332 protein-coding genes, 7 tRNA genes and 1 pseudogene (2 of these 340 running past the window's edge) are annotated in these 461373 nt (G+C 69.4%); 154 read left to right on the plus strand and 186 right to left on the minus strand.

Annotated features, from left to right (window positions below; translation table 11 throughout):
- Window positions 1-260 carry the 5' end (the start) of a penicillin-binding protein 1A gene (locus CMC5_RS06655; protein WP_082362287.1) on the minus strand. 2317 nt of this gene lie to the left of the window's left edge, so the window shows 260 of its 2577 coding nt (coding positions 1-260); it begins with the start codon at window positions 258-260; its stop codon lies off the left edge, out of view.
- Between the two features lie 103 nt (window positions 261-363).
- Entirely contained in the window at window positions 364-1539 is a 1176-nt protein-coding gene (locus CMC5_RS06660) for a serine/threonine protein kinase (protein WP_050429619.1), read from the minus strand.
- A gap of 64 nt (window positions 1540-1603) precedes the next feature.
- On the opposite strand from CMC5_RS06660, the gene pgeF reads away from it, so the two are divergent.
- Window positions 1604-2395, plus strand: coding sequence for a peptidoglycan editing factor PgeF (pgeF, locus tag CMC5_RS06665; protein WP_050429620.1), 792 nt, complete (start codon window positions 1604-1606; stop codon window positions 2393-2395).
- Between the two features lie 7 nt (window positions 2396-2402).
- Here pgeF and CMC5_RS06670 read toward each other — a convergent pair whose 3' ends face one another.
- The 9 genes from CMC5_RS06670 to CMC5_RS06710 form a co-directional block, all read right to left on the minus strand.
- Entirely contained in the window at window positions 2403-3164 is a 762-nt protein-coding gene (locus tag CMC5_RS06670; protein ID WP_050429621.1) for a PP2C family protein-serine/threonine phosphatase, read from the minus strand.
- 211 nt (window positions 3165-3375) lie between these two features.
- Window positions 3376-5535 carry a TPR end-of-group domain-containing protein gene (locus CMC5_RS06675; RefSeq protein WP_050429622.1) on the minus strand — a complete coding sequence of 720 codons (2160 nt, stop codon included), beginning with the start codon at window positions 5533-5535 and terminating at the stop codon, window positions 3376-3378.
- Window positions 5532-6827: a hypothetical protein gene (locus CMC5_RS44040; RefSeq protein ID WP_050429623.1), complete on the minus strand. Its 1296-nt coding sequence runs from the start codon at window positions 6825-6827 to the stop codon at window positions 5532-5534. Before CMC5_RS44040 ends, CMC5_RS06675 begins: the two co-directional genes overlap by 4 nt.
- Window positions 6828-6938: 111 nt before the next feature.
- Window positions 6939-8264: a TldD/PmbA family protein gene (locus CMC5_RS06685; protein WP_050429624.1), complete on the minus strand. Its 1326-nt coding sequence runs from the start codon at window positions 8262-8264 to the stop codon at window positions 6939-6941.
- A 12-nt stretch (window positions 8265-8276) separates the two neighbouring features.
- Window positions 8277-9839, minus strand: coding sequence for a TldD/PmbA family protein (locus CMC5_RS06690; protein WP_050429625.1), 1563 nt, complete (start codon window positions 9837-9839; stop codon window positions 8277-8279).
- A 189-nt stretch (window positions 9840-10028) separates the two neighbouring features.
- Window positions 10029-11360: an omega-aminotransferase AptA gene (gene aptA / locus CMC5_RS06695; protein ID WP_050429626.1), complete on the minus strand. Its 1332-nt coding sequence runs from the start codon at window positions 11358-11360 to the stop codon at window positions 10029-10031.
- 23 nt (window positions 11361-11383) lie between these two features.
- Window positions 11384-12031: a LolA family protein gene (locus CMC5_RS06700; RefSeq protein ID WP_050429627.1), complete on the minus strand. Its 648-nt coding sequence runs from the start codon at window positions 12029-12031 to the stop codon at window positions 11384-11386.
- On the minus strand, window positions 12028-13776 hold the full coding sequence (locus CMC5_RS06705) for a C45 family autoproteolytic acyltransferase/hydrolase (protein WP_063796226.1): 1749 nt from the start codon (window positions 13774-13776) through the stop codon (window positions 12028-12030). The genes CMC5_RS06700 and CMC5_RS06705 overlap by 4 nt, the downstream gene beginning before the upstream one ends.
- A gap of 9 nt (window positions 13777-13785) precedes the next feature.
- A complete protein-coding gene (locus CMC5_RS06710) occupies window positions 13786-14643 on the minus strand; it encodes a glycosyltransferase family 2 protein (protein ID WP_082362288.1) in 858 nt (285 codons plus the stop codon).
- Between CMC5_RS06710 and CMC5_RS06715 the strand changes: the two genes are divergently transcribed.
- The 3 genes from CMC5_RS06715 to CMC5_RS44045 all read left to right on the plus strand — a co-directional run bounded on the left by CMC5_RS06715 (window position 14642) and on the right by CMC5_RS44045 (window position 16857).
- Window positions 14642-14833, plus strand: a complete 192-nt coding sequence (locus tag CMC5_RS06715) for a hypothetical protein (RefSeq protein WP_050429628.1) — start codon at window positions 14642-14644, stop codon at window positions 14831-14833. The genes CMC5_RS06710 and CMC5_RS06715 overlap by 2 nt on opposite strands.
- A 438-nt stretch (window positions 14834-15271) precedes the next feature.
- The gene (locus CMC5_RS06720) at window positions 15272-15649 is read left to right on the plus strand and encodes a response regulator (RefSeq protein ID WP_169796466.1); all 378 of its coding nucleotides are present in this window, start codon (window positions 15272-15274) and stop codon (window positions 15647-15649) included.
- 233 nt (window positions 15650-15882) lie between these two features.
- Window positions 15883-16857: a hypothetical protein gene (locus tag CMC5_RS44045; protein ID WP_050429630.1), complete on the plus strand. Its 975-nt coding sequence runs from the start codon at window positions 15883-15885 to the stop codon at window positions 16855-16857.
- 291 nt (window positions 16858-17148) lie between these two features.
- Here the strand turns inward: CMC5_RS44045 and CMC5_RS06730 are convergent, their stop codons facing one another.
- Window positions 17149-17709 (minus strand): cytochrome c maturation protein CcmE, encoded by a 561-nt coding sequence (locus CMC5_RS06730; protein ID WP_050429631.1) that lies wholly within the window; start codon window positions 17707-17709, stop codon window positions 17149-17151.
- A gap of 200 nt (window positions 17710-17909) precedes the next feature.
- Window positions 17910-18743 (minus strand): hypothetical protein, encoded by an 834-nt coding sequence (locus CMC5_RS06735; RefSeq protein ID WP_050429632.1) that lies wholly within the window; start codon window positions 18741-18743, stop codon window positions 17910-17912.
- 371 nt (window positions 18744-19114) lie between these two features.
- Here CMC5_RS06735 and CMC5_RS06740 point away from each other — a divergent pair, with 371 nt between their 5' ends.
- The 5 genes from CMC5_RS06740 (at window position 19115) to CMC5_RS44050 (ending at window position 30293) form a co-directional block, all read left to right on the plus strand.
- Window positions 19115-22441 carry an SUMF1/EgtB/PvdO family nonheme iron enzyme gene (locus tag CMC5_RS06740; protein ID WP_050429633.1) on the plus strand — a complete coding sequence of 1109 codons (3327 nt, stop codon included), beginning with the start codon at window positions 19115-19117 and terminating at the stop codon, window positions 22439-22441.
- A gap of 319 nt (window positions 22442-22760) precedes the next feature.
- Entirely contained in the window at window positions 22761-26771 is a 4011-nt protein-coding gene (locus tag CMC5_RS06745) for an FG-GAP-like repeat-containing protein (protein ID WP_050429634.1), read from the plus strand.
- Between the two features lie 6 nt (window positions 26772-26777).
- On the plus strand, window positions 26778-29414 hold the full coding sequence (locus CMC5_RS06750) for an RHS repeat domain-containing protein (RefSeq protein WP_050429635.1): 2637 nt from the start codon (window positions 26778-26780) through the stop codon (window positions 29412-29414).
- A 20-nt stretch (window positions 29415-29434) separates the two neighbouring features.
- On the plus strand, window positions 29435-29923 hold the full coding sequence (locus CMC5_RS06755; RefSeq protein ID WP_156338283.1) for a hypothetical protein: 489 nt from the start codon (window positions 29435-29437) through the stop codon (window positions 29921-29923).
- 196 nt (window positions 29924-30119) lie between these two features.
- Complete coding sequence (locus CMC5_RS44050; protein WP_156338285.1) at window positions 30120-30293, plus strand: hypothetical protein; 174 nt, start codon at window positions 30120-30122, stop codon at window positions 30291-30293.
- A gap of 226 nt (window positions 30294-30519) precedes the next feature.
- Here CMC5_RS44050 and CMC5_RS06760 read toward each other — a convergent pair whose 3' ends face one another.
- Entirely contained in the window at window positions 30520-31215 is a 696-nt protein-coding gene (locus tag CMC5_RS06760; RefSeq protein WP_156338287.1) for a peptidoglycan-binding domain-containing protein, read from the minus strand.
- An 805-nt stretch (window positions 31216-32020) separates the two neighbouring features.
- Between CMC5_RS06760 and CMC5_RS06765 the strand changes: the two genes are divergently transcribed.
- The 12 genes from CMC5_RS06765 (at window position 32021) to CMC5_RS06825 (ending at window position 48528) form a co-directional block, all read left to right on the plus strand.
- Window positions 32021-32911 (plus strand): hypothetical protein, encoded by an 891-nt coding sequence (locus CMC5_RS06765; RefSeq protein ID WP_050429638.1) that lies wholly within the window; start codon window positions 32021-32023, stop codon window positions 32909-32911.
- Window positions 32912-33365: 454 nt separating this feature from the next.
- Window positions 33366-34235, plus strand: a complete 870-nt coding sequence (locus CMC5_RS06770; RefSeq protein WP_156338289.1) for an ABC-three component system protein — start codon at window positions 33366-33368, stop codon at window positions 34233-34235.
- Window positions 34232-34474, plus strand: a complete 243-nt coding sequence (locus CMC5_RS06775; RefSeq protein ID WP_050429640.1) for an ABC-three component system middle component 6 — start codon at window positions 34232-34234, stop codon at window positions 34472-34474. The genes CMC5_RS06770 and CMC5_RS06775 overlap by 4 nt, the downstream gene beginning before the upstream one ends.
- Window positions 34471-36240: an ABC-three component system protein gene (locus CMC5_RS06780; protein WP_050429641.1), complete on the plus strand. Its 1770-nt coding sequence runs from the start codon at window positions 34471-34473 to the stop codon at window positions 36238-36240. Before CMC5_RS06775 ends, CMC5_RS06780 begins: the two co-directional genes overlap by 4 nt.
- Before the next feature lie 507 nt (window positions 36241-36747).
- The gene (locus CMC5_RS47285; protein WP_245678330.1) at window positions 36748-38280 is read left to right on the plus strand and encodes a formylglycine-generating enzyme family protein; all 1533 of its coding nucleotides are present in this window, start codon (window positions 36748-36750) and stop codon (window positions 38278-38280) included.
- Between the two features lie 193 nt (window positions 38281-38473).
- The gene (locus CMC5_RS06795) at window positions 38474-39628 is read left to right on the plus strand and encodes an acyl-CoA dehydrogenase family protein (protein WP_050429643.1); all 1155 of its coding nucleotides are present in this window, start codon (window positions 38474-38476) and stop codon (window positions 39626-39628) included.
- Between the two features lie 120 nt (window positions 39629-39748).
- The gene (locus tag CMC5_RS06800; protein ID WP_050429644.1) at window positions 39749-41620 is read left to right on the plus strand and encodes a protein kinase domain-containing protein; all 1872 of its coding nucleotides are present in this window, start codon (window positions 39749-39751) and stop codon (window positions 41618-41620) included.
- Between the two features lie 244 nt (window positions 41621-41864).
- Window positions 41865-43178, plus strand: coding sequence for a hemolysin family protein (locus CMC5_RS06805; RefSeq protein WP_050429645.1), 1314 nt, complete (start codon window positions 41865-41867; stop codon window positions 43176-43178).
- A 265-nt stretch (window positions 43179-43443) separates the two neighbouring features.
- The gene (locus CMC5_RS06810) at window positions 43444-45144 is read left to right on the plus strand and encodes a serine/threonine-protein kinase (RefSeq protein ID WP_050429646.1); all 1701 of its coding nucleotides are present in this window, start codon (window positions 43444-43446) and stop codon (window positions 45142-45144) included.
- An 18-nt stretch (window positions 45145-45162) separates the two neighbouring features.
- Window positions 45163-45672 carry a hypothetical protein gene (locus CMC5_RS06815; protein ID WP_169796467.1) on the plus strand — a complete coding sequence of 170 codons (510 nt, stop codon included), beginning with the start codon at window positions 45163-45165 and terminating at the stop codon, window positions 45670-45672.
- A gap of 124 nt (window positions 45673-45796) precedes the next feature.
- Window positions 45797-47356, plus strand: coding sequence for a hypothetical protein (locus CMC5_RS06820; RefSeq protein WP_050429648.1), 1560 nt, complete (start codon window positions 45797-45799; stop codon window positions 47354-47356).
- Window positions 47357-47388: 32 nt separating this feature from the next.
- A complete protein-coding gene (locus tag CMC5_RS06825; protein WP_050429649.1) occupies window positions 47389-48528 on the plus strand; it encodes a DUF4846 domain-containing protein in 1140 nt (379 codons plus the stop codon).
- 133 nt (window positions 48529-48661) lie between these two features.
- Here the strand turns inward: CMC5_RS06825 and CMC5_RS06830 are convergent, their stop codons facing one another.
- A complete protein-coding gene (locus CMC5_RS06830) occupies window positions 48662-49279 on the minus strand; it encodes a hypothetical protein (protein ID WP_050429650.1) in 618 nt (205 codons plus the stop codon).
- A 231-nt stretch (window positions 49280-49510) separates the two neighbouring features.
- Here CMC5_RS06830 and CMC5_RS06835 point away from each other — a divergent pair, with 231 nt between their 5' ends.
- From CMC5_RS06835 to glgB, 3 genes are read left to right on the plus strand one after another with little or no spacing between them, the layout of a single operon-like run.
- Window positions 49511-51577: an alpha-1,4-glucan--maltose-1-phosphate maltosyltransferase gene (locus CMC5_RS06835; RefSeq protein ID WP_281180835.1), complete on the plus strand. Its 2067-nt coding sequence runs from the start codon at window positions 49511-49513 to the stop codon at window positions 51575-51577.
- Window positions 51578-51588: 11 nt separating this feature from the next.
- A complete protein-coding gene (treS, locus tag CMC5_RS06840; RefSeq protein ID WP_218920235.1) occupies window positions 51589-54933 on the plus strand; it encodes a maltose alpha-D-glucosyltransferase in 3345 nt (1114 codons plus the stop codon).
- The gene (gene glgB / locus CMC5_RS06845; protein ID WP_063796227.1) at window positions 54930-57029 is read left to right on the plus strand and encodes a 1,4-alpha-glucan branching protein GlgB; all 2100 of its coding nucleotides are present in this window, start codon (window positions 54930-54932) and stop codon (window positions 57027-57029) included. The genes treS and glgB overlap by 4 nt, the downstream gene beginning before the upstream one ends.
- Here the strand turns inward: glgB and CMC5_RS06850 are convergent.
- From CMC5_RS06850 to CMC5_RS06870, 5 genes are all read right to left on the minus strand, one after another.
- Window positions 56992-58938, minus strand: a complete 1947-nt coding sequence (locus CMC5_RS06850) for a 4-alpha-glucanotransferase (protein WP_050435755.1) — start codon at window positions 58936-58938, stop codon at window positions 56992-56994. The genes glgB and CMC5_RS06850 overlap by 38 nt on opposite strands.
- 89 nt (window positions 58939-59027) lie before the next feature.
- On the minus strand, window positions 59028-60854 hold the full coding sequence (locus CMC5_RS06855; protein WP_050429652.1) for a sensor histidine kinase: 1827 nt from the start codon (window positions 60852-60854) through the stop codon (window positions 59028-59030).
- A gap of 8 nt (window positions 60855-60862) precedes the next feature.
- Window positions 60863-62032, minus strand: a complete 1170-nt coding sequence (locus CMC5_RS06860; protein ID WP_050429653.1) for an FIST signal transduction protein — start codon at window positions 62030-62032, stop codon at window positions 60863-60865.
- 134 nt (window positions 62033-62166) lie between these two features.
- The gene (locus CMC5_RS06865; RefSeq protein WP_050429654.1) at window positions 62167-63819 is read right to left on the minus strand and encodes a 5-oxoprolinase subunit B/C family protein; all 1653 of its coding nucleotides are present in this window, start codon (window positions 63817-63819) and stop codon (window positions 62167-62169) included.
- A gap of 49 nt (window positions 63820-63868) precedes the next feature.
- Window positions 63869-64633, minus strand: coding sequence for a LamB/YcsF family protein (locus CMC5_RS06870; RefSeq protein ID WP_050429655.1), 765 nt, complete (start codon window positions 64631-64633; stop codon window positions 63869-63871).
- A gap of 180 nt (window positions 64634-64813) precedes the next feature.
- Between CMC5_RS06870 and CMC5_RS06875 the strand changes: the two genes are divergently transcribed.
- On the plus strand, window positions 64814-66802 hold the full coding sequence (locus CMC5_RS06875; protein WP_082362291.1) for a potassium transporter Kup: 1989 nt from the start codon (window positions 64814-64816) through the stop codon (window positions 66800-66802).
- Between the two features lie 202 nt (window positions 66803-67004).
- Window positions 67005-69590 (plus strand): S8 family serine peptidase, encoded by a 2586-nt coding sequence (locus CMC5_RS06880; protein WP_050429656.1) that lies wholly within the window; start codon window positions 67005-67007, stop codon window positions 69588-69590.
- 225 nt (window positions 69591-69815) lie between these two features.
- Here the strand turns inward: CMC5_RS06880 and CMC5_RS47290 are convergent, their stop codons facing one another.
- From CMC5_RS47290 to CMC5_RS06910, 5 genes are all read right to left on the minus strand, one after another.
- A complete protein-coding gene (locus tag CMC5_RS47290) occupies window positions 69816-72974 on the minus strand; it encodes a DVUA0089 family protein (protein WP_050429657.1) in 3159 nt (1052 codons plus the stop codon).
- 230 nt (window positions 72975-73204) lie between these two features.
- Window positions 73205-73903, minus strand: a complete 699-nt coding sequence (locus tag CMC5_RS06890) for a hypothetical protein (protein ID WP_050429658.1) — start codon at window positions 73901-73903, stop codon at window positions 73205-73207.
- A gap of 86 nt (window positions 73904-73989) precedes the next feature.
- Complete coding sequence (locus tag CMC5_RS06895; RefSeq protein WP_050429659.1) at window positions 73990-74481, minus strand: hypothetical protein; 492 nt, start codon at window positions 74479-74481, stop codon at window positions 73990-73992.
- A 498-nt stretch (window positions 74482-74979) separates the two neighbouring features.
- A complete protein-coding gene (locus CMC5_RS06905; RefSeq protein ID WP_050429661.1) occupies window positions 74980-75702 on the minus strand; it encodes a hypothetical protein in 723 nt (240 codons plus the stop codon).
- Between the two features lie 146 nt (window positions 75703-75848).
- Window positions 75849-76289, minus strand: a complete 441-nt coding sequence (locus CMC5_RS06910) for a hypothetical protein (protein ID WP_050429662.1) — start codon at window positions 76287-76289, stop codon at window positions 75849-75851.
- 197 nt (window positions 76290-76486) lie between these two features.
- Between CMC5_RS06910 and CMC5_RS06915 the strand changes: the two genes are divergently transcribed.
- A complete protein-coding gene (locus CMC5_RS06915; protein WP_050429663.1) occupies window positions 76487-77851 on the plus strand; it encodes an adenylate/guanylate cyclase domain-containing protein in 1365 nt (454 codons plus the stop codon).
- 89 nt (window positions 77852-77940) lie between these two features.
- Here the strand turns inward: CMC5_RS06915 and CMC5_RS06920 are convergent, their stop codons facing one another.
- Window positions 77941-79674: a mechanosensitive ion channel domain-containing protein gene (locus tag CMC5_RS06920; protein WP_050429664.1), complete on the minus strand. Its 1734-nt coding sequence runs from the start codon at window positions 79672-79674 to the stop codon at window positions 77941-77943.
- A gap of 357 nt (window positions 79675-80031) precedes the next feature.
- On the opposite strand from CMC5_RS06920, the gene CMC5_RS06925 reads away from it, so the two are divergent.
- Window positions 80032-80370: a hypothetical protein gene (locus CMC5_RS06925; RefSeq protein ID WP_050429665.1), complete on the plus strand. Its 339-nt coding sequence runs from the start codon at window positions 80032-80034 to the stop codon at window positions 80368-80370.
- An 18-nt stretch (window positions 80371-80388) separates the two neighbouring features.
- Window positions 80389-80793, plus strand: a complete 405-nt coding sequence (locus CMC5_RS06930) for a VOC family protein (protein WP_050429666.1) — start codon at window positions 80389-80391, stop codon at window positions 80791-80793.
- Here the strand turns inward: CMC5_RS06930 and CMC5_RS06935 are convergent.
- Complete coding sequence (locus tag CMC5_RS06935) at window positions 80790-81368, minus strand: GNAT family N-acetyltransferase (protein ID WP_050429667.1); 579 nt, start codon at window positions 81366-81368, stop codon at window positions 80790-80792. The genes CMC5_RS06930 and CMC5_RS06935 overlap by 4 nt on opposite strands.
- A gap of 693 nt (window positions 81369-82061) precedes the next feature.
- On the opposite strand from CMC5_RS06935, the gene CMC5_RS06940 reads away from it, so the two are divergent.
- From CMC5_RS06940 to CMC5_RS06950, 3 genes are all read left to right on the plus strand, one after another.
- Window positions 82062-84407, plus strand: coding sequence for a putative Ig domain-containing protein (locus tag CMC5_RS06940; protein WP_050429668.1), 2346 nt, complete (start codon window positions 82062-82064; stop codon window positions 84405-84407).
- Window positions 84408-84971: 564 nt separating this feature from the next.
- On the plus strand, window positions 84972-87302 hold the full coding sequence (locus CMC5_RS06945) for a choice-of-anchor J domain-containing protein (RefSeq protein ID WP_050429669.1): 2331 nt from the start codon (window positions 84972-84974) through the stop codon (window positions 87300-87302).
- Window positions 87303-87744: 442 nt separating this feature from the next.
- Entirely contained in the window at window positions 87745-90081 is a 2337-nt protein-coding gene (locus CMC5_RS06950) for a choice-of-anchor J domain-containing protein (RefSeq protein WP_169796471.1), read from the plus strand.
- A gap of 87 nt (window positions 90082-90168) precedes the next feature.
- Here CMC5_RS06950 and CMC5_RS06955 read toward each other — a convergent pair whose 3' ends face one another.
- The 3 genes from CMC5_RS06955 to CMC5_RS06965 form a co-directional block, all read right to left on the minus strand.
- A complete protein-coding gene (locus CMC5_RS06955) occupies window positions 90169-91059 on the minus strand; it encodes a formylglycine-generating enzyme family protein (RefSeq protein WP_050429671.1) in 891 nt (296 codons plus the stop codon).
- 100 nt (window positions 91060-91159) lie between these two features.
- The gene (locus tag CMC5_RS06960; protein ID WP_245678331.1) at window positions 91160-91756 is read right to left on the minus strand and encodes a hypothetical protein; all 597 of its coding nucleotides are present in this window, start codon (window positions 91754-91756) and stop codon (window positions 91160-91162) included.
- Window positions 91753-93867, minus strand: a complete 2115-nt coding sequence (locus CMC5_RS06965; protein ID WP_050429672.1) for a hypothetical protein — start codon at window positions 93865-93867, stop codon at window positions 91753-91755. The genes CMC5_RS06960 and CMC5_RS06965 overlap by 4 nt, the downstream gene beginning before the upstream one ends.
- A gap of 343 nt (window positions 93868-94210) precedes the next feature.
- Here CMC5_RS06965 and CMC5_RS06970 point away from each other — a divergent pair, with 343 nt between their 5' ends.
- From CMC5_RS06970 to CMC5_RS06985, 4 genes are all read left to right on the plus strand, one after another.
- A complete protein-coding gene (locus CMC5_RS06970) occupies window positions 94211-95713 on the plus strand; it encodes a DEAD/DEAH box helicase (protein ID WP_063796229.1) in 1503 nt (500 codons plus the stop codon).
- A 256-nt stretch (window positions 95714-95969) separates the two neighbouring features.
- The gene (locus CMC5_RS06975) at window positions 95970-97106 is read left to right on the plus strand and encodes a TauD/TfdA family dioxygenase (RefSeq protein ID WP_245678332.1); all 1137 of its coding nucleotides are present in this window, start codon (window positions 95970-95972) and stop codon (window positions 97104-97106) included.
- Window positions 97107-97280: 174 nt separating this feature from the next.
- Window positions 97281-98171 carry an SDR family oxidoreductase gene (locus CMC5_RS06980; RefSeq protein ID WP_050429673.1) on the plus strand — a complete coding sequence of 297 codons (891 nt, stop codon included), beginning with the start codon at window positions 97281-97283 and terminating at the stop codon, window positions 98169-98171.
- Window positions 98172-98233: 62 nt separating this feature from the next.
- Window positions 98234-100843 carry a hypothetical protein gene (locus CMC5_RS06985; RefSeq protein ID WP_050429674.1) on the plus strand — a complete coding sequence of 870 codons (2610 nt, stop codon included), beginning with the start codon at window positions 98234-98236 and terminating at the stop codon, window positions 100841-100843.
- Between the two features lie 38 nt (window positions 100844-100881).
- Here the strand turns inward: CMC5_RS06985 and CMC5_RS06990 are convergent, their stop codons facing one another.
- Window positions 100882-101451 (minus strand): hypothetical protein, encoded by a 570-nt coding sequence (locus tag CMC5_RS06990; protein WP_050429675.1) that lies wholly within the window; start codon window positions 101449-101451, stop codon window positions 100882-100884.
- 312 nt (window positions 101452-101763) lie between these two features.
- Between CMC5_RS06990 and CMC5_RS06995 the strand changes: the two genes are divergently transcribed.
- The gene (locus CMC5_RS06995) at window positions 101764-102189 is read left to right on the plus strand and encodes a PAS domain-containing protein (protein ID WP_156338297.1); all 426 of its coding nucleotides are present in this window, start codon (window positions 101764-101766) and stop codon (window positions 102187-102189) included.
- A gap of 237 nt (window positions 102190-102426) precedes the next feature.
- Here CMC5_RS06995 and CMC5_RS07000 read toward each other — a convergent pair whose 3' ends face one another.
- On the minus strand, window positions 102427-102897 hold the full coding sequence (locus tag CMC5_RS07000; protein WP_156338299.1) for a hypothetical protein: 471 nt from the start codon (window positions 102895-102897) through the stop codon (window positions 102427-102429).
- 428 nt (window positions 102898-103325) lie between these two features.
- Between CMC5_RS07000 and CMC5_RS07005 the strand changes: the two genes are divergently transcribed.
- Window positions 103326-104225 carry a homocysteine S-methyltransferase family protein gene (locus tag CMC5_RS07005; protein WP_245678333.1) on the plus strand — a complete coding sequence of 300 codons (900 nt, stop codon included), beginning with the start codon at window positions 103326-103328 and terminating at the stop codon, window positions 104223-104225.
- 18 nt (window positions 104226-104243) lie between these two features.
- On the opposite strand, the gene CMC5_RS07010 is transcribed toward CMC5_RS07005, so the two are convergent.
- Entirely contained in the window at window positions 104244-105173 is a 930-nt protein-coding gene (locus CMC5_RS07010) for an MBL fold metallo-hydrolase (protein WP_050429679.1), read from the minus strand.
- Between the two features lie 5 nt (window positions 105174-105178).
- Window positions 105179-105952 (minus strand): hypothetical protein, encoded by a 774-nt coding sequence (locus CMC5_RS07015; RefSeq protein WP_156338301.1) that lies wholly within the window; start codon window positions 105950-105952, stop codon window positions 105179-105181.
- Between CMC5_RS07015 and CMC5_RS07020 the strand changes: the two genes are divergently transcribed.
- The 3 genes from CMC5_RS07020 to CMC5_RS07030 all read left to right on the plus strand — a co-directional run bounded on the left by CMC5_RS07020 (window position 105951) and on the right by CMC5_RS07030 (window position 108468).
- On the plus strand, window positions 105951-106640 hold the full coding sequence (locus CMC5_RS07020; protein ID WP_050429681.1) for a glutathione S-transferase N-terminal domain-containing protein: 690 nt from the start codon (window positions 105951-105953) through the stop codon (window positions 106638-106640). The genes CMC5_RS07015 and CMC5_RS07020 overlap by 2 nt on opposite strands.
- Window positions 106641-106789: 149 nt before the next feature.
- Window positions 106790-107692 (plus strand): tRNA (N6-threonylcarbamoyladenosine(37)-N6)-methyltransferase TrmO, encoded by a 903-nt coding sequence (gene tsaA / locus CMC5_RS07025; RefSeq protein WP_050429682.1) that lies wholly within the window; start codon window positions 106790-106792, stop codon window positions 107690-107692.
- A gap of 95 nt (window positions 107693-107787) precedes the next feature.
- Window positions 107788-108468: an HAD family hydrolase gene (locus tag CMC5_RS07030; protein WP_050429683.1), complete on the plus strand. Its 681-nt coding sequence runs from the start codon at window positions 107788-107790 to the stop codon at window positions 108466-108468.
- 11 nt (window positions 108469-108479) lie between these two features.
- Here CMC5_RS07030 and CMC5_RS07035 read toward each other — a convergent pair whose 3' ends face one another.
- Complete coding sequence (locus tag CMC5_RS07035; RefSeq protein WP_050429684.1) at window positions 108480-109067, minus strand: hypothetical protein; 588 nt, start codon at window positions 109065-109067, stop codon at window positions 108480-108482.
- 341 nt (window positions 109068-109408) lie between these two features.
- Between CMC5_RS07035 and CMC5_RS07040 the strand changes: the two genes are divergently transcribed.
- A complete protein-coding gene (locus CMC5_RS07040) occupies window positions 109409-111586 on the plus strand; it encodes an acetyl-CoA hydrolase/transferase C-terminal domain-containing protein (protein ID WP_050429685.1) in 2178 nt (725 codons plus the stop codon).
- A 17-nt stretch (window positions 111587-111603) separates the two neighbouring features.
- Here CMC5_RS07040 and CMC5_RS07045 read toward each other — a convergent pair whose 3' ends face one another.
- The 10 genes from CMC5_RS07045 to CMC5_RS07095 form a co-directional block, all read right to left on the minus strand.
- Window positions 111604-112695, minus strand: a complete 1092-nt coding sequence (locus CMC5_RS07045) for a tetratricopeptide repeat protein (RefSeq protein WP_050429686.1) — start codon at window positions 112693-112695, stop codon at window positions 111604-111606.
- Between the two features lie 8 nt (window positions 112696-112703).
- Window positions 112704-114266: a serine/threonine-protein kinase gene (locus tag CMC5_RS07050; RefSeq protein ID WP_050429687.1), complete on the minus strand. Its 1563-nt coding sequence runs from the start codon at window positions 114264-114266 to the stop codon at window positions 112704-112706.
- Between the two features lie 168 nt (window positions 114267-114434).
- Window positions 114435-115673, minus strand: coding sequence for an NHL repeat-containing protein (locus tag CMC5_RS07055; RefSeq protein ID WP_156338303.1), 1239 nt, complete (start codon window positions 115671-115673; stop codon window positions 114435-114437).
- Between the two features lie 216 nt (window positions 115674-115889).
- On the minus strand, window positions 115890-117344 hold the full coding sequence (locus CMC5_RS44055) for a tetratricopeptide repeat protein (protein WP_156338305.1): 1455 nt from the start codon (window positions 117342-117344) through the stop codon (window positions 115890-115892).
- A gap of 1216 nt (window positions 117345-118560) precedes the next feature.
- A complete protein-coding gene (locus CMC5_RS07070) occupies window positions 118561-119742 on the minus strand; it encodes a hypothetical protein (protein ID WP_245678334.1) in 1182 nt (393 codons plus the stop codon).
- Window positions 119739-121055 carry a hypothetical protein gene (locus CMC5_RS07075; protein ID WP_050429691.1) on the minus strand — a complete coding sequence of 439 codons (1317 nt, stop codon included), beginning with the start codon at window positions 121053-121055 and terminating at the stop codon, window positions 119739-119741. Before CMC5_RS07075 ends, CMC5_RS07070 begins: the two co-directional genes overlap by 4 nt.
- A gap of 142 nt (window positions 121056-121197) precedes the next feature.
- Window positions 121198-122163: a glutamate--tRNA ligase family protein gene (locus CMC5_RS07080; protein WP_050429692.1), complete on the minus strand. Its 966-nt coding sequence runs from the start codon at window positions 122161-122163 to the stop codon at window positions 121198-121200.
- A gap of 44 nt (window positions 122164-122207) precedes the next feature.
- Window positions 122208-123956, minus strand: coding sequence for a glutamate--tRNA ligase (locus CMC5_RS07085; RefSeq protein WP_050429693.1), 1749 nt, complete (start codon window positions 123954-123956; stop codon window positions 122208-122210).
- A 381-nt stretch (window positions 123957-124337) separates the two neighbouring features.
- The gene (locus CMC5_RS07090; RefSeq protein ID WP_050429694.1) at window positions 124338-124724 is read right to left on the minus strand and encodes an Hsp20/alpha crystallin family protein; all 387 of its coding nucleotides are present in this window, start codon (window positions 124722-124724) and stop codon (window positions 124338-124340) included.
- Between the two features lie 51 nt (window positions 124725-124775).
- The gene (locus CMC5_RS07095) at window positions 124776-125249 is read right to left on the minus strand and encodes an Hsp20/alpha crystallin family protein (protein ID WP_050429695.1); all 474 of its coding nucleotides are present in this window, start codon (window positions 125247-125249) and stop codon (window positions 124776-124778) included.
- A gap of 741 nt (window positions 125250-125990) precedes the next feature.
- On the opposite strand from CMC5_RS07095, the gene CMC5_RS07100 reads away from it, so the two are divergent.
- Window positions 125991-126551 (plus strand): YtfJ family protein, encoded by a 561-nt coding sequence (locus CMC5_RS07100; RefSeq protein ID WP_082362297.1) that lies wholly within the window; start codon window positions 125991-125993, stop codon window positions 126549-126551.
- Between the two features lie 93 nt (window positions 126552-126644).
- On the opposite strand, the gene CMC5_RS07105 is transcribed toward CMC5_RS07100, so the two are convergent.
- Complete coding sequence (locus tag CMC5_RS07105) at window positions 126645-127562, minus strand: MerR family transcriptional regulator (protein ID WP_050429697.1); 918 nt, start codon at window positions 127560-127562, stop codon at window positions 126645-126647.
- Window positions 127563-127705: 143 nt separating this feature from the next.
- On the opposite strand from CMC5_RS07105, the gene CMC5_RS07110 reads away from it, so the two are divergent.
- From CMC5_RS07110 to CMC5_RS48360, 3 genes are read left to right on the plus strand one after another with little or no spacing between them, the layout of a single operon-like run.
- Entirely contained in the window at window positions 127706-129226 is a 1521-nt protein-coding gene (locus CMC5_RS07110) for a phytoene desaturase (protein WP_050429698.1), read from the plus strand.
- Complete coding sequence (locus CMC5_RS07115; RefSeq protein WP_050429699.1) at window positions 129207-130145, plus strand: phytoene/squalene synthase family protein; 939 nt, start codon at window positions 129207-129209, stop codon at window positions 130143-130145. The genes CMC5_RS07110 and CMC5_RS07115 overlap by 20 nt, the downstream gene beginning before the upstream one ends.
- A complete protein-coding gene (locus CMC5_RS48360) occupies window positions 130142-131602 on the plus strand; it encodes a geranylgeranyl reductase family protein (RefSeq protein ID WP_156338307.1) in 1461 nt (486 codons plus the stop codon). The genes CMC5_RS07115 and CMC5_RS48360 overlap by 4 nt, the downstream gene beginning before the upstream one ends.
- 30 nt (window positions 131603-131632) lie before the next feature.
- On the opposite strand, the gene CMC5_RS07125 is transcribed toward CMC5_RS48360, so the two are convergent.
- Entirely contained in the window at window positions 131633-132178 is a 546-nt protein-coding gene (locus CMC5_RS07125; protein WP_063796230.1) for a sterol desaturase family protein, read from the minus strand.
- Window positions 132179-132210: 32 nt separating this feature from the next.
- Here CMC5_RS07125 and CMC5_RS07130 point away from each other — a divergent pair, with 32 nt between their 5' ends.
- Window positions 132211-133068: a lysophospholipid acyltransferase family protein gene (locus CMC5_RS07130; RefSeq protein ID WP_050429700.1), complete on the plus strand. Its 858-nt coding sequence runs from the start codon at window positions 132211-132213 to the stop codon at window positions 133066-133068.
- On the opposite strand, the gene CMC5_RS07135 is transcribed toward CMC5_RS07130, so the two are convergent.
- From CMC5_RS07135 to crtD, 3 genes are read right to left on the minus strand one after another with little or no spacing between them, the layout of a single operon-like run.
- Window positions 133031-134236: a glycosyltransferase gene (locus CMC5_RS07135; protein ID WP_050429701.1), complete on the minus strand. Its 1206-nt coding sequence runs from the start codon at window positions 134234-134236 to the stop codon at window positions 133031-133033. The genes CMC5_RS07130 and CMC5_RS07135 overlap by 38 nt on opposite strands.
- Complete coding sequence (locus CMC5_RS07140) at window positions 134236-135156, minus strand: carotenoid 1,2-hydratase (RefSeq protein WP_050429702.1); 921 nt, start codon at window positions 135154-135156, stop codon at window positions 134236-134238. Before CMC5_RS07140 ends, CMC5_RS07135 begins: the two co-directional genes overlap by 1 nt.
- Window positions 135153-136721: a 1-hydroxycarotenoid 3,4-desaturase CrtD gene (crtD, locus tag CMC5_RS07145; RefSeq protein ID WP_245678335.1), complete on the minus strand. Its 1569-nt coding sequence runs from the start codon at window positions 136719-136721 to the stop codon at window positions 135153-135155. The genes CMC5_RS07140 and crtD overlap by 4 nt, the downstream gene beginning before the upstream one ends.
- A gap of 100 nt (window positions 136722-136821) precedes the next feature.
- Here crtD and CMC5_RS07150 point away from each other — a divergent pair, with 100 nt between their 5' ends.
- On the plus strand, window positions 136822-137733 hold the full coding sequence (locus CMC5_RS07150; protein ID WP_050429704.1) for a polyprenyl synthetase family protein: 912 nt from the start codon (window positions 136822-136824) through the stop codon (window positions 137731-137733).
- Window positions 137734-137759: 26 nt separating this feature from the next.
- Here the strand turns inward: CMC5_RS07150 and CMC5_RS07155 are convergent, their stop codons facing one another.
- Window positions 137760-139388: a sensor histidine kinase gene (locus CMC5_RS07155; protein ID WP_050429705.1), complete on the minus strand. Its 1629-nt coding sequence runs from the start codon at window positions 139386-139388 to the stop codon at window positions 137760-137762.
- Between the two features lie 3 nt (window positions 139389-139391).
- Window positions 139392-141188 (minus strand): GAF domain-containing protein, encoded by a 1797-nt coding sequence (locus tag CMC5_RS44060; protein ID WP_050429706.1) that lies wholly within the window; start codon window positions 141186-141188, stop codon window positions 139392-139394.
- Window positions 141189-141355: 167 nt separating this feature from the next.
- Here CMC5_RS44060 and CMC5_RS07165 point away from each other — a divergent pair, with 167 nt between their 5' ends.
- The 5 genes from CMC5_RS07165 (at window position 141356) to CMC5_RS07185 (ending at window position 148932) form a co-directional block, all read left to right on the plus strand.
- Window positions 141356-143719 carry a hypothetical protein gene (locus tag CMC5_RS07165; protein ID WP_063796231.1) on the plus strand — a complete coding sequence of 788 codons (2364 nt, stop codon included), beginning with the start codon at window positions 141356-141358 and terminating at the stop codon, window positions 143717-143719.
- Between the two features lie 2 nt (window positions 143720-143721).
- Window positions 143722-146190 (plus strand): hypothetical protein, encoded by a 2469-nt coding sequence (locus CMC5_RS07170; protein WP_050429707.1) that lies wholly within the window; start codon window positions 143722-143724, stop codon window positions 146188-146190.
- A gap of 87 nt (window positions 146191-146277) precedes the next feature.
- A complete protein-coding gene (locus tag CMC5_RS07175; RefSeq protein ID WP_050429708.1) occupies window positions 146278-146634 on the plus strand; it encodes an HU family DNA-binding protein in 357 nt (118 codons plus the stop codon).
- A gap of 41 nt (window positions 146635-146675) precedes the next feature.
- Window positions 146676-147905, plus strand: coding sequence for a tyrosine--tRNA ligase (gene tyrS / locus CMC5_RS07180; RefSeq protein WP_050429709.1), 1230 nt, complete (start codon window positions 146676-146678; stop codon window positions 147903-147905).
- Window positions 147898-148932 (plus strand): hypothetical protein, encoded by a 1035-nt coding sequence (locus CMC5_RS07185; RefSeq protein ID WP_050429710.1) that lies wholly within the window; start codon window positions 147898-147900, stop codon window positions 148930-148932. Before tyrS ends, CMC5_RS07185 begins: the two co-directional genes overlap by 8 nt.
- On the opposite strand, the gene CMC5_RS07190 is transcribed toward CMC5_RS07185, so the two are convergent.
- Genes CMC5_RS07190 through CMC5_RS07200 form a run of 3 tightly spaced genes read right to left on the minus strand, consistent with a single transcriptional unit; the run spans window position 148922 to window position 154733 of the window.
- Window positions 148922-152011 (minus strand): efflux RND transporter permease subunit, encoded by a 3090-nt coding sequence (locus CMC5_RS07190; protein WP_050429711.1) that lies wholly within the window; start codon window positions 152009-152011, stop codon window positions 148922-148924. The genes CMC5_RS07185 and CMC5_RS07190 overlap by 11 nt on opposite strands.
- The gene (locus CMC5_RS07195; protein ID WP_082362299.1) at window positions 152008-153402 is read right to left on the minus strand and encodes an efflux RND transporter periplasmic adaptor subunit; all 1395 of its coding nucleotides are present in this window, start codon (window positions 153400-153402) and stop codon (window positions 152008-152010) included. Before CMC5_RS07195 ends, CMC5_RS07190 begins: the two co-directional genes overlap by 4 nt.
- Window positions 153399-154733: a TolC family protein gene (locus CMC5_RS07200; RefSeq protein ID WP_050429712.1), complete on the minus strand. Its 1335-nt coding sequence runs from the start codon at window positions 154731-154733 to the stop codon at window positions 153399-153401. Before CMC5_RS07200 ends, CMC5_RS07195 begins: the two co-directional genes overlap by 4 nt.
- 114 nt (window positions 154734-154847) lie before the next feature.
- Here CMC5_RS07200 and CMC5_RS07205 point away from each other — a divergent pair, with 114 nt between their 5' ends.
- The 3 genes from CMC5_RS07205 to CMC5_RS07215 all read left to right on the plus strand — a co-directional run bounded on the left by CMC5_RS07205 (window position 154848) and on the right by CMC5_RS07215 (window position 158667).
- Window positions 154848-156227, plus strand: coding sequence for a sensor histidine kinase (locus tag CMC5_RS07205; protein ID WP_050429713.1), 1380 nt, complete (start codon window positions 154848-154850; stop codon window positions 156225-156227).
- Entirely contained in the window at window positions 156224-157498 is a 1275-nt protein-coding gene (locus CMC5_RS07210) for a sigma-54-dependent transcriptional regulator (RefSeq protein WP_050429714.1), read from the plus strand. The genes CMC5_RS07205 and CMC5_RS07210 overlap by 4 nt, the downstream gene beginning before the upstream one ends.
- A gap of 293 nt (window positions 157499-157791) precedes the next feature.
- Window positions 157792-158667, plus strand: a complete 876-nt coding sequence (locus CMC5_RS07215) for a toll/interleukin-1 receptor domain-containing protein (protein ID WP_050429715.1) — start codon at window positions 157792-157794, stop codon at window positions 158665-158667.
- Window positions 158668-158718: 51 nt separating this feature from the next.
- Here CMC5_RS07215 and CMC5_RS07220 read toward each other — a convergent pair whose 3' ends face one another.
- Together CMC5_RS07220 and CMC5_RS07225 are read right to left on the minus strand one after the other, a co-directional pair.
- On the minus strand, window positions 158719-160536 hold the full coding sequence (locus CMC5_RS07220; RefSeq protein ID WP_169796473.1) for a serine/threonine-protein kinase: 1818 nt from the start codon (window positions 160534-160536) through the stop codon (window positions 158719-158721).
- 393 nt (window positions 160537-160929) lie between these two features.
- Window positions 160930-162495: a serine/threonine protein kinase gene (locus CMC5_RS07225; protein WP_082362301.1), complete on the minus strand. Its 1566-nt coding sequence runs from the start codon at window positions 162493-162495 to the stop codon at window positions 160930-160932.
- Between the two features lie 350 nt (window positions 162496-162845).
- On the opposite strand from CMC5_RS07225, the gene CMC5_RS07230 reads away from it, so the two are divergent.
- On the plus strand, window positions 162846-163718 hold the full coding sequence (locus CMC5_RS07230; protein WP_082363412.1) for an EamA family transporter: 873 nt from the start codon (window positions 162846-162848) through the stop codon (window positions 163716-163718).
- Between the two features lie 57 nt (window positions 163719-163775).
- Here the strand turns inward: CMC5_RS07230 and CMC5_RS07235 are convergent, their stop codons facing one another.
- The 3 genes from CMC5_RS07235 to CMC5_RS07245 form a co-directional block, all read right to left on the minus strand.
- Window positions 163776-165551 carry a serine/threonine-protein kinase gene (locus CMC5_RS07235; protein WP_082362302.1) on the minus strand — a complete coding sequence of 592 codons (1776 nt, stop codon included), beginning with the start codon at window positions 165549-165551 and terminating at the stop codon, window positions 163776-163778.
- Window positions 165552-165708: 157 nt separating this feature from the next.
- The gene (locus CMC5_RS07240) at window positions 165709-166347 is read right to left on the minus strand and encodes a Uma2 family endonuclease (protein WP_050429720.1); all 639 of its coding nucleotides are present in this window, start codon (window positions 166345-166347) and stop codon (window positions 165709-165711) included.
- A gap of 168 nt (window positions 166348-166515) precedes the next feature.
- Complete coding sequence (locus tag CMC5_RS07245) at window positions 166516-166860, minus strand: hypothetical protein (RefSeq protein WP_050429721.1); 345 nt, start codon at window positions 166858-166860, stop codon at window positions 166516-166518.
- Between the two features lie 359 nt (window positions 166861-167219).
- On the opposite strand from CMC5_RS07245, the gene CMC5_RS07250 reads away from it, so the two are divergent.
- Window positions 167220-168716: an FAD-dependent monooxygenase gene (locus CMC5_RS07250; protein WP_050429722.1), complete on the plus strand. Its 1497-nt coding sequence runs from the start codon at window positions 167220-167222 to the stop codon at window positions 168714-168716.
- A 157-nt stretch (window positions 168717-168873) separates the two neighbouring features.
- Here the strand turns inward: CMC5_RS07250 and CMC5_RS07255 are convergent, their stop codons facing one another.
- On the minus strand, window positions 168874-170244 hold the full coding sequence (locus tag CMC5_RS07255; protein WP_156338309.1) for a hypothetical protein: 1371 nt from the start codon (window positions 170242-170244) through the stop codon (window positions 168874-168876).
- A 422-nt stretch (window positions 170245-170666) separates the two neighbouring features.
- Here CMC5_RS07255 and CMC5_RS07260 point away from each other — a divergent pair, with 422 nt between their 5' ends.
- On the plus strand, window positions 170667-171149 hold the full coding sequence (locus CMC5_RS07260) for a hypothetical protein (RefSeq protein ID WP_050429724.1): 483 nt from the start codon (window positions 170667-170669) through the stop codon (window positions 171147-171149).
- Window positions 171133-171606 (plus strand): hypothetical protein, encoded by a 474-nt coding sequence (locus CMC5_RS07265; protein WP_156338311.1) that lies wholly within the window; start codon window positions 171133-171135, stop codon window positions 171604-171606. Before CMC5_RS07260 ends, CMC5_RS07265 begins: the two co-directional genes overlap by 17 nt.
- Before the next feature lie 353 nt (window positions 171607-171959).
- Here the strand turns inward: CMC5_RS07265 and CMC5_RS07270 are convergent.
- The 3 genes from CMC5_RS07270 to CMC5_RS07280 form a co-directional block, all read right to left on the minus strand.
- A tRNA-Met gene (locus CMC5_RS07270) sits at window positions 171960-172036 on the minus strand.
- 170 nt (window positions 172037-172206) lie between these two features.
- Window positions 172207-172283: transfer RNA gene (locus CMC5_RS07275), tRNA-Met, on the minus strand.
- Between the two features lie 673 nt (window positions 172284-172956).
- Window positions 172957-175215 carry an ATP-binding domain-containing protein gene (locus tag CMC5_RS07280; RefSeq protein ID WP_156338313.1) on the minus strand — a complete coding sequence of 753 codons (2259 nt, stop codon included), beginning with the start codon at window positions 175213-175215 and terminating at the stop codon, window positions 172957-172959.
- Window positions 175216-175752: 537 nt separating this feature from the next.
- Between CMC5_RS07280 and CMC5_RS48365 the strand changes: the two genes are divergently transcribed.
- A complete protein-coding gene (locus CMC5_RS48365; protein WP_281180836.1) occupies window positions 175753-176631 on the plus strand; it encodes a GHMP family kinase ATP-binding protein in 879 nt (292 codons plus the stop codon).
- Window positions 176632-176683: 52 nt separating this feature from the next.
- Window positions 176684-177835 (plus strand): SMP-30/gluconolactonase/LRE family protein, encoded by a 1152-nt coding sequence (locus tag CMC5_RS07290; RefSeq protein WP_050429726.1) that lies wholly within the window; start codon window positions 176684-176686, stop codon window positions 177833-177835.
- 90 nt (window positions 177836-177925) lie between these two features.
- Here the strand turns inward: CMC5_RS07290 and CMC5_RS07295 are convergent, their stop codons facing one another.
- The 6 genes from CMC5_RS07295 to CMC5_RS45700 form a co-directional block, all read right to left on the minus strand.
- Window positions 177926-178756 (minus strand): alpha/beta fold hydrolase, encoded by an 831-nt coding sequence (locus tag CMC5_RS07295; RefSeq protein ID WP_050429727.1) that lies wholly within the window; start codon window positions 178754-178756, stop codon window positions 177926-177928.
- 145 nt (window positions 178757-178901) lie between these two features.
- Window positions 178902-179366 carry a hypothetical protein gene (locus CMC5_RS07300; RefSeq protein WP_050435763.1) on the minus strand — a complete coding sequence of 155 codons (465 nt, stop codon included), beginning with the start codon at window positions 179364-179366 and terminating at the stop codon, window positions 178902-178904.
- A gap of 123 nt (window positions 179367-179489) precedes the next feature.
- Entirely contained in the window at window positions 179490-180668 is a 1179-nt protein-coding gene (locus tag CMC5_RS07305) for a D-alanine--D-alanine ligase family protein (protein ID WP_050429728.1), read from the minus strand.
- An 829-nt stretch (window positions 180669-181497) separates the two neighbouring features.
- The gene (locus CMC5_RS07310; protein ID WP_156338315.1) at window positions 181498-181830 is read right to left on the minus strand and encodes a hypothetical protein; all 333 of its coding nucleotides are present in this window, start codon (window positions 181828-181830) and stop codon (window positions 181498-181500) included.
- A 33-nt stretch (window positions 181831-181863) separates the two neighbouring features.
- The gene (locus CMC5_RS07315) at window positions 181864-182481 is read right to left on the minus strand and encodes a 2-hydroxychromene-2-carboxylate isomerase (protein ID WP_050429730.1); all 618 of its coding nucleotides are present in this window, start codon (window positions 182479-182481) and stop codon (window positions 181864-181866) included.
- Window positions 182478-183122, minus strand: coding sequence for a 2-hydroxychromene-2-carboxylate isomerase (locus tag CMC5_RS45700; protein ID WP_050429731.1), 645 nt, complete (start codon window positions 183120-183122; stop codon window positions 182478-182480). The genes CMC5_RS07315 and CMC5_RS45700 overlap by 4 nt, the downstream gene beginning before the upstream one ends.
- Window positions 183123-183293: 171 nt before the next feature.
- On the opposite strand from CMC5_RS45700, the gene CMC5_RS45705 reads away from it, so the two are divergent.
- Window positions 183294-183554 (plus strand): hypothetical protein, encoded by a 261-nt coding sequence (locus tag CMC5_RS45705; RefSeq protein ID WP_063796232.1) that lies wholly within the window; start codon window positions 183294-183296, stop codon window positions 183552-183554.
- An 83-nt stretch (window positions 183555-183637) separates the two neighbouring features.
- Window positions 183638-184123: a hypothetical protein gene (locus CMC5_RS07330; RefSeq protein ID WP_050429732.1), complete on the plus strand. Its 486-nt coding sequence runs from the start codon at window positions 183638-183640 to the stop codon at window positions 184121-184123.
- A 157-nt stretch (window positions 184124-184280) separates the two neighbouring features.
- Here CMC5_RS07330 and CMC5_RS07335 read toward each other — a convergent pair whose 3' ends face one another.
- A complete protein-coding gene (locus CMC5_RS07335; RefSeq protein ID WP_082362306.1) occupies window positions 184281-185012 on the minus strand; it encodes a TrmH family RNA methyltransferase in 732 nt (243 codons plus the stop codon).
- Window positions 185013-185128: 116 nt separating this feature from the next.
- Between CMC5_RS07335 and CMC5_RS48370 the strand changes: the two genes are divergently transcribed.
- The 3 genes from CMC5_RS48370 (at window position 185129) to CMC5_RS07350 (ending at window position 188696) form a co-directional block, all read left to right on the plus strand.
- Window positions 185129-186718 carry a right-handed parallel beta-helix repeat-containing protein gene (locus CMC5_RS48370; protein WP_050429734.1) on the plus strand — a complete coding sequence of 530 codons (1590 nt, stop codon included), beginning with the start codon at window positions 185129-185131 and terminating at the stop codon, window positions 186716-186718.
- Window positions 186719-186783: 65 nt separating this feature from the next.
- Window positions 186784-187995, plus strand: a complete 1212-nt coding sequence (locus CMC5_RS07345) for a thiolase family protein (RefSeq protein ID WP_050429735.1) — start codon at window positions 186784-186786, stop codon at window positions 187993-187995.
- A gap of 128 nt (window positions 187996-188123) precedes the next feature.
- Entirely contained in the window at window positions 188124-188696 is a 573-nt protein-coding gene (locus tag CMC5_RS07350; RefSeq protein WP_050429736.1) for a peptidylprolyl isomerase, read from the plus strand.
- Between the two features lie 53 nt (window positions 188697-188749).
- Here the strand turns inward: CMC5_RS07350 and CMC5_RS07355 are convergent, their stop codons facing one another.
- Both CMC5_RS07355 and CMC5_RS07360 read right to left on the minus strand, forming a co-directional pair.
- On the minus strand, window positions 188750-190048 hold the full coding sequence (locus CMC5_RS07355; protein WP_050429737.1) for a CHAD domain-containing protein: 1299 nt from the start codon (window positions 190046-190048) through the stop codon (window positions 188750-188752).
- Window positions 190045-191640, minus strand: a complete 1596-nt coding sequence (locus CMC5_RS07360) for a ribonuclease J (protein ID WP_082363414.1) — start codon at window positions 191638-191640, stop codon at window positions 190045-190047. Before CMC5_RS07360 ends, CMC5_RS07355 begins: the two co-directional genes overlap by 4 nt.
- Window positions 191641-191839: 199 nt before the next feature.
- On the opposite strand from CMC5_RS07360, the gene sppA reads away from it, so the two are divergent.
- From sppA to CMC5_RS07375, 3 genes are all read left to right on the plus strand, one after another.
- Entirely contained in the window at window positions 191840-193579 is a 1740-nt protein-coding gene (gene sppA, locus CMC5_RS07365; protein ID WP_050429739.1) for a signal peptide peptidase SppA, read from the plus strand.
- A 347-nt stretch (window positions 193580-193926) separates the two neighbouring features.
- A complete protein-coding gene (locus CMC5_RS07370; RefSeq protein WP_179955514.1) occupies window positions 193927-197280 on the plus strand; it encodes a vitamin B12-dependent ribonucleotide reductase in 3354 nt (1117 codons plus the stop codon).
- 51 nt (window positions 197281-197331) lie between these two features.
- Window positions 197332-197793 carry a hypothetical protein gene (locus tag CMC5_RS07375; RefSeq protein ID WP_050429740.1) on the plus strand — a complete coding sequence of 154 codons (462 nt, stop codon included), beginning with the start codon at window positions 197332-197334 and terminating at the stop codon, window positions 197791-197793.
- Between the two features lie 21 nt (window positions 197794-197814).
- On the opposite strand, the gene thiL is transcribed toward CMC5_RS07375, so the two are convergent.
- The 6 genes from thiL to CMC5_RS07405 form a co-directional block, all read right to left on the minus strand.
- Window positions 197815-198786 (minus strand): thiamine-phosphate kinase, encoded by a 972-nt coding sequence (gene thiL / locus CMC5_RS07380; protein ID WP_050429741.1) that lies wholly within the window; start codon window positions 198784-198786, stop codon window positions 197815-197817.
- Window positions 198783-200198: a sensor histidine kinase gene (locus tag CMC5_RS07385; protein WP_050429742.1), complete on the minus strand. Its 1416-nt coding sequence runs from the start codon at window positions 200196-200198 to the stop codon at window positions 198783-198785. Before CMC5_RS07385 ends, thiL begins: the two co-directional genes overlap by 4 nt.
- Window positions 200195-200929: a GTP-binding protein gene (locus CMC5_RS07390; protein ID WP_050429743.1), complete on the minus strand. Its 735-nt coding sequence runs from the start codon at window positions 200927-200929 to the stop codon at window positions 200195-200197. The genes CMC5_RS07385 and CMC5_RS07390 overlap by 4 nt, the downstream gene beginning before the upstream one ends.
- Window positions 200930-201008: 79 nt before the next feature.
- Complete coding sequence (locus CMC5_RS07395) at window positions 201009-202859, minus strand: dynamin family protein (protein WP_082362308.1); 1851 nt, start codon at window positions 202857-202859, stop codon at window positions 201009-201011.
- Window positions 202860-202895: 36 nt separating this feature from the next.
- Window positions 202896-203789: a M48 family metallopeptidase gene (locus CMC5_RS07400; protein WP_050429744.1), complete on the minus strand. Its 894-nt coding sequence runs from the start codon at window positions 203787-203789 to the stop codon at window positions 202896-202898.
- Window positions 203790-204866 (minus strand): homoserine kinase, encoded by a 1077-nt coding sequence (locus CMC5_RS07405; protein ID WP_063796233.1) that lies wholly within the window; start codon window positions 204864-204866, stop codon window positions 203790-203792.
- A gap of 131 nt (window positions 204867-204997) precedes the next feature.
- On the opposite strand from CMC5_RS07405, the gene hflX reads away from it, so the two are divergent.
- Complete coding sequence (gene hflX, locus CMC5_RS07410; protein ID WP_082362309.1) at window positions 204998-206896, plus strand: GTPase HflX; 1899 nt, start codon at window positions 204998-205000, stop codon at window positions 206894-206896.
- Between the two features lie 87 nt (window positions 206897-206983).
- Here the strand turns inward: hflX and CMC5_RS07415 are convergent, their stop codons facing one another.
- The 28 genes from CMC5_RS07415 to CMC5_RS07555 all read right to left on the minus strand — a co-directional run bounded on the left by CMC5_RS07415 (window position 206984) and on the right by CMC5_RS07555 (window position 237965).
- A complete protein-coding gene (locus CMC5_RS07415; RefSeq protein ID WP_050429745.1) occupies window positions 206984-207577 on the minus strand; it encodes a cupredoxin domain-containing protein in 594 nt (197 codons plus the stop codon).
- A 275-nt stretch (window positions 207578-207852) separates the two neighbouring features.
- Window positions 207853-208116: a hypothetical protein gene (locus tag CMC5_RS07420; protein WP_063796234.1), complete on the minus strand. Its 264-nt coding sequence runs from the start codon at window positions 208114-208116 to the stop codon at window positions 207853-207855.
- Window positions 208117-208178: 62 nt separating this feature from the next.
- Entirely contained in the window at window positions 208179-208634 is a 456-nt protein-coding gene (locus tag CMC5_RS07425) for a hypothetical protein (protein ID WP_050429746.1), read from the minus strand.
- Between the two features lie 46 nt (window positions 208635-208680).
- Entirely contained in the window at window positions 208681-210516 is a 1836-nt protein-coding gene (locus CMC5_RS46850; protein ID WP_245678337.1) for a serine/threonine-protein kinase, read from the minus strand.
- 159 nt (window positions 210517-210675) lie between these two features.
- Window positions 210676-211569, minus strand: coding sequence for a PAS domain-containing protein (locus CMC5_RS07435; protein WP_050429748.1), 894 nt, complete (start codon window positions 211567-211569; stop codon window positions 210676-210678).
- A 211-nt stretch (window positions 211570-211780) separates the two neighbouring features.
- Entirely contained in the window at window positions 211781-212251 is a 471-nt protein-coding gene (locus tag CMC5_RS46395) for a hypothetical protein (RefSeq protein WP_050429749.1), read from the minus strand.
- 501 nt (window positions 212252-212752) lie between these two features.
- Window positions 212753-213262: a hypothetical protein gene (locus CMC5_RS46400; RefSeq protein WP_050429750.1), complete on the minus strand. Its 510-nt coding sequence runs from the start codon at window positions 213260-213262 to the stop codon at window positions 212753-212755.
- A 452-nt stretch (window positions 213263-213714) separates the two neighbouring features.
- Window positions 213715-214731, minus strand: a complete 1017-nt coding sequence (locus CMC5_RS07455) for a hypothetical protein (RefSeq protein WP_156338317.1) — start codon at window positions 214729-214731, stop codon at window positions 213715-213717.
- Between the two features lie 14 nt (window positions 214732-214745).
- Complete coding sequence (locus tag CMC5_RS07460; RefSeq protein ID WP_156338319.1) at window positions 214746-215780, minus strand: tetratricopeptide repeat protein; 1035 nt, start codon at window positions 215778-215780, stop codon at window positions 214746-214748.
- Window positions 215781-215850: 70 nt separating this feature from the next.
- Window positions 215851-216339 (minus strand): hypothetical protein, encoded by a 489-nt coding sequence (locus tag CMC5_RS46405; RefSeq protein ID WP_050429754.1) that lies wholly within the window; start codon window positions 216337-216339, stop codon window positions 215851-215853.
- A gap of 306 nt (window positions 216340-216645) precedes the next feature.
- Window positions 216646-216993: a plastocyanin/azurin family copper-binding protein gene (locus CMC5_RS07470; protein ID WP_156338321.1), complete on the minus strand. Its 348-nt coding sequence runs from the start codon at window positions 216991-216993 to the stop codon at window positions 216646-216648.
- The gene (locus tag CMC5_RS07475) at window positions 216981-217256 is read right to left on the minus strand and encodes a hypothetical protein (RefSeq protein WP_156338323.1); all 276 of its coding nucleotides are present in this window, start codon (window positions 217254-217256) and stop codon (window positions 216981-216983) included. Before CMC5_RS07475 ends, CMC5_RS07470 begins: the two co-directional genes overlap by 13 nt.
- Window positions 217257-217454: 198 nt before the next feature.
- A complete protein-coding gene (locus CMC5_RS07480; RefSeq protein WP_050429757.1) occupies window positions 217455-218471 on the minus strand; it encodes a tetratricopeptide repeat protein in 1017 nt (338 codons plus the stop codon).
- Window positions 218472-218515: 44 nt separating this feature from the next.
- Window positions 218516-220240 (minus strand): serine/threonine-protein kinase, encoded by a 1725-nt coding sequence (locus CMC5_RS07485; RefSeq protein ID WP_050429758.1) that lies wholly within the window; start codon window positions 220238-220240, stop codon window positions 218516-218518.
- 198 nt (window positions 220241-220438) lie between these two features.
- Entirely contained in the window at window positions 220439-221461 is a 1023-nt protein-coding gene (locus CMC5_RS07490) for a tol-pal system YbgF family protein (RefSeq protein ID WP_156338325.1), read from the minus strand.
- Between the two features lie 267 nt (window positions 221462-221728).
- Window positions 221729-222637 (minus strand): hypothetical protein, encoded by a 909-nt coding sequence (locus tag CMC5_RS07495; RefSeq protein WP_050429760.1) that lies wholly within the window; start codon window positions 222635-222637, stop codon window positions 221729-221731.
- A gap of 731 nt (window positions 222638-223368) precedes the next feature.
- Window positions 223369-224037 (minus strand): hypothetical protein, encoded by a 669-nt coding sequence (locus tag CMC5_RS46410; RefSeq protein WP_156338327.1) that lies wholly within the window; start codon window positions 224035-224037, stop codon window positions 223369-223371.
- A 164-nt stretch (window positions 224038-224201) separates the two neighbouring features.
- A complete protein-coding gene (locus CMC5_RS07505; RefSeq protein WP_050429762.1) occupies window positions 224202-225359 on the minus strand; it encodes a hypothetical protein in 1158 nt (385 codons plus the stop codon).
- A gap of 331 nt (window positions 225360-225690) precedes the next feature.
- The gene (locus CMC5_RS07510; protein WP_050429763.1) at window positions 225691-226620 is read right to left on the minus strand and encodes a hypothetical protein; all 930 of its coding nucleotides are present in this window, start codon (window positions 226618-226620) and stop codon (window positions 225691-225693) included.
- Window positions 226621-226885: 265 nt separating this feature from the next.
- The gene (locus CMC5_RS07515) at window positions 226886-227827 is read right to left on the minus strand and encodes a hypothetical protein (protein ID WP_156338329.1); all 942 of its coding nucleotides are present in this window, start codon (window positions 227825-227827) and stop codon (window positions 226886-226888) included.
- Window positions 227828-228096: 269 nt separating this feature from the next.
- Window positions 228097-229086, minus strand: coding sequence for a hypothetical protein (locus tag CMC5_RS07520; protein ID WP_050429765.1), 990 nt, complete (start codon window positions 229084-229086; stop codon window positions 228097-228099).
- Between the two features lie 13 nt (window positions 229087-229099).
- A complete protein-coding gene (locus CMC5_RS07525; protein ID WP_245678338.1) occupies window positions 229100-230236 on the minus strand; it encodes a tetratricopeptide repeat protein in 1137 nt (378 codons plus the stop codon).
- A 153-nt stretch (window positions 230237-230389) separates the two neighbouring features.
- Window positions 230390-231211, minus strand: a complete 822-nt coding sequence (locus CMC5_RS07530; RefSeq protein WP_063796235.1) for a precorrin-2 dehydrogenase/sirohydrochlorin ferrochelatase family protein — start codon at window positions 231209-231211, stop codon at window positions 230390-230392.
- Window positions 231212-231234: 23 nt separating this feature from the next.
- Window positions 231235-231963, minus strand: coding sequence for a hypothetical protein (locus CMC5_RS07535; RefSeq protein ID WP_050429767.1), 729 nt, complete (start codon window positions 231961-231963; stop codon window positions 231235-231237).
- Complete coding sequence (locus tag CMC5_RS07540) at window positions 231960-233510, minus strand: BamA/TamA family outer membrane protein (protein ID WP_082362310.1); 1551 nt, start codon at window positions 233508-233510, stop codon at window positions 231960-231962. The genes CMC5_RS07535 and CMC5_RS07540 overlap by 4 nt, the downstream gene beginning before the upstream one ends.
- A gap of 55 nt (window positions 233511-233565) precedes the next feature.
- Window positions 233566-235446, minus strand: coding sequence for a hypothetical protein (locus tag CMC5_RS48375; protein WP_050429768.1), 1881 nt, complete (start codon window positions 235444-235446; stop codon window positions 233566-233568).
- A gap of 25 nt (window positions 235447-235471) precedes the next feature.
- Window positions 235472-236338, minus strand: coding sequence for a hypothetical protein (locus CMC5_RS07550; RefSeq protein ID WP_050429769.1), 867 nt, complete (start codon window positions 236336-236338; stop codon window positions 235472-235474).
- 43 nt (window positions 236339-236381) lie between these two features.
- Window positions 236382-237965, minus strand: a complete 1584-nt coding sequence (locus CMC5_RS07555) for a prolipoprotein diacylglyceryl transferase (RefSeq protein ID WP_082362311.1) — start codon at window positions 237963-237965, stop codon at window positions 236382-236384.
- Window positions 237966-238090: 125 nt separating this feature from the next.
- Between CMC5_RS07555 and CMC5_RS07560 the strand changes: the two genes are divergently transcribed.
- Window positions 238091-238825 (plus strand): DUF6250 domain-containing protein, encoded by a 735-nt coding sequence (locus CMC5_RS07560; RefSeq protein ID WP_245678339.1) that lies wholly within the window; start codon window positions 238091-238093, stop codon window positions 238823-238825.
- A gap of 7 nt (window positions 238826-238832) precedes the next feature.
- Window positions 238833-240374, plus strand: a complete 1542-nt coding sequence (locus CMC5_RS07565) for an MXAN_5187 C-terminal domain-containing protein (RefSeq protein ID WP_050429771.1) — start codon at window positions 238833-238835, stop codon at window positions 240372-240374.
- A 761-nt stretch (window positions 240375-241135) separates the two neighbouring features.
- On the opposite strand, the gene CMC5_RS07575 is transcribed toward CMC5_RS07565, so the two are convergent.
- Window positions 241136-242941, minus strand: coding sequence for a serine/threonine-protein kinase (locus CMC5_RS07575; protein ID WP_050429773.1), 1806 nt, complete (start codon window positions 242939-242941; stop codon window positions 241136-241138).
- A gap of 370 nt (window positions 242942-243311) precedes the next feature.
- Here CMC5_RS07575 and CMC5_RS07580 point away from each other — a divergent pair.
- The 17 genes from CMC5_RS07580 to panB all read left to right on the plus strand — a co-directional run bounded on the left by CMC5_RS07580 (window position 243312) and on the right by panB (window position 263150).
- Window positions 243312-243384 (plus strand) — tRNA-Thr (locus CMC5_RS07580).
- A 212-nt stretch (window positions 243385-243596) separates the two neighbouring features.
- Window positions 243597-243678, plus strand: a tRNA-Tyr gene (locus CMC5_RS07585).
- Between the two features lie 83 nt (window positions 243679-243761).
- A tRNA-Gly gene (locus CMC5_RS07590) sits at window positions 243762-243834 on the plus strand.
- Window positions 243835-243856: 22 nt separating this feature from the next.
- Window positions 243857-243932 (plus strand) — tRNA-Thr (locus tag CMC5_RS07595).
- Window positions 243933-243995: 63 nt separating this feature from the next.
- A complete protein-coding gene (tuf, locus tag CMC5_RS07600) occupies window positions 243996-245186 on the plus strand; it encodes an elongation factor Tu (RefSeq protein WP_050429774.1) in 1191 nt (396 codons plus the stop codon).
- Window positions 245187-245272: 86 nt separating this feature from the next.
- A tRNA-Trp gene (locus tag CMC5_RS07605) sits at window positions 245273-245345 on the plus strand.
- 51 nt (window positions 245346-245396) lie between these two features.
- Window positions 245397-246026 carry a preprotein translocase subunit SecE gene (gene secE, locus CMC5_RS42185; RefSeq protein WP_082363415.1) on the plus strand — a complete coding sequence of 210 codons (630 nt, stop codon included), beginning with the start codon at window positions 245397-245399 and terminating at the stop codon, window positions 246024-246026.
- A gap of 28 nt (window positions 246027-246054) precedes the next feature.
- The gene (nusG, locus tag CMC5_RS07615; RefSeq protein WP_050429775.1) at window positions 246055-246585 is read left to right on the plus strand and encodes a transcription termination/antitermination protein NusG; all 531 of its coding nucleotides are present in this window, start codon (window positions 246055-246057) and stop codon (window positions 246583-246585) included.
- A gap of 137 nt (window positions 246586-246722) precedes the next feature.
- Entirely contained in the window at window positions 246723-247166 is a 444-nt protein-coding gene (gene rplK, locus CMC5_RS07620; protein ID WP_050429776.1) for a 50S ribosomal protein L11, read from the plus strand.
- 166 nt (window positions 247167-247332) lie between these two features.
- Window positions 247333-248037 (plus strand): 50S ribosomal protein L1, encoded by a 705-nt coding sequence (rplA, locus tag CMC5_RS07625; RefSeq protein ID WP_050429777.1) that lies wholly within the window; start codon window positions 247333-247335, stop codon window positions 248035-248037.
- Window positions 248038-248040: 3 nt separating this feature from the next.
- Window positions 248041-248574 carry a 50S ribosomal protein L10 gene (gene rplJ / locus CMC5_RS07630; RefSeq protein WP_050429778.1) on the plus strand — a complete coding sequence of 178 codons (534 nt, stop codon included), beginning with the start codon at window positions 248041-248043 and terminating at the stop codon, window positions 248572-248574.
- A gap of 94 nt (window positions 248575-248668) precedes the next feature.
- The gene (gene rplL / locus CMC5_RS07635; RefSeq protein ID WP_050429779.1) at window positions 248669-249055 is read left to right on the plus strand and encodes a 50S ribosomal protein L7/L12; all 387 of its coding nucleotides are present in this window, start codon (window positions 248669-248671) and stop codon (window positions 249053-249055) included.
- 322 nt (window positions 249056-249377) lie between these two features.
- On the plus strand, window positions 249378-253511 hold the full coding sequence (gene rpoB / locus CMC5_RS07640; RefSeq protein WP_050429780.1) for a DNA-directed RNA polymerase subunit beta: 4134 nt from the start codon (window positions 249378-249380) through the stop codon (window positions 253509-253511).
- Between the two features lie 99 nt (window positions 253512-253610).
- Window positions 253611-257894 carry a DNA-directed RNA polymerase subunit beta' gene (gene rpoC / locus CMC5_RS07645; RefSeq protein WP_050429781.1) on the plus strand — a complete coding sequence of 1428 codons (4284 nt, stop codon included), beginning with the start codon at window positions 253611-253613 and terminating at the stop codon, window positions 257892-257894.
- A gap of 563 nt (window positions 257895-258457) precedes the next feature.
- Window positions 258458-260575 carry a DUF4388 domain-containing protein gene (locus CMC5_RS07650; protein WP_050429782.1) on the plus strand — a complete coding sequence of 706 codons (2118 nt, stop codon included), beginning with the start codon at window positions 258458-258460 and terminating at the stop codon, window positions 260573-260575.
- A gap of 189 nt (window positions 260576-260764) precedes the next feature.
- Window positions 260765-262120: a DUF2330 domain-containing protein gene (locus CMC5_RS07655; protein ID WP_050429783.1), complete on the plus strand. Its 1356-nt coding sequence runs from the start codon at window positions 260765-260767 to the stop codon at window positions 262118-262120.
- A gap of 91 nt (window positions 262121-262211) precedes the next feature.
- Window positions 262212-263150, plus strand: coding sequence for a 3-methyl-2-oxobutanoate hydroxymethyltransferase (panB, locus tag CMC5_RS07660; RefSeq protein WP_050435768.1), 939 nt, complete (start codon window positions 262212-262214; stop codon window positions 263148-263150).
- 88 nt (window positions 263151-263238) lie between these two features.
- Here panB and CMC5_RS07665 read toward each other — a convergent pair whose 3' ends face one another.
- Entirely contained in the window at window positions 263239-265230 is a 1992-nt protein-coding gene (locus CMC5_RS07665) for a vWA domain-containing protein (protein WP_050429784.1), read from the minus strand.
- Window positions 265231-265237: 7 nt separating this feature from the next.
- Complete coding sequence (locus CMC5_RS07670) at window positions 265238-267145, minus strand: OPT/YSL family transporter (RefSeq protein WP_050429785.1); 1908 nt, start codon at window positions 267143-267145, stop codon at window positions 265238-265240.
- Between the two features lie 142 nt (window positions 267146-267287).
- On the opposite strand from CMC5_RS07670, the gene CMC5_RS07675 reads away from it, so the two are divergent.
- Together CMC5_RS07675 and CMC5_RS07680 are read left to right on the plus strand one after the other, a co-directional pair.
- Window positions 267288-268124, plus strand: coding sequence for a PAS domain-containing protein (locus CMC5_RS07675; RefSeq protein ID WP_050429786.1), 837 nt, complete (start codon window positions 267288-267290; stop codon window positions 268122-268124).
- Between the two features lie 148 nt (window positions 268125-268272).
- Window positions 268273-269199: a DUF58 domain-containing protein gene (locus tag CMC5_RS07680; protein WP_245678340.1), complete on the plus strand. Its 927-nt coding sequence runs from the start codon at window positions 268273-268275 to the stop codon at window positions 269197-269199.
- A gap of 59 nt (window positions 269200-269258) precedes the next feature.
- Here CMC5_RS07680 and CMC5_RS07685 read toward each other — a convergent pair whose 3' ends face one another.
- The 8 genes from CMC5_RS07685 to CMC5_RS07725 form a co-directional block, all read right to left on the minus strand.
- Complete coding sequence (locus tag CMC5_RS07685; protein ID WP_082362312.1) at window positions 269259-269879, minus strand: RNA polymerase sigma factor; 621 nt, start codon at window positions 269877-269879, stop codon at window positions 269259-269261.
- Between the two features lie 439 nt (window positions 269880-270318).
- Window positions 270319-271338, minus strand: coding sequence for a tetratricopeptide repeat protein (locus CMC5_RS07695; RefSeq protein WP_169796476.1), 1020 nt, complete (start codon window positions 271336-271338; stop codon window positions 270319-270321).
- Window positions 271339-271343: 5 nt separating this feature from the next.
- Window positions 271344-272789, minus strand: a complete 1446-nt coding sequence (locus tag CMC5_RS07700) for a serine/threonine-protein kinase (RefSeq protein ID WP_218920237.1) — start codon at window positions 272787-272789, stop codon at window positions 271344-271346.
- A 208-nt stretch (window positions 272790-272997) separates the two neighbouring features.
- Window positions 272998-276420 (minus strand): protein kinase domain-containing protein, encoded by a 3423-nt coding sequence (locus CMC5_RS07705; protein ID WP_050429791.1) that lies wholly within the window; start codon window positions 276418-276420, stop codon window positions 272998-273000.
- 220 nt (window positions 276421-276640) lie between these two features.
- A complete protein-coding gene (locus tag CMC5_RS07710; protein WP_050429792.1) occupies window positions 276641-280165 on the minus strand; it encodes a WD40 repeat domain-containing serine/threonine protein kinase in 3525 nt (1174 codons plus the stop codon).
- 11 nt (window positions 280166-280176) lie between these two features.
- Window positions 280177-281598: an Ig-like domain-containing protein gene (locus tag CMC5_RS07715; RefSeq protein ID WP_050429793.1), complete on the minus strand. Its 1422-nt coding sequence runs from the start codon at window positions 281596-281598 to the stop codon at window positions 280177-280179.
- Between the two features lie 629 nt (window positions 281599-282227).
- The gene (locus tag CMC5_RS07720; RefSeq protein ID WP_050429794.1) at window positions 282228-283697 is read right to left on the minus strand and encodes a serine/threonine-protein kinase; all 1470 of its coding nucleotides are present in this window, start codon (window positions 283695-283697) and stop codon (window positions 282228-282230) included.
- A gap of 5 nt (window positions 283698-283702) precedes the next feature.
- Window positions 283703-284689 carry a LysM peptidoglycan-binding domain-containing protein gene (locus CMC5_RS07725; protein WP_050429795.1) on the minus strand — a complete coding sequence of 329 codons (987 nt, stop codon included), beginning with the start codon at window positions 284687-284689 and terminating at the stop codon, window positions 283703-283705.
- A 269-nt stretch (window positions 284690-284958) separates the two neighbouring features.
- Here CMC5_RS07725 and CMC5_RS07730 point away from each other — a divergent pair, with 269 nt between their 5' ends.
- A complete protein-coding gene (locus CMC5_RS07730) occupies window positions 284959-285897 on the plus strand; it encodes an OmpA/MotB family protein (protein WP_156338335.1) in 939 nt (312 codons plus the stop codon).
- 53 nt (window positions 285898-285950) lie between these two features.
- Here CMC5_RS07730 and CMC5_RS07735 read toward each other — a convergent pair whose 3' ends face one another.
- The 5 genes from CMC5_RS07735 to CMC5_RS46415 all read right to left on the minus strand — a co-directional run bounded on the left by CMC5_RS07735 (window position 285951) and on the right by CMC5_RS46415 (window position 293869).
- On the minus strand, window positions 285951-286703 hold the full coding sequence (locus CMC5_RS07735) for a hypothetical protein (RefSeq protein WP_050429797.1): 753 nt from the start codon (window positions 286701-286703) through the stop codon (window positions 285951-285953).
- Complete coding sequence (locus tag CMC5_RS07740; protein ID WP_156338337.1) at window positions 286700-288271, minus strand: glycosyltransferase family 39 protein; 1572 nt, start codon at window positions 288269-288271, stop codon at window positions 286700-286702. The genes CMC5_RS07735 and CMC5_RS07740 overlap by 4 nt, the downstream gene beginning before the upstream one ends.
- The gene (locus CMC5_RS07745) at window positions 288264-289937 is read right to left on the minus strand and encodes a helix-turn-helix domain-containing protein (protein ID WP_050429798.1); all 1674 of its coding nucleotides are present in this window, start codon (window positions 289935-289937) and stop codon (window positions 288264-288266) included. Before CMC5_RS07745 ends, CMC5_RS07740 begins: the two co-directional genes overlap by 8 nt.
- A gap of 138 nt (window positions 289938-290075) precedes the next feature.
- Window positions 290076-292511, minus strand: coding sequence for a hypothetical protein (locus CMC5_RS07750; protein ID WP_050429799.1), 2436 nt, complete (start codon window positions 292509-292511; stop codon window positions 290076-290078).
- 140 nt (window positions 292512-292651) lie between these two features.
- Window positions 292652-293869 carry a hypothetical protein gene (locus tag CMC5_RS46415; protein ID WP_050429800.1) on the minus strand — a complete coding sequence of 406 codons (1218 nt, stop codon included), beginning with the start codon at window positions 293867-293869 and terminating at the stop codon, window positions 292652-292654.
- Between the two features lie 217 nt (window positions 293870-294086).
- Here CMC5_RS46415 and CMC5_RS07760 point away from each other — a divergent pair, with 217 nt between their 5' ends.
- Entirely contained in the window at window positions 294087-295310 is a 1224-nt protein-coding gene (locus CMC5_RS07760) for a DUF1015 family protein (protein ID WP_050435770.1), read from the plus strand.
- Between the two features lie 658 nt (window positions 295311-295968).
- On the opposite strand, the gene tesB is transcribed toward CMC5_RS07760, so the two are convergent.
- Window positions 295969-296841 (minus strand): acyl-CoA thioesterase II, encoded by an 873-nt coding sequence (tesB, locus tag CMC5_RS07770; protein WP_050429802.1) that lies wholly within the window; start codon window positions 296839-296841, stop codon window positions 295969-295971.
- Window positions 296842-297013: 172 nt separating this feature from the next.
- The gene (locus tag CMC5_RS07775; RefSeq protein WP_050429803.1) at window positions 297014-298306 is read right to left on the minus strand and encodes a c-type cytochrome; all 1293 of its coding nucleotides are present in this window, start codon (window positions 298304-298306) and stop codon (window positions 297014-297016) included.
- Between the two features lie 492 nt (window positions 298307-298798).
- Between CMC5_RS07775 and CMC5_RS07780 the strand changes: the two genes are divergently transcribed.
- From CMC5_RS07780 to CMC5_RS07790, 3 genes are read left to right on the plus strand one after another with little or no spacing between them, the layout of a single operon-like run.
- On the plus strand, window positions 298799-300451 hold the full coding sequence (locus CMC5_RS07780) for a hypothetical protein (protein ID WP_156338339.1): 1653 nt from the start codon (window positions 298799-298801) through the stop codon (window positions 300449-300451).
- Entirely contained in the window at window positions 300448-301182 is a 735-nt protein-coding gene (locus CMC5_RS07785) for a hypothetical protein (protein WP_050429805.1), read from the plus strand. Before CMC5_RS07780 ends, CMC5_RS07785 begins: the two co-directional genes overlap by 4 nt.
- A 16-nt stretch (window positions 301183-301198) precedes the next feature.
- Window positions 301199-302644, plus strand: coding sequence for a DUF1501 domain-containing protein (locus CMC5_RS07790; RefSeq protein WP_050429806.1), 1446 nt, complete (start codon window positions 301199-301201; stop codon window positions 302642-302644).
- A 206-nt stretch (window positions 302645-302850) separates the two neighbouring features.
- Here the strand turns inward: CMC5_RS07790 and CMC5_RS07795 are convergent, their stop codons facing one another.
- Both CMC5_RS07795 and CMC5_RS07800 read right to left on the minus strand, forming a co-directional pair.
- Window positions 302851-305412, minus strand: coding sequence for an RCC1 domain-containing protein (locus CMC5_RS07795; RefSeq protein ID WP_050429807.1), 2562 nt, complete (start codon window positions 305410-305412; stop codon window positions 302851-302853).
- Window positions 305413-305446: 34 nt separating this feature from the next.
- Entirely contained in the window at window positions 305447-308035 is a 2589-nt protein-coding gene (locus tag CMC5_RS07800; protein WP_050429808.1) for an RCC1 domain-containing protein, read from the minus strand.
- A 177-nt stretch (window positions 308036-308212) separates the two neighbouring features.
- On the opposite strand from CMC5_RS07800, the gene CMC5_RS07805 reads away from it, so the two are divergent.
- The 4 genes from CMC5_RS07805 (at window position 308213) to CMC5_RS07820 (ending at window position 311361) form a co-directional block, all read left to right on the plus strand.
- Complete coding sequence (locus tag CMC5_RS07805) at window positions 308213-309205, plus strand: bestrophin family protein (RefSeq protein ID WP_218920238.1); 993 nt, start codon at window positions 308213-308215, stop codon at window positions 309203-309205.
- A gap of 88 nt (window positions 309206-309293) precedes the next feature.
- On the plus strand, window positions 309294-309872 hold the full coding sequence (locus CMC5_RS07810; RefSeq protein WP_050429810.1) for a DJ-1/PfpI family protein: 579 nt from the start codon (window positions 309294-309296) through the stop codon (window positions 309870-309872).
- A 58-nt stretch (window positions 309873-309930) separates the two neighbouring features.
- Window positions 309931-310941, plus strand: coding sequence for an NAD-dependent epimerase/dehydratase family protein (locus CMC5_RS07815; RefSeq protein ID WP_050429811.1), 1011 nt, complete (start codon window positions 309931-309933; stop codon window positions 310939-310941).
- A 12-nt stretch (window positions 310942-310953) separates the two neighbouring features.
- Complete coding sequence (locus CMC5_RS07820) at window positions 310954-311361, plus strand: MAPEG family protein (RefSeq protein ID WP_050429812.1); 408 nt, start codon at window positions 310954-310956, stop codon at window positions 311359-311361.
- A gap of 166 nt (window positions 311362-311527) precedes the next feature.
- Here the strand turns inward: CMC5_RS07820 and thiM are convergent, their stop codons facing one another.
- Window positions 311528-312346: a hydroxyethylthiazole kinase gene (gene thiM / locus CMC5_RS07825; RefSeq protein ID WP_050429813.1), complete on the minus strand. Its 819-nt coding sequence runs from the start codon at window positions 312344-312346 to the stop codon at window positions 311528-311530.
- 387 nt (window positions 312347-312733) lie between these two features.
- On the opposite strand from thiM, the gene CMC5_RS44090 reads away from it, so the two are divergent.
- Window positions 312734-314629 carry a hypothetical protein gene (locus tag CMC5_RS44090; RefSeq protein ID WP_156338340.1) on the plus strand — a complete coding sequence of 632 codons (1896 nt, stop codon included), beginning with the start codon at window positions 312734-312736 and terminating at the stop codon, window positions 314627-314629.
- 333 nt (window positions 314630-314962) lie between these two features.
- Here the strand turns inward: CMC5_RS44090 and CMC5_RS07840 are convergent, their stop codons facing one another.
- Window positions 314963-315679: an isopentenyl transferase family protein gene (locus CMC5_RS07840; RefSeq protein ID WP_050429816.1), complete on the minus strand. Its 717-nt coding sequence runs from the start codon at window positions 315677-315679 to the stop codon at window positions 314963-314965.
- Window positions 315676-315969: a hypothetical protein gene (locus tag CMC5_RS07845; RefSeq protein WP_050429817.1), complete on the minus strand. Its 294-nt coding sequence runs from the start codon at window positions 315967-315969 to the stop codon at window positions 315676-315678. The genes CMC5_RS07840 and CMC5_RS07845 overlap by 4 nt, the downstream gene beginning before the upstream one ends.
- Before the next feature lie 654 nt (window positions 315970-316623).
- On the opposite strand from CMC5_RS07845, the gene CMC5_RS07850 reads away from it, so the two are divergent.
- Window positions 316624-317508 (plus strand): ATP-grasp domain-containing protein, encoded by an 885-nt coding sequence (locus CMC5_RS07850; RefSeq protein WP_050429818.1) that lies wholly within the window; start codon window positions 316624-316626, stop codon window positions 317506-317508.
- Between the two features lie 10 nt (window positions 317509-317518).
- Here the strand turns inward: CMC5_RS07850 and CMC5_RS07855 are convergent, their stop codons facing one another.
- Window positions 317519-318187: a tRNA-uridine aminocarboxypropyltransferase gene (locus CMC5_RS07855; RefSeq protein ID WP_050429819.1), complete on the minus strand. Its 669-nt coding sequence runs from the start codon at window positions 318185-318187 to the stop codon at window positions 317519-317521.
- A gap of 72 nt (window positions 318188-318259) precedes the next feature.
- On the opposite strand from CMC5_RS07855, the gene CMC5_RS07860 reads away from it, so the two are divergent.
- Complete coding sequence (locus CMC5_RS07860; RefSeq protein ID WP_050429820.1) at window positions 318260-318829, plus strand: hypothetical protein; 570 nt, start codon at window positions 318260-318262, stop codon at window positions 318827-318829.
- A gap of 48 nt (window positions 318830-318877) precedes the next feature.
- On the opposite strand, the gene CMC5_RS07865 is transcribed toward CMC5_RS07860, so the two are convergent.
- Complete coding sequence (locus tag CMC5_RS07865; RefSeq protein WP_050429821.1) at window positions 318878-319339, minus strand: rhodanese-like domain-containing protein; 462 nt, start codon at window positions 319337-319339, stop codon at window positions 318878-318880.
- An 86-nt stretch (window positions 319340-319425) separates the two neighbouring features.
- Here CMC5_RS07865 and CMC5_RS07870 point away from each other — a divergent pair, with 86 nt between their 5' ends.
- The 3 genes from CMC5_RS07870 to CMC5_RS07880 all read left to right on the plus strand — a co-directional run bounded on the left by CMC5_RS07870 (window position 319426) and on the right by CMC5_RS07880 (window position 323154).
- Window positions 319426-320154, plus strand: a complete 729-nt coding sequence (locus CMC5_RS07870; protein WP_050429822.1) for a glycosyltransferase family 2 protein — start codon at window positions 319426-319428, stop codon at window positions 320152-320154.
- A 252-nt stretch (window positions 320155-320406) separates the two neighbouring features.
- Window positions 320407-322782 (plus strand): ATP-binding protein, encoded by a 2376-nt coding sequence (locus tag CMC5_RS07875; RefSeq protein ID WP_245678342.1) that lies wholly within the window; start codon window positions 320407-320409, stop codon window positions 322780-322782.
- Between the two features lie 3 nt (window positions 322783-322785).
- Window positions 322786-323154 carry a response regulator gene (locus CMC5_RS07880; protein ID WP_050429823.1) on the plus strand — a complete coding sequence of 123 codons (369 nt, stop codon included), beginning with the start codon at window positions 322786-322788 and terminating at the stop codon, window positions 323152-323154.
- On the opposite strand, the gene CMC5_RS07885 is transcribed toward CMC5_RS07880, so the two are convergent.
- The 10 genes from CMC5_RS07885 to CMC5_RS47325 form a co-directional block, all read right to left on the minus strand.
- Window positions 323142-324119, minus strand: coding sequence for a squalene/phytoene synthase family protein (locus CMC5_RS07885; RefSeq protein WP_050429824.1), 978 nt, complete (start codon window positions 324117-324119; stop codon window positions 323142-323144). The genes CMC5_RS07880 and CMC5_RS07885 overlap by 13 nt on opposite strands.
- Before the next feature lie 725 nt (window positions 324120-324844).
- Window positions 324845-325168, minus strand: a complete 324-nt coding sequence (locus CMC5_RS07890; protein ID WP_050429825.1) for a hypothetical protein — start codon at window positions 325166-325168, stop codon at window positions 324845-324847.
- A gap of 13 nt (window positions 325169-325181) precedes the next feature.
- Window positions 325182-325460, minus strand: a complete 279-nt coding sequence (locus CMC5_RS07895) for a DUF5985 family protein (RefSeq protein ID WP_156338342.1) — start codon at window positions 325458-325460, stop codon at window positions 325182-325184.
- Window positions 325461-325487: 27 nt separating this feature from the next.
- Complete coding sequence (locus tag CMC5_RS07900; RefSeq protein WP_050429827.1) at window positions 325488-325778, minus strand: DUF5985 family protein; 291 nt, start codon at window positions 325776-325778, stop codon at window positions 325488-325490.
- A 2-nt stretch (window positions 325779-325780) separates the two neighbouring features.
- Window positions 325781-326134 carry a hypothetical protein gene (locus CMC5_RS07905; RefSeq protein ID WP_050429828.1) on the minus strand — a complete coding sequence of 118 codons (354 nt, stop codon included), beginning with the start codon at window positions 326132-326134 and terminating at the stop codon, window positions 325781-325783.
- Window positions 326135-326228: 94 nt separating this feature from the next.
- Entirely contained in the window at window positions 326229-328415 is a 2187-nt protein-coding gene (locus CMC5_RS07910) for a response regulator (RefSeq protein ID WP_063796236.1), read from the minus strand.
- Window positions 328412-334813 (minus strand): HAMP domain-containing protein, encoded by a 6402-nt coding sequence (locus tag CMC5_RS07915; protein WP_082362317.1) that lies wholly within the window; start codon window positions 334811-334813, stop codon window positions 328412-328414. The genes CMC5_RS07910 and CMC5_RS07915 overlap by 4 nt, the downstream gene beginning before the upstream one ends.
- A 192-nt stretch (window positions 334814-335005) precedes the next feature.
- Window positions 335006-336157 (minus strand): alpha/beta hydrolase, encoded by a 1152-nt coding sequence (locus CMC5_RS07920; RefSeq protein WP_218920239.1) that lies wholly within the window; start codon window positions 336155-336157, stop codon window positions 335006-335008.
- A gap of 107 nt (window positions 336158-336264) precedes the next feature.
- A complete protein-coding gene (locus tag CMC5_RS07925; protein ID WP_169796477.1) occupies window positions 336265-337782 on the minus strand; it encodes a GMC family oxidoreductase N-terminal domain-containing protein in 1518 nt (505 codons plus the stop codon).
- Entirely contained in the window at window positions 337779-339410 is a 1632-nt protein-coding gene (locus CMC5_RS47325) for a pyridoxal-phosphate dependent enzyme (protein ID WP_063796237.1), read from the minus strand. The genes CMC5_RS07925 and CMC5_RS47325 overlap by 4 nt, the downstream gene beginning before the upstream one ends.
- Before the next feature lie 356 nt (window positions 339411-339766).
- On the opposite strand from CMC5_RS47325, the gene CMC5_RS07935 reads away from it, so the two are divergent.
- On the plus strand, window positions 339767-340669 hold the full coding sequence (locus CMC5_RS07935; RefSeq protein ID WP_050429831.1) for a hypothetical protein: 903 nt from the start codon (window positions 339767-339769) through the stop codon (window positions 340667-340669).
- 34 nt (window positions 340670-340703) lie between these two features.
- Here CMC5_RS07935 and CMC5_RS07940 read toward each other — a convergent pair whose 3' ends face one another.
- The 3 genes from CMC5_RS07940 to CMC5_RS07950 form a co-directional block, all read right to left on the minus strand.
- A complete protein-coding gene (locus tag CMC5_RS07940; protein ID WP_050429832.1) occupies window positions 340704-341033 on the minus strand; it encodes a hypothetical protein in 330 nt (109 codons plus the stop codon).
- 146 nt (window positions 341034-341179) lie between these two features.
- On the minus strand, window positions 341180-341509 hold the full coding sequence (locus CMC5_RS07945; protein WP_156338344.1) for a hypothetical protein: 330 nt from the start codon (window positions 341507-341509) through the stop codon (window positions 341180-341182).
- 74 nt (window positions 341510-341583) lie between these two features.
- Window positions 341584-341907, minus strand: a complete 324-nt coding sequence (locus CMC5_RS07950; RefSeq protein ID WP_156338346.1) for a hypothetical protein — start codon at window positions 341905-341907, stop codon at window positions 341584-341586.
- Window positions 341908-342602: 695 nt separating this feature from the next.
- Here CMC5_RS07950 and priA point away from each other — a divergent pair.
- The 3 genes from priA to CMC5_RS42195 all read left to right on the plus strand — a co-directional run bounded on the left by priA (window position 342603) and on the right by CMC5_RS42195 (window position 349386).
- Window positions 342603-345209, plus strand: a complete 2607-nt coding sequence (gene priA, locus CMC5_RS07960; protein WP_050435774.1) for a replication restart helicase PriA — start codon at window positions 342603-342605, stop codon at window positions 345207-345209.
- A gap of 1016 nt (window positions 345210-346225) precedes the next feature.
- Window positions 346226-346999, plus strand: coding sequence for a hypothetical protein (locus CMC5_RS07965; protein WP_050429836.1), 774 nt, complete (start codon window positions 346226-346228; stop codon window positions 346997-346999).
- Window positions 347000-347220: 221 nt separating this feature from the next.
- Entirely contained in the window at window positions 347221-349386 is a 2166-nt protein-coding gene (locus tag CMC5_RS42195; RefSeq protein ID WP_218920240.1) for a hypothetical protein, read from the plus strand.
- Between the two features lie 60 nt (window positions 349387-349446).
- On the opposite strand, the gene CMC5_RS07975 is transcribed toward CMC5_RS42195, so the two are convergent.
- Window positions 349447-350193: a hypothetical protein gene (locus CMC5_RS07975; protein ID WP_245678343.1), complete on the minus strand. Its 747-nt coding sequence runs from the start codon at window positions 350191-350193 to the stop codon at window positions 349447-349449.
- Window positions 350194-350254: 61 nt separating this feature from the next.
- Here CMC5_RS07975 and CMC5_RS07980 point away from each other — a divergent pair, with 61 nt between their 5' ends.
- Window positions 350255-351550: a 6-phosphofructokinase gene (locus tag CMC5_RS07980; protein WP_050429838.1), complete on the plus strand. Its 1296-nt coding sequence runs from the start codon at window positions 350255-350257 to the stop codon at window positions 351548-351550.
- Between the two features lie 36 nt (window positions 351551-351586).
- Here the strand turns inward: CMC5_RS07980 and CMC5_RS07985 are convergent, their stop codons facing one another.
- The gene (locus tag CMC5_RS07985; protein WP_050429839.1) at window positions 351587-352273 is read right to left on the minus strand and encodes a hypothetical protein; all 687 of its coding nucleotides are present in this window, start codon (window positions 352271-352273) and stop codon (window positions 351587-351589) included.
- On the minus strand, window positions 352270-353553 hold the full coding sequence (locus tag CMC5_RS07990; RefSeq protein WP_050429840.1) for an AAA family ATPase: 1284 nt from the start codon (window positions 353551-353553) through the stop codon (window positions 352270-352272). The genes CMC5_RS07985 and CMC5_RS07990 overlap by 4 nt, the downstream gene beginning before the upstream one ends.
- 156 nt (window positions 353554-353709) lie before the next feature.
- On the opposite strand from CMC5_RS07990, the gene CMC5_RS07995 reads away from it, so the two are divergent.
- Window positions 353710-355551, plus strand: a complete 1842-nt coding sequence (locus CMC5_RS07995; RefSeq protein WP_050429841.1) for a hypothetical protein — start codon at window positions 353710-353712, stop codon at window positions 355549-355551.
- The gene (locus CMC5_RS08000; protein WP_050429842.1) at window positions 355548-356249 is read left to right on the plus strand and encodes an STAS/SEC14 domain-containing protein; all 702 of its coding nucleotides are present in this window, start codon (window positions 355548-355550) and stop codon (window positions 356247-356249) included. The genes CMC5_RS07995 and CMC5_RS08000 overlap by 4 nt, the downstream gene beginning before the upstream one ends.
- A gap of 83 nt (window positions 356250-356332) precedes the next feature.
- On the opposite strand, the gene CMC5_RS08005 is transcribed toward CMC5_RS08000, so the two are convergent.
- Together CMC5_RS08005 and CMC5_RS08010 are read right to left on the minus strand one after the other, a co-directional pair.
- Window positions 356333-357349, minus strand: coding sequence for a hypothetical protein (locus CMC5_RS08005; protein WP_050429843.1), 1017 nt, complete (start codon window positions 357347-357349; stop codon window positions 356333-356335).
- A gap of 214 nt (window positions 357350-357563) precedes the next feature.
- Entirely contained in the window at window positions 357564-360203 is a 2640-nt protein-coding gene (locus CMC5_RS08010) for an MYXO-CTERM sorting domain-containing protein (protein WP_169796480.1), read from the minus strand.
- A 160-nt stretch (window positions 360204-360363) separates the two neighbouring features.
- Between CMC5_RS08010 and CMC5_RS08015 the strand changes: the two genes are divergently transcribed.
- Both CMC5_RS08015 and CMC5_RS08020 read left to right on the plus strand, forming a co-directional pair.
- Complete coding sequence (locus CMC5_RS08015) at window positions 360364-361635, plus strand: serine/threonine-protein kinase (protein WP_281180839.1); 1272 nt, start codon at window positions 360364-360366, stop codon at window positions 361633-361635.
- A gap of 465 nt (window positions 361636-362100) precedes the next feature.
- Entirely contained in the window at window positions 362101-362307 is a 207-nt protein-coding gene (locus CMC5_RS08020; protein WP_050429846.1) for a hypothetical protein, read from the plus strand.
- A gap of 237 nt (window positions 362308-362544) precedes the next feature.
- Here the strand turns inward: CMC5_RS08020 and CMC5_RS08025 are convergent, their stop codons facing one another.
- The 3 genes from CMC5_RS08025 to CMC5_RS08035 are packed head-to-tail and all read right to left on the minus strand — an operon-like array spanning window position 362545 to window position 368654.
- A complete protein-coding gene (locus tag CMC5_RS08025) occupies window positions 362545-365769 on the minus strand; it encodes a VWA domain-containing protein (RefSeq protein WP_245678344.1) in 3225 nt (1074 codons plus the stop codon).
- A 37-nt stretch (window positions 365770-365806) separates the two neighbouring features.
- Window positions 365807-367765, minus strand: coding sequence for a VWA domain-containing protein (locus CMC5_RS08030; RefSeq protein ID WP_245678345.1), 1959 nt, complete (start codon window positions 367763-367765; stop codon window positions 365807-365809).
- A gap of 1 nt (window position 367766) precedes the next feature.
- Complete coding sequence (locus CMC5_RS08035) at window positions 367767-368654, minus strand: DUF58 domain-containing protein (RefSeq protein WP_050429847.1); 888 nt, start codon at window positions 368652-368654, stop codon at window positions 367767-367769.
- Between the two features lie 63 nt (window positions 368655-368717).
- On the opposite strand from CMC5_RS08035, the gene CMC5_RS08040 reads away from it, so the two are divergent.
- Entirely contained in the window at window positions 368718-371471 is a 2754-nt protein-coding gene (locus tag CMC5_RS08040) for a serine/threonine-protein kinase (RefSeq protein ID WP_050429848.1), read from the plus strand.
- Window positions 371472-371504: 33 nt separating this feature from the next.
- Window positions 371505-372278: a hypothetical protein gene (locus CMC5_RS08045; RefSeq protein ID WP_050429849.1), complete on the plus strand. Its 774-nt coding sequence runs from the start codon at window positions 371505-371507 to the stop codon at window positions 372276-372278.
- A 4-nt stretch (window positions 372279-372282) separates the two neighbouring features.
- On the opposite strand, the gene CMC5_RS44095 is transcribed toward CMC5_RS08045, so the two are convergent.
- The gene (locus tag CMC5_RS44095; protein ID WP_050429850.1) at window positions 372283-373317 is read right to left on the minus strand and encodes a hypothetical protein; all 1035 of its coding nucleotides are present in this window, start codon (window positions 373315-373317) and stop codon (window positions 372283-372285) included.
- 216 nt (window positions 373318-373533) lie between these two features.
- Here CMC5_RS44095 and CMC5_RS08055 point away from each other — a divergent pair, with 216 nt between their 5' ends.
- Window positions 373534-374130 carry a ferritin-like domain-containing protein gene (locus tag CMC5_RS08055; RefSeq protein WP_050435778.1) on the plus strand — a complete coding sequence of 199 codons (597 nt, stop codon included), beginning with the start codon at window positions 373534-373536 and terminating at the stop codon, window positions 374128-374130.
- 182 nt (window positions 374131-374312) lie between these two features.
- Here CMC5_RS08055 and CMC5_RS08060 read toward each other — a convergent pair whose 3' ends face one another.
- Window positions 374313-377477 carry an isopeptide-forming domain-containing fimbrial protein gene (locus CMC5_RS08060; RefSeq protein WP_050429851.1) on the minus strand — a complete coding sequence of 1055 codons (3165 nt, stop codon included), beginning with the start codon at window positions 377475-377477 and terminating at the stop codon, window positions 374313-374315.
- Between the two features lie 13 nt (window positions 377478-377490).
- Window positions 377491-379395: an OmpA family protein gene (locus tag CMC5_RS08065; protein ID WP_082362322.1), complete on the minus strand. Its 1905-nt coding sequence runs from the start codon at window positions 379393-379395 to the stop codon at window positions 377491-377493.
- 455 nt (window positions 379396-379850) lie between these two features.
- Here CMC5_RS08065 and CMC5_RS44100 point away from each other — a divergent pair, with 455 nt between their 5' ends.
- Both CMC5_RS44100 and CMC5_RS48915 read left to right on the plus strand, forming a co-directional pair.
- Entirely contained in the window at window positions 379851-380297 is a 447-nt protein-coding gene (locus CMC5_RS44100; protein WP_156338350.1) for a hypothetical protein, read from the plus strand.
- A gap of 665 nt (window positions 380298-380962) precedes the next feature.
- Window positions 380963-382060: an STAS domain-containing protein gene (locus CMC5_RS48915; RefSeq protein ID WP_342673938.1), complete on the plus strand. Its 1098-nt coding sequence runs from the start codon at window positions 380963-380965 to the stop codon at window positions 382058-382060.
- A gap of 130 nt (window positions 382061-382190) precedes the next feature.
- On the opposite strand, the pseudogene CMC5_RS08080 reads toward CMC5_RS48915, so the two are convergent.
- From CMC5_RS08080 to metG, 7 genes and pseudogenes are all read right to left on the minus strand, one after another.
- Window positions 382191-383663 (minus strand): annotated as a pseudogene (locus tag CMC5_RS08080) (CehA/McbA family metallohydrolase); the annotation flags it as partial.
- 82 nt (window positions 383664-383745) lie between these two features.
- Window positions 383746-384456, minus strand: a complete 711-nt coding sequence (locus CMC5_RS08085; protein ID WP_245678347.1) for a hypothetical protein — start codon at window positions 384454-384456, stop codon at window positions 383746-383748.
- Window positions 384457-385162: 706 nt separating this feature from the next.
- A complete protein-coding gene (locus CMC5_RS08090) occupies window positions 385163-385873 on the minus strand; it encodes a hypothetical protein (protein WP_050429855.1) in 711 nt (236 codons plus the stop codon).
- Between the two features lie 430 nt (window positions 385874-386303).
- Entirely contained in the window at window positions 386304-386915 is a 612-nt protein-coding gene (locus CMC5_RS08095) for a hypothetical protein (RefSeq protein ID WP_050429856.1), read from the minus strand.
- A 383-nt stretch (window positions 386916-387298) separates the two neighbouring features.
- Window positions 387299-388807 (minus strand): Kelch repeat-containing protein, encoded by a 1509-nt coding sequence (locus CMC5_RS08100; protein WP_050429857.1) that lies wholly within the window; start codon window positions 388805-388807, stop codon window positions 387299-387301.
- Between the two features lie 310 nt (window positions 388808-389117).
- Window positions 389118-389708, minus strand: a complete 591-nt coding sequence (locus CMC5_RS08105; protein WP_050429858.1) for a hypothetical protein — start codon at window positions 389706-389708, stop codon at window positions 389118-389120.
- Window positions 389709-390101: 393 nt separating this feature from the next.
- On the minus strand, window positions 390102-392165 hold the full coding sequence (metG, locus tag CMC5_RS08110; RefSeq protein WP_050435780.1) for a methionine--tRNA ligase: 2064 nt from the start codon (window positions 392163-392165) through the stop codon (window positions 390102-390104).
- A gap of 199 nt (window positions 392166-392364) precedes the next feature.
- Here metG and CMC5_RS08115 point away from each other — a divergent pair, with 199 nt between their 5' ends.
- On the plus strand, window positions 392365-394905 hold the full coding sequence (locus CMC5_RS08115; protein WP_050429859.1) for a penicillin acylase family protein: 2541 nt from the start codon (window positions 392365-392367) through the stop codon (window positions 394903-394905).
- Between the two features lie 71 nt (window positions 394906-394976).
- Here CMC5_RS08115 and CMC5_RS08120 read toward each other — a convergent pair whose 3' ends face one another.
- Complete coding sequence (locus CMC5_RS08120) at window positions 394977-395699, minus strand: polyprenol monophosphomannose synthase (protein WP_050429860.1); 723 nt, start codon at window positions 395697-395699, stop codon at window positions 394977-394979.
- A gap of 235 nt (window positions 395700-395934) precedes the next feature.
- On the opposite strand from CMC5_RS08120, the gene trxA reads away from it, so the two are divergent.
- The 11 genes from trxA (at window position 395935) to CMC5_RS08175 (ending at window position 406591) form a co-directional block, all read left to right on the plus strand.
- Window positions 395935-396258, plus strand: coding sequence for a thioredoxin (gene trxA / locus CMC5_RS08125; protein ID WP_050429861.1), 324 nt, complete (start codon window positions 395935-395937; stop codon window positions 396256-396258).
- A gap of 209 nt (window positions 396259-396467) precedes the next feature.
- Entirely contained in the window at window positions 396468-397487 is a 1020-nt protein-coding gene (gene gap, locus CMC5_RS08130; protein ID WP_050429862.1) for a type I glyceraldehyde-3-phosphate dehydrogenase, read from the plus strand.
- Between the two features lie 91 nt (window positions 397488-397578).
- Window positions 397579-398808 (plus strand): phosphoglycerate kinase, encoded by a 1230-nt coding sequence (locus CMC5_RS08135; RefSeq protein WP_050435781.1) that lies wholly within the window; start codon window positions 397579-397581, stop codon window positions 398806-398808.
- Window positions 398805-399599 carry a triose-phosphate isomerase gene (gene tpiA / locus CMC5_RS08140; RefSeq protein ID WP_281180841.1) on the plus strand — a complete coding sequence of 265 codons (795 nt, stop codon included), beginning with the start codon at window positions 398805-398807 and terminating at the stop codon, window positions 399597-399599. The genes CMC5_RS08135 and tpiA overlap by 4 nt, the downstream gene beginning before the upstream one ends.
- Window positions 399600-399670: 71 nt before the next feature.
- Complete coding sequence (secG, locus tag CMC5_RS08145; RefSeq protein WP_050429863.1) at window positions 399671-399943, plus strand: preprotein translocase subunit SecG; 273 nt, start codon at window positions 399671-399673, stop codon at window positions 399941-399943.
- A gap of 7 nt (window positions 399944-399950) precedes the next feature.
- Window positions 399951-401477, plus strand: coding sequence for a hypothetical protein (locus CMC5_RS08150; protein ID WP_050429864.1), 1527 nt, complete (start codon window positions 399951-399953; stop codon window positions 401475-401477).
- Window positions 401474-402163, plus strand: coding sequence for an acyltransferase (locus tag CMC5_RS08155; RefSeq protein ID WP_050429865.1), 690 nt, complete (start codon window positions 401474-401476; stop codon window positions 402161-402163). Before CMC5_RS08150 ends, CMC5_RS08155 begins: the two co-directional genes overlap by 4 nt.
- On the plus strand, window positions 402160-403281 hold the full coding sequence (locus tag CMC5_RS08160) for a DegT/DnrJ/EryC1/StrS family aminotransferase (protein WP_050429866.1): 1122 nt from the start codon (window positions 402160-402162) through the stop codon (window positions 403279-403281). The genes CMC5_RS08155 and CMC5_RS08160 overlap by 4 nt, the downstream gene beginning before the upstream one ends.
- Window positions 403282-403459: 178 nt before the next feature.
- On the plus strand, window positions 403460-404821 hold the full coding sequence (locus CMC5_RS08165) for an ABC transporter substrate-binding protein (protein WP_245678348.1): 1362 nt from the start codon (window positions 403460-403462) through the stop codon (window positions 404819-404821).
- Between the two features lie 10 nt (window positions 404822-404831).
- Complete coding sequence (locus tag CMC5_RS08170) at window positions 404832-405749, plus strand: carbohydrate ABC transporter permease (RefSeq protein WP_156338352.1); 918 nt, start codon at window positions 404832-404834, stop codon at window positions 405747-405749.
- Window positions 405749-406591: a carbohydrate ABC transporter permease gene (locus CMC5_RS08175; RefSeq protein ID WP_050429867.1), complete on the plus strand. Its 843-nt coding sequence runs from the start codon at window positions 405749-405751 to the stop codon at window positions 406589-406591. The genes CMC5_RS08170 and CMC5_RS08175 overlap by 1 nt, the downstream gene beginning before the upstream one ends.
- Window positions 406592-406641: 50 nt before the next feature.
- Here CMC5_RS08175 and CMC5_RS08180 read toward each other — a convergent pair whose 3' ends face one another.
- The 7 genes from CMC5_RS08180 to CMC5_RS08210 all read right to left on the minus strand — a co-directional run bounded on the left by CMC5_RS08180 (window position 406642) and on the right by CMC5_RS08210 (window position 412369).
- Window positions 406642-407001, minus strand: a complete 360-nt coding sequence (locus tag CMC5_RS08180) for a 2Fe-2S iron-sulfur cluster-binding protein (RefSeq protein WP_050429868.1) — start codon at window positions 406999-407001, stop codon at window positions 406642-406644.
- Window positions 407001-408941: a Fe-S protein assembly chaperone HscA gene (gene hscA / locus CMC5_RS08185; protein ID WP_050429869.1), complete on the minus strand. Its 1941-nt coding sequence runs from the start codon at window positions 408939-408941 to the stop codon at window positions 407001-407003. Before hscA ends, CMC5_RS08180 begins: the two co-directional genes overlap by 1 nt.
- Window positions 408938-409477 carry a Fe-S protein assembly co-chaperone HscB gene (hscB, locus tag CMC5_RS08190; RefSeq protein WP_050429870.1) on the minus strand — a complete coding sequence of 180 codons (540 nt, stop codon included), beginning with the start codon at window positions 409475-409477 and terminating at the stop codon, window positions 408938-408940. The genes hscA and hscB overlap by 4 nt, the downstream gene beginning before the upstream one ends.
- 27 nt (window positions 409478-409504) lie before the next feature.
- A complete protein-coding gene (locus CMC5_RS08195; RefSeq protein WP_063796239.1) occupies window positions 409505-409909 on the minus strand; it encodes a HesB/IscA family protein in 405 nt (134 codons plus the stop codon).
- Between the two features lie 83 nt (window positions 409910-409992).
- Window positions 409993-410439, minus strand: a complete 447-nt coding sequence (iscU, locus tag CMC5_RS08200) for a Fe-S cluster assembly scaffold IscU (protein ID WP_050429871.1) — start codon at window positions 410437-410439, stop codon at window positions 409993-409995.
- 68 nt (window positions 410440-410507) lie between these two features.
- Window positions 410508-411725 carry an IscS subfamily cysteine desulfurase gene (locus tag CMC5_RS08205; RefSeq protein ID WP_179955532.1) on the minus strand — a complete coding sequence of 406 codons (1218 nt, stop codon included), beginning with the start codon at window positions 411723-411725 and terminating at the stop codon, window positions 410508-410510.
- A 20-nt stretch (window positions 411726-411745) separates the two neighbouring features.
- A complete protein-coding gene (locus CMC5_RS08210; RefSeq protein ID WP_050429873.1) occupies window positions 411746-412369 on the minus strand; it encodes a MerR family transcriptional regulator in 624 nt (207 codons plus the stop codon).
- Window positions 412370-412610: 241 nt separating this feature from the next.
- Here CMC5_RS08210 and CMC5_RS08215 point away from each other — a divergent pair, with 241 nt between their 5' ends.
- Window positions 412611-413981 carry a hypothetical protein gene (locus CMC5_RS08215; RefSeq protein WP_050429874.1) on the plus strand — a complete coding sequence of 457 codons (1371 nt, stop codon included), beginning with the start codon at window positions 412611-412613 and terminating at the stop codon, window positions 413979-413981.
- A gap of 22 nt (window positions 413982-414003) precedes the next feature.
- On the opposite strand, the gene CMC5_RS08220 is transcribed toward CMC5_RS08215, so the two are convergent.
- Window positions 414004-414369, minus strand: coding sequence for a polyhydroxyalkanoic acid system family protein (locus CMC5_RS08220; protein WP_245678349.1), 366 nt, complete (start codon window positions 414367-414369; stop codon window positions 414004-414006).
- Window positions 414370-414511: 142 nt separating this feature from the next.
- Entirely contained in the window at window positions 414512-416419 is a 1908-nt protein-coding gene (locus CMC5_RS08225) for a polysaccharide biosynthesis protein (protein WP_245678350.1), read from the minus strand.
- A gap of 280 nt (window positions 416420-416699) precedes the next feature.
- Here CMC5_RS08225 and CMC5_RS08230 point away from each other — a divergent pair, with 280 nt between their 5' ends.
- From CMC5_RS08230 to CMC5_RS08240, 3 genes are all read left to right on the plus strand, one after another.
- On the plus strand, window positions 416700-419321 hold the full coding sequence (locus CMC5_RS08230) for an O-antigen ligase family protein (RefSeq protein WP_050429875.1): 2622 nt from the start codon (window positions 416700-416702) through the stop codon (window positions 419319-419321).
- A gap of 510 nt (window positions 419322-419831) precedes the next feature.
- Window positions 419832-420632: a hypothetical protein gene (locus CMC5_RS08235; RefSeq protein ID WP_169796481.1), complete on the plus strand. Its 801-nt coding sequence runs from the start codon at window positions 419832-419834 to the stop codon at window positions 420630-420632.
- Window positions 420633-421014: 382 nt separating this feature from the next.
- Window positions 421015-422385: an MFS transporter gene (locus CMC5_RS08240; protein ID WP_050429877.1), complete on the plus strand. Its 1371-nt coding sequence runs from the start codon at window positions 421015-421017 to the stop codon at window positions 422383-422385.
- Between the two features lie 99 nt (window positions 422386-422484).
- Here CMC5_RS08240 and CMC5_RS08245 read toward each other — a convergent pair whose 3' ends face one another.
- The 4 genes from CMC5_RS08245 to CMC5_RS08260 all read right to left on the minus strand — a co-directional run bounded on the left by CMC5_RS08245 (window position 422485) and on the right by CMC5_RS08260 (window position 427549).
- On the minus strand, window positions 422485-422925 hold the full coding sequence (locus CMC5_RS08245) for a hypothetical protein (protein ID WP_050429878.1): 441 nt from the start codon (window positions 422923-422925) through the stop codon (window positions 422485-422487).
- A gap of 17 nt (window positions 422926-422942) precedes the next feature.
- Window positions 422943-423923: a hypothetical protein gene (locus CMC5_RS08250; protein WP_050429879.1), complete on the minus strand. Its 981-nt coding sequence runs from the start codon at window positions 423921-423923 to the stop codon at window positions 422943-422945.
- 250 nt (window positions 423924-424173) lie between these two features.
- Window positions 424174-425781: a cytochrome c family protein gene (locus CMC5_RS08255; protein ID WP_156338354.1), complete on the minus strand. Its 1608-nt coding sequence runs from the start codon at window positions 425779-425781 to the stop codon at window positions 424174-424176.
- Between the two features lie 22 nt (window positions 425782-425803).
- Complete coding sequence (locus tag CMC5_RS08260) at window positions 425804-427549, minus strand: hypothetical protein (RefSeq protein WP_050429881.1); 1746 nt, start codon at window positions 427547-427549, stop codon at window positions 425804-425806.
- 470 nt (window positions 427550-428019) lie between these two features.
- Between CMC5_RS08260 and CMC5_RS08265 the strand changes: the two genes are divergently transcribed.
- The 5 genes from CMC5_RS08265 to CMC5_RS08285 all read left to right on the plus strand — a co-directional run bounded on the left by CMC5_RS08265 (window position 428020) and on the right by CMC5_RS08285 (window position 431820).
- Complete coding sequence (locus CMC5_RS08265; protein ID WP_050429882.1) at window positions 428020-429051, plus strand: NADP-dependent oxidoreductase; 1032 nt, start codon at window positions 428020-428022, stop codon at window positions 429049-429051.
- A 39-nt stretch (window positions 429052-429090) separates the two neighbouring features.
- A complete protein-coding gene (locus tag CMC5_RS08270; protein WP_050429883.1) occupies window positions 429091-429510 on the plus strand; it encodes a YeeE/YedE family protein in 420 nt (139 codons plus the stop codon).
- Window positions 429507-430004, plus strand: a complete 498-nt coding sequence (locus CMC5_RS08275) for a YeeE/YedE family protein (protein WP_050429884.1) — start codon at window positions 429507-429509, stop codon at window positions 430002-430004. Before CMC5_RS08270 ends, CMC5_RS08275 begins: the two co-directional genes overlap by 4 nt.
- 98 nt (window positions 430005-430102) lie before the next feature.
- A complete protein-coding gene (locus CMC5_RS08280; protein WP_050429885.1) occupies window positions 430103-430729 on the plus strand; it encodes a hypothetical protein in 627 nt (208 codons plus the stop codon).
- A gap of 77 nt (window positions 430730-430806) precedes the next feature.
- Window positions 430807-431820, plus strand: a complete 1014-nt coding sequence (locus CMC5_RS08285) for an alpha/beta hydrolase (RefSeq protein ID WP_050429886.1) — start codon at window positions 430807-430809, stop codon at window positions 431818-431820.
- Window positions 431821-431884: 64 nt separating this feature from the next.
- Here the strand turns inward: CMC5_RS08285 and CMC5_RS08290 are convergent, their stop codons facing one another.
- Both CMC5_RS08290 and CMC5_RS08295 read right to left on the minus strand, forming a co-directional pair.
- Window positions 431885-432937 carry a polymorphic toxin type 44 domain-containing protein gene (locus CMC5_RS08290; RefSeq protein WP_050429887.1) on the minus strand — a complete coding sequence of 351 codons (1053 nt, stop codon included), beginning with the start codon at window positions 432935-432937 and terminating at the stop codon, window positions 431885-431887.
- Complete coding sequence (locus tag CMC5_RS08295; protein WP_050429888.1) at window positions 432894-433259, minus strand: hypothetical protein; 366 nt, start codon at window positions 433257-433259, stop codon at window positions 432894-432896. Before CMC5_RS08295 ends, CMC5_RS08290 begins: the two co-directional genes overlap by 44 nt.
- 458 nt (window positions 433260-433717) lie before the next feature.
- Between CMC5_RS08295 and CMC5_RS08300 the strand changes: the two genes are divergently transcribed.
- Entirely contained in the window at window positions 433718-435085 is a 1368-nt protein-coding gene (locus CMC5_RS08300; RefSeq protein WP_050429889.1) for a hypothetical protein, read from the plus strand.
- A gap of 172 nt (window positions 435086-435257) precedes the next feature.
- On the opposite strand, the gene mug is transcribed toward CMC5_RS08300, so the two are convergent.
- Both mug and CMC5_RS08310 read right to left on the minus strand, forming a co-directional pair.
- Complete coding sequence (gene mug, locus CMC5_RS08305) at window positions 435258-435800, minus strand: G/U mismatch-specific DNA glycosylase (protein ID WP_050429890.1); 543 nt, start codon at window positions 435798-435800, stop codon at window positions 435258-435260.
- 89 nt (window positions 435801-435889) lie between these two features.
- Window positions 435890-436543 (minus strand): glutathione S-transferase family protein, encoded by a 654-nt coding sequence (locus CMC5_RS08310; RefSeq protein ID WP_050429891.1) that lies wholly within the window; start codon window positions 436541-436543, stop codon window positions 435890-435892.
- Between the two features lie 281 nt (window positions 436544-436824).
- Between CMC5_RS08310 and CMC5_RS08315 the strand changes: the two genes are divergently transcribed.
- The gene (locus tag CMC5_RS08315) at window positions 436825-437628 is read left to right on the plus strand and encodes an acyl-CoA desaturase (protein WP_050429892.1); all 804 of its coding nucleotides are present in this window, start codon (window positions 436825-436827) and stop codon (window positions 437626-437628) included.
- A gap of 518 nt (window positions 437629-438146) precedes the next feature.
- Here CMC5_RS08315 and CMC5_RS08320 read toward each other — a convergent pair.
- The gene (locus CMC5_RS08320; protein ID WP_050429893.1) at window positions 438147-438719 is read right to left on the minus strand and encodes a Uma2 family endonuclease; all 573 of its coding nucleotides are present in this window, start codon (window positions 438717-438719) and stop codon (window positions 438147-438149) included.
- A 282-nt stretch (window positions 438720-439001) separates the two neighbouring features.
- Here CMC5_RS08320 and CMC5_RS08325 point away from each other — a divergent pair, with 282 nt between their 5' ends.
- Genes CMC5_RS08325 through CMC5_RS08335 form a run of 3 tightly spaced genes read left to right on the plus strand, consistent with a single transcriptional unit; the run spans window position 439002 to window position 443269 of the window.
- Window positions 439002-441536, plus strand: a complete 2535-nt coding sequence (locus CMC5_RS08325; RefSeq protein WP_156338356.1) for a TonB-dependent receptor domain-containing protein — start codon at window positions 439002-439004, stop codon at window positions 441534-441536.
- A gap of 6 nt (window positions 441537-441542) precedes the next feature.
- On the plus strand, window positions 441543-442415 hold the full coding sequence (locus tag CMC5_RS08330; RefSeq protein ID WP_063796240.1) for a hypothetical protein: 873 nt from the start codon (window positions 441543-441545) through the stop codon (window positions 442413-442415).
- Window positions 442415-443269: a hypothetical protein gene (locus tag CMC5_RS08335; protein ID WP_050429895.1), complete on the plus strand. Its 855-nt coding sequence runs from the start codon at window positions 442415-442417 to the stop codon at window positions 443267-443269. The genes CMC5_RS08330 and CMC5_RS08335 overlap by 1 nt, the downstream gene beginning before the upstream one ends.
- Window positions 443270-443310: 41 nt before the next feature.
- On the opposite strand, the gene CMC5_RS48380 is transcribed toward CMC5_RS08335, so the two are convergent.
- Window positions 443311-446697, minus strand: a complete 3387-nt coding sequence (locus CMC5_RS48380) for an FG-GAP repeat domain-containing protein (RefSeq protein ID WP_050429896.1) — start codon at window positions 446695-446697, stop codon at window positions 443311-443313.
- 215 nt (window positions 446698-446912) lie between these two features.
- Here CMC5_RS48380 and CMC5_RS08345 point away from each other — a divergent pair, with 215 nt between their 5' ends.
- The 5 genes from CMC5_RS08345 to CMC5_RS44105 all read left to right on the plus strand — a co-directional run bounded on the left by CMC5_RS08345 (window position 446913) and on the right by CMC5_RS44105 (window position 454195).
- Window positions 446913-449246 (plus strand): GumC family protein, encoded by a 2334-nt coding sequence (locus tag CMC5_RS08345; protein WP_245678351.1) that lies wholly within the window; start codon window positions 446913-446915, stop codon window positions 449244-449246.
- Window positions 449247-449265: 19 nt separating this feature from the next.
- Window positions 449266-450750 (plus strand): hypothetical protein, encoded by a 1485-nt coding sequence (locus CMC5_RS08350; protein WP_156338357.1) that lies wholly within the window; start codon window positions 449266-449268, stop codon window positions 450748-450750.
- 142 nt (window positions 450751-450892) lie between these two features.
- Window positions 450893-452476, plus strand: coding sequence for a serine/threonine-protein kinase (locus CMC5_RS08355; protein WP_082362325.1), 1584 nt, complete (start codon window positions 450893-450895; stop codon window positions 452474-452476).
- Window positions 452463-453479: a tetratricopeptide repeat protein gene (locus tag CMC5_RS08360; protein ID WP_245678352.1), complete on the plus strand. Its 1017-nt coding sequence runs from the start codon at window positions 452463-452465 to the stop codon at window positions 453477-453479. Before CMC5_RS08355 ends, CMC5_RS08360 begins: the two co-directional genes overlap by 14 nt.
- Window positions 453479-454195 carry a hypothetical protein gene (locus tag CMC5_RS44105; protein WP_063796241.1) on the plus strand — a complete coding sequence of 239 codons (717 nt, stop codon included), beginning with the start codon at window positions 453479-453481 and terminating at the stop codon, window positions 454193-454195. The genes CMC5_RS08360 and CMC5_RS44105 overlap by 1 nt, the downstream gene beginning before the upstream one ends.
- Before the next feature lie 24 nt (window positions 454196-454219).
- Here the strand turns inward: CMC5_RS44105 and CMC5_RS08370 are convergent, their stop codons facing one another.
- Window positions 454220-455497, minus strand: coding sequence for an MFS transporter (locus CMC5_RS08370; protein ID WP_218920242.1), 1278 nt, complete (start codon window positions 455495-455497; stop codon window positions 454220-454222).
- A gap of 57 nt (window positions 455498-455554) precedes the next feature.
- On the opposite strand from CMC5_RS08370, the gene asnB reads away from it, so the two are divergent.
- On the plus strand, window positions 455555-457573 hold the full coding sequence (asnB, locus tag CMC5_RS08375; RefSeq protein WP_050429902.1) for an asparagine synthase (glutamine-hydrolyzing): 2019 nt from the start codon (window positions 455555-455557) through the stop codon (window positions 457571-457573).
- 39 nt (window positions 457574-457612) lie between these two features.
- Here the strand turns inward: asnB and CMC5_RS08380 are convergent, their stop codons facing one another.
- Both CMC5_RS08380 and CMC5_RS08385 read right to left on the minus strand, forming a co-directional pair.
- Entirely contained in the window at window positions 457613-458968 is a 1356-nt protein-coding gene (locus CMC5_RS08380; protein WP_050429903.1) for a cytochrome P450, read from the minus strand.
- Window positions 458969-459064: 96 nt separating this feature from the next.
- Entirely contained in the window at window positions 459065-460405 is a 1341-nt protein-coding gene (locus CMC5_RS08385) for a cytochrome P450 (protein WP_050435788.1), read from the minus strand.
- 158 nt (window positions 460406-460563) lie between these two features.
- On the opposite strand from CMC5_RS08385, the gene CMC5_RS08390 reads away from it, so the two are divergent.
- A protein-coding gene (locus CMC5_RS08390) for an acyclic terpene utilization AtuA family protein (protein ID WP_050429904.1) crosses the window boundary here: on the plus strand, window positions 460564-461373 show its beginning. It continues 960 nt past the right edge of the window; 810 of the gene's 1770 nt are visible here — the first part of the coding sequence; it begins with the start codon at window positions 460564-460566; the stop codon falls past the right edge of the window.

The raw sequence follows: 461373 nt of genomic DNA on the forward strand, positions 1-461373 counted from the left end.
TGGATCCGCACCACCGTGCGCCGCTCGGTGAACAGCTCGCCGAGCACCGCCCCGTCGCGGGTGACCACGCGCGTCACCTGCGGCGGCTGGTAGTTCTTGAGCTCGGCGGTCGAGGGCAGCTCCGCCTCGAACCGCTGGATCCCCACGGCGACGGCGACGGCCCCGAGGGCGGCGAGGACCAGCAGGGCGAGCCCGAGACGCTTCAGCCACCGCGCGATCGCCGCGCCCACCCCTCGCTTCGCTGCTTCCCCAGATGCCATGGTTTTGTGCTGATGAACGCCGGAGACGACACTTCCCGTCCCGACGACCCGAGGGCCCGCGGACGCTAGCACGCCCCCCGCAGCACGGCCCAGCGGACGAGGATCAGCCGAAAAGCTTCATCGCCACGATCGTGAGCACGATCCCGGCGACGAGGCATCCCGCCGCGATGGCGACGAGGACGACGGGAGAGGTCGTCGGGCGCTGGGGTGGGGCGATGGGGCGCATCTGTGGGCTCGGCTGCACCTCCATCTTCACCGTGGGGGCCGGTCGAAACGCCGGAGAGCCAGCTTGCGGCGCTGGCTTGGCCGCCTCGAGCGCCGCCGCGTGCTGCTTGGCTGCTTGCTCCAGCACTGCCGAGTTGTTCGTCGGCATCATTGCCGTGAACCCCTTGCCTGCGGAGCCCGCGAACGGCTTCAGCGCCTCGGCGAAGTCTGCGGCCGTTGCATACCTGTCGTCCGCCTTCTTCTCGAGCGCCTTCTTCAGCACGCCCCACAGGCCCGCCGGGAACGTCTTGCCCGGCACCCGCTCGTCGATCGGGATCGGCGCCTTGTTGACGTGCATCTGGATGTGCTCCATCGGCGTCCTCGCCTCGAACGGCAGCTTGCCGGTGAGCACCTCGTAGAGGATGACCGCGAGCGAGTAGATGTCGCTCCGCGCGTCGAGCACCTTGCCCTGCGCCTGCTCGGGCGACATGAACTCCGGCGTCCCGAAGACCATCCCCTCCTGCGTGAGCATGATCGAGCCCGGACGCAGCTCCCGCTCCGTCACCTTCGCGAGCCCGAAGTCGAGGACCTTCGGGTAGTCCTTCAGCCCGGCGTTCGTGGAGAGGAAGATGTTCTCGGGCTTCAGGTCGCGGTGGACGATGCCCTGGAGATGCGCCTCTTGCAGGGCCCCGCAGGCCTGGATCAGCACGGGCAGCGCGCGCTCGACGGAGAGCGGACCCTCCTTGCGGACCACCTGGTTGAGGTTCCTCCCCTCCAGGTACTCCATGATGATGTAGAGCGCCCCGTCTTCGAGCTCGCCGTAGTCGACGACGCGCACGGTGTTCGGGTGCGTGAGGTGCGCCATCGCGCGTGCCTCGCGCCGGAAACGGGAGACGAGATCCTTCCGGTTGGTGAGCTTCTGGTGGAGGATCTTGATCGCCACCATCCGGTTCATGTCTGGCTGGGAGGCCTTGTAGACGGCACCCATCCCACCGGACCCGATCTTCTGGAGGATCTTGAACTTCCCCCCGAGGACTTCGCGCCCGATGTACGGATCCTGGGTGGCAGCGGTCATACGGGGGCGAAAATACCACGGAGCGCCCCGGGTTCGTCTATGAACGGGAGCGGCGAGGGTCACCATGAACGACGAGCCCCGGAAAGAAGCCGAAGCGCTCCACAGCGCGCTCCTCACGAAGGCCGGCTTCGCGCATGCCTTCTTCACGAGACGTGGCGGGGTGAGCGTGCCCCCCTGGGACACCCTGAACCTGGCGGCGTCCACCGGTGACGACCCCGCCGCGGTCCGTGAGAACCTGGCGCGGGTCGCGCGTCACCTGGGTGTGCCTGCCGAAAAGGTCTACTTCCTGAGCCAGGTCCACGGCGTCGATGCGCGCGTCCTCACCGGGGATGAAGCGCGCGACGAGGTGCTGACCGAGCGAGGCGACATCACCCTCTCGGCCACCTCTGGCGTGGCGTGCGGCATTCGCACCGCCGACTGCATCCCGGTGCTGCTGGCGGACAGGAACTCGGGCGCCGTGGCCGCCGTGCACAGCGGCTGGCGAGGGACGGTCGCAGGTGCTGCGGCCGCTGGCCTCCTCGCGCTCCGCCGGCTCGCCGATCCGGGCGCCAGGTACATCGCGGCGATCGGACCGCACATCGAGGCTTGCTGCTTCGAGGTCGGCGAGGACGTCGCCGAGCAGCTTGCCGCCTGCTCCTCCCTGGGCGCCGCCGCCGTGCTCCCGCGGGAAGGTGCGCCCCCACACGTCGACCTGAGGCGCGTGGTGCGCGCCCAGCTCGAAGCGGCGGGCCTCGACCCCGAGGCCATCGACGACGTCCCCGGCTGCACCGTGTGCGACGCCGCCCGCTTCTTCTCCTTCCGGCGAGACGGCCAGCGCAGCGGACGCCTTTTCTCCGCGATCGTCGCCCGCGCCTGAGCCTCCCTCACGACACCCGCACCACCACACACGTCACGTTGTCGTTCGCCCCGTGGCGGAGCGCCTGTCCGATCAGCCGCTCCACCATCGCCTCGGGCGAGCTGTCCTCGGACAGCGTCGCGTGCAGCTCCGCCTCGGCGACCGGCTCCCACAGCCCGTCGGAGCAGAGGAGCAGCACGTCCCCCCGCACCAGCACCTCCACCCGCGTGTCCACGTCGACACGGCGCTCGGTCCCGACCGAGCGCATCAAGATCCCCGAAAGCCCCTCGTCCAGCGCATCCTCCAGCTCCACACCGTGGCGGCGCACCTCCCCGAGCATCGAGTGATCGTCCGTCACCTGATCGAGCCGGCCGCGCCGCAGGCGGTAACCACGGCTGTCGCCCACATGGGCGATGAACGCGCGGTCGCCTCGCACATAGAGCCCCGTGAACGTCGTCCCCATCCCGCGCAGCGCCGGAGTCCGCACCGCCCGCTCGAAGATGGCCGTGTTCGCGGTGCGCACCGCATGAACGAACTGCACCTCCTCGCGCTCCTGGGAAGGGTCCAGCGCGTAGGGCCAGGTCTCTTCCGGGTCGTCTTCCTCGAAGCAGGTGCGGACCGTGTCCACGGCCATCCTCGAAGCGACCTCGCCTCCCGGGCGGCCCCCGATGCCGTCGGCGACCATGAACAGACCGAGCTTGGGCAGCGAAGCGAAGCTGTCGTCGTTTTTCTTGCGGACGTGCCCGATGTGCGTCCCGGCAGCGGCCTCGAAGCGGAGCGTCGAACCCATGACTTACCTCCCAGGGTCGACGGAGGTGGCGTCAGGCACTCTGCCGTCAACGGACGGCCGTGACCCCGACGCACCTCGCGAGCCCTACTATCTAAGTTCCGGGTAGCTCGACGTTTTTTCCGCCACGTGATGCAGGTTCCGCTCGTAATTACGCCAGCAACAATCTTCGATTCCTCGGCAAATCGCGTGCTCGGCGACCGGCCGAGGGCGCTCACTCCGCCGTTTTTTCCTCGACGCTCTGGACACTGGCCACCGCCAGCTCTTCCAGTCGATCGATCGCATCACCCAGGCTCCCCTCTTCCTCCGCCGCGGAGAGCGCCACCGCCACCAGGATCAGATCGCTCTCGCGTCTCAACCGCGTGGCGAACTCCAGCGACAAGCAGGCGAAGGCCGGGTGAGCGCGCATGACCGGTGGCAACTCGATCCCCCGCAGCGCGTCACGCATCGCCCTGGCGATGGCGCTCTCGTCGACGTCGGCGGCGACGAGCGCGCGCACGCCTTCACGGAGCCGCGCCCAGTAAACCCGCTCCGCGCGCACGAGCGGCGACGGCTCCAGGATCGCGTGGAGGTGATCGGTGAGTGCCTCCGCCCGCGCCCTCAGGGCCTCGTCGTGCGTGCGTTCCGCGGCCGCAGTGACGTGCTGGAGCGCCTTGCGCGGGAGCGCTGGTGCCGGTCGACGATCGGCGCCGACCAGCACCGCGAGCTGCTGCACCGCTTCCTCCAGCGCGTCGAGGGCGCGCTCGACCGCGCCCACCTCGAGGTGAAATCGACCAAGGTCCGTGGAGAGCGAGACCAGCTCGATGCGCGCCGTGACGTGGTCGTCTTCCTCGGCGCTCCCCTCCCTGGGGGCGGCTCCCTCCAGAAACGCGACGAGGCTCGCCCGTCCACGCATCACCCCCGCGATCGCCTCCTCCGGTCGCCCCTGATCGGCGTCGAGCCGGGCGAGAGCGCCGTACGATCGGGCCAGGCGCCAGTGCCTTTCACCCACCCCGTCGATGTGCTCCGAGAGCGCCATGCGGTAACAGCGCGCCGCCGCGTCGTGCTCCTCGCCTGCATGGTACGCCGCCCCGAGCAGGTGCCGCACCTCGGCCCGCCGCTCGGGCTGCTCGGGGAACGTTTGCTCGGCCAGCGTCAGGGCGCGCTTCAGCCGAGCGATGCCGTGCGCCGGACCCTTCACCGAGAGCAGCGCGTGACCCCAGCACGCCATGGCCTCCGAGAGCCGCGCCGGATCGCCGAGAAGCTCCGCGAGCCCCGTCGCCTCCTCGGCCGACTCGACCGCCCTCAGCCCCTCGCCCCGATCGAGCAACCGCCGCGCGTGCAGGATGAGCCGCTCGACCTCCTCGCTCGTCGGCGCGTCCCCTTCACGGCCCTGCGCGACCGCGAGGAACGCTTGCCGCTCCCACAGCGACTGGAACGCCTCGTCCCGCCGCGCCTTCGCGCCCCAGGTCGGATCGACCTTCACCGCTTCCCTCAGGTCGGCGACGGCCTCGCTCTCCCGCTCCAGCCGCGCGTGCGCGCAGGCCCGGTGGAAGTAGATCCGCCCTCGCCCCTCGTCCGCCGATGCCGCCCTCGCCCCGGCGCGGCGCACCGAGTCAGCCAGCGCCTCGTCACAGGCCGCGATCGCCTCCTCGTACCGCCCGAGTTCCGAGAGCGCCAGCGCGCGCGCCTCCAGCGTGAGCGCGTGGTCGTGATCTCCCTCGGCGGGCTCCTCGTCGAGCACCACCTCCGCCACCCCGAGGAGCTGCTCCCAGCGCCCCTCGCGCGCGAGCTGCGCCAGGCTGGCGCGCCGGGCATCGCGCGCGCCAGCCGCCTCTCCCCGCGCTCGCTCTTCGGCCTCCCGACGTCGCTGCGTAGCCCACTGCCCGAGCGCCGGCCGCATGTCGTCGTGGCGCGCCGCGACCTCGGCGAGCCGCCTTTCGAAGGCCTCCCATCCCAGATTCAGGACCACCGTGAAGGCTGCCCAGCGCACCGCCTTGGTGACATCCCCCAGCCGCTCCCCGAGAAGTGCGACGCTCTCCTCTCGCGCTCGCTCCCCCCGCAGCAGGAACCCCAGGTGCAAGAGCGACCGGACGCGCAACGCTGCCTGCGTGGCCTCTCGCGCCTCCGCGTGGACGACGTCCAGCCCTCGCCCTTCGAGCAGCGACCCGAGCTGCCCTGCGAGCGCCCCCTCGTTGGGGCCGCGGACCACCAGCATGGCTGCACCTGCGGGCGCATCGGCGATGAGGCTCAAGACATCCTCCCCCCGCCGCCAGCTCGTGGTGTGGAGCCCCGCGATCCACCCGGAGTCGTACGAGCGCGCGAACCCTTCTTGCTGCGCGAGGTCATCCACCTCGTCCCGTGTCCGAGCGGAGCCCAGGAGCTGTTTGATCAAGGCGTCACCTCGCCATCTCGGCGCTCACCCTCGTCGCCTTCACCTTCCTCGGCGTCGTCGTCGGAGCCCGCGCCATCGTCTTCCCCGTCGACGTCCTCGTCGTCGTCTTCATCGAAGTCCTCGTCGTCGTCGAAGTCCTCGTCGTCGAAGCCCTCCTCATCGTCCTCGCCGTCGACGTCCTCGTCGTCGTCGTCGAAGTCCTCGCCGTCGAAATTCTCCTCGCCCCCCTCGGGCTCCTCGTGCGGCGCCAAGCGCTCTTCGAGCTGCTCTCGCAGCTCCTCGTCCTCGGTCGTCGCGAGCACCTCGTGCAGCAGCCCCCGGTACGCATAGACGTTCGCAAGCTCCACCGCGGCCGCCCGCAGCTCCGGCACACCCGTCATCGCCCGCAAAAGCTCCTCCGTCGTCGTCTCCCCGGGGGCCAGCGCGCACTGCGCCAGCGCCAGGAACGGCGCCACGCCACCGCCGCGGAGGATCTCCCCCAGCACCTCGCGCGTCACCGTCGGCCCTCGCAACAGCGACCCCAGCAGATCCACGGGCAGATCGTCCGGCACCTGGAACGGCAGGTGCTGCTGTAGCGCCTGGAGCGCCTCCGGGTGGCTCGTCGGCTCGTAGCGCAGCTCGAACACGAAGCTCTGGGCCGCGTGCTCCTCCACCCGGAGCACACTGCGTGACCACAGGGTCCGGAACGAGAACGCCGGAAACCGCGCCGGGCTCTGCTCCTGCGACGCGTCGAGCAGACGCCGCAGCGCCAGCACGGACAGCGACGACCCGTCCACGGGCCACGGATCGTCCTCCTGAGCGCTGCCCCAGAACGACGGATCGAGCCACGTGTCCACGTCCAGGATCGACTGCGCCAGCGCATCGAGCCCGCTCGTCCCGAGCTGCTCCGACGTCCCCTTGAAGACGCGCACCACCCGCGAGAAGTGGTGAACGGACCGCTGCTCCTCCGTCAGGTACGGCGCGAGCGCGCCGCGCACGCTCTCCACCGTGGCACCGAGCGGAATCCAGAGCGGCGACGGCAGGCTCTTCCCCAGCGCCGCGAACAGACCGCGAGGCGCCTCTGGATCCAGCAGCACCGTGAGCTGCTCCTCCCGATCCCCCAGGCGAGCGTGCCGCACCGGCCCGAGCGCGACCGGCAAGCTCCGCTCGATGCGCTCCGCGCAGCGGACCTTGAACTCCCCCTCGCCGCGACCCTCGTTCCACGCGCGCAGCAGCTCACCCCGCTGTGCCGCCGCCTCCTCGGCCGTGAGCCACCGGAGCGGCAGCGCTTCCTCGCCGCGCAAGGCAGCCAACCAACGGGGGATCTTCTGTGAACTCGACGCCATCCAGCCCTCTCCGAAGAGGCGGCAGGAAACGCGATGGCCGAGCGCGCCGTCAAGGCACACCCGGCCCGTCGTGACGACTCAGGTGCCGGCGACCTGAAGCTTCTCGAAGACGAGGGTCGGCGTCCGGTTCGACGAGTAGAGGTAAGGATCGTTCCCCACCGCCACCAGCTTCTTCCACGTCTCCAGGTGGTTGCCGGAGAGGTTCATCTCCGCGATGGGCTCGGCGATCACCCCGTTGCGCACGGCGAAGCCCTTGAAGCCCAGCGAGAAGTCGCCCGTCGTGTCGTTCGAGTTCCCGCCCAGCCAGCTCGTGATCAGGACCCCGTTCTTCATGTCCTTGAGCAGCGCCTCCTGCCCCTTCGACCCCAGCTTCCAGGTGAGGTTCGACGCCGATCCCGAGCTGGGATCCACCTTGAGCTTCTTGCCGTAGTAGGTATCGATGAAGAAGCTCTTCAGCGCCCCGCCCTCGAACACCGGCCGCTTCCGCGCCGCGATGCCCTCGCCATCGTAGAGCCGGGAGCCCAGCGCGCGCGGCAGCAAGGGATCGTCGTCGATCGAGAGCAGACGGCTGCCGATGGTCGCACCGAGCTTCCCTTCCAGGAACGACCGCTTCTGCTGGAGCGCATTGCCGTTCAGCGCCCCCATCATGCGGCGCAGCAAGCTACCGGCTGCGCGGTTGTCCACGATGACCGACGTCACCGCCGACGGGATCTTCTTCGCCCCCACCGAGCCGAGGGCCCGCTCTGCCGCGCTGCGGCCGAGCTGGGCGACGTCGGGCAGATCGCCGTAGAACCGCACCGTGACCGTGTCGTAGTCCTCGGGACGCCGCCCGCTCGGGTCGCGTACGGAGGCCTCGGCGAACGCGCTGTAGTACGTCGAGTTCTGCGACCCCTCGAAGCCGTTCGAGTGGACCCGGTAGGTCTCCAGGTGGCCGTCGTAGAAGGCCGTCGTGACCGAGATGATCGCGTCGCTGCCTTTCACCGTGCGCGCCGCCGCCTCGATGGCCTGCGCCTTCGTCCGCCGGTCCACCGCGGTGAGCGCGCTGTGACGGGGATCCTCGAGCTCCAGATCGACCCGCGCCTGACCCTCGTAGAGCGCCGGCGCCGGGAGAGAGCGGTTCGTGTCCGGCGAAAGGGTGCGCGTCAGCCCGATGGCGTTGTCCAGGAACGACCCGATCGCCTCCGGGCGCAGGTCACTCGTGGACATGGAGGTGTACCGACCGTCCACGTACAGATCCACATCGAGCCTTCGCGTCGACGCCTCGCTGATCTTCTCCAGCTTGCCGTCGCGCCAGCTCACCGTCACCTCGCGCTCCAGCGAGGTCTTGGAGGCCACCTCGGCGGCGCCCTTCTGCTTCGCGAGCTGAAGCGCTTGCTTCGCGATGTCGAGCATCTCTTTGCCCATGATGTCCCCCTCTCAGCCCTTCTTCTGCGCGCGCCCGCCCACCGTCATCGAGGCGACGCGCACCGTGGGGATTCCCTGCGAGACCGGCACGGACTGCGCGTCCTTGCCGCACGTCCACCCGCCCTCGTCGATCACCAGATCGTCGGCCACCATGTCCACCTGCTCCAGCGCCTTCGGCCCGTTGCCGATGAGGTTCACGTCCTTGATCGGCCGCGTCAGCTTGCCGTCCTCGATGAGGTAGCCGTTGCGCACGTAGAACGTGAAGTCGCCCGCGCCGATCGAGACCTGCCCGTTGCTGAAGCTCGAGCAGAAGATGCCCTTCTTCACCGAGGCGATGATCTCGTCCTTCTTGTGCGGCCCCGGCAGCATGTACGTCGACCGCATTCGCGGCATGGGCGCGTGCTGGTAGCTCTCGCGGCGCCCGTTGCCCGTGGGCTTCACCCCGTAGTGCTTCGCCGAGATCGCGTCGTGCAGGTACGTCGCCAGGATGCCCTTGTCCACCAGCGTCGTGACGCCGGCCGGGTTGCCCTCGTCGTCGACGTTGATCGCGCCCCGCGCGTACTCGTTCGTCGCGTCGTCGACGATGCTCACGAACGGCTTCGCGACCGGCTTGCCGATCTTGTCCGAGTAGATCGACACGCCCTTCCGGTTGAAGTCGGCCTCCATCCCGTGCCCGATCGCCTCGTGCAGCAGGATGCCGGACGACCCGGCGCCGAGCACCACCGGCATCTCCCCCACCGGCGCCTCTACCGCCTCGAAGAGGATCACCGTGCGCGCCACGGCCTCGCGCACCACCCGATCGAGCCGGTCTCGGCTGTAGAAGTCGAGCCCGCTCCGGCCCGCCACGTTGTAGCTGTTCTGCTCGCGCCGCCCGTTGTGCTCGGCCACGCAGGACACGCTCAGCACCGTCATCGGCTGCACGTCCTCGATGAGCCGCCCCTGGCTGTCGGCGATGAGGATGGCGCCTGCCTCGTCCATGAAGGTCACCGTGACCTTCTTCACCCGCGCGTCGGCCTTCAGCGCGTTCGCGTTGATGCCCGTCAGGATCGGCAGCTTCTGCTCCGGCTTGACGTCGTCCCACCGGACGTTGAGCGGGTAGCGCTGCGGGAGCGCGTCCACGTGGAACGCCTGCGGCCCGGTTCTCGACGGCCCATCGGCCACCGCGGCGGCGGTCTGCGCCGCGCGGCGCAAGGCATCGCGGGTCAGCTCCTCGGTGAAGCCGTAGCCCGTCTGGTCGCCCTTCACGACCCGCACCCCGACGCCCAGCTCGATCCGACCGTACGCGCGGTTCACCTCGCCGTCTTCGAGCACGAAGTGGTTCCGCACCCGGTGCTGGAAGAACAGATCCGCGTAGTCGCCACCGCGCGAGAGCGCTGCCCCCAGCGTCTCCCGGATCATCCCCTCGTCGACCCCGAACCGCCCGAAGTAATTCACCCGTGCTGCATCCGCCGAGGGCTTCGCCCCCGCTGCGCTGGGCATCTCCAGCGCCCCCGGGGTCACCGGCGCGCTGCCACAGCCGAGCAATCCACCGGCCAACGCGGTGGCGCCGAGCTCGACGAAAGCGCGGCGGTTCATCCGTGAATCCTGTGAAGCCATCCCAATCCTCCCGAGAGCACGTGTTGCCGAGGCGGCGAGCATACACCGCGCTGGCGGTGAGGAGCGTGCGGTTCCAGGCTGGATCCGGACGCTCCTCGAAGCTCGCCCCCCCAGGACCGAGAGGGACGGCCGCTTATTCCCGGGATGGATCGGACTCGTGCGGGAAAATCAGGACACGCTGTCGATCGCGCGGCGCAGGATGCCGAACATCTCGGTGATCTGCGCCTGATTCACGATGAGCGGCGGCGAGAGGGCGATGATGTCGCCCGTCACCCGCACCAGCAGACCTTCCTGGTAACAGCGCACGAACACCTCGTAGCCGCGGGCGCCCGGCGCGCCATCACGTGGCGCGAGTTCCACGCCGGCGACGAGGCCCAGGTTGCGCAGGTCCACCACGTTCGGCGCGCCGCGCAGCCCGTGCACCGCCTCTTCCCAGGCCGGGCTGAGCTTCTTCGCGTTCTCGAACAGCCCCTCGTCCCGGTACACGTCGAGCGTCGCCAGCGCCGCAGCACAGGCCAGCGGGTGCGCCGAGTACGTGTAACCGTGGAACAGCTCGATCGCGGCCGCGGGACCCTGCATGAACGTGTCGTGGACCCCCTTGCGCACGATCGTCGCGCCCATCGGCACCGTGCCGCTCGTCAGCCCCTTCGCCGCGGTGATCATGTCCGGCTGGACGCCGAAGTAGCTCGCCGCGAACGGCGCCCCGAGCCGCCCGAAGCCGGTGATCACCTCGTCGAAGATGAGCAGGATGCCGTGCTTGTCGCAGAGGCTGCGCAGGCGCTGCAGGTAACCGACCGGCGGGATCAAGACACCCGTGGACCCCGCGATCGGCTCCACGATGACCGCCGCGATCGTGGACGCGTCGTGCGTCGCCACGATCCGCTCCAGCCCATCGGCCAGCTCCTCACCGTGCTTCGGCTGCCCCTTCGAGAAAGCGTTCTTCGGATCATGCGTGTGCGGCAGGTGATCGACCCCGGGCAGGAGCGGCCCGAAGCTGCGCCGGTTGTTGCTCAACCCGCCGACCGAGATCCCGCCGAAGCCCACCCCGTGGTAGCCCCGCTCCCGGCCGATGAGCCGCGTGCGCCCCGCGTCGCCGCGCGCCCGGTGGTACGCGATCGCGATCTTGAGCGCCGTGTCCACCGCCTCCGACCCCGAGTTCGAGAAGAACACGTGGTCGAGATCCCCGGGCGCCAGCGCCGCGATCCGCGACGCCGCCTCGAACGCCTTCGGGTGCCCCATCTGGAACGCCGGCCCGAAGTCCAGCGTCGCCGCCTGCTCCTGGATCGCCTTCACGATCGGCTCGCGACAGTGCCCCGCGTTCACGCACCACAGGCCTGCCGAGCCGTCGAGGATCTGGCGGCCATCGTGGCTCGTGTAGTGCATGTCCTTCGCACTCACGAGGAGGCGCGGCGCGCCCTTGAACTGACGGTTCGCGGTGAAGGGCATCCACCAGGCGGACAGGTCGCTCGGGATCTCTGCTTTGCTCGACGGCTCGGTCATGATCGGGGTTCCTCCAGCGGCGATCAGGGCTGGGGCGGCTTCATGCGCGCGGGATCCACCTTGGTGTCCCGCTGCGCTCGACCGAAGGTGATCACGCTCCGATCACCCCCTGGCTCCTCGATCACCACCCGCTTGACTGACCACAGCTCCGGGCCGGCGGAAAGCTCCAGCCGTGTCACGAGCTTCGCCACCTCGGCAATCCGGGGTTTCGCCGACAGGGTGAGCCCGTCCTGACGGCTCGGAACGCTCATCTCGTAGCGGCTCCGCAGCTTGCCCAGATCCCCTCCGAGCAGGATGAGCAGGTCCCCCAGCACCGCCCCGAAACGCCCGGCGGCCCCCTTGCCGGCGCCCCCGCCCCCCTTCGGCGTCGCGTACCCGAAGCCCTCGGGCGAGACCCAGTAGGTGATCGCGTCCGGCGGCTTCAGCTCCCACCGCAGCCGATCGGGCAGCACCAGCGTCATCTCCCCGTCGCTCTTCACGGCCGTCGCCAGCAGCCCGATGGTCCGCTCCTGCGTGAACGGCGCCACGATCGACTTCACCCCCGCCCGTGCCTTCGAAAGCTCGCGCAGCGCCTCGTCCACCTCGTCGGCCAGCGCGCGCCCACCGAGCGCCACCGACCCCACGCACCCGAGCGCACCCCCGAGAAACCGCCGCCGTTCGCTCGACCTCATCGCGCCTCACTTCCCTCGCGCGGCGCCTCGGGCCCGCCGCTTCCATGCTGCGGCGCCACGGGGCTGCCGCTTCCATGCTGCGGCGCCACGGGCCCGCTCGTGCCATCGGGCCAGGGGCTCTCCCCCTGCTCGTTCGTGTGCCGTGCGCCTGCTCGGACCCAGGCATCATAGGCGCCGTCGGTGAGCGCCGGATCCTCCGGGACCGCCTGGAGCACGTCTTCGCCGTCTCCTGGACCCCCTGGCGTGAACGCCGGGTCGAGGAGCTTCTTCAGATCGAACCGGACGAAGCGCCCGAGCAGGTGTGGGCTCTCGCTCACCCACAGCGCCCGCCGCGTCGTGTCCATCACCACCCCGTGCGTCGCGATCAGCGCATCGATGGCGCGCCGGTCCCCGAGCGGGAGGTCCGCGCCCCCCACCCCCTTCCGGTCCCGCAGCACCCCCACCACCTGCTCCACCGACGCGCTGGCAGGCAGCCCGGCGAGCAGCTCGTCCAGCCGCGCGCGCCGCGCCAGCGACGACGTCTCCTGCATCACCCGCCGGTTCGCCGGATCGGCCCCCAGCGGCCCCTCGAAGTGGTTGGTGAGCGGCACCTTCCCCCGCCCGCGCCGCGCGTGCAGCGGCACCCCGGGGGCGCGCTCCGCCACCGCCGCCGACCCGCTCGCGTCCCCCAGAAAGATCATGTGCGAGACCATCGGATCGGTCGTCGCCAGCAGCGCCAGCGCCTCGTCCACCGTGCGCGCCCGGCCCAGCAGCTCCCGCATGGTGTGCGCCATCGGCTGCCCCGTCACCTGAGGCCGCGACCCACGCCCCCCGTGCACCACCGCCGCGAGCCCCTCCGCGTTCATCCCGCTCACCGCGCCCGCGAGCCCTGGCCACGAGACCGAGGCGTACGGGATCCGCCCCTCCTCGTGCATCAAGAACACCGCCTTCTTCTCGTCGAAGATCGGCAGCACCTCGAAGTCGAACGCCCGCGCCAGCACCGCCCCACCCCCCTCGAACGCCCCGTCGCTCAGCGCGAAACTCGTGCACCCGATCAGCGGCGAGTGCTCGAACGACAGCGAGATGTCGTAGAGCGCGTGCAGAAACACCATCCGGTGGTACGTCGGCAGCCGATCCGCGAACGGATCCGGCGAGAACGCCGCCGCGTGGGCCGCGATCTCCCGGCGCCGCTCCAGCGGCATCCCCCCGTCGACCCGCCGGAACTGGAGCCGCGACAGGTCCATCAAGAGCCAGCGCAGCGGCGCGAGCGGCACGAACCGCTCGAACTCCGCGTGCAGCATCCCCTCGTTCTCGATCATCTCCTCGCGGAGGAGCCGACCGTGCTGGTGCCCGATCTCCTCGGGCGTTCCTGCGAGGCGCACCTCCAGGATCTTCCCGCGCTGCCGCGCGTACCCGCGTCCCAGCACGCGCATCCCGTCGGGCTTCACCTCCCGCTCCCCCGTCACCTGCGCGATGGGCGGCGGCTCGATCCTCGTCCCGAACTGCAAGCCCAGGTGCAGGAGCGGCACGCCCACCACGAGCCCCGCCAGCACCATCAGCTTGCGCCGCTGCCTCGCCAGGAAACCTGGCCGCGCGGCCGGCGGCGCTGCCGCCTGGGATCCGGGCGTCGCCGGGCTCGGTGCTGCTGCGTCGGGTGCTGCCGCGTCGGGCGTCGCCGGGCTCGGTGCTGCTGCGTCGGGTGCTGCTGCGTCGGGCGCCGTCGCCTCGGAGGCCTTGGACGATGCCATGGAGGGATCGGCCGTCATGGGGTGCTCCTAGGGCGGCGGCGGCACGACCGGACGGGAGACCGGCAGAGGCGTCGCCTCCACCTCCACCAGCGGGCGCACGTCGTCTCCCGGTGCGGCCTCCGTGGTGCTCGCTGCGGCCGGCGCCGACGGGGCCTTGCGCACGGGCTGCGCTGCCGGCGCTTCGCTCGCCGGGACGCGGCGGAGGCCCCGGGTGAGCGCCAGCGTCTCGACCACCCGCACCACGATGCGCGCCGGGTCCCGCACCGAGTCGAAGTGCGTCAGGCGCTCGTTCTCCGGCGGATAGATCACCTCGATCGGGACCTCGACGATCGGCACCTGCCCGGCGATGGAGCGCAGGATCACCTCGGCCTCGAACGCATAGCCCTCATCCCGGACCCCGAGCGAGAGCGTGCGCCGCAGCGGGTATCTCCGCAGCCCGCACTGCGTGTCGCGCAGCGTGCGCCCCGCGAAGAGCGACAGAAAGAAGTCGGAGATCCCGTTCGAGATCTGGTTCGCCCGCGGCGCCCCGGCGCGCCTCAGATCGCGGAGCCCCAGCACCAGCGCCTCGACGTCCGGCACCGCGAGGAGCCGTGCCGCCTCGGCGGGCGGGTGCTGCCCGTCCGCGTCCAGCGTCACCGCCACCTCGAAGCCGACCCGGAGCGCGTGCTCCATCCCCGTCCGCAGCGCCGCGCCCTTCCCTCGGTTCAGCGGGTGGCGCAGCACCGTCGCCCCTGCGGCGCGCGCGACCTCCGCGGTCCTGTCGTGCGACCCATCATCGACGACGAAGACCGCGCCGGGGACGGGCCACAGCGCCGCCGTCGCGCGGACGACCTCGCCGACATGGCGCTCTGCCTCGTAGGCCGGAATGACCGCGCAAGCTCGCATGACGCTGGGGGTCTACCACGTTGCCCCATCGATCGAACAGCGCACCGCAGGGCTCCAGCACGGATCACCCCACGAAATGCGCCTCTCGTTCCAGGCGGCGCGCGCCTTTCGCAGCAATCCGTCGCGCGTGCGGGCAGGCGACCGGCCGTTCGACGGCCAGGAGCCGCATGCCGCCGCTGGTTCGTCCTGAAAGCTCCAGGGGCTCCGGCCGCCCAGCCTCCGCTCGTCAGCGACGCCTCCGCTCGTCAGCGACGCCTCCGCTCGTCAGCGACGCCTCCGCTCGGTGATGGCAGCGCCCAGACGGACGAGGGGATGAGGCTTGCGGACATCATGTTGAGGCCTGTTCGACTCATCGCCGAACACCCAGAAGCTCCACGTTCTGGTGGGATTTCCCTGCTGTTGCACCCGGCATGGTGTGTGACACTGAGCGATTGAACGGCGTCTCCGCGCACAGGTCGACCCGGTGCACGGTGACCCGAACATCACATCAACCCAAGCTCCTCCACCCTCTCCCGAGGGGAGGAAGGAGCGTCACGGCAGGATCGAGATGACGGAGATGACGCCGGCGCCCCATCGCCAGGTCGTGCGAGACGACCGTCATCGCGATCCCTTGCACCTCAGAGGTCCCATGAAGGTGTCCACGGCCATCATCGTCGGCAGCGATCCGTACTGCGCCCGGATCCTCGAGTTCGCGCTGAACCGCCGCCGGTTCAACGTGATCCGCGCCCAGCGCACGCTGGGCTTGAACGGCCTCCTGACCGCGTTCCGACCCGAACTCGTGCTCCTCGAGCGCGACATGCCCGATCTGGACTGCGCCGCGGTGATCGGCTTCCTGCGCGCTCGCCCCGAGACGCAGGACACGCGCGTGGTGCTCTACTCCCGGAAGGACGAGCCACCCCTGGGCGACGAACTCACGCAGTGCGGAGCAGACGGCCATGTCGCCGTCGCGCGTGAAGTCGCCGTCATGGACCGCGAGCTCGATCCATGGCTCCCCCTCGCGCCCTGACCATTTCCCGCCCGGACGGGTTTGCGTCCTGACCGATGCCTGCGACAGCGAGCGGCTCGTCATGGGCCGCCTCGTTCAGCACCTTGCAAGTTTCGTCGCGTTGCGGATCCGACAGAAATCCGAAGACTCTACTTGCGGGCCATCCCCACATTGGGTTGTCCTGTCATCCAAGGTGCTCGTGTCAGCGTATGGCAGGGCCGGATGATGTGAACCTCCAGCAGGGTGTGAGGCGGATGATGTACCGCGCATGGCTCCTCGGGCCGATTCTGGGATTGAGTGGCGTGTTGGGGGCCGGTGCTTGCGGCACCGGCGATGATGAACCTGGGACCAGCCAGAGCAGTGGGACGAACAGCTCTGGCGGAGGGACCACGACCACGAACTCTGGCCCGGGTGGCGGGGGTCCGGGCGGCGCGGGCGCTCAAGGCGGCGCTGGCGGTCAAGGCGGTGACAGCAGCCAAGGCGGTGCGGGCGCTCAGGGCGGTGAAAGTGCCCAGGGGGGCGCCGGTGCTCAAGGGGGTGACAGTGGCCAGGGTGGCGCGGGTGCCAGCGGCGGCGGCAACGGCCAGGGTGGCGCGGGCGCCAGCGGCGGCGGCAACGGCCAGGGTGGCGCGGGTGCCAGCGGTGGCGGCAACGGCCAGGGTGGCGCGGGTGCCAGCGGCGGCGGCAACGGCCAGGGCGGCGCGGGTGCCAGCGGCGGCGGCAACGGCCAGGGCGGCGCGGGTGCCAGCGGTGGCGCGGGCGGCATGGGCGGCATGGGCGGTGCGACCAGCTCCTCCAGCGTCAGCAGCAGCGCCTCCGGAATGAACCCCTTCTGCGGCGACACCGTGTGCAACCCGGGTGAGACCTGCACGAACTGCCCGCAGGACTGCGGCATGTGCCCGAACACCTGCGCTCATGACAAGTGCGCCCTTGGCCCGGCGCTGGTCTCGTCGTGTGACCCGTGTGTGGCCCAGATCTGCCAGGCAGACGATTTTTGCTGCACGGAGGAGTGGGATCTCCTCTGCATCTCGGCCGTCTCCTCCGTGTGCGGACAGACCTGCCCGAACACCTGCGCGCACGACGTCTGCGACGAGGGGCCGCCGCTCGTGTACGGATGCAGCCCCTGCGTGGCGGCCGTTTGCGACTACGACGATTACTGCTGCGCGGCCGAGTGGGACGATACCTGCGTGTTCCTGGCCGACTACTTCTGCGAGAGCAACTGCTACTGAGCCTCCCGAGCGCCGACTCGTTCGACGTCGGCGCGCGGCGCTGAAGACGACCCGCTGCCGTGGCGCGCTTTGCGTGCGGCGGCGGCCTCGACCCAGCATGGCTCTCCTCTCGACGAGGCGCTTCGACTCGACGAGGCGCTTCGACTCGACGAGGCGCTTCGGACGAGGCGCTTCGGACGAGGCGCTTCGGACGAGGCGCTTCGGACGAGGCGCTTCAACGAGGCGCTGTCAGCGGCAGGGAGCGAGGGATTCGCGGCAGAACGGCGGGGAGAGGTGAAGCGTGCGCGCGCTTCAGTTGCGCGAGAGCGGGCCGTCGAGCTTCTTGTCGTCGCCCTGGATCTCGTGCGTCGTGGGATCGTACTTCGACGTGCACTTGGCCATGACCAGCGTCGCGTCGAAGTTCCCCTCCTGGTTCAGGGAGCCCTCGACCGTCACCTGGACGCCGGGCACGTCGCGGAACGTGTCGGGGATCACGCACTGCGCGTAGCGCACCGGCATTTCGTTCTGCGGGCTGTGCAGCGTGAAGCGGTACTCGCAGGGCTCGTCGCGCTTCACGAGCGTGCCCTGGATCAGCTCGCCTTCCACGCGCACCTTGCGGCCGGTGAGCTTCTCCTTCGACTCGAAGAGCTGATCGACCGTCAAGGCGTAAACTGCGGCCTCCTTGAAGCCCACCAGGAAGAGGGACACGAGTGCGCCCCCCATCACCAGCAGCACCGCCAGCAGGCCGAGGTTGTTGCGCCCCGGGTTCCTGCGCTCGACCGGGCGGGCCGCAGCCTTTTCCACCGGCGGTGCATCTACCTGCTCGCCCTGCTTGAGGGCCTCCGCCAGCTCTTCGTCCAGCTTCTTGCTCATGAGCGTACCCCAGCCGCGGAGGCTAACCCGGCCGGGGCGCGAGGTCGAGCCTCGCGAGCGCCGCGCAGACCGCTGACGACGGGATCGCCGCGACCGCGGAGAAAGACGCGGACGGCGGCACCCGAAGGCCCCGCCGTCCAGTCAGCGAACGATGCGGGCGGCGGCACCCGAGGGGCCCCGCCGTCCGGTCATCGAGAGCTTCACTTCGTCTGCTTCGGCTGGGCCTTGTGGATGGTGTGGCCCGTGGACACGAACGAGCGCGCCTCCTGACGCAGCTTGCCCACGTTGGTCGTGTCCGTCGTCGTCAGGATGAGGTGCACCTGGTTCGGCCGCTCCTGCATGCTCGCCCGCGCGCCGAGCTGCCCGACGTCGAAGAGCTTGCACTGCGTCGACGCCTCACCGCGCTGCGACGTCGTCGACATCGGCGCCATGCGCGACTCGATGCGCTGCACCGTCTCGCGGATGGCCGTCAGTTCCGTGCCCGTCTTCGGCGCGATGACGATGCGCACGCCGTTGTCGATGTTCTGGACCTGCAGCCGGTTGGCTTCGGTGAGCTGCTTGCAGAGCTGCTGCTCCGACATGGCGTCGGCCGGCAGCCCCCCACTCTGACCCAGCATCGCTTGCCCCTGGGCCGTCTGGTTCTGCCGGACAGCGTTCTCCCCCGTGGCCATGGGCATCTCCACCTCACCAGGCCGCGCGGGGCCGTGGTTCATCCGGATCTCGCCCTGATTGTCCGAGGGTTGCGGGTTGGGCAGGATGTCGGTCTGCGGCTGCCCCGGCAGCGCGGTCTCGATGCCCGCGCGCGGCCGACCATGCATCCCCATCGGGTCGTCGTGCATCGCGTGGTAGTCCGGCGCCAGCACCGTCCGCTGCTGCCTCCCTTCGGCGCTCGTGGGCGCCTGTGATTCGAACGTCTCCGAGCGGCCCGGCGACCGCGCTTCGCGCGTGCGATCGCTGGCACAGCCGGCGGCGAGCGCCGTCGTCAACGAGAGCGCGCCGACACAGAGCAGAGAGCGTTGAAACGATGACTTCATGGGAGTCCTCCGTGATCTCGCCGCGGACGTATTGCAGTCTCCGTGCCCGCGGATCGATCTGCTGACGACGAACTGGGTTAGGCTGCGCCCTACGCATGGCCCCCCCGCGCAAGCGAGCCCAGGCGCCGAACGAAGAGCCTGTTCGCCACCGAACCCATCTCCTGTCTCCCGCCCCCGCTCCACCGGAGCAGGGAGGCCCCAATCCACGATCTTTGCGCTCTCCGTGGCGTCGGAGAGCCCTCGCGCTGGGCGCGCTCACCGTGGGCCTGCTTCCCGAGGGCGCGCTCTTTTCTTCGGCTCCTGTCGGTCCTGCCACACTCTCCCTGACGGGGTGCACTCCACGCCCTGCGCGGACGCTTGCCGCCCCCGACATGCACGGTGCGGCGACCCTGGAGTCTCCTTCGCGCTCGTCCAGCGTGCGCACCGGGGGCGCCTCGCCTCCGGGTGAAACGGCTGGCCTCGTCCAGCGCAGACCGCTCGCCGACCTCGTGGACGAGCCGCTCTCCTTCTCGATCGAGCCCACGCTGGACAGCCGTGCCGTGCTCTTCGTCGCGAGCGCCTCGTCCGATCCAGTCGGCTGGGTCCGCGTCTTCGACACCAGCGCGAGCGAGCTTCAGCCAGCGATGCAGCTCGACGGAGAGCATGTCGTCACCGCGTTCCGGGCGAGCGAAGGCGCCATGCGCCTGCTCACCTCGCGCGACGATGCGCTCTGCTTCTCCTCCTTGCCCACGACGGCGGGCGAGCCCTCGCCCTCGCCGCGTTGCTCCTCCACCCGCACCCGCATCTTGACCGCCGTGGGGAATCGTTTGGCCCTCCTCGACGTCGCGCCGGTCGCGGCCACGCCGTCCACCCGCGCCTCGGCGCCGGGTCCGAGCGCGAAGCCGCCGTCCTCGCCGCCTCCGAGCCGTCCTGCCACGAAGAGCGCCCGCGCGCCCCGGACCTCGTCGAAGCCCGCGGCCAGCAAGAAGCCTCCGGCACCGAAGAAACCCACCGCCAAGGGCCACGGTCACGGCCCCCCCAAGCCCCCGCGCCTCCCCGAACTCGACGTGCTCCTCCGCTGGGCTTCACCCGAGGGCGACATCGACCCCCAGCCCACCCCGACGGGGCTTCGCTTCCGGCCGCCGCTCGACGGCATGGCCCTCATCGACGCCGCGGGTCGCCCCGGCGCCATCGACGTCCTGCACTACGCCGAGGCCCCCGCGAAGCCCGGCGACAAGTCCCCCTTCGGTCGCGCCCGCATCCAGGGCGCCATCCTTCGCGACGGCGTACGCCACGACCCGACCTACAGCGCCACCGCAGCCGAAGGCGAACTCGAATACGGCTTCCTCCGCGGCCACGAAGAGCCCCGCCTCGTGCCCGGCAAGACCGGCTCCGCGTACGCCGGCATCGAGCAGCGCGGTGGCCGCTGCGAGGCCGCGCGCCTCACCCCCACCTTCGCCCGCCACACCGGCCTCCCAGCCACCTGCCTCCTCGACCCTGCACGCCTCACCCAGGCCACCCCGATCCCCGCCGACGAGACCCGCGCCCTCGATCGCCTCCTCGGCCTCGGCCCCCGCCGCACCCCGCTGCAACCCCTCCACGACCCTGGCCTCATCGCCTGGGCCGGCGACCGCGGCTTCTTCCAGATCGAGGGCGAGCTGTTCTCCGCCCTTCGCACCGACGGCCAGCCTCGCCGCGAACCGCATCCCTTCCCCGCACGCCGCGCCCGCATCGCCTGGGGCGCCTTCACCCCGACGGGCGAGGGCCTCGCCTTCGCCGCCGGCCGTCTGCGCCGCGTCAGCCCCACCGGCGCCCTCACCGACGCGGGCACCCCCCTCCTCCCCGAGCGCGCCACCACCCTGCTCGGCGCCCCCGAGCACCACACCGAGCGCCGCCGCGTCGCGCACATCGCCGGCTCCACCTGGCTCGCCCGCACCGACCTCGTCCGCCTCCTCCCCACGCCCGCCGTCATCGACAGCCTGCGCGGCCGCGCTCACCCCGACGGCACCGCCCTCGTCGGCGGCCCCGCGCGCGGCCTCTTCCTCGAACGCCTCGGCAGCACCCTGCGCCTCACCGCCGTCGCCCCTTCGGGCGCGCTCACCCCCCTCGGTGCCATCCCATCGCCCGTGCGCTCCGGCTTCGACGCCTGCGAACGCCACGCCGGCGGCGCCCTCCTCGCTGGCGTCGCCTCCTCGCCGGCAAGCGCCTCGACCGCAGGAGCCACGACCGCAAGCGCCACGACCGCAAGCGCCACGACCGCCGGGGCCCCGACCGCCGGGGCCCCGACCGCCGGGGCCACGACCTCAGGCACTGCGTCCGCAGGCGCCTCGACCGCAGGCCGCGTCGTCACCCAGACGCTGGACGCCAGCGGCCGCCCTGGCCCCGTGCGCACCACCAGCCTCTCTCTCGCAGTCTCCGGTGAACTCTCCGTGCGCCTCACCCCCCTCCCGGGTGGCGGCGCGCTGCTCACCGACCTCCACCGCCGGCACGTGGTCTGGCTGAACGACGACGGGGAAGAACTCGCCGCGCGCCCCTTTCCCGACGAGCCTCCCGCCACCACGCGCTGCCTCGACGGCCGCCCCACCCCGCAGCATGTCCCCGCGCCCACGCCGGGCGTCTTCGTCCGCCTCCCCCCGCCTGCTGGCCCCGCCTCCTGCATGATCGGCGAGCCCACCTGGACCGCCGACGGCGCCCTCCGCTGGTTCGGCAGCGCCGTCGACGGCCTCACCGCGCAAGCCGAGCTGGTCCTCATCGCCGGCCTCGCCCCCAGGCCCTCTCCGAAAACCTCCGCCGCCTCGCCTCCCTCGGGCGCTCCTCTTGCCGCCACCGCAGCCTCCTCTGCGACCTCGGCTTCCAGCGCGGCCTCAGCTCTTTCTGCTGTCACGGCCTCCAGCGCAGCCTCGACTCCCTCTGCGACCCCCGCCGCCTCGCGCCGCTCTCCTTCCTGTCCCGCCGACATGGTCGCCGTGGAGGGCGGCCGCTTCTGCGTCGATCGGTACGAGTCGTCCCTCATCGACCTCGACACCGCCCGCCCCCTCTCCCCCGACTACCCGCCCACCCCGAACCTCCTCGAGTTCGTGATCGCCCAGTGGGCCACGGGCCGCGAGCGCGTCGGCGACATCCACGCCCGCGCCATGCCGCTCCCCTTCCTCCCCGCGTGGCAGCGCGGCCGCACCCACAAGCTCGCCGCCCGCTCCCAGCGCGGGGATCGCCCCGCCGGCTACGTCACCGGCCTCGTCGCCGACGCCGCCTGCAAGGCTGCCGGCAAACGCCTCTGCGCCCCCGAGGAGCACGCCCTCGCGTGCCGCGGCGAAGACCGCACCCGCTTCCCATACGGCGACACCTTCGAGTTCGGCGCGTGCAACGTCTACCGCGACGGACACCCCGCCGCGATCCTCCACGACAACGCCTCCCTCGGCCACCTCGACCCCCGCCTGAACCGCGTCCGCCACGCCGGCGCCCCGCTCCTCCACGAGACCGGCGCCACCCCGCGCTGCGTGAGCCGCTGGGGCGACGACGCCATCCACGACATGGTCGGCAACCTCGACGAGTGGGTCGACGACCCCGACGGCGCCTTCGCTGGCGGCTTCTACGCGCGCTCCACCCGCTCGGGCTGCGACGCCCTCGTCACCGCGCACCCGCGCTCGTACGCCGACTACTCCACCGGCATCCGCTGCTGCCGCGATGGCGCTGCGGGCGACGCGAGCCCGGAGGAGTAGCCTTCCATCGAGCGCGTGGCGAGCCACGGAAGGCCTCTGCCCACCGTCGCTGCATCGATGCGTTGACGTCTCCGTCCGGACGACCAGGAGCCCTTCGTCCTTCCTGCGGACATGCGGAGACGCGACCAGTCCTTGTGTCTTGGTCAGGGGGATGATTTGCCATCGGTCGACCCGGGCCACCGCGCTTCGGTTCGGCCTGAACAACCCGGGGGGTTCACCTTGATCCTGACCAAGAGCGACCTCGACGCGCTTGATCGAGAACCAGGATGCGAGGCACGTCTCATCCCGCTTCCTTTCCCTTCCAGGAGATAGCGCGCCCATGCCGACATCGGCCTCACGCAAGCTGCATGTCTTTCGCGCCTCGTCCGCGCCTTCCTCGCCTTCTCGACGACACCATCCCTTCCCACCTGCGCTGCTTCTCCTCATCACCATCGTCCTCGTCGGCGCGTGCAGCGACGCTGGTTTTCCGCTCTCCTGGTCCAGGAACTCGCAGGCGCTCTGGGATGTCTCACCGATCCCGCCCATCCCTCCGCTCCTGTGCCTCGGCCCCGACGACGGTCCATCCCCGTTCCCGCCTGACCTCGCGCAGGGCACCACGTCCGCCACAGGCACCCTTCCAGGGAGCTTTTCGGTCACGAGCACGGGCGAGGCGACGTACACGATCCCAGTCCCCACGCTACCTGGGCGAGCCGGGATCGAGCCTTCGCTGGCGATTGCCTACGACAGCGCGCAGGGCGAAGGACTGCTCGGCATCGGCTTCCACTTGCAGGGCCTCTCGTCGGTCGAGCGATGTCCGAGGAATGTGGCGCAGGATGGTCACATCGTGCCGGTCCGGGATGCCGAGGACGACGCCTTGTGCCTCGATGGGCAGCGGCTCGTCCCCGTGGACCCGCAGCCAGGGCGCGTGGCGCGGGAGTACCGCACGTTCCCGGACAGCTTCACGCGGGTCGAGGCCGACTTTGCGGAGAGCGAAGGCTGGCCGGCGACGCGTGGGCCGAAGCGGCTGCGTGCATATGGCAAGGCGGGGCTGATCTACGAATACGGTGGAGAATCATCGGGTCGGGTGCTCGCGCAGGAGGAGGTGGTGAGGTCGTGGCTGCTCACGCGACTCAGCGATCGGGACGGCAACACGATGGAGGTGGTCTACCGGAATGACCTCCACGCGAAGGGCTACACCGTCGAGCACGCGCCGCAGCGGATCACGTACACCGGCCATCCGACCGTGCCGGCGTCGCGCACGGTGGAGTTCACGTATGGGCCGCTGGAGTCGGCGGACGTGCGGGTGCTCTACGCCCGGGGGATGGAGCTGCGCCGCTCGCTGAGCTTGCGCGCGATCCAGGTGTTCGGACCGGGGCACGTGCTCGCGAGGGAGCTGCGCTTCGGCTACGGGCATGGGCCGGCGACGGGACGCTTGCGGCTGGAGGCGGTTCGGGAATGCGCGGGGGACGGGACGTGCAAGCCGCCGACGCGCTTCGCCTGGCACACGGCCGGAGCGACTGGGTACAGGCAGCATCAGACGCCCGTGGAGATGCCGCTGTCGGAGCGCGGGACGCTGATGACGATGGACGTCAGCGGCGATGGCCTCGACGACGTGGTGATGTCCGACATGGTGGTGGAGGCTGGCGCCGAGCAGCCGATCACCCGCTGGTCGGTCGCGCTCAACCGGAGCCAGGAGCTGACGCCGGCGTTCTTCGAGGCGGCCGTCGTCGGGCAGGAGCAGCCGCACACCCTCTACGAGGAGCCGCCGTACCAGCCGGAGCTGGGGACGCCGCTCGACTACGACCACGATGGCCGGATGGATCTGTTCCTGCACGACGTGCACGGGCAGGCGCTGACGTGGGAGGTGCTGCTGTCGAATGGCGACGGGAGGTTCACGCGGCGGGATACGGGCGTGCCGCGGCCGTTCACGATGGGCATGACGCCGGCGGGATTGCGCAGCCCGGATGCGTCGACGCACCTGGTGGATGTTGACGGTGACGGGATGGTGGACCTGCTGCAGTGCACCATGAGCGCGCACGAGCAGCTCTGGTATCTGCATCGCTGGACGGCGGCGGCGGCGGGCTTCGCGCCGCATGGGGATCGGGTGCACGCGCTGAGCTCCTACCCGTGCCACGCCGAGCTGCACGCGGTCGACGTCGACGCGGATGGGCGGGTGGACCTGGTGATGCAGGAGCTGATCCTCGTCGGTAGCCAGGTGCGGGCGGGGTGGCAGTACGTGGCGTTCTCGTACGAGCTGTCCGATGGTTCGTGGACGCGCGCGCTGACGGGGCTGCGGCTCACGCCGCCTGGGGACCGGGTGTTCTTCCTCGATGTAAACGGGGATGGGCTGCCCGATGCGGTGCAGAGCAGCCGGGACGATGAGCAACTGTACACGTCGATGAATACCGGCGCGGGCTTCGCGGCGCCGGTGCCGAGCCTGACGACGCCAACGCTCGGGGCTGCGAGGTTCGTTCGCTTTGCGTCGGTGCTCGATCACAACGCGGATGGGCGACAAGACCTGCTGCTCGCCATGAGCGATGGGGGCTCGGAGTCGCTGCCCGCGTGGAAGGTGCTTCAGGCGACGGGGGAGGTCGGGCCGGGGACGTTCGAGATCGTCCATCCCGGGCTGCCGATGGGTGTGGTGCTCCAGCAGGACGCGCTGCCCACGCCCGACCATCCGCTCACGCCGCGTGTCACCGATGTGAATGGGGATGGAGCGCAGGATCTGCTCTATGCGTTCAACAACCAGGTCCATGTGTTCGAGAACGTCCTCGGCCAAGAGGATCTGCTCGCGACCGTGACCGACGGCATGAATGCGCACGATCCGGCGGACGCGGAGTCCCTGCCCAATGTGCAGATCCGGTACGACCACCTGATCGATCGTGCGCGCACGACGGCTGGTTTCGAGGACACGCCCGGGATCCCGTCAGCCGAGCAGCGCACCTATCGGCCTCTGGAGCACAGCGATGAGGACCAGTGCCGCTATCCGGTGCGGTGCGTGGTCGGGCATCGGCGGGTGGTGAGCGGCTATGTGCTCAACAATGGCGCGGATCGGCCGCGTACTTTCCAGATGGCCTACCGCAAGGGTCGTCATCACCGCCTGGGCCGAGGGTTTCTGGGGTTCGGGACCCGGATCGTGCGTGACCTCGACACCGGCGCGGGGACGGCCGAGTTCTACGACAACACGACGTTCGATGGGGCGGTTCAGGCGTTTCCCTTCCGAGGGCAGGTGCAGCGCTCGTGGCGCTGGAGTCCGAGCTTGCCGCTGGACGCGCACAGCGCAGAGGCAGTGTCGGTCGAGCTGCTGACGACGCGCAGCTTCCCGGTGGTGATCCCTACGCAGACGGGGACCTACTTCACGCTCTCGCTGCTGGAGGGCAAGAGCCGTCATCAGGGCACGTTCTCGCCGGGGAGTGGAAAGACGCTCGAAGAAGCCGTGAGGGCTCTGGAGGGCGATCTCTCGACACGGATGAGCGACACGCTGCGTACCGTCAGCGACTTCGACCTCTACGGGAACATCCTCGCCGAGCAGACGCAGACCGACGGCGTCGACCTCGCGCTCTCGGTGACGCGTAGCTTCGACAACGACCCGCTCTCCTGGCACCTCGGTGAGCTGACGCGAGAGACGACGTGCAGCAAGGCAGGCGGCGAGACGCAGTGCCGGGTGATGCACCGGAGCTACGATGGCCGCGGACACGTCCGCCTGGAGCGCGTTGGAGGAGAGCCCTTCGACACCGAGATGCAGCTCGATGTCTGGTTCTCGCGGGACGAGCTGGGCAACATCCACAGCACCCGGTCGCGTGACGGCACAGGACAGGTGCGTGCAACCTGCACCAGCTACGACGCGCTGGGCCTCACGCCGTATGCCCACCGCAACCTGGAGGGGCATCAGAGCTACACACGTTACGACCCGGCGCTGGGCGTGCTGCGGGCGTCGGTGGATCCCAACGGCCTGGTGAGCCGCTGGGCCTACGATGGCTTCGGGCGGGTGACGCTGGAGAGCCTCCCAGGGCGCATGCCCACCGCCATCCGGCGTACGTGGACGAAGGATGGAGGAGCGGCTGGCAACGCCTGGAATTTGAAGATCCGCACCGCCTCGGTGGGGGGCCAGGACGAGACCGTGCAGTTCGATGGGCTCGGGCGGGAGGTGCGCTGGTGGTGGCAAGCGCTCGACGTGGGGGCAGAGCAAGCGCCGCGGATGATGCAGGAGGTCGGCTTCGATGCACGGGGCGAGCACCTCGCGTGGCGTTCGCTGCCGATCATGGATCCCGCACCACCAGGCTCGGTGCAGGTGCGAGAGACGTGGCAGTACGACGGGATGGGGCGGGTGCTCCGGCACGTCACGCCGTGAGGGGCGGTGACGACGCACGAGTACGTCGGGCGAGACGAGGTCATCACGGCGCCCGGGCAAGCGGTCACCCGCATCGCCAGCGACTCTCTGGGCAGGCCCACGGCGGTGGGCGATCCTGAAGGTGGTGTCACCCGGTACACCTACGGTCCCTTCGGTGGGCTGCGGACGGTGACCACGCCTGCTGGCGCCACGACGCTGACCGAGCGGGATGCGTTTGGCCGCGTGCGACGGCAGGTGAGCCCGGACCGGGGGGTCTCTACTGCGCGTTACGATGGCTACGGGCAGAAGATCGCATCGCTCGACGCGGCAGGCCGTGAGGTCACGACCCGCTACGACACGCTGGGTCGGATTTACAGGCAGGTCGACGACGACGGCGTCACCGAGTTCCGGTGGGACGATGCGCAGCATGGGGTCGGGCAGCTCGCGCTGGTGGTCAGCCCGGAAGGGCATCGGCTGCGCTACGGCTTCGACCACCTCGGGCGACCAGCGACGACGACGCTGGAACTCGGCGGGGAGAGCTTCACCAGTCGGCTGTCCTATGATGTGAGCGGGCGGCTCAAGCGGATCGAGTACCCGAGTGCGCCGGGGATCGGCAGCTTCGCCGTCGAGCGGGAGTACGATCCCTATGGGCGGCTGCGGGCGCTGAAGGACACGGGGTCGGGAGCGGAGTTCTGGCGCGCGACGGCGATCGATGCGGGCAACCGGGTCACGGGGGAGCGCTTCGGTGGGGGGACGGCCACCACGCTCCGCGCGTTCGACGCAGCGCGGGAGCGGGTGAGCCGCATCGAGACGCAGGCAGCGGGGGTGGCCGTCCAGGAACTCTCCTACCTCTGGAACGATCGTCGCAAGCTCGTCGAGCGCTCCGATGGGATCCACGCCAACGTCGAGCGCTTCCGCTACGATCTGCTGGACCGGCTCACCTGTGCGCAGTTCGGGCTGATCAACGCCGCCCTCTGCCAGCGTCCGTTCACCTACGGACCCGACGGCAACCTGCTCCAGAAGCCCGGCGTTGGCGCCTACGAGTACGACCCCGCGCAGCCCCACGCCGTCGTCCGAGCTGGCAGCGCGTTCTACGGCTACGACGCCATCGGCAACCAGACCTCGCGACCAGGCGCGACGATCGCCTACACCGCGTTCGACCTACCGAAGCAGATCTCCCTCACCAGCGGCGACACCGTCGACTTCGAGTACGACGGCCTCCAGCAGCGGGTGCGCAAGACCACGGCGACGCAGGAGATCGTCTCCTTCGGGGAGCTGTACGAGCGCGTGGCCGATGTCGTCACGGGAGCCGTCGAGCATCGCTACCACGTGCGCAACGACGAGCGCATCGTCTCTCTGGTACGGCGCTCGACAGCACAGGGCACACGCACGCTGCACGTCCATGCCGACCACCTCGGGTCGATTGACGTGCTCACCGACGGCGTGACCGGGAGCATCGCCGAGAAGCGTAGCTACGATGCCTTCGGGGCACCGCGCCATCCCGACTGGGGTTCGGGGCAGACGCCATCCCCCCACGAGCTGTCCTCGCTGGGCTTCACCGGGCACGAGGCCGACCTCGACCTCGGCCTCGTGAACATGAAGGGGCGCATCTACGACCCCAAGCTCGGCCGATTCCTCACGCCGGATCCGCTCGTGCCGCGGCCTCTCTTCGGGCAGAGCTGGAACGGCTACTCGTACGTGCTCAACAGCCCGCTGTCGCTGGTCGATCCCAGTGGGTTTCAGGAGCAGCCACCTGCCACGGAGGACGGGTGCTCGCAGGGCTGCACCATCTGGGTGTTCGGTCCCCCGCGCGAGCCCAAGCCACCCGCACCGCCCAAGGTCGTCGAGGGCAACCTGGAGGAAGCCGCGGGCGTCGGTTCGACCCAGGCGCCGGTCGATGTCGGGACCTCAGGGGTACGTGGCGGGTGGAGCCCGCAACTCCCGGCCCCGCTGCAAGCCCTGGGCCGTGGTGACGCCATCGCCAGGCGCATCATGGATGGCGTCCGCATTGGTATGGCCAGGATGCTGCTGGAATCCGCAAAGCTCGGCATCCTGGGTGGCACCAGCCGCGTCTACGTCGCCTTCACCACCCTCACCGCCGCCTGGAATGGCTACAAGGAGAGCGGGCTCCCCGGCGCTCTCGACGCCGTCAATCCCGCCAGCCAGATGGTCGAAGCTGGCGTGGAGGCCTACGAGGCTGCCGCCGCCGAGGACTGGGAGTCGGCTGGCGCAAGCTTGTTCAAGGCCGGATCGATCGGAATGTCGATCCTGGCGACGGCTGTTGGGGTCGGGGGCGCGATCACGGCCACCGTCGGGTCGACGGCGAAAGCGGCGGGGAGAGCGGTGGGACCCGCAAGGATCGTACCGAACCCTCATGGCAAGGCAGGCGGTCCGGCGCACCAAGGGAAGATAGCCCAGGTCGTGGCCGAGGTGAGATCTCGCGGCCTCAGGGCGGATACGGAGTACAGAGTCGTCACTCCGGCCGGAGCCAAGGGCTCGCGCTATGTCGATGTCATCGGAAAGGACGCCCAAGGAAACGTTGTGGAGATGCATCAAGTTGGACGCCAAACGAAGAATGGGCAGCCAGTATCTCGTGAGGTCAAGGCACTGGACGACATCGAGGGCGCGACCGGCACACGTCCCCGATTTCATCCTTACAACTGAGCGCAACCATGGGACATCAGGTGAATTTCTACGTCACGCCAGCGGACGTCACACAGCTGCACCTGCGCATCAGTGAGATCGAGCCGATGCGCATTCTCCACGATCGTTCATCCACGGCCAGACCACGGGAAGTGCGCAGTCTCAACTTGGTGGAAGAGACGCAACCCTTGCTTTTCTACTTCCTGGTGCGTGAGCGCGACCTGGCACTGGTCGCCACCGAGCACGTTCCTGCACAGGGGTACTGGACGGTGGACTACCTACGATCCCCAGTCGTCCAGTTCAACAGCTGCTACTTCGACGGCAAGATCCTTCGGCGCGGCCGTGTGTACCATGTTGATGGCTTCTACGGGGCGGATGACACCTGGGTTGATAAATCAGAGAGCTTCCGCTCCTGGGCCAAGGCTGTGCTGAGGACGACGAAAAAGGTCCTGCAGAAGCATGGGTCCGAATACATTGGCGAGGACGCGTTGGCTTGGCTCGAACGCGAAAACGGTAAGCTCGTGACATGAGTCCATGCCCGCCTATGCCGCCATCCAGCGAGCGGGTCGGACACTGACCGAGCGTGAAAGTGACCGGCGAGCACCGCGCCCGTGGGCATCACGCGCAACGACGGAATAGCTAATCGCACGTGCTCAACGGTTCGCTGTCGGTCGTGGAGCCGAGGAGCATCGGGAGCAGCCACCTGCACCGAAAGACAGGGGCTTCGTGCAGGTGCGCTACCAGCAGGTCCACGTCTGGTTCAACCGCGCGGGCAGCAGATGGACGGTGAGGACGACGGTGAGCGCCCCCTTCGTGCCGAGCTTAGGCCCGAACATCACCTTCGCCGTCATCGACGGCAGCGGCACGACGGGCCTCGTCTACGGCGCCTCGCACGTCTGACGCTACATCGATCTGCTCGGCGGCGCGCTCGCGTCTCCTCGTCGCAAAGCAGGTCCTGGGCCGTGGCGACGTAATCGCCGGTCATATGGAGACGCCAGGGGGCGCGACGGGGAGAGTCTGCAGCGCACAGGCTTTCACGTTGAGCCCGACCAGATGCGATCTCGATGCGCTTGGTCGAAGGACGAGCACGGTCCCGGTGCAGGGGCGCGTGCCCCTGCCGAGGGACTCAAAGCGAGCGGATCGCCGTGAGGTCCTGCACGATGTACCGGCCCTTGTTCGAGGCCGTGGTGCCCTCGATCTTGAACTGACTGTTCCGGTCGTTGCCGTAGCGGCCGAGGTGCAGGTGGGGCCCCCCGGTCGACGTCTGCGTGCCGTGCCAGATCAGCTCGTAGTCGAGGCTGACCAGACCGCTCAGCGCGATCTCCTTGAAGCCTTGCTTGTCGGAGATCATCTGCCCCTGCGCGTTGTAGACGTGGAAGTCGGCCGCGCGCTTCTGGAGGTGGAGGCTGGTCTGGCTGCCGCCCGAGGGCACGTGGTTGCGGTCGCCGCTGTGGACCTTGATGCGCCACCCGAACAGCATCGCCAGCTCGGACAGCTTCGCGCGGAGCTTCTGGTCGGAGACCGTCTTCGTGTACTCCACCCGCGAGTTGCCTGGCGCAGGCGTGCTGGCTGGCAAGGGGACGGCGTTGCCCCCCTTGGCGAGCGCGCCCCACGTGTCGCGCCCGACGATGCCGTCCGGCAGAAGGCCGCGCGAGGACTGGAACGCCCTCACGGCGTCGTCGGTCCCCCGGCCGAAGAGACCGTCGGTGTCGAGGCGGAAGCCGAGCTGCACGAGCAGCCTCTGGAGTCGTCGCACCTCTTCCCGCAAGTTCGGGGAGACGTCGGGGAACCCATCCCTGATGCGGAGCGTGCTGTTGCTCATGGTTCCATCTTCTCCCGGGACGTCGCGGGCGTGAATCTCTTCGTGCAGGGCTGGCGCGCCAGGAGCCGAGCGAATGTGGGGAAGGTCACGGAGAGCGAGGGGATGGGGGGTCGGATGGGTGGATTCCGCCAGGTCCGGAGCGTGCACAGGCCCCGTGAGTCGTCGACGGGCCCCAGTTCGGAGCGTGCACAGGCCCCGTGAGTCGTCGACGGGCCCCAGTTCGGAGCGTGCACAGGCCCCGTGAGTCGTCGACGGGGACCTGTGTTCCGGCGCAATGATGCCGGAGTCGACCTCCCACGCCCGGGTCGGCCCTCGACCAGCCCCCGGCAACCCTCGCCTGGACCAGGTCACTGTCAGGATCAGCCGTCCGTCGTGTCATCCGCTGCCCTTGCGCACGGACAACGTGCCCGTTGGCCGTGTCCTCGGCCTGGTCCACAGCGCTCCATCACCCCAGCGCCGCTTCCCCGGCATCGGTCCCGAGCCGGGTCATCCCCTCTCCTCGGGCGACGGCACCTGTGTTCGCAAAGGACCTCCCCGTCAGCACGTCCGGGCAGCCAGGTCGTGCCCATCAGCAAAGGGCTTCCGTGACCCGAATGCAGGATCCACCATCCCACGCAATTCATGCGCCAATGACCGGAGCGTGGGGTCACATAGGGTCACATAAGTGAGTTTGTTACAGGCTGAAATGGACTGAAATGGACTGAAATGGCGAAATGGAAATCTCCGCGTTAGAGACGTCCTGCGCGTGCCACTCAGGCGCTCGCGAAATCAATCGATACTGGAATTGCATTGTTGGAGGTTTCCGATGGGTTCCATCAGGACGCTCAGGGCTCGTCTTTCCTTTTCGTCTTACATTCATCATATCCGCTACACCCTGGTCCGACTGCGGGCCAACCCGCTCACGGCAGCGCACATTGCTCCCTTCGAGGCCCTGCGGGACGAGTGCCTGCAAGCGCAGCAGGAGGAGCTCACGCTGCTGGAGGAGCAAGCGGAGGCCCAGGCACGTGTGGACATCGCCGATGACGCCTTGAACGCGCTGGCGAGCCGTTTTTCTCGTGAACTGATGAACATCACGGGGGAGCGACGCGACCACGTCCTCTATGTTCATTACTTCAAGGACAAGAACGTCACGGAGCTGCGCCGGCCGGTGCTGGGGGAGCAGCTCGACGCGATGCGGGACTGGATCCCGCCCACGCAGACCAGCCCGCACCCGACCCTGCGAGCCATGGCGCCCGAGCTGATGGCGGCAGTGGCGGCTGGAGACGCGGCGGCGACGGCAAAGAACGACGTGGCCCGGCGTCGCCGGGAGTTCCGCGATCTGGGCGCGAAGTACCAGTTCGTCGAGCGCCTGAACGCGACGCGGAAGGAGATCCACGGCGCCCTGGCGAAGATGTCTCACGAGCACACGGGGCTCTCGAGCGACTTCGCCGACCAGTTCTTCCGGCGGGATGAGTCGCGCGGCGAGGAGGGGGAGCCCTCGACGCTGGAGGAAGCGAACGCGCTGGTGGAGGAGCTGCTCGCTGCCCTGGAGGATGCGCGGGAGCTGGTCGCCGTCTTCGAGGCGGAGGCCGCTGCGGAGGCGGAGGCCGAGGCGGCGCGGGTGGCAGATGAAGCGGCCATCAAGGAACTCGACAAGGCGATGGCCGCGCTGAAGGCGCAGAGGAAGGTGCTGGAGGAGCGCGTCAGCGATCGCTGAGCGAGGGGGAGAGCACGCCCGTCTTCGCATGATCTCGTGATGGCGTGGGGTGCGGTCGGTGGGCTCGGCCTTCAGGGGTCGGGTCTACCACCGCGCATCCTGGCGGACTGGCGGGCGCGCTTGGCGTGACTGGCCCTTCCCGCTCCGGCGGGGCGGCGCGATGCGCTCGGCATCATGGTAGCCTCCAGCTCTGATGGCATCGCGGAACGAGAGGCGCTCTCCCGGCCCTCCCACCTCGTTATCCTTGCCCTTCGATCGGGCAGAATCTCCCCTTCCGGACGTCGGTCCGCCGTGCAAGCAGGATGCTGCCCCGAGCCCCGAGATCAAAAAGCCCGTCACTTCACCCCTGCCTCAGAGTGCGGCTCCAATCGCGCCGCTCTCCGTTTCCTTTTTTCAGAGCCCTCCGCCGCTATCGGACATCGAGAGCGACTGGTTCACCCGGGGATTCGACGGCGTGTTTCTTCGCAAGCAAGGGACTGCTTTTCAGGACTTCTTCGCGGACATGATGGACGCCGTGCACCCGAGCGACTTCGAGCGTGTGCGACCCTACGGCAACCACGGCGATCTGAAATGTGACGGATACCTCCGTTCCCGGGGGCTCGTCTTCCAGGTATATGCGCCGCGCGAGATGAAGCTCCCGGCGCTGAAGCGGAAGATAAGCGTCGACTTCAATGGTGCGAAGAAGCACTGGAAGAAGGAAATGCGGGGCTGGGTTCTCGTCCACAACGACGCAGACGGCCTCCCTGCGGAGGCCGTGAAGTTGCTCGAAGACCTCCGAACGCAGAATCCCGATTTGAGCATCGACCAGTGGGGCTGCGAGCAGATGCAGCAACTCGCGTTGTTCATGCCCCGGGCGAGCCTCATCAAGCATTTCGGACGACCACCCACCCGGAAGGACTTCGATGTGCTCGGCTTCGAGAGCCTTGCGGAGGTGCTGATGACGATCCGCACGGCAGCGCCGACGCCGCCCGACGAGATCCTGCCGGTGTCTCCAACCAAGCTGGAAGCGAATGCGCTCTCCAGGACGGTCGCCTCGTATCTTCAGCTGGGTCGTGAACGGGATCGTCTCGTCGAGCGGTACTTCGAGAAGCATCCGAACCCCCTGTTCGGTGAAGAGGTGGCGACGGCTTTTCACTCCGAGTACCTGCGGCTGCGAGCGGAGCGCCGCCGACCCGACCAGGTCTTCGCAGCGTTGCAGTCATTCGCCGGGGGCAGCACGAGAGGCGACGCAGAGCACGAGGCTGCGGTCCTGGCGGTCCTTTCCTACCTCTTCGACCGCTGCGACATCTTCGAGCCCGCAGACAACAAGGCCGCCTCGTCATGATCCTGCCGAGCAAGCACCTTCGTGAAGATCGGGCTCTCATCACGATCGGCGCCGAGGTTTTGCAGCTTCTGCGCGAGCCCAAGACCGTTTCACGGCTCTGGTCCGAGACGAAGCGACGTCGGGATACGGCGACGCCAATCACGTACGACTGGTTCGTGCTGGCTCTCGACCTGCTCTTTGCAATGGGGCTCATCGCATTCGAGCGGGGCAAGGTCCAGAAGACGCGGAGTGCGACATGATCGGGCGCATTGAAAGCTCGTTGCCCACGTTCAAGCCCCTCCGTTTCGGGCCAGGGCTGAACGTGCTGCTCACGCAGAAGAGTCCAGGAGCGACGGAGCGGCAGACCCGCAACGGGGCCGGCAAGACGAGCTTCGTGGAACTCGTCCACTTTCTCCTTGGAAGCAACGCAGACCCCAGACACTTTCTGCGAGCAGAGAAGGCGCTCGAGACGGCGACGTTCAGCATGGCCTTCGACCTCTCCGGGGCTCGTGTCGAGGTGGAACGGAGCGCTTCACGCCCGAACGAGTTCGTCATTGCGCAAGGCGATCCGTCGCAGTGGCCGTGCAAGCCGAAGCTGGACAAGAAGACGGGTCACCTCACGTTGAGACGGGAAGACTGGAATGCCAATCTCGGGTGCTTGATGTTCGGGCTGCCTGCGCCAGCCGGTCAGGAGGAGCGCCGCTTCGGACCGACGTTCCGCTCGCTCTTCTCGTACTTCGCCCGTCGCCAGGGCTCGGGTGGGTTCCTTCGCCCGGAGCAGCACGCCGAGAAGCAGTCTCCCTGGGATCAGCAGGTCGCAGTCACGTTTCTCCTTGGCCTCGATCCGGCCATCCCGCAGGAATTGCAGGAGGTGCGCCAGCGCGAGAAGGCGCTGACGGAGTTTCGGAGAGCCGCTCGCGAGGGCGCTTTCGGCGAGCTCATCGAGAAGGCTGCGGATCTACGGACCAAGGTGACGGTGAGCGAGGCGCGGGCAGCCCGCCTTCGTGAACAGCTCGCGACGTTCCACGTCGTCCCGCAGTATCGCGAGCACGAGCAGGAGGCCTCTCGGATCACGGTGAGACTCGCGGAGCTGGCGAACGACAACCAGGCCGATCGCCAGCTCGTCCTCCAGCTCCGGGAGGCCGTCACTGCCGAGGCACCACCGCGGTTCGCCGAGGTCAAGCAAGCCTACGAGGAGGCAGGGGTCGTCCTCCCCGGGCTCGTGGTGAAGCGCTTCGAGGACGTCGAGCGATTCCACCGGTCCATCGTGGAGAATCGCCGGTCACACCTTCGCGCAGAAATCGATGCGGCGGAGGAGCGCATCCGAGCCCGGGATCATGAGAAGCAAGGGCTCGATGAGCGGCGTGCTCAGATCATGGGGCTCCTCGAATCGGGTGGCGCACTGGAGCATTTCTCGCAGCTCCAGGCCGAGGTCGCGCGCATCGAGAGCAACACGGAGAGCCTGCGCCGACGCTACGAGGCCGCCGACACGCTCGAACGAAAAGGGGCGGAACTCGAGGTCGAGCGGGCGAGGCTGCACCAGCGTCTCCAGGACGATCATCACGAGCAGCGAGACGTCATCGACGAGGCCGTCCTGACGTTCGAGAACCTCTCGACGGCGCTGTACGAGAAGGCTGGGAGCCTTACCGTCGAGGCTACGGTCAATGGCCCTGTGTTCGAGATCAAGATCGAGGCATCACGGAGCAAGGGCATCAACAACATGCAGATCTTCTGCTTCGACATGATGCTGATGGAGCTGTGGGCCAAGCGCGGTCGAGGCCCGGGGGTCCTCATCCACGACTCTCACTTGTTCGACGGCGTCGACGAGCGTCAGGTGGCGCACGCCCTCGAGATCGGCGCCGAGCGAGCGAAGCTTCACGGCTTCCAGTACATCGTGACGATGAACGAAGACGCGGTGCCTCGCGCGGCGCTTCCAAGCTCCTTCGACTTCGATCGCCACGTGCTCGACGTCAGGCTGACGGATGCCTCGGAGGGCGGCGGGTTGTTCGGCTTCCGGTTTGACTAGGAGATGCCTACCAGTCCTCCCTTGCCTTGAGGGGATCACGCCAGACCGTCCTCGGGCATTGTCAGCCTGGTCGAGGCCCGACAGAAGCCCTCGTTCGCGGCCCGACAGACGCCGGACCGTCGTCACCGCTTCTCGAACCGTCGTCACCGCTCTCTCCTCCAGCCGTCCACGCCTCTCCACCGCGCTCTCCCCGGACCCTCGCGCCAGCGCCTTCTTGCGAGCGCTTTCGTGCCACGCTCCTCGTGCCAACGACCGTCTCCAGGGCCCGCTCGCTTCGCGGTGAGAGAGCGGGTGGCCTGGAGACGGTGACCCTTCGCGGAGCATCCAAATCAGGACTCGTGGGCTCGTCAGGGGTTCTCTCGCCCGCCTCGTCGCTGGGCGGATCTGGCACCGCCGCGCCCGACGTGCGTCTCGAACTTCGGCTTCGTTTCGAGCTTCGACGCATCCCCTCGATCGAACGCGCGGTCCCCCACTACCGACCGCGTGCGCCCCAATTACCAGGAGCGTATGCACCTCACTGCCTCACGTCGTCCTCTGCTGCTCGCGTTCTCTTTCACGGCCACTGCGCTCGTCGCTCCGGGGTGCTCCCCGGACGAGTCTCCGCCTGACAGTGGCTCCCTCGTGGGGACCCAGGTGGATGGTCCTGACCTGGGCCTACGCCGTGGGCTGCGCGGCGACATCCCTGCCCTGGCGAGGCCAGAGGATGAGGTGGCGCTGGGTGGCCATGATGGTGGTGGTCAGGGCCAAGGTGGCCACGATGGCGGCGGTCAGGGTGGCCAGGGCCATGAAGGCGGGGCGTCGGGTGGCCAGGGGGGTGCTGGAGGAGACGACCCTCGCGGGAATCAGCAAGGCGCTGGCGGGCTGGGCAGCTCGGGTCCAGGTGGCGCCGACCAGGGCGCTGGCGGCCACGGGGTGAGCGGCGCTGGCGGCAGCGGGACGAGCGGTGCGGGAGGCGACCTGGGCTCGGGTGGCGCAGGCCCTGTCGAGGTCGGTGCGGCTGGTGTCGGCGGTGCGGCTGGTGTCGGCGGTGCGGCTGGTGTCGGCGGTGCGGCTGGTGTCGGCGGTGCGGCTGGTGTCGGCGGCGCAACGCCTGGGGGCAGTGGAGGCGCTGGCACGGAAGGCGGGGGAGGCTCCGGTCAGCCCGCCAGCGCCGTGCCGAGCTGCCTGTCCGGTGCATCTGGTGCCGGGCGGAACTGTGGCCGCGACGGCAACGATGGCTGCTGCGACGTGCTCACGGTGCCGGGGGGCTCGTTCGACCGCATGAACGACCCGGCCTACCCGGCCACGGTCAGCTCGTTCCGGCTCGACAAGTACCCGATCACGGTCGGGCGGTTCAGGGCCTTCATCGCGTCGGGCCACGGGACCCAGCAGAACCCGCCGGCCGCGTGGTCGGGGGCGAACCCGTACACGAACGGCCTGGATACGGGCTGGAACCCGGCCTGGAATGGTCGGCTGGCGGCCAGCGAGGCCGAGCTGATGGCGGCGCTCAAATGCGATCCGTACGGCACGTGGAACACCTGGACCGACGTGCCCGGCACGCTGGAGAAGAAGCCGATCGTCTGCGTGACCTACTACGAGCTGCGGGCGTTCTGCGCGTGGGACGGGGGCTTTCTGCCCACCGAGGCGCAGTTCAGCTACGCCGCCGTGGGCGGGGCCGAGCAGCGTCCGTACCCGTGGGGCGACGACGAGAGCGGTGTGCCGCTGCGCGCGGCGTACGACTGCACGGCCGACGGCTCGGAGCCTCAGAACTGCAAGGCGACGGACCTCACCGAGGTGGGTGTGTTCCCGCTCGGCGTGGGGCGCTGGGGGCACATGGATCTGTCGGGCAATGCGTACAACACCACGCTCGACAGCGTCGACGACTACCTGCCCAAGGTGCCGTGCGTCGACTGCGTGCGGTACGACGAGGGCATCTCGACGATCACGTTCTCGGGCAGCTGGGTCGCGAAGCTGTTCAAGCTGAAGAACGACTTCCGGGCCGGCTACGCCAAAGACGCGCGCCGCTATTACCGGGGCGGGCGCTGCGCTCGGGCGATGTAGGCGCGGTGCCGGCGTGATGTGAGCGCGGCACCGGAAGCGTGTTCGGTGCTTCCGGCCGCCGAGCGTGCGCTCATGCCGCAGTGCATCACGGCGTCGGCGAGGCTGGATTTCGTGAGTTCTCGCGCGAATGCGCATGCTTCGGCGGGCTGGGCTCGCTTTCTGCGCGAGGTGCCGTGCTAGGGTGCGCCCCACCATGAACGCTGCCCCTTTCGATCTCGAAAACCCCACCGAAGAGCACCGGATGCTCCGCGACATGGTCCGCGATTTCACCCGTGAGGTGGTCGAGCCTCAGGCCGAGGAGCACGACGCCTCGGGCACCTTGAACATCCCGCTCTTGCGTCGCGTGGGCGAGCTGGGGCTGCTCGGCATCACCGTGCCCTCCGATCGTGGGGGCACGGGGCTCGACGCCACGGCGGCCGTGATCGTGCACCACGAGCTGTCGAAGAGCGACCCGGGCTTCGCGCTGGCGTACCTGGCGCACGCGATGCTCTTCGTGAACAACCTGTGCTGGGCGGCGAACGAGGAGCAGCGGGCGCGCTACCTGCCGAAGTCGATCTCGGGGGAGTGGATCGGGGCGATGGGAATGACCGAGCCCTCCGGCGGGACGGACGTGCTCGGGATGAAGACCACGGCGCGCCAGGACGGGGATCGGTTCTTCCTCAACGGCCGCAAGACCATGGTCACCAACGCGCCCGAGGCCGACGTGTTCCTCGTGTACGCGACGGTCGAGGGCAAGGTGACGACCTTCGTGGTGGAGCGCGGGTTCAAGGGATTCTCGACGAGCGCGAAGATCCCGAAGATGGGCATGCGCGCGAGCACGATGGGCGAGCTGATCATGGACGACTGCGAGGTCCCCGCGAGCAACGTGCTCGGTGGCGTCGGCGGCGGCGTGCGCAACATGATGCGGAACCTGGAGCTCGAGCGGCTGACCCTGGCGGCGATGAGCCTGGGGATCGCCGACCGCTGCGTGGAGATCATGACCCGGTACTCGACGGAGCGGACGAGCTTCGGCAAGCCGATCCACGAGCACGGGCAGATCCAGCGGTACATCGCGGAGAGCTACGCGAAGACGGAGGCGGCGCGCGCGCTGATCTACACGGTGGCGCGTGCCGTCGGGCCGGAGTTCCGCAACCGGCTGGGCACGGACTCGAGCAAGCTGTTCGCGGCGCCCGTGGGCAAAGAGGTGGCGGACAACGCGATGCAGGTGCTCGGCGGCTGGGGGTATTGCACCGAGTACAAGGTGGAGCGGTTGCTGCGCGATGCGAAGCTCCTCGAGATCGGGGGCGGGACGCTGGAGTCGCACCAGAAGAACATCACGAAAGAGCTGGTCCGCCGCGTCGAGGGATGAGGGCGGCGCTGGTGCCCTCGCGCCGCGGGCGGCGAGGGCGTGCCAGCGCAGCGCGCGGTGATGGCGCGCCAAAGCGACGCGCGGTGAGCCGGGAGGATCGACTACACTCCCGGCCTCACGATGCCGAAGCCGGGCGATACGTTCGAGCGTTACAAGATCGAGGCTGCGATCGGGGAAGGGGGAATGGGCGCGGTGTTTCGCGCCTACGACGCGCGGCTCGGGCGGCGGGTGGCGCTCAAGCTGCTGTCGGGCGCGGCGACCAGCGAGGAGGCGGGGGCGAGGCTCCTGCGCGAGGCGCGGGCGGCGGCGGCACTGGATCACCCGAACGCGGTGTCGATCTTCGACATCGGTGAGCTCGAAGGGGCGCCATACATCGCGATGGAGCTGGTCTCCGGGCGCACGGTGCGGGCGCTGCTCGGGGAAGCGCCTGTGCCGGCGGCGAGTCAGCGGAGTACGTGGCTCGTGGATGTGGCGCGGGTGCTGGGGGTCGCACACCGGCGGGGGCTGGTGCACCGGGACATCAAGCCCGAGAACGTGATGGTGCGCGATGACGGGGTGGTGAAGGTGCTCGACTTCGGCATCGCGCGCCGGACGGGGGGCGGGGCCGATCCGAGCGCGTCGACGCAGGCGGCGGCTTTGCCCACGCTGACGACCGAGGGGGTGAAGCCAGGGACGCCGGTGTACATGGCGCCCGAGCAGATCCGAGGGGAGCCGCTCGATGGGCGCGCCGATCAGTTCGCGTGGGGCGTGCTCGCGTACGAGCTGTTCGCGGGAAAGCCGCCGTGGCGGGGGGGAAATGACGTGCTCGCGGTGCTGGCGTCGGTGCTGACCGACGAGGCGGACATGGAGGCGATGACGTCGGCGCCGGAGGGGCTGCGTGCCGTGGTGCAGCGGGCGCTGTCGAAGCGGCCAGCGGACAGGTTCGCGTCGATGGAGGCGCTGATCGAGGCGCTCTCGTCGGGTTCGGCGGCGTCGCCGTCTCCCTCCGGTGGGGACGCGGCGAAGGCGTTGCTGTCGGCGCTGCCGGCGGCGTCGGCGGGGGCGGTGGGCGAGGGGGCTGGTGGTGGTGCCGTCGAGCGCGCTGGCGGAGGGCGTGCAGCGGAAGGGCAGGGGGCAGGCGCGACGCTGGCACAGCGGTACGCGACGGCGGAGGTGAGCGAGGTGCTCGCCCAGGCCATCGAGCGGCAGGCGGCGAAGCGGGGGGATGCGCGGCTGAGTTTCCAGGAGCTGCTGGCGGTGGCCGAGGAGGTGGGGGTGGACGCGGAGTCGCTCCGCGAGGCGAGCCGCGCGCTGCGGGAGCGGAAGGAGCAAAGCCAGCGTCCCGGTGCGGCGCCACCCAGGCCGGCCGTGGCGGATGACGCGCAGCTGGTGGTGGCGCCCGAACAGGCGCTGGACGACGACGCGCAGCGTGATGCGTGGTTCCGGCGATCGCGCCGTGGGTTTCAGCGGCACCTCGGGATCTTCGTGATCGTGAACGTGGCGCTCGGGATGATCCTGCTGCTCTCGGGGGCGCCATTCTTCGTGACGCTGATCCCGGCGCTGTCGTGGGGGATCGGGCTCGGGATCCACGGTCTGGTGGCGCTGACGAAGAACGATGACGACTGGGCCGATCACAAGCGGTCCCGGCGGTGGTGGAAGGAGCAGCAGCGGCGGCACCACGAGATGGTGATGGCGCGGGCCTCCGGGCGAGGCTCCGAGCAAGCGTGGTCGTGGGTGCCTCCGCCGAGGGGTGGCGCCGCGGGCGCTGGTGCGGGGGGCTTCGGGAACGGGGGCCCGGGGAGAGGGAGAGAGAAGCGAGGGAAGCGGCGCGTGGAGGTGAGCGCGGGGGGGGAGGACGCGCGGCTGCGGGTCTCGGACGAGGGGATGCGGGCAGGCGCGGAAGCGGAAGACGAGGCTGCGCGCGCGGAGGCGGAGCACGCAGAGGCGGAGAGCGCGGAGGCGGAGCAGGCGGAGGCAGAGCGCGAGCGACGGCGCGGGAAGCGACGGCGATGAGCGCGGAGCTGATGAGCGTGATGCGCGCAGGGGTGGCGAGCGCGATGAGCACGACGCGATGAGCACGAGGGTGGCGAGCGCGATGACGCGGGGAGCGATGGGTCACGCCGGGGAGCGCCATGCCGAGCGAAGGCCGCTGGTGCCGCCCTGCGGCAGGGGGCCAGAGGGCGGAGAATAGGTTAAACAGGTCGAGCACGGTCCGCAGCCAAGGGAGGCGATCATCCTCGTCGAGATCCTCATCATCGTGGCCCTGATCCTCACGAACGGCGTGCTCGCCGGCGCGGAGATCGCGGTGGTCTCGCTACGGAAGAGCCGGCTGGAGCAGCTTCTCCAGAGCGGCAGTCAGCGGGCCCACGCGATCCACCGGCTGCGCACGAACCCCGAGCGCTTTTTCGCCACGGTCCAGATCGGGATCACCGTCATCGGCTCGTCGGCCGGGGCCTTCGGTGGTGCGAGCATCGCAGGGGACATCGAGCCTCTGCTGGGCCACGTGCCCGTGCTGGCGCCCTACGCGAAGGAGTTCGCGCTGGCGATCGTCATCGCGATGATCTCCTTCCTCTCGCTGGTCCTCGGGGAGCTGGTGCCCAAGTCCCTCGCGCTGCGGCAAGCGGAGGGGTACGCGATGTTCATCGGGCGTCCGCTGGAGGGGCTCGCCTGGCTCGCGCGCCCTCTGGTCTGGCTGCTGACCGCGAGCTCCAACGTGGTGCTTCGGCTGTTCGGCGACAGCACGAACTTCGTCGAGGCGCGGCTGTCGCCCGAGGAGATCCAGCAGATGGTCGACGAGGCGGCGCAGGCGGGCACGATGGACAAGAGCGCCGGCGAGATCGCATCACGCGCGATCGACTTCGCGGAGCTGACGGCGCTCGACGTGATGGTGCCGCGGCTGAAGGTGGTGTCCGTGCCGAAGGGGGCGCCACCCCAGGAGGTGCAGCGGGTGGTGACGGAGCACGGCCACACGCGCATGCCGGTGTACGAGAACACGCGGGACAACGTGGTCGGGTACATCACGGTGAAGGACGTCCTGGCCTTGCTCTGGGGTCAGAAGCCGTTCGCGCTGGAGGGGATCATCCGCTCCGCGTTCTATGTGGCCGAGACGATGCGTACCGTCGACATCCTCGCCGAGATGCGGCGGAGGAAGGTGCAGCTCGCGATCGTGGTCGACGACCGGGGAGCGATGAGCGGGATCATCACGCTGGAGGATCTGGTCGAGGAGCTGGTGGGCGACATCGTGGGCGAGCACGACCACCCGACACCAGAGCCGATCCGGCGCGAGGAAGACGGGTCGGTGGTGGTGCAAGGCGACGTGCCCGTGCGCGAGGTGAGCCGGGTGCTCGGGGTGGAGCTGCCCGAGGGAGAGCGCTGGTCGACGATGGCCGGCCTGTGCCTGGAAGTGGCGGGGCGGATTCCGACGGTGGGCGAGCGCTTCACCGCGGAGGGAGGCGTGGAGCTGGAGATCGTCGACGCGAGCCCGCGTCACGTGCGGACCGTGCGGGTGCGGCTCCCTGCGGCCGGGGCACCCGTGCTGGTGAACCCGTCGGAGGCGAACGGCGGGGGATGAGGCACGCGGTGCTGGACGGAGGGGACGCTCCGTGCCCGGCGATGGGGTCGATTCGCCGCCGTCCACGGGTCGTCGTCACTGCGCGGGACAGCCACCCTGCGGGGATCCCCTCGGGGTCGTCTCCGAGCTTGAAACCCACGTCTCGCGGTAGCTCGAGCGGCTTGCCGGCGTCGCGGTAGCAGCTAGAAATTGCGGTAACCACGCGGGAGTTTTCGAGGCGCGCCGATCGGGCGCCGGGCGCGTGGAAGGAAGGGGAGGGGTCCCGATGTGCGCGCGTGATCTGCCGAGGCCCGGGCAGCGCTTCATGGGCTTCACGCTGGTGCGCGTGCTCGGTCGGGGTCGGATGGGCGCGGTGTTCGAGGCGACCGGGCGCAGTGGTCGCAGGGTCGCCCTCGAGATCCTCCAGCCGACGGGGGAGGACCGCGAGACCCAGCTGCGCCGCATGCTCGACGAGGGGGTGGTGATGGTCGGCATCAAGCACCCCAACTTCGTGGAGGTGTACGATCACGGCGAGCACGAGGGCCTGGTCTGGCGGCTCATGGAGCTGCTCGAAGGCGAGACCTTGCGCGCGCGGCTGCTCCGGGAGGGGCCGCTCTCCCTCCAGCGCGCGTGCGCCACGCTCCGTGCGGCGTCGTATGCCGTGGAGCAGTGCCACGTGCTCGACATCGTCCACGGGGACGTCAAGCCCGAGAGCTTCTTCATCACCCGAGAGGGGCAGGTGAAGCTGCTCGACCTGGGGATCGCTCACCGCCAGAAATCAGCGCTGGCGCAGGAGACGATCGGGTCGCCGGCATACATGGCGCCGGAGCTGTTCACCCCGCGCCTCGGAGGGTCCCCCGAGAGCGATGTGTACGCGCTGGGGCTGATGGCGTTCGAGATGCTGGCGGGCTTCCATCCCTTCCTCCGCGATGACGCCGGTCACGAGCGGAGCGCGCGGGCGCTGTGCTTCGAGCATGCCTTCACGGAGACGCCGCGGCTCGATGCGCTGGGGGTGCCGTCCCCGATCGCCGAGGTGGTGGCGCGCGCGACGGAGAAGGATCCTCGGGCGCGTCACCCGAGTGGCGGCGCGCTCGCCGCGGCGATCTGGACCGCCTGGAAGCAAGTGCGAGCGAACATCAGGCCCAGACAGGCGTCTTTCGGCTCGGATGTCGGCGTGCCGCGCCCGCGGTCCGAGCAGCCCGTGCGCCGCCTCCCGGAGGTCGCGCGCAGGCCTGCGCAGCGAGGCGAGATGGGGGCTCCGTGTGGCGATGGGGGGCGGCGGAAGGAGAGACCTGCGCTGAGCGCCTCCGCATGCGCCTGGGGGACGCAGCCGTCTTTCCCTGCCCACCTGTCCCTCCCCGACCCCCTGGAGGAAACGCCGCTCGTCGGGGTCGGCGACGACGCGCCCCCTGCGCCGTCGAGGAGGAGCCCGGGGCCAGCTTCGCCCGCCTCGCTCCCCGACGTGCTCGTCGAGCCGACCCGCTCGGCGGCGTGGATGCGCCTCCTGCCCGTCTACGTGGTGGGGATGGGCGTCGGCGTGCTGCTCTTCGCACTCTTCTTCGGGGCCGTGCGGTGGGGCGCTGCGTTCTTCTCCGAGGTCGAAAAGACCTTTCCATCGGCGGCTTCCGAGCGGCAGCTGCTCACACCGACGACCGTTTCACGTGGGAGACCGCTCGTGCCTCCCGGGGACGCTCTGGTGCAAGCGCTCATGCCGCCAGAGAGCGCTCTGGCGCAGCGGATCACGCCTCCGGTCACCGCTCTGGCGCAGTCGCTCACGAAGCCCGTGACCTCGCTGGCGCAGGCGCTCACGCCTCCGGTGATGGCGCTGGCGCAAGCGCTCTTGCCGCCCGTGACCGCGCTGGTGCAGGCGCTCATGCCTCCGGAAAGCTCTCCGGGGAAGGCGCTCGTGCCTCCCACGCAGCGCTCCCCGGCGAGCGCGGCATCGACAGCGCCGACCACGGACCCGTTCAACCAGTCCCTCCCTTGAAGGGAAGCGATGAAGGCGATGAAAGAGCGCCGAGAGAGTTCTCCTCCTCCTGTCGTGCACCCTGGTGAAGACCCGGTGCTCGATGCCGCCCTGGCGCGGTTGCGTCGGCACCCGGGCAGGGACGGCACGTCGGTGAAGGCTGGCGCGGCGCGTGGTCCCGACGGCTCACGCGCTGTCGCGGCCCGTGGAGGGAGCAGGGCGCGCGCGCCGAGGGGGCCCGACCCCGCGCGCGGATGGTGGATCATCGGCTTCTCGGCCCTCGCGATCGTGGGGTCGGTCGTGGTGATGAGCCTCGCGGTGATCGGACGTCGCCAGGGCCCGATGACGAGTCACGGGCCTCTCGGGGACGAGGCCACCGCGCCGCGGGACGCGGCAAGGCGTACGTCGACCCTGTTCACGCCGACGCGCGGTGCGGACGCACCGACCGCACGCCCCGTGGGGCCTGACGCTCGGCCGAGCGAAGCTCCTCCCGAGGCAGCGACCTCGGCACCGGGGCCCGGGCCCGACGCCGTCGAAATGCGCCGCTGACGTCCGCGCTCGGAGCACTGCGGACGTGCCTCGTCTGGTCCGTGGTTCGCACCGTCGGCCGGCGCGCGCGGGATCGCGTGACCATCGGTGGTTCGTTCTGCGTCGGCCTGAGTCGAAGGAGCACATGATGATGCGCAAGTCGTTCTGGATGGCTTGGTTCGCGGTCGGGACAGGCGCTGGTTTCGCGACGGTCGTGTCAGGCTGCTTCATCAACACGGACCTGAGCTGCGAGCACACGCAGGTCGGCTGCCCGACGTCCGGTGAGCTGGAAGGTGGGCGTGTCGAGGCATCCGTCGACTGCAGGCCGAGCGCTGCCGCAGAGGTCGCCGAGGTCTGCGGGGTGTTCGTGTCGAGCGCGGGTACGGAAGGCGGGGCCGGGACGAAGGCTGCGCCCGTGAAGACGCTCGCGGAGGCGGTGAAGCACGCGCAGGAAGGCGGGACGGGCCGCGTGTACGCGTGCGCGGAAGCGTTCGAGGGCGCGGTGGAGGTGCCCGCAGGGGTGACGGTCTTCGGCGGGCTGGACTGCCAGAAGGGCTGGCGGTGGGCCGAGGGGACGCGCAAGACGCGGGTGACGGCGCCGATGGGCGAGGTCCCGCTGCGGCTGCGCGGCGGTGAAGGCGAGGCGCGGCTGGAGGATGTGGAGGTGGAGGCGAAGGGGATCATGGTGGGCGGGGACGCCGCGCTGAAGGGGGCGTCGTCGATCGCGGTGGTGGCGGAGGGGATCCGGGTCTCGCTGGTGAGATCGACGCTGGTGGCGGGGGACGGCGCCGCCGGAGAGGAGGGGGCGGGGCACGGAGCGCGGGCCGGCGCAGGCGCGGACGGGACGGCGGGGAGGCCAGCCTGTGCGGCAGACGGTGGGGAGCCCCAGGTGGAGAACCTGTGCGGCACGGCCGACGACGTGACGGATGACTCGATCGGGGGTCTCGGCGGTTCGGGTCGGGTCTACAGCGGTGGCGGTGGCGAGTCCGGTCTGCCGGGCCTCGAGAACGCGGGCACGGGCGCCGATGTCGAGGCGCAGTGCGAAGGGAAGGCAGGCGGGGACGGCGAGTCGGGGGAGGGGGGCGACGGCGCGCGAGGCCTCGGGTCGCTGAGCGCCGCGGGGTACGTCGGCGCGAAGGGAGCCGATGGCGGCAAGGGGGAGCCCGGCCAAGGAGGGGGCGGCGGCGGCGGTCGAAGCGGCGGCAAGGGGGTGGGCCAGTGTCCGCAAGCGTCGACGGGCAGCGGCGCGAGCGGCGGCAACGGCGCCAGCGGTGGATGCGGCGGCGCTGGTGGGCGCGGCGGCGGCGCGGGCGGCGCGAGCATCGCGCTGGTGAGCCTGGAGGCGCAGGTGGTCTTCGACGACGTGGTCTTGCGGACGGGCCGCGGCGGCGTCGGCGGGTCGGGGGGCCCGGGGCAGAACGGAGGTCTCGGGGGCGCCGAGGGAGGCAAGGGGGGCGCGGTGGACCCGGCGTACACCCAGCTCAAGGAAGGCTGCCCTGGGGGCGCTGGAGGCAACGGCGGAAAGGGCGGGCAGGGGGGTGGAGGCCTGGGTGGGCACGCGATCGGCGTCGCGTTCCGCGGGGTGGCGCCTTCGCTGGAGGGGGCCGTCGTGACGCTCGGTGAACCTGGCGCGGGCGGCACGAGCGCCGACGCCGAGCACGCTGGCGCTCCGGGGACGAGGGCGGACCTGGCAGCGTTTCCCTGAGCGGTCGCTCGGGTGACACGTCAGACTGGGGCATGCGCTCCCGAGGTCTCCTCGCCCTTCGCTTTCTCCTCGCCGCTCGATCATCCCGCCTCGCTCTCGGCAGCCTCCTCGGCAGCCTCGCCCTCTGCGTCACCGCCTGTGACGCGAGCCCCTCTCCTCCCGAGCCTGGCCCGTCCTCGCCCACCCCGATCGCAGCGCATCCGGCATCGAGCGCAGCAGCCGCTGGCATCACCTCCGACGCTCGTCCCGCGCTCCACGCGGCCGACCCGCCGGGCCCCGAGCACGCAGCCGCGCCCGCCGCTTCTCTCGCGACCCCGCCGTCCTCGGCGCTCGCCCCCGCCGCCACCTCGGCCACCTCGGCAGAGACCGCCGCCAGCTACCCCTGGCTCGGCGACCCTTCCCTCGCAGCGGCCGCACCACCACCCGTCGACACGCTCCTCGCCCGCTTCCCCTCACCCCCACCGGGCTTCACGCGCGTCGACCTCGCCGGTGGTTCCTTTGGCGCCTGGCTCCGGCACCTCCCGCTCGCGGCGCCCGGCACGCCGGTCCTGCGCCACAGCGGCGGCGTCATCCTTCCCCCGGACCACAGGAACCTCGCTGCGGTCGTCGCCATCGACATCGGCCAGGCCGACCTCCAGCAGTGCGCCGACGCCATCATCCGCCTCCACGCCGAGTGGCGCTGGGCGCGTGGGGACCGCGACCTGAGCTACCGCGCGGGGGCGGGCATCGAGCTTCCCTTCGACCGCTGGGTCCGCGGCGAGCGTCCCGTCCAGCGCGGCGAAGCCCTCGTCTGGGAGCCGAAGACCCGCTCGAGCCCGAAGGACCATCCGACCTTCCGCGGCTGGCTCGACGGCGTGTTCATGTGGGCCAACACGGGCGCCCTCGCGCAGCAGGCCCAGCCCGTCGCGGTGGAGCAGATCGCTCCTGGCGACTTCGTCGTCCAGCCTGGCACCCCCGGCCACGCGGTCCTCGTCGTCGACGTGGCTCGCGCGAGCGATGGTCGCGCCGCGCTCCTGCTCGCGCAGAGCTTCATGCCGGCCCAGAACGTCCACGTCCTGCGACCGAGCGTGGACGCCACCTGGTTCGTCGTCTCGCCAGACGATCAAGCGCTCGTGACGCCGTTCTGGAAACCGTTTCCGTGGCGATGGCTCCGACGCTTCGAGCAGGGATGAGCCCCGTCGTGTCGGTCTCTGGCGATCGATGCACGCGCCGCTGCGCATCCGACGGCGGCGCGTGATCCCTGCCTGCGGCCTGCGCGGCCTGCGCGGCCTGCGCGGCCTGCGCGGCCTGCGCGGCCTCAGCGCATCACTTCACGTAGACCTGAGCCGCCGCGATCCCCGCGCCCTTCGTCGCCTTCAGCACCACCTTGCCGGGCGCGCCGAGCGGGGTCGGGTTCTTCCAGCAGCCGCTCGCCTTGCCGCCGATCGTCGCCTGGGGACCGGTCGTCGCGTCCTGGGCCAGCATCACCGGCGGCACCTGCGGCACCGGCTGGGTGAGGAGCTGCATGTCCAGCTCCTGGATGCCGAGGCCCACGGCGACGATCGTGTAACACTTGCCTGGCGAGATGGTGATGTCCTGCTCCAGCGTCTGGCCTTCCTGGAACTGACCGGCGAACGGCCCGCCCTCGGGGGACATGCCGGGCGCTTCCTGGAGCGCGAGGCCCTGCATCACGGGGGTGGCGGCTGCCGCGGCGAGCGGCGGGATCGAGGTCGCGGTCGCGCCCGTGGCCGCAGGCGTGGTCGTCGTGGCGGTCGAGGTCACCGTCACCGTCGCCGCGGGGGGCGGGGCGCAGAAGACGCCGGGGGGCGCCTGTCCGGCGGCGCAGAGCGCGGCGGAATCCTGCTCGTTGGGTTCGGGCGTGGACGAGCACGCCGCGACGAGCAGGGCGAGGGGGGCAAGGGCAGCGAAGGTAGTACGCTTCATGCGAAGGGCTCCTCTGGCGGAAAGGGTCCGCCGGACAGCAGCCGAAACGGCCGTCAGGGCGCCCTTCTTACACCGAGAGAAGCTCGGGTGCACGGCAACCCTCAGGACGGACGCGCTGCACACCTCTTCTCGTGTCAGGCGTTGCCTCACTTTTTGCAGAAACGGTAGGGCGACGGGGTCATGCCTGGCGTCCAGGGCACGGGTTCGGGCATCGAAGCGCGAGGAGGGTTCGTGCACGGGCGAGAACGCAACGCTGGGCATCCCTGGGAACACATGGTGGAGCGGGGGCATCTCCGGGTGCTCGTCGAGCGGGTGCGGCCCGAACTCGACGGTGGGCGCTTCCCGGTCAAGCGGGTGATCGGGGACCCGCTCGAGGTGGAGGTCGACCTCATCCCCGATGGTCACGACGCCGTGGGAGGCGCGCTGCTCGTGCGCGCGCCAGCGCCTGCGTCCTCACCTCCAGGAGGAGCACCCGACGCGGAGGCCAGGCCCTGGCAAGAGGTGCCGCTGGCGCGCGTCGACGCGAACGACAGGTTCCGCGCGACCGTCACGCTCACGGCCCTCGGCATCTGGGAGTACACCGTGGTCGGCTGGATCGAGCCCTTCACCACGTGGCAGCGCGGTACGCGCCGCAAGGTCGAGGCCGGTCAGGACGTCGCCGTCGAGCTGCTCGAAGGTGCAGCACTGCTCGCCGCCGCAGCGAAGCGAGCTGCCGACGCCGACGCGCAGGCCCTCGCGACCGCAGCGGCCACGCTCGGGAGCACCGCGGCGCCGCTCGAGACCCGCCTGGCCGTGGGCCTCGCGGCCGAGACGGCTGCACTGGCGGCGCGTGCACCCGATCGCGCGCGCGCCTCGACCTACCCGCGCGTGCTCCAGGTGATCGTCGACCCGCCGCGTGCCCGCTTCAGCGCGTGGTACGAGTTCTTTCCGCGCTCGTTCGGCGACGCCGGCCAGCACGGCACCTTCGCCAGCGCCGAGCGGATGCTCCCGTACGTCGCGGGCATGGGCTTCGATGTCGTCTACCTGCCTCCGATCCATCCCATCGGGCGGGCGCACCGCAAGGGCCGGAACAACACCCTCACCGCGGAGGCCGACGACCCGGGCAGCCCGTGGGCCATCGGCGCGGCGGAAGGCGGGCACACCGCCGTGCATCCCGCGCTGGGCACCCTCGCAGACTTCGATCACTTCGTGGGCACGGCGCGCGAGCACGGGCTGGAGATCGCGCTCGACATCGCGTTCCAGGCCTCGCCCGATCACCCGTGGGTGAAGGAGCACCCCGCGTGGTTCAAGGCGCGTCCGGATGGCACCATCCAGTACGCGGAGAACCCGCCGAAGAAGTACCAGGACGTCTACCCCTTCGACTTCGAGTCGAGCGACTGGCAGGCGATGTGGGAAGCGCTCCGGGACGTGTTCCTCTTCTGGGCCGACCACGGGGTGAAGATCTTCCGCGTCGACAACCCGCACACCAAGGCGCTGCCCTTCTGGGAGTACTGCCTGCGCGAGGTGAAGGCCGCGCACCCGGACGCCATCTTCCTCGCCGAGGCGTTCACCCGCCCGACCTTGATGCACGCGCTGGCGAAGCTCGGCTTCACCCAGTCGTACACCTACTTCACGTGGCGCACGACGAAGGACGAGCTGACCGAGTACCTCACGCGCCTCACCCGGACCGAGGTGGCCGAGTTCTATCGCCCGAACTTCTGGCCGAACACGCCCGACATCCTCCCCGAGCACCTCCAGACCGGCTCGCGTCCAGTGTTCATCGCGCGGCTCGTCCTCGCAGCCACCCTCTCCAGCAATTACGGCATGTATGGTCCCGCCTTCGAGCTGATGGACCACGTCCCGCGCCCGGGATCCGAGGAGTACATCGACAACGAGAAGTACGAGCTGAAGCGCTGGGAGCTGGACCGCCCGGGCAGCCTGCGGCACGTCATCCAGCGGGTGAACGAGATCCGGCGCGAGAACCGGGCGCTCCAGCAGACGAACCGCATCCACTTCCACGAGACGGGCAACGACGCGGTGTTCTGCTTCAGCAAGACCTCGGACGACGGGGAGAGCCTGATCGTCGTCGTGGTCAACCTGGATCCGGACCACACCCAGTCGGCCTGGCTGGAGCTGGATTTGCCTGGAATCACCGACCAGGAGCGCTCGTTCCAGGTGCATGACCTGCTCTCGAACGCGCGCTACCAGTGGAAGGGTCGTCGCGCCTTCGTCGAGCTGGATCCGCGGGTCATGCCGGCCCACATCTTCCGTGTCCGTCGCTTCGTCCGCAGCGAGCAGAACTTCGAGTACTACCTATGAGCAGACCCTCGATGCCACCCACCCTCGAGTCCAACCCCCTCTGGTACAAGGATGCGATCATCTATGAGATCCACATCCGTGCATTCGCCGACTCGAACGGCGACGGCATCGGTGATTTCCCAGGTCTGATCGAGAAGCTCGACTACCTGCAGGATCTCGGGATCACCGCCATCTGGATCCTGCCGTTCTATCCCTCGCCGCTCCGCGACGGGGGATACGACATCTCCGATTACACGGACATCAACCCTTGCTACGGCACGATCGACGACTTCAAGCGGCTCCTGGACGAGGCGCACCGCCGTGGCATCCGGGTGATCACCGAGCTGGTCATCAACCACACGTCGAACGAGCACGCCTGGTTCCAGCGGGCGCGGCGCGCGCCGCCGGGGAGCCCCGAGCGTGACTTCTACGTCTGGAGCGACACGCCGAAGCGGTACGAGGACGCGCGCATCATCTTCAAGGACTTCGAGACCTCGAACTGGGCCTGGGATCCGGTGGCGAACGCCTACTACTGGCACCGGTTCTACTCGCACCAGCCGGACCTGAACTTCGACAACCCGGCGGTGCACGAGGCCATCCTGCAAGCCGTCGATTTCTGGCTGGAGATGGGCGTGGACGGGCTGCGCCTCGACGCGGTGCCGTACCTGTACGAGCGGGAGGGAACGATCTGCGAGAACCTCCGCGAGACGCACGAGTACCTGCGGGACCTCCGGGCGTACATCGACGGCAAGTACGCGGACCGGATGCTGCTCGCCGAGGCGAACCAGTGGCCGGAAGACGCCTCGGCCTACTTCGGCAAGGGCGACGAGTGCCACATGAACTTCCACTTCCCGCTCATGCCGCGCATGTTCATGGCGGTGGAGCTGGAGGACAGCTTCCCGCTGATGAACATCCTCAAGCAGACGCCGACCATCCCGGCGAACTGCCAGTGGGCCACGTTCCTCAGGAACCACGACGAGCTCACGCTCGAAATGGTGACCGACGAGGACCGCGATTACATGTACCGCGTCTATGCCGAGGAGAGCCGCGCGCGGATCAACCTCGGCATCCGGCGGCGGCTCTCGCCGCTCATGCGGCTGCGTCGCCGCACGGAGCTGATGAACGCGCTGCTCTTCTCGCTCCCGGGCACGCCGGTCCTCTATTACGGCGACGAGATCGGCATGGGCGACAACATCTACCTCGGCGATCGGGACGGGGTGCGCACGCCGATGCAATGGAGCGGGGATCGCAATGCGGGCTTCTCGCGGTGCAACCCGCAGAAGCTCTACCTGCCGGTGATCGTCGACCCCGAGTACCATTACGAGGCGATCAACGTCGAGGCGCAGCAGAGCAATCCATCGTCGCTCCTGTGGTGGAGCAAGCGGCTCATCAACCTGCGCAAGCAGAACCCGGTGCTCGGCCGCGGCGACATCGAGTTCCTCCAGCCCGACAACGGGCGCGTCCTCGCCTTCCTGCGCTGCATCGACGACCAGCGGGTCCTCGTGGTGGCGAATCTGTCGCGGTATGCGCAGTTCGTCGAGCTGGACCTCTCCCGCTTCAAGGGCGCCGTGCCGGTGGAACTGTTCGGGAGCACGCGCTTCCCGGAGATCGGCGACGCGACGTACCGGCTGACGCTCGGGCCGTACGACTTCTTCTGGTTCGCGCTGGAGGCCACCACGGCCATGGGCCAGGAGGAGGGCGACGTTCTCCCGTCGCTCGCCGTGCAGGGCGCGTGGACGTCGGTGCTGGAGGGCGCCTCGCGGACGGCGCTCACCAAGCTCCTTTCCCAGTACCTCCCGGCGCGGCGCTGGTTCCGCAGCAAGGCGAGGACGCGCAAGCTGACCTCGATCGTCGACGTGGTGCCCTTCCCGTCCGAGGGCGAAGGGAGCTCGGCGTCGCCCTTCTTCATGCTCCTCGTGCGGGTCGAGTTCGCCGACGGCGTGCCGGAGACCTACGTGCTGCCCGTGGGGTTCGCCACCGGCGAGCGTGCCAAGAACCTCGTGTCGCGCAGCCGGCACGCGGTGATCACCGCGATCGACGTGCGGGATCCGGGCCCGGGCATGGAGACCGAGGGCGTCCTCTACGACGCGCTGCTCAGCCCCGAGTTCGCCGAGCGCTTGCTCGCGATGATCCAGGGCAAGCAGGTGCTCTCGGCGAGCCGAGGGAAGCTCGTCGGCATCCCGTTCGCCACCTTGCCGGACCTCGACCCGGAGGTATCGCTCAAGGTGCGGGTCTCCGAGACGGAGCAGACCAACACCACCCTGTTCTTCGAGGACCGGCTGATGCTCAAGGTCTTCCGCATGGTGGAGGAGGGCATCAGCCCCGACCTGGAGATCGGCCGCTTCCTCACGGCGCGGGGCTTCACCGGGACGCCGCGGATCGCAGGCGCGATCGAGCTGCGCGACGGCCGGGAGCCGGCGGCGGTCGCCATGCTCCAGGAGTACATGCCGAACCAGGGCGACGTCTGGACGGTGACGATGGAGTCCGTCGACCGGTTCTTCGAGCGGGTGCTGGCGAGCGAGGAGGCCAGGGGGATGAAGCCGCCGACGCCCGAGGGCTCGCTGATCGAATCCGCCAACGCAGAGCCGCCGCAGTTCGTCGTCGACATGATGGGGACCTACCTTCAGCGCGCGGCCTTGCTCGGGCGGCGGACCGCGGAGCTGCACCTCGCGCTCGGGGCCGACACGAACGACCCGAACTTCTCCCGGGAGCCGTTCACGGCGATGCACCAGCGCTCGCTGTACCAGTATGCCCACTCCATGCTGGCGCGGAACTTCGCCGCGCTGCGGCGCCGGGAGAACAGCCTGCCGGAGCCGATCCGCGAGATGGCGGCTTCGCTCGCCCTGCGCGAAGCAGAGGTCGATGCGCAGCTCGCCGACGTGTTCGGGCGCCGGGTCATCGTCGACCGCATCCGCAGCCACGGGGACTATCACCTGGGGCAGGTGCTCTACACGGGCGACGACTTCGTGATCATCGACTTCGAGGGGGAGCCCGCGCGGCCTCTGAGCGAGCGGCGCTACAAGCGTTGCCCCTTGCGTGACGTGGCGGGGATGCTGCGCTCGTTCCACTACGTCGGCGCCTCGGCGCTGCGGCGTGGGCGGGTGCGGCCCGAGGACGTCCCTGCGCTCACGCCCTGGGTCGATGCCTGGGTGGCGTGGACCTCGGCGGCGTTCCTGAACGGCTACCTGCCGACGATCCGCGCAGGGAACGAGCTGCTCATTCCCAGGACCGCAGCGGACACGGAGCTGCTCCTCGGCTTCTACCTGCTCGAGAAGTGCATCTACGAGGTGGGCTACGAGCTGAACAACCGGCCTGACTGGCTGGAGATCCCCTTGCAAGGCCTCGCCCAGATCCTCTCCGAGAGGTCGCCGGTATGAGCCGGGCCTCCACGCCGCCTTCGCCGTCCACGCCGCCCGCAGCTCCCGTCGAGGCCATCTTCGCCGTCTCCGAGCCCCCTGGGCCGCCGGCGCCGGCGCGCGGCGACGGCGCGGCGACGGCGGGCTCCTCGCTGCCCGACGTCGCGCAGCTCGCGATGGGCGAGGTCGATCTGCACCTCTTTCACGAGGGCCGGCACCTGCGCCTCCACGAGAAGCTCGGCGCCCACCTGGCCCGGCGCGGTGACGAGGAGGGCGTCTTCTTCGCCGCCTGGGCGCCCAACGCCGAAGCGGTCGCGGTCATCGGCGACTTCAACGGGTGGGACCCGGCGCGTCACCCCATGCAGCGGCGAGGCATCCTCGGCATCTGGGAGGTGTTCGTGCCCGGCGCGCAGGCGGGGCAGCGCTACAAGCTGAAGATCGTCTCGCGCGACGGCGACTACACCATCGACAAGGCCGATCCGTTCGGCTTCCGCCACGAGGCGCCGCCAGGCACGTCCTCGGTGGTGGCCGACGTCGCCTACCGCTGGGGCGACGAGGCGCACATGAGCGCCCGGTCCAAAAGCGGCCTGCGGAACGCACCCATGTCCATCTACGAGGTGCATCTCGGCTCGTGGATGCGCATCCCCGAGGAAGAGGACCGCATGCTCACCTACCGCGAGATCGCCCCGCGGCTCGCCGACCACGTCGCGAAGCTGGGCTTCACGCACGTCGAGCTGATGCCGCTCACGGAGCACCCCTTCTACGGCTCGTGGGGCTACCAGACCACCGGCTACTTCGCCGCGACCGCGCGCTACGGCGACCCGGCCGACCTGAAGTTCCTGATCGACACGCTGCACCAGCGGGGCATCGGGGTGATCCTCGACTGGGTGCCGGGCCATTTCCCGCACGACGCGCACGGGCTCTCGTTCTTCGACGGCACGCACCTCTTCGAGCACGCGAGCCCGCTCCAGGGCTATCACCCCGAGTGGAACACCTACATCTTCAACTACGGCCGGCACGAGGTGCGGAGCTTCCTCCTGTCGAGCGCGATGTACTGGGTGGAGCAGTTCCACGCCGATGGCCTGCGCGTCGACGGCGTGGCCTCGATGCTCTACCTCGACTACGGGCGCGAGGGCGGGGAGTGGGTCCCGAACCAGCACGGCGGCCGGGAGAACCTGGAGGCGGTCGCGCTGCTGCGGCAGCTCAACGAGGCGGTGTACCAGCAGGTCCCGGGGGTCGAGACGATCGCCGAGGAGTCGACGGCGTGGCCTCTGGTCTCGCGCCCGACCTACCTCGGTGGGCTCGGCTTCGGCTTCAAGTGGGACCTCGGCTGGATGCACGACACGCTGAAGTACCTCGCCCTCGATCCCATCCACCGCAAGTTCCACCACCGGTCGCTGACGTTCCGGGGGATGTACGCCTTCAGCGAGAACTTCGTGCTGGCGCTCTCGCACGACGAGGTCGTCTACGGGAAGGGCTCGCTCATCAACAAGATGAACGGCGACCGCTGGCAGAAGTTCGCGAACCTGCGGCTCTTGTACACGTACATGTGGACGCAGCCCGGCAAGAAGCTCCTGTTCATGGGGGGCGAGTTCGCGCAGTGGCGGGAGTGGAACCACGACGTGAGCCTGGACTGGCATCTCACGAACGAGGATGCGCACCGGCAGATCCAGCTCCTCGTGGGCGAGCTGAACCGGGCCTACCGCGAGGAGCCGGCGCTGCACGCGCTCGACTGCGATGCGCGGGGGTTCCAGTGGATCGACGCCAACGACGCCGACCACAGCGTGCTCGTGTACGAGCGCCGGGGCACGCGCGAAGAGGACCGGATCGTGGTGGCGCTGAACTTCACCCCGGTGCCCTTGTACAACTACCGGATCGGGGTGCCCGGGGCGGGGACGTGGGAAGAGCTGCTGAACACCGACGCGACGACCTTCGGGGGCAGCGGGCAAGGCAACCTCGGCGCGGTCGAAGCGGCGCCAGTGCCCTGGCAGAACCGCGACTTCTCGCTGGCGTTGACCTTGCCGCCGCTCGGGGCCGTGCTGCTCAAGCCGCGAATCGAGCCGCGGGTCGATCCAGGGCTCAAGCCACCGGAGGAGGCGCCGCCGGAAGCGCCATGAGCTTGTCGGCGAGGGCCGCGCGCTCCTCGCTCGCGCCGGCGCCGCGGGCCCGGAGCGCCATCGCCAGCACCCGGGGCAGGTCGAGCGCGGCGCCCCGGGTCGCCTGGAGCGCGTACTTCTGCTGGTAGTCCCGGGGCACGCGGAGCGACCAGTTCTCGTCGCTCACCGTCCCCGGCTGGTTGTAGGGCTCCTTCATCCCCAGCAGGTCGGCGAAGAACACCGACACGTGCGCCGCGCCGCTGGCGAAGAGGTCGGCGAACTTCGCGCGGGCGAGCAGCGCCTGGTCGCGGGAGAGCGCGCGCGCGAGCGAGGCGACCTGGTCCTCCCGGGGCGCGACCCGCTCGGCCAGGTAGGCGGCCTGCGCCTCCACGGATTTCTCCGCGCGCCATCGGTCCAGCACGCTCCAGAGCGACGGCGTGTCGTGGGTCCCCACCATCACCCAGTCCGCCGGCATGGCCCGCTCGGAGCGGTAGACGTCCATCGGATCGGCGAGGTTGGCCTTCTGGGTGACGCGGAAGCGCCCGAGGCCGTGGCGCTCCAGCGCCGCCCGGACGGGCAAGGGCAGGGTGCTCAGCACCTCGAAGGCGAGGTCGGCCTTCTCCCAGCCCCGGGCGCGTGCCGCGCTGACCAGGCCGTCGACGAGGACGGCGTACTGCTCCACCTGCGTCGGCGAGAGCGACGTCACCCAGGCGTCGGCGTGGCGCGGCAGGCCCCGGTCGAGCTGGAACGGCGCGGCGATGGCGAAGCGCGAGAGGGTGGGGTGATCCGGCAAGGCGGGCGACGAGAACAGCCGGGCACCGCGGCGCACGGACTCGCCGGGATCCGGCGCCTCGTCCAGGTAGACCCAGGGGTCGACCAGCCCGTGCGGGTGGTCGACGCGCAGGCCGTCGTACTCGTCGAGGGACTTGTCGATGCGGGCCCGGAAGAAGCCCCCGGCCGCGCCGCGGAGCTGGTCCGGGTCGAGCAGCGGGTAGCCCCACGGCTGCCCTTCGGGGTTCGTGCGGCTGGGGGGCGCGCCCATGCGGTAGTCGCGCAGCAAGAGCGCGCGGTACGCCCAGTGATCGCGCGGGGGCATGCCCACCTGGAGGTCGCCGTAGAGCCGCAGGCCGATCCCCGCCGCCACCTCGCGCAGCGCGCCGTGCTGCTCGTGCGCGAGGAGCTGCTGGAACGCGACCGCCTCCGCGTGGCCCGCGTGCTCCGCCGACAGCTCGCGGACCCGCGCCAGGCACGCCACCTCCTCGCCACGCGCGGGCGCGAACAGGCGCTGATCGAGCGTCTGCGGCCACCGCAGGAAGTGCCCGTCGCCGTGCAGCGTGCACAGCGGGTCGTACAGCACCTCGCGCGTGAGCCAGCCCGCGTGCCGCCGCCGGAACGCCGAGAGACGCGCGGCGAGGTCGAGGACGCTCGGGTCGGGCGAGGTGCTCACGCGCTCGCGCTGGAACGTCTCCCAGGCCTCGGCGAGCGCCCGCTGCTGGGCCACCCAGGCCGACCGGTGGTGCGCCCGCAGGAACCGCTTCGCGCGCCCACCACCCCCCGCCACCTCGGCTTGCGCCTCGACCAGGGCGGCGAGCGTCTCCGGAGAGAGCAGTCGACCCCAGCGCCCGGGCTCGGTGAGCGGCGCGAGCGCGATCGACAGCGTGCTCCGCGCGAACAGCGCGCCGTCGTACGGCGACGGGTTGTCCGGGGACAGCTCCCCTTGCGGCCCGAGCTGGACGGCGTTGAACCCGAGCGCCGCCGCGAAGCGCAGGAAGCGCTGACCTCCTGCGGTGCAGGGCGAGCCTCGGCCGAGTTCCTCCTCGGCTTCCGACGGGAAGCTCGGGTCGTGCAGGGCGAGCACGAGGCGCTTGATGTTCAGCGCTCGCAGGGCCTCGGTGATCAGGGTGCGATGGCTGCCGTCGTCTCCTGGCATCAGGAGACCATCGGTACACCGACGATGTGCGTGGGTCGAGAGCGTGCGCTCACGCGCGCATGCGCTCATGGGCCGATGCGCTCATGTGCTCATGCGCTGACGCCGGGAGCGCGCTGTTCCGCAGCGCCCGCAGCAGGCAGGGTGAAGAAGAAGGTGCAGCCCGTCCCTGGCGCGCTCTCGACCCAGATGCGGCCCCCGTGCAGCTCCACGAGGCCCTTCGCGATCGACAGGCCGAGCCCCGTGCCCTGGTGCGCCGTCTCCTTGGCCTGCCAGTAGCGCGTGAACAGCGAACCGCGCTGCTCCTCGGGGATGCCCGGCCCCGTGTCCCGCACGGCGAACACCACCTCCTCGCCCTTCGGCTCGGCGCGCAGCTCCACCTCGCCCCCGGGCGGCGTGAACTTCACCGCGTTGCCCACGAGGTTGCAGAGCACCTGGAGCACGCGCTCGTGATCGCAGCGCACGGGGGGCAGGTCCCCGGCCACGTGCTGCTCGAGGCGAACCGACTTCTCCGCGGCGGGCTCCTTGAGCAGCTCCATCGCGTCGGCGAGCAGCGCCTCCGGCTTCTTGTTCACCGGCTCGATCACCAGGTGGCCCGCGTCGATGCGCGCGAGGTCGAGCAGGTCGCGGATCAGCCGTTCCATCCGGTCGGCTGCGCGCTTCAGGCGCTCGAGCGGCGCGTGGGCCCCCGGGAGCTGCTCCTCGGGCGGCAGCTTCCGCGACAGCACCTGGAGGTTCATGAAGATGGTCGCGAGCGGGTTCTTCAGATCGTGCGAGACGACGGCCACCATGTCTTCCCGGGCGCGGATGGCGCGCTGGGCGCTGTCGTAGAGCCGCGCGTTGTCGATCGCCAGCGCTGCCCTCCGCGCGAGTTCCTCCGCAAGGGAAGCGTCCTCGGCGCCGTAGCAGAGATCGTCTTCGCCGCAGCCGAGCGTCAGCACGCCGAGCGTCGTGCCCCGGCTGACGAGTGGCACGGAGAGGAAGCGCTCCAGGTCGAGCTGCCCCAGAAGTTCCGCCTCCTCGGGCGTGCCGAGGGCCGCAGGATCGCCGTCCAGATCCCAGGGTACCGGCTCGCCCGTGCGGAGCGCCTGGGCGACGGCGAGCGGCGTCACCGACCCGACCGTCGCGCGCCCTTCGAGCTTGCGCGCCGAGAGCGAGCGGGAGGGATCGGCGTGGACGACCACGGCCCGGCGCAAGGTGGACGCGCCCTCCAGCACATCCACCATGCAGAACGAGGCCACGAACGGCACCGGCAACCTCGCCACCCGGGTCAAGGTCGCCTCGTAGTTGAGCGACGTGGACAGCCGACGGCTCGCCTCGGCGAGGAACGCTGCCCGGCGCTGCGCATCCTCGGCGGCGGCCCGGGCGTGCCGCTCCTGCTCCAGCCGGAGCGAGCGCTCCCGCTCGCTGTCGAGCGTGCGCGCGTAGAGATCGCGGTGGATCAGGGCAGTGCGCAGGATCGAAACGAGCCTGCGCATCATCCCCCGGTAGTGCGGCGCGAGCTGCGGCTCACCGTCGAAGCAGAGCAGCAGCGTCACCACCCGGTCGACGTGGCTCCTCGGCGTGTCGGTGGGCCCCGCGCCCGGGACCTCGGCTTCCGCCTCGGCCTCGTGCCCCGACCCCGAGAGGCGCCACGTGACCAGCCCTGGCCGCGCCAGCTCGGGGTACGGCAGCGGCTCGCCTCGGGCGAGCGGGAGGCTGCACGAAGTGGCCGGCAGCCCCACCGCGCCGAGCAGCCGCGGAGCGGGCTCCGAATCGTCCAGGAGGATGGTCGCCGAGCAACCCAGCCGCTCTGCCACGCGGTCGAGGAAACCGCTCATGGGCCGCCTCGGGTCGAAGAGATCGAGCGCCGAGACGGTCAGTTCCTGGAGCACGCTGAGCAGCGCGACCCGGTCGTGGAGTTCGCGGTTTTCCGCCATGACCAAGGTCATGCCCCCAGGGCCAGCACCACCGCCGTCTTGTTGTGGAACTGAGGCACCCCGGGTCCGATGGCGCCGATCTCCCCGAACGTCAGGCAACCGATGACGGGCGCCCCGAGCTCTGCGCTGAAGGTCTCGATCTCGGCCTGCACCCCTTCCCCGAGGACCAGCGACCGCGAGACGCAGTCGAACACGATCGCCCCGCCCAGCGGGCCGTTCACCGCCTGCTTTGCCGCGCGCGAGGCCTCTCGGGCTGCGAAGAGCAGGCCGGCACGCTCGCCCTCCATCACCCGCACCAGGCACCCATCGGGCACCTCGCCCACGCAGTGCAGCGTCCCTGCGGCGTCGACGCGCATCGGGTCGCGGATGACGTGATCGCCCCCGGCCTGAGGGATGCCGAGCGGGTGGGACATGGCGAAGTTCACGAACTCATCCTGACTCACCTGGTCGCCTCGGCCAGCGGCGGCGCGCTGGTAGACCGAGAACGCCGGCTCGAACTCCAGCTCCGAGATGGAGGCGCCCTTGACGCGGGTCACCATCGACGGCGGTCCGTAAGGCCTGAACCCGTGGCGGGTACCGACGGCCATCCGGGACCGCGTGTCGAGCGCGATCACCACCGCGCCGTCGACCCACGCCTTGCCCTGAGCGAACTGCGCACCCCGGGCGAGGCGCAGATCATCGCCCGCCCCACCGCCGGCCCAGGCCACCCCCGTGCCGCCCACCTGCACCGCGCCGCGCACCACGTCGGCCGCCTTGCCCGAGAGCACGTCGGCGAGCACGATGCACGCGCGGTTCCAGCCCGGAGGCACCACGGCGGGCAGCTCCGCGAGGGCCTGCGTCGTGGCGGCGACGCCCGCGGCGCGCCCATCCACGCTCACCCGGTCGGCGACCCCGATCCCGAACCGCACGCCGCTCCCGCTCACCACGCCGACCACCAGCCCCAGCGAGAGCATCTCGGTCCCGGCGAACACCCCCGCCGTCGTGCACCCGGCCCATGGCACCTCGCCGAGCTGCTCCGACACCGCCGCGGTGAGCGCGTGCGCATCGTAGCCCGCCGTCGACAGGACCAGCGCGAACACCGGCTCGACCGCGCCCGTGAGCGCCGTCCGCACCGCCTCTCTCGCAGCTTCGGCTGCATCCCGGGACGAGCTCGACCCGACTGAGATCTGCGTGCTCACCGACCACCCCCTGCGTGTTCCCTATCTATAGTGGATCGCCGCGCGTCCGTCATTGTGGCACCTCGCTGCGTGCGCTGCGAATCCGTACCGGGCGAGCAAAGAGAGCGGAGGCTCACCATCATCGCGTCATCGCGTCATCGTGCGAGCGCGAACCGCACCGCTTCTCCTGGCCGTCGACGCGCGAGCTGCGCTTGCCTGGTGGGTCGCACGACAGCGAGCACCGGATACCCGCCCGTCACGGGATGGTCAGGACCGAGAACGATCGGCGTGCCATCCGTCGTCACCTGCACGGCGCCGCGCACCATGGGCGCAGGGAGCGCGAGATCCGGCCCTTCACGCGGCACGCGCGCCCCTTCGAGCCGCATGCCGACGCGATCGACGTGGCGTGAAACGTGCCAGGTTCCGTCGACCAGCGCATCGAGGGCACCCGGAGGAAACCGGTCCACGTGTGGTCCAGGATCCAGCGTGATGCACTCCTCGTGCTCCCCGCTTCCGTCGGGGTTCCCGCCTCCGCCTTCCTTGCCGATTCCGCCGCGCTCTTCGCGCTCGTCGTCCGCACCATCTCTGCGACTCTCCTGGTGCGTCTCGCCCACGAGCAGTCGATCCCTGCGCCGCAACGGGCGCCCCTCGAACCCACCCAGCCCCGCCGCGAGCAAGGTGGCGCGCGCCCCGAGCTGCACCGGCACGTCGATGCCCCCTTGCACCGCCAGGTAGCGCACCGCGACGTCACTCGACGGAACGCGCAGCCGCTCTCCATCGCTCAACCGGACGGCGCGCGCCCCGTCGATGGACACCACCACCTCTCCGACCGCCTGGACCTCCAGACTCCCCAGCGGAATCTCGATGGCTGCGGCGTTCGACGGGTTGCCCACCGCGCGGTTCGCTGCCGCGTGCGTCGTCGCGTCGAGCGGGCCCGAGGGCGGCAGCCCCTGAGACAGTCGCCCTGGCCGACCTCCATCCTGGATCGTCGCCACCGCCGACACCGCCACGAGATCGAGCGCGCGCTGCCCCGAGCTTGCACCCTGCACGGCACGAGACCCGCCCGCCGTCCCACGCGCCCCTGGGCTCACCGCTGCGTGCTCGCTCGACGGCACCTCCGCCCGCGCGAAGCGCACCCGATCGCCAGGCGCGAACAGCATCGCGGGCTCTCGGCCAGGATCGAACGGCGTCACCCCGAGGGCGCGGCCGAGCAACCACCAGCCCCCGGGTGAAGCGCGCGGATAGATCCCCGTGAACCCTCCCGCGACCGCCACGCTCCCCGCGGGCACGCTCGCCCTCGGCGACCCTCGCCGCGGCAGCGAGAGCCGCGGCGCCACGCCACTGCAATACGCGAAGCCCGGCAGAAAGCCGAGCAGCTCCACCACCACCTCGGCGCCCGTGTGCAGCGCGATCACCTCCTCCGGCGACACACCGAGCAGGGTCGCCACCTCGGTGAGATCCGGCCCGTCGTAGACCACCGACACCACGTGGTGGCGCACCGTGGCCTCGGCCTCGCGCCCCGACGGAAGCGCTGCCGCGGACGCGCTCACCCCTTCGCTGCCCGCCGCGCGCTGCGTCCCGGCCGCCCCAAGCGCCTCCAGCGCCAGCGCCTCCACATCCACCCCACGCGCGATGTCCGTGACCAGGATCGCCCCCGCCCCGACCACCACCTCCAGCGCCCGCGCGCCCAGCCGCTCGCGCAGCGCTGCCGCCGCAGCGTGCGTCCGCGTCGCGCGATCCGGTGCCTTCTCCAGCCCCAGATCGACGTAGAGCCCCCGCTCCCCGTAAGGCGTCCAGCGTCCGCTCATCGCGCGCCTCCTTCCCCGGGTCTCCCCGGTCTTCCCGGTTCTCTCCGCCTCAGCCCCGCTCCCCCGGCTTGGTCCCCCCCGCGGCTGCCACCTGGGTCGATGCCGCTGCCGGCCCCGCCGCTGCACCGAGCAATCCCCGCGCCGCCAGCGCCTCGCGCACCGCCCGCGCGATGTGTTCCGAGCCGGGCGTATCGCCGTGAACGCACAGCGTCTCGAGCCCTCCCGCGTCCGCGAGCCGCAGCGCCTGCGCCACCGCCGCGGCGGGCTCGACGAGCAGCGCCCCGGGCGCACTGCGCGGAAGCAACCGCCCTTCCGCATCGTAGCCGCGGTCTGCGAACCCCTCTCGCTCGTACCGCAGCCCCAGCGCCTCGGCCTCTGCGGCGAGCGACCCCCAGGGCGGCCCCACCACGATCTCCAGCGACCCCCCGAGCCCCTCCACCGCGCCGCCGAGTGCCGCCCGCGCCCGCGCCGGATCCTGCGCCGCGTCCCCGTAGAGCGCCCCGTGCAGCTTCACCCGCCGCACGCGCACCCCGGCCACCTCCGCCACGACCTGCAGCGCCGCGCACTGGGATCGCACCGACGCCCGCAGCACCTCCTCCGGCAGCTCCAAGCTCACCCGTCCGAACCCCTCGCGGTCCGGGTACGAGGGGTGCGCCGCCACCTCGGTGCCCGCAGCGCGAGCCAGCTCCAGCGCGCGCTCCATCGAGGCCTGATTCCCTGCGTGACCGCCGCACGCGACGTTGACCACCGTGGCGAGCGCGTAGAGCGCCTCCGGCTCGCCGGGGAGTTCACCGAGATCGATGTTGAGGTCCATGGGATGACCAGAGCATACCCCCACCGCCCAGGACCACCCTCGTGGCGCCCTGCACGAAGGCTCGTGGCGCCCTGCACGAAGGCTCGTGGCGCCCTGCACGAAGGCTCGTGGCGCCCTGCGCGCGAGGCCCCGCCCTGACGCCCGGTCGCGCCCAGGTGTAGCCTTGTCCGAGGGGGGACGATGCACGAACGAGGCAAGCCAGACGAGGCGAACCGCTTTCCTCCGCGGCCACCGCACCCCTATCTCCCCCGACGCTACGGCGAGCACGCCCACGAGCCGGCGCGCCACACCCCGGGCAGCTTGAGCGTCCTCTCGCTCGGCGCCCTCGGCGTCGTCTTCGGCGACATCGGCACGAGCCCCCTCTACGCCCTCAAGGAGTGCGTCAACCCGCCTCACGGCGTCAGCCCCACCGAGCCCCACGTGCTCGGCGTCCTCTCCCTCGTCTTCTGGTCGCTGATCCTCGTCGTCACGGTCAAGTACCTCACGTTCATCTCCCGTGCCGACAACGAGGGCGAAGGCGGCGTCCTCGCCCTGCTCGCCCTCGTCCCTGCCGAGCTGCGCCCCATGGAGTCGGCGCGGCTCGGCGTCGTCCCCGCCCTCGTGCTCTTCGGCGCGGCGCTGCTCTACGGCGACGGCGTGATCACCCCCGCCATCTCCGTGCTCAGCGCCGTCGAGGGCCTGGAGATCGCCACCCCCTCCCTCCAGCGCGCCGTCCTCCCGCTGACCTGCGCCATCCTTCTCGGCCTCTTCTCCGTGCAGAAACGCGGCACGGCCGGCATCGGCAAGGTCTTCGGCCCCATCATGGTGCTCTGGTTCGTCACCCTCGGCGTCCTCGGTGGGGTCCACCTCGTGCGGAACCCGGCGGTCCTCCAGGCGCTCGACCCGCTCCACGCCGTGCGCTTCTTCCGCGACAACGGCGCCCATGGCGCAGGCATCCTCGGCGCCGTCGTCCTCGTCATCACCGGAGGCGAGGCCCTGTACGCCGACATGGGCCACTTCGGCCGCGTGCCCATCAAGCTCGCCTGGTACACGGTCGCGCTCCCGGGCCTCGTGCTCAACTACTTCGGCCAGGGCGCGAACCTCCTGCTCCACCCCGAGGCCGCCGCGAACCCCTTCTACGCCCTCGTCCCCCGAGGCGCCGCCACCTACGCCCTCGTCGCCCTCGCCACCGCCGCGACGATCATCGCCTCCCAGGCCCTCATCTCCGGCGCGTACTCGCTCACCCACCAGGCCGTGCAGCTCGGCTACCTCCCGAGGACCCGCATCAAGCACACCTCCTCGCAGGCCGAGGGCCAGATCTACATCGCCGAGGTCAACTGGATCCTCGCCGCCGGCTGCATCGCGCTCGTGCTGATGTTCCAGCAGTCGACCCGCCTCGCTGCCGCGTACGGCATCGCCGTGACCGGCACCATGGCGATCACCTCGATCACCTACGGCGTCGTCGCGCGCCGCACCTGGCGCTGGCCCTGGATCAAGGTGTTGCCCTTGCTCGCGTTCTTCCTCGCGCTCGACCTGCCCTTCTTCGCGGCGAACCTCGTCAAGATCCACGACGGCGGCTACGTCCCGCTGCTGATCGCTGCCGTGATCTTCACGATGATGGTCACCTGGAAGCGAGGCCGCGCCTACCTCGCCGACAGCGTCGACCGGCTCCTCGCCCCCATCGGCGACTTCCTCGCCCGCGTCCGCGCCCCCGGGGGCCCGGTCCGCGTCTCGGGCACCGCCGTCTTTCTCACCACGCGCCCCGTGGATGCGCCGCCCATCCTCACGCACCACGTGGAGCGCAACAAATCCCTGCACGAGAGCGTCGTCCTGCTCACCGTCTGCACCGAGCGCGCCCCTCGCATCCACATCGATCGACGGGTCGAAGTCGAGCACCTCTCGTGTGGCTTCTACCGGGTGCTCATCCACTCCGGTTTCATGGAAGGGACGCGCGTCCCGGTGCTCCTCCGGCACGCCCAGAAGGCGGGCGCACTCCCCGAGGGCGTGAACCTCTCGGACGTCACCTATTACCTCGGCCGCGAGACCTTCCTCGCGACCGAAAAAGGGAGAATGGGGCGATTCTCGGAAGGTCTCTTCGGCTTCATGGTGCGCAATGCCAGCTCGGCGAGCGCGCACTTCCATTTGCCCTCGGAGCAGGTCGTCGAGCTCGGCATCCAGCTCGACCTGTAGCCCGATCCGCGGCTCGAACGGCGGGGAGGCACGTCCTGCCGACAAACGAAGCCGTCCATCCTGGGCCCGGATCGCCCTGCTTCGCGCATTCTGCTCGGGGCGGCGCGCTTGACGCAGATGGCTGGCTCGCGGATACGCTTTGCGGGATCGTGCGGTCTCGAACGTGCTTTTGCAGCAGGATGAGGTGGGTATGAGGCGGCGAATGCGCTGGTTGGGGTCTGTCGCGCTGTTGGCTGGCATTGCTGGATGCGGGACGGCATCGGAGGTCGGGGTCGAAGAGCCGGGGCAAGCGACGTTCGACGTCGACGAGCTGACGGAGCTGTACCTCGTGGAGTTCGAGGAGCCCTCGATCACCCGCGGTGGCACCGAGGCCGTGCTCGACCTGGAGCGGAGCGCGTTCCGCTCGAGCGCCGCGAACCGCGGCCTCCGTTACCGGGAGCGGTTCACCTTCAACCGGCTCTGGAACGGCTTCTCCGTCGAGGTGGGCGTGGCCGACGCCGCCGATCTCGCGCGCCTCCAGAACGTGAAGGCCGTCTTCCCCATGGTCCACTTCGAGCCCGACGGCGGTGACGACGGCCCCGGCAACACCTCCAACCCCGAGATGGCGAGCGCGATCACCATGACCGGCGCCGCCACCGTGCGGCAAGACCTCGGGCTGACGGGTGAAGGCGTCGTCGTCGCCGTCATCGACTCGGGCATCGACTACGACCACCCCGACCTCGGCAACGGCTGCTTCGGCCCGGGCTGCCGCGTCGCCTACGGCTACGACTTCGTGGGGGACGCCTTCAACAGCCAGAACTCCAGCTCCCGCCCCGTGCCCGACCCCTATCCCGACGACTGTGGCGGCCACGGCACCCACGTCGCCGGCATCATCGGCGCGAGTGGCGTCATCACCGGCGTCGCCCCCGAGGCGACCCTCGCTGGCTACCGCGTGTTCGGCTGCTCCGGCTCGACCAGCGCCGACATCATGATCGCCGCCATGGAGCGCGCCCGGAACGACGGCGCCCGCGTGGTGAACATGAGCATCGGTTCCCCCTTCGCCTGGCCCGAGTACCCGACCGCCGTCGCCGCCGACCAGCTCGTCGAGGATGGCGTCGTGGTGGTCACCTCCGGCGGCAACTCCGGCACCAGCGGCCTCTGGGCCACCGGCGCACCGGGCACCGGCAAGCGCGTGATCGCCACCGCCGCCGTCATCAATCTCAAGTCCACCGCGCCCACGTTCGAGGTCGAGCAGACGCTGTACTCCTACAACCAGGCCACGGCCTCGGCGCTCCCGCCCTCCAGCGGCTCCTTCCCGCTCGTGCGCACCGGCGCTGCCGTTCCCGAGAGCGAGGGCTGCGCCGACCTCCCTGCGGGCGCCCTCGCCGGCAAGGTGGTGCTCGTCCGACGCGGCGGCTGCACGTTCCACGTCAAGGCCTTGATCGCGCAGAACGCGGGCGCCGCCGCGGCGATCATCTACAACAACCAGGGCGGCTCCCTCTCGCCCACCGTCGCGGGCACCCCGGCGATCACCATCCCCGTCGTGGCCATCTCCCAGGACCTCGGCGACGCGCTCAACGCGGCCATCGGCCAGGGCGCGAACACCCTGAACTGGAGCCAGCAGGTCATCTCCACCCCGGCCGACGGGGCGAACATGATCGCGTCCTACAGCTCGTACGGGATGACCGCCGAGCTGGATCTCAAGCCCGACATCGCTGCTCCTGGCGAGTACATCTGGTCCACCTACCCGCTGGAGCTGGGCGGGTACTCCTCCCAGGGCGGCACCTCCATGGCCTCGCCCCACGTCGCCGGCACCGTCGCCCTGCTCCTCCAGGGCCGCTCCGGCATCCCTGCCTGGCAGGTGCGCGACGTCCTCCAGAACTCCGCGGTTCCCGTGGCCTTCCGCGAGAACGTCGCCAGCGGCCTGCCCGACCACACCTTCCGTCAGGGCGCCGGCATGGTCCGCATCGATCGCGCCATCGCGTCGACGGTGTTCGTCACCCCGGGCAAGCTCTCCCTCGGTGAGGACCTCCCCGCGCCGCACGCCGTGACGCTGCACCTCCAGAACGTCGGCGACACCGAGCAGACCTACACCGTCTCGCACCTCGACGCGCCCTCGGCGACCGGCAACCACTTCACCCCGACGAAGCTCATCACCAACTTCGCCACCGTGACGCCCGCGACCCCGACGGTCACCGTCCCCGCCGGCGGCACCGCCGACCTCGAGGTCGCCATCAGCTCCAACCCGGCGATGCCCGAAGGCACCCTCTACGGCGGCTACGTGGTCCTCACCCCCCAGACGCCCCCCGCCCACGGCGACGGCGTGCTGCGCATCCCCTTCGCTGGCTACAAGGGTGACTACCAGCTCATCCCCACCATCGACCCCAACAACAACGGCTACCCCTGGCTCGCGCGCCACTCGGGCAGCAGCGACGCCAACGGCCGGCCCATCTTCACCAACCAGCCCAACGGCGGCACCTTCTCGTCCTTCAGCGGGACCGACCTGCCCTACGTCGTCGCGTTCATCAACCACAGCCCCCGCAAGCTGATCCTCGACGTCTTCGAGGCGACCACCCAGAAGCCCTGGGGCCGCGCCCGCGAGGTCGACTACGTGTTCCAGAACGCGGCGGCCACCGACTACAGCTACTACTCGTGGAACGGCACCACGACGCTCAACAAGAAGTCGGTCAAGGTGCCCAACGGCCGCTACATCATCAAGATGAAGCTGCTCCGCGCCCTCGGTGACGAGAACAACCCGGCGCACTGGGACAACTGGACCTCGCCCGTCATCACCATCAACCGACCCTGAGGCTTCACCGGCGAGGGGCCTCGCGCCCTCGCCGCCTGCCCCCTCGGCGACCCACCTCGCGATGAAACGCCGGCCTCCCGCCCCTCGGCGAGGCCGGGGCCATCGCGGCCTTCCCGAAACGAAAAGGCCGGCCCTCCGCATGTCGGAGAGACCGGCCTCTTCACCCTGCGCAGCCACCTCCACCGCGGCGCGTTCAGCGCGCGGCGGAGGGCGTCACGCGCTCGTTCAGCGGATGGTGACCGCCAGGCGGTAGTCGAACTGCCCGTTCGGATCGCCGGGCTCCTGCACGAACGGCGAGGCCAGCACCTGCAGGTAGTACCTCCCCGAGAGCGCCCCCGCGAACGGGTCGTGCGCCGGGGTCCCGATGCCGTCCATCCGCGCGCAGAACCCGCGGCCGCCGTCGTCGTCGAACCCGATCTCCTGGCCGGCCGCGTCGTACAGCACCAGGTAGCTGTCGGCCTCGCCCGACTCGCAGGTCTTCGCGTCGCCCTCGATGATCTCCGCGCGCAGCGACTTGCCCGCCGGCACGTTGATCTCGAAGAAGTCCGAGTCCTCGTTGTCGAGGTGCCCGCCGAACACGTACACCTCGGCGCCCGTCAGCGGGTTCGCCATGCTCAGCACGTCGTTCACCTCGGCCTCGGCGCCGCCGCTCGCCACCTGGGCCACCTGGAGCGCGTACGCTGCGATGGCTGCGTCGTTCCCGCGCTCCTCCACCTGCACGTAGTACGTCCCGGCTTCGAGGTGCACCATCAAGGCCGAGCAGGTCGACACCCCGCTGTTGTCGTCGTCGTAGAGCGCCACCCCGGCCGCGTCGAACAGCCGCAGCGTGGTCGCCATGCTGACGCAGGTCCGCGCCGTCCCGTCGAAGGTCTCGAACCGGAACACCCCGTCCTGCGCGAGCTGGAGGCGGAACAGGTCGAGGTCTCCCGCCGCCGCGATGCTGCCGGTGATCAGCGCCGAGCCCGTGAGCTGGAGCGAGGAAGCGTCGGCCGCAGCCGCGGTGTTGTTGGGCTCCACCTCGGGCTGCGTCTCGAGCTGGCAGGTGGCGCTGCAGCCGTCGCCGGGCGTGGTGTTGCCGTCGTCGCACTGCTCCGCGCCATCGATGTACCCGTCACCGCAGGTCGGCACCCGCTGGCAGTCCGCCGTGCAGCCCGGGCCGCCGTCGCACGCCTCGCTGCCCTCCACGACCCCGTTGCCGCAGCTCGCGGTGACCGCGATCTCCAGCCGGTAGACCGGGATGATGGTGTTGTTCCCGAAGTCCTCCACGTCGACGTAGTAGGTCCCGGGCTGGAGGCGCCGCGCCCCTGCGTGCGTCGTGCCGGAGATGCGCGAGCAGGTGTCGATCCCGCCGTCGTCCGCGGACGCGATCACCGTCTGCCCGTCGGTCCCGAGCAGGAAGATGTACGTGTCGACGTTGTTGCAGGAGCCTGGCCCGTTGCCGTCGTACGTCTCGATCCGCACGTCCGACAGCGCGGTCAGCGTGAAGGCGAAGTAGTCGACGTCGTTGCCCGGGTTGATCGAGCCCTGGATCAGCGCGTAGGGCGTGACCGGCCCGTTCGCCGTGGCCGACGTCCCGTTCGGCTCCGTCTCCAGGAACAGCTCGCGCATGCACGAGGAGTCGCAGCCGTCGCCGCTCACCGTGTTGCCGTCGTCGCACTGCTCGGGGCCATCGACGAACCCGTCACCGCACACCGGCACCCGGTCGCAGGTCGCCGTGCAGGAGGGCCCGCCGTCGCAGGTCTCCGCGCCCTCGATCACGCCGTTGCCGCAGAGCGCGTTGTACTCCACGAGCAGCGTGTAGGCCGGGATGAGGTCGTTGTTCAGGTAGTCCTCGACCTTGACGAAGTAGGTCCCCGCGGGCACGTGCCGTGCTGCCGCGTCGCTCCCCTTGCGCGAGTCGATGGCGCCGCAGGAATTCACGCCGCCCTGGTCCCGGCGCAGCAGCACCGTCGTCCCGTCGGTCCCGTAGAGGGTGACCACCGTGTCGATCGGGGCCGCGCAGGTGCTCGGCCCGTTGCCGTCGAAGGTCGAGATCCGGAGGTCCGCCGTGGCAGGCACCTCGATCGCGAAGTAGTCGACGTCGCCGACCGGGTTGATCGCGCCACCGAGCAGCACCGGCGCGCTGTGAGGCCCGCTCGCCGTCGCCGCCGTATCGTTCGGCTCCTGCTCCGCGATCAGCTCGTACTGGCAGGTGGCGTCGCAGCCGTCGCCATCGACCGTGTTGCCGTCGTCGCACTGCTCCCCGCCGTCGACGAACCCGTCACCGCACTCCGCGATGCGCTGGCAGTCCTGCGCGCACCCGGGCGTGCCATCGCACTGCTCCGAGCCCTCGACCACACCGTCGCCGCAGAGCGCGTCGTAGCTGACCACCAGCTCGTAGCCGGGGATCGCCAGCGCCGCCGAGCCGACCCGCACGTAGTACGCGCCCGCGGCGAGCCGCGACGCCGCCCCGCCGGCGATGAGCGAGCACGCCCCGGGGCCGCTGTCGTCGTCCTCCGCGAGCTGCGTCGTGCCGTCGCCCGCGAACAGGGCCAGCGCCGTGTCGATGTTCAAGCAGGTCCGCGACCCGCTCGCGTCGTAGGTCGCGATCCGCAGATCGGAGGTGGCCGGCACCTCGATCCGGTACCAGTCCTGGTCCGACGCCGGCGTGATCGCGCCGCGGACCAGAACGTCGGGCGAGAACGGCCCGTCCGCCGTCGCTGCCGTGTTGTTCGGCTCGCTCTCGGTGAAGGTGTCGACCTGGCAGGTGGCGCTGCACCCGTCGAGGTTCACCTGGTTGCCATCGTCGCAGTCCTCGTCCCCCGCGATGATCCCGTCGCCGCACACCGTGGCGCAGGCGCTCGGGGAGCCACTGCACGCATACCCGGGCTCGACCGTGCAGGTGGCGCTGCACCCATCACCGGCGACGATATTGCCGTCGTCACAGGCCTCGCCCGCGCCGACCACGCCATCGCCGCAGAAGCCGGGGATCACGACGCCGCCAGCACCCCCTTCGCCGCCACCTTCACCCCCAGCGCCGCCGGTGCCGCCGGTGCCGCCCATGCCGCCGGTGCCGCCCATGCCGCCGGTGCCGCCCATGCCGCCGGTGCCGCCGGTGCCGCCCATGCCGCCGGTGCCACCCATGCCGCCGGTGCCGCCCTCACCGCCAGTGCCACCCATGCCGCCGGTGCCGCCCTCACCGCCGGTGCCACCCGTGCCGCCGGTGCCGCCCTGGCCACCCGCGCCGCCGGAGCCACCTTCTCCTTCACCGCCAGTACCCCCGGCGCCGTCGCCTTGAGGGATCTTCGATCGATCCACGGACGCGATGAGCTCGCACCCCATGGAGCCGGTGGCTCCCAGGGTGAGCAGCACCGCTGCTACAGCACGATTCACGAAGGACGTCATGCGCCTGATCCTCGGGTGTTGGCCCTGCCGACCACGGAGCTTGGATGCCGCGGTGACCGCGCTGCGCGGCGAGGGCGCTGATTCTCGAGGCTAGAAGAGGAACGCCTGGGGCGGGCGTCAAGCCAGAACCCGCCCGTTCCCGCGACGTGCTACGCCCGCGACGATGGCCCCCGTCCGCGCCTGCGCGGCGCGCCGCCGACCCTGAGTGCGACGTCGTTCGTCCAGGCCCGCTACGGCGCGTCGCCGAACACCAGCTCGATGTTCTTCTGGTCGCGCGAGAGGGTCGCTGGCTGGGTCTTTTGCTGCACCCCGTCTGGCGCGCCGGGCGGCGCGATCGAGCACCACGTCTCGCCGGGCGCCTGGACGCACGGGCAATCCACGCGGGTCCCGCTGTCGTCGTAGCAACCGCGCTGCTGCGTGTAGACCAGCCCCGTCATCGTCAGCGCATCCGGCCGCGCGACCTTCTGGTCACAGACGAGCGTGGACGTGGCCGTCGTGTGGCACTCCGCCTCGATCGTCAACGTCCGCAGGACCGTGCCGTCCCAGACCATCGTGTACTCGCTGCCGGGATCGACGCCGAAGAACGGAGGCTGCTCGCAGACGGTGAGGCAGTCGCTTCCGCGCTCTGCTTGCTCGGTGCAGGTGCCTGGACACGAGTCGAGGTACCAGGAGATGGGCGCGCCGGAGGCGTCCTCCAGCGTGAAGGCATCGAGCCCTCCGCAGCTCTGCTGGCTGCTGATGTAGATGCGCTCGGGGCTTTGGTTCTTGAACCGCACCGTCACGGGGCTCTTGCCGCTGTCGGTGTGGTCCTCGCAGAGGGGAGCCGGTCCGGGGAGCGCCTGGACCGACAGGTCGCACCCGGCGGTGAGCAGGAGGACTGCCGACGTGAGCAGCCCTCGGCTCACCCGACCCGCAGCGAAGGAGCGCATACGGGAGGGGATAGCACGGGCGGTGCCAGCCCCGGGAGTTCCCGGCTCGCCGAGGGTGTGCTCGACCCGAGGGCGCTCGCGCCGGGTCACGGCGTCGCGCGGGCCTGCTGCTGGCGGCGCTGCTCGTCGACCCACGCCTGCGCTTGCGCCTCGGTCTCGACGCTCGCCAGATGAGGCGCGTGCTGCCCTCGACGGAGCATCCTCACCGCGTTCCAGGTGGTGGCGCAGATGAGCCGCTGGGCGAAGCTCGCGCCCCACACCACACCGCCGTGGAAGAGCCAGATGCCGCTCACCTCGAACGCCGACCGGCGGGTCTCCGCGGGGATGTCGCCCAGGCGGGAGACGTCGGCCGACAGCACGACCCAGGAGGCCTCGCGGACGAACCTGGAGAAGACGTCGCCCATCAGCTCCATCTCGTGCGGGCTGATGTCACCGACGAGCTGGAGCTCGAGGAGGTCGGGCGACACGAACTGGAAGAGGTGCGCTCCGACATGCTGCCACGAGCGTGACGGAGGGCTGGACTCGGGGGACGCCTCGAAGCCTTCTCGTCCCTTCCCTGCGCTGCTGATTCGCTCCACGGTGACCCCGACTGAACTGCTCGGTGCCTCACGCCGCTCATGTAGGGCGAGCTGAGGAACCGTACTACGAAGGTTGCTCGCCCACAATCCAGCCGTCGACCGCACGTTCGGGCCCATCGAGCGCAGGATGAGGGACCGTGACAGGGCACAGGGGCGCATCGAGCGCAGGATGGGGGACTGTGACGCGTCACAGGGGCGCATCGAGCGCAGGATGAGGGACTGTGACGCGTCACAGGGGCGCATCGAGCGCAGGATGGGGGACCGTGACGCGTCACAGGGGCGCATCGAGCGCAGGATGGGGGACCGTGACGGGGCACAGGGGCGCATCGAGCGCAGGATGGGGGACCGTGACGGGGCACAGGGGCGCATCGAGCGCAGGATGGGGGACCGTGACGGGGCACAGGGGCGCATCGAGCGCAGGAGGAGGGGCTGAGCCTCGTCACGGTGGCGCGTCGAGCGCAGGAGGAGGGGCTGAGCCCCGTCACCGGGGGGTGGCGGTCAGCGGAAGACCAGCTCGACCATCGCCTGGCCGTCCTCGTAGGCCGCGCTGGTCGTGGGCTGCGCGCCCGAGAGGGTCACGCGATCGCTGGAGCCGACGCGGGGGATGAGGCAGGAGGTGGCGGGGGCGACGGGCTCACAGTCGCAGTTCTCGTTCGCGTTGCAGTCCAGCACCTGGGTGTAGATCTGCCCCGTCACGGTGAGCGGACCCAGGTCGGCCGACGGACGCACGCGCTGCGTGCAGCTCGTCTGGCTCTCCCCTTCGCAGGACAGCGCCCGCGTTTGCCGGATCAGGCCGTTCCAGCGGATGTCGATGGAGCCGTTCGCCTCGATCTTGTAGACCGGCGGCTCGGCGCAGTCGGCGAGGCACTCGGCGTGCAGGGTCTCGCACGTGGTCTCGCAGGGGTCGAAGTACCACGGCACGTCGTCGCCGCTCGCGGTCTTCAGGCTGAACCCATCGAAGAAGCCGCACGCGGCCCGCGTCCTCGGACCCAGGTAGATGGGGTCCGCGCTCTCGTTCCTGAACCGCAGGGTGACCTCACCCTCGGCCTCGTTCTTGAAATCTGCCGGGCACTGCTCGTCCAGGGGGCCCTCGCAGCCGGCCCCTTCGTCGCCGTCACCGCCTCCGCCGCAGGTCTCCTGCAGGCTGCACCCGGTGAACGACGCTCCCGCCGCCGCGAGCGCCAGCCAGAGACACGCAAAGCCCTTCTTCCAAGCCCTCATGGCCGGGCATTTAGCAGGAGTGATGCCAGCGGCGAAGTGCGCGTTCTCCCGGGAAAACCCGGCGCCGCAGGGCGGTCGCGGGCCGGGCAGGGCACCCTCGTCCGGGTTGAGCTACTTTGTGTCACGCGCGCGGACGCGGGAGGGGCTCACGTCGGGGGCGCGCCGCCGTCCGACGGCGCGAACGCGGAGGAGCGAGGCCGCCGTGTCCTGAGCCAGGCCCGCGCCTCGGCCTCGGTGGTGAACACGCTGAGGGGGTACTTGCGCTTCTGCAGCATCGCCACCGTGTTCACCACCATCGTGGCGAGCAGCCGCTGGGGGAAGCCGAGGCCGAAGGCGGCCGCGCCCAGAAAGGTGGGGGGCAGGGGGGTCTCGGCGACCTTGCGGCGCACCACGGGACCGATGTGACCGATGTGGGTCGCGTCGAAGAGCCAGAAGTGCGGCGACTTGCCCACCATCTGGTCGGCCCACACGACGATCTGCTCGTTGTCCTCGAGCGTGATGTCGCCCTTCAGCCGGAGCACCACGAGGTCCGGCGCTTCGAGCACGACGTGGTGGTGGCCAATGGCCTGGCTGGTCTCACTGTTCATGACACGGCTCTCTCGGATCACGGCCCAGCTCAGGGGGTCTCAGGGCAATTCCCCCAGTGTAGCCACTTCGTCCCGGCCCGCATGCAGCGTTCCTGCCTGTTCGTTTCGGCCCGCATGCGGCGTTCCCGCCCGCTCTCGGGGTAGGGAGGCACACGGGGGTCTCGCCGAGCTGGTGCGGAGTCCGCTACGTTTCGTGGATGCTCCACGGCGGCAACGAGGCCGACCCTCCGATCGGTGCGCAAGGAGGAGGCGCGCAGGCGGTCGTGCAAGGAGGCGCACAGGACGCGCAGCGCGATGCCTTCGAGCGGGATCTGACGCGAGAGATCCTGATCAGCGAGCGGCTGCGGGTGACGATCCTCGCGGCCATCCCCGGCATCGCGCTGATCCTCTTTCTCGCCGCGACCACGCAGTACCCGGAGCAGGTGGAGTGGGCGCTGCAAGGCGAGATGGATCGTCTCCGGGTGGGGCTCTTGCTCGGTGGGTTCGCGACCTACGAGCTGTTCGCGCTGCACTCGGTGGAGCGGCTGCTCCGGAGCGGGCGAGAGCCGCCGCGGCTTCGTCGTTACCTGAACGCGCTGGTCGAGGTGAGCCTGCCGACGCTGGCCATCGTCTACTACATGACGGTGGTGAGCCCGGTGGAGGCGCTGCTCCTGCCGCCGGTGTTCATGTACTTCGTGTTCATCCTGCTCTCGACGCTGGGGCTGGACTTCAAGCTGTGCCTGTTCACGGGCTTCGTCGCGGCGGTGGAGTACGCGCTGCTGGCGCTGGGGGCACTGGATGGGTCGGTGTCGTCCCCGGACGCGCCGCTGTCGTCGATGGGGCACCACCTGGGCAAGGCGGCGATCCTGGCGGTGAGCGGTGTGGCCGCAGGGTTCGTGGCGCGGCGGCTGCGGAGCGGGTTCGTGAACACGCTGGCGTCGCTCGAGGAGCGCAACCGGGTGGTGAACCTGTTCGGTCAGCACGTGTCGGCGGCAGTGGTCGACGATCTGCTGGCGCGCAAGGCCGGGGCGCAGAGCGAGGTGCGGAAGGTGTGCGTGATGTTCCTCGACATCCGCAACTTCACGGCGTTCGCGGAGCAGCGGAGCCCGGAGGAGGTGGTGGCGTACCTGAACTCGGTCTTCGAGTTCATGATCGAGAGCGTGAACGAGCACCGGGGGATCGTGAACAAGTTCCTGGGGGACGGGTTCATGGCGGTGTTCGGGGCGCCGCTGTCGGACCCGGACTACTGCCGGAATGCGGTGGCGGCGGGGCTGGAGATCGTGGCGAAGATCGAGGCGCGGGTGGCCTCGGGAGAGATCCCGCCGACGCGGGTGGGGATCGCGCTCCACGCGGGCGAGGCCGTCGTGGGGAACGTGGGCTCGACGATGCGCAAGGAGTACACGGTCATCGGCGACGTGGTGAACGTGGCCTCGCGGGTGGAGGCGCTGAACAAGGAGCTGGGGTCGCAGCTGCTCGTGACCGAGCGGGTGTGGGAAGCGAGCGGGAAGCCGACCGCCGACGTGACCCCGCCGATGTCGGTGCGCGGGCGGAAGGAGCCGCTGCGGTTGTTCCAGCTCGCGTGAAGGCGGGGGGCCGCGCCGAGGCTGGGCGCAGGGAGAGCGCTGACGCTGGGCGCAGGGAGAGCGCCGACGCTGCACGAAGGGCGTGAGGGTCAGCTCACCGGGGAGCGGGTGGAGCGGATGCTCCTGGGCTCGCGGGTGGCGAGGGCCTCGGCGACGGCAGTGGCGAGGGCCGGGCGACCGAAGGGGATGCCCGCGAGGGTGATGGCCTCGGCGAGGGCCGAGGTGAGTTCGGCGCGGGCGCGCGGCTGGTCGGAGATGACGGAGACGGCGTAGCGGGCGCTGTCGCTGTCGAACGTGAGGAGGTCGGCCTCGGGGGTCTCGCCGACGGTGGCGGCGGCTTCCAGGAGGAGGTCGATGACGTCGAACTGGCCGACGGTGCTGGGGGCGAGGGAGACGGTGACGGTGACGGGGCGCCGGGGGCCGAGGACGCGCACGGGGTGGACGAGGCAGAGGAGGTGGGGGACGCGGATCTCGTGGCCTCGCTCGTCTTCGAGGCGGGTCTCGAGGAGGGTGATGGCGCGGACGCGGCCGGCGCGGCTGCCGATCTCGGTGAAGTCGCCGGCGCGGAGCCTGCGGCCGTAGACGACGGTGGCGCCGACGGCGATGGAGGCGAGCAAGGGGGTGATGGAGAGGCCGAGGGCGACGACGGCGACGATGCCGACGCGGGCCATGGTGCCCTGGTCGTCGCCGGTGACGAGGGGGGCGGCGACGATGAAGAAGGAGAGAAGGAGGCCGGCGCGGACGAGGATGCTGGTGGGGGCGGCGAGGTCGGCGGGGAGCCACTCGACCTCGGTCTCGCCGCGGGCGACGCTGTCGAAGAAGAGGCCGACGAAGCGCACCAGCACGACGAGGGCGATGCCGACGATGACGGCGACGACGAGGAGGGGGAGGGCGCCGACGAGCCGGACGAGGAGGGCGTAGAGGGGGCCGAAGACGAAGCCGGTGAGCTGCTCGGCGTAGCCGCGGGTGGGCTCGAAGAGGGAGAGGGTGATGAGGACCCAGCCGTAGGCGACGCCGATCTGGGCGAGGGCCTTGGTGGCGCCAGCGCCGATGTGGATGGCGGCGCGGAGCGAGGCAGGGCGGATGACCTCGATGGAGCGGAGGCGGATGGCCGGGATGCGCTCGGGGTGCTTGGCGATCCAGGTGCGCATGGCGTCGGCGACGAGGCCGGCGCGGCGGATCAAGAACAGGGCGAGGAGCCCCGAGAGGATCATGAGCGCGAACGAGAGGAGGGTGACCAGGGTCGCGCTGCGCGAGCGCTCCTTGCGGAGGGCGTCGCGGATCTGAGGAGCGATGCGGGCGGCGTGCGCCTGGACGGTGGGGTCGCCCGCGGCGAGGGCGTCCTCGGGGCCGAGCTCGATGATGGGGCGGGTGCCCACGAGGACGAGGGCGTTCACGCCTTGCTGTTCGACGCGGATCTCGGCGGTGTCGCCGTCCTCCGCAGCCCGGCGCAAGGCGGCGCTGGCCGAAGCGGCGCGCTGCTCGGGCGAGAGGCCGGCCCGGGGGGCGCGGACGAGGAACGCCGGGGTGCGGATGACGAGCACGGTGGCCGGCGGCGGGGGGTCGTCGGTCGCGCCGGGATCGGCCTGGAGAGCGGCAGGCGCGAGCGCGGTGGGGAGCGCGATGGCGTCGGGGGTCGAGGCGGCGGGCAGGACGGGGGCGGGCTGGGCGCTGGGGGTCGCCGGCTCAGCGGCGGCGGCGGGGGTCGAGGAGAGCGTGAGGAGGACGAAGAGCGCGAAGAGAGCGAGGCCGCGAGCTGCTGCCCTTCGGGGGGCAGCCGCATGCAAGGCGCCGATCTTCGGGGTGGGCTCGCGTTGCCTCAAGAGCGCTAGCTTCGACCGCGGCTGTCGCGCAGGTCAAGCCGCGCGCTCGCCCGAGGGGCGTCATGGGACGCCCATCCGTGCGTTTCCAGAGGTGTGCGCGACGGAGATGGAGGGATGCGGTGGTGGAGAAGGAAAGTCGAAGGTGATGGACTGTCGGAGAGCTGGACCGGAGGCGCCGGGCCAGCAGCGGCGTGGGTCGGGCAGCCGCTCGGGTGGGTGCGGTGCGCGGCAGGTGCGGTGCGCGGCAGGTGCGGTGCGCGGCAGGTGTGGTGCGCGGTCGGGGAGAGGGGGGGTGACGGCCTCGACCCTGCGTGGCCTCGCGCGCGAGGCGAGGTTTGGTGATATGGACATCATCCCATGCGAAGCTTGCTCAACCACCGAGGACGTGCCTGGATCGTGATCTCGCTCGCGGGCCTGGGAGGGCTCGTGGCCGCTGTCGGCGCCTGTTCACCCCCCACGCCGACCCCGACGGCAGAGAGCGCGCCTGTCCTCCCTGCGGCGCCGGCGCCTGCTGCACCCCCCGAAGGGGCTCCCGGGGCAGCTCCCCAGGGCGAGCCCGGGTCTTCGCCCGAGGCGCGGCCGTGCATGGACATCCGGGCGGCGCTGGTGCGGTGTCCCGATGGGGAGGAGATCACGCACGAGGGCTGCGCCGGCGAGGAGTACAACAAGCGCTGCGCCCCGAAGCGCGGGCCCTGAGGCGTCGCCGTCGAGGCCGTGCCGACCGGAGGGATCTCGCTGGGGCTGCTGGTCCTGCGCACCCGCGATGTCCCTCGTCTGGTGGCGTTCTACCGCGCGATGGGGCTCCCGTTCGTCGAGGAGCAGCATGGCGCGGGTCCGACGCATTTCTCCTGTGAGCTGGGCGGGCTGGTCGTCGAGATCTATCCCGCCCGTCCCGGCACGACGGGAGCCTCCGAAGGTGCCGCGGATCTGCGGCTCGGTTTCCGTGTCCCTTCCATCGAGCGCGCGCTGGCGGCCCTGACCCAGACCTCTCCTTGTGTGCGCTCGGGGCCTCGGGCGGATGCCTGGGGTCGGTGCGCGGTGGTGGTGGATCCGGACGGGCGCGCCGTCGAGCTGCGGGAGGTCGACGAGGTGGGCGAGACGGGCGAGGCGCGGCGCTAGCCTTCTTCGTTCGGGTCCTTGTGCTGGGCCTGCAAGTCCTCCCGCAGCAGGCCGTAGACGGGCGTGTCGGTGAAGCGCCCGTCGAAGAACCAGTTCTGGCGCATCACGCCCTCCTTCACGAAGCCGACCTTCTCGAGCACGCGGGCCGAGGCGGTGTTCTCCGGGTCGATCCGGGCCTCGATCCGGTGGATGTCCGTATGGGCGAAGGTGTAGCCACAGATGGCGCGCAGGGCCTCGGGCATGTAGCCCTTGCCCCAGCGCTCGGGCGTGAGTTCGTAGCCCGTCTCGGCCCAGCGGTGCTGCTTGTTCCAGTTCCAGAGGCCGCTGGTGCCGATGAGCTCTCCGGTGTCGCGCAGGGTCAATCCCCAGCGGATCGAGACGCCTTCGCGGATCCCGGCGTGAATGCGCTCCAGGTGCTCCTGGCACTGCTCCCGGGTGTACGGCGCGCGGCCGGAGTAGCGCATGACCCGCAGGTCGGCCTGGATGCGGAAGAACACGTCGAAGTCCTCGGACGTCAGCGCCCGCAGGCGCAGGCGCGGCGTCTCCAGGACCGGGAACGGATCGAAGAGCGGCATGCGCGAGAGGGGACGCGAGTCCCTCCGCACGGTCAAGCTCCCGCTGGGACTGGAATCCGTCGCGCTCTGTTCGCGGCGCTTCGAGGTGGGGAGCCTCTCTGCGCCGCGCTCTGTCCGCAGTGCTTCGAGAGGGGGGACCTTTCCACTGTGCTGGCGAGCACCTACGTTTCCCTGAGCCGGCGAGCACCAGGAGCCGGCGAGCACCAGCGTCCCTCTGAGCTGGCGAGCACCAGCGTCTCCCCTGAGCTGGCGAGCACCAGCGTCCTACCGGTCTGCGACGCGCGGCGCTGGTGAGTCGCAGACGCTTCACTGCACTGGCGAGCAGCCTGCGTGTCGCGGTGCGGAGCGGCGCCGCAGGGGGTGGCGTCTTACGAGCATGCGGGGTGTTGTGCCTCGGTGCTGTGCTGTGAAGCACGGAATCGACGCGGTGCTGGGGCTCGGGGGGATGGCTCGGAAACGATCGAGAGCCTGAGAAAGCCGATGTGAATGAAGCGACGCACCCGTCCGTGAGGAGCATGGAGGTTGAGAAGCGCGTGGCGTGGGCGCGCGAGCAAGCCGGGGTGTTCGAGAAGGAGGTCGGAGACATGTCGATCCCATGGAAGGGATGCAGTTAAGCTTGGGTGGTCGGACCACGGACAGCGCTCAGGGGGGACGGCGCGTGCTTCGGATGCGGCAACGTAACCATGGAGACGGATGATGAATGACGATGTCTTGACTCGCTTGCTGCGTCCGAGCGCAGTGGTGATGTCCCTCGCGCTGGGTACCGTTGGACTCGGGTGCGCGACGGACAACTCGGGGACGACCGCGACGACGACGACGACGACGACGTCCGGGACCGGCGGCGGCGGTGGCAGCGGTGGCGCTGGCGGTGAAGGCGGTGTCGGCGGCGAGGTGTACACGGGGCCTTGTGACCGTGACTGCTCGAAGATCGACACGCCGCTGTGCAAGAAGGCGGTCTGCAACGAGGGGCAGCTCAACGGGCCGGTCGGCTTCTGCATCGTCGTCGACGACGACGGTGCGTCGTGTGACGACGGGCTGTTCTGCACGGTGAACGACTCGTGCATGGCGGGCGCTTGCATCGGCGGTCCGCAGAACGACTGCGGCATCACCCCGGTGTCGTGCCAGTCGATCGTGTGCGACGAGGCATCGAAGAGCTGCGTCGACGGTCCCCACGCGGACACCAACGGCAACCCGTGCACGCCCGCGGACCTGTGTCAGACGCTGGGTGCTTGCCAGAACGGGACCTGCGTCGGCTCGCCGAGGGACTGCACGTTCTCGCCTCACACCGAGTGCAACGTCGTGGCGTGCAACCCGGCGACGGGCGCGTGCGAGCCGACGGCGGACACGTCGAAGAACGGCGCGGCGTGCTCGCTCACGGGTGACCTGTGCCGGGTGGGCAAGACGTGCAACAACGGGCAGTGCGGCGCCGGTAACCCGAAGGACTGCTCGGCGTTCACGGCGGGCTGCGTGAACGGGGTGTGCAACGCGCAGAACGGCCTCTGTCAGGCCGAAGCCATCGCGCCAGGCGGGACGTGCATCGAGGCCACGGACGCTTGCAACGTGGGCATCTGCAGCGCGGGCGGGCTCTGCGAGCCCGTGCCGGTCGCCAACGGGACGGCCTGCAACGACTTCAACACCTGCACCGACGGCGACGTCTGCATGGCGGGCACCTGCGCCGGCGCGCAGGTCGCGAACTGCACGTTCTACATGGAGGAGGGCTTCGAGTCCTGCCCACCCTCTGGCTGGACGCTGAGCGGGCCCTGGGAGTGCGGGGTGCCCACCACCGTGGGGCCGAGCGGCGCGTTCGAGGGGTCGAACGTCATCGCGACCAGGATCTCCGCGAACCACACCACCAGCCAGACGTACGCCGTGGCGTACGCGCAGACGCCGCCGATCAACCTGAGCACGGCGACGAACCCCATGCTGCGGTTCATGGCCTGGGTGAGCACCCATGGCCGGACCAACGTCGGGTTCAACCTGAAGGTGAGCACCGATGGCGGCACCACCTGGACCGTGGTGAACACGGTGAGCCCCCGCTACCCGCTCGCTGCCGTGGACACGCAGCCGGCGTGGGGTGGCCTCGACATGACGAACGGGACGTACCAGCCGTTCGTCGCCGATCTGTCGGCCTATGTCGGGCAGACCGTGCTGCTGCGGTTCTCGTTCCGCTCGGACACGAGCACCGTGCAGCCGGGCGTGTACGTGGACAACGTGATCGTCGCCGAGGCGGACACGGTCCCCATCGACATCCTGCGGGACCACCTGCCGCGAGGGGTCATCGGGCAGCCCTACCACGCGCTGATGGCCAAGCGGGGCGGCTCCACGGCGTCCGTGTGGAGCATCGTCAGCGGGACGAACCACGCCTGGCTGACGATCGATCCGGCGACGGGGACGCTCAGCGGCGCGCCCACCGCAGCCGAGGCGGGGCCGTTCAGCATCACGCTGCGGGTCTCGGAGCCGACGCGACCGTCGAACTTCACGGAGAAGACGCTGAACAGCGACGTGTTCAGCCCGATCTACGCGCAGAGCTTCGAGGGGGCTTGCCCGGCCGGCTGGACGCTCTCGGGAGACTGGGAGTGCGGCGTCCCCGTGAACGTGGGGCCCATGACGGCGTTCCAGGGGACGCAGTGCATCGCGACCAAGCTCGCCACCGAGTACAGCAACAGCCAGGCGTGGACGACCACCAATGCGACGTCTCCGTCGATCAGCCTCGTCGGGGCGACGAATCCGCAGCTCTCGTTCTTCATGTGGGTCGAGACCGAGGGCAGCACGTACGACGGCGCGAACCTGAAGATCAGCACCAACAATGCGACGTACGCCGTGCAGACGAACGTGACGCCGGCGTACAACCTGACCTCGGTGAATTCAGAGCAGGCGTGGGGAGGGTTCCAGAGTGGCCGAGGCTGGCAGAAGGTGACGGCGAACCTGAGCGCCTTCGTGGGCCAGAGCATCAACGTGCGCATGAGCTTCAGGACGGACGGGTCAATCGTATTCCGAGGGGTCTACGTCGACGACCTGATCATCGTCGACATGCCCTGAGCGATCGCCGGGACGCGCGCCGCCGTCGGGGTCCGGGCCCCGGCCGCGGTGGCGCGTCATGCACTTCTCATCCCCTTCTGAGCCATCCCTGACGAGACTCCCTGAACCGTCGCAGGTCGGACGCGCGCCGTCGGCCTCTGCGCCCTCGCTTGCACGACCGCGACCTCTGGCCTCCTGGAGCTGCTGAAAGCTGGAAGCGTGGTGGAGCCGCCCGCCGGACGGCGAGGAGGGTCACCCCCAGCTTCTTCGGTGGTTTCCCCCTCGTGGTCGGGTCGGGTCGGGTCGGGCGGGGAGCGGCACCTGTTCGGGACGAGGCTCGCCTGGCGCTCGTCGTGAATCGTCCGGCGCGTGTGAGGAGGGGGGGCGATGGGTAGGATAGCGGACGTGATTGTGTCGGTTGATTAGGATCTTTCCGCGATGGACTGATCTCGTGATACGCCTGATAGGTCGAGGTGTGGGAAGCGAGACGACCCTGACGGAGCGTCACTCACCTACTCGTCGTCGGGCGCTCAGACTCTGCGCAGTCTCGATGAGGGATGCGCATTTCGCAGGAAGACGGGGACCATGAAACAGGACGGCCTGATTCATTTCATCCGATCAGGGATGGTGTGGGGGGCGATCGCGGCGGCAGCACTGATGGGCTGTGCGTCGGACACGGCCGCTCCTACCAACACGACGACGACGACGACGGTGACCGGAGAGGGGGGCGGCGGCGCGGGCGGCGGCGGTGGCGCGGGCGGCGGTGGCGACGAGGAGTACACCGGGCCCTGCGATCGCGACTGCTCGAAGATCGAGACGCAGGCGTGCATGAAGGCGGTCTGCAATGAAGGGCAGCTCGCCGGGCCCGTGGGGTTCTGCATCGTCGTCAACGACGACGGCGCGTCGTGCGACGACGGGCTGTTCTGCACGGTGAACGATACGTGCCAGGGCGGCGTCTGCGTCGGGGGTGAGCAGAACGACTGCGGCCAGACTCCTGCGTCGTGCAGGTCGATCGTGTGCAACGAGGGGACGCAGACCTGCAGCGATGGGCCCGCCGCCGATACGAATGGCAACCCCTGCGTTCCCACCGACCTCTGTCAGACCGCCGGCACCTGCCAGAACGGTACGTGCAACGGTCTCCCGAAGGACTGCACCTTCTCGCCGCACATCGAGTGCAACAACGTCGCGTGCAACCCGGCCACGGGGGCGTGCGAGCCGACCGCCAACGCCGCGAAGAACGGGTCGACCTGCTCGCTCACGGGCGACCTGTGCATGACGGGCAAGACCTGCAACAACGGCCTGTGCGAAGGGGGGTCGGCCAAGAGCTGCTCGGCGCTGACGGTCGGCTGCTACAGCGGTGTCTGCAACGCGCAGAGCGGCATCTGCCAGGCGGTGCCGATCGCGGCAGGCGAGACCTGCGCGTCGGCCACGGATGCGTGCAACGTGGGCATCTGCAACGCCGCAGGGTCGTGCATCGCGAACCCGGTCGCGGACGGGACGTCGTGCAACGACTTCAACGTCTGCACCGACGGTGACGTGTGCACGGCAGGCATCTGCGGCGGTGCTGCGGTGGCGAACTGCTCGTTCTACCTGAACCAGAGCTTCGAGGGGACCTGCCCTCCCGCGGGCTGGTCGCTCGCCGGAGACTGGGAGTGCGGAACGCCTTCGGTGGTGGGACCTGCTGCCTATTCCGGCACGAACGTCATCGCCACCAAGATCGCGAGCAACTACAGCAACGACCAGACGTACACGGGTTCCTATGCCCAGACGCCGCCGATCGATCTCACCGGCGCGACCCAGCCCACCCTGCAGTTCATGGCCTGGATGTCGACCGAGGGGGAGACCTATGACGGTGTGAACCTCAAGGTGAGCACGAACAATGGTTCGACCTGGAGCGTGCTGACGACGGTGACGCCTGCCTACACCCTGACGGTGAACAGTCAGCCCGCATGGGGAGGTGAGAACTACACATCCGGTACATACCGGCGCTTCTCGGCCAACCTGTCGGCCTATGTGGGTCAGACGATCATGCTGCGGTTCTCGTTCCGCTCGGACGTGAGCTACACGCTCCCGGGCATCTACGTGGACGACGTCGTGGTCACCGAGCCGTATGCGATTGCCTTGTCCCTCTCGAATGTGGCCCCGGTGCGCGCGACCGTCGACAAGCCGTTCAGCTTCTCGGTGCCGAGGTCGGGAGGCTCTTCGGCGGCGGTGTGGAGCATCGTCAGCGGCACCAACCATGCTTGGATGACGATCAACCCGGCGACGGGGATGCTCGCAGGTACGCCCACCGCGGCGGAGCTCGGTCCGTTCAGCTTCACCGTTCGGGTCCACGAGCCTGCGCTCCCCAGCAACTATGCCGAGAAGACGGTGACGGGTGAGGTGACGGGGGCCGCCATCTATACGACCGGCTTCGAGGGGACCTGCCCAGCCGGCTGGACGATGGGCACGGCCTGGGAGTGCGGTGCGCCCTCCATTGTGGGGCCTGCGTCGGCCTACGAAGGCGGTCACTGCATTGCCACACGGCTCGCCTCGAACTACCCCGACTACCTGACCTGGGCGAGCTCCATCGCCACCTCGCCGGCGATCAGCCTCGCCAACACGCAGAACCCGAGGCTCTCGTTCCGCATGTGGGTCGAGACCGAGTCGGGCTGGGACGGCGCCAACCTGAAGATCAGCACCAATGGTACGACGTACACCGTGCTGACCAACGTGGTGCCGGCCTACAACACGACCGCCGACGGGCAAGCGGCGTGGGGCGGCCTGCAAAGTGGGCAAGGGTGGCGCCAGGTGACGGCCGATCTGAGCGCGTATGCCGGGCAGACGATTAACCTGCGATTCGCCTTCCGAAGTGATTCGGGGACGAATTACGCCGGCGTCTACATCGATGATCTCGTGATTACCGAAACCAACTGACGTTCGTTGCCGAAGAGACCGCGCCAGGTGTTCCTCCGGGCGCGGTCCGGCGGTCTCCCTCCTCCTCCCATCTTCTCTGTCGGCGCAGCGCACGTGAGCTGGCTCGGTGCCGAGCCGAACCGTCGTGCGCCGTCGTGGTCATTGCTGTCGTCGATCTTGCGCAGAAGGGTGCGATTTCACGGGCGTTTCAGCCCTGAGACGAGCTGGGGACCTGGGCCGCACGGTTCCAGCGAATGGGCTGTGGCGAGCCGCCCGGGCGCGCATCGCACGGAGCGATCCCGGAACCCCTCCGCAGATGACGAGATCTCGTGATACTCGTGGAAGGTCGCGGTGTGTGTTGCGAGGCGACCGCGACGGAGTGCGACTCACAAGGTTTTGAGCCCGCGACCTCCGAAAGCACGGTTCGCCCAAGGCGCGAGCCCGCTTCGCAGGAATGACGAACATGAGACAGGACAGCCTGATTCGTATCATCCGCCCATGCGCGGTCGGGGCGTTGCTCTCGATGACGGCGTTGCTCGGATGCGCTTCCGACACGACGCTTCCAGGGGGCAATACGACGACAGTCAGCAACACCGGAGGGAGCGGCGGCGAGGGGGGAACCGGCGGCGGTGACGGGGGAGCTGGCGGCGAGGTCTACACGGGGCCTTGCGATCGCGACTGCTCGAAGATCGAGACGCTGCCTTGCAAGAAGGCGGTCTGCAACGAGGGGCAGCTCGATGGGCCCGTCGGGCTCTGCATCGTCGTCAATGACGACGGCACCACGTGCGACGATGGCCTGTTCTGCACGGTGAACGACACCTGCTCGGGCGGTCAATGCGTCGGCGGTCCGCAGAACGACTGCGGTCTGACGCCGGCGACGTGCAACGCGGTCGTGTGCGACGAGTCGTCGAAGACCTGCGTCGAAGGGACCGACACGGCGGCGAACGGGACGCCGTGCACGCCCGCAGACCTGTGCCAGACGCTCGGCACGTGCCAGAACGGGACGTGCAACGGCCTTCCGAAGGACTGCTCGTTCTCGCCGTTCGCCGAGTGCAACAGCGTGGCGTGCAATCCGGCGAACGGTCAATGCGAGCCGACGGCGGACACCGCGAAGAACGGCAATGCCTGCTCGCTCACCGGCGACCTCTGCATGGTCGGCAGGACCTGCAACAACGGGCAGTGCCTGGGCGGGACGGCGAGGAACTGCTCGGGGCTGACGTTCGAGTGCTCGCTGGGCGTGTGCAACGCGCAGAACGGGCTCTGCGTGGCGCAGAACGTGCCCCAGGGGGGCTCGTGCGCGGAGGCGGCGGACTCCTGCAACGCGGGGGTGTGCGACGCTGCGGGGACCTGCGCGCCGGTGCCGCTGGGCGATGGCACGGCCTGTTCCGACTTCGATCGCTGCACGGCGAACGACACTTGCTCGGCGGGTGGCTGCGATGGCACGCCGATCGCGGGCTGCGCGTTCTACCTGGAGGAGCACTTCGAGTTCGGGTGCCCGCCGAGCGGCTGGACGCTGGCCGGGGACTGGGAGTGCGGGATGCCGCGCGCGGTCGGGCCGACGTCGGCCTACGACGGCAACCGGTGCGTCGCGACCAAGCTCGCGACCAACTACAGCAACAACCAGACGTACACGGCGTCCTACGTGCAGACGCCGCCGATCAACCTCACGACGGCGACGAACCCGGGGCTCCGGTTCGCGGCGTTCATCGCGACGGAAGGCGGTACGGCCGACGGCGTGAACCTGAAGGTGAGCACCAACGGCGGGACGACGTGGACCGTCGTGACCGGCGTGCGGCCCGCCTACAACCTGACGGTGAACAGCCAGACGGCGTGGGGTGGCGCGAACTTCACCGGAGGCGGCTGGCGGCTCTTCGACGCTGACCTCTCGCCCTACGTGGGACAGACCATCTCCCTGCGGTTCTCTTTCCGCTCGGATACCTCCGTGAACGACTACGCAGGCATCTACATCGACGACGTGCTCGTCGGAGAGAAGCCGACCCTGCCGCTGGCGATCACGACGACCGAGCTGCCCAGGGCTCCGAGCAGCCTCGCCTACACGACCACGCTGCGCCGGGTCGGTGGATCGGCGGCGGCGACGTGGAGCATCGTCGGCGGGAGCAACCACGATTGGCTGACGGTGAACCCCACCACGGGTGTGCTCAGCGGAGATCCTTCGACGGCCCAGCTCGGCCCGTTCATGGTCACGCTGCGCGTCGAGGAGCCGGGCGTCCCGGGTAACGCCGACCAGGTGGTGCTGACGAACGAGGTGGTCCCGACGATCTTTGCCGAGGGCTTCGAGGTGTGCCCGAACGGCTGGACGTTCGGCGGTGACTGGCAGTGCGGGGCGCCCACGTCCGGTCCGAACGCGGCGTACTCCGGCTCGAACGTCCTCGCGACGCAGCTCGCGACGAACTACAACTACAACCAGGCCTGGGCGACGACGATCGCGACCTCGCCGGCGATCAACCTCACGAACGTGCAGTCCGCGCATCTGACGTTCAGGGCGTGGGTCCACTCGGAGTCGTCCGTCCTGCTCACGGGCTACGATGGCGCGAACCTGAAGATCAGCACCGACGGGACGACGTACACCACGCTCACGAACGTGTCCCCGGGCTATACGCTGACGCTGAGCAGTCAGCCGGCATGGGGCGGGAACCAGTCCGCGCTGGGTTACCAGCTCTTCTCCGCGGATCTGAGCGCCTACGCGGGGCAGACGATCCGGCTGCGCTTCGCGTTCTACAGCGACGGCCTGGTCAACCTCCCCGGCTTCTACATCGACGACATTCTGATCACCGAGTGATCTCGTGCAGCGCTGCTCGCGCCGCGCTCCGGACTTCCGGGCGCGGCGTGGGCAGGCTTCGTTCTCCGCGAGAGCTCCTCCCGACAGCTACTTCGCCGCAGCTTCCGGCGCCGGTGTGACACAGCGGATGCCGAGGAAGCCGCAGCGGTAGGTCACCTCGAAGCCACCCGGGCGCGCCACCTTCACCTGCGAGGCGATGCCATCGCGCCAGCTCCCGCCGCGCGCGACACGCATCTTGCTCTTGCCGTCGTTGGCGCTCGTGGTCCACTCGAAGACGTTGCCCGAGAGGTCCTGGATCCCCTGCGGGCTGGCGCCTGCGGGGAACGTGCCGACCTCGCAGGTGCCGGTGCGCGGGGTGCCTCCGCCCGACCAGCAGAGCTGATCCTTGGGGTCGGGTGCGCCCCAGGGGTACGCGCGTCCTTCTTCGCCGCCGCGCGCTGCCCACTCCCACTCGTCTTCGCGCGGCAGGCGCTTGCCGTGGGCTTTGCAGTAGGTGTCCGCCTGCGCGTAGTCGACGCAGACCATGGGGTGCTTCTCCTTGCCGGGGACGCCGTAGGTGGCCGCGTCGGCGCACCTGGCAAAGGCGTCGTTGCACTGGCCGGACTTGACGCATGCGGCGTACGCCTCGGCGGTGACCTCGGTGCGATCCATGCAGAAGCTGTCGATGCTGGCCTTCACCTTGAGGGGGCCCATGACGAAGTCGCCGCCGTTCATGCGGACCATGCCGTCGGGACAGCCGTCGCCCACGACCTTGGCAGGCTCTGGCGTGGGCGAGGTTTCGCTGGTCTGCGCCGTGGTGGCGCTGGTCGTGCTGGCGTCCGCGGGGGCGGCGTTCGTGGGCTCAGGGGGCGTGGGTGGGGCGGGTTGCGCGACGTTGGGAGCGGCAGCAGCAGGGCCGTCGGTGGGGGCGGGGGCCGCGCCGCAGGCGAGGAGGAGGGCCGTCAGGGGGAGGGCTGCGAGGACAAGCGAAGAGCGCATGCGTCAATCTCGTGGGGCTCAGGTGGATGGAGAGGGTGTCGAGGGTGGTGCGACCGGGACTGGCGGGGTGACGTTGAACGCCTTGGCCGCGGGGGACTTTTCAGCGCGCGATGAGCGTCGGCTGCGGGTCGCCGTCGAGCCACTGTTCCTGGAGGATGATGGCGGGCAGCAGGGTGAACGGTCCGTCGTAGCCGGCGCCGAACGTGAGGATCTGGAACACGCGGCGATCGCCACGCCGGATGGGGAACATGACTTCGCCGCCGCGGGGTAGGTCGCTGTCCTTGGGCGGGGTGATCCAGAAGGCGACGCCCTCGGTGCGGCCACCGAGGTGAGAGATGGCGGAGACGGTCAGGTGAGGGCAGCGAAAGCGGATCCACTCGCGCACGCGGTAGGCGCGGCAGCCGGCGGCCGCAGGGCCCATGCGGGTGAGGCGGACGGTGGGGGCGCTCGCCCACTCTGCGGGGGTGGGCTGCTTGGAGGGGTCGGTGGGGAAGGGGAGGTCGCCGAGGGGGCGCTCGCTGGGGGCTTCGGGCGGGGTGGACCCAGCGGCAGGGCCAGCGCCCGTGACCGCGGTGGCTGGCTGGACCGCGGGGACGGTGCTGGCGGTGGGCGGAGGATCGGCGTGCGCTGCGCCCTGGTCCTGCAAGGCGAGCAGGGCAGGGGCGAGGAGGAAGGGGAACGCGGTGCGCGATCTCATAGCGTCTCCAGGAAGGCGACGAGGGCGGCGCGGTCGTCGGGCGAGAGGTGGCTGGTCTTGCCCATCCAGTCGGCGTTGCGCTCGATGAGATCGGTGAGGGTGCCGTGGCGGCCGTCGTGCAGGTACGGGGCGCGTCCGGCGACGAAGCGGAGCGAGGGGGTCTTGTACTCCCTGCGCGGGTCGTCGTCGTAGCCCGGGGAGGGGCGCTTGGGCATGGGGTACGCGGTGCGGTCGGTGTACTGGGTCTCGGGGACGTGGCACTGCGAGCAGCGGGCGTCCTTGCTGGTGAAGATCTGCTGTCCGCGCATCGCGCGTTCGTCGAGGGGGGCGTCGCTGCGGGGCGGGGGGACGAGGCCGCGGCGGAGGAAGGCGCTCAGGTGGTGGGAGCGCGCGATGAGGCCGTTGGGGTCGTGGCCTTGCGGGAGGCCACCCCAGCGGTGGAGGCCGAAGCCGGCGCGCATGCGCGTGGGGAGGTCTTCGCTTTCGCCGTGCCAGCCGTACGGTCCAGGCGCGGCGACGTTGCCGGCGAGCAGGGGGGTGCGCCGGGCGTAGCCTTTCTTCTTGGCGAGATCGGGCATGAGTTCGGGGCGGCCGACGAAGTTGGTCTGGATGCCGTCGGAGGTGTCGAACGTCGCTTCGCGCCAGACGTAGCCGTCGTCGCGGCCTTCGGGGTGGCAGCCGGCACAGGCGAGGTTGCCGCTCATGACGGCGTCGGTGGCGCTGTAGAACAGGCGGCGGCCGGTGGCGGTCTCGGGGTCGAGCGGGTCGTCGGCGAGGTGGACGAGGGCGACGGGCTTGTCCTCCGGGGGTGGGGGCGGGACGCCGGCGCTGGCGTCGGGATCGACGGCAGGCAAAGGGGGATCGGCGTCGCCGAGGCGGAGGGCGACGAGGTCGTAGGTGGCGCGGCAGAAGACCCAGGCGGTGGTCTCGTCGGCGGAGAGGGCGAGGCCCGTGGGGGCGCCGCACGCGCCTGCGACGCGGAGGTGCGGGTCGATCTGGCTGCCGACCTTGTAGGTGCGCACGATGGCGAGCGAGGGGTCGACGGCGAGGGCGTCGAGCTCGGCGACGAGATCGTCGCCTTCGGCCGCGACGAGCAGGGTGCGCGTCTGCTTGCGGTAGGCGAGGGCGCGTGGCTGGGTGAAGGGGGTGACGCTGGCGCCCGGGACCGTGATGACGCTGTCCGGGGTGATGACCTGCTCGGCGAAGGTGGAGCGCGCGACGGGGAGGCCGCCCTGGTGCAGCGGTGCGAGCGGGGTGTCGTCGCCAGGGACGAGTACGTCGACGGTGGCGGCGCCGAACCAGGAGGCGTGGCCCATGGCGCCGAGGGCATGGCGCGCGGCGAAGAGGCGGCGGCCGTCGTCGGAGAAGGCGAGGGCGTACCCGAGGGAGGCGGCGAGGCGTACGGCGGAGGGGGCGCGCAGGGGAGAGGCGGGGAAGGGGATGCGGCGGGGGGTGGGGGCGCTGGTGAGGCCGTCGAGGCGCGTCAGGTCGGCGCCGATGAGGTGGCTCACGTAGGCGCTGTGGCCATCGGGGGTGATGGCGATGCCGCGGGGTTCGCGCGGCAGGGGGACGGTCCACGTCACGGTGGCGGACGTGAGGTCCACGGCGGAAATCTTGGCGGTCCAGGCGGAGGTGACGAGGGCGGTCTTCTCGTCGGGCGTCACGGCGAGGCCCCAGGCGTCCAGGGGCAGCGCGATGCGTGCGGTTTCGACGAGGCCAGCCGTCGGATCGGGGCGGAGCACGAGCAGCAAGCCCGGGTCGCGCACGGTGACCAGGACCTTTCCGTCCAGGGGCAGGACCTGCGCAGGTCGTCCGGGAAGCGTGACGGCCACGCCGGGGCGGGCGGGATCGAGGGGGAGAGGGACGACGCGCACGACGCCGTGGTCCTCGTCGGCGACGACCAGGGCGTCGTCGTCCACGGAGCGGGCGAGCGCGCCGCCTTCGCGGACGGGTGGGGGGCGGTGCTTCGGGGCCGGTACGCCGGGTGGAGCGATGGCCGCGGTCTCGCTGCTGCTCGGGGCGGCGCCGGCGTCAGGGGTGGAGCTGGGGCTCCCGGACGAGCAAGCGGCGGCGGTGGCCGCGAGGAGGAGGGAGGGGATGAGGGAGCGCATCACGGGTCGGGGGAGCCGGATCTTCGGCGCTCCCCTCGGTGTGGTCAACGCCGCGAAAACCGGGGGCCATTCCAGGTCGGTGCCGTGTTCGGGGCCTGACGGGGCGTCGGGGCGGGCCGGCCCCCGTGAAAACCGTGGCGGCGTACGCGAGAACGGTGACGGCGTACGTGAAAACAGGGCGGTCGATGGGGGTTCGTGGAGTGCGATCGTCGGTTCGCAGGGGGCAAGGAGCGCCTCGATGCGCAGAAAACGCAGCGATAACCGGCTTTAAGCAAGGGACCTGGGCTGCGCCTCGGCTCGACTTTCCCGGGGTGGTGGGCTAAGCCTGCCGCGCGTATCGAACATGCAATTCTCGGATTTGAACCTCATCGATCCTTTGCTCCGTGCCGTCGCGGCCGAGGGATACGAAACTCCCACCCCCATCCAGCAGAAGGGGATCCCGCCGATTCTTGCGGGACATGATCTTCTCGCCTGCGCGCAGACGGGCACCGGCAAGACGGCCGCCTTTGCCCTCCCCATGCTCCAGCGGCTCGCTGCCGCGCCCGTGGAGGGCCGCGCGCGCCCCATCCGCGCGCTCGTTCTGACGCCTACCCGGGAGCTGGCGGCACAGATCGGTGACAGCTTCACGGCCTACGGTCGTCACCTCGGGCTCCGGAACACGGTGATCTTCGGCGGCGTGGGCAAGTCGGCGCAGATCGGGGCGCTGCGTCGTGGTGTGGAGGTGCTCGTGGCGACGCCCGGGCGGCTCCTCGATCTGGCCGCGGATGGCGTGATGCAGCTCGGGCGTCTCGAGATCCTGGTGCTCGACGAGGCGGACCGGATGCTCGACATGGGGTTCATCCACGATGTCCGGCGGGTCATCGCGCTGCTCCCGCAGCAGCGCCAGACGCTGTTCTTCTCGGCGACGATGCCGCCCGACGTCCAGGAGCTCGCCGAGCGGATCCTGGTGAAGCCGGAGCGGATCGCCGTCGCGCCGGTCGCCACGACCGCGGAGAAGATCGCGCAGAGCGTCTACTTCGTGGAGCGCACCGACAAGCGCGCGCTGCTCGAGCACGTGCTGCAGGATCTCGCCATCCGCCGCGCGATCGTCTTCACGCGGACGAAGCACGGCGCGAACCGCGTGGCCGATCAGCTGAACCGCGCCAGCATCGGCGCTGCGGCCATCCACGGGAACAAGTCCCAGAACGCGCGGGAGCGGGCGCTCGCGGATTTCAAGCGGGGCGCGACCCGCGTGCTCGTGGCGACCGACATCGCGGCCCGCGGGATCGACATCGACGACATCTCGCACGTCATCAACTACGATCTCCCGAACATCCCGGAGAGCTACGTCCACCGCATCGGCCGCACGGCGCGCGCGGGGGCGTCGGGAATCGCGCTGTCGTTCTGCGACCAGGAAGAGCGCGCGTTCCTCGCCGACATCGAGCGGCTGATCCGGATGCGCGTCCCCGTGGTGGAAGACCACCCGCACCGCTCGACGCTCCCGCTTCCGGGGCAAGGGCGGGCCTTCTCCCCGGACCGTGGGCAAGGGCCGCGACCGCAGCAGCCCGGGCGGCGACCGCAGCAGGGCCCCCCGTGGGCGCAAGGTGGCGCGCGTCCCCAGCAAGGTGGCCCGAGGCAGCAAGGCGCCGGGGCGCGACCGCAGCAGGGCGGCCAGCGACCCCAGGGTGGGCCGAGGCCTCCGCATCCGCAGAGCGCGCACCGGCCGCAGCAGGGTGGAGGGCCGCGCGTGCAGCCCTCGTCGGCTCCTCCGGGGGCATCCGGCCGCGACGACGCCTCCGCCGTGGGGCAGGCTCAGGGGACGCCGCGTCCGAGCAGCCGCCCGATGTCCTTCAGGCCCCGCGTCTGACGGTCCCTCGCTGAGTCGACCTCTGGCCCGCCGCCTGCGGGCCTTCCTCTCCAGACCTCCACCGCCTTTTCCAGCCGCAGCGCCGTGCGTCGACACGGGCGCATTGCACTTGTCCGCCCCGCCTTCGTCCGCCTCGTCATGGTGACGCTGTGGATCGCCGCATCCAGGCATCCACCCTGGCGATTCTCCGGAGCGGCCGGGAGCGGCGCGTGGCCGTCCGTTGACGGAGTACGCAATCGTCCGTTATCAAGGATGGGTGTCTGTAGAAGCGGCCATCGACACCAGCCCGACCGAGACGCGCTCGAGACCGCACATCCTGCTCCGCGACGACTGGCTGCACGTCCACTTCGGTGCTGGCACCCCTGCCCACGCCGATTTTCACTGGTTCTGGCTGCGCCACCAGTGCGACGGCGAGCGGCATCCGGTCACCGGCGAGCGCACCCTCGACGCCTCCGAGGTGCCCCTCGACATCCGGCCCAGGAGCGTGACGCTGGACGAGGGGGCGGGCCGTCTGCACGTCGTCTGGGACGAGCCGTCGGGTCGGCAGAGTCATTACGATCTGAGCTGGCTGCGCGCCCACGCGTATGCGCCGGACCGCCCCCAGGTGCCACCGCCGCCCTCCGATGTGGCCCGCGTGGCGCTCGATGCGCGTCGGCTGCCCGATGCGGCGGCCGTCGTCGAGGCGTGCCTCGGCCTGCTCCGGCGCGAAGGGCTGGCCGTGGTCCGCGGCTTCGCGAGCGCACCCGGGCGCGCACCCGAGGACGACACCGACGCGCTCGTCGACGCGTTCACCGCCGGTGGCCTGGCGCTGATCTCCACCCATTTCGGTCGGATCGAGGACCTGCGCACCGACAACACCACGAACCAGAACACCGACCAGCTCGGCTACACCGATGCGGGCATCGACCTGCACACCGATCAACCTTTTCTGGACAGGCCGCCGCGCTACCAGCTCCTCCAGTGCGTCCGCCCTGCCACGCTCGGCGGAGAGAGCTACCTGGTCGACGCCCTCGCCGCGGCGCGGCTGCTCCAGGCGATCGATGCGCCCGCCTTCGAGCTGCTCACCACCGTGCCGGTCCGGTTCCACCGCAAGCAGAAGGCATTCGAGCGCGTGGTCGATGCCCCGCTGCTGACGATGGAGGGGCCAGAGGGCTTCCAGTCTCGCTACTCGTACTTCACGCTGGCGCCCTTCGACCGCCCCTTCGCCGAGATGGAGGCCTGGTACCGTGCGTACACCCGCTTCGCGCGCATCGTGCGCGATCGGCGGAACCAGTACCGCTTCGAGCTGCAACCTGGCGAGTTCGTGATCTACGACAACTACCGGATGCTGCACGCGAGGACGGCGTTCTCGGGTCCTCGCTGGCTCCGAGGCGTTTACTTCGACCCGGCATAGAGGCCTCCACAGCGCAGCGGCGCTCGCTCCACGTTCCGAGGGGCCGTCGGCATCGACCTGGACGTGGTGCCTCCGGAACCATCGCACCGGCCGAGCCGGAATGTCCCGAAGGCGTCCGCCTCCGTCATCTTCCATGGTTCGCACGGCCGCGGAGATCGCGGACGAGGAGGCTCGATGAAGCAGGAGGCGTCGAAGACGGATCCCAAGGATCTGGAGAAGAAACCGCCTTTCCCACCCCAGGAGCAGGACCGGCCCGGCGTGGAGACCAAGATGCGCCCGCGGCCGGACCACGGAGAAGACGACTACAAGGGGCTCGGCCGCCTCAAAGACCGTGTGGCGCTGATCACGGGCGGTGACAGCGGCATCGGTCGAGCGGTCGCGCTGGCGTTCGCCCGTGAGGGGGCCGATGTCGTCATCTCGTACCTGAGTGAGCACGGCGACGCCGAGGACGCGAAGCGCTCGGTCGAGCAGGCAGGGCGCAAGGCCGTGCTGATCCCTGGTGACCTCGCGGACGAGGGCCATTGCAAGCGGCTGATCGAGAAGACCGTCGAGGCGTTCGGTCGGATCGACATCCTCGTGAACAATGCTGCCGAGCAGGGCAAATCGGTGGACCGGTTCGAGGAGATCGACGCCGAGCGGGTGGAGCGCACCTTCCGCGTCAACATCATGGCGATGTTCCACCTCGTCCGGCATGCGCTCCCGCACATGAAGGAGGGGAGCACGGTCATCAACGTTTCCTCGATCCAGGCCTACCAGCCGAGCGCCGAGATCCTCGACTACGCGACCACGAAGGGCGCCATCGTCACCTTCAGCAAGGGGCTGGCGCAGTCGCTGATCGAGCGGGGCATCCGGGTCAACACCGTGGCCCCGGGGCCCGTCTGGACGCCGCTGGTGATCCAGTCGTTCGATGCCGAGAAGAATGCCGAGTTCGGCAAGGACTCGCCCATGGGGCGTCCGGCGCAGCCCGGAGAGCTGGCGCCTGCGTTCGTGTTCCTCGCCTCCAACGAGTCGAGCTACATCAACGGCGAGGTGCTCGGTGTGACCGGAGGCAAGCCGCTCGGCTGATGCGGTGAGGAGGGGCGCGCGGCAGATGCCCTCCCGGCGTAGATCGCGTACCGTGGGCCGCCATGCTGCCCCTGAATCCGGCTCGCCGCCGCTGGATCGCCTGGACCGCCTTCGCTCTGAGCGCGGGCGCTTGCTCCTCTTCGGACACGCCCGTGGACAAGCCGCCGCCCGGCCCGCCGCCCGGGCGTGACCCGGCGCATTGCACCTTCGAGGAGCCGCCCGCCCGCGATCCGCGCCCCGCGTCGGGTCCGGCGCGGGTCCGCGCTGGCCTCGGCGTCGCCACCCTGCCGGTGCCCATCGGCGCACCGCTCGGCGGCTACGCCTCGCGCGTCCCCACGCTCGGCGGCAAACCGGCGGACGACCGCGCCGGCCGCTTCGTCACGGGCATGGTCCCCTCCGTGGGCGTCCACGATGCCCTCCTGGCCGAAGCGCTGGCGATCGAGGCAGGCGAGGAGCTGGCGGTGATCCTCCGCGTGGACGCGCCGCTCCTCAACGAGAACACCCTCTTCGAGCTGGAGTCCGTCGCCGCGCCGGACGGCTCCTTGCGCGGACGCATCCTGCTCACCGCCTCGCACAGCCACGGCGCCTGGGCGGGCTGGCAGCCGAGCCTCATCCTCATGCCGGGCGTCGACGCGCCCCACCGCGCCCTCGCCGATCGCGTCATCGGCGCCCTGGCCAAGGCCGTCCAGCAGGCCGTGGCGAGCCTCGAGCCTGCGCGCGTCGGCGTCGCCGTCGACACCGACTTCGACCCGACCAACAGCGTGAACCGCGACCGGCGCGACGAGAACGACGCCATCCTCGACCCGCACGGCGAGGCGGCGCACGGGGGCAAGGACGCCACGGCCTGGGCCCTCCGCGTCGACCGCGAGGACGGCTCCCCGCTCGCCGCGCTCGTCAACGTCCCCCTTCACGGCACCATCGGTGGCGACAGGAACCTCATCGCCTCCACCGACGTCGTCGGTGGCATCACCCGGGCTCTCTCCGCCGAGCTGGGCTACCCCGTGCTCCACCTCCAGGGCGCCGCGGGCGACGTCTCCCCTGCCGGCGAGCAAGGCCGCGCCGCGTGCCCCGACGCCTACCGCTGCCTCGACATGCCCCGCATCGAGGCGCTCGGCGCCCGCGCCGCCACCCTGCTCGCCCCCCTCGTGCAGGGCGTGCAGACCGGCGCCGAGGCTGGCCTCGAGGTCGTCACCCGCACCTTCTACGTGGGCCGCGAGGCCGAGGTCCATCGTCCCGACGGCACCACGCTCGCCTACGCGCCCGTCAGCACCGATCCGGACTTCATCGCAGACCGTGTGATCTTCGACGAGCGCGGCCGTGCTGCCAGCCCGATCGACGAGTTCAACACCGCCGTCGGCGCGGGCCTGTGTGGCGACGGCGAAGCGGGCTCCTTCGCGCCGATCCCTGGCGCGCGGAGCGTGCCCCCCTACTCCTCGTGCCTGGAGCTGACCCAGGGCAAAGACCTCGTCTTCGGCCTCTTCGAAGGCGTCCCCACCGACGTCCCCTTGCCCCTCTGCGACAGCATCCGCGCCACGGGTAGCGCCATCCGCCTTTCCGGCACCCCCTCGGGGGACTGGCTCATCCTCGGCATCCCCGGGGAGCCCACCGCGCCCTTTGCCCACTACCTCCGCAGCCGATCTCCCGCGGGCCCCGAGCGCACCTTGCTCGTGGGGTACGCCGACGATCACCTCGGCTACCTCCTCACGGCCGAGGACTGGCTCTCCGGCGGCTACGAGCCGAGCATCAACATCTGGGGCCCCCTCGAAGGCGAGATCGTCATCGACGGCCTCCTCGAAGCCGCCAGCATCGCGTGGACACCCGAGCGCGAAGATCCCGAGGCCGGCAGCTCTCGCTGGCTCGACTGGACGTACCCCATCACCACCCCCATCGAGCCGGGCGTCACCTCCGACCATGGCCAGCCTTTCACCGGCACCGCCCCCCTGTTCTGGCCGGACACCGCCGAGACCTCCGTGCCGTTCGCGACCACCGTGCCGCGCGCGGTCGGAGCTGCGCGCTTCGCGTGGGCGGGCGGTGACCCTGCGATCGACGCCCCCGAGATCCTGATCGAGCGCGAGATCTCTCCCGGCCTGTTCGAGTCCCTCACGAACGCCCAGGGGCGGCCCGTCAGCGCAGCCGACGGCGCCTTCGTGCTGACCTACACCCCCGACCCGCTCAACGCCGCCGCGCCCACGCGCCACCTCTACGGCGTCGTCTGGCAGCCCGTCCCCTCCGACCCCTTCACGTTCGCCGCGCTGGATCGACCCTTCTCGCTCCCCCTCGGCCGCTACCGCTTCGTCGTCCGCGGGACGGCCCAGGCGAGCAGCGGCGCCGCGCCTTACGAGGTCACCTCGGACCCCTTCGAGGTCGTCGCGGCAGCGCTCGCGGCGTCCTCCTCGGCCTCCCGCGCGGCGACCGGCATCGACGTGGTCGCCCTCGTCGGCGGCGCACCCGGCATCCGCGCCCTGCGCGTGGGCCCGAGCGACGTCGACGTTCCGCTCCCCGGCCCCTGGACCGCCACCGTCGTCTCCAACGGCGCGCCGCCGCAGTCCTTCGCCCTCACCCCCGACGCGGCCGGTGCCGCCACCCTCTCCCTGCCCCCCGCGGAGCTCGCGGCCGCCGTCTCCATCGAGATCCGCGACGCTCACGGCAACGGCGGCGTGCTCACCCTGTGAGCCAGCGTCGCCGCCTCACACCGTGAGCTCACGCAGGCTCACGGCGTCGTCGCCGCGCGCCCGCACACCTCACCGAGCAGCACGAGCGCGTCTCCGAGCGCGCTCTCCGCGTCCCGCTCCCGCTGCTGCTGATAGGCCGCCTCGGCGCGGCGTTCCCCGACCAGCGCCGTCACCATCGCCTGCGCCTTCGGATCCTCGCTCTTGTTCTCGGCGCTTCGCTGCGTCAGCTCGTCGACCGCCGTCACCGCGCGCTCCCGATCACGCCGCGCCTCGGCCAGCTGCTGGTACGCATCCCGCACCGCGAGCCGCCGATCACGGATGCGCTGCTCCCGCTCGTGAATCGCCGACGACCCATGATCGGTCGCCAGCAGCACGCCGAGCGGTACCGCTGCGCCCGCCGCGCCCACCGACAGCGGCACCAGCACCGTCCCCTTCGGGGAAGGATCGAGCCCTGCATAGATCGCCGTCCCCGTGGCGAGGGCACCGGCCGTGAGCGCCAGCGCGACCTCCGCCACCTGCCGCTTCGTCGCGCGGCTCTTCGCGACCTCGTGAAGCCGCACCTCTTCGGCGCGACACGTCGCCTCGGTCGCGCGGAACGAAGCATTCAATGCAGTGCCTCCTTCCGCCGCAGAAGGGAGTTCGAGCGCGCTCTGCTGTGTCGCGCGCGGCAACGACGGCGCACATCCCGCGGCGCCGAGACCAGAACACAGAGCTACCGTGAGAATCGTCAGCGTTCGCATGATGGGCGTGCGCCACTCTACACGAGCTTCGTAGGGGGGCTGTCCGCATTGCAAACTTATCGCCCTCGAAGTGTGCAGACCCGGACGGGAGGTTCAGGGGGGGCCGGATGGGGCGCCCTTCGAGCGGCCCGTATCATCAGCTCCGTTCCGGATCGTCGGGGCAATCAGAGGGAATCCACCATGCGAATGGCTCTCGACGCGAGCTGGCCAGATGATCGAGCCGACGTCCTGCGACCGCGGTCGTTCGAGTTCGACATCCGGGTGACGGATCTGGACGAGAATGGCCTCGACGCGCAGCCGTTCGGCATCATTCGCCTCGACCGCGAGGGCACGATCCTCTCGTACAACCTCTACGAGGAGAAAGAAGCGCGGCGGAAGCGGCAGGATGTCGTCGGCAGGAACTTCTTCACCGAGGTCGCCCCCTGCACCAAGGTCAAAGCGTTTCACGGCCGCTTCCGCGACGGGGTGAAGCGCCGCGAACTCGAAGCCACCTTCGGCTTCGTCTTCTGCCTGCGCCACGTCACCCGCAACGTCGACGTCTCGCTCTTCTACAAGCGCGCCGAGAGCGAGGACAAAGACTCCATCTGGGTCTTCATCCGCGGCTGAGCCTCAGCCCGAAACTGCATCTCGACGCTGCACACGGAACCCTCGATCCGGACGGGGACCCATCACGTGGTCCCCGTTCCTGGCGCGTGCGAGGCGTCGCCAGCCGGCTCGCACTCATCGTGCGACGGCGCCAGCGCCCCCTTCCCTGACCAGTCCAGCTCAGCCCAGCCCACAAACGGCGAACGCCGCTGCGGTGGGCAGCGGCGCTCCGTCAGAGGCCGAGAGTTGCGCTGAGGATCAGTCGCACCACTCGTGCAGCTCGTACGTGCAGACGCAGGGCGACTGGGGCGACCAGTTGCAGCTCGTCGCGCCGGGGGGCGGCCCGCAGTGCTCACACGTGGCGTAGATGCAGTTCTCGCCCGTGGTCTGCGCCTTCGCCTCGTTCTTGGAGATTTCCTTGTAGAAATACCCCGTCTCCTTGAGCACCTCGAGCTCCTCGGCGTTCAGCACGCCGAAGTTCGCGGGGTCCGAGGAGATCCGGAACTGGTTGTCCGGCGAATCGGTCAGGTCGACGGGCACGTTCGACTCGTAGTCGAACTGCTGGAGGTTCTGGATGTGAGCCTCCATCGTGAACGTCGTGCTACCGGCCGACATCTCGATCTTCGCGAAGTCGATCGGCTTGCGGTAGTCGAAGTAGTAAACGACGTCGTCCCGCAGCGCGAGCTTCAAGCTCTCTCCGCCCAGCTTCTCGACGTCTGCTGCCGTCACGCGCTGGTTCTGAACGCCATCGGGAACGATCGGACCCTCATCGGACCCCGTATCAGCGGTGCAGCCGATCAGGGAGAACGCCAGAGTGGTGCCGAGAACGAGAGATTTCGCAATGCTCATGGACTGTCGAAACATGGGACGCCCTTCCTATCTACCGGACCGAATCGCCGACCCCTTTTGACATCGTGCGGGGGCCCCTGCTCCCCAGGTCTGAGTTCGTCATCGTCATCTGCGACGCCTTCGACCTTGCTGCGCGACGAAGGGTTAAGAGTTCCAAGACGGATGGTGGCCGAGGTGGGGTGGACATGACAAGTCCATTCCTCGATCCGCCGAATTTCGATACTCCTTCATGCTCCGAGGTAGGTTGAACGGCACCGGTACGCTCCTGACGCAGCGTGTACCGGAGAGCCGCAGGGTAGGATGCGGCAGTGCCTGTTTTCGCTGCGCAAAAGATGGCGGCGGCCCAGACGATTCTTCTCGATGGGCCTTTGGGGACCGAGCTGGCCGTCCGAGGTGTACCTACACCGCCTCCACAATGGAGTGGGGAAGCCATCAACACCGCGCCTCGGGTGATCGAAGCGATTCATCGGGACTACGCCCTGGCGGGGGCGACGGTGCATACCGCGGCCACGTTTCGCACCCACGCTCGGCAAGCTGGCCCTGGCTGGGAAGCGCTCACGGCACGTGCGGTGGCGCTCACACGCGGCGCGATTCCTCGCCATCACCTCGTCGCCGGAAGCATCGCGCCGCTCGAAGACTGTTATCGCCCCGACCTCAGTCCACTCGATTCGCGTCCGGAGCACCGGGCCATCGCCCGCGCGCTCGCCCGTTCCGGCGTCGATTTGCTGCTCTGCGAGACCTTCCCGCACGTCGGTGAGGCCCTCGTCGCCGTCGAGGAGGCCGTGGCCACCGGCCTTCTGGTGTGGGCTTCGTTCACGGCAGGCCATCGCGCCGACTTGCTCACCCCGATCGAGGTGGGCCACGCCGCCCGCGCGGCCGTCGCGCGCGGTGCGAGCGCTGTCCTCGTCAACTGCATCCCGGCCACCCGCACGCTCCCTTACGTGGAACAGCTCGCCACCGCGGGCGTCCCCTTCGGCGCCTACGCCAACGCGGGCGCACCCGAAGAAGCCCTCGGCTGGGACACGGCGCGTGAGCCTGTGGCCTGCGCTCGCGCCGCTCGCGTCTATGCCGAGCTGGCCAGCACCTGGCGCGCTGTCGGAGCCACGCTGCTCGGCGGCTGTTGTGGCACCGGACCTGCGCACATCGCTGCGCTCGCGGCCTCGATCACCCCGCCCTCCGCGCCTCGATTTCCCTCGGAAGCAGGCTGAGCTTCTGCGTCGCTCCGGTCAGCGTCGGAGGAACACCCGCTGCTCCCCGTGCGCCACGATCTGCACCTGCTCCTCGCCGAGCTTCTGCGTCGCCATCACCTTCCGCAGCTCGCGCAGATCATCGCCGACTTCGTCGAGCGAATTCACGAACGTGTCGTAATGGACCGGCACCATCCACCGTGCCCCCAGATCGAAGTAGATCTGCACCGCTTCCACCGGATCGACGTGCTTGGACGCCATGAACTCGCGCGGCGCAATCGGCGCGATCGCGATCAGCGCCAGATCGATCCCCGGGAACCGTTTCCCGGTGTCCTTGAACATCGCCGGGTCGTAGCCCGTATCCCCGCTGAAGTAGACCTTGAGCCCATCGTACTCGACCACGTACCCCGTGAACGACTCCGTCATCCAGCTCTGGTCGACGCCGTACCGGAAGCCGCTGTGCTTCACCGGCGTCGGCGTCACCCGCAGCCCATCGTGCTCCCACGTCTCCCACGGCCCCACCTCCACCGTCGGGAAGCGGTAAGGCGGCACGTACACCAGCCCTCCGGTCGGCACGATCGTCGCACGCACCTTGTCCTCGATCATCTCCAGCGACCCGAGCGACAGGTGATCGAAGTGCATGTGCGAGATCAGCACCGCGTCCACCGGCGGCAGGTTCGCCGGATCCAGCCCGGGCTCCACGAAGCGCCGCGACACCATCCCCACCGTGTCGGTGAACACCGGATCGGTGAGGATCACCTTGTCTCCGATCTGCACCAGCGCCGTCGCGTGCCCCACCCAGAGCACCGACAGCCGGACCTCTTTCCGGAAAGGCTCGCGCACCTTGTTCTCCACCTTCCGCGGGGCGGTGAAGAGCGGCGCGAAGTTCCGGAACAGGATCCCCTGGACCGAGCACGACGACGCCCCGAACAAGGCGAGCGAAAGGAGCAGGGAGTGCGCGCGTCGCATGGGTTTCAGAAGTACCGGATGTTGAGGGTCAACGATCCCATCCGCAGATCGCGCGTCGGTGTGTAGGCCGCTTGCAGCCCGAGCACGCCGAACAGCGTGTAGATGCCCGCCTCGTACGCCACCCCCACCTCGTCGCGGTGGTACACCAGCGCCCCGCCCACGGAGCACGACAGGTATTCGCCCCGATCCAGCAGCGGAAAGTACGCCCGAACGCCCGAGCGGAACAGCCAGCGGTTCCCCAGCGAGCCACCGCCGGCGAGGTAAGTCGGCGACACGAACAGCTCCACCGAGCCCGCGTGCCGCACGATCGGCTCGGCCACCATCGATCGCCACGGCGACAGGCGCGGATCGATCCCGAACGAGTAGAGCAGCGGCGTCGCCTGCCATCGCCCCCCGAACCGCACCCCCTCGTCCGAGATCACCCACTCGGGGCTGGGAATGAGCTGCGTCAGCAGCCAGGGAAACGTCGCCTGCACCCGGGGCTCGGTGACCCGACCAGTCGTGAAGGTCCGCACCGTCTCCTCTGGCGCGCTCGCTTCATCGGCGCGAGCGGGCACACCCCGGTCCTCCGAGGTCACCTCCAGCGGCCCTCGTTCCCCCTCCGCCCAGGCCAGCGCCGTGGCGGGCGAAAGAGCCAGCGAGAGCGCCGTGGCCATGGCGACCCGACCTGACCCGAGCGCGTCCTCGTTGCCTCGGCGCGGGCGGCGTGCCACGGAACACCACCACGTCGCCAGCGCGTCAGATCCGCCGCGCAGGCGCCGCAGAGCGGAGCGAACCATGATCGACCTCTACTACTGGCCCACGCCGAACGGTTGGAAGATTTCCATCATGCTCGAGGAGACGGGGCTCCCCTACAAGCTCGTCCCCGTGAACATCGGCCGCGGAGAGCAGTTCAAGCCGGAGTTTCTGGCCATCAGCCCCAACAACCGCATGCCCGCCATCGTCGATCACGAGCCCCTCGGCGGCGGCGAGCCCGTCTCGGTGTTCGAGTCCGGTGCCATCCTCGTCTACCTCGCCGAGAAGACCGAAAAGCTCCTGCCCAAGGACGTGCGCGGTCGCTTCGAGGTGCTCCAGTGGGTCATGTGGCAGATGGGGGGCCTCGGCCCCATGGCAGGCCAGGCGCACCACTTCCGCCACTACGCACCCGAGAAGATCCAGTACGGCGTCGACCGCTACACCAACGAGGTCAACCGCCTCTACGGCGTCATGAACAAGCGCCTCGCCGACCGCGACTACCTCGCGGGCGACCTCTCCATCGCCGACTTCGCCGCCTTCCCCTGGGTCGTCCCCTTCGAGAACCAGGGCCAGAAGCTCGAAGACTTCCCGCACCTCAAGCGCTGGTTCGAGGCCCTCAAGGCGCGTCCCTCCGTCGAGCGTGGCCTCGCCGTGGGCGCCGAGCTGCGCCAGCAACCGAACATGGACGAGGAAGCCAAGAAGATCCTCTTCGGCCAGAAAGCCCGCTCCTGAACCTCCGCCCCTGACCCTCGGCGCGACCTCCTCGGAGTCCTCGCGCCGCCCGTGTCGCGCCGCCGGAGGCGTGGCACGCTGAGCGTTTCCCACGCCGCCTCACACCGCCTACGCACCTCGCTCCGACGCCGCGCGACGCCCGCACCGTCATGCCTCCCCCCATCCAGCTTCCTCCCGTTCAGCTCACCCCCATCGGCATCGCCCGCACCCCGCACCCCGACCGGGTCAGCGCCCCGCGCCAGCCCTACGCCGCGCAAGGCACCCCGGGCACCATCGAGCTGTTCCCCGGCAACCACTACGAGCACGCCCTCTGCGACCTCGAAGGCTGGGAGCGCATCTGGGTCGTCTTCCTTTTCCACCTCAATCCCCCGGGCGTCTTCCGGCCCAAGGTGCTCCCCCCTCGCAGCGCCGGCCAGCGCCGCGGCGTCTTCGCCACGCGCTCCCCGCACCGCCCCAACCCCATCGGCCTCAGCGTCCTGCGCCTCCAGGCCGTCGACGGCCTCGTCCTGCACGTACTCGACCTCGACCTCGTCGACGGCACCCCCGTGCTCGACATCAAGCCCTATGTCCCCTGGGCCGACGCCTTCCCCTCCTCGCGCACGGGCTGGCTCGCGCCCCTCGCCCCGCTCGCGCCCACCGCTGCGCTCGCTGACGACCCGCGGAACGCCACCGACCTCACGTCGAGCAGCGCGGCGCCTCCCTCGCTCCTTCATCCGGCCTCCCTCGACCCCGAGCCGGGCTTCCACGTCACCTGGGCCCCCCTCGCTGCCGAACAAGCCGCATGGCTCCAGCGAGAGCATGGCGTCGGCCTCGTCACCCCCGTCGACCGCGCCCTCTCTCTCGGTCCCCAACCGCATCCTTACCGCCGCATCAAGCGTGACGGCGACGCCTTCCGCCTCGCCGTCAAGGACTGGCGGATCCGCTTCCGCGTCGAGGGCCGACAGGTCACCGTCGAGCGCCTCCAGAGCGGCTACCGACCCGCGCAGCTCGCCACCTCCACCGAGCCCGCCATCGTCCTCCAGGCCGCGTTCGTGGCGCACTTTCCTGGCTGATCTCCCCTGCGTTTCGAACGTTCCTGGAAGCGTCACGGTCGCCTTCGCGAGGAGCGTGCAGACGAGAAGTTCGCTATCTTCGACAAAGGAACACGATGGATCCAGCTTTCGCTCCTCTGCGCGGTGTGGTGTTCGACATGAACGGCACGCTGGTCGACGACATCCCATTTCATTTCGCGGCCTGGAGGTCGCTCGCGAGCGAGCTGGGCGTGCTCCTCAGCGACGAGGACCTGCAGTCGTTCAATGGGTTGAAAAACGAAGACATTCTGCCGAAGCTGGTGGGCTCGGATGTCACGCCGGAGCGAGCTGCTCGGCTCATCGAGCAGAAAGAAGAAACCTACCGCCGGCTGTACCGACCTCACCTTGCCCTGATGGACGGCGCACGGGAGTTCCTCGCGGCGTTGCGAGCGGGCTCGGTCCGTGTCGCCATCGCGAGTTCCGCGCCTCCGGAGAACCGTGCGATGGTCATCGACGGGTTGCAGCTTCGCGACGACATCGACGTCGTCGTCGCGGCGGAGCACCTGCCGGGCAAGCCGGCCCCGGACGTGTTTCTCGACGCGGCTCGTCAGCTCGGGATCGCTCCCTTCGAATGCCTGGCGTTCGAGGATGCCGTGAGTGGCGTGATGGCGGCTGTTCGAGCGGGCATGCTGGTCGGCGCGGTGACGACGAACAATCCGGCAGCGACCTTGCTGGCGGCCGGTGCGGCGTTCGCGGTCCACGACTTCACCTGCATGCCGCCCGAGGTCTCCGCCCGTCTACCGCAAGCGCCCCGTTGAGCCCACCCGCGTCACGGGCGCAGCGATTTGCACGCTGCGACGACCGCGTCGCGCTGCTTCTCGTGCCCCACCGACGTATCGCAGATGTAGCTCTTCCCGCCGAGCTCCCGGCGCACCATCGCCCAGTAGTTCTTGCCCATCGAGCCCTCGTTCTCGAACGTCAGCACCCACCCGTCGGGCAACGTCTCCGTCTTGATGTTCTGCGGCTTGAAGTCCTCGAACTCCTTCTGTGCCGCCTCCAGCGTCTTCGGCTTGTTCTCCCCGGCCGGCGCCACGTTGAGCGGCGCGCTCGCCCCCATCACCGTGTGCCCCTCGCCGATGATCGCGTCCGTCACCGCGGAGTCCTCCGGCAGATCGATCTGCAGGTTGAGCTTCGGAAGCTTCGTCGCCTTCCCGCCCCCCAGGATCGTCTCCCCCTTGCCCTCTGCGGCTTTGCCCTCTGCGGCCTTGCCCTCCTCGGCCTTCTTTCCTTCTGCGGCCGGCTTCACCGCGCCTGCGCTGGTGGCTGCGCCCGATGCGGCGTCGGGGCTCTTTTCGCCCGAGTTGCAGGCCACGAGGCAGACGGCGAGCGCGACGGCGGAAAGGCTCTTCGAGATCATGATGGCTCCTCGCAATGGCAATCCCGGCGCAGGTGGACACCCGGCATCCAGAGCCCACCCCTGCACATCGCATCGACGTGCCGCGCGGCGCGCGCGCCTGGGTTGCATTAGAGCCGAGCACCTGGGTGAAGTCCAACGGCGCGCTCCCACGCGTGTGGGCGCGCCCCCTCTGCCGACGACGCACCCGCATCCACTTGTGCGCTGTGGCATCCAAGACAGCGTCTGCTACGCCAACTCGGTGACCCGGCTCGCATCGACGATCCCGGGCACGTCGATCATCTCCGCCGGTGATCGGCCTCGCGGATGGACCCGCTGCGCGAATGGACCCGCTTCGCTGATGGATGGCCCCCGTGACGCAGACCCGCACCCCCGAGACCCTCCAGGACGTCGACGCCTGTGTCGACGCCATCCTCGATCGCGTCGGCCGTGACGTGCGCATCGCCCTCCCCCTCGGTCTGGGCAAGCCCGTCGAGCTGGTCAACGCCCTGTACGCGCGGGCCTGCCGCGACAGCACCCTCCAGCTCACCCTCCTCACCGCCCTCACCCTGGAGCCACCGACCCCTGCCCAGGGCCTCGAAGCCGCGCTCCTCCAGCCCTTCCTCGACCGCGTCTACGACGGTGTCCCTCGCCTCGACTACGCCGCCGCCCAGACCGAAGGGCGCCTCCCCCCCAACGTCCGCGTCGTCGAATTCTTCTTCCGGCCTGGCAGCCGCCTGCGCGACGCCCGCGCCCAGCGCGACTACATCAGCACCAACTACACCTTCGCCGCGCGCGACGTCTTCGACCAGGGCTGCAACGTCGTCGCCCAGATGGTCGCGCGCCGCGACACCCCCGACGGCCCCCGCTACAGCCTGAGCTGCAACCCCGACCTCGGCCCCGACCTCGTGCAGCGCCTCCGCGCCGCCGAAGCCGCTGGCGAGCGCAAGGCCGCCGTCGTCGCCGTCGTCAACCAGCACCTCCCCTACTTCGGCCGTGACGCCGAGGCTCCCGTCGACATGTTCGACCTCGTCGTCGACCACCCCCGCTACACCACCCCCCTCTTCTCCACCCCCAAGACCCCGGTCGCCCTCGCTGACCACGCCATCGGCCTCCACGCCACCGCCCTCCTCCGCGACGGCGGCACCTTGCAGCTCGGCATCGGCAGCCTCGGCGACGCCGTCGTCCACGCCGCCCTCCTCCGCCACCGCCACCCCGATCGCTACCGCGACGCCCTCGCCGCCACCGGCGCCCTCACCGCGCACGCGCCCCTCATCGAGCGCATCGGCGGCCTCGGCCCCTTCGAGCGCGGCCTCTACGGCGCCACCGAGATGTTCGTCGACGGCTTCGTGCACCTCCTCGACGCCGGCATCCTCACCCGCCGCGTCTACGACTTCCGGGCCCTTCAAGAACTCGTCGACGAAGGCCACTGCGACCCCCGCGCCCTCACCCCCGACCTCCTCGACGCCCTCCTCGAGCGCGGCGTCTCCCAGCTCCGCGCCGAGGACTTCGCCCCCCTCCAGTTCCACGGCGTCTTCACCGACGCCATCCGCTACGACGCCGGCCACCTCGTCCACCCGGACGGCGACCGCATCCCCGCGAACCTCGCCGACCCCGGCGCCCGCGCTGCCATTGCCGCTCGCTGCCTCGGCACCACGCTACGCCGCGGCGTCCTCCTCCACGGCGGCTTCTTCCTCGGCCCCCGCGCCTTCTACGAAGCCCTCACCACCATGCCGGACGACGCACGCGACGCCCTCTGCATGACCGGCGTCGACAAGGTGAACCAGCTCGACCTCGACCCGCCCCTCTACCGCGCCCAGCGCCGCCACGCCCGCTTCATCAACACCGCGATGATGGCCACCCTCTCCGGCGCCGTCGTCTCCGATGGCCTCGACGACGGCCGCGTCGTCTCCGGCGTCGGCGGCCAGTACAACTTCGTCGCCCAGGCTCACCAGCTCCCCACCGGCCGCTCCATCCTCCTCGTCCGCGCCACCCGGACCCCCAAGGCGGGCGACCCCCAGAGCAACCTCGTCTTCGCCTACGCCCACTGCACCATCCCGCGCCACCTGCGCGACCTGGTCGTCACCGAGTACGGCATCGCCGACCTCCGCGGCCGCACCGACAGCGAGGTCGCCAAGGCCCTGCTCCACATCGCCGACAGCCGCTTCCAGCCCCAGCTCCTCGCCGAAGCCCAGCGAGCCGGCAAGATCGAGCCCGACTACACCATCCCCGAGCCCCACCGCCACAACACCCCCGACCGCCTCGCGCGCGCCCTCGCCCCGCACGCCGAGCACCTGCCCACCTTTCCCCTCGGCACCGACTTCACCGACCAGGAGCTTCGCCTCACCCGCGCCCTGGAGCGCGTGAAAGCCCGCGCCGAGAGCACCCCGAAGTGGCATCTCCTCCCCGCCGCCCTGCGCTTGCCTCAGCGCGACGAACCCCAGCTCCGCGCAGACCTCGAGCGCATCGGCCTCCTGCGCCCCACGACCCTTCAGGACCGCATCACCCGCGGCCTCTTGATCGACGCCCTCCGCGACCCCTGACCCCGCCCCTCACGGCGTCACCACGCCCCCTGCACCCCCAGCATCGCCCCCGCGGGCCCTGCGGACAGCACCCCCGCGCTCACCCAGCGCCTCGCTTGCCCCGTGTCCGCCTCGCCCCCGCGCGGCTCCGTCAACAGCAGCACCAGCGCCGTCCCCACCCCGGCGGCTCCCACCGCGAACCCGATCGTGCTCACCAGCCCGGTCATCTTCACCCGGTCCACTGCGGCAAGCCCCGCCGCATCACACACCCGCGCGTCGCGCTGCCCGATGGCCCCACCGCAGTGGTCCCCCATCGTCCCCTTCGCGCCGAGCGCCAGCGCGCCCATCACCCCGCCCACTGCGAGCCCTGCGATCCCCAGCCCCCCGACCGTGAACGTCAGCGCCCGCCGCCCCGTCGACACCTCCTCCTCCGCGACCACCGGCGGCGGCTCGGGCGGCGGCTCGGGCGGCTTCGGCAGCTTCACCTCCAGCCGCAGGTGCTTCTTCTCCTTCGGTGCCAGCGTGAACGCCACCTCCCACGCCTCGGCGCCCGCCACCTCCGTCGACACCCGGTGCTCCCCCGGGTCCACCGGCAGCGGCACCTCGAGCGCGGCGCTCCCCACCACCTCACCGTCCCGCTTCACCACCGTCTCCCTGGGCGCCGTTGCCGGCAATGCCAGCGTCAGCTCCGGCGCCTCGGCCCGCAGCCGATCGCGCTCCTTCTCCGCCACCTGCGGCCGCCGCCCTTGCCTGAACTTCTGCGCCCGCGGCAGCTTCTCGTAGATCTCCAGGTAGTCACTGAAGTGCGCCGCCGCCGTCGCGCTCCGACCCCGCCGGCTCTCGCACTCCGCCAGCGTGAACAGCGTCCCTGGCCGCGGATCGATCCGCTGGCTCTCGGCGATCGCCGCGCACCCCGCCTCGTAGCGACCCGCCAGCATGTCCGCCTTCCCGCGGTTGAACAGCGCCTCCGCGCTCGCCACGTCCTCCGCCGCGGCGGGCCCGACCCACCCCGTGAACACCACGCCGACGCTCATCACGGTGCGGCCGACGCTCACGACGGCGCGGCCGACGCCCCGCCCTCGAAGCCCGCTCCGCCGCTCACCGGCTCGACCCACGCCCCTCGCCGCCATCCCCCAGCTCAATCGCGTCCCAGCAGCGACGACGTGTCCGCGTGCGACGGCTTCTTCGTCGTCCCCGCCTTCGCTCCTGCGCTCGCCGCCCCGGATCCGCTCGCCTTCGCGCCCACCCCCTTCGTGCTCGTCGCCGTCGCCGTCGCAGTCGCCTTGGCCGCTGCCACGCTCGCGCTCGCGCTCCCGGGCGCCACGCTTGCCGCTCCTGCCGCCGACCCCACCCCCTTCGCGCTCGCCGCCGTCGCCGCCGTCGCCGCCGTCGCCGACGCCCCCGTCGCGCCGCCGGGCGTCACCACCTGCCCCTCGACCGCCTGCGCCTTCTCCGCCTCACCCGCGCCCTGCGCTCCCGCGCGCCCCGATGCCCCTTCCCCGAGACCTGCCGCGCTCTCCCCCTGATTCCCCCGCGTGAACCACCACAACCCCGACACCACGAGCCCCACTGCGACTCCCAGCGCGACCACCTTCGCGATCACCGAGGACGCCGACCTGCGCGGCGAGAACGGGGGCACCGCCAGCGTCGCGCTCGTCGGGTTCGCCGTCCGCTCCAGCGCCGCCGTCGACGCGTGCACCGCCCCGCTCGGCGTCGTCCGGAAGGACGGCACCGAGCCCGACGCCGACGATGGCCCCGACGACGGCATCGGCGTCGCGAGCGCGAAGCCCGGCACCGTCGACCCCCAGCGCGACGCGCTGCCGAGCATCACCTCGTGCAGCGCATGGACCGCCTCGGAGGCCGACGCGAACCGCGCCCCTGGATCCACCGCCGTCGCCCGCGCGAACCACCCATCGAACGCCGCCGGCAGCGCCACCCCCAGCGCCGCCGCCCGCCGCACCGCCGACTCCTGCGGCCCCTTCAGCGCCACCAGCGCGAACGCCAGCGGCTCCTTCGCCTGCTTCGCCTCGGGTGCCCAGTACGCCACCCCCACGAGCAGCGTGAACGCGATCATCCCGAGCGCGTAGATGTCCGCCGCGCCGCTCAGATCCGGCCCCACGAGGAGCTGCTCCGGCGCCATGTACAGCGGCGTCCCCACCGTCTGCGTCGTCCCCGCGCTCGACGCCCCCTCGGCCAGGAGCTTCGCCACCCCGAAGTCGATGATCTTGATCCGCGGCGTCCCGTCTTGCCGCAGCGTCAGGAACAGGTTTGCCGGCTTGAGATCCCGGTGCACGATCGACGCCGCGTGCGTGAGGTCCAGCGTCGACGCCGTCTGCTGGAGGTACGTCAGCGCCTCCTCCACCTGGAGCCGCCCCGACCGCTTGAGCCGCACCCCCAGATCTTCCCCGCGCAAGAACTCCATCACCAGGAACGGGATCTGCGTCTCCTCGTCGATGCCCGCGTCGAACACGTCGACGATGTGCTCGCTCTCGATCGCCCCCGCGATCCGCGCTTCCCGCTGGAACCGCGCGCGCAGCTCCTCGTTGTGGATGATGTGCGGGTGCATGATCTTGAGCGCCCGCCGCCTGGCCGTCTCCAGGTGCTCGACCTCGTACACCGCCCCCATGCCCCCGCTCGCGATGCACCGGACGACCCGGTAGCGCTGCGCGAAGAGGAGGCCTTCGGGAAGGACGGCCAGCATGCGCGGAGGATCGCGTGCCCCTGCCGAGGGTGTCAAGCGCGCATCCCCGACGATCCTGAGCCGATCCTGAGCCGATCCTGAGCCGATCCTGCGCGATGGCGCCTTCTCGTCGCTCGTTCACGCACATCACGCCGCGCTCGTGGCGCTCGCCGATGCGCGGGGCAGGCTTTACTCGGCGGGAACCTGCGGTGTCTTCGCGTAGCGCAGGATTTCCTGCTTGCTGCTGTCGACCCAGTAAACGCACTCCCCTTGATCGAGGAGAATCTCGCCCGGTTCCATGGTCATGGTCTTGTCGGCGTAGACGACCTCCGCCGTGTCGAGGACGTCCATCCGAGCGCGTGAGATCTCCCGCTGGCCGCCACGATGGGACCAGTAGACATGGGTCTGGTCGGCGTTGATCGACCCCGGGCCGCTCTTGACGCCGGGGCCGGTGATGGCGACACCTTCATTTCCACCGGGCGAGTAGGCCCAGACGCGGTCGGGGCCACGCGTCGTCCAGAAGAGGCGCAAGTCGGGTGACTCGACGAACTGCATGAAGGCGAGTTTGAGGCCCGGCAGCTCACTCGTGGATTCCTGCTCCGGGACCGGGTCGAGCCCGTCGTGGAACTGGCCGAGGTAAACGAGCCCCATGCGTCGCCACGCGACCCAGACAGTCGAGTCTGTCTCGATGGCGTCGATGTGCTCGGGTACGCCGCCGGTGTTGATCTGACTGTAGTTCGTGCCATCGGTGCGTCGGCGGCGCAGGTAGTTGTGCTGCGACGCGGCCCAGTAGGCGAACCCGTGACGTACGGCCATCTCCCGGATGCTCGCCTCGACCGTGAACCCCTGGAGCGCGTCGAGGTTTGCCGGCGAATCCACAGGCGTTCGCTTGATGGACGCGTTGCCAGCGATGTGGAGCATGTCCCCCCAGAGATCGATGTCGACGATGGGCTCCGAGGAGCACCCGTGCTTCTGCGGTGTGGTCGTCTGGGCGTCCCTGGCCGGCGCCCTCATGATGCAGTCGCCCTCCGGCCCGCTCTCGACCCAGTAGAGGTGCTCCAGGTAGAGGCGCGGGCGCTCGATGCGCGACGGCCGTGTGGCCACCACCCGCATGGGTTCGCACTCCCCCTCGACACACGCGCCGCACGTGCACACCCGCCCACACGCGCCGCAGTTCTGCGGGTCGGAGCGCGTGTCCCCGCAAGGGCTGACCCCCCCGCCGTCCCCTCCACCGCCGCCGCCTTCGACGCTGCCGCCCAGACCCATTCCGCCTTCACCCCCGGGGACCGGCGTGTACTCACCGTCCACCCCGAGCAGCATCGTGCAGCCCACGGGCAGCGCCACCGCAGCGCTGCACAGCGCCGCTCCGCACACCATGGCGGCGAGGCGATCCCGGGAACGCTTCGTGAAAGCTACTTCCTGTTCCACCGAGATCTACCCTTCCGGCGTCGTCGTGACCGTCAGGGGAGAGGGCGAAGGCCACGCCGCACGACGCTTGCACGTGGCAACCCCGCCTGGACGGCCACCCTACCACGACGGCTCGGATCGCTCATCGACAAGCAGCGAGCGCGCGGCTCAGGTGTCCGTTCGGTTCACCCGAGGCCCTGACGCCCGCCGCTCATCGGCCGCTCTCGGCCTCGACCTTCACCAGGCGCCCTTGGCGCCCACCCAGGCTCCATCCGGCCCTGCCGCGAGCAAGCAGCTGCTCGTCCAGGAAGCCCCGCTGCCCTCCACGGCCGTCGCCACGCTCGCGCCGTTCGACAGCGTGACCGCCGCGCTCACCAGGCCCGTGGCGCCGGCGGCGAGCCCCACCGCGCTGCTGCCCGAGCCCTTCACCCGCTCCGTGGGCCCCATGCCGGAGGCGTCGCAGGCGGTGTCGTGGCGCCGCGTCACCGTATCGCGACAGTGCTTCTCGACCGACCCCTTCGCGTGCAGCGCGAGCGCCCCCCGCACCCCCCCCACGGCCCGATGGCCCACCTGAAGCCCGCTCTTCGCGTGCCCCGACGCGTGCCCTTCCAGGTGGACCATCGCCCTGGCAGCGGCGTCCTCCGTCATGACGGGCGGCACCGGCGCCAGGGGGACCAGGCGCGCCGCGAGCGCCATCGCGGCGGTCGTCACCGAGGAGGCCGGGCATGGCCTCGTCACCACGGTGAATCCATCCTCGAATGGCCTGGTGCACGTCGCACCGAATGCAGCATGCAATGGCGTGGTGAAGGCACTCCGGAGCGTCGACAGGTACGCCATCAGCCCGAGCGTCGCCGTGGGTGGGGTCGCAGGGGCGAGCGCCTGTCGCCGCACCGCAGGCTTCGTGGGCGCCTTCGGCGCATTCACCCGCAACGTGACGTGCTTCTTCTGCTTCGGCTTGATGGTGACCCGTCCCTCCCAGCTCGGCACCCCGGGCGCCTGCGTGGAGAAGAGGTGCTCCCCCGGGTCGACCGGCACCGCCTGGTTCAGCGCGTCGGGCCCCAGGACCTCGCCGTTCCACGTCACCACCGTCCCCGCGGGCGTCTGCGCCGGCAGCGATACCGTCAGCATCGGGATCTCGGCGCGCAGCCGGTCCCTTTCGCCCTGCGCGACCTGCGGGCGCTGACGCTGGCCCGCCTTCTCCGCCCGCGTCATGCCCTCGTAGAGCGCCAGGTACTCGTCATAGAGGGAAGTCGCCGTCGCGACCCGACCTCGGCCTGCCTCGCACGCCGCCAGCGTGAAGAGCGTCTCGGGCTGCGGGTCGAGCCGCTGGCTGTCGGCGAGCGCCTTGCACCCCGCCTCGAAGCGACCGGCCGCCATGGCCGCCATGCCGCGATCGAAGAGAGCCGCCGCGCTGGCGGTGTCCTTCGCGCCGTCCACCTTCTGCGGGCTCGTCGTGGCCTTCGGGTTCCGAGGCGCTTGCGCGCGGGTCGCATCCGCTGGCCTTCCGCCTGGCGTGACGTTCCTGGCGCTCCCGGGGCTGCGCGCGTCGGTCGCGGCGCGTGGGCTTTCGCTGCGCTGGGCGAAGGCCAGAGAGGGGGTCAGCGTGGCGGAGAGCGTCACCGCGAGGGTGAGTGCGACGGAAAGAGAATCACCAGCTCGGCGGCTCAGCCACCTCGTCCTGTACAGCATCATTGCCTCCAGCGTGCGGGCATGAATTCGATGGGGTCGGTGAATGGTGATCGAATCGATCGCGTTCTCGGAGCACCTCTCGAAACCTCGCGTCGCCGACCTGCCGCGCCGCGACGTTCGTCTGCGCTGCTCGTGTCTCTGGTCGGTTCGAACCAGGGTGTTCGGTGCTCTTGGGGCGTCGGCGCTGCTGCGTGCGCAAGCGCGCACGGGTGTCTCCGACGCTTCGGCTCTTCGCTGCGCTACCTCCTTTCTTCCTCGCCAACCCGGGCGGAGCGCATTGCTCGTTTGCTGCTCGCCCGTCAGGGAACATTCAACGTGCGTGCCTCTTGCTTCAATGAGTTCACTCCCTCGCCGAGGGGTGAGCGTTCGTTCTGTCAGCCGTGAAGTTCGAGCCTCTGCTCCGTGCTCGCTCTGCGGGCGCAATGCGGCGCTCGCGCCGACCTCCTGGGTGGCGGTTCTGTCCTCGGCGAGGCGCCCTCGCTTCCGCTCGTCCGAGGTCGTCTCGGCTGGAGGAAGTGGCGCCCGTGGCGCCCATGACGACGGCGTGGTCTCGGCGTGGGAGAGGCGGCCCTCTCCTGGCCGCGAGGTGCTCGCTGCCAGGCGCGTGAGCTGCGTCTCTGGTTCCTGTGGGGGGGAGAATCGGTGAGCGCGCCCCACGGGGTGCGGCTCGACCTATAGCCTAAGCCCCACCCGAGGTCGGCGCCACGGTGGATGAGGGGTCGAGTGCGAGCTTTCCTCTCTCGGCGCGAGGGAAAACGTCGTGCCAGGGCATGCGCGGTGGCGTGGCGCCCGGGTCGAGGGGTCGGAACGGCGAAATCGGCGTTCCCACATGTCGGAGCGGCGCGGGAAACGGCTCGGGCGGCGTTTCGACAAAGTGCAAAGGGGGCGGAGCCGGTTCCTGCGACATTGAGAGATGTGGAAACGGCGCGGGAAGCGGTTCCTGCGACATTGAGAGATGTGGAAACGGCGCGGGAAGCGGTTCCTGCGACGTTGAGAGATGTGGAAACGGCGCGGGAAGCGGCTCCTGCGACGTTGAGAGATGTGGGAACGGCGCGGGAAGCGGTTCCTGCGACGTTGAGAGATGTGGAAACGCGTTTCTGGAGGAGTCCACGCCGTTCCGCATGCGCGGAGGGGGCCGGAGGCGCTCGACGCCCGGGTCGAGGGGGGTCGGGGCTCGGCACACAGGGCCTCGGGCGGGCGTGCAGACGGGCGGTGGGCGTCACCAGGTGCCGCGCACGCCGAGCAGGCCGCCCTCGGGGCCGGCGAAGACCACGTCGGGTCGGAGCGTGGGGGACCTCTGTCCGGTGGTCTTGCTGGATGAGCCGCCGTCGGTGAGCAAGAGGACGACGGCGGTGCCGAGTCCCACGGCGCCGACGCCGAAGCCGACGGTGCTCACCCAGCCCAGCGTCTTCGTGCGGCCCAGGGCGTCGAGGCCCTCCTGGGTGCAAGCGAGCGGATCGCTGGCCCCGATGGCCGCGCCGCAGCGCTCGTCGACGTCGCTCTTCGCGCCGAGGGCGAGGGCGCCGGTGACGCCGCCGAGCACGAGGCCGAGGCCGCCGAGGCCGCCGACGACGTAGGCCGCCGTCCGCTGTCCGGAGCCACCCGGGGGGGCTTCGAGGTCCACGGCGGCGCGCTCGACGGAGGCCTGGTCCGGGTCGGACGAGGGGCGCGTCGGTGAAGCGGTGCCTTCGGGGCGGCGGAGCTGCAAGACGATCTCTCTCTTCTCGCCGCGTGCGAGCGTGATCCGTTGCTCCCAGCGGCGGCCGCCAGGGACCTGCGTGGCGAGGGTGTGCTCGCCAGGGTCCATGGGGAGGCTGAGCCCCAGTGTCGCCGCGCCGAGGACGGTGCCGTCGCGCTCGACCACGGTGCCCGCCGGCGCGTCGGAGGGCAGCGTGAGGGTGAGCTGCGGGATCTCGCCGCGCAGGCGCTCGCGCTCCCCCCGGGCGACGCGAGCCCGCTCGCGCTGGCGGGTCTGCTGTGCAGGCGGGAGCTTGTCGTAGAGCGTGAGGAAGTCGCCGAAGCGAGACGACGCCGAGGCGACGCGGCCCCAGCGCGACTCGCACACCGCGAGCGTGAACAGCGTGCCCGGTCGTGGATCGATGCGGTGGCTCTCGGCGAGGAGGGGGCAGCCCTTCTCGTGGTGACCGGCCTCCATCTCGGCGAGGCCGTGGTCGAAGAGGGCCTCGGCGGTCGCGACTTCCTGGGCGTTCGCGGGGGCGCCGAGGGTGATGGCGGTGAGCAGGGCGGCAAGGCCGAGAGGGCGTGCGCCGTGTGCAAGGCCGAGAAGGCGTGCGCCGTGTGCAAGGCCGAGAAGGCGTGCGCCGTGTGCGAGGCGTGCGAGGCCGAGAAGATGTGCGCCATGTGGGAGGCGTGCGCGGGAGCGGTGGGACGGCGCGCTCATCGGTCGCTCGGTGTCTGCATGGCGGCGTGCTCGGTGGAGGGCGCCTTCGAGAAGGCGTGGATGCTGCCCGTGGGCTGGTCGACCCAGTAGAGGCACTCGTCCTGGACCATGAGGTGGCTGGGCGATGACGTTCCTGTCGGGACCCTGTGGATCCTCTCCGCCTTCCAGGTCGTGCGGCTGGCCCGCCGGATCTCGCCCGACCTGGTCTCCGACCAGTAGACGTATTCGTCGTCGAAGGTGAAGCCGGCGGGGAGGTCGATGCCTTCGAGGGTGACTTCCTCCTCGGTCTCCAGGTCGTGGACGACGATGGCACGGTCGGCGGTCCAGAAGACGTGGTGCCGCTGGCCGTCGAGCCGCACGTGGATGGGCAGGTCCCAGTCGGCGACCTTGCGGACCAGGTTGTCGACGGTCGACGAGCGCACGATGCCGTAGGGGGTCATCCACACGACGACCTCGACGGTCTCGTCGCGGTAGGCGTCGATGCGCAAGGGGTTGGGGTCGTTCGATACGGTGCCGAGGTCGGTGCCGTCTTCCCGGATGCCGTCCACGGTGCCGACCATGGGATCGACCCAGTAGACGTAGCCACCCGACGTCGCGATGTCGGTGGCGCCTTGCATGTCGACGTCGTGGAAGCGGGTGGCGCTGCCGCTCGGCGTGTAGGGGTGGAACCAGATGGCGGTGGCCGCGAGCCAGTACATGCCGTCGTCGGCGAGCGCGAGGCTCCGGATGGGCTGCGGCGCGAGGTAGTCGTCGATCGACGCGTCGGCCGGGGTCCGCGGGTCGGCGAGGGCGGAGCGGATGTGCTGGCCGTCGGCGGAGATCCAGTAGGCGCGGCCGTCACGCAGGATGGCGCCGGAGGGACTGTCGGCGATCCCGAGTGGGTCCCGGACGATCTCGAGGGGGGCGCACGCGCCGTCGAGGCACTGGCCGCAAGGGCACACGTGACCGCAGGTGCCGCAGTTGTCGGGGTCGGAGCGGGTGTCGCCGCAGGTGCCGACGCTGCCTCCCTGGCCACCTTCGCCCTGCGCGCCGGCGTGTCCGCCGTCGCCGGGGTCGTGCAGGTGGTAGTCCTGCTCGGCGCCGAGGAGGAAGGTGCAGCTCGATCCGAGAGGGAGCAGGGCGAGGGGGAGCAAGGCGGCGCAGAGGGCGTGGAGGGCGCCGACACGCCGAGGGAGTGGGAGCTGGCGCGGTGGATGGCGCGCTCGGTCGTTCCACGGAGAGCGCGCAGTCCGCGGAGCGTGCGCCGTCCGCAGAGCGCTCGGCGGCGGGCGCTCCTGGGGAGGGATCGGCGGGGGAGGGGCGGGCTGCGTCATGACTGTGGTGCGCTGGGGTCCGGGGTGAGCGAGCGGCTCGTCGCGAGCAGGTCGATGCTACCCCGAGGGCGGGAGCGGTGGGTGGCACCATGCGCGTGATGAGCCGCTCCAGGCGAGCGGTCGACGGAGGGATGGGCGTGACTCAGGGATCGGCAGGCGTGGCGTCGAGCTGGCCGTCTTGCCAGCGCACCACCCGATCGATCGTCGTGACGCGCTGCCAGTCGAAGGTGCGCAGGAGATCGGTGGGCGTGCAGTCCTCGGGCGCTGGCAAGAGGCCGACGCAGGCGGCGAGCTGGCCGCACAGGCGCGGGGCAGAGAGGCCGAGGGCCGCGCCACGCGGGGCGAGGTGGGTCTTGGCGAGCTTGCCGCCGCGGGCTTCGAGGAGGAGCAGGTGGTGGCGGTAGACGGGCGCGGGGAGGCCGAGGAGGGTCTGGAGGGCGGCCTGGGTGGCGGTGCTCGGGGCGATGTCGCGGCCGCGGACGATGCGGGTGACACCGGAGGCGGCGTCGTCGACGACGACGGCGAGCTGGTAGGCGATGGCGCCGTCGCGGCGGCGGACGACGGGATCACCGAAGGCGAGGGCGGGTTCCTGGGCGAGGTCGAGGCCGCCTTCGTCGAAGGGACGGAAGGTGCCGGCAGGGAGGGCGACGCGGATGGGCTCGTGGCAGGCGCGCCAGCCGCCCGGGGGAAGGGGTCTTTCGCGGCTGCGGTTGTCGTAGGCGAAGCCGCCGTCGGGGGCGCGGCGGCCGATGGCGCGGAGGGCCTCGCGGGTGGCGTCGCAGGGGTAGAGGGCACCTCGGGCTTCGAGGTGGTCGAGGGCGGCCTCGTGCTGCGCGGCGAGGGTGCGCTGGGCGAGGATCTCGTCCCAGTCGAGGCCGAGCCAGGTGAAGTCGTCGAGGAGGCTCCGGGCGTGCTCGGGGCGGCAGCGGTCAGGGTCGAGGTCTTCGAGGCGCAGGAGGAGGCGGGCGCCGCGGCTGCGCGCGTCGAGCCAGCAGAGCAAGGCGGCGGCGAGGGTGCCGAGGTGCGCGGGGCCCGTGGTGGAAGGGGCGAAGCGGCAGACGGGTGGGGGGCTCGTCTCGGCCCCGTGGTGCTGGAGGGATGTGCCCACGTGCGTGCCTGGCCTCGGGCGCGACGCGCTCGGGTGGGGCTGCCTCAGGTGGGGCCGAGGAAGCGGGAGAGGCGGGCGCGCACGCGATCGAGGCCCATGACGGCCATGACCTCGCGCAGGTCGGGGGTGTTGCGGGTGCCGCAGAGGGCGACGCGCAGGACCTGGGAGACGTCGCCGACGTGGCCCTTGTACGCGCTGGGGTCGGCCTTGTGGACCTTCACGTCGGCGGCGTAGCCGTTCGCGGAAGAGACGGCGCGGATGCGGTCGAACCAGGCGTCCTTGCCGTCGGCCGGGTCGTAGGTGTCGAGGATCTGGCGGAGCAGGGGCGCGCGGTCCTCGGTGGGCACGTTCTCGGGGAAGTCGTGCGTGTCGAGCGCGTCGTACAGCTCGTCGTAGAAGTAGCCGAGCTGAGGGCGGAGGTCGGGCCAGGTGACGATGCGCTTGTTCTTGGCGCCGGCGCGCTCGATGGCGAGGGCGCGCAGGGTGTAGTCGGCGTGCTGCTCCATGAGGGCGGCGAGCGGCGCGTCGAAGCGCTTTGCCCAGCGCAGGCCCTGGGCGTACACGTCCTCGGCGCTCATGCGGGCGACGACGCCCTGGCTGATGTTCTTGAGCTTCACGAGGTCGCTCAAGGCGCCGCCAGAGGCGAGCTTGTTCAGCTTGAGGGGGAAGTCGGTGTACGGCTTCGCCGGGTTGGCGCGGCGCCAGTCCTCGAAGGCGGAGTTGGCGATGTTGAGCAGGTACTCGATGGTGCCCGCCTCGGGGACGCCGGCCTCGTAGTAGTAGTCGACGTTGGCCTCGGGGTCGTGGCGCTTGCTGAGCTTACGGCGCGAGTCGGTGACCTTGGTCTCGCCGCTCTCGGCGTCCGTCTCCTCGACGCGATCGAGCTTCTGGATCGGCGGGACGTGGGCGTAGTTCGGGGCCTTGAAGCCGAGGTAGCGGAAGAGCTGGAGGTGGAACGGCATGCTGCTCATCCACTCGTCGCCGCGGATGACGTGCGTGGTGCGCATGAGGTGGTCGTCGACGGCGTGGGCGAGGTGGTAGGTGGGGATGCCGTCGGACTTGAGCAGGACGTGATCGACGTCGTTCACGGGCATGGAGATGGTGCCCTTCACGCCGTCCTTCCACTCGATGCGGCCGTTCGGATCGTCCGGGGCGCGGAGGCGGATGACGAAGGGCTGCTTCCGGGCGAGGGCTTCCTCGACCTTGGCCACGGAGGCGTCGCGCCACCTGGCCCAGCGACCGTGGTAGCCGGGCTTGGCCTTGAGGGCCGTCTGCTCTTCGCGGATGGCGTCGAGCTCTTCGACGGTGGCGAAGCAGGGGTAGGCGAGGCCGCGGCGGATGAGGTCGATGGCGTAGGCGCGGTAGATGCTGGCGCGCTCGGTCTGCACGTAAGGGCCGTACGCGCCTTGCTGGGTGAAGGTGCCGTCCGCGGCGCGGAGGACACCCTCGTCCGGGTCGAGGCCGTAGCGGCCGAGGGCGTCGACGATGGTGTCGAGCGCGCCCGGGATGGAGCGCTTGACGTCGGTGTCCTCGAGGCGAAGGTAGAAGACGCCCTTGCTCTGGACGCTGAGCCGCTTGTTGATGAGCGAGACGAAGATGCCGCCGATGTGCATGAACCCGGTGGGGCTCGGCGCGTAGCGGGTGACCATGGCGCCATCGGGCAGGGAGCGGGGCGGGTAGAGCGCTTCGTACGCCGCCGGGGTCTTCGCGGAGGTGCCCTCGTCGCCGTAGAGCAGGCGGATGAGCGCCTCGCGGTCTTCAGCGTTGGCTCCGGGGGTTTCCTGCTTCTCCATGGGCGGCGCGTCGCTCCTTGTGCGGTGAGGGGCGGCTGCCTTTGCATGCCGTACATCACCTGTCAACGTTGGCAGTCCGGCCGCTGGAGGCGGCCACGACACGGATGCGGCCTCGGCGTGGATGCAGCCACGACGCAGATGCGGCCTCGGCGCGGATGCGGCCTGCGAAGAGACGGAGGGGTGAGGTGGAGGGGAGGGAGGTGCCGTCGAGGCGCAGCGCGCTCAGGCTGGCTCTGACTGGCCTGGAGGTGGGGCCAGAGCGGTTTCGGACGGGGCCAGAGCGGTTTCGGAAGTCGAGGCGCGGCGCGCTCTGGGGGGCCTGCGGAAGGCGCCAGAGCGCGCGCGCGAGGGGAGGTGGCCGGGTGGAGGCGGCCCACCGGGTCAGTTGACCTTGATGGGGATCTGCCGGGGCTTGACGGCCTCGGCCTTGGGCAGGTGGATCGAGAGGACGCCTTCCTTGAGATCCGCGGAAATCTTCGCGGAATCGATGCCGCGGGGCACGAGGAAGGTCCTGCGGTAATCCCAGAGGCCTGCCACGTCGTTGCCGGGGGCGACCCGGGCCGCGTCCACGCGCCTGCCTTCGATCGTCAGCTCGCCCTTCTCGAGGTGGACCGACAGGCCGTCCTGGAGGACACCCGGGAGATCGGCGAGGACGAGCAGCTCGTCCGCATTCTCGTAGATGTCCACCCGGGGCGCGACGGCGGGGCGCTGCTGGATGGTCTCGGCCTGGTTGCGCTCTCGGTTGGTGACGTTGTTCTCGGTGCTCATGATGTCATCTCCTCCAGTGGTTCGTTCTCGGGTGGCTGGGGCTGCTCGCGGTCACGACGAGACGGTGATCTTGCGCGGCTGCGCCTCCGGGGCCTTCGGCAGGGTCAGGGTCAGGACGCCGTTCTTGAGGGACGCCGTGGCCGTGCTCGCATCCACCTTGCTCGGCAGCGTGAAGCTCCGCGAGAAGCGCACGGCGGGGCGCTCCTGCCGGTGGGTGGAGTAGCCCTCGGGAACGTCGTTCTTGCGCTCGGCGGCGAGGGTCAGGACGTCCTGGTTCAGGGAGATCTGGAGGTCCTTGTCCGCGACGCCGGGCAGGTCCGCCTTCACGATGAGGGCCTCCCCGCTGTCGAAGAGGTGGATGCGGGGACCCGAGGCCGCGAGCCGAGGCGCACCGTCGAAGCCACTGCGGAGCTGACCTCGCGGGGGAGCGAAGGTGTCGAAGTCCTCGAACATGCGATCCATGCGGTGGCGCAGGTCGTTCATGAGGGCAAAGGTGCGGTCGATCTGGTGATGGTTGCGAGCCATGATGTCGTTCCTCCTGCTTCGTTCGTGTGCAGTTCGGCTCGCCGTGCCGCGGTCGAGGCGCACCAGCATCGTGCTCGGGTGCCCTCTGCAATCCGTGCGGCAACGGCGAATTCAGCCTGTTTCGCGGGGCCCGTCGCTCTCGTGGGCGTCGTCCTCGCGCCTCCAATCTCTGCACGCTCGGGGGGGTGTCAAGGCCAGCCCCGCACAATCTGGAGAGAGCCCACGGACTTCTGGAAAACCTCGCCTCCCACCCCGAAACCCTGCGGAAGTCTCGATGAAAGGGGGCTGGTCGCGGCGGTCCCTTCGAGGCTCAGCCGTATCGACCTGGATGTCGTCTCGACCTCGACGTCGTTTCAACCTGGATGTCATCGCGGGTGCCCAGCCGTCCGAAGCGCTGGTCCGAGGCGCCTCAGCCGTCGGACGTTCGGGTTCGAGACCTTGGCCGTTCGAAGCTCAGCCGTTCGAGACCTTGGCCGTTCGAGACCTTGGCCGTTCGAGGTCACGCAGCTCGAGGTCCAGCCTTTGCCCTGCCCGCGTGCTCCCCCAGGTCAAGGCGTTTGCTTCAGAAACGCGGCGGTTCCGCTCAGGAGCTGCCTCTTCCGTCTTCGGAACATGGTCGTCTCGGCCCGAGACCCCCTCGAACCTCTCCATCCTCTCATCTCCTGGTGGGCCCCCTCCCAGGTGACGGCGGGAGGAGGCTCATGATTGACGTGTCGCCTCAACTTGATACAAACATTGAACATGAAGTCGCGCCCCAGCTCCCGGACCCTCCCTCGATGTTTCGCGGTGATGGCCTGCGTCATGGCGCTCGGCGCGCCGGTCGCGGCGCTCGCGTTGCCTGCCGAAGGGGAGAAGGTCCCCAACGCGCGGGTGGAGGACGCGGATGGGCGCGGGATGGAGATGAAAGGGCTGCGGGGGAAGCCGATCCTCATCGTCTACGAGGACAAGGGGTCTTCCGAGCAGAACAAGACGCTGAAGGACGAGCTGAGCAAGCTGGCCAAGGGGGATCGCTACAAGACGGCGATCGCGCTGGCGGCGATCGCCGACGTCAGCTCGTACAATTTCTGGCCGGTGAAGGGCTTCGTCAAAGACGCGATCCGGGACGAGTCGAAGAAGGCGGGGACGACGATCTACTGCGACTGGGATGCGTCGTTCCGCAAGAAGTACCGGCTCCGTGAGGGGGTGAGCAGCGTGGTGCTGGTGGACAAGGCCGGGCACGTGATCTTCGCGGCCGATGGAGCGCTGTCCGCGGAGCGACGGGCGCAGCTCCTGCAGATGCTGCGCGCCCAGGTGGAGCCGTAGGGAAGCGCGCCCGGGTAGAGGTGCGCGGAGCAAGGGCGTCGCGCGACGTCGTGGAGGTGCGCGGTGTAGCGCGGTGCAGTGAGGCGCAGCGGATCAGCGCGGTGCGGCGCGGCGTCCGCGGCGCTGGGCGGCGAGGGTGCGCTCGATGGAGGTGCGCAGGTCGTTGAGATCGCCGGCGACGAGGCCGCCGCGGGCCTCGACGAAGGGGCGGAGGGGGTCGGCTCCATGGCCGCCGACGATCCACAGGGTACCGCGGCAGGCGTCGGCGTAGGCGTCGACGAGCTCGCGGGCCTGCGGTGGGGCCGGGGGGATGGAGACCGTGAGGGCGACGAGCTCGGGGGCGAGGGCCTCGACGGCGCGGGCGATGGCGGCCGGTGGGGTGCGGGGGCCGAGCAGGATCACGCGGAAGCCCCAGGTGCAGAAGCGCAGGCCCACGCCGACCAAACCGAGGACGTGGTCTTCCTCGGAGAAGCCCGCGAGCAAGGCGCGGCGCGTGCTCTCCGCAGGCTGGGAGAGGCGCAGGAGGTGGTGCAGGGTGGTGCCGAGGATCTGCGCGGCCAGGTGCTCCTGGGCGACGGTGAGCTTGCCGGCGTGCCAGAGATCGCCGATCTGCTCGAGGGCCGGGCCGAGGGCGCGCTCGAAGATGGCCACCGCCGGGCCGAGGGCGAGGGCCTTGGCGACCTCGGCTTCGAGGCGCTCGGGGTCGAAGCGCAGGGCGGCGTCGACGATGCGGTCGCGGGTGTCGGTGAAGGCGTCGTTGTCCGAGGTAGGGAGCGGGACGCTGGCCCCGCGGGCTTCGAGCACGGCCTGCGCGGCCTCGGCGGCGGCCATGCCGCCCGCGACGAGATCGCGCATCCTCCGGACGAGGGCCACGTCCTCGTCGCTGTAGAGCCGGTATGCCGAGGCGGTGCGTGCGGGCGTGGGGACGCCATAGCGACGCTCCCAGGCGCGGAGGGTCGCGGTGGAGACCCCGCTCATGTTGGACACGGCCTGGATTCGGTAGCGGCTCAACGCAGATGTCTCTTTCCGGGACCGCGGAACGGGGACCGGAACCTTGCCGGCTCGGGCGCAAATGCCTTTATCAAAGAGTGTACAAACATTATACTCATTCAGTGACAACTTCCAGTGATTCGTTGCTCGGGGGGCGTGGAGGGGTGCGGTCTGGATCGGAGGGGAGCGGGAAGGCAACGCGCTCGCCGCGTGCGGTGGTGATCGGGAGTGGGTTCGGGGGGCTGGCGGCGGCGGTGCGGCTGGGGGCCCGTGGCTACCAGGTGACGGTGCTGGACAAGCTCGATGCGCCCGGGGGGCGCGCGTACGTGCACCATCAGGACGGGTTCGTCTTCGATGCCGGTCCGACGGTGATCACGGCGCCGTTCCTGTTCGAGGAGCTGTGGGCGCTGTGTGGTCGGAAGCTGTCGGATGACGTGGAGCTGCGGCCGGTGACGCCGTTCTACCGGATCCGGTTTCACGACGGCGAGACCTTCGATTACACGGGCGACGCCGCGGCGATGCGTGACGAGGTGCGGCGTCTGTCGCCAGGCGACGTGGAGGGGTACGAGGCGTTCGTCCGGACGAGCGAGGAGATCTTCCGCGTGGGCTTCGAGCAGCTCGCGCATGTGCCGTTCGGCTCGTGGAAGGACATGGCGCGCATCGTGCCCGACATGGTGAAGCTCGAGAGCTACCGGACGGTGTACGGGCTGGTGTCGAAGTACGTGAAGGATGAGCGGCTCAGGCAGGTGCTCAGCTTTCACCCGCTCCTGGTGGGGGGGAATCCGTTCTCCACGACGTCGATCTACAGCTTGATCGCGTTCCTCGAGCGGCGGTGGGGGGTGCACTTCCCGGTGGGCGGGACGGGGGCGCTGGTGAACGGCCTGGTGTCGTTGATCGAGGGGCTCGGTGGGGAGGTGCGCTGCAACGCGGAGGTGCGGCGGATCCTGGTGGAGCAGGGGCGCGCGAAGGGGGTGGTGCTGACGTCGGGTGAGACGGTGCTCTCGGACGTGGTGGTGTCGAATGCCGACTCGGCCTGGACCTACCGTCACCTGGTGCCGCCGGAGCACCGGAAGCGGTGGACGGATGCCCGCATCGAGCGGCAGCGGTACTCGATGAGCCTCTTCGTGTGGTACTTCGGCACGAAGCGGCAGTACGAGGACGTCAAGCACCACACGATCCTGCTGGGGCCGCGCTACAAGGGCCTGCTCGACGACATCTTCCAGAGGCACGTGCTCGCCGACGATTTCAGTCTCTATCTGCACCGGCCGACGGCGACCGACCCGGGGCTCGCGCCGCCGGGCTGCGACACGTTCTATGTGCTGTCGCCGGTGCCGAACCTGCTGAGCAAGACGAACTGGGCGACGATGCAGGAGGCTTACCGGGCGTCGGTCGCGCGGCTCCTGGAGAAGACGGTGCTGCCCGGGCTGTCGGAGGCGATCGTGACGTCGCGGCTGCTCACGCCACAGGACTTCCAGGACCGGCTGCTGTCGTTCCGAGGCGCCGCGTTCGGGGTGGAGCCGGTGCTGACGCAGAGCGCGTACTTCCGGCCCCACAACGCGAGCGAAGACGTGGAGGGGCTGTACCTGGTGGGGGCGGGGACGCACCCCGGTGCAGGGTTGCCCGGGGTGCTGTCGTCGGCGCGGGTTCTGGACTCGGTGGTACCGGATGCCTCGTCGATCGTCTGACGCCGAGGCGGACCTCGCGGCCTGCAAGGCGATCTTGCAGCAGGGGTCGAAGAGCTTCGCCGCCGCGTCGCTGCTGCTGCCCGAGCGGGTGCGGAACCCGGCGGCGGCGGTGTACGCGTTCTGCCGGGTGGCCGACGACGCGGTGGACGAGGGGGTGGGGGGCCTCGACGCGGTGCGGGCGCTGGAGGGGCGGCTGGCGCGGGCGTGCGCGGGGACGCCCGACGATGGGCCGGTGGACCGGGCGCTGGCGCGGGTGATCGAGGCGCACCAGTTGCCGCGGGTGTTCCTGGAGGCGCTGCTGGAGGGGTTCGCGTGGGACGCGGAGGGTCGGCGCTACGAGACGCTGTCGGCGCTGAACGCGTACGCGGCGCGGGTGGCAGGGGCGGTGGGGGCGGTGATGGCGACGTTGATGGGGGTGCGGTCGGCGCGGGCGCTCGCGCGGGCGTGCGATCTGGGGGTGGCAATGCAGCTCACGAACGTGGCGCGGGACGTGGGCGAGGACGCGCGGCGAGGGCGGCTGTACTTGCCCGAGGCGTGGCTGCGAGAAGCGGGGATCGCGCCGGAGACGTGGCTGTCGGCGCCGTTCTTCGACGCGCGGGTGGGGCTTCTGGTGGCGCGGCTCCTGGGGACGGCGGAGGCGCTGTACCGGCGGGCCGATGCGGGGATCGCGATGCTGCCGCGCGACTGCCGGCCGGCCATCCGGTCGGCGAGCTTGATCTACGGTGACATCGGTCGGGTGATCGCGGCGCAGGGGTTCGACTCGGTGTCGGGGCGGGCGGTGACGTCGAAGAGGCGCAAGGGGGTGCTGCTCTTGCGGGCGCTGGTGTCGCCGACGCCGTCGGACCCGCTCGCGCTGGGGGCAGAGGCGCCGGCGCTGTCGGAGACGCGTTTTCTGGTGGAGGCAGGGGGCGAGCCGTGATCCGTCGTGAGGTGGCGCGAGGCCTGGTGCGGGAGGCGGGAGGCGAGGCGCTGCTGGAGCGGCTGGAGCACCTGGACGCGGTGCGGTCGGCGCGTGCTTCGGGAGCGGCTGGGGCGCCTGGAGCGGCTGGAGCGCGGGGTGAGGGGTTGCGTGCGCCGGATCGGGGAGCGCGGCCCGACCATGACGTGGTGATCGCGGGCGGGGGGCTGTCGCTGCTCCTGGCGCCGCTGCTCGCGGCGAAGGGTCTGCGGGTGGCGGTGCTCGATCGGGCGCGGGTGGGGGGCGCGCACCGGGAGTGGAACGCGGGAGAAGCCGAGGTGCAGGCGCTCGTGGGGTGCGGGCTGTTCTCGCGCGAGGAGGTGGAGCGGCTGATCGTGGCGCGCTACCGGGAGGGGTTCTGTCGGTGGCACGGGGGAGGGACGTACCCGGTGCGCGGGGTGCTGGACCACGCGATCGATGCGCGGGGGCTGCTGGATGCGGCGCGGGCGCAGGCCGAGGCGCGTGGGGTGTCGCTGCTCGATGAGCACGCGCTGGTGGCGCACGCAGAGGGGCGCGATGCGGTGGCGCTGTCGGTGGAGTCCGGCGGGGTGCGGCGGTCGCTGTCGACACGGCTGCTCGTGGACGCGCGGGGGGCGGCGAGCCCGTACGCGACGGCGGACCTGATCTGTCCGACGGTGGGTGGGGTGATGGAAGGGCTGGAGGTGGGGCCGGGGCCGCGGCAGATCCAGCCGGACGTGGGGGAGATTCTGGTGTCGACCGAGGGGATCGACGGGGGCTTCCAGCACCTGTGGGAGGGGTTCCCGGGGCGGCCCGGAGAGACGACGGTCTACCTGTTCTACTACGCGCGCGCAGAAGACGTGGGGCCGGGGGCGCTGGTCTCGCTGTACGCGCGGTTCTTCGCGCAGCTCGGGCGCTACAAGGCGGGGGAGCCGCAGCTCGTGCGGCCGACGTTCGGGTACATCCCGGGGTGGTCGCGGCTGTCGCCGGCGCCGCGGGCGAAAGGGCGTCGGGTGAAGCTCGTCGGGGACGCGGCGGCGCGGCACTCGCCGCTGACGTTCTGTGGGTTCGGGGCGAGCGTGCGAGGGCTCGCGCGAACGGCGAAGGCGCTCGGCGAGGCGGTGGAGCGGCCGGAGGTGAGCGAGATGGGCGAGGACGCGCCGGTGCACGCAGGGACGGGGGCGCTGGCGGCGCTGATGGCGCGTCCGCCGCGCGGGATGGGCGCGGAGGGGATGAACGCGCTGCTCGATACGGCGTTCTCGGTGCTGCACGCGGAAGGGGACGCGTTCTACGGGGCGCTCTTGCGGGACGAGATGAGCGCCGGGGATTTCGTGGGGTTCCTGCAGAAGACGGCAAGGCTTCGCCCGAGCGTGTACCGTGAGGTGTTCGGCGCGCTGGGGGCCGGGGCGCTGGGGCGCTGGGGGGTGGGGCTGGCGCGAGAACTCTTGCGGGTGGGGTAGCGGGTGCGGGGCTTGGTCGGTCGAGGGCGGTCAGGGGTGAGGGGATCGCGCGACGCGGGGGGTGGGCGCGGGGTGCGGGGTCGAGGCGGGCGTCGGGGTGCGGGGTCGAGGCGGTGGTGGATGGGGGAGGCGGGCTGCGACCCAGGGGCCGAAGAAGAGGCCGTGGGGCGCGGCGCCCGTGCGGTGATGCACGAGGTGGGCTTCCCGGACGCGGGCGAGGTAGGGAACGCGGGCGAGCCAGGCGACCGGGAGTCGCTGGTGCACGAGCCCGTCATGGACCACCACGTACGCGACGCCGAAGAGGGTCATGCCGATGCCGACGCCGAAGGCGAGGTCGCGGTGGACGCCTGGCGACGCGAGGCAGCCGTAGAGGATGAGGGCGATGGCGATGGGCGCGTGCAGCACGGAGAGGGCGTCGTTCAGCTCCCAGGCGCCCTTGCGGCGGCGGTGATGCGAGCGATGAATGAACCAGAGGGCGCCGTGCCAGATGCGGCCGTGGAGCAGGGCGGCCCAGGCTTCCATGGCGAGGGCGGTGGCGAGGGCGGCGCCGATCCAGATGGCGATCGAGGTCAGCATGGGGGGAGCTCGGGGCGTGGGCCTCGGGGGGCGTGGTGGTCTCGCTGGGAGCGAGCGGGGTGCTGGATGAGCGAGGCGCCGTCCGTGCGGAGGGAGGCGCGATGATCCCGGCGCGGAAGGGGCGCTGGTTCAACGCGTGGTTCTCGGGTCATGCGCGGGGGAAGATTCACGGGACGTTCAGTGAGGTGTGGATCCACGGGCTGGCCGAGGCGCGGGCCCTGGCCGCGGAGGCGCCGCTGCTGCTGCTCGCGAACCACACGTCGTGGTGGGATCCGCTGGTGATCTTGCACCTGTCGCAGCATGTGCTGGAGGTGGACGGTCACGCGATGATGGACGCGAAGAACCTGCGGCGTCTGCCGTTCTTCGCGAAGGTGGGGGCGTTCGGGGTGGATCTGGAGAGTCCGGCCGATGGCGCGGCGGCGATCAAGTACGCGGTGAAGCTGCTCGATCGGCCAGGGCGCGCGGTGTGGGTCTTTCCGCAAGGGAGGGAGCGCCCGGCAGGAGAGCGGCCGCTCGGGTTCCGGCCAGGGGCGGCGGAGATCGCGCGGGTGGCGCGGCGCGCGCGGGTGGTGCCGGTGGGGCTGCGGTACGAGCTGGGGGCGGAGGAGCAGCCGAAGCTCTACGTGTCGTTCGGGGCGCCCGTGGCCGCGCTGCGGGATGCGGTCACAGGGAGGCGGGTGCAGGAGCAAGCGGTGGAGGCCGAGCTGGACCGGATCCATGAGGCGCTGTGCGCGGTGGCGGATGGGGGCGAGGGGTTGGCGGCATTCGCGCGGGTGCACCGGGCGAAGGAATCGGCGGTGGGGCCGCTGCTGGAGAGGTTGCTCGCGCATTGGACCCGGCCTCCTGGCGTTCCTAGGCCCCAGCTTCCTGGAGGAGGCCGCGGCGGTTGACCTCGAGGACGGTGTCGCGCCAGCGGACCTTGCGGCTGGCGAGGGCGCGCGTGAAGGCGGCGAGGAGCACGAGGTCGGCGAGGAGGGCGTCCGCGAGGGCGGTGCGGAGCGCGGTGGGGCGGCCGGCCGCGCGGGCGGCGCCGAGGGCCGTGAGGAGGCGGGCGCCGAGGGCGAGGGTGAGGGCGGCGCTGGCGAGGAGGGGGGTGAGCGGGGCGGTGGCGAGGGCGAGCGCGGTGATGAGGGGGGTGGCGCAGAAGAGGGCCGGGTAGCTGGCGAGAAGGAGCGTGCGCTGGGCGCGGATGACGCTGAGCCAGCGGGCGTAGCGGCTGACGACGGCGGGGAGGGAGCGGCCCGCGGCGAGGGAGGAGGCGACGAGGGGGGCAGGCGCGACGTGGCCTCCATGGGCGCGCAGGCGACGGGCGAGTTCCATGTCTTCGCCGAGGTGGGCGACGAGGGCGCCGAAGCCGCCTGCACGCGCGAGGTGGTCGGCGCGTACAGCGCAGAGCTTGCCGACGAGGGCGGAAGGGTCGAGGTGGGCGAGCAGCGGGAAGGCGTGGAGGGATCCGCCGAGCACTGCGGCCGAGGCGCGGTCGCCGAGGGTGTGGGCGGGGGCGCGCTCGGCGGGTGGGGCCCAGGTGGCCGACGCGGGCCGAGGGGCGGTGAGGGGGGCGAGGAGGAGGTCGAGGTCGAGGCCGTCGAGGTCGACGTCGCTGTCGGCGACGAGCAGGAGGTCGAAGGGCTGCGCTTCGGTGGCCACGACGGCGGCGAGCTGGGCCGCTTTCCGGTTGGGGTCGAGCGCGCGTGCGCCGTCGGAGGCTGGCCGGGTGAAGGCGAGGCGGGCCTTCAGGCCGGCCTGTTCGAGTGCGGTGATGGCGGCCCGGGCAGCGGGGGTGGCGGTGTCCTCCTGGGTCTCCACGGCGACGACGCAGCGCAGGGTACCGCGGGTGCGGGCTCCCGCGAGCGAGCGCAGGGTGCGCTCCAGGTGGGGCTCGTGGCCCGCGCAAGGGCGGACGAGGAGGACGCGGGTTTCGGAGGGCAGAGGCGGGATGACAGGTGCGCGCCGTGCTGCCGCGCGGGCTCGGCGCAGGGCCTCCAGGGACACGCTCGCGACCACCGCCGCCCAGGCGAGCGGAATCCAGCCGGCGGTTTGCGCGAGCGAAGGCTCCATCAAGTCGCTCTCCGCATGCGAAACGGAATCAAGAAGCGCACCCACGAGCACTGGAAGCGCTCCAGCGAGAGCTGCTCGTGGACCACGGTCGCCTGGCGACCGCCGAGCGTGGCCGAGGCGAGCGAGCGCGCGTAGAACGGCGTGTCTTCCAGGGTGCGGACGAGGTGCGGCGAGGTGCCCGGGTCGACCGCGATGGACCGCGAGAGGCCCCAGCCCGTTCGACCGAAGGGGCGCAGGGCGTGGGCGCCCAGCTCGCGCTCGTCGCCCCGGCGGTCGAAGGTGCGGGCGATGCGCAGGCGAGAGCCATCACGCCGCTCCACCTGATAGGACACGGCCACCTCGTCGTGCGCTGCGCTGGCGTGAGGATGGCGATGGCCTTCTCCGGTCGTTGCCCGTGCCCAGCTCCAGCCCGTGAAGGCGTCTTCCAGTGGCTCGTCGCCCGCGTTGGCGTCGAGGTACGCGCTGCCAGAGAAGCGGAGCTCGGGGTGCGAGAGAGTCACCTCGGCGCGTGCGATGGGCGCGATGGGGGTCCAGAGGTGCCGCCCTGCCGCGTCGAGCCGTACCGGGGCGGGCGGCGCGCTGTGCGGGATGAGGCGCACCTGCCCGCGGAGGCGGGTCGGCAAGAGCGAAGGGAACGGCGAGGTGGTCTCATCGAAGGAGACGAGCAGGTCGTCGCTCTCCCACCGCATGGCGCTCGGGCCGATCTGGAGTGCGCTCGGGCTGCGGGTCACGGCGGTGCGGCGCCGCTCGGTGAGCGCCCAGTGCGAGGCGCGTGGTCCGTAGAGGGCCACGTTCATGGCGCAGTGATCGAGTGGCTCGCCCATCCCGAGACCTCGGCTTCGAGCCGCGGCATAGTAGGGGGAGAACACGCTGCCGAGCAGGGCGATGAGGGTGAGCGCGTGGCGCCCGTCATCGCTCACGACGTCGAGATACCACCAGGCGTAACCCGTGCGCGTGAGGGGGTGGTCGAACCGAGGTCCTCGAGGACGCTCGTCGCCGCGAGCCGTCCGCTCAGCATCGCCATGGGGACGCCCGCCCCCGGATGGACGCTCCCCCCCGCCAGGTACAGGCCCGCGAGCTTGGCGCGAGAGCCCGCCCTGGCGAGCGGTGCGCTCCAGCCATGCGAAGCTGGGCCATAGAGAGCCCCGCCCGTGCCCGGGAACAGGCGCTCGAAATCGTGAGGCGCCGTCGCGATCGGTTCGCTCGAGGGCTCGAGCGAGAGCCCCAGCCGACGCAGGTGAGTGAACGTCCGAGCTTCGCATTCGCGGATCTCCTGGGGGGAAAGAGGGCGCTTGTCGCCGACGGCTGGGGCGTTGATGAGGCACAGAAACCGCTCCGGGGAGGCTTGCGCCGCGTCGGTGGGAGGGGGAGGGGCGGAGGGGGCGGCGAGGGACGCGCCTCGGTCCTGAGCGCACACGTAAACGGTGGGCTCTTGCGGCACGGAGGCCCTCTGGAAGAGGGCGTCGAACTCGGCCGCGTAGTTCGAGGAGAAGAACACGTTGTGATGAAGAAGCGGAAAGCCGCGCGGCGTCCCCGTCAAGGCCCAGGTGATGGCCGAGAGGGACCGTGAGTCGCCAGGATCGGGCATCTTCTTCGCTGCCGGCTTCCCCAGCAGCCCCCGTGCCAGCGCCCCCACGTCGCCATTGAAGATCACCGCCCGGGCGCCGATGACCTCGCCATCGTCGAGCCGCACGCCGCGCACCTGTCCACCACTCACCACGATCTCGGCCACGTGCGCGCCATAGCGGAAGGTGGCTCCTGCGCGCGTCGCGGCCTCGGCCAGCGCGTCCGCGACGCGGATCATGCCACCCTCCACCAACCACACGCCCTCGCGCTCCACATGGGCCACCACGTTGAGCGTCGCGGGCGCGAGGTACGGCGACGAGCCGCAGTAGGTCGCATAGCGCCCGAAGAGCTGGAGCAGCCGCGGATCGCGAAAAAAATCACCCAGGGCTTTCCACAGTGTCCGGTAGCCGTCGATGCGAAGGATGCCGCCGATGCCCAGGCTCCCCGCCGTGTCGAGCAAGGTGCGCATGGTGGGCCGCTCCGACTGGAGGAAGGGACTGTTCACCGTACGGAAGATGTCGTGGGCATAGCGGCAGAATCGGCGGTAGCCGTCGGCGTCTTCGCGGCCGCTGAATGCCTGAATGGCCTCGACGGTGCGCTCCTGATCGGCGAAAAGATCGAGGCTTGCGCCGTCGGGCCAGGCGTGTCGGGCGAGGACCTCGGCCCGCTGGAGATGTAGATGATCGTCGAGGCGGAGGCCGCAGGCGGCGAATAGCTCCTCGATGACCCAGCGCATGGTGAGGACGGTCGGGCCGCCGTCGATCAGGCGTCCCCCGACCGAGATCTCCCGCATTTTCCCACCAGCCCGCGCGGCCCGCTCGAGGACGGTCACCTCCACCCCGCGCGCTGCGAGCAAGGCGGCTGCGGCGAGGCCTCCCGCACCTGCACCGACCACGAGGACACGTTCCCGATCGTTCACCACAGGCTCAAGCTAGCGGAGCGAGCAAGCTGTGTCCAATGTTTGTCATGGTTTGTATAATCCGTTGACAGCCCATAAGCCGTCATCCAAGAATCGAGCTATGGATTCAGCCGACCGGATCGAGCGCGCCTTGCGCGCTGCGGTGGCTCCACTGGCTTCTCCGGACGCGCCTCCAACATTGAGCGCAGCCGTCCAGCACGCCCTGTTCCCCGGCGGTGGCCGCATCCGTCCACGGCTTTGCCTCGCGGTCGCTTCGGCCTGTGGGGATGCTTTGCCGCCACTCGCCGAAGCGGCAGCAATTGCGGTGGAACTGGTGCATTGCGCGTCTCTGGTGCACGACGATCTTCCCTGCTTCGACGACGCGCCCGTGCGTCGAGGGCGGCCTTCGGTGCACGCGGCCTTCGGAGAGCCGCTGGCCGTCCTGGCAGGCGATCAGCTCATTGCCCTCGGTTTCGAGGTGCTGGCTCAGGCTGCCCTCGTCGAGGGCGCGTGGGCGCCTCACCACGCTCTGGGGGCTGCGCGGCTGGCGCTGGTGCTCGGCCGGGCCGTCGGCGCTCCGTACGGGATCATCGGAGGGCAGGGGTGGGAATCGGAAGCGCACATCCCCTTTGCCGCTTACCGGCGCGCGAAGACCGGAGCGCTGTTCGAGGCCGCTGCCGTGAGTGGCGCCGTCGCGTCCGGGCAGGAGGGAGGAGCGTGGCGCGCCTTCGGGCAGCGCATCGGGGAGGCGTATCAGCTCGCCGACGATCTGCTGGATGTGGAAGGCGACGCCGAGGCGATGGGCAAGCCCACGGGCAGGGACGAGGCGCTGGGGCGTCCGAATGCGGCCGCGCACCTCGGTGTCCATGGCGCGCGGCGCTTGCTGCGCGAGCTGCTCGCCGAGGCGCATGAAGTCATCCCTGCCTGCGTGAACGCGGAGGCGCTGCGCGGCTGGCTCCGTGAGCTGTCCGAGAAGCTCGCCGTCGCGCATCGGCCCGCCGTCACCATGCACGTGGAGGCGGGGTCGGCCTGACCGCGACGCGCCTCGGTCGCTCCGCGTCAGTCCGCCATGCTGAGTCGCTCCCCCTCGTTTGGCAGCGTGTGAGAGAGACGCTGCCGTCCCAGGGCGGGCAAGGAAAGGACGAAGGTGCTGCCACGACCGTCTTCGGTGATGGGGCTGCGCACCGAGACGCTGCCGCCGTGGCTCTCGGCGATGTGCTTGACCAGCGCAAGCCCGATCCCGCTTCCACGCGCGCGGTGCTCGGCGGCGCGGCGGCCCCGGACGAAGCGCTCGAAGATCTGCTCTCGCTCTTCGGGGTCGATCCCCGGGCCGCGATCGCTCACGCGGACCTCGATCTGGCCTGCCTCCGCTCTCGCGACCATGACGTCGACGCGCCCGCCTTCCCGGGCGTATTTCGTGGCGTTGTCGAGCAGGTTCATGATCGCCAGCTCCAGCGCGCCAGCGTCGAAGCGGGCCTCGAGGCCCTCGTCGTTCACTTCGAGGTGGGCCTCCATGCCCTCTCGCTCTGCCCGGTAACGGTACAGCTCGATGGCGCGCGCGGCGACCTCGCCGACGTCTCCTTCATTGAACTCGTACGCGGTCTTGCCCCCCTCGACCTTGGCGAAGTCGAGCACGTTCTCGATGAGCGCCGTGAGCCGCTCGCTCTCGCCGACGATGATCTGCAGGTACTGGCGTCGCTTCTCGTCCGTGGGGACGCGGCCGCCGAGCAGGAGGTCGCCGAACATGCGGATGAGCGAGAGCGGTGTCTTCAGCTCGTGGGACACGTTGGCCACGAAATCGCTCTTCAGCACCGCGAGGCGGCGCTCCTTGACCGAGGCGAGCACGACGATGGCGATGCCCGCGAGGGCGACGAGGCCGGCGATGCCGACCATGCCGATCTCGATCAGGCGCTGGCGCTCCACTTTCTGCCCGAGTTCCTCGGCAGTGGTGAGCGCAAGCTGGAGGCGCCAGTTGTAGAGGGTCGTCGGGAAGGGGCGACCGACGGTGAACTCGCCTTCCTTGATCGGCGGTCCGAACACGATGCGGCCGCTCTCGTCGATGACGTTCATGCGGCTGTTGCCGCGATCGAGGTCCCGGTAGAGGCGGGGGAGCACCTCGTGGACCAGCCTCGGCACGTCGTGCCAGGCGACGACGAGGTAGCGCTGTCCCTCGCGGCTCCGCTGCCAGTAGCTGAGCAAGAGGCTCTGCTCGCCGACGACGTGGTGCAGGTGCCGCAACTCCTCGACGGGGCCGTCGAAGTTGAGCTGGGGGAGGAGCCGGGTGACGAGGAGGCGTCGGATCGCGTCGTCCTCGCGCCCCGGGGTGCCGCGCGAGGTGAAGGAGAGGACCTCGCGCTCGGGGCTGTCGAGGTCCAGGACCAGGATGGCGCGCACCGTCGGCGTTTCGCGGGCGGCGGTGGGCAGCCAGCGCTGGGTGATCAGGGCCAGGTTGGCGACGTCGACGTGGGCGGCGACGACGTTGTCCTGCGCGATGATCAGTTTGTCGAGACGGTCGACGCGCTCGTCGGCGAGGGTGAGGGTGGCGTCGAAGACCGTCTGCTGTCGGGCTTTCTCGATCTGCAGGGTGGTGCGGAGGGCGATGCCTCCGAGCACCAGCACGGCGAGCACGATCGCCGGGACCAGCGCGAAGTAGAGCAACCGCTCCCGACCGACGTGGGGCTCGCTCATGGGTCAGCCGCCGCCTGGTGGTGGCTCCTGCAGCGCCAGCACGCCGTTCTGCACGATCCGGTCACGGTCGATGGGGGGCGCGTGCTCGCCGAGGAAGCCGGCGAGCTGCTCGGCGAGGTAGGTGAGCGCCTGGCCTTCGTCGTCGGTGAAGGGGTTTCCATCGAGGGGGTTGGCCAGCTCCAGCAAGCCGAGCCGGCGGCCGGAGGCTCCGAGGGCGGCACAGAGGACGCTCTTCGGGGTGATGCCGATGCGGCGCCACCGCGCATCCATCACCCGGGGGTCCGCGGCTGCATCGGGGATGACGAGGGCGGCGGACGCGTCGAAGGCCGCCTGGGCGAGCGGAGCCGTCGCCGGCTGGCTCGCGAGGAGGGCGCTCTTGCCTCCGGCCTGGCACACGACGACGAGTTCGCGTCGGGCCTCGTCCAGGAACGAGACCAGCCCGACCGCGCTCGGGATGCGGGTCTGGACCAGTTTGAGTACGAAGTCGGCGCCCTCGAGCGGATCGCTCATGAAGTGCAGATCGACGCAGGCGTCCGTGAGTTCGGGCTGGAGGTCGCGCCAGGGTCGCCGTGCGGGAGCTGCAGGGGGCGACGAAGATGATGCGGCCGCCGGGGGGGCGGGAGGAACAGCGGGGAGCACGGCGGCGGTCGTCTTTGCGGGGACGTCCGTGCGTGCGGGGGGCGTGTTGGGGGCCTGAGGAGCGCGGCGTGCTTCGGCACTCGGCTTCTCGGGGGTGGCGGAGTGGGGAGCACGTTCGCGGGAGGTCGCAGGTGCGGTCGCAGTTGGAGATGCGGTCGCGGTTGCTGCAGGTGCGGTCGCCGGCGCGGGAGAGGTCGAGTTCGCGGGCGACGGCTTGGGGTTGGACTTCGTGGCTGTCGAGGGAGAGGGCGAGCTGGTGATGGGGCGGGTGACGGCGGGCCGGTTGCTCAGGGGATAGGTCACCTCGACGCTTTCGGCGCGCCAGTCCTTCCAGGCCATGGTGATCAGGGGGCGTCGGAGTGGGCGCCCCTTGAAGGTGTGATCGAAGACCGCGAGGCGGACCAGCCGGCCAGGGCGCACGCCCTCCATGGACTGCCGCATCTCGACCATGCGCGCGTCCAGCAGCGCCTCTGCCCTGTCCTCCTGCGTGTTCCGCGCGACCGTGTAGACGACCTCGCGGTAGGTCAGGGGAATCTGCTCCGTCGGCGCTTGCTCTTGTCGAGACAGGATCTCGAACGAGGGAAGCTCGGGTCGGAGCGGGGCGTCGCCCTGCGCCGTGGTCGACGTCTGGAGGCCTGCGCTGGTCTTGCTCTGCCCGTCCTTGCTCTGTCCGTAGAGCAGGGTCGGCGTGCGGTCGCGCCCTCCTCGCGGCGTGGGAAGCCTGGGTGGGCTGGCTTCCGGGCGGGGGGCCGCGTCCCGGGGGCCGGACGTTGCTCCTTCCCTGGCCGCGTCGCTCGGCTGTCGTCTGGCACCTGCGCCGCTCCGTCGGGTGATCGAGGAAGAGGTGATGCCGGGAGGGGGAGGGACCGACGGCGCGCGAGGTGGCGCTGCCTGCTCGCTCTTCGCTGAAGTGGGCTCACCCTGGCCCGGAGAACCGTCCTCCGGAGCGTGGCGGATGAGGTACTTGAGCCGCGCGGCACCATCCGTCGCTCGGTAGCCGTCGTCGAGCAGCTCGATGGAGACGTTGCTCATCGAGCCGTCCTGACCCGAGAGCGCCCGCGCTTGCTGCAGCGCGAGCTGCCACTGGTCCGCTTCGACGTGCAGACGCTTCGTCGGCTGCTGGCCCTGACCCGTCGGCGAGATCTCGACGTACCAACGCATGGTGGTGGCGCCCCGGTCTGCGCTGGCGATGCCACGCCGGCGGCCACGCGGTGGCGCGGCCCGTCCTACTTACCCGAGCCCACGGATGGGGGTCAACGCGGGGCTCCCCGGCTGGTCGAGGCGCCTCGGGCCACGCCGCGCCGCCGCAGGTCGTGTAATAGAGCCGCGTGGTTCCCCCTCGCGAAGAGACAGAGGCCGCCGCGGAGGCGCCCGCCGGGCCGACCAGCTCTACCAGCGAGCATGCGCCGGTCGCGTCGGAGCCGCGCCCCTCCTCGGCCTCGGAGCCGCCGCTCTCCGAGCGCCGTGAGCGGCTCGTTGCCCTCGGAGCGCACCTCGAACCGACCGTCTACTTTCTCTGGGCGGGTGCCTGTGTGCTCTACGCCGCCGTGGCGTTCTATGGCGCGATGCACCGGCAGACGGGGGGCGTGTGGTCGGCGCCACTCGACGATGTGTTCATCCACTTCGACTACGCGCGCGCTGCGGCGCGTGGCTACCCCTTCCAGTGGACGGAGGGCAACGGGTTCTCGAGCGGCAACACGAGCCTCGCCTACCCGTTCGTGCTCGCGATCGGCTACCTGCTCGGCTTTCGTGGCCTCCTGCTGATGGAGTGGGCTGCGCTCCTGGCCTGCCTGTCCATCCTGGGTTTCTTGCTGGTGGGTGGCAGGATCCTGGAGCGCGTGGGGCCGTGGGCGAAGTACCTGCTCCCTCCGGTCGCGCTGGCGGTGGGGGCGCTGGACTGGTCGCTGTTCAGCGGGATGGAGAACGCTTTCCACCTTGCGGCGTGGGCGCTCGCGGCCAGCACCGCCTTCAACCTGGTCGATGCTGCCGAGGGGGGAGCGCCGCCGCAGCGCATCGCGCGCCTGGGGTGGATGGCGGGAGCGGCCGGTGCGCTGCTGTTCGCGACGCGGCCCGAGTCGGTGGTGTGCGTGGCGTCGTTCGGGACCTGTGCGGCCATCGCCGTCCTCCGCAGCAAGACGGTGCTGCGCGCGCCGGGTCGCGCCGCCGTCGCGACGCTGCTCCGGGTGGGCATCCCAGGGGGGCTCGTGCTCGTCGCCCAGTCGATCGCGAACCGGGTGTTCACGGGCGAGTGGTCGGCGAACGGGGCCATCGCCAAGCTGGCGCTCAACAATCCCTACATGACGGCCGATGAGAAGTGGGACACGTACGTGTCGCTGCTCCAGTACGTGGTCGTCCGCAACACCGAGCATCACTTCTCGGACGTGCGCCCCTGGGGGTGGATCGTCCTCGTGCTGGCGCTCGTCCCGTTCGCTTCCAGAGCGACGCGCCGGTATGCGGTGCTCCTCTGGGTGCAGATCGTCGGCTGGCTCTTGCTCGTCTCCCTGAACGGGCAGGTCCGCTGGCAGAACGAGCGCTACACCATGCCGGCCGTCGCCTGGCTCCTCGTGCTCGTCGCGACGGGGCTCGCGCTGATCGTCAGCCGCACCTGGGGGCGCCGCGAGCCGGTGTCCTGGCGCGCGACCAGCAAGGCCGCCCGCGTGGCCTGGGGCGTCCGGGTTGCCTTCGGGGTGACCCTCGCCGGGATGCTGTGGCTCCACCAGCTCCCGCGCATGCGGGATCAGATCTGGTTCTTCGCCCGGGCCAGCCGCAACATCCGCGACCAGCACCTCGTCGCAGGCTCGATCCTGAAGGAGATGAACGTCCGCCGCATCCTCGTCGGCGACGCCGGGGGGCTCATCTACGCGGCGGATCGGCCCGGGCTCGATCTGATCGGACTGGGGGGCTACCACGACCTGCCGTTCGCGCGCGCCGGGATCCATGGGCTCGGCGCGTCGCTGGAGCTGCTGGAGCGCATCGCACCCGGGGACCGCCCCGATGTCATGGCGATCTACCCGACCTGGTGGGGCAACCTCCCCGCAATCTTCGGCAAGCGGCTGATCGGCGTCCCCGTGATCGGCAATGTCATCTGCGGCGGGGCCGAGAAGGTCATCTACCGCGCGGACTGGAGCCCTCTCGAGCAGCGCGCCGTCCCGTTCTCCTTGAGGAAAGGCGAGCGGATCGTGGACGAACTCGACGTCGCCGATCTGATGAGCGAGCGCGCGCACGGCTACCAGCACCCACGTCCTCAGGGGGGCTTCGTGGCGTTCAATGTGTTGCCGGAGCCTCTCCCGGGTGGGAGCGACCGGTTCGACGCAGGCCGCGTCATCCATGGCGGTCGCAGCGAGTCGGCGAAGATGCGGGCGCCAGCCGGGGCAGGGCGGCTCGTGGCCCGCACGGTCACGCCGAAGCCGGTGACCGTCGAGGTGCGTGAGGGCGCTCGGGTGCTGGGTGTGCTCACCTTCGCCGGCAAGCAGGGGTGGTCCGAGGCGAGTCTGGACCTCCCGACCGGACTTCCGGAGACGCTGGCCCTCACGCTCACGCCCGTCGACGGGGAGTGGGTCGACCACCACGTCTGGATCCTGGAGGGGGGGGTCGATGAGGCCTCACCGCGAGAAGGGATCGACTCGAAAGGCGCGAAGGGCGCCAACGAAGAGCCGCGGCGCGAGCGCGTCGAGGCGCAGCCCGGACGCTGACCGTGCACTTCGGCCTGCCGCGGGACGTCGCCCCGTGGATCTGCCTCGGTCTGGCTGCCCTCCTGGTGAGCATCCTCGCGCTGACCGCGCGCATGCGGCGGCGCAGGGCCCCAGCGATCTCCGTCGCCGGGCCGAGCGCACCTCGCCCCCTCTCACGACGCGCCTCTCGGCTCTTTCTCGGCGCTGCAGCGTTCTCGGCCGCCGCGTTGTCGGTCGCGTACGAGCCGACGTACCTCCGCGGTGGTCCCCGCATCATCGATGCCACCAGCTACTGGCTGGAGGCGCGCGCCATGGCGCGTGGGCACCTGTCCTGGCCGGTGGAGGAGCCTGTCGCATCCACGCTCGGCCGCTTCCTGGTGCGTGGCGACAGGCTGCCTCCCACCACGCATCCGGTGACATCCGGAGCGCAAATGGGAAGCGAGGACGCCACCCCTGCGCCCGCCGCGCCGACGGTGCCCACGCGGGTGGCCGTGATCTTCCCTCCCGGTTACCCAGCGGTCCTGGCCCTCGGCTTCGTCCTGGGCCTCCCGGGACTCGTCGGGCCTCTCCTCGCCGCCGCGCTGGTCATCGTCACGTGGGATCTCGCGGCGCGCCTTTTCCCCGACAGGAAGGGCGGCGTCCCGCTGGTCCCCGCGCTCGCCGCGCTCTTCTCGGTCACCTGCGCCGCGCTTCGCTACCACACGGCCGACACCATGTCGCACGGGCTTGCCGCCCTGTGCTTCGCTGGCGCGCTCACCTGCTCGTTGCGCGCTCTGGCGTCCCCTGGCTCTCCTCTCCCGGCAGCGCTGCTCTCTGGATTCTTTGCTGGCTGGCTCGCTGCGACGCGACCACCGAGTGCGCTCGCCCTCGCCGTCACCTTGCTTTGCCTGATGGTCTCCCGGTTTCGTGCGGCGCCCGGGGAGGGACACCGTAACTCGTCGCGGCTGGTGCTCGTGACACTGCTCGGCGCCTTGCCCGGCTTGCTTCTCCTCTGCGCCCACCAGCGCGCGGCCACGGGGAGCTGGGCGTCCTCGCAGTCCCTTTACTACGCCGTGTCCGACGGCCCACCGGGCTGCTTTCGCTATGGCTTTGGCGTTGGTATCGGCTGCCTCGGCGAGCATGGCGACTTCGTCCGCCACAACCTCGCGCGCGGTTACGACGCCCTCGCCGTGGCGGGCACGACGCTGCGTCGGCTGAAGATGCACCTCGTGGATCCGCTCAACGCCGAGCCGCTCGCCGCGCTCGTGGTGGCCGGCGCCTTCGTCGTGTGGCGCACGCCGGGCGCGCGCTTCTTGCTCCTGGCGCTCTTGGCGCAGCTCGCCGCGTATGCGCCGTTCTACTTCGACGGCAACTACCCGGCAGGAGGTGCTCGCTTCTACGCGGACGTCCTTCCGCTGGAGCACGTGCTCGCCGCGGCGGCCCTCGCGGCCTGGGTGGACCGTGCTCCGCGTTCCACACCTCGACTCTCGCGCTTCTTCGGGCTCTCACGTCCTCTCGCGCCGCTCGCGCTCGGCGTGGCGCTCCCGCTCTCCGGGTTTGCGTTTCGCGGTGGCTTCGACCATGCGCAGCTCCGTGATCGGGATGGCGGACTTCCCATGTTCGATCCTGCCGTCCTCTCCGGGAACGGCATCACCCGGGGGCTCGTCTTCGTCGACACGGATCACGGCTTCAACCTCGGCCACGATCCCGCCCGAGAGGCGCCGCTGCAGGTCCTCCGCTTCCGGGGGGACGCGCTCGACGCCATGGCCTGGGAGGCGCACGGGCGCCCGCCTGCCTACCGGTATCACTTCCGCGGTTTGCCTTCCCCGACGCACGCGCCACGCACCGCGCCTCCCTGGCTGCCGCTCTCCCATGACCCGGCCGCGGAGGCTGCGCAGAGTGCTTCGGAGTTGCTCTCTGTTGCCTGGATCGAGCCCCTCTCGTTCGAACCGATCGGAGATGGCGAGAAGCCCGCCATCATCGAAGGCGAGTCGCTCTGGCCACCGCGTGATCAGCGGCTCGCCTGGGCGCTTCCGGAGCATGCGGCGGGCACCTGCGCCTCGGCAGGCCGCTGGCTCGTCGTCCGCTCCGTCAGCGAGGTGGGCCCTCCCGAGGACGTCGCCGCGCACGATGACTCCGAGCGTGATGTCCTGGCGCCGAGCGCCACCGACGCCGCGGCCCGTCTCGTTCGCGTCGCTCTCCCCACCCCCTGGCTGCGAGGTGCTTTCGTCGCGCCCAGGATCGCCATCGAGGGCGCGGATCCTGCTGTCGTTCGCCTCCTCGTCGACGGCGTGGTGCATCACGAGTGGCGCTGGCGAGCCCCCGAGAGTGCTTCATCCGACGAGGGGTCTCGCATCCACTGCGCCTGGCTCGACGCTCAGCCCGTGGCAGAAGACGCCGCGGAGGTCGAGCTGGCCCTCGTTCCACCGGGCGGGGCTCCCGCCGTCTTCGCCCTCGATGCGGTCCGGATCGCCGGCGCGAAACCGGTTGACCGAGACGGCCGTAACAGGTGAGCATTGCAGGAGTTTCCGGTGCCGGACGGTCGTTGGATCGAGACCCGACGTCTCCGTGGGTGCCAGCGAAGGGTGGGGTGACGCACCATGACGAAGAGCGAGCTCATCGACGCGATCGCGGGACGCGGCGAACTCACCAAGGCCCGCGCCGAGATGCTGGTCAATTGCGTCTTCGACGCGATGACCGAGGCGCTGCAGCGCAACGAGGGCATCGAGATCCGGGGCTTCGGCAGCTTCACGGTGCGTCCGTACAAGCCCTACAGCGGTCGTAACCCGCGCACGGGTCAGCCCGTTCCCGTCCCGGCCAAGCGGCTGCCGTTCTTCAAGGTCGGCAAGGAACTGAAGGAGCTCGTCAACAACAGCCGCCAGTTCGCCATCACCGGCGGGGACGACGGGGACGACGACGGGGACGACGACATCATCGAGGACGACGACGACGAGTAGCGTCCCCGCCAAGGGCGGCCTGTGCTACGCACCGCGGCGCGATGATCCCCGCAGAACGCCAGATGGACATCCTGTGCCGCGGGGTGGTCGACCTCCACGTGCGCGCCGAGCTCGAAGAGCGCCTGCGTGAAGGCCGTCCCCTCCGGGTGAAGGCCGGCTTCGATCCCACCCGCCCCGATCTGCACCTCGGCCACACCGTGCTGATGCAGAAGATGCGGCAGTTCCAGGAGCTGGGGCACCACATCATCTTCATCGTCGGTGACCTCACGGCGATGGTCGGTGACCCGACGGGCAAGAGCGAGTCGCGCCCTCGGCTCACCCGGGAAGAGGTCATGGCCGCCGCGGAGACCTACAAGGCGCAGGCCTTCAAGGTCCTCGACCAGTCGAAGACCGAGGTCCGCTACAACTCCGAGTGGCTCGACGAGCTGGGCACCGTCGGCATGGTCGAGCTGGGCGCCAAGTACACCGTCGCCCGCATGCTGGAGCGCGACGACTTCTCGAAGCGCTACCAGGCGCAGCGCCCGATCCACGTGCACGAGTTCCTCTATCCCTTGCTCCAGGGCTACGACTCGGTCGCCATCGATTCGGACATCGAGCTCGGCGGCACCGACCAGCTCTTCAACCTCCTCGTGGGCCGCGACCTGATGCTTCGCCATGGCAAGCGGCCGCAGATGGTGATGACCACCCCCATCCTCGAGGGGACGGACGCCCGCCTGGTCGAAGGCAAGATCACGGGCATCAAGATGTCGAAGAGCGCGGGGAACTATGTCGGCATCAGCGAGCCGCCCTTCGAGATGCTCCAGAAGCTCATGCTCATCGATGACCTGGTCATCTGGCGGTTCATGGAGCTGCTCTCCTCGCGTTCGAACGAGGACATCGTGGCGCTGCGTGAGGCAGTGCAGCGTGGCGAGCAGAGCGTCATCGCCGTGAAGGAGGCGTTCGCCGAGGAGATCGTCACCCGCTTCCACGACGCCGAGGCTGCCCGCGCCGCGCTCGAACGGCGCCGCAGCGTGGCCGCCGGCGGGCTGCCCGAGAACATCGACGAGATCCACGTGGAGAGCCCGCAGGACACGATCCTCATCGGAAAAGCTCTCTCCCTCGCCAAGCTTGCGCCCTCCACCTCGGAGGCGATGCGCCTGGTGAAGGGCGGGGCGGTGCACGTGGATGGTCAGGTCATCAAGGACGAGCGTCACGTCCTGGCCAAGGGGAAGCGCTACCTGATCCGCGTCGGTTCCAAGAACCGTCGCTTCGCGAACCTCATCATTGACTGACCCCGTCGCCACGAGCCGCCGTCGCTGGCTCGGTGGCGCCCTCACCGCGGCCCTCGGCCTCCTCGTTCCAGCGTGCGGTGGCGTTCCACCCGCGCCGCCCCCCCGCCTCGCTGCTCCTCCCCTCCCGCCGCTCGCCACGGCCGATCTGACCCGCCTCTTGCCCTCCGCGGGCTTGCGCTGGCTCGTCCTCGTCAAGCCCCGCGAGATCGCCGCCATCCCCTGGCTCATCCCCTGGCTCGGCCTCATCGCTCCCGAGCCGAACCTCGACCGATTTGCCGCGAGCACGGGCCTGGATCTCCGTCAGGTTCCCGACGCGGCCGTGGCCAGTTACGACGACGCCTCGCTCTACCTCGCGCGCCACACGGGCGACCTTCGGACGGTCGAGCGCCTCTTCCGCGAGCGCCTCACCCGCGATGTGCGCAGGACGGTCGAGCGCCCCGACCTGATCCGGCTCTCCGGCGATCTCGGCACCGCTCCTCGCGTTCTCGCCTTGCTCGGACGCGATGTCGTCGCTTTCCAGGACGGCGGCAGCGCGACCCGCGGCCTGGCCCGCGTCGCCACCCTCTACGCCCTCGGCAAGCTCCGGCGCTCACCCACCGCGTTCGACCAGGAACCCCTCCATTCCCTCGCGGCGCGCCTCGGTGAGGCCCCGCTGCGCGCCTTCGCCAGAGGGCCGTTCGACGACGCGCTGGGGCGCGGCGCGCGCGGCCTGCTCGCGGCGGCGACCGCCGTCGGCGCGACGGCACGCCCTGGCGACCGCGAGACGATCCTCCTCGACATCACCCTCACCGGTGATTTCTCGGCGAGCACCTCGGACGCGACGGACACCTTGCTCGCGGCCTGGGAGGAGCTTTCCCGCTCGAGCTTCGGTCATCTTCTCGGGCTCGACGCGGGGAAAGCGCCTGCGTCCGCCACGCCGAGCGCCGCTGGGGATGCGCTCACCTTGAGCGTCGCGCTGGACCCGGCACCCCTCGCCCGCGGGCTCAGGGCGCTGACCAGCGCGGAGATCGAAGAGATCATGCGTTGATGCCAGGATCGTGGATCGGCGGAGGCAAGCTCTCCCTGCCTGGCGGAGTGTCCCCCCAGATCCGCTCCTTCGCGCGGCTCGTCACCACATAGAACGCCGGCACCACGAAGAGGCTGAGCAGCGTCGACACGGTGAGCCCGCCGAGCACCACCGCCGCCATCGGGCTGCGCGTCTCCGTGCCCGACCCGATGCCCAGGATCGGGGGAACCGCTGCCATCATCGTCGCGATGGTGGTCATCAAGATCGGCCGCAGCCTGAGCGGCCCCGCCTTGAGCATCGCCGGCAAGGACCGCAGCCCCTCGTGCTCCCGTACCTGGTTGGCGTACTCCACCAGCAGGATCGAGTTCTTCTTCACGATCCCCATCAGGAGCAGCACGCCGATCATGCTGAAGATGTTCAGCGTCTTGTCGCCGATCAGCAGCCCGATCGCAGCGCCGGAGAGCGCGAGCGGCAGGATCGTCAACACCGTGACCGGATCCAGGAACGAGTTGAACTGGCTCGCGAGCACCATGTACGCGACCAGGATCCCGATGATCAGCGCGAACACGAGCCCGCTCGTGGTCTCGGCGAGCTGGGACGCCTGCCCGCTCGGCACGGCCCGGTAACCGAGAGGCAGCTCCCGCGACAGCTCCTCCACCTTTGCCATCGCCTGGGCCTGCGAGTACCCGGGCGCCACGTTCGCCGAGATGCTGATCGCTCGCTCCCGATCGACGCGGCTGATTGCCTGCAGCACGCTGACTTCCTGCTGCGTCGTCACCAGCGACAGCGGGATCGTCTCCCCGTTCTGCGCGCGCACCCGGATCGCTCCCAGGTCTTCTGGCCGCGACCGCTGCGCGGCCAGGAGGCGCATGCGGATGTCGATGCGCCGCCCCTCGGTCGCGAACTTCCCGACCACGTTCCCGCCCACCAGCGCGCTCACCGTGTTCGCGATGTCGTTCACGGTGACCCCCACATCGTTCGCGCGGCGGCGGTCGGGCACCACCTGCACCTCGGGGTTGCCCACCTGGTAGTCCGTCCGGATGTCGGTCACCATCCCGCTCTTCTCCAGGTCGTCCTGGATCTTCAGCGCCGCCTCGACGAGCTTGTCCCAATCCCCGCCGCGCACGGTGAACGACACGGGCGAGCCTTGCTGGATGCCGAAGCCCTGCTGCGAAGGATCCTGCACCGATGCGCGGATCCCCGCGATCGACGACAGCTCCTTGCGCAGGTCGGCCATCAGCTCCTGCGCCGTCATCTTGCGCTGATCCGGCGGCACGAGCGTCAGATCGATCGATCCCGACGACGACGACAGTGTGCTCAGTACCCGCTCGACCTCCGGGCGCTTGGCGAGCATCTCCTCGGCCCGGTTGATGAGCGGCGTTGCCGCGGCCACGCTGGTCCCCGTCTCGGTCCGGATGCGCACCGTGAGCCGGCTCTGGTCCTGCGAGGGCACGAACTCCGTGCCGATCCTCGGTACCACGAGCACCGTGCCCACCATCAGGAGCATCGCCGCGAGAAGCACCTTCCACGGGTGGTGGACGGCCCCTCCGAGCATCCAGGCATAGCCCCGCTCCAGCGCCTCGAAGCCCTTGTCCACCACCCGGCCGAGCCAGCTCCGTCCCTCGCGCGACGTCGAGAGAATCTGTGCGCACCGGGCCGGGGCCAGGGTGATGGCCTCGAAGTACGAGATCATCACCGCCACCGAGAGCGTCACGCCGAACTGGAAGAAGAACCGCCCGATGACGCCTTCCATGAAGACTACGGGCAAGAAGATCGCGACGACGGCCAAGGTCGCGGCCAGCGCGGCGAAGGTGATCTCCTTCGTCCCCTCGGCGGCTGCCCGCCGACGTGACTTCCCCATCTCGGCGTGCCGGTAGATGTTCTCCATCACCATCACCGCGTCGTCCACGACGAGCCCCACGGCGAGCGACAGACCGAGCAGCGTGAAGGTGTTGAGCGTGAAGCCCAGGAAGTAGATGACTGCCACCGTGCCGAGCAGCGACATCGGGATCGCCAGCACCACGTTCAGCGTGCTCGACAGCGACCCCAGGAAGAGCCAGCACACCAGCGCCGTCAGGAGCAGCGCCAGCCCGATCTCCAGCTCGATGTGGTGGACCGACTCCTCGATGAACGTGGTCGTGTCGAAGAGCACCTCGACCTTCATGTCCTCGGGGAGGCTCTTCTGGATCTCGGCGACCTTCTCCCGCACCCCGGTGGCCACGGAGACGGCGTTCGTGCCGCGCTGCTTCAGCACCCCGAGGGCCTGGAGCGGTACCCCGTCCAGCCGCGCGACGGTGGTCACGTCCTCGAACCCGTCTTCCACGAGGGAGACGTCTTCCAGGTACACCGGCGTGTTGTTCACCCGGCGCACCACGAGCTTCCGCAGCGACTCCAGGTCGAGCGCTTCGCCCAGCAAGCGCACGCTGAGCTGCCGTCCACCGGCCTCGAGCTGCCCGCCAGGCACCTCGAGGTGCTCGCGCTGCACCGCGCCGATGACGTCGCTGGCCACCACCTTCTTCTCGGCCAGCCGGCTCGCATCGAGCCAGATGCGCACGTTCCGGTTCAGGTGGCCGTTCAGCGTGATCTGACCGACCCCGGGCACCGTCTGCAGCTTCTCCTGCACCTGGTAGCGGGCCACGTCGGAGAGCATCTGTGGCGAGTACGGACCTGACACCCCGATGGTCAGGATGGGCGTGTCGTCGGGGTTCGACTTCGACACCGTGGGTGTCGTCACGTCCCTCGGGAGCTGCCGCTGCGCCTGGGCGACGCGCGCTTGCACGTCCTGCAGCGCCAGGTCCACGTTGCGGGAGATGTCGAACGAGGCGGTGATCCTCGCCGAGCCCTGGCGCGCCGACGAGGTGAGCTGCTGGATGCCCTCCACCTGAGAGAGCGACTGCTCCAGCGGCTCGATGATCTCGCGCTCCACGGCGGACGGCGAGGCGCCCGACCACGATACGCTGACGCTGATGTTCGGGTAGTCGACGTCCGGGTACTGGCTGATCCCGATCCGGGTCACCGCCACGATCCCGAAGAGGATCGCGCAGGCCATCAGCATCCAGGCGAAGACCGGGTTTTTGATCGAGACGTCGGTCAGGTTCATGGCTGCGCCCCGGTCCCCGCAGGCGCCGCGGTCCCCGCGTTCGCCCCGGGTCCCCCGCCACCCTTGCGCTTGTTTCGCCCCGCGGCTGGCGCGCCCGTCGCTGCGGGAGCAGCGGAGCCTTCCGCGGCCGGGGGTTGCTCACCGCTCCCTGGCTCGCCTGCGCCCGGTTTGTTCCCCTCGCCGACCCCTCCTCCATCGGGGGTGCGCGTGCCGAGCTGTGCGGCGATGACCCCCGCCAGCTCCTCCGGCGTGATCTGCTTCGACTTCACCCGGGCGCCCTCGCTCAGCGCCTCGGCCCCGCGCACCACCAGCATCGAGCCCGCCTGGAGCCCCGATCGCACCTCGACCCAGCCGTCCTTCGTGCTCATGCCGAGCGTGACCACCTTCTCGTGGGCCACGTCGTCCTCCACCACGTACACCACGTAGCCGTGGTCGGTCGCGCGCACCGCCAGCCGCGGGATCACCGGCGCGTCGCGCTGCGCTTGCAGGTCCAGCGCCACGTCGCAGAAGGACCCGGGCCGCAGCCAGTACTTGTTCGAGTCGGCGATCACCTCGCCGGTCACGGCGACCATGTGCGTCATCGGATCCGCGGCGCCCGACACCAGCGTGATCTTCGCGCTGAACGTGCGGACCGTCTCCCGCATGGTGAACGTCGCGATCATCCCCGGCTTGATCCGTGGCGCCTCCAGCGGCTCCACCTGGAACCGAAGGAGCAGCGGCTCGCTCCGGATCAAGGTCGCAAGGATCGTCCCTGCCTGCACATACTGCCCGGTCTCCACCGTGCGCGTCTGGATCACGCCGCCGAGAGGCGCCCGCACCTGCGAGTCGCGCAGGTTGAGCTGCGCCGTCTTCAGCGCCTGGGAGGCCACCTCCTGGTCGGCCTTCGCGGTGAAGCTCCGCGTCCGGTACGTCTCGATCTCCTCGCCCGGGATGAGGCCCGGGTTCTTGCTGCTCGCCCCCTCGCGCCGCGCCAGCATCGCCTCGGCGTCGCGTACCGCCGCGTCGGCCTTGTCGACCGCCGCCTTCGCGCTGTTCACCGCGAGCCGGAAGCGCTCGGAGTCGATCAGCACCAGCGCGTCCCCCTTCTTCACCTCCTGCCCTTCGGAGAACGCCACCTTGTCCACGGCGCCAGCCACCCGCGCGGTGACCTGCACGCGCTCGAAGGCCTCGATGGTCCCGGGCGCGTTCACCACGTAGGCGACTTTCTTCGCCTCCACGGGCATCACGTCGGCCGCGAACGCCGTCACCTGCCGCCCCCGGCCGCCGCCACGCCCCCCGGCTGGCTTGGCCTCTTCCTTCCCAGCCTCCGCGCCCCCCTTGCAGCCAGCGCTCGCCAGCACGGAAGCGCTCGCCAGCACCGAAAGGTAAAGCGCCATCGCGATCGATCTCACGGGTTGTTCTCCTGGGATGCAGTCGTTCCCGATGCGGGCTCGTCCAGCGGATCGAGGCCCAGGGCGAAGCGAAGCTCGAGGTACGCCTGCTCCATCGCGAGCCGCGCCGTCTCCAGGTTCACCTCGGCCTCGTACCGGCTGGCGTTCGCGTCGACCAGCTCGATCGCGCGCGCGAGCCCCTGTTGATAGAGGATCTCCGTCTCCGAGCTGTTCGCCCGTGCCGCCTCCACGGCCTGCTCGGCAATCAGGTACGCCTCCCGCGCGGCCCGCAGCGCCGTTCGTGCCAGCTCCAGATCGACTGCCACCGAGCGCCGGAGCTGTCGCTCCACCAGCTCCTGCGACTGCGCCTGCGCGAGCCGCGTCCGCCGGTCGGCGTAGCGCACGCCCGCGTCGTAGATCGTCCAGTTCAGCGTGACCTGCGCCGTGAGGTCGTACACGCGCCCGAACTGACCAGGGACCGGGTTCACCCGGAGCTGGCCGGCGGCGCCGAGCGTCGGCGCCAGGCGGTAAAGCGGCTCCTCGGCGGACGACTGCAGCGCCGCCGTGCGCTCCTCCGCGGCGCGCAGGTCCGGGCGACGCTGCTGGGCTCTGCGGACGACATCCTCGGACCGCCTCGCCCCGCCGGTCCGCGCCGCGCGCGTGGTGCGCTCCGGCGTCACCAGCGGTCCGTTCACCGGCTTGCCCACCAGGAAGCCCAGGTTCAGGTACGCCTGCTGCATCGAGCCGCGCGTCCGCACCACCTCGCGTGACGCCGAGGCCACCTCGATCAGCGAGCGCGTCGCGTCGTTGGAGCTCGCGAGCTGCGCCTCCGTTCGCGCCACCGTGTTCGCCTGGTTCGCGCGGGCGCGCTCCAGGCGCCGCTGCGCCACGTCGAAGAGCCGCTCGGAGGTGAGCACCACGAGGAACGACCGGGCCGTGTCGAAGGCGACGAGACGCCGATCCTGGACGGCCCCCCATTTCTCCGCCTCGCGGGTGTGGCGCGCCTGCGCGTACAGCGGGAAGGCCGTGGGCGACAGGAGCGGCTGGCTCACGGTGACCGCCGCACCCGTGGTGAGCAGGCTGCCTGCGGCATTCTCTCTGGCCGAGAGCGTCGCCGTGCCGCTGGTGGTCAGCGACGGCAAGAACGCCGCCCGTGCCCTTTCCACCTGCCCTTCGGCGGCCTCGACGCGGAGGGGCGCTTGCAGCGCGCGCTCGTTGTTCGTGAGCGCCATCTTGATGGCGTCTTCCAGGGTCAGAGCGCCATCCGCGCGTGCCTCCCCCGCAAGGGGAAGAGGGATGACGCAAGACAGCAGGGTGACGAGAAACCAGCGGAGCGCCGGGGTGCGCCTCATCCCGTTACCTCTACTGCGAGCGTGGACCGGCGGAGCCGCCTCCGAAGCGCGGATGAGCCACTTCGTCACGGGTCATGACACCTGTCAGGATTCGAGACATCATCCGGGGCGTTCATGAGGTTGCCGCGCGTACCCCTGACCTGGCTGCTCGGTGCGGTCGCCATCCTCGCATCCCTGATGTTCGTCGTCTCCGTGGCATCCCTGACCCGGGTGATCTCCATGTCGAGCGAGCAGCGCATGGAGCGCAGCCGGGAGCTGATCCACCGTGAATTCGCCCGCTGGTTGACCGAGCCCGACGCCGAGGACCCACGCGCCCGCTCCATGGTCGTCGGGCTCCGCGGCGGCCTGGCGAGCCCGCCTTCTGTATCGGACGGCCCCTGGTCGCTTCGCGCGGGCCTCTCCGTCGAGGTCGACGATGCCCTGAATGCGCTCGCCAGCTCGGCGAACGGGGACGGCATCTCCTTCACCACCATCGAAGCCAGCGAGGGCACGATCCTGCTGGGCACGAGACGTCACGACGATGGACGGCTCCTCTGGGCGGCCTACTCCATCGGGCGGCCCCGCTTCCTCGATACCTGGCGCAACACCGTCGTCGTCCTCACCCTCGCGACCGTACTGCTCGGCGCCATCGCCCTCGTCGCCGTCGTTGGCACCACCCGCGGCGCCCGCGCCCTCAAGCGCTCCCTCGCCGCGCTGGAACAAGACCTCTCCGCCGACGTCGCGCGCCCGGCCATCGCCGAACTCGCCGGTGTCGCCGACGGCGTCTCCAGCCTCGCCCGCAGCCTGGCCGAAGCCCAGCACGAAAGCGAGGCCCTCTCCGTCGAGCTGCGCCGCACCGAGCGCGTCGCCGCCCTGGGTCGCGTCGTCGCTGGCCTCGCGCACGAGGTCCGCAACCCCCTCGCTTCCATGAAGCTCCGGGTCGACGTGGCGCGCGGCGCCGAGGACGTCCCTCCTGAGATCGTCAGCGAACTCGAGGCCGTCGACGAGGAGATCGCCCGTCTCGATCGCCTGGTGACCGACTTCCTCCTCGTCAGCGGTCGCCGCCTCGGCCGGCGCATCGACAGCGATCTCGGCGAACTCACCCGCCGCCGCGCGCTCCTGCTCGCCCCGTGGGCCCGGGAGCGCGGCGTCTCCCTCGCCGTCGAAGGCAACGCCCACGCTCACGTCGATCCTGACGCCTGCGCCCGCGCCGTCGACAACCTCCTCAAGAACGCCGTCGAGGCCTCTCCCACCGGCGCCCAGGTGCGCGTCCGTGTTTCGCCCTGCGACGACGGTGCCGCCGTGGAGGTCGAAGACCGCGGCCCGGGTGTCCCCGAAGCGCGCGTGGCCGAGCTGTTCGAGCCCTTCTTCACCACCAAGCCCGAGGGCACCGGCCTCGGCCTCGCCGTCTCGCGCGCCATCGCCGTCGCCAGCGGCGGCCAGCTCTCCTACCACCGCGAGGAGGGCGTCACCCGCTTCGCCCTCCACCTGCCCCCGACGGGAGCCCGAGCGTGAGCACCATCCTCATCGTCGACGACGAGAAGGGCATCCGAGACGGCCTGGCGACCGCGGTCGCCCGCGTCGGCCACCGCGCCGTCACCGCCCAGAGCCTCGCCGAAGCGCGTGCCAAGCTCGCCGAGGGTGGCACCTTCGACTGCGCCCTCGTCGACATCCGCCTCCGCGACGGCAGCGGCCTCGACCTTTTGCGCGAGCTCCAGGCGGGCCGCCACCGCGACATCCCGGTGATCATGGCCACCGCGTACGACGACAGCGAGCGCACCATCGAGGCCATGCGCGACGGCGCCTTCGACTACCTCACCAAGCCCTTCGACCTGCCTCGCCTCATCGCCACCGTCGAGCGCGCCATCAAGCAGCGGCGCACCTCCGAAGCCGCCGTCGAGCTGGCCGTGGAGAGCCCACCCCTCGTCGGCCGCAGCGCCGCCATGCACGCCGTCTGGAAGCGCATCGGCCGCGCCGCCAGCTCGGACGCCCCGGTGCTGGTGAAGGGCGAGGCGGGGGCGGGCAAGAAGCTCGTCGCGCGGGCCGTCCACGACTACTCCCACCGCGCCGGCGCCAAGCTCCACACCGTCCGCGTCGACGCCTCCACCGACCTCGCCGAGCTGCGCGCTGCCCTCGCCAGTGCCCCGGAAGGGGGGACCCTCCTCCTCGATGGCGCCGGCGATCTCTCCCCCGCCGTGCAGAGCCACCTCGGCGCCTGGGTCGCCGCAGCGCCCCCCGTACGCGTCATCGCCCTCGCCCGCCTCGTCCACGGCGTCGCCGAACTCTCTCTGCTCCCCGAACTCTACTACCAGCTCGCGGTCATCGAGATCGCCGTCCCCCCCCTGCGGGAGCGCCGCAGCGACATCCCCCTGCTCGTCTCGCGGGCCCTCTCGGGCACCCGCGCCCGCGCCATCTCCGAAGAGGCCATGGCCGCCCTGGTGCGCCACGACTGGCCAGGCAACGTGCGTGAGCTCTTCCTCTGCATCCGCCGCGCCGCCGAGATGTGCCGAGGTGAGGTCATCGATGCCGACGACCTCCCCCCCGAGCTGGCCATGCCAGCCACGGCCTCGGAGCCAGCGGACCACTACATGGGCCTCCCCCTCCGTGAAGCCCTCGCTCGCCTGGAGCGCGATCTGCTCTCTGCTGCCCTGCGCCGTGCCGACGGCAACCGCACCGTGGCGGCGCGCCTCCTCGGCATCCCGCGCCCCCAGCTCTACACCAAGCTCGAAGAGCACGGCCTCTCCGAGCGAAAACCAGGCCCCGTCGGAGGAAAAGCCGCCTCCTGAAGCGAACGGGAGGGCCGACCGGACACCGCGACGGAAACCCCCCGAAGCCGCCCCGAAACGGGACGAACGGGAGCGGTGCAGCGACGACTGCACACCGTAGCAACACCGCCCTCACTGGATCGCTCCGCGAACGATCCGCCGCACCACGGCGTGACGCGCAGGGAGATGAACGCCGAGACGCCGTCGGCCCGCGCGCCGTTCGAACCCTCCTCCTGCGAAGCCGAGCGCCACCGGTCTTTCACCCTGCGGACCGCTGTTGACTGGCATGAGAGGGATGGTAGTGGCCAGGGGCCATGAAGATCTTCGTGAGCCATGCGCCCGCCGATCTCGCCCTCGCGAAGGCGCTGGTGGAGTGCCTCGCCGGCTGCCTCGAACTCCAGGAGGGGGACCTTCGTTGCAGCTCCGTACCTGGCCACAAGCTGCCAGCGAGCGTCGACGTCGCGCAGACCTTGAAGGCCGAGTTCCCTGCGCCCGGCGCAGTCGTCGGCCTCATTTCACCGAGCGCCCTCTCGGCCGGCGGCGTCCTGTTCGAGGTGGGGACGGCCTGGGGGGCCGGCAAGCGCCTCTTCCCGCTCCTCACCCAGGGCGTCGACCTCGGCACGATCCCCAGCCCCCTCGTGAGCGAAGACGCCGTCCGACCCTTCGATGCCGCGGAGATGCACCGGCTCATGGACGCGCTCTCGGCGGTGACGGGCGTGCGCCAGCGCCGGGAAGAGGTGCTGCAGGCGGCGATCGACGAGTTCGTCAAGGGCCAGCCGAGCTACAGCGCCGCTCAGGCAGCCCTCGATCTCGGCCGCGCGGCCAAGAAGGGCTCGGAGCCGTACTTCGACGGCTTCTCGTACTCCGAGCTGATACAGGCCCTCGAAGGCCTGGAGATCATGGTGCCCGCCGACGTCGCGAAGAGCGAGAACCCCGTCCGGAGCAACGCGCTCCAGCTCTTCGTCCACAACGCCGACCTGTTCACCCAGGGCCTCGTGAGCGCCTGGGATCCGGAGAAAGGCGGCGGCTTCCTCTACCACCAGGTCGCCCTGAAGCTGCTCCCCTACCGGCTCGTCCAGTTCGACAAGCTGCACCCGCCGCGCAGCTACAAGCAGATCAGTCTCAGCCCCATGGGCGACAAATTCATCGCCTACTGGAACACGCAAGAGGCGCGGAAGAAGTCCGGCTGAGCGCGTGCTTGCCGTGGGCGCCCGCGGTGTGAGCTACCGCGGCGACTTCGCTCAGACGCCCCAGCGATTGGTGGAAGACTGCCGGTTCGTGCTGGACTCCGGCGCCGGGGGAGGTGCCGCCGGATGCTCCGAAGGTGAGGACCGACTGGGCTCCCCGGCTGGATACACCGACTCTGGGGGCCGACCTGGCTTCTGGGTCGGCCGTGGCGCTCCAGGTTGCCCGGACTGCGCTGGTGGCTGCGCCGACGCCGCGGGTTGACCGGATGGCGCCGGGGGACGAGTCGACTCCGCGGATGGACCTGACGGTGCGGTGGAACGTCCCGACTCCGGCCCCGGTCGCGCCGTGGCAGGCTGATCCGGCGCTGCGCCGGCGAGCGCCGACGCGGGCGCGTCCGGGGACCAGACGAGATCGCCCTCTTGCGCTCCTGGCAGGGGAGCGGCGGGCATTCGTTGTGACCCGATGGGAACGCCGTTCTCGCCCTTGTCGTGCTGAGACGGCGCTGACGTGCTCGGGGGGGGCTTCAGCATCTCGATCGCCGCCGTGCTGGGAGGTGGTCCCCCGAGCGCCACTGGTCCCTCCGCTCCGGGGATCCCACCACTGCCCAGCTTTCTGCCGGCGTCTTCGGGCTCTGACCCGAACAAGCTCTTCCGGTTGACGGTCACTCCGCCTGCGACCAGCGCGATCATGGCCCCCGTCATGACCGCCAGCAGCGTGGACAGCGTGCGCCGCTGCGGCGTGGAGGACGTCGTGCCCCCGCCTGCACCCGTGGCGGCGCCTCGAACCGAGCCCACCGTGACCACATCACCCGTGGACGAGGGGCTCGAGCTGGGCACGGGAGGAACCCAGGACCCCATCGCGCGCGGGCTCCTCGACGTCGCCGGGATCGGCGGGACCGGCTCTGACTCGGGTTCGGGCCACAGGGTGACCAGGTGCTCTGGCCCGAGCTCTCCGATGAGCGACTCCATCGCCGCACGGGTCCGCGGCTCCAGCTGCCCCTGCGAAGCGGCGATCACCTGGAGCGCCGCGAGCATCGCCTCCACCGACTGGAAGCGCTGCTCCCGTGCGCGCGCCAGCCCCTTCTCGAAGAAGCTGTCCATGGCCCTCGGCAGCTGTGGCGCGGTGCTCGACGCCCTCGGCACTGGCAGCGACAGCACCTTCCCGAGCACCTGACCTATCTGCTCGCCGGAGAAAGGGAGCCTCCCCGTCAGCATCCGGAACAGGATGACCGTCAGCGACCAGAGATCGCTGCGATGGTCGATGTCCCGCTCCCCTCGGGCTTGCTCCGGGCTCATGTAATGCGGTGAGCCGAGCACGTCCCCGACGCAGGTCCTCTCGCCATCGAGCGACTGCTTCAGCCCCTGGATGACCTGCCCGCTCACCTTGACGATGCCGAAGTCGAGGACCTTCGCGATCTCCTCTTGCTCGTCGACGCGGGACAGGAAGATGTTTCCCGGCTTCAGATCCCGGTGAACCAGCCCGCGCGCGTGCGCCCGCCGGATGGCCTTGCCGACCTGCGTGATGATCTGCACCGACGGGCCGAGCGCCATGATTCCGACGCGCTGGAGGCGCGCGCCGAGATCCTCCCCTTCCAGAAGCTCCATGACGATGTAAGGAACGGCGCCATCGATTCCGTAATCGTGGACCTGCGCGACGTAGGGACTCTTGAGATTCGCGGCAATGCAAGCTTCTCGTTCGAATCGTCGAACGAAGGACGAAGACGCTGCCAGCGCCGGGTTCATGAATTTGACGGCGACCGTGGAGAAGAGATGGATGTGGCGCGCCACCCAGAGAGACCCCATCCCGCCCTGGGAAAGTGGTCGTTCGAGACGGTATCTGGCGCCGACGATGGCGCCCGGTGCGATCTTCATGTGCCCAGCCCCCGCCGACACCCTGAAGCGCCATCGCGCTCGACGCCAGAGGAAATGACCACATCGCGGCGCATGTCGAACCATGTGGTTCGATCTCCAGAATTGCTATTCAGGGGCTGATGCAGCCATTGATGATTCTATGGCGAGGACGTGGTGATTGCGGTGCTTGTTCGGCATTCCCAGCTCCAGGGCGCCGGGTGCGTTCTGCACGTCGCTTTTCCCAGGCGTCACCGGTGCCAGCGGGTGTGCCAGGTGAGGAGCGCTCACCGTCCCGACGGCCGATGGGCGTCGTCAGGCGGCCGACCTGCCTCGCCGCGGCCAGGCGCCGAGCGTGCGGGGGAGCGCGCCATGGGCATCGCCCCTACGGTATTTCGCCGAACGTGATGCGGGGGTTCATTGCACCGCGCTGCGCGACTCCGGCGTCGTCTTCGGGAACTCGTCGACGACCTTCTTGAGCCAGTCGGGGGGCGCAGCCGGCGGGATGGGCGGCTGCTGAGACGTCTTCCCGGCCTTCGTCTGCGGGTGGGGCTTGCCGTGCAGCACCGACGATGCCGAAGGCGGTGGAGTCAGCGTGCCGCCGTCAGACGGAGGAGGAGCCAGATGCACCGAGTCGCTGGGGGGAGCGACATGGCTGGGGGGCTCGACCACGAACACGAGCAATTCCGCGTCCCCCAGCTCGCCGGCGTCCCGCTGCTCGCCGGCGTCCCGCTGCTCGCCCGCATCTCGCTGCGTCGACCACCAGCCCACCGAGGCCGTCAGGGCGCCGTGCACCCGGTCGAGAACCCTCTCCTGGTGCACCGCGACGCCTCCGACGATGGCGAAGAGCAACATCCATGTGAACGTCGCCACCACCACCGCCCGCATGCGCCTCCGGGGCGCCTGGGTCGCTGCCGTCTTGTCAGCGCTGGTGAGCAACGTCGGCTGGCCCGAGGCCCGAGGTGGCGCCTCGGAGGACGTGACGCGAGGTGGCGCCTCGGAGGGCGTGACGACCGGGACCGCGCCGCTGGGAGCTGGGACCGTGGACTGGACGCTCTCGCGACTCCACGCGTGTGGAGGACGCCGGAACGGGTAGCTCGCCACCCCTGGGATCGCGCTTGCGGCAACCGCGCGCAGCGCGTCCATCATCTCGCCGACCGACTGGAAACGGTGCTCTCGCGCTCGCGATAACCCCTTCTCGAAGAACGCGTCGAGCTCCACGGGCAACTCCGGGACGAGCAGCGTCGCCCGGGGCACGGGATCGCCCAGGACCTTCCCGATGATCTCCGGCAGCTGCTCCCCGGGGAACGGGAGCTCCCCCGTGAGCATCCGGAACAGGATGATCGACAGCGACCAGAGATCGCTCCGGTGGTCGATCTCCTTGCCCGCGAGGATCTGCTCCGGGCTCATGTAATGGGGCGACCCCAGGAGCGCCCCGGCGCACGTGATTTCACCCTCGAATCGCGGCTCGATGCCCGCGAGCTGCTGATCGCGCACCTTGGCGATCCCGAAATCGAGCACCTTGACGATCTCGTCCTCGTCGGTGCGCGCCAGGAAGATGTTCCCGGGCTTCAGATCCCGGTGGACGAGCCCCGCCTCGTGGGCGCGCCGGATTGCCTTGCCGATCTGGACGAGGAGCTGCACCGCCTGGTGCAGCGGCAGGCGCCGGACGGTCTGGAGACGATTGCCGAGATCCTCGCCCTCGAGCAGCTCCATGACCAGATAGGGCATGCCTCTGTCGAATCCGTAATCGTGGACCTGCGCCACGTGCGGGCTCTTCAGGTTCGCCGCAATGCACGCTTCGAGCTCGAAGCGACGATTGAACGACGCCGACACCGCGAAGGACGGGGCCATGAACTTGACCGCGACCCTGGACGACAGGTGCACATGACGCGCCACCCAGACCGTGCCCATGCCCCCACTGGAAAGAGGACGCTCCAACCGATACTTGCCGCCGACGACGACGCCCGGTGCAACCTGCATGCTGCCAGCCCCCAGCGACACCCTGGATTGCTGCCTGGCGAGTCGCCAGCAAAAACCACGCGAACTCCGGGCCACGGAAGGCCCGCGACACCACGGGCAAGTCCCGGGCGGAGCCCGCCTTCCTCCCGCGCATCCTCATCGCCGGCTTGCGTCGCGTGTGACGGCGAGAGTATGCCGTCGCGCCGTCTCGGGCGCCGCGGCTCACCTCGAGGACGACGCGCCGAGCAGCACCATCCAAGCACCCCCATGCACTTGCCACCTCGACTCCCTCGCCTCTCGCCCCTCACGGCCCGCGGAGGCGCCCCGTGAGCCCCTCGCGGCGCGACGTCGACCTCTTCGCCTTCCAGATCATGCTCGTGCTCTGCGTGCTCTGGGGCATGCAGCAGGTCGCGGTCAAGGTCGCGGCCCCGGACCTCCCGCCCATCGTGCAAGCGACGGCGCGCTCCGCCATCTCCGCCGTGCTGGTGGGCCTCCTGATGTGCTGGCGCGGCGGCTGGGAAGGCGTCCGTCAAGGCACCGTCCCCGCCGGCGTGCTCGCGGGCGCCTTGTTCGCCCTCGAGTTCCTCCTGATGGCGATCGCCCTGGGCTACACCTCCGCCTCGCACGTCGGCGTCTTCACGTACACCGCGCCCATCTTCGCCGCCCTCGGCCTGCACGTCCTGCTGCCAGGAGAGCGCCTGCGAAGACTTCAATGGGTAGGCATTGCCGTTAGCTTCGTCGGCATTGCGATCGCATTCGGCGGCGGCATGACCCTCTCCGACGTGAACCCCCGCACCCTCCTCGGCGACGGCCTCGCCGTGCTCGCCGGCCTCGCCTGGGGCATGACCACCGTCGTCGTCCGCGCCTCGAAGCTGTCCGAGGCCCCGCCCACCCTCACGCTCTTCTACCAGCTCTTCGTCTCGTTCCTCCTGCTGCTCGGCGCGACCTTCGCCATGGGCGAGCACACGCACCTCGCGTGGACGCCGCGAGCGACCCTCATCCTCCTGTTCCAGGCCGTGGTCATCTCCTTCGCCAGCTACCTCGCCTGGTTCTGGATGCTGCGCCGCTACGTCGCCGCGGGCCTGTCCGTGTTCTCGTTCATGACCCCCCTGTTCGGCGTCACCTTCGGCGTGCTCTTGCTCGACGACCCGCTGAGCTGGAACTTCGTCACCGGCGCGCTGCTCGTGCTTCTCGGCATCGTCCTCGTGAGCAGCGAGCCGTACGTGCGCCGGCTCCTCCGGTGAGCGGGACGTGATGTGCTGGCACAAGGCTTCCGGGCCTGGCCAGCGCTTCGTGCGGAGTTACTGCGGAGGCTGCAAATCGCGCCGTGGAGAGGGCTTCAGCGGGGCGGGCGCCACCGGAGGCCGCGGCGTGGCGGGGGCGAGCGAGGGCTGTGGAGCGGCGGGGACGACCAGCGGCTGCTCGAAGATGTCGGGCAGCTCGTAGGGAGTGGGAGGGGGTTGCGGGCGCGCGCCGACGTCCTCTTGAAGCCACTCTGGCGGCTTGTCTACCGATGCACGGGAAGAGCCAGCGGCTGGCGCGTACGCTGCTCCCGAAGGCAGAGCCGCGCCCTCCCGTGCCTGTCCTGCGGGCATCGCATCCAGATCGATGACCTTGTCGTCGGCTGGTACATGCCCCGCGGACGGCGCTTCTTGTCCAGACGTGTCGGCGCCTCCTGCCAGCGAAGCGGGGCGTGATGAGCCACTGGCGAGGGGCCTGGCGCTCGAGAGTACGTCATCCGCATCCTGCGCTCCGGACGATGCGCCACCCTGCGCGGCGGACGCGATGGCCGCAGGAGCCAGCGACGCCCTTGAGGAAGCGCCTTCACCGGCCCCCACGAGGCTCGTCAGCTCTCCTCGATGGAGCGCCACGCCTCCCGCCCCGACCACGAGCAGCACACCCACCGCGAGCCCCCAGAGCACCGCCTGGAGCTTCTGCCGCGTGGCGCTACCGCCCCCTCCCGCATTCGGCGCAGGCAGTGTGGTGGCGTGGGTCGACCCCGTCGTCGGTGCGCCCAGGTTGAGCGTCGTGGCACCGGGCGGCGCTGCCACTCCTGGCGATCCTGGGACGGGCGGCGCCGACCTCCCTGGCGACGACCCCGGCGCGAGCGGCACACCCGCCACGGGGGCTGGCCATCCCTCCTGGAGCGCTGCGGGATGGCTGGGCCGTGTCACCACAGGCGGCATCGAGTTCCAGGAAGCCCTCGGCGGCTCCCCCGCGACCACGTGGAGCGCATCCAGCATCTCCTTCACCGACTGGAAGCGGTGCTCCCGCGCGCGCGCCAGCGCCTTCTCGAAGAAGGCCTCGATCGTCACCGGCAGCTCGGGCACGAGCCCCGTCGCCGGCGGCACCGGCTGCGTCAGGATGCTCGCGATGATGTGGCCAATCTGCTCCCCTGCAAACGGAAGCCTCCCGGTGAGCATGCGGAAGAGAATGATCGCCATCGACCACAGATCACTGCGGTGATCGACGTCGTTGTCCCCCCTGACCTGCTCGGGGCTCATGTAGAGCGGCGAACCGAGCACGTCTCCCGGGTTGGTCATCTCGAAGACCGAGATCCGCAGCGGCCCCCCCGCCCCCTGGTCGAGGACCTTGACGATGCCGAAATCGAGGACCTTGACGATCTCCTCGTCCTCGACGCGCGCCATGAAGATGTTTCCAGGCTTGAGATCGCGGTGGACGATGCCCACCTCGTGGGCCTTGCGGATCGCCTTGCCGACCTGCGTCAGCACCTGCACCGAAGGCTGTAACGCCAGCCGACCGACCCGCTGGAGCCGGGTGCTGAGATCCTCCCCTTCGAGCAGCTCCATGACCAGGTACGGCATGCCGCGATCGATGCCGTAATCGTGGACCTGCACCACATGAGGGCTCTTGAAGCTGGCCGCGATGCGCGCTTCCCGCTCGAACCGGCGCGCGAAGGTTGGGGACGCCGCCAGCGACGCATTCATGAACTTGATGGCGACCGTCGACGCGAGGTGAACGTGGCGAGCGACCCAGATGGCGCCCATCCCGCCCGCCGATAAAGGTCGCTCCAGACGGTACTTCCCGCCGACGACCGCCCCCGCTCCGATCTGCATGTCCCCGACCCTCCCAGGACCCCCTCTCGCGAGTGTAGGTGGTCGCCGCACGGGTGGAAATCATCAGGTGGGGCGAGCGAAGGAGAGCGGGAGAGGGCAGGGCGACCGTGAGGCGCGATGCAGTCTTGGACGAACGTCCCTCGCTTCCTCCAGTGCCTCAGCCGCTCTCTTCCGGCGCCTCCGTCTCCTCCGGCTCCTCATCCCCGAGCCGATCCAGCTCGGCCCACAGCGCATCCAGGTCCAGGCTCAGCCCTTCACACCCTGGCACCGCTTCCAGGCTCCCCGTGTCCGCGCCTGCGCCCGTGGCCCACGCATAGCGCCGATCCGACCCCAGCTCGTACACCTCCAGCGTCCTCATGGTGGGGTCGAGCAGCCAGTACCAGCGCACCCCGAACGCTGCGTACTCCCGCAGCTTCTCGATGCGATCGCGGTGCGCATCCCGCGGACTCGGAGAGACCACCTCGACGGCGATGTCGGGCGCCCGCCGCACCGGCCCGCGCCGTGGCGGAGGCCGTTGCCCGGGCAGCACCACGGAGACATCCGGCTTTCGCCCGAGCCCAGGCCGGAGCAGGTACTTCAGCTCCGAGCCCGCGACGAACCCCCCTCTCGGCGCCGCCCACGCTGCCAGCACACGGATCAGCCAGACGACAGCGCTCTCGTGGACCCAGTCCGGCACCTCTTCCTCCGCGAGCACGCCATCGACCAGCTCTCCGAGCTCGTCCTCGCGCATCTCGGCCCAGGCGCTGTCGCTCAGGGCAAGCTCAGGCGCTGTGAAGACGGGGGCGCGGGCGACCATGTCCGAAGGCTAGCACGCAAAAGCAGCCGGCCTGAAATCCCGTCCTTGCCGAGGGGTCCGATGGCCCGCTGGTCGAGCAAAGTGATTCAGACTCTGGCTCTGAATGAATGCGACGAGTTCCTCGATTCTCTTACGAGGTCCCCGACCCTCTGCCATTCGAGGATCAAGTCAGTAGTTCGACCATGATTTGCCGCGAAGTTTCTCCGCCAGGTCAGCGGCGTCGATCGGGGCGAGCTTTTCCACATCGAAGTATTGCTTGGGGGGCCGCATACCGCCCTTCGTCGTTTTCATGAAGTTGGTCTCGTGCAGCTGCCCGAGGAGGAAGAATCGATGGGGAGGCGATCCTGGTCGAAGCCTGTTTCGCTCGTCGATCGCGAGCGAGACGAGTTCAGCATCCGGTGTCCCTACGTTTCTCCAGAGGATCTTGGCGGGGCTGTCCTCGCCGACATCGATGACGGCCTCGATGACGGCCACCTGGCGGACCGACTTCATACGATACATGCCGAAGAACATCGCTCTCAAATGGGTGTATGCACCGCCCTTTGCCGGGCAGATGTAGACGTTCTCATCGATGATATCGTGAGGAAGATGGATCGCGAGACGTCACGTGAGTACGTGCGAGAAGGTGAATCAACCTCGGAGAAAGCATCAATCGCCAACCCCGCGCTCGCTCAAGCGATTGAGCCCGCACCCTCGCCAATTTTCGAGCGCCCGTAGCTCGCGAGGAAGCTCCTACGGACCGCGCCGGAGAGAGCAGCCCCCGCCTCTCTCCACCACCAACGTATGCCAGAGATGGGGGCTTGCGGCAAGCCCCGGTCCATGCCGCACATTGCTCGGCCACAACCGAGCACCGAGAGGTGCAGGAGGCTCGAATGCACGACGAATCCGCACGTGACGTGGCCGTGACGAAGCATGCCGTGGTGATTGCTGGAGGCGGCCCCACCGGCCTGATGCTGGCCGCCGAGCTCGCGCTGGCCCGCGTCGACGTCGCCATCGTCGAGCGACGCGCAACCCAGGACCTCGCCGGCTCGCGCGCTGGCGGCCTGCACGCCCGCACCATCGAGGTGCTCGATCAGCGCGGCGTCGCGGACCGCTTCCTCGCCGAGGGGAAGACCGCCCAGGTCGCCGCCTTCGCGACGACCCCGCTCGACATCAGCGACTTTCCGACCCGCCACAACTACGGCCTCGCCCTCTGGCAGAACCATTTCGAGCGCATCCTCGCCGCCTGGGTCGACGAGCTGGGCGTCCCGAACTACCGCGCCCGGGAAGTCACGGACTTCGAGCAGGACGACACCGGCGTCGACATCACCCTGTCCGATGGCCGCTCGCTCCGCGCGCAGTACCTCGTCGGCTGTGACGGCGGCCGCAGCTTGATCCGCAAGAAGGCCGGCATCGAGTTCCCGGGATGGGATCCCTCCGTCAGCTACCTGATCGCCGAGGCCGCGATGGCCAGCGAGCCGAAGCTGGGCATGCGCTGGGGCGACAAGGGCGTCTATGGCATCGGCAAGCTCGACGACGGCAAGCGCGTGCGCGTGGTCTGGGGCGAAGTGCAGGTCAAGCAAGGCGACGAGCCGACCCTGGACGAGCTGCGCGAAGCGCTCATCGCCGTCGACGGGACCGACTACGGCATCCACGACGTCACCTGGCTCTCGCGCTTCACCGACGCGACCCGGCAAGCGGCGTCTTACCGAAAGGGCCGCGTCCTCCTCGCTGGCGACGCGGCGCACGTGCACTCTCCGGCCAACGGGCAAGGCCTCAACCTCGGCGTCCAGGATGCCGTGAACCTCGGCTGGAAGCTGGCCCAGGTCGTCCAGGGCCTCTCCCCGGAGAGCCTCCTCGACACCTACCAGGCCGAGCGACACCCCATCGGCGCGCGCGTCCTCAAGCACACCATGGCAGCGACCGCGATCAACCGCGGCGACGAACGGACCCAGGCCCTGCGCGAGACCATGGCCGAGCTGTTGAAGATGGACGCGCCACGCAAGCGGTACGCCGGGATGATCTCGGGCCTGGACATCCACTACGACCTCGGCGCGGGACACCCCTTGCTCGGACGCCGCATGCCCGATCTCGAGGTGGTCACCGAGAGTGGCTCACGGCGGGTGTTCACCTTGCTGCATGAGGCTCGGCCCGTGCTGCTCGACCTCGGCGAGCCTGGCGCCCTCGATATCGGTCCCTGGGCAGACCGGGTTCGAAAGGTCGACGCGCGCTACGAGGGGGCGTGGGAGCTTCCGGTGCTCGGCGCGGTCGCGGCGCCCACGGCCGTGTTGGTCCGGCCTGATGGACACGTCGCCTGGGTCGGAGAGGGTACGGACCACGGGCTTCGTAGCGCGCTGACCACCTGGTTCGGAGTGCCGACAGCGCCGTAGCTCATTGAGCGGAGCGGCGTCCAGCCAACCTAAAGAGTTCCCGTCCCGAAACGACCCTTCTCGACATCAGAGACCTCAAAACTGCCGCGAAACAGGAGGTAGAAGTCTCGCGTCGAGGACTTTTGGGACGGGAACTAAAGAACGGTCGATGGAAGGGTCATGTGTCCATTGAACAACCGCTTGACGAGGCTGGAGAGAGTTCCTCCGCTTGGATGTTGATGTTGGGGTCGAAGACCAGATAGCGACGACGTGCTTCGTCGAGCTTCTTCCAGGACCACCAGTCGGGAACTTTGCGCCGACCCTGCGCCCACTCCCAACCCACAATCGGGCCATCAAAACCCAGATATTTGGCGATCACAGCAATCAGCAAGGTCTGGACGATCGCAAGCCGGTCCGCCAGTTCTTGGCATCTGGCTGTAGATTCCTTGGCCATGACAAACTGATGTGCCGCCGCGTTTCGTCGTTTTATTTCGCTGATGGCAACTTGCGGGATGTTCAACGCGAAGTGCTTCAAGGCGGTGAGTACACGGTCGGAGCTGGGAGCCTGGTGAGCGTTGAGCACCTTGCCCAGGAGTTTGCGTCCAGCATCCTCGTCGATGGCATGTTCGAGGATCTGGCTTTTATGTTCGTCAACGAAATGCTTCCAGGTCTTGGAATCCTTCACCAGCACATGCGTGTTGGCTGCCACTAGCTGCGAACAGAGCGCTTCAAGGCCGACCTGCACGAGCAGGTAGCTCGCGTGGATGTGGCTCGATAGGGAGTGGAGATAGGCCGCAATTCCAGTGAAGAGTGGAGAATCCTGTCTCTCGTCGTGCAAGTGTCTTGCGACGCGCTCGAAGAGCGAAGGGATCCAGATGTGCTCTTCGGGCGACTCGTCGTTGGTTGCGAGAAGCTCCGATGGCCCCGCGACGGGACAGCGCCTATTCCATTCTCCGCGCTGTCCACTTCCAAAATCCAATCCCGCCGCGCCTACAATCTGGCCATGCGTGTCAATCGCGGTGAGTCGGTGGACTTGTACGTGGCAACCCAGCACGAACTCCAATGCAAGGAGGTCCGTTCCGAGAATGTCATGGTCAAGTGGTCGACCATGGGTGTCGATGACCAATGTTACAGCATCGCCCTTGCGCTGGGTTACGAGGTAAAGGTCGTATTCTCCACGGAGCCGAAGGTGCTGTGAGGACCACCAGCCCTGGCCGTGCAGCACCAAGTTGGAGACGTTGAATTGTGCGCCTTCGAGCACGCCTATCCACATGCAGCTGGTGCCCTTTGGTTTCCATGTCCACGAGTCGAGGCGCAACGTGTGGGTGCTGTCGAGCGTCTTGTGCTCGAGGTCGAGCCTGGTTCCACGGGCTCGGATGTGAACGAACCGAGCCTCAACCACGTCGCCGGTCTCCAGTGCGAACTCAGCTCGCTGGTTCAGATCGCCGAACATACCGTTGAGCGCGTCGCACATGCCGACGGAACCTGCTCGAAGAACGAGGTTGAGTTCGTGTTCTTGAAATACCCATGCCCAGTCGCCGCCCTCCAAGGCGAGCTCACCCCACCGTCCGGAAACAGCATTCGGAAGCTGTGGAGTTGCGGGAACCAAGTGTCCCAGGCAGACGGCAAGCAGAACCTCTGCGCGTCTACCTTGCACAACCTCGGAGTCCGCGGAGTTCGGATCAAAAGGGAGAGGGTCTCTCATGCTCTCGATCTGCTTGAGTTCGCAGGATTTGTCGATGCTGCAAGAGATGCGGCATGGGTTCTCGGGAAAACTTCCCTCCGCCCTCTGGTACGTCCATCGGGAAGCCGGAAGCTATGCGTCGAGCGGACCCCTTGAATGAGTTGGGCGATGATTGTTCCGGCATGCGCGTAATACTCTTCGGGCTATGCGAGTGCAGGGCGCTTATCCCCAAAGAAGCTCCCCTCGCGCGCAAAGATCCCCAAAGAAGCCGAACTGAGTGAGTGCGTGTGGACACCCAGATAGGCATTGTGGGCTCATGGATTGGCTTTATTCTCGAACCGATGCGTGAGTCGTCGACCGTAAGGCACTACAGGCAGCGAGCTGACTCGTTCTATCGCGCAGTACAGCTTCTCGACCTCGACGAGACGTACGGCTCGGCTGTGGGCCTTCTTGCTGTGCACAGTGGTATTGCGCTGACGGACGCGGTCCTCGTTGCCGAAGAGGGCTTGAGAAGCAAGGCAGAGGATCATGGCGTGGCAGCGAGAGCGCTTGAAAAGCTATGCGCTGCAAGGCGGCTCGACGACCACGGTGTCAGACATCTCCGCGAGCTGATCGCGAGGAAGACGCGCTTCTCCTATGGCGAGGATGAAGTGCGCGGCGATGAGTTCAAATGGGCGAAGATGAAGATGGAGCAGTTCTTCAAGTGGGTGTACAGCACGTTCCCCGAGCTTGCTCGGGTCGAGGAGGCAACCGATGCGGGATCGAGTTGAGTTCCGAGCGAAGGAGCCTATCGCGCGCTGCTTGATTCGACGGCTCGTCGTGCCACGCATCTACTTCGATGCACCATGGCCGAAGGACGAGTCCCCCCTTTATGATGTGCTCGCCATCGATCGTGACGGCAACGGTGATGCGCACGTGGTCCAGGTTCGCAAGATGGCCGGTGATGCGCTTGCGGAGGTGCCCGCATTGCTCTCGGTTGGTGCGCCGTTCCGATGGATAGCCTTCCTGCAGGGGACTCAGGACGAGAAGGCGGCGCTCGCCCTCGTGTCGAAGGAGCTGTTGTACGCGAAGGGCTCGGCGGGGCGCGTCGGGGTCATCGAGATCGTCACGATGTCCGGTGGCGATCTCGGGGCGAATGTCGTTGTCACAGCGGAGCGCTTCCCGGGCTCCTTCTATGATCTGTCGACCGCGTTCTCTGGCTCGCACAAGGCTGACATTCAGTACTGAGTTCGTCATTCCGTCGGTCGTCGAGAGGACCAGCGACAACGCGGCCACCTGAATGCCAAGGACCGTCCCCGTGGCGAAGCGTGCTCGTGGAGTGCCGAGGCTTTTCTGCGCCTCATCTCACTGAAAGTTGCCTCGCGCATTCTCACGCCTGTGCGCGTCTGGACTCAGGCAGTGGACGCACCGACGAAGGACACCTTCGCGTGGTTACATTAGCTGGGATGGGGTCGTGCTGCGGGAGGGCGATGAGCCCCACAAGGCGACGATAAATTTCTCTTGGTCGTGCTGGGAACCACGACCAGAAACGACGAAGCCCCGGTCTCTCGACCAGGGCTTCAGCGTGAACTTCGTAGGCTTGGTTGCGCGGGCAGGATTTGAACCTACGACCTTCGGGTTATGAGCCCGACGAGCTACCAGGCTGCTCCACCGCGCGACGCCAATCTAGCGACGGCCCTCTTTCTGTCAAGCGCACGGGTCACGATTCCTTCGACTTCGTGCATGCCGTCGTCACGCCATCGAAACGGCCACGCATCGAGGCCACAAACGCCGAAGGCCCCGACATCGCGGGGCCTCCAGGGAAGTGCCAGCTTCATGAACTGGCTTTGGTTGCGCGGGCAGGATTTGAACCTACGACCTTCGGGTTATGAGCCCGACGAGCTACCAGGCTGCTCCACCGCGCAGGGCGGAAACTAGTCACATCCCCCGTACAGTCAAGCGCTTTGTCGGTGCATCGATCGACCTCGCGCAGAACATCGGTCCGTCGCGTACGGCGACCGCCTCGCTCTCTTCGCGCGCACTGGTTCTTCGCACGCGGAGCACCGGTCCATCACGCAGGTCGGACCGTCTGGGCGTCGGGCGAACTGGGCTGGCTGGCATGACCTGACCCGACCTGCGTGAACTGCCCCGGCCCGCGCGAACGACCCCGGCTGCGTAAACGACCCCGGGCCGCGTAAACGACCCCGGGCCGCGTGAACGACTCCGGTCCGCATGGCCCGACCCGGCCCGCAGGAACGCTCCTCCACTCCTCTCCTCCAACCTCCACGACCTGCGCCTGGACTGCACCCGACCCGCACGCATCCGACCGGCCACCTTGGAGCGATGTCCGTCCCCGCGGGCCGTCTACCCTCAGATTGTGCGGCAGGGACCCGCTAGCCCGACGGAGCGAGCGAAAACTGCTCAGTCGAGCTGGTCGGACGGTTCGACGCTTCAGCTGAGCCATTCAGTCGAGCTGGTCGGGTCGAGCTGGTCAGGTCGAGCTGTCGAGTCGAGCTGCTCGGGCGGCTCGGCGCCTCATCCGAGCCATTCCGTCGAGCGGGGTGGGTCGCGCGGGTCGGGTCGACCTGCTCGGGTGGCTCAGTCGAGCCAGGCGGGCAGCAGCGGCGACGGCGCCCCGGAGGACACCACCCACAGCTGGTGCGCCGCGCGCGTCGCCCCGATGTGCAGCAGGTGCCGTGACTCATCGTCGGCCGGATACGTCGCCGCGTTCACGTCGAGCAGCACCACGTAGTCGTACTCCAGGCCCTTCACCTGCCGGATCTCCGTCACCTCCACCCCCGGGCGGAACGCGAACTCGTACGACCGGATCCGCCGCAGGTGCGGGATCTCCGCCATCCGCAGCGCCTCGTAGTACACGTCGGCTTGCTCCGGGTGCCGCGACAGGATGGCCAGCGTCGCCCGCGGCTCGCGCTGGATCAGCGGCCGGATCGCATCCGCGAGGAACGCCGCGGCAGCTCCCTGGCTGGGGAAGTGGTGGTGCTCCACCGGAGCACCGGACCGGGGCGCCACGGGCGGCGTCGGATCGGCCAGCGGCCCGAGCACCGCGCGCGCGAACTCCATCACCTCGCGGGTCGAACGGTAGGCGATGCGCAGGGGCTCCACCTCCACGCGCGACAGCCCCAGCTCGTCGAGCGTCTGCCGCCAGTCGCGGAAGCCCGAGTCCATGAACAAGCGCTGCGCCGTGTCGCCGGCCAGCGTGATGCTGCGCGGCTGGTTGACCACGTGCATCAGCACCGACAGGTCCACGGGCGCGAGGTCCTGCGCCTCGTCGACGAACAGGTGCTCGTAGAGCAGCGGTTGCTTGCCCTTCTTCAGCTCTCCGCGCAGGAGCTGGTAGGCGCGCAGCAGCAGCGAGTCGTCCTCCACGTCGAGCGTGGCGCGCTCGTCGCGGTCGGAGGCATCCTGGCCGTCCACGCCCTGGCGGCGCTTGTGCTCCTCTTCGCTGTACTCGGGCTCGTCGGCGGAGGCGGCCTTGCGCTCGGTGCGATCGCCGGGGTCGAGGTCGAGCACGGCGGGGCAGCGGTCGGCGCACCAGCGCCAGGCGCGCTTCACCTGGTCCATGGGGAACTCGGGGTCGTTCGCGGCCTCGAAGGCGGCGAGCACGCGGTCCTTGTCGCTCAGCACGTCGGCCCAGAAGTAGAGCACGCCGCGCACGTCGCGCCGGATCGTCCCGTCCTCGAGCACCTCCTTCGCGCGTCGCTCGAAGAGGCCGAGCATCGCGGGGTGCGTCTTGTAGCGGGTGACCACGCTGGGGGTGTTCTCTTCGACGGGCGCCTCCAGCCACGGGAACGTCTTGATGCGCACCGAGCGTGCCCACTCGGCGTAGGTCTCGACGGCGATGCCGGGCAGGCCGAGGGCGGGGAGCACCTCGCTGATGTACGCGCGGAGGGCGGGGCTGCCGACGACGACCAGCATCTTGTCGGCGGTGAAGCGGCGCCCGCCGTTGTAGGCGAGGAACGCCATGCGGTGCACGCCGATGGTGGTCTTGCCGCTACCGGCGCCGCCCTGGATGACCACGATGCCGGTGTCGGGCTTGGAGATCAGCTCGAACTGACGCGGATCGAGGAGCGCGGCAATCTCGGGCAGGTGCCGGTCTTCGCGCGCGTGGAATGCGGCGCCCGTGCCCAGGGCGCCTGCGCGGCCGGCCATCTCGCGCATGTCTTCCGGGCGGATGGCGACGCCCTGGCCGCCGGCGAGGGACGCGGCGCGGACGTCGAGCGAGCGCCATGCCCCGCTCATACCGCGCACGAACGTGCCCTGCGGTGCGGAGATCCGGAGCAGCTCGGACTCGTCGATGGTGACGGTGCGGCGGGCGAGGATCGTCCCCTCCACATCGCGCTCGCCGAAGGTCTCCTCGTAGTCGGTGCCCTCTTCGTAGCGGTAGTAGATCTGGCTGACCGGCGCGTGCCGCCAGTCGACGATGCGCACACCGGCCTTCGCGTCCACGTGCGTGGTCTTGCCGATGAGCACGTCGCGGTCGGGCCTGCCCTTCTCGCGCAGCCGGAGGTGACCGAAATACGGTGACTTCGGATCCACCGGCTCGACGACGTGCGCGTTGCGCTGCGCCGCGATCCCGGTGACGCGCTCCATCTGCTGCACCAGGGCCGGCACGTCCTCGAGGCGCGCCGAGGCGATCTGGTCGCGCAAGGACAGGAGCTGCTCGTCGTAGTCGGACTTCGGTGCCGGCTTGGGCGGCGGGAGGGTGGCGAGGTGTGCCTTCACCCGGCTGAGGAGGGCTTCTTCCTCCTGCACGATCTTCGCCGCGTCCTCGTCGAGGGAGGCGGTGTTGCCAGGCTGGGGGGGGTCGAGGGGAGCTTGGAGATCGTTCGCGTTCACGTGGGTGTTTCGGTGAGGAATGCTGGGCAGAGCCGCTGCAAGCGCCGGTTCTTACCGACAGGGGCCGGACCTCATGGCTGATTCGGCGTCACAAGGCAACAAGAGGCGACACCCCGCCCCGTTCCGTCTGCACCCTCGTCACGTCCAAGCAAAACCTGCGCCTCGTGGCTTCTCCAGGTCTCTCACCACCCATCCGGCGGGGGCGTGCAACTGTCGCGCTCTCGGGTTGGCTTGCCCCCTGCTAGGAACCAACACGCCGCACGGAGCGGCAGGCCGCCGCCCTCGACGCGCGGTGCGCGCGGTCACCGAGCGCACCGGCCGGAACTCGCCGGGCGCCGGAGTCTTTCTGGAGGAGCGCCATCCATGTTTGACGCCACGACATCCGCCAGAGCCATCCCGACCCCGACGTTGCGACCCGCTGCGGTCCCGGTGCAACGGGTCGCGGTCAGCGCACCCATGCGCGTTTCGTTCGCAGGGGGGGGAACGGACCTGCCTCACGTCGCGCGCCGCACGGGCGGACGCGTGGTGGGTAGCGCCGTGAGCCTCCGCACCACGGCCGTCGTGGAGCCCTTCGACGCGGGCTGGGTGCGCCTGGCCGCGCCCGGAGGAGGTGTGCTCAGGCGTAGCGGTGATCCGCCGCGACATGATCAGTCTCTGCGCTTGCTGGAGGCAGCGCTCGCCGTCACCGGCGTCGGCGATGGGGTGTCCCTCGAAATCGACACCGATGTCGAACCGGGTGCAGGTCTGGGTGGGAGCGCCGCCGCCACGGTCGCAGCGCTGCTCGCGCTGAGGGCCGCCATCGGGGAGACGCCCACGCCTGCCGACCTGGCGCGTGAGGCTGCATTCCTGGAGCGGGGACGGCTCCGGATTCCGGGCGGCGACCAGGACCCGATCTTCGCGGCGCACGGGGGTGTGCTGGATTTGACCTTCGATGGGCAAGGCTGCTCCGGTGTGCGCGCGATCGGCGGGCACGACGGGCGCGCCGAAGCAGTCCTCGCCGAGCTTCAGGCGGGGCTCCTCCTCGTGGACACCGGCGTGCGTCGGGTCTCCGGGGAGGTGCTCCGGCGCCGAGCGACGCCGGATCCGCGGGTGACCTGGTCGCTCCTGTCGGCCGCGGGCCAGGTGGCGCGCGGGCTCGCGCAAGGCTCCCTGGAGCAAGTGGTCGAGGGCATGCGGCTGAGCGCCGAAGCCAAGGCGAAGGCCGCTCCTTCCGCGAGCGTCGCCGGTCTGGAGATCGCCGAGGAAGTGAACGGTCTCGGTGCCGAGGTGGTGCGCGTGTGCGGCGCCGGCGGTGGCGGCCACGTGCTCGTGTGGGCGCCGCCGGAGCGCCACGCCGATCTCTTGCCGAAGCTGTCCCGCTGGACGGTGCGGCAACCCTCCCTCGACGCACCCGGCGCACGGATCGAGGAGAGCTGAGGCGCGTCGCGGTGGCGTGACGCGCGGCGAACCATCGCCTAGGGTCGCGCCCATGCGAGGACGTGCGCCGCTGTCGACGACCCTGCCCCCTCTGGCAGCGCTTTCCACCGTGGCCTCCCTGCTGGCCACGGGCTGCGTCTCCCCCGAAACGACCGCGACCACCTGCGCCGACGTGCGCGTCGAGCAGCCCATCCTGCTCCTGGAGAGCGACCTGCGGACCACCAGCGGCCTCGGTCGCATCGATGGCGAAGGCTGCATGACCGAGACCGCTGGCGGGCTCGCGCTGAGCGGGGACACCACCCTCTCCTCGTCGTCACGGCAGCTCTTCGTGCTCGATCGCTCCGCGGGTCTCGTCCACCGCGTAACTGCCGAGACCACGCAGCTCGACGAGACCTTTCGCGCCTTCGACGACACCGAGGGCCGCGCCAACCCGCAGGACGTCGCCGTCGACGCCGAGGGACGGCTCTGGGTGACGCGCTTCGACCATCCCTCGGTGGTGGTCCTCGATCGCCGCGGCGCGATCAGCGCGCGGGTGGACCTCGAACCCTACGCCGACGCCGACGGCAACCCCGAGGCGGCCGCGATCCACATCGCCGACGGCACAGCCCACGTGGCACTGGAGAAGCTCGACGCGAAGGCGACCGACGCCATCTACCCGCCCACCGGCCCTGGCGTGGTGCTGGCCATCCCGACCCGTCTCGACGGCGCAATCACACCCATCGAGCTTGCCGGTCGCAACCCCTTCGGCCGCTTCGTCGAGGCCCTCTGGGACCCGAAGCTCCTCGCCATCGCCACCCCCGGCGACTTCGGCGAGCTGACCGCGGGCGATGGCATCGACCTCATCGACACCGCCGAAGGAAAGGCACGCCAGATCATCTCGGAAGTCGCCCTCGGCGGCTCTGCCACCGACGTCGCCCTGGTCGGCCCGAACGAGGCCTACGCGCTCGTCGCCGGCCCCGAGGACGGCGTGAACCCCACCCGCGTCGTCGCCTTCGACCCCGAGCGCGGCGAGGTCACCCGCGTGCTGGCGAAGGCCGAGGGCTACTACCACTGGGGCCTCTTGATCGTGGGCGACCTGCTGGTCGTCGGCGACAGGACGCCAGGCCGCGCGCGGGTCGTCTTCTTCGACCGGAGCACCGGCAGCGAAGCGGGCGAGATCATCGCGCAGCGCCTCTCCCCCGTCTCCTTCGCGCTCCTGCCGTGAGAACAGCGGTCGACGGGACGACCGGCGGCTGACGCCTCCGAGAGGGCGCGCGTCAGGCGCTGAGGCGCGCGTCAGGTGCTGAGGCGCGCGTCAGGCGCTGAGGCGCTCGTCGGGCTCTGCGAGGAACTCCAGGATGGCCGCGACGGCGGCCTCGGGCGCCTCGATCGGGAAGAAGTGCCCCGCCTCCGGCAGCAGCACCACGCGGCCGTGCGGCAGCACCTCGGCGAGCAGTGTCGCGTTTCCTGGCGGCATCACCAGGTCCAGCGCGCCCGACAGGAGGAGGGTCTTGGCCTGCACCTCGCGCAGGTGCGGCTCGAAGCTCGCCTTCTCGTCGAACAAGGCCAGGCCGATGGCGAGCTGCGCCCGGTACGCCGTCGGGTCCACCGGGTGCGTGACCCGGCGCTGCATCCACGCCGCGATGAGCGCGGGGTTCGCCTCGACGAACCCGGGCGCACAGCTCACGGCGAGCCCACGGCGGAACCGCTCCGCTGGATCCACGCCCACGTCGGTGAGCACCGCCAGCGCCTCGGGGGAGATCGGCACATGCCGCGGACCTCCGAAGTGCGTGGCGCTGAGGATCAGCCGATCGATCCGCTCGGGCCACGTGATCGCCAGCGCCTGGGCCACGAAGCCGCCCATGGAGTGACCGAGCACGTGCGCGCGCCCGAGCCCGAGCCCCTCGATCAGCGAGGCCGTGTCCCGCGCGAGCTGCTCGGCGCTGTACGGACCCGGAGGCGCATCCGACCCCCCGACCCCGCGGTTGTCGAAGGTGATCACGCGGTGATGCCGCGAAAGACCCGGCACCATCCGGTGCCACGTCCACCGGTCGTACCCGAGGCCGGCGACGAGCACGAGCGGCGCACCCTCTCCATGAACCTCGTACTCCAGCCGGATCCCTTCCGGCGTGCAGAACACCGCCATGGCGGCAGAGCATGCCCGAAGCCCCGCCCCCGAGGCCAGCCGAAGCGAAGGAGGCCCTTCACGTCAGCCGAAGCGAAGGACGCCTTCACGCCAACCGACACGAACGAAGGAACGTCGCCTTCATGCCCGCTCGACGCGCTTCGTCTCAGGACCAGGACGGCTGCTGCATCCCGCGGAGCGCGGCCCCGGCAGCGAGCCCACCGGCCGTGTACCAGGCGACGGCCATCGCCTTCGTCGCCGGCGTCGCCTGGCTCGGCTTGCGCCCGAGCCCCATGCGAGGCGGCAGCATCACCGCGCCGAACCCCGCCAGGAGTCCCAGCACGAGCCCCCGACCCGGCGCCCGACGACTCGCCCCCACCCCGGCGAGCGCGAAGTACAGCGCGTTCGACACGAGATCGCCGGCGAGCGCCACCTTCTGCAGCGATCGCTTCCGTGGCGGCGCGAGCCCCACCTGGCGCAACGTCTTCGCGATGAAGCGGCGGCCCACCACATCCATCCGCGGCGCGTTCGGCGTCAGCTCGCGTGCGACCTGATGCACGGCGGTCAGCACCGCCGCCCCGATCAACCCACTGCCGAGCGCGCTCAGAAGTCGGAACTGTCGTGTGGTCACGAAGAGCACCTCCGCTGCCCCGCATCGGCAAGCCTCATGCCCCCGACGGGTGCTCCCGATCTTCCCGGAGATCAGCGAAGCGCAGCCGCACGGATGACCCTGGTGCCACGTCGCGACAGCGCGCTACCTGGACGACGGAGGGAGCGCCGCCGTGGTGCGCAACCGCCGACGTCGCTCTCCTCGCTCCAGTGCCAGCTCGATGAGGCGCCGCACCAGCTCCCGCGGCGAGATCCCGCTCGCCTCCCACAGCTTCGGGTACATCGAGATCGCCGTGAACCCGGGCAGCGTGTTGATCTCGTTCACGTAGATCCGCCGGTCGGCGGACATCAGAAAATCCACCCGCGCGAGGCCCGAGGCCTCCAGCGCGCGGAACACCCGGAGCGAGAGCGTCTGCACCGTGCTCAGCTCCGCTGGATCCAGGTCCGCCGGGATCTTGATCGTGGCTCCCCGCTCGTCGATGTACTTGGCTGCATACGAGTAGAACCCGTCGGCGTGATCGATCACGATCTCCCCCGGGATGGACGCGACGGGCTCCTCGTCCCCGAGCACCGCGCACTCGATCTCCCGCGCGTCGGGCAAGCCCTGCTCGCACACGACCTTCAGGTCGAACTCGAAGGCATGATCCACCGCGGCCTCCACCTCCGCCGGGTCGCTCACGCGCCGGATCCCCACCGAGGAGCCGAGGTTCGCGGGCTTGACGAAGATCGGCGCCGACGCGCTCGGTTCACCTCCCTCGGCCAGCGCGCAGATGCGCTCGATCCAGCCTGCCCTGTCGCGTTCCCAGCCCTGCTTGCGCACCGTGAAGTGAGGCAGCACGGGCAGCTCCGCCTCGCGCAGGAGCCGCTTCATCACATCCTTGTCCATCCCCACCGCGGAGCCGAGCACGCCCGAGCCCACGTACGGCACGCCGGTCAGTTCGAGCAGCCCCTGGACGCTGCCGTCCTCTCCTTGCGTCCCGTGCAGCACGGGGAAGACGACATCGATCGGTTCGGCGTCACCGCCCGTGTGCTCGACGGCCTTCAGCAGCGTCTCGCCTTGCTCGCTCGGGTGCGTGGCGAGCGCGACTTCGGGCATGGCCTCGTTGAGGCGCGCGAGCCTGGGATCGCGGTTCTCGCCGAGCAGCAGGGCCTCCTCCTGGCGCAGCCAGCGGCCTTCCTTGTCGATGCCGATCAGCACGGGCTCGAAGCGCTCCCGGTCCAGCGCCTCGGCGACGAAGCGCGCGGAGAGAAGCGAGATCTCGTGCTCGGCGGAGCGCCCTCCGAAGAGCACGGCGACGCGGAGCTTGCGCGGGTTCCCCTGCATGGCGCGGAAGGTAGCGTGGGGGGCGGTGCGGAGGCGAACAAGCGGCGCCGGTTGTGCCGACGACCGGACTTCCTGGGTGTCTCGGCGTGCGGGCAGGGCATCGGGGTCGCTGGGGGCGGTGCGGGGGGAAGGGGCGTCGGGAGAGAAGAGAGGTTGGCGAGGTGTCGACGAGGAGGGGACGGCGGCGTGGGCTTGGCGGAAGCAGCGCTGGCGAAGCGGGGCCGAGAGGAGAGGTGACCGGGAGCGCCGAGGGAAGCGCTCGGGAGCGCGGAGAGGCGTCGGCGGGAAGGGTCAGGGGAGGGGTCAGGAGGGGTTGGGGAGGTGTTCGGGGCTGTTTTGGGAGGTGTTCGGGGCTGTTTTGGGAGGTGTTCGGGGCTGTTGTCGAAGTGCACGGGCGCGGTTTGGGAACTACCCAGGAGCGGCTTGGGAAGTGCACGGGAGCGGTTTGGGAAGTGCCCAGGAGTGCTTGGGGAACTACCCAGGAGGGCTTGGGGAACTACCCAGGAGGGCTTTGGGAACTACCCAGGAGCGGTTTGGGAAGTGCACGGGAGTGCTCTGGGAACTACCCAGGAGCGGTTTGGGAAGTGCACGGGAGTGCTCTGGGAACTACCCAGGAGTGCTCTGGGAACTACCCAGGACCGTCGCAGAAGTGCACGGGTCCGTCGCATGGGTGTCCTGAACGGACTCGAACGGTGTCGGGCGGCGTGGGACGAGTTCCTGGGATGAAGCGCGTGCGGCGAGCGCGTGTGCCGGGGTGAGGCTGCGGCGCGCGCCGAGCGATGCGTGTGGACGTGATGCGCGGAGGTACGGCTCGACCCGGAAGGGGAGCTCAGTTGTCGATGACGCGGAAGGCGGCGCGGGCCTTGCTGATCGGCACGCGCGCGATGAACCCGTCGGCCAGCTCGACGTCGATGCTGGCGAGATGGCCCTGGCGATGCTGCAGCTTGATCACGCTCACCTTGGAGCCCTTGGCGATCTCCGCTTGGGAGATCGTCACGCTGTCCACGGCCTGCAACCGCGCGCCGACGGTGAAGTCGGAGCTGGTCTCGGTCTCGGCGTTCTGGCGCGTCTCGGCGGCAGCGAGGGTGCTGCCGAGGGTGAGGGCCAGGGCCAGCCCGAAAGCGACACTCATGCGGCGGCAGGGGGTTGCGATCGACTGCATGGGGCTCCAAAGATACGCCCCTCGCTCTGGATGTCACGCACCGCGTTCGTTGGCCGGGACCCATCCGTCGAGGGCTTTCTCGACGAAGAGCAAGCGATCCTGGCCCCAGAAGAGAAGTCCGTTGACGATGAACGTTGGTGCTCCACAGACGCCGAGATGGATGGCTTCTTGCGTGGCCTCGTGCAGCTTGGCCTTGACGTTTTCGTCACGATTTGCAGCGAGCAGCGGCGCAGGATCGAAGCCTTCGCGCGTGGCGATGTCGGTGAGGGTCGCGTCGTCGGAGATGTCGCGGTCGTCACCCCAGTAGGCGCGGAAGAGGGCGTGGATGAGGGGCGGGCGCGCGGCTTCGTCGAGGGCGAGCAGCATGCGCAGCGGCTTGATGGTGTTCATGGGGAAGCGCGAGGGGAAGCGGAACGGCACGCCGTGGACGTCGGCCCAGCGCACGATGTCGGTGCCGATGTAGCGGCGTTTGGCATCGCTGAGGCTGAAGAGCGGGACCATCGGGGTGCCGATGCTCTTGAAGAGGGCGCCGAGGAGGAAGGGGCGGTAGTTGACCTTGGCACCATGGCGCGCGGCGATGGCGTCGATCTGGGTGGCGCCGAAGTAGGCGTAGGGGCTCGAGAGATCGAACCAGAAGTCGACGGTCTTCACGGGGTCACCTCGGAGGGAGCGGCGCGGAACTCGGGCGGGATCCAGCCGTCGAGGGTGCGCTCGACGAGGTCGAAGCGGTCCTGTCCCCAGAAGAGGGCGCCCGAGACGCTGGGTGTGGTGACGAGGAACGCGGGGGCGCCGAAGACGCCCGCGGCGAGCGCGGTGTCGGTGTGCTGGCGGAGCTGGTCCTTGATGGCCGGATCGTCGGCGCGGGCGACGAGGGCGCTTCCGTCGAGGCCTGCGCCGTCGAGCGCGTCGCGGACGATGGAGGGCTGGGAGACGTCGAGCGATTGCACCCAGTAGGCGTCGAAGAGGGCGCGGCTCGCGCGCGGGAGATCGTGGGAAGCGAGCGTGGCGCGCAGGGCGAGGACGGTGCGGTTGGGGTGGGTGCTCGGCATGCGCAAGGGGACGCCCCAGTGGTCGGCCCAGCGGTGCATGTCGAGGTCGTTGTGCCTGGCCTTCGCGGGCGGCATGCCTTCGGCGGGGACCTGGGGGACGCCGAGGGCCTTGAAGACGCCGCCGAGCAGGAACGGGCTCCAGACGAGTTCGGCGCCGGCTCGCCGGGTGACGGCCTCGATCTGGGTGTGCGCCAGGTAGGCGTACGGACAGGAGAAGTCGTAGAAAAAGACGACGCGCTTCACGCGAGCGACCTTACCACGCAGGCAGGGCGTCGTGGTCGCGAGGTCCCTTCGAGGGGGCGTGAGGGGGACGTGAGTGACGTCGTGAGGGGCGCTGCGAGAAGCGACGGCGTGCGCGCAATCCTGCCCAAGCGCGCTCGTGTCCGTGTGTCGGAGAGTGCGAGGAGGCGATGCATGAGAGCACGGTTCGTCGCGGTGGGCCTGGCTGCGCTGCTGGGGATGTCGATCGCTGGGTCGGCGAGCGCGCAGGAAGGGCGCGACAAGAAGAAGGACGACTCGTACGGCTACATCTTCAAGGACGACATCCTGAGCGCCGACACGCAGGGGGCGAGCACGGCGCAGATCCGGGTGATCAAGGTCGGCCGGCGTGATCAGCTGCTGCGCCCGCGTGTTCACTTCGTGCCGGAGATGCTGAAGTCGGTCGAGAACATGTAGGTCGTGGCGCTGGCGCGCATCGTGCTTTCTCCGTCTGCCGTAGAGGCTGCGTAACGCCTCGGGACGGTCAATGGAGGGAGCACATGGCACGCGTTCTTGATGAGGTGGCGTCGAGCGCTGCGCGGGCGTGGAGCTGGTCCGCGGTGCTGAAGGGAAGCTTCGCGGGGCTGGCGGTGTACGTGGTGCTCCGCTACCTGGGGGCTGCGTTCGGCGCATCCACCGGGGATGGGGTGCTCGCAGAGGGGTTCGCCGTGTGGACCGTCGCCGCGCAGGTGGCGGCGATCTTCGTCGGCGGGATGGTGACGGGCTTCGTGCTCGGGTCGTTCCGGCCGCTCGATGGCGCCCTCGCGGGGACGTTCACCTGGGCGGTGGCGATCGTGCTGATGACGGCGTTGCTCGGTTCGCCTGGGCTCCAGGTCGCCGAGCCAGCGTTGTGGGGCGCGTTCGCTGGCGCGGTCCTCAGCTTGAGCGCGGGCATCGCGGGCGGGATTCTCGGCGTGCAGCGCTCGCGGACGGCGATGCGTCCGGGGCCCACGTCGATCCCGAACAGTTCAGACAGGTTCGGGTGAGCCTGGGGGGCGACGCGAGGAGACGCGTCGCCGTGGTGTGGCCTTCATGATGGTGCGGTCATGATGCAGGCCGTTGTGATGTGGCTGTCCCGAGATGGCCGTCGCGAGATGGCCGTTGCGAGATGGGATGCCGTGATGTGAGCCGTCGCGGCGACGATCAAAGAGAGAGGGCAGCAGAAGAGGCGAGGACGCCGCGCTCGACGAGGATCTCGGGCGCGTGCTGCACGGAGAGGATGAGCGCGCGGGCGTAGAGGCGAGCGCGCTCCTCTTCCGGGAGATCGCCAGGGCGGCCATGGGTCGCGTGCTGCAAGAGGATGGCGGCGCTGACGCTGACGTTGAGGCTCTCGGCGAAGCCACGCATGGGGACGGAGACGGTGCGGGTGCAGGCGGCGGCGAGCTCGGCGTGGATGCCGAAGCGCTCGTTGCCGAGGACGATGGCGACGCGCGGGATGTGACGCAGGTCTTCGGGGGTGAGCTGGCCGCGCGGGTGGGTGGCGACGAGTTCGTGGCCGCTCCGGGCGAGGCTTTCGAGGGCCTCGGCGGAGGTCTGGTGGGTGTGGACCTCGACCCAGCGCTCGGAGCCGCGGGCGACGGTGGTGGAGGCGAGGAAGCTCTCGACGCGCTCGACGACGTGCAGGCGCTGGAGGCCGAAGGCGTCGCAGGAGCGGAGGACGGCGCCGCCGTTGTGCGGGTCGTGCGGGGCGTCCATGAGCACGGTCACGGCGTCGAGGCGGGCGTCGAAGGCGGCGCGGAGGCGCGCGACGCGCTCGGGGGTGGCGAAGGGCTCCAGCTCGCGGGCGATCGCGACCACGTCGAGGGAGTCGAGGACGGCGAGGAGCTTTCGCTGCTCCACGGCGACCGGGCGGCAATCCGGGGTCGAGCGGCGCATCTTGGGGGCGCGGGCTCTAGCACATCTACGCGCGGTGTGGGTCGTCCGGGTACACCCATGCGGCGTTACGTCACGCCCCAGGTCGCGTAGGCTTCGTCACCGAGGAGATGGGACTCATGGCTTGGAATGGTGCGAAGCGGGTCAGCGTGGGGTTGGGCGTCGGCGTGGTGCTGGCCGGGCAGGTGGCCGGCGCAGCAGAGAAGGAGATCGGGCCGGGGGATGATCTGATCGCGGAGATCGCGGCGCTGCAGCCAGGGGACGAGCTGGTGCTCCAGGGCGGGACGTACAGCTTGAACCCGAAGCTCACCATCGCGGTGAGCGGCACCGCACAGGCGCCGATCGTGATCCGCGCGAAGGCGGGCGAGGTGCCGGTGATCACGCGCCCGAACGCGAACCAGAACGTGATCAACATCGAGGGGAGCGAGCACGTCGTGCTGCGGGGGCTGGAAGTGACGGGTGGGTCGCACGGGATCCGGATGAACCAGGCACGGTTCATCACCGTCGAGGACTGCGAGATCCACGAGACGGACGACGTGGCGCTGAGCGCGAACTTCGCGGGGTCGAGCTACGAGGGGCTGATCCTGCGGCGGAACCACATCCATCACACGAACGGGACGGGCGAGGGGATGTACCTCGGCTGCAACAACAACGGCTGTCAGGTGTGGAACAGCGTGATCGAGGGCAACTGGATCCACGACACGAACCGCGCGAGCGTGAGCCAGGGGGACGGGATCGAGCTGAAGGAGGGCAGCTACAACAACATCATCCGCGACAACGTCATCCACGACACGAAGTACCCGTGCATCCTGACGTACAGCACGGTGGGCAACGGGGCACCGAACGTGGTGGAGCGCAACGTGATGTGGGGCTGTGGTGATCACGGCATCCAGGCAGCGGCGGACGCGGTGCTGCGCAACAACGTGATCCTGAGCGCGGCGCAGGACGGGATCCGCAGTCAGGTTCACCAGAGCGGCGCGCCGTCGAACCTGATCATCGCGCACAACACGATCTTCAAGGCGCAGGGGAACGCGGTGCGGATCAGTGGCGCGACGGGCTCGGTGCTGATCGCGAACAACGCGCTGTACGCACAGAACGGGGCGGCACTGACGGTGGCGGGGGATCTGGCGCAGCTCGTGGTGGCCGGGAACGTGGGCGTGGGGAGCCTGAGCGGGACGAACAGTGGGTTCGACGGCACGGGTGAGCTGGGGGCCGATTTCGTGGCGGGGACCTACGGTGGTGCGCCGCCGGTGGATGCGTTCCCGGCGGTGGGATCGGCGCTGATCGCGGCGGGCGTTGCGGCGCACGTGGTGGGCGACGACTTCAACGGGGTGGCGCGGGAAGGGCACGCGGATGTGGGGGCGTACCGCTTCGACGAGGGGGGAAACCCGGGGTGGACGATCACGGCGGGGTTCAAGGATCTCGTGGGGAGCGGCGGGAGCGGTGGGTCCGGGGATGGGGGGAGCGGCGGGACGGGAGATGGCGGTGGGGGCGAAGGCGGCGCGGGGCAGGGGGCTTCCGGCGGTGGCGGACCGGGAGGGGCGTCGGGCGGTGAGGGCGGTGGTGAGGACGGCGGCTGCGGCTGTCGGGTAGGGGGCGCGAGCGAGGGGACGGGGGGCTTCCTTCTCGCGGGTTTGCTGGGGATGGTGGCGGCGCGGTGGCGGCGACGCGTGGCGAGGCGGGATCGAGGCGGGATCGAGGCTGGCTGAGGTCGGTCGAGGCGGTGCGGCGCGCGAGAGGTGGATCTCGCGCGCTGGGTCGCTAGAGTGCGGCCATGCCCGCTGCTCTTCGCTCCGTGTACGTCGTCGATGCTGTCAGGACTCCGATCGGTCGCTACGCCGGCGGTCTCGCCACGGTGCGGCCGGACGATCTCGCCGCGCACGTGATCGATGCGCTGGTGAAGCGTCAGCCCGGTCTTTTGCCGCGGCTGGATCAGGTGGTGTTCGGGGCGACGAACCAGGCCGGTGAAGACAACCGGAACGTGGCGCGCATGGCGTTGCTGATCGCGGGGCTGCCGTTCGAGGTGCCCGCGGTGACGGTGAACCGGCTCTGTGGGTCGGGGCTGGAGGCGGTGGCCGACGCGGCGCGGATGATCGCGGTGGGCGAGGCGGAGTGCGCGATCGCGGGCGGCGTGGAGAGCATGACGCGTGCGCCGTTCTCGATGCCGAAGACGGCGGAGAAGTTCGATCGGACGCCGCCGCCGGTGTACGACACGACGCTGGGCTGGCGGTATCCGAACCCGCGGATGAGCGCGCGCTTCGAGCTGCAGTCGATGGGGGAGACGGCCGAGAATGTGGCGAAGAAGTACGGCGTGAGCCGCGAGGATCAGGACAAGTTCGCGCTGGGGTCGCACCAGCGTGCGGCGGCGGCGTGGGAGGCGGGGGAGTTCGCCAGCGAGGTGGCGAAGGTGGAGGTGCCGCAGCGGAAGGGGGCGCCGGTGGTGGTGGAGCGCGACGAGTCGATCCGGCCGGATGCGTCGCTGGAGGCGCTCGCGAAGCTGAAGCCGGTGTTCCGCGAGGGCGGGACGGTGACGGCGGGCAACTCGTCGCCGATCAACGACGGGGCTTCTGGGCTGCTCCTGGCGTCGGAGGAGGTGGTGAAGGCCGCGGGGGTGACACCGCTGGCGAGGCTGGTGAGCACGGCGACGGCCGGCGTGGAGCCGAACCTGATGGGGGAGGGGCCGATCCCGGCGGTGAAGAAGCTGCTCCAGCGGGAAGGGCTGCGGGTGCCGAACCTGGACCTGGTGGAGCTGAACGAGGCGTTCGCGGCGCAGGCGCTGGCGTGCCTGCGGGCGCTGGAGCTGGATCCGGCACGGGTGAACGTCCGGGGTGGCGGAATCGCGCTTGGACATCCGATCGGGAGCTCGGGGGCACGGATCGCCTGCACGCTGGTCCACGCGATGCGGGATCGAGGGGCGCGTCTCGGGGTGGCGGCGCTCTGCATCGGGGTCGGGCAGGGGATCGCGACGCTGTTCGAGCGAGCCTGAAGCGCTGGCTGCGGGGCGGCGTGATGTGTGGCGGCACGATGTGCGGCGGCGTGATGTGCGGCGGTGCGATGCGCTGCGGCGAGAGATGAGCTAAGAGCACCCGCTCATTTCCCTCAAAGGAGAAGCTCATGGAATTTCCCCCGATCAACGTGCCCGGCAACGGGCAGCTTCACGCGCGCCTCAGGACTTCGCTCGGTGACATCGTGGTCGCTCTGGAGGAGCACCGCGTGCCGGAGACGGTGAAGAACTTCGTCGGGCTCGCGACGGGGGCGATCCCCTGGAAGGATCCGGTGTCGGGCGAGAGCATGAGCGGGACGCCGCTCTATGACGGGGTGCGGTTCCATCGGGTGATCCCGAACTTCATGATCCAGTGCGGCGACCCCTTCACGCGCTACCCGGAGATGGCAGCGAACTGGGGCCGAGGGAACCCGGGGTACAAGTTCTCGGACGAGTTCCACCCCGAGCTGCGTCACAAGGGGCCGGGCGTGCTGTCGATGGCGAACTCGGGGCCGAACTCGAACGGGGCGCAGTGGTTCATCACCGAGAAGGCGACGCCGCACCTCGACAACAAGCACTCGGTGTTCGGGCACGTGGTGAGCGGGCTGGACGTGGTGAACAAGATCGCGACGACGCCGCGTGGGCCTGGTGACCGGCCCGAGACGGACGTGGTGCTGGAGCGGGTGGAGCTGTTCCGGCAGTAGCCGCGCTGGCGTGAGGGCGTCGCGATGCGCTCGCGGCGCCGCGCGCCCTCCGGCTACGTGGCGTCGGAGGGCGCTTCGTCGTTCGTCGGTGGGGTGATCGCTGCCACGATGGTCGGCAGCTCCTTGTCCAGATCGAGAGCGACCTTCTCCGCGAGGTGGGCGCGTTCCGCGGTGAGGGCCTCGTGCAAGGCGGCGCGCGCGCCGGGGTCGAGGTCACGCGCGTTCCACACGCGGTCGAGGGCCTCGTCGACGTCGTGCAGGTGCCCGAGGCGCTTCTGCAGCTTGGCGGCGGAGCTGGCGACCTGCTTGGCGGCAGGGCCGAGGACGGGCGCGAAGGCGTCGGCGGTGTAGCGCAGGCGCTTGAAACGGATGCGGAGCTCGTGCATCGCGATGGCGTCGGCGGTGTAGGCGCCAGAGAGGGCCTGCACCTTGTCGAGCGCCTCTTCGACGGCGCGTTGCGCGAGCTTGCGGGCGCCGAGGCGCTTGCGCTCGGGTCGGTCGAGGCGTCGCGTGAGCGCGTGGAGGTGGACCTCGAGGGGAAGGTGCTTGGCCTTCTTCTGCTTCTTCTTCTTGTTCTTCTTGCGGGAGGCGTCGGCGTCGCCGTGCGGCGTGGTGCCTTCGAGGCGGCGGATGACCTCTGCCCGCTGGGTGCGTTCGAGCGCGGCGCGGTGCTCGATCCAGAGGGTGGCCTGGGCGCGGGCGGCGCGGGGGAGGTTGAGGCGGTCGATCGTCTCGCGCAGCGCCTCTTCGTCGCGCAGGGCGCTGGTGGCGCGCGCGTCACGGCGCAGGGCCTCTTCGATGGGCTGGAGCCGCTTCCTGCCGAACACGCGCCGCGCGGGGCGGAGGAGGGTGCGCAGCTTGCGCAGGGCGACACGGAGATCGTGGACGGCCTCGGGGTCGAGGGAAGGGGCGCGGGTGGAGGCGCTCTCGTCGCTGGCCGGGTGGCCGCTCGAGGGAGGGTCCTTCGCGGCGTGGTCGCCGGAGGTCTGCGACTTCCAGGTGTCGTGCTCGGCGGCGTGGTCCTTCGCGGCGTGGTCCTTCGCGGCGTGGTCCTTCGCGGTGTGGTCCTTCGCGGTGTGGTCCTTCGCGGCGTGGGCCTCTTCGGCATCGTGGGTGGCGTGTCCGTCCGAGGCTGCGTCGGCTGCGGTCTCCTGGGACGGTTCCGGCGGGGCGTCTTCGGCCTCGCGGTTGGCGGCGTCCGAGGCGATCACCCGCGCCGTCGTGTCGCGCACGGTGTCGAGGAGGGGGCGCATGGCGGCGGCGAGGAAGGCGGCGGCGGTCTGTTTGCCGTCGCGGCTCGGCTCGTCGCCGTGGGTGGAAGAGGAGGGCTCGTGGTGGGTCTTGGGGCTCATAGGCGCGTGAGCGCCACCGTCACGAGGGGGCGCCTTCCTGTCTTTGCGTCGATGGTCCTGCGGGCGGTGAGACGTGCCAGCTCGATGAGATCGGGGTCGCGGCGTCGCTGGCGTGGGTCGGCGTCGCCGATGGCCTGGGCCACGGCGCGGGCGGCGGCCTTGAGGGCGCCGGCCATGGCGATGTCGACGACGCCGTGCGCGAGCACCTGAGGCGGCGCGGCCAGCGCGCCCTGGGCGTCGAGCACCAGGGTGACGAAGGCGACGCCGGAGCGGCCGATCTGGCCTCGCTCGCGGAGGACTTCCTCGGTGAGTTCTTCGCCGGCCGCGGTGGCGACGCGGCCCACGGGGACGCGGCCGCCGCGGGTGAGGGGAGTGCCTCTGGCGAGTTCGATGACGTGGCCGTTCTCGGCGACGGCGACGTCGGTGATGCCGCGCTCGCGGGCGAGCTGGGCGTGGCGGACGAGGTGGTGGAGGGTGCCGTGGAGGGGCATGAACGAGGTGGGTTCGGTCAGCTCGATCATGCGCTGCTGCTCGACGCGGTGGGCGTGGCCGCTGGCGTGGATGCGCTTGTCCGTGATCCAGGTGACCAGCTCCACGCCGAGGCGGATGAGGTTGCCGATCATGTCCATCACCGGGCGGTCGTTGCCGGGGATGATGCGGCTGGAGAGGATGACGCGGTCGCCTTCGTCGAGGCGGAGGAGCGGGTGGGTGCCGGTGGCGAGGCGCGCGAGGCCGGAGCCGCGCTCGGCCTGGGTGCCGCCGGCGATGACGAGGAGGCGCTCGCGGGGCATGGAGGCGGCCATCTCCGGGGGGACGAGGAGGTTGCTCGGCCAGGGGAGTCGGCCGACGGCCTGGGCGGCGCGGACGTGGGCGGAGACGCTGCGGCCGAGGAGGCAGATGCGGCGGCCGGTGCGCCTCGCGGCCTCGCCCATGGCGAGGAGGCGGTGGACGTTCGAGGCGAAGACGCCGACGACGACGCGGGCGCGTGCGGACTCGACGAGTTCTTCGAGGGCGATGCCGACGTCACGTTCGCTGCCGGCGGAGCCAGGGGAGTCGACGTTGGTGCTGTCCGAGAGGAGGAGGCGGACGCCTTCTTCGCCCAGCTCGCGCAGGCGCGCTTCGTCGGTGGGTTCGCCGTCGATGGGCGAGGGGTCGAGCTTGAAGTCGCCAGTGTGGAGGACGAGGCCCGCGCCGGTGCGGATCGCGAGGGCGGTGGCGTCGACGATGGAGTGCGCGACGCGGATGGGCTCGACGCCGAAGCGGCCGACGGCGATCTCGCGCCCGAGCGTCGTCGGGATGAGTTCGACCTCGTCCGGGCCGAAGCCGTGCTCTTCGAGGCGATGGCGCACGAGTTCGAGCGTGTGCGGGGGGCCCCAGACGGGGACGTCGACGTGACGGAGCAGGTACGGCAGGCCACCGATGTGGTCTTCGTGGCCGTGGGTGAGCACGATGCCGCGGAGCCGATCCTTGCGCCCGAGGACGTAGTCGAAGCGCGGGTGGTAGATGTCGATCCCGAGGTCGGAGCTGGGGAACGTCACCCCGCAGTCGACCAGCATCATCTCGTCGCCCTGCTCCAGGGCGAGGCAGTTCATGCCCACCTCGCCGAGCCCGCCGAGAGGAACGAGGCGCAGCGTGGACGGTTCCGTCGGTTCCAGCGGGGGTTGAGGAGGGGGCTCGGATTGCACGGTCGGGTTGCGAGGTGCCCTGGCCCAGGCACAATGCTCGCTTCAAGGGGGGTTGGGGTCGCCGCCGCAGTGTACTCGCCCCGCGGCACTTGGGGGCACGTTCGCAATGATTCTGTCGCTTCTTCTCAACCTCCTCCGCCTCCTCCTGTTGCCCTTCAACCTCCTGCGCTGGTGGCGCGCGGCGCCGCAGGGCGGTTACGTCGTCCTGGAGATCGATCGGGCGCTCGTCGACCTCCCGCCCCCGAAGCGAGCCTGGTCTCCGCTGCGGTTGATGCGCTCGTCACCACCGCCGCTGTCGGTGGAGCGGGTCCGCGAGCTGTGCCAGCTCATGGAGAAGGATGCTCGCGTGAGCGGGCTGCTGCTCGAGATCCACGCGGTGCACTGCGGGGCTGCGGCGCTCGCTTCGCTGCGTGACGTGCTCCGGCAGCTCCGCGCAGCGGGCAAGGATGTGGTGGCTTACCTGCCGAGGGGGGCCGACAACCAGGCGCTCCTCCTGGCCGCGTCGGCGCGGATGGTGATCCTCGGGCCAGGGACGCAGGTGGCGGCGCTCGGCTACGCGGCCGAGGGCGTCTACCTGCGGCGGGCGCTGGAGCAGCTCGGGGTGGAGCCCGAGGTGATCGCGCGCGGTGAGTACAAGAGCGCGGGCGAGATGCTGGTGCGGGACGAGATGAGCGACGCGCAGCGGGAGCAGTCGGGGGCGCTGCTGGATGCGCGCTACAGCGATCTGGTCTCCGCGATCGCCGAGGGGCGGAAGGTGGATCGGGCGACGGCGGCGCGCTGGATCGACGAGGGGCCGCACGGTGCTGCGCAAGCGGTGGGGCTGGGCATCGTGGACGCAGTGGCTTACGAGGATGAGCTGGAGCGGGTGCTGGGGGCGCCGCCGCGGGTGCCGGCCGCGCGCTACGAACGGGCGAGGCGCGCGCTGCGCTTCCGGCCGCTGCTGCCACGTCCGGTGCTCGGGGTGATCGAGGTGCACGGCGCCATCGTCCACCGCGCGCCGCTCACCGAGGTGGCGTCGCCCGTGCGGCCGGGGCTCGTGCCCGGGGTGTCGATCCCGCTCGCGAGCGAGGAGCGGCTCGTGGCGAGCTTGCGGGCGGCGCGGCAGAACCCGCGCATCCGCGGCGTGGTGCTGCACATCGACTCGCCCGGGGGCAGCGCGCTCGCCTCCGACCGGATCCACCACGAGGTGACGCGCCTCGCGGAGGTGAAGCCGGTGGTGGCGTACATGTCGAACGTGGCGGCGAGCGGCGGCTACTACATCGCGGCGGGCGCGCAGGTGATCGTCGCGCAGCCGCAGTCGGTGACCGGCTCGATCGGCGTGGTGTCGGCGCGCATCGCGCTCGGCCCCTTGCTCGCGCGGCTGGGCGTGTCGATCGACGTGATGAAGCGTGGCGCGCGCGCGGACATGCTCACCGCCTCGCGCAAGCTCGACGACGAGGAGCGCGCGGTGCTGGCGCGCGAGATGGAGTCCATCTACCAGACCTTCCTGGAGGTGGTTGCGCGGGGGCGCCGCAAGACGGTGGCGGAGATCGAGCCGCTCGCGGGCGGGCGCGTCTACAGCGGGGTGGAGGCGCATGCGCGCGGGCTGGTGGACAAGCTCGGCGGTTTCGACGTGGCCTTGCGCGCGCTGCGCGATCGCATCGGTCCCCCCGCCGCGCGCCTGGAGCCGGTGATCGTGCGGGTCAGCCGGTACGTGCCGCCGCCGCCCCAGCTCCCTCAGGTGCCCACCCCGGTCCCGGCGGTGCTGTCGGCCCTCGGTTTGCGCGGTGCATCCGAGCTGCTGTCGATCGCGTCGCAATCCGGCGGGGAGCGGGCGCTGACCTGGTACCCCGGCGAGGAGCATTGAGCCCCAACCATCTCCAGAAGCGTCCAGAGGGACTGGATAAGAGGATCCTGTGTGGAATCAGGGCACAGCCTGGGGAGGCGCAGCCGTTCAGCGCGGAGTTGCTGTGGATTGAATGCTGAAAGAGGGCATAACTACCCCTAATGGCCATCCTGATTGACAAGGACACCAGGGATTGTGTCTTATGCGCTCCTGGTTGCGACGCGCAGCCAGAGTGACGGGCAGAGAACTGGCGCCCACGATCGAGTCGCGGTACTACTCACTTAATCAGTAAGTGCTGCGGCGACGTGGGCGCATTGCGTTTGTCCTGGAGCTACCGCCTGGTGTGGTGGCTTGCATGGAGGCATTGAATGGGCCAGTCGGAGATTGTGGGCGAAGCGGGCAAGGTCGAGGGACTGAATGGCAAGGCAGCCCGCGCATCGAGGTCGACATTGGGGAACGGTACAGGGGGGGGCCCTGTGACATCCTCGAGCGCCCGGAACGGGACCGGACGGCGTCCGGTGACCGGGAGCTCCGCGGTGAAGGTGAAGGTGAAGAAGGGGGTGACTCGGACGCGCGGCCTGAGCTTCGAGCGGCGCTACACGACGAAGGGGACGGACCCGCTCGACGAGGTGACGTGGGAGCGTCGGTCGAGCGTGATCAACAACCCGGATGGCTCGGTGGTCTTCAAGATGGAAGGCGCCGAGATCCCCAGCGATTGGTCGCAGCTGGCGACCGACATCGTCGTCAGCAAGTACTTCCGGAAGGCGGGCCTGCACGGGAACAAGGACCTCGGAGAGACGAGCGTCCGGCAGGTCGTGCACCGGCTCGCGAAGACCATCCGTGAAGCGGGTGAGCGTTTCGGTGGCTACTTTTCGAGCACGCGCGAGGCAGACGCCTTCGAGGCCGAGCTGTCGTACCTGCTGGTGAACCAGTACGGCGCGTTCAACTCGCCGGTGTGGTTCAACTGCGGTCTGTTCCAGCGCTACGAGATCACGGGCAGCGGCGGGAATTATGCCGCGAACCTCGACGCGAAGGCGGGGGCGCCCGACGAGATCGTCGAGACGCAGAACGCTTACGAGCGGCCGCAGTGCTCGGCTTGCTTCATCCAGGCCGTGCAGGACGACCTGATGAGCATCTACGAGCTGGTGAAGAGCGAGGCGCGCCTCTTCAAGTACGGCTCGGGGACGGGGACGAACTTCAGCTCGATCCGCGGCAAGCAGGAGAAGCTGTCGGGCGGCGGGACGAGCTCCGGGCTGATGAGTTTCCTCGAGGTGTTCGACCGTGCGGCCGGCGCGACGAAGAGCGGCGGCACGACGCGGCGGGCGGCGAAAATGGTCTGCCTCGACATGGACCACCCGGAGATCGTCGACTTCATCAACTGGAAGGTGCGGGAGGAGAAGAAGGCCCACGCGCTCATCGCCGCGGGCTATTCGTCCGACTTCAACGGCGACGCGTACCACACCATCAGCGGGCAGAACTCGAACAACTCGCTGCGCGTCACCGACGACTTCATGCGCGCCGCGACGACGGGCGGCATCTGGGAGACGCGCTCGCGCACCACGGGCGAGGTGATCGATTCGCTGAACGGCAAGGAGCTGTGGCACATGATCGCCGAGGCGGCGTGGGGCTGCGCAGATCCTGGCGTGCAGTACGACACGACGATCAACAAGTGGCACACCTGCCCGAACACGGGGCGCATCAACGCTTCGAACCCGTGCTCGGAGTACATGTTTCTCGACGACTCGGCCTGCAACCTCTCCAGCCTGAACCTCACGAAGTTCCTGGGCGAGGACGGGACGTTCGACGTCGAGGGCTACCGGCACGCGGTGCGGGTGTTCTTCGTGGCGCAGGAGATCCTGGTCGACTACTCGTCGTACCCGACGAAGCCGATCGCGAAGAACTCGCACGACTACCGCCCCCTCGGGCTCGGCTACGCGAACCTGGGCACGCTGCTCATGCTGCTCGGGCTGCCCTACGATTCGGACGAAGGGCGTGCGGTGGCGGCGTCGCTGACGTCGATCATGTGCGGCCACGCCTACAAGGTGTCCGCGGAGATGGCGGCGACGAAGGGGCCGTTCGCAGGGTTCTCGCGCAACCGGGAACCGATGCTGCGGGTGATGGGGATGCACCGCGAGGCGGCATACGCGATCGATCGCGACCGCTGCCCGGAGGCGCTGTGGCGCGCGGCCTGCGCCGACTGGGACGAGGCGCTGAAGCTGGGGCAGGAGCACGGCTACCGCAACGCGCAGTCGACCGTGCTCGCGCCGACGGGGACCATCGGGCTGCTGATGGACTGCGACACCACGGGCGTCGAGCCGGACTTCTCACTGGTGAAGTTCAAGAAGCTGGCCGGTGGGGGCTACTTCAAGATCGTGAACCAGTCCGTGCCGGAGGCGCTGCGTCGCCTCGGCTACGCAGAGCTCGAGGTGCAGGAGATCGTGGCCTACGTCTCCGGCACGAACACCTTGCTCGCCGCGCCGCACGTCAACCGTGCGTCCTTGAAGGAGCTCGGCCTGACCACGGAGGACCTCGCCAAGGTCGAGGCGACGATCCCGGGCGTGTTCGACCTCGATCTCGCCTTCGGGCCCTGGATCCTCGGCGAGGAGACGTACGACCGACTCGGGGTGACCCGGGATCAGCGGGCGCGCTTCGGGTTCTCGCTCCTCGAGTACCTGGGCTTCACGCGGGCGCAGATCGAGGAGGCCAACGAGACCATCGTCGGTCGGATGACCATCGAGGGCGCGCCTCACCTGCGCGACGAGCACTACGCGGTGTTCGACTGCGCGAACCGTTGCGGGAAGAAGGGCAAGCGGTTCCTCGCGCCCATGTCGCACGTGAAGATGATGGCTGCGGTGCAGCCGTTCCTCTCCGGCGCGATCTCCAAGACGGTGAACCTGCCCAACGATGCGACCGTGGAGGACGTGCAGCGCATCTACGAGGAGGGGTGGCGGCTCGGGCTCAAGGCGGTGGCGCTCTACCGTGATGGGTGCAAGGCGTCGCAGCCGCTGTCGTCGACGAGCGACAGCAAGAAGGCGGACAAGGCCGAGGCCGCGATGCCCGTCGCGAGCTCTCCGGCGGCCGTGGTGGTCTCCCCGCGCTCGGCGCGCGAGGCGGATCGCAGCCGGCTGCGGCTGCCCAAGAAGCGCCGTGGGTTCACCCAGGAGGCGCGGGTCGGTGGGCACAAGATCTACATCCGCACCGGCGAGTACGTGGACGGGTCGCTCGGCGAGATCTTCATCGACCTGCACAAGGAAGGTGCCGCCTTCCGGTCGCTGATGAACTGCTTCGCGATGGCGGTGTCGATCGGTCTCCAGTACGGCGTGCCCCTGGAGACGTTCGTCGAGCAGTACACCTTCACGCGGTTCGAGCCGCAGGGCATCGTCGAGGGGCACGAGTACATCCGGCTCTCGACCTCCATCGTGGACTACATCTTCCGGACGCTCGGGGTGGAGTACCTGGGGCGCTACGATCTGGCGCAGGTGCAGCCGGCCTCCAACGCGATCCAGGATCCTTCCGAGTCCCGCGCGCAGGAGAGCCAGACGCCGGCCTACACGGCAGAAGTGCCGGTGCCGCACGTGGAGCGGAGCGCGAGCGCGCTCGATGCGCAGCTCGAAGACATGATGGGCGACGCCCCGGTCTGCGATGGCTGCGGCCACATCACGGTCCGCAATGGCGCCTGCTACAAATGCCTGAATTGCGGCAATAGCATGGGCTGCAGCTGAACCGCCGCGTCGGTCTGGTCGCGGGGGGCGAAGCCGAGTAAAAGTCGGCCCATGCTCCCCCGCGTCCAGCCTCTCTGTCTGCTTCTCGGCGGCCTCGTCCTGCTCAGCGCCTGCAAGAAGGACGAGCCCGAGCCCCAGACCATCCCTCTGAGCGCCGGCGGGTCGGCCGCGCCCGTTGCGGCGGATCCGGCCCCTGAGGCCACGGCGAACGTCGCGGCCGACACGGCGGCCACCGCAGACGCGCTCGCGGTGCCGCCCCCGGCCGAGACGGCCACGGCGCCTGCGACGCCAGTGCGGACGGGAGGCGCGTCCATCGAGGGGTGCTGCGCCGCGCTGCGGGCGATCGGAAGCTCGGGCCGCCCCGCCGACGTGAAAACAAAGGCGAACACGGCAGCGAAGCTCTGCAACGGGCTCAACACCCGCGTGAAGAGCGGCGAGGTGACCCGCTCGTCGGCGATGGTGACCATCAAAGGGACGCTCGGCCCCGTCGCGGCGCCGGCCGAGTGCAAGTAGCGAGCGGCTCGGTAGGGGCCGTCAGGAGGGGTCGGGCGCGAAGTGATCGAAGCCGCGCTCGACGATCTTCGTCGATCGTCCCTCGGCATCCACGAGCACGACGCCCGGCTCTCCTGCGACACACCGACCGATGCGGGTGAAGCCGGGCAGCGCTCCCACACCTGGCCCTGCGACCAGCAGCGCATAGTCCTCGCCACCTTGCAGGGCGAGTTCGAGCGGATCGGCGTCGAGCAGCGCCGCCGCCTCTTGCAGTGCTGGCGTGAGCAGCGCCGAGGCCTGTACCTCCGCGCCGATCCTGCTGGCCCGGGTGAGGTGGCCGAGGTCGGAAGCGAGACCGTCGGACACGTCGATGGCCGCCCGCGCCACGCCACGCGCGGTGAGCCCAGCGGCGATGCGCGCGCGGGGTCGACGAAAGGCGAGGATCGCTTCCTCGTGGGCCGGGTTCTGCTGGAGCAAGAGGCGCAGTCCGGCCGCCGAGAGCCCCACGGGCCCGGCGATGGCGAGCTCATCGCCCGCGCGCGCCCCGTCACGCCGCAGGGGGGATGCCGCGGCTCCGAGCGCGGTGGTGGTGATCGACAGCTCCATTCCTCGCGCCAGGTTGCCGCCGATGAGCGGCGCCCCCACCTCGTCACAGGCGGCGCGCTGGCCTCGGACCAGGGCCTCCACATCCGCGTCACTCACCTCGCGGGGGAGAATCAGGGCGGCGAGCAAGCCGAGAGGTCGGGCCCCCATGGCGGCCAGGTCGCTCGCTGCGGCCATCGTCGCGCGGTAGCCGGCGTCCTCCAGCGTCATCAGGTCGCGGCGAAAGTGGATGCCTTCGACGGCGCTGTCGATGGTCCACACGAGCGGCTCGTCGACCGGCGCGAGCGCGGCCGCGTCGTCTCCGATGCCGAGGAGCACCTGCTCCGACGAGGCCACGCCCTCGCCGAGAAGACGCTGGATGATCTCGATGCGCGCGAACTCGGAGCCCGGCGTCGGCGCGTGACGGCTCACTGGAGGATGCGCGCGGTGGGGATCTGGATGCTGCTCGCGGGGGAGACTCCGCTGCCGGCGGTGGGCAAGGTGACCACGAAGACCGCTCCGCGCGGGTGGTTCTCTTCGATGCGGATCGAGCCGCGGTGGGCCTCGATGAGCCGCTTCACGATCGACAGGCCGAGCCCGGTCCCGCCGTGCTCCCGCGTCGAGCTCTGATCGATCTGGTAGAAGGGATCGAACACCTTCATCCGCTGGCTCTCGGGGATGCCGATGCCGGTGTCGGCGACGCGGATCTCGATCTCGCTGCGCAGGGGGGCGACCAGGATCAGGCCCGGCAGCTCGTCCGGATCTTCGACCAGCCCGCGGGCGTTCAAGGTGACACGGCCACCCGGCTCGGTGAACTTCACCGCGTTCTCGAGCAGGTTGATGAACACCTGCCGCAGCCGATCGCCATCTCCCAGGATGGCAGGCAGATCGGGTTCGCACGTCACCCGCAGTTCGACGCCCTTCTTGCCGGCGGTCGGCGCGATCGTGGAGGCCGCCTCCGAGAGCACCTCGTGGATCGTCACGTCGGCTCGCCGGATGGCGAGGGTGCCGCTCTCGAGCTTCGACAGGTCGAGCAAGCTCATGATCAGGCCGAGGAGCTGATCGCTCTTCGTCCGGATCGTCTGCACGAACTCGCGCTGCTCGACGTTGAGGGGCCCGCCGATCCCCTCGGCCAGCATCTCGCTGTACCCCATGATCGAGGTGAGCGGTGTCCGCAGCTCGTGCGAGACCGTTGCCAGGAAGCTCGACTTCAACCGATCCAGCTCCTGCAAGCGCTCGTAGGCCGCCCTGAGTTCGGCGTTCTTCTCGGTGAGCTCTCGGTAGCTCTCGCGGATGGAGGCCACGTGCATCGTGGAGGTGAGCAGCGCCCGGTGCCCGCTGAACAGAATCGAGTCGAGCACCGCGCGGAGGTGCTCCGCCGCGTGGTCGAGCTGCAGCTCGGTCATCCGCGGTAGTGGCGCGGACGAGGTCGAGTCGATCGGGAGGTAGGGGCCCAGGACGATCTGCCCGATGACCCGCTGGTCGTACTCGATGGGCTGCGTCCGGTACTGCGCGCCACCCGGCTCCCCGGGCGCGCTGCCAGTCGATTTGGCGAGCACAGCGCCGTTCGCCGCCAGGATGCGCAGCGGGACCCCGAAGACCTTGTGGAAGGAGGTGACGAGTTCTCCCAGCGCCTCCTGGTCCACCAGATCGGCGAGGGCCAGCGGACCAATGCCGATCCAACCCACGTCGGGCGCTGCCGCCGGGGGGGGAAGGGTGATCGCCGCCTCTTCGCTTTCAGGTGCTGCTTCCGTGCCTGCGCTCTGCGTCACCGAGGCCTCCGCGGGCCCCGAGGGCGCATCCTCCGCACCCTCGTCAGCCCCGCCGTCGCTGTCGCGCCTCATCGGACAATCCGTGCGCTCCGATCGAAGTTACCGCCCATGCGCTTCGCCAGGATGTCGGCCACCGGGCCGGTCACCCCGAGCTGTCGTGCCGCGCTCGCGAGCAGATCATCGCCCGAGATCGACATCCGTTTCGAGAGCTGATTCTTGTTGTCGAGCTTCTCCCACGTGAGGTGAAGCAGACCCATGAACGTCTCTACAGTCCCGATGCCGCGGGTGGCGATCGCCTTGTAGACCGGCTCTCGGCCACGCGCGGCGAGCTTTTCCAGCTCGTCGTCGCTGCGGATCTCGTGCTCTGGCAGGTCACGCTTGTTGAACTGGATGACCAGCGCCATCTCGGACAGGTCCTGCCCGTTCTCCTCCAGGTTCTCGCGGAGATCGAAGAACGAGTCGGCGTTGCTCTGGGTGGCCGCGATGCGCGAGTCCGCGATGAGCGCCACCCCGTCCGCCTTCTTCAACACCAGCCGTCGGGTCGCCGCGTGCATGGGCTGCCCGGGGACCGTGAACAGCTTGATGCGCAGCGAGACGTCGCCGTCCTTGGACCGGAAGGTCAGTGGCAGGAGATCGAAAAACAGCGTTCGATCATCCTGCGTGTTCAGCGTCATCAGCCTGCCGCGGGCGTCGGCGCCCGCGGCGCTGTGCAGCGCTTCGAGGTTCGTCGTCTTACCACTGAGCGCAGGGCCGTAATAGACGAGCTTGATCTGCACCTCGCGGGCCGTGAAATCGAGCTCCACGTCCGCATCATCTCACGGTGCGGGGCCCCGAAGCCAGACGGCTTCTGCGGGCCAGGCGTGAATCGATGGGCGCCAGGGCTCACTCCCCGAGCAGGCCAGGCACCGCCGGCGTCGGCACTTCCGGGGGCGGCGCTGCGGCCGCCGGCGTCCAGAGGCTGCTCCGGAGCGACTCCAGGCGGCTCAGCACCCCTCCCAGGGCCTCGGCCTGCTTGTCGCAGTCGACCAGCGCCTGCTCGTTGCCCGGCTGCGCCTTCGAGCGGTCGTCACGGGCCGACTTCAGGACCTCGATGACCTCCCGGTGGAGTTCCTCGCCTGCCGTGACCACCCAGGCATCCAGCCGTGACGCGAACTCCTGGATCATCTCGTCGAGCTTCGGCCCGATCCGGGTCGCTGCCTCCTTGAGTGCCTCGGGGGCCAGCTCCTTCGCCTTCTTGCGGGTCTCCGCCTCGACCTTGTCCCGCACGTAGATCGCCAGCACCGGCGCCGCGAGCGTGAGCAATCCACCGAGCAGCGCGTTCGTGAACATCACCCCCACGCCGATGGTGAGCAGCGCGAACACCCCGACGTCGTAGCGGAACGTGTCCACCTCCACGTTGGGCGCCCGGAGGTCCATGCCCAGCGTGTCGCCCAGCCGCCTGGCCACGTCGCGCGCGTCCTCGCGCACCAGCGCGATGGTCTTCTCGGCGAGCGCTTCCAGCGCGTCGGCGATCTCCTTGGTCTCGGACTGCGCCCACTCCGTCAGCGTCTTCTCCAGGAACGCCCCCAGGTGGACCTTCACCTCGTCCGCTTTCGCCTCGTCGATGATCTTCGGCAGTTGCCGCCCCACATCGTCCACGAAGCGCTCCAGATCGCGCTTCACCCACGCCCGGATGGCCGCGACTTCCTCCCGGATGCCGCTCCTCCGCTCCTCGATCGTCCGCGTCTGGCCCGCCAGGTCCTTCTCCAGCAGGTCGATGCGGCGGCTCAGCTCTTCCTGGGTCATCTGCACGGCGCGCCGCCGCGCATCCAGGCCCTTCCGGAGGAGCTGCGCCCCACCGAGCCCCTCGCCCAGCGCGTTGTCGAGCAGGATCCGGCCCCGCTCCTCCGCGAGGAACGTCGTCAGGTGCCCGAGCAGCTCGGGCATTCCGCTCAGCTCGACCTTCCCCTCCAGCGACCGCTCTGCCGACACCGGGAACACCACCGGCACCTTCACCAGCCGCGCGAGCTCCCCCCGGATGTACGAGAGCGCCTCGGCCTCTTCGTCCTCGTCCCAGATGTCGCGCTTCGTCACCACGAAGATGATCTTGTCGCGCGACTGCCCGAGCAGCTTCTCCTGCAAGAAGACCCGCTCGCTCTCCTTGAGCGGCTGCCCCGCGTCGAGCAGGAACAGCACCGCGTCCGAGCGCGGGATGTAGCTGTAGGTGATGTCTGCGCGCTGCAGCGACAGGTCGTTCACCCCTGGCGTGTCCACCAGGACGACCCGCTCCTTGAGCAGATCGGCCGGGTAGTACACCTCGAGGTGCTTCACCTCCTCGTGGCCCTCACCCGCCGCCCCGTGCGCGCCTTCGTGCCCGCCTCCGTGCGCGGCCTTCTCCCCGCCCACCGTGAACGACCGCACCTCCTCGAAGGGCACCGGCGCTCGCTTGCCTGAGGTGTAGACCACCTCGGCCCGCGCCTCGGGGGCGTACTCCAGGTGGTGGATCACCGCCGTGGTCGGCGTCACGCCCGAGGGCAGCACCGGCTTGCCCAGCAGCGCATTCACGAACGTGCTCTTACCGTGGTTGAACTCGCCCACCACCACCAGGTGGAAGCGATCCTCTTCGAGCTTCTGCACCAGCTCCGAGCGGATCCGCTCGGCCAGGCTGCGCGCGCCGATGGCCTCGCCGAAGCCCACGAGATCACGGAGTGCGCCGATGACGTCAGCCCTGCGGCTGTGGAAGGATTCGAGCATGGGGGTTCCTCGCCGGGTGGCCCTGAGCGTGAGCGATCAGTCCCAGATCTTGATGATCTCGTGCACCTTGGTGTCGACTTCCTGCATCGCGATGCCGCCGCCGCCGATCCCGGCGTGCCTGCGGTACAGCTCGCTCTCGGCGAACGCACGGAGCGCCAGCACCCGCTTCGGCAGCCACGGGTGGCTTTCCCGCAGCTCTGCGTAGCGGCCCACGCTCGCCTGCGCCTCCTCGTATTGCGACACGAACGCTTCCACGTTCAGCTCGTCGTGCAGCTTGATCGAGCCCAGCGCCAGCCGCGTGAAGCTCCGCGTCGCCACGTCCAGGTTCTTCGCGCACAGGAGCCCGGCCCGATCGCAGGTGATCTCCGCGCTCCGCGACCAGCTCGACAGCGCCAGGAGCGCCGGCTCCACGAGCCACTTTGCGAACGACGACGCCATCTGCGTCAGCAGGTACATCGCCGTCAGGTACACCACGTGGCTGTTGTGGATGTGCCCGCACTCGTGCCCGAGCACGTAGAGCAGCTCGTCGTCCGAGAACTGATCCACGAGCGCCGAGTGGACCATGATGAACGAATCGTCGTTGGTCCCGTACGTCGACGCGTTCATGTACGGGTTGTTCACGATGTACAGGGTGGGCGTCGAGATCCCCAGCGTGTCCGCGCACTGCTGCGCCAGCCGGTGCATCCGCGGGAACTGGTTCGGACCCACCTTGATGCTGTGGCCCAGAAGCGGCGCCTTCCCCGTCGACCGCAAGAGCCGCACCGCCGCGGTGACCGCGTGCTCCACGGGCTTCGCCTTCGCGATCGCCGCCCGCGTCTTCATATCGTAGGCGTAGGCGTAGGCCGTCGCCCCCCCTTCGCCCATGGCGGCGGAGAGCTCGGTGCGCCCCTCGACAAAGGCCTTGAAATCGAGCGTCCCGACCTGTGCCATTCAGCGAAGGTAATGGGTGCCAGGCAGCGGTGCAACCTCGGGGGCCTCGTGTACCGCCCGCCCTGCTGGCGCGAGTAGCCGGGTCAGACCTTCCGGCCCGAGGCGTTCCACCGCAGCGAGGCGCGCGAGGAACCGCCGGTAGTCCCGGTACTGACGACCTGCCGGGCGCAGCTCGTAGTCCGTGAGCCGAGTGACCGCGAACCGCACCGCCGCCACCCGGGCCTCATGCAACAACCGCCCCCGCTCCTCCTCCCCGAGCGTCCGCACCGACGCATACCCCTCTCCCAGAGCCTGGACGAGCGACTCGTCCAGAGCATCCCCGAAGCACCAGGCCAGCGCCGTCACCGCCAGGTCGAACGCCGCGTGCCCCCGTGACGCGCTCTCGAAGTCGAGCACCCCGGCGATCTCGCCGCCCTGCCAGAGCACATTGTCCCGGAACAGATCGCCGTGGATCACCACCCCCGCCTTTCCCCCCAGGGCCTCGGCCTCCGACGCCAGCGACGTCACGAGCGCCGTCAGCGCCTCCGCATCCGCCCGCACCGCCGGGGTGAGCGCCTCCGCGCCAGCGCCACGCACCCCCTCCAGCCGCTGGGCGAGCGCCTCCAGGCCGAACCGGCTCTCCGACACCCCCTCGGCCCCCCTCGCCCCCGCCACATGCACGCGCGCCAGCGCCACGCCCACCTTCCGGGTCACCTCGGTGGTCACCCGCGCCTGACAGAGGACCTCCCCCGCCACCCACGGCATCACCGCCACCGGCTTCCCCGCGTGCATCGCCAGCGCCTCGCCGGGCGCGTCGGGCGCACCGCCCGTGCCTTGCCCATCACACCGACGAAACGGGCATGGCGTCGGCACCCCGCCTGCCGCCATCGCCTCGATCAGCGCCACGTCCCGCGCCGCCCCCGCGACATCCTGCTCCTCGTAGATCCTCAGAAACGCGGCGCCCCCGCCCTCCAGCGCCAGCCTGAAGTTCGAGTTCACGCTCCCGGCCAGCAGGCCCTCCACCCCCACCACGGACAGCCCGTAGAGCGCCCCCAGCGCCCGCGCCTCATCGCCCGACAAGGGCGTCAGCATCGCCATCGGCCCAGCGTACCCGAAGGGGCTCGCCAGCGGGCTCGGCGTGCTTATCATTTGCGGGCACGGTCCGGGGACCGCGAGCGCCACCCACGGCGCCCCCGACCCCGCCCTCCGGCAGCGCTGAACTCCACCGAATGCCTACCCTTTACGGAAACACCACAGGTCTCAGCCCCAACGCCACCAAGCTCCTGGAGCGCATCTACCGACGCAAGGTCCCGCTCCACGTCATCGCCACCCCCGAGCTCATCAGGGCGCTCGCGGAGGCCTCCCACGAGACGGGCCGCCAGGTCGGCGCCCTCGTCCATCGCTCGGGCGAGATCGACTACGTCATCGTCGGCGACGCCACGCGCCTCATGCTGCCCGACATCGGCCGCCTCCGCGCCGCCCAGGGCCGCTTCCGCGCGCTCCGCCTCGTCCACACCCACCTCTGGAACGAGCCGCTCACCCGCGACGACTTCGTCGACCTCGTGCGCCTGCGCCTCGACCTCGTCGCGGCCATCCAGCTCAACCCGGGCGGCGAGCCGCGCACCCTGCACTACGCCTACAACACCCCCGCCCGCGAGACGGCCCCGGACGACGACGCCCCCGCCGAGCACCTCCCGTACACCGCGGTCGGCCCCGTTCTCATCGGCCGCGTCGACGTCGACTTCGGCGGCCTCATGCAGGCCCTCGAAGACGAGTTCAACAAGCACAGCCGCACCCGCTCCGTCACCGGCAAGGACGGCCGCGCCCTCCTCGTCCACGTCTCCGAGAAGACCAAGCACGGCGCCCTCGCCCGAGCCGAAGAAAGCCTCCGCGAACTCGCCGAACTCGCCGCCACCGCCGGCGTCGAGGTCGCCGACAACGTCCTTCAGCTCCGCGAGCGCATCGACGCACGCCACGTCATGGGCAAGGGCAAGCTCGACGAGGTCCTCCTCCGCGCCGCCGAGCTCGACGTCGAGACCCTGGTCTTCGACCGCAACCTCACCCCCTCGCAGGCCTCGGCCATCGCCAAGCACACCGACCTCAAGGTCATCGACCGGACCCAGCTCATCCTCGACATCTTCGCCCAGCGCGCCGAGTCCCGGGACGGCAAGCTCCAGGTCGAGCTGGCCCAGCTCAAGTATGCCCTCCCGCGCCTCGCGCAGAAGGACGACTCCCTCTCCCGCCTCACCGGCGGCATCGGCGGGCGCGGCCCTGGCGAGACCAAGCTCGAGATCGGACGCCGTCGCGCCAAGGAGCGCGTCTCCTTCCTCGAAGACCAGCTCAAGCGCCTCTCTCGCCAGCGCGAGCAGCGCCGGCGCCGCCGCACCCGTCAGCGCGTCCCCGTCGTGTCCATCGTCGGCTATACCAACGCTGGCAAGAGCACCCTGCTCAACACCCTCACCGGCGCCGAGGTCCTCGCCGAAGACAAGCTCTTCGCCACCCTCGACCCGCGCTCACGGCGCCTCCGCTTCCCCGAGGAGCGCGAGGTCGTCCTCACCGACACCGTGGGCTTCATCCGCGAGCTGCCCCCCGACCTCTTCGCCGCCTTCCGCGCCACCTTCGAGGAAGCCGCCGACGCCGACCTTCTCCTCCACGTCGTCGACGCCAGCGATCCGGCCCGCGACCAGCACATCGAGACCACCGAGGCCCTCCTCACGGAACTCGACCTCATCAAGCTCCCCCGCATCCTGGTCTTCAACAAGGTCGACCGCGTCGACCGCGAAGAAGCCCGCTGGCTACAGCAAGGATCTCCAGGGGCCGTCCTCCTCTCCGCCACCCAGCGAGAGACCGCGCATCCCCTTCTCTTGCGCATCGCCGAGCACCTGAAGAGCCGCTGGGAAGAGGCCGCCCTCGTGCCCACGTACGTGGCTGCCGCCGACGACGAGCTGGCCGACGACGGCGATCACGGAGCGAGCGGCGATGGGGACCAGGCGCCGCACGAGGACCCCGTGCTCCACGGCGATGGCGACGGTGACGCACCCTGGTCCGAGGCGACCGAAGAAGGCACCTCGCTCACCACGCTCGCCGAACTCGGCGCCCGCCCTCGCCGCACCGTCCTTCGCATCTGACCGAGCGCCGCTGGCCCGAGCCAGCCCTCCGCGCTCACTCCCCCACCCAGGCCCCATCCCCCCCTGGGGCCTGATCACGTGCCTTTTTCAGGGCACCACGTACACGACGCCCGTCATCCCCATCTGCGCGTGCGGCACGCAGTAGTAGGGGTACGTCCCTGCGTCGTCCAGGGTGACCGCCTTCGAGTTCCCCGAGTTGGTCACCGTCGCGAACGGGCCCGTCGTCGCCGGCTCTCCCGACCCATTCTCCACCACGCCGCCCTGCAGCGGATGGTTCTGGAAGCTTCCGGTGAAGGTGACGACGGTCCCGACCGACACCGTCACGCACTTCGGGCTGTACACCTGCCCGAGGCCCCCACCGAACGCGACGCTCACGGCTGCCTCGCCGGTCCGATCCTCTGCCGTCTCGGGCGCGCAGCCGTTCACCGCGCTCGCGCCGCCACCCTCACCGCCCGCGCCGCCCTCACCACTGGTGCCGCCTTCACCGCCGGCACCGCCGGTCCCACCCGCGCCGCCCGCGTTGGTGTCGGTGGTGGTGGTCGTCGTCGTCGTCCCGCCACCCGCGCCGCCGCCGCCGCCGGTATTGCTCGACCCATCGTCATCCGAGCAACCCACGCTGGCCATGGCCATCACCAGCAGTCCAGCGGCACCGAGCAAGCCCAAGCGATTCTGAAGCTTCATCGACGTTCTCTCCTGTCCTCGATCTCAGCACGGCCCCGCAGCGCTTCTGCGCTTTGCGAGATCGTCGCTGCTTTGCGACCCACACCAGCGCTCACAACCACGCTGGCCGTTCGGCCGCAAGCTACCGGAGAGCAGGAACACGGGTCCAGTCTGCTGCAGAGACGGCGGCGCCACCGACCGACGATTCCCTTCGTCGTCTCCCTCGACGACCGATCCCCGACGTCGGCTGCGCCCGCGAGCAAGCTCGTGCGTCTGCCGCAGCGACGAGCGAGCCCCTACTTCCCCCCGCTGCCCCCGTCGCCCTTTCCCCCGTCGCCCCCCTCGCCCCCTTCACCGCTGCCGCCCTCACCGCCGAGGCCACCGCTGCCCCCCTGACCCCCGGAGCCCCCATGGCCCCCGAGCGTGCCCGTGGTCGTGGTGCTCGACGGCCCGCTCGTCGCGACGAACTCGTAGTCGTTCACACCCGAGATGGCGTTGCACCCCACCACCAGCGCCGGCGAGAGCCACACCGCAACCAACCCGATCGTCGAGAGCTGCACCGAAGAACCTTCCACGGCGACTGTACCGGAGAGCCGGCGCATCCCGCCAGCAAACCGCCGCCTCAGAGGCAGACCTCTGCGCATGCCGTGCGCGAGCACGCCACCACGCGCTCGTAGGCCTCCACGCCCGCCTCGAAGATCTCCCGGCACCCTGTCTCTCCGAGCAGACAGTCCTCCTCGCAGACCTGCTCCCCGCCGCACGACTGCATGCACAGCAGCGAGCACTCCAGCAGCTGCGCGCAGTCGGCATCGTCCTCGCACCGCGCCGCGTCCTCCTCGCACGACGCCTCGACGGCGCACGCCACACAGCCCGTGCAGTCGTCGAAGCGCTCCGCGCAGGGCGCGCCCCCTCCCTGGCCCCCCGACCCCCCTCGACCCCCGTCCCCGCCCGCGCCGGAGGGCGTCACCTCCCCCGAGGAGACGAACTCGAAGTCGTTCACGCCCGAGAGCGCGTTGCACCCCATGGCAACCCACCCCATGAGGAGCGCGGCGTGGCGCAAGATGCTCGAGAGCCGCACCCCCCGACGTTACCGCACCTCGATGGCCGCCTCGACGGCGACCGCCTCAGGGACGCAGCACGTGCGGCAGCAACCACGCCGGATTCCCTGGCACCACCGGCGTGGCCGCGTCCCGGGGACCTGCCGCGTGTTCCATCGGTGCGGGCTGCGCGGCGGCTCCTCCCGTGCTCCCGCGCCGCGCCCCGGGCCGCTTCGACCGCTCTCCCCCGGCCGACTTCCCGTCCAGCCCCTTGCCCGCACTCCTGGCGTCCGCCACGTCCGCCTCGTGCCCCTCGCTGCGGACCTCTGCGCTCTCCGCGCCCGCCTCCGGCCCGCGCCGCGCCGTGTCCTCCACGCCGACGTTCCCTGAGGTCTCGGTCGCAGCCCCCACGGGGACGTCGGCCACGCCGTCTGCTGCGACCTCCGTCGCGACCTCTACCGCGACCTCGGCCGCCTCGCCCCCCTCGTCCCCGGCCTTCACGCCCGCCGCGCCCGCCTCACCCGAAGCTTCCCTGCGCCCCGGCTCCTTCCGATCGCCCTCCCCCGCCAGCACCGCCACCTTCACCAGCGCCGAGCGCCGCTCCACCGGCGGGACCCCGTGTAACGTCGTCTCTGCCGACGCGCCGTGACCTCCCTCCGAGCCGGCGCCGCGCGCCACCTCTCCCGGCGGCGCCTGGCCTGGCCTGTCCAGCGCGTGCACCTTCATCAGCGCGATCCCTCCCCCCAGCGAGATCAGCAGCACGCTCGCGAACGTACCCAGCACCACCGGCGACAACCCCCTGGCCGCGGGCCGTTGCGACGCCCCGAGCCCGGCCCCCACCAGCGTCCCTGGTGTCGGCGAGTCCACCGCGGCCCGTGGCGCGTGCTCGCTCGCGGGCAGCAGCTCCGCCACCGACCCCGACCGGTCTGCCCACCCCGCCTCGTCGAAGCACAGCCCGCGCGGCGACTCCGGCGGACTCACCGTGATGTCGTCCATCCCCCAGCTTCCCGACCCACCCACGCGCGTGCTCACCGGCCCGTGCCCTGCGATCGCCCGCAGATCATCGAGCATCGCCCGCACCGACTGGAACCGCTTCTCCCGAGCGCGCGAGAGCCCCTTCTCGAAGAACAGATCGATCATCGGCGGCAGATCCGGCGCCAGATCCGTCGCCTTCGGGACCCCTTCCACCAGGATCTTCGCCATCACCGTCCCGAGCTGCTCACCGGGGAACGGCAGCACCCCCGTCAGCGCGCGGAACAAGATCACCGACAGCGACCACAGATCGCTCCGGTAGTCGATGTCCGCATCCCCCCGCACCTGCTCCGGGCTCATGTAGTGCGGCGACCCCAGCAGTTCCCCGGGCCGCGTCGCCTCGCCCGCGATGCTGCTCCCGGGCACCTTCACGATCCCGAAGTCGAGCACCTTCACGATCTCCTCGTCCTCGAAGCGGGCGATGAAGATGTTGCAAGGCTTCAGATCCCGATGCACCAGCCCCGCCTCGTGGGCGCGCCGCAGCGCCCTGCCGATCTGCGTGAGCAGCTGCACCGCCGTCGACAGCGGCACCCGCCCGACCGACTGCAGCCGCGTCCCCAGATCTTCCCCCTGGAGCAGCTCCATCACCAGGTACGGCATCTCCGCGTCGAACCCGTAGTCGTGCACATGGACCACGTGCGGGCTCTGAAGGTTGGCGGCGATGCGCGCCTCTCGCTCGAACCGGGCCAGAAGCGCGGGCGACGTCGCGTACGACGCGTACATGAACTTCACGGCGACGGGAGAGGCGAGGTGGACGTGGCGTGCCAGCCACACCGCCCCCATACCACCCCGAGAAAGAGGCTTCTCCAGGCGGTATTTGCCCCCCACGACGACCCCCGCCGCCACCTGCATGATCCTTCCCTCCGCAGCCAGGAAGCTGGCGGTCGGCAAGGGCGAGCGCCACCGCAAAGCAGCGACATCCGCCACCGTACGCGCTGATTCCGGCACCTCTCATGAGGCCAGGGCGGACCTCCCGCGCAGCGTCTCGCGCGGGCGGAACCTCCCCCCACGACGTCCGATCACACCACACGCCCGAGGCGCATCTCCGCCTCAGCGCTTCAGCCCCACCGCCCCGCGCTTCGCACCTCGCGCGCCCGCGTCTTGCTGCGCGAGGCGGCCCTGCGCATGCGCGAGCCCGCTCTGCAGCGTGCCGTGGGTGACGACGCGACCGAGATCCACCTCGAGGTGCACCAGCGTCTTCGCGATCTCCGGACCGATCCCCACCAGCGCGCACGCGCAACCGAGCAGCTCCACGGCCTTCACGGCCTTCACGATGTAGTGGGCGATCGCCGTATCGATGATGGGCACACCGGTCAGATCGAGGAGCAGGAACCGCGCCTGATCCCGCGCCACCGACTCCATCAGGTTCTCCAGCGCCAGCGCTGCGCGCAGGTGGCTGATCTCCCCGATCACCGGCATGAGCAGGATCCCCTCCCAGATCTGCAAGACCGGCATCGCCATGCGATCGATCAGCGTCGCTTGCGCATCGATCGTCGCCTGCTGCTTCAGGTGATCGGCCTCGAGCCGCTCCGCCTCCTGGAGCCGCTCCTTCATCCTCGTCACGTCGGTGATGATCCCGCAGAGCCCGGCGACCTCGCCTGCTTCGTCCCGCAGCGGGAACTTCCGCGTCCAGATCGTCCTCAGCGCCCCTTCGGCGTTCGTCACCACCTCCTCGTTCTCGTCCGGCGCACCCGAGGCGAACACCCGATCGTCGTGCTCCCAGAAGACCGTCGCCTCCTCCGCCGGGTGGTAGTCCGGATCGCTGCGCCCGAGGAGCTCCTCGGCCTCGCGCCCGTGCAGCCCGCAGTAGGCCTCGTTCACCGCGATCCAGCGGTGCTGTCGGTCCTTGACGAAGATGGGATCCGGGATGGTGTCGATGACCCGCTGCAAGAACTCGGCGGGCCCCCAGGTCGCATGGTCGAGAAACCGACGTAGGGCGGGCATGGAACTGTTCTTACCGGTCCCCGCGCAAGGGGGCGCGGCAAATCCGGTGAGCCGCCATGGCTTGGTGGACGGCATCACCCATGCTGCGTCTGCGGCGCGCGGGTTGCCGTCGACGACATCCCCGCGCGCTCCCTACACGGCGTCGAGCACGACCGCCGCGACGCCGATCGACCTCACCGCGCCTGTGCGGGACGTCGCGCGTGACCGCGGATCAGTTGCCGCACAGGTTGCCCTCGTCACACGAGAGAGGGCAGACGTCGCAGACGACGCACCCCGAGAGGTTGTCGTAGTCGGTCTCTCCCTCGGGGTAGGTGTCGTAGCAGTCATCGATGCAGGCGTCGTCCTCGCAGTCGTTGACGCAGGTGTTGAGCGACGCACACGACGTGTTGTTGGTGCACGCCGTGACGAACGCCGCGCAGGGACCGGTGAGCGCGCAGAGCCCGCACCCCTCGTCGGGCGAGCAGACCATGGTCTCGTCATCGGTACACGTGTTCGTGGTGGTCGTGGTCGTCGTCGTGGTCGTCGTGCCCGTGGTGGTGATGGTGGTCGTCGTCGTGGTCCCCGGCGTCGGGTCCTCGTCACCATCGCTCCCGCTTCCCACGATCACACACGCCGCGCTGCTGAGCATGATGGCCGTCAGCGCCACCGCTGCGAACCCAGTTCCACGATTCTCGTTCTTCATCTCGTCTCTTCCTTTCTGCCGCACCAGCCGTCTCTCTCTCCAGCGCAGCCAGGAGGCCCGACCCTCATGCGGCGTCGTGCTCCTCGTCGCGACCCACCAGACTGGAATCACGTGCCGTGAGCAGGGCTCCGAGCATACCCGAGAACCTCGCATCCCACGCGCAGGAACACGCCCTGAAGTGTGCTTTCTCCCCTCGCCATGGTGCGCTCGATGTCGTCTCTCGCATCACAACCGTTGCATGCGGCGTGAGCACGCGAAACGGTGGAGCAGGAAACAGTCATCGTGCAGGCACGGACACGACGATGACGCCGTCCGCACCCCTTGCGCAAGCGGCACGGCGATACGGCACACGGCGATACGGCACACGACGACACGCCATGGCAGCGGCGTCATGCACTGCTCCGCTCGCTCCCCGCTACGGCGCCTGCACCTGCACCTGCGCCTGCGCCTGCGCCTGCACCTGCGCCTGCGCCTGCGCCTGACGTCGTGCTTCACCTCATGTCACGGAGCGCAAGCCGCCTGGTTGTCGGCATCGCAGGCGAGAGGACACACGTCGCAGACGACGCACAGCGCGATGTCCTCATAGGCGGACTCACCGTCGGGAAGGCCCTCGTAGCAGTCGTCGATGCACCCGTCGTCGTTGCATGCGTTGATGCAGCTGTTGAGCGCTGCACACGACAGGTCGTTGAGGCACGCAGCGACGTAGGACGCGCAAGGCCCGTTGACTGCACAGAGCCCGCACGCTTCCGTGGGCGAACACGCCAGGTTGCCGGCATCGAAGCATTCCCCCGACGTGGTCGTGGTCGTCCCGGGGTCCGTCCAGGTGGTGGTCGTCGACGTCCCTGGCGTGGTCGTCGTCCACGTGGGGGTGCTCGTGGTCGTGCTCGTCCCTGGGGTCGAGGTGTCGCCTCCATCCCCCTTCTCCACGACGATCATGCACGTCGCGCTGCTGAGCACGATCGCGGCCCACCCGACCACCGCAAACCCGCTCCCTCGATGCTCGAAGCTCATCCGTTTCTCCCTTTCTGCGGACCCGACTCCTGCGGAACCCGACGGCCCTTCCTGCCAGCGCCGCCAGGGAGCCGACCCCCTCACGCCGTGTCGTGCTCCTCGCCGCAGCCTTTCAGACGGAATCCGCGCCCCATGCAGGCGCCGAGCATACCCGAGCCCCTCGCTTCCACGCGCGCGAACACACCGTGAAGGAGAGCTCTCCTCGCTCCGATCGCGGCGCGACATCGCCACTCGTCGCGATCGACACGAGAAGAGCGAACGAGCGAAACGCTGGAGCAGAAACAAATTCCGTGCAGGCGTAAAAGCTCGCATCCATCGGCTGCACCATCGCGCCGCCCTGCGGTGAGCCTCGAAGCCTGCTGCACGAACCTCTGGACCCTCTCTCGCCGCCAGAACCTCTTTCGTCAGCGACACGCCCCGTCGTCAGCGACTCGACGCGTCGCCTTCACCCCTCACCCCCCACCGCCTGCTCCTCCAGACCCGCTTGCCCCTCCAGCGCCGCTTGCTCCTGCAGCGTCCGGACACGTGGGATCGCAGCTTCCCATGCAACAGACATTCATCCCACTCGACCCGCAGGGCGTGCCATCGGGAGCGGGTTTCACACCACAGGCATTCGCATTGCACACGGCGACACGGCACGTCATCTGCGTCGTGCAGTGGCTGTCCTGGATGCAACCCACGCAGTTCCCTGCGTAGCAGACGCGGTTGGAGGGACAGGAGACTCCGTTTGGTCGCGGAGTGAAGGTGGGCGTCATCCCGACGCAGCTGTCTGCCGTGCACGGGTTGCCGTCATCCGGTGTCTCCCCAGGTGCCGCCACGACCACAGCCTGCCCCGCTCCGTTGCACTCGATCTTCCTGCAGTCCGTCGGGCTGTCATTGCTCACCGGCGTTCCGCTGGGCTTCGGGATGCCGATGCATTCGTAATTCTCACAGCGCGGCACCATGCACTCGTTCATCTGCTGACACTGCTCATCTCGCGCACAGCCGGTGCACGTACCGCTCACGCAACGCAGGCTCTGCTCCACCCCGCATTCGCTGCCATCGGCCTCGGCGACATGGCGCGGCACGCCGTTGACGCAGCTGTCGACCGTGCAATCGTTCCCGTCGTCGGGAACATCCTCGTCGTTCGCCTTCGAGATCGGCACACCCGCAGGGCCACAGACCACGTCCTGGCAGTCCCCGACTGGCGTCCCCACGACCGGCGTGCCCTCCGCGGCGAACGTCACGCGGCACGCCCCATCCACACACTGGTACGTCGCGCACGCCGTATCGGCGCTACAGGTGCAGACGCCGCTTCCGCCAGCGCCCCCCTGCCCACCAGCGCCTCCTCTTCCGCCCGTCCCGCTCGCGTCGCCGCCTGGAGGTGGCCCCTCCACCCGCTCGTAGTCCCCGTAGGACGAGAGCAGCGTGCAGGCCATCCCCGTGCTCATCACCGCGATCCAGCCCAGCAGCGCGATCCGGCCGACCATCGTTCCATGCTCCATCAGAACGTCCCCTCCACGCCCATCCAGCCTGGCGAGACGCGCAGCGCCACCGCGGGTCGCCCGTCACTCTTCGCAGGCCACAGCAGCAGTCCGACGCCGACCCCCGCTGCCACGCCTGCCACCACGAAGCTCACCGTGGACACGGCTCCCAGCGCGCCTGCCCGATCGTGGTGTTCCCCCCCGGCCCCGTCGTAGCACCTGAAGTCGAGGCACTCCTTCTCCATCGAGGCCGTCGCTCCCAGGGAGAGCGCCCCCGTCACGGCCCCCACCCCCACCGCGACCCCGGCCAGGCCAAAGGCGCCGACCGCCGGCAGCACGTTGCGTCTCGACGACCGAACGGCGCCGCTCTCCTCCGGCTCATCCACCACCGGCGTCCCGCGCTCCGACCCGGCTTCTGGCGTCGAGTGCGGCGAGCGCGTGGAGGACGGCGCCAGAAGCCGCAGCGTGATCACGTGCCGGCGCCCCTCCTGGAGCGTCACCTTCTGCGTCACCGAGGCGCGACCTGGCGCCGTGGCGGTCACCGTGTGGATCCCCGGGTCCAGCACCACCACACGTCGCTCCGACGCACGACCATCGATCACCAGCCGCACCTGGTCCGCCGGCGCCCCGGTCACGCTCACCTGCAACGACGGCAACCGAGGCAGCAGCGCCTCCAGCTCGACCTTCGCCTGTTCCTGCGTCTCGAAGAACGCCCTCGGCGCATAGAGCGCGAGCTTCTCGTCCACCACCCGCAGGTAGTGTCGCCGGGCCTCTCGCAGACGACCGATCCTCGCATTGGCCTGCGCGAGCTTCAGCAAGATCGTCGGCGCCGGGTACTTCGCGTGCGCTTCCTCGAAGGCGCGGATGGCCTCCTCGAACCGGCCTGCCTCGAAGTGCTCGAACCCTCGATCGGCGCTCGCCCGCGCCTCCTCCTTGGCCTGGTCGAGCGCGTCCAGCGACGCCTGCGTGGACTGCGCGTTCGCCTCCGAGCCACCCAGCCAGGCGCCGAGCAGCATGACCATCGTGGACCCCAGCGTGACCAATCCAGATCGCATCGTCGCTCCCTCGCTCCACCGAGGCCACCTCTTCGCCCCTCGACGCTGGCCCCGTGACCCGCTCACCCCTTCAAGGTGCACAAGCTGGTTCGTTGGCCGCTCGACAGGCGAGTGGACAGACCTCGCAGAAAACGCATCGCAGGAGGGTCTCGTAGGGGGCGACGCCACCCGGATGAGCCAGGTAACAAGCGTCAGGGCATCCGTCGTCCCCTGCGGGGCACTCGTTGAGACAGTCGTTGAGCGCGACGCACTCCGCGTCATTGATGCAGGCCAGGAGCTGCGTGTGGCACACCTCCGTGATCGCGCAGCTGGCACAGGGGTCCGTGAAGGTGCACTCCTGATCTGCGCCGTCCTGACACCGGCTCGTGGGCGTCGTCGTCGGTGTCGTCGTCATGGAGGTCGTCGTCGTGGAGGTCGTCGTCGTGGAGGTCGTCGTCGTGCCCGAAGAGCCATCCTCCTCCGCATGATCGACCACCACGATCGCGCACGCCGTGCTCCCGAGCGCGAGCGCGAGCCACCCGGCCACCGCAAACCCACCCCCCTGAACGCCCAGCGTCATCCGCGCCTCACCCTCGCATGTACCGAACCCACTTTCCCCGGCCGTCGACCCACCAGGGCTGCTCAGGTCGAGCCTAACGTCGTTTGCGACGATGTGTCGCCTTCTCTGAACGATCCCACCGTCGATCCACCGAGCGCAGAGCGTCGAGCGCCGAGAGGGGTCACGGCAGCGTGACGTCACGAGCGGTGGTCAGGTCGTCAGCAGAGACGGCCTCCTCTCCGCGCACTTCGCTCGCTCATCGAGCGTTCGCTCCAGCGAGGTGGCCTTGACGCCACCGTTCGTGGGGGGGCGCGCTGTCGCTCGATCCTAGGGGACGATGAACAGCGCCCCCGTCATGCCACCCAGCGCATGCGGGACGCAGTAGTAGGGATAGGTTCCGGTGAAGTTCAGGCTGATGATCCGTGACGTCCCCGAGTTCGTCACGTTGGCGAACGGGCCGGTGGTTGCCGGTACGCGCGTCCCGTTCTCGACGACACCCCCTTGCAGCGGATGCCCGGAGAAGCTGCCGCTGATGGTGAGTTCCGTGCCCTGTGACACCTTGAGGCATCTCGGGACGTAGTTGCTCCCATGCACGCCACCGAACTCGATGGTCACTGTCGACATGAGCGTCCAGTCCAGGGCGTTGTCGAGATCGCAGCCGTTCACTTCAGCCACGCATACGCTGCCGTGACACATGCCGCTCGAGCACTCGGCATCGCTACCGCAGGGGTCGCCGAGGCCACCACTGGAACCACCGCCCGATCCGCCATCGCCACCGGAGCCCCCAGCACCACCGGAGCCCCCAGCACCACCGGAGCCCCCAGCACCACCGGAGCCCCCAGCACCGCCCGATCCGCCATCGCCACCGGAGCCTCCAGTGCCTCCAGCGCCAGTGCCTCCAGCGCCAGCGCCTCCAGCGCCTCCCATTCCACCCGCACCTCCAGAGCCCCCCACGGAGGTCGACGATGGGCTCTCTGCACCACTCCCGCCGGCGCTCGCGTCGGCGTCTCCAGGGGCCAGCGCGTTCAACCGCTCATACTCATCGAGCCCCAGCAGACCCGTGCATCCTCCGCTCCCCACGCTCACCAGCAGCCATCCGGTGACGACGACCCCTCTGGCACCTCTCGTCCTCCCCATCAGAACCTCCCCTGCAGACCGATCCAGCCCGGCGCCACGCGCACCCCTGCTTGCACCTGCGGCTTCTCCCCGGCGGGCCAGAGCAGCAACGTCACCCCCGCCGCCGCGGCCACGCCCCCCACCACGAAACCCACCGTCGCGATCGTCCCCAGCGTGCTCGCGCGATCGTAGGCGTCACCTCCCGCATCGTCGAAGCAGCGGCCTCCGACACATTCCTCGTCGAGCTGACCCGCAGCGCCCATCGCGAGCACCCCGGTCACCGTCCCCACCCCCAACCCGATCGCCGCGAGCCCGAACGCCCCGAGCGCCGGCGTCACGAAGCCCCTTCTCCCCTCCGGACTCGTCGACACGGGCGACGACGCTTGGTGGGTCACCGAGTTCGTCTCCGCCGACGAAACACCCGCAGGTGGCGCTGGCGCCTTCAACGCCAGCACGACCCGCTCCTTCGCCCTCTCGGCGAGGTCGAGCGTCTGCGTCACCGTCACCCGGCCTGGCGCAGCCGCCGTCACCGTGTGCTCGCCCGGGTTCATCGCCTGCACGCCAGCCTGCGCGGCACGCCCGTCCACCAGCACCGAGATCCGATCCGCCGGGGCGCCCGTCACCACCACCTCGACCCTCGGGATGCGCGGCGTCAGCGCCTCGATCCCCGCCTTTGCTTGCGCTTGCGCATCGAAGAACACCTTGGGGGCGTAGTGGGTGAGCTGCTCGTCGAGCACCCGCTGATACGAAGCCCGTGCCTCGATCAGCCGACCCAGGTTCTCCTGCGCCTGCGCGATCTTCACGATGAACGTGGGCGCCTGGTAGGCCCGGTGAGCCTCCTCGAACGACCGGATCGCCTCCTCGTACTGCTCCGCGGTGAACTGCTCCATGCCCCGCTCCGCGGAGGCCTTCGCCGTGGCCTTTGCTTGCTCGATGGCTTCGAGCGACGCCGGTTGCGCGTGCGCGGGGGGCGCGAGGCCGACCGCGAAGAACGCTGCCTGAACGGTCAATCCCACCGTGATCCATCGTGCGCGCATCCTCATCTCCTTCGTGACCCGACCTCGGCGTTCTGGGCTACCGATCAGAACCAGGGCGTCGTGGTGCCTGCTTCGCGAGGCTTCGATCCCTTCGACCCCTCCGCCTTCGACGGCGTCGCGCCGCCGGAAGGCTTCGCTCCACCCGCCGTGGTCGTGCTCCGCTCGATGGGCAGCGAGCTGGCTGCCCCCGGAGCGCGGACGGTGCTGGCGGGCGTCGCCGGCATGGGCGACGGTGCCGCGCTCCCGGATGCCGCAGGCCCTGCTGACGACAGCGGCCCTGCCAAGGTCGCGGGCGAGCCAGCACTCGTCGAAGGCGCCACCTCCACCGCTGGCGTCGGAGAAGGCGCGGTCGGCTGGGCTTCGCCGGCAGATGCCGCCGGAACGGGGTCTGCTACCCCCTCCGCGCTGGGTGCCGGTATCGCCTCCGCCGCGCTGGATGCCGGTGTCGCCTCGAGCGTCGGCGTCTCCGTGACGTCCGACATCAAAGCGTAGGGATCGACGCCCAGCGATCGCAGCACGAAGACCCCCAGCACGGCCACGATGGCGATGCCCACGAGCGCGCCTCCTGCGGCCACCGCGATGACGCCGGTGGCCCTTTGTGGCGACGCTCCCGACGCTCCATCGCCCGTGGTGCTCTTCAACGTGCTCGACGTCCCTGGAGACGCTCCCGGCCATGGGCCCTCTCGCAGCGCCCCTGGGGATGAGCCGCTCGGCGAAGCCTCGGGCGCTCGAAGCGATGAACCGCTCTGCGAAGCCTGGCCAGCTTGCAGCGACGAACCACTCGGTGACGCGACCCCGGCGTCCGCGCTCCCGCCGCTCGGCGTCATGCCCCACGCTGGGGACATCGGCCCTGGCGTGGCTGCCACCTCGTTCGTGTACGAATGGATGGACGACCGCTCCGCACCGCGCGGGCTCGCCGGCCCCGTCCCGGCGATCGACCGCAGCTCGTCGAGCATCTGCACCACCGACTGCATGCGCGTCGCCCGGTCTCGCGATAGCGCCCTCGCGAAGAACCCATCGAGCGCTGGTGGCAGATCGGGCGCGAACCGCGTCGCTTGCGGGAGCGGATCGACCAGGATCCTTCCCATCACCGTGCCGAGCTGATCCCCCGGGAACGGCAGCACCCCCGTGAGCATCCGGAACGTGATGACCCCCAGCGCCCAGAGATCGCTCCGGAGATCCACGTCGGCCTCGCCGCGCACCTGCTCCGGACTCATGTAGTGGGGCGAGCCCAGCACCTCTCCTGGACGCGTCAGCTCCCCCTGCATCTGCCCCGTCCCCTCTTTCACGATGCCGAAGTCGAGGACCTTCGCGACCTCCTCGTCCTCCACGACCGAAAGGAAGATGTTCCCCGGCTTCAGATCCCGGTGCACCAGACCGGCTTCGTGCGCGCGGCGGATCGCCTTCGCCACCTGACCGAGAACGTGCACCGTCTGCGCGAGCGACAGGCGACCGACGCGCGCCAGCCGGGTCCCGAGGTCCTCGCCCTGGAGCAGCTCCATCACCAGGTAAGGGACACCCTCGTCGATCCCGTAGTCCTGCACGTTGACGACGTGCGGACTCTGCAAGTTGGCTGCGATCCGCGCCTCCCGCTCGAAGCGCGCGACGAACGCTGGCGACGCGGCGAGCGTCGGATCCATGAACTTCATGGCCACCGGCGACCCGAGGTGGACATGACGGGCCAGCCAGACGGCGCCCATCCCACCCCGGGAGAGAGGCCGCTCTAAGCGGTACTTGATGCCAACGATGGCGCCGGGCGTGATGTGCATCGCCGAGTCCTCGTCAGGCGAAATCGCCTGAGATCAATCGTCGACGACCTTAAGGGAGCGACGCCGGGAGGGCCCACTTCACAGCGGAAGACCTCCTCTCCCTTTCTTGCGGCTCGGCAGCCTCCTGGCTTCGTGCAGCGCGGCAGCCTCTTGCCTTCGTGCAGCTCGGCAGCCTCGTGGGCGCCCAGCAGCTCGCCCTCAGAACGTCCCCTGCACGCCCACCCACGCGGGCGACACGTGCAGCGCCGCCTTCGGCTCCGCCGCCGTGGTGCTCGGCCACAGCAGCAGCGTCGCGCCGGCCACCGTGGCCGCGCTGGCGACGACGAAGCTCACCGTCGACACCGCCCCCAGCGTCCTGGCCCGATCGTACGTCGCTCCCCCTGCATCGTCGTAACACCGAGCGCCGACGCACTCTCCCCCGAGTGACTCGGTCGCGTTCAGCGACATCTCCCCCGTCACGGCGCAGACCACCGCGGCCACACCGGCGAGCCCGAAGGCCCCGAGCGCCGGGATCAGGTACGGCCGCGACGAACGCTCCGTTGCAGCAGACGGTGGCGCCGCAGGCGGTGCAGGCGCAGGCGATGGCAGCGCGTGGGGTGCTGGCCCGAGCGTCGCTTCCGGCGCCGCCAGCGCCAGGGTCACCTGCACGCGCTCCCCTTCGGCCAGCGTGAGGGATCGACGCACCCCTTCTCGACCCGGCGCCGTCGCTTGCAGCGCATGCTCCCCGGGGTTCAGCCGCACGACCCCCGCGCTCGCCGCCTTCCCGTCCACGAGCAGCGTCACCTCGTCCGCGGGCGCGCCGCTCACCGCCACCTCCACCACCGGGATGCGCGCGTCGAGCGCCTCCAGATCCACCTTCGCGCGCACCTGCGCCTCGTAGAACTCCTTCGGCGCGTAGTGGGTGAGCTGCTCGTCGATCACCTGCTGGTAGTGCGCCCGGGCCTCGACCAGGCGCCCGAGCTTCTCGCTCGCCTGCGCGATCATCAGCAGCAGCGTTGGCGCCCGGTACCGCTCGTACGCCGCCGAGAACGCCGCGATGGCCTCCTCGTGACGACCCGCCTCGAAGTGCTCGAACCCCTGATCCGCGAAGCTCCGCGCCGAGCGCTTGGCCTGCTCGAGCGCCTCCACCGTCTCCACGCTCGGCTGCCCCTCTGCGACGGACACGAGCGAGAGCACCCCGAGCTGGAGCAACGCCGCGACGACGACGGACCCTCTGACCATCTCTCCCTCGATCCCGCGCCTGAAGCTGGCGCCTTCGATCTTGCGCCCAGCTCGGCGCCTCTCGCCCTCGTCCCTGAGCGCGACGGCCCGTGCACGCCCGGACACGACCTTACGCGAGCGCGTCCACCGCGGTCCACTGCGCGAGCGCCACCTCTCCGGCGCCCGCTCCCGCGAGCCCTGAGCCACCACGGACACGAAAAAGCCCCGCACGTCGTCCATACGCACCGTGGACGACATGCGGGGCGGGTATCGCGTTCGCCTCGCGCTTCAGCTCATGGCCGACGCGCCCTGCTCCTTCGCGATCTGCTCCTTCAGCGCCTCCAGCTCGGCCATCGCGGCGGCGGCCCGCTTCTCGGCCTCCACCACCTTCAGCCGACGCTCTTCGAGCTGCGCCTCTTGCTGCGCCTGCCGCTGCTGGTCCTGCTTCGACTTCATCTCGGCGAGCCGCGCCTCCAGCCGGTCGAGCTTCGCCTTCTGCCGCGCCACCAGCCGCTCCATCCCCGCGATCGTGGGCGTGCGCGCCGAGGGCCCGTGCTGGAAGAACCGCTCCGCGTAGCTCGACGTCAGCTTCCGGCCCGGCGTCGCGTGGATGATCTCCCCGATCCGCCCGAACGCCAGCTTCCGCTGACCGTTCACCCGATCGACGAACGCCTTGCGCGCGCCCCGCTCGAACACGTCGAGCCGCTGCTGCGCCACCGTCTGCGCGTCCACGACCTCGTCGGCCCTCTGGATGATCGGCGCGAGCCGCACCCCGATCTCGGCGAGCACCGCGCTGCCTTGATCCGCGAGCAACGCGACCCAGGTGCGCATCGTCTCGAGCTGCTCCCCGAGCACCGGCCGCTTCAGCGCGCTCGGGCTCTGACCCGAGTAGAACTGCCGGTAGAGCGGGTGCTGGTAGTTGTTCTCGGCGAGCGCGAGCACCGCGACCTTCACCTCGTCGCTGATGGCGTTCAGCTCATCGTCGACGGGGTAGGCGCGCGCGTCGGCCGCCTTGACGGCATCGTGTCGGCTCACCTCCTGCGCCCGCACTTGCAACAGATCCTGGCGGAGTTGCGTGAACGCTGCGGTCAGGTGCAGCGTGAGCGGGTCGGCAGCGGTGCTGATTTCGGTCTGAGCGAGCTGGCCATCGATCTCGTCGAGTTCCTCGTCGAGACCGATCGTCTTTAATTGGTTCATGGCGGAAAAATACGCACATGAGCCTGTCTGTCGAGTGCAGAAACCTCCGCCGAAGGCAGAATGGTGCGAGAGGGTGAGATGATGTCGCTCCGTTCCGCGCGCTCGGAGGTGCCTCTCCCGGTGTGAACGCTCACAGCAGGAAATCGGCGGGGTCGCGTGACGAGAGCGCTGCGAGGTGGTGGCGACCTGTCTGGGGCTGCGCGGGGGACTCGTCCGCGGCGGGAGGAGGCGAAGGCAAGTGCGATCCAGGGCTGGATGGCGGGTCGGTGGCGGAGCGAAGTTGCGATCCAGGGCTGGATGGCGGGTCGGTGGCGGAGTGAAGTTGCGATCCAGGGCTGGATGGCGGGTCGGTGGCGGAGCGAAGTTGCGATCCAGGGCTGGATGGCGGGTCGGTGGCGGAGCGAAGTTGCGATCCAGGGGTGGATGGCAGGTCGGTGGCGGAGCGAAGTTGCGATCCAGGGGTGGATGGCGGGTTGGTGGCGGAGTGAGGTTGCGATCCAGGGGTGGATGGCGGGTCGGTGGCGGGGCGACGTTGCGATCCAGGGGTGGGGGACACGTGGACGACGGACAGCGACGACCGGCCGGCGCTGGCGACAGGAGTGATCCATCACGGTAAGGCCCCGCGACGACGGGCAGGTGCGCGCGATCGAGATGACCAGCCGCCGTGCGCGCGGCGATGACGGCTGCCAATCCGCGACCGCCTCAGCGAGCGATGGCGCTGATCTGCTGCGCTACCGGCAGCGCAGGAGGCGGTTGTTGTCGGTGACCTGGGGTGTGCAGGTCATGTTGGCGGCGTCGTAGATGCAGCGACCGAAGGGTCCACTCTGGCCGCAGTTCAGCGGGGTGAGGAACACGTTGTTCGACGTGCCGGAGCAGGCGCTCGAGCAGTCGACCGTCGGGAACTCGCGGTTCTCCAGCCCGTCGCAGTTGTAGTCGAAGCCGCCCGAGAGGCGCGGGATCACGTGCCACACGGTCGCGCCGCCGTACACGCGCTCATCCGCGTCGTCGCAGTCGTCGCCGACGAAGCCGGGGCAGTACGGGACGAGGTGGCCGTCGCCATCGTCGTCGCAGTCGAGGCCACCGCAGGCGAGGGAGAGGACGCCGTCACCGTCGCGATCGCACTCGGGCGCCACACCGCCCACGCCGCCCATGCCGCCGTCGCCCCCCATGCCGCCGAGGCCTCCTTGACCGCCGATGCCGCCCGCGCCGCCGAGGCCTCCACCGCTTCCTCCCATGCCGCCGTCGCCGCCGGCCGTGGTCGTTCCGCCTCCCTCGCCGCCGGACCCGCCCTGGCTGCTGGTGGAGGTGGTGGTGTCGCCGGGCCGCGGTCCGCCGATCTTGTCGAAGTCGTCGAAGCCGAGCACGAAGCCGCAGGCGCCGAGCAGCGATGCACTCGTCATCGCGAGCAGCGTCGTCCACGCCGGCGCGGTGGCTGCGCGAGCGCGTGAGGGGGAAGAGGGCACGGCAGGCGAGGTCGCTGCGGGCGTGTGGGCAGGCGAAGCGTTCGCGGCGGGCGTGGTCGCCGTGCGCTGGGGGCGCGTCGGGCGAGGAGCGCGAGGTTGCATCAGAACGTCCCTTTCACGCTCGCGAAGCCGAGGCCTGCGGTCACTTGCAGGCCGGTCTGGGTGGTGGGGCTCGGGCGCTGCATGTCCCAGATCAAGAGGCCGAGGCCTGCGGCGGCTGCCGCGCCGCCGAGGAGGAAGCTCACCGTGGAGACGGTGGTGAGGGTCTGCGCGGCGTCGTAGGTGGCCGAGGCGTCGTCGTAGCAGCTGCCGGAAGGGCAGGTCGACTTGAGCTGGCCGACGCGATCCGCGGCCATGGCGCCAGTGATGGCGCCGGCGCCGATGCCCACGGCCGAGGCCGCGAACAGGACGGTGGTGGGGACGAGGAAGCGGCGCGTGGAGGGCGGCTCGGCAGGCGGTGGGGAAGGCTCCGCGGGAGGCTGCGGCGCGCTGGCGATCGGTGCGCCGGGCTGCGCGCCAGGTTGCGCAGCGGGCTGCGTGCCGGGCTGGAGGACGAGGGTGAGCTGCGTGGTCTTGCCCTCGCGGAGGTCGACCATCTGGGTGGTCGGGGTGCGGCCAGGTGCCCAGGCAGTGATGGCGTGGTTGCCCGGGTCGTGGAGGACGGGGACGTCGTGCGGCGCGGGCTTGCCGTCGATGAAGACCTGGGCTTCGCCAGGGGCGGCGCCGGTGATCTTGATCTGGATGGTGGGGATGCGCGGGAGCAAGGCGTCGAGCTCCTTGTCGGCCGCGGTCTGGGCGTCGAAGAACGCCTGCGGGGCGTAGTCGGCGAGCTTCTCTTCGAGGACGCGCTGGTAGTGGGTGCGGGCCTCGCGCAGGTGGCCGAGCTTGAGGTGGGCGCGCGCCATCATGAGCAGGACGGTGGGGGCGCGGAACTGTTCGTCGGCCTTGCGGAAGGCGATGAGGGCCTCCTCGTACTTGCCGGCGTCGTAGAGGGCCTGGCCTCGGTCCGCAGAAGCTGCGGCGGCGGTCTGGGCAGGGGTGCGCGGCTGCTGCGCGCCCTGCGCTGGGCGTGGGGGGGGTCGCGCAGGGGATGCGGGCGGCGCGGGTGACGCGGGTGACGCGGGTGACGCGGGTTGCGTGGTGGCCGGTGGCCTGGGGGCGGAGCTGGGCGATCGCTGCGCGTGCGCGGGGGTCGCGGGGAGGGCCGCGAGCAAGGGGAGCGCGAGGCAAGGCCACAGGGGTCGAGGGAAGGTACGCATGGGAGGCGGCGCGGCTCGCTCCAGAGGAGGCGCTCCAGGATGGGCGCGGTGGAGGGGCGCGTGGTCAGGCTAGCGGACGGGTGGGTGGCGAATCCAGAAGGGAGGCGATCTCGAACCTGACGAGACGCGAAGTGTGGAAAAGGGGCTGCTGGGAGTGTCCATCAGCGGCAAGTGGGTCCGCGCTCGGGGAGGACTCGAAGGGGCAAACTCGTTCGAGATCCGCTTTTGCGCGACGTGTCGAAGGACGGTTGGGGCCAGGGGCACTGCCGAGGACGGAGGACGACAGCGCAAAGAGGGCGAGGCCGCACCACGAGAACTGGGTGCCGGCTGATTACTCACAGCGGCTCCCGATGCAGGTCGCGCCGTCGTCACACTGACTGTTGGACGAGCAGGTTGTGTGACAGGCGCCTGTGTTGCACGTGTAGTTGAGGCATTCGGCGTCGGGATCGGTGTCGGTCAGGACGTTGCCACAGGTGCCGTTGAGTCCGGAGCCCTTCTTGGCGGCGGAGCATGTTCGGCATGCCTCACCGCATGGCTCGTTGCAGCAGACTCCGTCGACGCAGTGGCCAGTCGCGCATTCGCCCCCAACAGCAGCCGAGCAAGGCTGCCCCTGAAGCTTCTGCGGTATGCACTCGTTGATTGCGTTGCAGTAGGCGCCGGCCGTGCAGTCGGCGAGCGTGGTGCAAGACGCTCGGCAGGCCCTTCCCTGCGCGTCACATCTGTAGCTACCGCAGAGCTGTGCCCCACCGATCACACACTCGCCATACCCATCACACTGGTCGGGGTGGATGGCCTCGCCACCTTGACACGATGCGAGCGCACCACACGGCGTGCCTGCAAGGTAGAGGCGGCACGCGCCTGCGCCGTCGCAGGTGCCATCCTTCTTGCAGCCCAGCGAGCCCTTGTCTTCGCAGTCGGCATGAGGGTCCAGTCCGGGAGCCGTGTTGGTGCAGGTGCCGTCGACGCCAATATCGTTGGTGGCTGCGCTGCAAGCCTGGCAGGTGGTCGTGCAGGCGGTGTCACAGCAGACCCCATCGACGCAGAAGCCGCTTCCGCACTGGGTTGGGATGCTGCATGGCGACCCGAGCGCCAAACTGGCACCACCCGTACCACCTTGGCCTGCGGTGCCCTCCTGGCCTCCACCGCTGGTGGAGGTGCCCCCCAAACCGCCAGGGGTTCCCCGCGGAGCGTCGCCATCGATGCGCTCGTAGTCCGAGAGCCCGGAGATGAGCCCGCAGCCTGCCGCAGCAAGGAGACCCATCGATAAAACTGCGTGGTGAATCGTCATGCGCATGCTCTTTCCTTTCCGTCGACGAGCAACACGACATGCAATGCCATCGTGTTGCACGCGGAAGGATGAGCTTACGAAAGCCGTGCGCTCGAGAAGCGAGATGTCGTGAGGTGACTGCCCTTGCACGATGGCAAGCGATGACCCAAACAGGCGTGGGGGGTGTCGCTGCATCTGTGGGGCAGCGCTGGATAGATGAACGACGCCGTGAGAAGCGAGGGCTTCCCTGCGGCGTCACTCAGTTGGGAACGCAGGCGTTGCTGGTGCAGGTGTAGTTGACGACGCACTGGGTGCTGCCGGAGCAGGTCGTGCGGCAGGCGCCACCAGAACATGTGAAGCCGTTGCACTCGGCGTCGGGATCGGTGTTGATGGCGACGTTGCCGCAGGTGCCGTTGGAGCCAGTGCCCTTCTTTGCCGTGGAGCAAGCCCGGCACTCGCCGTCGCAGGCGTCGTTGCAGCAGTATCCATCGACGCAGTAGCCCGAGGCGCACTCGCCTTCGAGCCCCGCCGTGCAGGCCTGGTTGATGCCTGTCTTCTGTGCGACGCACTCGTTCTGCGCATTGCAGTAGAAGCCCGTGGCGCAGTCGGCGATGGTGGTGCAGGAGCTGAGGCAGGACATGCCTGTCGGATCGCAGGCGTAGCTGCCACAGCTCTCGGTCCCACCGATGAGGCAGGTGCCCGCACCGTCGCATTGATCGGGCGAGGTCTGCACGCCGCTGTCACAACCCGCCGTCTCACCGCAGGAGCTACCCGTGGGGTAGAGCCGGCAGGAGCCCGCTCCATCGCAGGTGCCATCCCTGCCGCAGGTCGTCTGGTCTTCGCTCTCGCAGTCGTTGTGCGGATCCTGGTTGTCGGCGGCGTTGCCGCAGGTGCCGTCCTCGCCAGCGCCCTTCGCGGTTGCGCTGCAAGCCTGGCAGGTGGCGTTGCAGGCGGTGTCGCAGCAGACGCCGTCGACGCAGAAGCCGCTCTGGCACTGGCTGGCGGTGCCGCAGGGCTCACCGACTTCGAGGTTGGTGCCGCCTTGACCGGCGGTGCCGCCCTGGCCGCCGCCGGTCGTGGTGGCGTCACCACCGCTGCCGCCCGAACCCCCGGAGGGCGTGCTGGGTGCATCCCCACGGAGCCGCTCGTAGTCCGAGAGCCCGGAGAGGAGCCCGCAGCCTCCCGCGGTAACGAGAACCATCGTGAGAACCGCTCGGTGAACCATCACGCGCATGCTCCTTCCTCCCCGCTGGAGGACAACACGATGCGTAGGAGCGATCGTGTCACACGGGCATGGACGAGCCTACGAGCGTCGTGCGCTCGTAAGCCGACGGATTGCGACGTTCAATTTCGGTGAATGATGGCAAACGACGACTCCGGCAGGGAGAACCCGGCGTCGTTGCAGCTGCAGGGCGGTGATCGATGGGATGAACGACGCCGAGAGAAGCGAGGGCTTCCCTGCGGCGTCACTCAGTTGGGAACGCAGGCGTTGCTGGTGCAGGTGTAGTCGACGGCGCATTGGGCGCTGCCGGAGCAGGTCGTGCGACAGGCGCCGCCGCTACAGGTGTAGCCGTTGCACTCGGTGTCGGGATCGGTGTTGGTCAGGACGTTGCCGCAGGTGCCGTTGGGACCGGAGCCCTTCTTCGTGTTGGAGCAAGCCCTGCACTCCCCATCGCAAGCACTGTTGCAGCAGTACCCGTCGACGCAGTAGCCGGTAGTGCATTCGCCTTCGATGCCACCCGTGCAAGGTTGGCCCTGAGGGCGCTGAGTCGCGCACTCGTTGGACGAGTTGCAGTAGTTCCCTGCTGCACAGTCCTCGATGGCCGTGCAGGTGGTCAGGCAGGACATGCCCGTGCTGTCACAGGTATAGCTACCGCAGAGCAGCGTACCGCCGATGACGCACTGGCCGTCACCATCGCACTGGTCAGGGAAGGTCTGCTCGCCGCTGTCGCAGCCGGCGGTGGCGCCACAGGACGTCCCCGCCTGGAAGAGACGGCAAGCGCCATCGCCGTTGCAGGTGCCATCCCGGCCGCAGGTCGTCTGGTCTTCGTTTTCGCAGTCGTTGTGGGGATCCTGGCCCGCGGCGGCGTTGCCGCAGGTGCCGTCTTCGCCAGCGCCCTTCGCGGTTGCGCTGCAAGCCTGGCAGGTGGCGTTGCAGGCGGTCTCGCAGCAGACGCCGTCGACGCAGAAGCCGCTCTGGCACTGGCTGGCGGTGCCGCAGGGCTCACCGGTCTCGAGGTTGGTGCCGCCCTGGCCGCCTTGACCGGCGGTGCCGCCTTGGCCGCCGCCGGTCGTGGTGGAGTCTCCACCGCTGCCACCCGCACCGCCCTGGGCCGTGAGTCCCGAGCCGTCCGGGATCAAGGATCGATCGGGGGCGGCGATGAGCTCACAGCCGGTGGTCGAGGCGAAGGCCGCCCCGAGAAAGAGCGTCAGAGCGATGGGGGTGTGCCAGCGCCTCATGGTGGGGTTCCTCTCAGAAGGTGAAGCGGGCTGCGGCGCCGCCGCCGGTGGGGGTCGCGTACGGGGTCGCGATCCAGTTGCGCTTCTTCGAGGGCTTGGTGGTGAGGCCGGTGGTGGTGGCCGGGGCGTCGTCGCGGCTGAGGAGCAGCACGGCGCCGGTGACACCGAAGGTGATCGCCACGGCGAACGACATGTCGGAGATCAGGGCGTTGCGATCCACCGCGTCGGCGTTGTCGACGGTCGGGTTGTCGTCGAACTCGCTCTTGGCGCTGAGGGCCATGGCGCCGAAGATCGTGCCGACGACCGCGCCTGCACCCGCGAGGCCGAGCGTGACGTACGCCGGGATCGGCGAGCGGGGCTCGGAGGGCGGGGGCGGGGGCGGGCCGATCGGCTCGGGCGACGGGGGCACCTCGGCGATCGGGGCGGGGGGCGGCGGCGGCGGGGGCGCCTCGGTCAGCGTGACGCCGAGCTCGCGGTTCTCGGCGAAGGCCACGTCGACCTCTTGCGTCGACTCGACGAAGCCGTCGGCGGAGACCTTGATGACGTGCTTGCCAGGCGTGAGCGCGAGCTCGGTGCCCGCTTGCTGCACGTCGTCGACCAGGATCTTGACGTTGGGCGCGGTCTCCGGAGCGACGGCGACCTTGACCTTGGCAGGGGTCTTCTTCAGCTCGTCGATGCGGCCCTGGGCCGACGCGATCTGATCCTTGAACTTCTCGGGGTCGGGCTGCGCGTCGAGGTACGCCTGGTACGCCGCGACGGCCTCGCTCACGTTGCCGAGCTTGTCGAGGCTCTGCGCGACCTTGAGCTTGGGCGGCGCGCCGGGAACCAGCTCGTCGGCCTCGCGGTAGAGCGGCAGCGCGCCCGCGAAATCACCCTTCTCGTACTTCGCCTCGGCCTCCTTGTAGGCCTTCTTGGCGCCGTCCTTCTTCTGCTTCTCGGTGAGCGGCTTCTTCGGCTTCTCGGGAGCTGCAGCAGGTGCCGGCGCAACGGGTGCGGGGCCGCCCGGCTTCGCGGGAGCGAGATCGCTGGGCGTCGCGGGGGCAAGGCCTCCAGGAGGAGGCGCCGCGGGCTTGGCGCCAGTGGCGGGCTGGGCCATCGCAGAGCCCAGCGCCAAAAGCCCTGACAGCACTGCCGCTGAAGTGGACGTCATCAGTCGGCTCGATCGTGAACGCATACCCCAGGTCCTCCTCGCGGATTGCTAACTCGCGTGTGGGCTCACGAAACCCCCGAAACGCGGACGATGCAAGGGTTTTCGCGTCCAGGTCGTCCACTGTCGGTGGCCGGGTCCCGAGGGGGGCGCCGGTCATTCTCCACGACGACTGGAATCTGCTGAACGGGAGGCGAGGGGCGTGGTGTCCGGAGGGGGGGCGCCCGGGCCAGAGGGAGGGGTCGAGAGCGAGGGGTCTGCGTTCGCGGTGTCGGTGATCGGGGCCTGGATCTCGATGTCTGCGACCTCGGACGCGGTGTCTGTTTCGGTCGCGGTGCTCTCCATCGGGGCCGTGCGCTTATCGAACCAGTCCGCGGGCGTGTGCTTATCGAACCAGTCTGGAAAGCGGAGGCGCGCCTCGATGGCGAAGCCCTCGACGGCGGCGCGCATGCGGGCCATGCGCTCCTCGCCGCGAGGGAGCGCGGCACGGGCCTGGCGGAGCGCGTCGAGGTAGCGGGCGAAGCGGGGGTCGGAAAAGAGGGTCGTGAGGTCTTCGCGGATGCGGCGTGCGGTGGAAGGGCTCACGCCGTCGGTGCCGAAGGCCATGGTGAGGCCGGAGACGCGGGCGACCGCCAGGTTCGCAAAGGTGGAAAACTCGGGGCGATCGAGGGTGCAGACGAGGCGGCCTTCGGCGGCGAGGCGCTGGTGCAAGCGCCGGGAGAGGTCGTCGTCGAAGGGGGCGAGGAAGACGATGGCGCGTCCGTCGAGATCGGTGTCCTGAAAGGGGCGGCGGTGCAAGGTGAGGCGGCCTCGGGCGGCGGCCTCGGCGATCGTCTCGTGGACGGAGCCCGGGGCGATGACGGTGACGCGGGCGCCAGCGGCGAGAAGGCGCTCGGCGGTCTGCGGGGCTTCGCCGTGCGCGCCGAGGATCAAGGCGTCGCGGTCGCGGAGGTCGAGGGCGATGGGGAAGCGCTGCATGATGCTCGATGGATGGAGGAGGGTTACTTGCGTGGCGCCGGGGCAGGTGGCGGAGGTGGTGGTGGCGGCGGTGGATCCGGGGGGAGGAAGGGGGCGGTCCGGAAGGTGATGCGTCGGTCGGCGCTGTCGATGCGGGTGACGAAGAGGCCGACGAAGGATCCGAAGAGGGCGTCGCCCGGGCCGATGGCGTTGGCGCCGTTCGGGCGGGTGACCCAGCGGGTGATGCGGTCGAGGGTCTCGGCGCTGACGGGGTTCACCTCGACGAGGGCGGCGATGAAGTAGCGGGCGCCGTCACGGAGGAGGGAGCGCTCGATCACCGGGAGCTTGCGGGTCTCGGCGCAGTTGCGGAGCACGCCTTCGACGTTGACGGCGACGGTGCTGAGCTGTCCGCCGGACTGGGTGAGCTGGATGCGGAAGACTTCGTCCCAGAGGTCGTAGACGACGCGGCAGGTGCGGGCGGCGAGGGCGATGGGGTCGCCGCCGGCCTCGCGGAAGAGGTAGCCGCGGAAGGAGATGACGGTGGGCAGGCCGCTGAGGAGCTTCTTCGAGATCTCGGCGTCGACGACGTCGCGGAAGTTGGTGCCGAGGTGGACGAGGGTGGTGTCGATGCCGATGCTGGCGGCGCGGACGGGGAGGGCGCTCGGCGTGGTGGGGATCGTGGCGGGCGGGGTCTGGGCGTGCGCGCGCGTCGCGGCGAGCTGGGCGCTGGTGAGCGCTGCCGCGGCGAGGAGCGTCGCACGGAGCTGGGTCATCGGCCGGCCCCGGTGCGTGAGGGCAAGAGGCCGATGAGGTTGGAGAAGGCGAGGGTGACGCCGCCGACGCTGGTGTCGATGCGGAGGCCGAGGTTGCCGGTGAGGTCGACGGGGGCGCGGGCGAAGCCGGTGTAGCCGCTGGGGGGCTGGCTGAGATCGCGGGCGCTGGCGACGCTGTAGATGCCGAGGGTGGCGAAGAGGTCGATGCCGTAGATGGAGCCGCGGCCGGTGTAGACGGGGATGCGGTACTCGCCTTCGAGGCGCGCGGCGAAGTCGCCGTAGCGGACCTCGACGATGTCGGTGCCGAGGAGGTTCGGGGGTTTGCGGCGATCGGGGGCGAGGTCGAGGACGCGATCGGGGAGGAGGTCGGTGAAGTCACCGACGTAGAACTTCTCGAAGAAGGGCGCCTTGCCCGCGATGGCGCCGGCGAAGGCTTCGAGGCGCAGGACGTGGCGCGCCCAGGGGAGGCGGAGCCAGTGCGCGGCGCCGAGCTCGATGCGGGCGAAGCCGTAGTCGCTGCCGAGCGGGGGGAGGCCGGCGGTGATGCTGGCGGAGGCGTAGGTGCCGCGGGTGGCGAGGAACGGGGCGTCGCGGGTGTCGTAGGTGAAGGCGGTGCGCAGCGTGGAGAGGACGGTGGTGCCCGGGAGGATGTCGAAGTCGAGGGGCTCGCGGGTCTGGCCGCGCAGGTGGGAGGCGACGGTGGGGACGACGGCGTCGATCTGTTCGAGGTGGTAGTCGAGGGAGAACCAGGAGGAGATGCCGAGGTCGTGGCCGGTGCCGAGGGTGGCACCGAAGCGCTTGTAGGAGACGACGGCGTAGCGGGTGACCTCTCTCTGTTCGAGCAAGGGAGACTCGAATGAGACGTCGCGGCTGCCGAAAAAGTCGCGGGCGTCGTTGTAGAGCAGGGTCGCGGCGGCGGACCAGCCGGTGCCGCCGAGCGAGGGATCGAGGAAGCGGGTGCGCAGGGCGAGCTGGTCGGCGGCGAGGCCGATGCCCGCACCGAGGGTGATGCCGGTGCCGGCGAGGTTGGTCTCGGCGACCTGGACGCCGGTGAAGGCGGACTGCGGTCGGGCGTTGCCAGCGGTGTCTTCGTCGGCCGCGAGGGAGAGCCAGAAATTCTGGACGACGAAGGTGTTGCGCTCGACGACGTCGATGACGAGGCGGGCGGCGCCGCGGGCCGAGCCCTTGAGCAGGGAGAGGTCGACGGAGGAGAAGAAGCCGGTGCCGAGGAGGCGGTAGCGGGTGAGTTCGATCTCGGGGTCGTCGACGTCGAGCACGTCGCCCGCGCGGAAGCGGACGTAGCGGAGGAGGACGCGCTCGGCGGTGCGGGTGTTGCCGCGGATCTCGATGCCTTCGAGGTGGTAGCGGAGCCGGGTCTTCTCGGTGGAGGTCGGCGGGCCGAGGGAGGTCGATGGCGTGAGCGAAGGCGGCGATGCGAGCGAGGGCGCCTGCGTGGAAGCGCCAGGTGGAACCTGCGCGGCAGCACCTGAGGAGGTCAGGGCGGCGAGGAGCGCGCAGGTGAACGGGAGGCGCGGGCGAGAAGGCACGGGGGAGACGATACCGAGGGATGGGCGGCCTGGCCTCGAGGCTGGCCGCGCAGGGTCACTGGATGACAGGGATGTACTGCGGGATGACGAAGTACACGAGCTTGATGCCGTCCTTGCCTCCGAGGAGCTGTCCCGTGGGGGTGACGACGCGGATCACGGCGCGGAGCACGGTGAGGGTGCCCGGGCGCAAGGTGGTGTTCGCGGCGTGGACGCGGAAGGAGACCTGGGTGTTGCCGCGGACGCCGCGGAAGGTGGTGTCGTCCAGGCTGGTGTAGGGGAGGGGAGGCGCCGAGACGGGGATGGGTCGGACCGCGGTGATGAGCTGGGAGGCGTTGAAGGGGCCCTGGCCCGGTTCGAGTTCGGGGTTCTGGAAGGCGGGGTCGATGATGCCGTCGCCGTTGCAGTCGACGCCGCCGGCGCACTCGTAGGTTCTGCGGGTGGTGGTGACGTTGTTGAGGCCTGCGCCGGCGAGGCGGCCGAGGAGGCGGACGACTTCGCTGGAGACCTCGCCCGAGCTGACGTCGGAGGAGGCGACGAGGGGGCGATCGATGCCGCCGGAGAGGGACTCGTGCCAGAGGCTGTTGGTCTGGGTGGCGAGGTCGACGAGGTCGAGGCGGGCGATGTTGGGGGTGCCGGTGTCGACGGGGACGCCGACGATCTTGGCGTCGAGGGCCTTGATGGCGGCGATGGTCTCGGCGTAGGTGCGGGCGCCGCTGGCGAGGGAGGGGTTGTACGCGCGCTGGGCGACGGGGCCGTTGTGGAACGGGGCGTCGGTGACGAGGACGAAGATGGGGAGCGCGCCTGGTCGGAAGCAAGGGGCGCCGCGCATGGCGAGGTCGGCGCAGGCGTACGGGGTCTCGGCGTTCCAGATGCCGCCGCCGGTGAGGTTGTAAGGCTGGTTGGTGGCCGCCATCCAGAGGGCCTGGGTGGCCGCTTCGGGGGCGTCTCCACCACCCGAGGCGGTGAGGCTGGCGAGGATGGAGGTGACGTTCGGGGGCGGCTGGTACGCGCCGCCGTTCAGCACGGGGGCAGCGACGTGGCCGGTGACGGGCTGGCCGTTGAGGGTGAAGCGGTGGCGGTAGACGGTGTCGCCGGGTTGTCCGTACGGCGCCCAGGGGACGTCGCCGAAGGCGCCAACGCCGATCCAGGCGTCGCTGATCGGGGGGATCGGGGGGACGGCGCTGGGGTTGCCGTTCAGGAGGGCGGGGAGGACCTCGTTGCTGAGCGACTGCTTGAGGTCGTCGATGGCGGGGCCCATCGTGTTGGTGGTGTCGACGAGGAAGTAGATGTCGGCGCGCTCGATGCCCGTGGCGAAGGAGAAGTCGCGGGTCTGTTCGCCGCCCTCGTAGGGGAGGACGAAGTAGAGGCCCGGATCCTGGGGGACGGAGGCAGGGTTGGTCGGGTCGGTGCCGGCGGCGAGTTCGATGAGGTCGATGACGCCGTCGCCATCGCAGTCGACGAGGACGCGGCAGCGGCCGTCGCCAACCTTGGCTTCCTCGGCGTCGGGGACGCCGTCGTTGTCGCTGTCGAGGTCGCGGAGATCGGGGATGCCGTCGCCGTCGGTGTCGGCGAGGGGATCGCAGAAGGTGGTGCGGGTGCGGCCCGGGGAGGCGATGGGGAGGAGGGGGTTCGCAGCTTCCTCGGCGTCGGGGACGCCATCGCCGTCGCTGTCGAGGTCGGTGTAGTCGGGGGTGCCGTCGTCGTCGGTGTCGGTGCTGGGGGCGAGTTCGAGGAGGTCGGAGACGAAGTCGCCGTCGGTGTCGGTGGCGTCGTCGCAGTCGGTCGAGGGCTGGAGGATCACGCCTCCGGAGCCGCCGTCTCCGCCGTAGCCGCCGCCTCCGGGCGGGGCGGCGGAGTTGGGAGCGCAGGCGGCCTGGAAGGTGGCAGCGGCTGCGAGAAGGAAGATCGTCGTGGCAGCAGAAGCGCGGAGCCGCATCGCGGGGGCCCTCCGTGAAAGAGCGTCAGCGTCGCAAGGGTACATGATCGGTCGGTGGGTTGCTTTCGGCGAGGGCTTCTTCGGTCGCGGCGGCTTCCTCGGTCGCGGCAGCTTCTTCGGCGGCGGCAGCTTCCTCGGCAGCGGCGGTGTCGTCGGGGGGCTGGCGCGCGGTGAGGGCTGCAGGGGCAGGGACCGGGGAGGCGGGGAGTTCGGAGTCGGGAGGGGGGAGGAGGCGGCGGAGGTCGGCCTGGGCAGGCTCGGGGTGATCCAGGTGCGCGGCGGCCGCTTCGAGGTGGGCCAGGATGAGCGCGCGCAAGCTGGGGTCCTGGGCCCAGTGCGGGCCGGCGTTGGTGGCGAGGGCGCGGGCGAGGAGGAGCTCGGCCCGGCCGCGCACGTCGTCGGGGATCCAGGTGGCGATGGCCGGGTCCGAGAACTGGTGGAGGCAGGTCTGGAGGGACGAGGTGGCGTGCTGGTTGAAGCTGCCGGGGCGGCGCTCGGCGCGTCTGGCGAGGACGGCGGTGTGATGGAGGACGCGGCGGGCAGCGCGTCCGACGAGATCGCCGCGGAGGGTGTGCTGGACGCGGGGGGCGTCGAGGGCGCGGAGGATGGCGGCGAGGGCGAGGCCGCCGGCGATGACGAAGACCACGACGACGGCGGCGCCGAGGGGGGAGCGAGGGGTCCAGCCGGCGGCGCGGGCGGCGATGGCGCTGGCGAGGATGAGCGTGAGGCAGAGGGAGCCGAGGGCGCCGAGGGTGTGGGAGGCGCGTCGGGAGCTGGGTTCGAGGAGGCGGCCGCCGCTGGGGAGCGCCTCGAGGGCGCGGCGCGCGGCCTGGTCGAGCCCCACCGCGAGCGGGCCCAGCTCGACTCCGGGCGGCTCGCGGAAGGGGTTCATCGTGGGGGGCGCGAGGCGCGCGCGTGGGGCGCGAGGGAGAGCATCAGGCGTCGTTCTCGGAGGGCTCGGCCGCGGGGCGCTTTCGTTTCTTTCCGGCGCTCTTCTTGTCGGCCTTGCTGGTGTCGGCCTTGCTGGTGTCGTCGGCGTCGGACTCGTCGGCGTCGCCCTTGGTGGCGTCGGACTCGTCGTCGTCGTCGGACTCGTCGTCGTCGTCGGACTCGTCGTCGTCGGTGTCTGCCTTGGCAGCAGTCTTCTTCGCGATCGCCTTCTTCGCGATCGTCTTCTTCGCGGCGGTCTTGGTCGCGGGAGCCGGCTTCTCGTCGTCGGCGTCCTCGTCGTGGTGGTCGTCCTCGTCGTCGTGCGCCGGAGGAGGCGCGGGGAGGTTCAGCGCCATCGCGGCTTCGGGGTGGGCGAGGGCGGCGCCGTGGTAGACGGCGAAGGCGATCGAGACGGCGAAGGCAGTCACCAGGGCGACGGCCTGCGAGGTGGAGTAGCGGTAGAGGACTTCGGCAGCGAACGTCTCGGGCTTGAGCGCGAAGTAGAGGAGCACGGCGGGAACGAAGGCGAGGGCCTGCGTCACGCGGCGCACGGTGAGGTTCTCGATCTTGTTGGAGAAGCCGATGACGTAGCCGATGGCGAAGATGATCATGCCGATCGGGATGAGCTGGTGCTCGGGCATGGCCGGGGGGATCGAGCCGCGCTCGGCGTCGTCGCGGAGGATCTCGAGGAGGAAGCGGCAGACGCCATAGGCGAAGGTGAAGAGGAAGAAGATCTCGCCGCGGAACTGCTGGCGTCGTCGCGCGAAGAGGAGGAGCGCGAGGAGGCTTGCACCGACGAGGGACTCGTAAACCTGCGTCGGGTGGACGGGGAGCGAGTACTCGGCGGACTCGGGGAGGCCGCGGGTGGCGACGTGCTGCGCCCAGGCGGGGGAGCCGCGGCCGTGCTCGAGGGTGCCTTCGGGCCAGTGGGGGAAGGAGCCGAGCTTCTTCAGCCAGGCGGGAGCGGCGTCGGTGAGGGGGCGGCCGAAGTCGCAGCCGAAGAGGTAGCAGCCGATGCGGGTGATCAAGAGGCCCGAGGCGAGGCTCGGGACGGCGACGTCCGCCCAGGGGAGGAGGGAGATGCCGTGGCTGCGGAGGAAGAGGAAGGAGCCGATGAAGCCGCCGAGGAAGCCGCCGTAGGCAACGAGTCCGCCGCTGCGCATCGCGAAGAGGGAGGCGATGGAGTCGAACTCGTGGAGGTTGGTGAGGATGTAGAGGATGCGCGCGCCGGCGAGGGCGGCGAAGGCGGTGACCACGTAGCAGTTGGCCATGGTCTCCTTGGGGAGACCGTCGCGCTCGGCGAGGCCCAGCGTGAGATACCAGCCGACCACGAGGGACAGGCCGAGCATGACGCCGTAGCTGTAGATCGGCAGCTCGCCCGGGGTGGTCCAGGTCTGGCCCTGGTTCTTGAAGGCGAGGACCACGGCGGCGGCCGTGGCGGCGCCCGCGATGAGCGCGCCGCTCCGGCTCTTCGTGACGAAGAGGCCGACCGCGATCACGCCAGCCAGGGCCGCGAGCGCCAGGAAGGTGGCATAGAGCGGCAGCGTCCAGGGGCCTGGAAGCGGGATGCGGAGCATGATGGGATGCATGACGCACCCTCCTTACGCCCGGCTCACGAGGCCAGCAAGCACGCCGGGAGGGGGAGATCGTCGGGGGAGGACGAAGGCCGCAGGGGGGCCTCGTAGTCCGGGGCGGTCACTGCTAGCCTCCGGAGGTGCCCCGCCGCTGTACCGGCACCAAAATTGTTTTGCTCATCGCGCTGTTGGGCGCTTCTTCGTGCGTGCCGGAAGGGCCGCCCACGGGGGATGGCGCGCCCGCTCCGGCGCGGAGTACGGCGTCGGTGGTCCGTGCGAGCACCGAGCCGGCCGGGAAGGTGTTCAGCGATGATTTCGAGCGCGCGGAGCTCGGGGCGGCGTGGAACGCGCTGAGCCCGAAGTGGAAGATCGTGTCGGGGCGGCTGTGCGCGCGCGGGGCGCGGAACCAGGGGGTGTGGCTGAAGCAGCCCCTGCCGATCAACGCGGTGGTGGAGTTCGACGCGATCGCGGAGACGGACGTGGGGGATCTCAAGGCGGAGATCTGGGGGGACGGGAAGAGCGGGGCGACGCAGTCGAGCTACGTGAACGCCACGAGCTACCTGACGATCCTCGGGGGCTGGAAGAACTCGAAGCACGTCCTGGCCCGGCTGGACGAGCACGGGGACGATCGGCTGGAGATGGACGTCGAGGCGGAGGGGGACGACGAGCGCGCGCGGCCGGTGGCGCCAGGTCAAGTCTACCGCTTCAAGGTGGAGCGGAGCGATGGCCGGACCGTTCGCTGGTCGGTGAACGGCTCGGAGTACTTCGAGTTCGCCGATCCGGAGCCGCTCGTCGGCTCCGGTCACGAGCACATGGGGTTCAATAACTGGGACGCGCCCGTGTGCTTCGATAACGTCCGGATCACGTCGCTTTAGCCTCACCATGGATTCGGGCCAGATAGAACACGAGCTGAGCGAGCTGGAGACGCGGATGGAGCGCCTTCGGGCGCTCTACGAGCAGTACTTCATGGGCATCGAGCGCATGGAGCCGACGATCCCACGGAAAGACGTGGATCGTCGGATCTGGAACCTGCGACGCGAGCAGATCCGGAACACGGGGCTCAGGTTCAAGTTCCAGATGCTCATCCAGCGGTACAACACCTTCCAGCAGTACTGGGGGAGGATCACCCGCGAGATCGAGAACGGGACGTACCGGCGTGATGTGGTGCGCGCGGCGCAGCGGGTGGGGGCGCACGAGGCGCTGACGATCGTCGGGAGGAGGCGAGCCGAGAAGTTCGCGCTGCTGGCGGAGCAACAGGCTGGCGGCGCAGAGGCGCGCGGAGGGCGCGGTGGTGAGGCGTCGGAGCGCGGTACCGACGAGGTCGAGGAGGTCGAGGCGGTCGAGGAGGTCGAGGCGGTCGACGAGCTGGACGCCGATGATCTCCAGGAGCTGTTCTCCGAGCCGCCGCCACCGCCACCACCGCGACAAGGTGGAGCACGTCCGGGAGCGCCTGGTGGTGTGGCGGAGGTGCGACGTGTGCCTCCGAAGCCGCGGGTACACGAGCTGGTGATGGACGACGCGCCTGCGCTGGAGGCCGTGGCGGGGGCCGCGTCTCCGGGAGCGGCGCCTGCGATGGCTGCGGCCTCCGAGGGCAGCGTGGAAGCGCCTTCTCCCGGAGCGAAGGCAGGCGCAGGAGGGAAGCCGCTCTCGCCGCTGATGGGGTTTGGCCTGGGTCTGGGCGGGAAGGGACGCGCTCCAGCACAGGGGGCTGGTGCGAAGCCCGCAGGGGCAGCGGCACCCGTGGTGACCGGAGGGTCTTCGCAGGCGGGGGCACCGCCGCAGGGGCGCAGCCGACTTGCTGAGCTGACGGCGGAGATGCGGCGTCAGCGGGAAGCTCAAGGCGGCGCGACGCCGCCAGCGACGTCGAGGGAAGCGGCGGCGCCAGCGCTCCCAGCACCTCCCCGTGCAGAGTCCGTGGGCGCATCGCCGCGTGCGGATGCCGTGATGGCGTCGAGGTCCACGCAGGTGACGGCGGCGTCAGCGCGCGCAGAGGCGACGCCATCCCGTGTGGCGGCACCACCAGCGCAGGTCGACGCGGGCGCGGCGCAAAGGAGTCGGCCCGGAGCTGCTCCCTCGGTCGAGCGTGGCGAAGGAGCCGCAGCAGCTCCCCCGCGCGCGGCAGCGGCGACTCCTGCGCCGCGCACGGAGACATCCACCGCGCCGAAGCCGCGTCCCTCTCCAGCGCAAGCTCCGGCCGGCTCCGCCGGAGAGCTGAACGATCAGCGGGTGCGGCAGATCTACGGGAAATACGTGGAGGCCAAGCGCGCAGCGCAGGAGTCGACCGCCGGGATCACCTACGAGCGTCTCGCGGAGAGCCTGAGGAACCAGGCCGAGAAGCTGCGGGAGAAGAACCCGTCGAAGTCGGTGGACTACGAGGTCGTCACCCGAGACGGGAAGACGATGCTGAAGCCGATCCTCAAGTGATGGGCGGAGCGTGACGCGCAGCGCGTCCGCGTCCCAGCACGTCCGCGTCCCTGGGGATCGGTTTCTCCCCGGGACGCAGCGGCAGGCGGAGGGTCAGCGAGCGCTGGCCAGGTCAGTGGTGGGCTGCTCGGGGAGGGAGAGGGGAGGGGCGCCTGGAACCAGGCGAGAACTCAGGCTCGTGCTCGACGAAGAGGATCGCGCAGGCGGTTCTGTCCGCGGAGCGGATCCGAGCACATAAATCAGCGAGGTCCTCGTCCGCGTCCACGACGTCCGCCTCAAACGGCTGCGAGCTGCCGGAAGCGTAGCGTACGTTGTCGAGAGCGACCCACCGCCCCACGAGATCCGAGGAGCGGCAGATGTCCAGCCACGTCATGTGAATGGCCATCCAACGGAATTTACTGCCCATACGTGGTGAGCGACCTTTTCCCCCAGGTTACGAAGTCAAGACGTGGGAGAGCGGAGCGCAGGGGGCCTGAAGGGGCCGAGCGCTACCGAGTGCGGAAGGGAATGCCAGAAGTGCGTGCAGGTGGGTTACTTCAGGGCATCAGCTCCGGGCGGAGATCTAGCACCCGCTAAAATCGGGCGTCAAGCGGTGGGCGTCGAGGTAGGAGTCCGGGGGCGGGAGGTCGGCTACGCGGAGCGGGCTGGCAGGAGGCCAGGTCGGCTGACGCGGAGCCGGCTGGCGGGAGGCCTGGCCGGCTGACGGGAGGTGGGGCTGACGGGAGGTGAGGCTGGCGGGAGGCGAGAAAGGGTCCGCTTCTTCAGCGGCACTTCTTCTTCTGGAGATCGGCCATCGCGCCGCTGGCGCCAATCCTCGCTGCCGCCTGCGCATCCGCCTTCGCCGCGCACCCTTTGGCTGCGACAGCACGCTTGGCGCTGCCGTCGATGGCATTGCGGGCTGCGGTTTTGTTCGGACCGTCGCAGTTGGCGTAGTGGTTCACGGCGCGGGCCGTGTGGCCTCCAGCCGCCATGTTCATCGCGGCCTTGCACGCTTCATCGGCGGCTGCGCTGGCTCCGGTGGCAGCAGGCGTCGCGCCAGTCTGAGAGCCCGCCTGAGAGCCTGAGCCCTGTGCGGTCTGGGTGCCCTGGCCGGCCTGAGAGCCTGCGTTGGTGGTCGGCGCTTTCGTGGGCTCGGTCGGGACCTCCACGGCGGCCGCCGATGGTTCGGAAGAGGCGACAGGGTCCGCGGCGACGATGGCGGTGGAGGCGTTGCTGCTGGGGAAGGCGATGGGGGGCGCGCTGTCGTCCGTCTTGGAGGAGGAACCCTTGGACATCATGAGAATGCCCACGACGCCGAGGACGACGACGAGCCCGCCGCCAGCGATGAGCGGGACGGGAAGCTTCTTCTGGGCTGGCGTCGGGGTCGGGGGAGGCGGATAGACCTGGGCGCTGCCGGTGGTCGCGTGCACGCCGTGGTGGGGGGCGCCTGCGAGAGGGCCTGGCTCCATCAGGGTGTGCCCCGCGCCAGCAGGAGAGGCACCCGGGGGAGCGCCGCCCATGAACAGGGGTTCGCCGATCTGGGTGCCACCAGGTCGAGCGGCAGGGGCGCCCGGAGCGACGGGCATCTGCGAGGTGGTGGGCGGGGCCGAGGCCAGCACGGAGAGGCGAGGGCCGGCGCCCATGGTCAGGTCCTCGTAGAACTCACGGACGGTCTGCTGCCGCTGCTCCGGGCTCTTGGAGAGCGCCTTCAAGATCGCTGCTTTGAGCTTCTGTGGGGCAGCGGCGCCGACGGGGGTGCTCTCGAAGGGCGCTGGCGGCGCGGTCATGTGCTGCGTCGCCCAGGCCCAGGGGGTGTCGGCATCGAAGGGGAGGCGTCCGGTGAGCATCTCGTAGGCGACGATGCCGAGCGAGTAGATGTCGCTGCCGATGGTGAGTTCCTTGCCCATGAACTGCTCGGGGCTCATGTAGGGCGGCGTTCCGAGCACGGTGCCCTGCTGGGTGAGCTTCTGCTCCGTCTTCGAGCCGCGCTCGTCGCGACGGGCGATGCCGAAGTCGAGCACCTTGACGTAGTCGGTCTCGCCGCCTCGCTTCGTCAGGAAGATGTTCGCAGGTTTGAGATCGCGGTGGATGATGCCCTTCTCGTGCGCCTCCTCGAGGGAGCCGCACACCTGACCCATGATGCGATCGACGCGGTCGGCCGCGAGCGGCCCCCCTTTTTCGAGCGCCTCCTCGAGCGACTGGCCGTTGAGAAGCTCCATGGCGATGTACAGGTCGCCGGTCGGCGTCTCGCCGAAGTCGTAGAAGCGGATGGTGTTCGGGTGCTCCAGCTCGGCGACGGTGCCGCACTCTCGCTTGAACCGCGCCATGACCTGCGGGTCCTTCGCGTACTGCGCGAGCAGCACCTTGACGGCGACCTTGCGGACCGAGGTCCCCATCTGTTGCTCGCCGAAGTAGACGCGCCCCATGCCGCCTTCGCCGAGCACGCCCGTGATACGGAAGCGTCCGCCCACGACCTGGTTGATGAGCGGGTCGGCGCCCTCGGGCGCGTTGACCGGGAGGAGGCTGCCGCACTTGGCGCAGAAGCGCGCTCCTTCGACGTTCAGCGTGTGACAGGCGGGACAATCCATGCGTTCGATCCTCTAGTTTGCCGGCGGGTGGCGCGCGCGGTGGGCGTCGCCTCCTGTTGCGACACGGGTGCGGCTGTGCGGGGCGGTCACGTGAGACTCTCCCGGAGAGCAGATGCGGGAGCCAGAATCGCAAGAGGCGTGCGGCGAACGCAAGCGATCCTCCGCGCTGTCTGGGTCGGTCCCAGAGAGGCGATCGAGCGCTGGCAAAGTCCGAGATCCAGAGCCAGTTCCCGGCCCAAACAGGGGTTCCGATGGTGACCCGTCGAAAAGGAGATTCTTCAGCTTGACACGCCTCTTGCAGGGGGCTAAGAGCCTGCCTCCCTTTACGGGACCCGTCTACCTTCGAAAGCAAACAGGGCTGCGTGGTTTTGCTGGCGTAGCTCAACTGGCAGAGCACCTGCCTTGTAAGCAGGGGGTTAGGGGTTCAAGTCCCCTCGCCAGCTCCGATTCGCTGGAAACAACGAATTGGCAACAGAGCGCGGGGCCACGGATCGTAGACCCGCCGAGCAGCAACAAGAGAAGGCGACGTGCCACAGAATGTGGTGCGCAGCGAGAAGAAGTAGTAAAGGGGGCGGCGCGTAACGAGACGGCGTGCGAGGAGACGCAAACCGGCTGGTAAAACGAACCTGGTAGACATAAAGAACGGTGAACCCATGGAGGGTTGCCCGAGCGGCCAAAGGGAGCAGACTGTAAATCTGCCGGCATAGCCTTCGATGGTTCGAATCCATCACCCTCCACCGAAGCAGACGCTCTGCTTCGAAAATGCTGTGGATCAGCCTCAAAATCTGCGCGGAACTGCAGTAACTCCGCGAAGGTCTCCGCGGGCGTAGCTCAGTTGGTAGAGCGTCAGCCTTCCAAGCTGAACGTCGCCGGTTCGAACCCGGTCGCCCGCTCCTGAGGTCGGTTCATGACATTGCCCACCTAGCTCAGTTGGCAGAGCACGTCCTTGGTAAGGACGAGGTCGTCGGTTCAATCCCGATGGTGGGCTCCAGACGCAGTAGACGGGTTGTAGAAGACACGCAGTCGCGAACTTCAGTCGGCAGGAGAGATCTCGATGGCCAAGGAGAAATTCAATCGTACGAAGCCCCACGTGAACGTGGGGACGATCGGCCACATCGACCATGGCAAGACCACCCTGACGGCCTCGATCGTCAAGGTGCAGTCGAAGCGCCAGATGGCCAAGGCGATCTCGTACGCCGACATCGCGAAGGGTGGAACGGTCCGTGACGACACGAAGACCGTCACGATCGCGGCGGCTCACGTCGAGTACGAGTCGCCGAACCGACACTACGCGCACGTCGACTGCCCCGGGCACGCCGACTACATCAAGAACATGATCACCGGCGCCGCGCAGATGGACGGCGCGATCCTGGTGGTCTCGGCGCTCGACAGCGTCATGCCGCAGACCCGTGAGCACGTGCTGCTCGCGCGTCAGGTCGGCCTGAACCACATCGTCGTGTTCCTCAACAAGTGTGACGCAGTGGACGACCCCGAGATGCTCGACCTCGTCGAGATGGAGGTCCGCGAGCTGCTGAACAAGTACAAGTTCGACGGCGACAACGCTCCCGTGATCCGCGGTGCGGCGCTCCCCGCGCTGCAGGGCGAGGAGAAGTGGGAGGCCAAGATCGGCGAGCTCCTCGCGGCGCTCGACAGCTACATCCCCGAGCCGCAGCGCGACATCGACAAGCCGTTCCTGATGGCAGTCGAGGACGTGTTCTCGATCAAGGGCCGCGGCACGGTTGCCACGGGTCGTATCGAGCGCGGTGTGGTCAAGGTCGGCGAGGAGGTCCAGATCATCGGCTTCCGCGACACCAAGAAGACCACGGTCACCGGCGTCGAGATGTTCCGGAAGCTGCTCGACCAGGGGCAGGCCGGCGACAACGTGGGCTGCCTGCTGCGTGGTGTCGAGAAGGAGGAGATCGAGCGCGGTCAGGTGCTCGCGAAGCCCGGCTCGATCACGCCGCACACCAAGTTCACGGGTGAGGTGTACGTGCTGAAGAAGGAGGAGGGCGGCCGTCACACGCCGTTCTTCACGAACTACCGGCCTCAGTTCTACATCCGCACGACCGACGTCACCGGGACGGTTCAGCTGCCCGAGGGCGTGAAGATGGTGATGCCGGGCGACAACATCACGATGACCATCGAGCTGATCGCTCCGGTCGCGCTGGAGGAGCAGATGCGCTTCGCCATCCGCGAGGGTGGGAAGACGGTCGGCGCCGGCGTGGTCACCAAGATTCTCGCCTGAGCTGGAAGTAAAGCTCTGCCCGGGACCAGGATGGCCTAGACCTGGCTGTCCTGGTCCGGTACGGGGTTTCGAACGACGAGAATCCTAGGGGTATAGCTCAGTTGGTAGAGCAGCGGATTCCAAATCCGCAGGTCGGGAGTTCGAGCCTCTCTGCCCCTGCCGAGATGGACAGGCATCTGCCTGGACTGACGCGGCGTTGCTGGTGTGATCATGGCCAAAGGCAAGAAGAGCGAGAATGCGCCGGAAGGCGACGAGCCTGTGGACCGAGAGGAAGACCTCTCGGACGCAGAGCAAGAGACCGCGCTTGCCGTTCATGAGAATGACGCCAAGCGCAGCGCGATTGCCCAGGGTGGCACTGAAGAGGTCGTAGCGCCGGGTGAAGAGGACGACGAGGACGATGAGTCCGACGGGGCGGCCGCTCAGCTGGGCATCGATAAGTATGTCTTCGCCGCGTTCTTCGTGGCGGGGATGCTCTTTGCCTACCTGATTGGGCGCCTGGTCCATGGAGTCTGGGCCACCGCAGCGAGCACGGCGTGGTTCAGCCGAGCCGTCCCAGTTCTCGCCAACGTCGCTGATGAGCAGAAGACGACCTACGGGGTCGTCATCGGCGGCATCATTGCTCTGATTCTGGTTCTCAGGATGTACCGAAATCCGGAGATCCGAACCTGGGCGGACGAAGTCGCGACCGAACTGACGAAAGTAAAGTGGCCCACGAAGAAGGATGTGACCAACGCGACCTTCATCGTCATCACGGCGACGACGGTGGCGACCATCTATCTGACGCTGCTTGATCGATTCTGGGCATTCGTAACTAGCATCGTTTACGGCGATGGTAGTTGAGGCAGCAGTCCTGAGGGAGCCACGCGCCATGGCGAAGAAGTGGTACGTCATCCACACCTACTCGGGATACGAGGCGAAGGTGCGCGACGCGCTACTGCAACGAATGAAGCAGTATGCGATGGAAGATCGGTTCGGGGAGATTCTGATCCCGAGCGAGACCGTGACCGAGACGCGCCCTGGTGGAAAGACCAGGGTCAGGCAGAAGCTCAGCCTGCCCGGATACATCTTCGTCGAGATGGAGATGGGCGAAGAGGCTTGGCACCTGGTGAAGGAGACGCCGAAGGTGACGGGTTTCATCGGAAACCAGTCTCCCCAGGAGGTCCCCCTCTCTCAGATTGAGAGCCTGCGCAAGGGGATCGTCGAGGGTGCGGTCAAGCCCAAGCCGAAGCTGACGTTCGAGGTCGGCGAGGAAGTCCGGGTGCTGGACGGGGCCTTCGCGAACTTCACGGGCACGGTCGACGACGTGAAGATGGACAAGCAGAAGCTCAAGGTGAAGGTGAGTATCTTTGGGCGTCCCACGAGCGTCGAACTCGATTTCTCTGCTGTAGAGAAGCGATAGACGCTTCACGAAGCCGGAGTCGCCGTGAGCGCCGAGTTGGCTGCCAGCGGCGGAGTGAGAGGGTTCCTGAGAGTCCTCTGCATCGATGGATGAGAAACCCGCCCGAAATGGCGGCGGGCCGATAGGGTGCGAAGAACATGGCGAAGAAAGTCACCGGTTTCGTGAAGCTGCAGCTCCCGGCGGGGAAGGCCAATCCGTCGCCGCCCGTTGGCCCTGCGCTCGGTCAGCACGGCGTCAACATCATGGCGTTCTGCAAGGACTTCAACGCAAGGACGGCCTCGCAGGGAGACATGATCATCCCGGTGGTGATCACGGTCTATTCGGACCGCTCCTTCACCTTCATCATGAAGACGCCTCCGGCGTCCGTTCTGCTCAAGAAGGCCGCGGGTCTGCCCACGTCGAAGAAGCCCGGCGCTGGTTCGAAGGAGCCGAACAAGAACAAGGTCGGCAAGATCACGCAGAAGCAGCTTCAAGAGCTCGCTCAGCTCAAGATGCAGGACATGAACACGACCAACCTCGAGTCCGCGATGCGCAACATGGCGGGCACGGCTCGGTCGATGGGGATCGAGATCGGCGATTGACGGTCGTCGCTCCGTCCTGGAGCGAAGAGTTTGCCGGTTGATCGTCGCGCCAGTTTGCTAACGATGCCGTCAACGCCATACGTCAAGGGCAATCAGGCATCGGAGAAAGTTCACCACGGTCTGAGGCGCACCGTGGGAGGCGAAAGCCGTTACGCAAGGAGGATATATGCCTAAAGTCGCCAAGAAGAAGGCTGCGGCGCGAGCTGTCGTAGATCGCGGCCAGAAATACGCCCTGCTGGAGGCGTGTGGGCTCGTCAAGAAGGCGGCTTCGGCCAAGTTCGACGAGACCGTCGACATCGCTGTCCGGCTCGGGGTGAATCCCAAGCACGCTGACCAGATGGTCCGTGGTGCTGTCGTTCTGCCGCACGGCACGGGGCAATCGCTTCGTGTCCTGGTCTTCGCCAAAGGCGAGAAGGCACGGGAGGCTGAGGCCGCCGGTGCCGACTCGGTGGGTGCGGAGGAGCTCGTCGCGAAGGTCCAGGAAGGCTTCCTGGATTTCGACCGAGTCATTGCGACGCCTGACATGATGGGCCTCGTCGGGAAGCTGGGTCGGATTCTCGGCCCTCGTGGGCTCATGCCAAACCCCAAGGTCGGCACCGTCACCTTCGACGTGAAGACGGCGGTGAACGAGGCGAAGGCGGGCAAGGTGGAGTATCGCGTCGAGCGCGCTGGCATCGTCCACGCACGAATCGGCAAGTGCTCCTTTGCAGAGGACAAACTGGCGGCCAATGCGGACGCACTGCTTCAAGCGCTCATCCGCGCGAAGCCCGCAACGGCCAAGGGAATCTATCTGCGCAGCATCACCATGGCCTCCACGATGGGACCAGGGGTCAGGATCGATCCCCTTCAGTTCAGCGCGAAGGAGGTATAGGCCATGGACAAATCGCAGAAGGAAGTCATCGTCAGCTCGGTCCGTGAAAAGTTCGAGCGGATGACGTCGGTGGTCTTCATCGACTTCAAAGGACTCAACGTCGAAGCGGTCACGAAGCTGAGGCAGGAGTTCCAGAAGTCAGGCGTGGAGTACAAGGTGGTCAAGAACACCTTGGTGCACCAGGCCGTGAAGGCTCTCCCTTGGGCCAAGAAGCTCGACACGACGCTGCGGGGAATGACCGGAGTTGCGTGGAGCTTCGAGGATCCGAGCGCTGCGGCCAAGGTGCTCAAGGCGTTCAGGAAGGATAACCAGAAGCTTCAGATCAAGGCGGGCTTGATCGAGGGTGAGCTCCTCTCGGCGGAAGCCGTGGAAGAGCAGCTCGCGACGATGCCTGGCAAGGATGAGCTTCGGGCGATGCTCCTGGCGACCCTGCAGGCCCCCTTGCAGCAATTCGTTCAGCAGCTGAACGCACCGCTTCAGAACTTTGCCTACCTCTTGAAGGCGAAGGAAGACAGCGCTGGCGGCGCAGCGAGCTAGTCCGGCATGAGTTTTGGGCTTGCGCCCAGTGCAAATTGGTTTATGTGGCCAACCTCCTACGGTTGGCAGGCAGTTTGTCGAAGGAGTCCGTGTCATGGCTGAGATCACCCGCGAGCAGGTTGTCGATTACCTCTCCAACCTCCCTGTCATTCAGATTGCAGAGCTCATCAAGGAGCTGGAAAACAAGTGGGGCGTGAAGGCCGCTCCCGCTGCCGTCGCTGTGGCCGCCACCCCCGGCACGGCTGCTACTGCCGAGAAGGCTCCTGAGCAGACGGAGTTCGATGTCGTCCTGGCGAACGCCGGTGGCAACAAGATCGCCGTCATCAAGGCCATCCGGGAGATCACCGGGCTGGGCCTGAAGGAAGCGAAGGACCTCGTCGAGGCTGCCCCCAAGACCGTCAAGGAGCAGGTCTCCAAGGCGGACGCGGAGGAGATGAAGAAGAAGCTCGTCGAGGCTGGTGCGACCGTCGAGCTCAAGTAAGGACGACGCTTCCCGCCTCGAAGGTATGGAAGTGCCACCTAGCTTGCTGGGGGGTATGCCAATCGTACCTCTGATCTCGGGAACCGCCGCTCTGAGGCGGCAGGGAGTTCTATCCCTGCCGCAGCCCTCTTTTTTGTCTCGATCCCTCACCCGGAGCCCCGGGCGTCCTGCCCTTTCAGGTTGGCCGAGTCCCCGACCGACCCGATCGCGCTCCACCACCCGGGGACGTTCACCCATCTCTGTTCCGTAGCTTCGTCGTGTTCGCTGCTCGGATCGCGCCGTGCGTCCGCCCCGTGCCGTCCGTGAGAGCTGGAGGAAATCGATGCCGCCCGTCGTCCAAAACAACTTCCGCGTCCGCAAGAACCTCGGCCGCGTGCGTCGCATCATCGACGTCCCCAACCTGATCGATATCCAGAAGTCGAGCTACGACAAGTTCCTGCAAATGAACATCCCCCCGCACGAGCGGGAGGAAGTCGGCTTGCAGGCGGTCTTTCGCTCAGTCTTTCCAATCAAGGACTTCAACGGCACGAGCGAGCTCGTATTCGTCTCGTACAACCTCGAGCCGCCGAAGTACGACGTGGAGGAGTGCCGGCAGCGGGGCATGACCTATGCGGCGCCCATCAAGGTCACCAATCAGCTGATGATCTACGATACGCGCGATGGCGGTGAGCGCATCGTGCGGGACATCAAGGAGCAGGAGGTTTACTTCGGTGAGCTTCCGCTGATGACCGAGACGGGTACGTTCATCATCAATGGTACCGAGCGCGTCGTCGTCAGCCAGCTTCACCGCAGCCCGGGCGTCTTCTTCGATCACGACAAGGGCAAGACGCATTCGAGCGGCAAGCTGCTCTATTCGGCGAGGGTGATCCCTTATCGCGGCTCCTGGCTCGATTTCGAGTTCGATCCGAAGGACATCATTTACGTTCGAATCGACCGTCGACGGAAGATGCACGCCACGGTGCTGTTGCGCGCGCTGGGATATACGACCCAGGACCTGCTCAACTATTTCTATTCGACGGAGACCGTGTACCTCGAAGAGGGCGGCAAGTACGCGAAGAGCATCGAGTACGACCTTCTCCCCGGCCAGCGGACGACGAAGGACATCAAGGTCGGCTCCGAGGTCATCGTCAAGAAGAACACCAAGTTCACTCGCGCGGCCATCCGGAAGATGAAGGAAGGCAAGCTCGACCGCCTCTCGTTGGAGCCCGAAGAGCTCACGGGGAAGGTCGCTGCGCACGACGTCTTCGATCCCGAGACGGGTGAGGCCATCCTGGGGGTGAACGAGGAACTCACCGAGGCGAAGCTCGAGCGGATTCGCGAGGCGAACATCGAGCAGTTCAAGATTCTGTTCATCGATGGCCTGAACGTCGGCTCTTACCTGCGAGATACGCTGCTCGCGGACAAGGTGAAGACGACGGACGATGCGATCCTCGAAATCTATCGCCGCCTGAGGCCGGGCGATCCGCCGACCCTGGAGACGGCGAAGACGCTCTTCCACAATCTGTTCTTCAATCCGGAACGTTATGACCTTTCGAAGGTCGGCCGGCTGAAGCTCAATTACAAGTTCTATCGTGACGTGGTCGACGAGCAGCGCCCGTCGCTCGACATGACCGTGCTCACGCCCCAGGACATCCTGGAGACGGTGCGCCACCTGATCGAGCTGAAGAATGGTCGCGGCTCGGTGGACGACATCGATCACCTCGGCAATCGTCGCGTGCGCGCCGTCGGCGAGCTGATGGAGAATCAGTATCGCATCGGACTCGTCCGCATGGAGCGCGCCATCAAGGAGCGCATGAGCATGTCGCAAGAGATCGACACGCTCATGCCGCACGACTTGATCAATGCCAAGCCGGTGAGCGCGGTGGTGAAGGAATACTTCGGCAGCTCCCAGCTGTCGCAGTTCATGGACCAGACCAACCCGCTCTCCGAGGTCACCCACAAGCGGAGGCTCTCGGCCCTCGGGCCGGGCGGCTTGACGCGGGAGCGAGCGGGTTTCGAGGTTCGTGACGTTCACACCACCCACTACGGTCGTATCTGCCCGATCGAGACGCCGGAAGGGCCGAACATCGGCCTCATTGCGTCTCTGTCGACGTTCGCTCGTGTGAACGAGTTCGGCTTCGTCGAGACGCCCTATCGGAAGGTGATCGACGGGCAGGTGAGCGGTGAGGTGGTCTGGCTCTCTGCCCTCGAAGAGGAGGGTAAGTACATCGCCCAGGCGACCGTGGAGATTGGCGAGAACGATCAGTTCCGTGAGTCGGCGATCTCTGCCCGCTACAACGGTGAGTTCAAGATCGTCGCGCCCGAAATGATCGAGCTGATCGACGTGGCGCCCAACCAGATGGTGAGCGTCGCGGCCGCCCTGGTGCCGTTCCTGGAGCACGACGACGCCAACCGCGCGCTGATGGGTGCGAACATGCAGCGGCAGGCAGTGCCGCTGATCAAGTCCGAGGCACCCCTCGTCGGGACCGGCATGGAAGCCCGGCTGGCGCGTGACTCTGGCGTCTGCGTGGTCGCGCGGCGCCCCGGTGTGGTGGAGAGCGTCGACGCCACCCGCGTCGTCGTCAGGGCGCTCGGCGGCGAAGGCGCCGAGGTCCCCGACATCTACCACATGATGAAGTTCCAGCGCTCCAACCAGAGCACCTGCTACACCCAGAAGCCCATCGTTCGGACGGGCGATGTGGTGAAGGTCGGCGATGTGCTCGCGGACGGGCCGTCCTGCGACATGGGCGAGCTGGCCCTCGGTCAGAACGTGCTCGTCGCCTTCATGCCCTGGCAGGGCTACAACTTCGAGGACTCGATCCTGGTCTCGGAGCGCATCGCGAAGGATGACGTATTCACGTCGATTCACATCGAGGAGTTCGAGTGCGTCGCCCGCGATACCAAGCTGGGCAAGGAAGAGATCACCCGGGATATCCCGAACGTGGGCGAGGAAGCCCTCAAGGACCTCGACGACTCGGGCATCGTGCGCATCGGCGCCGAAGTTCGGCCGGGCGACATCCTCGTCGGGAAGATCACGCCCAAGGGTGAGACGCAGCTCTCCCCCGAGGAGAAGCTGCTGCGCGCCATCTTCGGTGAGAAGGCCGGAGACGTCCGGGATAGCTCCTTGAAGGTGCCGCCCGGGGTCGGCGGTATCGTCATCAATGCGCGCGTGTTCTCGCGCAAAGGGACGGAGAAGGACGAGCGCGCGAAGGACATCGAGGACCAGGAGCGCGCTCGGATCGAGCGGACTCGTGACGAGGAGATCAAGATCCTCCGTGACTCGTTCTATCGTCGCGTGCGGGAGATCCTCGTCGGCAAGGAGACCAACGGCAAACTGGTCGACGACAAAGGCAAGGTCCTCCTCCAGAAGGGCATGATCGTCGACGACGCGGCGCTCGCCGAGATTCCGCGCAAATACTGGGGCGAGGTCCCGGTCGAAGAGGCGGAGCAGGCGCAGCAGATCCTCGGCGACCTGGAGGAGCTGGTCCGGGCCCGGGAGGAGCACTTCCGCGACAAGATCGAGCGCTTGTCGAAGGGAGACGAGCTGCCGCCGGGCGTGATCAAGATGGTGAAGGTCTACATCGCCATCAAGCGAAAGCTCCAGGTCGGCGACAAGATGGCCGGGCGCCACGGCAACAAGGGCGTCATCAGCCGGATCCTCCCGGAAGAGGACATGCCGTACCTGCAGGACGGCAGCCCCGTCGACGTCGTGCTGAATCCCCTGGGCGTTCCCAGCCGCATGAACGTGGGCCAGATTCTCGAGATTCATCTGGGGTGGGGCGCCTATGAGCTGGGCCGCCAGGTGACGAGGATGCTGGAGGAGCAGCGCGCGGTCGCTGAGCTTCGTTCGCAGATCCGGGCGATCTATGGCGGAGACGAGTCGGTCGAGCAGATCGTCGACGTCATCCAGGACGATGAAGTGAATCGCTTCGCTCGAAAGCTGAAGCGAGGCGTCCACATGGCCTCTCCGGTCTTCGACGGCGCGCACGAGGCCGACATCAAGGGCGCACTGCAGCTCGCGAAGCTGCCGTCCACGGGGCAGACCATTCTGTTCGATGGTCGAACCGGCGAGGCGTTCGATCAGGATGTGACGGTCGGCATCATGTACATGCTGAAGCTTCACCACCTGGTCGACGACAAGATCCACGCACGCTCGATCGGGCCGTACTCGCTCGTTACCCAGCAGCCCCTGGGCGGTAAGGCACAATTCGGCGGGCAGCGATTGGGCGAGATGGAAGTGTGGGCGATGGAGGCTTATGGCGCGGCCTACGCCCTCCAGGAGTTCCTCACGGTCAAGAGCGATGACGTCATGGGCCGTACTCGGATGTACGAGGCCATCGTCAAAGGCGAGTACACGCTCGAGGCGGGGCTTCCCGAGAGCTTCAACGTGCTGATCAAGGAATTGCAGTCGCTGTGCTTGAATGTGGAGTTGGTCGAGACGAGCGGCCTCGAAGCATCTGCTGCAGAGGAGGAGTGATGCGGCTCCTCAGCACACCGCAGATGATTCGGTATGTCGCCACGGCGGCAGTCCGTGGGTCGCTTCTAACTGACGTGGTTTCGCTTCCGGGAGGTCTACATGCGTGACATCTTCAGCTTCTTCGAGAAGCCCAAGGACCCGCTGTCTTTCAGCGCGATTCGTATATCGCTCGCAAGTCCTGAGAAGATCCGCGAGTGGTCTCACGGCGAGGTGAAGAAGCCCGAGACCATCAACTACAGGACCTTCAAGCCCGAGCGCGACGGCCTCTTCTGCGCGAAGATCTTCGGGCCGGTGAAGGACTACGAGTGCAACTGCGGCAAGTACAAGCGCATGAAGCACCGTGGGATCGTGTGCGAGAAGTGCGGCGTCGAGGTCATCCAGTCGAAGGTGCGGCGCGAGCGGCTCGGCCACATCTCGCTCGCGACGCCCGTCGCCCATATCTGGTTCCTCAAGAGCTTGCCGTCGCGTATCGGCAATATGCTCGATATCACCTTGAAGGATCTCGAGAAGGTTCTCTATTGCGAGGCCTATATCGTCATCGATCCCAAGGACACCCCGCTGCAGCGGGGCGATCTGCTCAGCGAAGAGCGCTACATGCAGATCATCGAGGAGTATGGCGATGACAGGTTCGCTGCCGGAATGGGCGGTGAGGCGGTCCTCGAGATGCTCAAGCAGGTGGACGTCCATGCGCTGGCGGAGCTGCTGCGCACCGAGATGCGGAGCGCGACCAGCGAGGCCAAGCGAAAGAAGCTCGCCAAGCGTCTGAAGGTCGTCGAGGCATTCCGCGAGAGCGGGAATCGGCCGGAGTGGATGATGCTCACGGTGATTCCCGTGCTGCCGCCCGATCTCCGCCCCCTCGTACCGCTGGATGGTGGGCGCTTCGCGACGAGCGATCTCAATGATCTCTATCGCCGCGTCATCAATCGTAACAACCGATTGAAGCGTCTTCTTGAGCTGAATGCTCCTGAGATCATCATCCGGAACGAGCGTCGCATGCTGCAGGAGGCGGTCGACGCGCTGTTCGACAATGGCCGCCGTGGCAAGACCATCACCGGGCCCAACAAGCGACCGCTCAAGTCGCTGTCGGACATGCTGAAGGGGAAGCAGGGCCGCTTCCGCCAGAATCTGCTCGGGAAGCGTGTCGATTACTCCGGCCGTTCCGTCATCGTGGTCGGACCCACGCTGCGTCTCCACCAGTGCGGTCTTCCCAAGAAGATGGCCCTCGAGCTCTTCAAGCCGTTCATCTACAACAAGCTGGAAGAGCGCGGGTACGTCAATACCATCAAGAGTGCGAAGAAGATGGTCGAGAAGGAGCGTCCCGAGGTCTGGGACATCCTCGAAGAGGTCATCAGCGAGCACCCCGTGCTGCTCAATCGCGCGCCGACGCTGCACCGACTGGGTATTCAGGCATTCGAGCCGGTCCTCATCGAAGGAAAGGCCATTCAGCTTCACCCTCTGGTCTGCGCTGCGTTCAACGCAGACTTCGACGGCGATCAGATGGCGGTCCATGTGCCGCTGTCGATTGAAGCGCAGATGGAAGCGCGCGTGCTCATGATGAGCACGAACAACATCCTGTCTCCCGCGAGCGGGAAGCCGATCATCAACCCGACTCAGGATATCGTGCTCGGGTTGTATTACGCGACGCGTGAGCGGAAGTTCGCCAAGGGCGCGTTCCGCGCTGGCTCGCTGACGGTCGGCGAGGACGGGGGCACCTCGGGTTACCTGCGAGGGGTCTATGCCTCGAAGGAAGAGGTGCGGATGGCCTATGACCATGGGGCGGTCACGCTCCATGCGGGCATTCGCGTCCGGGTCCCGATCATCGACGACGATGGCAAGCCGGTCCTGGACGAGAATGGGCACATCAAGCGTACCGTCGTGCAGACCACGGTCGGGCGCGTGCTCATCTCGGAGGTTCTGCCGAAGAAGCTGCCTTTCGAGTACGTGAACAAGGTCCTCGACAAGAAGGCGCTGTCCCAGCTGATCGACGTTTGCTACCGCATCCATCGAAACAAGGAGACGGTGCTGCTTGCAGACCGTCTGCGTACGTTGGGCTTCGATCACGCCACCAAGGCGGGCGTCTCGATCTGCATGGATCACATGGTGATCCCGCCCGCCAAGAAGGTCCTCCTGGGCGAAGCTCAGAAGGAAGTGGAACGCGTCATCGAGCAGTATCAAGAGGGCTTGATCACCGACGGCGAGCGCTACAACAAGATCGTCGATATCTGGGCGAGCATTGCCGACCAGGTCACCAGCGAGATGATGGGCGGGATCCGGAACGAGACCGTGGTCGATCCCGAAACGGGCGAGGAGCAGCAAGAGCAGAGCTTCAACCCCATCTACATCATGGCCGACAGCGGAGCGCGCGGTTCGACGCAGCAGATCCGGCAGCTGGCCGCAATGCGCGGGCTGATGGCGAAGCCCTCTGGCGAGATCATCGAGACGCCAATCACCGCGAATTTCCGTGAAGGACTGAGCGTGCTCCAGTACTTCATCTCGACCCATGGCGCTCGGAAGGGTCTGGCGGATACGGCGCTGAAGACGGCCAACTCCGGGTACTTGACCCGGCGCCTCGTCGACGTCGCCCAGGATGCGGTCATCTCCGACTTCGATTGCGGGACACTGGATGGCATCCGCGTGGCGAAGCTGGAGGAGGCCGGTGAGGTCATCCAGCCGCTCGGCGAGCGCATCCTCGGCCGCGTGACGCTCGATGATGTCGTCGACCCGCTGACCGGCGAGGTCCTGGTTCGGGCGAACTCGGAACTCGACGAATCGGCCGTGAGGATCATCGAGGACGCCGGTATCGAGGAGGTCGCAATCCGCTCCGTGCTGACTTGCCAGCTACGGCGGGGAGTCTGCGCGCTTTGCTACGGACGCGACCTGGCACGCGGTTACCGCGTGAACATCGGTGAGTCGGTGGGCATCATCGCCGCTCAGTCGATCGGCGAGCCGGGCACTCAGCTCACCATGCGCACGTTCCACATCGGTGGAACGGCCGCGCGCGGGAAGATCGAGGCCAGCTACCTCGAGGCTCGGACCGAAGGGACCGTTCGGCTACGTCGCGCCGTCATTCAGAAGAAGAAAGACGGCACCATGGTGGTGATGAACCGCCACGGCGAGATCATCGTGGTCGACGAGACGGGCCGTGAGCGAGAGCATAATCGCCTCGTTTACGGTGCAATCCTCAAGCTCGCCGACGGGGACCGGGTGAAGCCTGGTGACCTGCTCGCCGAGTGGGATCAGTTCGCGACGCCCATCCTCACGGAGGTCTCCGGGATCGTGAAGTTCGGCGATCTCATCGAGGGTGTCAGCGTTCAAGAGCGTGTCGACGAGGTGACCGGCCTCTCGCGAAAGGTCGTCATCGAGTCGAAGGCGACGGACGTTCGTCCTCGCATCACCCTCAAGGACCAGGTGTCCGGGGATACGCTGAAGCTGCCGAACAGCACGCTCGATGCACGCTACCTGTTGCCCGTCGGTGCGCACATCGTTGCTCAGGAGGGTGACCTCATCGAGGCAGGCGAGGTCATCGCAAAGATGCCGCGCGACACGACGAAGGTGCAGGACATCACCGGCGGCCTCCCGCGCGTCGCGGAGCTCTTCGAGGCGCGGAAGCCGAAGGATCACGCGATCATCACCGAGATCGACGGCGAGGTGAACTTCGGCAAGGACACCAAGGGCAAGCGGAAGGTCATCATCACGCCGATGGGTCCTGATAGCGCGATGCTCAGCGATCAGGCTCGTGAGTATCTCATCCCGAAGGGGAAGCACATTCAGGTCCAGCCTGGCGACCGTGTTCGTGCAGGTGATCCCCTGATGGATGGGCCGCCCAATCCGCATGACATTCTGCGCGTCAAGGGTGAGAAAGAGCTGGCCGCATGGCTGGTGAACGAGATCCAGCAGGTTTATCGCCTGCAGGGCGTGACCATCAACGACAAGCACATCGAAGTGATTGTGCGGCAGATGTTGCGTCGGGTTCGCGTGCGCGAAGTGGGTGACACCAACTTCCTCGTGGATGAGCAGGTGGAGAAGCACCTCTTCGAGCGCGAGAACGAGCGCGTCCTGGAGCGCGGAGGCAAGCCGGCGATCGCCGAGCCGCTTCTGCTCGGTATTACGAAGGCGAGCCTCTCGACGGAGTCCTTCATCAGCGCCTCGTCGTTCCAGGAGACGACGAAGGTCCTGACGGAAGCCGCGATCAACGGGAAGACGGACGACCTGCGCGGCTTGAAGGAGAACGTCATCATGGGACGTCTCATCCCGGCCGGGACCGGACTCCCGGCATACAAGCGTCTCCAGATCGTCATTGATGGCGAGGCGCAGCTCCCGCCGGCGGCTCCAGCCGTTCGGCCCCGCCCCGAAGAGACGCTCTCGGCGGTGAACGAAGAGTAGAACGCACATTCCCTGCGATGCCTCGGTCCTCCATGGGAAGACCGAGGCATTCCCTCCCTCCCTCGCTACTCACTTCATTCCCGACTGGGTCGCGTCGAGGGGCTTGCTCGAAGCGCGCCGGTCGATGGGCATCCTCCTGACGATTCGGAACCGTTGTGGGAACGGTCGAGGTTTTCCGTCAGCAGGACGCGCGGTGTGAGCTTGGCCATAGCCTTTCAGAGGCATGGGAAGCGCTCATCCTGTCGCTTGGCTCGCTCGCCGCGTGGGACCCTACCGACTCCGGTGGCGCCCCATCACGGAGATCACGGTCATGTCCTTGCGTGTGGCGAGGTGCCTCCTCCTGGGAACTCATGAGGTCCGGCTCGACGAGAGGCGTTTGACCCTGTAATCTCTCGGACACCTCTGCCGACGCGTTGAGGTGCTGCGCTGGCGTGCGGCATGACGCGAGGAGTGCTGGCCTGGACGGCTAGGAGGCTTGCGAGCGACGCTGCAGCCCAATTTCCAGCCGTTACCGCTGCTACCCTACGCGCCGCGCTCGGATTGTGGCTACAATCAACGGATCGATGGTTGCGTTCCAGGGCATCAACCAGCGGATCGCGGACCGCTTGCTTCTCGATGGGCGGATCGCACATGACGACTACCGCCGCGCAGTGGAGCACGCGACACGGAACCGCTCGCGTATCGAGGACGCGATCATAGAGCTCGATATTCTGAGCGAAGCGGATCTGTTGAAGTTCATCGCGACGCTTCACAACACCCGCTTCGTCTCGAGCGAGAAGCTGTCCAAGGCGATCATCGATTCGAGGGTGCTGTCCAAGGTTTCCGCCGTCACCGCGACGCTGCATGGAATGTTTCCGGTGCTGCTCGACGATCGAGCGTCGACGCTCTCCGTGGCGACTGCGGATCCTGACAATGACGCTGCACTGCACGAGGTGAAGCTGGCGGCGGGGGTGCGTGACGTTCGAGCCATCGTTGCGCGACCAGCCGCTGTGAGAGCCGCGATCTCCTACCACTACAGAGGAGATGCGACGGCATTCAACGCGCTGCTTCGGCCGGTGCACAACTACGAGGACTTCTTCTACAAAGAGCCCCGCGACCCCTTCGAGCGTACCCAGACGGGGGTAACGACCAGCTTTCAGATTCAGCAAGCACCTCCTGCGGTCACCTCGGTCCCGCTGCCCGCGCCTGCGCCCACGCCCCCTGCAGTCCCCTCCGTGGCGGTCACGCAAACGCCTCCGCAGCGTCCACCCACGGTGCCGCCGCGGGTCCTGGCGCCTCCGACACCACTGCCTCCCGCACCAACGACTGCGCAGAATGTCACCGCGACGGGACCGGCGCTTGCGCCTGCGCCTGTGCCTGCTCCTGAGCCGCCGCCGCCTCCGACGACGACACACGAGTATCTCGAGACGCTCAACGTCCTCGTGACGCTGCTGGAGAACAACCGGCAGGATCTACGCGGCCACTCTTCCACCGTTGCTCGTCTGGCGCGCAAGCTGTGCGAGCGCATCGGGCTAGCTCCGGCGAGTGTCGCGTCCTATGTGGCCGCTTGCTACCTCCACGATCTCGGCAAGGCGGGGCCTTACCATCTGACGGCGCTCAATGTCGCAGAGTACGAAGGCCATCGGCTCGCGGCGACGAAGGCTGTCGAGCTCCCTGCCCAGCTCATGGAATCCGCTGGCATCCCCCAGGAGATCACCGGGGCCATCACGCACATGTACGAGCGATACGACGGCACCGGCTTCCCCGACGGTCTGGCAGGGAAGGAGATCCCCCTCGGTTCACGCGTCCTCGCGGTCGTGGATACCTACGCCGATCTCTCGCAGAACCCGAGAAATCCCTACCGGAAGACGCTGCGGCCGGCGGAAGCGTGCGATGTCCTCGCCCAGTACAGGGGGACTGTCTTCGATCCCAACATCGTCGACCTCTTCCGCCAGGTGATGACCGGTGACGACATCAAGGCGAAGCTGCTGGCGGACCGCCACACCGCGCTCATCGTGGATCCCGATCCGGAGGAGACGACGGTGCTCGAACTCCGGCTCATCGAGCAGGGCTTCGACGTGTACATCGCTCGTACGGCCGTTCAAGCGCGACGTGAACTCGAGTCGCGTGAGATCGAGATCGTCGTCAGCGAGATCGATCTCGAAGAGCCTGATGGGGGGCTCACGCTGAGGAGCGAGTCGCTCAAGGCTGGAATCGGCCGGGACAAGGCGTGGGTGATCCTCACCTCGAAGACAGATCGACAGACTGCACAGCGCGCTTTCGATCTCGGCGTCGACGACATCGCTTCGAAGCCGGTAACTGCCGATATCTTTGCCGTTCGCTTGCGGCAGATCATCGAGCGGAAGGCTTCCAGTAAACCGGGCAAGGGCGTCACGGGTTCCCTCTCGGAGATGGGGTTGCCCGACATGGTGCAGATCCTGTGGCACGGCCGCCGAACCTGCGCGCTCAAGATTCAGACGGTCTCGGGACCTGGCGAGATCCATTTCGCCGATGGCCAGATCATCCATGCGCTCTACAGCGGTGTGCAGGGCGAGGACGCGTTCTACAAGATGCTGACCCTGCACGAGGGCGACTTCCGGCTCGACCCGAACTTCACGCCGGGCGCACGCACCATCAAGCAGTCGCCGGAGGGGCTGCTGCTGGAAGGGATGCGGCGCCTCGACGAAGGGACGATCGGATAGGGCGTTCGCAGAAGCAGGCGCCATGCTGGGGGGATGGATATGTCCTCACAGCCGTGGCGCGTTCACCCCGCACCGACCCTCGGATGCACGGGGAGCTGGTCAGTTTACGGAGACGTCAGCCTCGCAAGCTGAGACCATCTTCTGGTCCGGCTCTGCACGACCTTCAACAGCCGTAGCTCCTGAGGACTCATGCGACATGGAAGTCCCCTCATCGCGCTTTCGCTCCTCATCTGTGCGGCGACTCATGTCGAATCCGCCTGGGCCTGCGGGGCGTGCATCGTCGCGCAGAGTGAATCGACCTTGGTCACAGGGCATCGGATGGTGCTGTCCGTGTCCCAGAACGCCACGACGCTCTGGGATCAGTTTTCGTACACCGGTGATCCGGTCTCGTTCGCATGGGTGCTGCCGATCAAAGGTGTCGTTGAGGTCGGGCTCTCTTCCGATGCGCTGTTTCAGACGCTCGAAGCGCTGACTCAGGTCACGGTCAGCTCACCCATCATCAACTGCCCGCCTCCACCCCGTTGTGGGGACGATGCACCTCTCGCGGGCGGAGGAACCGGAGCTGATGGCAGCACGGACTCCGTTCAGATCCTCGCTCAAGAAACGGTGGGACCTTACGAGACGGTTCAGCTGTCTTCCAATGATCCCGCTGCGCTCTACAGCTGGCTCCAGCAAAACAACTACTTCATCCCTCAGGATCTGGCGCCGGTGATCACCTCTTACGTCAACGAGGGATTCGGCTTCCTCGCACTCAAGCTGGTGCCCGGGGAGGCTGTGGATGCAATGAGACCGGTTCGCGTCACTTCGCCAGGCGCGACAGCGACCTTGCCACTGCGCATGGTGGCGGGAGGCACGGGCGCGGTGACGCCCATCTCCCTCTGGGTCCTTGGCGAGGGGCGCTACGAGCCAGCAAACTTCCCCTCTTTTCAGATCGAGCCCTCCAGTCTCGTCTGGGACTGGGCGGCGAGCCGGAGCAATTACGGTGAGCTGAGGCAGGTTGGCTACAGTGCAACAAACGGCCGTGGATGGCTCCTCGAAGCAGGAGAGCCTGTCTCATCCTATGCCATCGAATATCCGCTCACCGATCTGGTCAACTATAGCCCTCAAGAGAGTGGGTATTTCGGCGCACCGGAGAAGGACATCACCGCGTACCGAGAAATGCTGGACGATCTCGATAAGCTGTACGGGCAGCTTCCACCGGGCTCGCTCTGGGTGTCCCGGATGACTGGTGAACTGACCCGTGCAGCGCTCGATGATGATCTCGATCTCACGGCGTCGTCCGATCAGTCGCCCATTCCTCGCTTCCTCAAAGCTCAGAACGCGATCGGTCTACCGCCAGCGTGTCCTTCCACGCCGAGCTGTGATCCCTGGCAGAGCGGCGATGTCTCCGGTGGTGGAGGCATCGACCCTCCTGGCGGTGACGATATCTGGGGGCGCCCTGGGTCCTGCTCGATGGGCTCTGGTGCAGGTTCCCCCGCTTCGTTCGGCAGCCTCGCGGCCGCCGCAGCTCTCGCGCTTTCGCGCCGACGTCGCCGCCACGACTGAGGCCGCTGCCTGAGCTTGCCCTCGTCCAGAGCAGGCCTTAGCCTCCCGATCAGGCGTGGACCGCATCACGCGGCCGCGACCCGGAGGCAACATGTACGGTCCCCAGGGCAATAATGGCGGTACGCCCAACCGCTCGTCCAGGTCTCGCTCCACGAAGGTCACCGTCCCGGAGATTCGCTCCCGCAAAGGCGGTGAGCCCCTGGCGATGGTCACCGCGTATGACTTCACCATGGCCCGGTTGCTCGATGACGGAGGCGCCGACATCCTCCTCATTGGCGACTCTCTCGGGATGGTCGTGCAGGGGCACCCGACCACGCTCCCGGTGACGGTCGAGGAGATCTGCTATCACGGACGCGCGGTGGCCCGGGGGGCGAAGCGCGCGCACGTCGTCGGCGATCTCCCCTTCATGAGCTTTCAGCTCTCGCCGATGCACGCCCTCGAGAACGCCGGCAAGCTGATGAAAGAAGGCGGTTTCGAGAGCGTCAAGCTCGAGGGCGGCGCGGAGATCGCGGAGCACGTGCGCCGGATTGTGGTCGCTGGAATCCCGGTGATGGGGCACGTCGGACTCTTGCCGCAGTCCGTGCATGCGATGGGCGGCTTCAAGGTTCAAGGCAAGGGCGAAGACGCAGCCGAGCGTGTGCTGGCGGATGCCCGCGCTCTCGAGGAAGCTGGCGCATACGCCATCGTCCTCGAAGCGATCCCGCCCGATCTCGCCGAGGCCATCACGGCCGCCATCTCGATTCCCACCATCGGCATCGGTGCTGGGCCCGCGTGTGATGGGCAGGTGCTCGTCTGCTACGACCTCCTCGGCATGTTCCGCGAGTTCTCCCCGAAGTTTGCCAAGCGGTTCGCGGAGGTCGGTGAGACCATCGTCGACGCGACACGCGCCTACGTCGACGAGGTAAGAAGCCGCGCCTTTCCGGCCGCTGAACACAGCTTCAAGCCGAACGCGCCGCGCCCGCTTCCCGTCCCCCCTGCGCCCGTCGAGCCCGCTCACGAGGGCGTCCCGCCCCACTGGCAGACGCACTGAGCACGCGCTCACGCAAAGCGGGATCGGGTGACCTGACCGACGACGCTGCCGCTCGGGTCACCTTTCTCCTTCGCACCGCCTGAACGGCTCACGCACCACCCTCCGCGGCAGCTTCTTGCTTCAGCCGGGTCCTCCCCAGCAGCCGGAGCAACAGCTCCAGCGTGACCAGCCCGAGCAACACCAGCGCCACGTGCGGTGACGCATCGACCGAAGCGCCGACTCCTCCGAGCGACGCCGCGCTCGCGCTCTCTTCCACCCTTCGCGGCCGAAGATCGATCTCGCGTTCTGGGATCGACACCACCCGCGACGACCGCTCACCATCCAGCGTCAACTCATAGAGACCTGCGAGCCCCGGCATCGCGCGCAGACGACGGTCCACCTCCACGACGGGTACGGGCTCGCGCCGCTCACCATCTCCCGGGTTCACCAGCCCGACCTTCACATCGCGGTACCCATCGAACGTCCACGTCTCCCCCGCCTCGATGCGACGCGCCCCCCCCCGAGCGCGGGCCGTGGAGACGAACTGCTCGAGCAAGGTCAGGAACGCCGGCCGCAGCACAAGATCGCTCTCCTCCGTGCTGAAGGGGAGCGTCGACGCCAGCACCACGCCTCGGCCCAGCGGTCGTCGTAGCAGCAGCGGGGCGCCATCCTGCCAGCGCACGAGAACCTCGGCGGGCGTCTCCAGCGCCACCGGCTCCAGCGATGCACGCCCCCGTGGCGCGACATCCTCCAGGCTCGCGGCGGATCCTCCGAGCAACGACGCTGTGGTCGTATCGATCCCTTGGACCGGGCTCGGACCCCAGCGCACCACCCCGGGCACGAGCGGATCGAAGCTCGCTCCGAGCGGGGCGGCCGCGGCTCGGGGGCCGAGCGTCAGCATGGCCACGCCCCCTCGCTCCACCCACGCCACGACCGCTCGACGGACCTCCGGTGTGAACCCAGGAGCATCGTCCACGACGAGCGCTGCATGCGTGCCCAGGGCCTCAGGGCTCTCAGGGGCCTCCGGCAAGGGGCGTATCTCCGCATCCAGCTCCAGCGCCGCGAGCGCCTGCTCCAGCGGAGGAGGCCCTCCGGTCACCACCTGGGTCGACGCCTGGTCGGCGACGACTGCAATCGACAGAGGGCCCCCGGCTGGCGCCAGAGGCGCCACGTCGTCGCTCCCGATGGCATCGCTCCCCGTCAGGGCCGCGGTCAGCGCATCCGGCGCCTGCTCCGGCAGCTCCGCGACCAGCTCCCCCGAGCGCAGCCCCGCATCGAGCTCCACCCTGGCGAGCACCGCATCCTTCGAGCGAATCTCCACCCACCTCCCGGCTGCGACCGGGCCCGTACAGGCGACCCTCACCCTCGCCCGTCTTCCTGTGCGCTCCGCCCTCAGGACCGCGCAATCGTCTCCCGAAGCAACCAGCTCTGGGAGCGGGACCCACAGCGCCACATCGCCGCCTCTTCCGAGAGGCGGCCCATCCGGTGCGCCATCGGCGAGATCGCTGAACAGCACCACCCGCTTGTCCACCTGCTGCAGCCCTTCGAGCAGATCGTGGGCGAGCGCGAGGGCGCCATCGAGATCCGTGCTCCTGTCGGAGGGCGTGAGCCCATCGAGCGCATCGTCCACCGCCGCGAGGTTGGTGGTGGAGGCCAGAGCAACCCTCGGCGGAGAGCCTGCAAGCACGACGGCAGCGGCATCTCCGGGGGCCAGCCCCCGAGCGAGCTGGCGCGCACCCTCCACGGCGCGCTCGAACCGTCCCTGCCCGCTGGGCAGCGGCGCGCGCATGCTCAACGAGTCATCGAGCACCAGCACCATGGCGATCGAGGCGCCACCCTGACGGGCGAAGGAAAGGTGACTGCAACGCAAGAGCGGGGTCGCCCCCAGCAGTGCCAGCGCCGCGATGGAGAGGGCCCGCACGGCGAACAGCGTTCGGTCCTCCAGCGCACTCCGCCGTCGAGCGGCGGGCCTCGTCGCAGGAACGAGGTGAGCCGCAGGAAACGACTGTTCCTCTGCGTAGCGTCGCCGAAGGAGGTGCGCTGCCACCGGGGCTGCGACGAGCAGACCGACGAGCAGCGCGAGCGCCGTGACGAACCCCATCGTGCGCCTACCTGTTCACCAGTGCGAGCAGGCCAATCAAGCCCACAGCCAGCGCGAACAGCGCCTCTCCGGCGATGAGCCCCCCGCCCACGAGCGACGTCGAGCTCATGTCCTCGGGCAACTCGTCCCCCTCCACCTTCTCCTTCGGCCCGGCCGCGTCGGCCATCTGCTCCTTCGCCTCGCCCTCTGCCGAGCCACCCTCGGCCGCCATCACCTTCGCCGGCTTCGTCGTCAGGGTATTGATCAGCGACGACAGCGCGCCACCCGCCGCGAACCACGCAGCCACCACGAGCTCCACGAACCCACCGAACGACGAAGCGTAGGGGCTCGGCAGGAGCACGGTGTCGAGCACCCAGCCCGTCGCGAACCCGCCGCGCGAGCCATGGACGAACGCTTTGTAGCGCTCGCTCTTGTGCAGCGACTTGCGCACGATCTCCGTCACCAGGCCGATGGCCAGGCCCAGCCCCAGGGCCTTCACCTTGTAGGGGGGAAGATCCCCCAGATCGCGGAGCGCGCCGACGAACTTGTACGTCATCGCGCTCTGCCACTGATCCACCTTCGCCTCCGGGTGCGCGAAGGTGTCGATCGTCAGCACGGGATAGGCCTTCATGAAGACGTTGGCGAGCACCACGCAGAGCACCGCCCCCATGAACACGCCGACGACCTGGAACCTGAACTGGATCACCCGGTTCGTCCCCAGCCGCCACCCCGTCGACCGGTCCTGCTGCATGTCCACGCCGGTCGAGCATGACGCGAGCAGGATCGCGGCCGCCATCAGCCCGACCGTCGGATCCTTCAGCCCCAGCCCCGACATCAGCAGCACCGAGATCACGAAGGCGCTCGAGATGGGGTTCGAGTCGCTGATGCCGCACGAGATGCCGTTGATCAGAACGAACACCGACGACAGCGCGATGGCGAACAGGATGAACCCGAGAGGCTGCCCGAGCAGCAGCGTCGCCACCAGTACGAGCGCCACGCCCCAGAACAGGACCCAGGCGATCAGCCGTCCCATGTTGACCTGCTTCCAGGCGGGTTCTTCGGGCTGAGCAGCCTGCTCCGCGGCGGCGGTACGCAGCCGGCGCACCGCCTCGACGCCGATCAAGCTCAGGTCCACGATCGCGGCGCCCAGGATCATCGCCAGCGCGATCAGGAACCCGATCTTCCGGAACGGCTCACCCTCCTGGAGCCACCCGATCGACACCAGGTAGGGCGTGATCGCCCAGCCCACGAGGCCCATCGTCAAGCCCGCCCCTGCGATGCGCGAGCCGACCACCATCCCGGCCCCGATCGTCGAACCGCTGATCCCCGTCGCTCCGAAGAACTTGACCTTCTCCACCAGGAAAGCGAACGCCGCCCCCAGGCCGACGCCGCTGCTGAGCTGACCGATGGACTTCTTGAGCAGCCGCTTGTCCGTCAGCGCCCGCAGGATGTTGGCGACCGCATGTCCCGACGGGTACTCCAGCTTCAGCCGATCGACGAGGATCGGCGTGTACAGCATCCCGAGTCCCACCCCGAACATCCCGATGCAGCAGAAGAACAGCACCAGCGGCCCCACGGGCGGCATGGGCATCTTCATCCAGACCATCGCCTGGATCAGCACCGCCATCGCCGACAGCGAGGCCACCGACGCGGCCATCGTCTGCATGTAGTTCGCGCCGTGCTTGCCTTCCGGTCCATAGCCGTAGGTGACAGCGCTACCGAGGATGCCCGCGAGCACCTGACCCCCGACGAAGAAGCCGAGGCTGAAGTTCATGTACGCCGCGGCGATGCCGCCCAGCGGCCCGAGGATGAAGATCGCCACGGCCGCCAGCAGCAGGTAGTACCCGGGCGATCCGATCGGCGGGAGGAACTTGAACTTCGGAGGGCTCTCTCCGACGGCGTCCGGAGCAGCTGCAGATGAGGAAGTGGTGGACATGCGCGCGGCAGTGTATCCCGGCTCGCGGGGGTGATGGCGGTTCATCCCCACCCCTCACGGCGTCGTCTTGACAGCACCTGGAGGGTTCGCGCAACCATGCGCTCCACTGGCACGAGCGCGAGGGGGGGCCCACCGGAGACGCATGAGTTCGACGCACGAGAAGCTGTTCGACCTGTCGATGGGGCTCCTGGTCACCATCACCGCCGAGGGATACTTCAAGGAGCTCAACCCCGCCTGGATCGACCTGCTCGACTGGAGTCTCGACGAGCTACGCCGCACGCCCTTCATCGACTTCGTTCATCCCGACGACCGGGAAGCCACGCTCGCCGAGGCATCGAAGCTGCTCGAGGGGCAGCCCACGATCCACTTCGAGAACCGCTACCGTCACCGGGACGGCTCCTACCGCTGGCTCTCCTGGACCGCGAGCGCGGACATGGACGCCGCTCCTTCCGAGCGACTCATCTACTGTGCGGCCCACGACATCACGTTGCTTCAGGAGTCGAAGCTCCAGCTCGAACGAGCGCTGGAGGAGACCCAGGCCCTCGAAGCAGAGCTGCGGATCCAGCACGAGCGGCTGCGCAGCACCCTCGATTCCATCTCCACACCCCTCATCCCCATCACCGATCGCGTGACGGTCATGCCACTCATCGGCCAGATGGATCCCGACCGGGCCAACCGGGTCATGTCGGGGGCCCTGGAAGGGGTCCAGGCGCGTCAGACCAGCGTGGTCATCCTCGACGTGACCGGCCTCGTGGAGATCGACACCCAGGTCGCCTGCGCGGTCGTGAACACCGCACGCGCGCTGCGCCTGCTCGGCGCGCAGACGATGCTCACCGGCCTTCGCCCCGCCGTCGCCCAGACCCTGGTCAACCTCGGCCTCGATCTTCAAGGCATCGTCACCCATGGAACGCTCCAGGCGGCCATTGCCTCCGCCTTGAGCGAGGCCGTCCCGTCCCGCTCCTCACGCCTGTCCAGGTGAGCGCCCGCTCGACGTACGTCACCTCCCGGCAGCCTGAACCGTACGCTCCTTCCCCCGAACCGCTTGACGCCTCCGTCGCTGTGCGGAGGATACCTCTCGTGCCTCGCCTCTGCGCGCCGACGCCGCCCTCCTTCCTGAGGGCCGACCCGTGAGCTCCAGCGCCGGGCGGAGCCGCGCCAAGTTCCCCATCGACTGGGGCTCTCTCGCCCCCTTGCGGATCCGCGCGCGCATCGTCGCCGACGGTGTCTTCGCCGGCATGCACCGCAGCGTCCGCAAGGGCGCTGGCGTCGAGTTCGGCGGACAGCGTCCCTATGTGCCCGGGGATGACCTGCGCTTCTTCGATCGGCGCGCCTTGCTTCGCCACGATCGCCTCATGGTCCGCGAGTTCGAGACCGAGACCGATCGCGCCGTCTGGCTCTGCGTCGACGCCAGCGCGTCCATGGCGTGGCGAGGCCCCAAGGCGCCCGGCGCCAAGCTCGCCTATGCCGCGCTCCTGGCCGCGGCGACCGCGCGCGTGGCCGTCGCCTCGGGCGATCCCGTCGGCCTAGCGTGGCTCGGTGGCGACGCCACCCGGGATCTCCCCGCGGTCGCGGGCCGTGAGGGCTACGACCGCGTGCTCGGCGCCCTCGAGTCTGCTGCCGGTGCCCTGGACCTCAGTGGAAACGACGCCGCCGTCGAGCGTGCCCTCGCCCCCGTCGCCCGCAAGGCGCGCCGCGGGGCGGTCATCGTCCTCTTCTCCGACCTGCTCGACCTCCCCCCGCGCACCCTGTCCGCCTTCAGTGCCCTCGCCACGGGCGGACGAGTGCTCGTCGTCGTCCAGGTCCTCGACCCCGCGGAGGCGACCCTCGATTTCCAGGGCCATGTCCGCTTGCGCGCCGTCGAAGGCGACGCCGTCGTCGAAGCCGACATCGAGGCCGTCCGCGCCGAATACAAGAAGCGGCTCGCCGACATCGCCACCACCTGGGATCGCGAGATCACGGGGCGTGGGGGCCGCTTCCTCCAGGCCACCACCGATGCCGACGCCACCGAGATCGTCCGCGCCATCGTCACGGCCTCGGCCACCGGTCCACGGTAACGGCGCGACCTCCGCCCATCCCGACCGCGCTGACCGCGCGTCGGCCCGTGCACGCCAGCTCAGCCGCCCGAGGCCCCGTGATCACAGTGGCAGTCACGGCAGCCCTCGGTCGCACACGCCCCGCAGCACTGCACGACCTGCTTGCGCAGCGCCTCACGCGCCCGGTGCAGGCGCACACCGGCGTTGTTCGGCGTGATCCCGGCCTCCTTCGCGTAGACCTGCACACTCATCCCTTCCACGTCGACCCGCTGCAGGGCCTCCGCGTAGCTCTCTTTCAGCGTCCCCACCAGCGACCCCACGCAGGCGCACACCACCCCGAGCAGCTCCGCGTCCGGCGCCGCTTCCACCGGCTCCGGCTCCTCCGCGAGCGTGTCGAGCGCCCGCCGCTCCGCCCCGCGCCGACGGAAGTGATCCACCAGCGCGTTGCGCAGCAACCGGTAGAACCAGGCCGTCGCCGACTCCCCGGACCGGAGCGTCCCACCGCGCGCGATCCCTCGCACGAACGCCTCTTGCAGGATCTCCTCCGCCACCTCGCGCCGCTCCACCCGCCGCTCCAGGAACGTCAGGAACCGCGCGTGGTTTTCGACCAGAAGCTGCATCGCCTCCGGCGTGAGCCCCGTGCTCGGCCCCTCCTCGCCCTCGAGGGACACCGACGGCTCCGTGGACGCGACTTCCGACATGCTCCTTCTCCTCGTCTCGTCACGAAACATGACGCCTCGCAGCGGAGACAGCCAGCTCCCTGCGAGACGCCCTGCTCTCTTCCATTCGCCTCAGCCGCCGCAGCACGACCCTTCCGGGCACGCGCAGCCTGCACCGCACGGGCAGCTCGGACCGCAGGGGCACGTTGCGGGCGCCCTCTCGACGACCTCGACCGGGGTGCGGTCGGTCTCACCGCAACCGGCCTTGCAGCCACAAGAGGAAGCGTTCGATGCCTGATGCTGGGTCTTGCTCATGATGCTCTCCATCCGGGGAGGTGACCGATGACGATGCCCGCCCCTACGGCGGCGCTCCCATCGTCCTCCTTGCCCCTGCTGACGCACCAACGCCGAGGGCATTACACCTCCCGGACGGCCCCCTCGAACATCTCGTCGCTGTCCCGTGGTCCCTGCGGACCACCGCTCACCGGATCACGATCGAGTACGGCGGTAGGTTCCCCTGCGTCGGCGCGTCCGCTTGACCCGCCTGGAAGAGCAGGTAGCCCGCCGTGAAGCCCACCCCGGCGGCCAGCGCAGCACCCCCGGCGACCAGCAGCCACGCCGGCAGACCCGTGCGTGCCGCGGGATGCAACGTCACCTGGATCAGCCGCACCTTGTCGTCCTGGATCACCACCTCCGACTGGTACGGCTGCATCCCGGCGCCCGTCACCCGCAGCGTGTGACCTCCACTCTGCAGCGTCCCCGCGTACCGCCCCTGCCCGACCACCCGACCATCGATCGCGATCAGATCGTTGGCCCCCGCCGTCACCTCCAGGCGGCCCTCGTGCACCTCGGCTTCGAGCTTCACCTTCAGATCGAAAACGACCCCCCCGACCACCTGATGCCGCTCGTCGAAGGGCAAGAACCCCTTCTTCGTCACCCGGATCCGCCGGAACCCCATGTCCACCAGCAGCGGCCGGTTCAGTGGCGTCACCCCCACCGACTCGTCGTCCACGTGGATGGTCGCGTCGCGCTCGTTCACGATCAGCTTCATCGTGCTCACGAACGCCCGCATGGTGGTGATCAGGTAGAGCGCGCCCTGCCGGTCCTCGTCGGTGAGCTGCTCTCCGCGCTCCACCTGGTAGCGCTCCAGCAAGCGGATCGCGCGCGCGTAGTGCCTCAGGTTCTTCTCGCAGAGCGCCATGTTCCAGAGGGTGTTGGCGTTCCCCGAGAGATCGTACGCGCGCTGGAATGAGACCAGCGCGCCAACGTAGTCCCCGTCCTCGTACAGCACCCGCGCCGCGTCGTAGGCCGATTTCGACGGATCTGGCGCCCTGTTCTCCGACCTGAGAGAGGCGGCTCTGGCCCCCTCTGCTTCGTCGGACTTCGCCGCGCCAGGCTCCTCCGCTCCCGAGCCTGCTGCGCTCGGAGCCGGCTGCGCCGCAGCTCCAGCCGGCGTGAAGAGGACGACGAGGACCAGGGCGACGCAGCGGTGCAGCTTCACGGAGATCACTTGAGCGGGGGGGCACTGTACAGGAACGGCACGGAAGACGACGCGGCCGGAGGCGCCGACGCAGGTCGAGACGATGACGTCGTGGTCGACGTCCCGGTCGGCGTTGGCTGGGGGGCACGCCGCCATGAGGCCGACGCTCGCGCCGCTGGAGATGCCGAGGGCCCCAGGGGTCGCACCTCTGCCGTGAGGGCCGCCGCCATTGCTGCCGAAGGCGCAGAGGGGGCTGAAGGCTCCGAGCCTTCCGAGGCGGGCATCGGGTTCAAATCTGCCGCGTCGCCGGGGGAGGGGGCGTGCCCGTGAGGCTTCATGTTCTCCCCGGTGCCAGGCGGCGTTTCCGGGTCTGGCGTGAGCGCCCCCTGCGCCCCCAACGGGCCCCGGTCTCCGAAGCGCACCCCGACCACGATCCCTCCGACGAGCACGGCCGCACTTCCGAAAAGCGCCCAGCGAACGCGGCCCTGACGCCCCGTCGGTCGGCGCCTCCCCGAGAGCGCCTCCTCCGCTCCAGCGTGAAGGAGGATTCCCCGCACGCGCCCTGCCGTGTCCCGGGCGCGCTCCGAGCCGAGTTCCGCCAGCGCCTCGGCGAATGCGGCGACATCCTCGAAGCGTCGCGCGGGGTCCTTCTCCAGACACCGCTGCACGATCGTCTCCAGCCGCCGCGGCAGATCCGGCCGTAGCCCCCGGAGGGCCGGCGCGTCCTCGAACAGGATCTGACGCCGCAGCTCCCCGAGGGTCGCCCCGGCGAACGGCGGCGCTCCGGAGCACAGCTCGAACAGGATCGCGCCGAGCGACCAGATGTCGCTCGCGGGCACCACGCTGCGCGCCGACGTGAGCTGCTCGGGCGCCATGTAGAGCGGCGACCCGAGCATCTGCCGCGGGTGCGTGACGACCAGCTCCTCCGCGCTCGTCACCCCGCTATCGGGTTCCAGCACCTTCGAGATCCCGAAGTCGAGCACCTTCACGAACGGTGAGCCGTCGGGGCGCCGCGTCAGGAACAGGTTCGACGGCTTCAGATCGCGGTGCACGATCCCCAGCGCGTGCGCCTCCGCGATCGCCTCGCAGGCCTGCAGCACGTAGTCCGCTGCCATCTCGGCGGAGAAAGCGCCCTCTCGGCGCAGCAGCGACCCCAGGTCTTCACCCTCCAGATGCTCCATCACGATGTAGGGCTCACCCGAATCGAGCCGCCCCACATCGAGCACACGCGCGACGTGATCGCCTTTGATCCTCACCGCCGCGCGCGCCTCACGCAGAAAACGTGCGTCGGCACCCGGGCGCTCCAGCGCCGCCGGCAGCATCAGCTTCAGCGCGACCCGCCCCCCGAGCTCCACGTGCTCGGCGGCGAGCACCACCCCCATGCCCCCGCGGCCGAGTTCGCTCTCGATCCGGTATTTACCGGCCAGCAGCGTCCCTCTCGCGATCTCGTGAGCCTTCGACGCGACGCTCACGGCTGGGCTCTCTCGCACCGATGACCTCATGACGCCCCGGCTGACTTAACACCGCACCTGCGTCGAAACGTCAACCGCGCCGCGGCGTGATCACCTCGTGTCTCCAATAACGCCTGTCGCGCGCCTTTTGCTCGACTTGCGCATCTCTCGCTCGTTGCCACGCCTCACCCCCTCGAGCGCCCGCTGCTCCCCTGCGCTCGTCTGGGCCTCACGGACCGGCGGCTTGAACCGCGCCCGTGATCCACGCACGCAACCCCTCTGGATCGCGCGGTAGATCGTCAGGCCACAGACGCACCGTCCCATCCTCGCCCACCGACACGAACCCACGCCCTTCGGGCAGGACACGTGCGTCGTACACCTTCCCCGCGTGACCGCGCAGCACCATGGACTGCGACGTCACCAGATCCCACACACGCACCGTCCCGTCCTCGCCTGTGGAGATCGCCGTTCGACCGTCGGGCGCGGGGTGGAGACTCAGGACCCTCCCGGCGTGACCGCGCAGCTCTTGCGTCAGCGCGCCGCGTTCCACGTCCCACACCTGAGCGTTCGCCAGGCCGTTCAGACCGAAGAGGAGCCGGCCATCACGCGTGAACTCCAGGTGCGCGGCCCACGCCCCACCCGTCTCGATGCTTCGAGGGGGCGCACCGCCGAGATCCCAGAGCCGCAGCAGATGATCGAACCCGCCCGTCGCGAGCAGGCCACCCGCTGGCGAGAACACGAGTCCCGTCCCCCACCGATCGTGCCCCCCGAGGACCCGGACCTCCTCCCCGTCCGGATCCCAGAGCCGTACTGACCCGTCCGCGTGCGTCGTCCCGAGTCGACGTCCATCGGGAGAGAAGGCGATCCACTCCACGTCGCTCGTGACGCTTTGCAGCGCCCGCGACGTCCCGTCGGCGAGGCGGACGATGTGGACCGCCGCGCCAGCCACGGCGAGCCGTGTCCCATCGGGTGACAACGCGAACAGAGGATGGGCCGACCCTCCCGGCCGGTGCTGGTGCCGCGCGCGCCCCTCCCTGTCCCAGACGCGCACCATCCCATCATCGCCCGACGACACCAGGTAGGTCCCGTCGGCCGTGAACGCGACCCGGAGCACCCGATGCTCTGCAGACCCCTGAAAAACCCGTTGCTCGCCCGTATCGAGCGCCCGCACGTGGACCTCGCCCCTCGCGTCGCCCGTCGCCACGCGGCGGGACTGCGCGTCGATCTCCAGGGCGAGCGCCGGTGCCGCATGGCGCCCGAACACCTGACTCAGCCCCGCGTCCACCCGGAAGAGCCGTACCACCCCGTCGAAGCTCGCCGCGGCCAGAGCGCGGCTGTCGGGCGAGAAATCCAGGGCGAACACGGTATCGCGAGCGCCCGACAGCGTTCGCCGTTGATCGGTCTCCAGATCCCAGAGGCGCGTCGTCCAGTCACTGCCCGCGCTCGCCAGCCACCGTCCATCGGGCGAGAACATGAGTCGCGTGACGAGCCCCTCGTGCCCCCGTGCCACGCGCGACGTCCCCGTCGCGAGATCCCAGAGCCGCACCGTCCCGTCCACGTCCGCCGAAGCCAGCCGTCGCCCATCGGATGCGAACAGCATCCGAGCGACGGGCGCGTCGTGACCGACGAGCTCCTGGACCCGTCCTGTCGCAGGCTCCCAGAGTCGGACGATCCCGTCGCCGCCTCCGGCAGCGATGCGCTGGCCATCGTGCTGGATGTCGATGGGAAGGATCCCCAGGAGCCGCACGATGTCGGCATGGACGCTCACCGCGGCCGGAGCGCGCCGGACGGTCCCCGCGCCGACGTCGAGCCACGCCACCGCACCGGGACCCCTGCGCGACACCACCTCGGGGCCGGTCTTCCCCCCCAGGCCTGCGCTGACCCCGTACCGCCGATCCCTCGTGAAATAGGCCTTCACACAGAGCTCGGCGTCGTCGCACAGGGTTCGCCCCTCGCCCGTTTTCGCATCCCACCACCGCACCGTGCCGTCGTCGCCGTAGCTGAGCAGCGCCCCCTCGTCCGGCGTGAAGACCGCGTCGACGACCGCCTCCGTGTGCCCGAGCAGCGCCTTCACGGTGCCCTGCTCCAGATCGTGGACGCGGATCTGCCGGTCCAGACTGGTCGTGACCACGTAGCGGCCCGAGCTGGACACCCGCACCCCCCACGCCTCGTCGCTGTGGGTCGTCAGCACCCGATGCTGACCTCGCTCCAGATCCCACAGCCGGACGGTGCGGTCGTCGCTGGCCGTGTACAGAGTCCGCCCGTCGGGGGCGAAGACCATGCTGTTGATGTACATCCGGTGACCGCGCAGCACCCGCGCCACCCCGCGGCCTCGAGCGTCGGCGGCGAGCGTCCTCACCGCGCTCCACTCCGTGAAGCCCGGCGAGAGGCTCTGCAGCCAGGTCAGCGACTCGTTCGGATCACGATCCAGCGCCGTGCGCGCCTGCACGAGCAAGAGCTGATCGGCGCGGTCGACGGCGGCCTTGCGCGCCTCCTCGACGAGCACCAGCGCCTGCTCGGCCCGCGCCTGCTCCTCGGCGGCGTGATCCCGCGCGTGCATCACCCGCACGAGCCCGTAGGTCCCTCCCGCGAGCAGCACGAACAGCGCGGCGGCGGCGACCGACAGCGTCCCCCGGTGACGGCGCGCGAAGCGGAGCGCGAGCTCTCGCATGGAATAGCGGTGAGCCCCCACGAGCTGGCCGGCATGGAAGCGCCCCAGATCGTCCGCGAGTTCGCGCGCCGATGGGTATCTCGCCTCCGGACGCCGGGCCATCGCCTTGCCCACGATCGCCAGTAGATCCTCCGGTACCCCCGGCGTCCGCCCGGCGAGCGGCGGTGGGGGCCGCTGGAGCACCTCGCTCACCACCTTCCTCGCCGTACCCTCGTACGGCGGCGCGCCTGCGAGCAGGTGGTAGAGCATCGCGCCGATCGCGTACACGTCGGCGCGCTCGTCGACGGCGCCTCCCGCAGCCTGCTCCGGCGGCATGTACGCGGGCGTTCCCACCACCGTGCCCACCACCGTGAGCGCTGCCGTCGCTTGCTCTTCCGGAGGGGCCGCGTCCGACGGCGAGGCCGACGCCGACGCCTCACCGGGCGCCGCGGACAGCTCCTTGGCGAGGCCCCAATCGATGACCACCGTCTCGCCGAAGTCGCCGACCAGCACGTTGGCGGGCTTCAGGTCGCGGTGGATGATCCGCTCGGCGTGCGCGTAGGCCATCGCCTGGGCGACGGCGAGCACGTGGGTCACGAGCGGTAGCCGCTCATCGAGCCCGCGCGGCTCCTTGATCACCTCCGCGAGGGAGCGACCCGAGACCAGCTTCATCGCGTAGAAGGGCGCTCCCGTCGGCCATCGACCTGCCTCGTAGACCGGCACGATGGAGGGGTGCTGGAGGCGCGAGGTGAGCAGCGCCTCTCGCACGAAGCGGTCCTCGGCCTCCTGCTCCCGATCGATCAGCTCCTTCAGCGCCACCATGCGGCCCATGCGCACGTCCTCGGCGCGCATCACCCGGCCGAGTCCACCCTGCGCGATCTGGCCCGACACCACGTAGCGCGCCGGATCCACCTCCGACAGGAGGGCCGACGTCCACTGCGTCTCCTTCGTGGACGACAGCGATGCCGAGTCCGGGCTCGAGCGGATCGTGTCCGCCTGCATGGCCTGACGCGCTCAGCGACCCCGCCCCCGCCGCACAGCGGAGAGGGCGAGCGTGGCAGGGGCTACCAGAGGAGCGGGAGAGGGCCACGAACGAGCGCAGCCAGGAGGAAGCGAGGCCATGAACGCGGGGGGGATTGTCATCAATTTCATCCCCGCTCACCAGCGCCCTCTCGCGACGTGCTCGCCCCCTCGCGTCGTCACCTCGGGGCTTGGCGTCACCTCAGGGCTCGGCGTCGTCCTCTCGCCGGTCGGCGCCGGCCAGCCCGGCCGACGTCACCGTGGCGGCGATCCACGCACGCAGTCCCACCGGATCACGCGGCAGTGCGTCCCGCCACAGGCGCACGGTGCCGTCCTGGCCCACCGAGACGAAGCCGCGCCCATCGGGCAGGATCCTCGCGTCGTGGACCGTCCCCGCGTGACCGCGCAGGATCTGAGCCCGGCGGGTGGCCAGATCCCAGACGCGGACCGTGCCGTCGACGCTCGTGGAGACCACCGTGTTCCCATCGGCGGATGCGTGCGTGTTCGTCACCACACCCGCGTGGCCACGCAGCTCATGGCGGAGAGAGCCCGCCTTCACGTCCCACACCAGGATCGTCGCCAGCCCGGTGAGCCCCAGGAGCAGCTCGCCACCGCGCGCGAACTCGAGCGCGCCCACCCACAGCCCACCTGGCTGGATCGACCGGCGCTCGCTGCTCCCGAGCGTCCAGAGATCGAGCTGGTGATCGTGTCCCCCGGAGGCGATGAGGCCCCCCATGGGCGAGAACGCGATCGACACGGCTTCCCCCGTGTGCGCACCGAGAACCCGAGGCGGCGCATCGGACGCAGCTCCCCAGACGCGCACGATGTGGGCCGCATCCGTCGCGGCGATCTCCTCCCCATCGGCGGAGACGTCGATCGCGCGCAGCTCGCGCTCGAACCCCCGCAGCGCCTTCGAGTCGCCCGTGCTCAGGTGAAGGAACCGAGGCGCATCGCCGGCCACGGCGAGCCGCGACCCGTCAACCGAGAACGCGAAATCCGGAGCGGCTCCCTCCGTGTCGCTCAGCTTGCTCTCGACCTCGTGCAGCGTCCGGCCTTCGGTGTCCTGGATGCGCACGACGCGATCCTCCCCGGAGGACACGATGCTCGCTCCATCCGGCGAGAACGCCACCTGCCGCACCTTGCCTCGGTGCCCAGAGAGCGCGCGCGCGGACCCCTCATCCACGCTCCAGAGGAGGACCTGACCATCCGCCCCTCCGGTCACCGCCCGCGGCGCGCGTCCCTCCCGCGCGTCGAGCCCCAGCGTGAGCGCCGGCCCCTCGTGACGTCCGAGGATCCGGCTCGACCCGGCATCGACCCGGAAGATGCGCACCACCCCGTCCACCCCCGACGCCGCGAGCGAGCGACCGTCCGGCGAGAACGCCAGCGTGAGCAGCACGTCCCGCGCCCCGTGCAGCACCCGCCGCTGATCCGTTTCCACGTCCCAGAGCCGCGCGCTGTGATCCGCGCCGCCGCTGGCCAGCCAGCGCCCATCGGGGGAGAACACGAGTTCGTAGACTGGACCCTCGTGGCCACGCGCCACCCGCATGGTGCCGCGCTCCAGGTGGCGCAAGCGCACCACCCCGCTCTCGTCGGCCGAGGCGAGCCACTGCCCGTCGGGAGAGAAGCGCACCCGGAACAGCGGCGCCTCGTGATCCGCGTAGCTGCGGAGCGTCCCCGTCCCCGGTTCCCAGACCCACAGCCGCCCGTCCTCGTCGCCCGCCGCGATCCTGCGCCCGTCGCGCATCAGATCCATCGGCATGAAACCCATGAGCCGCACGATGTCCGGGAGTACCTTCACCGGCAGGGGAGGGCGCTTCAGCGCGCCCGTCTCCAGGTCGAGCAGCGCAAGCTTCCCCGCGAGGTCCGCGACCACCGCGCTCCGCCGATCCTGTGACACCACGACCTTCGTGCAAGCGCCGCTGTCCGCACACAGGACACGCGCCATCCCGGTCGCGAGATCCCATCTGCGCACGGTGGCGTCTCCCGCGAAGCTGAACAGCGACTGCCCGTCGGGCGTGAACACCGCCCCATTCACGGAGCCCGTGTGACCTTTCAAGGTGGTGGCCGCGCCGGTCGCCACGTCGACCACCCGCACCTCCTGGTCCTTGCTGGCCGTCGCGATCCTCCGCCCGTCGGGTGACACGCTCAGCCGCCAGACCTCGTCGCCGTGGGTGACCAGCTCACGGTGCTTGCCGCCCACGAGATCCCACGCCCGCACCGTCCGATCGTCGCTCGCGCTGTACAGCGTCTTGCCGTCGGGCGCGTAGACCACCGTGCTCACGAGCTTCCGGTGACCACGCAGCATCCGCGCGATCCCGCGCCCCTCGGCGTCGACGGCGAGCGCGCGCACCGTGTCCCATGCCTCGAACGACGACGACAGGCTGGCCAGCCGGACCAGCGTCTCGTTGGGATCGCGCTCCAGCGCCGTGCGTGCCTCGACGAGCAAGAGCTGATCGGCGCGATCGACGGCGGCCTTCCTCGCTTGCTCCGCCTGCTCCCGCGCGCGCTCGGCCATCACCCGCTCCTCGGCCTCCCGATCACGCGCGTGCATCACACCGAGCACACCGTAGGTCCCCCCCGAGCCGAGCACGAGCGCCGCCGCCGCCGCGACCGACAGCGCCGCGCGATGACGCCGCGCGAAGCGGAGCGCGAGCTCCCGCCTGGAGTAGCGGTGTGCCCCCACGAGCTGACCGGCGTGGAACCGCCCCAGATCGTCGGCGAGCTCCCGCGCCGACGGGTATCGCTCCTCCGGCCGCCGCGCCATCGCCTTGCCGACGATGGCCAGCAGATCCTCCGGCACCCCTTGCGCCCGCTCCGCGAGCAACGGTGGCGGCTGCTGGAGCACCTGGTTCACCACCTTCCTCGCCGTGCCCTCGTACGGCGGCGCGCCCGAGAGCAGGTGGTAGAGCATCGCGCCGACCGCATACACGTCCGCCCGCTCGTCGACGGCGCCTCCCGCAGCCTGCTCCGGTGGCATGTATGCCGGCGTCCCCACCACCGTGCCCACGACGGTGAGCGCATCCCGTGCCCACTCCTCGGAATCCATCTCGTCCGTGGGCGCGACCGACGTGCGCACCTCGGACCGGTCCGGTGGCAGCTCCTTGGCGAGCCCCCAGTCGATGACCACCGTCTCGCCGAAGTCGCCGACCAGCACGTTGGCGGGCTTCAGGTCGCGGTGGATGATCCGCTCGGCGTGCGCGTAGGCCATCGCCTGGGCGACGGCGAGCACGTGGGGCACGAGCGGCAGCCGCTCATCGAGCCCGCGTGGTTCCTCGATGACCTCGGCGAGCGAGCGCCCCGCGACCAGCTTCATCGCATAGAACGGCGCTCCCGTCGGCCAGCGCCCCGCCTCGTAGACCGGCACGATGGAGGGGTGCTGGAGCCGCGAGGTGAGCAGCGCCTCCCGCACGAAGCGGTCCTCGGCGTCGCCACCGCGATCGATCAGCTCCTTCAGCGCGACCAGACGGCCCATGTGCACGTCCTCGGCGCGCATCACCCGGCCGAGCCCACCGCGCGCGACCATGCCGCTGACCACGTAGCGCTTCGGATCCACCTCCGGCAGCCGCGCCGCCGTCCACCGCGTCGTGCCCCCCCGGGATACGGGCGCCGCGTCTTCGGGCGGCGCGTCGAGCGTGTCCGGCAGCGTCTCCGCGTCTCCCCGCGTCTTGCGGAGCGGCGCTTCGGTGGCCCCCTCGGCGCGTGGGTCCTGAAGCGTGTCCGCCAGCATCGACTCCTCGCTCAGCGGACCCGCCTCCGTCGCGCCGCGAGCAGCGCCAGCCCTGCGACGGCGGCAAGGCCCCCCTCACGCCGTCCCTCCGAGCCCCCGCCCGCCGTGCGGCAATCGCAGCCAGCATCCTCGGCGATGGCGGGCACGTCCACGCCCCCGACGACCTCGTCCTCGGGGCCGCCGTAGCCCACGCCGCGCACCGTCACGATCTGCAAGGGCGCGTCGGGATCGTTCGAGCCCACGAGGACCTTCGCCACGAACTCCCCGTTCTTCTTCGGCACGAAGCGGACCGCCGAGTCGACCGTGATCCCCGGCTCGATCTGCACCGTGGGATCGAAGACCTCGAAGTTCGTCGGATCGTCGGTGACCACGGTCGCCGCCACCAGCGCCTCGCCCGCGTTGTAGAGCGGGAACGGCTCCAGGTTCTTCTGCCCCACCTCCACGTTGCCGAAGTTGATCTCCGTCTCCGAGAGCACGAGATCGGGCAACGGCACCCGCACCCGCTTCGTGTCGAAGATCCAGTCGTCCTCGGTGATCGGGAACCCGATGGGGATGTCGACGATGGGGATCGACCACGTCTGACCGAGCAGCTCCACGTAGAACGCGGGGATCAGGTGGAGCGTCCCGTCGTACTTCACCGTCCCTTCGGGATGCACATCCAGCTCGATCGCAGGCCCGCCCGGGTACGTGGTGCTCGTCGCGTCGCCGTCGTACGTCAGCTCGCCGCCGGCCACGGTCGGTCCGTCGGCCTCGGCGACCACGATGCTGTGGGTCTGGTAACGAGACGCGACCTCCATGGCCACATCCAGCTCGAAGCCACCATCGATGCCCGGGATCGAACCACCGACGATGCTGCCGATGGAGACCTTTGCCAGCCGCACCGGGTTGGTGGTGCTCGACAGCCCGACGCCCGGATCCCACCCCCAGCCATCGAACGTCGTGTCGGCCTGCACCGCGAAGTCGATCTGGGGCACGTACGGCAAGTTGCCGACCCAGGTGAACGTCTGCCCGAGGACCGAGATGTTGATCGCGCCCTGCGCTCCGACGTCGAGCCCGTAGTGGTAACTGAACGCGCTGCCTGCGCGCGTCCCTGGCGCGGTCAGGTGGAAGACCTCCGGCCACGCCGTGTCCAGCGCGCCGCGGAGGCTCACGGCCGTATTGGCGTAGACCGCAGCCCAGAGGTGCACCTGGAGCGGCGAGCCTTGCGGGACCCACCCCGTGTCGAAGTTGAACTCGATGGGCAGCGCGTTGATCTTCTCGAAGTGCAGCCGGCCGGTCTTGCACGTGAGCGGCTCGTCCGCGCATGGCTCTGCGAGCACGTCGTATGCCGCGGCCTCGCCGGGGGAGAGGAACACGGCGGCGGCCGTGACCGCCGTCGCGAGTGGAAGCGCCAGGTGGAACGGCGAACGGCTGCGGGGCCTGAGCGGGTACATGGGCGGGAGCGTGATTGTCAGGGATTTCCCTCCGTCCGACCAGACGGCTGTGCTCTCCCGCTGGTGGTCTGGGCGTCCGTCAGGTGGCAGCGGGACGCCAGAGAGCCGCCATTTCCGGTGCGCTCGACCGTTCTCACGGTAACTCGACCTCCTGGAGGAGATGGGGGTGACGTCCTGGAGGAGATGGGGGTGACGTCCTGGAGGAGATGGGGGTGACGTCCTGGAGGACGACGGCGTCATCCTGCGGGTGATGAGGTTCCATCCCCGAGGACGACAGCGACGTCCTGGAGGACGACGGCGTCATCCTGCGGGAGATGAGGTCTCATCCCCGAGGACGACAGCGACCTCCTGGAGGACGACGGCGTCATCCTGCGGGATGTGGTGTGACGCCCTGGAGGACGACGACGACGTCCTGGAGGAGGAGCGCGTCATCCTGCGGGATGTGGTGTGACGTCCTGGGGGACGATGGCGATGTCATGGAGGACGTCATCGTCGTCCTAGAGGTGATGCGGTGATCTCCGCCTGGAGCACGCTGGCTTCCTCGAAGAGAACGCGACGACCTGGAGGAGAGGCGCTCGGTGGGGGTCGAGGGGAGCCGAAGCGTTGCGCGCGACGAGCTGGGGCGCGGCTCAGAGCCTCCCCACCAGCGTCCCGATGGCGATGCCGAGCGCGGCGAACACGACGGCGATCAGCAGCCACAGCGTCGTGTCGCTGAGGCGACGCTTCGAAACGGTGGGAGCCACGCTCACGACGGGAAGGGGCCGGGGCGCGGGCTTGCCGCCAGGCGGTGCGGAGTCGACGGGCAACGTCTCGGAGAAGTTCGCGGGGGAGCCAGCGGAGAGGAGCGTCGAGCCGGAGGGAGCCTCGCCCGGCACGGTGGCCGAGTGTTCGAGCGCGCTGCGCCGCATGTCGTTGATGGTCACCGAGTGTTCGAGCGCGCTGCGGCGCATGTCGTTGACGGTCGAAAGGCCAGGGGTCGCCACCACACGGTTTGCGCTGTGGCAGGCCGCGAGCGCCTCCCCGAACGCCTGCGCGCTCGGATAACGGTCCTCGGGGCGCTTGGCGAGGGCGCGCAGGATCACCGCTTCGAGGACGGACGAGATGGCGCCGTCGGCGCGCGCCGAGCGGGGCGGGGGGACCTCGTCGCCGAGGTGCGCCGTCATGGCGGCGATGGCCGTACGGCGCGGGAAAGGCGGCCGGCCCACCGTCATCTCGTAGAGGATGCAGCCGAGCGCATAGACGTCGCAGCGCAGATCGACCTCGTCGCCGCGGACCTGCTCGGGCGCCATGTACTCGGGCGTGCCGAAGATCATGTCCTGCTCGGTGAGGCCGGTGGTCATCTGCTCGCCCTGCATCACCTTGGCCAGACCGAAGTCCACCACCTTCACCTGCGGCGGAGCGGCGGGATCGCCGTCCGCGGGGGGCTTGAGCAGCACGTTGCCCGGCTTGAGATCCCGATGGATGACGCCAGAGGCGTGCGCGGAGGCGAGGGCGGCGCAGATCTGGAGTGCGAGCTCCACTGCGCGCGTCGGGTCGAGCGGCCCCTCACGCGAGAGCAGCGCCTCCAGGGAGGGGCCCTCGACGTGCTCCAGCGCGATCATCAGCAGGCCGTCGTGCTCCACGAAGTCGAGCAGGCGGACGAGGTGCGGGCCGTCCAGGCGCTTCAGGATGGTGGCTTCGCGGTGGAAGCGCTTGTGGACCTGCCGGTTGCCGCAGAGGTGACGGTGGATGATCTTGAGCGCCACGCGCTCGGCGACGACCTGGCCGTCGGTGCCACTGCCGCTGCCACTGCCGCTGCCGCTGCCGCTGCCGCTGCTGCGCGCGACGTCGCTGTCGCGCGTGCGCAGCGTCGCGGCGCCGTCCCCGCTCGCGCGCACGGTGAGCGCCTCGCCGTCGGTGTCGCTCTCGTCGTCAGGAGAGAACGGCGGCACGACGTCCTCGCGCGTGTCGCGGTCCCCGGCGCTGAGCGGGGGCTCCGCGCTCGCGAGGTAGACGATCCCGGAGGCGCCCTCGCCCAGCACGGCGTCGATCCGGTAGCGATCCGCGATCCGCTGTCCTGGCGCGAGCCGGCTGCGGCGCGGCTCGATGCCGTCGGCCATCGGGCTCACCGGCCACCGTCCGGCGGTGGCGCTCCCGCGTCGAGCGAGGCGTCCACCTCGGGGTCCGGCGGCGGCATCGCGCCGGGTGTCGTGCAGACCCGGAGGATCTTCGGGCTGATCTCCACGGGGTCGAGGATGGCCCTGGGGTCGGCCTTGCGCCACGCGCCGCATGCCGTCTCCGCAAGGCCGCCAGCATCGAGCGCGACGTAGGCCTCGACGAGCTGGCGCTGCACCGTGGCGATCTGTTGCGTCGCCAGTTCACCGAAGCCGAGCACCTTGTTGCCGCGCACCACGGCGTCGATGTACCGGCCGTTGCGCACGTCGGAGACCAGCAGCGGGATCTCGGCGTCGGCCCTCCGCTGCGCTTCGCGCACCTGGCCTGCGCCCTCCGACCGCACCAGGGCGCCCGAGCTGCTCGCTTCCTCACGGCCGGCGGCGGTGAGCGGCAGCTGGGTGATGGGGACCAGGATCACCGTGCCTCGGCGCAGCGGCTTCTGCTTCAGGTGGTTGTACTTGTCGAGCATCCACGCCTTGTCCCGTTCGCCCAGGAACCTGTACGCGACCGAGAGGAGCGTGTCCGTCTGGCCGACGACGTACCGGAGGTTGTACGGCACCAGGATCTCCTGGCCGTCGGCGGGCTCGATCCAGGGCATGGAGTCGTTCGAGAGGGCGAGGACGTCGCTGCGATCGGCGGCGCCGAGCAGCTCCTCGGCGAGGGACGCCCAGGTCTCGCCGCCACGGACGCGGCGGTGACCGACCGCGGGGATCTCCAGGCGCAGGCCCGGGGTGATGGGGACGCCGCTGCCCGTATCCAGGCCGTTGGCGGCGACCAGGACCTGTTCCATCTGGACCCGCCCGTACACCCGCTCGGCGATCTGGGCGAGGGTCTCGCCGCTGCGCACCACGTGCGGGAAGGCGACGGCCGCGTCGCTCGAAGCCAGGGCTGCGCTCAGCAAAGAGAAGGCGGCGATCCAGGATCTCCGGAGACTCACGGCCGCAAGGCTAACAGGCTCCGTGCAGGAGGGAACGGGGGCGCACGGAGCGGACGAGGTGGGCCTCGCTGCGTGCGGGAAGGACATGGCGCTCGATCGGCGCGCGTCATGCTGCTCGGATGGCGTGCGTCATGGAGATCACCGCGACGATCCCGAGCGCAGCCGCGGACGGCCACGCGCGGCCACGCGCGGCTGGTGGGCACGAGGCGGCAAGGACACCGTCGAATTCCACCCCCGGGCGCGATCCATGGCATGGTCGGCGAGACCCCATGAAGAGCTGCCTCCGCCGCGTTTCCGTCATCCTCCCCTTGCTGGGTCTCCTGGCCACCGGTTGCGTGAGCGCCGAGCGCTACGACAAGGCGATGGAGGAGTTCCAGCGCGTCCAGACGGAGAGCCGGCAGCGCGGGACGGAGATCGAGGGGCAGAAAGCGCAGCTCGCGCGCGCCGCGGCCGACCTCCAGGCGCGGGACGAGGAGCTGAAAGCGCGGGATGAGGAGCTGCGGGCGCGGGAGGTGCGGCTGCAAGAGGGGGCGACGGTGCAGGCCGATCTCCTCCGCCGGCTGGACGAGGCAGCGCTGCTCAACGCCGAGATGAGCGAGCGGCTGCGCAAGGCGGGCAAGAACGTGCAGGAGCTGGCCGGGGAGCGGGGGACGCTCGCCGCGGCGCTGGCCGAGACGCGCGGGAAGCTCGAGGAGCTGGCCCGGCAGCAGGCGGCAGCGGACGCGCGCGCGGCGGAGTTCCGCGAGCTGGAGGCGCGGCTGAAGCGGATGGTGGACGCCGGGCAGCTCCGGGTCACGAACCGCGACGGCCGGATGATCATCGAGCTGTCCAACGATGTGCTGTTCGACTCGGCGAAGACGGAGCTGAAGCCGGCGGGCAAGGCGGCGCTGGTCGAGGTGGCGCGGGTGCTGAGCACCATGGGCGGGCGTCGCTTCCAGGTGGCAGGCCACACGGACAACGTGAAGATGCAAGGGGCGCGCTTCGCCTCGAACTGGGAGCTGTCCACGGCGCGCGCGGTCGAGGTGGTGAAGCTGCTCGTCGAGAGCGGGATGAAGGCGGCGACGCTGTCGGCCGCGGGCTACGGGGAGTTCTCGCCGGTGACGAGCAACGACACGGCCGAGAACCGGGCGAAGAACCGGCGGATCGAGATCGTGCTGGTGCCCGACCTGGCCGAGATGGTGAAGGCCCCCGAGCCGAAGGCAAAGTAGCAGCCGAAGGCGAAGTCGTCGTCGAACGCGAAGGAGCGGCGCTGGGGGGACGCTCAGGGCTCGGCCGGAGCGAGAAACTGGAGCAAGCGCTCGTCCGGGTTCAGGCCGAGGTAGAGCAGCGCATCGAAGGCGCTGATGAACGCGCCGGCGACGATGCCGTCGTTGCGCGCATGGCGCTGCACCTGAAGCACGCCCACCGCGCTCTGCATGAGCAGCGCGTTCTGGCCGAAGTGGCTCATCGTGGCCTTCCGGAGCGGGGCGAACGCGACCTCGAACTCCGGGTCGTTCCGCGGGGGCGCCCGCCGTGAGTCGATGAGCAGCGACGTGCGGCCGCGGGGGATGCCCTGGAGGGTCTGGAGGACGCGCTCGAAGGTGCGGCGCAGATCGTCGAGCGTGTCGTAGTCCCTGCTCGTCCGGGTGATGAGCATCAGCCGGTGCTGCTCGGCGTAGCGGACGACGAGGTAGTCGTTGCGCTCCAGCTCGAACGCAGGGATCTCCGACGAGCGCGGTGGCGGCGTGGTGTAGGCGCTGGGAGGCAGGGTGTACGCGCGCGGCGGTGGCGGCGTGGTGGTGCCGGAGGGACGATCGGAAGGAGGACGCCGGCTGGGACCCGCGCCAGGGCGGCTGCCGTCGGCGGGGGGGATGAGGGTGCTGCCCGAGAGGCGGTTGCCATCGGCGTGCGGGTAGAGGGTGGGGTTGGAGGGGCGGCCACCGTCGGGCGGTGGCGTGGTGCCTCCGAGAGAATGGTCGGCAGAGGGTCGTCGTGTGGGGCGCGGGCCTCCTCGCGGCGGCGGCGAGTTGCTCATGCCGCGTCCTCCAGTCCGCGCGCGGTGCGCGGCGCGCGCGGCGTGCGTTCGAGCGGGGAGCGTTCCTCGCTGGAGCGGAGCGCACAGGCGGCCAGGATGCAGAGGGCGGGGGTCACGACCAGATGATACCGATCCTCGCCGAAGAACACTGCGTGTGTGAGCGCGACCGATGCGACAGCGAAGGCGAGGTAGCCAACCACGCCACCGTTGCGAGGACGGCCAGGGGTGGGGATCAAGGCGAGAAGGGGGATGGCCACGGCCAGCGGCCAGAAGGGGTGCTCGTCGGCGAGCGCCCCGTGGAGGCCGAGGCCGAGGACGAGCAGCAAGGCGGCGATCTGCGCGGCGAACCCGACGAACGCCCGGGTGGGCGCGGCCCGGCCCGGCCAGCGAGGTCGCGCCACGACGCCGAGGGCGGCGACCACGAGCAGGGCCCGGTGGGTGGTCGTGAGGACGCCGCGCCAGTGGGCCTTGCGTTCCTCGGGCCACGCCGGGGGGTTCGCCTCGCCGAGGTAGCCGACAGGAAAGGATTCGTGGTCGAAGGTGTACGCGAGCTTGGTCGGCATGAGCCCCAGCCACCGGATCGGATCCTCCTTTATCCAGTGGAGGCCAGCGTGCATCCAGCAGCGGTCCTGGTCGACCTGGCCGGTCACGACGGGGCAGCCGTCGGTGCCGCGCAGGGTCTCGAAGCGGCCGGTGGCGCGGGGGAACGCGCCGATCGCGAGGTTCCAGCCGCCGTTCGTGGAGACGAGGGCGCAGCCGTCCATGACCCGGCAGTTGCGCACGGTCCACGGGGTGATGACGAGCAAGGCGACGGCGAGGGTCAGGGCGGAGGCGAGGCCAGCGCGCGTGAAGGCCGCGGCACGAGAGAGGGCGGCGGGGCTCCGGGCGAGGGCGATCAGGACGAGCGCGGGTGCGCAGAGCAAGGTCTGCGGCCGGACGAGGGTGGTCAGGCCGAGGGCGATGCCCGCGAGGAGGGCGCCGCGCACGGGGCTCGGACGACGGAGGAGGTCGCGCAGGCGCGCCGTCCAGCGCCCGGCGCTCACGTCGGCAGGAGGGGCGGTGACGTCGCGCGCGAAGAGCCAGCCGGTGAGCAGCAACCCGAGGGCGGCGAGCGGCTCCGTCATCAAGACCGAGGCGTACAGGACGAGGCCAGGCGACAGCGCCGCGAGGACGGTGGCGAGGCGGGCGCGTCGGGGCGTGGTGGCGAGGCGCGCGAGGCGGTGGACGATGACGACGAGCAGGGCGCCGACGATGGCGCCTGCGATCGGGCCGACGTGCGGGCCGTCGCCGAAGATGCGGTAGATGATGCCGAGGAAGCCGCTGTAGCCGACGGGGTAGTGGCACCAGGGGTGCCAGATGGCCTGCCCGTTGACGATGATGTCGTCGGAGTAGCCGAGGCCTCTGGCGATGCGACGCGCGCCGAAGTCGTAGTAGTGGCCGTCCCAGACCGGCTCGCGCGCCCAGGCGATGGCAGCGTAGAGGCGCGGGGCGAGGGCGAGCACGAACGCCGCTGCCGAGAACGCGAGGTCGCGCTCGTGTGGGGTCGACCCGGGGGCGTGCTCAGCCATTCTTCGAGCGGGTGCCAGCGGAAAGCTCGCGCAGGCGGCGCATGTACGTCTTCGAGACCTGGGTGGGATCGAGCTTGAGGTACTTGGCGATCTCACGCACGAAGCCCTGCACGTACACGGTGGCGGGGAGATCGCCGACCGCCTCGTTTTCGAGGGCGCTCAGGTGGGTGATGGAGATCTTCGTGCGCTGCGCGACGTCGCTCAGCTCGATGCCCTGCGACTCGCGCACCTTGCGGAGCAAGGCGCCGTCGAACTGCGTCTCGGGGTTGATCTCGCGGGACAGCTCGGCCTGGAGCATGGCCAGCTCGGCGGCGGCGGCGGCGCTCTCCACGCGGCTCTGGCCGACGCGGCGGGGATCGTCCGAGTAGGTGGAGAGGTCGTACGCACGGCGGCGCACCGGATCGAGCAGGGTGTCGTGCGCCTCCTCGATGCGGGACTGCTCGCGGGTCAGCGTCTCCTTGCGCAGCACGGTGGCGACCGGGAGGCTGCCTTCGCGGAAGATGTCGCGCTGGCGCTTGTAGGCGCGCCGGATCTCGTCGTCGGCGGCGGTGCGGGCGACGCCGAGCGCGTCATAGAGGGTAGGGGGCATGGGCGGCCGGACGTTGACGATGGCGCGCTCCTGGTTGTCGGCAGGGCGGCTGTCGCGCGCGGCGAGCAGCGCGAGGATGCGCCGGGCCACACGCTCGACGTTGCGTGCGGCGCGCGAGGTGGGGCTCTCGACGAGGAGGGGCTGGCGGTGGCGGATGGTCAACCACACGGAGTCGTCGTGCTCGACGTGACCGAGGTAGTCCATCGAGATGCCGAGGAAGCGTTCGGAGACGTTGCTCATCGCCTGGCCGAGCTCGAGGTCGGCGCGGACGCGGGTCTGGCTGACCACGAGGCGCGGGTTGATGCGGGGGAGCTGCGCGGTGGCGAGCGCGGCGACGTTCTCGTCGAAGCGCTTCACCTCGGCGATGAAGTCCTTCGGTGTGGAGAGCGGGGGGAGAGACGAGGCGACCTTCTCGACGAGGCGCAGCTTGAAGCGCTCCTTCATGAGCGCGCGGCGGAGCGTGCGCTGGTAGAGCGCGCGGTAGAAGCGGTAGGTGTGCTCGACGGCGAGCGGCTCGGGCATGGTCACCGAGATGCCCACGTCGGCCCAGAGGTAGAGGTCGATGGTGGAGGAGCTCATCGACGGGCCGAGGTTGATCAGCACGTAGTCCACGTTCAGTTCCTGGATGAGCTTCATCCAGTACGCGGCGCGGCTCGGTCGGACGGGCGTGGCGCTGAGGGCGTCGAAGGCCGTGGGCACGAGCCGGAGCCCGGGGACGGTGGTCGCGACGGGCTCGGCGCGGCCCTCCTCGACGTCGGTGCGGCTCACGAGCGGCGGCGACTCCAGGCCGAGGGCGCCGTGCAGGCCGGTGCTGAACGGGTCGGTGTCGATGACCACGACCTCGCGCCCGAGCTGGGCGAAGTACACGGCGAGGTTGACGGTGAGCGTGGTCTTGCCCACGCCACCTCGGCCACCGCCGACGGCGATGACGCGGCGGGTGCGGGGGGCGCTGAAGGCGGGGAGTTCTCCCTGGAACTCGTAGTTTCCGGGCAGCGTCAGCTCGTCGTCCTCTTCGCCTGGGGGCGGCGGGAGCGTCGGAGGGACGGGCGGGCGGAGGGGATCGAACGGGGACGACAAGGCGCGTCACCGTGGTTTCTTGGTGCGCGTGGGTCAAGTCGCAGTTGACCCGTCAGTGCAGGAGGCGTGAGGGCTGCGTGGTGAGGGCGCGTCGCGCATGCGGAGGCCCGAGGCGAGCCCCGCGCTGCGCGAACACCCTCACTCGGCGAAGCAGGGTGCGTTGCCGCAGGGGTTGATCACCACGCCGTTCGTGCGGAGGAACTGGTCGATCTGCTCGCGCGCACCGGCCTGGAAGCGCGGGTGGTTGTGCGGATCCACGCCGACGCGGGGGGGCTGGTTGGTGGTGGGCGGAGGCGGCGTGCCGGTGTTGGTGCCGGCATTGAACGGGCCCGTGTCCCACACGAACATCGCCGAGCCCTGGAAGGGATAGCCGTCGATGGGCTGGATGCCGAAGTACGGCGTGGCGTCCTCGGACCGCCCGGGCGCGATGGCCGGCATGTGGATGCGCGCACCCATGGTGCGGGCCTGGATGTCGGCCGACCAGTGGGTGACCTGGTGATCGCCGAAGGCGACGTGCATCAGGACCTTGTGCGGCGGGGTGTTCGGCAGCGGGTCGTCGGTGAGGTGCGCGGCGTAGCCGTTGCCCTCCCCGCGATCCCAGAGCATCTGCATCGAGGAGAAGATGAAGCGACGGTCGAGCTCGTTGCCATAAGCGGCGTTCATGAGCGGCCGGAGCTGATCGAAGCCGATGGCCCGGTCGAGCAGGACGCTGTAGTTGATGCCGGGCACGCCGAGCACGCCGCGGGTGATGTCCTGTGCGACGGCGACGAGCGCCGCGCCGAGGATGCCGCCCTGGCTGATGCCGTAATAGAAGACGTCGCTCGTATCGATGACGGAGGTGTTCTCCGCGCCGTTCTGGAAGGCCGCGTGCGACCCGAAGCCCATCGGATGGATCAGAAGCCGGGCGAGGAAGAGGTTGTTGAGTAGCCCCTGCTGCAGCCGGTCCGCGAGGGTGTTCATCCGCGTGAAGTCGGTGACCAGGTTGGCGATGTTGAGCCCGTCGCTGCTGGCCATGCCGATGAAGTCGGTGGCGCAGAAGACGTAGTTGTAAAGGTTCGAGATGTCGCCGGTGGCCGAGGCCCCGTTGACCTGGCTGGCCGTGCCTTGCTGACCGTGACCGTAGAGCGCGGCGCGTCCCGGCGTGACGGGGGCGAGCGGATCGTTGCCGTCGGCGATCGCCGAGCGAGGGATGTTGCAGATGAAGTTCGCCTGCAGGGTCCCGTTGCCGTTGAACTGGTCAGGGAGACCGTCGTCGGGCTGAGCATAGTGGAACGAGGCGCCGGGGACGCCGTTGGCCTGGTTCAGGTAGTTGGGGACGGTGAACGTGCCCTGGATGCGGCGTGAGCGGTTCGAGTCCGGGTTCTGGGTGACGGTGGTGACGGTGAAGGCCGGCGCGGCCTGCCCCAGCTTGGCGAAGGCGTCGTCGCGGATGTGGAGCATGCGCTCGGTGAGGTTTTTCCGGCTGACGATGGTGAAGTCCCAGGCGAGGTAGAGACCCTCGCGCTGGATGCCTGCGGTGCCGAGGCGGCTGAAGAGGTCTTCCATGTGCTGGCGGCGGGACTCGAGCAGCTCGATGTCGGAGGGCGCACCGTCGCGGTAAACGGCGAAGGTCGGCGAGGGCTCGATGAGGTCGCCGTTCGCGCGGCGCAGGCCACGCAGCGCTGCGATGTAGCGGTGTCCTTCCTTGAAGTTGGTACCGGCGCGGATGATGAGTGCGCGCGTCGCGTCGGTGGTGGCGTAGGCGTCGAGTTCGGCCCAGACGAGGTGCCTCTCGCCCGTGTCGGCATCGATGACCACGACGGGCGCGTCGGGCTCGAGGGATCGCTCCATGTGGGTGATCCCGCCGATCCCGCTCCGCTGCAGGTCGAGCTCGGGAACCAGCGTGAGGAGCATCTGGCCGGGCGAGAAGCCGTCGTTGCGGTTCCACTCGGCCGGGTTCATGGGGACGTTGCCCGGGGTGACGACGGTGCCCGGCGGCTGGCCGAGGACGGCGGAGATGTCCACGGCGGCGTTGACCGGCATGGAGTCGACGCGCAGCGCGACGCGGCGGCCCGTCTCCGCGTCCTGGTCCGGGACGGTGAAGTAATCGTTGGGGAAGGGGAACAGGCAGTAGCCTGGATCGAGGGGATCGCAGCGGTCGGCGTTCCCGAGGTCGATGCTGCCCGGGTTGACGCTACAGCGCACGAGGACGTCGGTCACGTGGCTCTCCCCCGCGGTGCCCGTGCCGCGCACCACCCAGCAGCGCTCGTTGATGCCTTCGGGCTGGGCGGCGATGGTGACGTCGTAGGTGTCGCCGGCGGTGATCGGCGTCGGGAAGGTGAAGGGGCCGTCGGTGTCGAACGACAGGTCGTCGCCGCCGTTGTTCTGGATCACGAGGCGCGTGCCCTTCAACCCGACGACGGACCCGCCCACGGTGCGCTCCTCGTCGTCCGGCGGATCGGTCGTGGTCGTCGTGGTGCTCGTCGTGGTGGTCGTCGTGGTCGGAGGGTCGGGATCGTTGTCCGAGCCGCAGCCCGGAGCCACCGCGAGCAGCAGGGTGCAGGTTGCAATGAGTGAGGGTCGACGCAGGATCACCAGGGCCTCCAGTCAAGGTGGGAAGAGGTGGCGGAGGCTACCATGCTCGGCCCTGGATCCACCGCGCGCGTCGGCCTCGCCGCTCCCTCGGCGTGGAGGACGATCCAGACCTGGAAGCGGTCGAGGCGACGGCGGTGGGTTCAGAGCGGGGGGACGCAGAAGTGCGTGGAGAGGTCGATGCCACCCTTGTAGGCGACGTAACCCGCGGTGCGGCCAGCGGCGCACTGCGAGGCTGCAGAGGTGTACGGGATGCACATCGACTCGAGCGGACCGTCAGCGTCGTCGTCGTAGCAGACGCCGCGTCGCCCCGCGCCGCCGCAGTAGCCTGCGGAGGGGTTGTCGGCGCAGACCTCACCGGCGAGCGCAGGGTCGATGCCGCTGTTCTGGAGGATGGAGTGATCCAGGCAGAGGTTGTAGCCCCCGCCGCAGAGGGTCTGGGCAGGGCAGTCGGGCGCATCGGACTGCACATCACAGACCTGCATGCAGGTGGCGCTGCCCGCGGCGCCGAAACAGCGCAAGCCCAGCTCGCAGTCCGAGTCCCAGCTGTCGCTCCCCCGGGTGCAAGGATCGCCGATGCCTGCGGTGCCACCCGTGACGCACTGCCCGTCGGTGCCGATCGCGTTGAGCGGCATGCAGAACTGATCGGCCGGACAGGCGCCGTCGGCGTAGGGCACGCAGCCCCCGGGGAGGCGCACGTCGAAGGTCGCCTCTTCGACCCAGAGGCACCTGCCCTCGGGGACGAAGTCGTACAGCCTGGTGTCCGGATCCTGGGCGACCTCGCGCAGCTCCAGGTGGCGGACGACGCCCACGGTCTGGTGCGCGGTCACGCGCTCGGTGAGCTCGAGCTCTCCCGAGCGGGTCGTGAACCGCGTCGTGTACTGGCCTTCTTCATTACGGTCCTCCTGCAAGACGGCGCAGGAGGAGCAGTTCGGCACGAAGGTGGCCCGGAAGTTCGGGATGGCCATGTTCGGGTCGCCATCCATGGCGTGGACGCCGAGACCGAGGTCTCCGTCGTACAGGATGCGGAGCCGATCGAAGAGGGCGGGATCGCCGGAGAGGTTTTCGAGGGAGGTCGGCGTCCGGACCACCGGGACGCTGTCGTAGGAGTCGAACTGCGCCTGGAACTGGCTGACCAGGGTGATGCCCGTCAGCGAGAGGTCCTCGCAGTCGGCCGGCTTCACGGGGCCCTGTCCGCCAGCGCCACCGTCACCGCCCGTGGCTCCTGAGCCGCCGTCGCCAGCGCCGCCGTGGCCTCCCCCTCCCGTGCCCGTCGTGGTTGAGGTGGTCGTCGTCGTGCTTTGCGTGCCCCCCCCACCATCGTCCGAGCAGCCCAGGGCATTCACGGTGGAAGAGGCCACCGTCAAAGCGAATACCGCTGCTGTCACGCGATAAGCCCGTGTATGCTGTTCCGTTTCCCTCATGGGTTGGCGGTACCAGAGACCGACAGACGTCGTAAAGGCGGCTCGGTGCATGGCGGATACCGCGCTCGGGTCGTCGGCTCTCCGTCCTTGCGGGTGATGCTCCCCGTCGAGGGTGGTGCTCGACGCTCCGGTGGTTTCCGGCTACGCGATCGCCGTGGCCATCGTTCGACCTTTCAGCGCCTATCGACCTCCGCAAGCCCTCGCTTCGGACGTGGCGAGTCCGCCTTACGACGTGATCAACACGGCCGAGGCACGCGCGCTCGCCGAGGGCAATCCGCACAGCTTTCTCCACGTCACGCGGCCCGAGATCGACTTGCCGGAGGGCATCGACGAGCACGCTGACGAAGTCTACGCGCGCGGTGCGGACAACCTCACACAACTCATCGCACACGGGAGCCTGACGCAGGACCCGGAGCCACACCTCTACCTGTATGCCCAGAAGATGGGAAACCACCGGCAGATCGGCGTGGTGGGGTGTGCGTCTGTGGACGAGTACGAGCGCGAGATCATCAAGAAGCACGAGAAGACGCGTCCCGACAAAGAGGATGATCGGACCCGCCACATCGATGAGCTTTCGGCGCACGACGAGCCGGTGTTCCTGACCTACCGCGCAGACGAGGGCATCGATCGTCTCGTGGCCGAAGCCGTGGCGGGAATGCCCATCTACGATTTCACCACGCCCGACGGGGTGGAGCACCGCCTGTGGGTGCTCGGGCGCGAACTCTCGGCGGCACTCGAAGCGCGCTTCCTGGAGATCCCGACGCTGTACGTCGCCGATGGGCATCACCGGAGCGCAGCGGCCGCGCGGGTCCACCGGAAGCTTCGTGGCGATGGCCGAGAGCACGACGTCTTCCTCGCCGTGGTGTTCCCGCACGATCAGATGCAGATCCTGCCGTACAACCGGGTGGTGCGTGATCGCGAGGGACGCGGCCCCGAAGCACTGCTCGCGGCGCTCCAGGAGCGGCTCGACGTGACCCCGGCCGACAGCGGTGAGGCGGCGGCGCCGACGGGGCCGAAGTCCTTCGGGATCTACCTCGGTGGGCGCTGGTACGCCGCGAAGGTGCGCGCCGGGAGCTACGACGCCGCTGATCCGGTGGCGTCACTCGACTGTTCCATCTGTCAGGATCAGATCCTGGGCCCCGTCTTCGGCGTCGAGGATCCGCGGCGGGACAAGCACGTGGATTTCGTTGGCGGCATCCGAGGGATCAAGGAGCTTCAGCGGAGGGTGGACAGCGGAGAGATGTCGCTGGCCGTGCACCTGTACCCGACGCAGATCGAGGAGCTGTTCGCGGTGAGCGACGCGAGCCTGCTCATGCCGCCAAAGAGCACGTGGTTCGAGCCCAAGCTCCGCAGCGGGCTCTTCGTCCACGCCTTCTAGCGTGACGGCGAGGGGCGTCCGGTCGGGGCGCCCCTTGCACGAGACCGGATCCCTGCTGCGTGCGGGGTGAAGGGAGCGCGCATCCCCCAAACCCACCGTCGTCGAGTTCATGGTGCGATGACCATGAGGGCGTGATCTGGGACCATGACCTCGTGGTCGAGGATCATGAGGGCGTGGTGCGATGACCATGAGGGCGTGGTCTGGGACCATGACCTCGTGGTCGAGGACCATGAGGGCGTGGTGGGAGGACCATGAGGGCGTGGTCTGGGACCATGACCTCGTGGTCGAGGATCATGACCTCGTGGTCGAGGACCATGACCTCGTGGTCGAGGATCATGAGGGCGTGGTGGGAGGACCATGAGGGCGTGGTCTGGGACCATGACCTCGTGGTCGAGGATCATGAGGGCGTGGTGGGAGGACCACGAGGGCGTGATCTGGGACCATGACCTCGTAGTGGGAGGACCATGAGGGCGTGGTGGGAGGACCATGAGGGCGTGGTGGGAGGACCACGAGCTCGTGGTCATTCAGAGCAACGGCCTGGCGGGGGTTAGAGATGGGGCCATCTCGAACGCTTCGGTCCGTTCCTCATGCCCCTCGACCGTGCACCATGGCATCGCGCTCCTCGAGAAACGCGCATCCACCGCAGGTCATGGGACCGTCAGGGCTGCTGGGCGTGCTGACGGATGAGGCCCTCCTGCACCGTGGAGGCGACGAGGCGGCCGTCCCTGGAGAAGATGCGGCCGCGCACGATGCCGCGCGCGCCGTGTGCGGTGGGGCTCTCCATGACGTAGAGCAACCACTCGTCGACCCGGAAGGGCTGGTGGAACCACATGGCGTGGTCGAGGCTCGCGACCTGCATGCCCGGCGAGAGCCAGGTGACGCCGTGTGGGCGCAGGGCCGTGGTGATGAACGCGTAGTCCGAAGCGTAAAGGAGCAGGTAGCGGTGGAGGCCCGGATCGTCCGGGAGCGGCGCTGCGGCCTTCAACCACGCCGTGCGGCGCGGGGGGCGAGGCTCGGGCAGGAAGAGATCGGTGTCGGGGTCGAGGGGTCGGAGGATGAAGGGCCGCTCGGCGAGCGCGCGCTCGCGGAGCGGGCGCGGGAGCCGGTTCGCCACGGAGCTGACCAGCTCTTGCTCCGTGGGCAGCTCCTCTGGGGCGGGGACCTCCGGCATGGGATCCTGGTGCTCGAAGCCTTGCTCGACGGTCTGGAACGAGGCGGCCAGGTGGAAGATGGGCTTGCCGCCCTGGATGGCGACGACCCGCCGCGTGGTGAACGAGGCGCCGTCGCGGATGCGATCGACCTCGTAGAGGATGGGACGGCGCACGTCGCCAGGGCGCAGGAAGTAGGCGTGGAGCGAGTGGACCTGGCGCTCGGCAGGGACGGTCTGCACCGCCGCGGAGAGCGCCTGGCCGAGCACCTGGCCGCCGAAGACGCGGCCGGAGCCGATGTCGTGGCTCTGGCCACGGAACAGGTCTTCTTCGAGTCGTTCGAGGGCGAGCTGCTGGACCAGCTCCTGGAGCACGGTGGACACGAGGGGAGCCTACCACTCTGGCCGTGAAAGGGGCTGTCGGCACGAGTCGCGCAAGAGGTGCGCGCAAAGGTTTGATCTGGCGCTGCAAGGGGAGAGCGTGTGGCCTCGAACCCGCAGAGCGGCATCCTGCGTCTCGGCGCCGAGCTGAGCCTGCTGGAGGAGGCGCCGACGCTCAGCGTGTTCGAGTGACGGCCCAGTCGACCAGGATCTGGATCTTCTCGTTCGGGAGCTTCTTCTCGTAGCCAGGGGGTGGCATGGAGCCGTTGGTGACGCGCTCGAGGACGATATCGATGAGATCGACCATCGCGTCATAGGACTCGAGGGCCATCGGCGGAGCCCCTTGCGCCTTGTCGCCATGACAGCCGGCGCAGTACTCGTGCATGATCGGGCGCACGTCGGTCGCGAAGCTCAGGGGGGTGCCGAGCGCGAGCTTGCGCAAGGTGACGCGCGCTCCGGTCCAGACGTCGCCGAACTTGTCGACGGCCATGCGTCGCGGCTGCCCGGGGGACTCGGCCTGAGCCACGGCGTCCGGGCGCTCACCCGAGCGGATGCGCAGCACGTGCGAACCTGCGAGCGCGTAGAGGCGTTGCCGTGTGGTGTCGAGGGCGAACGCCTCCACGGGCACGGCGGGCTCTCCCTCGGGGGCGAGGGTGTAGACGGTGTAGCTCCCGTTCGGAGCGCGCTCCACGAGGCCTGCGTCGGAGGCAAAGTAGAGGAGCGACCCATCGCCGCACGCGAGGCTGTCGCAGGCGATGGCCGTCACGTGGCCGACGTCGTTCTGGAGGGGGAACGCCTTGCCGCTCGCCTTCACGACCTCGTACACCCGGCGGCCATAGGCGATGACGATGCGATGGCGCTGAGCCAGCATGGCGGTGGGGGCTCCGGTCTCGCCCTCGATGGTCCAGCGCACGGTGTCCTCTTCGCCGAGCTCGTAGGCGCCTTCGGTCGCGACGATGGCGAGGTGGCTTTCTGGCTCGTCGTTCTCGTCCTCGTCGGCAATGCGGGTGGTCATCCCGGTGATGGTGAGCGCGGCGAGCTCGGCGGAAGGAGCCGAGGGCTGGAGAGCGCCGCCAGCGGTGAAGAACCATCCGCGCTCGGCTGCGACCAGGACGCCGTCCTTGTAAGGAGTCATTGCCCGGATCGGGCCGGTCTCGCTGGGTAGCCCCGGGCCACCACCGACGATGGCGAGCCGGCTGGGTCCTCCGGTGGTGATTTCATAGACGGCCTTGGTGGTGCCGGCCGTCAGCAGGGCGCCATTCGACGCCATGGCCGAGGCATAGCCGTCGACCGGGTGCTCTTCACTCGCCGGCTCGTCATCATTGAACTCAGGCGCACCGTGGACGATGTGAAATTCCGGTCCGACGCTCCCGCTCGTATTCGGGTCCTTCTCGCCCCCGCCGCATCCAGCGACGGCCAGCAGCGTCCAGACGGCGAGTCTGCGTGTCAGGCATGCATTTCGGAGCACGACGCAACCTTATCAGGGAGTGAAGCCCGCGCGTGAGTCGTGAAGCGCTCGGTGCAGCGAGGGAGCGCGGTCGACTCGGGAGAGGAGCGGCCTCGGCTCGGCGGACCTGCGACCGGGGATTGTTTACGTAATGAGTGGGGAATGTCTTCGTGACGATGAGGTCCGGAGCATTGTTCACGTAACGAGTAGGGAATGTCTTCGCGACGATGAGGTCCGGAGCATTGTTCACGTAACGAGTAGGAAACATTGTCGTGACGGTTCTGAAGCAGGAGGTTGTCGCGCGTGGGCTCGTCACGACGCGTCGTATCGACGCGTGTCGCGATGCTCGTCGCGATGCGCGTCGCGTGGCGTGCGCAGGCTACGGCGATGCAGCGTGTCGAGCATCCGGAGCGCGAGGTTCCTGCTTGACGCGAGTACACTGCTCTGTTCGTGTAACGATAACGCCCGTACGAGTGTCTCGCCGTACGGCGCGGGTGAGAGCCGATCGCGAACATGATGAGTCATCGCTCCTGGCAGGCGCTCAGCTTTGCCCTCGTTACCTCTTTGTCTTCGTCGGCAATGGCCGAAGAAGATCAGTGCTATCTGCACCGTGAGCTGTCCGTCGAGCGTCAGCTCCGGCGGCTATCGCTCGACCTGCGCGGCGTCGTGCCCGACGTCGCGGAGTATGCGGCGGTCGAGGGCCTGGACGAGATCCCCGAGGCGATCGTCAAAACGTACCTGGAGAGCGACGAGTTCCGCATCCAGATGCGGCGACACCACGAAAATCTACTCTGGACCAATCCGAACGTCGCGCTGGCGAATGTGGGGTTCGCGCTGGGGTCGACCCGGTTCGCCGACACCACCCTCGTGTATCACGTCACCGCGGCGGGCACCTCGCGGCTCTATCGAGGTGGCGACGGTACGCATTACTGCCAGAATCGACCGCAGAGCGAGCTAGGGTATCAGCCGGATGGGCTCCCGGTGGCCGAGTCGATGGGGGTCGATGGGACCGGGGAGTTCTTCGCGGAGGGCTGGGTCGAGATCCATCCTTACTGGGAGGCGGACCCGAGCAAGACCATCAAGGTGTGCGCCTTCGACGCGCAGGCGACGACCGAGTACACGCTGCCGCCGGGAGACGTGGATGCCGGGACGCATACCTGCGACAGCCCCGTCTCGACGAAGTCGAAGTCGTGCGGCTGCGGCCCGGATCTGGCGTATTGCATGCTGACGAGCGTGGTGCAGCCCCAGGTGCTGGCCTCGATGCGCGAGCAGCTCCTGCGCCTCGTCGACGACTACACGGATGGAACCAGGCCTTACTCGGGGTTGATCTCGACGAAGCGGTCCTGGGTCAACGGGCCCCTGGCCCATTACTTCCACTATCTGGGCAGGCGGCAGACGTTCTCGCTCACGCAGAACATCCATCAACCGGCGGATGGCTTGCTCCCGGAGGTGCCTTATACGGCGGTCGACCAGTGGGTCGAGGTGGAGCGCGAGGCGCCGCACGCAGGCATTCTGACGCTGCCGGCCTTCCTGCTCCGGTTCCAGACCAACCGCGCCCGCGCCAACCGCTACCGCATCGCCTTCGAAGGGCAGCATTTTCAGCCGGCTGGCACCAAGGACACCGGGTGCGCGAAAGAGGGGGACGACCTGACCCAGCGCTGCGTCTGCAGGAGCTGCCACGTCACGCTCGAGCCACTCTCGGCGCATTTCGGGCTCTTCGTGGAGTCGGGCAGCACCGTGCTGAGCGATTTCGAGACCGAGTTCCCGACGGCGAGCGCGTGCGCGAATGGATATGCCCCCCGCAGTGCGGCCTGGTGCGCTCGGTACTACTCACCCGTGCCCGACGCGGTGGATCCCGACATTCGTCCCTATCGGCTGAAGGCCCTGGAGTACGACGATGCAGCTCATCCCCTCATCGGGCCCAACTTCTCCGCCGGGCCCGAGGGACTGGCGCAGAAGAACATCGAGAGCGGGCTGTTCCACGAGGTGGCGACGCGGAACCTGTTCGAGCTCTTGATGAAGCGGTCGCCAGACCTCGACCCGACGTCGACGCAAGGGGAGTCCAAGTTGATCCAGCAGCTCGCCGAGGAGTTCCGCGCGCACGACAACTTCAAGCTGCTGGTCGCGCGCCTCATCCAGCTACCGGCGTACCGGAGGATGCCATGAGCAAGCACGACCCGTCCCTCGTGGGACTCGCGGCGCTCCTCGCGTTCGCAGCGGGGTGCTTTCCGAACGGGGGATCGACGCCGCGCGACGAGGAGGAGCCTCCGTTCGTTCATCCCGGCGTCGGCGCCGAAGGGACGCCGGGGGAATCACCCGGTGATCTCGGCGGTGGAGCGCGGCCGGGGCAGTCTCGCTCGGTCCGACGCATGACGATCGACGTCCTGCAGGCTTCGATGGCGAGGGTCGCCGGGCGGGACGTGCACGGGAACCCCATCATCTGGCAGTTCAATGGCCGAGATGGTTTCAGCGACGGGGCCTTCGGGAGGGCGCTGGGCAGGCCGGACTTCCAGTCCTCCACGGAGGAGGGGACGGTCTCCAACGCGCTGTACCTGAAATTCGTGGGCGACGCGGCGCGCGATGTGTGCACGCAGATGGCGAAGAACGATCTGCTGAGGAACGACGCCTCGACGCGCTCGCTCTTTCCAGAGGCACCCTGGGACGGCGTGGCCACCGAGGCGCAGGTGACCCGCAACGTGCAGCACCTGCTCCTTCGCTTCCTGGGGCTGCGGGTGTCGGCCTCGGATCCGATGGTGCCCGCGCTGCGCGAGGTCTACCAGACGGGCGTCGACAGGTTCGCAGTGCCCGGGGGCGGGGGCGAGCTCACGCCGGCGGCCGAGGGGTGGCGCGGGGTCTGCGTCGCGCTGTTCGAGTCACCGCTGTTCCACAACGACTGAGGAGAACGAACGATCCATGAGCCACAAGGGCAAGGTCTCTCGCCGCGCGGCGCTCGGAGCGCTCGGGCTCGGGGCAGGTACGCTGCTCCTCGACGGTCTGCTCGGGCTGCGCCACGCGCGCGCCGACGTGAGCGATCCGGACAACGCGCCGCTGCTCGTGATGTGCGAGTTCGTCAGCGGCTGGGACACGCTTTACTGCCTGGATCCGCGGAACCACCACGATTTCGGTGAGCCGGCGGGCGGGATCTACACGGGCTTCGACCTCGTCACGGACGCGCAGACCAAGAACGTCATCGAGGCGACGGGGGGAACGGGGCTCGTTCGGCCGCCCGGGAGCAACGTGATCTACGGGCCCACGATGAGCAAGCTCGCGGAGGAGCACTTCGAGGACCTGTGCGTGGTGCGCGGGGTGAACATGGGGACGCTGACCCACGAGGTGGGGCGGCGTTACTTCCTGACCGGGAAGTTCCCGCGGGGGCTGGCCGCGTCGGGAAGTTCGCTGGAGACGTGGTGGGCTGCGGCTTCGGGGACCCTCGATCACCACGAGATCCCGAACCTCGTGGCCGGCGGGGCAGAGACGTACAACGAGGGGCTGACGCCGCTGGCGAGCGGGCTGCGGGTGCCGGGCTACAACGAGATGCTGCAGGTGCTGCGGCCGCTGAACGCCTCGGTGGCGCTGGACGGGAAGGTGGAGCAGGCGGCGGCGAAGTTCCATCACACGAACTCGTGCGTGCACCAGCAGCTCGACGCGCAAGGGCACCTGAAGACGCACCTGTCGGCGTGGGGGTCGGCGCAGACGCTGGCGAACGGGGGGCTGTGGAAGCACTTCGATTTCAAGGCGAACCCGCCCGCGGGGAGCCAGCTCGAGAAGCTGTACCAGGCCTTCAACGTCGACCCCACGAACCCGGCTGCGGCGCTCTCGGGGCGGCCGCGTGGGCAAGCGGCGCTCGCTGCGCAGGCGCTGGTGAACCGCATCTCCCAGGTGGTGCTGCTCCGGCTGGTGAACGTGACCGACGCGCACTTCGACGACGACTGGCCTTCGAACCATCCGGCGCGTCAGCGGCAAGGGTTCGACGCGGTGAGCGAGCTGATCACGTACCTCCAGACGACGGAGGACAAGAACGGGAAGTCCTTCTGGGACAGGACCACGCTGCTCTGCTTCTCCGAGTTCGCGCGCACGCCGCGCATCAACCAGCAGGGCGGGCGTGATCACCACCTGGCCTCGGCGTGCCTCGTCGCCGGCAACGGCATCCGCGGCAACCGGCTGGTGGGCGCGACCAAGGACACGAACTACGACGCGCGGCCCGTGAACCTGGAGACGGGCGCCCCCGACGACGAGATGGGGACGGTGATGAAGCCGTCGGATGTGCACGCGACGCTGCTGCACGCGGCCGGGTTGCCGTTCGATCACATCTCCAATCAAGAGCCGAAGATCATCAAGGCGATGATGACGAACCCCTGAGCGATCCTGCGCGCCGAGGGGGGCGCGCGGGATGCGAAGGGTGATCTCCTGCCGGGACGCACGTCACGTCGAGAGGTCGTCGCCAGCAGGGAGCGCTCCACACCGCGAGAGGCGCTCGCTGTGAGCGCTCCCGGGGGTTTTCGCGCTGTCGAGCGGCGGGCAACGCCGCCCCTGGAGATGCTCGCTGTTCCAGGGGCGCGAGGCGCTCAGCCGCCGGGCGCGACGACCCGCATCGGGGTCGCGTTGAAAGGCTGTCCACCGCCGAGCTGTGCCCAGGTGCTGGAGCCCCAGCAGAAGAGGCGTCCTTCGCTGGAGACGCCGCAGGTGTGCTCGTTGCCGATCGCGGCGGTGTCCCAGGGGGCCAGGCTGGGCACGCGCTGGGGGGTGTTGAAGGAGGTGAGGCTGCCGAGGCCGAGCTGTCCGTAGGAGCCCGCGCCCCAGCAGTAGAGGTCTCCGTTCGTCTTGAGCGCGCAGGTGAAGAGCCCCTGGCCCAGGAACGGGCGTGCCCAGTCGCTGTCCTGACCGACACGGGTGGGCTGGGTCAGGGGGTTCACGGCGTTGCCGATGCCGGCCTCGCTGTTGGCGTTGCGGCCCCAGCACCAGAGGCTGCCGTTCGTGTCGACGCCGCAGGTGTGGTTGGCGCTGATGTCGACGGCGGCCCAGGGGCCTCCGTCGACCAGCGTGGGCGTGTGGACCGGCGAGGTGGTGTGACCGAGGCCGAGCTGGCCGCTGCCGTTCCCGCCCCAGCAGTGGAGTGCGCCGCTCGCGCGCAGCCCACAGGTGGTGTCGCCGTGGGCGACGACGCTCGTCCAGTCCGTCGCGGCGGCGGGGAGCGCGCGCACGGGCTGCTGCCTCCCGGTGAGGGTACCGTCGCCGAGCTGGCCGCTGGCATTGCGGCCCCAGCACCACAGCGTGCCGTCCTGGCGTACGGCGCAGGCGTGGTTGTAGCCGGTGGCGATCTCGACCCACGGGACGTCGATGGGCACGGGCAGGACCACGGGGGCCGGCGAGGTCTGTGCGCCCAGGGCTGCGCCGTTGCCTTGCTCGCCGTTGTTGTCCCAGCCCCAGCAGAGGGGCTGATCGAGGCCGCTCTCGTCGGCGATGCCGCAGGTGTGGGTGCGTCCGAGGGCGATGCGCTTCCAGACCTTGCCCGCGCCGATGGGCGTGGGCTCGACGCGGGTCACGGTGGTGGCATCACCGAGGTGGCCGTACGCATTGCGACCCCAGCAATACAGATTCCCCGCGCCGCGGAGGCCGCAGCCGTTGTCGAGCTGGACGGCGATGGTGGTCCAGTCGGTGGCGGACCCGGCGGGCGTGGGCGTCGTGCGATCGGAGGAGAAGCCCAGGCCCGTGGCGCCCCGGCTCGCCGAGCCCCAGCAGGAGAGGCGTCCACCTTCCTGCACGCCGCAGGCGAAGCGGAGGCCGCTGGCCACGGTGAGCCAGTCGGTGTCTGCACCCACCTGCGCGGGCGTGGGGAGGGGTCCCTCCGCGCCTGGCTGGGCGGTCTGGCCGAGGCTCCCTTCGCCCCAGCACCAGAGGCTGCGATCGGCGCGGAGCGCGCAGGCGGCGTGCTCGCCTGCGTCGATGCGGGCCCAGGTGGTGTCCTCGTCGACGCGCTGAGGCAGCGTGAGGGTGACGGGGAGCTGCGCGCCGTTGCCTGCCTGTGCGAGCGCGTTCGTGCCCCAGCACCAGCGGGAGCCGTCGAGCTTCACGCCGCAGGCGTAGCCGCCGCCCGTGGACACCTGGGCCCAGTCGGTAGCAAGGGTGGCCTCGCGGGTCGGTGTGGGGCGGGTGCCCGCGCTGGTGTTGTCGCCGAGCTGGCGGCTGGTGTTGAGGCCCCAGCACCAGAGGGTGTGGTCGTCGCGTACGCCGCAGGTGAACTCGTTGCCCGCCGAGACGTCGAGCCAGTGGTCGGTACCGACCTGGACTGGCTGGTTGCGGTTGGTCGTGGTGCCGTCGCCGATCTGGCCACGGATGTTGTAGCCCCAGCAATACAGCGCGCCGCTCTCGCGGATCGCGCAGGTGTGTGCCGAGCCGGATTCGAGGGTCACCCAGTCGTCGATGCCGCCCGTGAGGAGGGTGGGGGCGTTGCGGTTGGTCGCGGTGCCGTCGCCGAGCTGGCCGGAGCCATTGGTGCCCCAGCAGAGGATCCGGTGGGCCTCGTTGAGGGCGCACGTGAACGAGCCGCCTGCGACGACGCGCGTCCAGTCCCTCGCGCCACCCACGGCCATCGGCTTGACGAAGAAGGGGTCGGCCGTGCCCGTGCCGACCTGGCCGCTCGTGTTGTGGCCCCAGCACCACATCGTCCCATCCTGGCGGATGGCGCAAGCGTGGTACTGGCCGGCGGCGACCGTGAGGTACAGGGGTTCGCAGGTGCGGCCGTCACCGGTCGTCCCGCTCGGGCACGAGCACGAGAAGCTGCCAGGCTCGTTGGTGCAGGTGGCCAGGGGGTCACAGTCGTCGAGGAGAGACGCGCACTCGTCGATGTCCGTGCAGGTGCGGCCGTCGCCTTCGTAGCCCGGGTGGCAAGCGCACTCGTAGAAGGCGCTCGTGTCGATGCAGTCGGCGTTGGCGGCGCAGGTGTGCGTCCCCTCGGCGCACTCGTCGATGGCGAAGGGGTCGTCGACGCCACCTGCGCCGGCTGCACCACCCGTCCCTCCACCGCCGGTCGGCGCGCCACCGCTGCCCCCATCGTCGCCGCCACAGGAGGACACACAGAGGATCGACAGGACCAGCCAGGCGCGGCCCAAGGTTCGCTTCGTGATCACCGTGCTCGTTCTCCTCGCTTCCGTGCTGGAAACGTCACTGTTTGGCCGCCGCGATGCGGACGGGGGTGCCGGCGAAGCCATCGCCGCGCGCGTTCTGGCCGTTCTCGCCCGAGCCCCAGCAGCGCAGCGCCCCGCCTGCGCCGAGGCCGCAGGCGTACGAGAAGCCGAGGTGGATGGCCGTCCAGTCCGGCGCGCCTGCGAGCGCGAAGGGGACCCGGCGCTGTGTGGTGTCGCCGAGGCCGAGGTGGCCGGTGCCGTTCACGCCCCAGCAGGAGACTGCGCCGCTCGCTCTGCGTGCGCAGGTGCTGGCGTTGCCGGCGGTGACCTCGACCCAGTCGGTGTCGGCGCCGACCTGCACGGGCGCGGGGCGGTCGGTGGTGGTGTTGTCGCCGAGCTGCCCGTTCGCGTTGCGGCCCCAGCACCAGAGCGAGCCCTCTTCCTTGATCGCGCAGGTGTGGTTCACGCCAGCGGTGAGGGCGGGGCGCCAGCCGGTGCTCAGCAGGGTGGGCGTGTAGCCGTTCTTGCCTGCCGGGTTGCCCGCCGTGCCGACGCCGAGCTGGCCTTCGTTGTTGCGGCCCCAGCAGTGGAGGGAGCCGTCGTTGCGTGTGGCGCAGGTGTGGTACTGGCCGGCGGCGACGGCGGTCCAGCCGGCGGTCGGGAGGACCTCGCGGAGGGAGCCCGTCTGGGGGTTGGCCTCCGCGCCCGTCTGGTAGTTGCCGTTGCGGCCCCAGCACCAGAGCGTGCCGTTGGTGGCGATGGCGCAGTTGTGATCCTCGCCCGCCGTGAGGGTGCTCCACGAGAGGCCGGCGTAGGGCTTGGCTTGCGTGAGGATGGGCTCGAAGGTGGACCCGGGGACGGTGTTGCCGCGGCCGAGCTGGCCGCTCGAGTTGCGGCCGCTGCAGGCGAGCTGTCCGGCGCTGGTGATGCCGCAGGTGTGCTGTCGACCCAGCGTGGCGCGGGTGAACGTCGAGGCCGTGGTGGCCTGGGTGGGGCCGGCGCGGCTCGCGGTGTCGTCGACGCCGAGCTGACCCGACTCGTTGTTGCCCCAGCAGTGGAGGGTGTCGTCTTCGTGGATCGCGCAGCCGGACTCCCCGTACGCGGCGACGTGCTTCCACGTCTCGCCGGAGACCGGGGTGGGTCGGGTCTCGAGGCTGTTCTTTCCATCGCCGAGCTGGCCGTGGAGGCGCGAGCCCCAGCAAGCGACGTGGCCTTCATCGTCGAGTGCGCAGGAGTGGGTGGTGCCGAGGGCGACGTCGACCCACCTGCGGCCGACGGCGGCCTCCTTCGGATGAGGGGTGGTGACGAGCGCTGGCTGGCCTCCTGCGATCTGTGCGGCCTGGTTGCGACCCCAGCAACTGAGGGTGTCCGCGGTGTCGATGGCGCAGACGTGGGAGAAGCCGGCGCGCACCACCTTGAAGGTGGTCTCGGGAGCGATGTGGACCGGCGTCGCGCTCGACTGGAGGACGCCGTTCGCGAGCTGGCCTTCGACGCCGCGACCCCAGCAGAACAGCCGCCCGTCGCTCTTCAGGGCGCAGGTCGTGGGTCCGACGGCGACGGCCGTCCAGTCGGCGTCCATCGCGTCGGCGGAGGTCTCCACGAGGGAAGGGGCGGCGACGGTGCCGCCTCCCGCCCTGGCGATCTGGAGGTCGCTGTTCTGGCCCCAGCAGTACAGGCGCCCGTCTTGCTTGAGGGCGCAGGTCGACTCCCGGTTCGCGTCGACGAGGCGCCAATCGTTGTCCGGTGCGCTGGCGAGGGGGTCGACGCTGACGCGGACAGGGGACAGCTCCTGCACGACGCTCGCGCCGAGGCCGAGCTGGCCGGCGTTGTTGCGGCCCCAGCAGGAGAGGGTGCCGTCGCTCTCCACGGCGCAGGCGTGCTGTTCGCCGGCGGCGACGCGGGTCCAGGTGCGGTCGAGGCTGACGTACGCGGGCAAGGACTGGTTGTCGAGGGTGCCCACGCCGAGCTGTCCGACGTTGTTGGCGCCCCAGCACCACAGGTTCCCGTTCTGCTTGATGGCGCAGGTGTGTGCTGCGCCCGCGCCGAGCCGTTCCCAGTTGCTCGCCGCGCCGGCCCGTACGGGCGCTGGCTGGCTCGCGCCGAGGCCGTTCCCGAGGCGGCCACTGCCGCCGGCGCCGAAGCACACGATCGCGCCGTCCATGCGGAGGGCGCAGGCGTGGTAGGTGCCGGAGCTGAGGGCGGTATAGCGCGCCTCGCAGCCCGTGTACGGGTCACCGACCGTGCCGGAAGGACAGGCGCAGGTGAAGCCGCCTTCGGTGTTGGAGCAGGTGGCGCTCGGGTGGCAGTCGTCGAGGCGATCGAAGCACTCGTCGATGTCCTCACACGACTGGCCATCCCCCAGATAGCCCTCGTCGCAGACGCAGGCGCCATCGGGGCTGCAGCTCGCGTTGTCTCCGCAAGGCTCGCAGGGCGAGACCTCGTCGCCTCCAGCTCCTCCGGTCCCTCCGCCCTGACCTCCCGAGCCACCGGGAGAGAGTGTTCCCCCTTCGCCGGGGTCGGGACTCGGTTCACCCCCGCCACAGGCGAGGGCACTCCAGGTCAGAGGAAGGAAGGCGGCAATGAACCATCGCCGTGGCGTGCCGAGGCAGCGGGCAAATCGGGGCATCCTGGTTATCGGCGATGCTACGGGGAGGGCAAAGCGTGTCAATAGCGGGACTCCCCGCCATCCGACATTGCTGCCGTCATCCCATCGTCACCTGTTGGACGCAGGCGGCAGGTCCAGATGCAGACGAGAGGTCCAGATGCGGCCATCGGGTGGCGAGCCCGGGAGTGGTCACGGACCATGCCCCGTGGTACTGCCGCTGGCACTGGAGCTCTTAAAATGCTGGTGACGGAGCGGCGTTCGACTTGGTTCCGGATCCTCTTCAAATACCGCGGCACGGCCTTCGCTCGCATGCGCGGAAGGCTGGCCTACAGCACGCTGCTGGCCGTGGCGGTCACGTTCGTCGACCTGAAGTTCGGCTATTTCCACCCCGACCTCACCGTCATTCCGTTCACCCTCGTGGGGCTCTCGCTGAGCATCTTCCTCGGGTTCCGGAACAACACGAGCTACGACCGGTTCTGGGAGGGGCGCAAGCTATGGGGGCAGCTCGTCAACACGAGCCGGACATTGACCCGGCAGCTTCTCACCTTGATAGCGGCTCCGGGGGGAGATGCCGGCACCGCCGACACGGACGCCATCAGCGAGTTTCGGCGTGAAATGGTTTATCGATTGATCGCCTTCGTGCATTGCTTTCGCATGCACCTGCGCGATCAGGACAAATACGAAGAGCTTCGAGAGCTGCTCTCTGCAACGGAGCTGGAGAGTCTGAAGCCGGAACTCAACAAGCCCAATGCCATCGTTCAGGCCATGGGCTTCCGGCTGAGGGATGCCTGGCAGCGTGGATGGATTCATCCCATGCACGTCCCCATTCTCGAGCAGAGCTTGACGAGCTTGACCGACATCCAGGGCGGGTGTGAGCGTATCAAGAGCACGCCGATTCCGTTCTCGTACACGTCGCTCATTCACCAGATCGTCGCTCTCTACTGCATTGCCTTGCCTTTCGGCATCGTGAAGACGGTGGGGCTCTTCACGCCGGTCGTGGTCTGCATCGTGGCGTATGCATTTTACGGTCTCGATGCCATTGGCGACGAAGTGGAGAATCCCTTCGGTCTCGATCCGAACGATCTGCCGCTCTCGTCGCTGAGCCGGATGATCGAGGTGAACTTGCGGCAGCGCCTCGGAGAAACGGAACTCCCTCCTCTGCTCAAGCCCAAAGGCGGGCTGCTGTCCTGAGCTGATTGGCGGCCCGTCGTCGCATCGTGGCACCTTCCATTGACGCGGCCGGGACGCCGACGCAGCGTCTCGTGCGAGGAGGATCGAAATGGGCGCGAAGAAGATCCTGATGTTCGTCGGCGATTACGTCGAGGATTACGAGGTGATGGTGCCGTTTCAGGCGCTCCAGATGGTCGGGCACGTGGTCCACGCCGTGTGCCCCGACAAGAAGGCTGGGGACAAGGTGCGGACGGCCGTTCACGATTTCGAGGGGGACCAGACGTACTCGGAGAAGCGGGGGCACGACTTCGTACTGAACGCCTCGTTCGCGAGCGTGAAGCCCGAGGACTACGACGCGCTGGTCATCCCGGGGGGGCGCGCGCCCGAATACTTGCGGCTCGAGGGTCGGGTCATCGAGGCGACTCAGCACTTTTTTCGCGCCAGCAAGCCGATCGCGGCGATCTGTCATGGGGTTCAGCTGCTGGCGGCGACGGGCGAACTTTCGGGGAGGCGCTGCTCTGGATATCCCGCCTGCGCGCCCGAGGTGCGCCTGGCGGGGGGCGTCTATGTCGACGTGCGCGTGGACGAGGCGGTCGTCGACGGGAACCTGGTGACGGCGCCGGCGTGGCCCGCGCATCCGGCGTGGCTGGCGCGTTTTCTCGAGGTGCTCGGCACCCGCATCGCTTGAGGGCTCTTCACCATCGGAGCCTTGACGTCCCGCGGCGGTGAGGGTCTGGCTAGGGGCGATGTCCACCACCGTGAGTGACACCCTGCGGGATGTGCCCGTCCTCGTGACCGGCGCCAGCGGATTCATCGGCGGCCGGCTCGCCGAGCGTCTCGCCGTCGAGGCGGGCGCGCGCGTCGTCGGGACGGGGAGGAACTTCCGGGACGAGGCCAGACTCCGCGCGGCAGGCGTCGAGCTCGTGAAGGCAGACCTCCGTGACCGGGACGCGATGGCGCGTCTGTGTCAGGGAAAGCAGGTGGTCATCCACCTTGCCGCCTGGGTGCAGCGAGGTCGTGGCGGCGAGGCAGAAGCGCACGCGATCAATGTAGACGCGACGCGGATGCTGGCGGAGGTCGCGGCGGCGGCTTCCGTCCAGCGCTTCGTGCTGGTGAGCACGGTCTCCGCGTACGGCGTCCCCTCGGTGGACGACATCGACGAGACCGTCCCTCTCGACTTCGCGCAGGTCGATCTCTACGGCCGGACCAAGGCGCTCGGAGAGCAAGCGGCGCAGGCCGTGGCGAAGCGGACCGGGCTCGCGCTCTCGGTGATCCGTCCCGCGATGGTCGTGGGGCCTGGCTCCCCCGGCTGGACCGTCGGGATGCTGCGGCTCGTGCAGCGCGGGGTGCCCGTGCTCTTCGGTGACGGGAGCGGGTTTGCCTATCCGGTCTACATCGACGATGTGGTGGACGCGATCCTGCTCGCGGCGACCAGGCCCGAGGCCGTCGGGGAAGCCTTCAACGTGAGCGGTCCGTCCGTCGACTGGGCGACCTTCTTCGGGCACTACGGCCGCATGTGCGGCAAGCGCCCGCGGAAGGTGCCGATGGCGATCGCCCGCGCGATCGCGTGGGCCAACGAGCGGGTGAAGCTCGGCATCCCACTCACGACCGATCGCTTGAAAATCTACGTTCGTCGCCTGCGTTACCCGACCGAGAAGGCGGAGAGGTCGCTCGGGTGGACGGCGAAGGTCTCGCTCGACGAGGGGATGCGGAACAGCGAGGCGTGGCTCCGATCCGAGGGCCTGCTGCATCCCTGAGGAGAACGCCCCATGACGATCCCGCTCTGGTGCCTGCTGGCTGCCGTGATCTTGCCCTACGTGTGGCAGGTCCCCGTCGTCGCAGCGCGTCGACGACAGTTCGAGAAGCTCGACAACAACAATCCGCGCCAGCAAGTCGCGCAGCTCCAGGGCGTGGGAGCGCGCGCGTATGCAGCGCAGCAGAACGCATTCGAGGCGCTCGCCGTCTTCGTGCCCGCCGTGCTCGTCGCGCACGTCACGCACGCCGACCCATCCCAGTCCGCAGCCCTGGCGCTGGTCTGGGTCGTCTGCCGTGTGCTTCACGGCGTTCTGTACCTCGCGGATGTGGCCGCCGTCCGCTCCCTGGCCTTCGGGTTCGCGTTCCTCGCGGCGATCGGGCAGTTCGTGATCGCGGCCATGGCGAGCGGCGCCACGCCCTGATGCACGCGGCCGGTGACTTCGCCCGCTTCTCGATGCAACGACGTCAGGCCCGAAGCGGCGAGACATGCCAGATTTCCCGAGTGGATCGCGGGGTGGTGGGGCCCCGACGAGCTTTGCTCGGCGGGGCGGCGGGGGCGCGTGCCCCTGCCGTGTGAATGAGGCGAGGTCAACCCGGCGTCTGGAGGCGCCAGCTGGTCATGCGCAGCCGGGAGAGCGCTGGTTCATCCAGCCGGTAGAGGACGTCGAGAAGGTGCATCTGAAGGCTCCCGGGGCCTTCCGAGCGCTCGGCGGCGATCTCGCCGGCGATCCCGAGGACTGCCATGGCCTGCGCCGCAGCCCGAAGGGGATCGGGCTGCACGGCCAGAAAGGCCCCGATGAGCGCGCTGGCCGTGCATCCGAGTCCGGTGACCCGGGTCATCATGGGGTGTCCGTTCGCCACCTCGATGACCTGTTCACCGTCCGTCACATAGTCCACGGCGCCGCTCACCGTGACCACGCAGCCATGCGCCCGCGAGAGGGCTGCCGCCGTCTCCAGCGCGGAGCTGGAGGCCTCGGTGCTGTCGACGCCCCGGGTCGTCGCCTCGTTCTCTGCCACGAGCGCGAGGATCTCGGAGGCGTTGCCGCGGAGCACGGTGGGCCTCAGCCCGAGCAGGGCGCGGGCCGTACCCGTGCGGAGCGACGTGGCCCCTGCACCCACGGGGTCGAGGACCCACGGCACCCCCAGGGAGCGCGCCTGCGCGGCCGCGAGGCGCATGCCCACGATCCAGGGGGGAGAGAGGGTGCCCAGGTTGATGACCAGCGCCTGCGCGAGGGAGGCCAGTTCCTCGACCTCCTCGCAGGCATGGGCCATCGCCGGCGACGCACCGATGGCGAGCAGCGCATTGGCTGTGCTGTTCATGACCACGAAATTGGTGATGTTGTGTACGAGCGGGGCTCGGGTCCTGAGCTCGCTCAGCGTGTTCGACAGTTCTGCGATCTGGCTCATGAATCAGGTTCTTCAGCGCTCGAGAGAGGACATCAGAGCGCTTTGCCGACTGTCAAGCCGCCGGCCGCAGCGTGGGCCGTACCATCGAAGCTCGTCGTGAGCGCACTCCAGGGCTCCTCGTCGGCCCTGGCCTCAGCTAGGGTGCGCTTCGTGTTGCTGGCAACGCCAACTCCGTTCGTGTTCTTCGGGGCCGACCTGGCCCTCGGGGACCACGACGAGAATGATCGGTTCTCCTACGAATTGTGCTCTGCGAGCATGCTCCCGACCCGTCGCGGTCGTGGATCCGGAGAGCAGGTCGAGCCACAGCGGGTGTGAGATTGGCTCCCTGCGGAGCGTGGGTCTGGTGGGGGGCAGGTGATCGAGGGCAACGTTGGTGCGGGTGGTGACGTGAGTAACCTGGAAGAAGAAGAGGACATCGAGAGTGGCGAGGAGGGACCGCCGGAGGTCCTGGAGGGAGCGGTTCAAATCGCGCTCCTTTCTCGGTCCGAGTGGCCGCGGCCGATCGCAGTCTCCCGTGAACAGCGCAAGCCCTTCGGCGTCGAGAGCGACGTGACGTTCGGGCCTGGGGGGCTTCTCTACGGCGTCCTCAAGGATCGGCGGAAACCGCACGTCGCGGCCTGGTCGAGAGGCGGCGACTTCCAGACGGCCGAGGACACGCCCCTGCCCGGCGGGCGCACCGTGTACCTCGCGGCGCGCGACGACGGAGGCGCTGCGCTGATCGGGCTCGACTTCGACTCTCTCTGGGAGGTCACGTTCGCCGAGCGCACGGCCCGTCGGCTGCTGAAGCACGAGGAGTCGCTGAGCGACATTGCCTACGGCGCCGAGGGACGTCTTCTCATGCTCCTGGGGAGCCGCCTGGAGAGCTACCGGCGGATCGGCCTCCGGGCCGTGCTGGATCGCCAGTGGGAACTCGAAGGGTACGGCATGACGACGCTCCATCAGGGGCGGCTCGTCGCCGTGAAGTGCGTCGAGGGAGACCGTGACGGCATCACGCTCTACGGGTTCGATGGGGCGACGTTGCGGCGTCTTGCGCGCGTCCGCGCGAACGCGGGTGTGCTCTTCGGCAGCGACGAGCGCGTGTTCTTCGAGCACAACGGGGCCGAGGCGGAGCTCTACGAGCTGACGGGGACGGGCGCGCTGCTCGACGCCCTGGAAGGCCGCCCCACGTCCTTTGCCGAGATCCCGGTGACCGTGCGCTTCGATCCTTCGGATGTCCAGGGCGCGGAGAGCGAGGCGAAGGGCCTCAGCGACGAGGCGCCTCTCGAAGATCTGGTGGCGGAGGACGAAGAAGACGACGAGCAGGAAGGGGGAGCCCCGAAGAAGCCGCAAGACTTCGTACTCGAGCCCGCTCCAGGCCGGATCGGCGTTCGGTTCGTGGGCGCGAAGAGTCCAGTGCGGCGCTCGCGTGAAGAGGCCATCCCGAAGGAGGTGCGTGCCCTGTTCGGCGCCCGGAGCAACGTCTCCAAGGCGGGTGAAGGGGACCTGTACTTCGGCTGGAAGAAGGACAAGCGCAGTGCGTTCCGCTTCGCAATTGCGCGGGACGGGGCGGTGACCGAGACCGAGCTCAAGTCGAGCGCCCCCTCGACGCTGATCACGCTGGTGGCGGGTGAGCCGACGGCGCTCGTGGCCACGGACGACGACAGCAAGCTGTGGAAGGTGGCGCTGGATACGGGCAAAGCGAGCCTGGTCTGGGATTTCAGCCGGGAGCGAGACGAGAAGGAGATCTACGTCCTCCAGGGGCTGGCCCACGGCCGCGTCCTGGTCGGGACGGCCTCCGAGACCTGGATCTTCTCGCTGGCAGGACCACAGCCCACCGTCGAGGTGCGAGGGCAGCTGGACACGCGCGAGGCAGACCCCTTCTGCGGGGGGCGTGTGGTCGTCCTGCAAGCGCGGAACGGTCGACCGCTGCGGCTGTGGGGCATCTTTCCGGCCGGGATCAAGACGCTGGCTGGCCTCAGGGTGCGGCCGGCGAGCGTGCACACGTCGGAGGGAAAGCTCTACGTGAGCGCAGAGGCGGAGCTGGGCTGGTTCGAGATCCTCAACGTGGAGGACGCCTGGACTGCTGCCGAGCGTGATGTCGAAGGGACGCGCTACCCGCACGTGGATCTCGTTCGCGCCGTTGCTCCCGAGGAAGACGAGGTGGGTGACGAGGACGACGAGGACGACGACGACGAGAGCGAGGACGCGGAAGAGAAGGACGAAGACAGCGAGAGCTACGACGGCGGCGACGACGAGGACGACGACGAGAACGACGACGACGACGACGACGACGACGACGATTGAGGTCGGGAAGCGAGCCGCAGTGCCCCCGCGCCTCGCTTCGTGCCGCGGGGAGTCCCGATCTCGAGCCACGCGCTGGATCGCCGCGTGACGGCGTGAGCGACGCCTTGCCGACGAGGCGATGCGTCGCTCGGTGGCATCACATTCGACGTCTGGGGTGGGCGTACTGGACGGCGCGAGGTCGCACGGGCATTCCGCGCCGGACCGGGCTCGTCTCGAAGCGCTCCGGCTCGGGTGAGGCGCGCCCTGGGGTGGCCCGAGGCCGCAGCCGCGAGCGGCGCGCCAACCTCGAAAGCCGGCCTGTTCGAGCGAAGCTCCTGCTCGTGATGTCGCGCGTCAAGCGGTGCATGGCTGGCATCCTGGGAAGCTGGACTGCTCCGGAAAGAGCTGGTTGAAGGCCGCGGTCTGCTTCGCCGCATACTTCATGTGCGAGAGAACGACCTCGTCGATGAGCACCGGGTCGACAGGGCCAGCGGCGAGTTCGGCGGGCTCGATGCCAGCCTGCTCGCAGTGGTCCACGATGGCGTCATAGCCCGTGATGGACGAGAGGAAGGCTCGCAGCCGCGGGTTGTCCCAGCCGCGCGCGAGCTCCTCGATCATGGAAGGGCGCTCGGCGCTCGGGGTGAGCATCATGCGCGCGCGGCGACGGAGACCCTGCTCGTACGCCTTCACGCTGGTCATGCGCATCCGCTCGACGGTGACACCGGTCGTGCCGAGCAAGCTCTCCTCGATCAGCGCCTCGTTCAGGGAGATCGAACCTCCTTCGAGGATGATGAAGTCGTGATCGACGGCCAGCTTTCCCACCGTGCGAAGGAAGTCGAGGAGGGCGTCCTGCCGCGTGAGTTCCCCGTCCATCATGTAGCGGTGACCGAGGTAGAGCCGCGTCGTTCCAGCCACCTCGCGCGAGAGCGGCCGGCCTGTCCCCGACGCGAGATCTTCGAAGACCTGGAATCGATCCAGCACCAGGACCGGAGCCCCCGTTTGCCGCGCCAGCGATGTGGCTCGCGCCGTCTTGCCGGTGCCTGTCGCCCCGACGATACAATGTGCTTTCATGGCCCCTCCCCTTCACGAAACAGCTCCTGTTCGAGCTTCGAACGAGGTGCGACTCCGTGATCCGAATCGGTTGTCGTCGCCAAGCTGCCGCAGTGATGCGCGCCTTCTTGGGGGGCAAAGCCTCGAAAGCCGTCTGGCTCGGGCATCCGGTGTCGAGATTGCGGGCTCGTCAGGGTGAGCTGCACGAACGTCGCGAGCGCGATCTCGGCATTTCCCATCAGGGCATGCGCGAGATCGCTAGCACGACGGAACGAGCCGAATTCGACGAGGCCGCTGGCCTCTTTCTTCATGGCTACCCCCCCCGGAGTATCGATGAAGCAGACCGTGGTTCGACCCTGCCGATCGCCACGGATGCCTGACAACTTCTAGGCTGCCACGATTCCCTATGTCTGGGAACAGGGAAGTTCACCCAGGACCGAGCCCGACCTCGCACGTCATCAACCACTCCGATGTCGTCATCGACATCCGCGAGGGGTGTCGACCTCGACTCGTCGTGGGTCAATCTCCCTTCATTGAACGCCTCTACACCATTGTTCCGTGCTGGTTGCTCGACCCGCGCGGCCCACGCTTGGCTCAGCTCATAGTTCGATGCTTTGCACAGGGTTCGATCAACCTGTGGGTTGGAACGGGAGCGGCTCGTCGAGCGCGCAACGAGATTTGCGGTGCCACGAGACGTGAGGCTGCGCTCGGAGTCGGACCCCGGGATGAGTCCACGCTTCTCAATGCGCTGCCACCATACGCTTCCGCGTCATCAAGGGCTGTCTCCAGGCTGCGGACATAACGACTCCGGTCGTGATGCCCTGTCGAACGTCTGGCGACCTTGGCGGGTTGCCTCGGTCTCCTTTCGAAGCGCGAACTCCTCAGGAGGCACGGCATGCATGGTCTCCGGCACCCTTCGGGGCCTGCTTGCTCCCCGTGGCGCCCCTCTGCTAGCAGGATGTCCCGTGCGCATCGCCTTCGTAGCATTCGATTTTCATCGACTTCATGCGAGCGGGTCGAAGTTCGACGAATCGATCCCCCTGAAGGAGGCCTTTGCCTCTCGAGGGGCCTCCCTCGAAGTGATTGCAGCTCCCGACGCCTCCGTGGGCTGGGGACGGTTCGACGCCGTCTTGCCCCTGGGATGCTGGGGCTACCACGAGGATGTTCAGGGCTTTCTCGCCTGGGTGGAGTCGCTCGAGGCCGCAGGTGCGCGTCTGATCAATGCGCCAGCCCTCCTGCGCTGGAACGTGGACAAGGCCTACCTCCTTCGCCTCCAGGCTTCCGGCGCCCACGTCGCGCCGTTTCTCCATTTCGAGGCGCACAGCCGTCCCGACCTCGGACACGCGATCGAGGCGGAGGGGTGGTCGCGCTTCGTTCTGAAGCCGACCATCTCCGCGAATGCATGGAAAACGTTGGTGGCAGATGCGCCTCCAGGGTCAGAGGCCACGCAGCTCGCCGAGGACATCCTCCGCACCTCGGGTCTTCTCGTGCAGCCCTTCTTCGAGGAGATTCCGCGTCACGGTGAGCTGTCGATCCTGTTCTTCGGGGGAAAGCTGAGCCACGCCGTCGTCAAGCTCCCTCGGGCTGGTGATTTCCGTTCGCAACCCAGCCATGGAGCCTCGGTCCTCCGAGCCGAGCTGCCCCCGACCGTGCTGGAACGAGCCAAGGCGGTGCTGCGCGCCGTCCCTGGTGAGCCAGTTTATGCGCGCGTGGATGGCTTCCTCCGCGACGGGGAGTTTCAGCTCGTGGAGCTGGAGCTCATCGAGCCGTACCTCTTCCTCGACGGAGCCCCCCCGGAGGCCTGCGGTCGCTTCTGTGACGCCGTGCTGCAGCACCTGCAAGCGCGCTGAGGCGTCAGAACTAGGCCCCAGCTCGGCATGACGGAGCGATCTGCTCCCCATGCTCTCGGACTTCCCTGGAGCGCTCCACCCAGAGGTCGAACGCAGCCATGAGGCGAGTCTCGATGGCTTCCCCTTCCAGCACCCCCAGTGCGCGAGCGGCGGCCTCGAAGCTGGAGAGCGCCTCGGGGCGTGGGCTGCGCCGGAGCCCGTAGCGACTCGGGGCGCCCGGTGGGAGGTTCACCCGCTGGGCACCGAGGACCGCCGGGTCGCGCTGGGTGATCCGGCGCGCCTGCTTCCACGTCCCATCGGGGATGAGCAACGCGACGGGTTCGTCGTTGACCAGCTCGGGCGAGATCACGGGCGCCGAGGGATCCGGAAACAGCAGGAGGCGGCGCTCCGGGAGGAGAGGGGCCGGGGCTGGGCCCTCGGGCGCCCCGCGCAGGCGCAAGTGCGCGCTCGGGATCACCCGGTGGAGCAGGCGCCCGGTGCTGGTGCTCTTGTACAGCTCCGCGTGGTGCATCAGCAGGACCACGGAGGTGCGGGGCGTGACGGCCATCGCGTGGAGCTCGCCGCACAGGCACAGCGGGGGTGGCAGCGCGCAAGCGGTGCAGCGCGGGATCCGGCGTGTCCGGATGGCCGGTGGGCCTGGAAGGAGGGCGAGCGGGTCGGTCACAGAGGCCCGCAGCATGCCACGGGACGCCCGTCGATCGTGGCTGTCCCGGCAGGGTGTGGTACGGATGCGCCCTCCCTCGCTCGACCGATGAAGCGCCGCGCCGTCCTCGCCTCCCTCTCCCTTGCCGCCGCCGGAGGACTTGCGTGGAAGTTCCTTCGTTTTCCCCCGGACACCACCCCGGAAGGCGCCTACCTGCGCATCGCCCGCAACATCGGCCGCGGTGAGCCGCGGGTGGTGTTCTCCTATCTGGAAGACCGGGCACAGCACGCGGCGTACACCATCCGCGACTACCGAAAAAAAGCGCGTGACCGCGTCGCCGAGACCTACCCCGAGCCGGAGCGAGAACGTCTGCTCGCCCTCTACGGACCGGCCGCCGATGCCACCGATGGTGCCGACGTCTGGGTGGAGATGGCGACACGCCTCGGCTGGATCACCAGGCTGCGCCGGGACCTCTCGGGCATCGCCAAGGTCGACCTCGCAGGCGAACGCGCGACCATCGAGACGGCCCGAGGGACGCGCTACCCCTTCCGCTTGCGAGAGAACGGCATGTGGGGGACCTCTCTCTTCACGGCCGAGCTCGTGGCCGAGGCGGAACGAGCCGCGCGCGACTGGGATGTCGTTGAGCAGGCGGCGCTGGACTACGAGCGTGCGCGTTGAGCCGCATGGCCGGGCCGGGCCCCTTCCTCCGGAGCCCAACCTGGCGTTTCAGGCCGATGGAAGTTGCGCGCCCTGGGGGCCGGCTTCCCGGCGCAGCTCGGCGTACGAGCCACCTGGTGTGGCCTGCGCCACCGGCAACCCCGCGTAGCTCCAGCCGGGCTCGATGAGCTTGCCGAACATGTCACGCCGCCCATCGAAGCCCGCGCGCTGATCGATGACGTCGGTGTACCCGGCGCCGAGCAAGGCCTCTGCCGCGCGGAGCGAGCGCTGACCGGAGCGGCACCCGAGGATGAGCTTCGCGTCCTTCGGAAACAGGGCCTGCACCACGGGAAGGAAGTCCTGGTTCGCCTGCATCCCCCCGGGCCCCACGTTCTGGAAGGGCAGGTTCTTCGCCCCAGCCGGGTGTCCTGACGCGTACTCAGGCTCGCTGCGAACATCCACGTAGATGTAACCCTCCTCGTCGATCAGCTTCTTGGCCTCCGCAGGTGAGACGCGCCGGATGGTGTTCATGGCGGACGATTTAACCCGTCCGGGTGGGCCTCGCCAACCAACCCTCCCGCTTGCCAGCCACGAGGAGGCGCGGTAGCGGAGCCCCCGTGCTGCATGGAGCGCGCATCGCCGTGGTCCTCCCCGCGCGCGACGAGGAGGCGTGGATCCGCGAAGCGGTGAGCTGCGTCCCTGATTTCGTGGATCAGGTGATCGTGGTGGACGATGCAAGCCGCGATCGCACGGCGGCCGTCGCTGCCGCGGCGGGCGACGAGCGGCTTCGCGTCTCGACCCACGCCACCTGTCGAGGCGTCGGAGCCGCCATCGTGACCGGCTACCGGGTCGCCCTGGCGCAGGGGGCACAGGTCACCGCGGTCATGGCGGGCGATGCCCAGATGGATCCGCGCGACCTGCCACGCGTCGTCGCTCCGGTCGCGCTGGATCGGGCCGACTACGTCAAGGGGAACCGGCTGTCCCATCCGGACGTCTGGAGCGCCATGCCCCTCGGACGTCTCGTCGGCACGGCCACCCTTGCCGCCTTGACCCGCCGAGCGGCTGGCCTGGACGCTTTGTCGGACAGCCAGTGTGGCTATACGGCCGTCTCGACGCGCGCGCTGGAGGCGCTCGACCTGGACGCGCTGTGGCCGCGGTACGGCTACCCCAACGATCTGATCGTATCGCTCGCCGCTGCCGGGATGCGGATCCAGGAGGTCCCCGTGCGGCCCGTGTACCGAGGCGAAGCGAGCGGGCTGAGGATCGGCCATCTCGCGACCATCTTGCGGGTGATCGTTCGGAGCAGGCAGAGGGCCAGCGAGGCGCGTCGCTCAGGAATTGCCTGAGGCAGGACCCCGAGCTTCAGGAAAGGCCCGAACTGTCCCCTTCCATGTCGCCCTGTACCGACCTGACGCCCCTGGCCCCCTTCCAGGGAGATGGCACGCTGAGCGTGCCCGTGGTTTCAGGTTTCCCTCCTCCTCGGAGCCCTGTTTGCCAGCAGTGCCCTGGGGTCGCGCAAAGGGAGCGCCCGAGCGGGCTGCCGCATCATCTTAGGGAGGCAGTTCGTCGCGGGGAGCGACGCGCTCGCGAAGAGGGGGGTGACGGTGGGCAGGGGGGCGACGGTGGAGCGCATGCACGGGGGGGGTAGGGGCGACGAGGAGGCCCCGATCCGCGCCGACCGGGGCAGCGGCGAGGGGAGCGCTGCGCGGGTGCGTGCCCAGCCCCCCTTGCGCCTTCGAGCCGCAGGGAGCGTCTCGACCCCGCCGACGGCGCGGTCCGGGGTCGATACCCTCTCTTTGCAGCGAATGCGGCCGCGCTCCTCCTTTCGTCTCCGCGTCGTGGCGTACGCATTCGGCATCGAGCTTCCTTTCAGCTTGCTCGTCCCGGTCGCGTACCTCCGGCTGCTCAACATCGACGATCTCGTCGAGCAGACCCGGGTCCTGACGCTCATCGGGGCCCTCCATCTCCTGAAGACCGGAGCCCTCATCGCGGTCCTGATGCGTATGCTCCGGCCGATCGATCGGCTCCGCAGCTTCGGAGCGGGGATGCCGACGAGCCGTTCCGACGCTGCGGGTCGGAGCAGCAGCGAGCCAGGTAGCATCCCCCCCTCCTCGCTGATCCTGAACGCCGGACGCGCCGCTTACGAGACACCGCTCGCGTTCGGTGTCCTCTGGGCAGTGAGCTGGGCGCTGTTCTATTTCCCGGTGACCGCGGCGCTCCCCATGCTCGCGCCGAGCCAGGGGGTGGCGGGGCCTCGCCTCATGGCGGCCCTCCTCCTGTTCTCCCTGGCCCTCTTCGCAGCGGCGATGCCCCTCGGCTACAGCATCCTGGGGAGGCTGCTCTCTCCCGCAGCCGGGCTGATCTCGCTCGCGGCCCGAGAGCGCGACCTGGCCGTCCCTGGACGCAGCTTCTCCGTCGCCGCGCGGCTGGTCTTGCTCGGCGTCTGCCTCGCAGTCGCGCCGACGAGCTGGATGGTCGCGATGGTGCTGATGGAGGTGGGCCGCCCGGCAGAACCCGGTGGCTGGATCAGCCTGGTGATCTTCTCGATCGTGGCCGTGAGCTGGGCGCCCGTGTGCGCGGGCTTCATCGCTGGAGCCCTCGCCACGCCCCTGCGGCAGGTCGGCGCCGTCATCGAGAAGATCATCCAGCGCGGTGACGCGGAGCGGCTGGAGCGGATACCGATCCACTTCAAGGACGAGATCGGAGCCCTCGCCGGTGGCGTCAACGCCATGGTCGACCGCCTGCAGGAGTCGAGCGCCCGCATCCGGAGCTACCTCGCCGAACGAGAGCGCTTGCTGGAGGACGAAGCGCAGCGCGCCGCGCAGCTCCAGGCCATCCTCGACAACCTGGTCGAGGGCGTCATGGCCTGCGACGCGGAGGGGAAGCTCACCATGGTCAACGCCTCTGCGTTGCGCCTCCTCGGCCTCCCGACGCCTGGCGCGAGCGGCGGCGTGCCCTCCGTCCCGGCGTGCTCCGTCGAGGAGCTGCACGAACTCGCGCGGATGAGCCACAGGGACGGCCGCGCCTTCTCCCGCGACGAGCTCCCCATGATCCGCTCCCTCGCGGGCGAGACCATCGCGGCCGAAGAGCAGGTCCTGACCGACCCTGGGACCCAGCGCGAGGTCTTCCTCCTGACCAGCGCCGCCCCCATCCGCGGCGCCGACGGAGCCATCCTCGGCGCCGTCACCGTGGCGCGTGACGTCACCGAGTCCCGCGAGCTGGAGCTCGTGAAGGACCAGTTCATCCGCGTGGGAGCCCACGAGCTGAAGACGCCGGTCGCGATCATGAAAGGGTATGCGCTCGCCTTGCTCCGCGCGGGCGCCGATCTCCCCCCCGCGAGACGGCAGATGCTGGAGGCCATCGACCGAGGCGCCGATCGCATCAACCGCATCGTCGACGACCTGCTCGCCATCTCTCAGATCACCCTCGATCAGTTCGCGGTCTTCCAGGAGCGCGTCGACCTCGGGCGCCTCGTCTCCAGCGCCGTCGAGCGCGTCTCCACGACCGCCGCGCGTCACCACATCCGGCTACGCCTCCCCGCTGGCAAGCCGATCGTCGCCAGGGGAGACCCGGAGCGACTCCGCCAGGTGCTCGCGAGCCTCCTCGACAACGCCGTCAAGTACTCCCCCGAGGGCGGTGAGGTCGAGGTGAGCGTCGCCATCGCCCCCCGGTGTTCACCGACCGACCGAACGTCCGATCCCGCCCGGAGTGGCCCTGGGCTCGAAGCGATCGTCTCCGTCCGCGATCATGGAATCGGGATCCCGAGCGCCAAGCAGGATCGCATCTTCCAGAGATTCTTCCGCGCCCACACCGACACCACGCACGACTACGGAGGGATGGGCGTCGGCCTGTTCCTGGCCAGGGACATGATCACCCGTCAGGGAGGGCGCATGTGGTTCGAGAGCGAGGAGTGTCAGGGCAGCGTGTTCCACTTCGCCGTACCCCTCGAAGAGGGGGAGCTGGCCCACGGGTAGGTCATGACGGGCAAGCAAGCCAAGAAGGTCCTGGTGATCGAAGACGACCAGGATCTCGTCGCGCTGGTCTCTCTGCTCCTCCAAGGCGATGGCTACAGCGTGGAAATTGCGGGCAACGGACGTGAGGCGCTGGATGCGCTCGCCCGTGAGCTTCCCGACGTGATCCTGCTCGACATGAAGATGCCCGTCATGAACGGGCCCGAGTTCGCCCGGGAACTGGAGGTCCGCTACGGCCACCAGGCTCCGATCATCGTGCTCACCGCGGCCGCCGACGCTCATCGCCGCGCCGCCGAGGTCGGCGCCGACGCCTGGCTGGGCAAGCCCTTCGACCCCGATGTCCTGCTGTCGACGGTGCGCCGCTATGCGGGCTGAGGACACGCCGACGACGAGCGGAGCCGGCTGACCAGGAGACCGCGCCGCACCTCGGCCCAGTACCGCGTCGGAAAGCGACGATAGTCGAAGTCGAGGGTCCGCAAGACGCGCTCGATGCGTGCGTGCCGCCGCAGCGACCAGCTGCGCATGATCTCGAGCGAGGGGTGCACGCCTTCGGCCTCGATGAACGGACGAGCCCGCTCCCGCAAGGCGGCGAGGTGCTCACCCACCCAGAAGCGCATCATGGCCCTGAAGGCCGGCGTCGAGGCACAGCGACCCGAGAGCACCTCCTCGCGCGCCACCCCGAAACGACGGAGGAGATCGACCGGGAGGTAACAGATGCCGTGCTCGGCATCCTCCTGCAGATCCCGCAGGTTGTTGAAGAACTGATCGAGCCGCCCGAACTCTCCAGCGGCATCCCAGTGGACCGTCGTGAGGAACGGCATGAGCTGAAAGATCCTGCCGCTCAGGCGGAACAGCATCTCGTCGTGTTCGACCATCGTCCGGACCTGCACCTCGGGCGCGTGATACTCCTCGAGCGCCTCGAGGTAAGCATCCCAGGCGGCCACGACGCGCGGGTTCAGCTGCTTCGAGGGAGGGCCCACGTCTCCTCGCGTCGGGATGAGCCACGCGTCGCGGAGGCTCGACAGCTCGCGGTGAAACGGGTCCGCCGGATCGATGAAGTCACTCTGGCGCAGGCGCCGCCACCCCTCCAGGAAGGAGCGGAATCGTCGCCTCTCGGGCTCGAAACGTTCATTCTCCGCGAGCCGATCGACCAGACGGATCCAGTGAATGCGAGAGAGCCACGCCTGCCTCGCCTCGTCCGGCAGATCCAGCACCCACGCGGCGTTGTCCTCGTCTTTCAGCGTATCGTCCGATAGCGCGCGAAAACGAGAAGAGCCGAAGAGCGTCGAAGCATCGTCGACGAGCTTCCGGTCTCCGCCGAGCACCGCGCCACCACGCATCGCCGGCCCTCGCGCCGCTCGACATGGGGGCACAGGGGCAGCCGAAGCCGGGCTGTCCGACTGAGCATCCCGGTGTCGCCCCGGGACCATGATACCAACCGAGGCTTGCGTGGAATCCAGCGTCATAGGCTCGCTCAGGTCAAAGTGGTCACTGAAACGGCGTGAGATGCCAATCGTCTCAAATCCGTGCCCGTCAGGTAATGCGTATCATCACAGCAGTGAGCGATTTTTTCGTGGGCCAGCGTTGCTGGCTTCATCGCTTTTCCGGGCGCGTAAGTGCTCGCCCTGCCCAGGTACTCTGTTTGCCTGATTATCCTTATGCTGTCGGATCCGCTCGGAGTCGAACCCTCCAGGGAGGCACCGCTGTGCGCATTCGATTCAGAAGGCCTCGAAATGACGAGGTAAATATCTCCTAATCGGGCGCCCCTGCCATTCCAGGTACGGGCCATGGACGGGCCCCTGTCCGAATTGGCCTGACCATCATAGCGTGCTTCCCTCCTGACGGCGCAACCCCATCGCCCTCACGATGTAAAGGAAAGTCGTGACCGCTGTGGGGCGGATCCCTCGAATGCGCGTTGGTCGTCTGTTCCTCGCCCCGTGAATGAGCGCATTACGGTGTGGACAGCGAGGGTATGCTGACGACGGTCCGAAATCGTCGAAGGCAATGCGGGTGAAGAAGACGCGAAAGCGCTGATGTCCTCAGTGCGCCCGAGGATCGGGGCCCCTCAGGGCCACCCGAAAGCGTGGCGGCTGAGCAGACCGATGCTGAAGCTCGCCCCATTCGCGAGCAGGGACCAGAGGAGCGCGCGCTCCAGACGAAACCCGAAGCGGAGATAGACCGCCTCTGCCACGACGGCGAAGGCCTCCGCGACGGCCACCATGACCCAGTAATTGCCCGGCAACAGCTCGGGCATCACGAACCAGACGATCGGATGCGTGAGCGCGCTCGCTCCGAACGCAGGCCCCCACCCCGTCCTGGCGCACCGAGCATAGATGGGCATCTCCACGCACTGGGTGAAGAGGAAAGCGGAGAGCCAGGCAGTGAACATCTCCTGCCCGGGCTCACCCGGAGAGCGGCTGGCGAGCGCTCGGGCGTCGGTTCTTGTCGATGATGGCGTACAGGATGAGCACGTAAGCCAGGAGGCGGAGCAGGTACAGGTAGTGGAGATGGTCATCCGCCACCTGGACGGCGTGGACGGCGATCCTGCCCAGCGCCAGCAACCAGAATGCGGCCGAGAAGATGAAGAAGAGCCGATCGTTCGTCTGCCTCCAGAACCGGAGGAAGAACATGGCCACCACCGCGTAGCCCAGCGTGGATGCGCCGGAGATGTACTCGTTCACGGCTCCCACCTCGCGACGTTCATGCGCTCACGGTTCTCCTCGACGCTCGCGCGTGCCCTCGCGCATGTCCCAGAGCAGCCCATAGAGAAGCAGGAGCAACCCGAGCAGCGCGAAGGCGTTCCGCGGCATGGCCAGGCTGATCCGAGTGGGCAAAAGAACGAGATCGACGAATAGAAGGATGTTGTTGACGGCGAACCCTGCGAACCCGAGCCCGCTCCACAGGAGCAGGCGCACCCGGTTTTTTGCATACCCTCGAAGGAGAAGCACCATGCATGCGATGCTCGTCAGCGCGCACAGCAGGTAAACCGCGGCCGCCATGTTCAGTCGCCGTCTTTCTTGCGTATGAGGAATGCGTCAGAAAACGTCTCGATGTCTCCGGGCAGCTGCCTCGCATAGATCATGTCGATGATGGTCAGGCGGCGCTCCTTGTAGGCTCTGGCCAGCTCGTCCACGACATGCCGCACCTCGCTCTCGGGAGCGTAATGATACCAGAGGTCGTCATCGACCTCGCGCGTCGCGATCAGGTCCCGAGCCGCGAGGTTCGCGAGCCGGTCCCGGATCGACATCATGCTCGAGCCGATCTCTCGCGCCACGTCCGCCGGGCGCCACTCTCGCTCTCCGCTCTTCCGCAACAGCAGCAGCACCTCGAGCAGCTCGATGGAGGAGATGTGCATCGCCACGAATCGTTGCACTGCGTCCGGGACTCCACTTGTCACTACCTTCCCTCACCATTGGAGATTCCATTCCCGCATCCCGTGGTGCGTGTCGTTATGGAACCGTGAAGCGGGGAGGGCGCCCGAGCGCGCGGATGATGCCGCTCCCACCGGCCAGACAGGCGATGGCGGCGACGAGCTCGGAAGGCTCGATGGGCTTGGAAGCATGCATCTGGAAGCCCGCGGCCAGCGCCCGGGCGTGATCCTCTTTCCGGGCGTAGCCCGTGAGCGCCAGGGCGGGCACATCGCCGCCGGCCTTGGGCCCCAGGTTGCGGAGCTGGCGGATCAGCTCGAAGCCGTCCTCGTTGGGCATCGCGACATCGGTCACGAGCACGTGGGGCCGGCGCGTCGAGATGATCTGGAGCGCCTCGCTCGCCGAGGCCACGGTCGTCACCTCGGCCCGGTGGCGGCGCAGCACCTCACCCAGCATCTCGCGGGTATCGTCCTCGTCCTCGACGACGACGACGTAGAGCCCCTCGAGGGTATTGGCGTCGTCCTCGCTCGGCTTCGCCAGCGCCGGGTCTGCGCTCCGCGCCGTCGACGGGATCGAAGGCAAGCGAACGGTGAACGTCGACCCCTGTCCCTGACCGGCGCTGTCGGCCAGCACCGAACCACCGTGCAGCTCCACGATGTGGCGCACCAGCGCCAGGCCGATGCCCAGACCGCCTTGCGCCCTCTTGCTCGTGCTGTCCGCCTGCCGGAAGCGCTCGAAGACGAACGGCAAGAAGTCCGGGTTGATCCCTTCGCCCGTGTCGTGAATGACCAGCGTGACCTCCCCCTCGCCGAGGGACAGGCTGACATCGACACCGCCCCCACGCGGCGTGAATTTGATCGCATTGGACAGCAGGTTGGAAATGACCTGCTGGAGCCGCTCCGAATCGCCCTGGATCTCGCACCCATCGATCTCGGCTTTGAGCGTCACCCCGCGCGCCTCCGCCGCCGGGCGGAGTGTATCGATCACGGCCTCGACGAGCGGACCGAGCTCCACCGTCGCAACGGAGAGCTTCATCTTGCCCGTGGTGATCCGGGAGATGTCGAGCAGGTCCTCGATCATCCGGACCTGCGCGTTCACATTGCGCTCGATCACTTCGAACCCCCGCTCGAACTTCGCCGGATCCATCGGGCTCGTCTGCAAGAGACGGGTCCAGCCGAGGATGGCGTTCAGCGGCGTGCGCAGCTCGTGCGAGAGCGTCGCCAGAAACTCGTCCTTCAGCCGATTGGCCTCGCGTGCCTCCAGGTTCAGACCGTTCTGGAGCGCGATCGATCCGAGCTGCGCGAGCTGGACCAGAATGGCCTCGTCGTCCTCCGTGAACTCACCCTGGACCCTGTCGGAGAGCTGGATGAAGCCCATGTTGCGGCCCGTCACCTCGGTGAGCGGCGCGGCCAGCACCCCGCGCAGGGGTGGCCCCATGGGCTCATCGGGCTGCCACTCGGGGTGCGCCTTGAGCTCGGCCTCGGTGAGCCGGATGGGGCGATTGCGCGCGTAGAGCACATCGTGCAGGCGCGTGAGCCCCGTCCCTGGCGCCCGTGTCGACCGGAGCGCCGGCCGGTAGCCACGAAACGCCGGGGCGAGCTCCTCGGCCAGAGAGACCGCCACGCGCGGCCGCTCCCCGGGGTGCCCGAGCGTCGCCACCGAGAACGCCTGCTTCGCCTCCAGGATGTCGCGCGCCGACTCCGTGATCGCCCTCAGCGTCGCGTCCAGCGACAGCGAGGCGTTGATGGCGATCGACGCGTTGGCCAGCTTGTTGAGCTGCGCCGCGCGGCGCTGGAGCGCCTCGGCTTGCCGCTTCACCTCCGCCGTCTTCTTGAACAGCTCCACGAAGACGCCGACCTTGGTCTTCAGCACCTCCGGATCCACCGGCGCCAGGATGTAGTCGACGGCGCCCAGCGAGTAGCTCTTCAGCGCGTTGGGCTCTTCCCCGAAGGCGGTCACGAAGATGATCGGCGTGTGACGCGACGTCCGATGCTGCCGGATCAGCTCTGCCGTCTCGAACCCATCCATGCCCGGCATGTTGATGTCGAGCAGGATCACCGCGAACTCCTGCTGGAGCACATGGCGGAGCGCGTCGCGCCCCGACATGGCCCGCACGATGTTCTGCCCCAGCTCTTCGAGGATCGTCTCCAGAGCGAGCAGCTTGTCCGGCTTGTCATCCACGATGAGGATGTCCACCGGCCCGGCCCCGCTCGGGGCGGAAGACTGGGGCACCCTCGTGCCGCTGGGTCGACCGCTCGGCGTGCTCATCGGTGCAACCACAACCTGAGGGCGGCGAGCAGCTGCTCGGTGTCCACCGGCTTGGAGATGTAGTCGTTCGCGCCGGCCTCCAGGCACTTCTCTCGATCGCCCTTCATGGCCTTGGCCGTCAGCGCGATGATCGGCAGCGCGTGGAACCTGGGCTCCGCGCGGATCGCGCGCATCGTGTCGTAGCCGTCCATCTCCGGCATCATGATGTCCATGAGCACGACGTCGACATCGGGTGTCTGGCCGAGCACCTCGATCGCCGCCTTCCCCGTCTCCGCATAGACTGTCTTCATCTGATGCGCCTCCAGCAGCGTGGTCATGGCGAAGATGTTGCGGATGTCGTCATCGACGATGAGCACCTTCTTTCCCACGATAACCTTGTTCGACTGATGAAGCTCTGCGAGCAGCTCTTGCTTGGACCCGGGTAGCGCCGGCAGCGGGAGATGCAAGAAGAGCGACACCTCGTCGAGCAGCCGCTCTGGTGAGCGGACGTGCTTCAAGACGAGCGACTGCCCGAGCCGCGCGATCCGCTCTTCATCGCTGAGCGACAGCTCCCCGGGCGTGTACAGGACGAGGGGCCGCTCCTTCTGCCCTTCTCGCCGAGCCATCCGATCGAACAGCTCGAACGCGCGCATGTCCGACAGATCCAGCCGGGTGACCACCACCTCGGGTGACGCGCTCTCCAGCGCGTTCATCGCGCTGCCACCCGTCTCCACGTGCTGCACCTCGACCCCGTCGATCCCGAGCAGCTTCGTCAGGGCCGCGCGCTCCCCCTCGTCGGGCTCCACGAGCAACACCCTGCGCTTCGGCGCCTTCATGAACTGAATGAGCTGCTCGAAGGCGGCGTCCAGCTCGTCGCGCGCCTTGAGCGGCTTGTGGAGCACCCCACGCGCGCCCAGCCGGAGCGCCCGCTCCCGATCCTCGTCCGTCGTGATCACGTGGACGGGGATGTGCCGCGTCTCCAGATCGTGCTTCATCCTGGCCAGCACGCGCCACCCGTCCACATCGGGCAAGTTCAGGTCCAGCGTGACCGCCCCCGGACGCCGCTCCCGGGCGAGCGCCAGCGCCGTCGAGCCCCGGTACGCCAGCAGCACCTTGAGCCCGTGCTCTCGCGCGACGTCCATCAGATACCGCGCGAAGTTCACGTCGTTCTCGACGATCAGCACCACCTGATCCCCGGCCTCGATCGACGTCCTGTCATCGATGATCTGGTTGATCAGGTGCGACGGCGGCTCCGGCGGCGCCCGGAGGGCGAGCTCTGCGCTGACCAGCGGTTGAGACGGTCTCGACTCGGAGACCGGCTCCTTCCCCTTGCGCCCCTTCGCCGGCGCATAGCTGAGTGGCAGCAGCAGCGTGAACGTGCTGCCTTCCCCGGGCACGCTCCGCAGCTTCAGCTCCCCGCCGAGCAGCCGCGCAATCTCGCGGCTGATCGCCAGCCCCAGCCCCGTCCCCCCGTACTTCCTGCTCGTGGAGCCGTCCGCCTGCTGGAACGCCTCGAAGATGATCTGCTGCTTGTCCGGCTGGATCCCGATCCCCGTGTCCGTGACCGCCATCGAGATCGCTGCCCCCGCGCGCTGGAGCGTCTCGTTCTCCGGATCCCAGCCCGAGCGGATCATGCCGACCTGGAACGCCACCTTGCCCTTGTCCGTGAACTTGAACGCATTCGACAGCAGGTTCTTGATCACCTGCTGGACCCGCTTCGCGTCCGTGTAGACCGCCCGCGGCAGGTTGCCGTCGAACTCCAGCTCGAAGCCCAGCCGCCTCGACTCCGCCACGTGGCGGAACGCCCGCTCGACATAGTCGTGCAGGTCCATGAACGACACCTCCGTGACGTCCACCACCACCGTGCCCGACTCGATCTTCGACAGATCGAGGATGTCGTTGATCAGCGCCAGCAGCTCGGCCCCTGACGAGTGGATCGTCCGCGCGAAGTCGACCTGCCGCCCGGACAGGTTGCCTTCCATGTTCTTCGAGAGCTGGTCCGAGAGAATCAGCAAGCTGTTCAGCGGCGTCCGCAGCTCGTGCGACATGTTCGCCAGGAACTCGGACTTGTACTTCGACGTCAGCGCCAGCTGGTGCGCCTTCTCCTCGAGCGCCTGACGCGCGTGCTCGACCTCCTGGTTCTTCCGCTCCACCTCCGCGTTCTGCTCCGCGAGCAGCCGCGCCTTCTCTCCCAGCTCCGCGTTCGTCTGCTGCAGCTCCTCCTGCTGGCTCTGCAGCTCCCGGGCGAGGGACTGCGACTGCTTCAGCAGATCCTCCGTCCGCATGTTCGCCTCGATCGTGTTCAGCACGATCCCGATCGACTCCGTGAGCTGGTCGAGGAACGCCTGGTGCGTCGGGCTGAAGCGCTCGAAGGACGCCAGCTCGATCACCGCCTTCACCTGCCCCTCGAACAGCACGGGCATCACGATGATGTTGACCGGCGGCGCCTCCCCCAGCCCGCTCGTGATCGTGATGTAGTCCGGCGGCGCGTTCACCAGCAGGATCTTCTCCTTCTCCAGCGCGCACTGCCCGACCAGCCCCTCGCCCAGCTTGAACTGGTTGTCGACGTTCTTCCGCTGCTTGTACGCGTAGCTCGCGAGCAGCTTCAGGCGCGGCTCCTCCTTCGTCGTGTCCATCGTGTAGAACACGCCCTGCTGCGCGCCGACCACGGGTGCCAGCTCCGACAGGATCAGCCGCCCCACGGTGAGCAGATCCTTCTGCCCCTGAAGCATGCGCGAGAACTTCGCGAGGTTGGTCTTCAACCAATCCTGCTCGCTGTTCTTCAGCGTCGTGTCCTTCAGGTTGCGGATCATCTCGTTGATGTTGTCTTTGAGCGACGCCACCTCGCCCTGCGCTTCCACGCGGATCGAGCGGGTCAGATCGCCCTTCGTCACCGCCGTGGCCACCTCGGCGATGGCGCGCACCTGCGTCGTCAGGTTCGCCGCGAGCTGGTTCACGTTGTCGGTGAGGTCCTTCCACGTTCCCGCCGCACCGGGCACGCTCGCCTGACCGCCGAGCTTCCCCTCGACACCGACCTCGCGCGCCACCGTGGTCACCTGATCCGCGAACGTCGCCAGCGTGTCGATCATCCCGTTGATCGTGTCCGCCAGCGCCGCGATCTCCCCCTTCGCATCCACCGCCAGCTTCTGCTTCAGGTCACCGTTGGCGACCGCCGTCACGACCTTGGCGATGCCGCGCACCTGGTTCGTCAGGTTGCCACCCATCGAATTCACGGAGTCGGTCAGGTCCTTCCAGGTCCCAGCGACCCCCGGCACGCTGGCCTGCCCACCGAGCTTCCCTTCGGTGCCGACCTCCCGCGCCACGCGCGTCACCTCCGATGCGAACGCGCTGAGCTGATCCACCATCGTGTTGATGGTGTTCTTCAGCTCCAGGATCTCCCCCCGCACATCCACGGTGATCTTCTTCGAGAGGTCACCGTTTGCCACGGCCGTCGTCACCGCCGCGATGTTGCGCACCTGGGCCGTCAGGTTCGACGCCATCGAGTTCACGGAGTCGGTGAGGTCCTTCCACGTCCCCGCGACCCCGGGCACGCTGGCCTGCCCACCGAGCTTCCCTTCGGTGCCGACCTCCCGCGCCACACGGGTCACCTCCGACGCGAACGACCGGAGCTGATCCACCATCGTGTTGATGGTGTCCTTCAGCTCCAGGATCTCCCCCCGCACATCCACGGTGATCTTCTTCGAAAGGTCACCGTTGGCGACCGCCGTCGTCACCGCGGCGATGTTGCGCACCTGGGCCGTCAGGTTCCCCGCCATCGAGTTCACGGAGTCGGTCAGGTCCTTCCAGGTCCCTGCGACCCCCGGCACGCTGGCCTGCCCACCGAGCTTCCCTTCGGTGCCGACCTCCCGCGCCACGCGCGTCACCTCCGACGCGAAGGCGCTGAGCTGATCCACCATCGTGTTGATGGTGTTCTTCAGCTCCAGGATCTCCCCCTTCACGTCGACGGTGCTCTTCCGCGACAGGTCTCCCCGCGCGACCGCCGTCGTCACCTCGGCGATGTTGCGCACCTGCGCCGTCAAGTTCGACGCCATCGAGTTCACGGAGTCGGTCAGGTCCTTCCACGTCCCGGCGACCCCTGGCACGCTGGCCTGCCCACCGAGCTTTCCTTCGGTGCCGACCTCCCGCGCCACGCGCGTCACCTCCGACGCGAACGACCGGAGCTGCTCCACCATCGTGTTGATGGTGTTCTTCAGCTCCATGATCTCGCCCTTGGCATCGACGGTGATCTTCTTCGAGAGATCCCCGTTCGCCACGGCCGTCGTCACCGCGGCGATGTTGCGCACCTGGGCCGTCAGGTTCGACGCCATCGAGTTCACGGAGTCGGTCAGGTCCTTCCAGGTCCCCGCGACCCCCTTCACCTCCGCCTGCCCACCCAGCTCCCCTTCGGTACCGACCTCCCGCGCCACGCGCGTCACCTCGGCTGCGAACAGGCTGAGCTGATCCACCATCGTGTTGATGACGTTCTTGATCTGCAGGATCTCGCCACGCACATCGACGGTGATCTTCTGCGTCAGATCCCCGTTCGCGATGGCCGTTGCCACCTTCGACACGTCACGGAGCTGCACCGTCAGGTTGGACCCCATCGAGTTCACGGAGTCGGTCAGGTCCTTCCACGTCCCCGCGACCCCCTTCACCTCCGCCTGCCCACCGAGCTTTCCTTCGGTGCCGACCTCCCGCGCCACACGGGTCACCTCCGCCGCGAAGGAGCTGAGCTGATCCACCATCGTGTTGACGACGTTCTTGATCTGCAGAATCTCGCCACGCACATCGACGGTGATCTTCTGCGTCAGATCCCCGTTTGCGATGGCCGTCGCCACCTTCGACACGTCACGGAGCTGCACCGTCAGGTTGGACCCCATCGAGTTCACGGAGTCGGTCAGGTCCTTCCACGTCCCGGCGACCCCCCGGACCTCGGCCTGCCCACCGAGCTTTCCTTCGGTGCCGACCTCCCGCGCCACACGGGTCACCTCCGCCGCGAAGGAGTTCAGCTGATCCACCATCGTGTTGATGGTGTTCTTCAGCTCCAGGATCTCCCCTTTGACGTCGACGGTGATCTTCTGCGTCAGATCCCCCCGCGCGACCGCCGTCGTCACCGCGGCGATGTTGCGCACCTGGGCCGTCAGGTTCGACGCCATCGAATTCACGGAGTCGGTCAGATCCTTCCACGTCCCGGCGACCCCCCGGACCTCGGCCTGCCCACCGAGCTTTCCTTCGGTGCCGACCTCCCGCGCCACGCGCGTCACCTCCGACGCGAAGGAGTTCAGCTGATCCACCATCGTGTTGATGGTGTTCTTCAGCTCCAGGATCTCCCCCCGCACATCCACGGTGATCTTCTTCGAAAGATCACCATTCGCGACCGCCGTCGTCACCGCCGCGATGTTGCGCACCTGCGACGTCAGGTTGCCGGCCATCGAATTCACGTTGTCCGTCAGGTCCTTCCAGGTCCCGGCGACTCCAGGCACGCTCGCCTGCCCACCGAGCTTCCCTTCCGTACCGACCTCGCGCGCCACGCGCGTCACCTCCGACGCGAACGACCGGAGCTGATCCACCATCGTGTTGATGGTGTCCTTCAGCTCCAGGATCTCCCCCCGCACATCCACGGTGATCTTCTTCGACAGATCCCCATTGGCCACGGCCGTCGTCACCGTGGCGATGTTGCGCACCTGCGCCGTCAAGTTCGACGCCATCGAGTTCACGGAGTCGGTCAGGTCCTTCCACGTCCCCGCGACCCCCGACACACTCGCCTGCCCACCGAGCTTCCCTTCGGTGCCCACCTCGCGCGCCACGCGCGTCACCTCCGACGCGAACGAGGCGAGCTGCTCCACCATCGTGTTCACCGTGCGCGCCGTCCGCAGGAACTCCCCTTCCAGCGGCCGCCCACCCCCATCGAGCGCCATCGTCTGCGACAGGTCCCCCTTCGCGACCGCGCCGATCACCCGCGCCATCTCGCTGGTCGGCTGCACCAGATCCCCGACCAGCGTGTTGACCGAGGCCACCGTATCGGACCACGCCCCGCTCACCTCACCGATCCAGGCCCGCTGGTCGATCTTCCCTTCCTTCCCGACGACCCGCGCGAGCCTGTCCAGCTCCTTGGCCATTTTTTCGTTCAGGTCGACGACCTCGTTGAAGGTGTCGGCGATCTTCCCCTCCAGTCCCTCGAGATCGATGGGCAACCGGACCGAGAAGTCCCCCTTCTTCAACGCGACCAGCGCGGCCAGCAGCTGACGGCCATCCAGACTGGACTCGGACGCACTCGAGGATCGGAGACCCGCAGGCGCACGACGGCTGGTGTTCGACTTCCCTCGTGAGAGGCTGCCGGCAGCTTCCTTCTCGTGGCCATTCTTGCTGCGCGCCGAGCGCTTCCGAAGCGCTTCCGGCGTCCCGCGACCCTTCTCCATGTCGTCCCTTTCGAGGAGCGTGCACCTCGGCGTCCGAACCTACCGACCTCGGCAGAATCGCACCCTGGAGCCCGTACTCTACGGACGATCCCTGACGGCGGAGTGACAGGGCTCCGCTTCAAATCCCGTCAGGGCCGACCGGATGGTGCCCGGGCAGTCACTTCAGGACGACGGTGTGTTGCACCACGCGCGCTACGGACTGCTGGTCCCGTAGAAGAACTTCATCACCTCGGGAAAACGTCGGCTCCAGGACAGCTCATCGTGCTCTCCCTGCGGGTCCTCGTTCCACGCGAGTTCTCCGGCCCCGTACCCGAAGCTCGCCCCCAGCAGCGTCACCATCTCTTGCCCCCGCGTGGTGGCTGCCGCCTCGATCTCCGCGTTGTGAAACCCACCACTCCGCACGAGACCCCAGTCGATCCAGACCCGCGGCCGCATGGCAGGATTTCCCAGCGCCGCGCCCGTGAGATCGAGCAAGGCAGAGCTGGCGAGCGCGCCCCCCGTGTACGCCCCCCCATGCACCGCATCAAGCCCCACCCAGAACGACGGTGACAAGCTCCCGACCAGCCCGAAGCTCTCGGAGCGCAGCGCCCCCACCAGGAACGCCCCCAGCCCACCGTGCGACGACCCGACGATCGCCGTCACCTCGCGCTCCCGTCGCGTCCGGTAATTCGCATCGATGAACCCCTTCACCCGATCCGCGAGGTAGTCCGCATAGCTGCTCACCCCGCAGCACACCCGGTTCGGCGCGAACTCCGCGTGCGTGTACTCCCGGTCGCGCGCGAGCGGATGCACCGCGACCACGATCACCTGCGGGATCGCCCCCTCCGCGTACAGCTCCGCGAGCCGAGCCGCCACGTCCCACGTCTTGCCCACACTCCCCGGCCAGAACGTGGTGTCCCCATCGTTCATGTACACGACCGGATACTGCACACAGCTCGACCCGTAGTCCCGTGGCAAGAACACGTGCACCTTGCGCGCCCCCGCGCCACCCACGTCGAGCGCGTCGTACGTGTGGAAGTACCCGGAGGCGAACCCCTCATCGTGCGCCCACGCCTGCTGGCCCCCGAGCGTGAACGGGGTAGGAGCCGCCGGCAACGGCTCCCCGCTCCCATCGCAACTCCCGCCAGCACCGCTGTCTCCCATACCACCTCCACCACCTGCCCCCGCCTCACCACCCACTCCACCTTCACCCCCGGAGCCACCCGGCCCCCAGCCGCTCGTGGCGCTGCTGCTCGTCGCGCTCGTCGTGCCCGCGCCTCCCGCGCCTGCTCCGGGTTCGGGCGCAGAGCAGCCAACCGTGACCAGAGCCAGCGGGACCATCACCAGAAGCGCCAGGGATTGCATGAAGCTCGAGCGACAGCCTACCTCATCAGACCCACCCGATGCCCCTCATCCCATGAGCTCCGCGCGTCCCCTCCAGCCAGCGCGACGCGCCCCCCTTCGGCCCTCCCTCAGGACCGAGCCAGCGCCCGCCCCACGTGCAGCCCCAGCGCGTAGATCGACATCTGCGGCGGCACCCCGATCGACGTCGGGAACAGCGACCCATCGGCCACCCACAGCCCCTCGACGTGGTGATGCTTCCCCTCGCTGCTCACCGCTGCCACCGCCGGATCATCCCCCATCGGCACCGACGCCATCGGATGCACTGCCGTCACGTCCATCGACCCTCGCGTCAGATCGAACGCGAGCAGCTCATCGAGCGCATCCCCCCGCTCGTAAATCCGCACCGGCCGCGAAGGAATGATCACCCGCCGCGCCCCTGCCGCGAACAGCAGCTTCGCGCACCCGTGAACCCCGCGCAGCATCTCTCGCCGATCCCCCGCATCCGGCCAGTACTCGATCTGCAGCCCCAGATCCCCATCCGGCCGCACCTGCCCTGCCGTGTGGTCGTGGATCATCGCCGTGAACGCCGCCAGGTGCGCGTACCTCCGCATCAACGACCGATGCGACCCCCCGTGACCGGGCAGCAGCGTCGCCGTCCCCACCGGGTGCGCGAACGCCGGGATGATCCACGCCCGCGGCCCATCCTCCCGCTCCAGATCCAGCAGCTCCGTGCACTCGTACGTCTGCGGAATCCCCTCCCACGCCCGCACCGGCTCATCGAACTCCCCCGCCGCCACCAGCGCCGGATGGATCCGCAGCCCCATCCCCGTCTCCCCCCCTGGATCCCGCACCCCCGAGCGCAAGAGCAGCGCCGGCGTCGACGTCGCCGACCCCGCCACGCACACCCGCGGCGCCTCCACCATCACCTCCCCCCGCGGCCGGTTCGTCTCCGGCGCAAGCCCCACCGCCGACACCCCGACCACCCGCCCCCCCTCGTGACGCACCCGCACCGCCTGACAGCGCGCCACCACCTCCGCCCCTGCCTTCACCGCCCGCGGCACCAGCACCTTCGCCGCGTTGTTCTTCGCATCGTACGCGCACCCCACCTCGCAGAACCCGCTCCCCACGCACCCCGTCCGGTTGTGCGAAACCCCGCCCCCTCGCCACCCGAGCGCCTTGCACCCCGCCTCCAGCAGCTGGTTGTGCCGGTTCCACTGCGCCCGCGGCACCGCCTTCACCTCCAGCAGCGCCTCCACCTCCTCGTACAGCGCATCCCACGCCGACACCGGCAGATGCTCCAGCCGCCGCTCCACCGCCCAGCGCGCACGGATCGACGCCGGGATCCGCTTGCACAGGTTCAGGTTGTGCAACGTCGACCCGCCCACCCCCTTCCCCTGGTGGATGTGCACCGCCCTGTCGGCCGTCGTCCGACCGCCCGAATCCCAGTACAACCGCGGAAACATCACCTCCTCCCGCTGCACCATGTCCGCTGGCGTCAGGAACTCGCCTGCCTCCAGCACCACCACGGACAGCCCCGCCTCCGCCGCCACCATCGCCACCATCGCCCCGCCCGCACCGGCCCCGATCACACACAGATCGGCTTTCACCTGGAGCGGCAGCGCCAGCGTCCCCGCGTCGTAGATCATCGCTGCGCCCCCTTCGGCCGCGCCCCCACCGGCGCCCTCATCGCGTCGTACGTCGGCCACTCCCGCCGCTCCGGCCCGTGCGGATCGTACCCCAGCGGCACCTGCGGCCCCCCGTACCCGAGCGCCCCCCACGTCGACGGCTGCTGGTAGTACCCCACCATCACCAGATCACGCAGCCCCTGGTAGGCCTGCGACAGCAACCCACCGCGTGCGCCGAGCCCATCGAGGAACGCCGAACGCTCTCCGGCCGACAGGCTCGTGAAGCGTCGCAGGCGGCCGCCCAGCGGCGTCGTCCCGTGCTCGATGAGAAGGAGCATCGCCCGCACCTCGCGCTGCGTCCCCGCGCTCATCCCCGTCAGGTAACGATCCACCCGTTCCGGGACGGACGCCACCGCCTCCGCGCTCACTGGCGCCGGCAACATCGCCTCCGCCGCTGCCTCCAGGACATGTGCCTCACGCACGGACAGCACGCCCCCCTGGAACGACGGCCGCGCCGGATACCCCCCCAGGAACCGCGCCCCCAGCACGCTCGCCCCCACCACCGCACCGACCGCGAACAGCGCCCGCCGACGTGATGCATCCGCGCCGGCAGGATCCTCGATCCGTCGCGCCAGCGCCTTTGGAAGCTTCCCTCGCCAGCCCTCGTCGTGGGGCAGGGGAGCCCGTCGCGCCGTCTGCCACAGCAGCACCGATCCACCGCGCATGCGCCCCGCGTCGGCGAGCAACCCCGCCATCGCCTTCCCCACGTACACCGGATCCAGCGCCAGCCCCTCTGCGGCGAGCAGCTCGCACGCTGCCAGCGACTCGGCCGTCACCACCCCATAACCCCGCCCCACCTGATCCCGCGCCACGACCAGCGGCACGGGCGGCGGCACCGGCCCCAGCCCGCGCGCCTCGAGCAGCGTCGCCAGCCCGCGTTGCAACGACCGGAGCCGCATCCGCGTCGAGATGAACCGCTCCACCACCGCCACCGCGACGACCTGGGCATCCACCCCGGCGTACGCAAGCCCCACCGACAACCCTGCCGCGAGCCCACCCGACCCGAGCGGGACATAGATCCGCGACGGCGCTTCCAGCTCCCCCGCATCGATCTGCGCCCGCAGCTCCAGCGCAGCCCGCACCAGCCCGACCAGACCCAGTGGCATGCTCGTTCCTGGCGGAACCGCCGGGTGCCCACCGACGAACGGCGAAGACGAGAGCATCAACGACGTTTGCCGCAGCCCGATCGCCGCCCGCGAGGGATGGAAGGTGAGCGAGGCTGCGCCGGAAGCCGTGAACGCAAGGTTGTCGAGGATCCCAGCCGAGACGGGCGTCCAGAAGAGGTGAGCGTGCACCTCGCGTCCCAGCGCGCTCCCTGCGGCGACCAGGGCCACCATGTTGCCCGACCCGATGCCACCGCTCCCCACCCAGGCCTTCGCCTCCGCGAACGGCGGTGCGGCCAGCACGTAGTCGAGCTTGCGCACCTTGGTGCCACCGAAGAGCGCGTCGCACAGATCGTCACGCTTGATGGCGAGGTGAGCGAGCCCCAGATCCGCCGCGAGCCGCGGCAACGCGGTGACTGGCGACGGCGCGCCGACCCACCCTCGTCGAGGAATGGCGTCGTCGAACGCTTCGAGCGAACGGACCATAGCGTTCATGCTCCTCCCGTGCGGACCGGCTGAGGTGTCGGCGCGCAGCTTGCCATGGAGACTCCTCGCGAGCCTACAGCGCGTCCCCGGTTACCGGAGTTTGCGCGCGGGGCGGGGGAGACGGGCAACGCATGCACGCTGGGAGATCGGTCGCAAGAAGTCGCACGCAACGGCGTGCAGGCGCTGCACCGGACCACAGCACCCACATGGAACTCCCGACGCTCTCGTCGAGGGGTGGCTGAGCGAAGCAAGTCGAACGACACGTGCGCGAGCGCCGAGCGCCGCGAAGAGACGGGTGATGTAGGTGCTGCGGTGACGCGGCTTCCGATGACGTGGCGTGACGAGGGGAGGGGCACATGATCGAGACGATGAAAGCCGGTGTTCGTGTCGTTCTGGTGGCGTTCGTGGGCATCGCGGCCATCGGGTGCGCCGGTGCTTCCGAGGTCGATGACCTCGATCTCGACGGCGATGTCGAGCTCGACGAGGCCGACATGGAACTCCAGGCCCCGAACGCCTTGAACCCGAACGCCTTGAACCCGAACGCCCTGAACCCGAACGCCTTGAACCCGAACGCCTTGAACCCGAACGCCTTGAGCCACGTCGCGCTCGACACGACGGAGCTCTCCTCGCTCGCCCCACTCTCGGCCGCGAACACCGAAGGCGAGCTCGCGCGCCAGCTCCTCCGGTACACCACCCGCTGCGCGCTGACCCCGACGCAGTCGGTGTCCGTCGCCTGGGTCGACGCCGCCGGCGCCTACCACCAGGAACAATACCCTGGGAGCCTGGGCCTCGCCCCGTCGTGGGCGCAGGCACCGCTCGACGACGAAGAAGACCAGCGCTGGGTCTCCGCCTGCCTCGCGGCCCTGACCAACTGGTACGGCATCCAGGTCATCGTCTCCCTCCGCGGCTCCCACGTCGATCTCGTCGGCATCTCCACCGAAGAGGCCGCGACCTACACCGCAATCGAAGGCGCCTTCTGGGGCAACGTCTTCGGCCCCACGCCTGCCCTGTGGGCGTGCCACAACCCCGGGACGGCCATGTTCGCCCGCGCGAGGCGAAGGGACTGCGCCGCCGGTCACCTGGAGAAGAACCTCTCGACCGGTCAGCTCGTCCCGAAGGCGTGCGGCATGATCCAGCTCGCCGGCGATTGCAGCACCCTCTGCGAGCAAGCCGCGGCTGGCGGGGGACACTTCCCCGAGTGTCAGGCGAGCGGAGAGCAGGCCCCGAACCGTGACGTGATCACGACGTACCTGAGGTGAGAAAACGTCCCCGAGGTGAGAAGGGGAACGCCCGTCACGACGAGACGCACTGCTGCATCGCCTCTTGCTCCGCGACGCAGCCATCGGTCTCGAACTGACCTCCTCCGTATTCCTCCGAGCGGCACTCGGCCGTGGTGTGGAGGCACGAGAGCGCCGCATCGACGGCCTCGGCGCAGCCGTTCGTCTCCGCCGTGTTCCGCAGCCGCTCCGTCTCGATGACGCACGCATCCAGCGCCGGATCGCTGCACAGTTCGCAGGCGCACTTCGCCTCGCAGTACTCCTCGACGGCGCTCTTGCCGCAGCCGACCGTGGAAAAAACCGCGGCGAACGTCGAAACGAGAAACAGTGACCGAGTAAAATTCATGGGTAGGTTGAACCTCATGCGGCGCAACCTAGTCGACGAGAGGGCGGCTCTTCAACGCTCGCGTTGTGTGTATTCCCCTTCAAAAAGCGGTGTTTTCGCGCTGTCCAGAGGACCGCGACCTCGCTCTGCCGGGGGAGCTCGGCAGGTCAGTCCGCGCAGCGCGCGAGGTCCTGACGCTCCGAGTTGCAGCTTTCCAGGATGAAGTCGTCCCCTCGACAAGCGCTCTCATCGTTCGTGCAGCCGATCAGCTCATCCCACTCGTCTGCACAACCCAGGCTGGCGGCGCGCTCCTCGGCTCTCTCGAGAACGTCGATGCACTGGTTGTACTCCCGCTCGCTGCACCCCGTGCAATCGCAGCCATCGTCGCAGAGTTTCTCGATCTCGCTGCGGCAGCCAGCCATCGTGACGAGACCCACGCCGAGGCTCATGGTGAACACGAACGAGCGCAGGAGCGCAGGAAGGGGGGCTGAGCGCATGACAGGCAAGATACCGAACACCGCCGTGAAGTGACAGCGCTCACCCCGGAGCGTTCAGCGGCGCCTGGAGAGATTCAGTCCATGCAGTCGCGCAGATCGCGTCGCTCCGGACCGCACCGATCATCGTAGTCCCTGCCGCGGCACGTCGCCGTGTCGTCCACGCAGGCCACCCACTCGTCGAACTCGTCGGCGCACCGGCGATTGACGGCGCGACGCTCATCGCGCTCCACATCGTCGATGCACTCGTTGTACTCGCGGTTGCTACAGCCCTCGCAGTCGCACTTCGTATCGCAGATGGTCCCGACCGCGCTCCGGCAGCCCGACGCACCGATGCCGATGACCACACTGGTCGCGAGAAAGACTGCACGGAAAAGGACGGTTGAAGCAGATCGTCGCATGGTGACCAGGGTAGCGAGCGAGCCAGAGATGTCACGGCCAGCGTCGTACAGGCGGAGCCTGGACGTGGTGTACACCGTGTCCCCACAACCACGGTCACCCTCGTCCAAGAGCCCGCGTCCTGTTCCCGGTCTCACCCGCGGACATCCCTCTCGAGCGCCCATGGCCCATGGATCACCGGGAGAACGTGCATGACGCGTGTGCCCCCCACAGCGGCCGTACAGCACACGAACACACCTGCCGCACAGCACACGAACACACCTGCCGAGCCCCTCGCCGTTGCAGCGCGTGAGTTCATCACGCGCCGCTTTCGTGCCTCCGGATGAGCGAGAGCGGCATCTGGCGTGCCGACATCGATGTCGAAATCGTGCTTCTCGTCCGAACCAGCACCCCCGCCACGAGCACTCCCGCATGCAGCTCTCGTGCATGTCGGTGAGATGGTGAACACGCATCCGTCGCAAGGGTGCTCGCGCATCCAATCGCGAGGCTCGTCATGCATGTCGTCGCAAGGGTGCTCGCCCATCTCATCGCGAGAGTGCTCGCCCATCCGTCGAGAGGGAACTCGCGCCTGAAGAGCGACGTGCCCGCCTGACTGCGCGAGGACGCCGAGCCCGGGCCTCGGCCAGCCCATCGCCGGATGAACGGGAGCAGATTTCTCAGCCAGCGGCTTCTCTGCTATCTCCGCCAGGCGCACCGCATGCCCAGCTATGCCGTCGTCGCGGTCCCCGTACCGCTCTCGCAGCCGTTTCACTACGCCATCCCTGCGCACTTCGCGGCAGAGGTCCGACCGGGCGCGCGCGTGCTCTGCGAGTTCGGCCGCCGTCGCCTGGTGGGCGTCGTCCTCACCCTCTCGGACCGCGCTCCCCCCGTAGATCCCACGCGGATCAAGCCCATCGCCGCCGTCGTCGACCCCGAGCCGGCGCTCCCGGCCGAACTGCTCGCCTTCCTCCAGGAGCTCGCCGCGTACTACTTCGCCCCCATCGGCGAGGTCCTCCGCCTGGCGCTCCCGGCCCTGGAGCGCGACCAGGTCAAGGCCATGTCGGCCAAAGGCGCCTTCGGCGGCCCCCTCGACCTCGCCCGACAGAAGCAAGTCGGCGGCCGCAAAGTCCTCTTCGCCTGCCCCACCGACGCCCTCGAACCCCCGGGCACCCTCCGCGGCCAGGCCGCCGCCGTCCTTGCCCTTCTCCGCGCCAGCGGCGAGCAGCCCGTCGCGCGCCTCGAAGAGCGCTTCAAGGCCGCCCGCGCCGCCGTGAAGAAGCTCGCCGGCATGGGCCTCGTCACCCTCGACGAACGCGAACGCCCCCGCGACCCCTTCTTCCGCCTCCCCGAGACCCCAGACTCTCCCCCTGAGCTGAATGAAGCGCAGGCCCTCGCGGCCGAGCGCATCGACGCCGCCCTCGCCGCCCTCGCTCCCACCGCCGGCTTTGCCGTTGCCAGCTCACCTGCCGCCGGCTCTTCTGCCGCCAGCTCACCTGCCGCCGGCTCACCCGCCGCCAGCTCTTCTGCCGCCAGCTCACCCGCTGCCAGCTCACCTGCCGCCAGCTCACCCGCCACTGGCTCTTCTGCCGCCAGCTCACCTGCCGCCTTCCTCCTCTTCGGCGTCACCGGCTCCGGCAAGACCGAAGTCTACCTTCGCGCCATCGCCACCTGCCTCGCCCAGGGCCGCGGCGCCCTGATGATGGTCCCCGAGATCGCCCTCACCCCCCAGGTCGTCGCTCGCTTCCGCGCCCGCTTCGGCGACGACCTCGCCGTCCTCCACAGCGGCCTCAGCGACGCCGACCGCCACGCCATGTGGACCAGCCTCCGCACCGGCCGCGTCCGCGTCGCCATCGGCGCCCGCTCGGCCCTCTTCGCCCCCGTCCCCGACCTCGGCCTCATCCTCGTCGACGAAGAGCACGACGGCTCCTTCAAGCAAGAAGAAGGCGTCCGCTACCACGCCCGCGACATGGCCCTCCTCCGCGCCTACCGCGCCGGCGCCGTCTGCGTCCTCGGCTCCGCCACCCCCTCCCTCGAATCCATCGCCCTCGTCCGCCGCGGCAAGCTCACCGAGCTTCGCCTCCCCGAGCGCGCCCACCGCGAAGCCACCTTGCCCGAAGTCCACCTCGTCGACCTCCGCAAGTTCGGCGCTGGCCCCTCGGGCGACAAACTCATCTCCTTGCCCCTGCACCGCGCCATCGAGCAAGCCCTCAAGGCGAAGGACCAGATCATCCTCTTCCTGAACCGCCGCGGCTTCGCCCCCAGCGTCGTCTGCGAAGCCTGCGGCACCGTCGAGACCTGCGCCTCCTGCTCCGTCGCGCTCACCTACCACCGCGGCCGAAGGGCCCCCCGCGCGACCCCTGGCCCGCACGTCGCCTCCGCGGCGCTCTCCTCGGGCCAGACCGGCGAACTCCCTGGCCTCACCCCACCGCGCCCCCCCCCGCGCGGCAAGCTCCTCGTCCCCCCACCGGGCCACGACACCGACGACGACCACGTCCTCCGCGGCGGCCGCCTCCGCTGCCACTACTGCGACTACACCGGCCCGCTCCCCGACCGCTGCTCCGCGTGCAACGCCCCCTCCCTCGCCCTGGAGGGCCTCGGCACCGAGCGCCTCGAAGCCACCATCGCCGAATCCTTCCCCGAAGCCCGCGTCGGCCGCCTCGACCGCGACGTCGCCGGCGCCGACAAGACCGAAGCCATCCTGAACCGCATGCGCGCTGGCGAGATCGACATCCTCGTCGGCACCCAGATGGTCACCAAGGGCCACGACCTCCCCAGCGTCACCCTCGTCGGCGTCGTCAACGCCGACGCCGCCTTGAGCATCCCCGACTTCCGCGCCGCCGAGCGCGGCTTCCAGCTCCTCGTCCAGGTCGCAGGCCGCGCAGGCCGCCGCGACCGACCTGGCCGCGTCCTCATCCAGACCCGCAACCCCCAGCACCCAGCCGTCGCCTTCGCTGCGGCCCACGACGTCGAAGGCTTCCTCCGCCGCGAGCTCGTCGACCGCCAGGAAGTCGGCTACCCCCCGTACTCCCGCCTCGCCCTGATCCGCGTCGACGCCCCTGACGAGCAAGTCGCCCGCGACGCCATCGGCCTCCTCGCCGCCCGCGCCCGCACCAGCCCCGAAGGCCTCGCCCGTCGCGTCGACGTCCTCGGCCCCTCGGCCGCTCCCATCGCCAAGCTCCGCAACCGCTACCGCTTCCGCGTCCTCCTCCGCGCCGACGAACGCGGACCCCTGCGCGCCGCCGTCGCCGCCGTGAACGAAGCCAAGAACTCCATCGAACGCAGCGTCCGCATCGTGATCGACATCGACCCGGTCGCGATGCTCTGAGCGCGCCTCTCGGCCCTCTCCAGGGTCGCTTCACGACACAGCCGCCTCACGACACAGCCGCCTCACGGTCGCCTCACGGTCGCCTCACGCTCCCTGACCCATCGACCCGCCTCGGCATGAAGCCCAACGGTGCCACATGGTTTCACCCAGCAGGTGCACCAGAAAAGGCACCGACGAGCGATCACGCCATCAAGGCCACGCTGCGGTGTGGTTTCACCCGGCAGCTGCATCTGTGTGCTGTACAGCCGCCGAATATAACGAGCGGCGTATGTAACGGCCGCGTTATGTACGGTTTTTCGGCGATCCATGGTCCACGGGCCTTCGACGTCGACGCTGGAGGAACGCGCCATGCCCGCAGGGCACCGCGCGGCATGCAGCAGACGTCGCCTCGTGGTTGGCTCATCCCATCTCGATGTCGGATGTCGCTGCCTGATGAGCGGATGACACGGCCTTGCGACGGAGTGACCTGGCCTCGCGACTGGATGACGCGATCTCGTGACCGGGTGACGTGGGCTCGCGACGGAGTGACCTGGCCTCGCGACCGGGTGACGCGACCTCGCGACCGGGTGACGTGGCCTCGCGACTGAATGACGCCGCCTGACGACCGGATGATGCCGCCTGACGACCGGATGACGCCGCCTGACGACCGGATGACGCCGCCTGACGACCGGATGACGTGGGCGAACGCCCAGATGCCCTCGCCCCCTGCCCAGATGCCCTGCGCTTGCCCCTTCCTGCCTTCGCCATCTTGTCGGGCAGTATCTCCCCATCTCGCCCTACGAGCGCTTCTATGGCCCCATTCCGTGCCTTCCAGCCCCATCCACCTCTCTCCCAGGCAACGCTCACCTCTGCTCACATCAACCTCCAATTCTACATTTTCCGTTCACTCCTCCACTTGCACCGTACCGAACGGACCCTACCTTGACACCTCGCCGGCGCCTGAGGCCGAGCGCTGGCAGCCGAACCGAACGCACCTCGGCCCATCACGACACGACCCAACGCCACTGGAGGGAACCATGCCTGGAATCAGCGACTCCGCTCAGGTCGACGACCTGAAGATCCACCTCGAGACCCTTCTCGCCGCCGACAACGCGCGCAAGCTCGTGCCGCAAGGCGAGACCACCACCGAGCAGCTACGCCGCGAGAGCGCCGTCTTTCGCCCCCGCATCCGCCTGCGCCTCGAACAGGTCTTGGCCGACCTCACCGCCCAGACCCCGGGCCTCAGCAACGCCGAGGTCGCCAAACTCACGGCCACCCGCAGCGGCCGTGACGCCGTCGACACCGGCATCGCTGCCCTCGCGCGCGTCGACGACCACCTCCAGTCGGTCACCAGCGAGCGCAACCCCCTCATCGCCAAGGCCTACGGCGTCCACGGCCAGAACCCCGTCTCCTTCGGCGGCGTCCTGCGCAGCCTCGCCATGTGCCAGAAAGAAGACGACGCCCTCACGCTGCTCCCCGTCGACGACCTGCGCCGCGAGCACCTCTTCACCCCCGTCGTCCGCAGCGCCGTCGACACCGCCTACACCGGCCTCCGCGCCGTGCTCGGCGAACGCGAAGCAACGCGCGGCGAACTCTCCCGCAGCTACGCCGTCAAGCAAGCCACCATCGACGAAGCCGTCTCCAGCATCGCCGCTGCACGCCAGCACCTCTACGCCAACCTCCCGGACCGCAAGGTCGACCGCAACCTCTACGACTACGGCTTCCGCCCCATCCACGTCACCACGGGCCGCCGCGCGAACGGCTCCACGCCGGACGTTGCGGAGCCCCCCGCCTCCTGTCCCATGACCTGATCCCCGCCTCGCCGCGTCTCGCATCCCGCGCCTCCTGACGCGTCTCGCATCCCGCGCCTCCTGACGCGTCTCGCATCCCGCGCCTCCTGACGCGTCTCGCATCCCGCGCCTCCCACCTGCACGTCACGCTTCACGCATCCATCCATCCACGCATGGCGTGACGTGCCGCGCCTTCCATCCGCGCGCCACTCCGGAGGAACCTGGTGGTACCGTTCCCTGGCATGACGCGCCCCCATTGCTCCCCGTCACGTCCCCTGGCACGCCGCTCTCTTCGCGCACGCGGCGTGGCGCTCGGCCTGGCCGCCCTCGCGCTCTGCGGCTGCGCGCCTTCCGCGCCCCCGCAAGCCAGGACGACGCCGACGGTACTCCCGATCCGCCGACCCCCTCAGGTCGCGGCAGCGGCGCCCGTGTGGAAGATCGAAACCCTCGTCGACGTCATCCCTGCCGATGCCACGGTGGTCGCGCATCTCCCTCGCCCCGATGCCTTGCTCCAGCGCATGCCTCCGGCCCTCCTCGACGACTTCAGCGCGAGCATCCTGAGCGAGCTCGGCACCATGCCTGGCCTCGACACCACACAGATCGGAGCGCTCGCCACGGCGTTCGACGACGCCGTGGTGTTCGTCGGACCCAGCGGTCACGACCCCGTGGATCCCGAGCGTCGGGTCTGCTCCGCGATCCGCTTCAAGGACCCGGCGCCCGTCGAACGGCTGCTCTCGCTGCCCATCTTCCGCAAGACGGGCGACGAACGCTTCGCGATCGAGCACGAGCAGCAGAAAGTCCTCGCCTACGGCGCCTGGCTCAAGAGCGCGCGCGTCGCCTTGCTCTGCCGCGAACCCAAGCTCCTCTCCACCGCCCTGCGCGTGGCCGACCAGCGCGAACCCTCGTTCCGCACCTCCCCCTTGTTCAAGCCCGAGCGCGCCGAAGGCGCCTGGGTGACGATGGACCTCGCCCGCTTCGTCGGGCGCTCGCCTGGCGCACCCGAAGCAGGATCGCGCCTCGCCGCCTCGTTCTCGGCGGAGCCTGGTGCGCCCAACATCGAGCTCCAGTTCGTCGGCCACGGCGGGCGCTTCCCGCCCCTCGGCGCCCTGCTCGCGCCCACCCGCCACACCATGATCACCCGGCTCCCGAAGGGCCCCGTCTCCGCCTTCAGCGTGTCGCTCCAGCGCATGCCGGGCAAAACGCTGGCCGACCTGTTCGTTGCCGCAGGCAGCTCCATGGAGACGGCCGGCGTGAGCTTCACAAGTCTCATGCTCAGCGGCCTCGGCCTCGACCTGCCCACCCTGGATGGCGCCCTCGGTGGCGAGGTCGCGCTCGGCCTCTATGTCGACCCGAAGCGTGCCCCGGAGGCAGGCAAAGACCGGGTCGACACGATCCACGAGACCTCCACGATGCTCCTCTCGGTGGCCACGGCCAGCGAGGCCGCCCGACAGAAGGTCTTCCAGGTCGCGCTCGCGCAGGCCAAGAAGAAGCCGAAGAGGTTCAGGGTGAAGGGCAACACCATCATCGCGGACGCGGAGAACGGGCAGGAGCTGCGCGCAGAGCTGCGGCCTGGACAGCTCTTGATCGGCACAGGCGATCGAAAGCTCGTCGCCGACCTCTTCGCGCGCTTCGGTCGCGAGGGCGAGACCCTGGGCGCGAGCCCCGCGTTCGCCGCGACCCGCGCGCAGACGCCTCCCGAAGGACACCTCCTCGCCTACCTGGATCCTGGCGTGCTGAGCGCTTCGATCGCGGGCGTCCCCGGCATCCCGCCGAGCGCGGCGGACCGATCCGGCGCGCTCCTCGCGCTCACGCTCGCCCCGAGCGACCGTGGACTCGAGTTCACGGCCACCAGCCACGGCGGCGTCAGCGCCCTCGGCGACAGCGCAGCCCTCGCGATCTTCGGCGTGCAGAGATACCTCGCCCGCGCCAAGACCGCCGAGGCGAAGAGCATGGTCACGGCCATGTTCCGCTCCGCGGCCGCCTCCTTCGAGCGAGAGCGGCTCCCTGCCAGCCTCTCCGGCTCGGGCAGCCCGTCCTCGATCAAGGCGGTCCACAAACTCTGCGGCGCCGCGAACGCCGTGCCGGCGAGCGTCCCGAAGGGGACGAAGTACGTGCCCAGCGAAAGCCCCGGACAAGACTTCAACCAGGGGGACGACGACACCGGGTGGCGCTGCCTGCGGTTCGCCGCGAGCGACGCGATGTACTACCAGCTCGACTACCGCGCGGGCGGTGGATACAAGGGCCCCGCACGCGGCGGACCTGATCCGGGCAAAGACGGCTTCGAAGTCTCCGCCGAAGGCGACCTCGATGGCGACGGCAAGACCAGCTTGTTCACGAGGACCGGCCGCATCGTGAACGGCGAGCTGGTGCTCGACGAGTCGATGTTCATCGCCGACGAGCTGGAGTAGCCGGCGCCTCGCGCAGACGCCTTGCCTTCAGGCACCTTGCGCGCGGGCGCTGCGTGAGCGCTACGGCGTGAGACGTCGGAGCTGTCGGCGTCGTCGTCGCAGCATCTCTTCGTAGCGCGTGCCGAGCCACCCGAGGAACGCCTCGTTCCACACGGGTCCAGCGGGCCAGGCGCTGGTGATCGCTTCGGCAATCTCCAGATCGCCGTACGCATACAGATCCATGAGCGCCGTGTGCACCTCGCGTGCAGTGCGTGCCTCGCTTGCCGTACCCGCCGCGCGTGCCGTGCTTGCAGCGCGCGCCGTCGGCTCGCCCTCGGACTCCCCTCCCTCCGCGAGCGCCTCGTCGCAGACGTAGTAGTTGCACGTCGCCGAGCGTCGCTCCGGCGCGATCGTGCAGCCCCGCGCCCCCAGGTACACACACCGACCCGGGAACGCGCGCCCCTCCACCTCGGCGGGCGGATTCCGCAGGATGGCGAGCCCTCGCGGCGACGGACGGAGCCTGCCTGCGCCGATCTCGTCGAGCAACCACCCCGCCCCACCGAGCTGCACGATGCGCCCGATGTCGGCCCACGCGACCGCGGGCGGCGCCGCGCAGCAACCAGCGAGCCCATGCGGGCACGCCATGCAGAGGCTCGCGTGGATCCGGGTGTGAGGCCCGGCGAGCTCGACGCGGATCGGCGTGCGCGCAGTGTCGGTCGTGGTCACGGTCTCCGAGGCCCTCGTCCCGGCGTCCGCCGGCGGGGGCGGAGCCGGGTGTACCACGTCCTGGCCAGAGGCCAGCCCGCGACCCGTGAAACACCGCGTCATCGTGTCCCCTCGCGCACGCCGGACCTTTCCGACCCGCGGTCGGAGTGCTAGCGCCAGCACCATGAGCCTCGCGAAATTCCAGCCCAAGCGGGTCGGCGTCGTCTTCTCCGGAGGACCTGCGCCCGCGGCCAACGCCGTCATCTCGTCGGCCGCCTCGGCCTTCCGCCGCTCCGGCAGCGACATGCTCGGCTTCCTCCACGGCTACTCCGGCCTGCAGGACTACGACGCGGCGAAGCGCACCCTCGTGGCCGAGCAGGACTACCACGCCTTCACCGACCAGGACCTGCACGGCCTGCGCAACGAACGCGGCATCTTCATCGGCACCTCCCGCGCCAACCCCGGCAAAGGCATCCGCGGCCCCAAGGACCTCGACGACCCCCAGCGCACCGCCCCCTTGCGCCGCGTCTACGACGGCCTCGTCTCTCTCGGCGTCGAAGCCCTCGTCTCCATCGGCGGCGACGACACCCTCAAGACCGCGAACTTCCTCTACGAGTTCCAGCGCCGCCTCCCTGCCGACGCCCCCCGCGTCCGCGTCGTCCACGTCCCCAAGACCATCGACAACGACTACCGCGGCATCGACTTCACCTTCGGCTTCTTCACCGCCGTCGACGTCATGGCCCAGGAGCTGCTCAACCTCCGCGCCGACGCCCGCGCCACCAAGGGCTACTTCGTCGTCGAGACCATGGGCCGTAAGGCCGGCTGGCTCGCCTACGGCGTCGCCATCGCGGGCGAAGCCCACATGGTCGTCGGCGTCGAAGACGTCGAAGGCGCCCTCGCCGTCCAGGAAGAGATCAAGAACGAGACCACCGGCGCCGTCACCAAGGAGAACCGCCTCGACCTCGACGCCCTCGCCGAGCGCATCGTCGACCTCATCGTCGCCCGCGAAGCCCGCGGCAAGCACTACGGCACCATCGTCCTCGCCGAAGGCCTCGCCGAGCTCCTCCCCGAGTCCTTCCTTCGCGGCGTCGCCCGCGACGAGCACGGCCACGTCAGCCTCGGCAAGATCGACATCGGCAAGCTCATCGCCAAGATCGCCGGCGACCGCTACGAAGCCCGCACCGGCAAGAGCAAGAAGCTCACCGGCGTGCAGCTCGGCTACGAGTCCCGCTGCAGCGCCCCCCACGCCTTCGACGTCATGCTCGGCTGCCAGCTCGGCCTCGGCGCCTTCCGCGCCATCGTCGAAGAAGGCCTCGACGGCCACATGGTCAGCACCGCCGGCCAGCTCGACCTCCAGTACGTCCCCTTCGCCCAGCTCGTGAACCCCGAGACCCTGAAAACCGAGGTCCGCTTCATCGAACGCGGCAGCGACTTCCACCGCCTCGCCCGCGACCTGGAGACCCGCCTGCCCGGGAAGTGATCCGTGGCGTGAACCCGCAGGGACCGCCGCGGCCCGTCATCCGCCAGCGCCGCGGCGGCCTCCATCGCCCCGTGCCCCACGAGAAGACGCTCCCGAGGCGGAAGACAGCTTCCGGATGCGTGAACCGACCTTGCCACAGAAGCGCTCCAGCTCGGGGAGGCCGCGGAGTGCGTTGCGGCGCGACAGGAGGGGTAGAAGGGGCTGGACCAGAGCTTCGTAAGCCGGGCGCGATTTCTCTCGTTTCCCGCGCGAGCCAGGATCCGGCAGCATCCTGTCCGGCTCGGCAATCGCCTCGACATGCTTCACCTTGCTGTTCGCGGCCAGGAGCCAGCTCTCCGTGCGCTCGCGTGGAAGCACGATGACCACCGCGTCCGGCACCCCGCTGATCATCCAGTCTTTGACGTGATCGCAGAGGGGTTCGAGATCGTGCTCGCCTTCCTCGACGGCCCGGAGATGGGCGGTGACCTCGGGACTGCCACGCACGTCAGCGTCGACGTGCACGACAATGAGGTCGAGCGGAGATGCGGAGAGTTCCGGCGCCTCCTTGAGAAACTTTCGCACGCCCTGCCACCCGGGTCCCGTCCTTGGCTGAAGACGGTCGCTGTCGGGCTGGAGCAGGGCGAACACGACCTGGCGTGGATGCACCAGCGCGCCCACGATCGCGCGCAGGACGGCGTCGTCCGTCGTCCCCTCGCAGATGATGCCCACGCGGATCGGTGTCATTCGATGGAGGGGACGGCGCCGAGCAAGCCGCGCGTCCACATCTGGGAGAGCGTCACGCCCTTGGCTTGCGCCTCTTCGAGGGCGTCCGTGTAGGCGACCCGGTGGACCACGGTGTGGCCAGCCGTCGTGCGATCGACCGTGAACAGGCGGATCCGGTCGTTGTTGAGCGCGAGACCATCGAGAACGAGCGGGTTGTGGGTCGTGAGGAGGACCTGTTTGTGATTTCTGGCCATCAGGGCCTGCTCACCAAGCAGACGCACGAGCGCTCTCGCCAGACGGGGATGGAGCGCGTGGTCGATGTTCTCGACGGCGAAGAGCCGTGGCGTGCGTGGATGAAGCAGCAAGGTGAGGGCGAAGAGCACGTAGAGTGCCCCCTCGCTGGCATCGTACGCGGAGAGTCGGCTGAGATCGGAGCGCAGGTACTTGTCGGTGAACCGAAGAATCTCGGCGGCAGCAGGAATCGACGGGGAAACGAGATCGGGGGTGGGGGCTGAGACATCGACATCACTGGCCCAGTCGATCAACGCGAAAAGATCCTCCAGGGGCAGCGACCCGAACAACCCCTTCTTCGGCTGCAAAAGCTGTCCGACGGCTTCGGCGAGCCTCCCACCCTGCAGTCCGAGCGGATCGAGTGGCAGTGCGTCGGCCATCGTTCCTCGGAGAATTGCCGTCTGGGGATCGTAGATGACGAACTCCGCGAGTCGATTCAGCATGCCGGTGACTCGAGCCGTGGCGACCTCCATCGTCTGGAAGACGGGCGCGATGCCTCGGTACGCATCGGCGAGTTTCAGCGGCTCTTTCTTGTCACCTTTCCAGAGGTTGGCGCCACGAGGCGAGCGGGTGACGAGCTTCTCTTCTCTGAAACGCAGCGTTTCGGTGGAAAAGCGCCACGGCGTCGCTGCGGAGTCCTTCGGATTGTCGAGCGTCACGTCGTAGCGAGCGCCTGCTGGGGAGGCTCCGCTCAGCTTGATGACTCGGGGAAGGCGGTCGTTGGGGGCGCTCTTGTCGAAGGCGCTCTTGAAGAGCCTGGGCACGCCAGGCCGCACGCCGCGACGGAGCAGCTCGGCGTCGTCGACCCGGCCCGCGGCTGCCGCGCCGAGCACACCGAGGGCTTCCAGAAGGGCGGTCTTGCCCGAGCCATTGGCGCCAATGAAGACATTGAGATACCCGAGTTCGAGGTTCTGCTTTCGTATCGACTTGAAGCCCTCGATGGTGACCGTCTTGAGAATGTCGAACACGCGAGCAGGAGCGCGATACCTGAACCCAGACACGCGGCGCATCGGACCCCCATCCCTCGAAGTCGTCAACCCGCTGTGAACGTCGCAGCCGGGGACCGGTCCTTGCGCTGCCTGGTGCGGCCGGTCCGACCCGAGCCCTTGACCCTCCCCCCCATCCGACGCTGGCCGCCGCCCGCTGCACCGGATACAGATCAAGGCATGGCAAATCCGTCCCCGAGCGAGCGGTTCCGCGCCTCGTTCGCGCGCTGGGCGCGACGGGTTCGCCGCCGCCGCGCCCTCGGGGTGGTCTTGAGCGGCGCCGCCCTCGGCCTCGCGGTCGGCATCGGCGGCGCGGCCGCAGCCTGGCAGACGAGGCACGGCGCCCTCCGCCCCTTCGCCGCGGCCGGTGGACTCCTCGGTGCTGCCGCTGGCGCCGTGCTCGCGCACCGCCGTCGCTGGCCGGACACCAGCGTCGCCCTCTACCTCGATGGCCGCCTCGGCTCCAAGGAGACCATCGCCACCGCCCTCGAACTCGACGCCGACGAAGGCTCCGAGCCCGCCCGCGCCGTCGTCGTCTCCCAGGCCGAAGGCGTCCTCGGCCGCGCCACCCCCCGCGAAGTGCGCCCCCGCGTCTGGCGCACCTGGCACGCCGCCATCCCCATCGCGGCCGGCGCGATCGGCTACCTGAGCTGGATCCCCTTGCCGCCCCTGCCGCCCGAGGCCGCAGCGCCCCCGGGCGCCGAGCAGGTGCGGCTCGCCGACGTCACCTCTCTGGAACGCGCCATCGCCCTCGGCGAAGCCAACGCGCGTGACGAAGCCCAGCGCGAGCGCCTGAAGAAGCTCGCCGAGGACGCCAAGAAGCTCCGGGACAAGCTCCGCGAAGGCGTCGAGAAACGCGAAGCCCTGGCCGACCTGTCGAAGCTGCGCGACGGCATCACCGCCGAGCGCCTCTCGCTCGGCGCCGGTGAAGAGCGGCAAGGCATGGAGTCGGCGCTCGGCAAGCTCGGCGACAACCCCGACCTCAAGGACGCCGCGAAGGCCCTCGGGGACCGCGACATGACCTCCCTCGACGAGGAGATGGAGCGCCTCGCCAACAAGCTGGAGAAGGAAGACCGCGAGCGCGCGCAGCAGACCCTCGAAGAAGCCGAAAAGGCCGCGCGTGGGGCTGGCGCGCAGGGCGTGGCGAAGGCGCTGGAGGAACAGCGCAAGCGCCTCGAAGCGCTCGGCAAGAAGAGCGAGAAGCTCAAGGAGCTGGCGAAGGCGCTCGGTGAAGGCCTCGGCGAGGAAGGCAAGCAAGCGCTGAAGGACCTCTCGCAGGTCGGCGATCCCGAGGATCTCCAGCAGCTCGCCGAGAGCATGGAGAAGGCCCTGTCCGGCCTGAGCGCCGAGGAGCGCAAGCAGCTCGCCGAGAACATGAAGCGGCAAGCCGAAGCGTCACCCGAAGGCGCTCCGGGCGAGGGCCCGTCCCCCGAAGAGATGCAGGACCTCGCCGACCAGCTCGCGACGCCCGAGGGCATCGCGCAGCTCAAGGAGCAGCTCCGGCAGATGGCGCAAGCGCCGCCCCCGGGGAGCGGGGAAGGGGAGCGTCAGAAGGGGCTCGAAGGCGCGCAGGAAGGCACGGGCGGTCTGGAAGGACAGCTCGGGGGACAAGCGATGCCGCTGCCCATGGCGGGCGCATCCGGGCAGAATGGCAGCCAAGGGGGTCAGCAAGGCAGCCAGGGGGGGACGAACGGGGGAGGGAGCAGCGGGGGAAGCGGTAAAGATCAAGGTGGAGCGACGCCAGGCCACAGCGAGGGGGGAGGGCCGGGCTCGCACGATGGACAGACGGGGAAGGTGACCGGAGGGGACCTCCGGGCACGGGCGAAAGCCAGGATGAACAAGGGGGTACCGATGCCGGGGATGGTGCTGGGACGAACCGCTGGGCGGCCCGGAGAAAGCGCGAACGTGCGCGGAGAAGGGGCGCTCGGTGTGGTCGGGCCCGACGAGGTGGGCGCGATCGATCGAAGCGAGGTGCCCGAAGAGTATCGGGAACAGGTCGGGCGGTACTTCCAGCCGAAATGACACACCACGCCCCCTTCGCGTCTCCGCCCGACGGTCTGCCGGGGCCGGAGTCCTCCATCCGTCACGCCGAGCGCCTCGCCGCGCCGGAGTCTTCCATTCGCCACGCCGACGGCCTCGCCGCGCCGGCGTCCACGCCTCGGCATGCCGACGGCCTCGCCGCGCCGGCGTCCACGCCTCGGCATGCCGACGGCCTCGCCGCGCCGGAATCCACGCCGCTCGACACCGCCGAGGTGGAGGCGCCGGCGTCCTTGCCTCCCGACCTCCCGCGCGAGTGGTACTTCGGTCGTCACTCGATGCATTTCGAGCCGCCGGACCTCCAGGTCGTGGTGCTCGAAGGCGAGGTGAGCGCCGACGACATCCAGTTCATCGCGGATGCCAATCGCCCCTTCTACGAGCAGGCGTCGCTCTCGATCAGCCTCATTCTCTTGAAGAGCGTCGCGGTGGCCTCGCCAGGCACCCGCAAGGCGGTGGCCTCGAACCCGATGAGGCCCATCCCTCACGTGCTCGCCTTCGTGGGCGGCTCGTTCGCGACGCGGGTGGTGACCACCGTCGTCCTGCGCGCGGCCAACCTGATCACGCCCGGCAAGACGCTGTTCGCCTTCTTCGACGACGAGAAGCCCGCGCGGGAGTGGATCGACGCGCGCCGCCGTGAACTCTCGTCCAGGGCAGCGACGCCGGCAGCTTCCCCCGCTCCCTGAGACCTCCGGCCGGGCACTTCACTGGCGGCGTACTTCGCCGGCGGGGCGGCGGGGGCACGCGCCCCTGCCGTGGGAAAGAGCCCTCAGGGCGCCCGGGGGGGCACGGGCGGCGGAGGCTCTGGCTGGGAGGGCGTCTTCGGGGGCTTGATCGGAGGCGACAGCAGATCGCCCGTGATGTTCAGCGCCGCGACGATGTATGGCACGCCCTGCGACACGTCCTGCCCGGTCCGGTACGGCGACTTCAACCACCAGTTCAGGACGAGCAGCAAGGTCGGCTCGATGGCGGCGCCGTCGGGCTGTTTGAAGGTGTAGGCGGCGACGGGGCCAATGCGGTGGATGGCGCCCGGCGCGCTGGGGCGGCTATCGCCTGGTGCGAAGTGGTCGTCCGAATAGAGCGCCTGGGCCGTGGTCCAGCGCAGGCCCACGCTGAGGCTGTTGTCGAGGCCCTGAACGAGGACGTCGGTGTCATTCGAGTACCACCAGCCGCCATCTCCGACGAGGAGATCATAGAAGATGTCGTAGAAGACCCGATCGCCACCCCGGATCTTCATGTCCGGCCGCCCGACGCGCAGCAGATTGCGCGCGGCCACGGGCCCCACCTTGAACTGGAGGTTCGCACCGAGAATGAGCTGCGTGCCGGTCGTCGAATAGTTCTTCAGCGGGTCGCCGCTCTCCAGGCCGTTGCGACGCGACAGCTCGGAGTCGCTGTAATTGGCATTCGCGGCCGAAGGGAACGATTGCAAGAAGTTGAACGCGCCGAAATAGCCGATGACCTCGTACAGGCCCCAGAGCTGGAGGAAGCTCGCCGGCTGGATCTCCACCGTGGGGCCGATGCGGGCGAAGGCGCCGCTCAGCGAGGGCGCGACACCGACGGAGATGAAATTGTCGCGGAGGGCGACGCTCTCGCTTTCGTAGAGCCGATAGCGATAGGTGAGCCGACCGTCGGTGATGAGGCCGAGGGGATTCCACCGGAACAGGGTGAGATCGCGGTAGACAATGCGGTGCTCGGGCGGCGGTCCGTCGCGGTAAGCCTGGGCTCTGGCGTCCGGAGCCGCGGTCAGGAGGGTGAAAGCAGCGACGAGAGAGAGAGAGAGGCGCATGGGTCTCCGCGCAGAGATCTCCTGGCGAGCAAGAAGCTCACCCGATTCATGCAGGTTATGGTCTGCGCGCGAACGGGGTCAAGCATCCAGGACGCACGCTCGAAGCGCCGAACGGATTCCCCGAGGCGCCGAGGAATGCAGCGCGTCAGCCCTCTCGTCGAATGCAGCGCGTCATTGCCTCGACGAGCGCGAGACGCGGGGAAACGTCAGCGCGTCATGCAGGTCGACGCGTGCGCCGGCTGCGGAGCCCGAGCAAGGCAAGGAGGGCGAGTGCGCCTCCGCCAGCCGCGCCGGCCGCGCCACCCGTGCCCGGGGTGGAGCACCCGCAGCCCCCCTCGTCGGGCGCTGCCGGGGCGCTGCCGCCGGCCGTCGAGGTGCTGCCGCCCGCGCCCCCGTCGCTCGTCCCGCCCGCGCCTCCGGCGCTCATCCCGCCCGTGCCCGGCGCGCCTCCCGCGCCGCCCGCGCCGCCTTCGCCGCAGATGTTGGTCAAGGCGCAGCCGATCGCGGGGTCGCAGGTGTCGTCGGTGCAGGGGTCGCCGTCATAGCAGTAGATCTGCGGCCCCGTGACGCAGACGCCGAAGGCGCAGACCTCGGGGCCGTGGCAGAGGTCCCCGTCCTCGCACGGCTGGGTGTTGTGCTCGACCACGCAGCCGAGCTGGGGATCGCAGGCGTCGTCGGTGCAGGGGTTCTGGTCGTTGCAGTCCGGCATCCCCCCGCCGACGCAGGCCCCATTGACGCAGGTATCGCCCGTCGTGCAGAGATTGCCGTCCTCGCACGGGGTGCCGTTCGGCTGCCCCTGGCAGGTGGGCATGGCGAGCAAGGCCTGGGTCATGAGCACCGGGGCCGCGCCCGGGACCTGCTTGTTGTGGAGCCACAGGTTCCAGATGGTGTCGCCCCAGAGCCGGAGCTTCGCGAAGAAGGGGTCGGTCTGCGCGACGTAGGCCTGCGGCTCTCCGGAGAGGGTGGGGGAGGCGAGCGTCCCACCATTGCCATTGATCTGATCGCGCAGAAACTCCATGTATTCGCGGCTGGTCGTCTGATAGTACAGCGCGACGACGACCCGATCCCCGCCCTGGGGGAGCGTGATGGAGACATCGTCGTGGCCGCCGGCATACTCGGCCGCCGTGAAATGGGAAGGCGCCGCGGCGCCGGCCCAGTGGGGCTCCGCCTGGCGCGCCGCCGCTTCGGCCACGCGGAAGCCACGCGGGGGAATGCGGTTGTCCTTGTGCATCCCCGTGGCGAGCACGAAATGGAAGGTGTGGTCCTGGCCCGTGAGATTGCTGCTCGAATGGGCCTCGTACACCAGCGCGTCGTCGTGGCTCTCGGCCGCGCCGAGGGCCGGGCTGCCCGGTGAGCCGGCGAGGCCCTTCAAGGTGCCCGCGGCGCCGTCGTAGGGATTCACCTCGTGGAGGAGGTTCGCCCCCTGGTAGAGCCGGACGCCGACGAACATGCGCCGCCCCTCGGGGTAGCCGGTGATCAGCTTGTGCCCGGTGTGGTTCTGGATGCGGAACGACAGGGCGCCGGTGGCCGGATCGTACGCGAGCTGCTCGATGGCCGCGGCGCGCTTGAGCTGCATGACGGCGCGGTTCGAGGCGGCGAGGAGCGCATGGGGATCCAGGCCGAGGCCCGCGTCGAGGTCGAGCGTGAGGGCGTTCGGGCCCTGGCGGAGCAAGCTCGCGTTCTCGGGGTCGTAGTTCGGCGAGGTGGGGACGGTGCTCGCCAGGATCCAGGGAATGAAGGCGTTGCCGCCGGTGAGATCGTGGATGCCCTGGCCGCCCAGCGGGTGCTCGACGCTCTCCGTGGGCCGGATGCGCGCGTCGAACTCGTCACATCCCGGGCCCGTGCGCTGCGGCATGTGGCAGTCCTGGCAGGTCGCGATCACGTTGCCCGGACGCGAGGTGACGAAGCTCGACGGCTCGTACGGACCGATGCCCGGTGCGCCGCCGGGCTGCCCGTAGTCCGAGAGCATGAACTCGGAGAACGTGCGCTCGACGCCGTGGTACGCGAACGCCGACTGCTCCTCGCTGGGCAGGACGGTGGCGCCATCTCCTGGCGTCGTCGCCGTGAACGCCCGGTTCGCGAGCGCCGAGTTGGAGACGTCGTGGCACGTGCTGCAGAAGAACTTGCTCTTGTGGTAGCGGCTGTACCCGGTGCTGTGCGGTGACACGGCGTCGGCGTAGGGGCCGCGCTTTCGGATGTCGGCGGCGACGTGGTACTGCCCGCTCGCGTTCTCGGTGTAGCCGGGCAACGCCGGCTGATTCTGAGCATCGTAAGCAGGAGCGCCGTTGAACAGGGTGATCGCCTGGGCCTCGGTCGCGTCGCGCGTCTGGGCGAGCGCCGCTGCGGCCTGCGACGGGGTGGAGCTCATGCCGGACTCGCCCCAGTAGCCCGACCAGTCGTCGCCCTCGCGCAGCCCGGCCGCCGTGGCCGAGAAGAAGGGATCGAACATGCGGTGGCAGCCGTCGCACTGCACCCCATCGAAATCTCGCCCCGCCATCATGCTGCCGTTCGGCGGATCGGAGCGGCCCCCGAGCCAGCCCCCGATCATGTGGCAGCGCTCGCAGAGATCCGCGGCGTTGGGGCGACCGAACGCCCAGATGGAGTCCTGCGCGGCGACGGTCATCGCCGCCCAGAAGAAGGGATCACGCCCCGCCTGGGCCATCATCGAGCCGCGCCAGGTGAAGCCGGACTCGATGTTCGGATCGAAGTCCGCGTGGCAGTCCATGCACGAAGCCGACGCCTCGAGGATCAACCCCTGGTCGGGCTGGGTCCCGGGCATGCGCACCAGGGGATCGTCCTCGACCGCCAGAGGTGTCCACGCCCACGCTGCGGCGGGCGCGATGGCGAGGCTCAACGCCAGCGCTCCACCCAGACCACCTCGGCGCCTCCCCGAATCCCCGCGTCCGCCCTGCTGCCGCATGACCTGCGACCGTATCATCGTGCCTGCTCGGTTGGATCTCCGACCGCTGGCGCAGCGGAAGTCCCACGTTCTGGTGTAGGCTCCGGACGCCCTCGTGATTGGACAGATACTCGACGACAGATACGAAATTTCCCGCCCCATCGGAGGCGGAGGCATGGGGACCGTCTACGAGGCGCGTCACCGCGGGACCGGACGCCGCGTCGCGGTGAAGGTGCTGAGCGGCTCGGTCAGCCGGAACGAAGCCGCGCTGGCGCGGTTCGAGCGCGAGGCGAAGGCCGCCGGCTCGATCCAGTCGCAGTACATCACCGAGGTGCTCGACACGGGCGCCGACCCGGTGACCGGCCAGCCGTTCATCGTCATGGAGTACCTCGACGGCGAGGACCTCTCCCAGGTGCTCGCGCGCACCCAGCTCCTCTCCCCGGACGCCGCGCTCCGCATCGCGGCCCAGACCGCGCTCGGCCTGTCGCGGGCCCACGAGGCGCGGGTGATCCACCGCGACATCAAGCCCGGGAACCTGTTCCTCTTGCGCGGCGAGAGCGGCGAGCTGACGGTGAAGGTCTGCGACTTCGGCGTCGCCAAGATCGTCATCGACCGGCTCCAGGACGTCGACAACAGCGGGCTCACCCGCACCGGCAGCGTGCTCGGCTCACCCCTCTACATGTCGCCCGAGCAAGCGCGCGGGAACAAGGACATCGACCCGCGCAGCGACCTCTGGTCGCTCGGCATCGTGCTCTACCAGATGCTCTCGGGGCGCAGGCCGCACGACGACATCACCGCCCTCGGCGAGCTGATCATCGCCATCTGCAGCGAGCCGCCGCCGCCGATCCAGGACGTGGCGCCCTGGGTGTCGCCCCAGCTCGCCGCGGTGGTGCACGGCGCCCTCCAGTTCGATCCCGCGCAGCGGTTCCAGAGCGCGGCCGAGATGTTCGAGGCGATGCGCGCGCTTCTCCCGGAGCGGTGGGCGCTGGACGCGGCGATGCTCGCTCCTCCCACCGAGGCGGTGCGTCAGGTGGTGGCGCCGCGCCTCGATCCAGCGATGGCCGTGCCCGCCCTGGGGCGCGCCATGCCCGTCCCTTCGCCGGAGGCGCGCGCCGTACCCCGCATTTCGGACCTCGAAGCCGACGGGCCTAGCTCCGACTTCGCGCCGACCCTCGTCGGCACCCCCATCTCCTCCGTGATGCACCCGGAGGGGCTGCGTCTACCTGCCGCCCCGTTCCCCCCAGGCCCTCCGGGCCCGCCGGGTTTCCAGCCGCCTGCCCCGATCCCGACCGGGAGCCAGCGCAGTAGCGCGGGCCTCTTCGTGCTGATTCTTCTGCTGGTCGGTGTGGGCTCCGCGCTCGTGGTCTACTTCCTGAGCCGGGGATGAGCCGCCGTTTCGTGAGCCGATGACGATCCGCCGTCGGCTGGGCCCATCGCCCCGAACGTGGTCATGAATCCCAGGCGCGACGCCGCGAGCCTGCCCACCACATAAGCATCCCAGCCCCATAATCGATCTCACCGAGACCGCGCCCTCTGGGTGGTGGGTCACCCGCGACGACCTGCTGCATGACCAGGGCAGAGTGGGAAACCTCAGGAGCAGACAGAGGGAATGGCCTGAGGCATACACACGAGCTGCCTCACATTGAGCAGGATGTGGGCTGCTCGGGGAACAATTTAGTTGCGCGCGTACACGCCGACGCCCATATTGCCAATAGCATCATAAGCGCAATTTTATTGATCTAGTGGTTGCGCAATGCAGCCTTGGTATCGGGTCTTGCCCTATGCCTTCCGAAGAGGACGCACGACCCGCTATCGAACCGAGTGCTGCAACGTATCGACCGTAGAGGTGCCCATGAACGCCGTGACGACTCCTGATCAAGAATTCTCCATCGTGACTCCGAACGGACACCTGCGCGTGCAAGGACGCATGGAAGCCATGCGTCGGGGCGAAGAAGCGAGCCGGAAAACCGATCATTGCATCGAAGTGATTCGTGATGACGGTCGGCTGACTTTCATTTTCTGGGACGGAACGCTTCAGGGCTGCGTTCAGAGGGGGTGACGGCACGCTCTGCCGTGCCGTGACCCAATCCGAGCCGAGCCGAACGTCGGGCGCGGTGACTTCGTGAAAACGAAGGTCCGCGCCCGGCGCCGTTTCTGTCGTAATGGTGAGGGCGCCAGCCTACCCACTTTCGCCTCGGGGCCGGTGCAACCCGCGGTGGGGAGGCGGTGTTATCGGGATGCGAATGTCATGATCGACATCCGCCGACCGAGCATGGCCTCGGTGGAATCGGCTGCCTCACGGTGATTGTCCGCGACGTCGTGCGAGGATCTTCTCCGCGGCGGTCAGCGGGCGCCCGGCGGGCCCTGCGGCCTGCGCGGGCGTCGCGGAGGTGGCGGAGGGCACCGGGGCGTGGCCCATGGCGGGGGGGATGGGGGCGCCGTGGGTCCCCGGACCTGCTCCTCCAGGGAAGGGCGGCGCGACGGGGGCAGGGCGAGCTGGCACCGGGGCGCGCGGCGGCGTGGCGCTCGCGGAGGCCGCGGGGTTTGCGGGGTTCGCGGGGGTTGCGGGGCTCACAGGGGAGGCCGGTGGCGCTGGCGGCGCGGGGTGGCGCGTGCGGTCCCGTGCCGCGAGGAGCGCTCCCATGGTGGCCTCGTGGCCGGTCGGCGCGACGGGGAGCGGGGACGCGCGCAGGCTGGTGAGCGCGCTGCGCACCCGCTGCGGGAGCTTCTGGAGCGCCTCGGGAAGGGCCAGGCGGCGCGCGGCGACGGCCAGCAAGAGGCCGAAGGCAGCGAGCAGGACGAGCGAGGGAGTGGCGTCCTGGTAGGCGAAGCGGCGGGCGGCGCGGTCGGCGAAGATCCCGGCCAGGGTGTCGCGGCGCTTGCCGGCGGTGAGCTCGGCGATGCGGGTGAGCAGGCCGAGATCGCTGCCGGTGGGGCGCAGCTCGTCGCCTGCCGACATGACGGCACCCGTCGTGCCCAGGAGATCGCCGCTGAGTTCGTCACGCGCCACCGCGATGTAGGCGCCAGGTCGCGACAAGGGAAGGGTCGCGGCGTACGCGCCGGCACCCGAGGCTTCGAGCTGCAGCTCGTGGGCGATGCCGCCTGGTCCGGCCACGTGGACGAGCAGCCGGCGGAACGACTGGGCGCGGCCGTCGTCGCCGACGACGGTGGCGCGCACGTGCAGCTCGCCGCCGGACGCGTCGGCTTCGAGGCGGACGCGCGCGTCTTCCTCCTTGCGGGAGACGTCGCGGGCCGTCTGGGCGATGAGGCGCGCGGCGCCGGGCCAGCGGGTCCAGGCGGTGCCCCAGCGGTTCTTCAAGTCGCTGGTGAACGCGGCGGCGCGGCCGACGCCCGCGGGCCAGGTGGCGAGGAGAGGGTCGCCGTCCGGGCCTGTGAGGGCCACGGAGGCCCGGCCCTTGGGGATGGTGACGACGTAGCCCTGGAGGGCGGGGGCGGCGCCGATGTCGACGCCGGCCGTGATCGGGGAGGGGGCGCCCTTGCCGGCCTGGAACGTCTTCTCGACCACGGCCGAGCGGGCGGCGAGCACCGTCTCCTGCGTGAAGACGGCGGGGAGGCGGGTGGCGTCCTCGACGAGGTAGAAGCGGCCGCCGCCGCGGCGGGAGAGGTGCTCCAGCTCGGGGACGTCGCTGCCGTTGCCGAGGGCGACCACGGTGGTGGTGATGCCGCGGCGGAAGGCGCCGTCGACCATGGCGCGGCAAGGGGCGAGGTTCTCGGCGTCGGAGCCGTCCGCGAACAGGATGACGTGCTTGAGGTTGACCTTGACCTTGTCGAGTTCGGCGTACGCGGCGGCGAGGGTGATGTCGACGTAGATGCCGCCGCCGCCAGGCCCCACGGCGCGGATGGCATGGTCGATGGCGGTCTTGTTGACGACGGGGCGCAAGGGGACGCTCCACTTCACCACCGTGTCGACGTGGGCGACGCCGAGCATGTCGCCCGCGCCGAGCAGCGCCGCCGAGCGGGCGGCGGCCTCGTTGGCCAGTTCGAGCTTGGTGTGGGCGCCCGCGGTCGCGGCCATGGAGCCGGAGATGTCGATGCCGATGACCTCGGCGAGGCTGCCGCGTCGGTGCTCTTGCTTGAGGTCGAAGGAGACGGGCGAGATCTCCTCGATGGGCGTGCGCGCGTAGCCGCCAGGGCCGAAGCTGCGGTCGCCACCCATCAGGATCAGGCCGCCGCCGAGGTCGCGCACGTAGCTGGCGAGCGCGTCGAGCTGGCCCGTGGAGAGGGTGGGGGCGGCGATGTCGCTGAGCACCACCACGTCGTACGCGGCGAGCGAGGCGAGGTCGGCCGGGACGCGGGTGGGCCCCCCCTCGTCGACGCGGAACGCGGCATTCCGGAGCGCGCCCGCGATGAACGCGCTCTGGCCTTCGTCGCCTTCGAGCACCAGGGCCACGGCCTGGCCTCGCACGCGCACGAAGGCGCTCCCGGCGTTGTCCTCGGCGGCCTGGTCGAGCTGGGGGTCCTTGGCGGTGATCTCGACGTCGTAGCGGTGCAGCCCGGGGCCTTCCGCCTTCTCCCGGATGCGCAGCACGTCCTCGCCCGCGCCGATCGCCACGTCGGCGCGCGACACGAGCACGCCGTCCCGCTTCAGGCGCACCTCGATCTCGGCCGGCGTGGGCGAGGAGGTGACGAGGCGCAGGTCGAACGGCTCGCCCTCGTCGGCACGCCCCGGCGCCCGGAGCGCGACCACGCGGATGTCCGGGACCAACCGCTGTTCGAGGGGGATCACGTCGACGGGGAGGCCGGCGGCGAGCGCGGCGGCGGCGGCGGCCATGGTGTCGCCGCGGGTGGCAACGCCGTCGCTGAGCACGACGACCCGGGCCGCCGTGTCGGAAGGGACCTCGGCAATCGCGCGGCGGATGCCAGCGGCGAGATCGGTCCCGTCGCGACCGAGGGCGACGCGCTGGGGGGCGGCGAGTTCGGAGCGGGGGCGCGGCGGATCCTCGGTCGCGGCCTCGGCGGCGAACGCGATGACGCCGATGCGGTCGTCGTCGCGCATCCCCAGCTCGGCGACCGAGATCTCCTGCTGGATGCGCTGTTCCGCGCCCGGGACGAGGTCGATGGACCGGCTGCGATCGATGGCGAGCAGCAGGGTCAGCCGGTCGAGGGGGCGGCCGATCTCGGGGCCCGCCGCGGCCATGGCCGCGGTGAAGGCAGCGAGCATGGTGAGGAGATCGCCGAAGCGGCGGCGCCCGCGTCCCTGACGGGCGGCCTGGGGGGCCTGGGTGAGCCGGAAGGCGATGAACGCGGTGCTGGCGAGCGCGAGGAGCGTGACCCACGGTCGAGCCAGCCGGAGGTAGCTCTCATGCAGGAGGCCGCACCAGACGAGGCCGATGTAGAGCGCAGGCAGCGCGCCCAGGATCATCCCGGCGAAGAGGAGCGGGCGCCGGTGCACGCCGGCCCGGACCGCCTGGACCACGAGCCACGCAAAGGCGAGGAGGCCGAGAACGAGCGCGCCGTAGGGGAAGAGGCTCCGCACCGAAGGGGAGAAGAGGTGACTCACGCGGGCCTCCGTCGAGACGAGCGCAGTGCGAGGCCGTTCATGCGGGCCTCCGCCGAGGCGAGCGGGTGAAGTACCAGACGTCGAACACGACGAACCCGAGGGCGAGCAGCGCGAGCACCCAGCTCCACTCCTTGTGTCCCTCGGGCAGCGCACCGGCCGGCGCGACGGCGACGTCCCCCTTCGTCTCCAGGGGGCGCGGGGTGAGATCGCTCTCCGCCGCGCTGGTGAGGTTCACGGGGATCACCACCGAGCCCGCCTGCGGGCCGCGCCAGGACACGCGGTACAGGCCGACGCGAGGGGTCTCGGCGACGACGGCGAGGCCGGTGCGGAGCGAGGCCTCCAGGGGTTTCCCTTCGGGATCGAGCACCTCCAGCCCTTCGGCGGTGGTCGGGAGCGCCACGCGCATCGGCTCGCCGGCGCGGGTGGGGCCGGTGACCCCCTGGGCGCGGTGGGTGCGGGCCTGCTCCATGAGGTTGCGCATGAAGAGCACGAACGAGGCCTTGAGCGGCCAGTCGCTGTCGCCCACGTCGAAGCCCAGCAGCGTGCCCGTGCGGCTGCCGGTGGAGATGTCGGTCACCACCACGCCTTCCTGGGTGCGCACCAGCTCCTGCGTCGGCCCTTCCGGCTTGAGCGCGCGCGCTTTGCCGAGGTGTACGCCGTCGAGCGAGAGGAAGCGCATCCGGGGATCCGCCGCCTCCCACGAGGTGAACATCGGGCGCTCCAGCGTGTGGCCGACGACGGTGCCGAAGCACTTGCCCGGGGGCGGGTCGACGATGAGCAGATCACCGCCGGGTGGGTTCGGGGGGCAGGCGCCGTCGATGACCACGAAGGTGTCGAGGTCGAGGCCAGCGGAAGCCAGCGTCTCCAGCGTCCCGACGGTCACGGAGGACATGGGATCGGTGGCGAGGGCGCGCTCGAGCCACGCCGAGCGTCCGGTGGCGCTGGCGAGGTAGATGGGCAGCTTGTCGCCAGCCGGGACGCGGCTGTAGGCGACGTCGTCGACCGGCATGGCGTCGCGCGGCGACAGCTCGAAGATCAAGCCCCGCCGGTAGTCGCCTGGCGTCGCCTGGAACGTGAGCACCACCGGCAGGCGCTCGCCGGGTTGCACCAGCACGCGGCGCGAGGCGAGCACGTCGGAGGCGTTCTCTTGCCGCATCGTGACGTAGACGTCCCGCGGGTGCTGGCCGAAGTTCTCGACCAGCAAGAAGCCCTGCACTTCTTCCCGCCCGGTGCCCGCCGCCGTCCCCGAGCGGACGTCGACCCGCACGATGCCGGCGTTCTCCACCGGGCTCCCGACGGTGATCACCTCGATGGGCAGGGCCGCTGCCGTGAGTGACGCTGGATGGGCCAGGTTCCCGTCCGTCAGCACCACGACCCGGCGCGAGCCGCCGAGCTGGCGAAGGCGATCGACGGCAAGGGCCACCGCCGCGCCGAGATCCCCCTCGACGTCGCGCGCCATCACCCGATCGAGCGACGCCTTCACCCGGACCAGGTCCCGGTCGAGCGGTGCGATCACGCGCGCGTCACGGGCCGCTTCGAGGAGCATGACGTCACTGCCCGGCGCGAGCGAGGAGACGAGATCGCGGGCCACCTGCCGCGCGAGGGCGATGCGCGTCGTGGGCTCACCGATCGGCGACGTCGACATCGCGGACATCGAGGCGCTGACGTCGATCACCAGCGCCACGTGATCGCCCGTGAACTCCCGGCCACGTGACGCAGGGCGAGAGAGGGCGAGCGCCAGGAGCATGAGCGCGAGGGCCTGCACGATCAGCGGGAGCTGCGCGATGAGCTTGCGGAACGGCGCCCGCGCCATCAGATCGCGCTGGGCGGCTGCCCAGAGCCAGGTGGATGCGACCCGGCGCCGCTCCCGCTTGACCTTGAGGATGTAGAGGAGGATCAGGGGGCCCAGCAGCGCGAGCGCCAGCAGCCCCATCGGGGCGAGGAGGGTGAGGGCCGAGCCGGCAGCGCCAGCTCCCTGAGCGAAAGGCGGTGTCACGTCAGTCCACGCTCCGCGCGACGAAGCGCCGCACCACCCCTTCGAGGGGCTCGTCCGTCCTGGCACGGACGTACGTCGCGCGGTGCTTGCGTGCCCACGCCCTGAGCTCCGCACACAGCCCGGCGAAACGCTCCATGTACGCTTCGAGTGCCGCTGCATCCAGGGTCAGGTCCACGAGGGCGCCGGTCTCCGCGTCTTCCAGCGTCCAGTCGCCTTCGAGCTGCGGATCCACCTCCTCCGGGGCGACGACCTGGACCAGCGCCACGTCGTGCCCTGCTTGCACGGCGCGGCCCAGCGCGGCCGTGACCGGGCCGGGATCGAAGAAATCGGACAGGGTGACCAGCATGCCGGGTCGCGGGCTGCGCTGGACCACGCCGTCCACCGCCCGCGCCAGATCGGTCCCACCCGAGGGGGTGAGCGCCTCCAGCGCCCGGAGCAGGCCGCCGAGGCCACCGCGTCCGCGCGAGGGCGAAAGCTCGCGGCGGACCCCTTCGGCGGCGAGGAAGAGCTGCGCGCGCTCCGAGCGCGCCAGCGCCATGTAGCCGATCGCAGCCGCGAGGCGCCTCGCCGCGTCGAGCTTGGAGGGCTCGCCCACGCCGAGCGAGGCCGATGTGTCGGTGACGATCCGGACGATGACGTCTTCCTCGGCGCGGAAGAGCTTGATGACCGGATCCCCCGTGCGCGCGTAGGCGGCCCAGTCGATGCGCCGCATGTCGTCGCCCGGCGCATACGCGCGGTGCTCCTGGAACTCCGCCGAGCCGCCCTTCCTCCGTGCGAGGTGCTCGCCGCCGCCGCCCGAGCGTGCCCGGATCTCCAGCCGCCGCCTCAGTACCTCCAGCTCCCGGATGAAGCTCGGGCCGAGCAGAGGTTCGGGCTTCTCGGAGACCATCGAGCCCCGTAGTAAAGCCGGTTCTCGCGAACGGAGCCAGCGGCCGGTATCATGTCCCCATCCATGCCCGAGCGGATCGTCGTGAGCTTTCGTGGGGTAGCTGCCGCGGAGGGGGCCCCCACCGGCGTCCCGCCCTCACCCGCAGCGTTCGCGCTCGGAGAAGCTCGACCCGAGGAGCCGGCCCCCCGCTCGTCGACCTACCTCTCCCGGGCGCTCACCCTCAAGCAGCGTGCGGAGGCGCTCGGCGCCACGCTGTGCTCCTGGGGTGCCCAGTCGTTCTCGTTCGCCCTGGGGCCGGACGAGCTGGAAGAGGCCGTCTCTCTCGCCATCCAGGCCGTGGAGGACCCGAGCGTCCTTCCCGGACAGCGCTTCGCCGTCGGCATCGCCCAGGGAGAGATGATCCCGGCAGGCGAGTGGGGGCGTCAGGCGGTGCTCTCCTGGGGGCAGCCGCTGCTCGCCGCCGTCGCTCTCGCGTTCATCGGAGATCCGGGGGAGGTGCTGCTCGATCCTGCGCTCCCTGCGGCGGTCTCCGGCGAGCTGCTCACGTGCGGTGTGCGCCGTGGCCTGCAAGACGACCGGCGCGTCCGCGGGCTCCGCCTCGACGTGCGCCAGCCCTTCCGCCGAGCGGCCGCCGAGAGCGTCGCCAAGCTGCGGGTGCCGCTGCTCGTGGGGTCGGCGCCTGCGCTCGAACTGCTCTCTCTGCCTGCGGGTGTGGTCGGTGTCCTGCGGGCGGACCGAGGCGTCGGAGGCACCCGTGCGCTGCTGGAGCTGCGCGCGCGCGTCGAGCCCGGGCGTGCCCTGTTCGTCACCCCCGCGGGCGCTTCGCGCGAGCCCCTCGGCGCCTTGCGACGCGCCCTCGGTCGTGCCTCCACGAAGGCGCCGCCGCTCCCGCGCCGCCTGGAGGAAACGCTCTCGCGCTTGCTCGCGGGAGACGGCGCCGATCTCTGGACCACCGCCGAGCTCCTCGAAGCCTGGCTCACGCCCGAGCACCCCGAGCAGACCCCGCCCGGCCTGATCCTCATCGACGACGCAAATGACGTCGATCCCTGGTCGCTGGAGGTCATCGCCGGCGCCGTCGGGAGGCGGAGGGCCGCCCGCGCCGTCGCCCGCGTCACGGCGGAGGAGACGCTTCCTCCAGCGCTCGCCGTCGCTCCCGTCGCCTCGACCCGGACCCTCGAACCGCTCTCCGCCGCCGAGGCCGAGGACCTGGCCCGCGCGCTGTTCGGCGGGGCCATCACACCAGGGGCCGCGCGCCGCTGGGCGCGCCGCGGGCGTGGGTCACCGCTCGCCGTGCGGGAGGCGATCTGCGAAGGCCTGGAGCAAGGGGCGCTCCGCTGGGTGGACGACATCGCGGCCCCCCGCTCCTCCGCGGCCGGTCACGGTGATCCTGCCGGGAGGACGATCCTGCCTCCGGGCATGACCGACGCGATCGTGTCGACCTCTCTGGCGAGCCTCCCTGCTGACGCACTGCCTGGCGCACTGCCTGGCGCACTGCCTGGCGCACTGCCTGGCGTGCCGCCCGATGGCGCGCCGCGTTCCCCGGCGAAGGACTGGCTCCTTCGGCGACTCGATCGCCTCGGCGCTCCTCCGCGCGTCACCCTCACCGCCCTCGCGCTCCTCGGCGGCGAAGCCTCCGAACGCGCCATCGACGAACTCGCCACCCCCCTCGCCGGTGCGAGCGCCCGCCTCGCTGCCGTGGAGCAACTCCTCGTCGATGGAGGCTGGGTGATCCGCACCGAGCCCGGCTGGCTCACCCTCGGCTCCCGCACGCTCCGCGACCTGCTGCTCACCCTCATCCCTTCGACCGATCGCGCCCGCTGGCACGCGACGACCGCCAGCACGCTCTGCCAGCAAGGCGGCCCGCTCACGCTGGCGGACGCCGCCTGGCACGCCGCCCAGGCCCACGACGGATGCGCGGCCGTCGAGCTGGCCACCCGCGCCGCCCGCGCTGCGGGTCGCGCCCTGCTCGAGACCGCGGAAGCCGAGCTGCTCTCGTTCGCCGCCGATCAGGAAGCCGCAGCCGCCCAGCGAGAAGCAGCAGGCGAGGGGATCGTCGACGAGGACACCGACGCCTCGAGTTCGCCGCAGACCTACCGCATGCCGCTCGCGACCCTCTCCGAGCGGCTCGACGGCCCGACACCGGACTCCCGCACGCCGATCAGCGCCGGCTACCGCCCGCGGCAGGACACGCTCCCCGAAGGGCACCAGCCCTCCTCGCCGGTCATCCACGACCCTTCACCGCAGCCCGCCACCACCGTCATCCGCCCCGACGATCGCGGTGGCCCGTCCCAGCTCGGCCTCCGCCTCCCGGATCCCGACCCCCTGGCAGCGACGACCCGCTCGCCGGTCATGTCACCGCTCGACCTCGGCACGCGCCTGGTCGAGACGGCGCGAGAGGCCTTCGTGCGCGGCCAGCTCGATGGCATCGAGGGCGTGCTCGCAGAGCTGCATCGCCTCGGCACCCACCCCGAGCTGGTCCAGCGGATGAGCGGCATCGTCGCCCTGGTCAAGGGCTCGAAATCCGACGCCCTCCGGCAGCTCCGCGCCGCGGCCGAGGTCGAACTTCCCCCGGCACGCCGAGCACGCGCACTCCTCGCGTACGCCATCGCACTCGCCACGACCGGCCGTACCGCCCCCTCTCTGCTGACGGCGCTCGCCGCGATGGCGCGCGCGCGCGAGGCCGGAGAAGCGCACGGCGAACTGGCCTGCGCACGTTTCCTCGAACACCTCTCGGCAGCCGCCGGGCACCGGGACTCCGCGAACACCTGGCACGAGGTCGCCGCAAAGGCCGCGCTTCGCCGGGCCGATTGCGTTTGACACGGTCCCGCGGGGCGGCCAAAACGCCCCGCCATGACGACTGCCAGCGCTCCCCGTTCCCGCAAGCGGCTCGCCTTGACGCTGCTCGGGATCACCCTCGTGGGAGGCGGCGTCGCGGGGGCCTCGTACAAGGGCTACGCCGACGAGCACCTCCACCCCAGGCCGCGCATCCCCGGCTGCATCGCGAAGGCCCGCAACTCCATGCGCGAGGCGCGCGTCGCCTCCGGTACGGAGCCGTGGGAGGGGCCGGACGGCCAGACGATCTACCTCTCCGAGGGCGAGTACCGGGCCGCGACCTGCGCGGGGACGATCAGCAAAGACTTCGGCCGTCGGGTGGCGGCGGCGGCGAACACCATCGAGCTCTTGCCGCGCATCGAGGCGTTCGCCGATCTGGTGCGGAACCCGCAATCCAAGCAGGAAGCCGCAGCCGCATACCCGCTCGCCGGGTTCGCGCTCAGCGGGATGCCGCATGACGTCCCGCAGGTCCAGGCGACCAAGAAAGAGATCGAGGCGCTCCACGCTTGCCGCTTCGACACGCGCCTGACGTGTCCCACGCGGCCCCCGAAGCCCCTCCTCGTCTGGATCGGTGGTGTCCCGGCGGCTGCCTCGGCCGTGGGTCTCCTGGGGCTCGGCCTGGTGACGGGCGTGGGGGCGATCGTCCGCAGGGGGCGGCGCAAGAAGACCCAGGCTGCCACGACCACGGCCGTCCCAGCCAAGGCGCCCGCCGACCCGCCGAACGACGAAGGTGACGAGGAAGAAGACGACGCTCCGAGCGGCAAAAAGTCGACGCCCCCGCGGCGCGCCTGAAGCGCTACTCCACCGCGACGACCTTGAAGCTCGACGTGATCACCCGCTGCGCGTGCGCGCCCACGTCGGACACGTCGAACCCGAAGCCGGCTCCTTGCAGGTTCACGCCGCCCTCGGAGCCGCTCGGCATCTTCACGCTGGAGACGATGCTCACGTAGACCAGCGCTCCCTTGGAGAACGCGGAGGGCATCGCCAGCGTCTTGCCGGAGAGCTGACTCTTCGCGGCCATGGCCACGCGCGACCAGATGTCCGGCGTCCCTGCCGTCGACGAGACGAGACGTGCGCCCAGCACCTGGCCCGACCCGCTGATCCGGACCTCGAACGTCGCCCGCGCCTTCGAGGGCGTATCCGCCGCGCGTGCTGCGGCCACCACGGCCGACGCCACCGTTCCGGCGGCGGGAAGATCCAACCCGAGCGCCTTGTCCTTCGTGCGCATCGCGTCCCGCAGGAGCTGCCCGGCCTTGTCGCTGGGTGTGTCGGGTCTCCCCGGCGCCACCGTCGGCGCGGGAGGCGGCGGACCGCGATCGGGCAGCACGCCAGGGAGCGACCAGACCGGCGAGCCGCCGAGACCGGGCACGCCCGCGTTGGGCTCCGGGGGCGGAGGCCCACCATACTCATCGGGCCCGGTCGGTGCGGGCGTCGGCGTCGGCGGCTGCGGCTCGACGGGGCCTTCGCCTGGCACCTCGGGCGGCCCCTCGGGCCTCGCCGACGGCACCTCGCTCGGCGTCACGGCGCCTGGGACGCTCTCGGTCGGGACGCGCCGCCGGTTCGGATCGCGCTCTTCCTCCTGGGGCGTGGGCGTCTCGGGCTGGACCTCCGGGACGGTCCGCGGCACGCGCTGGCGCAGCACCTCGGCGTCCAGCTCCACCACGATCTCCTCGTAGGAGCCGCTCGACTTCGCGATCAGCACCCGCTTCGGCTCGGGCGCGAGCCTGGCCATCACCGGGATCGCGACGTGGAGCACGGCCGCGGTGATGAGGAAGGTCGCCTCCCGGGTGCGCACGGCGCCCACCTTGAGGGCGGCAAGCCGAGGATGCAAGCGCAGCCTTCAGCCGAAGCGTGCTGAACAGCGCTGGTCCGCCGCGCCCGGGAGGGCCCGCAGGGCCGGCATGTCCCGACGCTCAAATGCTCGCAGACCCGCTCGGCGCCCTCCCTCCCCGGCGCCATTCAGCCTGCGGAGGTTGAACTCATGGCCACGATGAACCCGTCGCGTATGCAACCCTTCCAGAAGGGGAGCAATGCCGCGACCGCCAGCATGCCCACCGCAGGGAGCGCCGGCCCGAACGGGCGGCAACAGGAGGCCCAGCCCATCCTGCGACAGCGCAGCGAAGAGACCCAGCCCTACGGGACGCTGACGCGCGTCCCCATCGGGCTCGACGACGACGTGCGCCTCGCGAGCGTCGAGGCCCTCAACCAGATCCTCGCCAACACCATGGTGCTGCGCGACCTGTACAAGAAGCACCACTGGCAGGTATCGGGCCCCACCTTCATCGCGCTGCACGAGCTGTTCGACAAGCACTTCGAGCAGCAGGTGGAGCTGGTCGACGATCTCGCCGAGCGCGTGCAGATCCTGGGCGGCATCTCCGTCGCCATGCCGCACGACGTGGCGGAGCGCTCGACGCTGGAGCGCCCGCCGAGCGGACGTGAAGAGGTCCCGGTCCAGATCTCGCGCATGCTCGAAGCCCACGAGCAGATCCTCGTGCAGGCCCGTCAGCAGGCCCGCGCTGCTGCCGACCGAGGCGACGACGGGACGAACGACCTGCTCGTCAGCCAGGTGGTGCGCACCAACGAGATGCAGGCCTGGTTCCTGTCGCAGCACCTCGTGGACACGCCCCTCGTCCGCGCGAAGTGACGGCACCCTCGACGACAGGAGGTGCCAGGCGCTCGGATACCCGAGGTCGGGATGCCAGCGAGGTGTGGAGGGGAGAGAGAGGGGAGCCGGGAGAAGCTGGCCTCGTCAGGCGTGTGACGGCGCGGCGTCTCCGGGCGTGAAGCGGAGCGAGCACCGTGGCGCTCACCCCGCTTCGGGATGACTCAGCGTCGCGTCCGGCGCCGTCGAACCACGGCTGCCGCGACGCCCGCCACGAGCAGACCCCACGTCGCCTGCTCCTCGCTGCTCACAGGCACCGAGCAAGAGCAGCCGCCGCCTTGCACGAACACATCGTTCGTGGGGGCCTCCCCGCCAGCACCCGTACCCGAGCCACCGACGCCGGGTTCACCGGCGCCGGTTCCACCGCCGCCCGTACCGCCAGCTCCGCCGGTTCCGGACGGTCCGCACTGCCCGATGGTCTCGTCGGTGGACGAGCACACCTGCTCCTCGGGGCACCCGTTGCCGCCTTCACCGCGGCAGCCGGTCACGCAGACTCCGGAGGCTGCGTTGCAGACGCGCCCGCTGTTCGTCCCACCGCAGTCGACGTCGACCGTGCAGGGGATCGGATCGTCGGAGGGATCGTTGGGATCCGTCTCTCCGGGGTCGATGCGGCCGTTGTGGTTCGCGTCCTCGTCCCCGTCGCTCACCCCGCCCTTGTCGGTGTCGGGATCCAGCGGGCTCGTCGTCGTGGCGCCGCCGTCGGCGTCCGCGATGCAGGTCATCGCCGAGATGTCGGTCGCGGGGTTGCTGCAGTCCCGACCCATCTCGGTTCCGTCGAACAGCCCGTCGCCGTCGCTGTCGGGATCGAGCACGTTGATCAGCCCGTCGCCATCGGTGTCGTCGCTCGGGTTCGGCTCTTCGCCGTCCGGCACTCCATCGTCGTCGCTGTCGGCATCGTTCGGATCCGAGCCGAGGGAGATCTCCAGCCCATCGCTCAGGCCGTCGCCGTCGGTGTCGACCACGTTCACGTCGTCGGCGCCGTTGCCCTCGGTGGGATCGGTCTCACCAGGGTCGACCACGCCGTTGCGGTTGAAGTCCTCGGAGCCGTCGCTCATGCCTCCGCCGTCGGTGTCCCGGTTGAGCGGCGAGGTCGTGGTGGCGCCCATGTCGCCGTCCGCGATGCAGCGGCCGGCTGCGGGATCGGTGTCGGGCAAGCTGCAATCGAGGCCCATCTCGGTCCCGTCGAACAGCGCGTCGTTGTCGCTGTCCGGGTCGAGGGCGTTGATCAGCCCGTCGCCATCCGTGTCGTCGGCAGGGTTTGCTTCCTGCCCATCGGGCACGCCGTCGTCGTCGCTGTCGGCGTCGTTCGGATCCGTGCCGATGGCCAGCTCCTGCCCGTCGCTCAGGCCGTCGCCGTCGCTGTCGACCACGCTCGCGTCGTCGGCACCATTCCCGGCGGTCGGGTCGGTCTCGCCGGGATCGACGCGGCCGTTGCGGTTGAAGTCCTCGGCGCCGTCCCTCACGCCACCGCCGTCCGTGTCCGGGTTCAGCGGATCGGTCGTGGTCGCGCCCATGTCGGCGTCGGGGATGCAGTGCTTCTTCGTCAGATCGGTGCCGGGCGAGCTGCAGTCGAGGCCCATCTCGGTCCCGTCGTAGAGCCCGTCGTTGTCGCTGTCCGGATCGAGGGCGTTGATCAGCCCGTCACCGTCGGTGTCCAGACCGGGATCGATCTCCATCCCGTCGGGCACGCCGTCGTCGTCGCTGTCGGCATCGAAGGGATCGGTGCCGATGGCCAGCTCTTCGTCATCGCCGAGGCCATCGCCATCGCTGTCGATGAGCACGCCAGTCGGAGGCGCCCCTGGCCCGTTGCCGTTGCCGTCGGTCGGGTAGTCTTGAGGCGTCCCTCCACCAGGGCCCGTGGCGGAGACGATGGCCTGGTTGGCGATCGTCCCGCTCGCGTTGCTGTCGACGGTCACCCGGAAGCGCACCGTCGTCTCCGCGTTGATGGCGAGCGTCCCGCCGCTGGTCGCATTCCCGCCGTTTCCGAGCCGGAACGTGATCGTGCCGTTCGCATACTCGGCCTGATCGTCGCCGGCCTGGTCCGTCTTGCCGCCCATGTTCGGCCCGTCGGAGATCTCCAGCGAGCCGGCCTGGTAGGTGAGCCCTGCGGGCAGCACGTCGGTGAGCGTGACGTTGTGGGCCACGTCGTCGCCGGTGTTGGTGACGACGATGATGTACTCCAGCACGTCACCCGGCGCGACGCCGCCGCCGTTCAGGTCATCGACCGACTTGGTCGACGTCGACAGATCAGGCAGCAGCGTCGTGACCGAGGTGATCAGCCCACCCAGCAGGTAGCTGTCCACCCCTTCGAGATCGGCGGTCACCTCGGCCTCGGTCTGGCCCGGGGTGAGGAGCATGCTCGGCACCTCCACCACGTCGAGGTCGATGCCGCTCATGCTCTGCGCGGTGCCCGTGAGCTGCGGCAGGTCGCCCGTCGTGGAGACCGCGGTGCCCAGGTACGAGCGCGTGCTGTTGAAGAAATTGTTGGGCGGGTTCAGCGCGTCGCTCAGGGGGGTTCCATCCCAGAGCAAGGCGTCGCCCGTCGTGCTGTCGCCGTCATAGCCGACGACGCCGAGCTTCGCCTGGATGCCGGCGTTGGGCACCACGAACCCGCTGAGCGTGAGCTGCTGCGGCGCATCGAAGACGAAGTCCAGCCCGTCGAAGAGCGCCAGGTTGCGCATGGGCTGGCCTTCGAGTTTGTAGAACACCGCCATCCACCAGCCCGCGTACGCGAACGTCTGGTTGATGTTCGCGAGGGGGATCGCGTCGACGTCGGAGACCCGGTAACGCCCGGAGCCCTGGGTCTGCACGATGGTCGTGATGTCGGCATACGCCTGGTAGTGGAGGATGCCCGCGTTCGCCGTACCGGAGAGCATCCCGGTGATGTTCTCCGGGGCGCCTCCGTTGGGCTCCAGGACCACGTTGAGGTCAGGGGTGTTCTGGCTCGCGCCCCAGTAGAGGTACGCATGCGTCACCTCGGCCCCTGCAGGCAACGTCAGCACCGCCGTGCTCCGCGCCTGGAGCGGGGTGATGGAGGTGTTCGCCGTGGCCTGGCCAGCCGCGGGGAGGTCCGCACGCCAGTACACGTCGGGCGCGCTGTCCGTGGTGTTGGTGCCGCAAGCGCCCACGATGTCAACAGGCTGCCCCCCCACCGACACCAGCGTGTTCGCGGGGTTCGCGCAGTCGTGGGCGAGCGTGTTCCCGATCAGGACGAAGTCGCCTCGCTGGGACACCTGCGCCCGCAGTGTGGGATCGGCGAGGGCCGTCCCCTGGCTCACCCCCAGCAGGGCGACGCCGATGAGCCCTGTGATGGCACGTCGCTGTCTCATTCTTTCCTCCAAGTTATCGGTTCTGCGGCTGCGCCGGCTGAGGTTGCGATGACGGTGACCCTGGGGACGTCGCAGGCTGCGCGTCGGTTTGATCCGGATCGGCAGGCTCCTTGCTCTGCTTCTCCGTGATCTGGAACTGCACGCGGCGGTTCTTCTGCCGTCCGGCCTCCGTCTTGTTGTCTGCGATGGGGGTGTCGGGGCCGTAGCCCTTCGCCGAGAGCCGCGACGCCGCGATCCCGCGCTGCGCCAGCGCCTTCACCACGGAGTCGGCGCGGTCCTGGCTCAGCTTGCGGTTGTAGGCAGCGGCACCGCGGTTGTCGGTGTGCCCCTGGACCTCGATCTTCAGGATCTCCGGGTGATCGGCGAGCACGCCGGCCACCTCGTCGAGCAGCTCGTTGCTCACCGCCCGGATCGTCGCCTTCGCGGTGTCGAACTGCACCTGCTGAAGGATGATGATCTCCTTCTCGGTCACGCGCACCGCCGTGGGGCAGCCGTGCTTCTCCGGGTCTGCGTTCGGCTTGCCCTTCTCCCGCGGGCACGCATCCGAGTCGTCGCGGATCCCGTCGCCGTCCGTATCCGGCGGGCAGCCGTTCGTCTGCGGATCGTTCGTCGCCACCCCGGGGATGTCGGGGCAGACGTCGACCTTGTCCGGCACCCCATCGCCATCTCGGTCGGGCGGCGGGCAGCCGTTGAGCTTCGGATCGGGATCGGCCACCCCCGGGATCCCCGGGCAAGCGTCGTCCGGATCCAGGATGCCGTCCTTGTCGAGATCCTTCGGCGGCGGGCAGCCATGCTTCGCCGGATCCACGTTCGGCACCCCCGGCTCCGTCGGGCAGGCATCCTGCGCGTCGAGGATGCCGTCCTTGTCCGTATCCGGCGGCGGTGGCGGGCAGCCATGCTTCGACCTGTCCTCGCTCGCCACGCCCTTCACGTCGGGGCAAGCGTCGTCGACATCGGCGATTCCATCGCCGTCGCGATCCACCACCGGTGGCTTCACCTCCGGCGTATACGCCAGCAAGGCCACGCCTCGGAACGAAGGCGTCCCGATCCCGGGCGTGAGCCCCGGGCCGACCCCGAGCCCGGCCTCCATCGCACCGGCGAACCGGTAGCGACCGCCGAGGAGCAGCTCCACGTTCGTCGTGCGGAGCTGCGTGTCGCCGAGCCCCACCCCACCCGCGAGCTCGGCGTTGAGCTGGAGCCGACGGTCCTCGCTCACCTGGTAGCCCAGACCCGCTCCCCACTGGACCATCGTCCCCGACTCCACGTTCGCGAACGCCGTCGTCGGCCGGAGCTCCACCCCGGCCGACGCCGTCCAGATGAACCGATCGACCATGCCACCCACGATGAGCTGCGGCACCCCCCGGACCCCGCCGTCGCCGGCGTACGCCTCACGGCTCCCCGTCGGCAGCCACACGTAGCCGCCGATCGCGATCTGGAAGGCATCGTGGTAGTCACCGAACAGCGTCCCGCGCGCTCCCAGGCGGAGATCGCCCAGGCCTGCCCCGTTCGGCGCCGGTAGCGCCGTCCCGTTGACCGAGCCCCCGCTCCCGCCCTGGAACGCGAACGGCATGTTCACGTTGAGGGTGATCCGGTTCCACAGCGCCATCGAGACGTTCAGGTGCAGGAGGAACTGGTTGCCGACCACCGCGCCCAGGTCCTCGTTGTCCGAGGACCGCAGGACCAGTGGCTCCTGCGCGTAGTCGCCGAGCAACATCACGTGCGGCGTCATCGGCCCAGCCGCGAACGGCGAGGGCACACCGAACATCCGGTCCCCCGCCGGGGCTGGCTGGAAGCGGCTCAGCGCGAACCCCTCTGCCGCTGGCTGCGTCTGCGCGAGGGCAGACCCCGCCAGCGCCGAGAGACAGAGGAACACGGCGCTGGCCGTCGTCCTGTGGGTGATACGAGTGCGGGCGTGCATGAGAAAGCTGAACCTCCCAAGGTCTCCGGAGCGCCGAGAGGGCAAGCTCCTCCCAAGCTCCGGCCCATCGTCGCGACGATCCTGCACCACTCCACGGGTCCGCAGCCAGACTGGAAGTGACACAACGTCGCTTTCTTTCCCTCGGCTCGCACCCTGTGGCATCTCCACGGCGATCGATGCTGCGCTCGTCTCTCCTCGTCAGCGCTGCGCTCACCAGCGCGCTCCTCTGCACCGCAGGGTGCGGACGTGACCTCGAGAAACTCGATCTGCCCTGGGCACCAGAGCCTTTTCGCACATCGAGCGAACCGCACGCAGCGATGCCCGAACCCGACTGTGATGTCCTCCCCGGCCTGACCGCGGAGGAGCTCGCAGGTCCACCGCACGAACCTCTCGGGCTGACACGGACCAGCCCGCACAATGCTCGCCCCCCGTACACGGCCCTACCCGAAGTCGTCATGCCCGACGACGTCGCCGCGCGCATGACGCAGCTCGATCTCGCCTACTTCCGCCGCACCGGAAAGCACCTCACCATCACCAGCGGCACCCGCGACGCCACCCGGCAAGCGAAGGCGATGTACAAGATGCTCGAGCTCGGCGCCGACGTGCTCCGCCTCTACCGCAACAAGGAGGCCATCCGCGAAATCAAGGCCACCTACGACACCGGCCGCGCCGCCCGAAAACCCCCCGAAGAGATCATGACCGCGATGCACGACGTCATCCGCCGTCAGATCGACCGCAAGGTGTACCTCTCCGCCCACCTGCGCGCGGGCGCCGTCGACATCCGGAACCGAGACATGACCGCCGCCGACAAGAAGGCCTTCCTCGCCATCGTCGCCGAAGCCGGTGGCATCACCGCCCTCGAAGAGACCGCCCCTCCCCACTTCCACCTCGAAGTCGACTGACTCGAAGTCGACGGAAGAGCGCTCCCGACGGTCCCACCACCCCGGGCCCCCTCCCTCGCTGCAGCAAGCTCATGATGACCCACCCGATACGTCTCGGCTGAGCATCCCACCCACCCTCGACGCCTCGCCCCCTCGCCTTCGCCCCGCCATCCAGCAGACCCATCGCCCCCAACCCGGGGCACACCAGGTCTCCGACCTCCCTCGACGGGCATCCCCTCGACCGCCCAGCGCCTCCATCGTCGCCCCCCACGGTCCGCGACCGCCCCGACACTCCGACGAGGCCCTTTCCCGAGGGTTGCGACCGCATCGACATTCCGACGAGGCCTCCCCCCGAGGGGTACGCCCCTCGCGACCCCTCCGACCCCTCCCGGTCAACCTGCCCGAAGCCCACGTCCCCACCCCACCCCTGAACACCAACCAGGCGCAGGCGAGGGGGCGTTCCGAGGGGTGGGCTCTCCGCGCCCTGTCCGAGCGCCAGCCTCCAGCCCGCCCCACCGCCCCAGCCTCATCTCCCCCTTCCAGCCCCGCCCCAGCCTCCACCAGGCGCGAGTTCAGCGGAGAGCCCACCCCTCGGAACGCCCCCTCGCCTGCGCCCCTCGCCTGTGACTCGTTTCAGCTGCGACGACCCGACCGAATCGCCGCCGAGGTCTGGTACCCCTGAAAAGATGAATCTCCACCAGCGGTTGGCCGCACTTCAGCCCCTCGGCACCCCCATGTGGGTCTACGACGCTGCTGCTTGCCGCATCCCCTGGGCCAACCGAAACGGCCTCGCCTTCTGGCGTGCCGCCACACCGGAGGAGCTGTACCAGCGCGACTTCTCCAACCTCTCCGACGCCGAGCGCACCCGCCAGCGCGTCAACCAGGAGGCCACCCTCAAAGGCGAGGTCCTGGTCCAGGAGATGACCCTCTTTCCTGGCGGAGCAGCCGTCCGGATCCGCTGCATCCTCTCTGCCATCCACCTCGACGACGGCCACCCAGCCGTCCTCTGCGAGGCCCACCCCAAAGACGATGTGGATCCCGTCCAGCTTCGTGGCGTCGAGGCCCTCCGCCACACCTCCGTCATCGTCGCCCTCGTCACCGCCTCGGGCGCCGTCCTCATGCAGAACCCGGCCTCTCAGCGCGTCTTCGATGTCAGCGAGACCATCGACGCCTGGTTCACCGACCCCGGTGTTCTCCAGCGCTTGAAGCAGGCGACGGCGGGAGGGCAGACCTTCCGGGACGAGGTCGAGGCCGAGACCCGCGAAGGCACCCGCTGGTGTCTCATGGAAGCGCGACCCACCAAGGATCCGGCTACGGGCAAACCAGCGGTCCTGGTCCAGATGCTCGACGTCACCGCCCGGCGGGAGCGCGACGAGATGATCCAGCAGCAACGCATGGAGATCCTCGCTCTCTCGGCGCCGATCCTGGATGTCGGCCAGAACAGCCTCGTCATGCCCGTCATCGGCGAACTCGACAGCGCGCGCAGCGCCCAGATCACCGAGACCTTGCTCTCCAGCATCGTCGAGCGACGCGCACAGAACGTCATTCTCGACTTCACGGGCGCGAGCGGCATCAGCGTCCCCCATCTCCTCGCCCTGGTCCGTGCCCTCACGCTCCTCGGCGCCCGCCCCATCCTGTCGGGCGTCCGCGCCCCCCTCGCGCGCGAGCTGGTCGAAGAGGAGGCAACGCTGGAAGGGGTGCAGATCCTCCGCAACCTCCACCAGGCGATGGCGGCCTGTGCCGCGACACCGCGCGCACGACCACCGACGCGACCACCACGCTGAGCGCCAGGAGCCCTGCAGGCGGCGGCGGGCCATCGCGTCCTGGAACAGTACACCCGCAGCCCCCTTCGTTCGCTGCCGAGATACCGGGAGCGAGCGGATCCGTGGCCGTGCCGGTGCGCAACCACAGGTGACTCGTCACGGTCCGTGGCTGCCCGTTCACCAGCACCTCGGCGCGGAAACGATCCTCACCGTCTCCCGGGTCGGTGGCCTTCAACTCTCCGACGAACGGATCGGTGTCGATCGGTACCGGATCGAGCGCCTGACCGTTGTGTACGAAGCGAAGCTCTGCGCCGATGCCACCGCTCACCCGCGCCTGGAATGTGGTCGAGCGAGCGAAGATGGTGTCACCCGTCGGGGTCACGCTCGACGCCAGCTCGATCATCGGATCGTCAGGACCTTGCAGCTTGACCACCGTACGTCCCTTGCGGATGCCGTCGAGCAGCGCCGCCACGCTCAGCTCCTCGGCGAAGACCAGGGTCGTCGGATCGCCGATGGGGCTCTGGAACAGTCCCAGATCGACGCCAGCGCGGTGGTCGTCGCTGCCACCGAGCGCGGCGACGTGGAGCCCGCGCGCGCACAGCGCGTCCCAGAACGCGATCGCTGGCCACGTGAAGACCCCGTTCCCCGTGTAGGACAGCCCGCCCGACGCGATCTCCACGGCGCCGATGTGCTCGCCGCCCAGATCGTGCGCCCATGCGCAACCGATGCAGAGATCGCCGACGTCGAACATGGGATGGTTGATGGAAAAGATGGCGCCTTGATCCGCGAAGGCGCGCGCAGCGCCCTCGATGGTGACCCCATCGAGCCCGATCTTGTGATCGACCCAGCGCGTCGCCCCGACACCGTTCGCATGGCCGTCGTACGTCGTGAACTCGACGCCGGGAACGAACAGCAGATCCGGGTGGCGCGCCTGCGCGGCGTTGAAGAAGTCGAGCTGCGAGGTCGTGTTGTGATCGGTGATCTCCACGAAATCGAGCCCGCGTTTCCGGGCGAACGTGGCGATCTCATCGAGCGGCGGGCGCGCATCCCCGCTCTCCATCGAGTGGACGTGGAAGTCGCCGGCGTACCACCGCGGTCCGGTGGCGAGCGGCGGTGAAGCCACGTGAGGGGCGCGCTCGGGCTGGGGAGCCAGGGTCCCCGCGTCCCGTAGGACGATCTCGAGCGTGTAGGCAGCAGGTGTCGTCTTGATCTGCGCCTTGCCGACGACCACGTGCCACGTGCCGGCGGAGATGGGACCGGCGAGGTAGCTGCGGGACGCCGCCTCGACGCCGACGACGGCGGGCTCCGCGTTGCCGCCTCCCCAGCCGCGGAACCCGGTCGGGTCGTAGAGGCCCCAGTCGAGGACGTTCTGTGCGACCAGGTTGGTGTGACGGACCTCGATCTCGACGATGCCCTCGGGCACATCGAACGGGATGAGGAAATGATCGGGTCCGTCGGTGGGCGCTTCGCCGGCGAGGGGAAGGATGATCTCGTCGGCGCGCGCAGGCGCAGACAGGAGGAGCGTGGCGGCGAGGAGCGCTGGTGTGATCTGCGTGGCGGCGCGAACCGCTGAGGTGACCCGCGTGGCGGTGGACGGGACCCTGACCGTGGCACAGCGTGACATGCCCTGGAGGGTACATGGGCCCTGTGCCGAGAGCTGTCGTCCTCGGGTGGGGAAGCGCGGTTTGCCGGGAGGAGGCCTTCGTTCAGTAGACGATCTGGCTGTACGGGCACTGCGCCTGGATCTCCTCGACGTTGCAGTCCGAGGGCGGCATGCAGTCGTAGGTCTCCTGGCACTCGGCGCTCTGCTCGCAACCACAGCCGCAGGCGTTGCCGAAGGCCTCGGTGTTCTCGGGGCAGTTGTAGTCGATCACCTCGCACTGCGCGGGGTCTTCACTGACGTAGTCGCGATGCCATTCGCTTTCCGGATTGCACTCGCAGGCCATCTCCGTACATGCGACGCTCCCGTCCGCGGTGCAGGTGCAGGTGTTGCAGCCGTCTGCCGAAGGGAAGCTGGCGCCATCGGGGTACGTCTGGCCTTCGTACTCGCAGACCTCCTCGCAATCGGGCGCCGTGCAAACCCTCTCGCCCTCCGCGGTGCAGTAACAGACGGGCTCGCAGTTGTTGGTCCCCTCGGGGCCTGGAGCCGCCTCGTCGCCGATGACGCCATTGTCGTCACACGTCACCGGCCCGCAGGCCTTCAGTGTGCAGAACACGTGCCCGCCCTCGCTACAGCCGCAGCCGTTGCAGCCGTCCGACGCGGGGAAGGAGTCACCGACCTCATAGGTGGTGCCTTCGTACGTGCAGGTCCCGCCGCTGTCGTTGCCCAGGATGATGCACCCCGTGAGGGTGATGGGGGCCGCGAGGGCCATGGCGAGCAGGCTGCTGCGAAGGGACGAGAAGCTGAAGGTGTTCATGGCAAGTCTCCTGAGGCGATGCGTGGTTCTGGGCATCGAGAAAGGGATGCGGCATCCCACGTCGCTCGGCCCCGCTGGACGAGCCTGTATTCAATGTGTGTGCCAGCCTGGAGTTCCCTGATCTGGAGCGACGCTTCCGGGGCAGCGTGGTTGGAGGAATGGCGCGTCGAGAGGCTTGAAATCAGGCGCGATGCGCCGCTGCACAGCCCTGTCGAGCGCGCTCACCGAGGTCGTTCGCACGCGGGCTTCATCGAGGATCGTGGCGATGTGGGGCGGGCCGCCGAGGCATCGTCGGCGAGCTATGGCACAGGATGGCGCATCACTTCCCTCGGGAGGGCAGGGGGCGCGAAGGAAGCGCGAGGGAAGAGAGAGCTCGACGAACGAACTCCGGGGACCAGGACGGCACCGGGCGACGTTGAGCGGTGACAGCTCGGTCCAGGTGCTGGTGCTGGCGTCGTACGCTTCGACCGTCGGTGCGCTCAGGCGCAGGCAGGAGGAGCGTGGCAGCGAGGAGCGCAGGTGCGATCCACGTGGCAGTGCGAATCGCCGAGGTGCTTCGCGTGGAGGTGGACGGGACCCTTGCCGTGGCACCGCGTGGCATGCCTTCGAGGGCGCATGGGCCCCGCGCCGAGGGCTGTCATCCTCGCGCGGGGAGTCGCGGCTTACCGGGTGGGGGCCGTCGTTCGGTGCGGGTGGGGGCCTTCGCTCAGTAGACGATCTGGCTGTAGGGGCACTGCGCCTGGATCTCCTCGACGTTGCAGTCCGAGGGAGGCATGCAGTTGTAGGTCTCCTGGCACTCGGCGCTCTGCTCACAACCGCAGCCACAGGCGTTGCCGAAGGCCTCGGTGTTCTCGGGGCAGGCGTAGTCGATCACCTCGCACTGCGCGGGGCTCTGGCCAATGTAGTCACGCCACCACTCGGTCTCCGGGTTGCACTCGCACGCCATCTCCGTGCAGGCGACGCTCCCATCGGCGGTGCAGCTGCAGGTGTTGCAGCCGTCCGCCGCGGGGAAGCTGGCGCCCTCGGGGTATGCCTGGCCCTCGTACTCGCAGACCGGCGCACAGTTCGGTGCCGAGCAGACCATCTCGCCCGCTTGGGTGCAGTAACAGGTGCTCTCGCAGTTGCTGCTCGAATCGGGGCCCGGGAACGCCTCGCCCACGGGGACGCCGCTGTTGTCGCACGTCACCGGCTCGCAGCCCATCAGGGTGCAGGCAACGTTCCCGTTCTCGGTACAGCTACAGGTGTTGCAGCCGTCTCCTGCGGGGAAGGAGTCCCCGACCTCGTAGGTGGTGCCCTCATACGTGCAGGTCTCGCCGCTGTCGTTGCTGACGATGATACACCCCGTGAGGGCGGCGGGCGCCGCGACGGCCAGCGCGAGCAGGCTGCTGCGAAGGAACGAGAAGCTGAAAGCGTTCATGGCGAGTCTCCTGAGTCGATGAGTCGCGGGTTGCTACGAGAGGGGGCGCCGCGTGCGTGCCGTTCGGCCCCGCTGGACGAGAGTGCATACAATGCTCGTGCCAGGGTCGTCGCGTCCCGCAGGACGATCTCTCTCGGGCAGGTGGCATGCGGGCATCGTCCCGGCGCTGGGTCATGTCGACGACCACCGGCCACAGGTCCCCGCGGGGATGAGGCCGGCGAGATCGCTGCAGGACGCTGCGTCGACGCGGTGGACGGCCCATCGAACGGGATGGCGTGTGATCGCGAGGAATGCGGGGGTGAGCCGCGTGGCGATGAGCAGGGCTGGTGGCGTGGCACAGCATGGCATGCCAGGGAGGGCACAGGGGCCATGCGCCGGGGGCCGCGCGTTCAGGCGAGGAAAGCGCGGTTTGCCAGGTGGGGGACTTCGCTCAGTAGACGATCTGGCTGTAGGGGCACTGCGCCTGGATCTCCTCGACGTTGCAGTCCGAGGGAGGCATGCAGTTGTAGGTCTCCTGGCACTCGGCGCTCTGCTCGCAACCGCAGCCGCAGGCGTTGCCGAAGGCCTCGGTGTTCTCGGGGCAGGCGTAGTCGATCACCTCGCACTGCGCGGGGTCTTCACTGACGTAGTCACGCCACCACTCGGCCGCCGGGTTGCACTCGCAACCGATCTTCGTACACGCGACGCTCCCGTCGGCGGTGCAGGTGCAGGTGTTGCAGCCGTCTGCCGCGGGGAAGCTGGCGCCCTCGGGGTAGGTCTGGCCCTCGTACTCGCAGACCGGCGCGCAGAACATCTCGGTGCAAGCCACCGCGCCATCTTCGTCACATCGGCAGGTGTTGCAGTCCACGGAGAAGGTCTCTCCGACGTCGTAGGTGTTGCCCTCGTGCGCGCAGGCATTCTCGCCGTCGTTGTTCCCGTTGCTGGTCCCGCCGTCGTCGTTCCCGTCGCTGGTGACGACGATACACCCCGTCAGGGCGACAGGCGCTGCGACGACCAAGGCGAGCAGGCTGCTGCGAAGAAGCGAGAAGCTGGGAGCGTTCATTGCGGGTCTCCTGAGTCGGAAGGTCACGGTGTGGTCGTTTCGATGAGGGGGCGCGCCGCGTCCGCGCTGTTCGGCCCCGCTGGGCGTCGACGGATACAATGCCTGTGCCATCTCGGAGTTCCGCCTGTCTGAATCGGTTTTCTGTACCCGCTTTGGTGAGGCGATGGCTTGCCCGAGGCCTCTGCATCTGGCGCTGCGCGTCGCGGATCCGGGCCGAGCGAACCAGGAGGTCGACAAAGCGAGGGGTGACCGTCATGTCGCGGTCATGGGACCGAACCGAGCCAGCGATGCCGGCAGCGTCGGCGCATCGCGTCAGCGCGGAGGGCTCAGTGTGCAGGGCTCGGCGCGCAGGACTCAGTGTGCCTGACCGAGCGCGCACGGCGTCAGCGCTGGCGGCGTCGTCGGGATGCGAGCCATGCCATTCCGGCCATGGCCAGCCAGCCCGAGAGACCAGTGGCGCTGGTGCCTGCGCCCGCGGCCAGCTGGCATCCACCATCGTCATTCGAGCTTCCGCCGGCGCCGCTCGTCGGATTGCCCGGCTGACCGCCTGCGCCTCCTTGACCGGTGCCGCCCACGCCCTCGTCACCGCCTCCGCCACCGGCGCCACCAGCGCCACCCGTACCTGGCAGGGAGTCGACACAGACGTCGCCGTGGCAGAAGGCGCTCTCGCACTCGTCGCCAATGGCGCATGTCGAGCCGAGGATCCCCTGGCCGAAGGGATGAATCTCGACGCTGCTCAGGCCATCGTCGAACAGGCCGCCGGACTTGCCGCCTGCGAGGAGCAGCCCGGCCCCGGGAACCAGGACGGCACGGTGATTGAGGCGGGGGACGTTGAGCGGGGACAGCTCGGTCCAGGTATCGGTGCTGGCGTCGTACGCTTCGACGGAGTCGACGCCCTGGCTGTTGTAGCCGCCTGCCACGACGGCGCGTCCGCTTGGGAGCAGGGTGATGGTGTGATTGGCACGCGCGGTGTGCATGGGGGTGGTCTGCGTCCAGGTGCCGGCCGCGGGATCGTAGAGTTCCGCGCTGTCCGTCCCGGTACCGAAGTCTCCGCCGGTGACGAGCACGCGCCCGTCCCCGAGCAGGACCGCGCTGTGCCCCAGGCGCGCGAGGTGCATCGGAGCGGTCGCCGTCCAGGTGCGGGTCACCGGGTCAAAGAGCGCGGCGTCGGCGAGGGTCACCTGTTGCTCGCCATCCATGCTGCTGTAGTCCCAGCGCCACCCGCCGGCCATCAGCACCCTGCCGTCGGCGAGGCGCGTGGCGGTCGCGTTGTTCCAGCCGTTCGGGAGCGGGGCCGTGTGGAGCAGGGCGTTGGTCTGTGGGTCGTAGACCGAGAAGCTGAGGTTTTCGTCGAAGTCGAAGAACCCTCCAGCGACGAGCACAGTGCCGTCCTCGAGCAGGGTCGCGGTCCCGCCGGTGAAGATCATGAAGGTTGTGGCCGACCAGGCGTCGGCTGCGGGATCGTAGATCTGCGCCACGTCGTCGACGTTGCCGGAGACGAGCACGCGGCCGTCGGTCAGGAGCACGGCCTCGTGACCAGAGAAGGGGTACGGGAGCGAAGCGCGTGGGGTCCAGGTGTCGGTCGTCGGGTCGAAGGTCTCCGTAGTGTCGAGCCAGTCGAAGGTGTCCGTGCGCAGTCCGCCGACCACGAAGGGGGTGCCGTCCTGCAGGAGCGTCATGGTGTGCAGCGTCCGCGGTGCGGACAGCGGGGCGACCTCGCTCCAGAGATCGGTGGGCCCGCTCCCCTGGGCGCTGCGGGCCTCCTGGGTGAGCGCATGGCGGGCCGAGGCGCCCTCGTCACCGCAGCCTGCGGACGTGAGCACGAGCAGGCAGAGCGCAGCCGGGATGTGACCAGGAGAGGCGAGCTGCTGCAGAAGGGAACGTGTCTTCACGGGAGGCTCCTGTGAGTCAGGGAAAGGATGGGGCAACAAGACGAATGGAAGGTAGATGACGCCCTGAGGTGCTGGGCTGTCCAGTCCTGGAGGAGGATCGGGTGACCGTGAGGGGCAGGAGGGCGGCGAGGGGGGCTCGGCGGCAGGATGCCGAGCGTGGGGAAAGGCTCGGCTCAGCTCAGGGCACGCCAATGCTTGGCCTGGCGCCTTCCGCTTGCTCGGAGGCAGGCCACGCCGGGGAGGTACTCGTCGCCCGGAAGCGGTGTTCGCTCAGCCCGCGGCGTTCGCTCAGTCCGCGGTGTTCGCTCAGTCAGGATTGGATCTCGCTGTACGGGCACTGCGCCTGGAGTTCCTCGATGTTGCAGTCTGCGGGTGGCCTGCAGTCGTAGGACTGTTCGCACTCGGTACTCTGCGCGCAGCCACAGCCGCAGGAGTTGTCGAAGGACTCGGTGTTCTCGGGGCAGGTATAATCAATCTGCTCGCACTGCTCGGAGCTCTCGCTCGCATAGTCACGCCACCACTCGGACTCTGGGTAGCACTCGCAGCCAATCGTCGTGCACATGACGCGGCCATTCGTGTCGCACCAGCAGGTGTTGCAGCTGTCCTTCGCCGAGAAGCGGTCCCCCTGGGTGTACGTTTGACCCTCGTACTCGCAAACGCTCACGCAGGTCGGGACGGAGCAGACCGTCTCGCCCTGGGCCGTGCAGGTGCAGCTGCCCGTGCATCCGTCACCCGTACTCGCTGCAGGGAATTCGTCTCCGACCTCGTAGGTGGTGCCGTCGTAGGTACACGTCGCGCCACCGTCGTCGCTGACGACGATACACCCCGTCAGGGCGGCAGGCGCCGCGACGGCCATGGCGAGCAGGCTGCTGCGAAGGAACGAGAAGCTGAGAGCGTTCATGGCCGGTCTCCTGGGTCGGTGGGCCACCGTGGGTCGATTCGAGAGGGGCCACATCCGCAGTGCGGCCCCGATGGGTGGATGCTCACGCAATGCTTGTGCCATCTTGGAAGCCCGGTCGTCCGTGCCAGGTTCTCTGGACGGCTCGGCGCAGTGCTCGCCGGAGGTCAGGGAGATGGGCTGGTTGCTTCTGGTGTAGCCCGAGCGAAGCTCATGCCCAGTGACGCCTACCCCGTGGACTTCGCGAAGGATCTCGACGAGGCGATGACACATGTCAGCGGCATCGTTGGCGCGCATCGGCACACCATGGCGCAAGCCATGATCCGACGATGTCCAGGCGTCGAGCGGCGATGGCTCGGTCCAGGTGGTGCTGGCGATGTTCAGGAGGGGGTGGGCTCAGCGCACGCGCATGCCTGGCTTGGCGCCCGAGTCAGGGGAGAGGACGAAGGCGGTGTTGTCATCGCCCGCGGCGAGCACCATGCCCTCGCTCGTCCCGAACTTCATCTTCCGAGGGGCGAGGTTGGCGCAGATGACCACGAGGCGGCCGATCATGTCCTCGGGCTTGTAGTACGCCTTGATGCCCGCGAAGACGGTGCGCTCGACGCCACCACCCAGCGACACGCGGAGTCGGAGCAGCTTCTTGGCGCCCTCGACGCCCTCGGCAGAGACGATCCTCGCGACGCGCAGGTCCACTTTGCCGAAATCATCGATGGAACACTCGGGCGCGATGGGCTCGGCCTGGAGGGCGGCGCCGTCGTCGACCGGGGCTGCAGCGGCGGCGGGAGCCGAGGTGCTCGCGGCCGTCGCCTGGGCCTCGGCCGCGTGGGCGGCGGAGGTTTCGTCGAGCATCTTCTTGGCCGCATCCAGCTCGACGCGCTTCATGAGGTGCTGGTAAGGGGCGACCGGGGTGCCGACGAGCGGCTCCTTGGCGAGTTCCCAGCGATCCATGGTGCAGTTCAAGAGGCGGGCGGAGTCGCTCGCGAGCTTGGGGAGCACGGGGGCCAGGTAGATCGCGATCTGGCGGTAGAGGTTCAAGGCGATGGTGCAAGCGGCCTGCACCTCGGCCTCCTTGCCGGGCTGCTTGGCGAGGGCCCAGGGCTGCGCCTTGTCGATGAACTCGTTGGCGCGATCGGCGAGGCCGACGATGGTGCGCACGGCGCGCGCAAAGTCGAACGCGGCGTAGGCCGCCCCGATCTCGTCACCCGCCGCGACGCCTGCCGCGAACAGGCCGCCGTCGTCCGGGTAGGAGGGGGCGAGGCCCGTCTTCTGGACGAAGCGCGAGGAGCGGCTCGCGAGGTTGACGATCTTGTTCACCAGTTCGGCGTTCACCCGCTGGACGAACTCCTCGATGTTGAGGTCGATGTCCTCGACCTTCGGTCCGAGCCGGCTCGCGTAGTAGTAGCGGAGGGCGGCCGGATCGAGGTGGTTCAGGTAGGTCGAGGCCATGATGAAGGTGCCCTTGCTCTTGGACATCTTCTCGCCATTCACGGTGAGGAAGCCGTGGACCTGGACACGCGAGGGCAGGGAGAAGCCCGCCGTCTTGAGCATCGTCGGCCAGAAGAGGGTGTGGAAGTAGACGATGTCCTTGCCGATGACGTGGACGATCTCGGCATCCTCGGAGCGCCACCAGGCGTCGAGCGACTCGCCCTGCTGGGCACACCACTCGCTGGTGGAGGCGATGTAGCCCGTGGGGGCGTCGAACCACACGTACCAGTACTGGCCAGGCTCGTCGGGGATCTCGAAGCCGAAGTACGGGGCAGCGCGGGAGACGTCCCAGTCGCGCAGCGGCTCGGAGAGGAAGTGGCCGGCGAGGTAGTTGGCGATCTCGCGCTGCATGCGGCCCTCGCTCTGCGTCCACTCGGACAGGAAGGCGTGCTCGGACTCGATGGCGACGAACAGGTGAGGGGCGCTGCGCATCTCGGGGGTGGCGCCGGAGAGGGTGCTCACCGGGGAGATGAGCTCGCTCGGGGCGTAGGTGGCGCCGCACTTGTCGCAGCTGTCTCCGTACTGATCCGGGGACTTGCAGTGCGGGCAGGTTCCCTTGACGAAGCGATCGGCGAGGAAGACGCCTTCCTTCGGGTCGAAGAGCTGGGTCACGTCCTTGCGGGCGACCATGCCGGCGCTCTTCAGCGCGGCCCAGATCTCGTTGCAGTAGGCCTGGTTGGTCGGTGAGTTGGTGCTCCCGTAGTGATCGAACTCGATCTGGAAGTTCGCGAAATCCCGCTGGTGCGCGGCGCTCATCTCCTCGATGACCTCGACCTCGCTGCGGCCTTCCCGCCGGGCGCGCATCATGATCGACGTGCCATGGGTGTCGTCGGCACAGATGTAGATCGCGCGTCGGCCGACCATTCTCGAGTAGCGGACGAAGATGTCCGTCTGGGTGTACTCGACGAGGTGGCCGAGGTGGATGTGACCGTTGGCGTAGGGGAGTGCGCTGGTGACGAGCAGGCGTCTCATGATCGCCGCCGACTCTGCACCAAATGGGGGGACGGCGCCATGGGGCGGCCGTCGGGCTGGGCGGTGTCGACCTCCGGACCGCCGGGTGTACCCCGCTCGGTGACGCGGCCCGGTGAACCCCTTGCGACCCTGCGTGGTCCCGCGGACGTGCGGGGCACGGCAGGCTTGCCGCCAGGATCGAGCGCCCGTAACAATCGGGATCATGCTCCCTTCCCTGCGTCCACGCCTGCATTCCCGCCTGCACACAGGCATCGCCGCCGCCCTCGTTGCCGCCCTCGGGGGCTGCGGGAGCGAGGATCCCCCCGTCGACGAGCCCGGGCCGGTCTACCCCGAGGCAGCCGTCGAGATCGCGGTGGATGAGATGGGGATCTCGCACGTGTACGCGCAGAGCGACACGGACGCCCTCTTCGGTGCCGGCTATGCGATGGCGCGGGATCGGCTGTTCCACATGGAGCTGTTCCGGCGGCGTGCGCTCGGGACGAGCGCCGAGCTGTTCGGTGAGCCCGCGGTGAAGGGGGACGTCGGGGCGCGCGCGTTCGGGTTCGGGCGCCTGGGCGAGGCCGACTATGCGCGGTCCAAGGCCGATCGTCCGGACGACGCAAAGCTCGTGGAGGCGTGGGTGGCAGGGGTGAACCGGCGCATCGAGGAGATCGAGTCCGGGGCCGCGCCGAGGCCTTACGGGCTGCGCGCGACGGAGCTCGACTTCGTGCCGGCGCGGTGGACGCCCGCGCACACGCTGGCGATCGGGAAGGTGCTCTCGTTCGGCATGTCCAGCACGCTGGAGTACGAGCTGCTCGCGACGCTGGTCACCCGCCTCGCGCCGAACGCGGTGACGGATCTGTCGTTCATGCTGCCGTCGAAGGACGTGTACATCATGGGTGACATGAAGCCCACGTCGGGCTCCATCCCCTCGCCGGTGCTCCCGCCGCGGCTCGACGTCCCCGCTGGCACCTCGTTCGACTTCAAGCCCCTCTTCGGGCCCTTCGCGTCCAACAACTGGGCAGTGGACGGGGCACACACGGCGAACGGCAAGCCGCTGCTCGCCGGGGATCCTCACCAGACGCTCACCAGCCCCAGTCGGTTCTGGCCGGTCCACATCAGCAGCGCGGCGGGAGGCGGAGCGTTCGACGTGATCGGCTTCTCGTTCGTCGGCATCCCCGGGGTGCAGCTCGGCCACAACGCGCACATCGGCTGGACGACGACGACCAACTTCGCCGACGTGTCGGACATCTGGGAGGTGAAGCTGGATCCGACCTGCGACGCGGAGCAGGTCTCGATTGGCGGCGAGATGCGCGCGGTCCAGTCCCGAAAAGAGACGATCGTCATCAAGGGGGATGCGGGGAACACCACGAGGGAAGTGACGATCCGCAGTGTGCCGGGGGTCGGCGTCTTCCTGCCCGACGAGATCTTGCCCGCGCCGCGCGGGTTCATCGCCGATGGTTGTCTGCTGTTCGGCTGGACGGGCTTCGAGCCCACCCTGGAGCTCTCGTCGTACCTCAGCATGGACCGCGCGAAGAACCTCGACGAGTTCCAGGCGGCGGTGGACGTACTGGAGGTGGGCGCCGCGAACTTCATCGCCGCGCACCCGGAGGGGATCACCTACCACGTGAGCGCGCGGGTGCCGGATCGCGGAGATCCTTCGAGCCGGCCGATGCCGTGGCGGGTGGTCTCCGCGGACGATCCGGAGAACCTCTGGAGCCGCGGGGATCTGCCTCCGTCGAAGATGCCTCGCTGGCGTGCTCCGGCGCGTGGGTACCTCGCGACGGCGAACAACGATCCGTTCGGGTTCACCGCCGACGGCACCGTGGAGAACGATCCGTACTACTACGGCACGTTCTACGCGAACGGCTTCCGGGCGAGCCGGATCGAGTCGATGATCCAGGCGCAGCTCGCCGGCAACGGGAAGATGACCGTGGAGGTGATGAAGGAGATCCAGCTCGACGTGCAGTGGGAGCTGGCCGACGTGACGCTGCCGGTCCTCGAGGACGCGCTGGCGCAGATCGGGACCGATCCGGCCTTTGCGGCGTACGAGGGGAACGCGGATCTCCCGAAGCTCGGCGAGCAGCTCAGGAGCTGGGACGGCCGGCTCGCGCGCGATCAGGCCGGCGCGGTGGTCTTCAATGCGCTGAGCTGGTTCGCCGCGAAGCGGGCCTTCTCGAACGACAAGGCTTACCCGTCGCTGCTCTTCAACGCCGTGCAGGAGTTCAAGCCGAGCGTCTTCATGGGAGCGCTCTACAACCTCCTGGAGGGGCGCTTCCCGAGCTCACCTGCGACCGAGCGCGATCCGCGGCTCTTGCTCCTCGACGCGCTCGTCGACACGTCGGCCTGGATCACCCAGCGGTTTGGCTCACTGGACGCGAGCTACACCTGGGGTGACGTCCACGTCGCCGTCTTCCCCACGGAGTATGGTGGCGAGCTGGAGGTGACGCCGTTCGGTGTCGAGGGTGGAGACGATACGGTGAACGTCTCGCCCGCGCCCTTCTTCCAGGGGGAGCAGGTGCGGGAGCACTTTGGCGCGATCCAGGGCTCGCTCTACCGGATGGTCCTCGGCTTCGGCGACGACAACGTGCCCGAGGCCGTGGTGAACTTCGCGCGAGGGAGCCGCGAAGATCCAGAGAGCCCGCACTTCTCCGATCAGGACGCGAACTGGGTGGCCGGCGACTACGCGAAGCTCCTCTTCAAGCGGGACGAGGTGCTGGCGAACGCCGCGGAGCAGCAGACGCTCGACCCCGTGAAGCGCTGAGAGCGGGCCGGGAGACTTCGGGAGGCGGCCTCGCGCCGCCTCGCCTCCTCTCCTTTTTCACCTTGAAGAGGTCAAAGGCGTCCGCGCGCTGCATCCAGGCGCAGGCGCCAGACTTCGACGACGGCTTCCGCGAAAATCTTGCGGCTCATCTTGGAACGGCCAGCGCGCCGGTCGACGAACACGATCGGGACCTCGACCACACGCAGGCCCCGGCGCAGGGCGCGGTAGGTGGTCTCGATCTGGAAGGAATAGCCGTTGGAGCGGACGCGCTCGAGGTCGATGGCCTGGAGGGCGCGGCGGGTGAACGCCTTGTAGCCCGTGGTGAGGTCGCGCGTGGGCACCCCGAGGATCGTGCGCGCATAGAGGGAGCCTCCCTTGGAGAGGATGTGGCGGCCGGGTCCCCAGCCTTCGACGCCGCCGCCCGGCAGGTTGCGGGAGCCGAGGACGACATCGGCGCCCTGGGCGATGGCTTCGAGGAAGTGGGGCAGGTAGCGCGGGTCGTGTGAGAGATCCGCGTCCATCTCGAAGGCCACGTCGTAGCCCTCGGAGAGCGCGTGACGAAACCCGTCGAGGTAGGCCGTGCCCAGTCCGAGCTTGGCTGGACGATGGAGAGCCCGGACCCGTGGATCGCGGGCGGCCAGCGCGTCGGCGAGCGCGCCCGTGCCGTCGGGTGAGGCGTCGTCGACGACGAGCACGTGGGCACTCGGCACGGCCGCGAGCACCGACTGGGTCAGCTCGGCCAGGTTGTCCCGCTCGTTGTACGTAGGGGTGATGATGAGGATCCGGGGCGGCATCAGCGATCCCGACGGCCCGGCGGCTCTAGCAAATTGCGATCAGGAGCGGAAGCCTCCGCCGGACTGCGGCGCCCTTGCGGACGTTGGATCCGACGGTTAACGTTGTCGGACACGCATGGCCAGCCTTCCGGGGCTGACCCCGACGGTGTCTCCGTTGCCTTGCGCCACGGTGCCGCTGTTCGGTCGCGAGGCGTAACCCCCGCAGCAACTGATCATCACTCCACGGAGAGCTTCGATGGCGAGCCCGAATGTTCATGAGTTCACCGACGAAAACTTCGAGCAAGAGGTGCTGAAGAGCCCCATTCCCGTGCTGGTGGACTTCACCGCCACGTGGTGCGGCCCCTGCAAGCAGCTGGCGCCGATCGTCGACAAGATCGCCGACGACTTCAAAGGCAAGGTCAAGGTCGGCAAGCTCGACATCGACGATGCGCCCACGACCACGGCCAAGTACAAGGTGAAGAGCGTCCCGACGATCATCGTCTTCGAGGGCGGCACCCAGAAGGCGCTGCAGTCGGGGCTGACGACGCGCGACAAGCTCGTGCAGCTCCTCGGCGTCTGAGCCTACGCGCTGGACGGTTCGAGCAAGCGGGGCCCCCCTCCCACCCCGCCGGACCGCCTGCTGCGTCGGGCTCTCCGCCGCGTCTGCCACTTCCGTCACATCCGTTCCCTCCCTGCCACGACAGCGTCCCTTCCGCTCCCCGCGCTTGACCGAGGCGCGGGCCGTGAGTACATCCGCGCGCGGACCCTACAACCCCCCAGGAGTGCGCGATGGCGACGAAGATCGCAATCAACGGATTTGGACGGATCGGGCGCTGCATCGTCCGGGCGCTGTTCGAGCGCAACGTCAAGGATCTGGAGGTGGTCGCGATCAACGACCTCACCGACCCGAAGACCCTCGCGCACCTCTTCAAGTACGACTCCATTCACCGCGAGTTCAAGGCGGCGACGGTGTCGAGCGGCGACAAGCACCTCCAGATCGGTGACCAGCGCATCGAGGTGCTCGCCCTGAAGGATCCGGCCGAGCTGCCGTGGAAGGCGATGGGTGTGGACCTCGTGCTGGAATGCACGGGCCTGTTCACCGACAAGGCGAAGGCCTCGGCGCACCTCACCGCCGGCGCGCGGCGGGTGATCATCAGCGCCCCCGCCAAGAACCACGACGTCACGGTGGTGATGGGCGTGAACGAGGGGGAGTACGACGCCTCGAAGCACACCGTGATCTCGTGCGGCTCCTGCACGACGAACTGTCTCGCCCCGGTGGCCAAGGTGATGCTCGACAACTTCGGCGTGGTTCACGGGCTCATGACGACCGTGCACTCGTACACGAACGATCAGAACATCCTCGACGTGCCGCACCGCAAGGGCGACCTGCGCCGGGCGCGCGCGGCGGCGACGAACATGATCCCGACCAGCTCCGGCGCCGCCAAGGCGCTGAGCGAGGTGATTCCCTCGCTGAAGGGCAAGTTCGACGGGCAGGCGATCCGCGTGCCGACCTACGACGTCTCGGTGGTGGATCTGACCATCCAGACCGAGCGCCCGGTGACCAAGGACGCAATCCACGCGGCGATGAAGGCGGCGGCCGAGGGGCCGATGAAGGGCGTGCTCAAGTACACCGAGGAGCAGCTCGTCTCCGGCGACTACATCGGCGCGCCCGAGTCGAGCGTGTTCGACGCGACGCTGACGCAGGTGCTCGGTGATCGCTTCGCCAAGATCTTCTCCTGGTACGACAACGAGTGGGGCTTCTCGAACCGGATGATCGATCTCGCCAGCCTCGTGGCGTCGAAGGGCTGAGGAGGGCACTTTGAAGCTCACTGGCATCCGGTCGATCGAAGAATTGCTCGAGGCGCCCGAGACCGCGGCGAAGGCGGATCCGCGCGCGGGGGTGGGGGCCGGAGCCGGTAAGGCCGAGGCGCGCCCCGGCGCTGGCGCGGTCGGTGGGCTCGCTGGAAAGCGGGTCTTCATCCGTGTCGATTTCAACGTCCCGTTCGACAAGAAGACGGGAGAAATCACCGACGACGCGCGCATCCGCGAGGCAATCCCGACCATCAAGCTCGCCATGGAAGCGGGGGCGAAGGTGGTGCTCGCGTCGCATCTCGGCCGGCCGAAGCCGGGCAAGCGCGATCTGAGCCTGGTGCCGGTGGGCGGGCGGCTCGCAGAGCTGACCGGCTACGAGGTGCACGTGCCCGAAGAGCTGGTGGGCGATGCGCCGAAGAAGGTGATCTACGACCTGCGCCCCGGCCAGCTCTGCCTCCTGGAGAACCTCCGCTTCGACGAGGGGGAGGAGAAGGACGACGAGAACTTCGCCAAGCAGCTCGCGGAGCTCGCGGACGTGTACGTGAACGACGCGTTCGGGGCCGTGCACCGCGCCCACGCTTCGGTCCATGCACTGCCGCGGCTGATGCGGGAGCGTGCCGCGGGCCTGCTTCTACTGAAGGAGCTGCGCGCGCTGGGGCGGCTCACGACGCGGCCCGAGAAGCCGTATGTCGCGGTGCTCGGCGGGGCGAAGGTCTCGGACAAGATCGACGTCGTGGAGGCGCTGCTCGGCGTGGTGGACACGCTGTGCATCGGCGGCGCGATGGCCAACACGTTCCTCGCCGCGCAGGGCAAGGACACGAAGAAGAGCCGGATCGAGGAGGACAAGCTGCCCCTCGCGCGCACCATCCTGAGCAAGGCGGAGAACCGGGGCGTGCAGATCCTGCTGCCGACCGACGTGATCGTGGCGACGAGCCTCGACGCCGAGGCGGGCTCGGCGGTAGCTGCCGACGCCATTCCGGATGGAGCGATGGCGCTCGACATCGGGCCGAAGACGGTGGCGCTGTTCGGTGAGCCCATCCGGAAGGCGAAGACGATCTTCTGGAACGGCCCGATGGGCCTCTTCGAGACGCCCGCGTTCTCCAAGGGCACGTTCGAGCTGGCCCGGATCATGAGCAAGGCATCGGGCTTCACGGTGGTGGGAGGCGGCGACAGCGCCTCGGCGGTGAAACTCGCCGGCGAGGAGGTCGCCAAGGGCTTCAAGCACATCTCGACGGGCGGTGGCGCTTCGCTGGAGCTGATCGAAGGGCGAAAGCTCCCTGGGGTCGAGGCACTCCGTTCGGCGGAGGGCGTCGAGTGAACTCCGCAAGGCGCCCGCTCATCGCGGGGAACTGGAAGATGAACGCCGGGGGCCAGGAGGCGATGCCGCTCGCGGCCGCCGTGGCCAGGGCCGCGAAAGAGTTCTCGAAAGTCGAGGTTGTCGTGGCGCCGCCCTACACGGCGCTCGCCGCGGCTGCCCACGAGCTGTTCGGTGAGAACAAGAGCGACGTGGGGCTCGCTGCGCAGAACATGCACCCCGAGACCTCGGGGGCCTTCACGGGCGAGATCTCGGCAGGGATGCTCAAGGAGTCGGGCGCGAGCCTGGTGATCCTGGGGCACAGCGAGCGTCGTCAGCTCTTCGGCGAGACGGACGAGCTGGTGGCGCGTAAGGTCGGGTCCGCGATCGCGGCTGAGCTGCGGCCCATCGTCTGCGTGGGCGAGACACTCGAGGAGCGCGAGGCGGGCAAGACGCTGGAAGTCGTGGAGCGCCAGGTGCGCGCGTTCCTCGACGAGCTGGCCAAGCAGCCCGGGTTCGGGGTCATCGCTTACGAACCGGTCTGGGCCATCGGGACAGGTCGGGTGGCGAGCCCGGAGGATGCGCAGAAGGTCCACGCGAACATCCGGGGGCTGCTCGCCAGCGCCTCGATCGAGCTGGCGTCCGTGACCCGGATTCTTTACGGCGGCAGTGTGAAAGCGGACAATGCCGAGGGCCTGCTGAGCCAGCCCGACATCGACGGGGCGCTGGTCGGTGGGGCCTCGCTGGATGCCGCCGGGTTCAGGAAAATCATCGAAGCTGCTCACCGGGTAGCGGAGCGCGAAGAAGAAGAGTAGATCGGCAACCCTGGGTCGGCCGTCTCCGAGAGGCCCGGCTCGACCTCCGTCCCGCCGTCGTCAAGGACGCCATGCTTCAGACGTTCCTCCACATCGTCCACGTATTCGTCTGCCTGTTCCTGATCCTGGTCGTGCTGTTGCAGCAGGGGAAGGGCGGCGGCATGGGCTCGGCGTTCGGCGGGGCGTCCGCCCAGGTCTTCGGTGGTCGGGGTGCGGGGAACTTCCTCACGCGCCTGACGGCCATCTGTGCCGCCGTGTTCATGGCGACGAGCATGTCGCTCGCGTACCTGTCGTCGGCAGGCGATCGCGAGCTGCGCGAAATCGAGAACCGCCAGGATCAGTAGGTCCGGAGTGCCTCCCGCCTCGACGCCGCGAGGCGCGTGGCGCTGGGAGGTCTCGCTCGTCCTCCTGGTGAAGCTCGCCGCTTCGGCGGTCGCGCTTGGTCTCGGCTTTCGCGCCATCAGCGACGACGACTTCGCGCGGGTGGTCCTGGCGCAAGCGTGGGCTCAGGAACCCCGGATGGACCCGACCGGGACGAGCTGGCTCCCCGCACCGTTCTGGCTGAGCGGGGTCCTTCTCCGCTCGTTTGGGGGAAGCCTGGACGTCGCTCGGGTGGCCGCGCTGCTCCTGGGGCTGGGATCGGCGGTGCTGATCTACCTGGCGGCCCGGTGGATCACGGAAGGGCAGGGAACCCGTGGGCGAGGGGCGCTCGCTGGGGCGCTGGTGGCCGCCGTGTTCCCGTGGAGTGCGCGTCTCGGGGTGGCCACGGTACCCGAGCTTCCGGTCGCCGCCCTGTCGCTCCTCGCGCTCGCCGCGCTCACGACCTCGTCCCCTGATCGACGGCTGTGGGGAGCCGTGGCGCTGCTCTGGGCCACGCTGTCGCGGTACGAACCATGGCCGCTCGCCGGGGCGTTTGCGTTCCTGTCGTTGCTGAGGGCAGCGCGGCTCGGACCGCCGGCGGCCGGTCGGGTGAAGCTGGTGGTTGCGGCAGGCATCGCCCTCGCCGGTCCAGCCGCATGGATCGCCTGGAACCACGTCGCCCACGGTGACGCCCTCCAGTTCCTCGCGCGGGTGGCGGCCTACCGACAGGCTCTCGGTGGCGGAAGTGGGGGGGGGACGCTGGGTCGGCTGCTCGCCTATCCCGGAGCGATGCTCCGCGAAGAGCCAGAGCTGGTGCTGGCACCCCTGGCGTTGTGGTTGGCGTTGCGTGGGGCATCGGGCATGGCGCTGGCCAGCGTGGTGCGACCCTACCTGCTGCCCGCAGGGCTGGCAGCGTTCCAGATCGCGGCGCTGTCGGCGGCGATGGTGCGTGACGGGGCGCCGACCCATCACCCCGAGCGAGCGACCCTGGTGGGGCTGCTGGTGCTCGCGCTCGTCGTGGGGGACGTCGGTGCGAGGCTGGTCTTCTCCGGGGCGCCCGGACTGCGGCGCCGAGCAGGGATCGCAGCGGTGGGGTTGCTGCTCGTGGGGGGGCTGTTCGTGCGGCGCTACTTCCGGCTGGAGCACTTCAATCCGCGCACGGACGAGGTGGCGATCGGGCAGGCTGCCGCCGCCTGGGTGCCAGAAGGGCAGCGGGTGCTGCTGGAGGTGGTCGACTACGGCTACTTTGCAGTGCTGGCGGGGCTGGCACGTCCGGGGGAGGTGGTGCTCGATCGGTCGATTGATCCTCGCGACCCACCGGTCGCGTCGAGCTTCCTGGAGCCAGAAGGGCTGCGCATGCGGGTGAAGGCGACCGGAGCGGGGTTCTTCATCGCGCGAGCCACGGAGGCGCTGGAGAAGGTCGCCGGAGCACCCGCGGTGCGCCAGGGAGCCTGGGGGCTGTGGGCATCCTCGGCCCTGGGTTCCCCGCAGGTGTTCGGCGGGGAGAGTGGGCCATGAGGGGCCAGGACCGAGACTTCTTCGTGCACGAGTCGGCGGTCGTGGACGAGCCGGCGACGATCGGGGAGGGGACGCGGATCTGGCACTTTTGTCATGTCGCAGCAGGCGCAAGGATCGGTCGCGGCTGTGTGCTCGGGCAGAACGTGTTCGTCGCCGGAGGCGCCGTCCTGGGGAATGGCGTGCGGGTGCAGAACAACGTGTCCATCTACGACGGCATCGTCGTGGAAGACGACGTGTTCCTCGGCCCTTCGGTGGTGCTCACCAACGTGATCAACCCGCGCGCCGCGGTCGATCGGCGTGCTTCCTATGAGATCACGCGCATCCGTCGTGGTGCGACGGTGGGGGCCAACGCGACCGTCGTCTGCGGCGTCGTCATCGGACGTCATGCCTTCATCGGGGCTGGCGCCGTCGTGACGCACGACGTCCCCGATTACGCGTTGATGATGGGCGTGCCGGCCCGGCGCGCGGGCTGGATGAGCCGACATGGCCAGCGGCTGGTCGCTGCAGAAGGTGACCTGCTGCGCTGTCCCGAGAGCGGGCATCGCTATGCGCTGCTCGGGGAGAACCTGCGCTGCCTCGATCTCGCCGAGGATGCGCCCCTGGTCGATGAGGAGGGGAGGCGTGTCACGGGCGCGTGGCCTTACCGGCCTGGAACAGAGAACGCAGGAAAGCCAGGTGAGGGATGAAGGAGATCCCCTTCTTCGATCGCACCCGGATCGACGCTCCGCTCGAACGGGAGCTGACCGAGGTGTTCCAGCGGGTGCTCCGTTCGGGCCGCTACATCCTGGGCCGAGAGGTGGACGCCTTCGAGGCCGAGTGCGCGTCGTTTCTCGGAGTTCCTCACGTGGTCGGGGTCTCCTCGGGGACCGATGCCTTGATCGTCGCGCTGCTCGCGCTGGGGATCGGTCCGGGAGACGAGGTGATCTGCCCCGCGTTCACGTTCGCCGCTACCGCACTGGCGGTTGCACGCGTCGGGGCGCGGCTCGTGTTCGCAGATGTTCTCCCGGGCTCCCTCGTGCTCGATCCGGCGTCGGTTGCGGGCGTGATCTCGCCCCGCACACGAGCGATCCTGCCCGTCCATCTCTTCGGTCGCTGTGCTCCGATGGATGTGCTGCGCGCGCTCGCGGCACCCCGCGGAATTGCCTTGATCGAGGACGCCGCGCAGGCGTTTGGTGCCGATCTCGGCGGCGCTCGCGCCGGGACGCTGGGGGACGTGGGGTGCTTCTCGCTGTTTCCCACCAAGAACCTTGGAGGCTTTGGCGACGGCGGGCTCGTCACCACGGCCGATCCGGCCTTCGCCGCGAAGGCGAGGACCCTGCGTGCCCAGGGCGCACGCCACAAGTACCGGCACGAGCTGATCGGTGGCAATTTTCGCCTCGATGCGCTCCAGGCTGCCCTCGTGCGCAAGGTGCTCCCGACGCTGGAAGATCGCCTCGCCCTGAGGCGTACCTGCGCCGCGCGTTACGACGAACTCCTCGGTGATTCAGAGCGACCGCTGTCGCTGCCCGAGCGAGCACCAGGACACACGTACAACCAGTACGTCGTCCGGGTGGGTGATGGGCTCCGCGACTCCCTGCGCACCTTTCTCGGAGCGCACGGCATCGGAACGGAGGTGTACTACCCACTTCCCCTTCACCTCCAGCCTTGCTTCTCCAGCCTGGGGGCAGGAGAGGGGAGCCTCCCCGTCTCCGAGACGGCCTGCCACGAGACGCTCGCGCTGCCCGTATTCCCTGGGCTCTCCGCGAGCGAGATCGAGCACGTTGCCGCGATGGTCGACGCCTTCCCCGGCTGGCCTGCGCGCTGAACTCCTGCTGCTCCTGGGACGAGTGCACGACCGCAGATCGTGATGCGGAGGGATGCCGCACGGCTGGTGTAGGCCGGCGGTGCCGCTCACCAGCGGAGAGGACGCGGTCGAGATGGAAGGAGCACAAAAGAGTTGACCCGATCCGGTGCTGGCCACCAGATGCGCGAGGGGGCAGGCGATGACGCATGCTGGCATCTCGGATCGGCGCACTTTCCTCGCGGCTGCGCTCCTGATTCCGGGCTCATCCATGCTCTCCGGATGTCGGGGTGAGGCGAGCGACGCCTCGGGAAACCCCGAACCGTTGCCGGATGTTTCGCTGCCTCCTCCAGCAGTCGACGGTGCAGAAGAAGGGCGTCGCCATGCAGGTGCCAGGCTCACCTACTATGCCGAGTCCGTAGGGGTAGGCGCTGCCATCGATCGAGCACTCTGCGCACGGTTCACGGCGGACACGGGCATCCGCGTCAACGTCGTCCCTCGACCCCGCGACGCCACGGAGACCTATGCCGGATACCAGCGGCTGTTCCAGGCGCACTCCGCGGATGTCGACGTGGTGACCCTCGACGTCATCTGGCCTGGCGCCTTCGCGTCCCACCTGCTGGATCTCGCCCCCGCCCTGGGAGCTGTCGCTGCTGAGCACCTGGAGGCCATCACCCACAACAACACCGTTCGAGGCCGGCTCGTGGCCATGCCCTGGTTCACCGACTTCGGCATGCTCTACTACAGGACCGATCTGCTCGAGAAATACGGGTACGCGGCCCCGCCGACCACGTGGGACGAACTGGAGCAGATGGCGCTGCGCATCCAGGCCGGCGAGCGTACCTCGTCGCGGATGTTCAACGGCTTCGTGTGGCAAGGCAAAGCGTACGAGGGGCTCACCTGCAACGCCCTGGAGTGGATCGTCTCGCATGGTGGTGGCCATCTGCTCGAGAACCACGCGCCAACGATCAACAACCCGCACGCCGCCCGCGCGCTCACCCGTGCGCGCTCCTGGATCCGTGCGATCTCTCCAGCTGGCGTCACCGCCTACGAAGAGGAGGACGCACGTAACGTATTCCAGGGGGGAAACGCCGCGTTCCTGCGCAGCTGGCCCTACGTCTACGCAGCAGCCAGCGCGGAAGGATCTCGCATCCAGGGGCGCTTTGACGTCGCCCCCTTGCCTCACGAGCCTGGCCAGCAGAGCGCCTCCACGGCAGGCGGATGGCAGATCGCCATCTCGAAGTACACCCGGAACGAGGAGGCATCCCTCTCGCTGCTTCGCTACATGGTCAGTCCCGGTGTGCAGCGTTTTCGCGCGCTCGCTGGGGGCTACATCCCGACCCTCTCGGCGGTGCAGCGCGCCCCCGAGGTGGCTCGAAAGCTCCCGTTCCTGGCGCGACTGACGGGAATGACGCTGGTGGCCCGGCCGTCGAGCGATGCGGGGCCGCGTTACAACGAGATCTCCATCGCGTTCTACCAGGGCGTGAGCAAGGCCCTGCACGGCACGGAGCCTGACGAGGCCTTGCGTCAAATCGAGCAGCGGATGCGGCGAGCACTGCGCTGAGGGAGGGGGAATGAGCGCCATCGAGAGCACGGAGCAGCACGGCATGACGGGAGCCCTCTCGCGCCGCCGCGCCCGCTGGGCCTGGGTCTTCCTCTCCCCCGCCCTCGTCGTGATCGCCTTCGTCGCCCTGTACCCGCTCGCACGCACCTTCTGGTTGAGCCTCACCGATACCCGCCTCGGCAGCGAAGACCCCCCTCGCTTCATCGGGTTTCGCAATTACGCGGATCTGCTCCAGGACGGCTTCTTTCTCGACGCGATGCTGCTGACGATCCTGTTCACCGTCATCACCGTGACGCTGGAGCTCGTCCTCGGTCTCGCCGTCGCCTTGCTGGTGAACTCGCGTTTCAAAGGCCGCTCCGCAGTGCGTGCCGCGATGCTCGTCCCGTGGGCGATCCCCACCGCGATCTCGGCACAGATGTGGAAGTGGATGTACAACGATGTCTACGGCGTCTTCAACGAGGTGCTCGTCAACCGCCTCGCTGTCATCTCCGAGCCACTCGCCTTCATCGCGGACGAGACGACATCGCTGCCAGCCGTGATCTTGGTCGACGTCTGGAAGGCGACGCCGTTCATGGCGCTTCTCCTTCTTGCAGGTCTCCAGCTCATCCCGCCTGATCTCTACGAAGCTGCACGCATCGACGGAGCGACCCGCCTCCAGATTTTCACCCGGATCACGCTCCCCTTGCTGAAGCCTGCCCTGCTCGTCGCCCTCATCTTTCGTACGCTCGATGCGCTGCGCGTCTTCGACGTCTTCTTCGTGATGTTCGGGAGCCGCCCCGACATGCAGACGATGGCCACCTATGCTCAGGAGATCCTGGTGAGCATCTCGGACGTTGGCTACGGGTCGGCGCTTTCGATGGCGATCTTCCTGGTGATTGCCGTCTTCATCGGGCTCTACGTCATCGCGTTTCGCCGGGAGAACACCTGATGCTTTCCACGCTGTTGCGTCGAGTGGGGCTTGGTGTGCTCGTCGCAGCGTTTCTGCTCTTCACGGTGTTCCCGTTCTTCTGGGCGTTTCTCTCGTCCATCAAGCCGAGCGAAGAGCTCTTTGCCACCCCGCTCCGCTTCTGGCCTGAGCGACCCACCGTGGAGAACTACCGACTGGTCCTTGGGAATGGAGACTTCCTGCGCGCGGCGCTGAACAGCGTCGTCGTCGCCCTCTCGGTGACGGCCCTCTCCATCGCTGTGGGAGCCCTGGCGGCCTTCTCCCTCTGCAGGTTCCGCTTCAGGGGACGGAGTGTCGTCCTCTACGCCGTGCTGGCCATGACGCTCTTTCCCCAGATCGCCGTGCTGGGCGCCTTGTTTCAGCTCGTCAACCTGCTGGGACTTTTCAACCAGCTACCAGCGCTCACGCTCACGTACCTGATCTTCACGCTGCCCTTCACGGTCTGGGTCCTGACCAGCTTTCTCGAAGCCATCCCGGTGGAGGTGGAGGAAGCCGCGTACATGGATGGGGCGACGCCGTTCCAGGTCTTCACCCGGATCATGCTGCCTCTCTCGACACCGGGGATGGTGACCACTGGCTTGCTTTCCTTCATCGCTGCATGGAACGAGCTGCTCTTCGCGCTCTCGTTCACGCAGACCCCCGACAAGCGCACCGTCACCTATGCGATCCTGTCCTTCTCGGCGACCACCAGCTCGGCGTACGAGATCCCCTGGGGCCAGATGATGGCTGCCTCGGTGCTCGTGACGGCACCGCTGCTGGCGCTGGCCTTGGGGTTCCAGCGCCGCATCCTTGCGGGGCTCACGGCGGGGGCCGTGAAGGGATGAGCTGAAGGGCTGGGAGGGGAGCGCGACCGATGCGCCGATGACCCGCGCGACTACCGCGTCTTGCGCGGATCAACGGCCTGAGGGTGCTCATTGTAGTAAGCGTCCAGGCTCTCTCGTGTGATCTCCACCTCGAGCACGCCGTCCTTCTCGATGCGCGCCTGGCAGCCCAGCCGGCTGTTCGCGCGCACGTCGAAGGCCTTGTCCATGATGTCTTCTTCGTCTTCTTCGGCCTCGCTCAGCAGCTCGCGCCCCTTGAGCACGTAGACGTGGCAGGTGGAACACCCGCACACCCCTCCACAGGCATCGCCCTCGGGCGCTTCCACCTGCTTCGCCGCGCCGAGGACCGACGTTCCCACCGGCACCTCGACGTCCCAGGTGCGCCCATGCGCGTTGAATCGCACCGTTGCCATCATCCACCTCCGCCGGCATTCGCTCGGTGCTCTGCCACGTGCTGATCCACGCCCTTGGCTTGCGACACCTCGGTCTCCAGCTCCTCCACCTGACGGCCGGCGATCGCACGCGCCACTGCGCGGTCCATCCGCCGCCCTGCCCACCCATGGGTCGCCTCGTCCAGCGCCTCGATCCGGTGCTGCACAACCCCAGCCCGGGTGCCCTTCAAGGCTGCGGCCAGGGCGTTCATGGCCTCCTCGATCTGTGCGCGCTCGTCGCCTTCGAGCAGATCGGCGTCGACGGCCAGCGCCTTCTGCGTGGCCAGGAGGACGCGCTCCGCCTCGACGCGCGCCTCGACGAGCCGCCGTCGCTCCAGATCTTCCTCCCCGTGGTCCAGTGCGGCGAGCAGCATCTCCTCCACCTGCTCGTCACTCAGCCCGTAGCTCGGCTTGACCTCGACCTTCTGCTCCACGCCGGTGGTCAGCTCCTTCGCCGTCACGCTGAGGAGCCCATCGGCGTCGACCCGGAACGTCACCTCGAGGCGCGCCATCCCGGCAGGCATCGGCGGGATGCCCTTCAAGGTGAAGCGGGCCAGGGAGCGACAGTCCGCGGCCATCTCGCGCTCCCCTTGCACGATGTGCAGATCGAAGCCCGTCTGGTTGTCCGCGTACGTGGTGAAGGTCTGCCGCGCTCCGGTGGGAATCGTCGTGTTCCTCGGCAGAATCTTCTCCGCCACGCCACCCATCGTCTCCAGCCCGAGCGACAGCGGCAGCACATCGAGGAGCAGCACCTCGTCGGCACGGTCCTGCGATCCCGCGAGCAGATCCGCCTGGATCGCCGCGCCCAGCGCGACGACCTCGTCGGGATCGATGTCCCCCAGGGGGTCCCGCCCGAACAGCTTCGCGACGTACGAACGCACGTACGGAACCCGCGTCGAGCCTCCGACCAGGATCACGCCCGTCAGCTCTTCCGCCTTCACCCCGGCATCTCGCAGCGCGCGCCGGCACGCCACGCCCGTCTTCTCGACGATCGGCCCGACGAGCGCGTCGAACTCCGCGCGTGTCACCGTGATCATCCGCGTCGCGTCGGTGGTGCCAGCCACCGGAATCTCCACCTCGATCGAGGTTCCCTCGGTCAAGCGATGCTTCACCTCGCGCGCCAGATCGAGCGCCAGCCGCACCACCTCGGGCTGTGTGGCCCCCTCGGCGCCCATCTCCTGGAGTAGCCGGCCGGCGAGTGCCCGGTCCATGTCGTCGCCGCCCAGCGCGCTGTCGCCGCCCGTGGACTTCACCTGGAAGACGCCGTCGTCCAGGAGCAATACCGTGATGTCGAACGTTCCCCCGCCCAGATCGTAGACGGCGAACAGGCCGTTCTGCTGCTTGTCCAGCCCGTAAGCCAGGGCTGCCGCCGTCGGCTCGTTCAGGAGCCGCAGCACCTCCAGCCCCGCGAGGCGCCCTGCGTCCTTGGTCGCCTGCCGCTGCGCGTCGTCGAAGTAGGCCGGCACGGTGATCACGGCCGGCCCCACCGAACGCAGCTCCCGCTCTGCCGACGTCCGCAGCTCCTTCAGGATCTCCGCCGACACCTCCAGTGGCGTCACCACCCGGTCCCGCACCTGGAACCGGACGCTCTTGGCCTCTTCGGGCGTGCTCGGCGTCGCGAACTCGTACGGGCCCAGCCGCCGGGTCTCAGGATCATCCGCGCCGCGCCCCATGAAGCGCTTCACGCTCACGATCGTCTCGCGCGGGTGTGCCTGAGCCATCCGCTTCGCGGGCGCACCCACCAGCGTGCCGCCTCGCGCGTCGTAGTGGACCACCGACGGGACCAGCCGGTCTCCATTGCAGTCGTCGATCACGAGTGGCTTGCCGTCGCGCACCCGGGCGACGAGCGAGTTCGTCGTTCCCAGGTCGATGCCGATCGGCGTGGGCCGAGCTTTGGGGTCGAAGATGTCGATCAGGGTCATGGCAGAGCGTCCGTCAGGTCTTCCTCGATCGCGCTCACCTCGTCGAGGAACCGTCGAAAGTATTTCAGCTCCGAGAGGCGGGGCAGCGCCTTCTCGATGCTCGTCCTGTCACCCGCGCTGCCGTCGAGCACGGTACCCAGCGCTGCGAGTGACGCCTCCTCCCGCGCCCGCACCTGCGTCCCGAGAGCCTCCACCCGCGCGCGGTCCTTGCGACGGGCGGCCTCGGACAGCTCTTCGCGAAGCTCCATCACCTCCATCAGGAACGCCGGGTCGGCCTTGGGCATCGCGTCTTCCCGCAGCTCGACGCCGGAACGCGCCATGAGCGCTTCGGCCCGCCGGATCGGATCCCGCACCACGCGCCAGGCTTCGTTCACCTCGATCGCGCGCCCCAGCGACAAGCGCCGCTCCGCAGCGGGCGCACCGGCATAGCGGTCGGGGTGCAAGGCGCGGCTGAGCTCGCGGTGACGCTGCTCCACCGCGCGGAGATCGAGGGTGAACCTGGGCTCCACGCCCAGGATGGCGAACGGATCCTTCATGGCGCGCTGACCTTCGTCTGCCGCGCTTCAGCCGACCTGGAAGGAGTGACCGCAGCCGCAGCGCGACGCCTCCTGCGGGTTCAGGAACTTGAAGCCCTGGTGCATGAGCTTCTTCTCCCAGTCGAGCGCCGAGCCGGCCAGGTAGATGATGCTCTTCTTGTCGCAGTGCACCCGGACCTTCGCCTTGCCTTCGTCGGCGAACTCCATCACCAGGTCGCCGTTGCGCGGCGGCTTGTCGTCGAACTCGATGACGTACGAGAACCCCGAGCACCCACCACCACGAATCCCCACCCGGATCGCCGCATCGGGCGTCCCGCGCTTGGCGAGCTGACCCCGCATCGCCTCCACGGCGGCGGGGGTGACCACCAGCGAGCGCTTCGGCTTCTGCTCTGCGCTGGCGGTCGTCGTGGTCGTTTCGTCGGTCGTCGTCATAACTTCTCCTGCGTGGGCCTCGGCCGTCGCGGGGGCGCTCCGGTCGTTCCTGGAGGTTGCCGTCTCCGCCGCGCCCACCGCGCTCACTCCCCGCGCGCCCCGGCGGCTTCGCCGTCGGCCTTGGCCTCGGGCTCCCCCGCCAGCGCACGCCGCGCCGTTTGCTTCGTCCTGAAGTCGGAGATCGCGCTCTTGATCGCGTCCTCCGCGAGGACCGAGCAGTGGATCTTCACCGGCGGCAGGTTCAGCTCCTCGGCGATCATGCTGTTCTTGATCGTCTCGGCCTCGTCCACCGTCTTGCCCTTCAGCCACTCCGTCGCGAGCGACGACGAAGCGATGGCCGAGCCGCAGCCGAAGGTTTTGAACTTCGCATCCTCGATGATGCCGTCCTTCACCTTGATCTGGAGCCGCATCACGTCACCGCAGGCCGGCGCGCCGACGAGACCGGTCCCCACCTCGGGATCGTCCTTGTCGAGAGCGCCCACGTTCCGGGGGTTCTCGTAGTGCTCGATGACTTTCTCGCTGTATGCCATGGCTGCTCTCGATTCTTCCTTGGCTATCGCCGTTGAATTCTAGCATCCGCGCGGGCGGATCGCGGCTCTCAGTGCGCCGCCCACTGCACGCTGCTCAGATCGATCCCCTCCTTGAACATCTCGTAGAGGGGTGACATCTCACGCAGCTTCTTCACCTTGCCGATCACCAGATCGGCCACGTAATCGATCTCTTCCTCGGTGTTGAACCGGCCGATGCCGAACCGGATCGACGAGTGAGCGAGATCGTCGCCCACGCCCATCGCATGCAGCACGTACGAGGGTTCCAGGCTCGCGCTGGTGCAAGCCGACCCGCTGGAGACGGCGACATCCTTGATCGCCATCATCAGCGCCTCGCCCTCCACGAAGCTGAACGACACGTTCAGGTTGCCGGGAAGACGGGATTTCATCGACCCGTTCACCCGCAGCTCGTCCAGCTCCTTCATCAGCCGCAGGCGCAGCCGCTCACGGAGCCCGAAGAGCTTGTGCGACTCGGCCTCGCCCTCCTGGATCAGGATTTCTGCCGCCTTGGCGAAGCCCACGATGCCAGGCACGTTCAGCGTGCCCGAGCGCATCCCGAACTCGTGGCCGCCGCCGTCCATCTGTGCCGTCAGACGCACGCGCGGCTTCGAGCGGCGCACGTAGAGGCAGCCCACGCCCTTCGGCCCGTAGATCTTGTGGGCCGTCACGCTTGCCAGGTCGACGTTCATCTTCTCCACGTCGAATGGCACCTTGCCGATCCCCTGCACCGCGTCGGAGTGCAGCAGCACCCCCCGCGCGCGGGTGATCTTGCCGATCTCCGCGATCGGCTGCACCGAGCCCACCTCGTTGTTGGCGAGCATCACCGACACGAGCAGCGTCCGGTCGGTGATCGCCTTCGCCACATCGTCGGGATCCACCAGGCCGTCCTTGTCGACGTTCAGGTAGGTCACCTCGTAGCCCTGCTTCTCCAGCCGCTTGCAGGTGTCGAGGATCGCCTTGTGCTCCACCACCGTCGTGATGATGTGGTTGCCCTTCTCCTTGTAGAACTCGGCAACGCCCTTCAGCGCCAGGTTGTCGCTCTCCGTGGCGCCGGAGGTGAAGACGATCTCCTTCGGGTTCGACGCACCGATCAGCTTCGCGATCGTCTCGCGCGCCTTCGACACGGCCTCCTCTGCCGTCCAGCCGTAGGCGTGGCTGCGGCTCGCCGCGTTGCCGAACTTCCCCGAGAAGTACGGCAGCATGGCCTCGAGCACCCGCGGATCGACCGGCGTCGTCGCGTGATTGTCCATGTAGATGGGGAACTGAATGGCCATGATCGTCTCTCGGTTCAGCGGGGGAGGTTCGGTGCGCGGCGGCCGTTGCCGCCGTGAATTCCTGCGACCAGCTCCGGCTGGGTCTGGGCCGCGTCGTGGTGGTTGCAGCGTGAGCACGAGACGACGATCTCCGTCGGGTCGCAGCTCTCGCACGTATCGAGGTAGGCCAGGCTCGCCTGGAGCTCACGCTCCAGCCCTGACAGGTGGGCGATCTGAGCCCGCGTCTCTTCCAGCTTCTGCTGGTACACCGTCCGCACGTGCGCCATGCCGACCGGCGCGGAGGGGCTCGACTCCCAGTGACTCACGATCTGCTGGATCTGCGACAGCGACAGGCCCAGATCGTGGAGCTTGCTGATCCAGCGGACCCGCTTCAGCGCCCCCTCGTCATAGAGGCGGTAACGCCCCTTGGAGCGCGCGTGCGGCCGGAGCAGGCCCAGTTCCTCGTAGTGGTGGATGGCCCTGACGGTCTTCCCCGTCGCCTTTGCCAGGTCTCCGACCTGGAAGAGCCGCTCTTCTTCGCCGCCGCAAGACTCGCCCTGCCCGTCACCACGGCCGGCCGTCGGATCCGTCCGAGTCTCCGGCGGACCTGCCGTCGGACCGAGATCCTGGGCGAGAGGGAGGTGGTGGCGCTGCGACATCGCTCTTGGAGTCTAACCCTTACGTATGCGTTAGGGTTGCGCGAGTCATAGGCGCCGTCGTCGAACTTGTCAACACGCCTGGATCCAGGGCTATCCAGTGAGTCCACCTGTCCAGGTTTCACGGAAGAGCCTGCCTGTAATGAAGGGAGACCGCGTCCTTGACGGAGGCGCAGCGACTCGTGTTCCTTTGTCGGGAGGGGACAACATCTGGGCCCCCCAGGAGGCCAGGGACGGCTAGTCGATGAGCCTCGAACAGTACAGGGGTCAATGTCTGGAAAAGCTCCAGTGGGCGCTCGGCCTGCTCGAGATCCAGGCAGACGCAGGACGTCTCGAGCCTGTGGCCGAGCTCATCGTGCAGACGATGACGGGGCCATGGCGTTACTTCCATACGCCCGATCACATCTTCGAGGTCGGCGGCACGGACGACCCCATCGAGGTTCTCGCCGCGCTTTTCCACGACATCGTGTACGTGCAGGTCGACCGAGGCATCCACTTCAACCTTGCCGTCTACCTGACGCCTTACATCGAGCAAGACGACGAGCGGCTTCGCATCCGTGAAGCCTCGGATCTCCCGGCGGACGATGAAGGGCTCGCCCTGATCCTCGATCTCTTCAACTTCGCGCCAGGCCAGGTCCTCTCTCCGTTCGGCGGGCAGAACGAGCTGCTCAGCGCCATGGTGGCCGTCAAGGTCATGCGCCCCTGGCTCTCGCTGCGCCTCCTGGCACAGGTGGTGGCCTGCATCGAGGCGACCATCCCGTTCCGTCGCGTGAACGATCAAGGGCTGACCTCGAGCGAGGCGCTCTGCGCGCGTCTGCGCACGGCGAGCCAGCGCTTCCGCCTGGGTCTCGGCGAGCCGGAGATCCTCGAAGCCGTCATTCGCAGCGTCCGCCTCGCCAACCGTGACGTCGGAGGCTTCGGCGACACCAGCGCGTGCTTCCTCGACAACACCTGGAGCTTGCTCCCCGAGACGAACCCTCACTTCAAGAACCCGCACAGCTACACCGCGCGCGAGTACCGCACGTCGCTCCAGAAGACGGCTGGCTTCCTGGAGTCCCTCGTCCCTTCGATCATCTTTCGCCGCTTCCACGGGGAGCCGGACGAGGCGACCTACAACGCGCTCGTCGCCCGGGCCGACCACAATCTCGCCGTGGGCCGGCTGTATCTCTGGACCAAGCTGGTGACGATGGCGCTCCTCGAAGCGATCTCCCATCGCCTCGGACCGGACGTCCCGCTCACCCTGCTGCTCGGCCAGCTCCCCACCGCAGGGGCGCCTTCGGGGCGTCTCGCCGATCTCCTCCCGCCGCCATCGCGTCCTCGCTCACCCGAGGGAGCCGTCGAGGACGAGGTGTTCGACCTCCTCGACAAAGGTCGCAGCCGCGAGTCCACGTACGACCTGCGCAACTCGCCCATGTCGGTGTTCCTCGTCCACGCGATCGGCTTCGACGGGATCCGACGCGAGCTACCGAGAGCGCAGGCGTTCTTCGCCGGCACGCTGGCCGCGGAGGCCTACTTGAAGGACGGACCTCAGGCCGCGATCGACATCTTGGTCCAGGGGATTGCCGAGCTCTTCGTGCGCCGGAAGCAGGCGGTCACCTGCGCCGGCTGCACGTGAGCTGATGTGAAGAGCGAATCGATCAGAGCCGGCCGGCCTTGGCCTCACCGATCCAGCGCTTGATCTCCTGATCGATCACCTCGATCGCCTTGCCCTTGAACGGACGCAGCAAGAAGGGCACGTCGAGATCCATCTCGATCTTGCCAGGGCTCAATTCGAACGCGCCCTTCAGCTGGATTCCCTTGGCCGAGAATCCGACCTCGGCGCGCTTCTCCGAGGACCAGTTCAGGGTCGGATTGTAGTCAGCGAAGCGGTCCTTGTAGGACGAGAAAGCCTTGTCGGTGACGCGGCGAGCGGTCTCCGGGTCCAGGTCATGGTTAACGACATGCTTCATGCAGCGCAGCATAGCCAGGACGGCGGCCGCGCGCAGTCGGGCTGGGCCGGACACACGCCTGAGACGTCATGTTTTTTCCAGTAGTGACGCACCCAGACAGGTCGAGTGTCCCAGTTTGCCCCAGTGTTCAACGACGTTTCAGCGCTGGTGAGCTGGCTGTGGTGCCGGACTTCACTCACCGCGTCGTGCGCGTTGCCTATGCGACGGAGGGAGAGGGCGCAGGGGAGAGCGCCTGCCTGCGCTCTGGCATCGCTTCGGTCGGCGACAACGTCGCCTCGGGCACCAGCTCCGACAGCGCGCGCCTCACGGCCGCATCATCGTTCGCCTCTGCGGCTGCACGCAAGCCAGCGAGCCCACGCTCCAGCCGCTCTCGCCCCACCGGCTGGATCCTTCCCACGCGGATCTTGGGATGTGGCGTTCGCGCATACCGCTCGTCGTCGAGCAGCAGCTCCTCGAACAGCTTCTCGCCAGGGCGCAGCCCGACGAACTCGATCTTCACATCCACGTCCGGCGTCAGCCCCGACAGCTCGATCATGTCCCTCGCCAGGTCGACGATCCGCACTGGCTCTCCCATGTCGAGCACGAAGATCTCGCTCCGCTCCGCGAGGGCGCCTGCCTGCAGCACGAGCTGCGTCGCCTCGGGGATGGTCATGAAGTAGCGCCGCATCTCCGGGTGCGTCACCGTCACCGGACCGCCACGCGCGATCTGCTCGCGGAACAGCGGCACCACGCTCCCCGTCGAGGCCAGCACGTTCCCGAACCGCACCGTCACGTACCGCGTCTTGCTCGTCTCGGCGCGTGTCTGCAGCGCCATCTCTGCCACACGCTTCGTCGCCCCCATGATCGACGTCGGGTTCACCGCCTTGTCCGTCGAGATCATCACGAAGGTGTCTGCCCCTGCCGCGTGCGCCGCATCGGCTACCGAAAGCGTGCCGAACACGTTGTTCTTCACCGCCTCCTGGCTGTTCACCTCCATCATCGGCACGTGCTTGTGCGCCGCGGCGTGCATCACCACTTCCGGCCGGTAGCGCCGGAACACCGCGTCCAGCCGCCCGCGATCGGTGATGTCACACACGACGGGGACGATGCTCGCCTCCGGAAACCGCTGCCGCAGCTCCCGCTCCATGAAGTAGAGCCCGTTCTCGCTGTGGTCGAGGAGCAAGAGCCGCTTCGGGGCGAAGCGCAGCGTCTGACGGCACAGCTCCCCACCGATGCTCCCGCCGGCGCCGGTCACCAGCACCGTGCGTCCTTCCAGGAACCCTTCGACCTGTTCCACGTGGAGGCTCACCGGCGCCCGTCGCAACAGATCCTCGATCGCCACCTCTCGGATCGTCGCCACCCCGAAGTCCTGGATCCGCTCCGTGATGCTCGGCACCGTCCGCACGGGCACCTCGAGCTTCTGGCAGGCCCGCACGATGTCCCGCGTCCGGGAGCCCTCCACCGTCGGCATCGCCAGCAGCACGAGCTTCACCTCACGCTCCACGATCACCCGACGCAGCGTCGCCTCGTCGGCCGCTCCCAGCACCCGAACGTCGCGCACCATCGCCCCGCGCTTCATCGGGTCGTCGTCGAGGAAGCCGCACACCTCCCAGCGGCGATCCGACATCCGCTGGATGTCGCGCAGCAGGCTCTCTCCCGCGTCACCTGCGCCGAGGATCAGCGTCTGCAGCGCGTCCGGATGCCGCGTCCGCCCTTGCCGTTGCTCGTAGGCCAGGCGGATGGCGAACCGCAGCCCCCCCACCAGCACGATCGACGCCAGCCACTCACCGACGTACAGCGAGCGCGGCATGGGCACGCCGAGCATGGTCGCCAGCACCACGAACGCCACCGAGCCCGCCGTGGTCGTCTTGATCAGGCTCGAGAGCTCCGGCAACCCCGCGTAGCGCCACAGCCCATGAAACAGGCTCCCCGCGTAGAACGCGACCACCCTGCACCCGAGCAGCAGCGCCAGCGCAAAGGGCCAGGTCCGCGCGAACGGATCGGGGATGGGCCCGCCCTCGAAGCGGAGTTGCAAGGCCAGATGGAACGCCGCGCTCCACAGCAGCGCGTGAACCATCACGATCGCCGCTCGTCGGAGGATGCTGGAGCTCCAGGCTTTCTTCATGAGACGAGTCGCGGAGACTCTGATGCGCCGTCACGTCGTGGCGTTCATGCGCGCGTCGAGCCAGCGGCCCGGTGGGGACCCTCACCGGATGGGGTTCAAGGAAGTGGCCCCTCGCAGAACGGCCGGAAGATACCCCGTCGGCGAGCGCAGCGCCCCTTTCTCCGCGCGTTTCTGGACATGGCCTGCGCCGCGCACCGTCCAGTCGACAGCCGGCGACCGCCCGACGTGAACGTTTGCGAACTGCGAGCAGGCGGGGTTCAATCGCGAGGTCGGGGGTAACGTGCGACCAGGACAGCGATCAGCGCGCGGCGGTGGTGAAGCCCGCCGCCGACAAGCGGCCGCTGCGGCCTGGACCCTGGCGATCCCCGTCGTCGGGTCCGTACTGGCCATCGGGGCCGTTCACACCCCGGTTCTCCTCGCCGTATCGCTCTGCGTCCTCGGCGCCGTCGCCCAGTGCCTTCACCTTCGCGACCGACCTGCCCGCACGCCGACACCCGTCTTCGTTCTCCTCGCCCTTGCCGCCGTCTGTCTCCTCCAGACCATCCCCCTCCCGCTGGCCTGGCTCGAGCGCATCTCCCCCACCACCGCCGACGTCTGGTCGCGCGCCTTCCTCCCCTTCGGAGAGCCTCCTCCCCTGCGCGCTCCCCTCTCCCTCGACCCGAGCGCTTCCCTCGTCCAGGCCCTCGCCTGGGCCACCTACGCCGGCGTCTTTCATGCCGCGGCGGCCGTCTCCAGCCGGCGCGGCGCGGCCTGGGGCATCACCCTCGTCTTCGCCAGCGCCTCTGCTGCGGCCCTCACCACCCTCACCCACGGCCTCGCTGGCGCCACCCAGGTCTTCGGCCTCTACACCCCGCAGTTCCCTGCCGCGCCCTGGCATGTCGGCCCCCTCCTCAACCCCAACAACCTCGCCGGCTACCTCGACCTCGGCACCTTCTGCGGCGTCGGCCTCTACCTCATGCGCCGCCCCCTGCTCCCGCGCTGGCTCGTGGGGGCTGGCATCGCCCTCCTCGTCGCCATCACCATCACCAGCGCCTCGCGCGCGGGCCTCGCCGTCCTCCCCATCGGCGCCGCCCTCCTCGTCGCCCTCCTCTCTCGCCGCACCACCCGCGGCCAGGCCGACGTACCAGCGCCCCGCCGCGCCCTCCTCGGCCTCGCCCTCGTCGCCCTCGGCGGTGGCGCTGCCCTCGCCGTTCTCGGCAGCTCCAGCATGATCTGGCTCGAGCTTGGTGAACGCGACACCAGCAAACTCGACCTCTTCCGCTCCATCCTTCCCATGCTCCGCGACTACCCCTGGCTCGGTGTCGGCCGGGGCGCGTTCGAGAGCGTCTACCCTGCGTACCGCGCCGCCCCTGGAAACGTCGTCTTCACCCACGCCGAGAACTTCCTCCTCCAGTGGGCGGCCGAGTGGGGCCTCCCCATCGCCCTTGCCGCCCTCCTGGCCCTCGTCTGGGCCTTGCGACCCAGCCGCCTCGGTGTCCCTCGCAGCGCTGCCGCCACCGGCGCCTGGGTGGGCGTCGTCGTCCTGCTCCTCCAGAACCTCGCCGACCTCGCCCTCGAAGTGCCCGCCATCCCCATCGCGATTGCTACCGTCCTCGGCTCCCTGTGGGGCGACGGCCGACGCCGCGGCGCACCGGCGCGCGCGACCTCGTCGGACGAATGGCCGACCCACGCGCTCGCCTGGAGACGCCCCGCCTCCCTCATCGCCCTCGGCCTCGCAGGCCTCGCCCTCGCCACGCTCGTCGCCCTGCGCGGCGGCCCCGACCTCGACACCGACCGCGCGAGCGCACGCGCGTCACTCACCACCTGGAAACCCGGTCAGCCCCTCGAACCCGTCCTCCAGCACCTGCGAGAGGCCACCCTGCGCCACCCCGCCGACCCGTACTTCCCCCTCCTCGGCGCCTCGCTCGCCTGGCAGTCCGAGCGCGACAACCCCATCCCCTGGCTCCAGCGCACCCTCGAACGCTCCCAGCGCAACGGCCGCGCCCACCTGCTCCTTGCCGACGTGCTCGCCGACCGCGGCGCCCGCAGCCAGGCGCTCCTCGAACTCCGCTTCGCCGTCGAAGACGACCTCGAACTCGTCAGCGCCGCCGCCCTGCGCGCCATCCGCTGGACCCGCTCCTGGAGCGAACTCGAGCGCGCCGCCCCCGAAGGCAAGCAAGGCGCGCCCCTCATCGCTGCCCTCGCGCGCTACCTCGATCGACCTGGCGAAGAGGAGCAACGCCTGCATGCCGCCCGCGAAGCCCTTCGTCGTGACCCGGGCGCCATCGATCCTCGCTGGGTCCTCGGCGACCTCTTGATCGGCACCCTCGACGGCCGCCCTGTCGGCGGCCTCTGCGAAGGCGCCCAGCGCGCGGGCTGTGGCGAGGACATCGAGGCCCATGCCCGCGCCATCGAAGTCGCGTCCCGCCGCTCCTTCCTCGCTCCTGACCTGCGCGCCCGCTGGCTCATGGCCGAAGGCCGCCCCGCCCAGGCCGAGCAACTCCTCGCCGAAGCCTGCAACCGCGTCACCGAGCGGGCTCCTTGCCTCAAGCTGCGCGTCCGCGCGGCTGCGCTCGCCGACCTTCCCCCCCGCCTCGCCGCTGCCACCCGCGATCTCCTGGGCGAAGCGTGCGGCCCCCCCACCTCGTGCGCTCAGGCCGCCACCTGGCTCGGTGACCTCATGGCCTCACGCAAGGCCTGGGGGACCTCCCTCGCGCATTACGAGCGCGCCGTCGTCGAAGAGCCCACCGAAGCCCGCTGGGAAAAGCTTGCCGAGTCCGCCATCGCAGCGGGATCGCTCGTCCGCGCCGTCGAGGCGCTCGACAAGGTCCTGCGCGCCCGAGGCGGCCACGACCCGGCCCTCGAAGCCCGCATCACGAGCCTCAAAGCCAGGGCCGCCGGAAACCTTCTCCTGACACCATGACGTGGGTCTCGCGCGCCTGACCCGACCACGCCCGTCGCGTCCGCCGACCTTCCCTCCGCAGGAAACTCTCCGCGCACCGCGAGCCCTCCGTCAGCGCGCCTTCCTCCAGGTGATTGCCATTCCCCTCGCTCCGACACACATCTCCGTCGCCAGGGGAATCCCTCCACCCGTGCCGAATCCAGCAATGCCAGGCCTCTCTTCACATATCCGACTCGCCAGCGCCCCGACCGCGCATTCTGACGAAATACCCGATGAAAGGCGCGCGCATTCCCGGGTCGCTCGCGTCGACCTCGCTGGCTGCTTTGACGCTCGGGACATGCTGGGCTCCGAATTGAGCACGCGCCGGACGGAGACCCGATCTAGCGCCGACGGGTCAGCCCATTATGTTTACGATAGAGCGACGCTATCGCTCGCGCGGCCGTCGTGCAGGGAGCCACCACGCACCCTGCACGATGGCGTCCGGGAGCAGGCGCCCCGAAGGCGCACTGCATTGGAATGGGGGATCAGACCATGACAAGAATCAACGGCCTCGTTTTGCGCAGCTCTCTCTGTGCTGCAGCCTTTGGCGCCACCCTCGCCGTCGGCAGCTCGGCCATGGCGCACTCGATTGAGCCCGAGCAGCGACTGGAGTGTGGACAAGGCATCTACTCCGACGACGGCCGCTCTTACTTCGGCCTCCAGAACGACGGCAACCTCATCCTCTCCCGGGGAGGCCGCTCGATGTGGACCAGCAACACCCGCGGCCTGAACATCCGCTATGGCCTCATGCAGGGCGACGGCAACTTCGTGCTCTTCGATCACCACAACCGAGCCCGGTGGTCGACCGGCACCTTCGGGCATCCCGGCGCGTACCTCAACCTTCTCGACGACGGCAACGTCTTCCTCTACGGAGCCCGAGAGACCCTCTGGTCGAGCTACACCGAGCAGGCCAACGTCTCCTGCGGTGACGTGATCACCCTTCGTCCAGGCGGCATGCTGTACCCGGGGCATCACCTCTACACGGGCGACAGGGGGTACTCCCTCGGGCTGCTCAATGAGGGAGGCCTCTGTCTCCATGGGCGAGGAGGCCGCTCCCTGTGGTCGACCGGCGCCTTCAACCGCCCCATCCAGTACGCGACGATGCTGAATGACGGCAACTTCGTCGTCATCGATCGGTTCGGTCAGGATGTCTGGTCGACCGGGACCGCCGGCTACCCCGACGCCTACCTCGAGGTCGGGTGCAATGGCAATGCGGCCATCTACAACCCTGGCCGGCCCATCTGGTCCCTCAACCGCGGCAGCTGGATGAATGGATGGAACCGCGGCTGGTGAGTCGATCTGGCTCGGCGCAACGACGAAGCGCTGGTTGCAGCGCGCACCGTCACGATGGACGGCTGGACGCATGCCAGCGTGACTGCTGATGACGACCGGAGCGCCTCACCCTCATCCGGTCGAGCGCGCTCCGTTCACGTGAGCCCGGGCCCCGAGAGACCATTCTCGTCTCAATCACCCGGATCCCTGGGCTCCACCCCTCTCCCCTGGCGGGGAACCCTCCCGCTCCGCCAGGGGAGACCTCTCCCTCGCACGGCGGTTTTCGCACCGAAGTCCCAACCCATCGCGTCGAGAGGCGCCGGCCCGAGCGCCTCCTCCTCACCAGCGCTCCGCGCACTCCGCGCGCTGTACAACCCGATCCCGCTGTGAAACGCTCCCCGCCGTGAACCTCTCCCAGCGCGCGCCTTCCATGTCCCGCGCGCAGTGGCGCATGCTCTTCGCCGTCTGGGTCACCTACGGCGCCTTCTACGCATGCCGCGTCAACATCGGCCCGGCCCGCACCCAGATCGAGCGCAGCCTCGCCATCGACCCGCTCGAAATGGGCCTGGTCCTCGGCGCATTGAAGGTCGGCTATGCCCTCGGCCAGCTCGTCAATGGCCAGCTCGCCGAACGCTTCGGCCCCAGGCGCATCCTCCTCTTCGGCATGCTCGGCTCCGTCACGGCCTGCCTTCTCTTTTCCCAGGCCGCGCCTATGGCCGACGCCCTCGGCCCGTCGCTCCCCCTCCTCGCCAGCGCCGTCAACCGCACCGTCCAGTTCTTCTCCACGCGGAGCCCCCTCACCCCCATTGCTGCGCTCCTCGTCGTCCTCTGGTTCCTGAACGGCTACTTCCAGGCCGGCGGCTGGCCTCCCACCGTCAAGATCATGGCCAGCTGGTTCACCCCGACCCAGCGCGGCCGCATGATGGGCGTCGTCGGCACCAGCTACCAGCTCGGCTCGGCCCTCACCATCATCGCCTCCGGCGCCCTCGTCACCGCCTTCGCCGACTGGCGCGCCGCCTTCGTCCTCCCCGCCGCCGTCCTCGCCCTCGCCGCCCTCCACGCCGCCTTCAAGATCCGTGAGCGCCCCGAGCCCGGCGAAGCCCCCGCCATCGACGAATCGCTCCCCCCTGCGACCGTCGAGCGCCGCCCCCTCCTCGAGACCCTCTGGATCACCTTCGCCAACCCGCGCATCTGGGTCCTCGCCCTCGCCCTCTTCGGCCTCGACATCGTCCGCTACGGCTTCCTCGACTGGGCCCCTGGCCACCTCGAAGCCCTCCACGGCTCCGGCGTCTTCCTCGCCGCCCTCAAGGTCGCCGTCTTCCCCCTCGCCGGCGCCGTCGGCGCCCTCGCCTCGGGCTGGATCACCGACCGCTACTTCCAGTCCCGCCGCGCCCCGATGATCGCCGCCTCCCTCTTCCTCGTCGGCCTGCTCACGCTGACCTACGAACGCATCGCCCCCCTCGGCGCCGCGCCCACCATCGCGTGCCTCGCCGCCATCGGCTTCTTCCTTTACGGCGCCCAGATCCTCCTCGTCGGCACCGCCGCCCAGGACTTCGCCCGCAAGCGCACCACGGCCGCCGCGGCCGGCTTCGTCGACTTCATGGGCTACATGGGCGCCTTTGCGGGCGACATGGCCACCGGCTGGTTCCTGAAGCACCGCGACTTCCACGCCGCCATCCGCTTCTGGGCCGCCGCCGCCCTCGTCGCTGCCGTCCTTGCCGCGACCCTCTGGAACGCGCGACCTCGCACGAACGACGACGCCCTCGCCACCTGAGCTGCACCGTGAGGGGGCCCGGCCCCGTGTGCGTCGGCTCCACGCCGACAGCACACTGACCCTACGCCGAGTCCGTCGTCGTGCGACCTCCGGGGAACCTCAACCCTCCAGCCGGATCGACACCCCGTGCGTCTCGAAAAGCCCATGCTCGGCGAACCGACCCACCTCCCGGAACGCGATGCTCACCACGGCCCCGGCTTGCCAGTAGGGGTATCCCTGCTCATTGCTCCACCGCCCGACCACGCAGCCCTTCGGCGAGAGCAGCTTGAACTCCAGGTTGTCGAACCCCTCGTCGCTCGCGAGCCTCGCATCCACGGGGAGCGACAGACCCTCCCGGTACGGCCCTGCATACACGGACGCCAGCATCCGGTTCGAGAACACCACGAACACCGCGTCCTCCTCGACCCCCGGGTTCTCTTCCAGCGCGAACCGGAAGTGCACCATCCCCCGCCGCTCCGCGCCGACCTCGTAGCGCGGCGTCGCCTCGACATCCGCCACCTCGGCGCTCCACGCCGCTGCCTCGAACCTCTGAAATCCCATGAAGCGCGCTCCCTTGCTCAGCTGCCGCGTGGCTTGAACTCGCGGAGGTTGCCGCTCAGGCCCTTCGGCGTCTCCGCTGCCGTCGGCAAGGTCCGCCCACCCCCCTTGCGCCACAGCGCATACCCGTTCGTCCCTTCCTTGACCGTGGCACTGCCAAAACCGAAGACCCCACCCGCAGCGAGGCCGGGGTGGGGGAGCGCCTCGTGCTCGTCCGGGATGTCGATGATGCTCCCTTCCTGCGTCTTGCGCGCCTCCTTCAAGGCGCTCGAGATCTTCTCGGAGTCGCTCGGATCCCGCAGCACGTTGCCGTAGAAGGTTCGCTTCAGGTAGGCGAACACGCTCACCTTGAACCGGTCGGCCATCTTCTGCGCGAGGCTCGCCTCCGGTTTCGCCTCCGCGTCGTTGTTGAAGGACTCCCACAGGGTCGAATTGCCCGTGCGACAGGCATACGACGTGATCCGCCCCTGTGGGTCGAAGATGTCCGCATTCATGGCCGAGACCTGGCTCTCGGTCACGTCCACCGCAGGGCTCGCATTGTAATTGAGGGCAATCTTGCCGGGCACCCCGTGGCAGAAGAACGCCACGTAATGGAGCAGCAGCTTCCCCGAGCGCCCCCCGACCTCGATCCGCGGCCGGTCATTGAACAGCTTCACGACATCCGCGGAGCTGTTCAGGACCACGAGCCGGTAGCCATACTGATCTTTCAGCGTCTCCAGCGGCAGCTTCTCGGGTCGCACATAGCCGACATCGACGTATGCGATCGTCTTCCTGTCGCCCTGCCGGTACGTGTTCGACAGCGCGAGCCGGTAGCCCGCTGCGATGAACATCATCTTCAGCCAGAAGCTGTCGTACTGCATCTCGGAGCCGATCAGGATCACGTTCTCCCGGAACGTCGGCTCGGGGCACGGCTCGACGACGCCTGGCGCTTGCGTCCCCGCTTGCGGCCCCGAGCTTCCCTCCTGGCGGAGCGTCTCGACCTGTTCCTCGCTGATGCGCATCCCTCACTCCTCGACCCGACGTGACCGAGCAGCTTCACCCTGCAGCCCCTCCGAGCACGGAGCCTTCAGGAGCCACGCCCATCCTACCCAGGCGGCACGACGAAGGTCACCCTGGTTCCGCGCAGCTTCTTTCCGGGATGAGGAGATCAGGGGATGCGGCGAGCCGACGGGACCGACGAGGCGTGGGAGGCCTCGTCGTCTCGTCCTGGTGAGCTGGGCGCGGTGGCGGGATGGGCTCGTCGGGATGAGCTCAGAACCGCAGCTTCTTCTTCACCGCGGCAGCAGCCTTGGGCTGCCGGGCCGCCGGCGCCTGGGCCAGGCTCGGCATGAAGCTGAAGTCCGAGGTCCATGTCGGCTTCGGCTCCGCCTTGGTCGACGCGACGGTGGCATACGCGTGGCAATCGGTGCAGGTCTTCCCCTGCACATAGGTTTCCATCGTCGTATTGGCGACCGGCAAGTTGCCGTCCGAGGTCATGCCAGCGAGCCGCGAGGGCGCTGGCTGGGGCACGGCTGAATCATTGATCGGTGATGCCGACCAGATCACGTTCACCAGCTCGTAGTATTGCCAGACCGATTTCGGATTGGCCTCGGCAATGGCCGCCTGAGCGAGCCGATTCACGCTCTGCACATTGCTCGGCAAGACCTTCTCTCGCGTCACCTGGATCGGCACCGGCCCTGGGCAGCCCTCCCCCAGGTAGTAGGGCGGACTCTGGTTCGCCGTGCAGCCCACGGTCACCGGCGACGTCATGTCCTTGGCCAGGCAGTCCTTCGGCACCGAGACCTGCTTCGGCTGACAGCTCTGGCTGTAGAAGTTGTACCCGCCCGGCGGTGTGTTCGCCGGGTTGGGAGGGCTCTCCGCGGGCACATTGTCCTTGTGCTCGAACGTCGCCCACACCCACGTGTTCTGCGACTTCGTCTTGTGCAGGATGTGCAGCCCCACCAGCGCCAGCGTCGTCGTCCGGCACTTCCCGTTGGCCGCGTCCATCACGATGGCGTCCACCGTCTTGTAGCGTGACCAGCGCGCGTGCTCCGGGTGGTCCACCTCCATCCAGGCGCCCTTCAGCTCGATCGCGCCGATCGGCCCATCGGCGTGCTTGCTTCCTGCAGGCAGCGTCAGCGCTTTCCCATTCCCACCCGCCACCCACGCCGCTTGCTTGTCGGCGTTGAAGAACTGGTGCTCCGGGGCCACGATGCTGTCGTACAGGTCCTTGTTCAGGCGCACCTCGTACCAGAGGCTCGTCCCGTTCTGTGCCCCGAGCCAGGCCGGCCCCTCCATCGGCGCCGCCTGGTCCGACGAGCCCGCCATGAACCCGGGGTGGAACTTGGTCACCATCTGCACCAGCCGCGGAGGCTTCTTCCCTGCGGTCGAGACCTTCGCTTGCAGCGCGCAGCTCGCCGGGATCTCCGGCTGAGACCCGAAGGCCGGCGGGGTCGCCCCATCGGCCAGGAACAGCATCGTCGGGTCCTGGTACGTCTGCCACACGACCGGCCCCGTATCGTCGGGATTGCCGAACGCCGACGCCTTCACCTCCGTGTTCGCTTCCGTGCTCCCGGGCGCAGCCGGCCAGCTCAGCGAGATCAGCTCCCACCACGCGAAGCAGTTCGCGTTCGTCTGGTTCGCGAAGATCGGCGAGTCCCCCGGGATCCCGGGACTGATCGGGACGGTGAGGTTCCCGCACAGGAACGTCGGCGCCTCGCTCGACGCGGCGCTCACGACACCCGCCCCCCCCGAAGGCTCCGCTGGCGCTTGCGCCAGTGTCGCCGACCGGGGTGCGGGCAGCGTGCGCGGCTGCGGCTCACAGGCGCCCCCGAGCGCGACGAGCGCAAGGCCCGTCGAGGCGGCGAGATGCGTCTTCATGGCTGCGCGCATGGCCGCCCTCTCAGCCTTCCGACGCCTGGTCTGCGCTCTTGCCGATCGTGCCCGCCTGGACGACCTTCAGCAGCGCCGGCATCGGGATCCCTTCCCCCCCGCCGACGTTCCTGACCGTCATGGAGTGCAGCCCTGGCCTTGCCGTCGGCGCCACGTTCACCACCACCTGGAGCGCTTGCACCGTGCTCGGGTACGAGTTCCCCGGGATCGCGTACGTGACGTTCGACATCGCCGGTCTGCTTCCCGTCGCCGCCACCTTCACCTGGATGTCGGGGTCGTCGGTGCTGATGAGCGGCAGCTCCCCCCTCGGCCCGAGCTTCGCCCCGTCCACCGTGAGCACCATGGTCATCTGCTGCGCGCCACGCTCCACGATCGGCGCGATGAACGTGGTGTTGCTCGCCAGGCTCATCTCCACCCCCACGACCGTCCGGATGGTCCGGTCGTAGTAGGCCCAGAACACGTCGCCGTGGAAGAGCTGCAACGGCTGCGGCAGCGCATCCGCGGGCGCCTTCGGCCTCACGCAGGCCTCCCGCTTCGGCACGGGCGCGGAGAACGCGCTCGCGTTCAGGTGCATCTGGAACGTCTGCGCGATCTGCCCGCCCCACTGGATCGGCTTGCCGTCGATGGTGATGTCCGAGACCGTGAACCCAGCCCCCTCGGGCACCTCGAAGCGTGCGTGAACGATGAAGTTCCCGGGCAGCGCCTTCCCGTCAGGGCCAGTCAGCGTGCTCGTCCCGCGCACGATGGTCCAGAACTTCGATGGGTCGATCCCGTTCGGCGCCCTGAAGCGCGCCCACGTCGGCGTCTGGATGTAGAGCCCTGCCGGGTTGGTCAGGGTGACCTTGTTGCCGAGCCCGACGAGCGAGTAGACGCTGAAGCCGATGTTCGGATCGCTGTTCCGGTTGGGCTGCCCGTACTGAGAGCAGCAGATCAGCTCCGCGGCGTTGTCGTCGTGATCGATCCGCTGCACCGTCGCGGCCCCACCGAGCCCCATCTCCGTCTGCAAGCTGTTCGGCGTGCTGGTCAGGTGGATGGCGCCTCCCCTGTCGTTCGTCGCTTCCGGTCCGTTGTTCCAGCGGTTCAGCGGGTCGTACGCGGGCCGCCCCGTCGATGGGTCGATGACGGCCTTGCCGTTCTCGTCCTTCAGGTACAGGTCATCGATCCGGATCGACTTCCCGAGCAGCGTCTCGTACAGCCGGTGCACGGCCGCCGGGTCGATCAACCACAGCGTGTACCAGTACTCGGGGTTCTCGCAGGTGAAGTCGACCCGGGTGATCTGCCCTTTCGCATTCCGCGTGACGGCCCACTCGCAGTACTCGTCCTGCCACCCGCGCGGACCATAAGGGCCATAGGCTTGTTTCGAGGTCGACGAGGCATCGCACGGATCCGAGGTGATCTGCGGGAACGTCTGCTTGTGCCCATTCCCGTCGGTGTAATGCCCCGTGTCTGCAAGCTCGAGCTGCTGCTCGGCCGAGAGCTGCCTCTGGAAGTAGTACTGAATGCGCCCTGGAAACGCGTTCCACTCCACCGCCGCGACCTGGACCGATCCGGTCGGCGTGGTCTCCTGCGGGTTGTAGTACCAGTCCTGATACGACGCCCCGATCACGTTCCACGGATTGCCGAGGATCGCCTGCTGCGTGAATCCACCGAGGTTGTCGTTCCACTGCGCGTCGAGCGCATCCTGCTTTCGCGGCTGGTCCGAGAAGTCCTTGAGATCGGCGGGAGGTAGAAAACGGAAGCCGTTGCCCGTGGTCATGGTCGTCCCTCTGGCTGTCGATGACAGCCCCGTTGCTGGGTTGGGGCGCAGCGCCGTGGTGCAGGACGAGCGACTCCGGTGACCGCGCAGGCGCGCGACTCCGAAGCCCCTCACCGAGGCCCTCCACGCCCGGCGTGCCCCTCAGCAGGGCCCGTGCCAGACGATGGCCAGCAGCTTCCTGGCGTCCTGAACGTCGGCCTCGTGCCGCCTCGTTTGGATTGTTGCCTCGGAATTGCGCTGCCACCCCCTCTCCAGGGCAGCAGCGCACTGCCCGAGAGGACATGACCGCTTCCCGACGGGACGCGACCGACGCCTCACGACATCCGACTGCTTCACGCCGAGACGCGAGCGCTTCTCGACGGGACACGGCCACGACCCGAGAGGGCACGACCACGGCTGGAGTGACGTGCCGACCCCCCGAAACCGTCGTAGGGTCCCCGGCGACCCGCAACCGACAGGAGCCTCACCCCATGGCCGACGTGAAGACCCGCCGCATCGTCCTCGCCTCCCGCCCCCAGGGCGCGCCCACCCCGGAGAACTTCCGCCTCGAAGAAGCCCCTCTCCCTCAGCCCGCCGAAGGCCAGCTCCTCCTGAAGGTCCTCTACCTCTCGCTCGACCCGTACATGCGCGGCCGCATGAGCGCCGCCAGGTCCTACACCAACCCCACCGAGCTCGGCGACGTCATGCCCGCCGGCACCGTCGCCGAGGTCATCGCCTCCCGGCACCCCGACCACGCCGTCGGCGACATCGTGCTCTCGTACGCCGGCTGGCAAACCCACGCCCTTTCCGATGGCACCGGCCTGCGCAAGCTCGACCCCACCTTTGCCCCCCTCTCCACCGCCCTCGGCGTGCTCGGCATGCCCGGCTTCACCGCGTACGCCGGCCTCCTGACCATCGGCCGCCCCAGGGCAGGCGAGACCCTCGTCGTCGCCGCCGCCAGCGGCCCCGTGGGCTCCGCCGTCGGACAGATCGCCAAGCTCAAGGGCGCTCGCGCCATCGGCATCGCCGGCGGCCCCGAGAAATGCGCCTTCGTGCGCGACGAACTCGGCTTCGACGTCGCCCTCGACCACAAGGCCCCCGACTTCCCCGAGCAGCTCGCCAAGGCGTGCCCCGAGGGCGTCGACATCTACTTCGAGAACGTCAGCGGCAAGGTCTGGGACGCCGTCTTCCCCCTCTTCAACGAGTTCGCGCGCATCCCCGTCTGCGGCCTCATCGCCAGCTACAACGCCACGGGCCCCTTCGAAGGCCCTGACCGCCTCCCGCACCTCATGCGTGACATCCTCTCGAAGAGCCTCACCCTGCGCGGCTTCATCCAGCGCGAGTTCGTCGCCGAGCAGTTCCCCGACTTCCTCCGCGACATGAGCACCTGGATCCGCGACGGCCGCGTCCGCTACCGCGAAGACATCGTCGATGGCCTGGAGAACGCCCCCGAAGCCTTCATCGGCCTCCTCCAGGGCAAGAACTTCGGCAAGCTCGTCGTGCGCCTCGGCCAGCCCTCCTGAGCGCGCCAGCGCCAGCCCTTTCGCTCCAGCCCTCCCCCCATGACCCCGTACCTCCCCTCCCTCCTCGGCGGCATGCTCATCGGCCTCTCCGCCGCCTTGTTGCTCCTCCTCAACGGCCGCATCGCCGGCATCAGCGGCATCCTCGGCAGCCTCCTCCGCCGCAAACCCGACGACACCCGCACCACCCACCTCGCCTTCCTCGCCGGCCTCCTCGCGGGCCCCTGGCTCTACCGCCTCGCCACCGGCGACTTCCCCCGGGTTCGCATCGACGCCCCGCTCGCCACCCTCGCCGTCGCCGGCCTCCTCGTCGGCTTCGGCGCACGCCTCGGCTCCGGCTGCACCAGCGGCCATGGCGTCGCCGGTCTCGCGCGCCTCTCGCGCCGCTCCCTCGTCGCCGTCGCCACCTTCCTGAGCGTCGGCATCCTGACCGCCACCCTCCTCAGCACCCTCGGCGCATGACCCCCGCCCAGCCCCTCGCACGCCTCCTCGCCGCCCTCGCTTCCGGCCTCCTCTTCGGCCTCGGCCTCTCCCTCTCCGGCATGCTCGACCCCGCCCGCGTCCGCGGCTTCCTCGCCATCGCACCTGGCTGGGACCCGAGCCTCATGTTCGTGCTCGGCGGCGCCGTCACCGTCTCCGCCCTCGGCTACCAGCTCGCGCGCCGCCTCTCCCAGCCAGCGTTCGACCGCACCTTCCACCTCCCCACCCGCACCACCATCGACCGCAAGCTCGTCCTCGGCTCTGCCCTCTTCGGCCTCGGCTGGGGCCTTGCCGGCCTCTGCCCAGGCCCGGCCGTCGCCTCCCTCGTCCTCGGCCTCCGCCCCACCTTGCTCTTCGTCGGCACCATGCTCCTCGGCATGCTGGTCCACGCCTTCCTCTTCGAGCGAACCGACGCCCCGAAACCCTCGTCCGACGCGAAGCCGCCCGCCTCCGACCCTGCACTTCGCGCCGAGTGAACCCGCCCGCGCCGACGCTGCCCTGTCGCTCATCGACCCCAAGGCCCACCGAGATCCGTGTTCCAATGCCAGGACGGCAGCGGGATGGGAGGAGAACGATGAACTGGATCCGCGTGGCTCGGGCAGGAAGCGTGGTCGCGATGGGCTTCGCTGCAGCGTGCGGCGGGGCGCCTCCGGCGACCGTGAACACCGCCACCGTGACCTCGCCCTCGCCTCAGCCGGAACCTCCCGAAGAGACCGTCGATCCCAGCGCCCCCACCAAACCCTTTCTTCCTCCGGTCGCGCAGCCTCCTGGCGCCGAACAGAGCCAGGTCGCGGAGGGCACCGACAAGGAACACCCCGTCCCCCGCTGCGGCCCCGCCGACAGCTACAGGTACGTGGCGACCTACAAATGCGCCGACGGCACCGTCCCGCTCCAGGGCGACCTCCGGGCCGCCTCCAAGGTGCGCTCCGGCAACGTCGGCCCCAACGCCACCGGCCACATCATCGACCTCTACGTCGTGCCTTGCCCCGGAGGGGACGTGAAGCTCTTCGTGGACATGTACGGCTGCCCCGAGACCAAGCAGGACCTCGTCCTCCAGCGCCTTGAAGAGGCGCCGGACGCCCAGCGTCCTGAAGAAGCGCCGGACGCCTTCACCTCGCTGGGCCCACGGGTCGCGGAGCGCGCCCTGCACACCCGGGCGCACCTCGCCGAGGCCACCGACCTGCTGGCCCTGTCCCCCTGAAGCGCACCCTGAAGCGCTTCGCATCACCTCGCCGCAGCCCTGCTGGATCTGGCCTCCTGGTTGCTTTGCTGACCCCCATGCGCGGCGCGCTCTCGCTTGCCCTCCTCCTGACGACGGCCTGCGCCACCCGCGAGCACATCGACCTCCCGCTTTCCCCGGGCGCCTCCCGCGCGTCTCTCCGTGGACCCCACGACGCCCCGCCGGACGACCTCGGGAGAGCCGCGCCAGGGAGCGCCTCGGACGACCCGGCATCCACCTCGTCTCCGAACTCCCCCTCGTCGCGCGGTGCTGGCGCCTCGTCACCACCCGACCGCCCTCTCCCGGACGCCTGCTCCGGCGACCTCCCGCCCCTCGCCTCCAGCTCGCCCTTCCTCGCCTTGCCCGTCGAGCGCCACCGACCTGCCGTGGTGTCGCTCCCCCTCGGCGCCACCTCCCCGCGCCCCGTCCTCGTCGTCGCCCATGGCGCTGGCGACCGACCGGAGTGGCAGTGCGGCGTCTGGCGCGAGATCGTCCAGGACCACGGCTTCGTCCTTTGCGTGCGCGGCTTCCCCACGAACCGCTACGTCCCCGAGGCGCACACCGGCTACTTCTACACCGACCACCACGCCCTCGGCCGCGAGATCACCCTGGCCCTCGACGCCCTGCGCGCCCGCTTCCCCCAGCACGTCGACGCGACCGCGCCCGCCTACGCCGGCTTCTCGCAGGGCGCGATCATGGGCGCCATGCTCCTCCCTGGCCACCCCGCGCGCTTCGCCCGCGCCGCCCTCGTCGAAGGGGGTGACGGCCTCTTCCAGGAGTGGAACATCCCCGCCGCCCAGCGCTTCCGCGCCCACGGCGGCGAGCGCGTCCTCTTCGCCTGCGGCCGCTCCCGCTGCGCAGAGCTCGCGCGCACCTCGGCCTTCTACCTGCGGCGCGGCGGCGTCGAGGCCCGCGTCCTCCACGCCCGCGGCGCGGGGCACAGCTACGGCGGGAGCATGGCGACCGCGGTCGGCGAAGCGTTCGGGTGGGTCGTCGAAGGCGACGCGCGCTGGTGCCTCGGCGGGTCAGAGGAGGGGAATGCGACAGCGACAGCGACGGGAGAGGGCCGGTGAGCGCGGCGACCGTCGAGCGCGGGTGATCGAGCAGAGGGCCGCTGACCCCAGCCGTCAGCGCCCGTCAGCGCGCGCTGCGCGCCCAGAGCCCCTGGTTCCGCTCGACGAGCGCGATCACGTCGTCGATGTTGGCCGCTGGATTGGTCCCGTACAGATCGTGCCCCGCGCTCACGGCGCTGCTGTCGGCATTCTCGTCGAGCCGCCCCGAATCGAAGATGTTCGCGAACGACGACCCACCCTGCGCCGTGTGCTTCGGAATCGTCGCTGCATTGGCGATGTAGCCATAATGCAGGTTCGACCAGACGTCGTAGTAATAGACCACCGGCTTGTTCCCGATCCGGTTGTCCGTGCCCCACACTGGCCGGATCCTCGGCTTGTGGTCCCAGTCGTTGACGTCACCGGCGATCAGGTCCATCCCGCTGTTGATCCAGCCCTCGTCCGCGCGCACCCGGTTGCCGAAGATCCCGAGCCCCTGCGCCGTCTCGCCGGCCGCCGCGAAGCCATCCAGCCGCCCGAACGTGTCGCCCTGCACCTGCTGCCGCGCCGTGTTCAGGTGGTTGCGGATCCGCCCCACGTCTGGATCGTTGAGGTTTTTCTGCATCTCCGAGGCGATGTACCCCGGCACGCTGTCGAGCACGTCGAACTCGCAGATCAACCGCGTCTTCGAGCCCACCTGCTCGTGCCGCAGCTTCTCGCGGGGCACCGCGATCCGCCCCTTCGCCAGCTCGTTCGCCTCGCGGATGCGCAGCGCCGCATACCCGTACGGCTCGGCCCACACATAGACCTTCTGGAGCCGCGCGTACTCGTCCGCCGACAGCGGGCGCTCGTGCTCCCGGGAGGGCTCGTACGCATGGCTCCCCTGCTTCGGGACCGGGTCGCCAGGGTCCGCGGCCGTGAAGGCCACGTGGTATTCGATGTCGATTCGCCGCGACGACGGCAGCGGATGCTTCTTGAAAGGATCACTGTCCGGCGGCCTGCCCTTCAGCACCAGCACGTATTCGGGGCATCCATTCGTGCATTCACCAGGCGCATTGTCCCCGAAGGTCGCCTGCGTCGCCTCCTGGCGAACGGGATCAGTCCCGGTGGGTGGCGTCTCGGAGCTGTCGTTCTGCGACATGGGTCAGATCTTCCAGGCGCTCGGCCGGTGTCCTCGTCTCGTCGCGGGAGAGCGCCGCCTCGGCCCACGCGAAGCGCTCCTCGAAGCCCTCGCCGAACATCAGCGCGAGCACGGCGAACTGAGCGAGCTGCCGCTCACTGGTGAGCCCGTGATGCCGCGCTCGCGCCACCTGCCGGGCGACGAGGGACACCACCTCGGGCGCACCGAGCGCTCGCGTTGCACGGGGGAACTCCTTGCCGAGGAAGGCGACGAGCCGGGCGCGGTAGCCCTCTTCTTCCTCGACGGACAGGAGATCGAGCTGCTCAGCCGAGATCTTCAGCATCCGACACGGCCTTACCGTAGGTCATCGAACGACACCACTTCAACCCCCACGCTTCGCCACGGCGTGTCGACACGCACACGCGCCTCCAGCAGCCCATGCACACCCACGAACAACCGCGCGCACGAGGCCATGCGCTCACGAGCCCGTGCGCTCCCGTCTCCACGAGCAACCACGAGCAACCACGAAATAGACGACGAATTTGGTGACAGCGACCCCGCGATGACATCGCGATGACGTTCATGTGACTGCTACTTCTGATCCGTGCATTCGAGAAGGATACACCCGTGCTGTGCGTCGATGCCTCGTTACGGCCGTGATCCGCGATTGGTTGCGTATTGCCGCTTGCTCTCGTTCTCGCACGCTGGGAGTCGGCTGCTGTCACCATAACGTCAACCATGCGCCGTTGACAGATGCGTCCCCGCGTTTTAATGGGTCCCCCCAACCACGGAGGACGACTCATGAGGTTTCGCGCGCTCGCTCTCGGATGTCTCATTGCACTCTCGATGTCGGCATGTGCCGGTGAAGAGGTGCTCACGGACGAGGTCACGGCCGAGGCCCACGGCGCTGCCGCGGCCACCAAGATCACGGCCTCGGAGGGCGCCCTCGTCCTGACCTTCGACACCCTCGGCACCTTCCAGGATCGGCCCGGCGGGCGCGCGCTGGTGATCGAAGCCACCGCGAACCGCTACCTCGCCGAGGTCTTCAGCTTCGTGCCCGACGACGCCTTCGGCGAAGCGAACATCATCAGCCCGCGCCGCCTCGAGGTCGTGCTGCCGGTCGGCCACGAATTGAACTCCATTCTCTCGGGGCTCCCGCTCCTGCTCTCCGTCAAAACGAATACGGGCTCCCCGAACGCCTACACCGCAGAGGTCAAGCTCGCCTCGCGCTTCTACGATTTCCGCGGCTCGAATTCGATCTGGATCGACGAGAACGTCAACCCCATTTACAAGGTGAATGGCCCGAACCCCCTCGTGTACCGCGGTCGTGCCGACGCCGCTGCGAGCGCCCTCTCGGTGACGGCGCCCGACGGCTCGCCCCTGGTCGCGCGCGTCGACGCCGACACCTTCAACCTCGACTGGTCGTACTCCACGCTGAACGAGGCCGCCGACCCGCACACCACCCCGCTCACCTTCTCGGCCACGCTGAACAACGGCACCACCGTCCAGAAGACGGCCCGCCTCGCCACCCGCGTCGTCGGCCTCGCGCTCACCTCGGGCGACCCCTACACCTCGTTCCCCCAGACCGTCTGCACCCCGGCCGCCTACCACTGCGTCCACGGCGCGCCCGACGGGACCACCGACTTCAGCGCCTGCGGCACCTACCGCGAGGTCTCGCGCTGCATGTACTCGTCCAGCGCGTGCGAGTGGGCGCCCCTCGAACCCCTCGCGCTCGACCCCATCGACGCCTCCGCCCTCGAACCGGCGCGCGCCACCTGGAACATCAACACCAACGGCTACACCTGGCACCACATGACCTCGCTGGTGGCCTACGAGACGCCGGAGTGCACCGACGAGCCCAAGACCATCCAGGGCATCATCGCGGACCTGGAGCAGAACGACATCCAGCACCAGAACTACTGGGGCGGCTCCTTCCTCGACCGCGCCGGCCTCGCGAACACCCTGTTCTTCCGCAGCGGCTACCCGGACGGGACCTCGCTCCTCGGCGCGGTCGACGGTTTCGCCGGCGGCGGCGACATCCAGGCCTGGTACGCCACGGAGCGCGACAGCTGCCACAACTGCACCCAGAACATCGCGCGCGCCGTGCTGTTCTACCCGGGCAGCGGCCTCGTCCTCGTGTTCGACGGCTACTACGGCTACGACTCCTGAGCCGATCACGACGCCATCTGATCACGACGCCATCTGATAACGGCGCCGGCTGATAACGGCGCCAGCGCCGAAGGGACCCCGGGGAGCCACTTGCGGATGCAACCGCAGCGGCTTCTCCGGGGTTTCGCCGCTCTTGAGCGGCCAGTCGTTCGTCGGGACCTTCCTTCGACCTTCACCCGACGGCGTGCCGCAGCTCGGCGAACCGCTTGGCCAGCTCCCCGAGCTGATAATGGGCATTGAGGCCGCTCGGATTCGGCAGCACCCACACCACCGCGTTCCCCAGCGGTTGATCCTGTAGCCCCAGGGCTGCGCGCGGAAACCCGAACGCCGTCCGGTAAGCCCCCACGCCGAGCACCGCGAGCACCCGCGGTCGGTAACGCGCCACCTTGCGGGCCAGCGTTTTTCCTCCGGCGCGCAGCTCGTCGGCGTCCAGCTCGTCGGCCGTGGCCGTCGCGCGCGACACCACGTTGGTCAGCCCGTACCCGAGCTGCACCATGTCCACGTCCTCCTCTGGACTGAACCGTCGCGGCGTGATCCCCGACGCGTGCAGCGCCGGCCAGAACCGATTGCCAGGGCGCGCGAAATGGTGCCCGACGGCCGCCGAATACAAGCTGGGGTTGATCCCGCAGAACAGCACCTTCAGGTCCTGCGCAATGCGATCGGGAATGCGGCGGCCGTGCGCTGCCGCGAGCTCGTCACGGGTGGGTCGCTTCATGGATCTCGGGTCGGGGGCTTCGAGGTGGAGTACTTCATGGCTTTCGTCTGGGCTTCGGCGCTTCGCCGCGGATCCGGCTCGTGGACCCCTCAGGTCGCGGGCGGCGCGTTCCTGGCAAAGGGCGCCATGTGCGAGGCCATCGCGCGCTGGAATGCGGGCCGCGCCTCACAGCGCATGCGGTAGGCGTCGAGCGCCGGCATCTGCGCGACCAGATCCGTGTGGCGGAGGATGCGCAGGACCGTCGTCATGAGCAGATCCCCTGCCGTGAACCGATCTTCGAGGTACTCCCGATCGCCCAGCCACGCGGCCACGCCAGAGAGCCGCTTCTTCACGGCCTCCACCGCGGCGGGCCGGTGCTCCTTCGCCCATGCCTCGTCCCTGGCGAAGATGTCGATCTCGGCCAGGTTCTGGATGGGCGGCTCCACCGAGTTCAGCGCAGCGAACATCCAGGTGGTGGCGCGCGCGCGCCCCTTCGCATCCCGCGGCAAGAGCACCTCCGAGCGCTCGGCGATGTGCAGCACGATGGCGCCGGACTCGAACATCACGAGCCCATCCTCCTCGTACGCCGGCACCTGACCGAACGGCTGGAGCGCGCGGTACACCTCGGTACGCTGGTCCTCCGGCCCGATCAGCAGCTCCTCGTAAGGCAGCCCCACCTCCTCCAGCGCCCAGCGCACCCGGAGCTCACGCACCACCCCCTGAGCAAAGGGCGGAACCCAGCGAAACGCGCTCACCCTGATCATGGTCGACCTCCCTGCAATGATTTCATCGATTTCATCCGCCAGCCCCCGTGAATGGCGAGGCCGACGGTGCCCTCGGCGAATGTCGTGGCATTCGCCCCTCGGCAGCCTGTCCAGGCTCCACCTTCAGCGGTGCCTCATCCCTCGCATTCCACTTGCAATCACCTGACCGTGGAGGTGGCACTCGGGCGGGAGCAAGGCGAGCGCGAGACCCGCTGCGTGGATGACCGAGCCATGACGGACGCATGACCCTGGTCCCCCGACGCTCCTCGTAGAAGCATTGCATGGCGATCGCCCTTTTTCTCATCGCCCACTCCACCCTCGCCGTCTTCTTCCAGACCTTCTTCCTGCACCGTTACGCCGCGCACCGCATGTTCACCTGCTCGCCTCGCTGGGAGCGGGCGTTCTATCTGCTCACCTGGGTCACCCAGGGCTCGTCGTTCCTCGTCCCGCGTGCCTATGCCGTGCTGCACCGCATGCACCACGCTTATAGCGACACGCCGAAGGATCCGCACTCGCCGCGGCACGCCTCCGGTTTTCTGTCGATGATGTGGAAGACCAAGGAGCGGTATCACAATCTCGTCATCCGCAAGGAGACGCCCGAGCCTCGCTTCGACGGCGGCACCCCCGAGTGGCCCGCCCTGGATCGCCTCGGCGATGCCTGGCTGGTGCGCGTCGCCTGGGGGACGGCCTACACGCTGTTCTACGTGGCGTTCGCCACGGCGTGGTGGCAATTCCTGCTGCTCCCGGTTCATTACCTGATCGGACCGATGCACGGCGCCATCGTGAACTGGTGCGGGCACCGCTATGGCTACCGCAACTTCGACAGCGACGACGACTCGCGCAACACCCTGGTGTTCGATTTCATCACGCTGGGGGAGCTGTTCCAGAACAACCACCACAAATATGGGCAGCGGCCGAACTTCGCGGTGCGCTGGTTCGAGGTCGACCCTGCTTACCAGGTGATGCGCGTGCTCGACGCCGTGGGGATCATCCGGCTCGGCGAGAAGCCGTCGCGCGCGCGGCGCCTGGCTGGAGAAGAGGCGAGCAGCACCGCGGGGCCGGTGGCGACGACGGGCGAGGCGTAGCGTCGGTTCGGTGAGGGGACGGAGGGAGGGGCGAGGAACGTCCACGGTGTTCCGAGGAGGAGCCCGAGGTGGCGAACGTCCGTGGTGTCCCTGGTCGAGGGGGGAAAGGGTGGGGACCGTTCCGGGAGATCTTCGCTGGTGCAGTAAAGAGGGTGGGGACCGTTTCGGAGGTTCTCTGCTGGTGCAGTAAAGAGGGCGGGGACCGTTCCGGAGCGTCTTTCCTGGTGCAGTAGAGAGGGTGGGGACCGTTCCGGAAGCTCTTTTGCTGGTGCAGTAAAGAGGGTGGGGACCGTTCCGGAGGCTCTCTGCTGGTGCAGTAAAGAGGGTGGGGACCGTTCCGGAGGTCCTCTACTGGTGCAGTAGAGAGGGTGAGGACCGTTCCGGGGGCTTTTTACTGGTGCAGCGAAGGAGGGGGGGACCGTTCCGACGGCTCTTCGCTGCTGGTCAGGGCTGTTCCGGTGCGCTGTCCTGGTAAAGCAGCTCACCATGGGGGCTGCGTCTGGCCCGAGGGCCCCGCGTCACGCCTCCCAGAGGACCGAGAGCGGCAGCTCGATGGCGTCGAACGGGGCGGCCCGCACGACGGCGCTGGCCTTGGCGAGCATCTCCGTCTCCCAGCGCTTCCGCGGGCTGAGGTGGTGGATCTCCAGGGCGCGTTCGATGGGGTCGACGAGCCAGGCCCACGAGACGCCTTCGCGTGCGTAGACAGGGAGTTTGTCGTAGCAATCGTCCTCCGCGGTGGACGGGGAGAGGACCTCGCAGATCCAGTCGGGGGCGAGCGGGAAGTGGGCTGACTCGGGGAGGCGAGGCATCCGCTCGCGGCGCCAGCCGGCAAGGTCCGGCACGAGGACGTCGTCACCCAGGTGAAGCTCGGGCTCGTCGAGGATCCACCACCCGCCCGGGCCGCCAACGCCGAGCTGGAACGGCGACCCGAGCACCATCCCGAGGGTGGAGGAGGCCATGGCATGCTTCGGTGCCGGTCGGGGCGACATGAAGAGGGTGCCCGCGATGATCTCGCCGACCATGTGCGGAGGTACAGCCTCGAGATCGGCGTACGTGGCTGCTACCGGTCGTTTTTCTGCCGGATTGCCCATCACCGACTCCTCGTTGCGGCCTTCATGGCGTCGTCGCTGCTGCCTTACCCACGGGCTGGTTTGATTCTCATCAGCCTACACCAGGCCAATTCGTGGCGCCTCTGGGAACCGAGCTGGCACCGGGAACGACCTGCTGTCGTACCGCAAGCAAGAAGGGATTCCGGGGTCGCGCTCGTTTTTGCCAGAGCAGGCCGCTGCGCTGCGGGCGCCGGGCTTCGAGGCAGGCGGTAGCCTGTCCGTGACACGCTCTGGACAACCCGTGCTACGGTCCCGCCGTTGCTCGTGGCACGCCTCTTTTTCCCTCGGCTTCTGCTCCCGCTCGCCCTCCTGTGTGCCGTCACGGGGGCGCATGCGCACGACGAGGTCGTTCCGCCGCAGCCAGGGCCGCAGCCCGAGGCGGTGTGGCCGGAAGGGCGGCCGTCGACGCACGACGTCGTGGTGCCGATGGTGGTCGTCGTCCGTGACGACGGGACGGTGGCCGAGGCCGCCGTGGAGGTCAGCGTCAGTCCCGAGCTGGATGCGGCAGCGCTGACGGCGGCGCGGCGGTGGAGGTTCTTGCCAGGGACGATGGGGGGAAAGCCGGTCACGGCGAGGGCGCGCGTGGCGGTGCGGTTCCGAGGTCGGTCGGCGTCAGGGGTCGCTTCCGGGGGCGCTGGAACGACGGGCGCCGTTGCTGGGGGCAAGGCCGGGAGTGCGGCAGGAGCGGCGACGGGGCAGGGCAGGGGAGAGACGGCGGCGACGGGCGCGGTTCCGGCTGTGCAGACTGCGGGAGGCGCAGCACAGGGGACGCAGCAAGCAGCGCAGGGGACGCCGCAAGCGAGGCAGGGAACGCAGCGGGCGTCGCAAGCCGACGAGGACCTGGAGGTCACCGTCGCGGGAGAGGCGGCGCCGCGCAGCGCATCGGAGAGCGTGCGGGATCGGCGGGTGGTGCGGGCGGCGCCGCGGCGGACGGCGAGTGATGCGCTCCAGGTGGTGCCGGGGGTGTTCGTCTCGCAGCACGGGGGCGAGGGGAAGGCGCACCAGATCTTTTTCCGCGGGTTCGACGCGGTGCACGGGCAAGACATGGAGATCCAGGTCGCGGGCGCGCCCGTGAACGACGTGTCGAACGTGCACGGGCAAGGGTACGCGGATCTGCACTTCGTCATGCCGGAGGTGATCTCGGCGATCCGCGCGTCACCGGGCGCGTACGATCCACGGCAAGGGGATTTCGCGGTGGCGGGGACGCTGCGGATGGACCTCGGCTACGACGAGCCGGGGGTGACGGCGCGGGCGAGTGCGGGGTCGTTCGGGGGGCGTCGGTTGTTCCTCGCGTACCATCCGGAGAGCGCGCCGGCGGAGACGTTCGCCGCGTTCGAGGCGTACAAGACCGATGGGTTCGGGCCAGCGCGGGCGGCGGATCGGCAGAGCTTCGTGGCGCAGGCGGTGCACGACTTCACGCCGTCGGTGCGCGGGCGGCTCATGGCGTCGACGTACGCAGGGCGGTTCGACTCGGCAGGGGTGCTGCGGTTCGACGACGTGGCGCTGGGGCGGGTGGACAGGTTCGCGTCGTACGATCCGACGCAAGGGGGAGCGTCGACGCGGACGCAGGTGGTGGCGGAGCTCGCCTCGGGGGACGAGGTGGAGGGGTGGGCGCTCGCGCCGTTCTTCGTGATGCGGTCGATGCGCTTGCGGACGAACTACACGGGGTTTCTGATCGACCGGCAGGCGGGGGACGCGACGCAGCAGATCAACGAGGCGACGACGGTGGGGGCGACGGCGCACTACCGGCGGAAGGTGCCGATCTTCTCGGAGCGTGACGGGGTGGAGGCGGGGATGTACGCGCGGAACGACTGGATCACGCAGTCGCAAGCGCGGCTCGGCGCGGTGGATGGGCGGCCGACGGAGGCGCTGGTGGACGCGCGGGTGCGCGCGACGAACGTGGCGGGGTGGGTGGACGCGACGCTGCGGCCGGTGCGGCGGGTCTCGCTGCGCGGTGGGGTGCGCGCGGATGGGCTGGCCTTCACGACGGTGGACGAGAAGGGCGGGCAGGAGCAGGCGCGGTCGGCACAAGGGCTGCACGTCGGAGGGAAGGGGACGGTGGACGTGATGGTGGTGCCCGGGCTGCACGCGCTGGCGAGCGTGGGGCAGGGGTTCCGGTCGCCGCAAGCGCGCAGCCTGGGAGACGGAGAGCGGACGCCGTTCACGCGGGTGCTGTCGGGGGAAGCAGGGGTTCGCTACGGGAACGAGGCGCTGCGGGCGTCGGCGGCGGTGTTCCACACGCGGCTCACCGACGATCTGGTGTTCGACGAGCGGACCGGGCGCAACGAGCCGGTGCCGTCGACGGCGCGGACGGGGCTCGCGTTCGATGTCGTGGCGACGCCGACGTCGTGGTTCACGTCGAGCGTGGGGATGACGTACACGCGCGCGGTCTTCACGGCCTCGGGCGAGCGGTACGAGGAGGGCGCGTTGCTGCCCTACGTGCCGCAGGTGGTGGTGCGCTCGGACATGGCGGTGACGCCGCGGCTGGGGACGATCGCGGGGCACGGGCTGCTGGGGCGGCTGGGCTTCGGGGCGACGCTGCTGCACCGCCGGCCGATGCCGTACGGGGAGATGGGGCACGACGCGATGGTCGTCGATGCGGGGGCGTCGGTCCGGTATCGGTTCGCGGAGCTGGGGATCGAGGCGTTCAACCTGCTCGATGCGACCTGGTTCGATGGCGAGTTCGTCTACGCCTCCAGCTTTCAGCGGGAGGGCGCCGTCGAGCGCTTGCCCGCGCGCCACGTGACGGTGGGGCCACCTCGGGTCCTGCTGGTGTCGTTGACCCTGTTCGTTTCGTGAGGAGTCATGAAGTCAGCGCGTTCTTCCCGTGTGTTCTCCAGGCGACCTGCGGGGCCGTCGCGGCGGACGTTCACCTCGGTCGGTGTCGTCCTCGTCGCGGGGGCGGCGCTCGGTGCGCTCGCGTCCGGGTGCGGGAGCGACGACAGCACGACGGGGCAGCGGCTGTCGCATGCGACCACGATCGCGGCTGGGGACGAGCTGGCGGCTGGGTTCGTGAACGCGCGTGGGTGGTCGATCCGGCTCCAGCAGGCGCGCGTGGCGGTGGGGGCGCTGTACTACTTCGACGGGGCGCCGCTCACGGCGCAGCGGTCGCCGCGGCTCTTCGACGCGGTCTCGCGCTGGTTCATCCGGGAGGCGCACGCGCACCCGGGGCACTACCAGCAGGGCAACGCCCTGGGCGAGATGACGGCGTCGACGAGCGTGGATCTGGTCGCGGGCCCGGTGGACCTGGGGACGTCCAGCGCGGTGACGGGGAGCTACCGCTCGGCGAGCTTCGACTTCGGGGCGCGTCCTTCGGGGCCGCTCGCGGACGAGATGGGCGCGTTCGTGGTGGTCGTGGAAGGGACCGCCGAGAAGGACGGGATGGTGCGGATGTTCCGGGCGCGCGCGACGGCGGCCGACGTGGACGATGGGCACGGTGAGCCGGTCGTGGCGGGCTGCGTGTTCGAGGAGAAAGATGTGCAGCAGAACGGCACGGTGACGGTGCGCGTGCTGCCGAGTGTGTGGCTCGATCAGGTGGACTTCGAGGAAGTGCCCGAGAGCCTGGATGGACATCCCGTGGAGCTGGATGGTCGCGGGACGCCTCACCGGGCGTTCACGCGGGGGTTGAAGAAAGGGACGGGGTACGAGTTCTCGTACGTCGCGATGGAGGAAGGGTGATGCGAAAGACGGCTGGTCTGTGGATGGCGCTCGCGGCGGTCGTCGCGTGCACGACGGGGTGCGGGAGCAGTGACGAGGGGGGCAAGGGCAACGTCAGCTTCTCCACGTGGGGCGAGGGGTTCATCGAGGAGGGGATCCCGGCGGAGGAGTTCGCCGACGGGTGGCAGGCGACGTTCGACAAGTTCCTGGTCGTGCTGCGGAACGTGACCGTGGCCGACAGCGAGGGGAACACGGGCGGCGAGATGACGGGGTCGATCCTGGTCGACCACAAGGTCGCCGGGGTGAAGCCGGTGGTGAGCTTCAACGGGCTGGAGGCGAAGGCCTGGAACCGGGTGTCGTTCGAGATCGGCCCCGTCGACGCGGACACGGAGCTGGTGAGCGCGTCGGAGGCCGACAAGGCGCTCATGCTGGACGCCGGGGCGTCGGTGCACGTGGCCGGGCAGGTGCAGAAGGGGCAGGAGATCAAGCGGTTCGCGTGGACGTTCACGACCGCGACGGCCTACACGGCGTGCCGCGGCGAGAAGGACGGCAAGGAGACGGAAGGGGTGCTGGTCACGAACGGCGGCACCGACAACGTGGAGCTGACCATCCACGGGGACCATCTGTTCTACGACGATCTCCAGTCGGACGGGGCGGTGCTGCGCTTCGACGCGCTCGCGGCCGCGGACGTGGACGGCGACGACGCGATCTCGCTGAAGGAGCTGGCCATGGTGTCGCTCTCCGACATCCAGACGGGGCGCTACGGGACGGGGAGCTTCAGCCACATCGACAATCTGGAGAGCTTCGTGACGGCGCTGTCCCGCAACCTGGGCCACTTCCGGGGTGAGGGCGAGTGCGTGGTGGGCAACCCGTGAGCTGAGCTGCGGGAGGGGGCTGCGGCCAGATCACGGCGTGTCTACGAGCGCAGGTCGCGGTGTCGACGGCGTGAGCTGCTGTGCCTCGCGCTGCTCCATCGGCGCCCGACGGCGATCCCGGTGAGCGCGGCGAGGCTCCAGAGGCCCCAGGAGGCGCCGGGAGCCACGCCGAAGCGGCAGACGCAGGCACGGCCCCAGAGCAACACCTCGTCGTAATCTCGGCGGCCTCCCGTCCCGACACCGCCGGTCCCGTCGCCACCCGCGCCGCCGACGCCGCTGCTACCGCCACCTGCGCCGCTGACGCTGCTCGCGCCTTTCACGAAGTTCACGACGACGCCGTCCGAGGGGCGGTCCGGTCCGCGTCCTTCGGGGCCGATGGCGCGCACGCCGACGTAGTACTTCGCGCCGTCTTCCAGGGGGAGGTGCTGGGTGGAGGCGGCGGTCACGTTGCCCACGTCGGTCCAGGCCGGGGAGGTGAGGTAGGTGCCGGCGGCGCCGACGATGGCGAGTTCGTAGGAGGTGGCGCCAGGGACGGGGGCCCAGGCGGCGTGCAGGGTGCTCTCGGTCTCGATGAGGTCGATGTCGTCGTCGGTCAGGCCCTTGGGAGGGTCGACGTCCCAGACCCAGGCGGGCGCGGGAAGGATCTCGTGGCGGAGGCCGTAGAGGTAGCCGTCGGCGACGCTGACGAGGATGTCGTCGGCGCCGTCGCCGTCGGTGTCGGCGAGGATGGGCGCGCCGACGGGGGCGTCGAAGCGGTGGCTCCAGCGGAGCGTGGTGGCGCACGGGTCGACGGCGTAGAGGTGGCCGTCGGTGGCGCCGACGAGGGCGGTGGGGCCGCCGTGGGTCGGGTGGAGGCGAGACGAGACGGCGACGTCGCCGAGCTGGCCGAGCGTGGCGCCGGCAGCGGTGGCCGCGGCTTCGCTGTCGAAGGCGCTGCCGCCAGCGAGGACGAGGGAGCGGCGACCGCCGATCGCAGGGCCGGCGAGGGGGGTGACTGCGAGGCGCGCCGGGTGGATCGAGGAGCCTTCGACGAGGGTGGGGATGCCGTTGCAGGTGGCGATGGCGCCGTAGGGGTAAGGGCGATCGTCGGGGCCTTGCCAGTGGGTGGTCGCGAGGTCGTGGGCGAGGGTGCGCGCGGGGTAGAGGCCGCCTTGCAAGGTCAGCTCGGGGCGGGGGTCGCCGGTGACGTGCAAGGGGATGGGCAGGAAGTAGGCGAGGAACGAGCCGGTCGGGGTCTCGGCGAGGAGCTGGCCGGTGCGGCCGTCGTGGATGCGGGCGGTGTTGATGGCGAGCGCGACGTCGGTGGCGCCGTCGCCGTTCCAGTCGGCGAGGGCGAGGGGCGAGGTGCCGAACTGCGCGGTGAGGGGCTGGATCCAGCGAGCGGTGCCGGCGAGGGTCATGGCGTGGACGTGGACCTCGGAGGCGGCGTTGACGGTCATGAAGGCGAGGTCGGGGAGGCCGTCGGCGTCGAGGTCGCCCGGGAGCACGTCCCACGCAGGAGCGCGGTCGAGGGAAGCAGTGAGCTGGGGGTGGCCCTCGTGGTCGACGACGGACACGAGGTGCGTGGGGGGGTCGGTCGCAGGCCTGCGCTGCTGGAGGTAGGCGATGGACAGGGGGGACCCGGGGCTCGTGCGAAAGAGGGAGGCGCCGGTGCCGCCCGGGAGGCGGATGTTGGGGCGGGCAGGGCTGACGTTGCTGGCGGTGAGGGCGTCGATGCGGACGAGGTCGCCGCGGGCGTCGACGACGAGGGCGCTCTCGGCAGGGGCGCCCGGGATGAAGCGTCCGGCGAGGGGGGCGCGGCCGAAGACGAACATGCCGCCGTCGCCGGTGACGTAGGTGCCGATGCGCATGCCAGGGAGGGTCTCGTTGCCCTCGCGGAGGAGGTTCTGCGGGGTGAGGGCGCCGTCGAGGAGCGCGACGTAGCCGTCGTTGCGGGACACGACGAGGCGCGCGGGGGGATCGAGGGGAGGCGCGTGCGGTATGGCAGCGAGGGCGGCGATGCCGACGCCTTCGTCGAGGGTGTAGGTGGCGTCGTGGGTGAGGCCGATGGGGTCGAGGCGGTGCGTTTCGAGGCGGGTCGGGGTGTCGGTCGTCTCGAGAAGGAAGGCGCGCGCGCCGTCTTGCAGGGTGAGCAGGACGGGGCCGTCGGTGAAGCTCGAACGTCGGCCGAGCGGTCGGTCGGTCTGCGAAGGGACGCGGCGCGCAGGGCGCTCCCAGCGGTGCAGCGCTTGCGGGGAGGCGCCGAGCTGGACGCGGTGGCCGTGGAGGGTGGTGCCGGTCGCGGTGACGAGGGTGCGGGCGGCGCCGCCGGGTTCGAGCACGGCGTGGGCGAGGTGGCCCGGGAGCAGGAGCTGGGTGGCGCCGGTGGAGGCGTGCAGGATGTGGGTGTTCCAGGTGTTGCCGGGCTGCCTGGTGCTGACGACGATCTCCAGCACGCCGTCGCCGTCGAGGTCCCAGAGGAGCTTTCCGGGTGCGCGCAGCTCGCCGTCCGCGGACTCGCCGAGGCGCTCGTCCCAGAGCACCTGCAAGGCGGGGGTCTGGCCCGGTCGGTAGGCGAGCGCGAAGACGCGTCGCCCGTCCTGGTGGGCCGCGGTGACGCTGTGCAGGCAGACCACTTCGTCGCCTGGCTGGCCGTCGAGGTTCACGGCCTCGCAGCGGGCGGCGCCGATGAGGGGGGCGAGGGGCGCAGACTGCGCGAGCACGCTGCCCGTGGACGTCGTGAGGAGCAGGGCGTCGCCGCTGGGGAGGAGCAGATCCGGGATGCCGTCGCCGTTCCAGTCGCCGACGGTGCTCGCACCGACGCCGCAGCGAGCGCGGGGAGGGAGGGGGCCGAGTTTGATGGGGGTGATCGTGCCGCCGGGGAAGGCGTAGAGCTCGCCGCCGGGGCTCGTGCCCTCGACGGCGCAGCAGCCGCAGCGGTCGAGGAAGAGATCGGGGCGGCCATCGCCGTCGAAGTCGGCGATGCGCGTGGCGCTGATGGTGCCCATCTCGCCCGACGGCTGGCGCCAGCGCAGGGTGCCGTTCCGGCCGTCGACGACCATCGCTTCGCCGACGCTGCGGGCGATGACGTCCAGGCGACCGTCGCCGTCCAGGTCCAGGACGTCGATGACCACCTGGATGCCGAGGTTCTCCGTTTGCCAGAGGATCTGGCCGTCGGGCCGCACCAGGGCGAGGCGACCGCCGGCCGCGTGCAGCACGTCGACCGCTCCGTCACCGTCGGTGTCACCGACGAGCATGCCGCCGCCGCGCAGGGCGCCGCCGAGGAACGAGCGCCAGTACTGGGCCGGCTTGTCGATGTTGCCCGGGGTGAGCGCTGCGCCCGTGCGCGCGGTGTCGTGGCGCGCGACCAGCCACTCGGCCGCACCGGGGCGCGCCACGAGCACCACCCCGGCCGCGCTCGCCACCGCCAGAGCACGTCGCCAGCTCATCGGATGAGCTTCGCGACAACGCGCCTCCCTGTCCAGGCTCGAAGGTGGGGTGGCCCCCCGGGAGGGACGTGCGACCCGTCCGGTGCGGGAGAGGGGAGCGCGGTGCGGGTCGGGATCCGAGGCGGGGAGCGCGGTGGCTTGAACTTTGACGGGGGCAGGCGCACCTTAGCGACCGCGAGGGCCTCGCGCGGATCCGCCGAGCTTCGCTCCTTACCGTGACGACTTCCTCCTCCGACTCCTCCTCGCGATCGCCAGAGCCTGCGGCTCCGGGGGGCGCCTCCGGTCCGCGCCCCACGGTCTCCGGGGGACGCATCCCGGGGACGCCGCCAGCGCTGAACATCGTCATGGCCTGGCGGACGGTGCGGAAGCACTGGGTCATCGCCCTCGCCACGGCGGTCGGGGTGTTCCTGCTGGTGGCGTTTTACACGCTCGGGCAGAAGAAAATTTACCAGGCCACGGCCACCATCCAGTTCGACCCCAACCCGCCCAGGCCGCTGGGGCGCGGGGTCGACGCGGTGGTGGAGATGGGGACCGGGTCGTACTGGAACAACCGCGAGTACTACGAGACCCAGTACAAGATCATCCAGTCGATGCGCGTCGCCCTCGCCGTGGTGCGCGATCTGAGCTTGCACAACGACAGCGCGTTCCTGGAGAACCTGCCGCCCGGTCGGCCCGGGTCGGGGAAGACGGTGACGCCCGAGGAGGCCGCGGAGGTGCTGCGCGAGCGCCTCGCGGTGGATCCGGTGAAGGAAAGCCGGCTCGCGATCGTGCGCTTCACCGACGCCGACGCCCAGCGCGCGCAGCGGGTGCTGTCCGTGGTGGTGAACACGTACGTCGAGCAGAACCTGGAGGACGTGCTCGCCTCCACCGACTCGGCCGTCGAGTGGCTGCGCACGCAGCTCGACAAGCTGAAGGGGGATCTCGAAGCCAGCGAGATGGCGCTGCACGAGTACAAGATCGACAAGCACATCCTCTCGGTGGCCATCGACGATCAGTCGAACATGCTGCGCGAGGAGATGAAGCAGCTCAACGAGGCGCTCACGCTGGTGCGCACGCGCCGCGAGGAGTTCCGCGCGCGCCGTGACGAGCTGGCGAAGGTCAAGGCGTCCGATCCGGTGGACCTGCCCTCGTCGGAGCTGCTCCAGAGCGTCACCTTGCAGACCTTGCGGGAGCGCTACGAGGAGACGGTGCGCGAGCAGAAGGCGCTGCTCGGTGAGGGGAAGGGACCGCGCCACCCGGACATGCGCGCCGCGGAGGAGCGGGTCGGGGCGACGAAGGCGGCGCTGCTCTCCGAGGTGAAGAACATCCAGGGCGCGCTCGATCGCGACCTCGCGGTCGTCTCCCGGCAGGAGGGCGCGCTCGCCGGACTCTTCGGGCGGGCGCAGAAGCAAGCCTTCGATCTGAACCTGCTGGAGATCGAGTACAACCGCCTGCGCCGGAGCAAGGACAACACCGAGAAGCTCTACGCGCTCGTCCTGGAGCGGACGAAAGAGGCGGATCTGACGCGCATGATGCGGGTGAACAACATCCGCGTGCCAGACCCGCCGCTGGTGCAGCGCAAGCCCATCCGGCCGCGTGTACCGATGAACCTCGCGGCAGGGCTGCTCGCGGGCGTGGGTCTCGGAGTGGCGGCGGCGCTCGGACGGGCGATGCTCGACCGCACGCTGAAGACGCCGGACGACGTGGAGCAAGAGCTGGGCTTGCCGTTCCTGGGGCTCTTGCCGGAGATCTCTCCCGAGGAGAAGCACGCCAAGGGGAAGCGGCCGAGGCCGAGGCGCGGGGGTCGCGGCGGAGGGACGTCACGCGAGCTGATCGTGCACGAGCAGCCGTTCAGCGGGGCTGCCGAGGCGGCGCGCGCCGTCCGGACCAACCTGCTGTTCATGGCGCCCGACAACCCGTACCGCATCCTGCTCATCACGAGCGCGGGGCCGTCGGAAGGCAAGACCACCGTCGCGTGCTGCATCGCCACGGCGATGGCGCAGGCCGAGCAGCGGGTGATCATGGTGGACTGCGATCTGCGCCGGCCGCGCCTGCACCGGGTCTTCGGGAAGGGGACCGACGTCGGCGTCACCACCGCGCTGCTCGACGGCGAGCTGCCGAGCGACGAGGTGATGCGCACCGAGGTCCCGAACCTGTGGGTGCTCCCCGCGGGGCCGCTGCCGCCGAACCCGGCGGAGCTGTTCCACAGCGCGCGCTTCCGGATGCTGCTGGATCAGCTTTCGGCGCGCTTCGACCGGGTGATCATCGACAGCCCGCCCGTCGTGGCGGTGACGGACGCGGCGATCCTCTCCACCCTGTCCGAGGGGACGGTGCTCGTCGCGCGTGCCTTCAAGACGCAGCGGGAGCTGGCACGGCACGGGGTGAAGTCGCTGCTCGACGTGGGGGGCACGGCGGCGGGCGTGGTGCTGAACGCGGTCGATCTCGATCGGCAGGAGTACCGCTACTACCACTACTATTCGTACAAGAAGGAAGGCTACTACGGGCAGGTCGACGGCGACCCCGAGGCCCGCCCCGACGATCGCCCCGGTGACTCGGCCGCGGCGTCCTGAGGCGGGGGGAGGCGTCGTGGTGAAGACCGAGCACGGCAAGCGCGTGTTCTCGCGCGTCGGGGCGGTCGGCCTGGTCGCCGGCCTCGCGGTGGTCGGCCCGCTCCTGGAGAGCGCGCTCGGGGGCGGTGGGCGCGGGTGGTTCGTGGGCATGCTGCTCATGGTGATCGCGCCTTCGCTCGTGCGCGCTGGCGGGCCCAGGCTCCACCCGCTCGATCCGGAGACGTTCGTCCCGGCGACGTACTTTCTGAGTTCCGGCTACGCGCCGACCCTCCACCTCGTCCTCTCGCGTTCCTTCTCGCTGACGCAGCCCGAGACCCACGCCTTCCAGGTGGCGTACCTCGGTGCGGTGGGCTGTGCGCTCGTGTGCACGGCGATGAGCCAGCCACCTGCCCCGCCGGACGAGCGTTCTCCCCTCGCGCCCACGCTGATCCCGAGGGACTGGGCCGTCGTCGCAGGCGGGATGATCGGCGTGCTGTTGCTCGGCGTCTGGGTCGCGCAGACCGGCGTCGGTCGCCTCCTCGCGGCCAGCTACGTCGACACGTACCAGCACGAGCAGGGCAAGGGCCTCCTCACCGCCGGGTGGTATCTCATCCAGCTCGCCATCGTGCACTGCGTCGCGCGGATCGCCGACATCCGTGGGGCCGGCGAGCGCGTCCCGCGACTCATCTACACCGCGCTCGGCGTGATGCTGATCGTGTTTCTGTTCAACACCATGCTCGGTCGGCGCGGGCCGCTCCTGTGGGTCATCGCCAGCATCGGCCTCTGCTTGCACCTGTCACGGGTCAAGGTCCCGCGGTGGTGGCTGGCGATCGGCGTCGCGGCGATCCCCATCTATGCCTACACGATGGAGGGATACCGGGCTCAGCTCGGAGAGGGGGCAGAGGCTCAGCTCGCCTCGGCCCAGGCCGGGCTCGAGCGCATCGACAATCCCTTCGTCATCCCCGAGCTGGAGACGGTCTTCGGCACGCTGATGATCATCGTCGAGCAGCACCCGCCGATCCTCCACTACCCGGGCGAGAGCTGGGTGAACGCGCTGCTGATGCAGGTGCCCAAGCCCTTGTGGGAGGACCGGCCCACCTCGCTTTCGGCGCGCTACGTGTGGTGGATGTCGCCCTCCTTCGCCCGGGAAGGCGGAGGGTACGCCTTCAACATGACAGCCGAGGGGTACCTGAACCTGGAGTACGCGGGCGCGCTGCTGCAGGTGGCGGTGGTCGCGGCGGTATTCTTTTTCGGACCTCTCGCCGCGTGCGTGGGCCGGGTGCGCGACCCGCTCGCACGGGCGCTCGCCGCTTGTCTGGGCTCGTTCGCCTACAACCAGTTCCGGGGGGAACTCGCGTCCGTGTTCAAGGTCAGCCTGGCATTCCTCATCTCGGTGGTGGTGATCCACGTGGCGAGTTCCCTCCTCCTGCACCTCCAGGAGCGGGGACGACGCGCTGCGCCGCAAGGGTGGCGATCCCGTGTGCGGGCTTCCTCGCGCGGGCATGGGGCGGAGGAGGCAAGGTAGGGGGCGGTCGGTCGACGGGCTCCCTCGGGCAGCGTCCCGTCTCTGCTGACCGCGGGGCACCGACTCGGTTGGCTGTTAGCCATCGATACGATACCTTGATCTAAGCGCCACCTCACACGGTACGGCCGCCCCGTAGCTTCCTATGTCCGCACGCGATCCCAACGCGCCTACCGTGCTCAAGGACCCGGCGACCTTGCCGGCACCGGTGTCTCGTTCGGCGCGCTCGGGGGGCGCCCCTTTCCAGAGCCACGGGAGCCCGCTGGTGACGCCCTTGCCGACGATCTCCCAGCTGCCGGGTGACGTCTCCCAGGCCGACTCGCCGCCCTTGAGCTGGCGTGAGGCCACGCCGATCTCTTCGTCGCGGGTGCCGTCGCTCTTGCTCGAGCCCGGGATGTCGATCGGGAACGGGCGGTACGAGCTGATCAAGCCGCTGGGGCATGGCGGCATGGCGGAGGTCTGGCGGGCGATGCACGTGCCGCTCCGGACCGAGGTCGCCATCAAGTTCATCTCGGCGAACCTCACGGTGGATCCCGGCCATGGCCAGGAGGCCATGGAGCGGTTCCGCCTCGAAGCGCAGATCGCGGCCCGCCTCGGCGCGCGGAGCAGGCACATCGTCATCGTACACGACGCCGATGCGCACCTCGGCCGGCCGTACCTGGTCATGGAGCTGCTCGAGGGCTGCGATCTCGCCGACCTCATCGAGCAAGGGCAGATGCCGCTGCCGCAGATCGCGGACATGCTCGATCAGGTCGCCGAGGGGCTCGACGCGGCGCATGCGGCAGGGGTCCTCCACCGGGATCTCAAGCCTTCGAACATCCTGATCAGCCAGGAGCAAGACGGGAAGCTCAACGCCAAGATCGCCGACTTCGGGATCGCCAAGATCATGTCGCGCGACATGCCCGTCGACAGGCCCCGGACGACGATGCAGGGCTCGTTCATCGGGACGGCCGCGTACATGAGCCCCGAGCAGGTCGAGGGGCGGTGCGAGATCGACTCCCGCAGCGATCTCTGGGCGCTCGGGGTGGTGATCTACGAGTGCTTGACGGGGGTGCTCCCCTTCGAGCGGCCCACGTTCACGGCGGTGATGGCGGCCATCGGCGTCGGCCGTTTCGATCCTCCCTCCACGCGCCGCCCGGGGCTGCCGCCGTCGCTCGACGCGTGGTGCACGCGCGCGCTCGCCCAGGATCGTGACGCGCGCTTCTCCTCGGCGCGCTCGATGGCGAGCGCCTTCCGGACGGCCGCGCGGTGCCCGGCCCAGGTGGTGAGCCACGATTCGGCCTCGGGGCGGAGGCCGATGCTGCCGGGCATGAGCGCGGGCATGGCCTCGGCCGAGAGGCGGAGGCGGCGCGGGACCGTGTTCGCGGGGATCGCGTTCTGCGCGCTCCTGCTCTCGGCGCTCACCCTGGTGTTCCTGTGGCTCTCGGCGGAGGACGAGCCGCACCGTGACGACGCGCGCCGTCCTCCGGTCACCACGCCATCGCCCGAGACGCTGGCGCCGACCCAGGTGGACCCGAACCAGCCGGAGATCGTCCCCTCTCCCTCGTCGTTGTCTCCCCCGACGACCCCGGTCACGCTCGCGCCTCCGCGGCCTGTACCGCCGGTCGTCGAGGCGCCCCCGTCGGCCACCGCCCAGCCTTCCGCTCCGGAGACGGCCACGGTGACGGTGGCCCCGACCCCGCCGCCCCCTCGCCCCCGCAAGAAGATCAATCCCAGTGAGATCCAGTAACTGCGCGCGCACCCTCGTGGCCTCGGTGCTGCTGGCTTTTGCCGTCGCCGCACCAGCCCCCGCCTGGGCGGTCGACTCCGACGCGCAGGCGTTCTTCGCGCAAGGGCGCCAGCTCCGCGGTGAGAACCGCTGCGCCGAGGCGATCCTGGCCTTCCGACGCGCGCTGGACCTCTACCCCCAGGGGCTGGGCGCGCTGCGGAACATCGCCGAGTGTGAAGAGGAACTCGGGCAGTTCGCCTCCGCGCGCAACAGCTGGTGGAGCCTGCGGCGCGCGGCGCTCCAGAGCAACGAGCCGAAGTACGAGGGGTGGGAGGTCGACGCGGAGTCGGCGTACAAGCGCCTCGAGAGCAAGGTCGCGCGGATGACGGTGCATCTCCGGGGCGAGGGAAAGGAGAAGGCGGAGCTGTCCATCGACGGCAAGCCGCTCGATCCTCGCCTGCTCGGCGTGGAGATCGAGCGGGACGCAGGGCCGCACCAGCTCACGCTGACCTATGGCGGCGCGGTCCCCGTGGTCCGGCAGCTCGAGCTGGCGACCGGGGCGCGCGAGGTGATCACGCTCGACATCCCCCGGCCGACGGCCGCGCCGCCGCCCGAGAAGCCCAGGAAGCCGCGTGAAGGCGAGGAAGATCGCGGGGGGAGCAACGGCATGCGCATCGCGGGCATCGCAGCGCTGTCGGTGGGTGGTGTCGGTGCCGTCGGGACGGTGATCTCGGTCATTCTCCGCAGCTCCGCGCTGAGCGAGATCCAGGAAGCCTGTCCGGACTACCAACGCTGTCCGACCTCGCTGGAGGGCGCGGAGTCGCGGGGGCGCACGGCGTCCACCCTGGTCAACGTTTTCGGTGCGGTGGCCATCGCGGGGATCGGTGCAGGGGTCCCGCTGTTCATTCTGGGCAGCCGCCAGAAGAGCGCGGTGTCGCGGTCCGATGCATTCTCACCACAGCTTCAGATCGGGGTGGCGCCAACGGGCGGCGGCCTCGCTGCGCAGCTCGGAGGGAGGTTCTGATGGAGTCTCGGGTCGCTCGAACCACGCTGGGGTTGCTGATCGGTTCTGGCGCCATGGCGCTGATGGCGGCGTCGTGCAGCTTTCCGGACATCGACTACTTCAGTGGCGCCCTGACCTCGACGACCACGACCACGACCACGACCATGCCCGCGACCACGTCCGGGATGGGGGGCACGTCCGGCGAAGGGGGCCTGGGAGGTGGTGGCGGTGAGGGGGGAGGTGTCCACGAGGGCGGCGCTGGGGGTATCGGGGGCCAGGGCGGCACGGGCGGGCAAGGTGGCACCGGTGAAACGTGCGAGGTGCCGGATGGAGGACCGAACCCGCCCGGATGCTGTGACGTCGATGGCGACGGGATCGGCTCCACCAAGTGCTGCGACAACGATGGCGATGGATACCGGTCGACGGGGTGCACCGAAGGCGACCCGACGCGGAACACGGACTGTGACGACGAGGACGCCCGGGTCCACCCGGGCCAGACCGACTGGTTCCCGACGCCCCATCCGACGCGGAACTTCGACTACAACTGCAGCGGCTCCGCGGAGCCCGAGTACAACCAGGTGACCTGCGGCGGCCAGTGCCCGAGCTCGACGAGGAACGGTGTCTTCCTGGACGCCGTGACGTGCGGACAGGCGGGCCGTTTCGGGAACTGCAAGCGGGAACTCCTCGGCTGCACGCCGACGATCACGGACGCCTCGCGCATTCTCCGCTGCCACTGAGCCGCCCGGCGGCTCCGCGCCGGGTCAGCCGCTCGAGGGGGCGGGCTCGGGGGCGGGGCCTTCGTCCTTCTTCCGGAACGCGCGCTTCGCTTGCTCGGGGTTCACGAGCGGGAGCAGCACCAGCGGTGCGATCAGCGACGCTGCGGCGAGCAGGTACATCTCCGGTGCGGAGAGCCGCTCCGCCGCTCGGCCACCGAGCCACGCCGTCCACGAGTTCCGCACGTTGGCGAGGGACATGAAGGCGGTGAACTGTGTCCCGCCCACGGCCGGGTTGGAGAGGTCCATCGCCAGGGACAGGTAGGTGGCCTGGAGCATGCCGTCGGCGAAGGCGCCGGTGAGGGCCAGGCTGTAGACCACCGTGCGCGATCCCCAGCGCGCTTCGAGCAAGCTGAAGGCGACGTGGATGGCGGCCGAGATGAGCGTGAAGAGGAGCACCGCGCGACGACGCCCCAGCCGGTCGGAGAGGACGCCGCCGGCGAACGCGCCCACGGCGCTGAGCCCTGCTGCATAGAGGCCGCTGAGCGCGCCGATCTCCTCGTCCGAGTAGCCCAGCCGGTTCTTGAAGAACGGCGACGCCATCGCGCCGAGCAGCCCCGAGCCGGCCGGCGCGAGGACATAGAGGATCAGCGCGAAGAACGTGGCCCGGAGCGCGAAGGAGCGCAGGGTCGTCAACAGCACGCGGGGCGTCTCGGTGAGCACGCTCGCGCGCGCTGGGCGCGGGCGCTCGCGCACCATGGCGGGCAGCACCGCCACGACGAAGATCATCGTCGCCATGATCAGGAACAGCCCCCGGAACCCGATGCTGCCGGAGATCATCGCGAAGCCGCCGCCGCCCACCGCGACGCCGGCGTACTTCATCGACCACATCACCCCGTTCGCCGTGCCGCGCTCGTGCTCCTCCAGCACGTCGATGGCGAAGGCGTCCACCCCCACGTCCTGCGCCGCGGCGAACAGGTTGTGGAGGAAGATCAGCGCCAGGAACGGCTCCATCGCGCCCTTCGGATCCAGTCCCGCCAGCGCGAGCAGCGTCGCCCCCATCCCGAACTGGGATGCCAGGATCCACGGCCGCCGTCGCCCGAGCCGACCCAGGTCCAGCGCGTCGCTCAGGGGGGCGATGAACAGCTTCAACGACCAGGGCAGGTACGCGAGGGCCAGCACCTTCCCGATCGCCTCGGGGCCCATCCCTTGTCCGGTCAGGTAGAGCGAGAGCGGCAGGGAGATGAAGCCCCAGGGCACGCCCTGCGCGAAGTACAGAGCGCCGAACAGAAACAGGCGCCCGAGCCGGGTCCGGGAGAGGTCCACCGACGGCAGCATACACGCCGCGACGCTCCTTTCGGTTCGTGGTGCTAGCCTCTCGGCGTGTGCGGCATCGTCTCCATCGTGCGACCCGCCGGCCTCCGCGATGCCGAGCGCGGCAGCCTCCTGACCGCGATGCGCGACGCCCTCGCCCACCGGGGCCCCGACGACGCCACCGCGGAGATCGTCGACGGCTGGGCGGCGCTCGCGTTCCGACGCCTCTCGATCATCGACCTCGAAGGGGCGCGGCAACCGCTCCACGGCGAGACCGACGACGTGCTCTGCGTCTTCAACGGCGAGATCTACAACTTCCAGGACCTGCGCGCCCGGCTCGAAGCGCTGGGCCACCGCTTCACCACCCGCGGTGACGGCGAGGTCATCACCCACGGCTACGAGCAGTGGGGGGATGCCATCCTCGATCGGCTGGAGGGCATGTTCTCCTTCGTCCTCGTGGATCGGCGCCGCGCTCGGATCCTCGCGGCGCGGGACCGTGCAGGCATCAAGCCCCTGTTCTGGACCGAGATCCCGGGCGGTCTCCTGCTCGCCTCCGAGCTCAAGGCGCTCCTGCTCCACCCCGAGGTCCGTCGCGTCGCGTCAGGACCCGGCCTCGACCTCGGCCTCGTGCGCATGCACGTCCCCTGGCCCCTCACCGCCTTCGATGGCGTCTACCGCCTCCCCCCGGGCGCTGCCCTCTCCTTCGACCGCGCGAGCGCCGCGCCCCTCGTCCGCCGCTTCGCGCCCATCGCCCCCGCCGCCCCCCAGCGTGCGCCCTCCGTCCCCCCGCCGGCGCTGGACGCATCTGCCTCCAGTGCGCCCCCGGACCTCCTCGACCGCGCCGAGCACGAAGTCCACCGCGCCGTCGCCCGCCAGATGGTCGCCGACGTGCCGGTGGGCGCGTTCCTGAGCGGCGGCATCGACTCCACCCTCCTCGTCACGCTCATGCGCCGCCTCTCCGGCGAGCCGCTGCACACCTTCTCCATCGGCGTCGACCGGGCCGACGACGACGAGTCGGAGGTCGCCCGCGACACCGCCAGCCGCCTGGGCACCATCCACCACGAGCTTCGCCTCGACACGCTCGCCTTCGAGGACCTCGCCGAGCTCCCCGCCCTCTACGACGAGCCCTTCGCGGAGACCAGCGCCCTCGGCGTCCGCGCCCTCAGCCGCGCTGCCCGCGAGCACGTGAAGGTCGTCCTCACGGGCGACGGCGGCGACGAGGTCTTCGGCGGCTACGACACCTACCGCATGGTCGCCGCCAGCGCGCTCGCCCGCCGCGCGTTGCCTCGATCGCTCGCCGACCGCCTCGGCAAGGCGGCCCTCACTGCCCTCGGCCGAGGTGCACCTGACGAGCACACCCGCCGCGCCTTGCGGCTCGCCGCTTTGGTCGGCATGGACGCTCCCGCCGCGCACCGCAGCCTCCTCTCCACGCTGGCCTGGTGCGAAGGCGCGCCTGCCCTTGCCGCGACCGAGCGCCTCAGCGAGCTCGTCGCCGCCCGCGCTGCCGGCCCCCTCGCCGCTGGAGCCCACGCCGCCCCCGGCGCCCGCTCCCCGCTCTCCGCCACCCTCACCGAGGCCCTGCGCGCGGCCCTCGTCGCCGACCGCCTCGAGCGCCTCCCTGGCGCGATGCTCACCAAGGTCGACATCGCCTCCATGTCCGCATCCATCGAGGTCCGCGTCCCCCTCCTCGACGACGCCCTCGTGCGCTTCGCCGACGCCCTCCCCGTTTCTGCGCTCGTCAGCCCTGGCCGAGGCAAGCTGCTCACCCGCCGCCTGCTCGAACGCCTCCTCCCAGGTGGCCCCGCGTGGCACAAGAAGCGGGGCTTCGCCCTCCCCATCGACGCCTGGATCCGCAGCGCCCACGCCCCCCTCGAGGCCCTGTTCCACGCCCACCGCCGCGTCCTGCGCGACCTCACCCGCGTCGACGCCACGGCGGCCCTCGACGACCTGCTCCGGGGCAGCCCCCGCTACTCCGCGCCCACGGCGGGGATGCGGCTGCTCTGGCTCGCCACGGTCGCCTTGTGGTCCGACCGCCACCGCGTCACCCAGCGGAGCGACAGCGCCGACCTCGACGCCCTCGTCGTCTGAGCGAGGCGTCGGCGCTGCACGCTTCCCCTGGGCGCCCGGTCACGCCATCGTCTTCGGCTTCCGCCCTTCCACGCGCATCGGCAAAGGGCCCGGGATCAACGTCACCCGGGGGATGCCCTTGATCGTCCCCGCCCGCACCGAACGCAGCCGGAAGCGCCTCGCCACGGTCGCCACCGCGATCGTCGCCTCGATCACGCTGAACGCCTCGCCGATGCACTTCCTCTTCCCGGAAGAGAAGGGAAGCATCGCCTCGCGGGGGAGCGACCTGGCCCGCTCGGGCAGCCAGCGGTCCGGATCGAACCGCTCCGGCTCGTCGAACAGATCCGGATCATGGTGCATCGCGTATGCGCTGAACAGGATGCCGGCGCCTGCAGGGATCGCGCACGAGCCGAGCTTCACCGCGGCCGTGGTGCGGCGAGAGACCATCCAGATCGGAGGATAAAGGCGCAGCGTCTCCTGGACGATCCGGTGCGTGACGGCGAGTTTGGGGATGTCGGCGAAGCTCGGCACGCGCCCGCCGAGCACCTCGTCCACCTCGGCGTGGAGCTGTCGTTCCACCTCGGGATGCCGCCCGAGCAAGTAGAAGGCCCAGGCCATCGCTGCCCCGTTCGACTCGACCCCGGCCAGGAACAACGTGAGGACCTGGTCGCGGATCTCGGCGTTCGTCATCCCCGTCGTCCCGTCCGTGTCGCGCGCGGCGAGCAGCGCCGACAGCAGATCACCGCGATCGACCCCGGACTTCCGGTACTCCTCGGCCATCTGGTCGACGACGGCGCCCATGCGCTGCTGTGCCAGCGCGAACTCCCGGTTGTGGCGGGTGGGGATCTTCTGCAGCAGCTCGAAGGGAGCGATCATGCGCCAGTAAATGCCGTCCAGGAGCACCTGGATCGAGTCCTTGAGCGTCTCCTGCGACGCGCTGACGGCGCTGGTGGAGACCAGGGTCTGGGTCGCGATCGAGAGCGCGAGCTTTCCCATGGCCTTGTGCACATCCACGATGTCACCTGGCTGCCAGGCGTCGACCATCTCGCGGGTCACCTCGCTCATGGTGGCGGCGTAGTTCTCCAGCCGCTCCCGGCTGAAGGCTGGCTGGAGCAGGCGCCGCTGCCGGAGGTGATCGCTGGCCGGGCAGGTGGACAGGCCATTGCCCACGATCTGCTTCGCTTTGTCGAAGAGCGCACCCCCCTTGTCGAAGGTGAAGATGTCCGTCAGGACCTGACGGACGAGATCGGGGTGCCGCACGAGGTAAGCCCACTCGGCCCCCACCCGGATCTTGACCACGTCCCCCTGTCCCCGCAGCGAGGCCACGAAGTCGAGGGGGCGACGCAGCATCTGTAACGCATGACCGAGGAAGGGTAGTCCGCCCGGCGCAATACCAATCTCCGAAGTCGCATCCATGGCTGTTCTCCTTGTGTGCCTGGTAATCGCTTCGTCATCGACCCGTTCGTCATTTCAATGTCTTGATTTCCTCCTCCAGCCATCATGGCGTCTCTCTCAGGACCGACGCTCGACACGCATGGGCACCGCGCCCGGCGCCAAGGTGATTCTCGCGATGCTGCTGATTCTCTTTCCGGGGACGGGCCGCAGCCGCCACCGCCGGGCGACGGTCGCCAGCGCGATGGTCGCCTCGGTCATCCCGAAGGTGTCGCCGAGGCACTTCCGCTTGCCTGCGGAGAACGGGATCATGGCCCCGCGCGGGACGGCCTTGGCGCGCTCGGGCAGCCAGCGATCGGGATCGAACCGCTCGGGGTGCTCGAAGTAGGTCGCGTCGCGGTGCATGGCATACGAGCTGAACAGGATCGCCGTGCCGGGCTGGAGCAGGTGATTGCCGAGCTTCACCTCGGCGGTGGTCCTTCGCGTCAAGAGCCACAGCGGCGGGTAGAGGCGCAGGGCCTCGGTGATCACCCGGTGCGCGTGGGTGAGCTTCGGGACGTCCTCGAAGCCAGGGGGCTTGTCGCCGAGGAGCGTGTCCACCTCGGCGTGGAGCCGCGCCTCGACCTCGGGGTGGTGCCCCATCAGGTGGAACGACCAGGTCATCGCCGCCGCGGTGGTCTCGATGCCGGCCAGGAACAGCGCCAGGATCTGATCGCGGATCTCGCGGTTGGTCAGCCCGGTCGTGCCGTCTTCGTCGCGCGCCGCGAGCAGCGCCGACAGGAGGTCTCCCCGGTCGATGCCGGCCGTCCTGTAGTCCTCGGTGATCTGGTGGATGACCGAGTACATGCGGGCCATCGCCTGATCGAACTCCCGGTTCTTGCGGGTGGGGACCCGCAGCACGACCTCGAAGGGAGTGATCACCCGGCGGTAGATGCCGGACAGGATCGTCTGGATCGAGGCCTGGATCTCCTCGGGGGACTCCGCGACGGAGTCCATCGAGAACAGCGTCCGGGTGGCCACCGTGAGCGCGAGAGAGCCCATCTCCCGGTCCACCTCCACCACCTGCCCGTCATGCCACGACTCCACCCGGGTGCGGGCGGCGTCACGCATGCAGACGGCGTAGTTGATCAGCCGCTCACGGCTGAAGGCTGGCTGGAGCAGCCGGCGCTGCCGCAGATGATCGCCGGCCGGGCAGGTCGCCAAGCCATTGCCGAGAATGTTCCTCGCTTTATCGAAGACGATCCCCCCTTTGTCGAACGTGTATGCGTCGGCGAGCACCTGCTTGACCAGGTCCGGGTGCCTCACCAGGTAGGCCCATTCGGGCCCGAGCCGTATCTTGACCACGTCACCCGTCCCGCGCAGGGAGGTCAAAAAGTCGAGGGGGTGACGCAGCATTTGCAGCGCATGACCGAGCAAGGGGAGCCCGCCCGGTGCGACGCCGATCTCCGACGATGTGTCCATGGCTCGTTCTCCTTGGTGCCTGGAACTCGCTCTGTCATCGATGAAAGCACGGAGCCCGAAGCTGGCACAGACGGAAGACGCCGCGGGCGGTCGGGTGGTGCGCAGCATGTCGTACTCGCGGTTGCGCACCCTCGCTCGAGAACGCGTACCATGAGGACATGTCCGCCCGAGAGCCCCTCATCATCGCCAACGCCAGCGGCTTCTACGGAGACCGGTTCTCCGCGCTCGAAGAGGCCCTGCGTGGTGGTCCAGTCCACGTCATCACGGGCGACTACCTCGCCGAGCTCACCATGGCCCTGCTCCTGCGCGCCCGGATGAAGGACCCGCGCCTCGGCTACGCCGCCACCTTCGTCTCCCAGCTCGAGCGCATCCTGGGCGAGTGCCTCGACCGCGGCGTGAAGGTGGTCACCAACGCCGGCGGGCTCAACCCACGCGGCCTCGCCACGGCCATCGAGGCGCTCGCCAGTCGCCTGGGCAGGAGCCCTCGCGTCGCGGTCGTCGAGGGCGACGATCTCGCGGGCCGCCTCGACGACCTCCGCCGTGAAGGCCAGACCTTCTCCCACCTGGACCGAGGTATCCCTCTCGCCGAAGCGGGCGGCATGCCGGTCACTGCGAACGCCTACCTCGGCGGCTGGGGCATCCGCGACGCCTTGCTCGCCGGCGCCGACATCGTCGTCACGGGCCGCGTCGCCGACGCTGCCCTCGTCCTCGGCCCCGCCGCTGCCCATTTCGGCTGGGCCCGCGACGATTGGGACAAGCTGGCCGGCGCCATTGCCGCAGGGCACATCCTCGAATGCGGCGCCCAGGCGACCGGGGGGAACTATGCCTTCTTCGAGGATGTCCCCGGCCTCGAGCACGTCGGCTTCCCCCTCGCCGAGATCCGCGAGGACGGCACGGCCATCATCACCAAGCATCCGGGCACCGGCGGCCTCGTCTCCACGGGCACCGTCACCGCGCAGCTCCTCTAC

It is taken from the genome of Chondromyces crocatus (assembly GCF_001189295.1).
GTDB classification, from domain to species: Bacteria; Myxococcota_A; Polyangia; order Polyangiales; family Polyangiaceae; genus Chondromyces; species Chondromyces crocatus.

Bases quoted from the DNA above. Each gene is read 5' to 3' on its own strand.
- CMC5_RS06660 (WP_050429619.1), bottom strand. From the start codon at position 1,539: ATGACCGCTGCCACCCAGGATCCGTACATCGGGCGCGAAGTCCTCGGG.
- pgeF (WP_050429620.1), top strand. From the start codon at position 1,604: ATGAACGACGAGCCCCGGAAAGAAGCCGAAGCGCTCCACAGCGCGCTC.
- CMC5_RS06670 (WP_050429621.1), bottom strand. From the start codon at position 3,164: ATGGGTTCGACGCTCCGCTTCGAGGCCGCTGCCGGGACGCACATCGGG.
- CMC5_RS06685 (WP_050429624.1), bottom strand. From the start codon at position 8,264: ATGGGCAAAGAGATGCTCGACATCGCGAAGCAAGCGCTTCAGCTCGCG.
- CMC5_RS06690 (WP_050429625.1), bottom strand. From the start codon at position 9,839: ATGAACCGCCGCGCTTTCGTCGAGCTCGGCGCCACCGCGTTGGCCGGT.
- aptA (WP_050429626.1), bottom strand. From the start codon at position 11,360: ATGACCGAGCCGTCGAGCAAAGCAGAGATCCCGAGCGACCTGTCCGCC.
- CMC5_RS06700 (WP_050429627.1), bottom strand. From the start codon at position 12,031: ATGAGGTCGAGCGAACGGCGGCGGTTTCTCGGGGGTGCGCTCGGGTGC.
- CMC5_RS06705 (WP_063796226.1), bottom strand. From the start codon at position 13,776: ATGACGGCCGATCCCTCCATGGCATCGTCCAAGGCCTCCGAGGCGACG.
- CMC5_RS06715 (WP_050429628.1), top strand. From the start codon at position 14,642: ATGACGCTGGGGGTCTACCACGTTGCCCCATCGATCGAACAGCGCACC.
- CMC5_RS06710 (WP_082362288.1), bottom strand. From the start codon at position 14,643: ATGCGAGCTTGCGCGGTCATTCCGGCCTACGAGGCAGAGCGCCATGTC.
- CMC5_RS06720 (WP_169796466.1), top strand. From the start codon at position 15,272: ATGAAGGTGTCCACGGCCATCATCGTCGGCAGCGATCCGTACTGCGCC.
- CMC5_RS44045 (WP_050429630.1), top strand. From the start codon at position 15,883: ATGATGTACCGCGCATGGCTCCTCGGGCCGATTCTGGGATTGAGTGGC.
- CMC5_RS06730 (WP_050429631.1), bottom strand. From the start codon at position 17,709: ATGAGCAAGAAGCTGGACGAAGAGCTGGCGGAGGCCCTCAAGCAGGGC.
- CMC5_RS06735 (WP_050429632.1), bottom strand. From the start codon at position 18,743: ATGAAGTCATCGTTTCAACGCTCTCTGCTCTGTGTCGGCGCGCTCTCG.
- CMC5_RS06740 (WP_050429633.1), top strand. From the start codon at position 19,115: ATGCACGGTGCGGCGACCCTGGAGTCTCCTTCGCGCTCGTCCAGCGTG.
- CMC5_RS06745 (WP_050429634.1), top strand. From the start codon at position 22,761: ATGCCGACATCGGCCTCACGCAAGCTGCATGTCTTTCGCGCCTCGTCC.
- CMC5_RS06760 (WP_156338287.1), bottom strand. From the start codon at position 31,215: ATGAGCAACAGCACGCTCCGCATCAGGGATGGGTTCCCCGACGTCTCC.
- CMC5_RS06765 (WP_050429638.1), top strand. From the start codon at position 32,021: ATGGGTTCCATCAGGACGCTCAGGGCTCGTCTTTCCTTTTCGTCTTAC.
- CMC5_RS06775 (WP_050429640.1), top strand. From the start codon at position 34,232: ATGATCCTGCCGAGCAAGCACCTTCGTGAAGATCGGGCTCTCATCACG.
- CMC5_RS06780 (WP_050429641.1), top strand. From the start codon at position 34,471: ATGATCGGGCGCATTGAAAGCTCGTTGCCCACGTTCAAGCCCCTCCGT.
- CMC5_RS47285 (WP_245678330.1), top strand. From the start codon at position 36,748: ATGCACCTCACTGCCTCACGTCGTCCTCTGCTGCTCGCGTTCTCTTTC.
- CMC5_RS06795 (WP_050429643.1), top strand. From the start codon at position 38,474: ATGAACGCTGCCCCTTTCGATCTCGAAAACCCCACCGAAGAGCACCGG.
- CMC5_RS06800 (WP_050429644.1), top strand. From the start codon at position 39,749: ATGCCGAAGCCGGGCGATACGTTCGAGCGTTACAAGATCGAGGCTGCG.
- CMC5_RS06810 (WP_050429646.1), top strand. From the start codon at position 43,444: ATGTGCGCGCGTGATCTGCCGAGGCCCGGGCAGCGCTTCATGGGCTTC.
- CMC5_RS06815 (WP_169796467.1), top strand. From the start codon at position 45,163: ATGAAAGAGCGCCGAGAGAGTTCTCCTCCTCCTGTCGTGCACCCTGGT.
- CMC5_RS06820 (WP_050429648.1), top strand. From the start codon at position 45,797: ATGATGATGCGCAAGTCGTTCTGGATGGCTTGGTTCGCGGTCGGGACA.
- CMC5_RS06825 (WP_050429649.1), top strand. From the start codon at position 47,389: ATGCGCTCCCGAGGTCTCCTCGCCCTTCGCTTTCTCCTCGCCGCTCGA.
- CMC5_RS06830 (WP_050429650.1), bottom strand. From the start codon at position 49,279: ATGAAGCGTACTACCTTCGCTGCCCTTGCCCCCCTCGCCCTGCTCGTC.
- treS (WP_218920235.1), top strand. From the start codon at position 51,589: ATGCCACCCACCCTCGAGTCCAACCCCCTCTGGTACAAGGATGCGATC.
- glgB (WP_063796227.1), top strand. From the start codon at position 54,930: ATGAGCCGGGCCTCCACGCCGCCTTCGCCGTCCACGCCGCCCGCAGCT.
- CMC5_RS06850 (WP_050435755.1), bottom strand. From the start codon at position 58,938: ATGCCAGGAGACGACGGCAGCCATCGCACCCTGATCACCGAGGCCCTG.
- CMC5_RS06855 (WP_050429652.1), bottom strand. From the start codon at position 60,854: ATGGCGGAAAACCGCGAACTCCACGACCGGGTCGCGCTGCTCAGCGTG.
- CMC5_RS06865 (WP_050429654.1), bottom strand. From the start codon at position 63,819: ATGAGCGGACGCTGGACGCCTTACGGGGAGCGGGGGCTCTACGTCGAT.
- CMC5_RS06870 (WP_050429655.1), bottom strand. From the start codon at position 64,633: ATGGACCTCAACATCGATCTCGGTGAACTCCCCGGCGAGCCGGAGGCG.
- CMC5_RS06875 (WP_082362291.1), top strand. From the start codon at position 64,814: ATGCACGAACGAGGCAAGCCAGACGAGGCGAACCGCTTTCCTCCGCGG.
- CMC5_RS06880 (WP_050429656.1), top strand. From the start codon at position 67,005: ATGCGCTGGTTGGGGTCTGTCGCGCTGTTGGCTGGCATTGCTGGATGC.
- CMC5_RS47290 (WP_050429657.1), bottom strand. From the start codon at position 72,974: ATGACGTCCTTCGTGAATCGTGCTGTAGCAGCGGTGCTGCTCACCCTG.
- CMC5_RS06890 (WP_050429658.1), bottom strand. From the start codon at position 73,903: ATGCGCTCCTTCGCTGCGGGTCGGGTGAGCCGAGGGCTGCTCACGTCG.
- CMC5_RS06905 (WP_050429661.1), bottom strand. From the start codon at position 75,702: ATGAGGGCTTGGAAGAAGGGCTTTGCGTGTCTCTGGCTGGCGCTCGCG.
- CMC5_RS06910 (WP_050429662.1), bottom strand. From the start codon at position 76,289: ATGAACAGTGAGACCAGCCAGGCCATTGGCCACCACCACGTCGTGCTC.
- CMC5_RS06915 (WP_050429663.1), top strand. From the start codon at position 76,487: ATGCTCCACGGCGGCAACGAGGCCGACCCTCCGATCGGTGCGCAAGGA.
- CMC5_RS06925 (WP_050429665.1), top strand. From the start codon at position 80,032: ATGCGAAGCTTGCTCAACCACCGAGGACGTGCCTGGATCGTGATCTCG.
- CMC5_RS06935 (WP_050429667.1), bottom strand. From the start codon at position 81,368: ATGCCGCTCTTCGATCCGTTCCCGGTCCTGGAGACGCCGCGCCTGCGC.
- CMC5_RS06940 (WP_050429668.1), top strand. From the start codon at position 82,062: ATGATGAATGACGATGTCTTGACTCGCTTGCTGCGTCCGAGCGCAGTG.
- CMC5_RS06945 (WP_050429669.1), top strand. From the start codon at position 84,972: ATGAAACAGGACGGCCTGATTCATTTCATCCGATCAGGGATGGTGTGG.
- CMC5_RS06950 (WP_169796471.1), top strand. From the start codon at position 87,745: ATGAGACAGGACAGCCTGATTCGTATCATCCGCCCATGCGCGGTCGGG.
- CMC5_RS06955 (WP_050429671.1), bottom strand. From the start codon at position 91,059: ATGCGCTCTTCGCTTGTCCTCGCAGCCCTCCCCCTGACGGCCCTCCTC.
- CMC5_RS06960 (WP_245678331.1), bottom strand. From the start codon at position 91,756: ATGAGATCGCGCACCGCGTTCCCCTTCCTCCTCGCCCCTGCCCTGCTC.
- CMC5_RS06965 (WP_050429672.1), bottom strand. From the start codon at position 93,867: ATGCGCTCCCTCATCCCCTCCCTCCTCCTCGCGGCCACCGCCGCCGCT.
- CMC5_RS06970 (WP_063796229.1), top strand. From the start codon at position 94,211: ATGCAATTCTCGGATTTGAACCTCATCGATCCTTTGCTCCGTGCCGTC.
- CMC5_RS06980 (WP_050429673.1), top strand. From the start codon at position 97,281: ATGAAGCAGGAGGCGTCGAAGACGGATCCCAAGGATCTGGAGAAGAAA.
- CMC5_RS06985 (WP_050429674.1), top strand. From the start codon at position 98,234: ATGCTGCCCCTGAATCCGGCTCGCCGCCGCTGGATCGCCTGGACCGCC.
- CMC5_RS06995 (WP_156338297.1), top strand. From the start codon at position 101,764: ATGCGAATGGCTCTCGACGCGAGCTGGCCAGATGATCGAGCCGACGTC.
- CMC5_RS07010 (WP_050429679.1), bottom strand. From the start codon at position 105,173: ATGCGACGCGCGCACTCCCTGCTCCTTTCGCTCGCCTTGTTCGGGGCG.
- CMC5_RS07020 (WP_050429681.1), top strand. From the start codon at position 105,951: ATGATCGACCTCTACTACTGGCCCACGCCGAACGGTTGGAAGATTTCC.
- CMC5_RS07015 (WP_156338301.1), bottom strand. From the start codon at position 105,952: ATGGTTCGCTCCGCTCTGCGGCGCCTGCGCGGCGGATCTGACGCGCTG.
- tsaA (WP_050429682.1), top strand. From the start codon at position 106,790: ATGCCTCCCCCCATCCAGCTTCCTCCCGTTCAGCTCACCCCCATCGGC.
- CMC5_RS07030 (WP_050429683.1), top strand. From the start codon at position 107,788: ATGGATCCAGCTTTCGCTCCTCTGCGCGGTGTGGTGTTCGACATGAAC.
- CMC5_RS07035 (WP_050429684.1), bottom strand. From the start codon at position 109,067: ATGATCTCGAAGAGCCTTTCCGCCGTCGCGCTCGCCGTCTGCCTCGTG.
- CMC5_RS07040 (WP_050429685.1), top strand. From the start codon at position 109,409: ATGGCCCCCGTGACGCAGACCCGCACCCCCGAGACCCTCCAGGACGTC.
- CMC5_RS07045 (WP_050429686.1), bottom strand. From the start codon at position 112,695: ATGGCGGCGAGGGGCGTGGGTCGAGCCGGTGAGCGGCGGAGCGGGCTT.
- CMC5_RS07050 (WP_050429687.1), bottom strand. From the start codon at position 114,266: ATGCTGGCCGTCCTTCCCGAAGGCCTCCTCTTCGCGCAGCGCTACCGG.
- CMC5_RS44055 (WP_156338305.1), bottom strand. From the start codon at position 117,344: ATGATGCTGTACAGGACGAGGTGGCTGAGCCGCCGAGCTGGTGATTCT.
- CMC5_RS07070 (WP_245678334.1), bottom strand. From the start codon at position 119,742: ATGAGCGCGCCGTCCCACCGCTCCCGCGCACGCCTCCCACATGGCGCA.
- CMC5_RS07075 (WP_050429691.1), bottom strand. From the start codon at position 121,055: ATGACGCAGCCCGCCCCTCCCCCGCCGATCCCTCCCCAGGAGCGCCCG.
- CMC5_RS07085 (WP_050429693.1), bottom strand. From the start codon at position 123,956: ATGGAGAAGCAGGAAACCCCCGGAGCCAACGCTGAAGACCGCGAGGCG.
- CMC5_RS07090 (WP_050429694.1), bottom strand. From the start codon at position 124,724: ATGAGCACCGAGAACAACGTCACCAACCGAGAGCGCAACCAGGCCGAG.
- CMC5_RS07095 (WP_050429695.1), bottom strand. From the start codon at position 125,249: ATGGCTCGCAACCATCACCAGATCGACCGCACCTTTGCCCTCATGAAC.
- CMC5_RS07100 (WP_082362297.1), top strand. From the start codon at position 125,991: ATGAAGTCGCGCCCCAGCTCCCGGACCCTCCCTCGATGTTTCGCGGTG.
- CMC5_RS07115 (WP_050429699.1), top strand. From the start codon at position 129,207: ATGCCTCGTCGATCGTCTGACGCCGAGGCGGACCTCGCGGCCTGCAAG.
- CMC5_RS07125 (WP_063796230.1), bottom strand. From the start codon at position 132,178: ATGCTGACCTCGATCGCCATCTGGATCGGCGCCGCCCTCGCCACCGCC.
- CMC5_RS07135 (WP_050429701.1), bottom strand. From the start codon at position 134,236: ATGGAGCCTTCGCTCGCGCAAACCGCCGGCTGGATTCCGCTCGCCTGG.
- CMC5_RS07150 (WP_050429704.1), top strand. From the start codon at position 136,822: ATGGATTCAGCCGACCGGATCGAGCGCGCCTTGCGCGCTGCGGTGGCT.
- CMC5_RS07155 (WP_050429705.1), bottom strand. From the start codon at position 139,388: ATGAGCGAGCCCCACGTCGGTCGGGAGCGGTTGCTCTACTTCGCGCTG.
- CMC5_RS44060 (WP_050429706.1), bottom strand. From the start codon at position 141,188: ATGCGTTGGTACGTCGAGATCTCGCCGACGGGTCAGGGCCAGCAGCCG.
- CMC5_RS07175 (WP_050429708.1), top strand. From the start codon at position 146,278: ATGACGAAGAGCGAGCTCATCGACGCGATCGCGGGACGCGGCGAACTC.
- tyrS (WP_050429709.1), top strand. From the start codon at position 146,676: ATGATCCCCGCAGAACGCCAGATGGACATCCTGTGCCGCGGGGTGGTC.
- CMC5_RS07190 (WP_050429711.1), bottom strand. From the start codon at position 152,011: ATGAACCTGACCGACGTCTCGATCAAAAACCCGGTCTTCGCCTGGATG.
- CMC5_RS07200 (WP_050429712.1), bottom strand. From the start codon at position 154,733: ATGAGGCGCACCCCGGCGCTCCGCTGGTTTCTCGTCACCCTGCTGTCT.
- CMC5_RS07205 (WP_050429713.1), top strand. From the start codon at position 154,848: ATGAGGTTGCCGCGCGTACCCCTGACCTGGCTGCTCGGTGCGGTCGCC.
- CMC5_RS07215 (WP_050429715.1), top strand. From the start codon at position 157,792: ATGAAGATCTTCGTGAGCCATGCGCCCGCCGATCTCGCCCTCGCGAAG.
- CMC5_RS07220 (WP_169796473.1), bottom strand. From the start codon at position 160,536: ATGAAGATCGCACCGGGCGCCATCGTCGGCGCCAGATACCGTCTCGAA.
- CMC5_RS07225 (WP_082362301.1), bottom strand. From the start codon at position 162,495: ATGCAGGTTGCACCGGGCGTCGTCGTCGGCGGCAAGTATCGGTTGGAG.
- CMC5_RS07230 (WP_082363412.1), top strand. From the start codon at position 162,846: ATGCTCGTGCTCTGCGTGCTCTGGGGCATGCAGCAGGTCGCGGTCAAG.
- CMC5_RS07235 (WP_082362302.1), bottom strand. From the start codon at position 165,551: ATGCAGATCGGAGCGGGGGCGGTCGTCGGCGGGAAGTACCGTCTGGAG.
- CMC5_RS07240 (WP_050429720.1), bottom strand. From the start codon at position 166,347: ATGGTCGCCCGCGCCCCCGTCTTCACAGCGCCTGAGCTTGCCCTGAGC.
- CMC5_RS07245 (WP_050429721.1), bottom strand. From the start codon at position 166,860: ATGTTCTTCGGCATGTATCGTATGAAGTCGGTCCGCCAGGTGGCCGTC.
- CMC5_RS07250 (WP_050429722.1), top strand. From the start codon at position 167,220: ATGCACGACGAATCCGCACGTGACGTGGCCGTGACGAAGCATGCCGTG.
- CMC5_RS07265 (WP_156338311.1), top strand. From the start codon at position 171,133: ATGCGGGATCGAGTTGAGTTCCGAGCGAAGGAGCCTATCGCGCGCTGC.
- CMC5_RS07290 (WP_050429726.1), top strand. From the start codon at position 176,684: ATGCGAGGACGTGCGCCGCTGTCGACGACCCTGCCCCCTCTGGCAGCG.
- CMC5_RS07295 (WP_050429727.1), bottom strand. From the start codon at position 178,756: ATGGCGGTGTTCTGCACGCCGGAAGGGATCCGGCTGGAGTACGAGGTT.
- CMC5_RS07305 (WP_050429728.1), bottom strand. From the start codon at position 180,668: ATGCAGGGGAACCCGCGCAAGCTCCGCGTCGCCGTGCTCTTCGGAGGG.
- CMC5_RS07310 (WP_156338315.1), bottom strand. From the start codon at position 181,830: ATGCAGTCGATCGCAACCCCCTGCCGCCGCATGAGTGTCGCTTTCGGG.
- CMC5_RS45705 (WP_063796232.1), top strand. From the start codon at position 183,294: ATGAGAGCACGGTTCGTCGCGGTGGGCCTGGCTGCGCTGCTGGGGATG.
- CMC5_RS07330 (WP_050429732.1), top strand. From the start codon at position 183,638: ATGGCACGCGTTCTTGATGAGGTGGCGTCGAGCGCTGCGCGGGCGTGG.
- CMC5_RS07335 (WP_082362306.1), bottom strand. From the start codon at position 185,012: ATGCGCCGCTCGACCCCGGATTGCCGCCCGGTCGCCGTGGAGCAGCGA.
- CMC5_RS48370 (WP_050429734.1), top strand. From the start codon at position 185,129: ATGGCTTGGAATGGTGCGAAGCGGGTCAGCGTGGGGTTGGGCGTCGGC.
- CMC5_RS07345 (WP_050429735.1), top strand. From the start codon at position 186,784: ATGCCCGCTGCTCTTCGCTCCGTGTACGTCGTCGATGCTGTCAGGACT.
- CMC5_RS07350 (WP_050429736.1), top strand. From the start codon at position 188,124: ATGGAATTTCCCCCGATCAACGTGCCCGGCAACGGGCAGCTTCACGCG.
- CMC5_RS07355 (WP_050429737.1), bottom strand. From the start codon at position 190,048: ATGAGCCCCAAGACCCACCACGAGCCCTCCTCTTCCACCCACGGCGAC.
- CMC5_RS07360 (WP_082363414.1), bottom strand. From the start codon at position 191,640: ATGAACTGCCTCGCCCTGGAGCAGGGCGACGAGATGATGCTGGTCGAC.
- sppA (WP_050429739.1), top strand. From the start codon at position 191,840: ATGATTCTGTCGCTTCTTCTCAACCTCCTCCGCCTCCTCCTGTTGCCC.
- CMC5_RS07370 (WP_179955514.1), top strand. From the start codon at position 193,927: ATGGGCCAGTCGGAGATTGTGGGCGAAGCGGGCAAGGTCGAGGGACTG.
- CMC5_RS07375 (WP_050429740.1), top strand. From the start codon at position 197,332: ATGCTCCCCCGCGTCCAGCCTCTCTGTCTGCTTCTCGGCGGCCTCGTC.
- CMC5_RS07385 (WP_050429742.1), bottom strand. From the start codon at position 200,198: ATGAGGCGCGACAGCGACGGCGGGGCTGACGAGGGTGCGGAGGATGCG.
- CMC5_RS07395 (WP_082362308.1), bottom strand. From the start codon at position 202,859: ATGCTCGAATCCTTCCACAGCCGCAGGGCTGACGTCATCGGCGCACTC.
- CMC5_RS07400 (WP_050429744.1), bottom strand. From the start codon at position 203,789: ATGGCACAGGTCGGGACGCTCGATTTCAAGGCCTTTGTCGAGGGGCGC.
- CMC5_RS07405 (WP_063796233.1), bottom strand. From the start codon at position 204,866: ATGGCGATGCTGACGCCCTTGTCGGGCGATGAGGCGCGGGCGCTGGGG.
- hflX (WP_082362309.1), top strand. From the start codon at position 204,998: ATGCCTACCCTTTACGGAAACACCACAGGTCTCAGCCCCAACGCCACC.
- CMC5_RS07415 (WP_050429745.1), bottom strand. From the start codon at position 207,577: ATGAAGCTTCAGAATCGCTTGGGCTTGCTCGGTGCCGCTGGACTGCTG.
- CMC5_RS07435 (WP_050429748.1), bottom strand. From the start codon at position 211,569: ATGCCCGCCCTACGTCGGTTTCTCGACCATGCGACCTGGGGGCCCGCC.
- CMC5_RS46395 (WP_050429749.1), bottom strand. From the start codon at position 212,251: ATGAAGAACGAGAATCGTGGAACTGGGTTCGCAGCGGTGGCGCTGACG.
- CMC5_RS46400 (WP_050429750.1), bottom strand. From the start codon at position 213,262: ATGAGCTTCGAGCATCGAGGGAGCGGGTTTGCGGTGGTCGGGTGGGCC.
- CMC5_RS07455 (WP_156338317.1), bottom strand. From the start codon at position 214,731: ATGGTCGGCCGGATCGCGCTGCTGGGCTGGATCGCGGTGATGAGCACG.
- CMC5_RS07460 (WP_156338319.1), bottom strand. From the start codon at position 215,780: ATGCGATCTGGATTGGTCACGCTGGGGTCCACGATGGTCATGCTGCTC.
- CMC5_RS46405 (WP_050429754.1), bottom strand. From the start codon at position 216,339: ATGACGCTGGGCGTTCAGGGGGGTGGGTTTGCGGTGGCCGGGTGGCTC.
- CMC5_RS07480 (WP_050429757.1), bottom strand. From the start codon at position 218,471: ATGCGCGCACGATGGATCACGGTGGGATTGACCGTTCAGGCAGCGTTC.
- CMC5_RS07485 (WP_050429758.1), bottom strand. From the start codon at position 220,240: ATGCACATCACGCCCGGCGCCATCGTTGGCATCAAGTACCGCTTAGAG.
- CMC5_RS07490 (WP_156338325.1), bottom strand. From the start codon at position 221,461: ATGGTCAGAGGGTCCGTCGTCGTCGCGGCGTTGCTCCAGCTCGGGGTG.
- CMC5_RS07495 (WP_050429760.1), bottom strand. From the start codon at position 222,637: ATGAACCAATTAAAGACGATCGGTCTCGACGAGGAACTCGACGAGATC.
- CMC5_RS46410 (WP_156338327.1), bottom strand. From the start codon at position 224,037: ATGACGAGTGCATCGCTGCTCGGCGCCTGCGGCTTCGTGCTCGGCTTC.
- CMC5_RS07505 (WP_050429762.1), bottom strand. From the start codon at position 225,359: ATGCGTACCTTCCCTCGACCCCTGTGGCCTTGCCTCGCGCTCCCCTTG.
- CMC5_RS07510 (WP_050429763.1), bottom strand. From the start codon at position 226,620: ATGGGTCTCCTTGCTGCGGCAGGCTGCGGGCTCATCTCCGGGCTCTCG.
- CMC5_RS07515 (WP_156338329.1), bottom strand. From the start codon at position 227,827: ATGGTTCTCGTTACCGCGGGAGGCTGCGGGCTCCTCTCCGGGCTCTCG.
- CMC5_RS07520 (WP_050429765.1), bottom strand. From the start codon at position 229,086: ATGAGGCGCTGGCACACCCCCATCGCTCTGACGCTCTTTCTCGGGGCG.
- CMC5_RS07525 (WP_245678338.1), bottom strand. From the start codon at position 230,236: ATGACGTCCACTTCAGCGGCAGTGCTGTCAGGGCTTTTGGCGCTGGGC.
- CMC5_RS07530 (WP_063796235.1), bottom strand. From the start codon at position 231,211: ATGCAGCGCTTCCCCATCGCCCTCGACCTCCGCGACCGCGACGCCTTG.
- CMC5_RS07535 (WP_050429767.1), bottom strand. From the start codon at position 231,963: ATGACCCAGCTCCGTGCGACGCTCCTCGCCGCGGCAGCGCTCACCAGC.
- CMC5_RS48375 (WP_050429768.1), bottom strand. From the start codon at position 235,446: ATGCGGCTCCGCGCTTCTGCTGCCACGACGATCTTCCTTCTCGCAGCC.
- CMC5_RS07550 (WP_050429769.1), bottom strand. From the start codon at position 236,338: ATGAACCCCTTCCGCGAGCCGCCCGGAGTCGAGCTGGGCCCGCTCGCG.
- CMC5_RS07555 (WP_082362311.1), bottom strand. From the start codon at position 237,965: ATGCATCCCATCATGCTCCGCATCCCGCTTCCAGGCCCCTGGACGCTG.
- CMC5_RS07565 (WP_050429771.1), top strand. From the start codon at position 238,833: ATGGATTCGGGCCAGATAGAACACGAGCTGAGCGAGCTGGAGACGCGG.
- CMC5_RS07575 (WP_050429773.1), bottom strand. From the start codon at position 242,941: ATGGATTGTCCCGCCTGTCACACGCTGAACGTCGAAGGAGCGCGCTTC.
- tuf (WP_050429774.1), top strand. From the start codon at position 243,996: ATGGCCAAGGAGAAATTCAATCGTACGAAGCCCCACGTGAACGTGGGG.
- secE (WP_082363415.1), top strand. From the start codon at position 245,397: ATGGCCAAAGGCAAGAAGAGCGAGAATGCGCCGGAAGGCGACGAGCCT.
- nusG (WP_050429775.1), top strand. From the start codon at position 246,055: ATGGCGAAGAAGTGGTACGTCATCCACACCTACTCGGGATACGAGGCG.
- rplK (WP_050429776.1), top strand. From the start codon at position 246,723: ATGGCGAAGAAAGTCACCGGTTTCGTGAAGCTGCAGCTCCCGGCGGGG.
- rplA (WP_050429777.1), top strand. From the start codon at position 247,333: ATGCCTAAAGTCGCCAAGAAGAAGGCTGCGGCGCGAGCTGTCGTAGAT.
- rplJ (WP_050429778.1), top strand. From the start codon at position 248,041: ATGGACAAATCGCAGAAGGAAGTCATCGTCAGCTCGGTCCGTGAAAAG.
- rplL (WP_050429779.1), top strand. From the start codon at position 248,669: ATGGCTGAGATCACCCGCGAGCAGGTTGTCGATTACCTCTCCAACCTC.
- rpoB (WP_050429780.1), top strand. From the start codon at position 249,378: ATGCCGCCCGTCGTCCAAAACAACTTCCGCGTCCGCAAGAACCTCGGC.
- rpoC (WP_050429781.1), top strand. From the start codon at position 253,611: ATGCGTGACATCTTCAGCTTCTTCGAGAAGCCCAAGGACCCGCTGTCT.
- CMC5_RS07650 (WP_050429782.1), top strand. From the start codon at position 258,458: ATGGTTGCGTTCCAGGGCATCAACCAGCGGATCGCGGACCGCTTGCTT.
- CMC5_RS07655 (WP_050429783.1), top strand. From the start codon at position 260,765: ATGCGACATGGAAGTCCCCTCATCGCGCTTTCGCTCCTCATCTGTGCG.
- panB (WP_050435768.1), top strand. From the start codon at position 262,212: ATGTACGGTCCCCAGGGCAATAATGGCGGTACGCCCAACCGCTCGTCC.
- CMC5_RS07665 (WP_050429784.1), bottom strand. From the start codon at position 265,230: ATGGGGTTCGTCACGGCGCTCGCGCTGCTCGTCGGTCTGCTCGTCGCA.
- CMC5_RS07670 (WP_050429785.1), bottom strand. From the start codon at position 267,145: ATGTCCACCACTTCCTCATCTGCAGCTGCTCCGGACGCCGTCGGAGAG.
- CMC5_RS07675 (WP_050429786.1), top strand. From the start codon at position 267,288: ATGAGTTCGACGCACGAGAAGCTGTTCGACCTGTCGATGGGGCTCCTG.
- CMC5_RS07685 (WP_082362312.1), bottom strand. From the start codon at position 269,879: ATGTCGGAAGTCGCGTCCACGGAGCCGTCGGTGTCCCTCGAGGGCGAG.
- CMC5_RS07705 (WP_050429791.1), bottom strand. From the start codon at position 276,420: ATGCAGGCGGACACGATCCGCTCGAGCCCGGACTCGGCATCGCTGTCG.
- CMC5_RS07710 (WP_050429792.1), bottom strand. From the start codon at position 280,165: ATGCTGGCGGACACGCTTCAGGACCCACGCGCCGAGGGGGCCACCGAA.
- CMC5_RS07715 (WP_050429793.1), bottom strand. From the start codon at position 281,598: ATGTACCCGCTCAGGCCCCGCAGCCGTTCGCCGTTCCACCTGGCGCTT.
- CMC5_RS07720 (WP_050429794.1), bottom strand. From the start codon at position 283,697: ATGGCCGACGGCATCGAGCCGCGCCGCAGCCGGCTCGCGCCAGGACAG.
- CMC5_RS07730 (WP_156338335.1), top strand. From the start codon at position 284,959: ATGAAGAGCTGCCTCCGCCGCGTTTCCGTCATCCTCCCCTTGCTGGGT.
- CMC5_RS07735 (WP_050429797.1), bottom strand. From the start codon at position 286,703: ATGAGCAACTCGCCGCCGCCGCGAGGAGGCCCGCGCCCCACACGACGA.
- CMC5_RS07740 (WP_156338337.1), bottom strand. From the start codon at position 288,271: ATGGCTGAGCACGCCCCCGGGTCGACCCCACACGAGCGCGACCTCGCG.
- CMC5_RS07780 (WP_156338339.1), top strand. From the start codon at position 298,799: ATGATGAGTCATCGCTCCTGGCAGGCGCTCAGCTTTGCCCTCGTTACC.
- CMC5_RS07785 (WP_050429805.1), top strand. From the start codon at position 300,448: ATGAGCAAGCACGACCCGTCCCTCGTGGGACTCGCGGCGCTCCTCGCG.
- CMC5_RS07790 (WP_050429806.1), top strand. From the start codon at position 301,199: ATGAGCCACAAGGGCAAGGTCTCTCGCCGCGCGGCGCTCGGAGCGCTC.
- CMC5_RS07800 (WP_050429808.1), bottom strand. From the start codon at position 308,035: ATGCCCCGATTTGCCCGCTGCCTCGGCACGCCACGGCGATGGTTCATT.
- CMC5_RS07805 (WP_218920238.1), top strand. From the start codon at position 308,213: ATGCCCCGTGGTACTGCCGCTGGCACTGGAGCTCTTAAAATGCTGGTG.
- CMC5_RS07810 (WP_050429810.1), top strand. From the start codon at position 309,294: ATGGGCGCGAAGAAGATCCTGATGTTCGTCGGCGATTACGTCGAGGAT.
- CMC5_RS07815 (WP_050429811.1), top strand. From the start codon at position 309,931: ATGTCCACCACCGTGAGTGACACCCTGCGGGATGTGCCCGTCCTCGTG.
- CMC5_RS07820 (WP_050429812.1), top strand. From the start codon at position 310,954: ATGACGATCCCGCTCTGGTGCCTGCTGGCTGCCGTGATCTTGCCCTAC.
- thiM (WP_050429813.1), bottom strand. From the start codon at position 312,346: ATGAGCCAGATCGCAGAACTGTCGAACACGCTGAGCGAGCTCAGGACC.
- CMC5_RS07840 (WP_050429816.1), bottom strand. From the start codon at position 315,679: ATGAAAGCACATTGTATCGTCGGGGCGACAGGCACCGGCAAGACGGCG.
- CMC5_RS07845 (WP_050429817.1), bottom strand. From the start codon at position 315,969: ATGAAGAAAGAGGCCAGCGGCCTCGTCGAATTCGGCTCGTTCCGTCGT.
- CMC5_RS07855 (WP_050429819.1), bottom strand. From the start codon at position 318,187: ATGCTGCGGGCCTCTGTGACCGACCCGCTCGCCCTCCTTCCAGGCCCA.
- CMC5_RS07860 (WP_050429820.1), top strand. From the start codon at position 318,260: ATGAAGCGCCGCGCCGTCCTCGCCTCCCTCTCCCTTGCCGCCGCCGGA.
- CMC5_RS07865 (WP_050429821.1), bottom strand. From the start codon at position 319,339: ATGAACACCATCCGGCGCGTCTCACCTGCGGAGGCCAAGAAGCTGATC.
- CMC5_RS07880 (WP_050429823.1), top strand. From the start codon at position 322,786: ATGACGGGCAAGCAAGCCAAGAAGGTCCTGGTGATCGAAGACGACCAG.
- CMC5_RS07885 (WP_050429824.1), bottom strand. From the start codon at position 324,119: ATGCGTGGTGGCGCGGTGCTCGGCGGAGACCGGAAGCTCGTCGACGAT.
- CMC5_RS07890 (WP_050429825.1), bottom strand. From the start codon at position 325,168: ATGTTCACTGCCTGGCTCTCCGCTTTCCTCTTCACCCAGTGCGTGGAG.
- CMC5_RS07900 (WP_050429827.1), bottom strand. From the start codon at position 325,778: ATGGCGGCCGCGGTTTACCTGCTGTGCGCGCTGACGAGCATCGCATGC.
- CMC5_RS07905 (WP_050429828.1), bottom strand. From the start codon at position 326,134: ATGCACATCTCCTCCATCGAGCTGCTCGAGGTGCTGCTGCTGTTGCGG.
- CMC5_RS07910 (WP_063796236.1), bottom strand. From the start codon at position 328,415: ATGAGCACGCCGAGCGGTCGACCCAGCGGCACGAGGGTGCCCCAGTCT.
- CMC5_RS07915 (WP_082362317.1), bottom strand. From the start codon at position 334,813: ATGGAGAAGGGTCGCGGGACGCCGGAAGCGCTTCGGAAGCGCTCGGCG.
- CMC5_RS07920 (WP_218920239.1), bottom strand. From the start codon at position 336,157: ATGCAATCCCTGGCGCTTCTGGTGATGGTCCCGCTGGCTCTGGTCACG.
- CMC5_RS07925 (WP_169796477.1), bottom strand. From the start codon at position 337,782: ATGATCTACGACGCGGGGACGCTGGCGCTGCCGCTCCAGGTGAAAGCC.
- CMC5_RS47325 (WP_063796237.1), bottom strand. From the start codon at position 339,410: ATGGTCCGTTCGCTCGAAGCGTTCGACGACGCCATTCCTCGACGAGGG.
- CMC5_RS07935 (WP_050429831.1), top strand. From the start codon at position 339,767: ATGATCGAGACGATGAAAGCCGGTGTTCGTGTCGTTCTGGTGGCGTTC.
- CMC5_RS07940 (WP_050429832.1), bottom strand. From the start codon at position 341,033: ATGAATTTTACTCGGTCACTGTTTCTCGTTTCGACGTTCGCCGCGGTT.
- CMC5_RS07945 (WP_156338344.1), bottom strand. From the start codon at position 341,509: ATGCGCTCAGCCCCCCTTCCTGCGCTCCTGCGCTCGTTCGTGTTCACC.
- CMC5_RS07950 (WP_156338346.1), bottom strand. From the start codon at position 341,907: ATGCGACGATCTGCTTCAACCGTCCTTTTCCGTGCAGTCTTTCTCGCG.
- priA (WP_050435774.1), top strand. From the start codon at position 342,603: ATGCCCAGCTATGCCGTCGTCGCGGTCCCCGTACCGCTCTCGCAGCCG.
- CMC5_RS07965 (WP_050429836.1), top strand. From the start codon at position 346,226: ATGCCTGGAATCAGCGACTCCGCTCAGGTCGACGACCTGAAGATCCAC.
- CMC5_RS42195 (WP_218920240.1), top strand. From the start codon at position 347,221: ATGACGCGCCCCCATTGCTCCCCGTCACGTCCCCTGGCACGCCGCTCT.
- CMC5_RS07975 (WP_245678343.1), bottom strand. From the start codon at position 350,193: ATGACGCGGTGTTTCACGGGTCGCGGGCTGGCCTCTGGCCAGGACGTG.
- CMC5_RS07980 (WP_050429838.1), top strand. From the start codon at position 350,255: ATGAGCCTCGCGAAATTCCAGCCCAAGCGGGTCGGCGTCGTCTTCTCC.
- CMC5_RS07985 (WP_050429839.1), bottom strand. From the start codon at position 352,273: ATGACACCGATCCGCGTGGGCATCATCTGCGAGGGGACGACGGACGAC.
- CMC5_RS07990 (WP_050429840.1), bottom strand. From the start codon at position 353,553: ATGCGCCGCGTGTCTGGGTTCAGGTATCGCGCTCCTGCTCGCGTGTTC.
- CMC5_RS07995 (WP_050429841.1), top strand. From the start codon at position 353,710: ATGGCAAATCCGTCCCCGAGCGAGCGGTTCCGCGCCTCGTTCGCGCGC.
- CMC5_RS08000 (WP_050429842.1), top strand. From the start codon at position 355,548: ATGACACACCACGCCCCCTTCGCGTCTCCGCCCGACGGTCTGCCGGGG.
- CMC5_RS08005 (WP_050429843.1), bottom strand. From the start codon at position 357,349: ATGCGCCTCTCTCTCTCTCTCGTCGCTGCTTTCACCCTCCTGACCGCG.
- CMC5_RS08020 (WP_050429846.1), top strand. From the start codon at position 362,101: ATGAACGCCGTGACGACTCCTGATCAAGAATTCTCCATCGTGACTCCG.
- CMC5_RS08035 (WP_050429847.1), bottom strand. From the start codon at position 368,654: ATGGTCTCCGAGAAGCCCGAACCTCTGCTCGGCCCGAGCTTCATCCGG.
- CMC5_RS08040 (WP_050429848.1), top strand. From the start codon at position 368,718: ATGCCCGAGCGGATCGTCGTGAGCTTTCGTGGGGTAGCTGCCGCGGAG.
- CMC5_RS08045 (WP_050429849.1), top strand. From the start codon at position 371,505: ATGACGACTGCCAGCGCTCCCCGTTCCCGCAAGCGGCTCGCCTTGACG.
- CMC5_RS08055 (WP_050435778.1), top strand. From the start codon at position 373,534: ATGCCCACCGCAGGGAGCGCCGGCCCGAACGGGCGGCAACAGGAGGCC.
- CMC5_RS08060 (WP_050429851.1), bottom strand. From the start codon at position 377,477: ATGAGACAGCGACGTGCCATCACAGGGCTCATCGGCGTCGCCCTGCTG.
- CMC5_RS08065 (WP_082362322.1), bottom strand. From the start codon at position 379,395: ATGCACGCCCGCACTCGTATCACCCACAGGACGACGGCCAGCGCCGTG.
- CMC5_RS44100 (WP_156338350.1), top strand. From the start codon at position 379,851: ATGCCCGACGACGTCGCCGCGCGCATGACGCAGCTCGATCTCGCCTAC.
- CMC5_RS48915 (WP_342673938.1), top strand. From the start codon at position 380,963: ATGAATCTCCACCAGCGGTTGGCCGCACTTCAGCCCCTCGGCACCCCC.
- CMC5_RS08085 (WP_245678347.1), bottom strand. From the start codon at position 384,456: ATGAACACCTTCAGCTTCTCGTCCCTTCGCAGCAGCCTGCTCGCCATG.
- CMC5_RS08090 (WP_050429855.1), bottom strand. From the start codon at position 385,873: ATGAACGCTTTCAGCTTCTCGTTCCTTCGCAGCAGCCTGCTCGCGCTG.
- CMC5_RS08095 (WP_050429856.1), bottom strand. From the start codon at position 386,915: ATGAACGCTCCCAGCTTCTCGCTTCTTCGCAGCAGCCTGCTCGCCTTG.
- CMC5_RS08105 (WP_050429858.1), bottom strand. From the start codon at position 389,708: ATGAACGCTCTCAGCTTCTCGTTCCTTCGCAGCAGCCTGCTCGCCATG.
- CMC5_RS08115 (WP_050429859.1), top strand. From the start codon at position 392,365: ATGCTCCCTTCCCTGCGTCCACGCCTGCATTCCCGCCTGCACACAGGC.
- CMC5_RS08120 (WP_050429860.1), bottom strand. From the start codon at position 395,699: ATGCCGCCCCGGATCCTCATCATCACCCCTACGTACAACGAGCGGGAC.
- trxA (WP_050429861.1), top strand. From the start codon at position 395,935: ATGGCGAGCCCGAATGTTCATGAGTTCACCGACGAAAACTTCGAGCAA.
- gap (WP_050429862.1), top strand. From the start codon at position 396,468: ATGGCGACGAAGATCGCAATCAACGGATTTGGACGGATCGGGCGCTGC.
- secG (WP_050429863.1), top strand. From the start codon at position 399,671: ATGCTTCAGACGTTCCTCCACATCGTCCACGTATTCGTCTGCCTGTTC.
- CMC5_RS08155 (WP_050429865.1), top strand. From the start codon at position 401,474: ATGAGGGGCCAGGACCGAGACTTCTTCGTGCACGAGTCGGCGGTCGTG.
- CMC5_RS08160 (WP_050429866.1), top strand. From the start codon at position 402,160: ATGAAGGAGATCCCCTTCTTCGATCGCACCCGGATCGACGCTCCGCTC.
- CMC5_RS08165 (WP_245678348.1), top strand. From the start codon at position 403,460: ATGACGCATGCTGGCATCTCGGATCGGCGCACTTTCCTCGCGGCTGCG.
- CMC5_RS08170 (WP_156338352.1), top strand. From the start codon at position 404,832: ATGAGCGCCATCGAGAGCACGGAGCAGCACGGCATGACGGGAGCCCTC.
- CMC5_RS08175 (WP_050429867.1), top strand. From the start codon at position 405,749: ATGCTTTCCACGCTGTTGCGTCGAGTGGGGCTTGGTGTGCTCGTCGCA.
- CMC5_RS08180 (WP_050429868.1), bottom strand. From the start codon at position 407,001: ATGGCAACGGTGCGATTCAACGCGCATGGGCGCACCTGGGACGTCGAG.
- hscA (WP_050429869.1), bottom strand. From the start codon at position 408,941: ATGACCCTGATCGACATCTTCGACCCCAAAGCTCGGCCCACGCCGATC.
- hscB (WP_050429870.1), bottom strand. From the start codon at position 409,477: ATGAAGGATCCGTTCGCCATCCTGGGCGTGGAGCCCAGGTTCACCCTC.
- CMC5_RS08195 (WP_063796239.1), bottom strand. From the start codon at position 409,909: ATGACGACGACCGACGAAACGACCACGACGACCGCCAGCGCAGAGCAG.
- iscU (WP_050429871.1), bottom strand. From the start codon at position 410,439: ATGGCATACAGCGAGAAAGTCATCGAGCACTACGAGAACCCCCGGAAC.
- CMC5_RS08210 (WP_050429873.1), bottom strand. From the start codon at position 412,369: ATGTCGCAGCGCCACCACCTCCCTCTCGCCCAGGATCTCGGTCCGACG.
- CMC5_RS08215 (WP_050429874.1), top strand. From the start codon at position 412,611: ATGAGCCTCGAACAGTACAGGGGTCAATGTCTGGAAAAGCTCCAGTGG.
- CMC5_RS08225 (WP_245678350.1), bottom strand. From the start codon at position 416,419: ATGAAGAAAGCCTGGAGCTCCAGCATCCTCCGACGAGCGGCGATCGTG.
- CMC5_RS08235 (WP_169796481.1), top strand. From the start codon at position 419,832: ATGACAAGAATCAACGGCCTCGTTTTGCGCAGCTCTCTCTGTGCTGCA.
- CMC5_RS08245 (WP_050429878.1), bottom strand. From the start codon at position 422,925: ATGGGATTTCAGAGGTTCGAGGCAGCGGCGTGGAGCGCCGAGGTGGCG.
- CMC5_RS08250 (WP_050429879.1), bottom strand. From the start codon at position 423,923: ATGCGCATCAGCGAGGAACAGGTCGAGACGCTCCGCCAGGAGGGAAGC.
- CMC5_RS08255 (WP_156338354.1), bottom strand. From the start codon at position 425,781: ATGAAGACGCATCTCGCCGCCTCGACGGGCCTTGCGCTCGTCGCGCTC.
- CMC5_RS08260 (WP_050429881.1), bottom strand. From the start codon at position 427,549: ATGACCACGGGCAACGGCTTCCGTTTTCTACCTCCCGCCGATCTCAAG.
- CMC5_RS08265 (WP_050429882.1), top strand. From the start codon at position 428,020: ATGGCCGACGTGAAGACCCGCCGCATCGTCCTCGCCTCCCGCCCCCAG.
- CMC5_RS08270 (WP_050429883.1), top strand. From the start codon at position 429,091: ATGACCCCGTACCTCCCCTCCCTCCTCGGCGGCATGCTCATCGGCCTC.
- CMC5_RS08275 (WP_050429884.1), top strand. From the start codon at position 429,507: ATGACCCCCGCCCAGCCCCTCGCACGCCTCCTCGCCGCCCTCGCTTCC.
- CMC5_RS08280 (WP_050429885.1), top strand. From the start codon at position 430,103: ATGAACTGGATCCGCGTGGCTCGGGCAGGAAGCGTGGTCGCGATGGGC.
- CMC5_RS08285 (WP_050429886.1), top strand. From the start codon at position 430,807: ATGCGCGGCGCGCTCTCGCTTGCCCTCCTCCTGACGACGGCCTGCGCC.
- CMC5_RS08290 (WP_050429887.1), bottom strand. From the start codon at position 432,937: ATGTCGCAGAACGACAGCTCCGAGACGCCACCCACCGGGACTGATCCC.
- CMC5_RS08295 (WP_050429888.1), bottom strand. From the start codon at position 433,259: ATGCTGAAGATCTCGGCTGAGCAGCTCGATCTCCTGTCCGTCGAGGAA.
- CMC5_RS08300 (WP_050429889.1), top strand. From the start codon at position 433,718: ATGAGGTTTCGCGCGCTCGCTCTCGGATGTCTCATTGCACTCTCGATG.
- mug (WP_050429890.1), bottom strand. From the start codon at position 435,800: ATGAAGCGACCCACCCGTGACGAGCTCGCGGCAGCGCACGGCCGCCGC.
- CMC5_RS08310 (WP_050429891.1), bottom strand. From the start codon at position 436,543: ATGATCAGGGTGAGCGCGTTTCGCTGGGTTCCGCCCTTTGCTCAGGGG.
- CMC5_RS08315 (WP_050429892.1), top strand. From the start codon at position 436,825: ATGGCGATCGCCCTTTTTCTCATCGCCCACTCCACCCTCGCCGTCTTC.
- CMC5_RS08320 (WP_050429893.1), bottom strand. From the start codon at position 438,719: ATGGGCAATCCGGCAGAAAAACGACCGGTAGCAGCCACGTACGCCGAT.
- CMC5_RS08330 (WP_063796240.1), top strand. From the start codon at position 441,543: ATGAAGTCAGCGCGTTCTTCCCGTGTGTTCTCCAGGCGACCTGCGGGG.
- CMC5_RS08335 (WP_050429895.1), top strand. From the start codon at position 442,415: ATGCGAAAGACGGCTGGTCTGTGGATGGCGCTCGCGGCGGTCGTCGCG.
- CMC5_RS48380 (WP_050429896.1), bottom strand. From the start codon at position 446,697: ATGAGCTGGCGACGTGCTCTGGCGGTGGCGAGCGCGGCCGGGGTGGTG.
- CMC5_RS08355 (WP_082362325.1), top strand. From the start codon at position 450,893: ATGTCCGCACGCGATCCCAACGCGCCTACCGTGCTCAAGGACCCGGCG.
- CMC5_RS44105 (WP_063796241.1), top strand. From the start codon at position 453,479: ATGGAGTCTCGGGTCGCTCGAACCACGCTGGGGTTGCTGATCGGTTCT.
- CMC5_RS08380 (WP_050429903.1), bottom strand. From the start codon at position 458,968: ATGGATGCGACTTCGGAGATTGGTATTGCGCCGGGCGGACTACCCTTC.
- CMC5_RS08385 (WP_050435788.1), bottom strand. From the start codon at position 460,405: ATGGACACATCGTCGGAGATCGGCGTCGCACCGGGCGGGCTCCCCTTG.